Below are 461,373 nucleotides of genomic sequence, written 5' to 3' on the forward strand. Positions count from 1 at the left end.
AAATCGTGGGGCGAGTGACCCAAGTAGGTAGTGAGGTATCTAAATACAAAGTAGGCGACTTGGTAGCTGTGGGCTGCCTGGTGGATTCCTGCCGTACCTGCAGCAACTGCGAAGCCGATTTAGAACAATACTGTACAGGTGGTTGGGTAGGCACCTATGGTGGTTACGACAAACATCTAGACACCAATACTCATGGAGGCTATTCCGAAACTATCGTGGTTGATGAAGACTTTGTGCTTCGACTTCCTGAAAATTTAGATAAAGCGGGTGTTGCGCCAGTTCTGTGTGCAGGTATTACCACCTGGTCACCATTGCGTTACTTTAATGTTGGTGTGGACAGCAAAGTGGCCGTAGTGGGTCTTGGTGGTTTGGGCCACATGGCTATCAAATTAGCAGCAGCTTTAGGTGCTCATGTAACCTTGTTTTCACGTTCTACCAATAAGATAGATGATGCCAAGCAACTGGGTGCTAATGAGGTGATTATCTCAACTGATGAATCTACCATGGAAGCTGCCGCTGGACGTTTTGATGTCATCTTGGACACGGTGCCTTATGCGCATGATTTCAACCCTTATATTAATACCTTGAGTACTAATGGCACATTGGTGGTATTAGGCTATTTAGGACCTTTAGATCCACCTGTAGTTACCGTACCTATGATTATGGGGCGTAAATCTGTGGCAGGTTCTTTAATTGGCGGTATTGCCGAAACCCAGGAACTATTAGACTTCTGTGGTAAGCATAATATTGTGTCCGATATTGAAGTCATCAATATGCAGGATATCAATAACGCCTATGAACGCATGCTGAAGAGTGATGTCAAGTACCGCTTTGTGATTGATATGAAGTCGTTAAAGGGCTAGTTTACAACAAGCGTTCAGCTACTTCCAGCCAATTGTGCACACGGGTATAACCCGTGTTATGTACATTGTGAGGCGAATCAAAGAGTAGGGTATCTCCTTGGAACTTATCCAGATTATAACTACGGTCATCTATCAACAGGTCACCGTTTAATATAAACTTGTGCCCACACATAATACGATGTTGCCAGGGAATAAACGGAAAGTGTTCATCCAGCCAATCGCTTTTTTCCTTTAAGGAATTGGGAAATTGAGTAGCTGCTGTAGCAATGTATACCTCATGCTTATGCCAAAGGGCCTCCATAACTTGCTGGCTATCCTTTATAGGTTCCAAATCCCTGAAGAAGCCAATACGGTGAACATGATCGTGAATACTCATCTGGTGCTGTTCGGGTACATTCTGCCAGACTTCACCACTGTTTATATGGGCTAAAGAGAGTTCTTGCTGGTGTTCCTGGTTATAGAGTTCAATGTGTTTGCCATAGGTATCGGCAAGTACATCATCCATGTCTACAAAAATGGTCATAGGTTTCTTTTTTGCAAACTAACAAGCTTTTAAAACAACTGGCAAACAATTCACAAAATCTTAATTATTAAATAATATCTAAAAAACTTTCAGGAGTTTTTGGGTGTTGGTTGTTATATAACTATACAACCAATAAATAGACAACATGAAAAAGTTACTTTTAATGCTTGGGGCAGTAGCATTGTTCAACTGCTCATCCGATGACAACACCATCCAAAATCCACCAGTAGACCAAACCATTTACAATCCCGATTTGACCATTGTAGAGAATCTAGACAATGGGGTAGCGGTATTGGATATTACCGCCGAACTGGGCGTAGAAGCCTTATACGGAATGGAATATGGAGGTGGTTTTATTTTCCATGTGGATGAAACCGATGGGAAACTTTTTGTGGCTACCGATTATTCCACGATTGGACAAACCTCCTGGGGCGATCATTTTGATTTAACCAATAGTGCCGAAATAGGTGCAGGACGAGACAATACCCAACAGATTGTAGATGGCAACCTAGTCGATAATAGCGGTGTAGCTAACGGTCTGGAGTTTGGTAGTGACGATTATGCCTTTAAAATTGTCTGGGATTTGGAATATGCCGGTTATGATGATTGGTTTGTACCTAGCAAAGGTTCTATGGAGGCTATTTTTGATAATGTACACATGCGTGGTATGGGTAATTTTGATGAAGCCCAGTTCTACTGGACATCAACTAAAGATGGTTACCAGCCTTACGTAATGACTTTTAACCCCAACACCTTTAATGGCGATTGTTTTTTAGGCACTTGTTTTGCCTCTAATGCGGTTGTGATTGTAAGAAGTTTTTAGAATAAACGACCATTGAAAAAGAAATAGTTAGTAAGTTAGTCTGAAATGGTGCTTGAGCAGTTTGTTTGAGCACCATTTTTGTTTTGTTATGCTAGATATCTTAACAAGAGACCCTGAAACAAGTTCAGGGTGACAAATCAAAAACTGTTCTTGTCATGCTGAACTCGTTTCAGCATCTAAAAATTTGTTACATTTAGTTATGGTAAAAAGAGCCTATCATAACTATTGGGTATATATCCTAACAAATAAACCCCAAGGAACATTATATATAGGAGTTACTGGTGGGATTGATGACCGAATGGAACGCCATATAACTGGAGAGGGTAGCAGCTTCACTTCCAAATATAAATTGAACATGCTGGTTTATTTTGAAGAGTTTCAATACATATACGATGCTATCGCTAGAGAAAAACAACTAAAAAGATGGCACCGACAATGGAAAATCAATCTTATTGAAAGTGAAAATCCAGAATGGAATAATCTTTATGAATCTTAATGTACTAGACCCTGAAACAAGTTCAGGGTGACAGTAATAAACCAATTTAAGAGAACTTTATGACAAATCCCTTTACTAACAAACCAGAGCTTGTTATCTTTAGCTTATAACTATAAACGAAAAAACATGAAAACATTATATGAAGCTACCACCGAAGCGGTTGGTGGACGTAAAGGCCACGTAAAATCTGAAAATAGCCCGATTGACTTTAGCTTGTCGGTACCTAAATCTATGGGTGGTGATGGTGGCAACGGTGCCAATCCGGAACAACTCTTTGGTGCGGCTTATGGCGCCTGTTTTGGTGGAGCCATACAAGCTATTGCCCAACAGCAAGGCCTTGATATTGATGATGAGGCTTTGAGTGTCACGGCCATTATTGGATTCTGTAAGGACGAGGATGGCTTTTGCCTGGAAGCCACGCTGGACTGCTATATCCCAGGTGTGGATTTGGAAACCGGGGAGGATCTGGTTGAAAAGGCCCATGAAATCTGCCCGTTTAGTAAGGCTACCCGTGATAATATTACAGTGACCTTAAACTTGTTACTGGACGAGTAGACCCTGAAACTAGTATTCGCCATTTCGTTTAATATATAAATGTACTATAATGTTCTCGCGTTATGTAACTTGAGCTTTGGATAAAAGCGAAAGTCCTTTCTATATTTTATTGAAAAAATTTTATGACGAAAGTTTATTTGCAATTTAATGGAACACTCTTTATACGAAGCGACAGTAGGAGAGTAGTGTAATGTGTGTGGAATGGCATTGACAACCATAATATTTAATACTTAAATCTGCATTTTTGAATAGAATATAGTTTATTTAAATTAGAGAATTGTCTTTGAATTAATATCTATAATATATATATTTGGTTTAGGTAATTAATTGGTAAGCCTGTTCGTTCGTGCAAAGATATCATCTACCAATTTGATAATAATAATATAACCTTCGAGAATTATTATTCACTAACAGATTACGAACGCTTTCTTCAGAATAATGATTTTTGATTAAAAGAATATATTATGGATATTATCAAATATTTCAAATTACAAGCAAAAAATTTATTGAAAGATTTTAAGGAAAATCAAGCTTTCTTTGAAAACCGAGGAAAATTTGAGTACGAAATAGATCGTGAAAAGTACTTTAAAGTATCAATGGTTTTTGATGATTTTAATGTAGATGAAACTAATTTTAAATTAGGAAATGCACAACACGTTATTGCAAAAATGGTGGGTTTCACCAACTGGTCACAATTAGTTAAAGCTTCAAATGAAGAATTGGAGTTAGCTAAATTATATTTTGATTTTCAAGATAGATTAGAAGCGCCATTGTTTAACAAATTTCCAATACAATATAGTTTAGAAAGTAAAAAACTGGATTTCGCTCAAGAATTACATCAAAATGTAAGTATGAATGTTTATTTTGACTGTTACAGAATTGACTATGATTCAAATTCTGATGACCTAAATACTGAAGATATTTTTAGTTTAGTTGGTTATGAAGTGCTTCCCAATAATAAAAAAGATTCATCCATTTTATAAATAGAGGGAGTAGAACTAAAGTATCGATGTATCGTCAATCAACTAAAAAGTTTGTGCGAAGCAATACGGATAGTCGCAAGGAGTGGATTAGTAACAAAGCTTCTGCGGTTTTCCGTATTTCATTCTTTTCTAAAAACACTTTCTTACAAACATAATGAAATTGAGGGACGAGATGCAAGAACTCCTATTTATTAAATATGGGATTGACGAGTAAACATTTTTTATGCGACGACGTAGGAAGGAAGCATAATGTGTGTGGAATGAAATTATTTAGACTTATTTACTTTATTGTTTTCCATATCATATACTTATTAAATTTTACTATATTTAAACTCTCCTTAAATTAATTATCAGCTTGAATTAATTTGTCTTAATTTCAAATTTTGCATTTTGAAATTAATATAATTTCATATACTATAAATTGAATGGACTTTGTTTTTATTAGTGATGTTTTAAATAATTATAATATTGATCTCGAAGTTTTGCGACCAAACAGCAATCTTTATAATATTTCTTTATTGCAACATATAGGAGTTTTTCATGTTGAAGAAGATCGATTTGGCAATCAAAATGATGAAGAAGTCAAGTTTAATAATTTTTTACAAACTTCTTTTGACAATAATTCTGCTCTGATAGTTACACCTGAATACTCTTGCCCATGGAATAGTGTTAGATCGTTATTAAATAATCATGATGATATACCAAACAATGGAAATTTAATCGTTTTAGGCTGTGAATCAATTACACCAGAATTTATATTTCAATTCAAAGATGAATTTCATGAAAAGAATAATATTGAAATATATTTTGAGGAAGACATTTTTGAAAATGCTGGTGGAGTATTATTAGATCCTTGCTGTTATATATTCAAAGCATTGAATGAGAATGGAGAAGAGAAAATAATAGTACTAATTCAATTTAAAACCCAACATATGGGTGTTTGGGAGAGTGCTTTAGAGCAAGAAAAATATATTCCTGGTAGAAGATCTTATATTTTGACAAACACTACAAGTTCGAATAATTTAGTAACGGTTATTTGTTCTGATGCCCTAGTCTTTAATAGTGAGATAGTTTCAAATGCAGATTTTCAGGATTATTGGACACACAATCCATTTATAGTTTTAAGTATACAAATGAATCCAAAGCCATGTGATGAAAATTTTAGAAAATTTAGGAGGGAAATATTAAGTAACCAGAATAAGGATATAATTACCTTGAACTGGAGTTCAAAAAGTATAGCTTCTTTTGATACTAATGATAAAAAACTTTTTTCTAGGTATGGAAAGAGTAATATTCATATCAAAACAGAACATATTAAAAATAGTGCTATTGATGAACAGAACTTAATCAAAAGTAACCATAACCTTGGACTATATTATGCTTTTTTAAAACCTGACAAACATTTTTTTTATATTAATCCTAAAGTTGAAATTGCTTTTTTAAGACTTCGAAAACCATATCAAGGTAATGCTCCTGGAGCAGCTATAAGAAGAAGAGGCCCAAAAATAGAAAGAATATATAATTGGGATGGGCAAACAAATGTTTTTAATACTCTTCAAGAAATAGAAGATGAATTCGTAGAGCTTCTTAATGCTCTTGGAATAACATCAAGTAGTCTTCATGATGCAAATTTTAATATCCTAGATAAAGAAAGACTTTTAAATATTTCATTAGGTAAAATTGATATAAGGGAAGGAGGTGATAACTGGCATATTATCAATAAACTCAAAAGTTTTCAATTAGATGAATTAGAAACTATATATCGATTTACAATGATTTTTGATGAAAGTGGATATGAATTTCGAAAAACAAGTCTCGAAAAATTGGAGGATCTTAACTTAAACATATTAACAGATCCTAATAAATTTCCAGCCATAATATCTTCATTTAAAGGGAATTGTAGTGAAGTCATGTTTTATAAAGATGGTCAATTTAATTACAAATATAACCTAGTTAAAAATGGAGGTGATGAATATGCTACTGTTGCTTATTTAGGTTTAGAATCTAAACAAGAAGTTGAAAGAACATTTGATAGGCTTTTAAAATTATTCTCTAAAGAAGACTTAAGTTATAAAAGGATAGTAGTTTGGTATAAACCAACTATAAATTCTTACGACAATAAGGCAACTCCAGTTCCAAAAATAACAAGTTTGCCAAAATCTAATAATGTTTCATTTACTGAATAAATATGAGTAGAGCAGTTGAATTAAAAAAAATTCTACCAAAAAGTTTTCACTTTGATAAAGAGATTGGAGATAACCTTCTAGTATTTAATCAAAAATATAATGATAATATTGTTTCTCGCTACTATTTTGATACAGCAAACGACAATCTGAATATAAAAATTGATGATTACCAAGAAAGGTTTATTTCAAGTGATTTCTTTAGTTCTTCAGAGGGTTTACAATGGAATTTTTATTTGATTTTTATTCGAGAGGAAATTGATTTAGAAACTAAAAAAATCATAGAGAATGAAGAATCTTATGCTCGTAAATTTGTTTTTAATAAAGAAGAGTTAGAAAAATACTTAAAATATGAAAAGTCAGCATCTTCTGAAGACGATGATGTTGTATCAAGGTGGAAAGAGAAATTAAGTTCAGTAGATTTACAAGAGGTTTTTAGCGATGAGAACTATAATCAAGCAATCCCAAGATTCATTGAAGGAAAAGCAAAGAAAATAGATGATTTAGCACCAGTAGATAAAAAACCAAGTGAGAAAGAGAACTTCATTCTAAATTCTGTTTCTACTATTAAACTAGGTGATAAATACAGAAAATATCCTGAAGCTAGAAATTATAATTTAAGTAAAGTAAATCTAGTTTGCGGCCCAAATGGTGCTGGAAAAACTTCACTTTTAGAATCTATTGAATTAGTTGTAACTGGCAATAATGTTCGAAATGAAAATCTGAATGATATCAGTAATCAAGTATATGCAAAATATGAATCAAATAATGGTTTATATGAAGATGTATCTACCAAATCTTTAATAAAATATAAGGCAAGAGATTATTTTTGGTACAATAAGCCGTTTAGCAAATACAATCAATTACATAATAGTTTCAATCGTTATAATTTCTACAATTCTGATACAGCATATAAGCTCTCAAGTAGCCCGAACAGCGCAGATTTTATTGGTTATCTTTCTTCTATAGCCCTTGGACCAGAGTTTGGAGCAATAAGAAAAAGGTTATATGGGTTTAATGAGAGATTGTCAAAAGAGAAACGCTCATTCGAAAATCAATTAGACTCTCTAAATGAAGCTAAAAGTAGTGCTGAAGAAAAAATAAAGAGCTATAAAAAAGTTTCAAATCCTGATATATTATTTGAAAATTTCATTAGTAATGCAAAAAAAGTGAAATGGAAGAAAGCCTTGCCACTATCAAAAGAAGATAAAACAGAACAATTTGAAGAAGATTATAAGGAATTACTTTCTTATTTAAATACTTTGGTGCATTCAAAAATAGAATCAGAGTCAAGTCTAACTAGAAAGATTAAGGATTTAAATGAATTAAAAACAAAACTGAATATCATTGAAAAACGTAAATCTGAAGCAATTGGACTTATAAATAAAAAGGAAACCTATCTTAAAGAAATAACTAATAAAAAAGCTATTCTAGGAAAAGCAATAAATTATTTTAAAGAACCAAAAAGTTTTAAAATAAAATCTATTGAATCTGACATCCAAGTTTTAAAAGATAAAATAATAAAATTTGAAAACTACGATAGTCAACTTTCAACAATAGATCTAGAAACTATTCTTAAAAGTGATAATACAATAGAAATATTTAAAAAAACCATTGATGAAAAATTAAGAGAAAAGACTAAAGAAAAGAGTATAGCAATTGAACATTTAAATCTATTAAAATCTACGCTGGATACCATTAAATCAATTATTTCAGAGATAAAATATTATGGTAAAGAATATGTCTCAAACATGAAGGAAATTCATTCTTGTCCTCTATGTGAGAGCCCTCAAACTAAAAGCCAACTTGAGCAAAAGATTGAAAAAATTTATAAGGATAATAATAGTTCAAAAAAAATAAGTGCTTTTAATAAAAATATTTCTTCATTAGAAAAAGAGATATCTGGTTTATCAAAAAATATAGAAACCATAAACAAGTACGAGTTAGTAATAAAAAATTTAATTCCAGATTACGAGGATAAAAAAATATCTGAAATAAACGAAGAGTATAAGAAATTACGTAAAGACAATATTGATTCTAAAAAGAATTTAGATGAATTAGAAATTTTATTTTCCTTTTTAAAAAGCAATGGATATAGCAAAATAGAGTTTGAAGAAATCCAGTCATCAGTTAATGAATATTTTACTCATTTAATTTTTTCAATTAAAAATAAAGAAGCATTTGAAAATGAATTAACTAGTTTAAATAGCATTGAAAATAAATCTAAAGATGAGATAAAAACTATTAATAAAAATTTGGAAAGTGATAGTTTGGAAATTCAAAAAATGATTGATGGTAAATTCGATTCAAAGAAATATATAAATGAAATAGATTATGAAATTAATGAGTATAATTCTTATTTAGATTTCTTCGAAAAATCCAAATTATTTATTGAAATAAAATTTACTGAATTAGTTATAGAGATCAGGCATAGAATAGAACATTTATATGAAAGTTTCAAAAGTTTTAAAAACGAACTAATAAACTATCAAGAATTAACTTTAGCTAATAAAATTATTGAAAAGTCAACAAAGGAAATTGAGGATATTAATATTAAAAATAAAAGAGTAAAAGGTGGATTAAAAATTATAAATGAAATACTTATAAAAGATAGCGAAGAAAAAGTGTTAAGCGGTTTTTTTGAGAAAAATATTGAAGAGATAAAAAACATATTTACAAGTATTCATTCTCCAAAAGAGTTTGTAAACCTAGAAATAAAAGGTGATAAAATTGCTTTATTTAAGAAAGGGTTTGATTTGCCAGTTCCAATTACGGAAATTAGTACTGGTCAAAGAAGTGCTCTTGCTCTTTCAATATTTTTAGCGTTAAATAAAAAGCTAAAAAGAGGGCCAAATGTCATAATGTTTGATGACCCAGTCACTTATACTGATGATTTAAACATTTTATCATTTTTTGATTATTTAAGAAATCTAATTATAAATGAATCTAGACAAGTAATTTTCGCAACAGCAAGTAATAAAATTGCTAATTTATTTGAAAAGAAATTCAGTTTCCTTAAAGAGGATTTTAGCAAACAGTTATTAACTAGAGATTTAGGATAATAAAACAATTTATATCTGAACAGTTAACTTTAAGTTTGGCCTCATAAAATTTTGGTTAAAACAATAGGTGAGTGTAACGATCATATTTTAGGTGTTTAGTAATTCAGTTTCTTAAGAATTTCTATTTTACATAATATTTCCACATAATTTTAAATAATTCAAATGTTTCCTAAAATATCGTGGAGCTAGCCGTTAATTGTTTCCAAAATTATATGCAGCCTTGATTTTTTGTTTCTTTTGCATCAAGGTAAAAGATAATGCACAAAAAGAAAACTTTAATTTAAGTTCTACATAGAACAAGTGTATAGAAATTTGCTCGTAGAGAAATTTTATACTCTTGTGGCAACTTGACGAGAATTGCGTAAAATTTTTTTTGACGTACATTTTATCAAATACGCGAATTTTAAAACAGTGCAAAAAGTGAAGCTTTTATATGGCGTTGGCAAGCGATGGAAAATTGTATATAAAATAAATTGAGATAACAATTTGATTTTATAAAACAATCGAGCGCTTGGTAGCGGCTATTTTACATAACGGCAAATTATAGATACAAATAAATGAACGTAGCGAAGCGTACCTATTAAAAAAGTTTAATGACCCAAGCAGGATGTTTCTTTAGTATTTTTTAACGTTATGGGATATTTTACATAATAGAGAATTATAGCTATCAAATGTACATTTGGGATAAACAACCATACAAACACATTTGTACTATAATTTATATTATGTAAAATAGGATTTTTCAGAACACACCTATTCCTAGAGTATAACGCATTCGTGAGAATCATCTAGAAACATTATCTTTAATCCATTCTATGGATACGCTCACCTCACAGCAACAACAATTGCAATTACAATATCAGGGTTTTATACAAACGCAACCATTATGGTTTGGTCAGTTAGAAACTAACTTACAACAATTTGGTTTGATGGCTTTACAGGATTCGGTGCCATTGTATCCTCAAGATGCGCCCAAGCGTTTGGGCAACCGTGTGGAATATTTTGTGTTCCAGAGTTTGGTACAGCAAACGTATATCCAAATTCTCGAGACTAACTTGCAAATACAGCAAGATAAACAAACCTTGGGTGAACTGGATGCTCTGCTATTGGTGAATAATCAACCGGTTCATTTGGAGATCATCTATAAGTTCTATGTGTACGATCCGTTGGTTGGTACCACCGAACTGGAACGTTGGATTGGACCTAATCGTAGAGATAGTCTGGTCTATAAACTAGATAAATTACGAAACAAGCAACTACCCTTGCTAAATACTCCAGAAACACAGCCGTATTTAGAACCCCACGGTTTGAATTCGGCTTCCATACAGCAACAGGTTTTGTTTCTGGCGCAGTTGTTTGTGCCCAAAGCTTCAGCTGCTGCCATACCATTCAACCATTTGAATGCCAGAGCCGTTATGGGAACCTATATGCGATTACCGGATTTAGCAGCCTATACGGACTATAGTTTTTACATACCCAACAAACTGGATTGGCTGGTTATGGCTCACAATACAGTCAGCTGGATGCCCTATGCCCTGTTTCAACAGGAATTACAGGACTTACTAGATTCACAACGATCACCCTTAATATGGATGCGCCATCCTGATGGTCAATTGGAACGTTCTATTTGTGGTTTGGTGGTAGCCCAAAAAACCATCGACGAACGGTAAGTTGCTGTTATTCAACGAAAATAACGGGTATATATCAGAATTATTAGAATCTGTATCTCCATGAAAGGTATCTTCATACTATTATTAATCAGGTCCCAAGCCTATTAAATAACAGACTTATGGAAACGAATCTTTCTCTTTTTAATCAGATTAACAGTTTGTCTTATTGGTTCTTATTAGAGAGCAACTATAAAAGTTCGGTGATATTGGATGCCGAAAAAGACACCTATTTTGTGACCATAAAAAAAGGTAGCAAACCATTATATACCCACATTATCAATCATTTTAGCAAAAAGAACAAGAATTTTTTAAAGTTTGAACTGATTGCTGTGGTTAACAGTTTACTACACATTAAAGAAACGGTTACCCAACGTCAAATTAGCGCCTAGGCTATTTCTTGGGTTTGTCGACCACATCCAGTGGTTGGATACTGGGTCTTACCCGTTTGTATACGTTTAATTGTGGTTTCGTGAGGATATTTTGCATCTCGATGTACTCCTGCTCTCTCAAGACTGCCAAGGCTTCCAGCTTTTCACGGCCTTCTAGCCTATTTTCAATTTTCTCTTTGCGAATCAGGAATTCTTCAACCTTGATTTCAAAAGGTGCTAATTGATCACTGGTTAAACCTAGCTGGGCATCGTATTGTTTGGTGAATGTTTTAGCTTGTTCATCTAATGCCTGATCGGGTTTTTGCAACATCGGGTCCTGCCCCATGACCTGAACGGTGATTAGATAAATAGCGATATAAATAAGTGATTTCATTGTTATAATATGTTTTTGGTTATACTATAACATACAGACTAAACGGCTTGTTGTCAAGGAGTTTAACAGGATTTAACAGTTGAGAACTGGGCTATAGCTTTTCGAGATAGTCTTTTAGTGTCTTCAGCACTTGTGGCCAGGTTTCCTTAACAGCTTCGTAGTACCAATCCCAATCGGCACCCTTTTGATAGCCTTCCTGACACAGGTATAATACGGTATGGTCTTCGTTATGTTTAGCAATAACCGTGAGGGTCATATTACCTAAAATAGGTTTTTCGGGATTCATATAAGTGAAATTATCCACCACTAGTTGCATATTAGGATTGTAGGTTTTAATGGTGCCTACCGATACGTATCCAAAGCCTTTATCGGTGACCTGCCACGTCAGGGCATACATACCGTCGACTTCCCGATCAATAAAGGCACGATCTACCTGCCACCACCCTTTTAACATGTCGGGATTGGTGAATGCCTTAATAACCATTTCGGGCTTGCAGGTTATACTGATGGTGGCTTCAACTTTTCTCATAAAGCATTTACTGGTTGGGTAGGATAAATATAACTAAAGTTGTGATGCGGTAACACAATTGTTAAAAAAAATACAAAAATAGCACTTCAACGTCTAAAAGATGTTTTTCAGCGTAGATACTCATATAACCATAAATAAACTAATAAACAATTATGAAGAAAATTTCAATCCTAGTAGTAACCGGACTGTTTGTAATGTCATGTGTATCGAAAAAGAAATATGTTGCTCTACAGCAGGAAAACGGTGAAATTAAAAGCGAGCTGACCAAGACCAAAGTTGAGAAAGAAGACCTAGAGGCTAAATTTGCAGAAATTCAAGCCCGTATTGATACTTATAATGCCAAAATCAATTCCCTGACTGAAGAAAACGACGCCCAATTAGTAACTGTTGGAGATGACTTGGTTATCTCTAATGATGTACGTGATAAAATGAATGAAACCCTTAAGAAGGTTGATCCAGCTGCATTGGCTGAAGCAAAAACCTTAAAGGATTCTATGAACTTGGCTGTGGGTTACAACTTACGTAAATCCATGGATACCAGTGACATGAACGAAGATGAAGATATTGCCATTAATATTGATGAGACTGTGGTCATGATTTCTATTTCAGATAAAATGTTATTTAAGTCTGGTAGCTACTATGTGAGTAACAAAGCAGATGGTATTTTACAGAAGTTAGCAGACGTTATTAATTCTGAAGAAAGTTTAGAAGTGATGGTTGAAGGTCACACCGATAATAAAACCATGGTACCAGGTGCTGCTGTAAAAGACAACTGGGATTTGAGTGTTTTACGTGCGACTTCAGTTGTTAAGAAATTACAGGAGGATTTTAATGTAGCTCCTGAAAAACTGATTGCTGCTGGTAGAAGTTTTTATCAGCCACTGGTTGATAACGATACAAAAGAAAACCGTTCTAAAAACAGACGTACACGCATTGTGATCTTACCAAACATCAACAAGTTTTTTGCGATGATGGAAAGCAATCAATAATAACTTATTCCATATATTATTTTAGTTAATCCCTCAATTAAAAACGCTCCAACGAAAGTTAGAGCGTTTTTTTATGTTTTATACTAGTTGATTATTCTAAAATGTTCTTTGGTCAAAGACAATTAAGGGTACATCTAAATTATGACTAATAGCCTTACTATGGCTTCGGGTTGTGAGTTTTTGGAAAAAGGTTCGCTTTTTAGTAATCAATGCCAACATACCCAGTTTTCGACTCTCGCTAAATACATGAATACCCATTTCAACTGAAACATCAGTCAACGTGTAATAGTCCAATGATAATGGATTTAAAGCATTTTCCAATAGTCTCTTTTTAATATCCAATCCAGACACTTCACCAGAACTTTTATTGACCACATTCACTACCGATATGCTCGCCTTATTGGTCTGCGCAATTTCTTTTAAAAGATTCATACCATCACCATATTTTTCAATGGTAAAATCAGTGGCAAAACCTATCTCTTTGAAATTACTGGCATCGGCTGTTTCCGGTACCGCAATAATGGGGCAGGATAATTTTAAAATCAGCTGCGCGGCATTACTACCAAAAGTGGCCTTTTGAATGGCACTGGCGCCTTTGTTTCCTATCACTACCAAATCCACTTTTAAATCCTCGGTTATGGCCTGAACGGATTCCAATAATGAGCCGTTAACAATTTTGGTTTTAAAGGTATGCTTATCACTACTAGCCCCTTCTTGCGCCTGCTTTAAGGCATTGGCCAAATCGCTATCGGTTGATTTTGTTCTGGATTCATGAATGGCCTGATAAGCCCGTTTGGAAGTCACACCTGTTGAGGGTGCCGATGCTTGTAACTCCAGTGCGTGCATGATATAGAATGTACATGGCTCATTCTTAAAAAGTTGGGAGGCATACTGCGCTGCTTTTGCGGCATTACTGGAAAAATCAGTTGGTAATAATATGGTCTTCATGGATGATTTTTGCTTAAAATTACTAATTAAAATTAAAACTAGTCTATGACTTTCAACAATAGTTTACCCAATTTCTCACCAGTAAACAATCGTTTAAAGGTTTCCTGAAAATTCTCGATGCCCTCAAAGACGCTTTCGTTACTCTGTAATTTACCAGCCAGCATCCACCCTGCCATTTCTTGCATGACCTGTGGATATTTTTCGGCATAATCCATTACCACCATACCTTGCATGGTTGCCCGATTGACCAATAACGCCATATAATTACGTGGGCCTTTCATGTTCTCTAAATTATTGTACTGGGAAATGGCTCCGCATATAACAATGCGTGCATGCTTGCGTAAGCGGGATAATGCGGCTTCTAGGATCTCCCCTCCTACATTATCAAAATAAATATCCAAGCCTTTTGGACAGGTTTCCTTGATAGCCTCAAAAACATTTTGGGATTTATAATCAATAGCTGCATCAAATCCTAATGTATTTACAAGGTAGTCACACTTCGCCTTTCCGCCTGCTATACCAACCACATAACAACCTTTGATTTTGGCAATTTGCCCCACTACACTACCTACAGCTCCAGCGGCTCCAGAGACTACTACGACATCACCTTCCTGAACTTTACCTACTTCCATTAATCCAAAATAGGCGGTCATACCTGGCATACCCAGTACGCCCAAGAATTTAGTCATGGGTACCTGACTGTCATCCACTGGATAGCTGTTTTCCCCATTGGAAACGGCATATTGTTGTACACCATTCCAGCCTGTTACCGTTTGTCCCACTTGAAACTTGGGATGTTTGGATACGATCACCTTACCAATGGCTCCTGCTCGCATAACATCACCAATTTGTACCGGCTCGATATAGGATTTGGAATCGTTCATCCAGCCACGCATGGCAGGATCTAATGAGATATAATGATTTTGAATGAGGAACTCCCCTTCCTGAATTTCGGGAATAGGAGACTCTTTAAGAACCCAAGTATGGTCATCTGGCACTCCTTTGGGTCGCTGGTTTAGGATAAGTTGTTTGTTCATACCCTAAATTTACAATTAAAAAACGAGATGGTTACTCGGCAGGTCTGCCATGTATATCTAAAAAGACATCATCAAAATTACTGCGTAAGTAGGCACGCAACTTTTTCCGATAATCATCCTTTAGCCATTCCACAAAATTGAAAGTACTCTTACTAATACACTTGGTGTAACGTTGAATGCGATAATCGATATCATCACCCAATTGTTTCGCTAAATCGAGCGCATCATAAACGTCTTCACTGTTTTCAATACATATTTTGGCGTGATGCGCAATAGAACGTTCCAGTACGACTTTGGAGGATTCACCGGCACGGACGGCATCGACATAGGTCTTTTTGATATCGAAATACACATCTTCAGAATTAGCAAATGACAGTCGTAAATCTTCTGGCATTTCATAACGGAAGTTTTCCTCAATTTCTTCATCACCTAAAATACCATCCAAATAGAAATTTGGTGTTCTAAAAATGCGGTGCCAATCTAGATCAGCTCCCCAAGGTCCAAAACGATGTAAATTGTTTCCTAAATCAATGACTGTGAATGAGTTTTTATTTTTAAGAATTCGGGAACCACGACCAATCATTTGATAATACAAGGTTAATGATTTGGTTGCTCTGTTTAAGATAATAGATTCTACTGTGGGTTCGTCAAAACCAGTGGTTAAGATACTTACCGATGTTAAGATAGCATCAGGGGTATCCTTGAACCACTTTAATATTTTCTTGCGTTCTTTTTTCGAATTGGTATTATCTAAATGCGCAATAGGATAACCGGCTCTTCTAAAGGTATCATAAACATGCAAAGAGGTATTAATACCATTATTAAAAATAAGGGTCTTTTTACCTTTGGAGCGTTCCTCATAGGACGTGATAAGCTTTGAAAGCATATCATTATTGGTATAAAGATCTTCGGAAGATTTTACGGTATAATCGCCATTGGCACCAACCACCAATGATGTTAATCCCACATTGTATGAATAAATATCAGCACTGGCCAAAAACTCATTCTTAATAAGTGATTCAATGCTTTCACCAACAATCAGTTCATCATAATTATCCTTCATGGGTAATTTGATATTAGAACTCAAAGGTGTTGCGGTGACCCCTAGAATGAATGATTTTTCGAAAAACTTAAAGAGTTTGGTAAAAGAGTTATAATGAGCCTCATCAATAATGACCAAACCAATATCTGAAATATCCAGTTTGTCTTCATTCAGTCGGTTATTAAGGGTTTCCACCATTGCCACAAAGCAGCTGTACTGACCTTGGTCATCTAAATTGGCTTTACTATTAACCACTTTATTTTCTACTCCAAACTCCGTGAGCATAGCCGATGTTTGACGACACAACTCAATACGGTGCGTCATGACCAACACCTTTTTTTGGTGATGCTTGAGGTACTGCCTGACGATTTCGGAGAAAATAACGGTTTTACCGCCTCCAGTTGGTAATTGATACAGTAAATGATAATCTTCAGGAGCTTCCTCAAAGCTCTTGAATATCTTGTTTATTGCACCTTTTTGATAACTATAGAGGTCCTTCCCTACCTTTCTATCTTCTAACTCTAATGTTGAAATAGTTTGACTCATAAAATTTTCCAATGTGCAAAAATAAGGTCTTTTCTAGGTTTTTGAAGTATATTTTAAAATTAAAATTCAGACTTTTTCAACAGGTCATCGTTTAAAACTTAATTTTGTACACTTGTTGACATTTCTTATTTTATGGTGAGCCAAGAAAATAGTATCCACAGACATTTCAAACTCTATAAACCTTACGGTTACATCAGTCAATTTGTGATTAATGGTCGCCAAAAACGTCAAAAAAAGTTATTGGGTGAACTGTATGATTTTCCTGAAGGTACCATGGCTATTGGTCGGCTGGATGAAAAATCGGAAGGGTTATTATTACTAACTACTGACGGTAAAACCAGTACTCTTATTACCAGTGGTGGTATTGAAAAAGAATACTTTGTGCAGGTGGATGGCAGCTTATCAATGGACAATATTGAAGCTATGAGACAAGGGGTTACCATAGGTTTTGACGGTAAGAAATATCAAACCCAACCCTGTATAGTCGAGTTATTACCAGAAATACCCGACTTGCCAGAACGTTCCAAAAAAATACGGGATTCCAGACATGGCCCAACCACCTGGATTAAAATTGTGATTACGGAAGGTAAATTTAGACAGGTGCGTAAAATGACATCAGCCGTTGGTCATCCAACCCTGCGTTTGGTGCGTGTTCGTATTGGAAATATTCATCTTGGTGATTTGACAGTGGGTAAAGTTGAAGAATTATCAGCTATTCCTTAACCACAATAATGGTGGCTTTTACGCCAGCATTTAGCATCCAGAATTCAGAAGCAATGATATTGCCTCCTTCATCCAGAATCATAACCTGTGCTGTATTTGGTGAAGATTCTCCTTCGTTTAAGGCCTGAAAATCAAACTTATTGAATCCTTCTTTAAGCTCTATTTCAAAACCTTTGAATGATGCACTTAAAACAATTTCTGGTCGAATAACATGATCATCTATAAAAATACGAATCATATCACCGTCAATAGCTCCACCGACATCTCTGTAGGCTAATCTGACTTTTTTAGCTTTAGTTTTAAATCCACCTAAATATTGATCCTCGTTAGCTCCTTCAACTTCACCTTCAATGCCCAGATCATGCTTTTTTTCTTGAGCTTTAATTTGTTCAACAAAACGTTCTGCTGGATTCCCGAACTTTTCCTTTGGAAACATGGAAAATTCATTATTGGTGGTCGATCTGGTTTTAGGAACCGACATACCATTTATTCTATTGGCATTGGGGTTACTCAAGCCTTTACTTTCAATAGGCTTAATATCCAAAGCCCCTGAATTGGCATCATTGTTTGTTTCCGCAGGTATGATGGTACTTGGATTGGAGCTATCATCTATCTGGGCAACAACTGGGTTGCCTATTAAACTGACTAAACAGATGATAAAAAATAGGTTTCTCATATTAGGAAGCAAGCTATTGATTTGTGTTTTGTACCATAACAAAAACCATACCTTATAATTTTTGAATCAAATATAAATGAAAAAAGAGAAACACTGAGCGCTTCTCTTTTTTTTAAGAATTAATTATCATTCTAGTGTCTACTTAAGAAATGTTAATTCGTTTAACCGGTTTTCTTTTGGCTTCTTCACGTTTAGGAATGTGCACACTTAAGATACCATCTTCATATCCTGCTTTGATATTTTCAGATTCTACGGTATCGGGTAATGTAAATGTTCTCTTGAAAGACGAATACCCAAACTCACGTCTGGTGTAATTTTCTTCATTCGATTCATTTTCAGTTTTAGTATGAGCTGAAATGGTTAAAATATCATTATCCACTTCTACTTCAAAATCACCTTTTTTCAATCCTGGCACGGCCACCTCTAAATGATAGTTTTCGTTGTCTTCTTTTATATTAACTGCTGGCAAGGTCATACCTGTATTGAAATTAGATAATAAACCAGTTCCTAAATCGGTGTCGAAAAAATTGTTTAACCAAGATGAAAAACTTGGCAAACCGGTAACATTCTCTTTTTTTGCTAGTCTGTTGCCATTTTTTGGCATTGTTACTAAATTATTCATGTTGTTCAAAATTTATTAGTTAAACTTCTATTATTTGTTCAATATGCAATAAACAAATTAAATGCCAAGTGGTTTTTAATCCATTTTTCTGCCAAATTTACGCCCCTATTCGTCATTTTGTCATTTTTTGTTTAAAAACAAACACTTGATAATAAGATGTTTAAATGTTAAAAAGTGTTAAATCATTACTTTGTATTACATAGTACTGTAACAAATCTATTTTTTGGTCGTCTATATAGTACATCAATCAATTAAAAGAATTAAAATTATGAGAACTTTAGACAACAATCAATTAACAGGAACATTCAGTACTACAAGAAGTAATACTTGGAACAGTAAAAGACGTTACAGATCGTAAAATCTGAAAAAATCAATTAATCAATCAAAAAAACGAATTATGGAGGCAGTGCATAAAATATCGAGAGACCATAGCGAATTCCTAAAGAAACCTTTTAAAAGAAGTTGTGAATCCGTATCATTCTCTAACTGCCACAATACACTTTGGAAAGGTATTAAGCGATATTTACATTAGTTTGAATTAGTTAAAGAATTAAGGCCAGCGTGTTTCCGTTGGCCTTTTTTTATGCTGAATTTTTATTGGTATTGTTTTTGTGTTCTAGCTAATATGCTCAATGTCAATTTAATTCTATACTCATGAAAAACTATCGCAATTCCGAAACAGTGAATGCTGGCTCCATGGCCGACATTGCATTCTTATTACTCATTTTCTTTTTGGTCACCACTACCATAGCCACCGATAAAGGCATTAACAGGCAGCTTCCAGATAACTGTCCTGATCAAATAGATTGTACCAAAACCATTGCTGAACAAAATATCTTAAGAATTGTATTGAACAGCAATCAGGATATTTTATTGAACGATGAATTAACCGCTCTTAATCAATTGAAAGAAACTGTCATAAAACATATTGATAATAATGGTGATAAAACCTGCACCTATTGTCAGGGAGCATCTGTCGATAACCACTCTGACAACCCTAGAGAAGGCCTTTGTTAATATTCAACATAGTCGCGATACCTCCTACGAATTGTTTGTTTCCGTTCAAGATGCGATATCTAAAGCATATAATGATTTAAGAACTCAATATGCTCAAAGCCTATTTCAAAAGCAGCTATCCGAACTTTCATTCAGTGAATTGAAACAGGTGCAAGATGCCTATCCGATTCAGATGGGAGAACAAGTAAGCAACTAGTCCTCTATACCCTCCAAATGAAATAGAAAAGCATAATAGAGAGCCGTACGCTTATATCGCTCGAAACGTCCAGATGCACCTCCATGACCTGTTTCCATGTTGCAGTCCATGATCAGGAGATTATCATCTGTTTTTAAATCTCGTAGTTTGGCAACCCATTTAGCTGGTTCCCAATATTGTACCTGACTATCCCAATAGCCCGTTGTAACAAGCATATTTGGATAATCTTGGGCTGTAACGTTGTCATAAGGTGAATAGGATTTTATGTAATCATAATAGACTTTATCATTCGGGTTACCCCATTCATCATATTCAAAAGTTGTTAAAGGGATACTTTCGTCCAGCATGGTAGTTACCACATCAACAAAAGGCACAGCAGCTATGACACCATTCCACAAATTTGGTTCCATATTTACAACGGCTCCCATGAGTAAACCACCAGCACTACCACCTAACGCATACAAATGTTCAGGACTTGAATAACCTTTATCAACCAAATACTTTCCAGCATCAATAAAGTCGGTAAATGTATTTTTCTTATTCAATAATTTACCATTTTCATACCATTGGCGTCCCATTTCCTGACCACCGCGAACATGAGCAATGGCATAAATGAATCCACGATCTAGCAAGCTTAACCGATCTGATCTAAAATTCGGGTCTGAACTATTTCCATAAGAACCATATCCGTAGAGTAATAAAGGTGTATCGGAACCAATAGCAATCCCTTTTTTGTAAACCATGGAAATAGGGATTTTTGTTCCATCGGTAGCCGTAGCTTCCAACCGCTCTGATGTATAATCATTGGCATTGAATCCACCAAGTACAGCTTCTTGTTTTAACAACACCTGCTCTTTAGTATCCATATTATACTCATAAGTACTAAATGGTGTTGTTAAAGACGAATAGCCATATCGTAATATGTTGGTGTTAAAATCCATATTGGATGTTGGAAAGGCTGTGTATGCAGGGTCTTTAAATTCCATATAATAGTCCTCACCCTCCCAAGGCATAATGCGAATAGTTCGTAATCCATTAAGGCGTTCATTTATAACCAAATGATCTTTAAACAAATCAAAATTTTCCAATAAAACGGTTTCCCGATGCGGAATGACATCTTCCCAATTGTCTTTAGTGGGTGCTTTGATGGGCGTTTTTACCAATTTGAAATTTGTAGCGTTGTCGTTTGTTCGTATGTAAAAATCATCACCAAAATGATCGGCATAGTACAATAAATCAGATTCTCGATGTTGTAAAACTTGCCAATCACCATCAGGTTTGTTAGCATCTAAAAAACGATATTCCGATGACAGCGTTTGAAAGCTACCAATAAAAATATACGCTTTTGAATTTGTTTTAAATACACCAGTGCGGTAGGTATCGTCTTTTTCTTCATATACCATAACATCATCAGTTTGATTTGTACCCAAAACATGTTTGTAAACCTTATTTTGACGCAGTGTTTGCGGATCTTTAGTCGTGTAAAACACGGTTTTGTTATCATTTGCCCAAATAGCACTGCCACCTGTATTACTTAATTTATCAGATAACAACTCCCCTGTTTCCAAATTCTTAAAGTAAATAGTATACTGACGCCTGGAAATGGTATCTATTCCAAAAGCCATTAATTTATTATCCGGACTGACATCCCTGCTACCAATTCCATAATAAGAGAACCCTTTCGCCATCTCTGGGCCATTCAAAATAATTTCCTCACTGGCATTATCTTCCAGCTTTTTTCGGCAATACAAGGCATATTCACCACCTTCTTCAAAACGGGTGTAATATGAATAGCCATTATCATTTACCGGAACCGATTGATCGTCTTTTTTTATCCTACCAACTATTTCATTAAATAACCTATCTTGAAAAGCATTGGTATGTTGCATGACTTCACTTAAATAGCTGTTTTCCTCATTGAGATAATTTAAAACGTCCTGTGTCTGTTCATCTGGACTTTCAGCATTCTTTTGTTCATCGGTCAAACGCATCCAAAAATAGTTATCCAATCGCGTATCATCATGAATAACATGATTCACAGGAAATTTTTTGGCTACTGGAGCCTTAATAGTTTCTGTTGATTCTTTCTTAGGATTGGATTGACAGCCAACAACAAGAAGTAATAGGATTGATAAACGATGTAATTTCATGGTTTGGTTTGTTATGATTAAACAATAAAGTAACGAAAAAAAACTTTTCTTATTCTGTGGATTCTTGCGATTCTAAAACGCCATAGGCTATCTCAACTTTTTTTCTTCCCCAATTTCTGGCAGCTTTAACATCTGTACCCATATAAATATCAATACGTTTTTTCCAACGATAATGCATTTTATCTTTCACATAATACAGCCCTTCCATACCCTCGATAGCCACTGGTGTGTTATGCTTTAATCCTAAAGACAACAAATCGCGAGAAACAGCTATGTATTTCATCCCAGGCTTGAGACTATCTCCAAAAGCCGTAATGTGTGGATTACTATTGGTTTGATATGCTAATGAATTATAGGCAGTGGCCGTAACCTGAAGGGTTTTCCAAGTGTAACTATCTTCAGGATTGTCTTTACAAGCTAGAAATAGTATTAAGAACGGGATAATAAAACGATACATGTCAAAAGCCTAATTGACCTAAATATACGTTTCTTTTTAATGCCATGAAAGATTTTAACTAAAGCCCGAAACAAACTAATAGGCCAGTAAATCCTTCAGTGCTGCTTCAAACTGTCCTTTTGCTAAATATTGTTGTTCAAGCTGACCAATAAATGGAATGGGTGTCTCCATACTGGCAACCCGTTTTACGGGAGCATCCAAGTGTTCAAAGCAGTTTTCCATAATTAGTGCTGCAATGTCGGATGCTATACCACCAAATAATGAGTCTTCCTGTAATATAATTGCACGACCAGTCTTTCTAACAGATTCAAAAATAGCATCAATATCCAAAGGTTGTAATGTTCGCAAATCAATTAAATCGGCCTTAATGTCGGTATTGTTATCCAATGTTTCTATGGCCCAGTGCACAGCTGCACCATAGGAGATGATGGTTACCTTGTCACCTTCGCGCAACAGGGAAGCTTTCCCAAAAGGCAAGGTATAGTAGTCTTTAGGTACTTCTTGGCGAACGCTTCGATATAAGGCTTTATGCTCAAAAAACAATACGGGATTTGGGTCATTAATGGCTGTAGCCAATAAACCTTTGGCATCATAAGGAAAAGTTGGGTATACTACCTTTAAACCAGGGGTTTTAGTAAACCAGGCTTCATTGGTTTGCGAATGGAATGGACCGGCTGCTACACCAGCACCACAAGGCATCCGCACTACAACATCAGCTTCTTGGGACCAGCGATAATGCGATTTAGCTAAATAATTGACAATGGGATTAAAACCAGAAGATACGAAATCAGCAAACTGCATTTCAACAACTGCTTTCATACCAGCAATTGATAGTCCCATACCAGCTTCAACAATGGCCGATTCACAAATAGGTGTATTTCGAACCCGATCACGACCAAATTGCTCAACAAAGCCTTCGGTTATTTTGAAAACACCACCATATTCGGCTATATCCTGTCCCATAATAACCAAATCAGGATGTTGCTCCATGGATTGTTTTAAACCTTCCGAAATAGCATCAATCAGACGAAGCTCAACTGTTTCTGAATTCGTCTTAACGTCTTGATATTGATATGGTTTATAGACATCATGTAATTCATTGCTTTCACTTGGAACAATAGGTTCTTCATCAAAAGCCATTTGAAGATGCTCATTAATTTCATGAACAATATCCTCTTTTAAAGCGACTTCAACCGCTTCGGTCAATATCCCTGAATCTCTTAAAAATGCTTGATAATTTTCAACAGGGTCTTTTTTTGCCCAAGTATCCATGAGTTCTTGAGGTACATATTTTGTACCACTAGCCTCTTCGTGACCTCGCATTCTAAATGTTTTGAATTCCAATAAAACAGGTCTCGGATTATTTCGGATACTCTCAGCAATTTCGTTTACTTTAGTATATACTTCAACAATATTGTTACCATCAATTATATGGGATTCCATACCATAGCCCAGTCCTCTATCAGCTATATTTTCACAGCGATACTGCTCGGAAGTTGGTGTTGAAAGTCCATAGCCATTGTTTTCAACACAAAACATAACAGGTAGCTCCCAAACGGATGCCACATTCAATGCCTCATGGAAATCCCCTTCGCTAGTACCTCCTTCACCCGTAAAAACGGCAGTTACTTGATTTTTGTTCTTTAGCTTGCTAGCCAAAGCTATACCATCTGCAACGCCTAATTGAGGGCCTAAATGGGAAATCATCCCAACGATTTTAAACTCTTGGGTACCAAAATGAAATGATCTATCACGCCCTTTTGTAAACCCATTGGCCTTACCTTGCCATTGACTAAACAAGCGATGTAAAGGTATTTCACGTGTTGTAAATACACCTAAATTTCTATGCATCGGTAAAATATACTCATCTTGATGCATGGCCATGGTGACGCCTACCGCAATGGCTTCCTGACCAATTCCAGAAAACCATTTCGATATTTTACCTTGTCTCAGAAGAATCAGCATCTTTTCTTCAATCAACCTAGGCTTCAACATATTCTTGTATAATTCCAGCAGTTTAGTATTGTTCAGGTCCGAAATTTGGTAATCTATATTGTTTAGTGCAGACACGTTTGAGCTCATAAAATTTGTTTGTCAAATATAGTATAATTTGATATTTGGTATTAAAAATGAATGAATAATTAAGTGTTCTAAACTTTGTAATGTTTTCGTACATTTGTAATACATTCCTTTAAAAATTTATATAATGAATAGTATACCCAGTGTAAATTTGAACGATTTCATATCAGGTGATCCTGTTAGAAAACAAAAGTTTGTTGACGAAATTGGCAAGGCCTACGAAGAAATTGGTTTTGTTGCTCTCAAAGGGCATTTTTTAGACGATGCATTAGTGGACAAATTATATGATGAGGTCAAAAATTTCTTTGCCTTACCGCTGGAAACAAAACAAAAATATGAGATTCCAGGTATCGGTGGTCAACGTGGTTATATTTCATTTGGAAAAGAAAGTGCCAAAGGTAAAAAGGAAGGCGATTTAAAAGAATTTTGGCATTTTGGACAATATGTTGAGGATAATCCCACATTAGAAAAAGAATACCCGAAAAATGTAGAGGTTGCAGAGCTACCTGAATTCAATAGAATTGGTAAAGAAACCTACAGAATGTTAGAAAAAACAGCAAAATATGTTTTAAGAGCATTGGCATTACACTTAGGACTGGAAGAAACTTATTTTGACAACTACATTCACAACGGCAATAGTATTTTAAGACCTATACACTATCCTCCTATTTTGGAAGAGCCTAAAAATGCGGTTCGTGCAGCTGCCCATGGTGATATAAATCTAATCACATTATTGATGGGAGCACAAGGTCGCGGACTTCAAGTACAAAACCATAAGGGAGAATGGTTAGACGCCATTGCAGAACCCGATGAATTAATGATAAATGTTGGTGATATGTTATCACGCCACACTAATAATAAATTAAAATCCACCATTCACAGGGTTATAAATCCGCCGAGGGAACTTTGGGGAACATCGCGATATTCCATTCCATTTTTTATGCACCCAATTAGTGACATGAAATTAGATGTACTGGAAAGTTGTGTTAATGCGGATAATCCAAAACAATTTGAGGATATAACCGCAGGTGAATTCCTTAATGAGCGTCTGATTGAATTAGGCCTTATCAAAAAGTAAATTGATGGATTTAAAAGATCAATTAAAAAATCTGTTTCCCGATCATGTATCAGAAAATGATGATTCCAATGATATGGACTCATCTGATATTTGGCTACAGGACGATCCCATCATCTGTAAGTATGAAAAACGTAAGGGTAAACCCATAACCATATTAGAAGGTTATACAGGCGCTACTGAAGATTTTAAGCAATTGGCAAAAGAATTAAAAACAACCTTAAGTGTTGGTGGTAGTTTCAAGGACGATAAGATTATTATTCAAGGTGATTATCGGGATAAAATTATGGAAATCTTAAAAGATAAAGGCTTTGCGGTCAAACGTGTAGGCGGCTAAATGGAAAATACCATACTCCATATTACCAATGGTGGAAGCCTGACGGACTATCTAAAAGAATTGGATTTTAAAGGTCATATACTAACTTGGCATGAAATGCTATGTGAAGGAAGTACTACATCACAAATTGACACAACAGCTTTTCTAAACTTAAGAAAGGCTTTTTTAAGCACGTATTATGATATTGAAATTGATGAGTATCAATTTCACAATGAATTATCAGTTTTAGATGATGTATCTTCTTTTTCCAAAATTGTGCTCTGGTTTGAGTACGATTTATTCTGTCACATCAATCTTTTGGCCGTTATTAGTTTACTCAAAGAAAAAGCCATTTCATTACCAATATATTTAGTGTGCAGTGGTCATATTGAAGGTGAACGCAACTTAAAAGGATTAAGTGAATTGAACCAAAAGCAACTTTTTGACCACTTTGACTCCAAAATTCTTTTGACTGAAGAAGATATTGATTTAGCCATAACTATTTGGCGAATCTACTGTGGGAAAGACCATAATTTATTGAAACCTTATGTCACAAAAAAATCATCTTTCAAATACTTAAACAATTGTATTAAAGCTCATTTTGGAAGATTTCCAGATATTAAAAGTGGCTTATCAATTTTAGAAAAAAACATCCTAACCATAATCAAGGATAACGACATTCATTCCAGACATCATTTATTGGGATATATTCTAAATTACCAAGGTTATTACGGATATGGTGATACTCAAATTAATAGATTAATAGATAATTTGGTCATTTTCTTTAATGAAACTGAAAACGGTATTGCATTAAATAGAAAGGGGCATGAAGCTCTTTTAAGTTCCCATAATTTTGCTCTGGAAATCAATAACAATATATCCTATGGTGGAATAAACCGATTGGATTACTATTATAGTGAAGAAAGAAAAATACTCGTAAAAAACCCAGTACCATGCCCATTAAAGAATCTGAACTTATACTAAATCCAGACGGTAGTGTTTATCATTTAAATTTAAAGCCTGAACACCTAGCGGATCAAGTCATATTTGTTGGCGATCAGGATCGGGTTGAACGTATTACAAAACACTTTGATTCCATAGAATTCTCCATTCAAAAACGGGAATTTAAAACCCAAACGGGAATTTATAAAGGTAAACGAATTACAGTTTTATCAACTGGTATCGGCCCAGACAATATCGATATTGTCATGAATGAGTTGGACGCTTTAGCCAACATTGATTTAAAAACACGCTTACCAAAAGCTGAACATAAATCCCTTCAGATAGTGAGAGTTGGAACTTCAGGTTCCTTACAGAAAGATATTCCTATTGATTCATTTCTTTGTAGCTCACATGGCTTAGATTTAAATGGCATGCTTTATGCCTATAAACTAGATGGTATTGGAAATTCAAAATTGGAGGATGCTTTTATTGCACATACCAATTGGCACAGTCATAAATCCAGACCGCTTGTTATTGAAAACAGTAACCGATTGGAAGGGCAATTCAAAGGACCTGACATGTATTTAGGTATGACTGCAACCGCTGGTGGGTTTTACGGACCTCAAGGACGTGTTTTAAGACTTCAACTCCAAGATGACCAATTGAATTCAAAAATAGATTCTTTTGAATTTGAAGGAATTCGAGTTACCAATCTTGAAATGGAAACTTCGGCTATTTATGGTCTATCCAAGCTATTGGGGCACGAAGCATTATCGTTAAATGCCATAATTGCCAATAGAGCCACTGGGGAGTTTAGTGCCAACCCAAAACAAATAGTTAATGATTTAATAACTTATGCTCTAGATAAAATTGCAGACCGATGAAGACAGTTAAAATTGGTGGTGTTCCTGAACATTTTAATTTACCCTGGTATTTAACTTTAAAAAATGGCGAATATAAAGCCGAAGATATTAATCTGCGTTGGCATGACTATTATGGTGGTACTGGTGCGATGTGTAAAGGTTTACGTAATGGAGATATTGATATAGCTGTCATTCTTACAGAAGGCATTATAAAAGATATCATTGAGGGGAATCCCTCAAAAATTGTTCAAACTTTTGTACAATCACCTTTAATATGGGGGATTCATGTGGGACATGAATCAAAATACAACATGGTGGATGACTTAAAAGGCACTAAAGCAGCCATTAGTCGCTATGGTTCTGGCTCTCATTTAATGGCATATATTAATGCTGAAAACAATCAATGGGATTTAGAAAAAGATTTGCGATTTGAGGTCATTAAAAATTTGAATGGTGCTATTGAAGGTTTGACCAATGGTATTGCCGATTACTTTATGTGGGAAAAATTTACGACCAAGCCTATAGTCGATGATGGCGTTTTTAGGCGTGTTGGCGAATGTCCTTCACCATGGCCCTGCTTTGTTATTGCGGTAAGTGATCAGTTTATTGAAAATAGTGAATCAGATTTGAAAACTATTTTGGATATCATCAATAATACCACCAAAGATTTTAAAGCGATTCCGAGTATTGATAAAACCATTGCCAACAGGTATGAACAACAATTAAAGGATGTCCAAGAATGGTTGTCTATAACAGAATGGTCACAAGATGTACTAGCCGAATCTATTGTCAGCAAGATCCAAAAAGAGTTGTTGGCCTTGCAGATTATTCCTAATACGGTAAATTACAAAGCGTTAGTACACAAAGTAATTTGAGCCATCTTGGATACATGTATTTTCAGAATAAATTATAAAAACGCTAGCAATCATTATGTTAAAATTGGCATATTGCATTAGAAATGTTAAAAATTATTTAATTTTTAACTCAAAAAGTTTATATTTGTTTAGATAGAGCGTTTAAAAAACCCAAATTGCTTATGCTATTAACAATATCTCTAGTACTTTCTGTTTTAATTGCCATCAACTTCCTATTACTTATATTTAGTTGTAATAAAACAACAAAACGTACTAAAGCTATTGACAAAGCGCCTACCTTCATAGTTACTAAAAACACTACCAAGCCACAGACTTCAACCCAGCTTGCTCCAACAGGAAGTTAGTTTTACTAAAGTGTTTATTTCCAAACCAATATCCTCTATTCGCACTTAAAGGTGATGGATGACCTGATTGTAAAATGTGATGCTTACTGGTATCAATTAATTTGGATTTTCTTTTGGCATAACCTCCCCATAGTAAAAAAACGACATCTTTTTTATGATCACTGATAGTTTTAATTACAGAATCGGTGAATGTTTCCCAACCTTTGTTTTGATGGCTACCCGCTTGATGGGCTCTGACTGTCAAGGTTGCATTTAACAATAGAACACCTTGATCGGCCCAACGCTCCAAATTCCCACTTTTGGGATAATTGATATGTAGGTCCTGTTCAATTTCTTTAAATATATTGATCAATGATGGTGGATGCGCTATGCCATCGACCACACTAAAACATAAGCCATTGGCCTGGTTTGGACCGTGATAAGGGTCTTGACCAATAATGACAACTTTTAAATCATTAAAATGGCAATGGTTGAAAGCATTGAATATTTGTTTGCCAGGAGGATAACAAGTATGCTTGTGATATTCCTGTTTAACAAAATTTACCAAATCAAAAAAATAAGGTTTATCAAATTCTTTATCCAGATAAGGCTTCCAGCTAGCGTGTATATCGACCTGCATTTTTTTTAGCGAATGTTTAGAGACTTCTAAATTAATACTATCTTTAGTTTTATTAAAACGTAAGTCTTTGAAAAATTTGAAATTCCCTTCAGCCCAAACTATCTTATTAATTATCGCTGGACTTGTTGCCATTTTAACTTTTTTTGTTCCTGCAGGAAAATATGATACGCTTCTTTACGATAGTGCCTCCAATACTTTTGTCAGAACTGGTGAAGGTTCCACAGAAACTTTACCCGCAACCCAGGCAACATTGGAGACTTTGAATGTCATTATCCCATTGGAAAAATTTACTAATGGTGACATTTACAAAGCCATTAACATACCAAATACCTACAAAACATTAGAGGCACAACCACAAGGTTTGGTCGCCTTCTTAAAATCACCCATCAAAGGTATTATTGATGCGGCTGATATTATATTTTTGGTTTTGATTATTGGAGGACTCATTGGCATCATGAATCATTCAGGGGCCTTCGATGCTGGCATCGCCTGGTTGGCCAAAACCCTTCATGGACGGGAGTTTATTCTGATTATATTAGTGACCGTTTTGGTTGCTGCCGGTGGGACCACATTTGGTTTTGCTGAAGAAACCATAGCCTTCTTCCCTATTTTAATTCCGGTGTTTTTAGCAGCTAAATATGATGCTTTGGTAGCCATTGCCTGTATCTTTATAGGGTCATCCATTGGTACTATGTGCTCAACCATTAATCCGTTCAGTACTATTATTGCCTCTAATGCAGCCGGAATTAACTGGACAACTGGTTTAATTGGACGCGCTATTATGTTAGGCATAACATTACTGATCAGCATTATTTACTTATTGCGTTATGCTAATCGGGTTAAAAAAGACCCTTCAAGATCCATTGTTTATAGTCAAAAATCAGAAATTGAAAGTTTGTTCCACCAGAAATCGGTTAAGATTACGGCATTTAATTGGCGATTGAGATTAGCTTTATTATTGTTTTCTGCCTGTTTTATTGTCATGATTATAGGTGTATCAATGCTAGATTGGATGTTTTTAGAAATGACGACTACGTTTTTAGTGGGAGCCATTATTATTGGATTCATAATTAAAATCCATGAAGGCAAATTTATTGAGGTTTTTGTTAAAGGTGCTGGAGACTTATTGGGAGTCGCCTTAATTATTGGTATTGCGCGAGGTGTAACCATCATCATGTCCGATGGACTCATTAGTGATACCATGTTATATTATGCGAGTGATGTGACGTCAGGAATGAACAAAGGTTTATTTGCCAGTGTCATGACTGCCACCTATGCTGGTCTTTCTTTCTTTATACCGAGTTCATCAGGGATGGCAGTATTAACCATGCCTATTATGGCACCATTAGCCGATACCGTTGGTGTGGGTCGAGAAATTGTTGTTAATGCCTATCAATACGGTATGGGTCTTTTATATTTTATCAGTCCAACAGGATTAATATTACCATCTTTGGCTATCGCTAAAATTGGTTATGACAAATGGTTGAAGTTCATCATGCCGCTGTTTATCATTTTGGTTATTTTCACCCTTGCGGTTATGACCCTATCTGTTTATCTGTAAGCTATATTAAAATAAGGTTATCTGTCCTTTGTCATCCAATCCAGCAGGTGGCTCTTCGTTTTCGTCTGATTCAGATTTTGTAGCCTTTTTTGGTTTGGATTCCTCTGTGGTTTCATCTGAAACATCCGTTTCATCAACCACTTCAATCTCTTCCGCTGGGACTTCTTCTGGAGCCTCGTAAGGTAATGGATCCAATAAACTTACTTGATTGATTTTATCTTTTGTCAATTGATTACCTAGTGCTCCTATACCTTTTATAGCAATAAACTCTTCTAAATTCACCTCCATATTGTCTTTACGGTCCTTGCCACGCTCTTTAGTAAACTCAACGTCCGCCATAGGTCGCCAATCGGTTGAAACAATCTCGAGTTGCGAATTAGGATGATCTGAAATAAAACTTTCTTCCTTACTTTCATTTTCTATTAGGAAGCGTTTGACGAAATAACGTTCCTTTTCGCCATCATAATAAATGGCAGAAATCGGTTTTTTAGGAATCCATTTTTCCATGACAATCATATCTTCATCGAAATGCGTTGTCACTTCTGGAATAATGGTTTTAACTAAACCGGACTGCCTGATGATCAAAATACGATCTTCGCCTCTAAATTCACCTACAAGCTCTCCTCTACCGTCCACATTCAAGCGTTGAACCGTATCATCAAACCATATCTTTCTAGGTTTTAAGGTAGAGACACCTTTTTCCTTTAGTTCAATTTTCTTAACGGCATATTTAGTGACCAAATTACCTTTGGATGCACGACCTTTTATTAAGATTTCAGCAAAGTCAATATCCCATTTCAATTTTTTGATACTACCTACCTGTCTTAAGAAAATAGTAACCACTTCGGCTTCTCCATTAGGATTGGCAGAAAAATACCATACTACTGAATTCTTATTACCGTTAGTCAAGTCGTACTCTCGGTCTCTAGTAATAGAAGTCACAGCAAAACGCTTTACATAAGTTGGGCCACCTTTTCCATCACGATACATCATATTGTAAATGGTCCGTTTGTCTTTTTTCTTGAAAACGGCTACATGAATGATATCCTTACCAATAAAGGTTTTACTATCTACTTTGGTCACCATCATGATACCTTCTCTCGTAAATACAATGATATCATCAATATCACTACAATCACAGACGTATTCATCCTTACGAAGCGAAGTACCCACAAAGCCCTCTTCCCTATTGACATAGAGCTTGGTGTTTCTAATCACAACTTTGGTAGCATCTACATCATCAAATGTGCGGATTTCGGTTTTACGCTCTTTACCTTCGCCATACTCTTTCTTAAGACGCTCAAAATAGGCAATAGCATAATCAATCAAATTAGCCAGATGATGTTTCACTTCCGCTATTTGATCTTCCAAAGCTTCAATCTTTTGTTGGGCTTTATCAATATCAAACTTTGAAATACGCTTGATACGAATTTCTGTTAGGCGAACAATATCTTCTTCGGTTATGGCACGCTTTAAATGCTTGATGTGTGGCTGCAATCCTTTGTCGATAGCCTGGATAACACCTTCCCAGGTTTCTTCCTCTTCTATATCTCGGTAAATTCTATTTTCAATGAAAATACGCTCCAAAGACGCAAAATGCCATTGTTCTTCAAACTCACCCAATTTAATCTCCAACTCACTCTTTAGAAGCTGAACGGTATTATCGGTAGAGCGACGCAACATTTCAGAAACACCAATAAATAATGGTTTGTTGTCTTCAATCACACAGCCCAATGGTGAAATGGATGTTTCACAATTGGTAAATGCATACAAAGCATCAATAGTCTTATCAGGAGAAATACCAGACGGTAAATGCACCAAAATCTCTACATCGGCAGCCGTGTTGTCTTCAATTTTCTTGATTTTTATTTTGCCCTTATCATTTGCTTTTAGAATCGAATCAATTAAAGACGACGTATTGGTAGCAAACGGAATTTCGGTAATGACTAATGTATTCTTATCGAGCTGTGAAATCTTGGCGCGAATGCGAACACGACCACCACGCATACCATCTTTATAATCTGTAAAATCAGCAATACCCGCAGTTGGGAAATCGGGAACCAGTTTAAATCGCTTGCCTTGTAAATGTTTAACAGAAGCATCAATCAGCTCTATGAAGTTGTGTGGTAAGATTTTAGTTGATAAACCAACCGCAATACCTTCACCTCCTTGTGCAAGGAGCAATGGAAACATGACAGGTAAATTTACGGGTTCTTTGCGTCTGCCGTCATAAGATGCTTGCCATTCGGTTATTTTCGGATTGTAAACAACATCTAACGCAAACTTGGATAGTCTAGCTTCAATGTAACGTGATGCAGCAGCACTATCGCCAGTCAATATATTTCCCCAGTTACCTTGGGTATCAATTAATAAATCTTTTTGGCCAATCTGAACCATAGCATCGGCAATACTGGCATCACCGTGTGGATGGTATTGCATGGTATGACCCACAATGTTCGCTACTTTGTTATAACGACCATCATCGAGGTCTTTCATAGAATGCATAATCCGGCGTTGGACGGGTTTGAATCCGTCTTCAATCGCTGGAACGGCACGTTCTAAAATTACATATGATGCATAATCCAGAAACCAATCTTTGTACATACCAGTAACCCTGGTAATGGTTTCGTTATTCTCTTCCTGTTCATTTAACAAATCGTCGTTCTCTTCGCTCATTAACTAGTTGCTCTTTTATTTAGTTTAACCGTTTTACTCAATGATTGTTTCATGTATTTGCGCTTTTTTCTCGCGACCAAGGTAATATTGAATCGGTAGCGTTTTATGGTTTCATGTCCTGACCATTTAATGAGTAATACCAATTCTCTGTAGATAAAAAAATCGTACATTTTAAAACCGACCAATTCTGATTTATCACATTCCAACTTATGCTCACGATAGTTGAATCGTTCAGATAACAATAAGCCTTTGTTGATGACAATCAATTTGGCACCATCACTGTCATATTCAAAGTATTTGGCTACGCGATGTACTATAAAAAATAACACGCCAAAAATACCAACAACTACCAAAAATAGAATCAATGGATTAACCTCCATTCCCGTCACAGCATTAAATACAAAGATGGATGTGATAGCCAAGACTATCATGATGAAATACACGCCAATAATTACACCCTTTACTTTTTCGTTATTGGTTCTCATGAAGCTTCGTCTACTAAATCCAGTTCAACTTTGAGGTTATTGATAATGAACTCTTGTCTGTCGGGCGTGTTTTTACCCATGTAGAATTCCAAAAGTTCTTCAATAGACATATCATCATCCAACATCACAGGGTCCAAGCGAATATCCTCGCCTATAAAATGCTTAAACTCATCGGGTGATATTTCACCCAATCCCTTAAATCGGGTGATTTCTGGTTTTGGTTTTAACTCTTCAATAGCATTGATACGCTCTTCATCAGAATAGCAGTAAATGGTTTTCTTTTTTATTCCGAACCCTGAATAAAGGCGTTTGCAATATATAGAGATGGCCTTCTTTTATAAGTTCTGGGAAGAATTGCAAGAAGAAGGTAATTAATAGCAAACGAATGTGCATACCGTCTACATCGGCATCTGTGGCGATTACCACGTTGTTATAACGCAAGTCCTCCAAGGATTCTTCAATATTTAATGCGGCCTGCAATAAATTGAACTCTTCGTTTTCATAGACAATTTTCTTGCTCAAGCCATAGCAGTTTAATGGCTTTCCTTTTAAGCTGAATACCGCTTGCGTGTTCACATCACGGGATTTGGTGATACTACCAGAAGCCGAATCACCCTCGGTGATGAACAACGTCGTTTCCAGATTGCGTTCATTTTTGGTATCACCAAAATGCACGCGGCAATCCCGTAATTTTTTATTATGAAGACTGGCCTTCTTGGCTCTGTCTTTTGCTAACTTTCTAATGCCTGATAATTCCTTACGCTCCCGTTCAGCTTGTAAAATTTTACGCTGAATCTTTTCAGCAGCTTCTGGGTTTTTGTGCAGATAGTTATCGAGGTGTGTTTTTAAAAAATCATTCACATAAGTTCGTACCGTTGGCAAATCGCCACCCATGTCTGTTGAACCTAACTTGGTTTTAGTCTGACTTTCAAAAACGGGTTCCATCACTTTAATGGAAACCGCAGCAACTACTGATTTACGCACATCAGATGCATCGTAATTCTTTCCGTAGAATTCACGGAGTGTTTTTACCAAGGCTTCACGAAAGGCTGCTAAATGCGTTCCGCCTTGTGTGGTATTCTGACCGTTTACAAAGGAATGGTACTCTTCAGAATACTGGGTTTTACTATGTGTAATGGCGACTTCAATATCATCACCTTTTAAATGGATGATTGGATACAGCAAATCAGAATCCTTGATGTTTTCACTCAATAAATCCTTTAGGCCATTTTCACTATAATACTTTTCACCATTGAACACGATGGTTAAACCGGGATTCAAATACACATAATTCTTGAGCATTTTTACCACATACTCATTACGGTATTTGTAGTTCTTAAAGATGGTATCGTCTGGTACGAAAGACACCTTGGTTCCTTTTCTACGTGAGGTATCATCCAACAACTCTTCGTTGGTCAGGTTTCCTTGTTCAAATTCGGCTGAAGCTGATTTGTTGTCTCTTGTTGATTCCACACGGAAATAACTGGACAAGGCATTCACCGCTTTGGTACCAACACCGTTAAGCCCAACCGACTTTTTAAAAGCCTTACTGTCGTACTTTCCACCCGTGTTCATTTTAGACACCACATCTACCACTTTTCCCAGAGGAATACCACGACCATAATCGCGAACGGTGACTTTGTTGCCATGCACCGAAATCTCAATGGTCTTCCCTGCTCCCATCACGTATTCGTCAATGGAGTTGTCCAGAACCTCTTTTAGAAGAATGTAAATACCATCATCGGCCGAAGAACCATCACCCAGTTTCCCGATATACATTCCGGGACGCATGCGGATGTGTTCCTTCCAGTCGAGTGAGCGTATATTTTCTTCAGTATATTTGGTTTCTTGGGCCATTATGATGCGGATTTTTTTGAGACGTTGCTAATATACATTTTCACATTAAAAAATGAAACCGCAAAACCGTAAAGTAATTAACAAAAAAAAGCCAATATTGTTGAGAACATTGGCTTTTTGAGTCGTATTTTTTTGATTGCTACACGTTAAACAGGAAATGCATGACATCGCCATCTTTTACGATGTAATTTTTTCCTTCTACACGCATTTTACCAGCTTCTTTTACTTTGCTTTCGCTTCCGTATTGCACGTAATCATTATAGGCAATTACTTCGGCACGGATAAAACCCTTTTCAAAATCGGTGTGGATAACGCCTGCTGCTTGTGGTGCTGTGGCTCCCACATCAACCGTCCAAGCGCGGACTTCCTTCACACCTGCCGTGAAATAGGTTTGCTGATTCAATAGTTTATAGGCACCACGAATCAGTTTGGCTGATCCAGGTTCATCTAAACCAATATCCGCTAAAAACATCTGGCGCTCTTCGTAGTCGTCCAATTCATTAATATCGGCTTCGGTACCAACGGCCAACACCAATACTTCGGCTTGCTCGTCCTTAACGGCTTCGCGAACGGTTTCTACATAGCTGTTGCCTGACACTGCCGAACCTTCATCTACATTACACACGTACATAACGGGCTTATCGGTAATGAACTGTGCTGGTTTTACAAAATCTCTATCATCATCTTCTGAAAACTCCAACGAACGAACCGATTTCCCGGCTTCTAAACCAGCTTTTATTTGTAACAAAACCGCTTCTTCCTTTTGGGCATCTTTATTACCTGTTTTGGCAGCACGTTTTACTTTATCGAGTTTTCTTGTCTACGGTTTCCAAGTCTTTTAACTGCAATTCCATATCAATGGTTTCCTTGTCGCGTATAGGGTTTACGCTACCATCTACATGCACAATATTGTCGTTATCAAAGCAACGCAACACGTGTAGAATGGCATCGGTCTCGCGGATGTTTGCCAAGAACTGGTTGCCCAGCCCCTCGCCTTTACTGGCACCCTTTACCAAGCCGGCAATATCAACAATCTCTACGGTTGCAGGGATTACACGCTCTGGTTTTACCAGTTCTTCCAGTTTTTGAAGTCTGGGGTCTGGTACGTTTACCACACCAATATTGGGCTCGATGGTACAAAACGGAAAGTTGGCACTTTGCGCTTTGGCATTGCTTAAACAATTGAACAATGTGGACTTTCCCACGTTTGGTAACCCGACAATACCTGCTTTCATATCTATTTCCCGTGAAAACGGGAATCTTTTTTAATTAAACATCATTTCCCGATAAATAACGGGAATTTTTAGAGACCTTTCGACTACCGCTCAAGGTGACAAGTAAACGACTACATCATGCGTTTAACAGGGTGCAAATATAATTATCCTTGGCGTTAGTGGAAACAAAAAGTTTAGTTTTTAAGTGAAGACCGAAGAATGGTGACGGATGACGGGAAACTGTTGATTAGGTTATTTGCTTATTTGGTTTTGTGGTGAATTGTCAAAAAGTCTGGAATGGTCAATCAAAAGTAGAACATGTTCAATCTAAAGTGGAACATACCCAATCAAAGGTGGAACATGGTCAATCAAGGGTAGAACAAGGTCAATCAAAAGTTGAACATGACCAATCAAAGGTGGAACATACTCAATCAAAAGTAGAACATGGTCAATCAAAAGTGGAACATGACCAATCAAAAGTGGAACATGGTCAATCAAAAGTGGAACATGGTCAATCAAGAGTGGAACATGGTCAATCAAAAGTGGAACATAGCCAATCAAAGGTGGAACATGACCAATCAAAAGTGGAACATGACCAATCAAAAGTAGAACATGGTCAATCAAAAGTGGAACATGGCCAATCAAAAGTGGAACATAGCCAATCTAAATTAGAACATGGTCAATCCTAAAGTTACTACCTTTTTTATTATGCAAGTCTAAAGGAACTATAGCCGTTGTTACCTGTAGTTTTTATTTCGCTATTTTTTTTAATAATTCCGCTGTTTTTGGTTCAATTTCTCCATTGAATTTCAAGTCAGATGCTTTTTTGTTAGTCAGCATTTGATAGAAGACACAAGCATTTAAAAATGAACCGTTCGCATTCGGATGACTATCATCATCGTAAAGTTCAATTTCTGGATGTTCGGTCAGAATTTTGTAGAATTTCGTTCCATTGTCAGATTTCTTGATTTCATTTTTATCCGCAACCAAAGTATAAGATTCATTAATTAGTTTAATTTCTTGTTCTAAACTCTCAATCATAGGCGAACAACATTTATCCTTTTCAATTGATTTGTCAATCATTCTTGATGGATAGCAATATTGTTTTGGATATTCCTTTTTTGAAGGCCAAGTATTGAACAATATAAATTCGCAATTTGGATTATCTACCAAATCTTTGATATCTGAAACCGCTTTATTTACCTTTATTTCTCTGTTTTCGGGAATTAGTACACTTACAGTTCCAGTTTGTAGTATAATAATGTCCCATTTTTTTTCTTTTAACTTTATTTCCGTTTCCGTGATTTCGCCATCTTCTTTTTTCCGAACACTAATTCCGTTTTCTGTTCTTGAGGTTACGATGTCGGACAAATGTCCAGATAAAGATTGTCCAGGATTGGTCATTTGGTCAATTTTGATATTCGGATTGGTTTCGTCCAACATCTTTTGAAGCGTTTGAGGCATATCGTAGAAATAAGTCAAACTGTTTCCAATAAACAATACATTCAGCTGTTCAGATGATTGACTTTGACGTGATTTACAACTGATAATTATAAAGGCTAAAATGATTAGCTGAATGTTTTTCATAAATTATAGGTAACGGTTTTGTGTATGATTAGTGGCGTGTTTTATCACTTAATTTGGCAAATGAAAACCGAATAGAAAATCCGCGAGGATTTTCGTAAGTAGTCGAGAACTAGCCATTAATTATACACGTTGTTGCCACACGTTTTTATTATTTTAATTCAGTCAATTTATAATTGTCATTTGGCTTTTCAAACCTTTTCAATTCAATTCTATTCTCATTTTGTTTTATAATAACAAAAGGTAAAAATTCTTCGATAAAGAGAAATTGAAATCCACTCTGCTCAATCAATTCCCAACGTAAATTTAATTTGTAAGTAGAACTTTCAAATATGGAATCATTCTTAAAATAAATCGTATCAGTTTCTTTTCCATTACCAAATAGAAATCTTTTTCCAATAATATTTATTTTCTGACTGTTTTTAAGTGAGTCACTTATTCTATGAAATGTTCGGAAACCAGGTTCGTACTGTTTTGATTTTACTTTAAGTGAATCATTTTCAATTCCGATTATTTCGTAAGTATTTAATTCCGATTTGATTAGATTTAGAGTCTTTAAGTAAAAACCTTTTCTGTTTTTTGTCAGTTCATATTTTGGGCCTTTTTCTATATAAGAATAATTGCCAAATGTCATTATCCGTTCATTCGCCATATTTAATTCCATTTCTGGATATGTATTATATGCACCGATCCAAGTTCCTTTCAGTTTATTATTCGTAACAAACGCCAACAGAAGTATAACTGCTATAATACTCAATAAAATTACTGATATGTACTTGATTTTTCTCAAATGTGTGGCAACAATTGGATAAACGCAATTGCGTTTATTCCCATTATGTTTATCCCTCTAAAAATAATTAAAATTCTTACAAACCTAGCTTGTATTATGATTATTTATGTGCTGGGTTGGTAAATATCGAATAAGTTATAAAAATTTTTAGATTAGCTTCGCTGAATCTTCGATTTCTGAATCTCCCGACGCTAACGGTCCCGACGATGGCTATCGGGATTGAACGGGACAGGATGACAAGGTGATGGTCATTACGATGGAGACACGACTGAAGTAATCTGTTTGTTGAACTTATCGACAATTAGATAGCTTCACTACGCTTATGGATACCTAACCCTGTTGCTTTATTAATCTGTTACTGTTGAGTCCTGAACTACTGGATTGAATACTGCATATTCGTTTGAGTAAACTGCTTTCCAAACGTTGTCTATTTTTCGAAAGAGTAAGGAAGCCGTAAATGCATCCAGATTCATATTTGGACCTTCAACAAAATCAATTTTTGCAGTTCCTTTGTAAATTAAGAGTGCCATATCGTGATTAAGAATTCGATAATCAAAAGTTCCTTGATTGAATTTTATTGAATTTATTGCTTGAAAAAACTCTTTTTCTCCCTGCATATACTGCTGGTAATTGGTAACGTTTGATTCTCTAACGCTAATAAAATCTTCATTGTTCCAGTAGATATCTCCTAGTGTTTCTACATCTCTATTTTCACTAGCTTCAATTATTTCATGAACGCGTTCTTTGAGTTCTTTTTTGATAGTTTCTTTATCTGTTTCGGTTAATTCTTGCTTTTGATTATTAGTGCAAGCACTTATTCCAATGGCGATAATGCTTAAAATACTGATTACAAATTTTTTCATTTTGGTTGTTTATTTATGGTTTTAATTGGATATCATCATTGATTATATCCAGCTTATAGCACTAATATATTAAATTAATTGCTAACCATGAGATATAAAAAAACCACGAACATAAGTATTCGTGGTTTTTAGTTTTGGTTGGGTTTCCCCTACCCGTTTGTGGTTTGCAGTTAATCGCGAAGGCGCTTAAAACTTAAACCACTTATCTGGCGGTACTGCGGGCTGCTGGCACCAAAGATGGCTTTTACAGCGCGCTTGACGGCCATAAAAGTATCTACATAGCCTGTTACGGGTTCGTTAAAGAACTTGTTGCGCTCTACACGTGCGGTACTCCATACGGCTTGTGTGGTGCTTACGGCATTGTTGGTGGTTTTCATTGCATCGCGCTTGGCTACCAGTGCGGTGAGTTGCAGCTCCGGGATATTGGGCTGATACTGGGTGCAGGGTGTTAGCACATTAATGAGGTCCGTGAGGTGCTGTATCTGCTCGGTAAAGGAGGTCTGGCTGGCACTCACGTGGTTTGCGGTGCTGTCCGGATCTATCTTGATGATACGTTGCCCACGGATTTTTTGTACATAGTGCCTGGCATTGTCTATGGTTGCCTGTGGTGCGCCCGAGGCTTCTAGCTCGTTTAGGATGCGTGTGGCCAGTGTTTTGAGGTCGCCATACATATCTTGACGGGCTTGAATGGTGATTTTTTTGTCCTGCATTTTTAGTCGGGCGTTGTCCAAGAGGTCTTGCCCTGTGGTGTTCATGGTTTGCAGGTTTGCCACGGCAATAGCGGGATTACTGGGGTTGTAATCCGTACCATAGGTTATCAGGTAGTCTACCACCTGAATACCGTGGGTGATGTTGAGCGCCATACCGGTTTCGTAATAGGTGGCGGTTCGGGCTCTGGTGAGCTTTTCGACACTCTTGGTCGAGGCTTTGTTGGCTCCGACGCTGGCGGTCGGAGTTAATAATTGGATGTTGTGTTTTTCCAATAGTTGTTTTGGCAATTGTGCCACTTGGTTAATTAGTTCATCCGCTGTGTGCGACTTGGAACCGTTTTTTACTTTTGTTTGCATAACTTTTCTTGTTTTAAGTTATTATTGATTTGGGTTTGGCCGCTTTCCAGTTTTTATACAGATTGCCCATGCCACGGCCATGCAGGGCTTCTGTTAGTGGGTAGTTTTTAGGTATTAGTTTTTAGTCCAGACGCTTACGGTCTGGATTGCTATTAACTAATCTTTAGGGAGAGAATTTTTCCAGACTCTGACGGTCTGGATTTTAGTGGTTGATGTTCTTGATACCTGTCTGCAGAAAGGTAGGTGAACTGACAATGATTTTTGCTATTAATTGTCTTATAATGAATCGAATATAGAAAATGATTTTGATATAAACAAGACTTTTTATCGATAAAGTGTTATTTTTATACGATTAAGTGCGTTTTTAGTCGATGAAAGGGGTTTTGTGGATTCGTGGATTTGGTTATTTGTTGATGATTGAAGTTAGGAGACTGAAAGCAATCTGTGATTTAAGTATTGTATTAGTGCTTTTTATTTACTCAATTTTAATATTCTAAATGCTCCTTGAATTACCAAAACAAATACGATTGTTCCAATAATCAAATCAGGTTTATTTGAACTTAACCAATTTACCAAAACTCCTGCGATTATGACTCCTAAATTGATAATCACATCGTTTGATGTAAAAATCATACTTGCTTTCATGTGTGCCTCTTCTTTGCTCTTTGACTTTTGCAAAATGTAAAGACAAATGCTATTTGCTATAAGTGCAAAAATTGAGACGACAATCATTGTTGAGAAATCGGGAAGTTTTTCGTCTCCAAAAAATCTTCTTAATACTTCCATAAATCCAATAAGAGCTAATGTTATTTGAAAATATCCAGCAAGTTTGGCAATCCGTTTTTTTCTTGTCAGAGTTCCGCCAACCGCAAACAAACTAATTCCGTAAACGAAACTGTCCGCAAGCATGTCTAAACTGTCAGCAACCAATCCCATTGATTTTGAGATTATTCCTGTTGTCATTTCGATTAGGAAAAAGGCGAAATTTATTCCGAGTACTGACCAGAGTAGTTTTTTCTGGTTAGAGCTTTCGGTAAATTCCGATTGGTCGGTTTGTTCGGTCGAGATTTTCTTTCCGCCTAAATCCAGTTCGAGAAGGGACTGTTCGATTAGGTCTATATGTCCGCGGTGAAAAACGGTCAGTTTTCGGTTGGGAATGTCAAAGTGTAAATTTACAATACTTGAAATTCCGTCCAGTTTCATTCGGATTAGATTTTCTTCCGATGGACAATCCATTTTTGTAATCTCAAATATTGTTTTGTTCATTCAATTTCTTGGTTTTCCAACATTAGCCACAACTTGTTATATGAGTATAAATATATTTCTTTTTGTTGTTATTACTTATCTACTGTGAGATGCTGAAATCGAAGATTCAACGTAGTTAAACAGGTTCAGGATGATAAGATTAATGGGTTAGGATGGTAATTTGCGCTAGGTAAATTGAATTAATCTTTGTTTGCCTGTTTTAGAATAAAATCTTTCATCAGTATCAGGACTTCTGGTGCCATGGTTATTTCTATATGTTCCGATTCTTCGGGTAATCCTGTTTTTGCTGGTTGTAGATTGTGGTTGATATTGGGAATGAGTTTAGAGGTAACCTGGGTATTTCCGGCTTCTTTTAGAATTTGGTCAATGGCAGCCACATTAGGAGCGCCAGGCACATTTAAGTCTAGGCTACCGCCAATTGATAGTACTGGACATGTAACCTGCTTTAGGTACACTTCTGGCGTTGGTCCTTCCCAAAACTTTTTAAATGATGGTCTGCCGTAATATTCTATGTATTCAATCCTGATTTCTTCATCTAGGTTCTCCCCTTCCAGTCCGTTTAACCACGAGAGGTCTTTACGGTTACGGTAGGCTACATTATAAATGGAATCATCTAGGGCTTGTCCTAATTCCATATTTAAGGCCAGGGAAATCAACGTATCATTAACTTGAGCTTCCCGAATTATTTGCTTCTCGGAATATCCTCTTGCCTTTGCTATACTGCTAGAATATAAACTATCGGAGACTGGATATGGTAATCCTACTGCTGCAAGAAGAATTAAATAATCCAACTTGTATTTAGAAGCCATGATTGGTACTACGGACCCTCCCTCACTATGTCCTGCAGGTCCAATTATATTAAAATCAATGTCCTTTCTATTTTTTAGGTATTGGATTGCACTCCATCCGTCTGACGCGAAATCATCATAAGTAGCTTTATCAAAATTGCCTCCAGACTCTGCGGAACCACGCTTATCATAGCGCAATACAGCAATGCCATGTCTACCAAAATAATCGGCCATGGCCAGAAATGATTTATGGCCGTAGTTAGTATTATCACGATCATGCCTTCCATATCCATGAATGAGCACAACAGCTGGATATGATTTTGATTTGGTGTCTGGATATGTTAGTGTACCTTTTAGTATGATACTATCTTCAACATTTTTAAATTCAATGTTTTCACTTTTATAGGGAATTGGTGACTTTAGCGGTGTATTTCGATAATAAGCAGCTGTGTCAGAGGTATCTTTTTTTGATTTATCGATACAACTTCCTAATAGCATTAAAGCCATTAGAAATAGTATATTTTTCATAGAGTATTGTTTTAGATGTATTGCATACACACCATAGTGTTTATTCCTCTAAAGTTAGTAAAATATTGGAAATCAATTTGGTTTGGTGATTAATTGGGAGTTGGCAACAGTTTACTTTATATTATAGCATATTCTTAACAGTATTGATTACCAATTCTGGTTCATCTTTTTGAAAATGATGCCAAGCTTTTGATGAAATGATTACAAGACAATTTTTAAACATTAAAGGCCATTTACTAAACGTATTCATTCTTTTTTCAATGTGAGCTTCAAACCAGAGGTCATCATCATCCCAAGGTTTTATTAGACCCTCTGGTGTTGGTGGATAACTTGGAAATCCTTTAGTTCCTAATAACAAAACCATTGGTTTTTCAGGATGTGGGCCAAGATCTCTATCAGCAACTCTCTGACCCCAATAATTTTCAAGTGCTTTGGATTCGGCAATTAGACCTTCAGATGCTTTTGTCATTTTTAAAAATACTGCGAAACCTGCTCTATCAAACTTATCAACTTCTTTTGGATCCATACCCCTTTTAACAAAGGATTCATCGCCTTCACCCGGCTCTGCCATAAAATTATCGGGTTCTACATAAACCAAAGCTTTGACATCTTCTGGATAGTACCCTCCAAAGGCTCTTATTAAAACACCTCCCCAAGAATGTCCTACCATTACATAAGGCTTAGGCAATTCTAATTTCTCTAATAGTTTATGAAGTGTTGTGGCTATGTTTCTTGGTGTGGGTTCAATGCCATTCCATTCTGAATTGCCTAAACCAGAATGTGAATAACTGAAGACCGGAGCAAATTCTGCAATTGAGTCTAATACAGCAGTCCATGAATTCTTTTTTAAATTACTACCACCACCAATACCAGCCTCAAATACAACTACTGGAATTCCTTTTGCAAGATGTTGTTTGCCTTGTAGTTTTACTTCAAATTTATAACCATCAATATTTACAAATTGAATGCCTTCTTTTAATTCTGTTTGGGCCAAAACTGAACTTGAAAACAATAAAATATTCAGTATTAGTGAAATTTGAAGTATAACATTAAATATACGTGCTTTCATATTACGATGTGTTTTTGGCTTTAATTGTTGCCAACGGTTGGATAAACACTATTATGATTATTCCACTAAAGTTAGTAAAATATTGGAAACCAGTCTGGTTTGGTGATTAAGGCGAGTGTTAGTTAATTTTGATTAACATTCAGTTCTTTGTCGATTGACTTTATTAAATCATTAATCTTTTCTCTAATGTCATTCTGGCGTGCTTCTACATCCCAATAAAATTGATTTTTTAAACTACGAAGAAAATACATAAACTCATTATCGGTTTTAAGTTCATCATAGTTATTAGGGATCATTTCTAGCTTTAAATCGTCAAAATTTTTGGTAGTTCGATATTTTTCATAGTTTCCATTCCACAATGCATTGAATCGGGTATTAAAGATGGTTGAGTTCGCATCTTCAATTCTTTTAACGTAGATTCTGGTTGACTCGTCCAATACATTGCTGGACCAAGAATAATAGCTGATTAGTTTATCTCTCAATTCATCATTGGAAATGAGGTTTAAGTCGTTTGATTTTAAGGCTTCAAATACTTCTGTATTTATTTTAGGCGTCCAGGTTTGTGTAATTCTTCCAAAATGGTATTTCAAGGAATTTTGATAGGGTAAATCTTGTTCAATATAATTTATCAAAAAAGAAATGGATTCTTTAGTAAGCGCGTATTTGTCAAACCTAAAATTATTAAAATCCATATCAGCAATTAGGCTCTGCTTGAAGTTTTTTAGAAACTTGACTTCTTCTACTTTTAGTTTTTCCTTTTCATTCCAGTTGTTAATTTGAAGTGCAATTAGAATACCTATAACAACAAGCACAATCTCTCCTATGGCATATTTTAGGTACTTGCCTGTTTTGTTTTCTGAAAGTAAGTTTTGACGTATTCGCCTAAAGAATTTTATCATTTTGTTTGTCATTTCGACATGAGGAAACGAAGTGACGATTGAGAAATCTCATAGTGAGATGTCTCGACTGCGCTCGACATGACAGTTTTTGTATTTTTAAAGAGTTTTATCATGGGTTAATGATGGTTAACTTTCAATTCATCATCAATGCTTTTAATGACTGCTTCTATTTTTTCGATGGTCTTTGTTTCTTCATTCACTTTTATGCTTCTTGTGAATAGTATGACTTGTAGGGTTTTTAGCAGGTCGTTGTCATTTAAAAACTGCTCATAGTTTTTTACTTTTAATTTGTAGACCATGATGGTATCGGTATGTTTAAAGCCCAAGTGCATCGTGTCAGACGTATCAGCAAATAGATATTTGTCCTGAAATGGATATAAGCTTTTTCTAAAATCGAAATTGGTATCTTTAATTTCCAGTTCATTTTCCAAGCGTTTGAGATCCAGTTGAAATAAATTGGTAATGGTACTGCGCAGACTATCATTAGACAACGTGTTTAACCCCATGTTTTTGAGGTTTTCAAAGGCACTTGTTTTGGGAATGATTTGAAAGTCGTCACTGGATTCTGTAAATAGGTTGTAAATGGTATCGGAATATGGTTTTTTATCATGAATGGCAAATATTAATTGTTGATTGACTTCTATTACCTTTTTATGCTTTGTAATGGTTTCCTCTATATTACTTTTGGTTTGTAGTAAGTCGTTTTTTAGTTCGGTGTAAATTTGGACTTCTCTTATTTTTAGTTTCCTATTTTCATTCCAGTTATTGATTTGGAGTGCAATTAGAATACCTATAACAACAAGTATAATTTCGCCAATGGCGTATTTCAGGTATTTGCCTGTTTTTCCTTCTGACAGTAAATTTTGTCTAATCTTTCTAAAGAATTTAATCATGGGATGTTTATGGTTTCGTTATTTTTTAGAGGTCAGATAGATACATAGTCAATAGTTTTAGTAATTCCGCATTTTTTTCTTGTAAAACTTTTAGTTCATTATTTACACCAAAGGCGTAATTAGCCATAACGCTATTCCTTAATTCATCATTTTTTAATGCATCTACTATGTCTGGTTCAATTGCATTTTTCAATGACTCTTTATCAAATACGTTGGGAATTTTGAATGCCAATTTTCTCAACTCGAACCTATTACGTTCATAGTATGCTTGGTCACCATTTATAAACTCTTGGTAAGTATTATACAGTTCAATAATTTTCTTTCTAATATCTTGTTTTCCAATCAAACTAATTCCACCAGCACTCCTCATTTCGTCAATTGTGGCAGTATTTGGCACAAATCCAACAGGCATTCCCCATTGCATTGCAAAGAAGTAAGCAATAGAATCTTTGGAAAACTGATATCCATCAAAATACTCGAACAATTTTTCTTTTCTTCGAACTTGCTCATTTGACATTGTCTTGAGATCACTAACAGCGATAGAGTCTGATTTAAGATCATTAATAAGTCCTGCCAAATAGTGCTTTTCTAACTTTCTGTCATTTCTATCATTATTCCAATTATTAATCTGAAGTGCAATTAAAATCCCTATAACCACCAGAATGATTTCGCCAATAGCATATTTCAGGTACCTGCCTGCCGGCAAGGCAGGTTTGCCTGTTTTGTTTTCTGAAAGTAAGTTTTGTCTAATCTTTCTAAAGAATTTAATCATGGCTTGGTTGCTAATTAATTAAACATAAGATAGTCTTCGTTAACTCTACGATATAATTTTTTGCATGAATCGTTTTCTAAAGTCTGGATGTACCTATTTCTGCCAATTCTCAATCCTCTAATACTAAAAGACTTGGGTTCTAAACTCCTTGGGGTTTGATTCAATATATTTCCATTCAAGTCTAAATAATTGTAGAATACAACATCTTCCGTATTATTGTAAAAAATGGAGAGTACTCTAAAATCATAAATTTTATTTGTTTCTAATGAAACCTGACAGTCTTGTGACTGAAAAGGAATCAAGTCTAATTCCGTTAAAAATTGTTCAATGGAAGTATTTTCCGTTCCCCGAATATTTTTTAGCGACCATAAAAGGGTAACACATTTATTCCTAACTATGGACGCGTCAAAAGTGTTTTCATTCAAATCATATTCATTGAAATGCAATATTTTGTTTTTAAAAATTGGATTGGTTAAATAGTAATTAATACCTTCAGCTATTGATAATGAATCGCTTGCATTAAGCCATGGCAACTGGTCGGCGTTTTCCTTTTGCCTTTCAAAGGCTAAATCAATCACCATAGCTTCCCATAGGCGCTGGGACTCAATCCTTTTTTTTAATCCCTTAAGTTCAGGAACCAGTGATTTGTACTTTTCGGGCAAGTCCTTTTCAAGTTCAATGAGCTTATCAAGATTATCGTTATTAAAGTCTTTTGTGTTGGTTTGGAAATTAAAAATGGATTGATGCCTTAATAGGTCTTCTTTTGTTAATGTATTGTTTACATATTTTGTGATAACTGAATCTTTATAATAGCCTCGTCTAATTAATTGATTGCTCTCTGCAATATTGTGCCTTAATTCATTTTCAAAAACATTTAATAAATTATCGATTTCATTATTTAATTTCCGGTTTTCGTTCCTAATGTTTATCTGTAATGCTATCAGGATTCCTATAACTACCAGAATAATCTCGCCAATGGCATATTTTAGGTATTTGCCTGTTTTACCTTCTGAAAGTAAGTTTTGGCGGATTTTTCTAAAGAATTTTATCATGGGTTGGCTGGTTGTCTATTTGATGGTGTGGATTTGTTTATTTGTTCATAATGAGTTTGTTGACTAATTTAGGAAAAAGATTTTATTAAAGCCTGTAAATAAAAAACCCCAAGCTATTTGCTTGAGGTTTTCTTTATTTTAATTGCTAACTGTATTAATCTGGATGCATAAAGCGTTGTTTGCCCAATAAGGTTTCTTCGCTTTCTACATGATCGTCGTCCGGTACACAGCAGTCCACTGGGCATACAGCGGCACATTGTGGTTCTTCATGGAAACCTTTACACTCGGTACACTTATCTGGGACAATGTAGTAAATCTCGTCACTAATGGGTTCCTGGGCATCGTCGGCATTTACGGCTTTTCCGTCAGGCAGTACAATATCTCCTGACAGACTGGTACCATCGTTATAACGCCAATCATCAGCACCTTCATAAATAGCCGTATTTGGGCATTCCGGCTCACATGCGCCACAGTTAATACATTCGTCTGTTATTATAATTGCCATAGTAATTTTTCGTTTTAGTTTGCGTACTTTTGCGAGTGCAAAAATAAAGCCAAAACCATTCATAACCAAATGAACTATGGATTTACAAAAAAGAATTGATGCATTCGTAAAATTAGGTGATTTTTTAAGGCAATTTAATAAGCCTAATTTCACCAAAATCGAGGATGTGTTATATAATGATCTCTTTTTTGATGGCTTTAAACACCAAATAAAACTAGCTGAAGAACACAATGGCTGGTTTAATACGGACAACATCGTGTTTGCTTTTAACAACTGGGCTAATGCGCTGACTGAAAGCAATCTAAACCAATGGCTTTCAAATTATGACTTTAACATTATAGAGCCTAAACGAGTTGCCATTATTATGGCTGGAAACATTCCTTTGGTGGGCTTTCATGATTTTTTATCGGTGTTGATTTCGGGACACAACGTTTTGGTAAAGCAATCGTCTAACGACCAGCAGCTACTACCCTTTTTGGCGAAGTATCTGGAGTATGTTGAACCCGAATTTAAGGGACGTATACAATTCACCAAAGACAAACTGGAAAATTTTGATGCGGTTATTGCCACAGGAAGCGATAACACAGCGCGTTATTTTGAATATTACTTCAGAGGGAAACCGTCCATTATTAGAAAAAACCGAAATTCGGTTGCTATTCTAACCGGTAATGAAACAGACCAAGACTTTCAGAATCTTTCTGAAGATATATTTCGATATTACGGTTTAGGCTGTCGAAATGTATCCAAACTATTCGTTCCTAATGAATACAATTTTGATAGGTTTTTTCAAGGCCTATATCATTGGCATCCCATTATTGAGCAGACCAAATATTCTAACAATTACGACTATAACAAAGCCGTGTATTTAATGAGTGAATTTGACATGCTGGAAAATGGCTTTTTAATGATCAAGGAAGATGCCAGCTACGCCTCGCCCATTGCTACGGTTTTCTACGAATACTATGACGATATTGACCAGTTACAACAAAAACTGGAAGCTGATTCACACCACATTCAATGTGTGGTTTCCAAAGATGTTTTGCCAACCGAAGTGCCTTTTGGAGAAACCCAAAATCCGCAGCTTTGGGATTATGCCGATGGTGTGGATACTATTGCATTTTTGTTAAAAATATAGTTGATAAATTATCAATTTATTAACGCCTATTTTATGAGAATTTAGCACCTTTGTGCATATTAAAAAACTCACCATGAAAAGACATAATTTTAGTGCAGGACCATGCATTTTACCTAAAGAAGTGATGTTAAAAGCTTCTGAAGCCATACTTGATTTTGACAACGGACTATCCTTGATAGAAATCTCACACAGAAGTAAACCTTTTGTGGATGTTATGGAAAATGCACGAGCCCTGGCCCTAGAGTTATTGGGATTGGAAGGGAAAGGTTATAAAGCCTTATTTTTACAAGGTGGTGCCAGTACCCAATTTTTAATGGTAGCATTGAATATGTTAGAAAAACGTGCGGGTTATTTAAACACGGGTACCTGGAGCAACAATGCCATTAAGGAAGCGCGTATTTATGATGATATTTATGAGGTAGCATCTTCTAAAGATGCCAATTACAATTACATCCCGAAAGGATATGATATTCCAACTGACTACGATTATTTTCACTGCACCTCTAACAACACCATTTTTGGAACGCAAATGAAGAGTTTCCCAGAATGTGAGATTCCGATGGTATGTGATATGAGTAGCGATATTTTCTCTCGTCAATTGGATTTTAGCAAATTTGACATTATTTATGCTGGTGCCCAAAAGAATATGGGTCCTGCCGGAACAACCTTGGTGGTGGTTCGTGAAGATGTTTTAGGAAAGGTGTCTCGTAAAATTCCATCGATGATGGATTACAAGGTACACATTGGTAAAAGTAGTATGTTTAATACACCACCTGTATTTGCGGTTTATGTTTCGATGTTGACCATGGAGTGGCTTAAAAATTTAGGTGGTATTTCAGCCATTGAAAAGGAGAATGATAAAAAAGCGCAATTGATATATTCTGAAATCGACTTAAACCCATTATTCAAAGGCTTTGCAACTAAAGAAGACCGTTCAACCATGAACGCAACCTTTACGTTGGCAAACGAAGATTTAAAGGAAACCTTTGAAACCATGGTAAAAGAAGCGGGTATCAACGGGTTAAACGGTCACAGAAGCGTGGGTGGTTACCGAGCATCTATGTACAATGCACTACCTTTGGAAAGTGTGGGTGTTTTGGTAGATGTCATGAGTGAGTTGGAGCGTAAAGCATAACAAAACGATAATATATAAAAATCAAGTTTTAATGAAAGTATTAGCAAACGACGGCATTTCAAAAAGTGGTATTGAAGCATTGGAATCAGGCGGATTTGAAGTATTAACCACTACGGTTGCACAAGAACAATTAATTAATTTCATCAATGAGAATAGAATCTCCGTATTGTTGGTGCGTAGTGCTACCAAAGTACGTCAGGATATTATAGATAACTGTGAGTCCTTAAAAATTATTGGCCGTGGAGGTGTTGGCATGGACAATATTGATGTAGAATATGCCCGTAGTAAGGGCATTCATGTCATTAACACACCAGCAGCTTCATCGCAATCTGTTGCCGAGTTGGTTTTTGCGCACTTATTTGGTGGTGCTCGTTTTTTACATGATTCCAATAGAAATATGCCATTGGATGGTGATACCCAGTTCAAATCCCTTAAAAAGAACTATGCCAAAGGCGTAGAACTTCGTGGCAAGACACTAGGTATCATTGGCTTTGGCCGTATTGGTCGGGAGGTTGCCAAAATAGCTTTAGGTATTGGTATGAAGGTTATTGCTACCGATAAATTTGTTGGTAAAGCCGATATTAAAGTGGAATTCTACAATGGACAATATATCAACGTAGAAATCGAAACTGAACCCATGAAAGATGTTATTAAGCATTCGGATTTCATCACACTACATGTTCCTGCTCAGGAAGATTATGTGATCGGTGAGAAGCAATTCGAAATGATGAAAGAAGGTGTGGGTATTATTAATGCCGCACGTGGTGGCGTCATAGATGAAGTGGCTTTGATAAAAGCCATAGAATCCGGCAAAGTATCATTTGCAGGCTTGGATACCTTTGAGGAAGAACCCAAACCAGCTATCCAGGTATTAATGAACGGACGTATTTCTTTAACACCACATATTGGTGCAGCCACTAACGAAGCTCAAGATCGTATTGGTACGGAGTTAGCGTCGCAAATTATTAGCCTGCTAAAAGTTCAAGAAGCTTAACAAACTGTTATTATTAAAAATTAGAAATTGGTGACTTTTTTCAGTAACTTGTGTCTAATCGAATAACTACTATCAGTAGCTTCTTAACTTAAAATAAAAATCATGTCAGGAATTTTAGATTTATTAAACAGTGACCTTGGAAAAACCATTATTAGTGGTGTTTCTGGGCAAACCAATCAGCCAACAAACAAAACCGCTGATGTGTTGACCATGGCCTTACCAGTATTGATGGCAGCCATGAAACGTAACGCCTCTACCCCTCAAGGTGCTGAAGGTTTAATGGGTGCACTAAACAACAAACACGACGGCAGTATTTTGGATAATCTGGGTGGTTTATTCAGTGGTGGTGTTGATAGTTCTGTCATGACTGACGGTAATAAAATTTTGGGTCATGTTTTAGGTTCTAAAAAACAAGGTGTTGAAAAAATAATCGGCGAAAAATCGGGTGTTGATGCTGGTTCCGTAGCTCAAATACTGCAAGTAGCTGCGCCTATTTTAATGGGTGTTTTAGGAAAGCAAAGTCGCCAAAACAATGTGAGCTCTGCCAATGATTTAAGCGGTATGCTTGGTGGATTATTAGGTGGTAATGATGCCAGACAAGAACAAAGCTTTTTAGAGCAAATACTGGATGCTGATGGCGATGGTAGTATCGTTGATGATGTTGCTGGAATGGTGCTAGGTGGTGCCAAAAAGAAAGGCGGACTAGGTGGCCTTTTAGGAGGTCTTTTCGGAAAATAACTATTTTATGTTTTTTATGATAGAGCCAAACCTGAAACGGTTTGGCTTTTTTGTTAAATCCTGTTTTTCAATCCTTAAAAAACAGGATTTTTTGTATTTTTAGTAAAAGTTGTCTTATGAAAAATGTCATTTATATTTTACTAATCATCATTACAATTGCCAGTTGTAAAACCAAGGATGTATCTACAAACTCTCATAAAGATATTTCAGATGCTTCTGAAGCGCAAGACACCATTCGTATTGCGAATGATTCTATTGAATATGAGGTTATCATTATAGAAGTTGGTTTTGATTCATGGATGGCTCGCAGAGCCAGACCTAGATCATTCTATAATCAATCCTATTTAGAAACCAGAAACATCCAATACGTTACAGAATGGAACCGACGTGTCATCAGCACGAGTTATAATTCGAATCTGTATGAAATGCCAATCAACTATGAACAAGGAATTGACTATGGCTTTGAAGTCAATTATATACTTTATCATTATTTTGTATTCTTTGAAGAAAAATATAGACAAAATTTAACAGGACATAATCCTAGATTTTAAGTTATCTTTGCACGCAAAATTGAACGATGGAGAAATTCAAAGCGCGCTGGCAAATAACCAAGAATTGGCAACTACTCTTTCCGCTTTTAGGTATATTGATTTTAGCTTATAGTTCTTATAAAATAGCTCTCGCATTTACAAAAGAATGGCATACGTCCATAACCATAGGGCTTTCTATCGTTATTTATTTTTTATTGTTGCGATTGACCCTTTTCATATTCAAAAAACTGGAGCACAAATGGGTAGTGGATTATCGCTGGGAAATGATACGTATATTTATTGTTTTTGCCTTTACGGGAACGTCTTCGCTGTATGTTGGTAGACCCATTATTAAATTACTGGGAATAACTAAGGAAAATTTAAACCCCATTGTTTATTGGATATTATTCATTATTATTGGCCTCATTTTCTACCAAATCCTTCTGGTATTTTTTGGTTGGGTATTTGGTCAGTTTCAGTTTTTTTGGGAATTTGAAAAGAAGATGTTACGCAGAATGGGATTTAAACGCTTTTTAGATTAATGCATAAGGACAAACCGCATAAAATTATTATCACACTATCATTTTTGTTGGTTGTGAGTCTTTTGGTGCCTTCTGCGGTCAAATTAGCTCATGTGTTTGAAGACCATAAGCATGAAGTGTGTACCAATAAATCATCGGTTCACATTCATACATTAGATCTGGACTGTGAATTCTATAAGTTTAAGATTGCCAATCAATTCGTACACAAATTTAAAAATGTTGATTTCATTAATATTGAAGATAATCATGGTATTACGGAATCCCAGTACCAGTTTATCAGTGAGTATCAACGCTTACAATGCTCCCTTCGTGGCCCGCCATTTAATAGTTAAACACAAGTTTAGATTACATTTTTAACTATTAAATATTTTACATGAAAACCATATTATATTTATGTTTTTTGTCCTGTGTTGGTATGGCATTTGGACAAAATACTATTCAAGGCATTGTTACGGATGCCGAAACTGGAGACAGTTTATCATACGTAAACTTATACATACCGCATTTGGAAAAAGGAGCTATTACAGACGATTCCGGTAACTTCGTTATTGAAGGTATACCTTCTGGTTCCCATACGTTAGTTTGTTCATTTATAGGTTATGAAACAAAATCCATAAATGTCAACATGCCGCTAAATGAAGCATTAAACATTGTACTGACGCCATCAGCTATTGAAATGGAAGCGGTTATAATATCAACGCCATTTCATAAACTTCAAAGCGATAATGTTATGAAAGTGGAACATAAAACAGTTAGTGAATTACGTTCATCTGGATCTGTAACCCTTGCTGATGGTATCACCAATATTGCTGGTGTGAATGCTGTGAGTACTGGTTTGAGTATTAGTAAGCCTGTAATTCGAGGTTTAAGCTCTAACAGAGTTTTGGTATACACGCAAGGTGTTCGTTTAGAAAACCAACAGTTTGGCAGCGAACATGGTTTGGGTTTGAGTGACGCTGGTGTTGAAAGTATCGAAGTTATTAAAGGTCCTGCTTCGCTGCTTTATGGTAGCGATGCCCTTGGAGGTGTATTATACATCAATCCAGAACGATTTGCAGATGCCAATGACCAATCTGGTAGTGTCAATCTAAATTATTTCTCAAACACAGAAGGTTATAATACCAGTTTGGGTTACAAATCATCTGGTGATGCCTTTAAGTTTTTATTCCGTGGGAGTTTAGCGGCTCATTCAGATTATAATACCGCTGATTATCGTGTAACCAATACACGATTTCAAGAGCAGGATTTTAAAGCTGGATTGGGTTATCAATCGACCAAATTCAAAACCGAATTTCGTTATAATGTCAACCATTCTAAATTGGGAATCCCAGAAGAAATCGGTTTGCAATCAAAGGATAAAAGTCCACTGCTACCCTATCAAGATATCACAAACCATATTTTCAGTTCCAAGTCCAAAGTGTTTTTTACAAATTCGAAATTAGAAATTAACTTGGGATATATTTATAACAATAGACAAGAGTTTGAAGATGAACATGAACATGGTTTTGAACCACATGATGAAACTGAAGAAGACCATGAAGAGGAACATGAAGAACATGTAGCCGAAGAAGCTGCATTAAACATGAAGCTTCAAACGGCCAATTATGATGTTAAGTATCACTTACCCATTATGGGAAAATTTGAGACTATTGTTGGTGTGCAAGGTATGTATCAAACCAATACCAACTATGGTGAGGAGGAATTAATTCCGAATGCTACAACCAATGACTTCGGTGTATTTGCTATGTCCCATATCCATTTTGAAAATTTTGATGTGCAATTAGGCGCTCGCTTTGATAATAGATGGCTAGATATTGATGGTGGGGAAAGGTTGAATTTTAATAGCTTCAATGGGGCTCTAGGATTTAAAACGAGCTTGTTTGATCATATCACAGCTCGATTAAATCTTGCTTCTGGGTTTAGAGCACCTAATTTAGCTGAATTAACTTCTGATGGTGTACATCATGGAACCAATCGCTACGAAATTGGTAATAGCAATTTGACCTATGAACAAAACTATCAAACCGACTTGGCTTTAGAATACAAAAGCGAACATATTGAATTCTTTGTCAATGGATTCTATAATTTGGTCAATGATTATATTTATCTTGAGCCAGACGGAACTGAAATAGATAGTGAACCGGTATTTAATTATGTACAAAATGATGCCTATCTCTATGGTGGCGAAATTGGATTCCACTTACATCCACATCCCCTGGATTGGCTACATTTTGAAAGTAGTTTTGAATCGGTGACTGGAAAACTAAAAGCAGGAAATTATCTTCCGCTTATTCCAGCCAATAGCATTAACAATACCATTCGTGTAGAATTTGATTCCAAAAAATTAAAACAAACGTATGCTTTTGTGAAGTTACAATCGACTTTTAGTCAAAATAATGTGGGTACATTTGAAACAGCTACAGGAAGTTACAGTTTATTGAGTGCTGGATTTGGAAGTACCATAAGTTTGTTCCACAATGATTTATCAATTTCCATAGCTGGAACAAACTTAACCGATAAGAATTATATCAGCCATTTGTCAAGATTAAAACCTGATGGCATTTTCAATATGGGTAGAAATATCAGTATTGGACTTACTTATAATCTGTAAATAAAAATCCCTTTCAAACTGAAAGGGATTTTTTTAATCGTTTATTTCAACTGGAATCACTGTCTTTTCTTTGCTGAAAACATAAGTATATAACCACATGATTGTGAATGTGGGAATAATATCCAATCCAGGGATAATTTCTTCAATGAAGGAAAGAACACCTGCCGCCTTTCCCTTATTACCAGCATACATCTTGGTCATAAAATAGGCAGACAGTGGTGCCCAGATAATATCTATAATGGTAATGAAGCCGATAGCATCGAACAGAATACTCAATGCCAACTTTTTGTTTTTGCTTAAATTATTTAAATTCATCGTTGTGTTATTTATTTTATAGCAGCAAGAAATATACCAAAGATAAAATCACGAAAATTTGTCGCTTATCAACTTCAAGAATTCATTACGGGTTTCAATTTTCTCAAACTGCCCTCTAAAACCCGATGTAGTTGTTACCGAGTTTTGTTTTTGCACGCCTCGCATCATCATGCACATATGAGCAGCTTCAATAACTACGGCAACACCTTGTGGTTTTAAGGTGTCATTGATGCAATCCAAAATCTGTTCCGTCAATCGCTCCTGAACCTGTAATCTTCTCGCAAAAACATCAACTATTCGCGGAATTTTACTTAATCCAACAATATGTCCGTTAGGAATGTAAGCTATATGGGCTTTCCCAAAGAATGGCAAAATATGATGTTCACACAAGGAATATAACTCAATGTCCTTTACAATCACCATTTCATTGTAGGATTCCTTAAACATGGCACTTTTTAGAATGGCAGCAGCATCTTGATGATAGCCTTGGGTCAAAAACTGCATGGCTTTAGACGCGCGTTCAGGTGTTTTTTGTAAACCATCACGTTCAACATCTTCTCCCAAATCCTGAATGATTTTTTTATAGCGGTCTTTAACGTCATCAGTAACCTGCATATTGTACTCCTCAAATTTTCTGTATGGCATAGTTGGTGTTTTTGATAAATGTAGTGAAAATTTGTTTGTCTTTGATTTTACCAAAACCTTAACAAATTTAGCCTGTTTTTAACTTTTAGTTGGGAAATAAAACTGCCAAAGCCCATTAGATTTGTTAGGTATTCTGTAACAATAGATTTTTTCTGTTGTCTTTATACCATCAATCAAAACGAGACCAATCACTTTTTATGAAAAAACTAATATTCCTTTTGATCGTTATGTTATTTTCTAGCATAACGTTTTCTCAAGAAAAGAAAAGCTTAAATATTAAGCGCGTAAGCGACCCGCCCAAAATAGATGGTGTTTTAGATGATACTGCATGGGAAGGTGTTGAAGAAGCCAAAGACTTTGTGCAATTTCGTCCAGAAATGGGCATAAAGGAAACAACAGAAACTCGTACAGTTGTTAAAATAACCTATGATGATGATGCCATTTATGTTGGTGCCTATTTGTATGATGACCCTTCTAAAATCATGCGACAATTCACTAGTCGCGATAATTTTGGCCAATCTGATTTTTTTGGTTTCATATTAAATCCGAACAATGATGGTCAAAACAATACCGAGTTTTTTGTTTTTAGTTCCGGAACTCAAGCAGATGCCCTGGAATCACCAAGTATAGGTGAAGATTTTGGGTGGAATGCCGTTTGGGATAGTGCTGTAAAAATTGTGGAAGATGGTTGGATTGTTGAAATGAAATTACCCTATAGAACATTGCGTTTCTCCAATCAGGAAGTACAAACCTGGGGTATGAATATTCACAGACATTTTAGACGTGACCGTTCGCAATATACCTGGAGTCCTGTGGATGTATCCAAAGGTAATATTGGTATTTACAATGGCGAGTTAAACGGTATTGAAAATATTGATCCACCTACCCGACTGACATTTTATCCTTTTGTTTCAGGCATTGTGAATTCGTATGATGGAGAAACCGAAACTCAATTTAATGCGGGAATGGATGTGAAATATGGTATCACGGAAAACTTTACATTGGACGCCACCCTAATCCCTGATTTTAGTCAGGCTGGTTTCGACAATGTTGTTTTGAATTTAGGACCTTTTGAGCAAACCTTTTCGGAGCAGCGTCAATTTTTTACAGAAGGTGTTGACTTGTTTACCAAAGGAAATTTATTTTTTTCAAGGCGTGTCGGAAGTAGCCCAACAGGTGATGGTGATATCACCAGTGATGAAGAGTTTGTAGAATACCCTGATGCGGTTAAAGTTTTAAACGCCATAAAAGTATCTGGGAGAACCAAAAAGGGATTTGGTGCTGGTATTTTTAATGCCATCACCGAAAAAACAAGTACCAAAATCAGAAACACGAATACTGGAGAAATACGTAGTGCTGTTGTTGAACCTTTTACTAATTACAATATTTTGGTTGTCGACCAACAGTTCAACCAAAACTCATCGGTAGGCATTATCAATACCAATGTTACCAGAAACGGTCATTTTAGGGATGCCAATGTTACTGGTGTTTTGGCAGATTTAACAACCAAAAAGAACACGTATAGCCTTGGAATTGAAGCTAAAATGAGTAATGTTAATAAAGAAACAGGTACTGAAACAGGCTACAGTTACGAAATAGAATTTAGTAAGGTATATGGCAATTTACAATACTGGATTGGTCATGAATATGCCGATGACACCTATGATATCAATGATTTAGGACTGCTATACCGAAATAATTTCAGCAATTTTGGAGGTAATATTAGATACCGCACTTTTGAGCCTACTGGAAAATTTAACAACTATACTGTTGAGGCTTGGTACGAATATAGACGTTTAGCAAATCCAAGCACTTATACGGGCAATAGCGTGGGATTTGGCGCTTGGGGAAATTTAAAATCTTTGCACAGTTTTGGTGGTAACGTCAATTTTCAACCTGGAAAACAATATGATTATTTTGAACCACGCGTAGATGGACGTTATTTTATTTTTGAAAATAGGTTTAATGGAAACTTTTGGATTTCATCAAACTATAATAAAAAGTTCGCTATTGATGCCAATATTGGTGGTGCAACCTTTTTCGAAGACAACCGAGATACTGATAATATTTGGTACAGTGTGAGCCCGAGATTTCGATTTAATGATAAAATGTTAATTGTGTACTCATTTAGTGTGGATGATATCAGAAAAGACAGAGGTTATGCTAACATGATGAATGACGAAATTGTATTTGGGCAACGGGATCGTTATACAATGGTTAACACCTTGTCAGGCAGCTATAGTTTTAATCCATTTCATACTGTTGGTTTAACATTCAGAAACTATTGGAGTACTGTTGAATACGAAGATCATATTTATTTGCTTCAAGAAAATGGGCTATTACAAGAAACACAAACGAGTTTTGAAGATGCAGGCTTATCAGATCCGAACATCAATTTTAGTACTTGGAATTTAGATTTAAGCTATTCCTGGCAATTTGCACCTGGTAGCTTTATAACGGCGCTTTATAGAAATCAATTATTCAATATTGATAAGGAATCACAGGCCAGTTATGTTGATAGTTTGGATCGATTATTTGAACAACCCATCTCAAACACTTTTTCATTGAAAGTGCAGTATTTTATTGACTATAACAATGTTAAAAAAATCTTCCGTAAGAAATCGGATTCCTGATTGTAAGACCAATTATAAAGTATTACATTGCTTATTCATTAATTTGAAATGATAACAGCAAGAAATATTCATAAGTACTATTCCGATTTACACGTTTTAAAGGGTGTTGATTTAGATATTAAGGCAGGTGAAATTGTATCGATTGTAGGGGCTTCAGGCGCTGGAAAAACCACGTTATTACAAATTTTGGGAACATTGGATAAACCAAAATATGATAACCAGACAACGTTTTCTTTAAACAATGTTGATATCAGATCCTTAAATGAAAAAGCATTAGCTAAATTCCGTAATGACCAAATTGGTTTTATATTCCAATTTCATCAGTTATTGCCTGAATTTACTGCTTTAGAAAATGTTTGTATTCCAGCTTTTATTAAAAAAACTAAAAAAGAAGCGGCTGAAAAACGTGCTAAAGAACTACTGGATTTTCTGGGATTAAAAGACCGATACGAGCATAAACCTAACGAGCTTTCAGGTGGCGAGCAACAGCGTGTAGCTGTTGCCAGAGCTTTGATTAACAATCCAAAAATCATTTTTGCCGATGAACCTTCAGGGAATTTAGATAGTGAGTCAGCTGAAAATCTGCACAATCTGTTCTTCAAGCTTCGAGATGAATACGGTCAAACATTTGTAATTGTCACCCATAATGAAGATTTAGCCAATATGGCTGATAGAAAATTGACTATGGTCGATGGTAAGATTCTAAATTAAATAGTACATTTAGTACATGCTATTTATCTTACTTTCCTGGATTTATATACTAGCCATTTCTATCATTGTTGGTGTTAGTACAGCAAAAGCTTTTGGTATAACAAAATCGCATCCTGTTGTTACTATTATTTCTGGCTTTTTTACGATTACTTTAATCACATCAATTTGGGCAATTGGTTGGTCTGTCAATTGGCAATTTCATATTTTTTTATTTCTAATCTGCAGTATTTTATTTTATGTAAATAAATCGTTTATAGTTAATTATGTCGAATTATCTATAAATCAGTTTATGTCACTTAAAATTTTTAGCAAGGTACTTTTAACACTTATCACCATACTCATTTTAGCACAATGCGCCTCTCCTCCTTTTATTATCGACAATGAATCTTATTATATACAAACCATTAAATGGCTCAATGAATATGGCTTTGTTAAAGGATTGGTCAATCTACACTTATTTTTAGGGCAAACATCTGGTTGGCATATCCTTCAAAGTGCCTTCAATTTTAGTTTTTTATATGATCGTTTCAATGATTTAAGTGGCCTGATACTAGTATTGGGTAATTACTATGCAATTACACATTTGAATGACTTTTCATTTAAAAACAAACTAAACATAGCCGATGGTATTATCGCTTTATTTCCAATAGTGAACGTGTTCTTTTTTCAATTTATCAGTGCGCCTTCACCAGATGTAGCAATCTATGTATTGACACTGGTTATCACGCATCAATTTTTCCAATGTTATGATGAATTTGATAGGAACTCCTTTCTAGTGGTTGTCATACTGACACTTTTTGCCATTTTTATTAAACCTTCCGCCCTACTTCTGGCTTTACTTCCTGTGTTGCTTTACAAACGTTTTTATGTTTATACACATAATCAAACAAAATCAGTATTAGGAATTTCGACTTTGGTATTTTTGGTGTTAGTGGTTAAAAATAGCATCATTACGGGGAATCCCTTGTTCCCATTATCTATTCCGAGTCTGTTTGATTTTTCTTGGCGATTACCAAGTGATATTGCATCATATTTTACCGTTTATGGTAAGGCCTATGGTTACAACATGATGCCTGAAGCATTTGAAATGGCTTCATGGAGCCTAAAACTTAAAAACTGGTTGCTTGCTCCAGGATTACATGGTATTTTTAATTCAGGTATGATATTACTTTTTATCATGATGCCATTTATCATTTTCAAGTTTTATAACAAAAAAGCCTATTGGATTTTCTATGTTATAGGAATGCTGCACATGCTATTATTATTTGTGATATCACCGCAGTATCGCTTCTTTTTTCCATTTATGATGATTTTTGGTCTCATGATTTTAAGACTTTTGATAGTCAACGATAAAATCTTGAAATTTGTTTTGGTATTTTCCATTATTGTGGCTGCCATGCCACTATTTTTCGCCATAAACAACCAACAGCTGACCAATAATGAGCATCATGTTGTCCATAGTCAATTTTCAACTCAATATCTAATAGAACCTTTTGGATTAAGTAAATATCCAACAGATTATAATATCATCCAAAAAGGTAATACCCAATTCCATACACCTTCACAAATTGATTTCTTTTGGGGAACTGGAAACATTCCTCTGCCATCCGTTAATCAGGAGCAGTTAGAATATTTTAAAACCTATTTTAATGTTATTCCACAGCAATTCTCAGACAACCTGAAAGATGGTTTTTATTCTAAAAATTTAAAAAGTCAATAAAATGAAAGAAACATTTTTTAAGAATCAAACCTTTAAAGTTTGCCTAATTATTACTCTTATACTGTTAATCTGTTGGAATCTTTTTACATTTATCATGTTTGATAAAGTTATGGCTATGATTAGGGCCATCATTCAATTTACAATCTTGATGCTCATTGTAACCAAAAGCGAATATGCTAAATCGGGAATAACCCTTTTTTCTGTTTTAATGATAATTGGGTCTTCATTCTTATTATTATCACAGTTAATAAAGCTTTTTGTTGATCAAGGCAGCATCGAAGTTTCAATAAATTTATTTTTTAGTATTCTTATTTTAATTCTTGGGATTTTAATCTATCACTTCAATAGTACGACGGTCATTGTTAAAACAGTAATTAAAGAGACAAAACAAAAAATTAACTGATGCTATTTGATGAGCTCAAAGAATTTCTGGACTCCAAAGTCAAACAATACAATAACCCCAAGTTCCTTGATTCTGATCCGATTCAAGTGCCGCATCAATTTTCAAAAAAAGAGGATATTGAAATAGCCGCTTTTTTAACAGCCACCATTGCCTGGGGTAACCGCAAGAGTATTATTAACAATGCACATCGGATGATGGATTTATTGGAGCAATCACCTTATGATTTTGTCATAAATCATCAAGAATCCGACTTACAGAAATTGGAAGGTTTTGTACACCGTACCTTTAATGGTATAGACCTAATAACATTTATTTCAGGTTTACAACATATTTACAAAAACCATAAAGGTTTAGAGGCTATTTTTAAAAAACATGCTGAAGAAACCAGTCTTCAAAATTCTATTCATGAGTTTAAAAAGGTTTTCTTTGAAATAGAACATCTGCCCAGAACCCAAAAGCATATTTCAGATCCTTTAAAAAATTCAGCTGCTAAACGTATCAATATGTTTTTACGTTGGATGGTGAGACCTGGTATTACTGGTGTAGATTTTGGTATTTGGAAAAGTCTTTCGCCATCCCAACTCTCCTGTCCTTTAGATGTCCATTCTGGAAATGTTGCTCGGAAGCTAGGTTTACTAACCCGAAAACAAAATGATGCCAAAGCCTTACAAGAACTAGACACAAGTTTACGTAGTTTAGACCCAAGTGATCCCGTGAAATATGATTTTGCGCTTTTTGGTTTGGGCGTTTTTGAGAAATTTTAATAAGAATCATTTCAAATAGTAAACATAAGTTTACATTCCTAACATTCAGATAACCAATTCTTCATTTAAAGCCAATATTCTTTTAACACGTTCCCGGTTTTATGACTCTAATTTTACGGTATTAATCAATTTAATACTAAAAACATGAAAAAACTATTATTGGCATCTATGATAGCATCAACTTTTGTTGCTTGTGATAAAGATGTTGTCCCTCAACAAGAAACTGGTTTAGAAGCTTCTAATGAAAGAAGATCAAATCAAGTTGAATTTGCAAGTCACTCGGTGACACCAAATTTTTTGGATTTAAAGCCTGGGTTTAAAAATTTATCGGTTTATCCCATTTTATCTTCAGAAGATGTACTTCCACAATCTCCTGATTTTGTTTACGGAAGTATGGCGGATGGTGCTGGTCTTATCAAAAACAACGATGGTACTTACACCTTAATTAATAATATTGAAGCTGATTATTCAATTGCGAGAATTACATTAGATGAAACATTTAAGCCCGTTCACGGAGAATATATTGTGAATGCTTCTGCAACGGCTTCTACTGCCCAATGTTCAGGATCATTAATCACGCCTGAAGAACATGGCTTTGGTCCATTATACTTATCTGGTGGTGAATGGGGAGGTGCTTCAAAAGGTGTTTTTTCTGTAAATCCTTTTAGAGATGCAGCTGATGCTTCATCAGCCAGTTTATTACCTGCTATGGGACAATGGTCTGTTGAAAATGCTGTAGCGATGCATCAAAATGCCTTTCCTGGTCAAACAGTTGTTTTGATTGGTGATGATACTAGTGATAATGAAACACCATCTGGTCAATTGGCCATGTACGTTGGTTCTCAAGGCGATTTAAGCGGTGGCAATTTGTATGGATTAAAAGTGATGAACGATGCCATTGAATATGAAATGGACATGCAGGAAGGTGAAACTTATGATATCAATTTTGTTGAGTATAATGAAAGAACATTGGATGAGTTAGAAGCTGAATCAAGAGCATTAGGCATCATGGGATTCTCTCGTGTGGAAGATATCGATTGGAGACGCGGTTCTGCTGAAAACAATAGAGAGTTTTTCTTTGCTGTAACTGGTAGAAAACGAGATGCGCTTCTTGGTAAAGGAACATTCTACGGAAGAATTTACCATGTCATTTTAGATGAAAACAATCCACTTTCTGGAACCATCACTTGTGTATTGGATGGTGATATTTTAGATGGAAAAGCTAAAGCATTCCATAGCCCAGACAACATTGTAGTTACTGAAGATTATGTTTACATTCAAGAAGACCCAAATGGTTATCCTGATACTGCTGACAAAGCACATTTTGCTCAATTATATGAATACAACATCCGTTCTAAAAACTTAAAAACAGTTTTAGAGTGTAATCAAGAATTGGCTGCGTCTTTAGGTTATGGAACAACCGCTTCTAATTGGGAAATTACCGGTATGATTGATATTTCTGAAACAGTAGCTGTTGATCGTACATTTTTATTGATTACTCAAAATCACGGATGGGAAGATCCTGGTTTTACGGATCCTACAGCTAACCCTACACCTACTTCTAATGAAGGAAGTATGCTTTATGTTATTAAAGGTTTAAAGAGATAAATTTTATGTCAATATCATTTAAAAAAGAGGCTTGTGTTTTCATAAGCCTCTTTTCCCTATTATTTATATCCTGCTTGCAGGAACCCTCCAAGCAGTATGTTGAAAATATTCCGAAGCAACAATCACTTCAGAATCTATATACTCAACATTTAACTAACTGTATTAAATCATTGGATAGTCTGTCTCAATCCAATGATTTTTCAGAAAGCAAAAACCTTTATTTAAAAGCTAGAAAGGAATTCAAGCTATTGGAGCCAGTTTTGGCATTTACAGATTCCGAAAACTACAAGTCTTTAAATCAACCTAATATTCTGAAAATTGAAGAAGAAGATGCTACGGATATAAAAATAAAAGAGCCTACCGGATTTCAGGTTATAGAAGAAGCATTGTTTGCTGATGCACCCAATTTTGATCAAGTTAAGTTACACGCTGTAAAAACATCTAAACGACTGCAACTCATCCATGATAACCTAGATCTAAATTATATAAAAAATTATCATGCTTTATGGATGGTTAGGGATCAACTTATCCGAACGGCATTGACAGGCATTACTGGTTTTGATTCACCTGCATTGGAAAATTCACTAGAAGAAGCCCAAATAACCTATCAGGCCATTGCTGATTATTTACATATTTACAAGAATCAATTTAATAATCCCAAACTGTTTGATAACTGGCAAGCCGAAATTACAGCTGCAATCACCAGTTTAGATGGCGATTTTAATACTTTTAATAGGTATGAATTCCTAAAGAATCACACCCATAAAGCTTTGTTGCTTTGGAATGAGACCGTAAATGACTGGAATGTCACATTTCCTTTTGAGAAAGCGATTAACAACGATGCCGCATCCTTATTTTCGGATAAAACATTTAACATGAGTTATTTTTCATCCTACCGAAACGATAGCCTTCATGATCAAAAGGTAGCGCTTGGTAAACAACTATTCTTTGAAACCAATTTATCAAATTCGAAAACGATTAGTTGTGCTACTTGTCATAATCCAGATAAAGCCTATACTGATGGACTCCGAATTTCTAAAAATGTCACCCGCAACAGTCCGACACTAATGTATGCAGCCTTGCAAAAAGGTTTCTTTTATGACAATCGAGCTGGCAGTTTAGAAGGACAAATTGTATCGGTTATCAATAATGAAAATGAATTTCATAGTGATTTACAAAATTTTGAAGAAGCTATAAAAACCAATTCGGCATATCAAGAAGCTTTTCATGCAATCTATAAGGATAGTATTAATGAAGAAAACATCAGGCATGCTATTGCCAGTTTTATAAAAAGCTTGACTCCTTTCAATTCTAAATTTGATAGAAATATTAACAATTTAGAGAATTCACTAACGGATTCAGAAATCAATGGTTATAACTTGTTTAGCGGTAAAGCCAAATGCGCTACCTGTCATTTTGCTCCCGTATTTAATGGTACTGTACCAACAGCCTTTAAGGAATCAGAAATGGAGTTAATTGGTGTCCCCAAAACAACTGACACCATAAATGCTGAAATTGATGACGATTTAGGTCGTTATGACTATTACAAAACTACAGAACGCAAATTCTTCTTTAAAACCCCAACAGTCAGAAATATTGCGCATACAGCACCCTATATGCATAATGGTGTTTATAACACGCTGGAAGAAATCATTGATTTTTATAACAAAGGTGGAGCCGCTGGTTTGGGTATTGATATAGAAAATCAAACCCTACCTCCTGACCCACTTAATTTGACCAAAACGGAAATTCAGGATTTGATTGCTTTTTTAAATTCACTTTCAGACCCTTTGGAAGAAAATAACCAATCAGTCTATTAAAATGTCCTGAAATTATACCAATGCTTGATTAGTAAAAATTGTACCTTTAGAATCAATTACTAATCAAGCATTTTTTATGAAACGTTTTTCAACTCTCTTTTTTTGTTTATGTTATTTTTTTACATGGTCCCAAAACCGTGAAATAGCAGTAGATACTGCCATAACTACCAATCATTCAGTAACTGTTAATGGAAAAAGTATTCCATATCAAGCAACTGCTGGAACCCAACCTGTTTGGAATGATAAAGGCGAACCGATAGCAACTTTATTTTATACCTATTATAAGAAATCAAATAGTCAGGCGAAAGATAGACCGATTGTATTTTCTTTTAATGGCGGACCTGGCTCGGCTTCTGTATGGATGCATATAGCCTATACTGGTCCTGTGCTTTTAAATATTGATGATGAGGGTTACCCTGTTCAACCCTATGGTATCAAGGACAATCCTTATTCTATAATTGACGTAGCCGATATTGTATTTGTGGATCCAGTTAATACAGGCTATTCGCGTATGTTACCAGATAAAGAAGGGAAAATGCCTGAAAAAGATTTATTCTATGGCATCAATGCCGACATTAAATATCTCGCCGAATGGATGAACACTTTTGTTTCCAGAAATAATCGTTGGGAATCACCAAAATACATTATTGGCGAAAGTTATGGCGGTACGCGTGTTATGGGCTTGGCCAATGAATTGCAGAACACCCAATTTATGTATTTAAATGGGGTAATCATGGTGTCACCTGCCGATTACAAGGTTCTGTATAGTGGCAACCCTATTTCAGAAGCACTACACCTACCCTATTATACTGCGACTGCATGGCATCATAAACAATTATCTTCCGAACTTCAGAATAAAGAGCTATTGGATATTCTACCTGAAGTTGAAAATTATGCCATCAATACCTTATTACCTGTCATTTCCAAAGGCGGATTTGCAACAGCTGAAGAAAAACTAGCTGTTGCTAAAAAAATGGCCTATTATTCAGGCTTGAGTGAAACAGTGATTTTAAGAAATAATTTACGGGTGCCTACCAATTTCTTTTGGAAAGAATTATTACGTGACCAAGGCTATACTGTTGGAAGATTGGATTCGCGCTATTTAGGACTTGATAAAGATGATGCAAGTGATAGTCCAGACTTTAATGCTGAATTATCATCTTGGTTGCACAGCTTCACACCTCCGATAAACTATTACATCAGAGAGCATTTACAATTTAAAACAGATATTACCTATAATATGCTGGCCGATGTAAGTCCTTGGGACAGGCGAAACGATAATACCAGGGAAGGTTTACGATTGGCTATGGCGCAAAATCCTTATTTAAAAGTGTTGTTTCAATCGGGTTACTATGATGGTGCGACCACGTACTTTAATGCCAAATATACCATGTGGCAGATAGATCCTAGTGGTAAAATGAAAGATCGTTTTACTTTTAAGGGATACAAAAGTGGTCATATGATGTATTTACGGAATGAAGATCTTATTAAAGCTAATAATGATTTGCGAGATTTTATTAAAAACTCCATGGCAAATGGTAAAGCAGCGAAATATTAAAACAAAAAAAGCCTGACTAAACAGTCAGGCTTTTAACTTTTATATCTTGAATTTTTAGCCTTTTAACCATGCCTTACGTAAAGCAATTTGCTCTGGAGTGGCATCAGCTTTTGGCATTAGGCCTTTACCAGTTGTGTAAGCCTGTGTCAGTTTGGTTTTAATGACAATTTCTTCTCCGTCTCTATCTAATACGACCTCAACGTCGGTTCCAGGCTGCCATGCAAATACTTTTTGAAACACCTGATTGGCTGTTTGCATAGTTACTTCAGCACCATCAATAGATTTAACGACATCCTTTGGTTTTACACCTTGCTCATTCCAGAAACTATTCCCAGTTACAGCATCATTAAAGTATATAACTCCACGTTCTTGATCTGGAGCTACAATCAGACCGCCACCTGCTTGAATATAATTAGTGGTAACTCTACCTTCTGAAATTTCAAGACCCACTTTATTGAAAAACTCGTTGTAATCAATCGGAGTATCACCAATAACATGGGTATCAAAGAAACCTCTTAATGACGGATAGGTCATAGCAACAATTTCATCAATGATTTTGTCATCTTCAAAAGGTTTGTTCTTACCATATTTCATCGATAATTCTTTCATTAATGATAGAATACCTCTATTTCCGTTACTGCCTTCACGTATTAAAATATCCACACACATGCCAATTAGCGCACCCTTTTGGTAAACATTATAATATTGACTGGCATAAGGTTCATCCAAAACGTTTTCACTCATTTCAGTGAAACTCATGGCATCGTTCATTCCTGAAGCCGTTTTGATTTTACCCATAATGGTATTATAAAATTCATCTTCAGTTACTAAATCTTGATCTACTTGAAATAAGGTTGCAAAATATTCCGTAACACCTTCGTACATCCATAAATGCTTTGAAAATGTAGGTGCATTGTAATCAAAATAGTGAACGTCTTCAGAATGCACACTCAATGGCGTTACAATATGAAAGAATTCGTGTGATACGACATCAACCATACTATTATCCAATGCAGCAGCAGGCATGGCTTCTGGCATTACTACAACAGTAGACGTATGGTGCTCTAATGCTCCAAATCCTTTTGGAGATTCTGCAGTGCCTTCAGATAAGTACACATAAATATCATAACGTGGTGTACTGTTAATATCACCTAAATAGGTCTTTTGAGCTTGCATCATGGTTTCCATAGCATTTCGCATGGAAGTAGCCGAATGTGTTCCATTAGGAGAATACACACTCAATACAATTTTAATATCACCAACCTGAAACTCTTCAACATCCAAATTTCCGTACATCATGGGGTTATCAGTAATGTCAAAATAACGCGGTGCAAAATAACTGGTAGTCATTGACTTTCCATCAGCACTGGTTGTAGAATTTACTTGTTCTAATGCGGAAGTGCGCTTAAAAGTTGCATCGGCAGTTACATCCAGTTTATATTGGCTGTTCTTTAAGGAATCAAAATAACCAATGAATCCATGTAAATTCAATACGTAGTTATCAGGCTCGATGTTTGTTCCTGCAGGCGAAAAAGGTTGCTCACCTCCTATACCTCCTGTTGACTCAATGTCAAACGTATCATTGACATAATAAGTAATATAAGAAAGCTTAGTAGCATTACTAATAGTCCAAGTGTTAGTGTCTACCTTGTTTACTGGCAATTCGTTTCCATCATAATCAATGGCTTTGAAATCATCTACATATTTTCCAAAATCACTTACGGAATAAGTTCCTTGAACAACTTTAGGAAGTCTGTACGTCACAGTTTCTTCAGTAAATCTACCAGGATTAATAGTTACTGGAGCTTTATCATCAGTAACTTTTGTTAAATCAATAGAAGTCTCTATTGGGTTGCTGGTTGCTAAATCATTTTTTGTTGCAGTCTTTGATGACGACCCACAAGCAACAAGCAGGGCACTAAAACCAAGAATGGCTACTAATTTTTTCATTATTTAAGATATTAAGTTTTTAAGTTGACGCCCAAAATTACAATGTGTTACAGATATAAACCTTAACTTTTTGTTAAAATGAGTTATTGCTATATTCGTGACATGCAAAATAAACTGATTAGCATTTTAACACCTTTTAAAAATACGGCTGAATTTCTGCCAGCTTGTTTAGACTCCATACTTAATCAAACATATAAAAATTGGGAATTGCTAATTGTTAATGACCATTCTTCGGATGAGAGTAATCAAATAGTACTTAATTATGCAAAATCGGATTCTCGAATTAAGGTATTCCAAAATAATGGTACAGGTATTATTGATGCGCTCCGATTAGCTTTTAAAAATAGTCAGGGAACTTACATCACCAGAATGGACAGCGATGACATCATGACTCCAAATAAACTAAAACTTCTTGCAGAAAATTTGAAAAAATATGGACAAGGTCATGTGGCGGTTGGTAAAGTTAAATATTTTAGTGATGTTGGTATTAGTGATGGTTATTCAAAATATGAGAAATGGATTAATGGGTTAACTGAAAAAGGCATTAATTATTCTGAAATTTATAAAGAATGTGTTATTCCCTCACCATGTTGGATGATTCATCGAAATGATTTGATTTTATGTGATGCATTTAACCCCAATTTTTATCCCGAAGATTATGATCTCACCTTTCGATTTTATAAGTATAATATGACTTGTATTCCGTGCGATATTATTCTTCATCATTGGCGGGATTACAGTACACGTACATCACGAACTCATGAACATTATGCCCAAAATTATTTTTTGGAAATCAAATTGAAATATTTTTTGGAATTAGACTATGATACCGATAAAGCATTGGTAATTTGGGGAGCTGGCTTTAAAGGAAAAACCATTGCCAAATTACTGGTTGAAAATGACGTGCCTTTCCATTGGATATGTGATAATCCGAAGAAAATAGGAAAACATATTTATAGTCAGGAAATGCTGCCCTTTTCAGTTTTAAAAACCATTGAAAACCCTCAAAGTATCATAACGGTTGCCAATGAACAAGCTCAAAAAGAAATCAGAAAATATTTTGAGTCATTGAATTTATACCCGGTAAAAGACTATTTCTTTTTCTGCTAATTTTGTAATTTGTTGTTAAAAGGTTTTCTATTTTCGCGTAAACACTATTTTTGTAAGAAACAATTAAAAAGGAATGCAGTTTAAACATCCCGAAATTCTTTACGCCTTATTTCTGCTTATCATTCCTATTATCGTTCATTTATTTCAGTTGCGTCGTTTCCAAAAAGAGGCATTCACGAATGTTGCTTTTTTGAAGCAAGTAATCATTCAAACCCGAAAAAGCTCGCAATTAAAAAAATGGCTGACCCTCATGACACGAATGCTGTTATTAGCCTGTATCATCATAGCATTCGCCCAACCTTTCACCTCCAGCAACACAACATTTAACACCAAACCGGAAACGGTTATTTATTTGGATAATTCCTTTAGTTTGCAAGCCAAAGGCGAACAGGGTGAGTTATTAAAACGAGCTATTCAGGGGATCATAGATGAAGTGAATCCTGACGAGAAATTATCTATTATAACCAATAATGCTGTTTTTAAGAATACAACTATAAAAACCATACAGAACGATTTATTGCAACTGGATTATTCTGCCAATCAATTACCTTATGATGCGGCTATTTTAAAAAGCAAAAACTTGTTTCAAAAAGATTCCAATCTTAAAAATGTGGTTTTTATTTCTGATTTTCAGCAAAAAGAGGAACCGTTTAATTTGGAAGCAGATTCCAGCTATCAATTTAATTTGGTAACATTAAAGCCAGTCAATCTCACCAATATTAGTATTGATAGTGCCTATATTGATAAACCAACGGCCAGCACGACCTTGTTAAAAGTGAGTTTATCAAATAGCGGAAACCCTATTGAAAATATTTCTGTGTCACTTTATGATGGTGAAAAATTATTGGCAAAAACAGCGACGGCAATCAGTGGTGAAGCAATAACCGAATTCAGTTTGTCTGATCAAGAAATATCAAATGGCAAAATTATTATTGATGATACCAGTCTGCAATTTGATAACATCTTATATTTCAATTTAAATAAGCCTCCAAAGACGAATGTTTTAACTGTTGGAGAAAATGATAACTATCTGAACCGCTTGTATGCATCAAACGAATTTAATTATGTAAGTTCAACACTATCGCAACTCAATTATAGTATCATCGATAATCAAAATGTTATCATACTGAATGAGATCGAACGGTTCCCCAGTTCTTTAGTTAATTCTCTTGATAACTTTATTTCAAATGGTGGCTACGTAATTGTTATACCTTCTGAAAATTCAGATTTGAGTACTTACAACGATTTTTTAGCAAGCTATTCCTTGAAGTTCAGTTCCAAAATAGACTTGGAAAAACGAGTGACTCAAATTCAGTATGCTCATCCAATCTATCTAAATGTTTTTGATAGACAGGTTTCTAATTTTCAATATCCAAAGGTATCTTCTTACTACCCTATAGCTTCTGTTGGTAATTCTGAACCCTTACAGTTTGAAGATTCCAGACCATTTTTAATCCAGAACAAACAATTATTTGTGTTTACAGCACCGCTCAATACCAATAATTCGAGTTTTTCCAACTCAGCTTTAATTGTACCCACATTTTATAATATAGCCAGACAAAGTTTAAAAACACCTGAATTATACTATACTATTGGGAGGGAAAACACCTTTGACATTACTGTCGATATGCAACAGGATGATATTTTGAGCATTCAAAATAATCAGGCCAGTATCATTCCTAAACAACAATATTTTAACAACAAAGTAACAGTAACAACTGACGAATCGCCTGATATTGCTGGTAATTTTGATATTCTAAAAAAATCGGAATCCATATCGACAGTGAGCTTTAACTATAATAGAGATGAAAGTAGTATGGCCTACCAAGATCTTTCCAATCTACAAAATGTAACCATCAGCAATTCAGCTGCCGATATGATAAAAACACTAAAAAGTAACTCAAAAGTTAATGAGCTATGGAAATGGTTTATTATTTTTGCACTGGCTTTCTTGCTTATTGAAATGCTTATCTTAAAATATTTTAAATGAATGTACTTCTGAAATCTGTCACTATAATTGATTCCAAAGGCGATTTTCATAATCAAACAGTAGATATTTTAATAGAAAAGGGTATTATTTCCAACATCTCAAAGCGTATTACCAATCACAATGATTACAAGGAGGTCCGCATTGAAAATTTACATGCATCTCAAGGTTGGTTTGATAGTAGTGTTAGTTTTGGGGAACCTGGTTTTGAAGAGCGCGAAACCATCCAGAATGGTTTAAAAACAGCTGCTTCATCCGGATTTACTGCCGTCGTACTCAATGCTAATAGCAATCCAATAATTGATAGTTTTGCCGATATTTCATTAGTGTTGTCCAAAGGTCAAAATCATGTAACCACTTTAGTTCCAATAGGATCTTTAACGCAAGGCGCTAAAGGTGAACAGTTAGCCGAACTGTTCGATATGAAAAATGCAGGAGCTGTAGGGTTTTATGATTATCAAAGACCAATTGAAGATCCTAATCTCATGAAGATTGCACTGCAATATGCCAGTAACTTTAATGGTTTGGTTTTCTCTTTCCCGCAAGAACCAAAAATTTCGGGTTCGGGTGTGATGAATGAAAATCACACAAGTACCTTACTAGGATTAAAAGGAAATCCGAATCTTTCTGAAGAATTACAGATTTCCAGAGACTTATTCTTATTGGAATATACTGAAGGAAAACTACATATACCAACCATATCAACAGCTAAATCGGTTGAATTGATTAGACAGGCCAAAAAGAAAAAATTGGATGTAAGCTGTAGTGTGGCCATTCACAATTTATTCTTTACTGATGAAGTACTTCAATCTTTTGATACGCGATTTAAGGTGAATCCACCTTTGAGAACACAAGATGATATTGATGCTTTAATCGCTGGTTTGAAAGACGGTACCATAGATATGGTGACTTCTGATCATAACCCCATAGATATTGAACATAAGAAAGTGGAGTTTGACTATGCGGCGTACGGAACGATTGGATTGGAGTCAGCTTTTGGTGCATTAAATACGTTGTTCTCAACTAAAAAGGCGATTGATTTATTAACCAAAGGACGTGATCGGTTTGGCTTGGATTCCAAACCTATTGCCATTGGAAATAAAGCTGATTTAAGTCTATTTAGTCCTGATGGCACCTATGAGTTTGGTTTAAACAACATCAAGTCTACTTCCAAAAATGCTATTTTTATGAAAGCCATACTCAAGGGTAAGGTATGTGGTGCCATTGCAAACAATAAAATTGTTTTAAACTAATCTATGGAAGAACACATCAAACATGAAGGTAAAACCATGGCTATTGTTGCTTATTTAACCTTTGTTGGGTTAATAATTTCAATCATTATGAACTTGGATAAAAAAAATCCGTTTACCACATTTCACATCAGACAAATGCTGGGATTGATCATAATGCTCATTTTTTCAAATCTTGTTGAAGCCTATGTGAACTCATGGCTTGGAACGGTGTTCTGGGTAATAACTTTTGTCTCTTGGATGTATGGCCTTTACCATGCCATCAAATTAGAAGCCAAGCCAATTCCTGTTCTAGGTGAAAAGTTTCAAGAGTGGTTTCAAAACATCAATTAATTTCAATAGAATTGGATTTACACTATATTACAAAGCCGTCTTCATTATCTGAAAACGCCCCATTACTCATTATGTGTCATGGCTATGGCAGTGACGAAAATGATTTGTTTTCATTCGCTTCAGAACTACCTGATGAATTATTTATTATTTCCTTGAGGGCTCCCCATAGATTACAGCCGTATGGAAATGCCTGGTATGCCATAAACTTTGATGCTGACCAAGGCAAATGGAGTGACGATGAGCAAGCTAAGGAATCACGCGATAAAATTGCGCAGTTTATTGATTATGCATGTAGTAAATATCCTGTAAATAGTAATAATGTGACTTTATTAGGATTTAGTCAAGGTACCATTTTGAGTTATGCTGTAGCACTCACCTATCCAGAAAAAGTGAATAACATTATTGCATTAAGTGGTTACATAAATCCAAATATTATTCCGAATGATGTAGCGACCAAAAATTATTCAAATTTGCATTTGTATTGTTCACATGGTAGTGTTGATCAGGTTATTCCAGTTGAATGGGCTCGAAAAGCACCACAATTCCTAGAAGCTTTAAGTATTGATTACACCTACTCCGAATTTCCAGTTGGACACGGTGTTGCGCCTCAAAATTTTTACGAGTTTAAAAATTGGCTAGCTGATAAGATTTGATTTTATCGAATCGGATAAATAAACGACTCTACAGTTTTAAAGGTTAATTGCTCTTCTTCGCTCAAATCATAGGTCAAAAACACTTCGCCCCAATATTTTCCATCAGAAAAATTAGCAATAATCCATTTGTGATTGAGAACTCGAATGGAATTTATCAACATTTTGCCTCCAGTTAAGGATGGGTATGGAATTAAGGGATGCTCATCCCCTTTTACCGTGTTGAGTTCGTAGAGCTCTTCTTTAATGAATGGAATTAATTTATCTACTTTATAACCCTGTTCCTCAAAATAAGACATGGCAGGTTCACTCTCCTCTATTGAAAATTCAGACAAGTTCAAAATTCTGTCACGCAGGTCATTTATGGTATCTGCGTATTTTTCATTTTTCAACTCTTTTTTGGTAAGCTTATTTTCATAATCTTCCAATATATTTTTTGAGTTTACATATTGAAATACCACAAGTAGTAAAGCAAAAATAAACAAATACATAAAAATTCTGTTCTTCATGATATAGTGATTTGTAAGTTATCGTAGGCTAAATAAACGTTCTGGGGTAAATTTTGTTGCACGTCGTCATGAAAGCCCAAATGATGGCTTATATGGGTTAAGTAAGCACGTTTGGGTTTCAATTGATCGATAACCGCCAAGGCTTCATCGAGATTAAAATGAGATGGATGTGATGTTACTCGTAACGCATTTATCACTAAAACATCCAGATTTTGCAATTTGAGCATTTCTTCATCAGCTATAGAATTCATGTCCGTTAGATAGGCAAAATCCTGAAACCTATAACCAAAAACCTGAAGATTATAATGCATACCATTTATGGGTTCAACAGATATCCCCCCAATTTCGAAGGCATTATTGGTGATGCAGTTTTTAATAACACTAGGTGCTCCCGGATACCTGTTTTCGGTTTCGAATATATAATCAAAACGCTTTTCCAACTCACCAATCACACGTTTATGGGCATAAATGGGCATATCGCCTTGTCTATGGACAAAGGGTCTAATATCATCCAATCCAGCCGTATGGTCTGCGTGTTCATGAGTAAAAATAATCCCATCTATTTTACTGCAATTGGCTCGGAGCATTTGTTGTCTAAAATCAGGTCCACAATCAATTACATATGTGTAATGATCCCATTCTATAAGAACCGAAACCCGCAAGCGTTTATCCTTTGTATTATTACTTAAACATACTGGATGAGAACTTCCAATTACAGGAATTCCTTGAGATGTACCAGTCCCTAAAAACGTTACTTTCAATGCTTGAGATTTGAAAACAAAAATAGGGTTATTTTTTTGTTTAACATGGTAATTTAATACCTTTGTAATTAAGAATTAATCCCAATTTACAATGGAAATTAGCTTAAAAGGTGACAGAGAATTTGATGAAGTTCCTTCATTAAAAACCAAAGCACTTCGCATTAATCTAAACGAAAACATTTACGGAACATTTGCCGAAATTGGTGCTGGCCAAGAAACTGTAAGACAGTTTTTTAGAGCTGGTGGTGCTTCTGGTACTATTGCCAAGGCTATGTCTGCTTACGATAAAGATTTTAGCGATGCCATTTATGGTATTGAAGATGATGGCCGTTATGTAACCGAAGCGCGCTTGCGAAAAATGTTGAATCATGAAATCAATCTCATTGAACAACGCTTAATTCGTGAAAAGCATCCGAACAAGCTTTATTTCTCCTATGCCAACACAGTAGCCACAATAGATTTTGCTAAAAAATATAAGGGTCATGGTTGGGTTGGAATTCGTTATCAAATTGATCCACACGAAAAGGAATACAATGAAATTATCCTGCATATTCGCTTTAAGGAAAATGATGCCAGATTGCAACAAGAAACATTGGGAGTTTTAGGTACCAACTTAATCTATGGTGCTTTTTATAAATATAATGAACCTAAAAAATTACTACGTTACTTATATGACCATCTTGACAAAGATCAATTAGAAATTGATACTATAAATTTTGATGGTCCGGTTTTTAAGACAGTTGATAATCGCTTGATGAGTTTACAATTGGTCAAAAATGGCATGACTGATGCGGTTATGTTTTCTCCAGATGGAAACAATGTATTACCTGCAGCAGTGCTTTACAAAAGAAACATCCTAGCATTAAGAGGAAGCTTCAGACCTGTTACCAAAGTGAATATGGACATGTTCAAAAAATCCTATGAAATGTTCGTGAAAGAAAACAAGGTTGATGAAGACAAAACACAGGTGGTCTTTGAAATTACACTTTCCAATTTAAGGGCTGAAGGTGAAATAGATGAGCAAGATTTCATGGATCGAGCCAGACTACTATGTTCACTTGGACAAACGGTACTCATTTCAAACTTTCAGGAGTATTATAAATTAGTAGAATACTTTTCTCAATATACCAAAAGTCGTATGGGACTCGCTATGGGTGTCAACAATTTAGTTGATATTTTTGACGAAAAATATTATCGTCATTTGAGCGGAGGTATATTGGAAGCGTTTGGAAAACTATTCTTTAAGGATTTACGTGTGTACTTATATCCAATGAAAAATGATGATGGTAGTTTAACAACCAGCGAGAACCTGAAAGTCCACCCAAGAATGAAAGAATTGTACAAATTCTTTAAATATAATGGTAAAGTTGTGGATATAACTGACTACGATGCTTCTAACCTAACTGTTTTCTCCAGAAAAGTACTTAAAATGATCAATGCTGGTAGAGATGGCTGGGAAGCCATGTTACCTGAAGGTGTTGCCAAATTAATTAAGGAAAAAAGTCTATTTGGATTTGAAACAGAAGAATTGATACATCCAGATGACCTATAAAATACTTATTGCATATTAAAAAAAGGGAGCCTTCTGGGTTCCCTTTTTTTATTTCAAAATCTGATTGGTATGCTCTTTAGTCTTGACTTTGGTTATAACATCCTCAATTATGCCTTTTTCATCAATTACAAAAGTTGTTCTATGAATCCCATCAAACTCTCTACCCATAAATTTTTTAGGTCCCCAAACCCCATAAGCTTCAATGACTGCTTTATCTTCATCAGCTAAAAGAGGATATGGAAAGTTGAATTTATTCTTAAAATTAGACTGCTTTTTTTGACTATCGGCACTCACACCTAAAATATTATAACCTTTAGATTTAAATTGCTCATAATTATCGCTTAAGTTACAGGCTTCTGCTGTACAGCCTGGTGTATTGGCCTTTGGATAAAAAAACAATACCAGTTTCTTGCCTTTGTAATCGGATAATGAAATCGTGTTTCCCTGTTCGTCATTTGCTTTAAAATCTGGTGCTTTGTCACCTGGTTTCAATTGTGTCATAATGTGTAACTTTGTTTTTACCAAAAATACAATTTATGACCAAGACAGAAAAGGTAGATTTCGTTATAAAAACGTTAAACCAACTTTATCCCAATATTCCTATTCCACTGGACCATAAAGATCCTTACACCTTACTGATAGCTGTATTAATGTCAGCCCAAAGTACTGATGTTCGTGTAAACCAAATTACACCATTATTATTTCAAAAAGCCGACAATCCTTATGATATGGTTAAATTGACGGTTGATGAGATTAGGGATATTATAAAACCTGTCGGTCTATCTCCAATGAAAAGTAAAGGTATTCATGGGCTATCTGAAATACTTATCAAAAAATATCAGGGAGAGGTCCCTCAAACTTATGAAGCTTTAGAGGCCTTACCGGCAGTTGGTCATAAAACAGCAGCTGTTGTGCTTTCTCAAGCATTTGGCATTCCAGCTTTTCCCGTAGATACCCATATACATCGCCTTATGTATCGTTGGGGTTTGAGTAATGGTAAAAATGTTGTACAAACAGAAAAGGATGCTAAACGTCTGTTTCCAAAAGAATTATGGAATGATCTTCATTTACAGATTATATGGTATGGTCGTGAGTATTCACCTGCTCGAGGCTGGGATTTGGAAAAAGATGTCATAACAAAAAGGATTGGAAGAAAATCGGTATTGAAAGATTATTACTCTAAAAAGAGATAAAAAAAAGTCCTGAGACTAATCAGGACTTTTTCAAAGTTTAGTTGAGAAGTGCTTCAAACTTCATCTTATTACAATTTATAACACTTAAAGCCTTCGAGTAATTAAGAAGAAAATTAACCGTTTCTTCTTTTGGGTTCAGATTAAGTTGCTTTTGAGGATTTTTTTTAGAGTAAAGTTTCGCCATTTAAGTCATTTTTTTGGTTCTTATACTTTACTTAACGCTCATATTTTTAATTTATTGTATTAATTTGTTAAAACTATATTATGTTTATCAATTATCTTTCGCATATTGATGAGCGCATAGCGCATTCTACCTAATGCTGTATTGATGCTAACGCCTGTTTTTTCAGATATTTCCTTAAAACTCATATCGTTGTACATACGCATGATCAATACTTCTTTTTGATCGTCAGGTAATTCTTCAATAACACGACGCACATCATGTTCTACCTGATCTTTTATAATGCTTTTTTCAGCATCCAAAGAAGAATCACTTAAAACAGAGAAAATATTAAAATCTCCAGTATTACTGAATTTAGGCATCCGATTATTTTTTCGGAAGTGATCAATAACCAAATTATGGGAAATACGCATGACCCAAGGCAGAAATTTGCCTTCCTCATTATATTTACCAAGTTTGAGGGTTCTGATTACTTTAATAAAAGTATCTTGAAAAATGTCTTCAGCCACATCACGGTCAAATACTTTTGAATAAATGAAACTGTAAACACGTTGTTTATGCCTATTGATTAATAGTTCAATGGCGCGTTCATCTCCTCTAATGTAATTTGAAACTAAAGTAGCATCTGTGATAAGTTCGTTTTGCATAATCATTACTTTTTACCAGAAAACTTTCTGGGTTGGGGTTAAAAATTTTAAAAAGTAATGTTTTGCTTATAGGCTACTGTCGTGATTTTTAGTATTATACGTTTCAAATATAACAACAATATTTTCTAAAAAGCAAAAAAAATCACAATTTTATTGTTAAATATCGCCGTAAAATCCTTTTTATAAGATGAATAACTTGTAGTATCTTTGCAGAATTATTGCTCTAATAAACCCTATGATTCCTAATATTTCAGACGTAAACCCTAAAGAAAACATCATTATTAAAGGTGCCAAACTGCACAATTTAAAGAATATTGATGTTGTCATTCCTCGAAATAAATTAGTGGTTATTACGGGTTTATCTGGTTCTGGAAAGTCTAGTTTAGCTTTTGATACCCTTTATGCAGAAGGTCAAAGACGTTATGTAGAGAGTCTTTCAAGTTATGCCAGACAATTTTTAGGACGTTTGAATAAACCAAAGGTTGATTATATAAAGGGCATTGCTCCTGCTATTGCCATTGAGCAAAAAGTCAATTCTACCAATCCGCGTTCTACTGTTGGCACAACGACAGAAATTTATGATTATTTAAAATTGTTGTTTGCAAGAATTGGCAGAACCTATTCACCGAAATCTGGAAATGAAGTCAAAAAACATACCGTGAGAGATGTTTTAAATTACATCAAAGATTTTCCTGAAGGTGAAAAATTATTATTGTTGGCTCCCATCCATCTCGAAAATGGGAGGAAATTAGAGGATAAGTTAAAGGTGCTAAATCAACAAGGGTATGCCAGAATTAAAGTTAATGATACCGTATTCCGAATTGATGAAATAGATATTAAAAAAGATATTACGGATGATATTTATTTGGTTGTCGACCGAATTATTAAAAAAGATGAGGACGATTTTTACAATCGATTGGCTGATGCCGTGCAAATAGCCTTTTTTGAAGGCAAGGGATCTTGCTATATAGAAACATTATCCAATAATACATTACACCCATTCAGTAATAACTTTTCGTTGGATGGCATGGATTTCTTGGAACCAAACATTCATTTATTCAGCTTCAACAACCCTTATGGTGCCTGTCCAAAATGTGAAGGATATGGCGATGTCATAGGCATTGACGAAGATTTGATCATTCCAAATACAGGGTTGTCAGTTTATGAAAATGCCATTTTTCCTTGGCGCGGCGACAGCATGAGTTGGTATCGGGATCAATTGGTAAACAATTCGCACAAATTCGATTTCCCAATACATAAACCTTATTTTGAGTTAAGTGAAGCACACAAGCAACTCATTTGGAATGGCAACGACTATTTTGAAGGGTTGAATGATTTTTTTGCTGAATTGGAATCTAAAGCCTATAAAATTCAAAACCGAGTAATGTTGTCCCGTTATCGCGGTAAAACAAAATGTAAAGTTTGTGGCGGAAAGCGCTTAAGACCTGAAGCTAATTATGTGAAAATTGGCGGTGCTACCATTACGGGCCTGGTAGATATGCCAATTGACGAGTTAAGTGTATTCTTCAAACAATTGGAGCTTTCTGATTATGAAATGGGTGTGGCACAGCGACTATTAAAAGAAATTGAAAACCGATTGAGCTACTTAACAAATGTGGGATTAAATTACCTGACACTTAACAGAAAATCCAATACATTATCTGGAGGAGAAAGCCAGCGCATTAATCTAGCCACCTCATTGGGCAGCAGTTTAGTTGGATCCATGTATATTTTAGACGAACCCAGTATTGGCTTACATCCAAAGGATACTGAACGCCTAATTGGCGTTCTTAAATCATTACGTGATTTAGGCAATACGGTCATTGTAGTAGAACATGATGAAGATATTATGCAAGCTGCAGATGAAATTATCGATATTGGTCCCGAAGCAGGAACCTTTGGCGGTCAAGTGGTTGCCACTGGTACGTATGAAAATGTTTTAAGTTCAGAATCACTCACAGCTCAATATCTGAATGGTCGTATTGAAATTGAAGTTCCTAAAACAAGGCGATCATCAAAATACGCCCTTGAAATTATTGGAGCCAAAGAAAACAACCTCAAAAATATTGATGTGATTTTGCCTTTAGGCATGCTAACTGTGGTCACAGGTGTTTCCGGTAGTGGTAAAAGTACTCTAATTAAGAAAATAGTGTATCCTGCGCTTCAAAAAAAATTAACCGATTTTGGCGATAAACCTGGGCAATTCTCTGATTTGAAAGGAAATTTCAGCAATGTGAGTCAAATCGAATTTGTAGACCAGAATCCTATTGGCCGCTCTTCGCGCTCCAATCCCGTAACGTATATCAAAGCCTATGATGATATCAGAGCACTTTTTGCCAATCAGAAGTTGAGTAAAATTCGCAATTATCAAGCGAAACACTTCAGCTTCAATGTTGATGGCGGACGCTGCGAAACCTGCAAAGGCGAAGGCGAAGTGACCATTGAAATGCAATTTATGGCTGATGTGCATCTTACCTGTGAAACCTGTAATGGCAAACGGTTTAAAAAAGAAGTGCTGGAAGTTACTTTTGAAGACAAAAGCATAGATGACATTTTAAACTTAACCATAGATGACGCCATATCGTTCTTTGAAAAGCACAAACAAGACAAAATAAAAAACAAGCTACAACCACTACAGGATGTTGGTTTGGGTTATGTGACGTTAGGGCAAAGCTCTTCTACACTTTCAGGTGGTGAGGCTCAACGTATTAAACTAGCATCATTTTTAGGAAAAGGTTCCAAAGGAGCCAACACCTTGTTTATTTTCGATGAACCTACAACGGGCTTGCATTTCCATGATATTAAAAAACTTTTAAAGTCGTTTCAGGCACTTATCAATCAAGGACATTCTATTATCGTGATTGAGCATAACCTGGAACTGATAAAATGTGCCGATTACATCGTGGATCTTGGTCCCGAAGGCGGTAAGAATGGCGGGCAGTTAGTAGCACAAGGTACTCCCGAAGAAATTGTTGCCAACACACAATCCATCACTGGAATTTATCTAAAGGATAAACTCTAATACGATAAAAACGCTACGAAAAGTACAGCCAATGAGGCTGGAAACAGAAACACAAAAAACGTAAAGGTTACCATACTACTTTTTAGAAAGCTTAAAAACCAGCCCTGATCATAGAATCGTTTTAAGGCAATAAACAAATAGATAAACGTTGAAATCATAATCAGGAATGTAATCCAACCAGGGAAATCAGCCCAGGCAAAATTGAGTAGCAGCAACACACTGAAAACCGTAAACAAAAAGGAAAAAAAGTAAAAGCTAAACACCAAATGATAGGCATACGCACCTTTTCTGAAATAAAACAGTTTCAGGATGAAAGCAAAAATTGGCAATAGAAAAAACATGGCAATGGGAATCGTATCATAAAATGCCTTGAGTATCGAACCTCCACTTTTGGTTTTATAAAACTTCAGCATTTGCGCATAAAATCGCTTTTTGAAATAACCAGCGTCATCATCCATTCCCATTTCTTTGTATATAACTTTATCTGAAGCACCTATATCAATTAAGGAATCTATTTTATTTTCATCAAACCCAAAATTCATACTGGGTTTGGTATTGCCTCCCGTTTTTATAATGGAATCCAATCCTTTGAGTTCAGTTTCGTTTAGACCTAACTTTCCTTTATTAGCGTCATAAGGTTTCATCAACTTGGCCACTTGAGTAGAATCTAATCCTTTTTCAGAAATGGTGTCAATAACCTTTTTCGCTTTTTCATAATCACGCTTTAAAGCCTTGTCAATACTCTCTTCCTGTTCGCGAGCAACAAATGAAAACAAAAAGAAAAAGATAACCGAAATGAATAAATACATTTGAGCAGGATGCAAATACAATAAGCGTTTACCTTCCAGGAATTTTTTGGCTAAATATCCTGGACGAATCATTAAAGGAATAAAACTTTTGAAAAACCGAGCGTCAAATGAAAAATAATTGCTGATTGTATTGTAAAACAGAACTCCAAGAGTCAGTTCATCTTTAGCTTTTTGCCCACAATACGGACAAAATTCAAAGCCTTTCTCAAATTCCTTTTCACAATTCTTACAAGTAGTATGGTTGGTATCAGACATAAAATTTATACTTGGAATGTAATTTCAACTCGATTAACTTCTCAAACTTACAAAATACATCTCAATTTCACCTTTGCCCTTAGCCTGTACTTTGCCTCTGCTTTCGAAAACAAAATCTTTATCATCTTTTAAGTAGTTATAGGTAGCTTCCGAGATATTCACCTTCCCTACATCTCCATTGCTTTCTATTCTTGAGGCTGTATTGACTGTATCTCCCCAAATATCATATTGGAATTTCTTGACACCAACAATACCAGCTACCACTGGTCCAGTATGGATACCCACGCGCATTTGAAAAGCATGCTCGCCTTTGGCATATTTTTCTAGGTGTTGTTTTACTATAAATGCCTGCATTTCCAAAGCTGCCAATACGGTGTTTTTTACTGATGATTCTTCAGGGACTGGTAATCCACCCGCCGCCATGTAGGCATCACCAATGGTCTTTATTTTTTCAATATTGTATTCTTCACAAATGGCATCAAAGGTCTTAAAACAGTTATTTATTCCCTTGACCAGAGCCGCTGCCGTCAACTTCTCGGACTGCTCGGTAAAACTTTTAAAGTCTGTAAAGAGAATGGAAACCATGTCATAATTTTTGGCTTCTGCTTCACCTTTTTGTTTCAGTTCTTCAGCAACTTCGGCAGGAAGGATATTAAGCAACAGTTCTTCACTACGCTTTTTTTCTTTTCCTATACGATTTCGTTGGGTAAAAAATACCCCTGCAAAAAACAGCACCACCACAAAACCACCTATAAATCCGTTGCGCAGTGTTTTTTGCTGTTTTAATTTTTGAGCGGCTACTGCATCTTTCTTTTCCTGTTTTGCTTGTGTTGTAGCTTCTTTTTTATCAAACTCATACTGCATTTCAAGTTGGGTAATTTTTTTGGTGTTTTCATCATTATTAATACTATCACTCAAAATCATCAATTTTTCATAATAATCAAGTGCCTCATTACCATGCTTCATTGCTTTGTATGTCTCATAAAGACATTCACAGGCACCCATTTGTTCAGTAATAAGCCCTATTTCTTTTGATATTAGTAAACTTTCTTGACATTGGACTATAGCTTTAGAATAGTTACCTTGAATTCTATATATATCACCAATATTGCTAAGAGAATTTGAAATAACTGATTTATTTCCTATCTCTTTGCTCATTTTAAGTGCTTTGTATAAATAATCTAAAGCCTTAGTATAGTCATTTTGTTCTATGTATGATTTTCCTATATTATTCAGAGAGCTTGTAATTCCAGATTTATTACCCATTTCTTCATATAGTTCCAAACTCTTCATAAAATACTCTATTGCTTTAGAGTGTTCATACATCTGAGCATAACATATTCCTATACCCATGAGAAGCATAGATTGCCCAAATTTATCTCCTCGTTCTCTGGATATCTTTAAGCTCTTATTATAATAATCTAGTGCTTTTATGTAATCTTCTTGAGCCTCATAAAGCATTCCTATTTTTAGCATAACATCAGCAATTCTTCTTTTATTTCCTAATGTTTCACTTATACTCAATGCGCGTTGGTAATTATCTAAAGACTCTGGATAATTACCTAGTTTACTATATTGTAGACCTAGAATTGTCAAGCAAGCAACTATTCCATTTTTATTACCTATTTCTTCATATATTTCTAAACTACTTTGAGCATATTCAATTGCTTTTTGAGTTTCGTCAAGATCATTGTATACAGCGGCTATATTAGATAAGATCATAGACTCCAATGATTTATCACCAAGCTCTCTACTTATTTTAAGAGCTTTTTGAAAATATTCTAAAGCCAAAGAACTATTGTCTTGCATTCTATAAGTGGATCCAATAGCATCTGAAAATCCTGCAATATTTCGCTTATCACCTAAGTCTTCATTAATTTTTAACCCTTTTTGAAAATATTCTAAGCTTGCAGAAAAATCACCTCGATAAGCAAATGAAATACCTTGTGTTTTTAAAGCATTAGATAAATATTTATTTATCTCTTTCTCTTTTGAAAATTCATATTGCAACTGTGCATAATAAAATGCGGAATCTGGTTGTGAATTTAGGTAACCATCCTTCACAAACATTCCAATGGCTTTAAGACGTGTTGTATCAGGTTGTTTAGTATTCTCCCAAATACTCCATAGGGAATCCAATTTTTTTTGAAGTTCTGGAGGTCTGGTTTGTGAATAGGTACTAAAAGAGAGTGCAAAAAACAGGAGGGTTACTAGTATTTTTTTCATAATTGGTAATTAATAGCACTTCAAGGTACAAAAAATCACTTGTCTTACAATCACCTCAAAAAATAATAAAGAAACTTTTAGGAATTCAATAAGTGTGTGATTACGTGCTAATTACATTTTTGGCACGACAATTGAAATTAGCTTAACAAATAGCGTAAGCCGAAAAGCTCAAGAGTAGGCAAAATCTTTAAAATCCTAGTATTATGAAAAAACAAGTACTTTTATTTACAGTATTGTTAATGGGATTAACGACTGTAACAGCAACCGAGATTCGTTCTGGCATTCAAGATGAAGATTTAATGACGCGCTATCGTTATGCACAACCGGTAATGTTTGTGGAGCGTGGTGTGGAATTTATGATCTTTCCTGATGGAAGTTTCGATTTTAACACCCATGTAGTTACCGATTTTCATAGCAGTAATAATTACTACTACAGAAGCACCACAACCACAACTAGACGTGGCTCTGTGAATGCTACCTTTGGTGCTCCAGGTGTTACCAATCGGGTGCATTTTTCAACTCCAAGAGATCGTGGCGTTATTATTCAACATGACAGCGATGGTAAGGTTAGACGCATTGGTAATGTATTCATCAATTACGACCGATTTGGAAAAGTGAAACGTGTTGGAAGTATCTATATGCAATACAACCGTGGTAATAGTCGCTTGATTCAGGTTGGCGGATTGCATGTTAGATATAATGTTTTTGGTGAGTTAGTACACTCGCATGGTCAAGTTAGCCCGTTTAGTAACAGTTGTGGAGTTTGTGGGATTTCAGGTTGTACTACCACGCATACATATGGAAGCAACACCTATGAGCATGACAGTGACTGGAATAATTCTGAAGACTTCTACTATTATAAAGAAGATAAAAAAGATAACAAAGACACTAAATTACAATTGAAAAGATAATTTAACCTACAGTTAGTTATTAGTAAAAAGCCCGAATGATCTATAGATAGTTCGGGTTTTTTTAATTGACAAAATACATGTCAACTTCCTTATTGCCCTTTATGATTTGCTTTCCGCGATATTCGCAGGGTATGGACTCCTTAATCAATCGATAGGTATCCTCCGAAATATTGATTTTCCCTTGTAAACCGGAACCTTCTAATCGACTCGCCAAATTGACGGTATTTCCCCATAGATCATAGGCAAACTTATCGTTTCCAACAATACCTGCCACCACAGGACCCGAATGGATTCCAATGCGCATTTGCCATTTAATAGGGCGCTTATTATTTCGGTCCTCAATGAAGTTTAACATCTTTCTGGCAACCACTATACATCTAAAGGCATGTTCGTTGTGGGGTTCTGGTAACCCACAGACAGCCATATAGGAATCGCCAATGGTTTTTATTTTTTCCAGTTCCTGTTCTTTTATCAAACTATCAAAATGGAAGAAAATATCGTTCAATTCTTCAACCAATTCCTTTGGTGAAATTTCAGATGCAATCTTGGTAAACTCCACAAAATCTGTAAAAATCACACTGACATTTTCATGACGCACCGGAACACTATAACCATTATCCAATAACTCTCTGGCTATCTTTTTAGGCAAGATGTTAAACAGTAACTTTTCAGTTTTATCCTTTTCTTTTTCCAACAATAGGGTTTTCTCCTTTAGTTCCTGTGTCCTTTGTTCTACCAGGGCCGTTAATCGATTGTTTCTTGCCTGTAGTGCATCCAAGGGAAAGGCTTCACCATCGCCTTGGTCTTCCGAAGGTATGGATAAATGTATATGGGAAATCAGCCATTTGTTGTTCTTAAACACCAAAATATTGGTAAATCTTAAAAACAGTTTAAAATGATTGTTATTATCGTCATAGAATTCCACATGGGTTTCCGCTTCAACATGTCCTACCGTATCCGATAATAGCCTGACATTCTCATAAAGATAGTTGATTGTGAGCGGGTTCTTAAACTCCGTAAAATCACACTCAAAGTTATACTTTACATTATCAAAACTATTACCAAATTCGTGTTCGCCCGTTCCAAAAGCACTGATGTTTTCATCCAAAAAGGGAAGAATTTTATCCAGTGTATCTTTACCAAACTCGCGTTTTGCCCAAATTCCCCAAAAGGCTTTGAACGTTTTTAGAATGTCCTGTTTAAGATGTTCCATAGTGATTATAGCATTTATTCCAGTGTTTCCATATTTTTGATTTTACGATGGCTTTTATAGCGCTTGCAAAAATCGGTATGGTAGTGGTGATTGGTTAAAAACTCCTTTTGAATGGTATTCCATTTTCGCTTTGTTAATGATGGGTCCAAATATTTCAATTCTTGGTACAATCTGTCACTACCCATTTTAAAACGCGCTGTCCCCAAATATTCCAAATCGGCATCGGCTAAAATGGCCTCTAAATGGTTTTGTGGGTTCTGGGGTATTTTGGTGGCCATAATCATACCGCAAATAGCTTGCATGTCCTCACTTGTCAGGCTATATTTTTTTAGTTTTGCCCTGGCAATCTTACAGCCTTCCTGTTCATGTTCTTTGTAGGTATTTATAAAACCCATATCATGATACAGAGCTGCTATTTTCAAGAGCACCATTTCGCTTTCTGATACACCTTCCTTTTTACCAATGTGTATGACCTTATCAAACACATACAGGGTGTGCTCCAAAGAGTGGTAGGTTAAATGCTCTGGTAGCTTTTCAGCCAAAAGGTCCAGCGCTTCACCATACAGGTTTTGAAACTCGATTTGGGTCATACTAGTGTGCTTTACGTTTTTTAACAATACCACCACTTATTTCACCTATGTTCTGCACATAGGTAAAGGCAGCAGGATCGGCTTGTGCAATGGCTTTCTTGATTTTATGGACTTCCAAACGGGAAACCACGGTTACAATAATATCGCAATCGTGCTTGACGTTAAAAGAACCTGGCAAGTTACCACGTTCACCTTTATAAACGGTTATAGCCTTATTAAAATCGTTGACTATAAGCTGTTTGACTAAATCTGAATTGGGTGAAATAATGGTTAGTGAAATGAGTTTCTCAAAACCATCGACCACGTAATCTGAAACCTTTAATGCTGTGTAATAGGTTACAATGGAATACATGGCTTTCTCCAAGCCCAAGTAGAATGCAATGATGAGAAATATGGTGGTATTGATGGCCATGATGATTTCGTTGGTTGAGAGACCGAATTTTTTATTGGAATATTCGGCTATGACTTCCAAACCATCAATAACACCGCCTCCACGAATAACAAACCCAATGCCCAAACCTACAAACACACCGCCAAAAACAGCCGTTAGGAAATGGTCTTTTGTAATTTCAGGAACCGGTAACAGATTCATAACAATACCCAACAGAATGACCGCCAAGAAAGCGTGTGCGGCAAAGTTTTTGCCTATTTTTTTGTAGCCAATGTACACAAATGGCAAGTTTAACACCACCAAGGGGATGCTCACGTCTATATGGTAGAATTCATGAATTAAAATGGAAATTCCCAGGAGGCCACCATCCAAGAAGTGATTGGGAATCATAAAGCCTTTAATGGCTACCACGGCACATACCACACCAATGATGGTTAAGGCGATAGATTTGAATGAAAATATGGTTTTGAAACTAAAGGGTTCCGAACTGTTTGAACTCATAGATACTTATATAAAATGCAGTAGCCTTGCGAAGTAAACAGTAGACATTTGGGAAACTATGCTTATAGCTTCACTAAAATATAAAAAATAATGATGGTTCGTTACTTTAGCTGCCTCAATTTATTACAGACGCCCACTAACCCCTATTGGCTTGGGTAATTGGGAATATTCAATCCCAGAATGATATCGTGCTGGGCTACCTGCATACCATTCTTTGGAGTGGGTTTTAAAATGCCACTGCCGCCTCTATTAGACATATTACCTCGCTGGGCATTGGTGAGAAAAGGATCATCATCAAAGACCCATTCATCTATATAATACGGATGCTCCAATTGCGGTTCTTTAATGGCGGGATGAATGTGCGCCATAATCTGGGTATTGGGATAACTGGCTGGCCTGACCGTATAAATGGCGTAATGGCCTTGGCTGTCGGTCTTGACCCAACCACGCATATAGCCATGGCGCGCTACCCGACTATCTAAGGTTTGGCTATTGGGGTATTTGCCGTAAACGTCTGTATGGTAGTAGTACAAAATGATATTGGGAGCCGGTGTTTTGCCATCGCGTTTATAAATGGTTCCGGTAACTAGAAGCTTTTGCCCTTGTTGTTGCCAAGCTACACAAGTATCGATTGCTTGAATGTTTTGGGGCATGCCAATAAACATGAAGTCACGATTCTCAAAAGGACCGCCTACTATGGCATTTGGCGAATTTGTTGATTGGGCGGTGCTTGTTACCTGTTTGGTTTGACCTTGGCAAGCGCATACCAAAAAGCCTATCGCAAGCAGGATACTTGATTTGATTGTTGTAGAACCCATAGCCTTATTGTTTTGTTTGTTAGGAAGTTACAAATAAGCCTTATGGAACTGTGATAAAATACTGTTAATTAACATGCTTTAAGGACTCATAACCCTGACAGGACTTATACACGGCTTATCTACGGCTTATCTCCAAAAAGCCGTGTGCTGTTAACCATAATAAAAATAATTATATGCAATCATGAGCCTCCAAAAGCAAACTTATTATACAAAATTGATACCCGTTAAGTTGGAACAAAAGTTCCTATTATCCCGAAAATAGCACCCAAAAATGAGTATATTTATCCACATATAACGAGTTGGCAATAATTATAGAAATATGAAATACAAACTTTTTATTTTACTGATGTGTTTGAGCTCATTTGCTATTTCACAAGAAATATCTATTGAAGACTTCAAAGAACTTAATAATGTTCAAGCTGAAATAGGGAAAAGTTCTCGAAAGAAAAAAGCTGAAAAATTTGAAGAATTGTTCAATTCTCATGATAAAACGGAATTTAAAAAAATCATGTTTGAGTATTTAAAGTCAACGGATTACAAAAACATTCATGATTACTTTTGGTATAGTATGTTTTTAATGGACGATTATTATAATTCACTTATTGATAAAGAACTGACTTTAGAAATTCTTCAAGCAGGAAAAATTGAAATAGAAAAAAGGCTGAAAAACGAAAATAATACTGAAGAACAGGAATTGTATTTATCAATGACCAGATGCCAAGTTCTATGGTTAAGTGGAATTTATTACTTCAATGAAAATGAATTGAATAGAGGTGGTGAATTTTTTGATTTGGCATATGAAAATCCAAATTGCATACATGCTTTCCCAGGAACAAGTAAAGAGGAAAAAGAGGAAATTTATAAGAAATATTCAGAATACAGAAAGAATTAACTATTGCCAACAATGGCTATAATTCATTGCTTCCGACTTTCCTATCGGAAAGTCCTCGCAAATTTGCTATCTTCGGTTTTCTGCGGAAAATCCTCGCGGATTTTCACGCAACGAAACCATAGCCAAAACCGTTAGGCTTCATGCAGGGCGACAGTGCCTAACGATTTACAACTATGAACTAAATTTGACCTTTTATTTAATTGGATATATTTGACGAATTGTAAATTCTATAATAAATATGAAGAAATTTCATCTAATACTTACAGTAGTTGCACTTAGCTTTTTAGGATGTTCTGAGAGTAAAAAGCAAGAAACAAATCTGTTAAAACTATGGTATGATAAGCCGGCTGAAGTTTGGGAAGAGGCGCTGCCTCTTGGAAATGGTCGATTAGGAGCAATGGTTTTTGGAACGGTAAGCAAGGAACATTTGCAACTTAATGAGGAGACTGTTTGGGCCGGAGAACCCGGTAATAATCTGCCTAAAGGATTTAAGGAGATATTACCCCAGATACGTAAACTAATATTCGAAGGGAAATATAAAGAGGCCGAGCAAATTACCATGTCTCGAGTGCCTAGGCATGCTCCTGAGGGGAATAACTACGGAATGCCTTATCAAACAGTAGGAGACTTGTATATTGATTTTCCAGGACATGAGAACGTAAGCAGTTACTATCGTGAGTTGGATATTAAAAACGCTATTAGTTCTACACACTATAAGCTTAATGGCGTTCAATACAATCGAGAATATTTTATCTCAGCACCTGACCAAATTATAGTTATGCGTATTTCTGCTTCTGAAAATGGGAAAATAAGTTGTATGTTAAAAGCTGATTCTCCTCATTCAATATTCAGTGTAACGGTGGATGGAGAGCAATTGGTGATGAACGGGAAAAGTGGCGATATGGATAATAAAACCGGTAAGGTTGAATTTGAAACAATTGTTAAACCTGTTGCTGTAGGTGGCACCATTAAAGCGGGAAGCAATACTGTCACTATTCAAAATGCTGATGAATTGACATTGTTTGTATCCATAGGAACAAACTTCAAAAATTATAAGGATATTTCGGGCGATGCATCTCAAATTGCAAAGGACTATCTAAACAAGGCTATTTCAAAGGATTATAATGAGATAAAGCAAGCTCATATAGCTGATTATCGAACTTATTTTGATCGGGTTGAGCTAGATTTGGGAATTACAGACTCAATACTCAACCCTCTGAATCAGCGGATTGTCGACTTTAATTCGGGATACGATCCCCAGTTGGTTTCCCTTTATTTTCAGTTTGGTCGTTACTTGTTAATATCATCCTCTCGTCCGGGCGGGCAGCCAGCTAACTTACAAGGAATTTGGAATCACCAGATTAAACCAGCCTGGGATAGTAAATATACAGTTAACATTAATACTGAAATGAATTATTGGCCGGCAGAACCCACGAATTTGCCAGAAATGCACGAATCGCTTTTTTCAATGTTGCATGATTTGGCTGAAGTGGGGCAGCAAACAGCCAGGGATATGTATGGTGTTGAAGGTTGGGCTATGCATCACAACACTGATGTTTGGCGAATAACAGGGCCTATTGATGGTGCTTTTTATGGTATGTGGCCAATGGGAGGAGCCTGGTTGAGCCAGCATCTTTGGTATCATTACCAATATTCAGGAGACACTAAATTTCTTAAGGAAGTTTATCCTATCCTTAAAGGTGCTGCGCAGTTCTATAGCCAGGTGCTTCAGGAGAAACCCACTAATGGTTATCTGGTTGTTACCCCAAGTATGTCGCCAGAAAACAGACACCCGTTTGGTACATCAATGGCCGCAGGAAACACAATGGATAATCAGTTGGTGTTTGATGTATTTTCAAACCTGATTACTGCGGCCAAGATCCTTGACGTAGATGCTGACTTTGCTTCAATAGTAGAGAAAAAAAGATCGTTGTTACCGCCTATGCAGATTGGCCAACATGCTCAATTACAGGAGTGGTTGGAGGATTGGGATCGAAAAGATGATAAGCACCGTCATGTGTCTCATCTTTATGGTTTGTTTCCTTCTAATCAAATCTCGCCACTTGCACATCCAGAACTTTTTCAGGCTGCAAAAAACTCACTAATTTACCGAGGTGATAAATCAACAGGATGGTCAATGGGCTGGAAAGTGAATCTTTGGGCGCGTTTGTTAGATGGTGATCGTGCATTTAAACTCATAAAAGACCAGTTATCGCCGGCTCCAAAAGAGAAGAAAGGCTCCAATGGAGGAACATACCCTAATTTATTTGATGCCCATCCTCCGTTTCAGATTGACGGGAATTTTGGTTGTACTTCGGGTATCGCCGAAATGTTAGTGCAGTCCTATGATGGTTGCATTTATTTGCTACCTGCACTACCAAAGGAAATGTCCGAAGGTTCTGTAAAAGGCTTACGCACCGTTGGAGGTTTTACAATTGACCTTAGCTGGAACAATGGGCAGGTAAGGGAACTCGTGGTGTATTCAAGTTTGGGAGGGAATTGTCGTCTGCGTTTAACGAACACGTTAACAGGGGAAATGGAATTAAAAACGGTTGAAGAAGGTTCGGAGAATCCTAATCCATTTTTCCAAGTTCCTGAGATAAAGTCCCCAATCGTGAGTCAAAAAGCGGATCTGAAAGCATTGGAATTGCCTGTCACTAGTTTGTTCGATTTTGAAACTAAAAAGGGAGCTGTATATAAATTCTTTGCTAAAAATTAGTAATACCAACCTTACGATGGTTTTTGAGTTCTTAATATAGGTTGTATTAAAAGTGGTGTATGAAAAATTATTTTTGATGACAACTAAAAGCACGATAGTCTAACAATGTGTATAGGAAATAAGAGCTTCAGAGGTTTTCGAGCATTATCACCCGCATCAAAGTTGGGTGGTAACTTGATAGGTTTGAAGCTCGCAATCCCTTACGATACCATACACTGAACGTTATATTACATTTAAAAAAATGAAACGATTAATAAAATTCATAGAAAAGAATATTTCAGGCAAAAAGGTTTTAGGGCTTTTTATCTTGACCAATCTTGTTTACACCTTTATGCTGACTGTTACAATTCCCAAAACAATGGAATTCTCTAACGGAATGAAATTATTGGATATGATGCCCACAGGATATGATTTGAATTATGTAAGTGAATTATTTACTTCGCTTGGAGAAAATGGACGTTTGACCTATCTAACCAACCAAATACCTGTTGATATGATTTACCCATTGCTATTCGGACTTTCTTACTGTCTGCTTTTGGGATATTTTTTGAAAAAATTGAAAAAATTAAATTCCCCGTATATTTATCTCTGCCTATTACCAATAATTGCCGGAATTGCAGATTATTTGGAAAATATCGGAATTATCATAATACTTAAAAACTATCCCGAATTGAAAGGGTCTGTAGTTTATACAACTAACATATTTTCTGTTATAAAAAGCATTTCAACAAGTATATTTTTTATTGCGTTAATAGTAGTCTTAATAACACTTGGAATTAAAGTTTTAAACAGAAAAACAAGTACAAACATCGTGTAAAAATAATTGCTTGGTTCTAGCCTAATCGGAAAATCCTTTGGATTTTCCTTTGGTCCGTTCCATTTTTAGTAAGTTAGTTGCTTGCACACGCAACGAAATCATACACACCGTTGTAGGTAATTTTGACCAAATCGATGAAAAACATTTTACCATTAATATTAATACTGAATTTTGGTTCCTTATTTTCTCAATCAAAAGAGAATAAATTAGAACTTAATGACACTTGGTTTGGAGGAGAAACCGAAAACAATGGAAAGCCAGTAATTATTCGTGGAAGACAGCATTTAAAGAATTTTATTGACTCAAAACAATACACGGAACACGTTGAATTCGTTTGGACATTTGAAACGGAGACTGAAAACGGAATCCCAACGCCTGAAGAGAATATCTTTATGCAAAAAGTTGAAGATGCACTAATTGAAATTCTGGAACCTGACTTACAGTCTGTATTGACAATCGTTTATACACACAATGGAATTCGCTCATCTATTTTCTACACTAAATCTGTACCTGAATTCCTAAAATGGATTAACAAAGCTTTGTCGGAATTTAAAAAACTGCCGATTGAAATTACAAATGGAAAGGATATTGAATGGGAATTATATACTGGAATTTTAAAGAGTTACGAACTCGAACTGAAATAAATTACAGCTGACTGAATGAACCTTGAACAAAAAAATGCAGAAAAACGCAAAAATGAACCTTTGAGTAATTCAGAAGCTTTAAGGTTCTTTTTCATTCCTGTTGGTTTTGCTAAACTCAACAAATGGAAAAACACCGACTTTAATGAATCTGAAATAGAACGATTTAAAAAATTCGGATTTGAACGTAAAATCAAGCAAGCATCTGAAATAAGAATATTTGGAATAATATTTTATATTTCAATAGCAATAATATTAGCGTATTTAATAAAATAAAAAACTACCTACAACAACGGCTATAATCCATTGCTCGCTAAATGCTAAACCGAAAAACATTAACTTTAATCCAGTAACTGACGGTTATACGAGACCGCTGTGCGCAACCAAGGAAAAACATATTGACTGAAACAAAAGACATATTTCTAAATGAAAATTTGAGACGTGGAGGGTTTTATGAATTATGCATTCAAGTTTGTCCTGGTGCAAATATGGAGCCGATAAAAAAGTACATGGATTATATAAAGTCTCTCGAAAACGTTGATGGCCCATTTGATAGAAATTTTGAGTTAACAACTATAGATATTGAAAATTTTGAACACGAGTGGGTTTTAAGTTTAGAAAATTATACTATTCCTTTTAAGACCTTTAATATACACGAAAATGAACCGATTGAAACAGGATTTAATTGGTTTGATATTTCGTTTTACACATCAACAATAGAAGAAATTTTTGGACCTGAATACCAAACGTGGACTGAAAACCCAAAATGCCCGACAGAATTAACGGGATTTTTAAGAAAAACTCTGTTTGACTTGAACAGTATTCATAAATTTCAAATGGCAATGATTGATTTTGAGATTTCTGGACAATATTATTTAGCGGATTTAAATACTGATTTCATTAATTGGACAAATTCCAAATTCTTTGTGAACAAGGAAAATTCTCATTTGATTTCAGAACGAAACAGAAATGTTGTAGAAATAATAAAATAAAATGGCAGTGCACAACACCGTGTATAACTCATTTAGATCTTACTTCGAACTTCGTACTTCGTGCTCGTGACATTCGTCGCAAATAAGCCTAACCAAAAAATGCTATCTTTAACTTGACTATCATAACAAAAAACAGGTGTCTAAATGAAATATTTATTTTTACTAATTGTGCTACCTACCACGGCATTACATGCTCAAACCGAATTAAACTTTGACAAACGCTTTGTTGAAAGCGAAGATAAATGGGTGGCTTTTCAAAAAAATGAAGCTGGGTCATATCCTTTTGGATTTATCTATATTGATTCGCAGGCAGGTTTAACCTTGAATTACGAAGGAACTTTTAAAATTTCAAAGACCGGTGAGTTTATACCATCAAAAATCGATAACACGAGTATGAAAGCCAGACTAGAACCCAATAATGTTTTAGTTGCTTTTATTCCTGAACAAAAATTTAATGAACTAAAAATTGACTCAATACCTGATTGGTTGAAACACTATAAAACTGATGTAAACTCTATAGAAAGACTATACAAATGGGGATATATGTATAATGGCTGGAATGAATGTGCAAAGGCGTTAACGTTTCTCGAAAAAGCAAAAACCATTGATCCGAAATATAAAGGACTGGCCGTGGAACTTGCTTTTTCCTACAATTGCCTAAAAGAGTATGATAAAGCAGAAAGTATTTTAGAAGAGGATATTAAAACAAACACATCAGATGCTTATGTAAGTAAAGAGTACATTTACACTTTAACAAAAACCAACAAAATTGACAAAGCCATTCAACAATATACTTCGGCTCAAGAAACGGTAAAAAACAAACAATATGATGCTGAAAATTGTTATAACATTTTACAATATTTTTACTTTCAAAAGGACAAGGAGCATTTTAATAAATGGTATACTGAACTTTCAAAGCTTGAGGTTCAAAACAACATGATTAGAGAGTATGCCGACAGAATGAAAAACGATTTAGACAAATAATACTAATACTTACATCCAAAAAGTAATGCCCTATTAACATAATATGACATCAGAAAAACCGTTAATTTAAAAAATGTCATAATGAAAAAATTGGTAGTTATTTTATTTATCTTTTTAGGTTCAACATTGGCTTTTGGAAAATGTGGTGCTGGAGGGCTTCAATTTTATCCAGAACAAAAAGAGATTAGTTTGAACACCATGTTCATTATTCAAGGTTATGCAAAAAGCCAAGAGAATATTATTGAATTCTACAAAAAAAGAGTGTACTTAATCAGTGAGAATGGAGAACTAATCGAACTAAAACTTCAAAAAATGTATAAAGGTCAAAAAGACCTAACACAAGCGATTTTTAAACCTGAAAAAGAGCTAAAACCCAACACTAAATATTTCCTCAAAAATCCAAACGACTCTATTGAATTCTATTCGCAATGGAACTCTGAAAAAAAAGAAAACGAAAACGTTTATTGGATAACAACTAATCTAAAGGAATCTAAGGCAATAAATCCTAACCTAAATATTGAATTCAACAAAACGGAAATTATTCAATATGGTTGTGGCCCTTCGGTGAATGCTATTTTTAACGTAAAAAATAATTCTGGTGGAGAGATATGGTACAAAACAGAAGTCATAAACTTGTCCAATAATAGAACGAACACATATTATATAAAAGACTTGGATGGAAAACTAAATGTTGGACACGGCATGTGTGCTGGAGCCTTTGCCTTTGACCGCAGTAGCAAATATAAAGTTAGGTTTACCCCAATGAACATAGATGGAAAAGAAATTGATGTAAGCAATTGGATAGAGTTTGAAAATCCATTTTTAAATGAAAAGTAAGATACTGTAACCAATAACAGCTATATTTAACTACACCGAATCTTCGATTAAAGCCGTAAAATCCCTAGCGACGCTCAAGGTCGTGCCTTACATACAGTTTTATGATTCCAGGTTTTTTACTGACCTAGAATTTCGGGTTTCATGTCGTACAAAATCTTGAGCACCTCCCCTTGTTCCGAATCACCATGATTTAGAGTTTTCATGGCGGCTAAAACATCATCCAATACAGCTATGAACTCGTCTGCATTGACATTCATACCTTTGTGAGCCCCTACCATGTCCTTACCGGTATAGGTTGGAACACCACTAAGGCCTGTACAGAAAAATTCGGTTGCACTATCCGTTAATTGATCTTGCGACATCTTGGCGTTTTGGAATCGGGTTGCGATAACTGGGTTGGCATAGTGGTTCGCTACAACTTGCTCGGTGAGTTTTCTAACACCATCCCGGCCACCCAAACGCTCAAATAAACTTGGTTGGTCCATTTTAATTCGTTTTTAATTAATATTACTAGTAATTTAAGCAAAAAAAATGAGAACTTGGGCAAACCACGACCCAGACGTTATAAGCAATCTATATGAAAACAGTCATTTTAATATTAATGATATTCTTTTTAGGATTTACTCAAAGTTTACAAGCAGGCTCTCAAAAAGAGACTACATATACACTGAAAGGCAGACTAATAAATGGATTTGACGAGCTGACACCGCTATGTGGGATTTTTGCTTGGGCAACTGTTATCGAGTTTGAGATAATTGAATTTTCTGATTCGGATTATACCCTAAAAAGCATCCCTGTAATTTTCCCTTGTCCTAGTCCTTATAACACCAAACTTTTTCAAGTTGGAGAAATCTATGAATTGATTTTGATTGAAAAAAATCAAGCTAAATTTGAATGGGCAATGCTAGGATCAAAGCAAGACATTTTGAATCAATATGACTTGAATAAAGAGTATTGGTTCCAAGATTGGAAAGAACTAAAAACCCAAACCAAAAAGCAGAAATTCGAGTCGAATGATAAATTTGATTCATTGAAAATTCCCGATTCTTTGGAATTAATTACTAGCAAAAACTTAAAAGGAGATTTTAACGGAGACAATAAAACGGACTTTGCCTCTATGGTTGAAAATAAAATAAATCATAAAATTGGAGTTTTAATACTTCATAATTCAGAGAATAGCCAAAGTATCGTATTTGGAGCAGGAAAAGCAATTTCTAAAATGACAGACTTGGATTGGATTTCAGTTTTTAAAATTCTCCCTAAAGGAGAAATAGTTTCACCAACTTTAGTCAACGAGGAAACTGGAGATATAATCGGTCAAGACAAAAGCAAGAGTTTTAAACTTATAGGTGATGGAATTTACATGAGCGTTGGTGAATCTCACGGTGGTGGAATTATATTTTGGAACGGTAATGAATATCAATGGTATCATATCGAATAAAAGCCATTTGCTAACAATATATAACCGAATTTATTCGTATAATTATAAATGCTCAAGTACTCATGAATCTCGTAAGTTCGATTTATTAATATCAGTACCTAATCCAAAATCACTATCTTAAAACCCGCAACTGACGGTTATACAAGACAGTTTTAGACAAATTTTGAAAAACAGATGAGATTTAAGCTAATAGCCATAATTTTTTTCGTTATTCAATCTATATTTTCTCAAGAAATAAAAGCTGAATTTGAAATTGAGATAATCAGAAAGAATAAAGCTGAATTTAATTTGGACTACAATTCTTTTGAACATCGATTTGAGAATTTTTACGAGGACGACTATTTTATTGTTAGAGATTCCTGCAGAGGCGAATTTGGCGGAATAGTTGAGTTTAAAAATAAACAGACGGGGCAAACTTACATAGCAAAAGCAACTTGTTCGTCTTCTTTAATAAAGTTAAACGGAAAGTATTACTTAACGACTTCATTAGCTCATCTTTCTGGATTTTCGGAAATTTATGAAATCATCAATCCTCAAAAGCTTGAAAAACTTAATGCGTATGACTCTCCTGAGGTAAAGTATATAAAAGGAAAATCCACTAAAGGACTAAAACTATTATATAAAAACATTGGCGAAACTATTTTGGTTAGCTTTCCTTACAAAAATGAGCTTTATCATATTTCAACTTACAATGATGGAACTTTTCTAACCAAAAGAAAAGGAACTGAATTAATTAAACTTCAAAAATTATTAGATTATAGAATTTTTACACTCCAAAGCAACATAAAAATTACGGCTGAAAATCATTACTTAAAGAATTTTATTACTCATCGCTATAAAGTAATTGGCTTTTTCAATGTAATAGGAAATAAAATTCAAGTAAATATTTATGAATGAAAACTAGCCAAATAACGTGGATAATTCATTACACCTGATTTTTTATTTCGGAATATTTGTAATTTGCTATCTTTTAATCCTTAATTAATTTAAATCTATTTTAAATGAAAAAAATATTGCTCGTTGTGATTGCCACTATTTGTACGATGGGAACCATACATGCCCAAAAAATCAAGTTTAAAAAAGGGAATGTACTTGTTGATGATGTTGAATGTCTCACTTATGAAAGTAATTCAACCACTGTTGAATTGGTAACTAAAGATGGCAATCAGAACCATTATTTTGAAATTCATACGTACTGGTGTTGGGCATAATGGTGGTTTATACAACAAAGTTGTTTTTGTTGAACAGGACAAATCTTTCACGTCCAAATCTTATATTTTCACCAAAGGCAATCTTACCAAGAAGTTGATTACTGAAGGTATTATAACTGATTGTATTGTTGATGAAAGCAAAATCGATAAATTCATTTTGAAATATGATGAGAATATTGAGGATACACTGGTGAGGTATTAGCTAATTCCGAATTCCATATTATGATTAAATCCGTGTTACTCATCTTACTGGGTCTGTTTTTTATTTTAAACGGCATTAACCATTTAATAAATCCGCATTTTTACGAGGAGTATGCTGCCAAGAAAGGCTTGGTTTCTCCTAAAATCATGGTCAAAATTAGTGGGATAGCCTTGATTTTTGGCGGACTATCAGTAGCTACTGGTTTCTTGTTGCTCATTGGTATTATTGGGCTTTCGCTGTTTTTGGTTATTACCTCCTTTACCATTCATCAATTCTGGAAAGAAGAAGGTCATGAAAAGAAACTATTAGAGGGTATGCATTTTGCTAAAAATATGGCCATATTGACCGAGCTATTATATATAGCAACTACTTAAACCATATCTTTTGGAGGTCCGTTTGGGTTTAGCTTCACAATGGATTATTTACTATCTTTAAGCATATTGAGCCAACAAAACCAAAGCATTATGATACTTCAGATTATCAAATTAAAATCCAATCTTCCGGAAGCTGAACTGTTACACAGAGCCAAAGACAGAAAACCCCAGTTTCAAGCTATTACGGGACTGCTGCAAAAATACTATGTTAAAACCCATGAACACGGTCAATATGCAGGTATATACGTATGGGATTCCAAAGACTCACTAGAAACATTTCGAACATCCGATTTGGCTAAAAGTATTCCTGCGGCTTATGAGATTATTGAAGCTCCGCATATTGAAATGATGGATATTCTGTTTCAATTACGGGATTAGTGCAGCATAACAAACATAAAACCCTTGTAACATTGAAAAATACTATTTTAATAGCTGCTCTGCTCGTTATAATGAGTTGTCAAAACAAGCAGGCGCAACCAGAAGACAGACATTCCAAAGAACCTGAACATAAGCATCAACATGATAACTCACCAAAGCATGAGGCGAATGCGCACATGCATCAATCATCAGTGAATGATTTGATTGAACGGTTTGAGTCGCCCGAACGGGATGCTTATCAAAAACCCGAGTTGGTTTTGGACTATTTAGGTCCGATTGCTGGTAAGCACATTATGGACATTGGTGCCGGATCGGGTTATTTTTCGGTGAAACTTGCTGATAAAGGTGCCCAGGTGATAGCAGCCGATGTGGATGATGAGTTTCTTGACTATTTACGCAACCGTGTTAAAACCCAACAGTTACAGAATATCGAGGTGCGTAAAATCCCTTATGATTCGCCAGATTTAAAAGATCAAGAGGTCGATATGGTTTTCATTGTGAATACCTATCATCATATCGAAAATCGTCCGACCTATTTTAAAAAAGTCAAGCAAGGAACCAAACCCGAAGGTGAATTGGTACTTATTGATTTTTTTAAAACGGAGCTGCCTGTTGGCCCACCAGTAGATCATAAACTATCTATGGACACGGTCATTACGGAACTAAAAGAAGCTGGTTACACCACATTTGACATCAATGTTGAACTGTTGCCTTATCAATTTATTATAAAAGCGCAGTAACCAACAAACTAGCATCTTGAATAAAGCATATAGCATACTATTCTTTGGGTTTTTATCAGTCATCATGGGTATTGGTAAAGATGAGTCAGAACTCATTCCGTCAGAAATAAAACTCCTGGTTGGTGGTATCCTGATTGTTTATGGTATATTCTTAATGTATCAATCAAAATCAAACGCTGAAGAGCCTAATCGCTTTAAAGGGCGTTTTGGTAAGAAAGGACGATCGTATATTTTCTTGGCCATTGGCATTTTGTTGATTAAATCGCCTTCCATTTTTGACCCAAATTATGAATATACTTTGCATATTATTAGTATCACCATCTTCTGTTTAGGCTTTGGTTTTATAATTTATGGCTTAAATGTATTCTTCAAAGAAAAACGCGATAAAAAAGAAAGTGGGTCCATTGAATAATCAATCATTAAATAACTTATGAAATACATAAAATTCTTAATCCTTGTCCTATTTATTTCAGCCTGTCAAGCGCAGGAATCACGCATTATCATTGAAAAGAAACTCATATCCAATTGGTCAGACTACCCTATTTACTCCTATTTAACCGACACCATTAATGGTCAGGTCACCTGGAAAACCCAATACCAGTATTTAGATCAAATCAATGTATATGGTATTACCTATTTAAGTGATGGTCTCAAAATTAAGGGGTTGTTAGTAGAGCCTAGAGACACTAGTCAAAAGTATCCTTGTATTATATTCAATCGTGGCGGTATTTTGGGTCTCTAAAAATTGCTCATGGCGCCATAACAATGGGGCAATTAGCCAAGGAAGGCTATGTGGTTATTGCCAGCCAATACCGTGGTAATGCGGGTGGCGAAGGCCAGGAAGAATTTGGCGGAAAGGATGTGAATGATGTGGTGATACTCACAGAGGCCTTAAAGGAAATTGCCGTTGCTGATGCTAGTAATATTGGGATGTACGGCTGGAGCCGTGGTGGTATGATGACTTATATTGCCTTAACCAAAACCGATAAGATAAAAGCTGCTGCTGTTGGTGGTGCCGTGTCCGATAATTTTGCATCCATTGCCGATAGACCTGAAATGGAAACGGGTGTTTTGGCTGAATTAATTCCAAATTATGAGCTGAATAAGGAAACCGAATTAATAAAACGCTCGGCTGTTCGTTGGGCTGACAAGTTTTCCAAAGAGGTGCCCATACTCCTATTGCATGGCAATGCCGACTGGCGGGTAAAACCCGAACAAAGCCTTAAAATGGCATTAGAGTTTGAGAAATATCGGGTGCCATACCGATTGATTATGTTTGAAGGTGGCGATCACGGTATTTCAGAACATAAACAGGAAGTTAACGAGCAAGTCATTAATTGGTTTAACCGATTTCTAAAAAATGGTGAAAGCTTGCCTAATATGGAGTATCATGGAGAGTAAACCGTTTCATCACATGTTGTGTTTGCTTGCGCCTATCACTAGTGATGATGAAACAACAAAAATTCCGAATACTCCTTGTTTGAAAATATAAGCTTATATTTATTACGTATGAAAACAAATTGTGTTTCATTATAACCAGCTCTAAACCAATGATAAAAGTCTTTAGATTATCGCAACAGGGCGGAGCGTTAAAAAAAGGTTTGGAAAACCTTTTTAGCGAATGAGCCAGTTTGTCGCGATGGAAAAAGCAAAATTAAAGGTCTAGTAGAATCCTCATGAAAATGGGGATGGTGGAGATAGCCGCTTGCGGAAAGCTAAAAATTAAAATATGTGAAATATGATTAAGTTTTTCAGACACATACGTCAATCACTCCTCATGGAAAATAAACCCAGAAAACCTGCCTTGCCGGCAGGCAGGTACCTAAAATATGCCATGGGAGAAATTGTACTTGTTGTTATTGGGATTTTGATTGCGCTTCAAGTCAATAATTGGAATCAAAACCGCCAAAATAACCAAAAAGAGATCGAGATCCTTCTTGGAGTTGAACAGGAACTAAATGAATTAATTAAGCGATTGGAATTCTGGGCCAAGGTAAATAAAACTGGAGAAAAGCTTGTAAGCAAAGTACTAGAGTTTGACCAGACCAACGCCAATAAAAAAACGATGGATTCATTATTCTCCTCTATTATTTATGTAAATGTATTTGACAAAGGTGGTGGGTTTCTTGAGACATTGATAAATGATGGCAAATTTGACTTGATCAAAGACCCACTCATTCGTCAGCAGTTATCGCGTTGGCCAGACAGAATAGAAGATATTCACACTAATGATCTATCCGTAAGAGGTCTTGTTTGGCATGAGATGATACCTTTTTTAGCTGAATTTGGAGTCCCTGAATTCACCTGTGATAAAGGGCAAACTTACTGCTTCAAGGACGAACCAATATCCGAAAACTATTTACAGTTATTAGAAAACAAGAAGTTTAAAGCCCTATTGCGATTAAGAAAAATTGGATTTACAGGGATTATGCTCGACCATCAAGCAAAGGCTAACGAAGCCAAAAAGACATTGAAACTCATACAGACATTTTTAAAAAATGCTGAATAAAGAAATAGGTTCGTGCTCGTATCTACACAAATTTGCTATTTTCGGTGCACAGCTGAAAATCCTAGCAGATTTTCATTCAACTTACAATACAAACCATTGACCAAAAAAATTGATAGAAATAAAAATTAAAGGAGGGTTTAATGATGGCTTAACGGCTACACAAGTTAATCAGGTTTTAATGTTTTCTGAAGTTAAAAAAAAGTGGTTTAAGCCTGATTTAATTATTGTTTACGATGGATATAGAAAACCACAAATTTCAATAAAACACGCTATTGGCACCTTAAACACAAAATATAAAATAATAGATCAAGCCGATACAATAGTTAATACCATAACATTGATAAAAAATGGTGTTATTGAATTTGCAAATGGTCAGAAGATTTTATTTAAGAAGAAAACGTTTAATTTGATTATGAATCCCTATTCTGAAATATTGTTTGAAAACAAAAAAATAGGATATATTAACAATAAAAAACTAAAATTATTTGAACTTGATTTCACTCTATTTTTAGAAGAAACTTATGAAAACCTTTTAGACTCAATTCTAACATATATCCTTATAGCAGAATCAAATAACGATAGATATGGTGATGGTTGAGTCTTAAAGCTACCTCTATATAGTATATTTTCAATTTCCACCACTGATTCCGCACTTATCATTGACCATCGTACCTGCGTTATTGTTTGTCGCACTTCAGTAATTAGACGGCACACTCAAGTTATTGGTAGGTACATTTTTATGGTAGACTGGCACAAAGCTTTGATTGGGTAACACAAACGTCATTCTGAACTTGATTAACTCTGTTGAATCTTCTATTTTCTAACAGAAATTACTAAACTGAAAATAAACGCTAGCTTAACCCGTAAAAAATGCACAATACATATAGAAAAACCACTTAATAATTGCTATTACCGTTTTAAAAGAAAACGTTCTCCTTACACCCCTTTTATAAACTCAATACTTTTTAGAACAATATTATTTAAGGCTTGTGGCAACGCATTTGTTTCCCACGGGTGTTTAGAATTAAAAACATGATTGGCGTCAGGTATGAGAAATAAATCCGAATTTTTATTCCATATATGTAATGCTTCCGCTTCCGAAAATGAAATAGATGTATCTTCTAAACCATGAACAATAAGCATCGGACCGGTTATTTTTTTCATGGTATTTTCGATATTTAAGCGTTCTTTATTGGCCATGAAATCTTCATAAAATTGGAAATTGTGAGGCATTTTTTGATTGGTTCGGCTATTTAAAACATACTTGACACCATCTTTTCGCCATTGTTCCAAATCGCCAATGGTGGCCGTTCTTTTACCAAAATCACAAATACTGGCCCAAGTAACTAATTTGCTAATGCGACTATCTTCACTCGTTTTAATAATGGCAATACCACCTCCTCTAGAATGACCAATAACGGTTATGTTGGTAACATCTATGTCTTCAATGAAATGATTCTTTTCTGAAAGCAAAAAATTAACCATTGAATCCAAATCATCGAGTTCTTTAGAATAGTTATTCTCGGCAAAAGCTTCCAAATCTGGAAAATCGATAGGATCCTCAATCGTTCCACCATTGTGGGAGAAATTGAACTTTACAAAAAACAAACCAGCTTTAGCAAATTTTTTAGCTACCAAATCCCATGCTCCCCAGTCTTTAAATCCCTTGTAACCATGACAAAAAATGACTAAAGGTTTTTTCATGTTGTCATCCTTAAAAAAGGCATCCCAAAGTATTGGTTTTTTTTCCTGTGTATAAAGAATATTATTTTTTTGAATCATTTTTTAAAGGTAATTATTTTAAAAGAAACACACGTTATTATTACGTTCATAAGCTTTTAATTAATTAAATCTATCTCGTATGATATTTTTTTGGCACGTTGTTTGTTTTTAATGATGTGAGTTTAATTAAAACCCTGACATTATGAAAAAAATAATCTATCTATTAACAGCGCTATTGGTTACCAGTACCGGTGTTAATGCCGCTACAACCACCAAAGCAGACACTAGTTTAGAGAATACAACCTACAGAGGATATGGTGAAAATTTCATCTTTGTTGAGGGTGGTATTGAGTTCTCCATATTCCCAGATGGCCAATTTGATTTTTATATGCCGCATTATGGTCCTAATGTCAACGTAGCCATTAATACACCAGGCGTGAGTATTAGTTTTAATTCCGGATATGACTATAATCCATTTATACAGTATGATGAATTTGGTGCGATAATCCAAATAGAGCATGTGCCCGTGTTTTATGACTTCTATGGACGGGTTATTCAAGTCGGTGATATTTTTATCAACTATAATGCGTTTGGTCATATTTCGCGTGTAGGTGGGCTTTATGTGCACTACAACCGCTTTAATAGATTCTCATATTGTACGGGATTTATCAATCCATTTAATCGCGTGTACGTTTTTAGACCATGGCACACTTATTATAGAATTCCCGCCATAAACCATTGTGTGGTTTTTAACAGACCTTACAGACAGTATTACACGCCTGTTAGATACACTTATACTACACCTTATCGTAATAATTACAGACGTACAACAGCCGTTGCCAGCAGACGTGGGAATACTATTTACAGAAGTCGCGATCTGGCTACCGTAAGCCATAGAGATGGAAGACGCGGTGATGCTGTTACCAATGCGACGCGTTCAACCAGACGTCAGTTAAGCACGAACTCTGATAGAACAACCCGTAATAATCGTTCGGCGATTTCTCAACGCCCTGAAAGAAACAATAGAACCAATAGCATTGAAAGCAAGCCCAGAACCAGAGGGACTGCAAGCAGTATGGGCAAACCAAATAGAAGTAGCGAACAAGTAAAACCGCGCACTACAAAGCCTGCCCATAAAGCGCAAGTACGTAATTCTAGAAGTAACCCTGTGGGATATTCGGGTACTAACCGTAATGCTTCAGGAAAAACGACGACTCATAGAAAAAATAGCACTTTTGGAAAACCAAAAGCCTCTAATTCTCGTATATCTAATAAAGGAAATAAAACAACTACTAGAGGATCCAAATCAAGATGGCAATCTGGTAGAGGACGATAAAAATTTTTTGGTTGGTTAGTTAGAAAGTCCTGCGAATAGTATGCCTCAAAGCACATTCGTGGGATTTTCTCGTTTTAACGCTTCAGCAGTTTATTAATAATAGCGGTAATATCTTCAGAAAAATCAAGGGCATACACAATGAATCCATAAAACGCTGAAATGAGTATGGATTTGATAGTAATATTCACCAAGGGATGAAAACCAAAATCCCAAAAATAGAACATACCCAAACTCACAATTATGAGCATCATAACTTTAGATGTGTTCAACGTGAAAGGCAACATTTTAAACCTGTAATTCACAAACCATATTTTAGCCAAATTGTAAAGCAATACTGCAATGAATGTGGCTGCTGCTGCCCCATTGATACCGTATAGTGGTATAAAAACCATATTGAGTACAATTGTTAAAACAGCGAGAAAAACACCCAAAATCAAAACCATGCGATAGTAATCACTATTAAACAAAATGGCGTTATTATTACCCAATAAACTATCAATTAGTTTTGACACACCAATGATAAAAACTATCAATAAGCCATCCACATAGCTATCGTTGATTAATTTGTACAGTTCATTGATGTTGAGGATAATCATTAAAAATATAAATCCGCTAATAATAAACAGATTGAGTGAACTCTTTTGATAGAGTAATTTCAACTCATATTTGTTATTCTCATTTAAAAGCTTGGCTGTTAACGGACTCACAATCTGGTGCATGGACCGACTGGGCACCCCAATAACTGAAGCAATGTAAATTGCCACACCATAATAGGCCACATTTTCAATAGCCACATACCTATTGAGCATAAACTTATCAATCTCCAAGATAATATTGGCCACTGATCCAGCAATGATAATCAATGAGGTGTACTTTAAAACCGAAGATAAATTGGGAATTTTAGTAATCTTAAATGAAGGAAATCTTAAACTGTATGCATAGAGTTTCATAATGACCATACGCAAGAAATAAACACCTGTAATACCGTAAATCAATTGTTCGACTGTAATCCAATTCATAAATAAGCACAGCAACAATATAGTCGTGCCAACCCTATGAAAGACCTCTTTCATAAAATTGCCAAATACACTCTGCATTTGCACTCTTGACCAGGCATAAAAGACTTCGAAATAGGAAAAACAAATAGCCGTAACAAAAATGAGCCATACATAATTACCCACTATGGTATTATTTCCCATAAACCACTGACTGATACTATCAAAAGCCAAATAACCAATTATTCCCAATGGAATAATGATAGCAAATGGTAAAAACAGCATCAACATTAAAAAGCTATTTTGTGTTTGACGTGTTTTGTAAGATGAATAGAATTTAATAATAGTATTGTGAACCCCAAAAGCCAAAATAGGCATCATCACATTAGCCGTAGACAGGATATAGGTAATCAACCCAAAATACTCATCGCTTAAAAACTGAGTGAATAAAAACAAGACGTTAACAGCCCCTATACTAAACCCGAGATAGGTGATAACCGTGTTTTTAATTGATTGGTTGATAACAATACCCATTTATAAGAGCTCTGCTAAAGTTTTGGTTAATGTTTGTCTGCTATATTTTTGCAGGCCTATTCCATTTGATTGAAGCCTGCCCTTTTTATAACTCAAATAATGCTTGTAAATTACATCTTTTAATTTTTGATGCGCATCATAGTAGAAATAATGCCCTGTGTTGGTTTCCTTTAAAATACCTTCTACATCCGAGCCTTTTGGTCCCAATGCCACAATAGGTCTGTTGGAAACCATATACTCAAATAACTTACCAGGAATAATACACCTGGTATCATCATTATCTATTTCAATGAGCAACAAAATTTGTGACTTTTTTTGATGCACAATAGACTCATTATGTGACACATATCCTATGTTATTTATATAATCACTTATATTGTAAAACTTGATGGATTTCAAGACATCATCACTAACAAAACCAACCAAATTCAATTCAAAATCTTGAGCAAAATCCGTATTTTCATCAATCAATTCCTTCAGTACTAACCATAGTGTTTCTGGGTTTCTTTCGGATAGCAAGGACCCAATATGCGCCATTGAGAATTTTGAATCTAAAGGTGGCTGTGTTATTTTATTCACATCATAGCCATTGGTAATTACCGTAATGTGGCGATTGGTCTTTGGAGTGAATTCGCGTTTTGTAACCTCACTGGTAACTATTAACTGATCAGCCTTTTTAAGTACCCGATTTTCCAGTTCCAAATGTTTCTTTTTAGCCATATTCGTTAATCGCAGCTGTTTGTGGTAACCAATAGTTGTCCAAGGGTCTCTGAAATCGGCAATCCATGTAATTCCTTTGAGCGCTTGCAGTTTTAAACCAATTAGATGTAAGCTATGTGGTGGTCCAGTTGTTATAACGGTTTCAATGTTAAAGTCGTCAATATACGTACTCAAATATTTAACAGAGGGCCTCACCCATTGTTTTCTAGCATCCGGAATAAACAAATTACCTCTAATGAATAGGAGAAATTTATCAATAATAGATTGTGATTTTTCTTTTGGAATGATTCCTTTACTGATTGTTGCCGATTTCTTTTTGGATAACCTCCCTGCCCATTTATAAGGCTCTCTTATAGCCTGTTTGATGATGGTAACATCTTCTGGCACTTCACCAACCAAACTCTCATCCACAATGGGATAATGCGCATTTGAAGGGATATATACTACAGGCTCAATATCATATTTAGGTAAATATTTAACAAACTTCAACCAACGTTGCACTCCAGGCCCTCCTGCTGGTGGCCAATAATAGGTTATGATGAGTACTTTTTTAGGCACTATGTTTTGAGGTTTTCTTGAACTTGTAAAATAAGCCTCCAACTAACAATATCATAAAAATGATACTGCTCGCCAATGAAATTTGACTCCCTGTTTTAACCACCTGTGGGTCAAACTTAAACTCGATAGTATGCTTGCCTGCAGGCACTTCCATACCGCGCAACACATAGTCTACACGAATATGAGGCGCTGGTTCACCATCAACAAAGGATTGCCAACCCTCGCCGTAATAGATTTCAGAAAATACCGCAAACCCCTCATTTGAGTTCGTAGATTCATATTTTATATAATTGGGCTTGTACTCTATTACCGAAATTTGCGCCATTGAATCCACTTGATATACTTTGTTACCTAACGTTTCCTGATCACTGGTTTTGGTGTAGATCGCCTTGGTTTTAGTATCCAAACTATCCAAAAGCATAATTTCTTCGTTGGCAGAAGTAACTAACTGGAGTTCCTTAACAAACCAAGCATTACCATTAGCATCGGTGTTGGTATATGGAAAGACCTGACCTGCTTCATCCTGCGCAATAATATACTTGGCGTTCAACATATTGAGCACATTAATGTTATTCTTGGACAAATGAAAGTCATTCAATTCATTAAATCGTTTGAGTTTAGCAGCATGATAACCACCCAATGAATTATGGAAATAAGCTGCTCGCGCACCTCCAGAAGTTAAATCAAAGACCCTAAAGTGGGTTTTGTCTTTTAGAATTTCAGTATCCGCCTGATTGGGACTAAAAGGTCTATTCACCTGTATTGATGATACAAAATTATCATTGTTAACATAACGTCGATCAACACCTACCAAATCAAATAAAATTAACACAGAGAATGATACTATGGCTATGGTTTCGGATACTTTCTTTTTAATAAATAACCAAACAACCCCTGATGCCAACAAAACTAAAATTAGTGTTCGAAGACTATCCTGCGTAAATATCATTTTTCTGTCAGCTTTAACAGCATCAATGAATGGCTGTCCATAATTTTGTCTGTAAAACCCATCATTAACACCAACAAAATCAAATAAGGTTGATTTCAACAAGAAAACAATTAAAGCAAAGCCTGCTGTAATAGCTACTGAATATTTTAACGCTTTTAATTTGGTTTGTTCATTTTCATAATTATTAAATAATCTCACAAGACCAATAACTGCCAAAACGGGAATACACAACTCCAAGATAACCTGAATGGAACTCACAGCCCTGAATTTGTTGTATAACGGCACATAGTCAATAAAGAAGTCCGTTAAAAACCCAAGGTTTTTGCCGTAGGACAACAGTAGCGACATAATAGTACCACCAACCAGCCACCATTTTAAACGACCTTTGACTAAAAACAATGCCAGAACAAATAGGAAAATCACAACGGCTCCAATGTAAGCGGGTGCTTCCACAATGGGTTGATCTCCCCAATAAGTTGGTATTTGTTTGGTTTCTTCTAATGCTTGCAATGGTGTCGCACCTAAACTCAAAAAATAGTCATAGGATGCGGATTCCCTGCCAACATCCTCATAGCTACCACCACCCATAAATCGGGGTATATACAGATTAAATGTTTCCAAAAATCCATAGCTGTATTCTGTAATGTAATCTTTGCTCAAACCATCGGTTATATCTTTGGGGCTACCATCAGAATTAATAGTCAGTTCACTTTTACTTCTCGTGCTTTCTTTGGCATATTCCTGTGTGGCTAAAAACCCTGTGGCATTTAAACCAACCGCTAAAACAACTGCAACTATTAAAATACCAACTGATTTAAAATAATGTGGCAGCACTTGTTTTTTATGAGCATCTACCAAATAAACCACTCCTAAAAAGATAACCAGCAACATCAAATAGTATGTCATTTGTGGGTGATTGGCGACCAATTCCAATGCTAATGCCAAGACTGTCATGAGAAAACCTAGAATGTACTTTTTCCTGAATGTGAGGATTATACCACTTAAAACCAAAGGCATATAGGCAATTGCATGCGCCTTACTGTTATGTCCTACTCCCAGAATAATAATCAGATAGGTTGAAAACCCAAAGGCTAAAGAGCCCAAAGCTGCCAATTTAAAGTCGACTTTTAGCACGAGTAACAACACGTAGAACCCCAGGAAATAAAGAAACAAATAATCGGCAGGTCTCGGTAAAAACCGCAAGGCTAAATCCAACTGTTTGATATAGTTATTGGGATATTTGGCACCTAATTGGTAAGTAGGCATACCACCAAACGCACTATTGGTCCAATAGGTTTCTTGACCTGTTTCAGCTTTAAAATCCTTTTGTTGTTTAGACATTCCAATGTAATGCTTAATATCATTCTGGAATATCTCTTTTCCTTTTAAAACGGGACTAAAATAAGCTAGTGAAATACAAATAAATCCAATAAGAACCCAGATGTGAGGTAAGCACTTTTTAATAGAAAATTGCATGAATCGGTGTTAATCAATGATTGCGAAAATTAATCAATTTCTTCGTAATCTACATATTCACCAACATTTTTATTTGAAGTTTTGGATTGAGGCATTTTATCAATAACCGTTTCTCCCTCCTTTTTTTGGGGCTCTTGCCGATTGTATTGATTAAATTGCTGCCCGAATTGCTTTTCAGCTTTTTTAGTAACATATCGCAACAATGCAGGGGCAAAAATCCGGGATAGGATCTTAATGCCATAATACACCAACATAATAATTAATATGGTTTTCAACAAGCCAGTAAAAGAAGCTGTTTGCAGCATAGTACTAATTTTTAACAAAAATACGATTCCTAGTGGTTAAATATGGCTTTATATACTTAAAAAAAATATAAAATATCTATATTTGATTCCAAAGCTTAACTTATGAAATCAATTAAAACTATTTTAGTTGTATTTGTTTCTCTTACAACATCTTACTCCTTTTCCCAATATACCGAAGTTATCAATTCCAATAGACCTGGGGTTTCAAGCAGTGCTTTTTCAGTAGGGACCAATGTCATCCAGTTGGAAGTTGGTCCTTACATACTCAATGAAGAACACCGGCCTCTAAAAAGAGATGATAAAAGTATCGGTGTTGATTTTGAAGCACGCTATGGTTTGTTGTGGCCTCAATTGGAACTGAATTTGAAAGGAACTTTTCAGTCTACCAAAAGAGAATACGGAAATGCTTTTTCCAATGAAGAAACCTTAAGTAATTTTAAAACATTGACCATTGGTGCTAAATACTTGGTATATGATCCTTATAAAAATGCCGAGGAAGAAAAACCCAATCTTTATAGCTGGAAAGCCAATCATAGCTTTAAATGGAAACATCTTATTCCAGCTGTCGCCGTATATGCTGGCGCCAATTACGATACCAAAAATAATCCGTTTGTAGCAACTGAAAATGGTTATGTTGAAGGTTTTAGTCCCAAAATCATGGTAGCTACCCAAAATAATTTTGCAGGAGGCTGGGTATTTGTTACCAATTTTATAAAAGACAGAATTGGTACTGACCGATCTGATTTTACTTACATTTTAACTCTAACCAAGTCTATAACCGATCAATGGGTTATTTTTGGTGAAACACAGGGTATTAGCAGTGATTATTATGCAGATAATTTAATTCGTTTTGGCGGTGCCTATTTGTGGCACAAGAATTTTCAATTGGATACTGCATTGACATTCAATACTAAAGATACGCCCTCTGTATTTGGTGTGACTTTGGGCGCTTCCTACCGATTGGATTTCCATGTAGATAAAGAAGAAAGCGATGGCACTTCAGCTGAAGAAGAGCTTGAGAGACGCACCAATAAAGAAGCTCCAAATAGAAAAGAAAGAAAGAAAAATAAAAGAAAAGGCAACGATTTTGATGATGGCCTTAATTAGTAGCAGAAACGATTTATGATAGAACTTTTAGAAGTTAAAAGCAAAAAGGAACTCAAAGCCTTTGTCACTTTCCCTTTCAATTTATACGCAGACTCCAAATATTGGGTACCACCCATCATCACTGATGAAATGGCTACTTTTACCAAAGAAAAGAATCCTGCCTTAGAACATGCCGATGTTCATCTGTATTTAGCTTATAAAAATGGTGCCATTGCTGGTCGTGTAGCTGCCATAATCAACTGGACAGAAGTCCAAGAACAACAGGTTAAAAAAATGCGCTTTGGATGGTTTGATGTCATTGATGATTTTGAGGTTTCAAAAATGTTATTGGATAAAGTCACTGAAATAGGTAAATCCCATAATTTAGAATTCATAGAAGGCCCTGTTGGCTTTTCAAATTTAGATAAGAATGGTGCATTGACAGAAGGTTTTGACCATATTGGCACTATGGCTACCTGGTACAATCACCCTTACTACATTGATCATTTCAATAAATTCGGATTCAAAATAGAAAAAGAATATATAGAAAGTAAGTTTGATTTTAACAAAGCACCTGTCGATCGTTTTAAAAGAGTCAATAAATTAATTAAAGAGCGTTATAATTTAAAACCTGCCAATTTTACGAATTCTAAAGACATCATTCCCTATTTGGATGATATGTTTGCGCTGTTTAATCGCTCATATTCCAAATTATCGACTTTCGTCCCTATTTCGAGCAAACAACAAGAATACTTAAAGAAGAAATTCATCAGTTTTATTAATCCCGAATATATCAAGTTTGTTTTGGATTCTAATGACAACATGGTTGCTTTTGCTATCGTATTGCCGTCTTTTTCACAGGCATTGCAGGAAGTAAAAGGAAAACTCTTTCCTTTTGGATTTTTAAAACTGTTAAAAGCCAAAAAAAATAGCAAAACGGCTTTATTTTATTTAATTGGCGTTGAGCCTCATTATCAAAACAAAGGGGTGACCGCTATTATTTTTGAAGAATTCCATAAATCACTATCCAAATACGGTATAGAAACCTGTATCCGGTTACCAGAATTGGCCGACAATCATGCTTCACATCAGATATGGAAAGATTTTAATGCACAAATCATTAAAAGACGGGCTACTTTCAAGAAACTACTATAAAAAAAAGCCCACTCATCTGAATAGGCTTTAATAAATTCTATAATATATTAAATATATTACTTACTCACCCATGGCAGCTGTAACTGAAGCTGATAAGCGTTTGTAAGTACCATTTTCCAATCGGTTACGAATAGCATCAAATGCGTCTAAAGTTTCCCTGACATCTTCCAATGTATGAGTTGCCGTAGGAATCATTCGCAGTAAAATTAATCCTTTAGGTATCACAGGGTAAACCACTATAGAACAGAATATTCCATAATTTTCACGCAAGTCTTTTACCAATGCCATTGCTTCAGGAATACTACCTTGTAGATATACTGGAGTTACACAACTTTGGGTCGTTCCAATATCAAAACCTCGCTCCTTTAATCCTGATTGTAAAGCATCAACAATGGTCCATAAATTCTTTTTGAGTTCCGGCATGGTACGTAACATATCCAAACGTTTTAAAGCACCAACTACCAATTGCATTTGCAGAGATTTTGCAAACATCTGTGACCTTAAATTATATTTCAAGTAATCTATAATTTCTTTATCGGCAGCTATGAATGCTCCAGTGCTAGCCATAGACTTCGCAAAAGTGGCAAAATACACATCAATGCCATCTTGTACACCTTGTTCCTCACCTGCTCCTGCTCCTGTTGCACCCAAAGTTCCAAAACCATGAGCATCATCAACAAAAAAGCGGAAGTTATATTTTTCCTTAAGAGCTACAATCTCCTTCAGACGACCTTGCTCTCCTCGCATACCAAACACACCTTCAGAAATCACTAAAATACCACCACCAGTTTGTTCAGCCATTTTAGTGGCACGCTCCAAGTTTTTCTCTAAACTCTCTACGTCATTGTGCTTATAGGTAAAGCGCTTACCCATATGTAAACGCACACCATCAATAATACAAGCATGTGCATCAACATCATATACAATAATATCGTCTTTAGAGACCAAAGCGTCAATGGTTGACACCATACCTTGGTATCCAAAATTTAGAAGATAAGCAGCTTCTTTATTAACAAATGCCGCCAACTCGTTTTGTAGTTGCTCATGCAAATCGGTATGACCAGACATCATTCTGGCTCCCATTGGATAAGCAGATCCGTATTTGGCTGCTGCTTCGGCATCCACTTTTCGAACTTCAGGGTTATTGGCTAATCCCAAGTAATCGTTGATACTCCAAGTGATAACTTCTTTACCTTGAAATTTCATACGATTGGATATTTCACCTTCCAATTTTGGGAAAACAAAATAGCCCTCGGCTTGAGAGGCCCATTTCCCTAAAGGCCCTTTATCTCTATATATTTTATCAAATAAATCTTTCATAAAGCCATTAATCTAGTTAGATGCTACAAAATTAAATATTTATAAAATCACAGCATAATAATTTTTGACACTGTTATTAACAAAAAAGATAGCTAACTTTTCAAGAAAAGCTAGCTATCACATATTTTTTTTTTAAACTACTTTATAAACTCAATACTTTCTAAAGCTTCTTCATTTATGCTATCGAAGAAACCTTGTTCATTCATCCACTTGTCACTGTAAATCTTGCTCATGTAACGTGAACCATGATCTGGGAATACCACCACCACATTGGCATCTTTTTCAAATGCACCTTCTTCGTTCAATTGCTTGATTGCCTGCATGGCAGCTCCAGAAGTATACCCAACAAATAATCCTTCAGTTTTAGCAATTTCCCTGGCTGTATGGGCACTCTCTTCATCGGTTACCTTTACAAATTCATCAATGACATCAAACTCTGTAGCGGTTGGAATTAAGTTTTTACCTAAACCTTCAATTCGATATGGATATATTTCCTTTTCATCAAATTCTCTGGTTTCATGATATTTCTTTATAACCGAACCATAGGCATCAACACCAATTACTTTAATGTTAGGGTTTTGTTCTTTTAAATATTTGGCTGTACCAGAAATCGTTCCACCCGTACCACTACAAGCCACTAAATGCGTTATTTTACCTTCCGTTTGCTTCCAAATTTCAGGACCTGTTGATGCATAATGTGCATCGATATTTAATTGATTGAAATACTGGTTAATGTATACCGAACCTTTGATTTCTTGATGTAAACGTTTCGCTACTTCATAATATGACCTTGGATCGTCTGCACTAACATGGGCAGGGCATACATAAACCTTGGCTCCCATGGTTTTCAGCATATCTATTTTATCTAAAGATGACTTTGAACTCACTGCTAAAATGCAATTGTAACCTTTAATGATACTTACCATGGCTATACTGAAACCCGTATTACCTGACGTTGTTTCAATAATGGTGTCTCCTGGTTTTAAAATACCTTGCTTTTCAGCTTGTTCTATAATGTAGAGTGCAATTCTGTCTTTTGAAGAGTGTCCGGGATTAAATGCTTCAACTTTAGCATAATAATTCCCTTTAAATGGTTTTGTGATAGTATTTAATCTAATAAGTGGTGTGTTTCCTACCAAATCCAATACGTTGTCAAAAACTTGATTTTTTTGTCCCATAAAAGTTTTTTAGTGAGCGTTTTTAAATTTATTTAAAATACAGCCCAAAACCTCGCAAAAATACAATTTTTTTTTAACTAGCTATAAATTCCTTCCAAATCCAATAAAAAAGCATACTCCAAAGCAACTTCCTTCAAACTCTCAAATCGACCTGAAGCGCCTCCGTGTCCCGTATCCATATCAACATGAAGTAACAATTTGTTATCACTGGTTTTTAGGTCTCTTAATTTGGCCACCCATTTGGCAGGTTCCCAGTATTGTACCTGTGAATCATGTATCCCTGTTGTTACCAATAAATGCGGGTATTCTTGCCTTGAAACATTATCGTAAGGTGAGTATGATTTCATGTAATTATAATAGACCTCATTATTAGGATTCCCCCATTCATCATATTCGCCAGTAGTCAATGGAATACTATCATCTAACATGGTTGTAACAACATCAACAAATGGTACCGCTGCAATAACCCCATTATAAAGCTTTGGCTCCATGTTTATTACGGCACCCATCAATAATCCTCCAGCTGACCCTCCATAAGCATAAAGATGTTCTGAAGAGGTATAACCTTGTTCAATCAAGTATTTGGAGCAATCGATGAAATCATGGAATGTATTTACTTTTGTTAATAACTTTCCATTTTCGTACCAATCACGACCTAAATATTCTCCGCCACGAATATGTGCGATAGCATAAATAAAGCCCCTGTTCAGCAAACTCAATCTAATAGTTGAAAAATAAGGATCAATAGTAGACCCATAAGACCCATAGGCATATAACAAAAAGGGATTGTTAGCATTTTTTTTCATACCCTTTTTGTAGACAATTGACATGGGAACTTTGACTCCGTCTCTGGCGACAGCCCATACTCGCTCTGACTGGTAATCTTCTTTATTAAAATCTCCTAATACCTCCTGTTCTTTTTGAACAATACTTACTTTAGTTTTAAAATTGTAATCAATTACCGAACTTGGTGTGGTTAAGGAATTAAAAGAGTATCTCAAGACATCACTGTTAAACTCAGGATTGTTGCCTACATAGGCCGTGTAGGTTTCACTATCAAAAGGCAAATAGTAATCTTCCATGCCATCCCAACTGATAACCCGTAGTTTATTGAGTCCGTTTTCACGTTCGTTTAAAACATAATAATCCTTAAATATTTCAATATCTTCAATTAATACATTATCCCTATACGGAAGTACATCTTTCCAGTTTTCAATTCCAGTGGTATTTTCATGAGTCTTTTGCAACTTAAAATTGCTACAACCATCACGATTGGTTATAATATAAAATGAATTCTGATAATGTGAGATGGCATACTCAACGCTTCTTATTCGTTCTTGGAAAATGGAAAAATCCTTGTTTGGAGTATCCGCATTCAAAATTCGATACTCTGAAGTTAATGTACTTGAAGAGCCGATTACAATATATTTTCGAGACTTGGTTTTATATACATAGGTATTGAAAGTTTCATCTTCTTCATGATATACCACTACATCATGCTTCGGGTTTGATTGTAACTCATGCTTGTAGATTTTGTGTGCACGAAGCGTTACTTTGTCCTTTCTGGAATAAAACAAGGTTTTATTATCATTTGCCCATGTACAGCTACCGGTTGTGTTTTCAATTTTATTTTCAAAAATTTCACCAGTAATTAAATCCTTGATTTGAATGGTATACTGCCGTCTACTGACCGTATCAACCGAAAAAGCCGCATACTGGTTATTGGGACTAATAGAAATACCACCCAATTTAAAATAGGCGAAATCTTGTGCCATGATATTGCAATCAAACATAATCTCTTCGGCAGCACTCAAGACTCCCTTTTTTCGAGCATATATTGGATAATCCTTACCCGTTTCATATCTGGTGATATACCAATATCCATTATAAAAATATGGTACGGAAGAATCATCTTCTTTGATTCTTGATTTCATTTCTTCAAAAAGAGCTTTTTGAAGTGGTTCTGTGTGCTTTAAAATGGATTCTGTATAATCGTTTTCAGCTTCTAGATAGGCTCTAACTTCGGGGTTATCACGTTCGTTAAGCCAAAAGTAGTCATCCACACGTACATCGCCATGTTTCTCTAGTTTGTGAGGTTGTTTTTTTGCAACGGGTGCTTTAACGGATTTTTTCAAAAAAAGAAATTTACAAAGCGTCAAAAATATAAAAATTAATAGCTTTGTAATCAATAAAAAAGAATAAATTATGTTTGGAGATTTAATGGGAATGATGGGCAAATTGAAGGAGACCCAAAAAAAAGTAGAAGAAACCAAAAAACGTTTGGATACAGTGCTGATTGATCAGTCTAGTAATGATGGAAAATTACAAGTGACTATTACCGCCAATAGAACCCTTAAAGATATTTCAATTGACGAGGAATTGTTCCAAGACAAAGAACAATTGGAAGACTATTTGATACTGACTTTAAACAAAGCTATTGAACGAGCAACCGAAGTTCATGAAACAGAAATTGCTGCTGTGGCCAAAGATGGCATGCCTAACATTCCAGGTACGGATATGTTTAAGTAGCTTGTCCAACTCATTGTACAGATTAAAAATTACCGAATTACTATAAAGTAAATTGGTTTAGAAGGGTTAAAAACTTATCGTGCATACTATCGGTATAATCCAAATGGGTGACCATACGTAATTTACCACTACCCATACCAATTAATTTTACACTTTCCTTATCCATCGATGTGATAAAATCATCATCACTCACGATATCTTTCAATTCAAAAATAATGATGTTGGTTTCTATGGGTTCAACAGATTTTATGTAAGATTGATTGATTAAAACCTCACCTATTTCCTTGGCACGTTTATGATCCTCTTTTAACCTATTTATATTATTATCCAAAGCATATAAGCCAGCAGCTGCTAAATATCCCACTTGGCGCATATTACCACCAAATACCTTCCTGATTCTAACAGCACCCTTCATAATACTTTCATCACCTATCAAAACAGAACCAATCGGACAACCTAGTCCTTTACTTAAACAAACCGAAATAGTATCAAAAAGATCACCATATTGCTTAGGGGATTCGTTTTTTTCAATCAAAGCATTCCAAATTCGGGCGCCATCTAAATGAAATCCTAATTCATGTTTGTCACAGACATTTCTAATGCTTTTAATTTCTTCAAAGTCCCAACAAGAGCCTCCTCCTCTATTTGCGGTATTTTCCACTTCAACCAAGGAAGTCTTGGCATAATAAAAAGCATTTGGATTAATAGCTTCCTCAACCTGTCTAGCCGTAAACATACCTCTATTGCCATCCAATAATTTACAGGAAATACCGCTATTAAATGACGCTCCTCCCGCTTCATAATTATAAATGTGCGCTGTTTTATCGCAAATAACCTGTTCACCTGGCTGTGTATGCAATTTTAAAGCCGTTTGATTCGCCATACTACCGCTAGGAAAAAACAAGGCTCTAGGTTTTCCAAACATATTGGCTAAACGCTGTTCCAAAACCTTAACTGTGGGATCTTCATCAAAAACATCATCACCAACAGTGGCCTGCATCATGGCCTCCAACATGTCTTTAGATGGTCTTGTAACGGTATCACTTCGCAAGTCTATGATCATAGTTGTATTTTAAACCATAAAGCTATAAAATAAATGACGTTAAATTTTAAGAAACTATTTTAAATTTTAATTTTGCAATACATAAAACTTGACAATTTATGATTACGTCAGATCAAATTAAAGATCTTAATACACGCCTAGTGAAGCTACGGCACTATCTTTGACATAGATGCCAAACTTATTGAAATTCAAAACGAAGAAGAACAGACTTTTGACCCCAATTTTTGGAATGATTCCAAAGCCGCTGAAGCAATTATGCAATCTTTGAGAAGTAAAAAAAAGTGGGTAGAAGACTATAACAATGGCAAAGAATTAGTGGAAGATTTGGAAGTCATTTATGAATTCTATAAAGAAGGTGAATCAACTGCCGAAGATGTTGAGAATCGTTTTGAATCTGCCAAGACTCTCATTGAAAATTTAGAGTTTAAGAATATGCTTTCAGAAGAAGGCGATAATTTAAGTGCCGTATTACAAATAACTGCCGGAGCTGGTGGTACCGAGAGCTGTGATTGGGCGAGCATGCTTATGCGTATGTATTTAATGTATGCAGAAAAAAATGGCTTTAAGGTTAAAGAGTTGAACCTTCAAGATGGTGATGTGGCTGGAATTAAAACTGTGACACTTGAAATTGAAGGCGAATTTGCCTTTGGTTGGCTTAAAGGTGAAAATGGCGTACACCGACTTGTTAGAATATCTCCCTTTGACAGTAATGCCAAACGTCATACCAGTTTTGCCTCCGTTTATGTTTATCCCTTAGTAGATGATACTATAGAAATTGAAATCAACCCAGCTGACATTGAAATAACTACAGCCCGATCCAGTGGCGCTGGCGGACAGAATGTCAACAAGGTTGAAACCAAAGTACAACTATTGCATAAACCATCTGGTATTCAAATTCAATGTTCCGAAACGCGTTCACAACATGATAACCGCGCACGTGCCTTGCAAATGTTAAAATCACAATTGTATGAAATTGAATTACAAAAGCAAATGGCACAGCGTGATGATATTGAAGCCGAAAAAATGAAAATTGAATGGGGAAGCCAGATACGAAATTATGTGATGCATCCTTACAAATTGGTTAAAGATGTTCGAACCAGTCATGAAACAGGTAATGTTGATGCTGTTATGGATGGGCATATCGAACCCTTTTTAAAAGCCTACTTAATGATGATGGGGCAAAAAGAATCTGAATCAGAAACCTTATAATTCGCAACAGTATGATTACCATATACCATAATAACAGATGCAGAAAATCTCGGGAAGGTCTTGAAATTTTAGAACATTCTGGCAAACAATTTGATATTAGAAAGTACTTAGAAGACACACTTTCAGAATCTGAATTAAAGGATCTCCTTTCCAAATTAGATATCAAACCTATAGATTTGGTCAGAAAAAATGAAACTGTTTGGAAAGAAAACTATAAAGGAAAAGAATTATCCGATGCCCAAATAATCAAAGCCATGGCTGAAAACCCCAAGCTGATAGAACGGCCAATTGTTATATCAAATGACAAAGCTGTCATTGGAAGACCTCCTGAAAGAATAAAAGACATACTTTAAATAAAAAAGCTTCAATTTCTTGAAGCTTTTTTATTTAACATAGTTTTAACCAAAGTGGTCTAAGCCAAAGGTTATTTTTGCAGTCCTAGAAAGTAAAACCACTAAAATGAATAAACTTTTTCTGACCCTTATCTTATTAACCATTTCCTTAACCTCATTCTCCCAAAACAAAGAAGTAACTATATCAGGTAAGGTTTTTGATAAAACAACCAACCAACCTCTAGAATACGCTACCGTAGCGTTTTTTAATAAAGCTGAAGACAGAGTTGAAACTGGAGGTATAACGGATATGGACGGTGCTTTTAGTATTCCCGTTCCTTCTGGAACCTATGATATTACTGTTGAATTTATTGGTTTTGACAAACTAACTATTCCCAATCAGTCACTGACTGCCGACAGAAATTTAGGGACGATTGGTCTAGCTGAAAATGCCCAGGCTTTAGATGAAGTCGAAATTATTGCAGAAACTACAACAGTAGATATTAAACTGGATAAGAAAATTTATAATGTTGGCAAAGATTTAACGGTACGCGGTGGAACAGTTAGTGATGTTTTGGATAATGTGCCTTCTGTTTCTGTGGATGTTGAAGGAAACGTAGCGCTACGCGGTAACGAAAATGTTAGAATTTTGATCAATGGTAAGCCATCTGGATTAGTCGGATTGAATTCAACCGATGCCTTGCGTCAACTACCAGCGGAATCCATTGAACGCGTTGAAGTGATAACCTCACCTTCTGCACGTTATGATGCCGAAGGAACTGCAGGTATTCTAAATATTATTTTAAGACGCAGCAAATTGCAAGGTTTCAATGGAGCTGTTACTGCAAGTACTGGATATCCTAAATCAGCTGGTATTTCAGGTAATATCAACTACAGAACGGGTGATGTTAATATATTCAATACAACAAGTTATAACTATCGCGAATCACCCGGAAATTCTTCGTCATATACACAGTATTTTAATAAAGTATTTGATGAAAATGGAGATTTAGTTGTAGACAACCCTGATACATACGCCGATGAAACCAATGATTACGATCGGGTTAGAAAAGGGTTAAGCACCAACTTTGGTGTAGAATGGTATATCACTGACTCGGCTTCATTAACAGGAGCTATTTCCTATAGAGATGGCAATAACGAAAGTAATACTACCAATATTTTAACACAATATGACACGAATGGTGACTTTGAATCTCAAAGAAACCGATTCGACCCTGAAATTGAGGACGATAGAGTTATTCAATATTCTTTGAACTTTCAAAAAGATTTTGATGATGGTGGTCACAAATTGACGATGGATTTCCAATACGAAGATAATTCTGAAGATGAATTTTCAGAAGTTTTGTTGGAAGGTATCAATACAGAACGTGTATCAACACTGGAAGATCAACAACGCATATTGCTTCAAGCGGATTATGTTTTACCTATAGGTGAACGTAGCCAGTTTGAGGCAGGTTATCGTGGTAATTTCAACGATCAAGGCACTGATTATAAGGTTTGGTTTTTAAATCAAGATAATAATGATTTTGAATTGAACACCAACCTTTCAAACTTCTTAAATTACAGAGAATATGTTAATGCTGCTTACACCCAATTTGGAAGCAAAATAGGCGATAAATTTTCATATTTATTAGGGCTGCGTCTTGAAGAAACCCGTATTACAATCGATCAGCCTACCAGTGGGGACTTTAACCGTAACAACTATTTTGGGCTGTTCCCAACAGTTAATTTAAGTTATGAATTTAGTGAAGATGAAAATATTACGTTAGCCTACAGTCGAAGAATTCGTAGACCAAGATCGTGGTTTATAAACCCCTTTCCCTCACGCTCTAGTGTAACCAGTATTTTTAGAGGTAATCCAGAATTGGCTCCTAGTTATTCTGGCTTATTTGATGTAGGGTATTATAAAAAGTTTGGTAAGGTTTCATTGAACACGTCTGCTTATTATCAACATGCTACAGACGCTTTTAGTTTTGTGAGCTACGATACAGGACAAACCGTCAATGTTGGTGGACAAAATTTATCAATTATTGAACGCTCACCAATTAATTTAGCTGAAGAAGATCGTTTTGGTTTTGAATTTACCGTTATTTATAATCAATCCCGAAAGTGGAATGTTAATGCGAATTTTAATATTTTTCAACAATCTACCAGAGGAACTACCCCTAACGGACTGTCATTAGATAATGATAATACCAGTTGGTTTGCAAGGCTAAATAACAAGTACACGTTGCCATTGAACATTGAATGGCAAACTAGTCTCAATTATAGAGGTCCATCGGCCGATGCCCAAAATAAACGCGACGGTGTGTTTTCAACCAATATGGCCTTTAGCAAAGACCTATTAAAGGATAATGCTTCAATAGCATTAAACATCAATGATTTATTCAACAGCAGAAAACGACTTTCAGAAACGAATACACCAACATTTATGAGTAATTCTGAATTTCAATGGCGCGAACGCAGTTTCACACTATCGTTTACATATCGTTTCAATCAACAAAAACAACGTCAGGATAGAAACCGAGGAGATAATGGTGGTGGTGATTTTGATTTTGAGGGTTAATTGTTTAAACTAAAAAAAATAGAGTGTTTTATAATAGATAATTTTTGTACATCCAATTAATATGCAAAAAGTATTATTATCATCGTTAATCTTATTTTTAGCGATTAATACATACGGACAAAATTCTGAAATTACAGACTTTGTCTCAGAAAGGCTGAATGACTCTGAAACTATTGACCGAATTGATAGTATAGCTAAATCATTAGGAATAAAACCAGGAGGGTATGTTTCTGTAAATGTTGCTTTTGAAATTGATGAAAAAGGCGAAATCAATATTCTAATGATTAAGTCCCCCCATCCTGTTTTTGATGAAGAAGCAAAAGGGATACTTAATCTTTTGCCAAAAATGAAACCTGCTATAAAAAATGGAAAACCAATTGCTGTAAAATATTTGTTACCAATAAAATTTGTTATTGAAACAGAAAAGGAAAAAGAAAAGAGGTTAAAAAAAGAAGAACGAAAAAGAAAAAGGGGAAACTAATCAGCTTCCCCTTTTTTTATTGAGATTTGTTTTAGTGTTTTGCTTTTCGTTCTTCACGCATTTCTTTCATGCGCTCAATTAAAGCACCGCCAATCCAATATGGAATAACAAAGGTTAATAAAAAAATCATTAACCAAAAACCAATGGTCAAAATGGTTAAAAATGCTAAAAATCCTAAATATTGGTCAAAATCAAACATGATTGGAGTGTTTACTATTAATTAAGGCAAAGATATAATAAAGAGTTTTGTTTTACAATAGCTATTTCCAATTTATTAACAAGGTTATCAAAATAAATGGCGTTAAAAAAACTTATTCCTTTATTCTAAATTACACAAGCAAAACCTTAAATTTGTAAGATCAAATAATTTAAACAACATCATGACTTTTAGAATAGAAAAAGACACTATGGGAGACGTCAAAGTCCCTGCAGACAAGCTTTGGGGAGCGCAGACAGAACGTTCCAGAAATAATTTTAAAATCGGTTCTCCAGCATCCATGCCTTTGGAAATTGTGTATGGTTTTGCATACCTTAAAAAAGCGGCTGCTTACACCAATTGTAACTTGGGTGTTTTATCAGAAGAAAAGCGTGACTTGATTGCTCAAGTTTGTGATGAGATACTGGATGGCCAGCATGATGACCAATTCCCCTTGGTTATTTGGCAAACGGGTTCTGGTACACAAAGTAATATGAATGTCAACGAAGTAATTGCAAACAGGGCGCATCAAATTGCCGGAAAAGTGATCGGTGAAGGAGACAAAACCATTCAGCCGAATGATGATGTCAATAAATCACAATCTTCCAATGATACATTTCCCACAGGAATGCATATTGCAGCATACAAAAAAGTTGTTGAGACAACAATTCCTGGAGTCATTAAATTGAGAAATACATTACATAGTAAATCCATCGAATTTAAAGATGTTGTTAAAATAGGACGCACCCATTTAATGGATGCTACCCCACTGACATTGGGACAGGAATTTTCAGGTTATGTTTCACAATTAGACCATGGGCTAAAAGCATTGGAAAACACATTGCCGCATTTATCAGAATTGGCTTTGGGAGGAACTGCAGTAGGTACTGGACTCAATACACCTGATGGTTATGCTGATCTGGTGGCCAATTATATTGCTGAATTTACCAGTCTCCCTTTTGTTTCAGCCGCCAACAAATTTGAAGCCTTGGCAGCCCATGATGCTTTAGTTGAAACCCATGGAGCACTCAAACAATTAGCAGTGTCTCTAAACAAAATAGCTAATGACATTCGTATGATGGCTTCAGGTCCTAGGTCCGGAATTGGAGAAATCATAATACCAGCCAATGAGCCAGGTAGTTCTATTATGCCAGGAAAAGTCAATCCAACACAATGTGAAGCCATGACCATGGTTTGTGCTCAAGTTATGGGTAACGATGTAGCTATTTCTGTTGGTGGGACACAAGGTCATTATGAATTAAATGTTTTCAAACCGATGATGGCAGCCAATATTTTACAATCGGCGCAATTACTGGGAGATGCCTGTGTGAGTTTTGATGAGCATTGTGCCTCTGGTATTGAACCCAACCATGAAGTAATTAAACAATTGTTGAATAATTCGTTAATGTTGGTTACGGCTTTAAACACAAAAATTGGCTATTACAAAGCTGCCGAAATTGCTAACACAGCTCATAAGAATGGCACCACATTAAAAGAAGAAGCTATTAATTTGGGATATGTTACTGCCGAAGAATATGATGATTGGGTAAAGCCTGAAGATATGGTTGGAAGTCTAAAATAACGATAAAGTGTATAATTTCATCGATATATAACAGTTTTTTAAATTAAATAGCTATATTTAATAATCAAATATTTGTATTATGAATAAAACATTACTTTATTTTTCCATACTATTTCTAATATCGATTTCGGCATTTTCGCAATCATTTATGAAATATACTGTAGATTCCGCTACTTCTCAAGAACCCTATTCTATTGCATCAGGTCATCTTAATGATGATGCATTTCTTGATATTGCAATTAGTTCTGATACAGGAAGCACGGTAGAGTGGTATAAAAATAATGGTGACGGAACGTTCACCGATATGGGTGCTCTTACAGCTATTGCACCTGCAGATTTGTCGTTTGCTGAAGGCATTGAAATAGCCGATATCGACGACGATGGTGATTATGATATTCTTGCAACTAGTTATGTTAATGACAATCTTGTTTGGTTTGAAAATAATGGTGATGAAACCTTTCAAAATGCTGTGGAAATTACGGGAGCCATTAATGGTGCTGGAACGGTTAAAGTTGTCAATTTGGATAATGATTCTAACGGCTATCTAGATGTGGTTGTAACGGCTTATGAGGGTAATAGTGTGATTTACATGTTAGGCAATGGAGATGGAACTTTTGGAGCTATTCGATATTTGGCACCCATAACAGCTGGTTCTGGTCCTGGGAATATTGATTTAGCTGATTTTGATAATGATGGGGATTTAGATGCAGTCATTTCGTTTACAGGTAATGGTGATGTAGCTGTATATGAAAATAGACTGATACCAGATGGCCTAGATGGTTCAGGTAATGTACCTTTTGAGCCATACGATAATCTCGTTGATTCCGGAAATGGCTTTTTATGGACAGTTTCTTTTGCAGACATTGATGATGATAATGATTTAGATATTGTAAAATCAGATTATTTAGGTTCAGGTGGTTCAAATATAGTTTGGTATTCATTTGACAATGATGATGGAATGGGAAATCCAGTATCCTCAACTACATGGACAGATCACCCTGTATCGATATCTATTTTAAGAACAGCTATGGCATCAGTTGCAGATTTTAACAATGACATGAAAAATGATTTGTTGGTAACTAATGGTAGAGCCACTGATGATGATGTTATTTGGTTCGTAAGTGACGACATGGGTGGTTTGGGGTCTGAAACTTTCATTGACAATTCCAGTGGTGGATTTTTTGATATTGAAATCCAAGATTTTGACAATGATGGTGATCTCGATTTTGCTGGGATAAGTTATTTATTAAATGATGCATTTGTATTCTTTAATGATCAAATAACTTTGAGTGTTCCAGAAGAAAGAATGTCATCCATAAGTATTTACCCAAATCCGTCAAGCGATGTTGTAAACTTTAAAGGATTCAACTCGGAAGAATTACAGGTTACCGTTTTTGACGTTCTAGGCAAAAAAATTATGTCGGATAATCTAAATGAAAATAATAATCAATTAGATGTCTCTCAATTAGAAAGTGGTTTATATACCATCAAAATGGATAATAATCATGAAACCATTAAGTTTATAAAGCATTAAACTTAAAAAACATATTTCTTTAAAACGTCCACGATAATTTGTGGGCGTTTTTTTATTACCAAAAAAATAGGCAACTTTGACAAAAATTCGATCTTGACAACACTAATTACCAACATCAAAGAGCTTCTTCAAGTAAGAGATACTGACCATAAGTTAATTACAGGTAAGGACATGAAGCACCTGCCAACCATTAAAAATGCATATTTATTGATTGATCACGATACGATTGTTGAATATGGTGAAATGAAAGACTTAAGAAGTATCGAAACTGATAATACCATAGATGCAACTGGGAAATTGGTTTTGCCAACTTGGTGTGACTCTCATACGCACATCGTTTTTGCAGGCAACAGAGAACAGGAGTTTGTTGATAGAATTAATGGATTAAGCTATGAAGATATTGCAAACAGAGGTGGTGGTATTCTGAATTCAGCAGAAAAACTTCAAAACACGTCTGAAGATGACCTGTATCTGCAATCTGCAAAAAGATTAAAAGAGGTCATTAAAATGGGAACTGGAGCCATAGAGATTAAATCAGGTTATGGTTTAACAGTTGAGGCCGAATTAAAAATGCTACGGGTTATCAAACGGCTGAAAAAGGATTTTCCAGTTAAAATTAAGGCGACACTTTTGGGGGCTCACGCTATTCCAAAAGAATATAAAAACAATAAAGAAGCCTTTGTAAACCTGGTTATTGATGAATTGATCCCACAAGTAGCTAAATTACAGTTGGCTGATTATATTGATGTGTTTTGTGAAAAAGGGTATTTTGATTTAAATGATACTGAACGTATTTTAAAAGCAGCCTCAAATTATAATTTGATACCCAAAATACATGTCAATCAATTTAATGCCTTTGGAGGCGTTGGTTTAGGAGTCAAATATAATGCCCTTTCCGTCGATCATTTAGAAGAGTTGAATGATGATGATATTCGAGCATTAAAAGATAGTCGCACTATTCCAGTCGCGCTTCCCTCCTGTTCCTATTTTTTAAGTATTCCCTATACACCAGCCAGAAAAATTATAGATGCAGGTTTGCCATTGGCATTGGCAACCGATTATAATCCAGGCTCTACACCAAGTGGCAACATGAATTTTGTAATCAGTACCGCCTGTATTAAAATGAAAATGACACCCGAAGAAGCCATTAACGCAGCTACAATAAATGGTGCTTATGCTATGGGAATTAGTAATATGTACGGTAGTATTACAAAAGGCAAAAAGGCCAATATTATGATAACTAAAGAAGTGCCCAGTTACAATTACTTGCCCTATGCGTTTGGCGACAATCACATTAATCAGGTTTTAATCAATGGCACGATTCAATAAAACTGATCATCTTATCTCACATCCCTGTAATATAACAAAAGCCCGAAGTTACTTCGGGCTTTTCATTATAATAGTTCTATGGATAATGTACTATATAATGTAATTATTTTAACGTGAATTCAGAAGAAGACACCAAGTCTTTTTCATTAAAAACGTTTACTCTATAACGTCCTTTGGCAAATTTCTCATCTCCTTTAGGCAATACAAATTCACAAACATTCAGGTTGGCATTTTCGTAATTGAATTTACTAACCAAGCTGTAGTTTAAAACTTTTTCCCCAAAGGTAACTTGTTCGTTTACACCCAATGTATTATTATTAGGATCTATAACCTGAACGTATAACTCTTGATCTCCTGACTGTACTAAACTGTTTTTAGCCACTGTAAAGCACACACGAATTTTGTCAGTTCTACTGGCACGCTCTGTAGGGATTAATTTTCCAGAAGTTCTTTCAATGACGCCAAATCCTTTTAATCCTACAGTCGATAAAACGGCTGCATTTTCAACTACTTCAGCCAAAGCTGTATTTTGAACCAATAAAGAGTCTGTGAACATTGTTCTTTCCTCAAGACGTACTTTAGTACTATCTAAAGAGGTAGCCAATAATTCATTTTCAACTTTTAACTTATCATTTTCAGCTAAAAGAACATCCATTTCCTTTTGAAGTGCCGCATATTTAGATTTATATCTCCATAGGCTCTTTACATTAGCTTCAGATACTTTCAAGGAATCGATTAATCCTTCAATACGTGCTTTCGCCTCAACCAATTTGGCATTGGCAACTTCATTTTCTCCAATAGCTAAATCGTATTGTTTTGCCATATTACTCAAATCGTTCATCACCAATTCTTTCTCTTTGGTAAGCTGTACCTCCTGTTCGTTCTTTTCTTTATACAATTTTGACGTATAAAAACCTGTTCCAATAAAAAGTACCAAAGCAATTCCTAATGCTACTTTTAAACCGATGCTACTTTTGTTATTTTCCATGTTTGCTTGTTTTAAGGTTTAAGTTTAAACTAATTTTCGTTTTTTAATTTTTTAATTTTTTAATGTTTTCAATAATTAAAAGTATTTTTATATTCTCATACAACGATACTTATTTCAATGGATAAACTAGTTCTATTTACCGAATCACATTTAAAAACGCTTTTAAATAAACGCACTGGTGAATCCAAATTTGGAGAACACGTTAAACTGTTACCCCAAGTTACAGATATATACGCACAACTTAATAATTTAGATGTCGACTATGTCATTTTTGGTATCCCTGAAGATATTGGCGTATTTGCAAACTACGGAAAATCAGGCTCTTCACATGCTTGGCAAGCAACCATTAAAATTTTGTTAAACATACAGAATAATGACTTTACACGAGCAAATAGGGTTTTAATTTTAGGCCATTTAGACTTTAGCACTTATTTACAGAAACTGGCAGCTTTAAAACAAACCAATAAAAAAGACATTACGAAAGCCAGAAAACTGGTTTCAAAAATAGATGTGCATGTCACAGAACTTGTTTACAACATTGTAAAAGCCGGTAAAAAGCCTATTATCATTGGTGGAGGTCATAACAATGCCTATGGCAATATAAAGGGGTCCTCTTTAGCACTTAAAAAACCAATAAATGCTGTGAATTTTGATGCCCACACTGATTTTAGAAAAGAGGAAGGTAGACATAGTGGAAATGGTTTTTCATATGCTTATTCTGAAGGATTTTTAGATAAGTATTTTATGTTTGGTCTTCACGAAAATTATACATCGAGTCAAATATTTAAAACACTTGACACCAATACAAATTTAGAATATAACACCTATGAATCTCTTGCTGTTAGAAAACAGTTGAAATTTAAGGCTGAACTAAAACGTGCTTATTTTCATATTGAATCCAAACCCTTTGGTATTGAAATAGATTGTGATGCCATTCAAAATATTTCAAGCAGCGCCATTACGCCAAGTGGTTTTCAGGTTGTCAAGGCCCGAATGTTTGTTGATTATTTTGCAAGACAAAGTGGAGCTACCTATCTTCATATATGTGAAGCGGTACCAACTCAAGACAATGAATCGCAAATTGGTAAATTAATTACATACCTCATTACTGATTTTATACGTGCACATGAGCATTGAGATTATTCCATTTGAAAGTCAGTATGTTCAAGACTTCTATGATTTAAACATTGAATGGTTGCAAACCGATTTTTATGTTGAAGATTTTGACAGGGAAGTCTTGAGTAAACCAGAGGCTTACATTATTAAGAAAGGTGGACATATTTTCTTTGCTAAATTTAATGGTATCGTTATCGGAACTGTAGCGCTCATGCCCACTCAAGAATCTTTGGTCTTTGAGTTGACAAAAATGGCTGTATCTCCTGAATATAGAGGACAACAAACCGGTCAAAAACTGATGCAACATTGTATAGACTTCGCAAAGGAAAATAGCTTTAGAGCACTCATGCTCTACTCCAATACCAAGCTTAAGAATGCTATTTATATCTACAAAAAGTATGGGTTTTTGGAGTTGCCATTAGAAACAGAATCTCCCTACGAACGTAGTGATATTAAGATGGAATTGAGGTTTTATTAATTATTATCTAAAGCCTTTAATGAATCTATTTTACGCTGCAAATCTTCAATTTCGGAAGTATTTTTATTGACTTTCTGAATAGCTTTAGTGGAATCGATTACTTGATTAACAATATCGATGTCCTTTGTTTCTTCAACAAAATAGTAACCAATTCCTTCGCTGGCACGCCAAGCTTCATTTAATTGATTATATACCGTGAAGTCCCATTGACTAGGCTTTTTGACATCTATCCAAATGACATCGCGGTATTCGCTGTCTATCAGTACCAAATCTGGGGTAGCCGATCCGTCGAATTGTTGCGCATTGGCATCACTAATGGCTGAAACTGTTCCCAAGAAAAACATTCGCTTTCTTCCTGCTATATGTTTAATATAAGGGCGGAATTCTACTGGTGTATTCGCAGTCCAGTCATATTCTTTACGAGATTCCTTAACCTTTAGCGGCATAGCCGAAACACCAGCGTACCCCTGCTTTTTATTGGCATGATCATAATAATATAAAGCATTCGATCCATCTGCGGGAATAAAAACACTATAACTTAAACTTGTGCGTTCCTCACCAACAGGCTCCAAACCAAACCAATGATACAATCCACTGTAAGCTGATGTACCTGAACCTGAAAAATCAAAATCCGTGACATAGGGTTGCTGATTTTGATCTTTAGGCATAACAGGAATTTTAACAGCTGTTTCCATTTTCCAAGGTAATGGGTCTGTAAATCCACCCAAAAACTTAAGCGATTCAGCTTGTAATTGTGATACTTTCTCGGAAAGTGTATTCTGTTTGGTTAAGTATTCGTGATTACGCATCTCTTCTGGGCTAATAAACGCTCCCTTTCCAATTAAAATACGTTCCACATAGTCATTAAAATTATGTTCCCCACTGTCTATAACCATGACGCCTCCAAAAGTTGGGTATGGAAAGAAGAACCCTTCCCACTTTATTAAGCTTACAACCTGAACCCATTGTCCACTATCATTTTTCATGTAAAATGTGTCACTTGGCTCATAATTAAACAGCATCCAAGGATTGAATCGTTGTACCACTGCATTGTAAGTATTACGACTAAATTTCAAGGATTCGCCAATTGAAAAAATAACAGGAATTCTATTTTCACTGGAAAATCTAGGAAACGGTGTTGTACTTGACACTGAAAAGACTTCTTCAGTATTGTCACTTATTCGCTGTAAGGTATATTTCTCCGAAGGCTGAATAGCCATGGTCCACTTGTTTTCGTTGTCAACTCTCACTAAATGCGGTAAGGACACATCTTTAGTTTCGCCAACACTTTCATTAGCCATAGAGAAAATATTTCGCAGGGGCTGAATTCGTTCGTTTTGAGTTAATGGCAATTCAATAATCTCAATTTTATTGGCATCATTAAACACATTATAGGTTTGCATGTAACTATACATTTCGAAATGCCAACCAATTACATATAATAATCCAACAAACGCTAAAAGCAGTCCTAATATCCCAAGACGCTTTCCTGTACTGGGTTGTTTCCTAAACTTATATAATCCAAAGGATACAACCAACGTAACGACTAAAATGATAAAAATATATTTTCTAACAAACAATAAAGCTGGTTGGTAATCATCTCTTAAAACAAAGAGTAATACCAATAAAACAATAAAGCCTATAGTTGTTATAATCTTTTGCTTTTTACCCTTATTCCAATAATTTTTTATCATCCTATAATAACCCTTTATCTTTTAATCGTTCACGAGCACTTTTCTTATCGGCTTCTTGATCTACATGAGTTTCAATATTGTCTTGAATCTCTTCAAACTTCTGATCTTGGGACTTCAAGTCCTCAATGAAATCCTTTCCTTTTTCAAGTGTATCCTGAAAAACATCTTGAAGCGAATCACTGTTATCATCAATAACTTCAGAAGATTTAAAAATAAATTGAGCCAAATAAGTTCCTAATAGTGTCCCTACTATCATGGAGGCAAATATGGATATGGTTGCCAAATCAAGTGGTATTAAAAAGCGTGTGACTACGATACCAATCAAAAACAAAAAGGAAATAAACACCAATCGCAGTAAAAAGGACTGTTGAAACACAAATCCTTTTTTGTCTGTTGATTTCATTTGTAATTCTTTTGAATTCATCAATTTATTAAAAAACCGATATAGCCCATTACCGTTGGATTCTCTCCAATACAGCAGAATTCCAAATAATATAGCGGCAATAAAAACAATTACTTCTAGTGTCATAATTATAGGTGTTTTATCTTTCTGCGATTAAGGTGCAGATAGATGTTTAGTTTGTGAATTCCAAAGTCTAATATGAAATTCAACTTGTTTACTAAATTAGTCTAAAATCCTTAAATATTGTTACTAATAGTCTCAATAACCCAATCCTTAAAGGAGTCATCCCAATCTTGAAAACCCTTATAAAAAGCTTCTTTATCATACCAATAGAGATATAAGATATCTTTAGGCGATATATTTACTAAAAGCTTCCATATTAAATCCTGATGCTTTGGTTCCAATGATGAATGTGGTTGGTGCAAGGCATTAAAAAAACCAACGTCAACAATATCTGCAATTTTATATTGGTTACTTGTTTCCATTTTTTCTAGATACCGCTCTACGCACATCACATGCTTACGCGATTCTATATCCAATTTATTAAGGTAGCTTTTAAATAGCACAGCATCATTCAGAATATCCCTTATAGGATGTTGCACATTCTTTAAAAAGGTCATCATTTCATATTTTTTGATACGCTCATAGCGATCCGTCTTAACAACAGCTTCCAAATCATATTCAATAATAACATGGTCACGCAACTTTTCCATTAATTCAGGTTGTGAAACATGATAAATCAATACATCATAAGTAGTATCTTTTATGGCTTCTTTATGCCATTTTTCATCTTCAAAAACAATTATAGGCTTAATAAAATCGCGTAATACATAAACACCACCAAAAGCTATCGTATAAAATGAGTCCGTTGTAAAATTTAAATCGTGTAGTTCTAGATCCCTATTTCTTAAATCGCCATATTTTTTAGCTGAATCCAATAGAGCTTTATGTAGATTATCATCAATGAAATTGTGATCTTTTTTAAAAGACTCCACTAATTTTAATTGTTCGTCCTGTGCTTCATTTAGCCTATTGATTAAATGAAAACCTATGGATACACTTTTATATTTTAACACATCCAACGGTTCGTAAAAAGCATCTATATTCTGGTCAAAATCAATACAAATAGCACAGTCACGGGTAATATCATTGATTTTATTTCCGTGGGTTCGAAATATATGCTGCATCATTTCCCTATCAAAAGTATGATTGGGTGTATAAACAGGCTTACCTTTTTGTAATGGTGAAATGATGATACCATGAGGATTGGCTTCTCCATTATTTAAATAGTGAATTTGACCTTTTTCCTCCGCTATTTCAGGGCTCCAACCAATACCATCAATATGGAACTGCGTCAATTTTGTTGGTGCAAACCCCAACTTTATTAAGCATTGATTGTAACGCTCAACAAGTTTACCGCTTACAGGAATAAGTTCACTTCTATATAAATTGGCTGCTTTTAGTTTTTGCATTAAAATAATTTATATTATTCAATCTGTTTCCTAGCCGCCATTTCAACATTCATCTGGTCTACTCTAGCCTCTACTTTCCGTTTGAAGTCCGTATCAGCGATGGTTGCCACATTATCTAAATATCGAATGACTTCCTGTTTTCTGATATCCGAAAAATTCAAACCTTTCATATTGGCTTTCATCAGTTCCTGAAGCATACCAAACTTGGTATCATAATCTTTTCTGAAATATATTTCAGGATTCTCAAACCAATCAGATTCCAAATCGAAATCGGTCAAACGCAGCGATATAGCACTTTGGATATTGCGCACATCACGCGATGAGAAAAATGGAAAAATCGCTTGAATTTCTTTGTATAGACTCGCATAGAACATGTGATCGTCATCTTGATGCTGTTTTTCAATTCTTTCAAACGTTTCCATAACACGTGCTTCGGAAGGTTTATCAATAGCTTGAAGAATATCACCCATATTTTTTGCCAAACCTTGATCACTTAAATATTGATACTGATTTGGGTCATCCATATTCACAAATCCAGGCATGGTTTTTTCAAATTTCTTCCACCAAATATAATCCTGATCTAAAAAGTCATGCCTCAGTTCTGGCTCCATCAATCTTAAAACGTCCTTGAACTCTCGAAATAACTGCTTTATCAAGCATTTCCGGAAGATTGGTAAACAACCCAATGGAACTGTTTCCATAATTAACAGCATAAGCACCTTCGGTATATCTTAAAAACACACCAATAACTTCTTTAACTCCAGCCGAAACACCTTGAGCTGTTCGCTCTTGCAAATTGTTTTCAGCATCATCAATGGGTGCAAAAATCAATTTTGATGGATCTTGCAAAGGTTTCATCCACTCGACCATTTTCTCTGCCGAACCACCTTGAAAGGTAGAAATCAGAGTGTCTGGCATAGGATGAAACAGAAATGGTAATTCTAAATTATCACAGTGTTCTTTTAACCGAGTTGCAATAGCCGCAATAAGCATACTTTTTCCGGTACCAGGAATCCCATAACCCATGAAAACCGGCATAAATCCACCCAATTCCTGAAACGGATTCTTTTTAGCCGTGAAATCATAGCTCAACATTCTTTCGGTCAAACGTCGTGCAAAATGCTTGGCATCTCTATTTCCAACTATTTGTTCAAACTGTATTTTATTAAATTCGATACTTTTAGCAGCTCCGGCAAATACATTATCCCATCCTGATACCGCGAAGTCCGAATGCTCCAGTTTATAAGTACGATCTAATATAGTTTCCTGATATTCCAGTGTACTTTTACGCATTTGTATTTCTGAAATGAGTGCTTCAAAAAATACAACTGTGAAATCAACAACATCTTTATCGGTTTTAATAATATCGGGATGTCCCAAATACTTGTCGTAATAGAACAGCATACAGGAAATTCCTTTCAATGGTGAAATCAAGGACACTTCAGGAATTCCTGCAAACTTTTGCTTCATCACACTCAAATCATCTGAAGCAACTGTGTTCAAATTATAAAGGACATTATAGGCTAAAGAAAACAGCATAAATGCAGTGGCTGTTTGCATTTTACTTTCATACTCGCGCTTTCCCGAATTATCCAAAGCCGATTTACGCTCGTTTAAGCCAGACAGTCCCGATGCATCATAGTAGCTATCTTTGATCCATATTCCAAGTGTAATGGCCTCTTGAACACTATATAACGTTTGATTTAAATGTATAGGAATAGCAACTGATTCTGGCAATAAGCGTTTTTTTAATGCTAAAATGGTTTTTGAAACCGATGTGAGTTCCGATGTATTAGTACCATTGTTGGCACGAGATAAATACAACAGAATGGAATCATCCTTTCCATTTTTATCTTTATTTCTAGCACGTTGCCCTTGCTCCCATTGTACACTTTTTAAATAGGAAGTAGCTTCGTCACGGAGCATATCGAGCTCTGTTTTCTTTATTGGGAATGTTGAATTGTGTTCCATGTTTTTAGTTTCCAGTTTGCAGTCATCAGTCTGCAGTTGGCAGTCTAATTTATTATTTAAATTTATCTGGATTATTCATCATATAATTGATGAGCTTTCCAATTTCTTCACTTTTATATAGTAATTCTGATTGTTTTTGTTCTGAAATATACTCGCAAGCTAAAGCAAAATCTAGCCATAATTGAGTTTCAGAGTTTTCACTATCAGCATCTGATAATTTACTTTTAAAATGCTTTTCATACTGTCTTTTTCTATAGCCTTCTGCTAAATTTGAACAAACAGATCTACTAGATCTCACTATTTGTGTTGATAGTCCAAACGTTTCTGACTTTGGAAAACTTTTAGTAATATGAAATATTTCCATAGCCAAATCGAACCCTTTTTTATAAGCCAACAATGTTTTAAAACTCATTTTTTACTTTATTAAATACTGCTTACTTCAAACTGCTTACTGCCTACTTTAAACTACTAACTTGAATAGGTGATTTAGCCAAAGTATTCATGATTTCTGGCGTTTTGTTATGTAATAGTTGTATCACCCGATGCGGCGCCAATACATAATTCTGTTTGATGACATCACTCCAGTTTTGTAAGGTTTGCTTATTAAAAAAACTACCTTCTTTAAACTCACTGCCCGAGAATACTTCATCTACCTTTAATGAAATGGCATACGATTCCAAAGACACTTCCTTTTTAGAAATACTTTCCAATAAAGCATGTGTTATTGGATTTTCATCTTTAGCAAATACGGAGTGGATTGGCCCTAAATCTATACGCTTGATATGCTTTGGATGTACATTTGGCAATTTTCTATCAATGGCATAAGCCATGGTGTCTAAATTCATTTCACGATCGGAAGTCTGCTTTAAAGCTGTGTAAATTTCATCCTTATAATCAATTATCCTATTGCCATCAAAATTAAAATACATAAAGCAAATAAAAGGTCTGTTGTGCGCGACATCATAAAAACTCCAACTGGTCATTAAGTCAGCCTGGGAATTTTCTGGCGCCGTAATAATTTTTCCTTGTACAAAACGATTAAAGATATAGTACTTATTAACGCTTTTATAATAGGCGATTGAAGCTGCTTGAAACAGACGGCTTTTTTTAACAGGTTCTTTTTTTCGTAGTAAGGTATCCAGAAATTCATCCTGTAAATCTGGAATAGGTGTCAACTTTTCCAAATATTGATCGCGCAATTCCAGATCGTTAAACAAATACCGGAACTCTAAATAATTTGGAAATCCAGAATCGGTTAAATCAATTTTCATATTGTCTTCCTCGTCATACATATATTTTATACGCATGGCTTCAATGGAATACAATAACAAGTCGCAATATTGCTTAAAAAAGATAACTTCCTGATTATTGCAAAGTCCGTGCTGTTGGACAGCGACAATTAATTCTTTTAAGGCAAAATCAATAGCCTTATGATAAAAAATGTACTGTTCTTTTGAATCAAGCTGTGCTGAATCAAGAGGGGTTACAATCATTTTACCTAGCTTAACAAATCATCGTTACCTTCATTAGTTGGCTTCTTACCTTCGGGCTCATTACCCGACGGTTTATTGGCATCTGCCTTATAATAATCCTCAAAAATTTCTTTCATGTCAATACCATAGCGCTCGGCAAAATTCTTCTGAATTTCAGAATCTTTTTCCCTGATTTCCTGCAGCGCTTCGGCGTAACTACTATAAACTCCTTGCATAACTTTTTCGTGAACTGGTATATTGTCCATCATTTCCTGACGCGCTTTAGCACTAGCCGTATGCATAGATGCTAATGTTTCACCTATATGCTCATCGGTTTTAACACCTAAATGTTCTAAAATAGCAGCAAACTCTTGATCTGTTCTTGCCTTTAATGCCACAACATAACCATCGTAATATTTTAAACGCTCTTCAGTATCACTTTTAAGCTTGGCACGATGGGTTTGCAAGTTACTGCGTAATGATGTCAATACTTTAATAGTTAGATTGTGCTTATGAACAAAGCTATCCTTACTGGCAGCTAAAGTTGTATAGGCGTTTTTAAGTCCTTCCAATTCTTCAACCTTTTGTTCTAAAGTAGTTACCTTACCAACAGCTTCAGCATATTCAGCAGATTGTTTATCTACAATTTCTTCCAGTTCTTGACGCGCTTGCTTTAAAAGTGCATATTGCTCCTCAAGCTTATCTTCAACCTCCTTTTTCTTTTCTAAAGCTTTTGTATGGTTTTTAGTTGCTTCAACAATGGCATCCTGCAATTTATCTTCAACCTCTTTAATCTCAACCTCACGGTCTTTAAGACGTTTGACGGCAGCCTGACTTTTAAAAGACAGTTCATTTAACAGCGTCTGAACGTCAGCTGTTTCAATTCGTTGTTGAAACATAGCTTTTGCCTTATTATCAGCTTCATCACGTGTTTTTTGTGCAGCCTTTAATTCTTCTTGAGCTTTGGCAATTTTGCTCTTTCTACCCCACAAATTGTTCCACCAGGTGTCTGGTTTCGCTTCAGCATCTTCCAGTTCTACTTTGGCTCGCTCCAAACGCTTTATAGCATCATCAATAATTTTTTGCTCTTCTGCATTCAGATGCGAAAAATCCTCAAATATAATACCTACTTCGTCTTGGTAATCGGTTAAATCTTTGATGGCGTCCAACAGATTCGTACGGTCTTTCTCGGCCATACCTACAACATCATCCAATGTGGCATTTAATATTTTTTGACGCATTTCAGGATCATCTTCCTGAGCCAATTTAGATTTCATAGTATCAATGGCCTTTCCCCAATTGACATCTACTTTTTCTTGTTTTTCATTTGAATTGGTTTCTAATAAATCAAAATCATCAGACATGTTGTGTGGTATTTAAATTGAACAAAATTTTGGATAAGCAATTTCGATAAAATTTATCAGTTTAAAAATTTTACCGACTAAAATATTGGTAGCCCATTTTTATATTTTGTTACAAATTATGTTTTGTTGTAAATGCAGACTATATTTATAGCTACAAAACACTTGTATTATGAAATATAACCTAGCCTTATTATTAGTAATCATCTGCCTCTATAGTTGCAAATCAGATAAGAAAGAACCCGTTGTGGAACCTGAACCCGTTATTATTGAAGATTCCATTCCAGTTGTTGAAATAGATAGCATTCCTGAAATAATCGAAGATACCATTCCGGTTGCTGAAGAAATTCAAGAAGTTAAGCCACCTGCAAAAAAACCTGTTGCTAAACCAAAGGAACCAAAAATTGTTGAGAATTTTCTAATGGAATCTGACATAAAGATTGCACCTGTAGAACATGGAACTTTAGTAATATCATACAATGGTTATAATATTTACGTTGATCCTGTGGGTGGACCTGAAGCTTTTAAAGGATTTGGGCCGCCAAATTTTATTCTGATAACCGATATACATGGTGACCACTTAAATGTTGAGACTCTGCAGGCTGTTAATACTGCAAATACCATCATAATTGGACCAAAAGCCGTTAAGGAAAAATTACCATCATCATTACATGGAAATTTCACAACCCTATTTAGTGGGCTGAGTCGAGGCTTTTCAACTTCCAAAATGTCATTGGATATTGAAGGTGTTGCTATGTACAATCTCCGAGAGGAAGCCAAACAATATCATCCTAAAGGACGTGGACTAGGATATATTCTAAACTTAAATGGAAAGCGTATATATATATCTGGAGATACGGAAGATACTTTTGAAATGAGACATTTGAAGAACATCGATGTTGCTTTAGTCTGTATGAATTTACCCTATACCATGACCGTTCAAAGTGCCGCTAGTGCTGTTTTGGATTTCAAACCTAAAAAAGTGTTGCCTTATCATTATAGAGGCACCAATGGTTTAAGCGATGTAAAACGTTTTAAAAGACTTGTAAATAATGGCAATAGCAGAATTAAAGTCGTGCAATTGCAATGGTATAAATAGTTTTTAAAAACTTATTTTAACATCTATAATAAAAAATAAGCTATATTTACTATACTATTAACCCAAATGATCTGCCTACTATGTTTCTGAATTTGAACATCGTGTCTTTTAAATCACATTTTTTGATTGAACAATCGAGCATAGTAACCATGCTGGCGATTACCGTAGTATTCTTCTTGATATTGCTTATTTTGGGAATCAGAAAATCATATAAACTCAAAAAGGAGAATGATCGATTAAATGCTTTGAACACCTCTTTTGAAGACGACGACGACAAGCCTTACACCGATTTTACTGAAGGGCATCTTTATCAAAATAATAACAGTACCAATACTAAAGAATAAAAAATCCCGCATTTAGCGGGATTTATTTTTATCGTACTAATTTTTTATACTTAATTCGTTTTGGCATTAAATCGCCACCCAAGCGTTTCTTTTTATTTTCTTCATAATCACTAAAGCTGCCTTCAAAGAAATACACATGACTATCACCTTCAAAAGCTAATATGTGGGTACAGATTCTATCTAAAAACCAACGGTCGTGAGAAATGACTACAGCACAACCTGCAAAATTCTCAAGACCTTCTTCCAATGCTCGTAATGTATTGACATCAAGATCATTGGTTGGCTCGTCTAAAAGCAATACATTACCTTCTTCCTTTAGAGTCATGGCTAAATGTAAACGGTTACGCTCCCCACCTGATAGCAATGATACTTTCTTATTTTGTTCACTTCCAGAAAAATTAAAACGGCTTAAATACGCTCTAGAATTCACCTGCTTACCTCCCATCATAATTAATTCTTGTCCATCACTAAAGTTCTGCCAAATGGTTTTATTGGGATCAATATTGGAATGACTTTGATCGACGTAGGCAATTTTCGCAGTGTCGCCAACTATAAACTCGCCTTTATCTGGTTTTTCTTCACCCATGATCATTCTGAAAATTGTGGTTTTACCAGCACCATTCGGACCAATAACGCCAACAATTCCTGCTTGTGGCAAATTAAAGTTTAAATCTTCATACAATAATTTATCACCATAACCTTTACTAACCCCTTTTGCTTCAATAACATTGGTTCCCAACCTAGGCCCATTTGGTATGTAAATTTCAAGTTTTTCATCCAATTGTTTTTGATCTTGACTCATAAGCTTGTCATAATTCTTCAAACGTGCCTTTTGCTTTGTTTGACGACCTTTAGCACCTTGTCTCACCCATTCCAACTCACGTTCCAGAGTTTTTTGACGCTTTGAAGCTGCTTTTCCTTCTTGAGCCATTCGTTTAGACTTTTGATCTAACCATGATGAATAGTTTCCTTTCCAGGGAATACCTTCACCTCTATCCAATTCTAAAATCCAACCAGCTACATTATCCAAGAAATATCTATCGTGGGTCACAGCAATCACAGTTCCTTTGTATTGCGCCAAATGATGTTCCAACCAATGAACCGATTCGGCATCCAAATGGTTGGTAGGCTCATCAAGAAGTAACACATCAGGCTCTTTCAATAACAAGCGGCATAAGGCTACTCGACGACGCTCACCACCAGACAATACGCCTATTTTCTTGTCGCCTTCTGGAGTACGCAACGCATCCATAGCGATTTCTAATTTGGTATCTAATTCCCATGCATTGGAAGCATCTATTTGGTCTTGAAGTTCCGCTTGACGATTCATTAGTTTTTCCATTTTATCAGGATTACTATAAACTTCTTCCAAGCCAAACATATCGTTGATTTTGTTATATTCATCCAGAATTGCTACGGTTTCAGCAGCACCTTCACGGACGACTTCCATCACGGTTTTATCGTCATCTAATTCAGGTTCTTGTTCTAGATAGCCAACAGTATATCCAGGAGAAAAAACCACATCGCCTTGATAATTTTTATCGACTCCAGCAATAATCTTTAATAACGTAGATTTACCAGATCCATTCAGACCTAAAATGCCAATTTTGGCTCCGTAAAAAAAGCTTAAATAAATATTTTTTAATACTGGCGTATTTGCCGATTGGAATGTCTTGGTTACACCGGACATTGAAAAAATTACTTTTTTATCGTCACTCATAATTATACTCGTCCTTTTAATGCATTAAACACCCATGCAATACAGAAAAATCCAAATCCAACAGCCGCAAATCCCCAACCTGCAACATCATCATAACGGAAAGCGCCTAATCCTATTAAACCTAATCCTACAAAAATCATTATCCATGTTGCCCAGGCCAACACTGTATTTTTATTCATTGCCATAATTTATTCTTAATTTATTTCAATAGTTAGTTATGATACAAATATCGTGTTTTTAAAACAAAAAAGCATCACAAATGTGATGCTTTAGTTTTAAGCGTATTTAATATCTAAAGGTTCATCATTGGAACTTCAATAAATAGCAATTCCAGGTCATCTTTAGCATTAATTTCAAAAGATTTAGTTTCTGAAATTCCCACAGCATCTCGAGTTTCCAATATATCATTATCAATTTCAGCTTTACCAGAAATATTCATAACATAAACTCCGTGCTCACTGCTTTTTAGATTATAGGTAAACGTGTCTCCGTTATTTAAATTAATTCGAGACAACCTAGCATCTTGATGAATTTTCAAACTTTCTGAATCGCTATCTTCAAACGAACTTACCAAAGTTTGTAATTTGCCCATTCGTGCTGCAACATCAAATTGTTTTTGATCGTAACGAGGCGCTACACCTTGTTTTTCTGGTATAATCCAAATTTGAAACAAACTTAAATATTCATCAACCGAACCATTGATTTCAGAATGTTGGACACCTGTTCCAGCACTCATTACCTGAACTTCACCTGGTAAAACAGGCTGCCATTCATCATGCATATTATCTCGATGTTTTAATACGCCTTTCAATGGAATGGTAATAATTTCCATATTGTCGTGTGGATGTGTTCCAAACCCCATTTTAGGGGCAATAACATCGTCGTTTAACACACGAAGGGCGCCAAAATGTATCCGTTCAGGATTATACCAACCGGCAAAACTAAACGAATGATTTGCTTGTAACCAACCATGATTAGCAAAACCTCTTGTACTTGCTTTATGAATTATTGTTTTCATTTTAAAAGTCCTTTCCGGGTTTCCCCTTTTTATCTTAATTTATCTAATAAATCACTTAATAGTGATGCTTCTTTTTCAGTAATATTTTTTAACCAGTCCTCGTTGAAATCTTCTGTTATTTCTTCTAATAATTGAAGTCCCTTATTAGTGATGGCTATATGAACTACGCGTCTATCGGTTTTACATGGTATGCGCTCAATTAAACTTTTAGCACATAGTTTATCAGTTAAACGTGTGGCATTAGGAGCGCGCTCAATCATTCTTTCTTTTACAGTTTGCATGGTTAACGGCTTGTTAGCACCTCGCAAAATCCTTAATATATTGTATTGTTGTGGCGACAACCCGAATTGTGCAAAAAAGGTGTTTTGTTTTGCGGTAATCCAATTTGCTGTATACAGAATGTTTATCAGGGCTTTGGTTCTATTGTCCCTGAAGGATGAATTGACATCTTTAGAAATATCTCCCATAATGATTAGGCTTTAACATCTTTATAATCTTCTGATTTCTTTTTGAATACAGCTGCGGCAAAAGGGCAAAGTGGTAAAATTTTTAACTCTTTGTCTCTGGCAAATGATACGGCTGCTTCCACTAATTTATAACCCACGCCTTGACCTGATAAACTAGCATCTATTTCGGTGTGATCAATAATAATCTGACGGTCACCTGCATAAACATAAGTCATTTGAGCTATGCGATTTCCCTCTTGCTCAACATAAAACACCCCTTTTTTAGTATTATCTTCTTGTTGAATATTCATCGTTATAATGCATTTTGAAATTTATCTACTTCAACTAGAAGTTGGTCGTTTAATTCTTTGTTGATTATCTTTCCTTGTGAAAAGTTATCACTAAATTTTGGTAAAGAGAACACGGCAACCACATTAGCGTCGTGTCTTGGAAAACGGTCTTGAGCAATGGTTAAAACCGATTGTCCACCTCTTTCTCCAGGTGATGTTGCCATTAGTAGCATGGGTTTTCCATAAAAAGTCTTGCCCTCTATTCTGGACATCCAGTCCAGTAGGTTTTTAAAAACTGCGGTATATGCCCCATTGTGCTCTGCCAATGAAATCACAATACCATCAGCTTTCTTTATTTTATTCAATAACTTATGGGCATTTTCAGGCTGGCCACCCATACTTTTCTCAAGATCAACACCAAACATAGGTACATCAAAGTCGTTTAAATCTAAAATTTCAGCTTTGGTCCCTTCAACCAAATTTGCCGCATATGTAACCAGTTGTTTGTTTATGGATGTTTTACTATTGCTTCCCGCGAATGCGATGATTTGTCTCATACTAATTTTCACTGTTTTTATTTTCCATGGCAAATATATGGCAAATTCTTTTATTTTCCAAGGAAACTATTTACATGGTGATATATTTAACATTGCTTTTACATTACAACGTTTTCGTGACAAGATTAAGTTTTGTATTTTTAGCCTGCATTAACAACTTGCGTTAGGGGTTGCAGTGACATCCTCCTATTCTAGGGAGATACAGTGGAAAACCCGACCGCGCGATTGCGTGGGAACGCCCTAATTAACTATATAATATCTGATGGATTTAAACTTCAACAAAAACGAAGATCATAATAAATTATTGGTTTCAGACCTTAAGAATCGACTAGCCAAAGTAAAACTTGGTGGCGGCGAAAAAGGTATTGAAAAGCATCATGCCAAAGGTAAAATGACAGCCAGAGAACGCATTAATTATTTACTGGATAGCAAAGCCAAAAGTATTGAGATTGGAGCCTTTGCCGGTGATGATATGTACAGTGAACATGGTGGTTGTCCGTCTGGTGGTGTTGTGGTTAAAATAGGTTATATTAAAGGTAAGCAATGTATTGTGGTTGCTAACGATGCAACCGTAAAAGCTGGTGCCTGGTTTCCTATAACAGGAAAAAAGAATTTAAGAGCACAAGAACTTGCTATAGAAAATAAACTACCCATTATCTACCTGGTAGATTCAGCAGGTGTGTATTTACCCTTACAGGATGAAATTTTTCCGGACAAGGAGCATTTTGGACGTATTTTTAGAAACAATGCGGTCATGAGTAGTATGGGGATTACCCAAATTGCGGCAGTTATGGGAAGTTGTGTAGCTGGTGGTGCTTATTTGCCTATTATGAGCGATGAAGCTCTTATTGTTGATAAAACAGGAAGCATTTTTTTAGCGGGTAGCTATTTGGTGAAAGCCGCTATTGGCGAAAGTATTGACAACGAAACGCTTGGTGGTGCTACGACGCACAGTGAAATTAGCGGTGTTACTGATTACAAAGCTAAAGATGATAAAGATGCTTTGGATAAAATCAAGAATATCGTTGACAAAATAGGTGATTTTGATAAAGCTGGCTTTAACCGTGTTGATGCCAAAAAACCAAAAGAAAACCAAGAAGATATTTATGGTATTTTACCGAAAAGTCGAGCTGATCAATATGACATGTATGAAATTATAAAGCGACTTGTTGATAATAGTGAATTTGAAGAATATAAGGCAGGGTATGGAAAAACTATTATCACCTGCTATGCCAGAATAGATGGCTGGGCAGTTGGCATTGTGGCCAATCAACGCCATATCGTTAAAACTACTGGAGCTAAAACCAAACCTGCTGAAATGCAATTTGGAGGTGTTATTTATAACGATTCAGCGGATAAGGCCACTCGTTTTATTGCCAATTGTAATCAAAAGAAAATTCCATTAGTTTTCCTTCAGGATGTGACTGGTTTTATGGTAGGAAGTAAAAGTGAGCATTCGGGAATTATTAAAGATGGTGCTAAAATGGTCAATGCTGTGAGCAATAGTGTGGTACCCAAATTTACTGTTGTCATTGGTAACAGTTATGGAGCCGGTAATTATGCCATGTGTGGTAAAGCCTACGATCCTAGACTTATTTTTGCCTGGCCAAGTGCTGAACTAGCCGTCATGAGTGGAAAAAGTGCTGCTCAAGTATTACTTCAAATTGAAAAAGCATCCTTGGAAAAGCAAGGTGAAAAAATCACCAAAGAAAAAGAAGAAGCACTTTACAACAAAATAAAAGTACGCTACGACAACCAAGTGTCGCCATATTATGCCGCCGCCAGGTTATGGACAGATGCCGTTATCGATCCTTTAGATACCAGAACTTGGATTAGCATGGGCATTGAAGCTGCCAACCATGCTCCTATTGAAAAACCATTTAACTTGGGTGTTTTACAGGTTTAATAAATTAAGTCGGTAAAATTTCGTATCTTAATAGTGTATAAATCAATACATTATTAGTTATGGGAACGATTAAAACCTTAAACAAATGGGCGAATGCCCACACGTATTACCCTTTGGATTTGATTCGTGTTGCTCTTGGTATATTCCTTTTTATAAAAGGGATAAACTTTATGGCAAACACTCAAATTTTAATTGATCTCTTTTCACCCATCCAAAATATGGCTGGTGGTATGATAACTGTGCATTATGTTGCTCCTGCACATTTTATTGGTGGTATTCTTATTGCTTTTGGCCTACTGACCCGTTGGGCTATTATAGCACAATTACCAATTCTAATTGGTGCTATCATTATTAATTTTGTTGGTGAAATGAATAACGCCAACTTACTTATGGCAAGCTTAACGTTGTTGGTATGTATATTCTTTCTTTTCTACGGATCTGGAAAACATTCCTGCGATTATTATTTTAAAATGCAACAATAAAAAAAGCGACCAAATTGGTCGCTTTTTTAATTTAGTGCTTACTGCAAACTTCTCGAAGACTCTACCAATCTTATAAACTCTGACCTATAGCCATCAATATCTTGACCGCGTCCTTCATCTGCTAATTCTAAAACATCCTTGATTTTTGAATCATTGTGATATTTTGAATCCCGCAGCTGCATTCCAAATAAAGCAACTGACGAAGCAAAATTCATGTCTGGAGTCGGCTCCTGGACAACATCCTCTTGAATATGTATCATTTCAATACTTTTTTTACCATCAGGTTTTTTATATCGAAATTTTACCGTCAAGAGTTCATCGGAATAATTGGAACTCAAAGAAGTGCTGGAGTATTTTAAATCATCAATATCCTTTAAATATTTACTACTTACACCCACTGGTATGACTTCATATAAAGCAGTAACCGTATGACCACTTCCCAATTCGCCAGCATCAATGGTATCATCCTTAAAATCTTCATCTGCCAATAATCTGTTCTCATAACCTATCAATCGATATGCTTGAACTTTCTGCGGATTAAACTCTACTTGTATTTTTACATCCTTGGCAATGGTGTACAATGTTCCACCAAATTCTTTACCAAACACTTTTTGAGCTTCCTGCATAGTGTCAATATAGGCATGGTTGCCATTGCCTTTATCCGCCAGAATCTCCAATTTGGAATCTTTATAATTTCCATACCCAAAACCTAAAACTGACAAGAACACCCCAGATTCACGTTTTTTTTCTATCAATTTTTTCATATCGTTATCACTGGATATTCCAACGTTAAAGTCACCGTCTGTAGCTAAAATCACGCGATTGTTTCCGTCTTTAATAAAATGCTTTGAAGCTAATTTATATGCCAACTCAATGCCTTGCCCACCGGCTGTTGAGCCACCTGACTCCAATTTTTTAATAGCTTCTAAAATAGTTTTCTTTTCAGAACCTGATGTTGGCTCCAATACCACCCCAGCTGCACCTGCATACACAACAATGGATACTTTATCCTTATCCCTTAATTGATTTACTAATAATTTAAATGCAGACTTTAACAATGGTAGTTTATTGGCTGAACCCATGGATCCAGATACATCAATCAAGAATGTTAAATTACTGGCAGGGAGTTCGTCATTTTCATAGGTCTTTCCTTGTAATCCTATTTTTACCAATTTTGTATCAGCATTCCATGGTGTTTGTACTAATTCAGTATTAATTGAAAATGGATGGTTATCTGTAGGTTGCGGATAATGATAATTGAAGTAATTAACCATTTCTTCTATTTTTACGGCATTGGCGGGAATAGATTCTCCATTATTTATCATCCGTCTGATATTGCTGTAGGACGCTTTATCCACATCTATAGAAAATGTTGATAAAGGGTTTTGCTTGACATTTTCAAAGTTATTCTCAACTATTTCTTCGTAGGTCTCTGTATTAAACTCTTGTTTGGTTGAGTGATGTATATGCTTTTTGACTTTGTGGGGAATTTTATAACCGCTATCTTTTGTTAAAACAACAACCACCCCATTAGCACCTTGCCAACCGTATAATGCAGAACCTCCAGCGCCTTTAATAACATGTGTTTCTTGAATGGATTGTGGTGATAGTTTTGCCAATGTTTCTGAATTAGATATGACACCATCTATGACTATTAAAGCTTGTTGTCCATTTGAAACAGAACGATTGCCACGTAATACTACACGGTTGACATTTGAACTATGACTATTTATTTGTAAACCTGACACCCTTCCAGATAGGGAGTTGGTAACTTGGGTGCTTTTTTTATTTCCTCGCCTTCTGTAGTTGCTACTGCCTCTATACGTGTTTGAATTGTTACCAATATTAACCGATTGGTAAGCGTGCGTTACTTGGTCACTTTTTCGCTTAATACCAAGAGCTGTTACCACAACTTCTTCCAAAGCTTCAGAGTCCACTTCCATGGCAAAACTAATTTCTTCAGAGATACCAACAGTTTTTTCAACAGTCCGATACCCTAAAAATGAAAACTTTAAGATATCACCAAGTTGTGCTTTGATTGAATAATTACCATCAAAATCTGTTTGTGTTCCTTGAGTAGTACCTTTTATAATAATTGTTACGCCTGGTAAAGGAATTCCATTTTCATCAGAAATGGTCCCGGAAATAGCTTTCTCTTGGGCCATGGTTTGTAAACCCAAAAAAACCATGATCAGCATGTAATGTAGATTTCTCATAATGTTAGTGTTTTAAATTTATTGTAAACCTAAAACCCTAATGCATTATAAAAAACCTATAATAAGTTAACGGGGTATATGAATGAGTGTAGTGGTCAAATAACTGAATGTAATGTTTCCTTACGCGCAATTTTTCCTGAATGTGTTTCTATTAAATTTTCAACAAAACGAACATCTTTAGGAACTTCAAATCTATCCAATGCTTTGAAAATCGAGCGGTCAAAATCTTTACCCTGGCCCTCAACAACAAGCACCAACTTCTCTCCTAACTCATCGTCAGGTAAAGAGGATATGAAAAAACGCTCTGAAATATGAACTTGCAATTTAGTTTCTATAATTTCAGGAAATAACTTCACTCCACCTGAATTAATAACATTATCCAATCGACCCAACCATTCAAAAGAACCTTCTGCCGTTAATCTGACAATATCATTTGTTACTAACTTTTCATAAGTTATATTCGGAGCATCTATCACCAGGCAATCTCTGTCATCTTTTGAAATGTTAATTCCAGGTAACACTTTAAAAACAGATTCTGGTTTAGATGCCTTAAAGCCATTCAGTTTTTTAACAGCAATATGACTGACCGTTTCTGTCATGCCATAGGTTTCAAAAATCTGGACTTTAAAATCCTTTATATTTTCCTTTAAACTATAAGAAACAGGCGCACCACCAACAATGATGGTTTTGATGTTTTTAATTTTGTTCAGATTATTGGCAAGTTGCATAGGTGTGAATGCCGTAAAATTATATTTTTTTTCTTGGTCAATACTCAAGGTTTTAGAAGGTTTTATGGCATCGAGCTCCAAACCAAGAATCATGGCTCTAACCAGCATCATTCTCCCTGAAATGGCTTGCGCAGGCAAACACAATAAAGCCTTATCAGAAGGTTTCAACCTAAAATAATCGCCTGTAGCTATAGCCGAATTTACCATAGCCTGTTTTTTTATTTTGATAGTCTTAGGCTTTCCTGTTGAACCAGATGTTTTACTTAAAACGTAATCATTGGGATCTAACCAATCGGAAATGAAATTACCAATTACCCTTTCAAATGGTTCACCTTCTTTTATAAAACTATAGGCCAACTCCTTGAGGCCATTTCTATCAAAAGAAATACCGTTTAACTTAAACCTATTATGTACTTTATCAAAAGATGGAATCACGTGACACTATTCTAATATTTTGTAATCTTCTTTAGGTGGTTCTATAACCCGACCAAATAACTTATCCTTCCAATTGGTCCATTTATACTTTCTTGCAAAAATGAATAGGACGATAGGAAACACAATAAAAACAGGCATGAATACATCAAAAAAACCAGCGGTTTCAGGTTCTGAAATGTCTTTTAAAATGGAATGTGTTTGAAAGGCAGTCCAATCGGCTGTTACCAAAAGTGCCGTAAATAAATTATTGGCTGCATGAAAGCCTAAAGCTAACTCCATACCTTCATCCATAAGGGTTACGATTCCCAAAAACAAGCCAGTTCCAATATAATAAACCATTAGTACATAGCCTAATTGTTCAATTTCAGGATTAGCTATGTGTAATAAACCGAAAACCAATGAAGTAATAATAAGTGATGTTGAATTTCTATTAAAAAACTTATAAATATTATTTCTAGGATCAACACTTATTAAATCTTCTAGAGAATCAAGGTTTGTAACTAAAATCAATAATGAAGCTCCTAAAATAAAATATGCCCATTTAAAAATAATGCCAAATTCAAAACTGTATTTTAATAAAAAGTATCCTAAAATAGCTATCACTATATACATAAAAACAAAAGGGAATTTTTTATGAGTAGAAGAAACTCCTATTCCTTGCATCAAATAACCTCGGAACAAATATTCCTCAAAGCTAGTCTGTAATGGAACAAAAATAACGGCAATGAGGCATAAGATTAAAAACGGCATCAGTTTAAAATTATAGACATAATCTTCTGGCGTCATGTAATAATCCAAAGCTATAAAACCCGAGGAGATAATACCCCAAAAAATAAAGGCAAACCATATGCGACTCCAATCAATCTTTGGTCTAGATGTCGTTATCGAAACAGTGGTTTGTTTGTGGAAAAATTTTACTGCCAAAAAAACTCCAACCAATCCCACAGCAAAGGATAGAAGCATTAAAAACAAATTCAAATTTGGCTCTAATATTGATAATAATTGCGCCTCATCCATTCCAATAATACTATCTCCTTCACTAAAGGCTTTAAAGAAAATTGCTACTGTTAATGGAATTTGTCCTATTATCACAGTCAAAATAATCAGTAACATTCCAAGGACATATCGCCACCAATCGTGTAACACATTAAAAGCTTGCGCTATATACATATTATTCTAAATTAAATTTCCAATCGTTATTTATATCATATTGCAAAGTACCTCTTTTAACCAGTAAGGGACTATCAAAATTATTTTCAAATAATCCTCCAGTCCCCAATCCTTGAGGCATTTCGGTGTTTAAGGTATATGTCCATTGAGCAATAGCATTCAACCCGATATTACTTTCCAAGGCACTTGTAATCCACCAGCCAATGTTACTTTGCTCCGCAAAATTTATCCATTCATCACTACCACGCCAACCGCCTATAAAACTAGGCTTCAAAATAATAAATTGTGGCTTGATAGTTTGTAGTAATTCCTGTTTTTTTGTTACATCAAAAACACCTATTAATTCTTCATCCAAAGCAATAGGCAAATAAGTTTCCTTGCATAACCTGGCCATTTCCTGTGGTTGACCTGGTTTAATAGGTTGCTCTATAGAATGCAAATCCAGTTCAGACAAACGCTTTAGTTTTTCTTGAGCTTCACTATTGTTAAAGGCGCCATTCGCATCTACACGTAATTCAATATCGTTGACCGAGAATTCTTTTCTAATGGATTTTAATAAATTTAATTCCGTTTGAAAATCGATTGCACCTATTTTCATTTTAATACAAGAGAAACCTGATTGAATTTTTTCTTTAATCTGCTGTTTCATAAAGGCTTCACTTCCCATCCAAATCAAACCATTGATAAGAATACTGTCATTGCCCCTAGTGAAATCAGATGGAAATAATTCGAAGGGTTGATTGCTTCCCAAAGATTTAAAAGCCATTTCCAGTCCAAACTGAATACTGGGCAGTTCGACAAGCTCACTGACCAGTTTTTCCAAACCAATATTAATGTTTTCGCAAGCCCATTTTAGCTTTTCTTCATAATCTGGTCTGTCATCTGCACTTAATCCTCTCAAAATGCCACATTCTCCAATTCCCTTTTTACCATAAGATTCAAGGATAATGAACCAGGTTTCCTTGGTTTTAAGTATTCCTCTCGAGGTCCCGCTTGGCTGTTTGAAATGAAGAGTGTATTTGTGATAAGTTGCTGTCATCAATACCCAAAAATAGACAATTAATTTTGTATTTTAGGCAAATATATAAGTACTAAAATGCCCGAGTTCCCAAATATTATCCATTTTGCCATTCCCTTTTTTATTCTATCGATGTTATTAGAGCTCTATTTCACAACTCGAGAAAAATACAAGGAAACAAAGGGTTACGAAACAAAAGATGCCTTTGCCTCCATTGCTATGGGTTTGGGCAATGTTTTTTTAGGTTTTTTAAGTAAGGCTCTTGTTCTTTGGGCATTCGTTCTGATTTATGAAAATTTCAGGATTTTTACAATTCCAATTGCATGGTGGAGTTTTGTATTAATTTTCTTTGCTGATGATTTGTCGTATTACTGGTTCCATAGAATATCGCATGAGTGTCGCTTGTTTTGGGCTTCGCATGTGGTGCATCATTCTTCACAATATTATAATTTAAGTACTGCTTTACGTCAAACTTGGTCTGGTGGATTCTATTCGTTTATTTTTTGGCTGTGGATGCCATTGGTTGGTTTTCATCCTGCCATGATTTTGTTGCAAATGTCTATTAGCCTACTCTATCAATTCTGGATTCATACGGAGGCTATTGATAAAATGCCCAAATGGTTTGAGGCTGTCTTTAATACGCCATCGCATCACAGAGTACACCATGGTAGCAACCCCATTTATTTGGATAGAAACCATGCCGGTATTTTAATTATTTGGGATAAAATATTTGGTACGTTTCAACCGGAACTTGAAAATGAGAGCGTGCAATACGGATTAGTAAAAAACATAAATACATACAACCCCGTAAAAATTGCATTTATTGAATGGTACAACCTGCTTAAAGATACCCTCTCTGGAAAAAAATCGCTTAAAGATCGCTGGAATTATATTACCAAACCTCCAGGGTGGAAACATGATGGAACAGGAAAAGTAAGTGATGATCTTCGCAGTGAGTGGATAAATCAACACGGGCATGACATTTAACAACAAAGTCATTTGGATAACTGGTGCCAGTAGTGGCATTGGTAAAGCATTGGCATGGGAACTTTCCAAAAACTATAATTGTAAACTCATACTATCCTCCAGAAGAACAGAAGTGTTGGTAACTGTTAAACAAGCGTGCAAACATCCTGAAAATATAGCCATTGTCCCATTTGACTTGGCTGAATATGGCAATATGCAACATGTGGTTGAAGATGCCCTCCAATGCTTCGAATCTATAGATGTTTTAATCAACAACGGCGGCATTAGTCAACGCTCCTTAATTATGGATACATCCATAGACGTGGACAAAAAATTGATGGAAATAGACTATTTAGGTACCATAGCTTTGAGTAAAGTTTTGCTAAAACACTTTATAAAAAAGCAAAGCGGTCATTTCGTTACCGTTACCAGTTTAATGGGAATATTTAGCTCTCCATATCGATCTTCCTATTGTGGTGCCAAACATGCCTTACATGGCTTTTTTGATGCTTTACGAATGGAACACGAGAAGGATCACATTAAAGTGACGATGATTTGTCCTGGATTTGTAAACACCAATGTAGCTAGAAATGCCTTAACTGGTGATGGGACCAAACAAAATTTCCAAGATGAAGCTACTGAAAATGGTTTAAGTGTAAATGTGTTTTCAAAAAAAATGATAAAGGCCATTGAGCGTGAGAAATTCGAAGCTTATATTGGAAAAAGGGAGGTTATAGGTGTTTACTTAAAGCGGTTTTTTCCTAAACTGCTTCATGAATTTGTACTGAAAAGCCGAATACGATAATTTGCTTTTTAATTAGATTTCCCCAAAGGTATACCTACTGTAAAAAACAGCCTGAGTTTATCAATTCCATTCACATAGGAAAGATCCAGACTAAGAGGCCCAAAAAGCGAATAATATGACACTGTTGAGCCAACTGTAAATAATATACTTGGATCGTATGAAGCAGAACCAGTTATTTGATTGATTGGCGAAGTTATCAAAATATTCATTGAAGTCTTGATATCCTACTGACACTACATCTAAATGTGGTGTAAGATAGATATTGTTTAAGGGATTGAATTGAAGCGCTACAGCACCCTTGATCATTTGGGTGACTATAATTTCACTTCCGTAAAGTCCAGGCAGCTGGTATACATCCTTTCTTGGAGATTCTAAAAAGCCTCCAAGAGAATATTTTGACATAAAGCCAAAATCTTCATAGGACAATTCATTAGACGACTGACTTTCAATTGCAGTAAAATAACCTCCACAAGATGTCATTATAGAAATGGAATTGGTTATTGGGAAACGCATTTCAACATCAGCTCCAAATTTTAAGTAACCGTTGGTTGATAAACCATTGATATCATCAATCCCTTGAGTAAGTTCAATATCTATTTCGTTAAAAAAAGATTTTTGTACAAAAGCATTTATAATGGTTCCCTGTGAAGGAAAGAAAACCGATTCCATGCTATTTGACCTAAACCTAATACCAGCTTCAAGATTTCGGGATTTAAAATTTTTAATAGCAAGATCACTGTTATTTATTTCTGGGTCCGTATCTGGCCAAAGTCTGTCATATTCATAAGAAATACCAATACCCACATAACTCATAAATGGATAAATGTTTCTATTGAACTCTGTTGTAGCAGAAAAGACATTATGATGCAAGTTATTAGTTTTTATTCCATCCAAATAGGTATCTTCCTTTAAAAGCTGTCCCAATATATCAGTACGCCACCACCAATTTTTATTTGCACCTAGTATTTTTTGATGCTGAAGTCTTACTCCTGGTTGCTCCGCAATATCTAATGTGATTAAAGATCTCGAAGCTTTCCCAATTATGTTTCTACCCGTATAATTGGCAATGAGGCCTACACCTCTATGAGAATCAAAATGGATGCCTCCTTTAATCATATGCTTCGATCTTTCATCTATGTTCAATTCAATACCCAGTTTTTCATCTTCAATCATCGGATTAAGATAAATAGCATTGAACTGCGTTGTTCCCATCAGTCTACCTATACCTTCATTGATATCATTAATACTGTAGCGCTTCCCTTCCATAATTCCAAAACGGGCTTTTACCAATTCTAAATTAGCAGGGTCAAGGTTTGTAAACACAATGGAATCTAAAACAAAATCACTGGGCACATCAGGTATGGAAGATTTCGTTACATTATATGTCTTTAGTCGATTGGCTATTTCTACCAATGACTGTATGTTATCCTGAACAGCTTTTTTCCCTTCTTCATAAATTTCATCTGATTTCATAAAATCGGCAGTAGAAAATGTAAGGTTAGGAATATGGTCTATTAAAACATCACATAACTCTCTATTGGTACTTTCTTTTAAATTACCAATAAGCATACTTGTTTGAAAGAGAACCTTGATTGGGTTATTAAGTTGTTCCTTTGGAACCATGCCACCGCCCACATCACTTCCTATAATAATATCAGCTCCTAATTCTTTAGCAATATCTGTTGGAAAATTATTGAATATACCTCCATCTACCAACAAAGTATTTTTGTAATCTACAGACTTGAAAATGGTGGGTATAGACATACTGGCTCGCATTGCCAAAGCAAGTGACCCTCTTTCCATAAGCAATTGCTGACCATTAACAATATCAGTCGTAACCGCTCTATATGGTATTGGCAAATCATCAAAATCATCTACTCGATAAACAGGATAAGTCAATTCAGAAAGCAAAGCCCTCAAATTTTGATCATTTATGATTGCACTACCCAAAGAAGGCTTTCCATCAACTAAATTAAGATTGGCAAAATACCTATTGAATTCACTTTTCTCCTCCACTCCAACACTAGACAATAAAACATTACCACTCAAAATGGTTTTCCAATTAATGGCATGGGCTATATTTGCAATACTGTCACCTGAATAACCTACAGAATACATACCTCCAACAATACTGCCCATACTGGTTCCAATAATGATATCCGGAACAATTCCCAAAGAATCCAATTTTTGTAGTAACGGAATATGCGCAATACCCTTCGCGCCACCTCCACTTAAAACCAAAGCTACTTTTGGTTTGTCTTCTTGGGCGAAAACTGAAAAACAAAGCAAGTAAAATAATAGAAATAACCGATACAGTTTCATACCAAACCCTTAAAGTTCCAAGCTCTCTCCTATTTCCAAGAGCATCAAGTCCTTGTTTTTATCAAAAAACTTGCGCTTAGCTTCTTCGTGGTCAATCTCAATATAACCAAAGGTACCATAATGGTAACCCAAAACCTTATCACATTGCACGAAATCACTTGCCAAAATAGCATCATCAATTCCCATCGTGAAGTTATCGCCAATAGGCAAAATGGCTAAATCCAATTGAGTCTGTAATGGTATTAACTTCATATCCATGGTCAACGCAGTATCTCCAGCAATATATATGTTTTTGTGCTCCCCTTCAATAACAAAACCCCCAGGTTGTCCACCATAACTGCCATCCGGAAATGATGATGTATGAATAGCATTAACATATTTAACAACTCCAAATTCAAAATCCCAACTACCACCATGGTTCATAGGATGCCCTTCCAAACCTTTACTTTGGAAATGGGTCACAATCTCAAAATTGGAAATAATGACGGCATCTGTTCGTTTTGCAATACTTTCAACATCCAAAATATGATCTTGATGCGCATGAGTCAATAAAATATAATCCGCTCTTAATGAATGGATATCTATCTGAGAAGCCTTCTCATTGGCACTAATAAAAGGATCGACCAAAATGTGAACATCATTAACTTCTATACCTAGACTGGCATGGCCATAAAACGTGATTTTCATAAATTAAATTTTGACTCAAAATACAAAAAAAACTCAAGTACATTTTAAAATATACTTGAGTTTTCTATCCCGATAATTGAAACTGGTTAATAGCTTCTTAATGTTGAATATTCTCTTCAACAACATTAAACTACAGCTATTAAATTGAAATTCAAATATTTGTAGTTAAAAACCCAACTTTATCGATTAATGGTCTTTTTTATAGCAAATAACCTATACTCATTAAAACAGCCATGAAAAAAGTAGAAAGCGCCACTATTTTCAATTCTGGATCTAATAAGGCGGGCTCGTGGACTACCTTTACCCTTTTCAAGTGTTTGATTAGCGGAATAAAAACCAGTAAGAAAATAAAATTGAATGGATTGGTATAGTATAAAATTGCAAAAACCAACGACAAGACCATGGCACTGAAAATGAGAAAATAATGGTATTTTTTAGCTTTTTCAAAGCCCAGTCTTACTGCTATCGTAATTTTATTGGATTTCAAATCAGATTCAATATCTCTTAAATTATTTAAGTTCAATACAGCAACACTTAAAAGCCCAATAATGATAGCTGGCAAAATGACCAGATGATCAATTTGTCGAGCAAACAAAAAATAGCCTCCCAGCACACTAACCAAACCAAAAAATACAAAAACATATAAATCTCCCAACCCCTTATAACCATAAGCATCATCGCCTATAGTGTATTTGATTGAAGCATAAATTGAAATACCTCCCAAAACAAAAAACAGCACAGCATACCAAAAATGAGTCACGCCAAAGGCAGCTAAAATCAAAAAGAAGGCCAATGCGATAGTAATGAGAATATTGATTTTTATAGCATTGTACATACTTGAAGGGGTAATTTTACCACTTTGAATAGCACGTTCCGGACCAATACGCTGATTATTATCGGTACCTTTAACACCATCACCATAGTCGTTGGCAAAATTTGATAGTATTTGTAAACTCAAGGTTGTCAATATCGCCAACGCAAATACAATCCAGTCAAAAAACCCATTATATTCTGCAAAACAACCTGCGAGAATGATTCCGGAAACCGATAAGGGTAAGGTTCGTAATCTGGCTGCCGAAACCCAATGCTTAAAATTGCTCATAGTGCGAAATTAAGGAATCCACTTTTTAGGAAAATTTGGTTTGCGCTTTTCCAAAAACGCATCACGTCCTTCTTTAGCTTCTTCTGTCATATAGGCCAATCGGGTTGCTTCTCCTGCAAATACTTGCTGGCCTACCATACCATCATCGGTCAGATTCATAGCAAACTTCAGCATTTTTATCGATGTTGGTGACTTGGCCAGTATTTCTTGAGCCCATTCATAGGCCGTAGCTTCTAATTCATCATGTGGTATTACGGCGTTTACCATACCCATTTCAAAAGCTTCTTGTGCAGAATAATTTCTTCCTAAAAAGAAAATTTCCCGCGCCTTTTTTTGCCCGACCATTTTGGCTAGATAAGCAGATCCATAACCACCATCAAAACTGGTTACATCAGCATCGGTTTGTTTGAAAATAGCATGTTCTTTACTCGCTAATGTTAAATCGCAAACCACATGCAAACTGTGTCCACCACCAACAGCCCAACCTGGAACAACTGCAATTACAGCTTTAGGCATAAACCGAATAAGACGTTGTACTTCTAAAATATTCAATCGATGATAACCATCGTCACCAACATAACCTTGATGCCCTCTAGCCTTTTGATCACCACCAGAACAGAAGCTCCAGATACCATCTTTAGTTGAAGGCCCTTCAGCTGAAAGCAATACCACACCAATACTGGTATCTTCGTTAGCATCATAAAAGGCATCGTAAAGTTCGCTTGTCGTCTTTGGCCTAAAAGCATTTCTCACGTCTGGTCTATTGAAAGCAATTCTCGCTACACCATCACATTTCATGTATGTGATATCTTGATATTCTTTAGCAGTTTTCCAATTAGCAACACTCATTATTTTGTTTTTTCAAATGTAAATATCTTAATTTAAATAAATTCCATCATCCTTAATGACTATGAGCTTTTGCTTATACAATGAGCCAATAGCTTTTTTAAAACTTTTTTTACTCATCTGCAACATGCGCTTTATGTCATCAGGATCTGATTTATCTGACAGGTTTAAATAACCGCTATTATCTTCAAGTTCCTTCATGATTAATTCAGCGTTCGGCTCGATGTTTCTATACCCAACTTGACCAAGTGCAATATCCAATTTATTGCCAGATCGGATTTTTTTGACAACCCCTTTTAGTCGATCTCCTACACTTATATCCTGAAAAATATTATCATTATAAATCAGACCTAAATGTTTTTTGTTAACAATAACATTCATGCCAATTTCTGAAGGATGCGACACAATTAAATCGACTTCATCGAACTGATTAACAGTCAATTCCTTATTGTCCAAAAATCGATTGGTTTTACTTGAAGCCACCAATCTGTCGGTCTTCTCATCTAAATAACAATACACCAAATACCAACCGCCCTTTTTCATTTTAAAGGCTTGCTCCTTAAACGGACAAAATAATTCCTTTACCATTCCCCAATCCAAAAAAGCACCCATTTTGGTAACCGCATTGCAGCGTAGCAAGGCAAAATCACCACGTTTAATATAAGGTTTATCGGTTACAGCTACCAAACGCTCTTCATTATCCAGATACACAAAAACCTCCAGTGAATCACCAATTTCAAACGACGCTGGCACATAACGATTAGGCAACAGCACTTCGTTTTCTTCATTATCACCTAAAAACAAACCCGGTTCTGTGTCTCTTAAAATGGTGAGTGTGTTATATTCTCCAATGTGTATCATACGGCAAAGGTAAAGATAATCTCCAGGTTTATGATTATTTAATGAATTTGAAATATTCCAGAAGCACGTCGTCATTTACCGTTCTGGGTGTAAAAACCTCCAACAATTTTGGTGTTTCAGAAGCCTCGAAAAAAGTTTTAAGCTGTAATTTGAGTTGTTTTTCCGTTGAAGCCATGTCATACTCAAAACCAAACATTTTGCAAAGGTGTTTCGCAGTTAAGTTATGACTCGTTTCAAAATAGGTGTCAAAATAATCCGAATTTTTGTTTCCTGGAAGAATTCTGAATATACCGCCTCCTTGATTATTAATGACTATAATCCTAAAATCATTGGGAATGTAGGTGTTCCATAATGCATTACTATCGTAAAAGAAGCTCAAATCACCCGTAATTAGGGTCGTTTGTCTATCTGAAACCACAGAGTATCCTAATGCTGTGGATGTACTACCATCTATTCCACTAGTGCCACGATTACAAAAAACTTGAATGGTTTTATTCAAATCAAATAATTGGGCATACCGAACTGTTGAACTATTTCCCAATTGTAAAACAGAATCATTTGGCAAAGCCTTTAAGGTATTCTCAAAAAATTTGAAATCACAAAATGGTATTTGTTTCAAATAGTCACTATGTCTTTCTATCCTTTTATCCTTAACTACTTCCCAATTGGTTTTATAATCACTCTTTACAAAATGGGTGATTTTTGGTAAAAAATTCTCAAAAAACTGATTTGGGTGGATTTGCAAATGCTTTTCCAAACAAAAAAATGTATCATTGGCATCATGTTCATCAATATGCCAATGTTGTTTGGGCTGATATTTTCTTAAGAAAGCTTTGATTTTTTTGGAAACAATTAATCCACCAAACGTCACTAAAATATCTGGTTGCAATTCCTTAAAATCTGTTTCATCCAAAGGTGCTATAATCTTATCTATACTAGGAAAAAAGCCTTGATGATGTAAATTTGAAGTCGTTTCGGTAAAGACAATTACGCTATTATCCTTTGCTAATTCATCTAACCATTTTTGATCAATATCATTAGGTTGATTAACACCAACCAAAATCATTTTTTTTGCAGCTTGATTCCAATCGTCCAAACAGCCATTGAAAATATAATCATCAATTCTTGACTGCTTTAATTCAGGTTGGACATTTTTGGGTTTTACTGACAAGGTTTCTACCACTTCATACAAGGGTTCATCAAACGGTATATTAATATGTACCGGACCGTTTTTCTGAATTGATTTGTTTAGGGCTTTGTTTATTTCAGATTCATTATCCTGTTGTAACTCCTGTTTAATACCTAAAAACCGCTCCAGTTTATTTTCTAGACTTTTAAAGATTGCAGGTTCATCATCTTCATTGGGATTAAATTCATCATCCACATTTAATTTTAAATTGGCCGAATAAAGAATATGGTTTTTAAAGACATCTTTTTGATTGATTGTTTGCCCATCACCAATTCCAATGAGATGTTTTGGTCTATCTGCAGAAAGGACTACCAAAGGAATCCGACTATAAAAAGCCTCAGCGATGGCCGGGTAATAATTCAATAAAGCACTTCCGGAAGTACAAACCAAGGCTGTTGGATGCTGCAATTTTTGAGCCATTCCCAAAGCGAAAAATGCGGCACAGCGTTCATCGACAATACTATAACAAGTAAAAAAATCATCATTGGAAAACCCAATAGTAAGCGGTGCATTTCGACTACCGGGAGAAATGACTATATGCTTAATGTTTTTGGCTTTACAAAGCTGAATGACCGATTGTGCAAGAGGGATTTTTGGGTACAACATAAAGAGTTAAATTCTCTGTGTAAAGGTACTAATTAGTACTAGTATTTAAAACTAGTAAAGTGCCTTTTTTATGGTCATAGACTTCGAAACAGTTTCCTGCCATTCTCGTTCTGGTTCAGAATCTCCAGTGATTCCACCGCCTACATAAATGAGTGCTTCATGATTTTTCAATTGCATGCAGCGTAAATTGACAAATAAGTTCGAAACGTTTCGGATTGCTGAATAGGCATTGTTTTCTATGTTCTGCCTATTTCTGTTTCTTGAAATCTGTTCCTTAAAATTGAGCTCTCCTAAATAACCCGTGTAAAATTCTCTATCATAACCTTCCTCCTTCAAAATAAATTGCTTGGCTGGTTCTTTCGGAAAACCACAAACTGCTGGAGTTGGATGTAAGGCATTAACTATGTGCTCCAAATTGTTTGATTTAAGCGTACCAGAAATTAAGGATTTTAAATGTACCAAATTACCCGCCTGTACGGTCTTTGGACCCGACACATGTAAACCTGCAGTTGCGTCCTGTAATTGTGAAACAATATAATCCGTTACTATTTGCTGTTCATTTTTTTCTTTAACTGACCATTGAGCCTCATTAACTTGAGATTGTAAAGTGCCAGCCAAAGACATGGTCTCAAAATAATTGTTAGATGTTTTTATTAAGGTTTCCGGAGTTGCACCCAACCACAACCCTACTTTCGGATGAAACCAACAATAAACAAAAGCATGAGAATAATTGTCAAGTAAGCGTTTAAATAGTTCAATGGGATTATTTTCTTGCAGTTTCACCATATCAACGCGAGACAAAACCACCTTTTTGAAATGACCATCCGAAATAGTCTTTATACCTTTAGAAACTAATTGAATGTGATGGTCTTTTTGGTTGCTATTATGTGGTTCATCTTTTTTGGATGAATTAAAATCCACATTGCTTGATTGATGATAGTCACTTTGAAAAAATTCAGAATCTTCCAAAGGAATATTAACCGTATCATTTGAACTATTAAAAGGTGCCATTACAAATCCCCTAGTAGTAAAATCCTTTAAAATATGAAGTGTATCTGTGTTCTGTAATAAACTATAAAGTGTATTCTCGTTGGGTTTTTTATAGGCAACAAACGGTAACTTATTGGTAAATTGATTATCTAACTTTTGAAAGAAAAGGTTTAGATCCATAGCTATTTATTACGTGGCAAGGATATCGTTGAAAGCCTACAAACCGAAATTAGATTATCATGATCATCAGTTACTCGAATATCCAATAATTGGGTTGTTCTTCCTTTATGTAAAAAAGTAGCTTTGGCGTATACATGACCGTTTTTAACACTTTTCAGGTGGTTAGCTGTAATTTCAATACCACGAACAAAGACTTCTTCCAAATTGGAAAATAGATGTGAAGCAAAACTACCAACACTTTCAGCTAAAGCCGCAGTGGCTCCACCATGTAAAACGCCATCAGGCTGATAAACTCTTTCATTAACAGGCATTTTTGCTACCAAATAATCCTCTCCAAAATCTGTAATGGATATTTCAAGCGTTTCCATAAGGGTATGCTTACATACTTCGTTAATTTGTTTTAATTTATCTTCTTTAGATAATTGCATAAAATTCATGTATTTTTAAAACGAATTGTAAAAATACGAAACCAGACCCAAGAATGCACCTATCAGAAAAAGAAATATCCTATCAAGCCACAAACAGTTATAGCACACTAAATTCTCTAACCGAAAAAACCAAAACCGTGTGGTTTGTCTGTCATGGTATGGGCTATTTGAGTCGTTACTTTTTGCGATATTTTGAAAGCTTAAACGCAGATGAAAATTATGTAATTGCACCTCAAGCTCAAAGCAAATATTATATTGGCCCAAAATTCAGACATGTTGGTGCCAGTTGGTTGACCAAGGAAAATACATCTAAAGAAACTGACAATGTCATGCGCTATTTTGATTCCGTAATTGAAGCTGAAAATATTCCAACCAACAAAAAATTCATTATTTTAGGTTATTCACAAGGCGTTAGTGTGGCTATGCGTTATATGGCCAGAAGAAAATTACAACCTGATCAATTAATTTTACATTCAGGTGGTATTCCCGTTGAATTGACATCTGAAGATTTCAGTTACTTTAAGGGTGACGTTTCTTTGGTTTATGGAGATAGCGATGAATATTTGAATCAAGACCGTATAGATCAAGAAATTCAAAAATCTAAATTACTTTTTGGAGACAAGTTTACTATTATGCCATTTGAAGGTGGACATATTGTGAATATAAACCTCATTAAATTCATTTCAAATCAACTTTCAACAAACCAATGAAAGATATAACGTTAGAAAACGAACGCGTAAAACTATCGCTATTGGATTTGAGCAATTACAAACACTTGATTGCTATTACCAATGAAAAGGATTTGATATTTTACTCGCCTTCTGATATTTCAACTCCTGAAAAACTAAAGGATTATGTAGCTATTGCTGTGGATGGTTTTTACCAACAGACAACCATTCCATTTTTGATTTACGACAAAATCAAACAGACTTATGCTGGTAGTACCCGTTACGGATTAATAAATTGGAAAAATAAAGTACTACACATAGGTTGGACGTGGATTGGTCATGATTTTCAAGGAACGGATTTAAATAAACACATGAAATTTTTAATGCTACAATATGCGTTTGAATCCATGAAGTTTGAAAAGGTAGAGTTTAGAATTGACGAACGCAACATCAAATCGCGTAAAGCCGTAGAAAAAATTGGTGCCACATTGGAAGGTATCCTGCGTAAAGACACTGTAATGCTTGATGGCTTTAGGCGCAGTACCTGCTGTTATGGTATTTTAAAAGAAGAATGGCCAATTTTGAAAAATTCCATTTTCAAAGATTTCAACTGACTAATTCAATTATATTCTCTTGAACTAGTATTACTGATTTGGTATATTTCATACTATTGCTAGATACCCAAATCATTTTATGATTACTTTTAAATCCAAAGTGATTTGGCAATAATTTATTTTATCAGAAACTTATTTAATAAATTCAATAGATTTTAATGCTGACATGTTATGACATGTGATATAAAAAAAGCCCAACTATCTAAAGTTGGGCTTTTTCTTTCTTCGCTAATAATTAATCATTATCTGCGTCTGGGACTTTTAGACACAATTTTCTTAATTACTGTACCTCTGTTAGTGGTTATTCTAACAAAGTAGAATTGATTGTCTGTTTTAGACATATCTATGGTACTAATAGCTTCAACACCTTTCTGATAAGTCACATTATCGATTCTTTGAATCAATGTTCCTTTTATATCAAATACTTCAAGGGTTACATCAGTATCATAATTAATCTCATAAGCTATATTAACTTCTTGATCAAATGGTACTGGGTACGCTCTAAATGAGTTGATAATTGATGTGATATTCATTGTACCACCATCACCTTCACAATTAAAACGTCCTGTATATGTACTTACATGTCCATTGTCATCTGAACAAACTTCTTCTTCAGATGAACTACACATACACACTATCTCACAAGTCACAGCATGAGCAATAATGTAAATACCTTGAGAGTTATCGCCCATAGTATTGCTAATTGCAACCGTATAATCTTGAACATATCCAGAGATTGATGGATTGAATGGGTATTGTCCAGGAGCAACCGTATAAGCAGCTCCACGTCCGCGACCTCTTGGATATGGTTCACAACCTACATAAACGTGAGCTTCACTCATAACATAGCCTTCAACCATACTATAAGTCACTAATACTTCAGAAGCTGTATATTTAACGTAAACTGTTCCGACTAAATTACCTCTGTTAGTATCACAATGTGCTGCACCAGCCCATAAATCCATGGTATAGTCACCGTAATTAGACATATAGTTTGTCCAACCCCAGCGACTGAATTCTGGAATAAAGCACTGATCACCTTTTTCTGCTTTCGCAAAAGCTGTTTCACAGTTACCTATAACATCAAACTCTCTTGTAATTGAACAGGTTTCTGTTCCTAGATTACCACATTCGTCATAAACCTCAAAGTCGTAGTAGCCAATTTCAGAACAGCCATCTGGAGAAGTTTCTATTCTTGTCGGACCATCTAATGTTAGTGTACCGCCTTCAGAACAGTTATCAGACCACGTTGCCGTTAATGATGGGAATTCATCATTACACAAGGATGGTAAATCTTCCGGACATAAAATTACTGGATCTTCCGTATCAACGGTCCAAGTGTATGTAATACTGACTTCTTCAGCAGGATTACCACAGGCATCCGAATAATTCGCTGTCCATGTCTGACTATATGAACAGCCTTCGTTCATTGGACCATCAGTACTTGCCTCAAGTTCCATTTCGCTATCCAAACAGTTATCATCAACCTTGAACATTGGTGGGACTACTTCAGGATTACATCCTAAATCACCACTAGCGGCATTAGTTGTAATAACTGGAGCCTCGGTATCAACTGTCCAAGTGTAAGTAACGCTGACTTCTTGAGCAGCATTGCCACAAGCATCCGAATAATTAGCAGTCCATGTTTGACTGTATGAACAACCTTGATTCATTGGACCTTCGGTACTTGATTGAAGTTCCATTTCACTATCCAGACAGTTATCATCAACCTTGAATAATGGTGGTACAACTTCAGGATTACATCCTAAATCACCACTCGTTGCATTTGTTGTGATAACAGGTAATGTGGTATCCACAGTCCAAGTGTATGTTTGTGTACAACTGTTCTGGTTGCCACAGTTGTCCTCTACCCAATAGGTATGCGTCACGCTCCAGCCACAGCCTTCAGCATCCGCTGTTGGTGTTCCTGGGGTTACACCTGAATCGGCCACACCACAGTTATCTGTGAAATCAGCCTGACCTGGTGCATATTCGCCTGGCTCTGGATTACAGCCCAAGTCGCCACCTGATGGACAGGTGATGCTTGGTGCTTCGTTATCCACGGTCCAAGTGTATGTTTGTGTACAACTGTTCTGGTTGCCACAGTTGTCCTCTACCCAATAGGTATGCGTCACGCTCCAGCCACAGCCTTCAGCATCCGCTGTTGGTGTTCCTGGGTTCACACCTGAATCGGCCACACCACAGTTATCTGTGAAATCAGCCTGACCAGGTGCATACTCGCCTGGCTCTGGGTTACAGCCCAAATCGCCACCTGATGGACAGGTGATGCTTGGTGCTTCGTTATCCACAGTCCAAGTGTATGTTTGTGTACAACTGTTCTGGTTGCCACAGTTGTCCTCTACCCAATAGGTATGCGTCACACTCCAGCCACAGCCTTCAGCATCCGCTGTTGGTGTTCCTGGGGTTACACCTGAATCGGCCACACCACAGTTATCTGTGAAATCAGCCTGACCTGGTGCATATTCGCCTGGCTCTGGATTACAGCCCAAGTCGCCACCTGATGGACAGGTGATGCTTGGTGCTTCGTTATCCACGGTCCAAGTGTATGTTTGTGTACAACTGTTCTGGTTGCCACAGTTGTCCTCTACCCAATAGGTATGCGTCACGCTCCAGCCACAGCCTTCAGCATCCGCTGTTGGTGTTCCTGGGTTCACACCTGAATCGGCCACACCACAGTTATCTGTGAAATCAGCCTGACCTGGTGCATATTCGCCTGGCTCTGGATTACAGCCCAAATCGCCACCTGATGGACAGGTGATGCTTGGTGCTTCGTTATCCACGGTCCAAGTGTATGTTTGTGTACAACTGTTCTGGTTGCCACAGTTGTCCTCTACCCAATAGGTATGCGTCACGCTCCAGCCACAGCCTTCAGCATCCGCTGTTGGTGTTCCTGGGTTCACACCTGAATCGGCCACACCACAGTTATCTGTGAAATCAGCCTGACCTGGTGCATATTCGCCTGGCTCTGGGTTACAGCCCAAGTCGCCACCTGATGGACAGGTGATGCTTGGTGCTTCGTTATCCACGGTCCAAGTGTATGTTTGTGTACAACTGTTCTGGTTGCCACAGTTGTCCTCTACCCAATAGGTATGCGTCACGCTCCAGCCACAGCCTTCAGCATCCGCTGTTGGTGTTCCTGGGTTCACACCTGAATCGGCCACACCACAGTTATCTGTGAAATCAGCCTGACCTGGTGCATATTCGCCTGGCTCTGGGTTACAGCCCAAGTCGCCACCTGATGGACAGGTGATGCTTGGTGCTTCGTTATCCACGGTCCAAGTGTATGTTTGTGTACAACTGTTCTGGTTGCCACAGTTGTCCTCTACCCAATAGGTATGCGTCACACTCCAGCCACAGCCTTCAGCATCCGCTGTTGGTGTTCCTGGGTTCACACCTGAATCGGCCACACCACAGTTATCTGTGAAATCAGCCTGACCTGGTGCATATTCGCCTGGCTCTGGGTTACAGCCCAAATCGCCACCTGATGGACAGGTGATGCTTGGTGCTTCGTTATCCACGGTCCAAGTGTATGTTTGTGTACAACTGTTCTGGTTGCCACAGTTGTCCTCTACCCAATAGGTATGCGTCACGCTCCAGCCACAGCCTTCAGCATCCGCTGTTGGTGTTCCTGGGGTTACACCTGAATCGGCCACACCACAGTTATCTGTGAAATCAGCCTGGCCTGGTGCATATTCGCCTGGCTCTGGATTACAGCCCAAATCGCCACCTGATGGACAGGTGATGCTTGGTGCTTCGTTATCCACGGTCCAAGTGTATGTTTGTGTACAACTGTTCTGGTTGCCACAGTTGTCCTCTACCCAATAGGTATGCGTCACGCTCCAGCCACAGCCTTCAGCATCCGCTGTTGGTGTTCCTGGGTTCACACCTGAATCGGCCACACCACAGTTATCTGTGAAATCAGCCTGACCTGGTGCATATTCGCCTGGCTCTGGGTTACAGCCCAAATCGCCACCTGATGGACAGGTGATGCTTGGTGCTTCGTTATCCACGGTCCAAGTGTATGTTTGTGTACAACTGTTCTGGTTGCCACAGTTGTCCTCTACCCAATAGGTATGCGTCACACTCCAGCCACAGCCTTCAGCATCCGCTGTTGGTGTTCCTGGGGTTACACCTGAATCGGCCACACCACAGTTATCTGTGAAATCAGCCTGGCCTGGTGCATATTCGCCTGGCTCTGGATTACAGCCCAAGTCGCCACCTGATGGACAGGTGATGCTTGGTGCTTCGTTATCCACGGTCCAAGTGTATGTTTGTGTACAACTGTTCTGGTTGCCACAGTTGTCCTCTACCCAATAGGTATGCGTCACACTCCAGCCACAGCCTTCAGCATCCGCTGTTGGTGTTCCTGGGTTCACACCTGAATCGGCCACACCACAGTTATCTGTGAAATCAGCCTGACCTAGTGCATATTCGCCTGGCTCTGGGTTACAGCCCAAGTCGCCGCCTGATGGACAGGTGATGCTTGGTGCTTCGTTATCCACGGTCCAAGTATATGTTTGTGTACAACTGTTCTGGTTGCCACAGTTGTCCTCTACCCAATAGGTATGCGTCACGCTCCAGCCACAGCCTTCAGCATCCGCTGTTGGTGTTCCTGGGGTTACACCTGAATCGGCCACACCACAGTTATCTGTGAAATCAGCTTGACCTGGTGCATATTCGCCTGGCTCTGGGTTACAGCCCAAATCGCCACCTGATGGACAGGTGATTGTTGGGTCCTCTGAATCAGCAGCCACAGTAAATGTCGTTTCACAGAACTCATCTTGTTCACAATCATCAGTAACTGTGTATCTTATTTTAGCTACGCCACCACCACAAATACTTGGAGCGGCAAAATTTTCTAAAGTTACTTCCTCGTCATCTATATAATAGGTAAACGATTCAACAACAGTTCCACCGCCACCTTCATAAGTAAAGCCTGCTGCATCACTCCAATCACTAAATCTAGTATCTATGTCATCCGTACAACTTACTGAATCTGTATCAGGACAACTTGGAATTAAAGTTTCAGCGGTATTAATACTATTAACAGTAAACTCTTCACTTTCTGCCGTACAACCAGGTTCACCAGCAATCATAACTGTTGCAAACACTTTATAAACCCCAGGTTCAGTGGCGGCGTAAGTATTAGAGTTTGGATCGGTACCTGGAATTAATACATCATCCTTGTACCATTCGTAAGTATATGTTCCCGGTGGTGCTGGAGTAGCTGTTAGAATAACTTCAGTCATGAAACAATCTAAATCGCCACCGGCTAAAGAAACTGTATATTCTGGCGTATCTCCTAAATCAAAAGGACCTGCCATATCTTTTAATTCAGCCGTAAAAGAATCTGAAGAACGTGTTTTAACAATCACACTTCCAAGAGGAGATTGGCAATCACCTGTTGTAGACCTGGTATCTAATCCTAAAAGGGTTGCGTTAATACCAAATTCTGCAAGCGTAGGGGAAACATACTGATTAGTAAAACTGCCATTAGGCGCTATGGTACCCCATGACGGAGCCGCCACGTTTGCAGAAGTATTTACTTGCGCAAAAATCGCTGCTTCTCCAGTTATATCAGATCTCAAAGAAATTCTGGCATACCCAAATGGTATATTATTATCATTATTACAATTATAAAATTCAAAATTACCATTCTCATCACCAAAATTAAATGGTCTGAATGGTAAGTTATTGAAAGCTGCGTAACCACCTGGAAAATCACTACTATCAATCCATGCATATAATCTGACATCAGCTACGGATCCACCATTAGTATAGTTAGCTGATAATATTATATCTCCATGAGTAATGACTGCACCACTCACTGGATCAAAATCATAAGATGTGTGTCCACAATCTGTTCCTCCTGTTACTAAAGTTCCATTATTGTTATTATCAGCTGGCACTTCATCTTCATCAGGAATATAGATTACTTTTTCTCTGAAATATTCAAAATCAATATAGCTTGTACCATTATCGCTTCGGGTTGAAGCTGCAGCAAATGCCCATTGATCATCATTATTTGGAAAGACAGCATCAGAGTCTCTACGCAGATGTGCATAAATATCTATGATATCATTTTTTTGAGGCACATCCCCTTCTTTAATGGTCCAAGTTGTTGGATCATCAAAATTTTTGTCGTCACTGGCACCAAAGACATTAGCATCCATATTGCCTCCTTGTGTATTCTGATCCCGAATATATACGGCATCAATCCATGTATCACCATTGACCACAGTATACACTGGAACCGACATTCTAAACTCTTTGGCAACATTTGCCCCAGAGGCCAATTCCGCAATATCGGCGGCATTGGTTTCGTCAATAACACCCAAACCGGATGCACCTTGTAGCCAATCGTCTGTTCCCACGCCAGAATCTGGACTAAATGAAAACAGTCCTGAATAGATATCGGCATCTACACCAAAGTTGACGTGTAGTGACGATCCTAACGGAACTGATTGCGCTTGTACTTGAATGCTTGAATTTAGAATGAAGCCTAAAAACAAACACCAACATAATAGCATTTTTAAAGGATTTTGTCTAAGAACAAATCCTTGATTGAAGTAATTTTGTAATTCATCATAACTTACATATTTGTTAAACCCTCGTTTTGCATAAACAAGTAAGTTATGTGTAAAAGAACTGGTAGAAATGGCGCGAACTGATATGACCACATTGTTACCATGTGCTCATTCAATTTTTGCTATAACCAATATATTGCTATTAATAAATTTCTTGAGGAGTACTACAAATTAATACAATTAATACTAATTGACAAAATTTTTTTATTTATAAATGACTAAAAAACAAGAAGTTAAAACCAATAATGCATTGTAAACCCTTTTAAACACTGTTATTTCAGAATTCCCAATGAAACTGTATAAATTTTATTAAAAATTCAATATTGTAGATGTAATCCTACAAGATGACTGATTTTTATTAACAAAAAAAAAGGTCATAACATGATTATGACCTTTTAAACTAAAAAATTCAAAAATTACTTTTTTACGAACTTAAAGGTTTTAATGGTATTATTGATTTCTATTCTAATCAAGTATCCTCCAGGAGTCAAGTTGGAAACATTCAGTTTATTGTTTAAAATGTCATCACCCTTTTTCATAATAACCTGTTTTCCCAAGATATTAAAAACTTGAATAGTGGATATTGGTTGATTGGTTTTAAAATTCAGTTCATTAACAACCGGATTCGGGAACATTGAAAAACCTTCAAATTGATTATCAGTTATTGAAAGCGTATTAGAATATTGAACTCTAAAATCATCCATCAAAAGGTAGTCTTGATTACTACAATTATAATGTCTAAAAATGAGTTTTACCGATTTATTGGCATAACTATCAGGAATGGCTACCTCCACATCTGTGGCAGTTGCAGGACCTCCTTGTGTTAAAGTTTCCTCAAACAATAAATTATCATAAGGACTTCCTACTCCAACTTCTTGAATATAAATGGCATATGATTCAGAATAGCTTGTAGCACTTGAAGATGCTACTTTCACTATTAGCTTAATATCCCCTGCATTATTGGGAATAAAAAATGCTGGGGTCAATAAAGCATTATCAGGCGTCATAGAGCTTGAAGGCGATCCATAAAAACGTCCCGATTGAAAACCAAATGTTTCACCACCTGAATAGTAGAACCAATTAGAGCCATCTCCGTCATTATCTTCTCCGGACCAACCTGTTAAATCCTCACAATCTGAAGACCATATAGTCGTTTGGGCTGACATGGTTCCAAAAGCCAAAAAAGACATTGCTATTAAAAAGAGTAAATTTCGTTTCATAATCTTTGCTATTAAATTGATGGTCTAAAAGTATAGAAAGTGATACTTTTATCTTTGAAACGACATTTTTTTTCGATAAAATGCAAGTATTTTGTAAGAATAATACTTTTTTTGTAGTCCAAATCTTATTTTGTCATATTGAATATGAGCAATTTATTGGAGAGTCATTTTTTGCAAATATATAATTATGCAATCAGATTCTTAACAATATCCTTAACAGGTAAAATTTCATGAGTATGTTCAATACTTGGTCCAGCAACCCAAACCGTTTTATAAGTAGCTTTTAGGGCTGCTTTCTCGAGTTGCTTTCATTCCGATGTAAAAACGGAGCATTTTAACCCATTTCTTAAGTTTTCGATTTTTATTCAAGGTTCTTTCAAGCCATGGCGATTTCAGTTCCGATCTTTTGAACATAAGGTGTATTGATAACCGTACAGGATGTACCTGATATACGTTCGGTTACAACAATATCATCAGATCCATAATCTACACAGGCTTGTTTATAATCATTGGTCACATTAGCTTCTTTTGATGCAATAAACGGACTTCCAACCGAAACACCTTCAGCTCCATATTCAAGCATTTTATCCACATCAGCCCTACATCCTACACCACCAGCAGAAATGACTGGAATGGATACATGCTCTTTTAATGTTGTAATGATTTCTTGTGGAGACAGATTACCTCGATGTCCACCTGCTTCATTATTTACAGCGATAACAGCATCGGCGCCAAGTCTTTCTACTTTTTGCGCAAAATGTAAATCGGTTACATCACAAAATACTTTAATACCAACGGCATGGGCCTCTCTGATGGTTTCTTCAGGACTACCAAGGGATGTTATGATAAAATCACATCCTTCTTCGCATAGCACGCGCAATTGCTCTTTATATTTAACATTAGATTTATTAACAATTAAATTAAATCCAAAAGACCCACCTTCTACTTTAGCTGTTTTTAGTTCCTTTATGGCTGCACGTAATTCAGACAACGTTCTATAATTTAATGCAGGAATACAACCCGCTATCCCAGACTTCATGGCTTCAGTAACCATATCTGTATTGGACACCAAAAACATTGGGGCTTGTATAATGGGATGGGTGATGTTAAGTAGTTCTGTCAATTTTGTTTGCATCGCAGATTATGTTTCTGACAAATATAAGGTAATTTACTATGCGTGCATAGTTTTAGTTTTAAATAAAAAAACGCAACCATTTCTGATTGCGCTTTCAAACTAATCGTATTTATTAACTATACTCTGATTGTCAAATTATTTCACTTCTTCAAAGTCTATCTTTCGACTCCGCTCAAAACAGGCTACTTGACTTCTTCGAAAGTCTACGTCTTCGACATCGCTACTTTCATTTGATGAACCAGCATCCCCTTGAGGTTGCTCCGCTCCTGCTCCACCTTGTTGGGCTTCAGCTTGAGCCTTGTACATGTCTTCACTCGCTACTTTCCAAGCTTCGTTTATTTTTTCTAAAGCTGGATCAATGACCGCGATATCTTTAGTTTCGTATGCTTTCTTCAATTCTTCAAGTGCTTCTTCAATTGGTTTCTTTTTATCATCAGATAACTTGTCGCCAAATTCGCTTAATTGCTTTTCCGTTTGGAAAATCATAGCGTCAGCACTATTTAATTTATCAGCCGTTTCTTTTGCTTTAGCATCTGCATCTGCATTGGCTTCAGCTTCTTGCTTCATCTTTTGGATTTCTTCTTCTGTTAATCCTGAAGATGCTTCAATTCTGATATCTTGAGATTTACCAGTGGCCTTATCGGTTGCTGATACTTTAATGATACCGTTGGCATCAATATCAAACGTTACTTCAATTTGTGGTACACCTCTTTGTGCTGGTGGAATGCCATCTAAATGGAAACGACCAATTGTTTTATTGTCCGCTGCCATAGGACGCTCACCTTGTAGTACATGAATTTCTACGGAAGGCTGATTGTCTTGCAGCTGTTGAGAATACTTGACTCTTTTTAGTTGGAATGGTTGTATTCGCTTCAATTAACTTGGTCATCACGTTACCCATAGTTTCGATACCAAGAGATAATGGTGTTACATCTAATAAAAGAACGTCTTTTACATCACCTGTTAATACACCACCTTGGATTCCAGCTCCTAATGACACAACCTCGTCTGGGTTTACACCTTTGCTTGGTTTTTTACCAAAGAATTTCTCTACAGCCTCCTGTACAGCAGGAATACGTGTAGAACCACCAACTAAAATAACTTCGTCAATATCACTCTTACTTAAACCGGCTGCTTTTAATGCAGATTCACAAGGCTCAATTGTACGTTTTACTAAATCATCTATTAACTGCTCAAATTTAGAACGTGTTAATGTACGTACCAAGTGCTTTGGTCCACTGGCTGTAGCAGTTACGTAAGGCAAGTTAATTTCTGTTTGAGCAGACGATGATAATTCAATTTTTGCTTTTTCAGCTGCTTCCTTAAGACGTTGTAAAGCCATTGGGTCCTTACGTAAGTCCATACCTTCTTCAGCGTTAAACTCTTCTGCTAACCAATTGATGATTTTTTCATCAACATCGTCACCACCTAAATGGGTATCACCATCAGTTGATAATACTTCAAAAACGCCATCTCCTAATTCTAGGATAGAGACGTCATGTGTACCACCACCAAAGTCAAAAACCACAATTTTTTGGTCTGTTCCTTTTTTATCCAATCCATAAGCCAAAGCTGCTGCAGTAGGCTCATTGATAATACGTTCAACTTTTAAACCTGCAATTTCTCCAGCTTCTTTAGTTGCTTGACGCTGCGAATCGTTAAAATAAGCTGGTACTGTAATGACAGCACGGCTCACATCTTGTCCTAAATAATCTTCAGCTGTTTTCTTCATTTTTTGAAGAATCATAGCCGACAATTCTTGTGGTGTATATAAACGACCATCAATATCAACTCGTGGTGTATCGTTGTCACCTTTAACTACTTTATAAGGTACACGTTCTGCTTCTTTTTTAGATTCAGAATATTTATTTCCCATAAAACGCTTAATAGAATAAACGGTTTTAGTTGGGTTAGTTACCGCTTGGCGCTTTGCAGGGTCACCAACTTTAATCTCACCACCTTCTACGAAAGCGATTACAGATGGTGTTGTACGCTTACCTTCTGCGTTAGGAATTACAACTGGCTCATTACCTTCCATTACAGAAACACAAGAGTTCGTTGTACCTAAATCGATTCCAATAATTTTACTCATAATTTGTTTTTATTTGTTTTTATAATTTCCGAATTTTCGAAAACGTTGTGTTCAATTTTATTCGGTTTGTATAAGTCAATCATTATGCCAACATATTTTATACTGACAAGCTGTCAGAGAAAGAGAATCTCACTACTGCTCTTCGAAAAACATAAGATCACAACATAAAATTTAATTCAAACTTTCTGTATTTAAAAAAATCATAATATATTGATAGGACTTAAAGACATATGAAAAATACTCTTCTCATTATTGCTTTTGCCTTATGTTGTTCGTACCTATCATCAGCGCAAACAAAACAAGACTCAATTCCAAGAAAAAAGTTGAATTCAGCGTTATGCCCTTTTTAAGCTATAACCGAAATTTGGAATTTATGTTTGGTGCCATCCCTATGATTATGTATAAAACCAATCAAAAGGATATCGTTTCTCCAAAATCAATTTCTGGTATTTCGGCTGTGTACACTACCAACAAATCGTATTTTGTAGCGTTCTTCAACAAATGGTATTTTAAAGAAGATTCTTGGCGTGCCAAATTATTTGGGGTAACCGGTGATAATAATTCTCAATTTTATATTGACGATTATTATTCGCCAGGATTTTATGATTACGGTACCAAAATCACTGTTATTAGTGTAGGAGTACAACGTAAAATCATTAATCATTTATATGGCGGTTTGACTTATACCTATGCCCATTATGACACCGTTTACGAAAACAATATACAGCCCGAAGATATTACAGAAACGAACGGCATAGAATTTAATGTGCTATATGACACCCGAAACGCTGTATATTATCCGACCAAAGGCATTAATTCTATTATTAAATTCATATCATTCCCCACTTGGTTTGGGAACGATGCAAAAGCTCAAAAAATAACTGCCGAATACAATACATATTTCCCAATGAAAACAGGTCGGGATGTTCTCGCTGCTCGCTTTTCGGGTACTTTTGGTCTTGGGGATATTGCTTTTCAGCAACAAGAAACTATTGGAAATAAAGATATTCGTGGCTATAGCGAAGGTAAGTACCGCGGTAATGGTGTTTTAGCTTTACAAGGTGAATACCGTTATAATTTTAATAATAAAATGGGCCTAGTTGGTTTTGCTGGACTAGCAACCCTTTATGGGTCTTACACTGAAGATTTTGACTGGAAGGCCTATCCTGGAATTGGTGTGGGCTATCGTTATAGCGCTTTTAAGAAAGTGAAGTTTAATATAGGATTAGATGGCGCTATTGGTAAAGATGATTGGAGTATTAATTTCAGAATTGGTGAAGCTTTCTAATAATTATTATTATTTTTAAGATCGAATCAAAAACGAATCTATTATGAAAAAAATATTGTTTGTTCTAATAACATTTTTAAGTGTTACAATCATCTCTTGTGAAGGGCCACAAGGACCTCCAGGTCAAGATGGCGGTACTATAATTGCTCCAGCTTTCGAAATTGAAATAGATTTTAATTCGGCTAACAATTATGAATATATAGAACCCTATGGGTTTACGTTATATCCTGCCGATGGTGTCCTCGTTTACATTTTATGGGATGTCATAAACGGTCAAGAAATCTGGCGTTTGTTACCACAAACGGTAGAATTTGACGAAGGATCCTTAGTTTACAATTATGATTTTACACGTGAAGACGTTCGTTTCTTTCTTGATGGAACTGTAAATTTTAATTTATTGGATCCCGTTTGGACTCAAAATCAAGTCTTCAGAGTCATTGTTGTGCCTGCTGAAGATGTTGGGAAACAACTCTATACCGATTTGGATGCTGTCATGAATGCCTATAATATTAAGGAGTTTACAAAACATTAATTAGTAACCTTACCTTTTTATGCTTCGCTTAAGAACTAAATGTATATTTGTGACTTAATATAACAAATCGCTTTTATGGAGTCCATTTCGGTTTTTGACATGCTAAAAATTGGTGTTGGGCCATCAAGTTCCCATACTTTAGGTCCTTGGCGAGCGGCTGAACGCTGGATTAAGGAACTTAAGGACAAAAATAGGTTTGACAAAGTTGAAAGTATTAAAGTTGATCTCTACGGTTCCCTGTCATTAACTGGAAAGGGACATGCCACAGATTTGGCAGTAATGCTCGGTTTGAGTGGTGCCGATCCCGAACTCATCCCCACAGAAACCATTGATGTGGTTATCAACGCCATTTCCAACTCTGGCAATATCATCTTTAATAATGAAAAAACCTTAAAGTTCGATCCAGAAACGGATATTGTATTTAACAAGAAGTTCTTGCCTTTTCATTCAAACGGCATGACATTTACAGCGACTATAAATGGCAGAGGCTATAAGTCTACCTACTATTCCATTGGGGGAGGCTTCGTGGTTCAGGAGGAACGCAAAATATCCAAAGCCAACAAAATTATTTTTTACTGTACATTCCCATATCCCGTTGAAAACGGTGAGCAATTATTGAATTTTTGCAATCAATTGCAATTACCTATTTCAGGGGTTGTATTGGAAAATGAAAAATCCATAAGGTCAGAAGATACCATTGATTTTGAATTACAGCGTATTTGGAATACTATGTTGGAATGTATGTATTTAGGCTGCCACACTGAAGGCAGTTTACCTGGAGGTTTAAATGTCAGACGACGGGCCTTTGACATACATAACAATTTAATTGGTGATAATCCATACGATGATCCCATTGAGTGGATTCAATCCATTAGAAACACAGAAGTTAAATTCCGACAAATCATCAAATGGGTCAGTTGTTTTGCTTTGGCCGTCAATGAAGTCAATGCCTCTTTAGGTCGCGTAGTCACAGCTCCTACCAATGGTAGTGCTGGCGTTATTCCTGCTGTTTTAATGTATTATTTGGTTATCGAAAACCATGATGGCAATTTCGATGATATTAAGCGCTTTTTGTTAGTAGCTGGCGAAATAGGCAGTATCTTTAAAAAGGGAGCAACCATTTCGGCAGCCATGGGAGGTTGCCAAGCAGAAATTGGTGTGTCATCCGCTATGGCTGCCGCTGCACTTTGTGAACTACAAGGTGGTACGCCTGAACAGGTATTAATCGCAGCAGAAATTGCTATGGAACATCATTTGGGTATGACCTGTGATCCGATTGGCGGTCTTGTACAAATTCCTTGTATTGAACGCAATGCTATGGGAGCTATTAAGGCCATCAATGCTTCCGAATTGGCATTGGATACAGACCCAAATAATGTCAAAGTTCCACTTGATAAAGTAGTACAGACTATGTGGGAAACCGCCAAGGACATGAATTCCAAATACAAGGAAACTTCAGAAGGTGGTTTGGCAGTAGGGGTTAATCTATCCGATTGCTAAAGAAACTACAAACTGTAAATATACCCTAACGAAAACAGGACACTGCCGACTCGGCTTTTTCCAAATTTTTCATCCTTTTGTAGAGGGATAAAACCATAGGTACCACGAACTTCAAACATAAAAGCTGACTTAACCGAAATATTTCTTGAAACACCAATACCCAAAGATCCTCCAAAATTGATATCGTTCAAGCTGTCCTTAACATCCGTTTCTGCATCAAATGATGATTCCGGAAATAACAAGAAATCTCTATCATCTTTAAAATAAATTGGACTGCTTCCACTGGTTATTTGAGTGGCTTTGAATAAAAACCCAATATAGGGACCAGCATTGGCGAAAAAATCCCATTGATTTTTCTCAATAGTCATTTTGAATAATATAGGAATTTCGAAATATTGGAGTTCATTACGATTCTTGAAATCAGCAGAAAAAAATGTATCCTCTTGCAATTCAATTCCAGAACCAGGGGGAATTTGCCCTTCTATTGCTGATTGTGGTATAGGTTGAAAGCCTGTGCGTTCACCACCCTTTTTAGCATGGTTAAACTCCAATTGCAGTGAATACTTCTTGCTGATACTATAATTAACAAATACGCCTCCCTCAAATGATGCAAACGATTTAAAATTTTCAGTGTAAATATTATCAGAATTGTCACTTAAGGAGGGCAAACTCAACCCACCTTTAATTCCAATTTTAACACGGTTAGGTGAATCATTTACAATCGAATTTTCTGCTTCCTGTGCAAACAACACAGAACACAAAAAGAATGACAAGCAAGCAAGCGTAATTTTTTGCATCAAAAAAGATAGTTAGTTAGTTCAACCAAATATCAACTTATTTTGGTCATAAAACAAATTAAAATATCAATCTTGACAACCTTGCCTTCTTCGGGTGTCAATGAGATAAACAATTTTCCAGGTACCATTGTCATGAAACAATTGAAACGAGTTTACACCACAATGACTGAAATCACCATTAAACCAAAATTCATAAGGTGTCCAAACATTGGCCATATTACCATCCACCTGAACGGAATAACCCAATATTTTTTCTTCCCATTTTTGATCAGCTGGACGTGTTGCCACTGCTGTGATTAGTTTACCAGGCTCATCTGTAACTAAAACATCCTTACCTTCCTGGGTTTTGTATACAGTTTGCATTAAAACCTTGTCCATCATAACGGATTTCATAAGTGTGGTATCGCCTTTGTGAAAACCTTCAAAAAAAGTCTTTATGGTCTGTTCTGCATCCTGTTCGGCAGACTCTTGCGCCAACATAGTAGTGGATAATAGTACGGTTAAATAGAATATAAATCGTTGCATAATTAGTTTCGTTTTAACTAATGTACTACATCAATGGTATATTGATAATCGTTTAAAGAAAAGTTTAACACTAAATATCTATTTAGTATTTTTACAAACTAGAAATTCTAAAACATCATTATGTCTGTTGCTAAAGAGGAATACAAAAGAATAACGGTCAAAACGTTGGTTGATATGAAATCAAAAGGTGAGAAAATTTCCATGCTCACTGCTTACGATTACACCATGGCTAAAATTGTTGACGGTGCAGGTGTTGATGTTATTCTAGTTGGTGATTCAGCCAGTAATGTTATGGCTGGCCATGAAACAACTTTACCCATTACATTAGATCAAATGATTTATCATGCGTCATCTGTAATCAGAGCCATAAATCGAGCTTTAGTGGTGGTTGATTTACCATTCGGTAGTTACCAAAGTGACCCTAAAGAAGCCCTTCGATCTGCTATCAGAATAATGAAAGAATCGGGTGGTCATGCCGTTAAACTGGAAGGTGGTAAAGAAATTAAAGAATCCATAAAACGAATTTTAAACGCCGGAATACCTGTTATGGGACATTTGGGATTGACACCGCAATCTATCTATAAATTTGGAACCTATACGGTAAGAGCTAAAGAAGAAGAAGAAGCTAAAAAATTAAAGGAAGATGCCTTAATGCTAGAAAAAGCAGGTTGTTTTGCGATTGTTTTGGAAAAAATACCAGCAAAACTGGCGCAAGAAGTAGCTGAAAGCGTGAGTATTCCTGTTATTGGTATTGGTGCTGGTAATGGCGTCGATGGACAGGTATTGGTTTTACATGATATGATTGGTATGACCCATGAATTTAATCCTCGATTTCTCCGCAGATACATGAATCTTTATGAAGAAATGACCAAAGCCATTTCGCAATATGTTGATGATGTAAAATCACTGGACTTCCCGAGTGACAAAGAACAGTACTAGTGTCAAAAACTCTGTCAAATAAGGACAATCTTCAAGTTTTATATGAGGATAATCATATTATTATTGTCAATAAACGAGCTGGCGATATTGTTCAAGGAGATAAAACAGGAGACAAACCTTTAAGTGATGTCGTTAAAGATTATTTAAAAGACAAATACAACAAACCTGGAAATGTTTATTTGGGTGTTGTACATCGATTGGATAAACCTACAACTGGGAATCGTCTTATTTTCAAAAACCAGTAAAGCATTACCGCGACTCAACAAGCTTTTTGCTGATAAAAAAGCTAACAAAACTTATTGGGCATTGGTGAAAAATGTACCTAACAAAACAGCAGAAACGTTAGTACATTGGTTAAAAAAGAATCCAAAAAATAACAAATCCACAGCCTACATTAAAGAAACTGAAGGTTCCAAAAAAGCTATTCTCCACTATTCTATTCTGAAAGCATTAGACAATTATGTCCTATTGGAAATTACCTTGGAGACAGGCCGTCACCATCAAATTCGAAGTCAACTGGCTAGTATTGGCTGCCCTATAAAAGGGGATTTAAAATATGGATTTGACAGAAGCAACAAAGATGGCAGTATTAGTTTACACGCCCGAAAACTAGAGTTTACGCATCCAGTATCTAATGAAGTTATTTCTGTTGTGGCTTCATTACCTGATGATCCAACGTGGAATGCCTGTTTATAATTCGATGGTTTGAGCTAGTCGGTACGGATAACTAATTACCATTTTGGTTCCTTCACCTGCTTTAGAATAAAGTTTGAAGTCGGCTTTTATCAAATCAGCTCTATTTTTCATGTTGATTAAGCCTGCTCCATGCTCCACTGTTTTAGCATCAAAGCCCTTTCCATTGTCTTCAGCTTCTACAATAAGTTTGTCATCAAAATATTGAATGGAAACCTTAAAGTTTTCAGCTGAAGCATATTTAATGGTATTTGATAAAAATTCCTGAAATATTCTAAATAAAATGATGCTGTCCTTTTGATTTTGAAACGACTCTGGGTTACCTGAAACAGTTAATTCAGCCTTTAAAATTTGTAATCTGTTCAATCGATCAATCTCATTTTGAATTGATGCTTGAAAACCCTTTTTGGCAATAACGTCTGTATTCAAGGATTTGGATAAGGCCCTTACTTCCTGTAAACTATTCTTGACCACGTCTTTGGTTTCCGTAAACTGGTCCTTAATGATTTCATCTACGGAAGTGGCCATAATACTTAACTGCATATTGGCAACAGACAGCAACTGACCAATATTATCATGTAATTCTTGACCAATGTTTTTAAGAGTTTGCTCCTGAATTTCAATTTGAGTATTGGAAATTTCTTCTTCAAAGGCTTGTTGTTGTTTTATTTTATCTGAAATGAGTTTGTTTTTTCGCTTTTGAAAAACCACAAAAAATATGATGATTAAAGTACATAACACTAATAAAACACCAACCATATACATCAACAGGTTACGCTCGGCTGAAGTAGATATAAAAGGTTGTTCCTGTGCTATTTTTAAAAATAAACTAATCATAATCGGGATTGGAAACTATTAGACCTACTGTATATGCTATATACATAAATGAAATGCCTATTAAATTAATACTATTTCTTAAATTAATATAGTTCTTATCCCTTAAACTGTAATAATCTTCGAAAAACACTAATGGGGTTTGAATTAGCCATAAAATTAAGATGGCGCAGCTGATATAAAATCCTAGCGATCTGTAAAAGTATAAGATTTTATCGCTTTGCAATACTTCCAAAAAATAATAAAAAACACATTGCAGAATAACAATTAAACTTGAGAGCCTCACTAGTGGAATTGAGGTTTTAAAAAAATCAGGAAACGTGTAAATTATTTCAGAAACAGAAATAAATAAAAAAATGACTAAAGAATATTTCAACCAACTTTTTGATTTTTTACTTTTTAAAATTTTCTGAAAATACCACCCAAAAAAAACAGTACCACCTATCTTCCAAAAAATGGTGAACCACCAGTAATTTTTTTCAAATAAAGTTCCTTCCAAAAAGCTCAAAAAGCCATCATCTCTAACATAATGAGAATATTTCCCAATGATTACGTAGATTACAATATATATTAGGAAATAAATGAAATATTCAGCAGCTGTTCCTTGGTATTTCTTAAACAAAACAATACCTGTTACAGCTGCTAAAATTTCTAGAATCAAAAAAATTGATGTACTATGATCTATTAAAAAATCAAACAATATGCTCTAAATTATTGTGGATAATTAGCCGATGGTGGATTGCCGTCTGTTCCTCCATTCAAACCATCACCTCCAGGAATATCGCCACTCCCAGCTCGCTTAAAATTAAAGAAAGAGCTATTTCCTTCGGACAAGGACTCACTACCTGTTGGAACCATGAACATAGTCGTATAACCTGGCGTTTTACCATCTGGATGCGCGCCCAAATAAATGCGGATACCATCCATATCATAACCTAAAGCTGTCGCTTGGCTATCAGCATAACGTAAATAGTCATTCATATCCACTAGTGAATACCAAGATGAGCGATTATCTAAATTAGGACCTCCAAATATGGAATCACTCACTAGATTATAACGAACATTATAAGCTGAACTCAAGACTTTAGCCTGATTGGAAGTTATGACACCTGATGGTTTTACAATTGGCGCTACTGCCATTTCTGTGGTTCCAGCACAGCCGGGACATAAATAGTAGGTTGCCAGAGCACCTATTAAGGCACCAACAACAAGTAATGATAGTTTTTTCATGTTTATTTCTGTTTGGTTATTATTATTCTTAAAGTTAACAAAAAAATTAGCCCAACCAACCTTCTCTGTCTAAACTTCTATACTGAATAGCCTCGCTGATGTGGTTGCCATTAATATTCTCTGACTGTTCCAAATCAGCAATAGTACGAGCGACTTTTAAAATCCGATCGTAAGCTCTAGCCGATAGATTTAATCGTTCCATAGCCGTTTTTAATAGCTGCATTGAAGCTTCGTCTAACTGACAGTGTTTACGAATTTGTTTGGTATTCATTTGGGCATTATAATGTACTTTATCAGAATCCTCAAATCGTTTGGTTTGTATTTCTCGGGCAGCCGTTACGCGCTTTCTAATGTCTACCGATGATTCTGATTTGCGGTCATCCGATAATTTTTCAAAGGGAACAGGTGTTACTTCAATATGTATATCAATTCTATCCAATAGAGGTCCTGAAATCTTACTCAAATAACGCTGCATTTCAGCTGGTGAAGACGTTACTGGGGCATCTGGATCATTAAAATACCCTCCAGGACTCGGATTCATGCTGGCAACCAACATAAATGACGATGGATAAGTGACGGTAAATTTTGCTCGAGAAATCGTAACTTCCCGATCTTCCAATGGTTGGCGCATGACTTCCAACACTTCCCTTTTAAATTCGGGCAATTCATCCAAAAACAAAACGCCATTATGTGATAAGGATATTTCGCCTGGTTGTGGATAACTACCACCACCAACCAAGGCCACGTTTGAAATCGTATGATGTGGACTTCTAAAGGGTCTTTGAGACATCAATCCGGTATTTTCTTTAACACGACCTACTACGGAGTGAATTTTAGTGGTTTCCAGCGCTTCACTCAATGTCATGGGAGGCAGAATACTCGGTAATCGTTTAGCTAACATAGTTTTACCTGCTCCTGGCGGACCAATTAAAATGATGTTATGGCCTCCTGCCGCTGCAATTTCCATACAACGCTTAATACCCTCCTGACCTTTGACGTCGCTAAAATCAAATTCTGGAAAATTGAGCTGTTTTTCAAACTCTTCACGTGTATTGACTATGGTTTGTTCTAATGGTTCTCCTTTATCAAAATAATCAATGACCTGTTTGATATTATCAACTCCAAAAACTTCTAAATTATTAACTATAGCCGCTTCTTTAGCATTTTGCTTTGGCAATATAAAACCTTTAAAACCTTCTTCACGGGCCTTAATAGCTATGGGCAATGCACCTTTAATGGGTTGTAAAGTACCATCCAAGGATAACTCACCCATAATCAGGAAATCTTCTAGATTATCGGCTTTAATTTGATCCGAAGCAGTCAAAATACCAATGGCCAAGGTTAGATCATATGCACTACCCTCCTTACGTAAATCGGCAGGTGACATATTAATGATAATCTTTTTCCCTGGAATTTTATAACCGTTATTTTGAAGTGCCGCAGCTATTCTGAAATTACTTTCCTTAATGGCATTATCTGGTAGCCCAACCAAGTGATATCCAATGCCTTTGTCAACATTTACCTCAACAACAACCGTTGAGGCTTCAACTCCAAACACCGCACTGGCAAAAACTTTTTTAAGCATAGACCATTAGTTTAGAATAAATGTAAGAAAATTTTTCAATTATAAATCCTGAACAAACTCTAAAGCTCGCTTTTCATTATAATAATGCTTGCCATACAAATGAAAACCCACGTGACCTCCATGTTTTGGCATTTCTAAAAACAAATCAGGATTTTGCTTGGCTTCTTTAACTGGGTAACATTCCGGTGACAAAAAGGAATCGTTCAGGGCATTGATAATTAAGGTTGGTGTATGGATATTATGTAGAAACTGCAGACTACTACATTGCGCATAATAATCTAAAGCGTCTGTAAAACCGTGTGCTTTGGACGTGTAGACATCATCAAAATCCTTGAGCGTTTTTATCGAATTTATTGCTTCAACAGATAACACATCAGTATGCTTTTTTTGTTTTTTGCGAAGTCTGCTAACAAGATATTTTTTAAAATTTTCATGATAAGCCACATTCTTGAACTTATGTAACTCTTTACACGAACCATGTAAGTCACAAGGAACCGAAACTGCGATGGCCGCTTTTATTTCTTTTGGGATAGTATCACGCTCTCCTAGGTATTTTAACAACATATTACCGCCCAGGCTGAATCCGTTTAAGATGATTTCGGGATAGGATTTGGTTTCTAAAATATGATTTATAATAGCTACTAAATCTTCCGTGGCACCCGAATGATAAGAACGATATTTTAAATTATCCTCACCACTACAGCCTCTAAAATTAACACTAACCGCATCATAACCATTATTGTTGAATAACCTTGCTACACCAGTCATATAAGGTCTTTGAGCATGACCTTCCAAACCGTGCAGCACAATAATCAGTTTTTTGGAATTGGAACTAGCATGACTCCAATCTAAATCCAAAAAATCGCCATCAGGAAGTGTTATGCGTTCTCTGCTTTGTTCCACTCCATGAACCCGACGAACCAAACCCGAATAAATGGTTGACACATGACCATTTTTAAAAAACAAAGGTGCTTTGTATGATGATTCTACTATGGGCATATTTGCTTAAACAATATTCTTAATTTTGATGAATATCTTAAAGCCTATTTTTTGATAAGTTTTTTGGTTGTGACACTTTTATTTGAAGAAATTTGAATCATATAAATACCTTTAGATAAATTACTCAAATCAATTTCTTGAGTTAATTTTGATGATTTAAATATTACTTGTTTTAATAACCTACCATTAATATCTATTAAAATTATAGAATCAATTGGATTGACACTTTTGATAGTTAACGATTCATTTACAGGGTTTGGATATACCATAATATTATTTGAAATAAATTCGCTTAAACTCAATGATTCAATAACTTCTGTTGAAGCCGTATTGGTAACAATTGCAGGATTAAAATCAAAATAAATATCAGCCGAGGCATTAAAAATATCACCGACTTCAACATCTTGTTTAGGTTTTATCTTAAAAGCTATAAAACCATGTGAATTAGGTTCATCATTAGTACTATCTGGTAAGTTTATATTATCAAAAATAAAACCAATATTACGCCCATCATTTATTACTGTTCCTACTAAATGACTAACACTTTCTAACTGCATAGTCTGCCAATCAAGCTTGTCGTCCAATTCATGTTCTATACGCACATTAATAGCACTTGCAGTTCCTGTATTTTGAAAACGAATTAAATAATGCAAATACTTATCTATATCTTCAATAAATATTTGGTCACCCTCTAAACAGGTTATATCATTAGGGTCATAAGAGCCAATAACTGTTTGTTCCAACTCAAATGTATTATCATTTTCCGTTTCATCATCGGAAACTGGATTAATAGTTGCCGTAGCAATTAAAATATCATCTATTTCAGTAATTGGAGGAGGTAATACATTAAATTCCAAATCTATAGTTCGTGTTTCAAATGGGATTAAATCTTCAAAATCAAAAGATAAAGAACTTGATGTTTCAGAACTTACTGTTTCACTCGCAGACACAAAGTCAAGTTTTGTATCATCAAAATCAAAGACAATTGTCCCGCTTAACATTGTTGACCCAGAATTGTTGAATACTATTTGGTAATTTGTATTAAAACCTGGTCTTAATTCTCTAATTGGATATATAGTTATTTTAAGATCATTATAAGCACCAACTGCTTCTACGCAAAAATTCAAATTTTCTATATTACCAGAACCAACGAAATTAGAGCTATATGATACTGGATTAACGGTAAAATATTCTGAAAACTCACTCGACACAGAAGTAGTAAACTCCCCTTCATTCACAAAAAGTTGATAACCTAGATTATTTGAAGAAAAAGTTGAGAATGATTGAACTCCATTGTCCGCAATAATTTGAATATTGTTTAAGGACTGATCTTCATTGTTGCAACCATCAGTATTAAGGTCTAATTGGATATCACCATTAAACTCATTACCTAAAACGCCTAGGTTTTCATTCAATGTTAATTTTCGAAATCTTCCCGAAATAACATCAACATCTCCATCTCCATCAAAATCAGCAGCGTTTACAAATTGATTGGTGTTACTTTCATCAATTACTAACCGAGTATTATTGAAATTACCTTGGCCATCTACATTTTCAAACCACCCCGTAAAATTGACCGTATTATTAAAACCACTTGCAATAAGATCTAAATCCCCATCGTTATCCACATCAGCAATATCGAAAGATTCTTCTCCTAAAGAAGTGATAAAATCTACTTCTGGTCCAAAATTACCTTGCCCATCTAGATTTTCTAACCAAGAAATTGAATCTTCAATCTGAAACCCGCCAGTGGTGTTTGTTGAGAATATTATATCTACATCACCATCATTATCAAAATCTAAAACAGAAATATCAGTTATCAACTCCAAATCTGATGCGAGAATTTGCATATCCCCAAAATTCGCTTGACCATCTAAATTTTCAAGCCAAAATAACTCGTAATTTCTACCGACAACAATATCTATATCGCCATCACCATCAACATCAGCTGGAGCACAAATTTCAGAGAAAATAGCATCCAACACTTGTGCGTCACTAAAATCACCTTGGCCATCCATATTTTCATACCAAGCAACTGTACCATTTGCCCAAGAAGCCGAAACAACATCTAAATCACCATCTCCGTCAAGATCGGCGGCTTTTACATTTTTAGTGGTACTATAAACATCTTCAATTGTTTGCCCACTGTCAAAATTACCTTGTCCATCTAAATTCTTATACCATCTAATAAAACCATTTGTACTGGTTAAAGATAGAACATCTAAATCACCATCCCCATCAAGATCTACTGCTTCCGAATAAAGAGATGAAATACCATTATTATTTGTAGTTACAACTACATTTTTCTTAAATCCAAAATCACCTTCGCCATTTAAATTCTCATACCACGATAAATCTGAACCCGAACAAAGAATATCTAAATCACCATCTCCATCTATATCTGTTGCCGTACCGTAAGCCGCACTGCCTACATAGCTAAAAGTTATTGGATTAAAATCCCAATACTCTTCTTGGTTGTTGCGAAACCAACCAACCCTGTCACCGTTATTGGATACAAAAAAAATATCAATATCAGCATCGCTATCAGCATCGGCAATAACCATTTCTGTTGCGAAACTATTTGTTGAAGTAAGAGCTAGAAAATTATCAAAGTTACCTTGTCCATCCAAATTCCTATACCAACCTACTTGTAAATTCTTAGTAATAACTATGTCGGTAAGGCCATCTTCATCAATATCAGTTAAATAGACCTCCCTGAAGTTGTAACCAGTACCAACATTTACAATCTGACTACTTTCATAATCACCCTGTCCATCTAAATTTTGTAATAAGTATATAGCATTTGATTTTGAAGCAATTATATCTAAATCACCATCATTGTCAAAATCAAGTACTTGCCAATCATAAAAACCAAAATCAGGTATTAAATGCTCATTAAAATCTCCAAGACCATCAGTATTTTCATACCAAGAAATTTGAGAACTAGTAGATGAAGACGCCGTTATAAAATCTAAATCCCCATCACTATCCAAATCAGCTGAAATAATTGGTCTCGATATTGTTACAACAGAAGTAATGGTAGAAGGCTCTCCAAAATTACCTAAACCATCGACATTCTCATACCACATAAGAGAGTTTAATTCCTTACATAAAATATCCAAATCGCCATCACCATCAACGTCAGAAACCTCAATATACTGTACTTCTGAAACTGTTACAGAAATAACTTCTTGAGCACCAAAATCTCCTTGACCATTGGTATTTCTAAATAATCCTATTATATTTTCGTTTGGTATGATATATAATAAATCCATATCTCCATCACCATCAATATCTGCAGTAAGTAGGTCAGAAACACTCCCTATAGATTGATAATCTGCAATAACTTGTTGCCATCCAAAAACTCCTTGTCCGTGATTATTTTTATACCAAGCTATCTTTTCTTCAGAACGAGAACTTGCAACAACATCTAAATCTCCATCACCATCAATATCCGATACAGCGATGGAATTTGGAGCATCAATACCAAAATCATTATCTGCTATTTGCTTTTGAAAAAAACCTATTTGCCCAAACAAATTGAACATAAAAAATAATGAGAAACAAAAAAATAATATTCTCTTCATTTATTGACTTTTTAAAATTCTCTTAAATATAAGAAACCTTAATAGAATTTGTAACTATTTCAATACTAAATCGGTAAATTGAAATGCAATCCCATCAAACAAGCCTTTATCACTTAATTTTAACGACGGTATAACCAGCAATGCCATAAAACTCAAGGTCATGTAGGGCGCATACAACGTGCTTCCAAGTTTTTTAGCCATCTTATCCAATTCGGCATATTGATTGCCTACTGTTTCAGCATCTTGATCACTCATAATTCCAGCTACAGGAAGTGGAACTATTTGCTCATCCAATTCAGAAACGGCACAGATACCACCTTTGTTTTCAATGATTTGGTTTACCGCCTTACATATCATCTCATCAGAAACCCCAACAGCAATAATATTATGGGAATCATGACCAACCGAACTGGCTATAGCACCTGATTTTAATCCGAAATTTTTAATAAAAGCCAAAACAGGTTTATCATTATTATATCGATTGACAACCGTCATCTTTAAAACATCATTTTCAATATTGGAAACTAAATTGCCATTTTTGGAAGTGGTTTTCTCAATAAGTTCATTGGTTATCAATTGACCTTCCAATGCTTCAATGACGCGGATTTTTTCAGCAGCAGATTCCACTTTAAAATCACTGACAGATTTTTTTTCGGTATTGAAATTATTCAGAACCTCAAAGGGCGTAGATGGAATTTTAGATTGTGCTTTATCAAAAACCAATTGGCCATCTATGTAGGTCTGTAAAGTTTTGAAGTCTTTTAAGTCTTCAACAACTATACAATCGGCTTTGTCTCCAGCTTTTAAAAGACCAACATCCAAATTATAATGCTTTACAGGATTCACACAGGCTGCTTGAAGTACTTTAAAAACATCTATCCCTTTTGCTGCTGCTCGGGCACATAGTAGATTAATATGTCCCAACAATAAATCGTCTGGGTGTTTGTCATCACTACAGAACATTATGTTTTTGTAGTGTTCAGGTAACAAATCGATTAAAGCTTCAAAATTTTTGGCAGCACTACCCTCTCTGATTAAAATCTTCATGCCTTTTTGAAGTTTCTCCAATCCTTCCTCGTAAGTGAAACATTCATGATCTGTCGAAATGCCTGCTTTAATATATTTGGTTAGGTCTTCACCTCGTAATCCTGGCGCATGACCATCCACAGGTTTATTAAACTGCTTGGCCCAGCTTATTTTTTTTAAAACGTCGTCATCATCAAAAATTACTCCCGGATAATTCATCATTTCGGCTAAAAACTTAATATCGGGGTTTGCCATTAATTCCTTGATACCTTCTGAATCTATAGTAGCTCCAGCCGATTCAAAACTAGTGGCAGGCACACAAGATGGCGCTCCAAAATTGAATTTAAATGGCGTTTGTTTACCATTTTCAATCATAAACTGGACGCCTTCAATTCCCAAAACATTGGCAATTTCATGAGGATCAGAAACCGTACTTATTGTTCCATGCTTTACAGCAACTCTGGCGAATTCACTAGGCACTAACATGGAGCTCTCAATATGGATGTGGGCATCGATAAAACCAGGTAAAATAAAATGGTTGACATTATGGTCTTTTGCAACAATGCTGGCTATTTTACCATTTTTAAAAGTAATTTCTCCTTTAAAAATGTGCCTATTAGGGATGTCTACTATTTGACCTTTAAGTATCATAATCTATTTTGGTAAAGCTACTTTTTTTCCATAAAAAAAGCGAGAACTCGTCCCGCTTTTATATATCTGAAGATAAATTCATTGCCTTTTAAAAGCTTCAACACCTTGGACCAACCAATCATGATACTCATCCACATTTGGTGTATATGCCACGGCCTTACTAATATCATCGCCATTAGTGTTTTGAATAACATATAAGGGTTGGGCATTGGTATTATAATTTAACTGCTGATATTCTAACCATTTGTGACCATAGGTCATGATTTTATTCCCAGTGAGTTCAGACTCATACTGTTCGTTGGCAGGAAGTTTTTTTCTATCATCCACATATAAGGAAATCAATACAAGCTCATTATTCAAGAGGTTGAAAATACGATCATCAATCCATACCTGCTCCTCCATTTTTCTACAATTCACGCAAGTAATTCCAGTGAAATCCAACATGACTGGCTTGTTTACTTTTTTAGCATAGGCCAATCCCGTATCATAATCATGGAACGCTACAATATCATGTGGTCCATAATGGGCTCCTTCAGGTAAATCCAAATGCTTACCGGAGGATGTATTGGCAACTTGTTTTTTCATAAACCCAACACCATAAGGCGATTCACTATTGGTACTCATTGGTGGCGGAAATCCACTAATTAATTTTAGAGGAGCACCCCAAAGACCTGGTATCATATACACGGTAAATGCCAAGGTAATCAATGCCATACACAGTCTGCCTACAGAAATATGTTCCACAGGCGAATCGTGAGGCAATCGAATTTTTCCTAATAAATACAGACCTAGTGTTCCAAAAATGGCTATCCAAATAGCTAAAAATACTTCGCGTTCCAAAAAGTGCCATTCCAATACCAAATCGACCATGGATAAAAATTTGAAGGCAAAGGCCAACTCTAGAAATCCTAATACAACCTTCACAGTATTTAACCAGCCACCTGATTTTGGTAAAGAATTTAACCAACTAGGGAAAAATGCAAATAAGGCAAAAGGTAAAGCAATAGCAGAAGAAAAGCCTAACATACTAATAATTGGGGCAATACCACCTTTGGTTGCTGCGTCTAACAAGGCGGTTCCTGCAATAGGAAACGTACATGAAAATGATACAACAGCCAATGCCAGTGCCATAAAGAAAATCCCAGCAATTCCACCTCTATTCGCACCACTATCTACTTTATTAACCCATGAGTTAGGCAACATGATTTCAAATGCCCCTAAAAATGAAAAGGCAAAAACCAATAAAGCAAAAAACATAATCATGTTGAACGTAACACCGGTTGAAAATTCATACATGGCATTACTACCAAACATTGCTGAAACTGCCGTACCTAATAAGGTGTAAATGACAATAATAAAAAAGCCATATAACAGTGCATTTCTAATCCCTTGTCCCCTTGTTTTACTTTGTTTCGTAAAAAAGCTTACAGTCATTGGAATCATCGGAAACACACAAGGAGTCAATAAAACCAAAAAGCCTAAAAAGAAGGCTGTAAAAAAGATACTCCACAAACTTTTAGAATCCGTTTCTGGAGCTTTGGATATAGGTGAATTGGCGTCTTGAATGGTCGCTTCTGGTTCTTCCTTTATGATTTCTTTTAAGGATGTTTCAGAGCCATTTAATTTGAAGGTTACTGTTTTCTGGGGATAGAGGCATTTTTCATCATCGCAGACCTGAAAGGCAATATCAACCGATATGTTTTTTAAATCCTGATTGATCAATTCAATTTTTTGGGTAAAGGTCGCTTCATAATCAAAGTAGTTCAAATCCATCTCAAACACTTTATCAAAAGCAGTGATATATGGACTTTCCATTACTTTACCAATAAGTTTGAAATTATCGACCGTATCTATAGAGTCAAAAATAAATTCGGTTGGCATGGGTCCACCATCAGGTAAATCTTGCGAATACATGTGCCAGTGATCTTCAATTTCAGCTTCAAAAATTAAATTGTATTCTGATTCAGATAACTTTTCGACTTTAGTTTCCCACTTAACCGGATCCAAAATCTGTGCTTGTGCTGAAAAAATTGAAAATAATACGATGAATAAAGAAAGTATATTACGTTTCATTCTGGAAGCTAATTTTTAATATTTGATTCGTGTCATTAGTTAGTTTAAATCTATCATCCATGCGGCTGTTAATGATCCAAATAATTTTATTGTCATTGGAAACCAACAACAGCGCCTCTTCTTTTTGAGGTAACGACCATTTTTCGTCTTTAAAGAATTTACTCAACTTCTTTTTCCCGGTCATTCCAAAGGGGTAAAAATAGTCGCCTTTTTCCCATTTTCTTACGGTTAACGGATATTTTAACAAATCTTTATCAACATAAATCGACGAAAGGTCTTTTGTTGAGATCTTATCAACCTTTTCAAAACTCAAATTACCCATTGGTAACAAAACGGTATCATTTTCATCATTAATTTGAATACACTCAAAATTTGATTCCGACAGCAATTGGGTAACTATCAAATGCTTGCGGTCCCTAATTAACCTATGTGACCTGGATTGTACCAACTTGCCTGATTGACCATTTAAAATACCAGCCACATCATCCCATTCTGTGAAATCAAAATCCTTAAGTAATTCATATAAATAGACTTTGGGATCCGATAATTTCTGAACTTTTTTAATATCTATTAAGATTTTATCCTCTTCAATAGAAACAACTTTCTTTTGGATTCGAGCCATAGCATCCTCAATAATAACTTTGGAGTCCTGCAAATGATTTTGGGTTTTGGATAGACTCTGCAACAATTGTGGATTTAACTCCTTTAAAATAGGAACAATATCATGACGCAATTTATTTCGAAGGTATTTGGTTGAGGCATTACTACTATCTTCTCGCCATTTTAGATTGTTTGCTGTGGCATAATCCAATATATCTTCCCGAGAAAAAGGCAATAATGGTCGCACAAAAAGGTCATTTACTTCTGGAATACCTAACAGACCATCCAAACCTGTTCCCCGCAATGAATTGATTAGAAAAGTTTCCAGGTTGTCATCCGCATGATGAGCAGTCAACACATAATTAAAATGCAATTGTTCAGCCAATTCATTAAACCAGTTGTAACGCAATTCGCGAGCAGCCATTTGAATAGACAATTTATTTTCATTGGCATAACTTTCGGTATCAAAACTTTCAACGAAAACTTCTAAATCCAAATCTTCTGCCAGGCTCAAAACAAATTCTTCATCACCATCACTTTCATTTCCTCGTAAGTTAAAATTACAATGAGTCAGACTGATATTTAATTTCATTTCATGACATAAATGCGTCAATACCACACTATCCAATCCGCCAGAAACGGCAATAAGCATCTTACTTTTTTGTAGAAAAGGTAGATTGTTTTGAATATGTTCTTTAAACGGATTAAGCACCTCCAAAAATAAACTTTAATTTTCTAAAACCTCACGCATGGCTTTAGCTTTTACCAAACATTCTTCATATTCACTTAATGGGTCGCTTTTTGCCGTAATGGCACCACCAACAGAACAACTGACATACTGATTAGTTTCATTGTATAAAATACTTCTGATAACCACATTGAAATCAAAATCACCATTAGGTGCAAAATAACCGACTGCTCCAGAATATAGGCCTCTTTTGGTTTCCTCAAGTTCCTCAATAATTTTCATAGCAGACACTTTTGGTGCACCTGTCATGCTACCCATTGGGAACGTTGATTTAATGACATCAACAGGATGTGTATCTTCTTCAATTTCACAAGTAATTGTCGAAATCATTTGATGCACTTGAGGAAATGTATAGACCTTGCAGAGTTCTTCAACCTGTACACTACCTTTGGTGGCCGTTTTAGATAGGTCGTTTCGCACTAAATCGACAATCATAATATTCTCGGATCGCTCTTTTTCATTTTTAGACAAAGCTTCACGTAAATTATGATCTTCATTACTATTGGTTGATCGTTTAGCCGTTCCCTTTATCGGTTGCGAAATAATTTTATTGCCTTGCTTTTTCAAGTAGCGTTCCGGCGAAGCAGAAAGCAGATACTTGTCTTGTAGTTTTAAAAAAGTAGCAAATGGTGGTTTCGATATATCATTGAGTTTCTGATAAGTTGATAAAGGTTTTATTTTGGAGGATTCAGCATAAAATTCTTGACAAAAATTGGCTTCATAAATATCGCCTCGATGAATATGTGCCAACATGCTGTGAAGTTTATTAAAATAATCATCCTTGTGAACACGTAATTTGATTTTTATAGGTTCTTCAACAGAATAGTCCAATTCTAATGACGTGGATTCAATCATATTCATATCGGCTTCCAATTCATCATCAACACTTTTTAAATATTGAATTTCCAACTCATTACCTTTAATTAAAAACAACTTTTTGGGTTGCATAAAAAATAAATCTGGAAACTGTAAGCCATCAAAATTCTCGGACTTTAAATCTTCAATATCATTTTTTAAATCATAACTTAAATAACCAAAAAGCCAGTCTTTAGTCGTGCTTTGATATTCTTTTAGTTTCGTGAATGCACTATGGAAGTCTGTTTGGACACATGTAAAAGTATCTACTGCCAATACAGCATCATAGCTAGAATATTTCTGATTATAAGCATTAGAATCCATCCAAACAACTTCAGAAAACTGTTGACTCCAAACCAACAATTTTTGTTTATATTGTTCAATATTTTCTAATGATAGTTTTTTTAATGTTCGCAACTTGCTCCTTGGGTTTGATTGTCAAATTTATTAAGAAACTATCTAATTTAGCTGTTTTTAAAAAAATTATCTAGTCCTGTTTACATTTCAATTTATGCTATCAAAATCTAACGCAACTTCATTATATCAAAACGTCTTTTGGGTCGTTTTTTTATTTTTTATTTCATTTTGTCAATCACAGACACAATCAAATTACAATCTACTCTGGAAAATTGAAGGAAAGAACCTGACCAAACCCTCCTATTTGTTTGGAACCATGCATATTGATGATGCAAGAGCGTTTAATTTCAGTGATGCCGTTATGCCCGCAATTGAAGAGGTTGATATGTTTGCGTTGGAGATAAACCCTGATTCACTGATGGTTGCTATGACCAACAAAGTGGTTGAAAAAGACCCTAAAGATGTTTTTAAGAGTATTCTCTCTGACGATGAATATCAGCTCTTGGTTGACCGGTTTAAAGAAATCAATGATTTTTCTTTTGAGGACTCAGAATTACGGGACCCGAATACCATATTGGCGCTCTTGATACCAGATGCCGAAAACGAAAATGATAAATCTACTTTTGTTGATTTGTACCTCTATAATCAAGCCAGAACTATGCAAAAATCCATTACTGGACTTGAAGACCTGTATGATCAGCTCAATTATTTTGAAAACCTATCGCCAAAAAAACAGCGATTGTATGTCATGGAACAAATTGAGGATAATCTGGAAGACATCAATCATGAGCTTGAAAAACTGACCGAAATTTACTATCGCGGAAACATCCAAGCCATTGATTCTATGATTAGGACCTATGACGGTTATGATATGGAATTAACTAAGCGAAATCAGGTTATGGTTAATAGCATCATGAATATTACCAAAAAAAACAGTCTGTTCTCGGCAGTTGGTGCGGCACATTTACCTGGAGAAAACGGTATTATTGCCTTGCTCAAGAAAGAAGGTTATCAGGTAACACCCGTTGAAGCTCATTTTACTGGTATTGCAGATTCCTACGTTATAGATGAATCTAAAATGAACTGGTATACTTTTACTGACGATGAATTGGGTTATAGTATAGCTATTCCAAACGAACCTAATTTCAGTGAGGATTTCCCGGGATTCACCATTCATATGTACAAAGGATTACATGACGATATCTTTTACTTGTTCAGTGGTATCAATCTCTCCTTTCAAAAGGAAGACGTGGACTATCATGAACTGATAAAAAAATTCGCCAATACGATTACAACCAGCTACAAAGGATCCCTTATCAGTCTTGATGAAATTACTATTGATGAAGGCATTAAATACATAGCCAAAATAGATATGGATGACAATAACATCATGATCTTCCATATTTTAATTAAAAATAAAATGATGTATTTTCAAGGTGCGCACTCCAATGCTCCGAGTATAGAATCAAACAAATCTATCAAACGCTTTTTTGAATCGTTTGAAACGCGCGAGCCAAAAACCGTTCAAAAAGCACCCTGGGTTCTTCATAAAGATAAAATAGGTGCCTTTTCCGTCATGTTGCCAACCGAACCAAAGAATATGTCGCGTGAACACGCCAATCCCCATGAGCCAGACGGCGAACCTTACCAGTTGTCAATGTTCCTGTCAACTGATCTGGATTCTGGAAGCAATTTTATCATTCGTTATAATGACCATCCAATTGGGTTTTATATGGATAACTTCCAAGATGGTTTTGACGAAATTAAAAGCAGCCTTGAAACGAAAGCCACAATACTGGCCGAGGAAAAAACCATTTATCTTGATGGTTATGAAGGCCGAGAATATGAACTTTTAATACAGGAAAAATATCATACTATCTGTCGCGTGTATTACAGAGGTAATCGCATGTATCTCATTATGTACCAAAAACTAAATGAAAACGATAAGGTAAGTCCGGACAACATGTTTTTCAACAGTTTTAAATTTGAAGACTATGATGAACCTAATACCTTAACAACGGTAAAGCCGGAAGGAACGCCCTTTGAATTTCAATTTTTTGAAAAAAATAGAAAAATAGTTGACACAGTCGATTACGATGACACCTATCTTAAAAATTCTTTTGACTATTATACAAAAAATCCAAAATCGGGTGGTGTTTATCTCTTTAGTTACAGCGATATTCAAGATTACTTTAAAGTAAAATCTAAAAGAGAATTTTATGATACTCATAAAGACTACCTATCTGGATGGAATGATACCATTGTTAAGGAAGAAACCGTAAAGATTGACAATAATGAAGGGGTGGAATTTTATGTTATGAATAAATCAACTCAAATTGAAACTAGATATCGTTTTTGGCTTTATGATAAATATTTCTTTATGATTGCTGCGCATGTAGGTAAGGAAGAAATTAATAATGACGTTACTAACAATCTATTCAATTCATTTAAAGTTGCCAAGCCAAACCCTAGACCATTTGATGTGTTTTCATCAAAAACCAATTTGATCCTCAAGGATTTAACGTCTAAAGACAGTATTACGTATCAAAGAGCCTTTGGAGCACTCACCTATTATGATTTTGAAGAAACTGATTTAAAAAACCTCCATAAAGCAATGGCTGTTTCCTATTCAGATAGCTTAAAAAACAATCAAATTAAAAATCAATTGGTAGCTGTTTTTGAGAATTTGAACAATAAAAACACGCTGGATGTTCTCAAGTCAGCCTACGAAAATCCACAGGCCAATGACGAATTAAAAACCAACATTCTGGTTACAATTCCAAGTTTACCGAGCGAAAAAGGCTTGATGATTTACAAAGAATTGTTGTTCAATAATCCTCCAAAAGACACAGAAACATATGATTGGAGTACCTTACGTCCTTTTAAAGATTCGCTGTCTTACTCGGCTGAAAACTTCAATAAATTATTAACCTTGATGCCGAATCATAAATTTAGACGAGACATCTTAAATATCTCATCCGGAATTATTCAAGACTCAACCATCAACAATCAAGTGGTCATTGACGCTTTTGAACCACTTTCTGAATATGCAATGGATGATTTAACAACCTACCTCACAAATAGTGAATCCGATGACTACGATTATACTTACAATGCCCTGATGTTTGCTTATAGTGGCTTATTCCGAGAAATTGAAAATCAAGAAAAAACAGCAGACGCATTCACTCAAAAAATCATTACCGATGATAGTAACGAGTGGCTCATTTCTGATGCCATTGAATTTCGAATTGAACGTCATTTGCCTGTTGCAGATACTTTGGTGAATGCTTATTTAGAAAACAAATACCATCGATTAGAAATTGTTAAAGCACTTCATAAAGCTCAAAGATTAGAAGAAGTTCCTGAAACCTATCTTGATTTAAAATCGATTTCAGAAAATGTTTTGTATAACTACACCAGTGACGATTACGCTGCTGAAAATATTAATTACCTTGGAACCATTACAGAAGATAACAAGGATTATTTCATTTTCTCTTTCAATCATGATGAAGAAGAAAATAACGAAACCGAAAATTATATTGGCATTGTAGGTCCCGTTGTGCCAGTTTCTCAAAACGACCCACTTAAATTCCCGGAAGCCTATAGCAATTGGGATACTTTGGAAGACGATTGGAGAACGCAAGGAATGCAACTAATTCCAGATTTGGAAGAATATGGCTATTAATTGTATTTATAAGCCTATTTTTGCACTATGGAACAACCAACAACTTTTCAGGACCTCAAGCTAAACACACCTTTATATAATGCGCTTGATGATTTGGGTTTCATTACTCCTACACCTATTCAAGAACAAGCATTTAATATTGTGGCTTCAGGTAAAGACGTGGTTGGGATTGCCCAAACGGGAACTGGGAAAACCTTTGCCTATTTATTGCCTATTCTGCGGAATTTAAAATTTTCGAGACAAGATAATCCAAGAGTATTGATTTTGGTTCCCACCAGAGAATTGGTTGTTCAGGTGGTTGAGGAAGCCGAAAAACTGGCCAAATATATCAATGTCAGAATTCTAGGGGTTTATGGTGGTGTCAACATCAACACTCAAAAGCAGGCCGTCGCACAAGGTCTGGACATTATTGTGGCTACACCTGGTAGATTATACGATTTAGCTGTTAGTCGCGTGTTACAATTGAAATCCATTCAGAAATTAGTGATTGACGAAGTGGATGTCATGCTGGATTTAGGCTTTAGACATCAGCTTATCAATATATTTGATATCCTTCCCGAACGTAGACAGAATATTATGTTTTCGGCTACCATGACCGAAGATGTGGATAACTTAATCACTGATTTTTTCATCGCTCCGCAACGTGTATCCATTGCGGTTTCAGGGACACCATTGGAAAATATTTCTCAAACAAAATACGCTGTTCCAAATTTCTATACCAAGCTAAACTTATTGGTTCATTTGTTAAAAGAAAGTGAGACCTATCATAAAGTTTTGGTATTTGTAGCCTACAAGAAAATGGCCGACCGTCTTTTTGAGGCTTTGGAAGACGTTTTTCACAATGAAATCTGTGTCATTCACTCCAACAAAACCCAAAATTATCGTTTGCGCAGTATTGAACAGTTTCAGGAAGGTGAACATCGCATTTTGGTGGCAACCGATGTCATGGCTCGTGGTCTGGATATTGATAACATTTCGCATGTTATCAATTTTGATACACCTATTTATCCTGAAAACTACATGCATCGTATTGGTAGAACTGGTCGTGCCGAGCGAAAAGGAAATGCTTTATTATTTCATACCGAAAAGGAAAATGAAGCTGTTGAACGTATTGAGTCGTTAATGAATATGCATATTCCTGAAATTCCCTTTCCTGAAGACGTTACTATTTCAACTGAATTAATAGAAGAAGAACGACCTCAAATTAAAGAACGCAACAATCCTTTGAAACGCAATCATGACGAGGAAGTTGGTCCTGCATTTCATGAAAAGAAGGACAAAAATAAAAAGGTGAATTTGGGTGGCTCATACAAACGAGAAATTGCTAAAAAGTACAAAAAGCCTAAAACCAGAGGGGATAAGAATTACAATAAACGAAAAAAACGGAAGTAATTTGTCGTTCCTGCGAAGGCAATAACACTAGTATTGTCATTTCTACGAAAGCAGAAAATCGAAGATTCAGCGGAACTAATCCAGAGATTCAACATTGCTAATCAACAAGTATTAAACATTTAACTATATCCACTTCTTGTCTTTCCTTCAAAGACAATAGCAGTGGTTTTGTCATTCCTGCGAAGGCAGGAATCCATTATTCTAAAATCCCTTAATTTAGATACATGCACCGAAATACCCATCAATACTACCTATACATCCTTTCCAATAAATACAAAGGTACCTTATACATAGGTGTGACTAACGATTTGGAGAGACGCATGTTTGAACACAAAAACAAACTGGTTGAAGGCTTCACCAAAAGGTATGGTCTGGACAAATTAATTTACTTTGAAACCTTTCAATATGTAAATGATGCTATTAAGCGTGAAAAGAATCTAAAAAAGTGGAAACGACAGTGGAAAATAAATATCATTGAAGAGGATAATCCAGAATGGGATGATTTATCAAAAGACTGGCTTTATTTAATTGATTGAGGAAAAAACTGGATTCCTGCCTGCGCAGGAATGACAATAAACGTAAAAAACGGAAGTAGGTTATTAACTGGCCAATTTCTCGAGCATGCCTTTAAAAATAAAACCATGAAAAGGCCAAACACTATACCAGTATAAACGGCCATTAATACCTAAAGGCCTAAAAGTAGCCGTTTGGATAATTTTATTATCCTGAACTTTAAATTCCAGCCAGGCCTCACCCGGTAATTTCATCTCCGCAAAAAGTAAAAGCCTGCCTTCTTCTTTGTTTGCATAAAGCACACGCCAAAAATCCAGCGCATCACCCACATTCAAAGTATGTACATTGGTTCTTCCGCGTCTTAACCCTACACCGCCAGCCAATTTATCCAAATAGCCACGAATTTGCCACAGCCAATTACCATAATACCATCCTGTTTCGCCGCCAATGCTCCAAATTCGTTCCAAAGTTTCTGTGCGATTCGCAAACACTTTTTCACGTTTATCTACAAAACAACCAAAAGTTGGTACTTGAATATAATGAGAAATATTATACTCCATACCACTACTCACATAGGCATCTTTCCAACTCGATATGATTTCACTATTTTCAATTTTACTGAATGTTCGTTGTAAACATTCGGTATAACCCAGGGTTTGAATGTCCAACAACTTACTCAATCGATCGTCTTTACAAACAACCTCAATCTTCATACTGTTCACCAATGCAACCGCTAATCTGTATGAAGTGGATGTGACAAAATACAACCAATAGGATGATAGTCTTGGTGTCATCACTGGAATCGTAAAGATATAGCGTTTCAAACCTCTTACTCTGGCGAACTCAAGCAGCATTTCTTTATACGTCAGGACATCAGGACCTCCAATATCAAAACTCTGATTGTAGGTTTGTTCATTAAACAAAGACTTCGATAAAAACTGAATGACGTTGAAAATACCAATTGGTTGACATTTGGTATTAAGCCAACGTGGTGTGATCATAATGGGAAGTTTTTCAACCAAATCTCTGATAATCTCAAACGAGGCGCTACCTGAACCAATAATGATGCCTGCTCTTATGGCGGTAAAATAACCTTTACCTTCACTTAATATTTCTTCTACCCGTTTTCTGGAAGCCAGATGTTTTGATAAATGATTCTCATTAACGATTCCAGTCAAATAAATAACATGCTTGATATTTGTATTGGCGATTGCTTTATTAAAATTACGAGCAGATTGAGATTCCAGTTCCTCATAGTCTTCTGAAGCAGACATGGAATGCACCAAATAATAAGCCCCTTGAATATCATGGGGTATATTCTTTAGTGTTTCTTCATTTAGCAGATCTAAATGGATGGTGGTAATTTGTTCCTTTAAGAAATCAGGTGGATTAAATCGACTCACATCACGCACACCACAAACCACATGATACCCTAAATCACATAATACAGGTAATAGTCTTTTACCTATGTATCCTGTCGCTCCGGTTAATAATACTGTCATTCATCTGTTTTGTGAACTATAAAGATAAGCCTCTCAAAACAATTAAGAAAACGGCTTGTTGGAATAAAAAAATCCCTCGCCTAGCGGCAAGGGATTCGCAAATAATCTCGTTAGTCTTCAAAACCTTCCTAACAATAACTTATTACCATACATAAGTTCGCTCTGAACGTCAACTTGATTATTCGCAGCTGCACTATTAATCAGTGTCTAATATCTTTAATTTTTGTTAGATGCCAAAATTTAATCGAGCCTATATAAAAAAGATTTGAACACTTCTATTAACATATTGTAAAACAGAGGAGTATAAAAAAAACGACTATTTCAGTCGTTTTTTGTTTTTCAAAAATTGCTTGTATTACAACTTTTTTAATTTTTCAATTCTTTCCTTATGATATTCCGAACCACTTATTTCATAAGCCTTGGTCACGTACTTTAAAGCATTGGTATAATCCTTTTGGGATTCGTAATAATCTGCCATGGAATCATACGCATTGGCACTGTTAGGATAATATTTAATGGCGTTTGAAAAATACATTTTGGATTTGTCTAACTGCCCCATATCCATGTTCATATAACCAGACATATTCAAGAGTTCTTCAGGATATGGCGGTACAGCATACCCAAAATGACTTTCCAGTTTATCTGCCCGATGCTGAATAATGCCTTCCAGTATTTCAATTGGTGTTTCAGGATTATTGATGGCATAAGTGTTTTCCATTTGAAACCATTCAAACAACGCTATCAGTCCATCCTTGATGGAAGGTTGCGGAATGGTACCGTGAATTTCCTTCGGATAAAATTGCCAAGTAAACTGTAGATTATTTTGCTTACTCTCCTGAATAAACTGCTTGAATTCCACATTGGAACGCGCAAAAATGGTAAAATCAGAGGTGTCTTCCATGACATTGTTGATAGTAACCGTTTCGTCCAGCATATTCAATTGGCCATTCAAAGACATAAATAAAGCCTTATTACTCAAATCCTTTTGAGGCAAAATGGCTTTCGCCTGTTTAATCAATTTTTGATCATCCCAATCCAAACTGGGATCTATGGCTAAATAATTGGCAAACAATTGCGGTTGATGCACCAAACTGTAAACTGTAAACAAACCACCATACGAGTGCCCTATCAAGGTTCTGTAATTCGTTACTCGGTAGGTTGCTTCAACATAGGGAATCAATTCGGTTTCAATAAATTTCAAAAAGTTTTCGGCTTCACCATGTTCTACTTTGTATGGCATGCCATACATTTCGGTGATTTTTGAAGTGGTTAAATCACGTGTTCTGTTATTAGCATTTGAAATACCCACCAAAACCATTTCGGACATAAACCCTCCAGAATAATACTGATGGACATCGGTTAATGTGGGCAAAAATACTTCGCCATCCAATATAAAGGCAACCGGATATTTTTGATTGGGATTGGCATGATAACTTTCTGGAAGCTGCACATAAATCGTTCTGGATTCTTTAAGCACTTGAGAATACAGACTATCCTTTTTCCCTACTTGACTTAAATACGCATTTGTTTGAGCTTTCATAGCGCCAAAACACATACTCAAGAGCAACACTAAAACAGTTGTTCGTTTTTTGATTGTGATCTTCATTAATCTTTATGTAAAGCTTTTAAAATAAGAATACCTATTCTGCCAATAATAAATGTCAATAACCCGAAAAGCGATGTGATTAAAGACACTTTTAATCCGCCAGCAAACATGGCAGGTTCGGCATTTCCCATAGCCTCAACAGAATCAAAAGCTGAAACCAAGCCCAAAATTGAGGCAAAAAAACCAATTACCATTCCCAGTAAACTGGCATCTGAAGCCAATTGCAGCATGCGTTTGGATAGGTTTTGATTAGATTTAACCGATACAAAACCTCTAATCAAAAAGATTACGGATAGTATCAGACAAATTAAAATTAGGGACATCATTAATGGTCCACCTTCATCGAAGAGACTCATTAAAAAAATTGTTGAAAATATCATACGTTAGTTTTTATGTTAAACATAATACAAACATATTCCTTTGATAGACTGAAAATCATGAAAAGCGACGAATGACTGAATTAGCAAAGGATATGACCAAATTGTCAAAACCCGTGCTAATCTGGTTGTTTGTCTACAAAATATAAAAAACACCTTAAAAATATGGTATTATTGTATTGTAATTAATAAGCATGTTTACAAAAAGAGCTATTTTAAAATTAAGCTTTCGTATGCTCACCCATCTCGTGTTTTGGTGTTTGGTGCTATTGTTTTTTACCAACTTTTTTTCATCCAAAGAAGAGAGTTTCGAAGACACCTTATTGTTTTCTGTCTTTTTAATGCCTGTAACCATAGCCACAACCTATATTTCCATTTATAAGTTGATTCCGGAATACTTAATACTCAAAAAATACGCCCTATTTATTCTCTACTCGGCGTATACACTCATCATTTCTGGGTATTTGATAATGATGTCTATATTCTTTAGTCTTATTTATTTGGCGCAATTTGAATATGACAACATGAACCCGATTACCAAAAACATTATTTCGGTGGCTTCAGGTGTTTATCTGGTGGTTATATTGGTGAGTGCCTTCAAATTGTTGAAACTTAATTTAAAGCACAGCGAACAGACCAAGAAACTGGAAACAAAGATTCTAGAAACCCAATTGAAGCTAAAAGAACAAGAACTGAACTATTTAAAAATGCAGATCCATCCGCATTTTTTGTTCAATACCCTCAATACCATGTATGGTTTTGCTTTAAAAAAAGCTGACGAAACCCCTGAAATGATATTGAAACTCTCCAACTTATTGGATTATTTATTGTACCAGGTCGATAAACCGTTTGTACTTTTAACTGAAGAAATAGAACACATGAAAGATTATATTGCCTTGGAAAACATGCGGTTTCATGATACCTTAAGCGTCTCATTGAACGCCCATAATATTTCACCAGATGCGAAACTGGCTCCCATGCTCCTATTACCTTTTGTAGAAAACAGCTTTAAGCACGGTAGTCTGAAAAATGGAAAACTCAATATTGAAATCCGCATTGAAACAACCGATAATACCATTCATTTTTCAATTGAAAATACCAGTATACCATCCGAAAATACAAATAGTGGTATTGGCCTACAGAATATCCAAAAGCGACTGGATCTCTTGTATAAAAATCAATACGACTTAAATATTTCAAATACAGAAAACACCTTTAAAGTCTATTTAACCTTAAAAAATAACTAGTTGCAAAATCAAAACAACATAACCTGCCTGATTGTTGACGACGAAAGTATCGCCAGAGAAGTCATTGCAACGCATTTAAGCAAGATTGACAACATTACCGTATTGGCCAGTTGCAGCAGTGCGATGGAAGCCTTTAAAATTATCAATGCCCATAAAGTAGATTTGATCTTTTTAGATATCAACATGCCTGATGTGTCTGGAATTTCATTTGCCAAATCCATAAACAAGGACATCAAAATTATTTTTACAACCGCTTATCGTGATTATGCTGTGGAAGGATTTGAATTGCAGGCCGTGGATTACCTGTTAAAACCCATAGCGTTTGAGCGGCTGTTAAAAGCGGTCAACACCTACTTTAATGTGTACTCCAATGTAACATCTGAAACAGCTTCCCAACTGGAAACCAACCAATTTATGTTTGTACGTTCCGATAGACGCATGATTAAAATTGATTTTAACGCGATTGTCTACGTTGAAAGCTACAGCGACTATATAAAAATCCATCTTGAGAACGAAACCATAGTCACTCGGGAAACCATTAGTGCTATTGAAGCCAAGTTACCCAGCAATCAATTTTTACGGATACACCGATCGTTCATTGTGTCTATAGCACACATCACCTCCTTTACCTATGAGCATGTTATGATTCAAGGCAAAGCCTTAACCATTAGCAGAAGTTATAAAAAGGAAGCCCTTGAAGTTTTGGAGCGGTATTAACACCGGGACTAAAGTTCTGTTTATCGACCTGGCGCTATTCATAGTCTGTTTTTGCTGCTGCGTTTAGTCAATTAGTATCTCGATAAAGTGATGCTATTTCATTCTTCTCGATTATCAGGCTGGCATTGAATTAAATGTTATTGCAGCCTGTTTAACATCCAACCGCATGTTCAATAACGATATAAATTGTCTGTCCATTTGCTCTTACTAACTTAAAATGACTTTCGGAAATCACAACAGAATAATAAGGTTCTTTAGAGGTGTCTTTATCATTTTTGCCAAATGCCTGTAACATATAATCTGTCCAATAGTCTGAAAAATTAAATCTGTTTGTTTCAATACCCTCAAGCAACTCATCAATAGTAAATATCGGAAAATATTCACGGTCAAAATCACTATATGACTTTACATTTTTACCATCTGAATCAAACCAAATTTGAATCCAAGGAGATAAGTGACATTTCCAATTATTCATTTCAAATGCCTTGCCATCAAATTGTATAAACAACTGTGTTTTATACTGTTGAAATATTTTCCATTCATTATCTTTTCCAGATACAATTATACTAGTTAAATCGGCATCTGAAAAGTTGAACAAAAATAGTGTGTCTTTTGATTTTCGTTTCAACTCAAGTTCGCCCGAATGTTTAAAATCTATTTTAAAACCATCTAATACTACTGTAAGAACAGAGTCTTTAAAGGTTATAGTTTGATTCGGTCTCAAATCAACTGTATTTCTAGAAAATGTATTGGTAGAAGTCCAAATTATTACAAAAACGAATATAAACTTTCTTATGTTCATTTAAATTGGTTATAACGACTTGATATAAAATCGCTTTAATCTTTGAACGAAGTTAAAATTTTATTTAATGAATCACTATTCAAGTTATAGACAGTTGTAAACAAAAAAAGCGAACCAAATGGTTCGCTTTTCTAGATTCCGCATCGAGTGCGGAATGACAATAATTTTTATTAAACATGCAATGCGCGGTCATCGGTAGCAGCTAAAGCGGCTTCCTTAATCGCTTCGGTAAATGTTGGATGCGCATGTGACATTCTGGAAACATCTTCAGCAGAGGCTCTATATTCCATAGCTACCACAGCTTCGGCAATCATATCGGCTGCACGTGCACCAATCATGTGAACGCCTAAAATTTCATCAGTAGATTTATCTGCCAATATCTTTACAAAACCATCCAAGTCCATACTCGCACGGCTTCTACCTAAAGCACGCATCGGGAATTGCCCCGTTTTATAATCTACACCTGCGTCCTTCAATTGTTCTTCGGTTTTACCAACAGAAGCGACTTCTGGCCAGGTATACACCACACCAGGAATTAAGTTATAATCGATATGCGGTTTTTGACCTGCTAATATTTCAGCTACAAAAACACCTTCTTCTTCGGCTTTGTGAGCCAACATAGCACCTTTAACCACATCACCAATAGCGTAAATATTACTGGCTGATGTTTGTAAATGCTCATTAACTTCCACCTGTCCTCTATCGTTTAACTTTACACCTGCTGCTTCAGCATTTAAGCCATCCGTATACGGACGACGGCCAACAGATACCAAACAATAATCGCCTTTAAATTCTACCTCCTCGCCTTTTTTGTTATCCGCTTTCACGATAACTTCATCGCCTTTGCGCTCAACCGACTTCACTTTGTGGGAAGCATTGATAGAAAACTTTTGCTTCTTCAGTACTTTATTTAATTCTTTGGAGAGTCCAGAATCCATAGTTGGAATGATACGATCCATATATTCCACTACCGACACTTCAGCACCTAAACGCTTGTAAACCTGACCTAATTCCAAGCCAATCACACCACCACCAATAACAATTAAATGCTTGGGGATTTCTTTCAGTTTTAAAGCTTCGGTAGAAGTTATAATACGCTCTTTGTCAATATTTATGAAAGGTAAACTTGAAGGTTTACTTCCAGTAGCAATAATGGTATTTTTTGCTTCAATTTCTTCCTCTTTATCGCCTTTTATCAAGATGTGAGTGGCATCTTTAAATGAGCCCAATCCTTGATACACATCAATTTTATTTTTCTTCATCAAGAAATCAATACCACCTGTAGTTTGATCTACAACCGATTGTTTTCTATCAATCATTTGCTTTAGGTTAACCTTTATCTCACCTGGAATATCGATACCATGCTCTTCGAAATGTTTTACAGCATCTTCATAGTGGTGAGACGAATCTAAAAGTGCCTTACTTGGAATACAACCCACATTTAAACAGGTGCCTCCCAAAGTGGCATATTTCTCAATAATGGCTGTTTTCATTCCCAATTGGGCGCAACGAATAGCTGCTACATATCCTCCAGGTCCAGAGCCTATAATGGCTACATCATATGAATTCATATAAAATCTTTTATCAAGTTGTGTTAAAAACGTTCCTGTTTGCACAGGAATGACAATTTATTTGTGTTTACAACAAGTTGCAAACGTTTTTTGCGAATACAAAAATACAAATGTTTTATGGGTTGACCATAACAATTAAGCGTGAAGATATGGTAAATTTTAATACCCAATTTGATGGGCTTTTCCGCTTCCGGAATAGCTCTTGTCCTTTTCAATATCCATTAAAATCCACTCCAATTCTGGGTCCTTACCATTCAAGCGATCTTCGTGAGTTGGAACGATATAAACATCAGGTTTAATGCCATAGCCATCGGGTTCTGTTTTGTAAGGCGATTCTATTTGCATCAAGCCAAACCGAATTTTAACTAAACTATTGGGTAACGTGTAATATTTGTAAATGCCGGCAACGGTTCCATTGTAAGCACCACCTGTCTCCTCACCCACAAAAGTCGCCAGATTTAAGGCTTTTAAATTGGTTGAAATAATCGATGAAGCCGAAAATGAATTGCCATTAATCAGCACGTATACCTGACCTTTAAAATTATTTTCTTTTGGTTCACGTATTTTGCTGTATTTGAATTTATAATACAGGGCATCGTTAATCTTTTGAGTCTTCAACAGGTTATGCGTCACAATAATGGGCGATAAAATAGCTGATACTATTTTTAAACCTATCGGACTGCCATTGGCCATGGCAAATGTCATAAATGGCACACGACCGGTGACTTCGCTTTTGCTTATAAACTGATAAGGTTCCTGCGCCAAGTATGAAAACAAATAATCGATTTCACCAATACGACCTCCACCATTATCGCGTAAGTCTAAAATTAAATAAGGTGTGTTTAACGAATCCAACTTCTGAAAGCTTTCGCTGTAAAACTCTTTGTAAGGACCATCTTCAAAACCTCTAATTTTCATTATGGCCACGGCATCATTTAAATAATTGAAGTTTCGGATGTATTCCTTTCTGGATGGGATGTATCCCAGTTTTTTATGACGCTTTCGCTTCTCTCTTTCTGCTATCTTTTTGGCATTTCGCTCCGCTTTAGTTAAGGGTTTCACAACTGTGGAATCTTGAGGCTTTTGAACAGAATCCGCTTTTTTGTTTTTGTCAACGCGCTTTAACATTTTGGTAAAAACGGAATCTCGCAACTTGAAGGTTAGCGATACACTATCCAGAAACCCTTTATCCCGATAGTACAATCTGGCGAAGTTCTTACCGATGGCTCTATTGTAGAGTGTCGTATTATAGCCGTCAGACGCAATTTGATGTTCGTATTTTTTGATTAAATCCATGGGATTTTCAGTATTGACCTTAAGAACTTGACTTCCTATCAAAGCTGAATCTGTTCGCGCTCCAGTGACCCATAAGGCATCTTCTAAACATTCAAAATCGAGTTCATAAAACTCAAATTTCTTTTTGTTAAGTGCTTTACGTTCTGCTTTGGTGAATTTCTCCTTGGGCGGTGCTACCGAAATATGCCCTTGTCGAACCTCTCGAATTACTGGCGCCAACTTTTCATAAAATTCTTGACTGGTAATAGGCTTGACAATAGTATTTTTGAGACTGTCGAATTTAAAATCGAGTGTTTCCTTGCTCGCATATTGGTAAAGTCTAGGGTGATGCTTCTTTAACTGACCATAGATGGCATCTACATCCTCTTGTAAATCGGAAATACTGTGTAAACTAGTTACCTGGGCGTTGTATTTTTCAACCGATTTACAGGAAACAATGAATAACAAAGAGACTAAAAGCAGAAGATGGCGCATAATATATAATAAAATGAAGTCACGAATAAACCTCATTTTTTTCAAAATAGAAAATGTTCCGTCTAAAAATTAAGTTAAGATGGAAATCCTAACATGGATCCCATACCTACTGTAAACAACCAGCAACCATAAATAGCATGCTCAATCGTGACCAATATGGTTGAACGGGTTTTTAGAAAAGTCCAAGCAAACAATAGACCACCACAAAATGTTAGAAATAAAACCAGGGTGTTTTTAAAAAGCAAATGGGCCATTGAAAATAAAATAGCATTCATAAAAATCGCCAATCCTTCAGATGAAAAAAGTGATTCGTAACGCTTAAAGAAAAACGTGCGGTAAATCAATTCCTGCGGATATACAGAAAACACCGAATAGATAAACAAGATGATAACCCATAACAACGGTTTGTTTAAAACCACCACAAACAAATTGTCTGCATCAACAAAAACCATGTATAATACGGTAACAATGCTTATCGACAACAGTTTCAATAACGTTTGCTTCCAAAATGTTTTCCAGTTTAGGTTTGACGACATTTTAAGTTGCAGTTTTTCAATTCTAACCAATACAAACAACACGTAAAGAAATCCAAATACTCCAAGGCACATTTTAACAACCAGCGGATAATTCAACACCAAACTCACTGGAAAAAGCACAAACAGAATAAAAAACTCGCTTAATTTATACGGAACCGATTGCATCTATGAAATGTTTATAGCCGTGGTATGTTTGACTTCGTTGATAACAAACATACTATGCGTGCTGCCAATATGATTAATGGAGGTCAATTTATTGACCATGAATTCCCGAAAGTCCTCCATATCCGAAACAACAACTTTTAACAGATAGTCATAATCACCACTTATGTGATAGCATTCAGCTACCTCCTTTAAATTGGCAACTTCCCGCTCAAATTTTGTGACGTACTCTTGGGCATGTTGTATCAATTTAATGTGGCAAAAAGCTACAAAATCTTTGTTCACTTCTTGTTTATTAATCAGAGCCACATATTTGTCAATGACACTACTGCGCTCCAACTTTCGGATACGCTCATAAACAGCCGTCACGGAAAGATTCAATTTGTTAGAAAGTTCTTTATTGGTTTGCTTGGAATCCTGTTGCAGATAGTCCAATAGTTTTATATCAATCGTATCCAGTGTCATGACATTGAAAATTTTTCAGCTAAACGATAATCTATGTGTAAAATAATTACATAAAAACTAAACAAGCTTATTTTGATAGTTTTATTTTCTAAATATAATCCAATATATTGATATATCATCTAAATTCATAGACTTTTACCGTATCATAAACTTAAATCGATACACAATGGCCTTTAAACCAGCAAACAATATTCAAGACTTACAATACTTTGGAGAATTTGGAGGTGTGAATCCTTCCATTTCGGATTCGTCAACCTATACCTTTTTATCAGCCAAAACCATGTTTGATACCTTTGAAGGTAATGCGGATGGCTGTTATTTATATTCACGTCACTCATCACCATCCAACTTATATTTAGGTGAAGCGCTGGCAGCTATGGAAGGCACTGAAACTGCTAATGTTACGGCATCAGGTATGGGTGCTATTACACCTGTTATTATGCAATTGTGTGGCGCAGGCGATCATATTGTATCCAGTAGAACTATTTACGGTGGTACTTATGCCTTCTTAAAAAACTTTACACCCCGTTTTAATATTGAAACCTCTTTTGTGGATATCACAAAACTAGAGGTTGTTGAAGCAGCGATTACTGAAAACACGAAGGTTCTGTATTGTGAATCTGTGAGTAACCCACTATTGGAAGTGGCTGATATTGAAGGCTTATCTAAAATCGCCAAAAAGCACAACTTAAAATTAGTCGTTGACAACACCTTTTCACCATTATCGATTTCCCCTGCAAAATTAGGAGCCGATGTGGTTATTCATAGTTTAACAAAATTCATTAATGGATCTAGTGATACTGTTGGTGGTGTTGTGTGTGGCACACAAGAATTCATTAATGATTTGCGAAATGTCAATGATGGTGCTTGTATGCTTTTAGGATCTACAATGGACAGCTTGCGTTCTGCTTCTGTTTTAAAGAACTTAAGAACCTTGCATATTAGAATGCAACAGCATAGTAAAAATGCCAGTTATTTGGCTGAAAAGTTTAAAAAAGATGGTTTAAAAACGGTTTATCCAGGTTTAGCATCTCACCCTTCTCACGAACTATTCAAAAGCATGATGAACAAACAATATGGATTTGGCGGTATGCTAACCATTGATGTGGGATCTCTTGACAAGGCCAATGAATTGATGGAAATGATGCAAGAAAAGAATTTAGGTTATTTGGCCGTAAGTCTTGGGTTTTACAAAACCTTATTTTCAGCTCCCGGAAGTTCAACCTCTTCCGAAATACCTGAAGACGAGCAAGAGGAAATGGGCTTGAGTGATGGTTTGATTCGTTTCTCTATTGGATTGGATGCCGATATTGAACGCACCTATGACATGATGAAAAATTGTATGTTAGAAATAGGAATAGAAGTTAATTAACCACCTTAATTAACTCAATATTCATTGTAGCAGCATTAGACATTACAATCACGTTGCCATTAGAAATATCAGGGTATAAAAAGATTTTTTCATTAGCATCCAAATAAATTATTTTATTCATGCTAATGTTAATATTACGAAATTCATCCAACTGCGTATGCACAAAAGACCCTTCTATTTTATCGGCGGGATCAGAACTTTTTGTTAAATAAAAACCTAGATTAATTGGGCTTCCTGCTGTTTTTAAAAGCGAAACAGAATAGGTTACCCTGTAATATCCTGGAGTTACAATTTCAAAATGATTACTATCTGAAAGAACACCCTCGCAAACAGCTATGGAACCAAAGCTAATAGGCGAACTGGCGTTTAATGTTTGAGCAGCACTGGCTGAACTTTTATAGATGTCTCCAAAAATTTTGGAATCTGTGCTAATCTTGTTCCATTTGCCATTTTGCCAAAAATAAAATCCTGGAGTAACATCATTTACAGTACTGGTATTATATATCAGTAAGCTGGTTTCCGGGCTTGATATGGTTACACTATCTGACGTGGAGACTAATGCAATTCTGGGAAGCAGAACACCAGAATTTGTGCTTTCAATATCTAATATAGAAGATGTATGAGGATTTGTTGTACCAATACCCACTTGTGCATTGACTGCAAAAGAAACGAACAAAAGCAAACTCAAGGAAAGTTTAAAAATGTTTTTGGGGTACATAGTCTCATCTTGTTTCTAACAAATATATTACATAGGCGATTATTAAAATATTATAAAATGGTTAATTAGATGAAGTATCTAATTATTTGGCTGTGATGTAAAAGGACATCGTTTTTATTGTGATCTCACCAATAGATAAGCACTCACAATGGTTAAATTAGAAAAGAAATTACCCGTCCAACCATAAAGATGTATTTCATAAGCATTTGTACCCGCATTCCAAGTCTTCCATTCGCTTGTAGCGACACCTCCAGTTTGCGTAGCTGCAAAGGTCCAAGTATCGGTATTTACAATGGGGTATGCATTGATTGTGCCATTATTGGCACGTAACTGCAAATTATTCGCTCCCGAACTGGAAGAATACCGAACAACCAATTTCACTTCTATATTACCGGTAGCATTAAAGATAGTTGGCTCTAATGCGGTGTCCATATCAGTCAGATCTTGACCCGTTGTATTATTCATAAAATAACTACCATTACTGTAAATTGGAATTAATGAAACCGGATTGTTATTGACCCAAGTCACATTCCCAGCGCCATCGGTTTGCAAAATTTGGTTGGCAGCACCGTCTGTTGTTGGAAATTGATAATTATTATTAATATCCAATGTCCCATTAATGCGCAAAAGATTAGTATCAAACTCCCCATAAATTAGTGGTGTAGTTGAACTACTGTTTTCTATATAAAGCTTATTACTGCCTGTTTCATTGTAGCCTGCACTATAACCAATTGCAACATTATTATTTCCATTGGTATTTAAATTCAAAGCACTAAGACCTATTGCTACATTATTATTTGCAGACACATTGGAGTTTAATGCTAAATAACCTACTGCAACATTGCCATCACCATCAATATTATCATCCAATGCAGAGTCGCCTAAAGCCGTATTACCTTCTCCTATTGTATTTGATGTCAATGATCTACTACCAATTGCAGAGTTATGTCTACCTGTAGTGTTTGATCTCATTGAAAGATTCCCAACGGCTGAATTGTATGCTCCTTGAAGATTTAAAAGCATCGCTTCATGTCCTATCGCGACATTATTAAATCCAAGTGTATTGGCATATAGTGATTGGTAACCTAAAGCGACATTCTCCATTCCTACGGAATTTAAAAACATGGTATTATACCCAATAGCAACATTCTTCTGACCAAAAGTATTTGAATTTAAGGCTTGAAATCCAACTCCAATATTCCTATTGTCAGAACTATCATCATTTACCCCTGCATCAATTCCTAGAAATATTGAAGAACCATTTTGTGTGCCATCGCTATCGGATTTACCATCCAATAAATCATCAATACTATGTGGTACATTCAACGTAGAAGGATCCACCCAAGTCACATTTCCTGCACCATCTGTTTGCATGATTTGATTGAGGGTACCACGAGAAGGAGGCATAATATAATTATTTCCTGCATTAGTCCCTATGGACACGTTTCCTACAAAATAACCTGCATAGCTACCTGCCTTTAGAATATTTGAGAATACACCATAATGTGTACCACCCTGATCACTTCTAACCGTATTATAGCTACCATATTTATTTCCCGAACCTGTACCTTGCACATAATTATAGGTGCCATAATGTGGGTTGTTTCCAGTGCCACCAATAGAATTATAAGTACCATATTGCTCACTGGTTCCCAAACTTACCACTCTATTATAAGTTCCATAATGATCACCGCCACCTACTCCCGTTAATTCATTATATGCACCATAATGATTATTATTCCCAGTATTTGAAATAATGGTTCTAACTCCGAATTGCTCGCCAGTTCCAGCTCCACTTAATGAACTATATAAACCATAATGCGCACCACTTCCACTTCCTGAAGTAGAGGTTTCAATAGCACGATGAGCACCATCTCCATTTCCCAAAATCCTACCATATAATCCAACATGAGTGGCATTTGACGAATTGGTTATTTCCGACAATAAACCATAAGTTGTGGTGTTTGCTGTTCCATCCATTTGGATGGATAACCCGCGACCACCTATTGAGCTTTGGACTTCCAATGGCCAATTTGCCGTATTCTTCCCAATAGCAACATTGCCCAGGGTATATTGATCGTCATTGATGTCGTCTGGTGAGGTGGTAGTACCTTCTTCGTAAAAATCGTGATCATCGCTACCTAAACTGGTGGCATCAATCCACCCCAAGTTTCCAACATTATCGGTCAACGTTAAAACCTGCCCCATGAAACCACGCGTTAATGGAAAGTTATAATTGATGAGACCTCCAGTCGCATCGCCAAAAGAAATCACACCTGTTTCGCTTATTCTAAATCGTTGTATACCATTAACAGCAAAAGCCAATTGGTCTGATGCTGGGCTATACAATCCTGTATCCTGCTGGTCAAATCTAACACTAACATCTGTTAAACTGCCAACATCAAAACCAATTTCATTAATTCTACTCTCTCCAGCTGGATCTAAAAAATATGACGTATTATCCCAATCTATGAGTCGGTTACTAATGTAAAGATCATTATTAGTCCCTTGGGTATCTCCAATATACACATTACCACTTTGTCTCTCAATATTAGCACCAACAACCACCCAATCGCCATCATCAACACCGCCTGTGGCAAACGGAATCCATGTTGTGGTCGTATTATCCCAGTAATAAAATCCTTTAGCAGGCACACCGCTACCCGTAACATAAACCATCATACCATCTTGAGCAACAGTTGGGTTTGAAGCCGGGAAATCATCCACTTTTGGAATCAAAATACCATCGGTATTGGCTGGTGCAGCTTGATTACTAGAGCGAACATCTAACTGCGCATTGGGATTTGTTGTACTGATACCAACCTGACCATTGACAAAATAAACACTAAAACAAAAAAAGAAGATTAGTAGTTTATAAATTTTCATGATAATTGTGTTTAAACAATGAAAGATATTAAATATTAGACAATTAGAATGGGTTCAAAGTAAAATTGGTATCAAATATTGTATAAGTGGCATAAAAAATCTACGCATCGCATTTTGCATAGATTAGCATAAAATTGTAACATTACAAATCAAAAAACGAAACTAACAGCAAATATTTAATGGAGAGTCAAGATATTAAACCGAGAGAACCACAAGACGAGCACATTGTTGAGAATAAAGAACTGAATATTTGGGAAGCATTGATACCCGTTTTTGCCTTGGTAGCCATGCTTTTTTACAACGTATTTTTTGTCTATGGTGATGATGCCTTGAGCGGCAGTAATCAATTCATTTTACTATTGGGGGCAGCCGTTGCCGCATTAGTCGGGTTTTTCAATAAGGTTTCCTATAAACAGATGCTCGATGAAGTTGCGGAAAATGTCAAATCCACCACAGGCGCCTTATTAATCCTATTGATGGTTGGTGCTTTGGCAGGAACATGGCTCATTAGCGGTATTATCCCAACTATGATTTACTACGGCCTCCAAATATTAAGTCCATCCATATTTTTGACTGCTTGTGTCATTATTTGTGCCATTATATCAATTGCAACGGGAAGCAGCTGGACAACCTCGGCTACGGTAGGCATTGCCTTAATTGGTATTGGTGAAACCCTTGGGATTTCTTTGGGAATGACGGCTGGTGCTGTATTATCTGGCGCTTATTTTGGTGATAAAATGTCGCCATTAAGTGACACCACGAATTTAGCTCCTGCTATGGCGGGTGGTGAGTTGTTTGATCATATCAAATATATGGCATTAACAACCACACCAACTATAGTTGTAACGCTAATTGTCTTTACCATAATTGGGTTCAATATTGATACAACAGGTACCCCAGATATTTCGGATAAATTAACAGCCATTCAATCCGCTTTTAAAATTTCCCCGTGGTTGTTTTTAGTTCCTCTAGCTGTGATATTCATGATTGTCAAAAAAACGTCTCCGCTCATTGCATTACTAGTCGGTACGCTCCTTGGAGGGGCTGCTGCTATCATTGCACAGCCTGATATTGTTATGAAAGTAGCAGGAGCAGAATCCTTAACTTTTCATTCGGCCTACAAAGGTGTCATGGATGCTATGACTGTGGATACAGCTGTTGAAACAAGCAGTGCCGAATTAAACGATTTGTTTACTGCGGGTGGTATGTCAGGTATGTTGGGAACCATTTGGCTCATAATATGCGCTATGGTTTTTGGCGGTGTTATGGATGCCATTGGTGCATTATCTAGAATCAGTGCGGCACTATTGAGTTTGGCGTCTTCCACCTTTGGTTTATTTGCCAGTACAGTAGCCAGCTGTTTAGCATTGAACGTTACGGCTTCAGATCAATACTTGGCCATTGTAGTACCAGGAAAAATGTTTAAAAAAGCTTATGAGGAGAAAGGATTAGCTCCAGAGAATTTAAGTCGTACTTTGGAAGATTCAGGAACTGTAACTTCAGTATTAGTGCCTTGGAACACTTGTGGTGCTTACCAAAGTGGTGTTTTAGGAGTCCCGGTTGTGGATTATTTTTTCTTCGCCATTTTTAATTGGTTAAGTCCTTTTATGACACTACTTTTTGCAGCATTCAATATTAAAATTAAGCAATTAAGAGGTCAATTGGATTAAGTTATTAATTCATAAATATTTTGAATATGATCACCTTGTCAAGGTGTTTGTAATATGTATCTTTGCAGCCGAAAATTAATTTTTAACACAAAAAAGCAAATTAAAAAATGGCTGTATTAGTAGGAAAAAAAGCACCTCAATTTAATGCACAAGCAGTAGTTAACGGGCGTGAGTTTGTAGAAAATTTCTCATTAGATCAATTCATTGGGAAGAGCCACGTTGTATTATTCTTTTACCCAAAAGATTTCACATTTGTTTGTCCAACTGAATTACACGCATTCCAAGAAAAATTAGAAGCATTCAAATCTAGAAACACTGAAGTGGTAGCCGTATCAACAGATACTGAACAATCTCACTGGGGCTGGTTACAATTAGATAAAAACCACGGTGGTATTAAGGGTATTACTTACCCACTAGTGGCTGACACTAATAAAACGATATCTAAAAACTATGATGTTCTAGCTGGAGACTATTTCTATGATGAAAATGATATGTTACAGGCAGATGGTGAATTAATTGCCTATAGAGGTTTATTCTTAATTGACAAGGAAGGTATTGTACGTCATCAAATAGTAAACGATTTACCTTTAGGTAGAAATGTTGATGAAGCTATCCGTATGGTAGACGCCTTACAGTTTGTTGAAGAAAATGGCGAAGTTTGTCCAGCAAACTGGAACAAAGGAAAAACAGGTATGCAGGCAACCCATCAAGGTGTCGCAGAATTTTTAGAAAATCATGTAAACTAAAAAATACTGTTTTTAAAATAGAAAAGCCTACTCAAAATGAGTAGGCTTTTTATTTAATATTGAATCGACTTTCTATTATAAATCGAATCGATCAGCATTCATAACTTTGGTCCAAGCAGCCACAAAATCTGCAACAAATTTCTTTTTGTTGTCATCCTGCGCATAGACTTCAGCGTATGATCTTAAAATTGAATTCGAACCGAATACTAAATCAATTCGCGTAGCGGTCCATTTGCGCTCACCTGTTTTACGGTCACTAATTTCAAAAATACCGTTGATGACATTCCATTTGTTTGACATATCTGTCAAATTCACAAAAAAGTCATTAGTCAATGCGCCTACATTATTAGTAAAAACACCATGTTTTGTTCCGCCATGATTGGTTCCCATAACGCGCATACCACCTATTAATACAGTCATTTCGGGTGCTGTAAAACCCATTAATTGAGCTCTGTCCAACAACAATTCTTCAGGACTCACTACATAATCCTTTTTCAGCCAATTTCTAAATCCATCAGCAAGCGGTTCTAAAGGTTCGAATGATTCCACATCCGTCATCTCTTGAGTAGCATCACCTCTACCTGGAGAAAATGGTACTGTGACATCCATTCCGGCGTTCTTAATAGCTTTTTCAACGCCAACATTACCTGCCAATACAATCACATCAGCCACACTAATACCAAATTCAGAAGCAATAGGTTCTAAAACAGAAAGCGCTTTAGACAATCTTTGTGGTTCATTACCTTCCCAATTTTTTTGAGGTGCTAAACGAATACGAGCACCATTGGCACCACCTCTAAAATCAGAACCTCTATATGTTCTAGCGCTATCCCAAGCGGTAGAAACCATTTCAGAAATAGACAAACCTGACGCCTCAATTTTAGCTTTCACAGCATTCACGTCATAATCTTTTTTTCCTTTAGGAACAGGATCCTGCCAGATTAAATCTTCTTGAGGTATTTCCGGACCAAACCAACGTTCTTTCGGTCCCATATCACGATGCGTCAATTTAAACCATGCTCTGGCAAAAGCATCCGAAAATCCTTCAAAATCATCTTTGAATTTCAAAGATATCTCTTTATAAATCGGATCCATTTTCATGGCCATATCAGCATCTGTCATAGCTGGGTTATGTCGGATAGAAAAATCTTCAACATCAACTGGTTTATCTTCTTCCTTGATACTTACAGGCTCCCATTGCCATGCTCCTGCTGGACTTTTACGTAGCTCCCATTCATGACCAAATAACATTTCAAAATAACCATTATCCCATTTGGTTGGATGCGTTGTCCATGCGCCTTCAATACCACTTGTTACGGCATCACGTCCCTTACCTGTTCGCGTTGGATTTGACCATCCAAATCCCTGTTCTTCAACCAAAGCCGCTTCAGGGTCTGGACCTAATATACTGGCGTCACCATTACCATGCATCTTACCAACTGTATGTCCACCAGCTGTTAAAGCAACCGTTTCCTCATCATTCATAGCCATACGTTTAAAGGTCTCACGAACTTGCGCGCCTGTTTTAATAGGATCTGGCTTACCATTAACACCTTCCGGATTAACATAAATCAAGCCCATTTGCACAGCAGCTAAAGGATTCTCCATTGTTTCAGGATTATCGACACTTCCATAACGTTCATCACTAGGTGCCAACCATTCTTTTTCAGCTCCCCAGTAAATGTCCTTTTCCGGATGCCAAATATCTTCTCGACCGAAGGCAAATCCATAGGTCTTAAGTCCCATGCTTTCATAGGCTATATTACCGGCTAAAATAATTAAGTCCGCCCAGCTTACTTTATTGCCATATTTTTTCTTAATAGGCCATAGTAATCGTCTGGCTTTATCCAAACTCACATTATCCGGCCAAGAATTTAAAGGTGCAAATCGTTGATTGCCTGTTCCTCCTCCTCCGCGTCCATCGGATGTTCTGTAAGTTCCAGCGGCATGCCATGCCATACGAATCATTAATCCACCATAGTGTCCCCAATCAGCTGGCCACCATTCCTGACTATCGGTCATTAAATCCGTTAAATCCTTCTTAAGCGCATCAACATCTAATTTTTTTAATTCTTCCTGATAGTTAAAATTCTCTCCAAGTGGATTGGTTTTACTGTCATGCTGATGTAAAATATCTAGGTTTAGTGAATTGGGCCACCACTCTGTGACTGTTTTTTCGGCAGAGGTATTTGCACCATGCATAAAAGGGCATTTGCCGTTGGTTGAATTGTTCATACTTAAAATAGTTTAATTATTTGATTTATCTTATTCTATTCTATAAAGTTAGTGATTCCATATTAAAATAGACCTGATTGTTTATTTTGAAATACTATATCAGAATTGATAAAATTTATCAGGTAAATGAGCATTAAAATCATTTAGATAATCAACCTAATTATACTACCTTTAACTCTTAATTTTAAAAGCACATTATGGCACATATCACACTGGGCGGAAATGCCGTGGAAACTTCAGGCGAACTACCAAAAGTTGGAACTAAAGCAAAAGATTTTAAACTAGTAGCTACCGATTTATCAACCAAAAAGCTATCTGATTTTTTAGGCTCCAACTTAATTCTCAATATTTTTCCGAGTGTGAATACTGGTGTTTGCTCGGCTTCGGTAAGAAATTTTAATCAAAAAGCTGGTGATTTAGCTAATACAAAAGTTCTATGCATTTCAAGAGATCTACCATTTGCCCAAGAACAATTTTGTGCCGCCGAAGGATTAGAACATGTTATTATGCTTTCTGATTTTAAGACGGGTGATTTTGGAAAAGATTACGGCTTAATGATGACCAATGGTATTTTTGATGCGCTTCACTCGAGATGTGTTATCATTCTGGATCAAGATGGTACCATTATTTATACTGAACAAGTGCCTGAAATAGGTCAAGAACCAGATTATGAAGCAGCGTTGAATGCCATCAAATAGTTGTACCCAATAAAGCATGGAAAACAGGGAATCTTTTTTAGTCAATCGATTAAGAAGTATCAAATATGCTTTTAAAGGTGCTTGGATTCTAGTGACAACGGAGGCTAGTATAAAGGTTCAAGTATTTATTGGAATTATCATGACTGGTTTAGGTTTTGTTGTGGGTCTTTCAAGAACTGAATGGATTATTCAATGCCTAACCATAGGGTTAGTAATCGCTATTGAGGGAATTAATACCGCTATAGAAGAAATAGCGGACTTTATTCATCCAAATAAACACACTAAAATTGGATTGATAAAAGATATTTCGGCTGGAGCTGTTTTTATATTTGCTGTCACAGCCATTATAGTCGGTATATTGATTTATTTTCCAAAGATTTTTTAAATACTATTTGCTTTAGGATAAACGTTTCTAATTTGTATTTTTGCTAATATAACAACCCTTGAATGGCAAAGAAAAAATCGAAATCTAAAAAAGAATCTAAAACCAAATTTAAAGCGCCGAGTCTGAAACTATCCAATCAACAAAAACTGGTTTTGGGTAGTTTTCTCATTATATTAGGTTTACTACTTTTCATTGCGTTTGTCTCATTCTTTTTTACGGGAAAAGCAGATCAAAGTACCCTGTCTGAATTTGCTTCAAGAGGTATTCAATCTGAAAATTGGCTGAATAAAACGGGTGCTTGGTTAAGCGACTTTTTTATTTACAAGGGTTTTGGAGTTTCTTCATTTGTATTTTCTGGTCTTATTTTTATTTCAGGAGTTTATGTACTAACCAATGCAAGTAAAGCAAGATTACGCAAACATTGGTTTTGGGGAACACTTATCGTTATTTGGTTTTCTATATTGTTTGGGTTCTTTTCAGATAAGTTGGATGTTTTAGGAGGGGTTATTGGTTTTGAAATGAACACATTTCTACAAGAATATCTTGGTAAAATAGGAACCTTACTGTTATTGATTTTTGCGCTTATCACCTATTTGGCCATTCGATTTAAAATGACTGCGGAAACATTCCAAAGGTTATTTAAATCAGCCAAAAAAGATATTAAAGATGATTTTAGTGAAGTCACTTCTGAATTACGCAATGAAGAAGAACCAGTCGTGGCGTTGGACAATGATTTATCTGCTGAAGCTGAAGATATCAAATCAGCTTTTGATTTGACACCAGATACTTCTAATCCTACTGAAACAAGTCAGCCTGAACCAAAACCAGAAATTTCTAAATCCAGTCAAAGTGAAGAGTCTGATGTTAAAATCGAAGTTGAACAGGTAGAAGAGGAATTGTCTGAAACGGATAATCTTGCCAACAAACTAGTGGAAGATTTTGGTCAATTCGATCCCACCTTGGAGTTAAGTAATTATCAATTTCCGTCTTTGGATCTTTTAAAGAAATATGAAACCGAAGGCATCACGATCAATCAGGAGGAACTTGAAGAAAATAAAAATAGAATTGTAGAGACCCTCAATAATTATAAGATTGGTATTGCCAATATCAAAGCTACTATTGGTCCAACGGTTACTTTATATGAAATCATTCCTGAAGCTGGTGTCCGAATTTCCAAGATTAAAAACCTGGAAGATGACATTGCTTTGTCATTGTCAGCACTTGGAATCAGAATTATTGCGCCTATTCCCGGGAAAGGAACTATTGGTATTGAAGTCCCTAACAAAAATTCTACGATTGTTTCTATGCGATCGGTTATTGCTTCGCAGAAATTTCAAAAGGCTGAAATGCAATTACCTATTGCATTGGGAAAAACTATTAGTAATGAAACTTTCGTGGTCGATTTAGCTAAAATGCCTCACCTTCTGATGGCGGGTGCTACGGGGCAAGGAAAATCGGTAGGATTAAATGCTGTATTGACTTCCTTGCTTTACAAAAAACATCCTGCTGAAGTTAAATTTGTTTTGGTCGATCCAAAAAAAGTAGAATTAACCCTTTTCAATAAAATTGAAAGACATTATTTAGCCAAGCTACCAGACAGTGAAGATGCCATTATTACTGACAACACCAAGGTTATCAATACATTGAATTCGCTGTGTATTGAAATGGATAACAGATATGAGCTATTAAAAAACGCGCTCTGTCGAAATATTGCCGAATACAATGCCAAGTTTAAAGCCAGAAAGTTAAACCCCAATGACGGTCATCAATTCCTACCGTATATTGTATTGGTTGTGGATGAATTTGCCGATTTAATCATGACGGCTGGCAAGGAAGTAGAAACACCTATCGCTCGTTTGGCACAATTAGCCAGGGCGATTGGTATTCATTTAATAATAGCCACACAAAGACCTTCGGTTAATGTGATTACAGGTATAATCAAAGCCAATTTCCCTGCTCGTATTGCCTTCAGGGTAACCAGTAAAATTGATTCTCGAACGATTTTGGACGGTTCAGGAGCCGATCAATTGATTGGTCGTGGTGACATGTTGTATACCCAAGGTAATGATATGATTCGTATTCAATGCGCTTTTGTGGATACACCAGAAGTTGAAAAAATAACCGATTTTATTGGCTCTCAAAAAGCATACCCAGACGCCTATATGCTGCCAGAATATGTTGGTGAAGAAAGTGGCACAAGTCTTGATATAGATATTAACGATAGAGATGCCCTATTTAGAGAAGCTGCCGAAATTATTGTGACCGCGCAACAAGGTTCCGCATCGTTGTTACAACGAAAACTCAAGTTGGGCTATAATCGTGCAGGTCGGTTAATCGATCAATTAGAAGCAGCTGGTATCGTAGGTGGTTTTGAAGGAAGTAAGGCTCGGCAAGTTTTGGTACCTGACTTAACAGCTCTGGATCAATTATTAGCAAACGAAGGACAATAATCAGACAATTGTATTTAAAATGAAAAAAATAATTACACTTTTATTAATTGTATCATCAAGCTTTGTGTTTTCTCAAGACAATGAAGCTAAATCTTTATTGAATAAAGTATCAGAGAAAGTTAAAAGTTATGATAACATCAGCATTGACTTTAAATATGTACTTCAAAATCTTTCAGAAAATGTCAAGCAGGAAACTCGCGGTGACGTGGTGATTCAAGGGAATAAATACAAATTGAATATTTTGGGTGTTACCCGTATTTTTGATGGCAAGACATTATACAGTATCAGCCCCGAAGATGAAGAAGTGACCATTTCCAAAGACAATTCCGAAGACGAAAACAGTATTACACCCAGCAAAATGTTATCGTTTTATGAAAAGGGTTATACCTATAAAATGGACATCACTCAAAATATTAAAGGTAGAAAAATTCAATATGTTAAGTTAACGCCTATTGATACTGATTCTGAAATCAAAAATATTTTATTAGGAATCGATGCCAATACCAATCATATCTATAATTTAATTGAAACAGGAAAGAATGGTACACAAACCACACTAACTGTTAATTCTTTTAAAACGAATGAACCGTTGTCAAAAACCTTATTTACCTTTGATGAAAGTAAGTACAAAGACTACTACATCAATAAACTGGATTAGGTGACTTGAAAATACTTGACCGATACATATTAAGCACATACCTTAAGACTTTTATCAGCGTGTTTGTAATACTCATGCTGATTTTTGTATTACAGACTATCTGGCTTTATATTAAAGAATTGGCTGGTAAGGATTTGGACATCGTTGTTGTTGGAAAATTCTTGTTTTATTTCTCGCCAAAACTCATCCCATTAGTGCTCCCCTTAACGATTCTTTTAGCATCCATTATGGTATTTGGAAGCTTTGCAGAAAATTATGAGTTTGCCGCTATGAAGTCTACAGGGATTTCATTACAACGCGCCATGGCAGGATTGAGCATATTTATTTTAGGGCTTGCCATTACAACCTTTTTCTTTGCAAACAACGTCATTCCATGGGGAGAATATAATTCCTATAATTTACGAAAAAACATCCAACAGCTTAAACCAGCTATGGTCATAGCTAAAGGACAGTTCAATCAAATTGGAGATGAATACAACCTGAAAGTTAAAAACAAAACTGGTGATCGTGGTCAGTATTTAGAAGAAGTTATTATTCACAAAAAAACAGGAAAGCATAAAAGAGGTAACTACACCACTATTATTTCAAAAACTGGCGAATTGATTGGTGATGAAGATTCCAATATTCTAAAGTTTATTCTTCATGATGGTTATTTCTATGATGATACACCTCCAACCGATCCTAAAGAGAAGCAAAGGCACCCAATGACAAGGAGCTATTTTGAGAAATATACCATAAATATTGATCTTTCGGAGTTGAATAGTAAAGATTTGGATGAGAAAAATGTTTCGGATAAATATAATATGCTCAACATATCCGATTTAAACAAACAAATTGACTCCTTGGAAATATCGCTAAACAAGGATCACGATGATTTTGCCAAAAGCCTTTATAACCGTTCCAACTTGCCCATTATAAACGCTGGATATAATGTGAAAAAAGATAGTACTTACAACGGTGATATTCTAGACTTATTTCCTAATAGCAAAAAAGTTCAATTAGTAGATATGTCTATTAATTCGATTAAAAGTTCCAAACAAATAGTCAAAATCAAAGACAAATATTTTAAAGAAAGGAATATGTGGCTTAATAAACACATTATTGCCTTGCATGAAAAGTTGGCTTTAGGTTTTGCCTGTATTATTTTGTTTTTTGTTGGTGCACCTCTAGGAGCATTGATTCGAAAAGGAGGTATTGGGCTCCCGATGGTTATTGCTATTTTACTATTTCTCACCTATCATTTTATAGGAATTTTTGCCAAAAACAGTGCGAAAGACGGCAGTTTAAATCCTATAATTGCTTCCTGGTTTTCAACGGTCATTATGCTTCCGTTAGGGTACTACTTGACTAAAAGAGCAACTGCAGACAGAGGGCTTTTTGAGTTTGATCATATATTAGAACCGTTAAAAAAGTTGTTCAGAATAAAATCAAAATCTAAAAAAGAAACTGAAAAGCCTAAAGAAATCATTTTATCGCCTGAACAAGTGCAAATTAAAAACGAATTGCTCCCAAATTATAGCATACATTCAAAATACACCCTTGTTTTTTATCTATTATCTTTGGTGTTTTTTATTCTGTTCTTTGTGTTTAAGAATAATAACCTCATTGAATTTGGTTATTCATCACTTCAATTTAGTGCTATTTGTTTAGTGTGCTATGGCGTCTACTTTGTAAAGACCTATCTTAATATTCAAGCATTGTCTAAAATATATGACAATATTAAACTATCAAACGGTATTGTTTACCTTATTATCAGTTTTGTGATATTTCCATTGATTCATTTTATGAGAAAGGATAAAATTTCGCAAGTCATTGGAGATAGTGTAAAATAAGCAATATCTTTGCATCATTAATTTCATAGTCATGATTAATACCATTGATAAAGCAGTGAAAATCCAATTAAATACCATTGAAGAAGCCATTAACGATATTAGAAATGGTAAAGTCATTATTGTGGTTGACGATGAAAATCGTGAAAACGAAGGCGATTTTTTAGCTGCTGCCGAAAAAATCACTCCTGAAACCATCAATTTTATGGCCATGCACGGAAGAGGTCTTATTTGCGCCCCATTAACCGAAAGCCGTTGTAAAGAATTGGACTTGCATATGATGGTTCATAACAATACAGACCCGATGGAAACTGCTTTTACGGTTTCTGTTGACTTAAGAGGTCATGGTGTTACTACAGGAATTTCTGCAAGCGATCGTTCCAAAACTATTCAAGCATTAATAGACCCAAATATAAAACCATTCGAATTGGCAAGACCTGGACATATTTTTCCTTTAGTTGCCAAACAAGGTGGCGTTTTAAGAAGAACAGGGCATACTGAAGCTGCCATAGATTTTGCAAGATTAGCTGGACTCAAACCAGCTGGAGTCATTGTGGAAATCATGAATGAAGATGGTACGATGGCTCGTTTACCGCAACTTTTAGATGTTGCTAAAAAATTTGATCTCAAAATAGTTTCCATTGAAGATTTGGTTGCCTATCGTATGCAACATGACTCACTCATTGAAAAGAAAGAGGATTTTGATATTGAAACCCGTTTTGGGCAATATAGATTACGTGCCTATCATCAAACCACCAATAACCAAATTCATATTGCATTAACTAAAGGCAGCTGGAAAAACAATGAACCAGTTCTGACTAGAATTAATGCCACATTGGTGAATCATGACATATTGGGAACCTTAACCAATAATGCAGATAAAAAATTGGATGATATGTTCAATGTTATCAATGAAGCAGGTAAAGGCGCTATCATATTTATTAACCAACAATCACAATCCATGAATCTTCTAAAAAGGCTCAACGCTTTAAAGGATTCACAAACGCCTGGTGAAATAGTCAAAGCACCAAGAATAGAAATGGATAGTAAAGACTTTGGTATAGGTGCCCAAATTTTACATGATTTAGATATTCACAAACTGCGTTTAATTTCCAATAGCGAACAGACCAAACGTGTGGGTATGATTGGCTATGGTTTGGAAATTGTGGAGTACGTCAATTACTAATCTATTACTTCAAAAACCTTAAATAAGCCCTTACTTTTAGTATTTGGCACTTCAGAAATGAAGGCATATTTACCTGGTGTTAAATCGGCATAAAAATACCCTGTACTGCCTGCTGGCATATCATTGACACCGCCTAGAAATGTGACACCGTTTGGAACTGGTGTAATAAAGCCTTTAGGGTTGTACCAAACCATCCAAGCCTCCAAAGAATCTAAATCAGCATTTGCTGATAGTCGTACCAAATTAATATCAGCACGAGCAAAATTTTCATGTAATTTTTGATTCACAACATTAACTTTAAATATGCTATTGCCTTTTAATATTGCATCTTCAATATGGAAACCATCCTCCTTTATATTCACAACATAACTAGGTTCAGGTTCTTTTATACTACTTTTGCCTTCCAATACATGAACAGCTTTAATCATACCCATGGTGGAATGAAATTTACCATTGGGCATTTTCACATAACATTCAACTAAATAATCACCCGTATCTAAAAATAAAGTTGTGAGGGTTGACTTTTTTGGAGCAATCAAACCGGAACCACCGGCAGGAATAGTTTCATTAAACCAAGCTGGTAATTTTCCAAAAGCTGCAAATCCCTCTTCAGTCTTACCCTCATTTATTAAATCCATCCCTTCCTCGAAAACAGGATCAACTTCTTGTTTATATTTCTGTATATCAGCACCAACAGGCAACTTAATAAATCTGAAAAAATGGGATTCATTTGCTCTGTTATCGTACCTAAAGGTGTTCCAGCCAGATGGAATAGTATCCTTCATTTGAAATTCCATGCTTCTGGTAACTATATCAATGACATTTTCAGGTTCTTGAATGGTTTCTTCAACCTCTACGATTTCTTGCGTTGAAGGTTCTGTTTTCTTATTATCATTTTTACAAGAAACTACTAAAAACAGCATTAGAACGGGTATTAAAATTTTTGATTTCATGTTTTAGTTATTTGGTTAATGTTTATTAAATATAATTAAAAAAGAGGAAAGGCGCTCTAAAAGAGCTAACCTATCCCCTTTCTCCTCAATTAATTAACAGCATTTTTTTAATTGTTATTTTTTAGAAAATATAAAACGGTCTTGCAATCGAACACCATCTTGTTCCACAAAAATGAAGTAAACACCTGCTTCAGTAATATGATTTGAAATCTCTATGGATATGTCATTTTTAGCAACATTTAAATCTTGATATACCAATTGACCCAATTTATTATAAACAGAAACCTTGGCATTCGTAATGATCATATTCTTAATATTTAAAGTTAATGATTGCTTAACTGGGTTTGGATATAACTCAAGCTCTTCTTTATTCATGAAACCAGAACGTTGGCTATTACAACCACCTAATGTATCACCGTGGTCTAAATGACGTTGTAGTTGGTTTTCCCTAACGCATATTTCTATATACTCACCATTATTTTTCAAATGACAAATTAACACTTGGTCTGGAGCACACATAACTGTACTACAAGAATCTGTGCCATCTAGAGGGCAAGGATCACAACCATCTGGTGTCCCATCATTATCTGAATCTATTGTGTCGTCAAAACCTAGACAAACATCCAAATCATCGCAAACACCATCATTATCACTATCATCAGTAGCTGAATTTGGGCAATTATCACAACCGTCAGGAATACCGTCAGCATCTGTATCAACCATATCGTCATAACCAAAGCAGATATCTAAATCGTCACAAATACCATCATTATCACTATCAGTTTCACAAGGGGCATTAATGATACAATATGCTACTGGACTTAAGCTAATGCTCATCATAGAATTCCCTGAATCATTATCTTGTCCGTCATAGAGAATTACTGTAACAGATTCGACTAGACCTGAAATTGAAATAGCCGTAGTATTAGCATTAGCACCGCTATATATACCTTCCTGAATTTCTGAACCAAACTCATTCAAGTAGTAAACTTCAACGTATTCAGTAAACTGATTTCTTGGGTTACCTCTTAATTTTTGATCAATATCAGAAATTGTAAATGCTACATCTTGACTATTACTTGGTAATAGCATTGTTATAATATTGAATCCAGCTCCTGAATGTGTGAGAGGGTTAACAGCAAAATCACTCATATATTCTATACATTCATTAGAATTGTCAGGAGTTCCTGGGTCACAATCATCGTCTATACCATTATCAAGGATTTCTGTTGCACCAGGATTGACATTGAAATTGGTGTCATCACAGTCTTCTGATTGTAAATATCCATCGCCATCTAGATCATCATCCAATGTGGCTGCATTACAGTCATCATCTATACCGTTGTAAGGTACTTCTGTATTGCCTGCAAAGATTAGTGGATTGGTATCGTCGCAATCACCTTCATTCTCTGTTTGGCCGTCACCATCGTTGTCTACATCTAAAGAATTATCAGGTGTGTTTGGATTACAGTCATCATCTATACCGTTATCCGGAATCTCTGTTGCACCAGTATTGACATTGAAATTGGTATCATCACAGTCTTCTGATAATAGGTAACCATCACCATCTAGATCATCATCCAAAGTGGCTGCATTACAGTCATCGTCAATACCGTTGTAAGGTATCTCTACATTACCTGCAAAGATTAGTGGATTGGTATCATCACAATCGCCTTCGTTTTCGGTCTGACCATCACCATCGTTGTCAACATCTAAAGAATTATCAGGTGTGTTTGGATTACAGTCATCATCTATCCCGTTATCCGGAATCTCTGTTGCACCAGGATTGACATTGAAATTGGTGTCATCACAGTCTTCTGATTGTAAATATCCATCGCCATCTAGATCATCATCCAATGTGGCTGCATTACAGTCATCATCTATACCGTTGTAAGGTACTTCTGTATTGCCTGCAAAGATTAGTGGATTGGTATCGTCGCAATCACCTTCATTCTCTGTTTGGCCGTCACCATCGTTGTCTACATCTAAAGAATTATCAGGTGTGTTTGGATTACAGTCATCATCTATACCGTTATCCGGAATCTCTGTTGCACCAGTATTGACATTGAAATTGGTATCATCACAGTCTTCTGATAATAGGTAACCATCACCATCTAGATCATCATCCAAAGTGGCTGCATTACAGTCATCGTCAATACCGTTGTAAGGTATCTCTACATTACCTGCAAAGATTAGTGGATTGGTATCATCACAATCGCCTTCGTTTTCGGTCTGACCATCACCATCGTTGTCAACATCTAAAGAATTATCAGGTGTGTTTGGATTACAGTCATCATCTATCCCGTTATCCGGAATCTCTGTTGCACCAGGATTGACATTGAAATTGGTGTCATCACAGTCTTCTGATTGTAAATATCCATCGCCATCTAGATCATCATCCAATGTGGCTGCATTACAGTCATCATCTATACCGTTGTATGGTACTTCAGTATTGCCGACATAGATATTTGGATTGGTATCGTCGCAATCACCTTCGTTTTCGGTCTGACCATCACCATCGTTGTCAACATCCAAAGGATTATCGTCATCACAACCATCTGGAATACCATCGCCATCTGAATCTATGAAATCATTAAATCCAGGACAAATATCATAGTCATCACATATTCCGTCGCCATCTGTATCCCCAACATTATCATTTCCAATACATAAATCACATCCATTAGGAATGCCATCTAAATCTAAATCCAGATTATCATTAAAACCAGGGCATATATCTATACAGTCTGGAACCGTATCATTATCTGTATCTGCCAAATCATTAAATCCAGGACAAAGATCACAACCATCTGGAATACTATCACCATCTGAATCTATCAGATCATCAAAACCTGGGCAAACATCCAAACAATCAGGAACTGTATCATTATCAGAATCTACCAAATCGTCAAAACCTGGGCATAAATCATCACAGTTTGGAACGGTATCACCATCTGAATCCAAAATACCAACACATTCACAATCAGAATTATATTTATCATTCACAGTACACTCGTCACCATCATCACAAGGAGAACCTTCAAGTACACCTCCACAATCATTGAGCCCTAATTTTACAACCCAATAATCATACGTACCACTATTACCTCCATTATTACCAGATACATCATTAGTATTCGAAGCGGCACGACCTGCAATAATATAATTACCATCACTTGCTTGGTCAATAGATGTACCGAAATCACTTTTATTACCTCCCAAACATTTTTGCCATTGCAAAACACCTAAATCATCAATTTTAACAACCCAATAATCATATTGAAATGAACTATGATTACCGCTTACGTCAACATCATTAGAGTTCGTCTGCCCTACAATTACATAACCTCCACCAGAAGTCAATTGTATTTCTAGTGCAAACTCATTTTGAGTACCGCCATAGTTTTTTTCCCATACAAGCTCACCTGCTGCATTCAATTTTAATACCCAAAAATCTTCCCCACCATTATTACTTGAAACATCACCATCTTGAGATTGAGTCATTCCAGCTACTATATAGCCACCATCTAGTGTTTGTCTAACTGACCTCCCATAATCTGCATTTGCACCTCCATAAGTATATTGCCATACAACATTGGAAAAGGCATCTAATTTTATAACAATCAGATCTGGATTTAAACCATAATGCCCTGTTACAATATAGCCTCCGTCTAAAGTTTGTTCAGCCCACCATGCTTGTGCACCTCCAAAAGTAGTATTTGACCAGTTAGGGCTTAAATCTCCATTGCCATCAAGTTTTACTACCCAAATTCCTCCATTTGAACGAAACCCTGAAGCTATATAGCCTCCATCAGAAGTTTGCTTTATACTGTGACCACGATCTGTACCTGTAGTCCCGTATTTTGTTCCCCATTCTATGTTTCCTAAACTATCCAGTTTTACGATTAAAATATCATCACCACCAATATTGTCACCAAAAAAATTATCTGAATCAGACATGCCAATTAAAATAAATCCGTCATCTGCAGTTTGCTGTATTGAATAAGCTTCTTCATCACCTGTCCCTCCATAACTCTTTTCCCATTCAATGTTACCTGAACTATCTAACTTAACAACCCAAATATCCCTAAACCCAAAATATTCAGAAATATCTCCATCACTAGAAGAATTGTAACCAGCCACAATATACCCTCCATCTGAAGTTTGTCTAATTGATCTTGCTACATCATTAATTGACCCCCCTAAAGACTTTTGCCAGGCAATATCAGGTTGCGCCAATGACACACTTATACTTAAGAGCAATAATAGTGTAATTAAAATTTTTGTTTTCATGATTTTATAGTTTAGATTAATAGCATTTAAATTTTATTGACGAGTCCATTCTTGATAGTTACCAGCTCCACCAGCATCCACAATGATCCAGATGACGTCATCAGATTGAAAATCTATAATAGCACTGTAGTAATTATAATCGCTTCCCAATTCCGAATGTGTAAAATCACTAGTATCATTGCTCACTATATTCATCCACTTGACGTCATCCACCTCGAAAACCAGAGTCTATGGGATCAACAATGACCCCATCATTTTCAGTTACTTCCACAATCATACCGATGTTACCTGTATGATTACCACCTGTTCGAAGCCATGTGCCTTGTAAATCGGCAATGGTATAGGTTACGTCATTGTTATTATTGTTGTTTCCGTTGTTGTCATTGTTATTTCCATTTTCAAGTAATGGACTATCCTCTGAACATGAAACTAGTGCAATGAATACGATGCATAGGGCATAAATAAACTTGGATTTTGTTTTCATAATGATGTATTTGATGGTTAGATTTTCTGATTTTATAAATTGTCAGAATACGCTCTTTAGTGTGTTTAAAAACAAAAGGTTAACATCATTCTTGAATTTTTAGTAATTTTCTTACTTTTAGATAACTTTTTTAATCACATGGTTAACCTTTTACTTTTTTTTAAACTAAATGAATAGACATACTGAAGAGCTTTTTACCAAAATCAGACAGGGCGACAGTAGTATATTAGAAGCTATTTATTTAGATAATAGGTTGGCTTTCCTCAATTTTGGATTAAAATATAATTTGAGTGAAGAAGCATTATTGGATATATATCAAGACGCTATTATTGCATTTGTTGAAAATGTGACCAATGGTAAAATAATAGCTTTAAACTGTTCCGTTAAAACTTACTTATTTTCAATAGGAAAATATATGATTTTCAAAAAATTGAAAAAAGAAATTAAGTTAGAAACACTAGACCTAGATGATAAAAGATTGGAGTTATCTATTAAATTAATTGATAATATTTATGACGAAAGTAATGTTGAAAATAATAAACTTATTAAACAATGTTTAGATAAGTTAGGTGAACAATGCCAAACCGTGTTGAAGCTTTTTTATTATAATGGTTTTACTTTGGAAGAAATTCAACAGCATCTAAACTATGGTAATTATAATACCGTAAAAAGTCAAAAATCACGTTGTCTTAAGAATTTAAAAGAATTGATTAATGAGCAGTTAAAAAATGAATAAGGAAGAATTAATAGCAAAATACATTCGTAATGAATTAAATGAATCCGAGAATAATGCTATTCAAGAATTATTGGATTCTGACCCTGACTTTAAAGAACAGTTAGAATTTGAAGTTAATGTACAAAAGGCCATTTACAACAGTGAATACAATAAGCAGAAACAATTTTTTAAAGATATTGAAAATAAAAGCAACACTGAAAACAAAACTAAACCAAAGCTTTGGTATTACATAGCTGCATCAATTATAATTTTGGTTTCTATTAGCATCTACTGGAATCAAATATCTAAAAGTCCTGATAGGTTATTTGCTGATTATTATAAAGTGGCTTCCAATACAACTTACCCAATTGTTAGAGATAATGATTCCAATAGTGATATTTCCAAGGCTTTTGTTGCCTATGAACGCGAAGCCTATAATGAAGCTCAAATGGCTTTTGCAAATCTTTACAACACTACAAAAAATACTGAACTGTTATTCTATGAGGCCATTTGCTACTTGGAAATGGATGAAACACAACGAGCCATAGAGATCTTTATCAAGCATCAACGTTTCCAAGATAAATTAGCTGGAAAAAGTCAGTGGTATTTAGCGCTTTCCTATTTAAAGTCTGATGAAAAAAGTAAGGCCAAAAATCTTTTGGAAGAGATTCGTTCTTCTACCTCAAATTATAATTGCGACAAAGCAAAGGATTTACTTTCGAAACTTTGATTTTCTAATAAAAAACAAGGCAATAATTGGCAGAACAATTAATGATAACCACCATCTTTGATTTTCGTGAACTTCAAATGGCTCAACATTACCAGATACTATGAAGCCAGACCAATAATAAGGGTGTTTTAATTCACTATCAATGTCGGAGGCCAAATATTCTTTCTTCGCCCATTTTAGTGCTTCTGATTTAGATTTTCCTTCATTGAGATATTTATAAAAAGAGGTCATCAATGTAGCAGTTGCTTTGTCATCAACTTTCCAAAGACTCATAACCGTACTAGGTACGCCAGCATATGTAAAAGCTTTAGATATGCTCTGCACACCCTCTCCATTAACATAACGTCCATTTCCGGTGTCACAGGCACTCAATACAGCCAAATCGGCATGTAATGAAGTATTGTATAATGACCCAATTAACATATCGTTTTCAGCAAAATTTAATACAGATAATTCAGGAATTTCCTCATCAATGTTAGTATGAAGACCAAAGTGTAAAACATTATGAGATTGGGCATGTTTAAAAAAATCATCGCTATTTTTTATGTAATAATCAGTTGCATCAACCAAATGTTTAATACCCTCAATCTCTTTATCCAACTCTGGTAAAAACCCCTTTTTGTTTAATGAATTGCCATTTTGAGCCTTAAAAATACCCACATTAAGTTTTTTATTAATATGGTTCGTATCCAGTTGTTCATAATACAATTTTAAACTCCCTGCATAATTCAAGACCATATCAGATTCAAAATAATTAGGCAGCAAGACCTCAAAAGGAATCAAACTCATCATTCCAGAACTAACTATTGTAACATGCTTTTTATCCGATTCGATTAAAGGTTCAATCAACTTTCTCAAAGTGCTTGGAATAATGACCTCTGAATTGAATGTTGATACCAATTCATTAAAATTCCCAATTGTTTCATTGAAATTCTCACTGTTGATTATTTTCACCAATTTCGTATTGCCTTTAGTAATGGCAAATGCGTAAATATCATTCTTTGAGACAATATACTTTACAGCTACTTCGTCAGGTTTCAAACGCTCTCTAAAATTCTGAATATCAAATAAGTTAATTCTAGAATTACCGTATTGAATGTAATTATTGCTTATGTGTTTTTGATGGTTCCGTAATTGATTATTTAAGTCTGTCAAGCGGAGTTTCAAATTATCCAGATCTATAGCTTCAGAATTTCTTTTTTCATACAATTCTATCTGGTAAAAATTTATAAGTGATTGTAATTTTTGTTCTTTTAGCAATAAACTATCAGGAATATTTACTTTAACATTTCTACCATAAATAAATTTTGACCAAGTTAATCGAGAACTATTATTTTCGATAGCTTCCAAAGTTGTGTCAAAGGTTTTCCTTGAAGGATTTAATAAAGCGCATTGAAGCAATCCATGTTGAATATCGTTAAAGCTGTCATACAAATTATTGTTGAAGGCATCTCCTTTATAGATTCGTTCAAAAAAATGGGATGACAACATGAAAAGATTATTGGCAGTTTCTAAATATTCCATTTTATGGGATGTATGATGCCAATCAAGATATATATTGGCAATATCCAATATGCCATTCAAAATTTCGAATGTATAATACTCATGTAAATCCTTAATATTTAAATTTTTTAATTCCAGGGAAGAATTTGGAGATTTTAAAAGCAACAAAAATGCATCCTTAATATGTGCTTCATTTTTTAATAAGATGGCCCTTTTGAATAATAACTGAAGCCTGTCATGATTCGTAAGCTCTTCACTTTCTAAAATCAATTTCAAAATTTCTAAAGCTGATTCCGTTTTATTATGATTAGCATACAAATGAAACAACTGTATCTGATAAGGAATGGGACTGAAATAATACTTTTCTTTATTAGCTTCAATAAGGGACAAAGCTTTTTTAATTAAGATGTCAGCTGTATTGAATTCAAGATCAGGAAGACTAGACTCTGTTAAAAACAAATTCGCTTTGCTTTCAACATTCCACCGATACTTATCTAATGAGTCTTTTAATAATTCATGAGTTTCCTTAATTAAGGATTTAGCTTTATTAAAATCTTTACTTTTTAAATAAAACTTAATGTAACTCTCATTAAGTAACACGCGTTCCCTTTTAATTAAGGTAATCTTTTCAGTTTTCTTTCTTGAGTTGGCAACTGAATCAAATAGGGTTTCTTTTTTCAAGAAGTAACTTTCAGCCAACTCCTTATTTCCATAGTTTAGATGCCAGTTTGCTAATTCCCCGTAAATGGTGAATTTTTGAAAAAAAGCATCCTCTCCACCATAAATATTTGTCCAATAATTTTCTGATTCCTCCAACAGTTTAAATTCCTCGTTCTTTAATCCTAACTTTCTATAATTACTGATAATCCTATGATTATTGATGTATACCTCCTTTAACTCATTAGGGTGATATTTTTTATAAAGCTTGAATGAGCGTTCATAATACTCATTGGATTTTTCAGGGTTTTCTAATTTGTTATTAATAAAACCTAAATCATCCAAAATATGAAGAATCTTAATATGATGTTCAGGAAAGGTGTCACGCAGAACTTCATAATCTTTCCGGGCCTCTTTTAAAGTTTCTGGCCATTGCCCTGTGTAACCATATTGATGATAAATTCTATTTAAAATTAAATGTCTAAAGAACAGCTTTCTGTCATCCTCTGAAATAATAGTTTCAACCAAACGATAAGCTTCTTGAGATTTTTCAAGACCTTCCAATATATTCTTTCTTCCACCTCTTGTTTCTAAAATGCACGATTTCGTGTAGAGCTCTTTAGCTTTTAAATATGTTTTATAATTTGTAGAATGATTCGGTTCATCTAGTGCTAATTTCCGAAACTTTATGGATTCATCATACTCACCAATCTTATCCAATGAATCTGCGATTGCCGTATTGGTTGGAGAGCGACTCTCTTGAGAAACCCCAAATAAAGGCAGTAAGCAAAAAAATAATAACCTTAAGTAATTCATTAGCAGTTGGTTCGTAACTTAAAGTTATAAAAAAGTTTAGACAAACCTATTTTAGAACAGAAGTAATAGCCTTAACCATCTTCCTTGAACGTTCAAGAACGTCTTCTTCCGTCCAAGACAATTTAATTAAGCAGGAAATGTTACGACCAATAAAGTGATCAGACTGTTCAAACGTTTTGGTTTCCAAATATTTCAATCCAGCTTTGACTTCGGCTGAAAGTGGATAAAGGGATTTTAATTCTTTAAGATGATCCCACTTTCTAATGTAATGCCAGTTGTTATCGTAGTAATTCCAACAGGCATCAATGCCATTTTCTGCAAAAGCCCGAATAACTTTTCTGGATGTTTCCAAATCAGGCAAGAAAAAACTTAAAAAGGAATAGCTTTCAACACCACCTTCTGGTACTTTTCTAAATGTCACTTCAGGAATTTGAGATAACGCTTCTCTAATGATGCTGTAGTTTTTCTGTTGAATAGCCACAAACTCATCCAATCGTCTTAACTGGGCCAAGCCTACAGCTGCATGCAATTCAGAGATTCGAAAATTATAACCCAGAAACGGATGGGTTTCTGCACCACGATCTTGACCTATGTGGTCGTGGCCATGATCAGAATAATGATCAGAATTTATATAATATTTATCGTTATTGGTTAAAACAGCACCACCTTCACCAGCTGTAATAATTTTTACAAAATCAAGTGACAAACAGCCAATATCACCAATACTACCTAATGATTTCCCATTGTAAGTAGCACCTGTTGCCTGAGACGAATCTTCTATTAACAATAGGTCATGTTTTTTACAAATGGTTTGTAAAGCATCCAAATTGGCCATACTACCACACATATGCACAGGCATGATGGCTTTGGTTTTAGATGAAATCGCAGCCTCTACAGCTTTGGGGTCTAACGTTAAAGTATCATCAACATCTACTAAAATAGGTATTGCACCCAACATCATAATCGCTTCAAAACTTGCCACAAAAGTAAACGTTGGCATAATCACCTCGTCTCCAGCTCCAATTCCGGCAGCTGCCAAAGCGACTGTTACTGCTGCAGTGCCACTGGATACCAATTGGGCATGCTTCACATTCAATGTTTCCTGAAGTGCTTCTTCGAGAGCCTTCGCCTTCCAATGACCTTTGCGCATACCGTCAAAACCATAACGCATTAATACACCATTATCTAATACATCCTGTAATTCCTGACGTTCCGCATCTCCGAATAATTCAAATCCTGGCATAACTGGTTTTTTTATAAAGTAATTATTGAATCTTTCAATGGCTTTCGAACCTTTTTAAAATCTGCAAACATATCATCATCAGCTCGATAACCTATTGGCAATAATAAAACCGATTTTAAACCACGTTTTTTCAACCCTAAAACCTCATCATAACGATCTGATTTAAACCCTTCCATGGGACAAGAATCAATGCCTTCCAAAGCGCAAACAGTCAATATATTACCCATAGCCAAATAAGCCTGATTGGTCGCCCAATCTTCAATTAAAGCTTGTGGTTTTTTTTCAAAATCTGAAATTAAAAAATCCTGAAACGGTTTTAAAATCGATTTGGGGGTATTTCTAATATCATGAACTCTATTAAAATATTCCACCACAAAATCTTCATCGATAGCAGTTTCGATACAAAACACCAAAACATGGGATGCTTCAGCTATTTGTTTTTGGTTCATGGTATCTGGAATCAATTGAGTCTGTAGCGTTTTGTCACTAAAAACAACCAATTTTATGGGCTGCAAACCATATGAAGTCGCGGTTAAATTAAAAGCTTCCGTTAAGACCTGAAGTTTTTCATCACTAATAAGTTTTGAAGAATCAAACGCTTTTGTGGCATAACGCCATTGTAAATGATCAATAACATTCATGTGTTCAAATTTGTAAAGACAAAAATAGGAATACTGTTTTGGTTCAACTAATGGAATGGAAAATTTGTATAAAAATTTCAGGCTTTTATTTGAAAGAAACGAAAAAGGGTTCTATATTTGCATCCGCATTTAGGGAATACCTAATGAGGCACTCAAGGAGAAATGGCAGAGTGGTCGAATGCGGCAGTCTTGAAAACTGTTGAGGGTCACACCTCCGGGGGTTCGAATCCCTCTTTCTCCGCAAACAAGCGCAAGGCTTGAAATAAGAAAAACCGTAGAGTATGCTCTGCGGTTTTTTGTTTTTAAGACTTTAGCATTTGCAAAATGCTGTAAGAGGGATGCTGGAACAAAATCCCTCTTTCTCCGCAAAAGGAAATCCACAACTTTCGTTGTGGGTTTTTTGTTTTTAGAAAGATTGAAATTTAAATTTCATAATGTGTGGAAGCAAAAATCAAGCAAATCAAACTGGTTTTTTGCTTCTATGCTTGCCCTTTATTTCCAGTGTGGGATATACAATCCTTTTTTATTAAAAATGTAATCCAAAACCTAGACTGTTTTTTTTTAAATTAAAAGTCTAACCCTGAAATTGTTAGCTATTCAAAAGATAAACATGCCGTTTGTCGAGTTAATTTGAAACACAAACGGATACCCTCTATTTTTAATTACCCATTTCAATGTTATGTTTATATTAAACTTATATCCATCTGATTTTTATACAACTAGGATAGAGTACTTTTAACCTTCTTAAATTTAACACTATTGATTCTGTGGGGTTCAAGAATTACATTGTAACAATACTATTTTGTTTTGTTTTGTCTTTTGAGGCTTTTGGTCAGTGTTCACCAGATGTGACACCGCCTGACATTACCTGCCCTGCTGATGTTATTGTGGGCTGCCCTCAACAGGTTCCCTCTTTGACACCAACCACTTCTGATTTTTGCGGAGCAATCGCCATTCAAACATATACCCTGAGCGGTGCAACAACAGCTACTAGTGCAGCTACTGGAATTAACGATGCCAGTGCTGAAGACTTTTTAGCAGGAACAACCACCGTTACCTATTACATTGAAGACGCTTCAGGTAACTCGGCATCATGCAGCTTTGATGTTACGGTGAATGATTATACAGACCCCATTATCGTTTGTAAGGATGATATCGTTACCGTCAATGACCCGGGCGAGTGTACAGCTGTGGTTAATATGTACGCCATTGGAGTCTATCCATCCGCTTTCGATTCTTGTTCAGGGCTGTTTATTGTTCCAACAGGTATTCCAGCTGGTGGCGCTTTCCCTGTAGGTACCACAACGGTAACCTGGACGGTAACCGATGCGGCTGGAAATTCTGTTTCTTGTACACAAGATGTTACCGTGACCGATGAAGAAGACCCAACCATTAATTGCCCTTCAGATATTGTTGCGAGTACCGATCCTGGTCTATGTAATGCTAATGTGACAATTCCGTTAGCAGTACCAGCTGATAATTGCGCTGTAGTCTCCATTTCCAATGATTATAATGCGGGCGGAGCAGATGCCAGTGACACCTATCCTATTGGCACAACAACGGTAACCTACACGGCAACAGATTCTGCAGGTAGAACAGCCACATGCTCTTTTGATGTGACCGTGGTTAATTCTCAAGATCCTGTAATCACGCTAAATGGAGCAAATCCGCAAACCTTTGAAGCGTGTAGCACCTATACTGAATTAGGCGCAACCGCCATTGATAACTGTTTTGGTGATATTTCAGCTAGTCTTGTTATTGATACATCAGCTGTTGACATGGACGCTGTAGGCTCCTATCCGGTTACATACACAGTCACCAATGCGAATGGCGGGGAAACCCAAGTTATCAGAACGATTACTATTGTGGATACCACAGCTCCTACCCTAACGTTTGTGGGCCCTAATCCATTAACAGTGGCCGATTGTTCCACATATACCGAATTAGGTGCCACAGCCATTGACCCTTGTTTTGGAGATATTTCAGCAAGTGTGGTGATTGATAATTCTGCTGTGGATACCAGTACGGTTGGAAGTTATACGGTTACCTATAATGTGACGGATGCCAGTGGCAATTCGGCCGTGCAAATTATAAGAACCGTTAACGTGGTTGATGTCAGTGGCCCTATAATCACTTTGGTTGGTGATGACCCTCAAATTATTGAAGCTTGTGATGTTTATACCGATTTGGGTGCTATAGCTATTGATCCGTGCTTTGGTACTGATTATACAGCTGATATCATTAATGATACCTCAACCCTCGATACCAGTACGCCTGGCAGTTACACAGTAACTTATAATGTGATGGATGCCGAAGGTAATCCAGGATTAGAAGTTATACGAAACATAACCGTTGTCGATACCACAGGACCTATTATTACACTCCTTGGTGATGACCCTCAAATTATTGAAGCTTGTACGCCATACACGGAATTAGGTGCAACCGCTATTGACCCCTGTATTGGAACTGATTATACTAGTGATATTATCATTGATGCATCAGCGGTTGATACCAGTACAGTGGGCTCTTATAATGTGACCTATAATGTTATGGATGCTGAAGGGAATGCTGCTATAGAAGTCATCAGAACTGTAACCGTGGTTGATACCACTTCACCAAGCATTACCTGCCCTGCTGATATGGTGGTTAATAATGATGCTGGTCAATGTTCGGCTGTGGTTACCTATTCGGTTACTGCCAATGATAACTGTTCCGGAGAAACCATTACGCAAACAGATGCAACTGGATTAACATCGGGTGATGCCTTCCCCATTGGAACCACTATTTTAGAATATACGGTTACAGACTCACATGGCAATTCAGATACCTGTTTCTTTTCAATTACTGTCAATGATATGGAGTCGCCTAATGTTGTTTGTCAAGATGTTAGTGTGCAGCTAGATCCAGTATCGGGACTAGCAACTTTGTTGCCTAGTGATGTGGATAATGGAACATCCGATAATTGTAGTTTCACCTTATCCCTATCTCAAGATACTTTTGATTGTAGTGATATAGGTAACAATACGGTTACGCTTACAGCAACAGACTCCAATGGAAATACATCCAGTTGTGATGCAACCGTTACCATAACCGATTTAGCCGAGAATGCTTCTGTGAACATTGCAACACCAATTACTACCATATGCTTAAATCAAGAAATCACAGTAACGGCAACGCCTGTTGATGGTGGCAGCAACCCAACTTATCAATGGCAAATAAATGGTATTGACGTGCCTGGAGAAGTTACTGATACGTTCACAAGCAGTACTTTTAATGATGGTGATGTGGTAACCGTCATCATGACATCCAATATTTCAGTTTGTGCTGTACCCGTTACCAGTAATACAATTACCATAACCGTTAATGATTTTAATGCACCTGCCGATGCTGGTGCCGATGTTACTAATACGGTTTGTGTTGATACCACCATTACTTTAAGTGGTAGTGCAGTGAATGGCGTTGGAGCCGTTGGAACTTGGTCCGTAACTTCTGGGCAAACTAGTGGCTTTTCATTTTCAGATGTCAATAGTCCAACATCTGATTTTACAGGAGATATTGGTGAAACCTATACCCTTACCTGGAGTATTGACAATCCTGATCCCTGTGTGGATACCAGTGATAGTCTAACAGTAACTATGATAGGCTGTAATGCCTTGGATTTTGATGGTGTCGATGACAATATTACCTTTCGTGATAACTATAATTTAGGCAGTGCCTTCACGATTGAAGTGTGGATGAAATCAGACACCCAAAATTCGGATATTCAAACCATATTCTCCAAACGCGAAGCTACTAATCTTGTAGATGGTTATGATTTACGACTGGTCAATAATGCCATATCCTTTCATTGGAATAATGGCCAATCGGTATCATCAGGAGCAATACAAATCATCAATGATCGTTGGTACCATATTGCAGTGACCTATGATGGAGCTGATTATAAACTCTATATTGATGGTGTCTTTATTAATAGTACTTCGGATACCAATGAGCCCATTGACAATACGGTCGATTGTATAGCAGGCGCTATGGATCAGACCCTCAATGCACCTTTTTTACCTGAAAATTATTTTGATGGTGGTTTAGATGAATTACGTATTTGGGATGTTGCTCTGACAGAAGACCAAATCCGTAAGATGATGAATCAAGAAATTGAAGACAATTCGGGGGTCGTCAGAGGCTCGGTGGTGCCTTTGGATATTATTGGATTGAATTGGAACGACTTAAATGGGTATTATCAAATGAACCAAAACACCGATTTATCCGGTGGTAATCTGGTTTCCAATAGTCTAACCGGTATTAATGGGGTATTACGTTATATGACTACCCTGCAACCGGAAACAGCGCCACTGCCCTATCAATCAGTGAGTGATGGGGACTGGACCAACAACAATACCTGGCTTTATGGTAATTCGCAAGCAATACCAAACAGTATGGGTGTTGATGGCAGTACAGTCATCGATTGGAATATTGTCAGATCCTCACATAATATTTCTTCAGGTAACAACAATTTAACGGTTCTGGGACTCGAAGTAAATGCTAATACCCTACGCATTGAAAATACCGATCCGACTGATGGACAAAGTCTGCGTGTAACCGACTATCTGATGATTGATGGTGCCAGTACGGTTCTAAAACTGGTTGGTGAATCGCAGCTGCTACAGGATGTTGGTAGTGTGGTTGACTACACCGGAACGGGTGCTTTACACCGTGACCAGCAGGGTACCAACAATGTTTATAATTATAATTATTGGGGCTCTCCAGTAAGTACTGACGGGCTTTCCTATACTGTAGGTGGCAGTCTCTATGATGGTTCCCAACCCGTGCAATGGACCACCGGTTATGATGGCATTGGCAGTACCACGCCAGTGACCATGAGTAGTCGCTGGTTGTATATTTATGAGAATTATCCGGTAAATTCCTATGCCGATTGGGTACGAATCAATCAAACATCATCAGTTGCCGTACCACTTGGCTTTTTAATGAAAGGTAGCGGCACGACTGATCCAGAGCAGAACTACACCTTTGTTGGTCAACCTAATAACGGCACTTACTTATCACCCATTACAGCAGACTATGAAGCTTTGGTGTCCAATCCTTATCCATCGGCTATTGATGCACATGCCTTTATCAATGATAATAGTTCCAGTACATTGGGAACCCTCTATTTCTGGGAACATTATGTATCCAATAATACCCATATTACGGTTGAGTACCAAGGTGGTTTTGCTGCCTATAATTTAACTGGTGGCAATCCTGCAATTTCACCGCCAGAAATAAGTGGTTTGGGGACACCGTCAAAAATTCCGGAACGCTACATCCCCATTGCACAAGGGTTCAACGTACGCGGTAATAGTTCTGGTGGCGATGTGGTTTTCAACAATGATCAGCGTACGTTTGTTAAGGAAGCTGTAACCGGTGCCTTGGATAACGGGTCGGTGTTTATGCGAAACCAAAACCATGCTCAAAACCGACCAGAAGACCAGCCTATTCAACGGGTGCGCGTAGACTTTACGACACCAGAAGGCGCTTTAAGACCTATTATGATTGGCTTTGTTCCTAACAACCAAGCAACAGATGGCGTAGACTATGGTTATGATGCCTTGAATACTGAAGATTTACCAAACGATATGTCATGGATGATTGAAGGTCTACCCTATATTATACAAGGTGTTGGCGATTTTGACATAACTAAACGCTATCTCTTAGGTATATTCTTGGAAGACACGGGAACATTTGAGATTTCATTACGTGGATTGGAAAACTTTGAAGAAGACATTACCGTGTATGTTTATGATGCCTTATTGGAAACCTTTACACTTATCAATAATTCCAATTACAGTAATACCCTGGCTGGTGGTAATTATCTGGACCGCTTTTATATAGCCTTTACTCCTGATAGTATCTTGTCAACAGTTGATAACGATATGGATACCTTGGATGTCAACTACCTGAACGATTCGGAGGTTATTTATATCAACACCCCATATTCTTCACTTATTGAAGGGGTATCCTTGTTTAATATGCTGGGTCAAAACGTACAGACCTGGGATGTCAGTGATATGGACCAATCAACAGCCTTACGTATTCCTGTTAAAAATCTGGCCGAAGGCAACTACATCATAAAGGTTATTGGTACCGATGGTACTATTTCGAAAAAGGTGGTTGTTTCTAAAGATTAGTAAGACCTTTTCAATCACATACGTCACATGTGCTTTAACGAAAAAAAGTGTGTTTTATAGGTTTTTTATTTACTGGTAACTTAATCTATATTATTTTAAAAAACCTTTAATAAATGCGATTCATTTAATAGCACATGAAATCAGACTACATTAAGGAGGTTTATAAGGATATTTTTATTTCTTATTACAAGCCTTCATTGGAAGAACACATTACTAAAATGATGGAGCTGGATGCCTTTTTGCCGTATAGCTCGACTTATTTTTGTGTGACCAATACCCAAGAATTAAGCTTTGAATATATTAGTAAAAACATGCATGCCTGTTTGGGGCTGGACCACGAGGAACTGAAAGCCAAAGGGATGCGCTACTTTTGGAGCCGAATGCATCCGGAAGATATTGAAATATGGTTGAAGGCCATGAACCACCTGATGGATTTTACGCTTTCGGAAATATCAGAGGAGCAGCGCAACCGCATGAGTTATACCTGGAACTACCGGATTAAAAATGCCGATGGTGTTTATGTGAATGTGGTGCAAAATACCACGCCTCTGGAATTTGACTCGGCAATGAAGCCTATTATTGGGTTGGCCCATTATACGGTTTTACACGCGGATATTGGTATCAAACTTCCCATAACGGCCACCGCCAAGTATTTGAACGAGCAGAACGTTTATGAAACCAAGTATTTTAATAATTTTTCGCAAGGTTTGCTATCCGATGGTATTAGTAATCGGGAACGGGATATTATTAGGTTATTGGTACTAAATCACTCCAGTAAAGCTATTGCGCATAAATTGAGCATTAGTCCGAATACGGTGGATACGCATAGACGTAATATTTTGAAAAAACTAAATATTGCTTCAACAGGAGAATTGATTGGGATGTTGAAGGCGGGGAAGATGCCTTTGTGATTTGTGATCGTGCTCTGTTTTTAAGTATTGGAATTAGATGCTGAATACGTTTCGAGAACCTCAACGTCCATTCAGCATAACAAGTGACTATTATTATTGATGAATTATGTGTCTTTGAGAGCATATCGACATTTCGAGGACCTCAATGCAGGACAGCTCAATGTGGCACCTCAGACACCGGCCATCGAGACATTTTTTCAGACGCAAGGTCTGCGCAGGCTGAATGTCAAATGGATAATTTGAACGCTTCTCTATACCTGTCTGCCGACAGGCAGGCATTACGACTCTAAAGGTCGTGACACTCGAAGTGACGGGTTGAATGTTAGAGATTGCTTCGTTTTTCACTACTCGCAATGACAAAAAAAAGGTGCGTTTTATCGAATAAAAGCCACAATTACTCGAAATACTCAAATTGAGTATTGCATATACCCACCATTTCGTGCAATTTTATATTGCTATTAATCAATCTTTTTTTGAAAATGATGCTTAAAGACCTGGCTGGTTTTGGTTTAAAAATCTTACCGCAGGTCTTTTTTGTTTTTAAAATATACCCGGTATTGGGTATGTTTTGGTTTGTTGGCAATTGGTAGTTTTATACCAACCTTTGCTTCTGTCTTCCCTATAAACCGTTTCCCCTAGTTGGGTGTGCTACTTGGTTATTGTAATGCTATTAATTAAAACCAACTATTATGAGACGTTTTTACTTTTTCGTAGTTTTTACTCTAGTTACTTTTTGCACTGAAATTACATTTTCTCAAACCACCACGATTACAATAGGTGATTGGCATACTGGTTGGTACCAAAACAATGGCTATCATGATTCATCTAATACCAATTATTTAGTTGGTCCATATAACGGTAGAGTATACCATAACTTTTTTATTTTTAATTTAAATTCATTACCTCAAAATGTTGAAATAATAAGCGCGCAATTATCTGTAATTTCTGCAAGTTCAGTAATATCTTCATCAAATGCGACGTATACATTATTCAATGTTAGTAGTAACTATAATACAGTAAGAAATTCCTCAGGTAGTATTTCTATATGGAATGATTTAGGTTCTGGTCCTATATATGGGTCATACAGCGTAAATAACTCTGCTGGTTATAGAAGAGATTTTAGTTTAAATCAAACGGCATTGAATGCATTAGAATCACAAGCAGGGAATTACATTACCATTGGTGGTAGAATTACATCTGGAAACGGATATCTTTTTGGCGGAAGTGGTTATGGAACCCAAATATTAAGAATTACTTATAGAAATAATGACGTACCGCCTGTTATAAACTGCCCTTCAGATTTTTTTGTTGAAAATATACCAGAATCATGTGGTGCAATAGTATCTTTCGAAGCTACAGATACAGAAGGTATTCCTGCTTCAACGATTACATATAGTCACCAACCGGGCGATTTCTTCCCTGTGGGTACTACTACTGTGACCGCAACAGCTACGAATGCTGTGGGAAGTACTAGTTGTGAGTTTGATGTGGTGGTAGAAGATACGGAAGCGCCAGAGATAGAGTGTACTAATTTTACAAATATTGTTACTGATTATGGCGCCTGTACCCTTACAATAACGAACACTAATTTTGATATTCCTTTTACAGATAATTGTAGCGCTAGCGTTGTGAACGATTATAATAATTCCAATACGTTAATTGGCGCAGTTTTACCTATTGGGCAGACATATATTACTTGGACTGCTACTGACAATGCTGGAAATTCTGATGTGTGTTCACAATTAATAGAAGTGATTTCACCAAACCCTATAATTTATACTGTATCACCTAGTAATTATTCCCCTGGTGATACGGTCGTTATTGCCGGTAATTTCTTCACCGATATTGACAATACGGTTACTATGGATGGTATTGAGGCACCTATTATTTCGCAAACAGTAAACAGTATAACCGTTACTGCCCCACTGGATATTTGTTCAGGAATGGTTACTGTAACGAATGGTTGCGGACTGGCATCTAACAGCTCTCCTTATACGGTTAATGCACCATTCCTGAATGTGTTTACGCCCAATGATCTATCGACAGCGGGCAATCAATTAATTACCCTTGACGGGACTGATTTTAACAGTAACAGTACGGTAACCATTGGTGGCCAACCTGGATTGAACGTTAGCGTTTTAGATTCCAACACCCTAACATTTGTGACACCTCCAGATTTATGTGAAGGCAGTATTGAAGTTATCTCGTGCGGACAGGTTTCCAATAGTCTTAGTTACACTATGGAAAGCCCTATTATTGCCAGTGTAAACCCAAGCACATTACCTTATGAAGGCGGTGTAGAAGTGGTTATAAACGGATCTGGTTTTAGTGCTTCAAACAATACGGTTAGTTTTAACGGTGTGCCAGGTACTAATATTCAGAATGAAGGTTTCAATTCTATTACGGTAACTGCTCCTGCTGGGCTATGCAGTGGTTCGATTGTTGTTACCACTGCTTGCGGAACCAGTTCCGAATCCATTGCGTTTGAAGTTTTTCCGCCTAGTATCGTCAGTATTAACCCAAGCCCTGTTGTACCTGGAGCTAGTTTGACCCTAGAAGGAATAAACTTTAATCCTGGTCAAAATAGCGTCACTATCAATGGTTTTGATGCGCCCATAAGTTCAGAAAGTTTTAACAGTATCACTGTTACGGTACCTAATTTAAATAATGCCTGTGCAGCGGATATCGTTGTTACGACCTGTAATTTAGAATCCAATATATTTAGTTCACCTGCCTATGAGCAGGAGCTACCAACACTGGTATGCCCAGCAAACATCAATGCCATTGCCACCAGTGCGGCTGGTGCTGTTGTAAGCTATACCGCTCCTGTTGGAACGGATAACTGTACCGGAGCTACGACCTCTATGATTGGTGGCTTGGCCAGTGGAGATACTTTCCCTATTGGTGATACGGTTGTGGCTTATGAAGTGACCGATACATCAGGGAATAGTGCGCAATGCTCCTTTGTGGTGACGGTTGTAGGTGTGGCACCTGAAATAGTGTGTCCGGCTACGATTACTGTGAGTAACGATGCTGGACAATGTGGTGCTGTGGTGACCTTTGAAGCCACGGACATTGTGGGTATTCCTGCATCGACCATTACCTATGATTATCAATCAGGAGATTTCTTCCCAGTGGGGACTACTACCGTAACAGCTACAGCAACCAATGCGGTAGGAACCAGTATCTGTACGTTTGATATTGTGGTGAATGATACGGAAGCTCCTGTAGTGAGCTGTCAGGATATTACCATAGCATTAGATGAAAATGGCCAAACTAGCATTGATGTGTCTGATATTAATGGAGGTGCCAGTGATAACTGTGGTATTTCTGATTTATCGTTTGTAAATGGTACCTCCAATAATGGTTTGTTAACTTTTAATTTTACTGCCACGGTAACAAGCTCTGAATTTACTTCAATAACAAATGGTTCTCAAATAACTGGTTATTACAGTTATGATCCTAACCTAACAGATCAAAACACTAGTAATACTTTTAATGGTTGGTATAGTCCTGTTTTACTTCATTTGGAATTTGAAGATAGTTCTGTAATAGAAGCTTCTAATGCTAATTTCTTTATAAACAATAATTCTAGTGGGGGTGGAACAGTAGATGAGTATTCTGTAAGAATGGATAGCAATCCTACTTTATTAACAGGGGTTTTTGCCGGTCTCACATGGGATTTTGGAAGAATACATCGATTTACATATGACGGTGATGCAATTTTTAATGATCAACTTCCTACAATTGCTCCCGATTTGAATTTATTAGATGGTGATCAAAGTAGTGTAAGATTTGGTGGTTATGATTATAATGAAGGTTCTTTTTCGCCATACCAGGGTATATTTTTTAATATTAATTCTATAACACAAGTTGAATCTAATGTAATTAATTTTAATTGTGACAATTTAGGTGATAATAACATTAATTTAAATGTAACAGATAACAATGGCAATATATCTACCTGTACAGCCAATGTCACGGTTATAGATAATATTGCTCCAAACATAACTTGCCCTCCCAATATCAATACAATTGCTACCAGTGCTGCTGGTACTGAAGTAACCTATACCGCTCCTGTTGGAACAGATAACTGTACACCAACCACCACCTTAATAGCAGGCTTGGAAAGTGGTTCCACCTTCCCTATTGGAGATACGACAGTAACATACGAAGTAACCGATGTAAGTGGTAACAGCACACAATGCTCCTTTGTGGTGACGGTTGTTGGTGTGGCTCCTGAAATAGTGTGTCCTAACACCATAACGGTGAGTAACGATATCGGGCAATGTGGTGCTTTGGTGAGTTTTGAAGCTACTGATGCCGTAGGTATTCCTGCTTCAACGATTACGTATAGTCACCAGCCAGGGGATTTCTTCCCTGTGGGTACTACTACTGTGACGGCAACAGCTACTAATGCTGTGGGAAGTACTAGTTGTGAGTTTGATGTAGTGGTGAATGATACGGAAGCGCCTTTGGCTATTTGTCAGCAGGGTGTTGTTGTTCTATTGGATGACAATGGTATTGGTACCCTAGCGGTTGAAGATCTGGATGGCGGTTCAACCGACAATTGCGGTATTGCAAGTATTTCAGTGAACCCATCTAATTTTGATTGTAGCCAAGAAGGGCAATTGATTCCTGTTGCCTTAACCGTAATCGATATTCATGGAAATAGTAGTACCTGTGTGACTGACGTAGAAGTAGATGATATCATACCACCTACTGCCGTATGTCAAAATATTACTATCGCCCTTGACCACAACGGACAAGCCAGTATAGCACCTAGTGAGGTAGATGGTGGTTCGTTTGACAATTGTGGTTTTACCAATCCGTTATCTGTGACACCCAACAGTTTTGATTGTTCAAATATTGGAACCAACATGGTTACCTTATTGATAGGCGATGGTAATGGCAACCAATCAACCTGTACAGCGATCGTGACTGTTCAGGACAACATCGCACCAGAGATCACCTGTGTACCAAATACCACTTTTGATACCGATCCAGGTGTTTGCGATTATACCGTAGTGGGATCTGAACTGGATGCCACCTTTACCGATAACTGTGCGTCCGGTAGCATTACCAACGATTATAATAACGATGCTTCCCTTGCTGGAGCCATATTCCAACAAGGTACTACCCTAGTGACCTGGACTGTGGATGATGGTAATGGCCAGGTTGTGACGTGTACAACCGAGGTGACCGTTGAAGATAATGAAGCTCCAGTAGTCAACTGCTTGAGCCTACAAGTGCAATTGGATGAGTTTGGTAACGGTAGTATCTCTGAAGAAGATATTAATGGTGATTCCACGGATAACTGTGAGATTGCAAGTATTGAACTGTCACAATTGGATTTTGATTGTTCAGATATTGGTGGTGACCTGGATGGCCTGATCATCTCCGAATATGTAGATGGTGCTGGTGACAATGATTGTATTGAGATTTTTAACGGTACCGGTAATACGGTTAACCTATATGGTGACAACTACGTGCTGCGCGTCTATGCCGATGGTGGTACCACGGCTTTATATGAAGTGCCTTTATTGGGCAGCATAGCCGACCGTGATGTGTATGTCCTGTGCTTTGGTAATAATGATGGTGCCTCACAGGCTGACCAGATCGATGGTTTTGCCTTTGATGGTAACGATGCCGTGGCCCTTGTCAAGGATGGCAATGCGGTTGACGTTGTGGGTGTCATTGGTAACAACCCAGGAACGGGATGGTCTTCTGGTGGTGTCAGTACTGCTGGTACAACACTTGTTAGAAATGTAGATGTGCTTCAAGGTAATATCAACGCCTTTGTGGCCAATTTATCAAGTGAATGGACACAGTTCCCTCAAGGTACCTATGGTAACCTAGGGGCTCATGATATTGAGATTACCGATCTGGCCAATAACGTGATACTGACCGTAACCGATACCAGTGGTAATGTGTCTACCTGTGAGGGTAATGTTACCGTTGTGGATCTGGTTCCACCGGTTCCTGCCTGTCAGGATATTACCGTACAACTGGGTATTGATGGTACGGCTACTGTAGCACCTTCCCAAGTGGATAACGGTTCTACCGACGTTTGTGGTATTGCTACCCTGGAATTGAATGTAACCGAGTTTGATTGTTCGAACATTGGGGCCAACCCAGTGGTATTAACGGTAACAGATGTTAATGGTAATACCGCTACCTGTAGTGCCACAGTCACTATAGAAGATAATGTGGCACCTACGGTGGTGACACAGAACATTACGGTTCAGTTGGATGATCAGGGTAATGCTTCCATTGAAGCGCTTGATGTCGATGGTGGTTCTACCGATGCCTGTGGTATTGAAAGCTATGCGGTGACACCAAACAGTTTTGATTGCTCTAATATTGGAGAGAATACGGTGACCCTAACCGTTACAGATATCCATGGTAATGCGGCCAGTGAAACGGCTGTGGTAACTGTGGAAGATATGGTTAACCCAATTGCGGTCTGTAACGATATCTCTATATATCTCAATGCGGATGGCACTTATACCCTATCACAAAGTGATATTGATGCCATTGCTGATGGCAGTACGGATAACTGCGATACCGATTTAACATATAGTGTATCTCCTGATACGTTCACTTGTGCCGAAGAAGGTGACAATACGGTTACTTTAACGGTAACGGATGATTATGGCAACTCATCTACCTGTACGGCTACCGTAACAGTGGATGGTAGCTTCCCAGAGGTGACTATTTCTCAAAGTGAGCTTCCAGAATTCTGCCAGGGTGCTGTAGTGGTCTTAACGGCCAACAGTGATGAGGCTGTGGAATACTTATGGAACTCCGGTGAGGAAACAGCTTCCATTGAAGTGGGTGCCAACGGTATCTATGGTGTCCTAGTAACATCGGCTACCAACTGTACAGCTTATGCTGAATTTGAGGTGACTGGCTTTGATGCTGGTGCGCTTGTGGCGGCCTATACCATATTGGCGGAAGAGGATGTTTACTTGCATGGCAATAATTTAGTACAAACTGGTGCCGTGGGTGCCATGGATCCAAATATTGGTAATATCAGATTGCACCAAGCCACCACGGTGGTCGACTTTGGACAGGCGGTCAGCTTTGACTTGAATCAGGGCAGTACCATTGGCAGTCAGGTGTTTGCACCTGCTAACCCAACAATCCCTGCGTTTGTATACAACACACTTTCAAATGCCGGTAGTCCGGATGCGACCGTGAACAACAACCAGACACAGACCCTCAATGGCAGTGTCTATGACGTGGTGACCGTGAAGCAGAATGCAACAGTGATATTTACACAATCTAATGTGTACATCAACGAGTTGAATACCTTTGATGGGGCTTCCATCGAGTTTGAAAACTGTGCCAATGTCTTTATCAACGAGAAGTTCATGCTGGCACAGAACGGTACCATCAATGCGGACGATCCGAACAAGGTGGTGTTCTATGTGAACCAGGATGTACAGATTGAGAAAGGTTCTTATGTACGGGCTAGTATTCATGCTTATTTCCATGAATTATTGGTGAAAGGTGACCAGAATGGCGCGCCTACCTATATGACGGGTCTGTTTATTGCTAATCGTGTGCATGGTAACAAAAATACCGTCTGGAATGCTGATGATCTCTGCGATCCATGTCCTGTTGACCAACCAGTATCCGGTGGTGATGTAACCGACAGCAGTGACCTGCGTCTGGGCATCGACATGGAAGTGACCGCATGGCCGAACCCATCCAAGGGCAACTTCAACCTGAAGCTGAAAACGGCTGTGAGTACCGAGAATGTTGATATCAAAGTATACGACATGAACAACAGGCTTGTTCACAAAGGAGACTTTGGATATGACGGTACACACGTGTTCGGTGATAAACTCGACGGTGGCGTGTACATCGTGAAAGTGACCCAAAGCGGTATCACCAAGTCGGTCAGACTGGTACGATATTAACTCTTAAATTATTTATAAACAACTTAAAGAATATTAATTAAATCGATATTATTATGAAACTTAAAATGCAAAATTTGTGCTTATATGCACTGTTATTAGGGGTTGGTATGTTATTACAAAATTGCCAAGAAGATGAAATTAGTTCTCCTAATGCTGAAGAGGGTAATCAATACAAGAATGACAAACCCTCAAAGAAAACAATAAGTATCCCAGATATCAATTTTGAGCAGGCCTTAATTGAATTAGGAATTGATGATGTTCAGGATGGGTTAGTATTAGAAAGCAATGTTGAAACTGTTACCGAGTTATTTCTTTCCAATAGAGGAATTTCTGATTTATCAGGAATTGAAAGTTTCACTAGCTTGGTTATACTTGATTGCAGTGGTAATCCTATTGAGAGCTTAGATGTTAAAAAACTTCTTGCTTTAGAGATTTTAAATTTTGACAACACGTTGGTTTCCAGTATCGATGTTAAAAAAAATGTTGCGCTAACAGTTTTGAGTTTTTCTAATTGGTCTATTTATACGCTTCCTGATGACGACCCAAGAACTATATGGGGAGGACCTTTTATTTCTGATATCGATGTGAGTGAGAATATCGCTTTAAATCAATTATGGGCAGATCAAAATGAATTAACAAGTCTGGACGTAAGTAATAACACCGTATTAAACTGGTTGCACGTTAAAAATAATCCACTTACTTGTGTTCAGGTAAATGAAACGCAACTTGCAGCCGTAACACTATCACCACAACCAGCTCCGTACTGGTGGACCAAAGATGCTGAAGCTATTTATTCCTTAACTTGTCCCTAATTAATTATAATCGAATTAAAAATAAGGGCATCCAAAATGGTTGCCCTTTTTTATTCTTATCCGCAACTCAAATCAACTCAAATCAACTCAAATCAACTCAAAAATAATTACTTTTTTAATCACTGAAATTACTTTTATTGAATACTTTTTAGATAGTAAAATTAAGTCGTGTATATTTTGATGTTAGTATTCAATTGAAAGGTGTCATTGAGAACTTCAAACACCAGCCAAATTTTAAGAGATTACTTCTACTGACTGTAAACATTAGCAGTGCAATGACCTGGTGTAGTTGTTTGCATATTACGTAGTCTCCACACGTCTACATTTTAGATCGCTATGATATAAGAGCTACTTGTGTCTTTTATCCAAATTTTTTAACAATTTAACGAAAAAACAATTTCGTAACCTTTTATTAAACTTTAAATTTTGGGAACTTAATTTTTAATTACCTACTTTTAACCTGCTATTAATCAACATATCTACTTCTTTAGGGATAGGTTGTAACTAACCAATATCTACGTAAATTAAATCTTTCTAACAGAACAGCTTTTTGTCTCTGAAGGCATTACTTGTGTTCGGTATTGTTATTAACCAACACGAAACAAAATGAAACGTTTTTACTTTCTAATTGCTTTTTCCTTAATTCTAACCTGTAATTTTTCGCTAAAAGCACAAAGTTCAGGAATTTTTGACGCCTACATTGTTACTGAAACAAATAGCGGTGGTAATTTTTATAATCACCTTGTTGATACTGGTGGTTTTAATGGTGCTTTTTTAGGTAGCTTTAGCTGCACCGAAACCCTTGTCATTAGAGGTGGTCAAGCTAAAACTTACAAAAATGGTGGCCACAACGTCTTTAACAGTAGTTTGTTTTACAGAATTTATCCAACAGGTTCACCATCTGGAGGTTTTTCTGAAATTAATTTAAATTTTCATCTAAATCTAGCAAACCCAGGTGATCAGCAATGGGATAATGTTCAAACAGGTTTCCCATTAGACATTCAATTGTTGGATGGTTTGGCTCCTGGAAATTATACTATTGAAGTCTATGTAAGATCTCAAGTAGACACCAATAATGACAATCAAATTGACTTGGATAATTATTGGAGTAATTTTGGAAATAATTTTAAGGCAACGTTTGAAGTTTTAAACAGCCCACCCAATATTACTTGTCCAACTAATATTACGGCTAATTCCATAAACGGTGAATGCGGAGCAAATGTTGATTTTACTGTGGAAGCCCAGAGCCTTTGTAATCCTTCAATAATTTTTTCTGAAGAATTTATTCAAGGACAAAATTCTCCTCATTGTGAGGCGTGGAACGACTTTAGAGCCTCTTTACTAGGTAATTTACCATATACTAAAGCTACCATAAGAGGAAGCCTGAATCCAACTGGAGTTTCAATTTCAGATCCTGTTAAAGTTTTACAATTAGCCAATAGTTTAAGAACTGGAAATCAAATTTCTGTCAATGATGGTAGCCTTTGGTGGACTGTTGGAACTTGTGGTAATTCTATTTATGGTAATGCAATTGAATTCACGGTTTCAAATGGTCCATCTTCTACCTGTAGTTGTTATGGATATTATACAGTCAGGCCATGTATTCAAGTAGGAATAAATGATAATCCTAATTGGGGTGGTATATCAACTGGTACAACATCCTCATGGACAACATGTGTTGCTCAATCTCAAACCTTGACGGTAGAGTTTGAACTTGCCAGTTCTAATAGCAATCCTGTAACCACTAGTGTAGTGTCAAATCCGCCTTCAGGTTCATTTTTCCCTGTGGGAACAACCACAGTGACATCTGTAGCAACAGATTCTAATGGGAATGTATCCTCATGTACATTCGACGTAACTGTTGAAGACTTGTCTGCTCCTGAAGCTTTATGCCAAAATATTTCTGTGGAGCTTGACTCCAACGGTATAGCAACCATTACACCAGAAGCGGTAGATAATGGTTCCTTTGATGATTGTGGTGCGGTAACCTTGAGTTTGGATACGGACAGCTTTGATTGTAATAATTTAGGTGACAACATCGTAACCTTAACAGTGACCGATGAAAACGGCAATACTGCTACTTGTGATGCCACTGTTACTGTTGTAGATAACACACCGCCCACATTAGTTTGTCAAGACATCACTGTAAACTTAGATGCTAATGGAACATTTGTTATTACAAGTGCAAACTTTGTATTTGATAATATAATTACTAGTTATTCCGATAACTGTACTGTAACGAACGTAGTATCATTTGCAGGAGGAACAAATTTTAATTGTGAAAATGTTGGTGTAACAAATTCGAGAAGTGTCCGTCTTACGGATACTAGCGGTAATCAATCTGATTGGTGCACATTTAATATTACTGTTCTTGACCCGTTAAGTGCTTGTAACGAGCCACCAATAGCTGTTTGCCAAAATATCACTATAGATGCCGATGCCAATTGTTCGGCAACGGTACTTGCTGCTGCCTTTGATGGTGGTTCAACCGATCCAGATAATGATGTATTGACCTTTGCAGTTGATAATCCCGGTCCGTATCCATTAGGTACAACCAATGTAATATTAACTGTTTCTGATGGTGAATTTACTGATGTGTGTACAGCAACCATAACAGTAGAAGATAATACTGCACCATCTGCTGTCTGCAATGACATTACCATAGAATTGGATGCTTCAGGTAACTATACCTTAACCCAAGCCGATATTGAGGCTATTGGCAACGGAAGTACCGATGCTTGTGGTGATGTATCATTTAGTGTGAATAATACTACGTTTGATTGTAGTGATGTATCTGGTGGCAGTGCTACTGCAAGTGAATTGTTTTTCTCTGAATATGGTGAGGCCGCATCTGGATCCAACAAATATTTAGAAATATTCAATGGGACTGGAAGTCCTGTAGATATGAGCGGTTACGAACTACAGCGTGTTAGCAATGGTGGTTCATTCCCGGAAGCTACAGTTGGCTTAAGTGGTACGTTGCAGGATGGCGAGGTTCTTATTGCTCGTAATTCAAGTGCCACTGCTCCTGTAACAACAGCTGGCAATATTAATATTAGCAGCGGTAATATCTCTCATAATGGTGATGATGCTTGGGCCCTTGTGAGATTAAGTGATAATACAATCATTGATCTTGTAGGAGAAGAAGGTCCTGATCCTGGAACCGGCTGGGATGTGGCTGGTGTAAACAATGCAACGGCAGACCATGTTCTTACAAGAAAAGCTTCGGTTACCAGTGGAAATACCAATTGGGATGCCTCTCGTGGCACCAATGCTTCCGATAGTGAATGGAACGTACTTGCAGATAGTGATTACAGTAGTTTAGGAACGCATAGCCTGGCAGCAGGTCCTAGTGGTGTACAAGTTACTCTTACGGTGACTGATGAAAACAGCAATGTCGCTACATGTACAGCAACGGTAACTGTTGAAGACAACACAGCTCCAAATGCGATTTGTCAAAATGTAACCGTACAACTGGATAGCTCAGGTAATGGTTCCATTACTGCAGAACAGGTGGATAACGGATCAAATGATAATTGTGCGGTCGCCTCTATGGAATTGAGCCAAACAGCATTTGACTGTAGCCATGTTGGACAGACCAATACCGTGACCTTATTGGTTACCGATACCAGTGGCAATACGGCATCTTGTACGGCCAACGTAACAGTGCTGGACGAGGTTGCACCAACCGTTGTTTGTAATGATATTACTGTTGAGTTGGATGCTTCAGGTAATTATACCTTAACCCAAGCCGATATTGAAGCTATTGGCAATGGCAGTTCCGATGCCTGCGGTGAGGTTTCATATAGTGTGGACATCAATACATTTGACTGTTCGAATGTAGTTGCAGCTGCCACACCTTCCAATGATCTCTTTATTTCTGAATACATGGAGGGCAGTTCTAACAATAAATGTCTTGAAATATTTAATGGTACAGGCAATACCGTAGATCTTTCAAACTACAGTTTGAGATTCTATTTTAATGGTGGCACGTCTCCGGGTAATACCATAGCGCTTTCTGGAAGTCTTAACAATGGTGATGTCTATGTGGTTTGTGATAATGATGCAACTATTATATCAGGAGATTTAGATAATAATGGTAGCTTCTATAATGGTGATGATGCTATTGAATTATTGAATAATAATAACACTATTGATGTTATCGGGCAAATTGGTTTTGATCCAGGCTCTGAATGGGGTACAGGAGATGTATCGACTCAAAACAATACAATAAGAAGAAAACCTTCTGTGACTGATGGAGATTCCAATGGATCCGATGCTTTTGATCCTTCCAGCGAATGGGACGGATTTGACATTGACACGATTGATGGCTTCGGAAGTCATTCTGTTGGTGGTGGCTCCTCACCTGTTGTAACATTGACAGTAACTGATGAAAATGGTAATTCTGCCACTTGTACGGCTACTGTAACAGTAGAAGATAATGTGGCTCCAACTGTTTCCTGTAACCCATTTGAGGCAGAATTGGATGAGAATGGCCATTACACTTTAACAGAAAACGATATCGCTGAAATAGCAGCAGGAAGTTCGGATGCCTGTGGAATTGCAAGCTTAAGTGTATCACCTGATACTTTTAGCTGTGCGGATGCCGATCAAGTGATTGATGTCACGCTGACTGTTACTGATAACAACGGCAATACCAATACCTGTTCAACAGTCATTTTAGTTGTCGATTCAACCCCTCCAACAGTGGTTTGTAACGACATCACTGTGGAATTGGATGCATCAGGTAATTATACATTAACTCAAGCTGATATTGAAGCTATAGGCAACGGCAGTGCCGATGCTTGTGGTATTGCTTCTTTAAGTGTTGATAATGCTGATTTTGATTGTAGTGATGTGGTAGTTTCTGAACCTGTTGTTGCTTCCGATATTTTCTTCTCGGAATATGTGGAAGGATCCAGTTTCAATAAGTATATAGAAATATTCAATGGTACAGGTAGTAATGTTGATTTATCTGACTATGAATTGCGATTATATTCAAATGGCAATAGTTCACCATCAACTAGCAATCCACTTTCTGGAATTTTAGCAGACGGCGATGTTATCGTGTACGCTAATAATGGTGCTGTTGTTTACGGAGGTGCTACTACAGTGGCCAGTGCTGTAAACTGGAATGGTGACGATGCTATTGAATTGTACAAAATAAGTTCTGGAACATCTGTTGATATTTTTGGTAAAATTGGTGAGGATCCAGGATCACAATGGGTGGTTGCTGGAAATACAACTCAAAATCAAACCTTACGCAGAAATGCCAACGTGACTCAAGGAAATGTTGATGATTTAAGTGGTTTCCCTTCTTTAGGTACTGAATGGACAGGTCTTCCTCAAGATGATGTATCTGGATTGGGTACACATACTATGTCAAGCGGCAACCTGGATTCACCAACTGTCGTTCTAACCGTAACCGATGTTAATGGTAACTCTAGTAGTTGTGAAGCCACAGTAACTGTTCTGGACAATATAGCGCCAACAGTAGTTTGCAACGCCATAACTGTTGAATTAGACGATACTGGTAACTATACCTTATCTTCTGTAGATATTGATGCTATTGCAAATGGCACTAATGATGCCTGTGGCATTGCAAGTTTGACTGTTTCACCTGATAGCTTTACTTGTGCGGAAATAGGTTTCAATACGGTAACCTTAACAGTTATTGACAATAACGGTAATGAAAATACCTGCACAACTTCGGTGAACGTTGTTGATGTGACTACACCTGTGGTCATCTGTCAGGACTTAACGGTTCAATTAGATGCCAATGGTGCAGCATCCATTACTCCAGCTGATATAGATGGTGGTTCTTATGATGTTTGTAGCGATGTGATTTTAGAAATCAGTCAAAATACATTTGACTGTGATGATGTCAATGCCGTGGTGCCTATCAACGATTTATTTATTTCAGAATATATTGAAGGAAGTGGCAACAATAAGTGTATTGAAATATTCAATGGAACTGGAAGTTCTGTCAATCTTTCTAGTTATACATTAGTGAGATATTCAAATGGTTCAACAAATGGTACTAACATAAGTCTATCAGGAACCATTGCAGATGGTGATGTTCATGTAATATGTAATTCCAGTGCTGATGGAGCATTTCTTGCATTAGCCGATCAAACAACTGGCAGTGTTAGCCATAATGGTGATGATGCTTACGAATTGGTTAATAATGGCAATGTGATTGATATCTTTGGAAGTGTTGGAGAAGATCCAGGTTCCGAATGGAATGTATCTGGAAACGAAACTCAAGATAGAACTTTAAGAAGAAATATTAATGTAACCAAAGGAAACCTTAATAACACTGTAGGTTTCCCATCGCTAGGTACAGAATGGACTGAATTTTCTCAAAATAATCTAGAAAATTTAGGAAGTCATGAAGTAGATGCTAGAGGTGTTGAAGTCACTTTAACAGTCACGGATACTTACGGCAATTTCGATAGCTGTGTAGCTATCGTGCGCGTTGAGGATAACATCGCACCAGAGATCACCTGTGTACCAAATACCACTTTGGATACCGATCCAGGAGTATGTGATTATACCGTAGTGGGATCTGAACTGGATGCCACCTTTACCGATAACTGTTCGTCCGGTAGCATTACCAACGATTATAACAACGATGCTTCCCTTGCTGGAGCCATATTCCCACAGGGTACTACCCTAGTGACCTGGACCGTGGATGATGGTAATGGCCAGGTTGTAACGTGTACAACCGAGGTGACTGTTGAGGATAATGAAGCTCCAGTAGTCAACTGCTTGAGCTTACAAGTGCAATTGGATGAATTTGGTAACGGTAGTATCTCTGAAGAAGATATTAATGGTGATTCCACAGATAACTGTGAGATTGCAAGTATCTCGCTGTCACAATTGGACTTTGATTGTTCCGATATTGGTGGTGACCTGGATGGCCTGATCATTTCCGAATATGTGGATGGTGCCGGTGACAACGATTGTATCGAGATATTTAACGGTACCGGTAATACGGTTAACCTATATGGTGATAACTACGTGCTGCGCGTCTATGCCGATGGTGGTACCACGGCTTTATATGAAGTGCCTTTATTGGGTACGATTGCCGACCGTGATGTGTACGTCCTGTGCTTTGGTAACAATGATGGTGCTTCACAGGCTGACCAGATTGATGGTTTTGCCTTTGATGGTAACGATGCCGTAGCCCTTGTTAAGGATGGTAATGCCGTTGACGTCGTTGGTGTCATTGGTAACAACCCTGGAACAGGATGGTCTTCTGGTGGTGTCAGTACTGCTGGTACAACACTTGTTAGAAACAATGACGTACTTCAAGGCAATATCAACGCCTTTGTAGCCAATATGGCAACTGAATGGACGCAATATCCTCAAGGTACTTATAGTAACCTAGGGGCTCATGATATTGAGATTACCGATTTGGCTAATAACGTGATATTAACCGTAACCGATACCAGTGGCAATGTGTCTACCTGTGAGGGTAATGTAACGGTTGTGGATCTGGTTCCACCGGTTCCTGCCTGTCAGGATATTACCGTACAACTGGGTATTGATGGTACGGCTACTGTAGCACCTTCCCAAGTGGATAATGGATCTGATGATGCCTGTGGTATTGCGACCCTTGAATTGAATGTAACCGAGTTTGATTGTTCGAACATTGGGGCCAACCCAGTGGTATTAACGGTAACAGATGTTAATGGTAATACCGCTACCTGTAGTGCCACAGTCACTATAGAAGATAATGTGGCACCTACGGTGGTGACACAGAACATTACGGTTCAGTTGGATGATCAGGGTAATGCTTCCATTGAAGCGCTTGATGTCGATGGTGGTTCTACCGATGCCTGTGGTATTGAAAGCTATGCGGTGACACCAAACAGTTTTGATTGCTCTAATATTGGAGAGAATACGGTGACCCTAACCGTTACAGATATCCATGGTAATGCGGCCAGTGAAACGGCTGTGGTAACTGTGGAAGATATGGTTAACCCAATTGCGGTCTGTAACGATATCTCTATATATCTCAATGCGGATGGCACTTATACCCTATCACAAAGTGATATTGATGCCATTGCTGATGGCAGTACGGATAACTGCGATACCGATTTAACATATAGTGTATCTCCTGATACGTTCACTTGTGCCGAAGAAGGTGACAATACGGTTACTTTAACGGTAACGGATGATTATGGCAACTCATCTACCTGTACGGCTACCGTAACAGTGGATGGTAGCTTCCCAGAGGTGACTATTTCTCAAAGTGAGCTTCCAGAATTCTGCCAGGGTGCTGTAGTGGTCTTAACGGCCAACAGTGATGAGGCTGTGGAATACTTATGGAACTCCGGTGAGGAAACAGCTTCCATTGAAGTGGGTGCCAACGGTATCTATGGTGTCCTAGTAACATCGGCTACCAACTGTACAGCTTATGCTGAATTTGAGGTGACTGGCTTTGATGCTGGTGCGCTTGTGGCGGCCTATACCATATTGGCGGAAGAGGATGTTTACTTGCATGGCAATAATTTAGTACAAACTGGTGCCGTGGGTGCCATGGATCCAAATATTGGTAATATCAGATTGCACCAAGCCACCACGGTGGTCGACTTTGGACAGGCGGTCAGCTTTGACTTGAATCAGGGCAGTACCATTGGCAGTCAGGTGTTTGCACCTGCTAACCCAACAATCCCTGCGTTTGTATACAACACACTTTCAAATGCCGGTAGTCCGGATGCGACCGTGAACAACAACCAGACACAGACCCTCAATGGCAGTGTCTATGACGTGGTGACCGTGAAGCAGAATGCAACAGTGATATTTACACAATCTAATGTGTACATCAACGAGTTGAATACCTTTGATGGGGCTTCCATCGAGTTTGAGAACTGCGCCAATGTCTTTATCAACGAGAAATTTATGCTGGCACAGAACGGTACCATCAATGCGGACGATCCGAACAAGGTGGTGTTCTATGTGAACCAGGATGTACAGATCGAGAAAGGTTCTTATGTACGTGCCAGTATTCATGCCTATTTCCATGAATTATTGGTCAAAGGTGACCAGAATGGTGCGCCTACCTATATGACGGGTCTGTTTATTGCCAACCGTGTGCATGGTAACAAAAATACCGTCTGGAATGCTGATGATCTCTGCGATCCATGTCCTGTTGACCAACCAGTATCCGGTGGTGATGTAACCGACAGCAGTGACCTGCGTCTGGGTATCGACATGGAAGTGACCGCATGGCCGAACCCATCCAAGGGCAACTTCAACCTGAAGCTGAAAACGGCCGTGAGTACCGAGAATGTTGATATTGAAGTGTACGACATGAACAACAGGCTTGTTCACAAAGGAGACTTTAGTTATGACGGTACGCACGTGTTCGGTGACAAACTCGACGGTGGCGTGTACATCGTGAAAGTGACCCAAAGCGGTATCACCAAGTCGGTCAGACTGGTGCGATACTAACCAACCATAGTAGTTTTAGTGATGAAAAACCCCTCCATATATGGAGGGGTTTTCTTTTGAAAATTAATATAATAATTTATTGCTGTGAATCTGTTAAAGCCAAAAATGGCACTTCCAGATGATTGGCTATTTTTTCTATTTTTTGTTCATTAAACAACTTTTCAAAGAATGAATGCTGGCGACTGACCATGGAAAACATATCTATTTTATGAATTTCTATATATTTAATAACAGAAGCCAGAAAGGTTGATTTCGATTCATCAATCAATTGATGGGTGGTATTCTTAAACAGGTCATCCAATTGTTCTTTGATGCGCTCCTGCTCTTTTGTGTAGGAATTGGCTTGAGAAACATGCAACATATGGACTTCACAATTATAATGTTCAGAGAAATTAACTAGAAATTTCAAATCATCCGAATGGTAGTTTCTGTTTAGATTTGTAGTGAATAGAATCTTCTGAATAGGTTTTATCTTACAGGATTGCGGAATAGCCAAAACAGGAATCTTAATATTCTCAATAACCCGTAACGTGTTACTGCCAAAAATTTTCTTGATACTATTGGTGGCGCCCTTCGTTCCCATAATCACCAATTCAATATCATTATTTTCGATACTTTGCTGAATAGCTCCAATAAAATTATCATAGTCTACTATTGGTGAAAAGTGATGTAAAATGTTATTATACTGATTTTTTAATGTTTCTATATCCTTCTCCAGTCTTTCCTTATCTTCTGCAATTATTTGAGAATACAAAGAACTCGAAGGTTTCATGTTCATTAAATCATCCGAAATGAAACTAGATGCTTTTACGACATGCAATATATAAAACTGGCATGGTTCATATTGAAACAAGTTAATGGCATAATGAATAGCATGATTGGCGTTTTGCGAGAAATCGGTAGTAATTAAAATATTTTTCATAGTCCATTTATGTGTCTTAAAGATATTACAATATTTTTTTATTTAAACTGATAATTGTCATGAGGTTGAGAGTCCCCATTTTTTATTAGTAATATTTTATAATCATTTGTATTTTCGGCACAATAAATGTTTATGGATACGTTATCTAACAAATCTTATTAATTTATGCGTTGCACCTTGTTTTTACTCTGCTTTTTTTTATTGTCCATAGGATTTTCACAAAACATGGCCGTTTCATCAAATGAAAAATTAGTGTTTACTGCTGCTTACAATATGTCAGGTCTCATGACTGATTTAGCAGAAGTCACAATGGAGACCAGTCCCGTAAAAACATCCAAAACAACACTCTTGAAATTAAAATGTACGGCAACAACCTACAGCAAATGGGATAGTTTTTTTAAAATCCGGGATTTATATGAAAGTTACGTCAATATGAATTCCCTAACACCCTATTTACACAAGCGTGATATTAATGAAGGTGGGTATTACAAATTCATGCAATATAAATTCAAGCACAAATCAAATATTGCTGAAAGCACTAAACGAAAAAGAGCCAAAGTTGGCGGATTTTATGAAGAAAATGCCAATCTCAAAATTGGAAGTTCAACCATAGATATTGTGACTACTATATATAAAATGAGAAATTTAGACTTATCACAAGCTTCATCAAACAAATCTTATACATTTAATGTGCTTTTTGATAATACCGAGTTTAAAGTGGTGGCTGTTTACAAAGGAAAAGAAACCATTAAAACGCAAATAGGCACTAAAGAATGCCATAAATTGGCTATCTCTATAAATAATAGTTCCGTTTTGAGCGGCAGCAATGATAATTTAATTTGGCTGACTGCCGATGCCAATAAAGTTCCCGTTTTCGCCAAATTTAAAATTCCAGTCGGCAATGGGGAGTTAAAAATAAAATCGGCTTCAGGATTAAAAAATTAAGTACTTATGAGAAACCTATTTACGACTTTAGCATTGATTGCCGCTGTTCTTGCTGTTATATTATCCGTTTTACCGTTGTCTAATTTAGCTTTTATTCCTGCTATTGCAGCTTTGATTTTTGGACTAGTGGCTTTTTACATATCAAATAAAAATCTAAAACCAAAGCATGCCATTAAACTAGCGTTTTTACTAACCATTTTAGCACTTAGTCTGGCCACTTACAAAAGTATTTTTAGTACATCTGAAGTAGGAAATACCGAGGAACTGGAACAAAAAGAACAACAGTCTGAAGAGGAAGCTCTGGAAGAATTGGAAGAATTGGATTTAGATGATTTAGATTTGGAATAACCATACTTTAAGCTTATTTAACATTGCTGTTTAGCATTTTTTCATTTTATTTGTCTGATAATTAGCTATTAATCAATGAAATCTTTATTAATCATTTCTGCATTAACACTCGTTGGTTCTTGTGCAACGACTCGTTACAGTACTAAAATTGAAAATTTAAAGGATGGTATTCATTTAAATGATAGTACTACTGTAATGACCTATGCCAACACGATTAAAGCAGAAGAACTAAAAGTGTTGTTATATGATTTTACCTCCGAAGATTTCAGAGGTCGTAAAGCTGGTACTGAAGGTCAAAAAAAAGCTTCCAATTTCTTAAAGAATTATTATGCAGAACAGGATATCCTATCTCCTATTAATGATTCTCTATATTTTCAAAACATTCCTGCTGAAAATCTTCCTGAAGGAACAGGAACATCTGAAAATGTTATAGCATACATAAAGGGCACTGAAAAACCTGATGAAGTCGTTATCATTTCTGCCCACCTCGATCATTTAGGTGTTGAGGATGGCAAGTTTTTCAATGGAGCAGATGATAATGGTTCTTGGAACCACTGCCCTAATGGAGATGGCTCAAGCATTTAAATTGGCTAGCGAAAATGGATATGCTCCTAAACGTAGTGTACTCTTTTTACATCTAACAGCTGAAGAAATCGGTCTTCAAGGATCTCAATTTTATATTCAACATCCTATTTTTGATTTAGATAAAACAATTGCCAATTTAAATATTGATATGATTGGAAGAATTGACAATAGGCACAGAGAAAATGGTAATTATTTGTACCTCATTGGTTCTGACAGAATTAGCAAAGAACTTCATTACATATCAGAAAAAATAAACGAGCGATATTTTAAACTGGAATTAGATTATACCTATAATGACGAAAATGATAGAAACCGTTATTATTATAGGTCTGATCATTACAACTTTGCCAGCGAGGATATTCCTGTTATTTTTTATTTCAATGGAGAGCATGACGATTATCATTTGTCAACCGATACTCCAGATAAAATTGAATTTGAACTGCTGGAAAAACGCACACGACTTATTTTTGCCACAGCCTGGCATCTGGCCAATATGGAGACCGATTTAATACATAATGTGAATCTGTAAAAGAGGCACTTAAACCCCTTGTTAAAGTTTGTTAAAAAGCGCCTTGTAAACCTATGAAATACAGTGCTTTTTTGTAATATCGCATACAATTATTTCAACTCATATTACAAATGAAAAAATCCCTATTTATTTTAGCCACTTCCTTATTGATATTTAGCTGTGGTTCAACCCAAGAAAAATCAGCAACTCAAAGTAAAGTCCCTACCAATCCTACTGATTATGCCAATAGCATCACTTCGGAAGAGTTAAAAGAAATGCTTTACACCTATGCTTCTGATGAATTTGAAGGCCGTGAAACTGGTCAACCAGGTCAAAAGAAAGCCGTTAACTACTTAAAGCAACACTACATTGACATGGGAATTCCTGCGGCTAAAGCCAATGGTGATTATTTTCAAAGTGTACCATTGGAAATAATGGAAGTTCCAAAAGTGGATTTGACAGTTGATAACAAACAATTCAAAGCCATTGACGATTTTGTTTCGGTTTCGACTTCTAAAAATGGTGGTATTTCTACCAATGAAATCATTTATGCAGGATATGGTATTCAAGATAATAACTATTCTGATTATAAAGATTTAAACGTCAAGGGAAAAGTGGTTTTAATTAAGTCAGGTGAACCTAAATCCGCTGATGGTAATTACCTCGTTAGTGGTACGACAGAATCGTCAAAATGGTCCAATTTCAGACAAGAGTACGCTTCGAAACGAGATGTAGCGAAAGATAATGGTGCTGCGGCTGTATTGTTTTACTATCCTGAAATATATTCGATGTTTTCAAATCGTTTTGGAAGATCTAGTGGTCGTATGTCTTTAAAAGGCAAAGCTGATGATATGTACTATTTTTTAATTAACACCGAATTGGCTACAGCTATTTTGGAAGATATTGATACTAACAATAGTACAACTACCATTAATAAACCATTTAATCTTCAATATTTAAATGCATCTAATGAATTTTATTCTGAAAATGTTGCCGCTTTTCTGAAAGGAACTGAAAAACCAAATGAAGTGATTGTCATATCGGCGCATTTAGATCATGAGGGTGTTAAAGACGGTGAGATTTATAATGGCGCGGATGACGACGGATCAGGAACAATCTCTATTTTGGAAATTGCAGAAGCTTTTAAAACAGCCGCTAAAAATGGACATGGCCCAAAACGATCTATATTATTTCTACATGTAACAGGAGAAGAAAAAGGCCTTTTGGGTTCTAGATACTATACTGATATGGAGCCCATCATTCCTTTAGAAAACACAGTTGCTGATTTAAACATTGATATGATTGGTCGCGTTGATCCCAAGCATGAGGAAGCTGGAGACGACAATTATTTATATTTAATTGGTAGTGATAAATTAAGTACCGAGTTGCACAATATTTCTGAAGACATCAATAAAAAGTATATCAATATGAATTTTGATTATACCTATAATGATGATAATGACCCGAATCGTTTTTACTACCGTTCAGATCATTATAACTTTGCTAAAAATAATATACCTGTTATTTTTTATTTTAATGGTACCCATGCCGATTATCATAAGCCAAGTGACACACCTGATAAAATAAGATATGATTTATTGGAAAATAGATCCCGTTTAATTTTTTATACAGCTTGGGAATTAGCCAATAGAGACAATAGAATTGTTGTAGATAAAGCAACGGAATAATATAACTATCTCCATAAACAAAAGAAGCCTTTCAGATATCTGAAAGGCTTCTTTTGTTTTAATTATCCTAAACACTGTATTTTTGAATAAAGGCCTCAAGCCTCTCTCTATTTAAGTTTTTAAGTTTTCTTTCTAATGCTTGAGCTTCTTTTCGAGATTCTTTCTTAACAAAAAGTGTTAATTCCCAAGGTATTCCTGAAGAAGTATAAATTGAATTTCCTTTATTATGTCTTTCTAATCGGCTTTTCAAATCTTTAGTGAAACCCTTATAATAACGGTCTAACTTTCTTGAATAAATAATATAGACTATGTATTCCATAAATTTTAAAATACAAAAAAAGCTTCTCGGAATGAGAAGCTTTATGATTTTTTTGGTACAGACGATACTGTCTGTACCAAGACACACGTTGTGTCGTCTTGGGGTGGAAGATCGGTCTCGAACCGACGACCTCCTGAACCACAATCAGGCGCTCTAACCAACTGAGCTACAACCACCATTTTAAATTGGACTGCAAATGTAATTTATTTCCTTTTTTTTACAAAGTGTTTTTAAAATATTATTTCAAATCAAACAAGCTATTGACGGCTGGATAACGTTCCACTGTGTAACCCTCTCCGTGTTCTGCATTGATCAAACGTCCCATATCTCTGGCTCTATATTCAATACTTTCCGTAAAATTCTTGCTTGAAATAGGTGTTTCGGGTTCTTTACTACTAGCATCATAAAATTGTGTTTTATAAGCCAAAACAGCATCTACCTTTTTTTGTATAAATCCTGAAACATCAACAACGATATCAGGTTCTAAATTCTTCCATTGAATATAATGATAAACAGCATTTGGCCGCCATGGCTCTTGAAAACCGTCATAATCATCACATTTTGTATCAATTTTCAGCAAACCAGATAAAAAACATGCATCACTAACCAGTTTACTTCCCTTTCCATGGTCAATATGTCTATCCTCTATGGCATTACAAAGCACAACATCTGGCTTATACTTTCTAATCATTTTAATGAGCTCCATTTGATGCCATTTATCATTGACAAAAAAACCATCTGCAAACTCCATATTATCCCTAACAGTCACTCCTAAAATTTTAGCAGCCTGCTCAGATTCAGCATCTCGTGTTTCTGCAGTACCTCGGGTTCCTAATTCGCCACGGGTTAAATCAATAATGCCTACTTTTTTACCGCTAGCTACTTCTTTTGCTATGGTAGCTCCACAACCCAACTCAACATCGTCCGGATGCGCTCCAAATGCCAATATGTCTAATTTCATGATACTCTTTATAAATATATTTGTGATTCTTCTTTTGTTTTCTGTAGAGCTTGCTCTATGTCTGCAATTAAATCACGTTTCGACTCAATGCCAACCGAAAATCTCATTAATTGATCACTAATACCCAAATTATCACGCTCTTCTTGAGATAGTAAAGCATGTGAAGTAAGATGTGGTGATAATATGGTGCTCTCAACACCAGCCAAACTTACGGATGGCTTAATTAGTTTTAATTGTTTCATGAAGGCACTGGCGTTTAATCCGTCAGCTAATTCAAATGACATCATACCACCAAACCCTTTCATTTGGCTTTTAGCCAAAGAATAATCTGGATGTGATTTTAACCCTGGATAGTTCACCCGTTTAATGTCAGGATGCTGTTCTAAATAGCGCGCTAGTTTTTTGGCATTTCTATTTTGTGCTTTAACTCTTAAAGCCAAGGTTTTCATGCTGCGCTCTAACATCCAGACAGTAAAATCACTTAAATTACCACCAAAGTTTTTAGCAACATGCCATATCTCCTGAATTAAGGGTTCGGACGCCATTAAGACTCCTGCCAATATATCACTGTGACCTCCCAAGTATTTCGTCGCCGAATGCATGACAATATCAATACCCATATCAATTGGATTTTGATTGATAGGGCTTGCAAATGTATTGTCGATACTTGACAATATATTTTTGGATCTGGCCAATTCAGCAACACCTTTTATATCAGTTATGGTCAATAATGGATTAGAAGGTGTTTCTATGTGAATCAGTTTCGTATTGGATTGTATGGCATCCTCAAAATCAGACACCTGATACCCATTGGTAAATGTGAACTCGATACCATACTTGGGAAATTCTTCACGTATAAAATGACTGGCGCCACCATAAAGAGTGTTTTGGACAACCAAATGATCACCGGCTTTTAATATCGTTAAGAACATGGCGCTCAAAGCTGCCATTCCCGAACCAAAAATCAGAGCCGATTCAGTGTGTTCCAAAGCGGCCATTTTCTTGGCTAAATTTTCCTGATTTGGTGTATTAAAACTTCGTGGATAACGAATAACATCAACATCTTCAAAGGCATAAGATGTGGACAAATATATGGGAGAAATAGCACCTTTAAACTGTTCATCCTTAACCTCACCAGTATGAATACAGATCGTATTTAATCCCAACTTATTTTTTGCCATATATCTCGATTATTAAAGTCCAACTAAATTACAAATTATGTTCTAGACTTTAACCATCTTCCAAGCACCTTTTTTAAACCAAATCATACCTACTACAGCTATAAGAACTTCTGCTATGGTGATGGCCAAAAAAACACCCATAGGTCCAAAATCCAAATAAACGGCCATCAAATAGGCAAACGGCAATTGAAATAACCAAAAGCAGACAAAGTTTATATAGGTCGGTGTTTTGGTATCACCAGCTCCATTGAAAGCATTGATAATAACCATACCATAACCGTAAAAAATATACCCAGCCGCCATAACACGTAAACACAAACTGCCATATTCAACAACATCTGGAGTCGTATTGAACATGCTAATTATTTGTGGTGCGAAAATCAAATAACCAATGGAAACCAATCCCATAAACCAGGCATTATACTTTCCTGTCTTCCAAACGGATTGTTCAGCTCGGTCCGGCTTTTGGGCTCCCAGATTCTGACCAACTAAAGTTGCTGCTGCATTGCTCATGCCCCAGGCAGGCATCAATGTAAACATCATGACACGAATAGCAATAGTATAACCTGCCAAAACTTCACTACCAAATTCACTCATTATTCGCATTAAGAACACCCAACTGGACGTACCTATTAAAAATTGCCCGATACCGCCCAGTGACACTTTTATAAGGTTTAACATGACCTCAAATTGTAGTACCAAGTCCTTGATTCTAATTTTAATTTTGCTGTAGCCATAAAATAAAATGCCCAACTGAAAAATAACAGCCGTTCCCCTTCCAATAGTTGTTGCAATGGCAGCGCCTTCAACCCCATAAGCAGGAATGGATCCAAACCCAAAAATAAAAATAGGATCCAAAATAATATTCAAACCGTTGGAGAGCACCAAGGTCCACATAGCGACAGAAGCATTTCCAGCCCCTCTAAAAATAGCGTTGATCAAAAAGAGTAGCATAATAGTTATGTTACCGCCTATTAAAACTTGCGTATAACCATAGCCCTCGGCTATTAAATCGGGTTCGGCACCCATGAGAGATAACAATTCTTTTGGATAAATAATCCCTGCTACACTAACGAATGAAGCCACTATCGTACCTAAAATTATAACCTGCACAGCTGCTTTTGAGGCACCTTTTATGTCCTTTTCTCCAACGCGTCTGGCGACCACAGCTGTCGCTGCCATACTCAATCCGATGGCAATGGCATAAACAAGTGTAATCACGGATTCTGTTAACCCAATGGTAGCTACCGCATTCACGCTTACTTGAGATACGTACATAATGTCCACTAAAGCAAAAATGGATTCCATGAGCATTTCCAGAATCATGGGAATAGATAGCATAAATACCGCTCTACGGATACTACCAGAAGTAAATTCCTGTTCCTTACCTGAAACAGCAATTTTAAAGTATTTGAAAAATTGTTTTAAAGAAATTTTTTGTTGCATTTTGAAATTGTTTAATATAAATAATATCCAAGTCACAAGATTGACTTGAAAGTAATAGTCGTTTTGTTGACGACAGTATCCGAAAGGTTATATTAAACAATCATAGGCAAGGCAAATATGATAATTTAATGCCAAAATTCAAAGAATGTTTTGATGATTTAATATTTTGAAAACCAATAGGTTAAAATCAAGGATTTGATTATCTGCTGATTTTTTCTTAATTTTGAGGTTATGACTACAGCAGACAAACAAGAAAATACAGTTTTTTTAAAAGAATCTTTAAGCTATTTAGAAAATTTAGGTTACGACAACATTAAGGCCGATTTAGAAGGTTATGAAACACCAAAATCCTATTTCAAAAAAGGGAGCGATGTTACCATAACACCTGATATTGTTGCCGAAAAAGCAGGTAGAAAACATTACTTTGAAATTAGCCTGAAATCCGAACAACCCATCCTCTTAAAATCAAAATGGCGTTTTTTGGATGTACTTACCAGAATGAAAGATCATAAATTCAGAATCATTACACGTCGTGGACACTACAAATTTACCCAAGACATGTTAGATGATTTAAATCTGGATAAGAAACCGATTAAATTATAATTTTTTAGATTGAGATTTTAATAATTGATTCTGCTCTTCCATTAAATCGGAGAGTTTGGACAGTAATTCTATATCCTTTGGTGTCGCAACCGTATCATCTTTGGTATCATGTGATTTTGTGCGTAACCGATTCATAAACTTGACGACCATGAATACGGTAAAGCCTATGATCAAAAAATCAAGTAATGCTTCACCAAAAGCACCATAGCCTATCGCTACCTCATCGGTAATGATAGAACCCGCATCATTTAAAACGGCATCTTTAAGAATAATGCGTCGGTCTTGAAAATTGACACCATCAGTCATCAATGATAATGGTGGTAAAAAAACCTTCTTGACCAATACATCTATGACCTTATTAAATGAAGCTCCAATAATAATTCCGATGGCCATATCCATCATATTGCCTTTTACAGCAAATTCTTTAAACTCTTTGAAAATTTTCATGTGAAAAATTATTTTTTGTAGAATTTAGCATACTTGCGATATGCCAAAATACCCAGTATGGCAACAATTCCAAACGCAATAGCAATAAATTTCACGCTGACTATTTGGTCTCCACTGGCATAACTATGTAATCCTGCTAAGTAAAAGTTAACACCAAAATAAGTCATCATTATGCTAGAAAACGCAACTATGGAAGCCAGATTAAATCCAAAACGACCGCGTAAACCTGGCACCAGGCGCATATGGATAACAAAGGCATAAATCATGATACTGATTAAAGCCCAAGTCTCTTTTGGGTCCCAACCCCAATAACGACCCCAACTTTCATTAGCCCACATACCGCCTAAAAAGTTTCCAATAGTAAGCATCACCAAACCGACTGTTAAGGCCATTTCATTAATAATGGTCAGCTCCTGGATATTAAGCCGTAACCTTTGGTAATTATTTTTATTAGAGAAAATCATAAGCAACAAAACAACTACTCCCAGTATCATGCCCAAGGTAAACGGTCCATAACTAGCCACAATAACCGCGACATGAATCATGAGCCAATAACTATCCAGTACAGGTTGTAAGTTGGCAATAGCTGGATCCATCCAGTTCCAGTGGGCAACCATCAATATCATGGAAGTCACAAATGCCGTGGAAGCTATAGTCAAATCACTTTTACGCCCAAAAGCCAATCCAAAAAACATTGTGGCCCAGGCAACATAAATCATAGACTCGTAGGCATCACTCCATGGAGCATGTCCAGAAATATACCAGCGAACAATTAAACCAACCGTATGCAGTAAAAACAAGCCTACAATCAGCCATTTAAATACAGTAACGACTAGGTTTAATGACTTACTTCTATGGTTGAATATTTGAATGATTAAAAACACAAACATAAGTGAGCCCGCGTACAAATACCAGCTGAACAACTTCTTGAAAATATCATATTTGTTATAGGCGATTTCAGTTTTTACCTTCTTTTCCGAAAGCATCACCTCACTGCCATATTTGTTTTGGGTTTTAGTGAAGGACTCCAATATTTCATTAACCTGGCTATAGTCTCCAGACTTTTTAGCCATATTGAGAGTCATTAAATAGGCACTGAATCCGTTGTTTATAAAGTTACCATACAAGGTGTCTTTTATTTGCTCCCGATAGCCATCGCGACGAAATTCAATAGAAGATATCCATTTATTGTTTTCATCATCAGGGATTGGAAAAATACGCAAAGCATAGCCGTCAATGGTATTGTACAATAAGTTAACACGCTGGTCAGTTTCCTTAAATTCTTTCTGGAATCCATTAGGTATTTGTGCTTTGTAGGCTTCTTCCAGATAAGGCGCCAGTTTGTAATTCCCTTCAGGTGTAAAGAAATCGACCAAGGCTACATACTTCTGATCTTTTTCAACGCCTATCAGACTCCTAATAGAGTCTCCCTTTTTAGGCTTTAAATAGATAATAGGCACATTGTACCACAACAGCGGACTTTCTTGTATGGACAAAAACACTTGGTTTGCATCAAAGTCTTCATAAGTATCGTGTTTACTCAATTTACGCAACATTTCCGACGCAAATGTGTTGACTGGCATCATACGACCCCCAACATCTTGAATAACCAAATGTCCAAATTTATCAGCATGGTCTTTTGGTGTGATGTTAGCCTTTAAGATAGAATCTATTTGTTCTTTGGAAGGTTTACTGTGATCATGACCATCGTTAGCAGAATGCTGTTGAGCAAATCCTTGAAGTGCAAATGCCATAAACAAGACCATCAATGTCTTGGCTTTTTTACCTTTTACTTTTTCAAGTAATCGTTTTAAGTCGGCAAATCGGGAATTCTTATCAAAAAGAATAGCCATCAATCCTAAATACAAGAGAAAATATCCAATGTAGGTTGTCCAGGTCCCCAACATATCATGATTTACAGAAAGCTTGGTTCCTTTTTCATCTGGATCAAAACCTGACTGAAAAAATCGATACCCTCTATGATCCAAGATATTATTCATGAAAATGCGATAATTGAAGTCGCCTTGTTCATTATCTAAAACAGTCACCTCACTGGCAAACGCCGAATAACTCTTATCGGTTCCTGGATATTTATCGGCTATAAAGTCGTTTAGCTTAACACTAAAAGGTAATTCCAATATTTTCGAACCATACTTCACGGCAATATCCAAGCCACCAACAGTAACGACTTCAAAAGGCTTGCTGTAGCCTTGTCCTCCCAAAAGCCTGACACGTTTGGTCTCCCCATTTGAAGTCACCTTTAAAACAACCCCATCTTCATCCCCTTTTAACAACTGCGATTTTTTAACAATGTCAAAGGTTCCTTTGATTACTGGTTTCGGAAAAACCAGTTGCATGTTCCCAATAATGTATCGCGAGCGCAACATTAATGGCTGGATACTATCTTTAACCAATTTACCGGTCTGACCTGTTGCCATAGTCATGTATTCCCCTTCAAACGGCGATTGAATGGTTAAAGATCCATCCTGATACGTTAAGTTAACAGCACCTTCCACTTTTTTATTCAGTGAAAACAATACATTATGTAAACTTTGTACTTCACCAACTTTCAGAAAATGATTATGCGGAGCACCTCCTCCCGCTTCAACAAGCTTTAAATATTCCTCACCTTCATCATTTGGTACAATATCTTTTTCTGCACTGGCAATAAACTTTTCCAATTCAAAAATAACAGGCTGGCCGTTGTATGATTCAGTAATGGTCAGGCTATTCTCCAAACGTGGTGAAAAATCCACTTCCTCTTCAACTATTTTACGTTGTGGTAATCCATCAATCATGTAGTCACCATCAATATAGGCAGTTATGTAAGTTTTTTGCGATAAAAAGGTGTTTTCAGTTTCACCTTCACGAATCGCCATCATGCCTTCAAATCCAATATAACGCGTAATTCCAGCGCCTAAAATGATTAAAATAAAAGATAGATGTAAAATAAGCGTGGCCCACTGCTCCTTGCGCCACAGGCGATACTTTTTGATGTTTCCCAAAAAATTGATTACAAAAAGCAACATAATACCCTCAAACCACCAAGTATTATAAATCAGGTTACGTGTGTAAGGCGTTGGCGATGTTTCCTGCCCAGCATCCATAAAAGTACCAATGGCCATAGCAGCAGCAAAAGCAATAAATAAAATGGACGTTAAACGAGTGGAAAAAAGAATTTTGGAGAGTTTATTAAGCATAGTATGAGACTCTAAAATTGGGTCGTGCAAATTTAAGGCTTTTTGTTTAGTTAGAGGTCATTGAGCTACTCGAAATGTTTGTTAAAATTCAGCTAATTATTGCCTGGCCTCAAATATCTTTAAGTATAGAAAAGTACCCATTTTTCTGGCCCTACGTTTGGCATTATCAGCTATCTCACCTTCAAACAGTTCATCAATTGTTTGATACCACAAATTAAGCCATATTCCAAAATGAAGTTCCGTGATTTGGTGATTGTGATCCTTATCAACTTTCACATGGGCTTCCAAGGGATTTCCTAGGTACTTTTTAGGCAACTTTCTGGTCATAAACAGGCTGCTCTCCCAAAACGTGGTTAATCGGTCTATGTGCGCATCCCAATCCGATATAATGGGCAGAAAAAATGCCCCTAATAAATCATCTTGCTTCACTTTATCATAAAATGAAGACACCAATAAATGAACATCATTACGGGTTTGGATATCTTTTTTTACCATATCATTACAAAGATACTGTATGTTACTTTTATATCATGCCATACTTACTTATTTTAGCATCATGATTAAAGTTTGTCTGTTAGGAGCTGGCAATGTCGCTACACATCTTTATAAGGCCTTCAAAAGTGCCCAGAACGTCCATATCGTTCAATGGTATAATAGGGATTTAAAAAAAATATCAGCATATAAGAACGATGTGACTATTATTGATGATATATCAAAATTATCAGAAGCTGATATATACATAATTGCCGTTAGCGACGATGCCATTTCAGCATTATCAACTATGCTTCCTTTACAAAATAGACTAGTAGCACATACATCAGGTAGTGTGAATATTCATGATTTGGATAAAAAAAATAGACGCGGTGTGTTCTATCCGCTTCAAACATTTTCCAAAGAGGTACCTATTGATTTTAATAATGTTCCGATTTGTTTGGAAGCACTAGATAAAAACGATTTAAATATTTTAACCCATTTAGCAGAAGCCATTGGAAGTCCATGGTATAAAATAAGCACCGAACAACGCCAAACGCTTCATGTAGCTGCCGTATTTGTGAATAATTTTACGAACCAGCTATACCGAATAGCCCATGAAATCAGTGATGCCAAAAACATCAATTTTGAAATTTTAAAGCCCCTTATTTCGGAGACTGCTAAAAAAATTCAAGAAGTATCACCCTATATCGCACAAACTGGGCCAGCGAAACGTAACGATAAAAAAACAATCAAGAAGCACCTGAAACTTCTTGAAAAGGAAAACCATAAAGCTATTTATGAACTCCTGACTGAATCCATAAAAAAAACACACGGTGTTTCATCTCCACCAAGAATTAGAAGAGAAAAAAGCAAATAAAGCATGGAAGATAAAAGCTACAAAGAATACCTAAAACACATCACGACCTTTATATTTGATATAGACGGTGTTCTGACTGATGGTACAGTCATGGTTACCACATCAGGAGACATGTTACGAACCATGAATATTAAAGATGGTTATGCCTTAAAAACGGCAGTTGATAAAGGCTATAACATTTGTGTCATATCTGGAGGTTCTAACGAAGGTGTTCGGGTTCGGTTGAACGGTTTGGGTGTTACCGATGTATTTTTAGGTGCTCACAACAAAATTGAACAATTAAACACTTATGCAGCTTCCAATGGCATCGATTTAAAAAATGTGTTATACATGGGAGACGATATTCCCGATTTACCCGTTATGAAATTGGTTGGTTTGCCAACCTGTCCACAAGATGCTGTTCCAGAAATTAAGGCTATTTCAAAATATGTGTCACATAAAAATGGTGGTAAAGGCGCCGCACGCGATGTTATTGAACAAGTCCTCAAAGTCCAGGAACAAATGGCTGGATAGCTTTGACGCCAAATATGATTAATATTAGTGAGCAGGACACAGAGAAGACATAAAACAGGTTTCGGTTACATTGGGTTTGGTAATGATCAAAACGTTTTTAATCGAAAAGCAACCAAACCATTTTCTTTGGTAAAAGACAAACTAAATAATGAAGCTATCAAAGCTTTCAATATCAATTTCGACCATCACAAGTTGACAGCTTCAGAGAGAAATCAGATAAAAACTCGAATCAGAAACAAACATAGAAGGAAAAATAATTTAGCATTAATAATAACCGTTGTAATTATGATCCCAATAATTTATTTAACGGTTGATTTTCTTTCTAATTAATACAAACAACTTATAACTTGAACATTCTAAACCTCATCCGCTGGAAAAACCTTTTAATGATTGCGCTCGTGCAATACCTCATTAAATATGCCTTATTGGTTCCATTTGGAATTGATATTACACTCAATTGGTTTGGATTTTCCCTATTGGTATTGGCAACAGTAAGTATTGCTGCAGCTGGAAACATCATCAATGATATTTATGATGTGGAAACTGATTTAATCAATAAACCAGATAAAGTGATTGTTGGAAAAAGTATTTCCGAAAAAATGGCCTATAATCTATTCATCATTTTTAATGTTATAGGTGTTTTAGTTGGGTTTTATCTATCACACCTGATTGGAAGGAGTGGATTCTTTGCAATTTTTGTCATCATCTCGGCACTACTCTATATCTATGCTAGTTACTTAAAGCAAATGATGCTTATTGGTAATTTGGTAATTTCCGCATTGGTAGCCATGAGTTTGATATTGGTGGGCTTATTCGAATTACTTCCCGCTATCACCACTCAAAATCAGGAAACCCAGTTAACATTTTTCAAAATTATTTTTGATTACGCAGTATTTGCCTTTTTATTAAATCTGGTTCGCGAACTTATCAAGGATATTCAGGATATTGATGGTGACCACAAAGCAGGCATGAATACCTTGCCTATTGCCATTGGGCGTGAGCGCGCAACAAAAGTCGCATTTGGCATAGCCCTTATCCCACTATGTTTGGTGGTTTATTATGTGATCACCTACCTCTATAAACAATCACTGGTAGTCCTCTATTTTCTCATTTTTATTGTGGCTCCATTAATCTATCTGATTATTAAATTATATACTGCGGAAACCAAACAGGACTTGAAAAAGTTGAGCAACCTATCAAAGCTTATTATGCTTTTTGGCATGCTCTCGTTGTTACTCTATAAATTTGTACTTTTAGATTAATGTTACAACAAATTCTGAAAGACTATCACATCATCCTAGCTTCTGGTTCCCCCAGAAGACAACAATTTTTTAAAGATTTAGGTCTCGATTTTGAAGTGCGCTTAAAACCTTTAAAAGAAGAATACCCAAATAGATTGAAGCATTTTGAAATCAGTGATTATTTAGCCCAGTTAAAAGCATTACCATTTAAAGAAGAATTAAAACCAAATGATATCCTAATTACCAGTGATACCATTGTATGGCACAACCATGAGGCCTTGGGCAAGCCTACCTCCTACGAGCATGCTTTCAATATGATAAAATCATTAAGCGGTTCAACCCACGAAGTCATTACATCCGTTTGCTTTACAACCCAGCAAATTCAAAAGACAGTAAATGCGATTACTAAAGTGACTTTTAAAAACTTAACCGATTCAGAAATAGATTATTACATAGAAACATGTAAACCTTTTGATAAAGCTGGCGCGTATGGCATTCAAGAGTGGATAGGGCAAATTGGCATCACAAAAATCGAAGGCTCCTATTTCAATGTCGTTGGCCTTCCCACCCATTTGGTTTACGAAACACTGCAATCATTAATTTCATAATTAGAAGTTAATAAGTTTATATTTTAAGAGGTTTCTGTAGTATCTTTACAAATAAAATCCAGAACAATATTCATGTTTTTAGAAACCTACCAATCAGAATTAATCGTCAGTGCTTCCCTCCTTTTTTTACTATTTATTATTCGTGCCATTGCACATACATTAATAAAAAAACTCGGCAGAAAATCGGGTATTAATGATGCGCGAATACAATTAATTTGTCGTTATACCACAGTCACCATCTTCTCGATATGGCTTTTGTTGGAAGCTTTTATATTCGGTGCCGAGTTTAAGGATTTAGCCCTGGTATTTTCATCGGTGTTTGCCATCATGGGGATTGCCTTGTTTGCTATTTGGTCTATTTTGAGCAATATCACTTCAGGAGTGATCATGTTTTTCTCGTTTCCCTATAAAGTAGGTGACAAAATTCAAATTCATGATAAAGATTTTCCAGTTGAAGCTATCATTGAAGACATTCGCGCATTCCATCTTCACTTAAGATTGGATAATGGCGACCTGGTGACCTACCCTAACAACCTCATCCTTCAAAAGGCGGTCACTTTGGTTGAAAAAGATGCCATTGATGAAGGCGCTGACGCCATTTAGAAAATTTTGTCGTAAATTTCTGTTCTATGGGAAAAAAGAGAACTACTAAATACAAAAAACACATCGGGCAGGTCCCGGGAGCCATTATTTACACCGGTGAAAAAACAGCACAAAAGTTATTTATCGAGTCTTTTGACTATACGGAGTCAACAATCACTGAACAGGAACTTACGAACATTGAAGATGTTTTTAGTTACAAAAGCACAGAATCCACTACATGGATTAATATCAATGGCCTAAATTACATAGACGAAATTGAAAAAATAGGTAATCACTACGATTTACATCCACTTATTCTGGAGGATATTGTAAACACCTCCCAACGCCCCAAAATTGATGAATATGAGGATTACATTTTCATCATTCTTAAAATGCTGTATTATGATAAAGATGAGAACATTGTATCCGAGCAGGTAAGCATGGTTCTGGGCGATAATTATGTACTCACTTTTCAAGAATCAGAAGGAGATGTATTTGATACCGTTCGCGACAGATTACGTCAAGCTAAAGGACGTATTCGCAATTTAGGTTCCGATTATCTGTTGTATGCCCTCATAGATGCCGTTGTGGACCACTACTACATTGTCAATGAAACTATGGGTAATAAAGTAGAAGATCTGGAAGATATGCTTTTTGAAGGCGTTATCAAGGAAAACCTTAACAAACAGGTATTGGATCTTAAAAAAGAATTACTTAAAGTCCGCAGAGTCATTTTCCCGCTTAGAGAAATCATCAGCCGCGTTGAAAAAAGTGACCACAAGCTCATCAAAAAGAAAACCATTCAGTTCTATCGTGATATTTATGACCATATCATTCAACTATCCGATACCATTGATATTTATCGCGAAATGATATTCAGTTTAATGGATATGTACATGACCTCCATAAGCAACAAAATGAACGAAGTCATGAAGGTATTGACCATTATGGCAACCATCTTCATTCCGCTCACATTCATTGCAGGTATCTACGGTATGAATTTCGACCACATGCCAGAACTCCATTATCAATATAGTTACTACATCCTATGGGCTGTTATGATTGTAGTCTTTTTAGCTATGCTGTATTATTTTAAAAGAAAGAAGTGGCTTTAAAATAATCCTTTTGTCATGCTGAACTTGATTCAGCATCTAAAAAACTCTCAAAGGATGGTGCCTGAGGCTCTCTAATACAACCATATTCTGGCAACGCCAGAATTCGCTGTCAGCAGTATAAATAAACAAATCCCGTTAAAGATTTTTGAAGCCTTGGAAAAAATCTAGGGATTTGTTTATGGTTTTAAAGCATGAAAATGCTTTAAAAATACCTCTGACAGTAAAGGTCTTTTTTGCTTCGTTTTTTTGACCAGCAAAAAATGAAGAAACAAAAACAACTCCTCTCTTTTGATAAAGAGAGGTGGCTAAAACAACAATCAGTTGTTTTAGACGGAGAGTTAGAAATTAACAGAAACCTTTCAACGCTTCAAAACCTTAAACGTCTCAACCCGTTCCCCTACAAAAACCCTTACCAAATAAAGCCCCGACTCAAACCCACTCATACCAACAATATCAGTCAAAGCACCAGCTTCAGACACAGAAGCATACACCCGTTGCCCCAATAAATCATAAACAGTAATAGACGTTATAGGGCTTTTAGCGATAACCCGCAACACATCCCCAACAGGGTTGGGGTAAACCTGCACCACATCCAAACCATACTCTCTAACTCCAAGCGTACAAGCCTCAACCTGCTCAAAGGCATCAGCACCGTATGTATCTATTAACCCACCTTGAAACGTCAAGGTCGCACGGTGGTTAAAACCACCATCAGCTACAAAAGTCGTTATAAACAACACATACCGCTCCCCAGCATTCACGGTAATATAGGGCCAAAACCCACTAATAGTACCTCCACCACCTTGTATGGGATGCTCACCAATACCAGTATAGGCATCAATGGAACTGCCTGGGTTTTCAGAATTACAAATTATTTGATAGTTTACATTATGTAAATCCGTACAATCAGGATTGTTCCCAAAAAGCATATACTCCCAATCTTCTTCAACTTCAGGTAGAATATAAAAACCAAACTCACCCGTATATTTCGGGGTAAAGGTAAACCAGGCAGAACTGGACTCAAAAGCGGTTGCACTCGTTTGACTTTGACAAAAAAGATCTAATTCATCATTAGCATCATCTATCGCACCAGGTCCATTCACTTCAAAGTAATAGCTTTGGCTAGCATCACAAATAGTATACGCGTCTGGGCAGTCTGCCTCCGCTATTATTTGCGCTTGTGCTTCAAATACGCTTAACATCAATAACAGAATGCATAGTATATAACGATTACCCATCATTTGTTTTTTCCTTTCATATTCTAAATTTACAATTTTATTTATTCCCTTTTGTCATGCTGAACTTGTTTCAGCATCTAGTTTAATTTTAATTCCTAAAAAATCAACCTATTCAGTAAAATAGCAATCATTGTCAATATCACAGACTAACAAATACCGTTAAAGAAACTTTAAAACCCAAGCCTTCCCTACTTTACTTTATTATATTTGGCTCTAGCTAACCACATTATTATGCTAAAAAGAATACATGTCACATTTATTTGCCTTTTAATTTCCTTAAGCGCACTAGCACAACAACCCCAAAAACCTAATGCTTCAGAAATATACGAGTCCATTAAAAAGTTAAACTTTTTAGGATCTGTTTTATATGTAGCCGCACATCCCGATGATGAAAACACACGGCTCATCTCCTATATGGCGAATGAAGTCAAAGCCAGAACAGCGTATCTATCGCTCACGCGTGGTGATGGTGGTCAAAACCTGATAGGCCCTGAAATACGGGAACTGTTAGGCATTATCAGAACGCAAGAATTATTAACTGCTAGACAAATTGATGGCGGCGAGCAACGTTTCACACGTGCCAATGACTTTGGGTACTCCAAACATCCAGATGAAACGCTTGAAATTTGGAACAAAAATGAAGTCTTAAGCGATGTGGTTTTGGCCATCAGACAATTCCAACCAGATATTATTATCAACCGCTTTGACCATAGAACACCAGGTAGCACGCATGGGCATCATACCAGTTCGGCCATGTTGAGCTTAGAAGCATTTGAGCTTGCAGCAAACCAAGTACAGTTTCCCAAATCAGTGAGTGAATTTGGTACTTGGCAACCAAAACGTTTGTTTTTCAACACCTCATGGTGGTTTTATGGCAGCCAGGAACGCTTTGAGAAAGCAGACAAATCCAATTTAATCGGTTTTGATATCGGAACCTATTATCCTTCCTTTGGATTGAGTAATACTGAAATTGCGGCATTGAGCCGCAGTCAGCACAAATCACAGGGCTTTGGCAACACAGGAACCCGTGGTTCCCAAATGGAATATATTGAATTAATTAAAGGCGATATGCCGTCTGATAAGACAAACCTGTTTGAAGGCATAGATACCAGCTGGAACCGCGTTAAAGGCGGTGAAGCCATTGACAATATCTTAAAGAATGTTGAAGCTAATTTCGATTTCAAAAACCCATCTGCTTCGGTTCCTAAATTGGTTGAGGCCTACACCATGATTCAACGATTAGACAACGATCATTGGAAGACCGTCAAGACCAAAGAAATCAAGCAAATCATAGCAGCTTGTTCAGGTCTTTATTTAGAAGCTGTTGCTGAAACCAATCAAGCTACTTTAAACGAAACTATTAATTTGTCGTTAGAAGTAATCAATCGCTCCGATCTTCCTATGAGCTTGGTATCCTATACCAATCCAAACGGACTTCACGTTAACAAGGGTATTTCTTTGAACAACAACAATCTTCTATCAATGGATGAAACATTTAATATTTCTTCATCATCAGACAAAGAAATTATTACCACACCCTACTGGCTGACAAAAAAGGAACTTTAGGTATGTACAACGTTACCGACGAATCCCTTATTGGCAAACCAGAAACACCAGACTATTTTAATGTCGTGTTTAATGTGGGTATTAATGGCATTACCATACCTTTCACGCGTCCAGTTATTTATAAAACGAATGATCCCGTAAAAGGCGAAGTCTACAAACCATTTGAAGTCATACCGGAAGCAACGGTTAAAATTGCTGAAAAAGTCATCATTTTCAATACCGATGCAGAAAAAGAAATTCCAGTTATCGTTAGAGCTGGTCATGACAACTTACAAGCTTCTGTTGAACTATGTGTACCAGAGAATTGGAATGTGCATCCAAAAAATGAAGAAATTTCTATCAAAAATAAAGGTGAAGAACAAACGGTGGTTTTCAAGGTGATACCTCCTAAAAATCAATCTGAAGGATTTATCAGTCCAATAGTTACAATAGATGAAAACAAGTATTCTGATGAATTGATTGAATTGGATTATGAACATATCCCTTTTCAAACGGTTTTGATGCCGAGTGAAAGTAAAATAGTAAGATTGGATATTCAAAAAACAGGTGAAAACATTGCTTATATAGCAGGTGCCGGTGATGTGGTTCCTGAAAGCTTGCAACAGATAGGCTATCAAGTAATAACTTTGAATCCTTCTGAAATTACAGCAGAAAATTTAAGCCGTTTTGATGCCGTAGTTATTGGTATTCGTGCTTACAATACGGTTGAAGACTTAAAATTCAAAACAAGAAGTCCTTTTTGATTTTGTTGAAAATGGTGGCAACATGATTGTGCAATACAACACCAGACACGGATTAAAGATTGACAACCTAGCGCCTTACAAATTAGAGTTATCACGTGATCGTGTAACTGATGAATTTGCAGAAGTCAAATTTTTAGAACCAAATCATCCGTTGCTAAATTATCCCAATAAGATTACCCAAAAGGATTTTGAAGGCTGGACACAGGAACGAGGACTGTATTTTCCAAGTAATTGGAGCAAGGAGTTTACGCCTATCCTGTCCATGCATGATAAAGGTGAATCGCCAAAAAAAGGAAGTTTGTTGGTAGCTCAATATGGCAAAGGTTATTACATCTATACTGGATTGAGTTTCTTCAGGGAATTTCCGGCTGGTGTTTCTGGTGCTTACCGCCTATTTGCCAATATGCTTTCTATTGGAAAAGACACTATTCAACCCAATCAAAGTCTTAAAAACTAACCGATGAATGAATCCAGCTATAAGTGGAAAAAAATGTACACCCTAGTTCTTGTGGCTAATGTGGTGTATTGGATTGTATTCTATTTAATAATGCAAGCCTTTTAGCATGGAAACTTTAGATTGGATTATACTTTCATTAACCCTTTTGGCTATTGTTGCCTATGGAACCTATCAAACACGAGGCAGCAAAAACGTTCAAGATTATTTAAAGGGTGGCAACACCTCAAAATGGTGGACCATTGGTCTATCGGTAATGGCAACCCAAGCCAGTGCTATTACATTTTTGTCAACACCTGGTCAAGCGTTTAACGATGGCATGGGCTTTGTCCAGTTTTATTTTGGATTGCCTATTGCCATGGTGGTCATTTGTATGGTGTTTATTCCACTGTATCATAAATTGAAGGTTTACACAGCCTATGAATTTCTGGAAAACCGATTCGATTTAAAAACCCGTACCCTAACAGCTATTTTGTTTTTAATCCAACGTGGTTTAGCTGCAGGCATTACCATTTTTGCGCCAGCCATCATTTTATCCGTTGTATTAGGATGGAATTTATTGCTATTGAATATCATTATTGGTGTTTTGGTGATTATCTATACCGTATCAGGAGGTACCAAAGCTGTTAACGTTACTCAAAAACATCAAATGGTCGTGATTTTCACTGGTATGATTATAGCCTTCATATTGATAGTGAACAAACTTCCTGAAAATATTACATTCAGTAATGCATTGGACATTGCGGGTGCCAGTGGCAAAATGGATATTCTGGATTTTTCTTTCGATTTGAATAATCGATACACCTTTTGGAGTGGTATTATTGGTGGAACATTCTTAATGCTGTCCTACTTTGGTACGGACCAAAGTCAGGTACAACGTTATCTTTCAGGAAAATCGATTAAGGAAATGCAACTCGGCTTGTTGTTTAACGGCATGTTTAAAGTGCCTATGCAATTTTTTATTTTACTGGTTGGTGTCATGGTATTCGTATTCTATCAGTTTAACAAAGCGCCTCTTAACTTTAATCCTGTAGCTTCTGAAGTGGTTTTAAATACCCAATATGCTGATGAATATGAACAATTACAAAAAGAACAAGATGCTATTCATGAAACAAAACGATCTTTGATTGCAGATTTTATCTCAAATAAAAATGACAAAACTATAGCCCAGGTAGCCGCAACAAATTCGAAAAATGATAGCATTCGGAAACGTGCTCAAACCTTAATTGATAAAGCAGGTGAAGTCAAACAGGTTAAGGTTGAAAGTAATGACAAGGATTATGTATTTATTCATTTTATATTAAACAACCTCCCAAGAGGATTGATTGGTTTACTTCTGGCAGTTATCTTAAGTGCAGCGATGTCCAGCACCTCCAGCGAACTTAATGCCTTGGCCTCTACCACAACCATCGACCTGTATAAACGAAATACAGGAGAAAAAACAGAAACAGAAATGGTAAGTATATCACGCTGGTTTACATTGGCTTGGGGCATATTAGCCATTCTAGTTGCATGTGTGGCCAACCTGGCGGAAAACCTTATTCAATTGGTAAACATCATTGGCTCCATATTTTATGGCAATGTCCTTGGTATATTTTTATTGGCCTTTTTCTTTAAAAAAATCAAAGGCAATGCTGTATTTGTCGCTGCCATTATTACCCAAATACTGGTTATCGGTCTTTTCTTTTTAAACCAGTATGAAATAATTAATTTACCCTTTCTATGGTTAAATTTTGTGGGATGTGCCATCGTTATGGGTATAGCGCATCTACTTCGCCTTCTAGATAAACAAACCATTTAATCCCTTTATTGGTCATTTTAATCAAAATCCTGTGATATGGATACTTAAACCTTATTATGTAAAGTTTATTTGCTAATATGTAAAGTTTATTTTACATTTGTCTTATCAATTTTAAAATCGAACAGTTATGAAAACAAATTATTTATTACCTAATAAATGGAAGCCAATAGGCTGGTTTCTCTTTATTGCGGGTCTTTTAGGAGGAATAGTCTTATACGCTATTGGTTATGATGGCGAGCTAATGGTGACAAAAGTATTTTCCATTTACAGTGATCCATTTATTGGAGATGCTGGATTTTTTAAAATCATCGACAATGGCATTGCCGATGAATTGGTTTTTGTATGTATTATTATTGGAGGCCTCTTGGTTGGGTTTTCCAAAGAAAAAATAGAAGATGAATACATCTACAAACTTCGAACCGAATCGCTAGTTTGGGCTATTATTTTCAACTATATCTTATTGCTTTTCACAATAGTATTTGTGTATGACATGACTTTTTTCAACGTGTTGATTTTTAACGTTTTCACACCTCTACTCTTTTTTCTCTTTAGATTTAATTTTATTAAACTTAAATCTGTTGACCATGAAGAATAATTTAAAGGTAGAGCGCGCTATTCACAATTTAACACAAGCTGAATTGGCGGAAAAAATTGGGGTCAGTAGGCAAACCATAAATGCTATGGAAAAAAACAAATATGTCCCTTCAACGGTGTTAGCATTGAAAATTGGCAAACTATTCAATAAACCTGTTGAGGAAATATTCTTTTTGGACATTAATGATTAAAATCAAAAAAGCGACCAATAAGGTCGCTCTTTTATATATAATGATGAGACAATTTAATTCTTACTCCATTCAGAAATAGAAGCCTCATTAAACTTAATATACTGAACATTACCAGCAGCTTCAGCACCTTCCAGTGATTGTTGTGCCAATCTTATAGCGCCTTCCTTATCACCATATTTGGCATAAATCAAAGACTGTTGTCTTAATTGCCAAAAAGCTGGTTTATCTGTCATTTTCATAGACTGATCAATCCATTCTTTAGCTTGTTTTATGTCTTTATTTTCCTGTAAGTAGTAAACAGCAGATGCATAAAAATCTTGAGCTGTCGGTTCACTGTTTAAGGCATCATTGATAGATCTTAAAACTTTAGCGTCAGTAGGAACTGTGAATGGAACTGAAACATATGTTTTGTCCCACATAATATCTAAAGAGGCTCCGCCATTGGTAATATTGTTGACATCAATAGTAAATGTTTCAACAGCAAAAGGCAGTGTGTAAGGTTCAACTTTAGCAGTCGCTACAATTTTATTTTCTTCCCATTTTTGTGGCGTGCCCCAATTTTCGGTTTCATTATATAAGTACACAGTCCACTTTTCTTCACCAGGTACTGAATAAATTGAATAGGAACCTGCTTTAACCTTTGTTCCCTGAATCGTTATGGCATCAGTAAACGTAATGATCGTATTTTTATTGGCTCCTGTGCGCCATACCTCATTATAGGCTACCAAGTCTCCAAAAATGGTTCTATTCTTAACACTTGGACGCGAATATTCAACAGTTATGTCAGTCAAACCCACTTTTTGTTCAACCTTGCTAAACGGACTCGGTTGAGGTGTTTTTACTTGAGCATTTAAGCTAAATGTCAAGCCTATTAGTAACGTAAAAAATGATAATTTTTTCATGTGATTAGTAGTGTTTAATAAGTCTTAAATATATTTTTTGTTTTAAAGAAAGGTAAATATACGATTAATACTTGATTAGTACTAAATTAAAAATGTGAAAGATAGAGACAATCCAATGATAGATTTAGTCTATTACTTAACATGTAACCAATAGAATATTAAAACTATATTGTATGATATATTTTTGTATAACTTTTTTTAAAAATAATTAGACAATTAATTTTATTTTATATAAATTTGAGTAACTGAATGGGAATTAAAAAAGACAATAAAGCTATGGAAACAATAGAAAAAGCTCTGGAATTTGAAAAGCAAAAAATGAAATCCCTCTCAACTAGTGATCGGATAAAGATATCCAGAGAGGCCAAAAGATTAATTTTAGAACTAAATCAGATATACAAAAAGAAAAAAGACCAGAAAATAATGGATATTATGAAACGTCTTACAGTTATTAAGCGTAAGGTCGAGAAAAGATTAAAAGGCAAGCCTTTAACAGCGTAATGTTATGAAAACCTATATTATCGTTGGCGGTAGTCAAGGAATTGGCAAGGCCCTTCTTGAGAGTTTAGTAAAAGACCATAACGTTATCAATATTAGCAGAACCGAGCCGTCCATTTCCCACAACAATCTCACGCATTATACGGTTGATATTGTGACCGATGATTTGCCTGATGTCGATACCTGTGATGGATTAATCTATTGTCCAGGTAGTATTAATTTAAAACCATTTGAGAGTTTAAGCCCTCAAGACTTTAAAGATGATTTTGATATCAATGTCATTGGCGCTATTAAAACCATTCAAAAATATCTACCCAAGCTAAAGTCTAGCAATAATCCTGCTATCGTGTTGTTTAGTACTGTGGCTACAAAATTAGGTATGCCTTATCACACTAGTGTTGCCGCAGCCAAATCTGCAGTCGAAGGCCTAACAAAATCATTGGGCGCTGAATTGGCGCCTAAAATACGTATCAATGCCATTGCACCAACAATTACCAATACCGATTTAGCTTCAAAATTACTGCGAAATGATAAAATGATAGAAAAAATTACGGAGAGGCATCCCTTGAAAAAGTTTTTAGAACCCACCGAAGTTTCTGAAATGGCCTTATTTTTACTTTCAGAAAAAGCAGCATCCATGTCTGGTCAGGTTTTTGAAATGGATTGCGGTATTGTATCATTTAAAATTTAAAGAATGAAAAACATCCTAATAACTTTAATAATGCTAAACATTTTTAATAAATCTACAGCTCAAAATAGTTCACAACAATCAATATACGACATTGAAATTACTAGTTTAGAAGGCAACCCCATAAGTCTTTCAGATTATAAAGGAAAATATATTCTTTTTGTCAATGTGGCGTCTGAATGTGGTTTTACTGGTCAATATACTGATCTTCAAAAATTATACGATACCTATCAAGACAAAATGATGATTATTGGAGTGCCCTGCAACCAATTTGGAGGTCAAGAACCTGGAACAGCCAGTCAAATCAAATCCTTTTGTGAGAAAAATTATGGCGTGACCTTCTTGATGACCGAAAAAGTAGATGTTAAAGGCGACAACCAGCATCCATTGTATCAATGGCTAACCAATAAAGATCTCAATGGCAAATCCAGTTCATCCGTTAAATGGAATTTTCAGAAATATTTAATTGGAAAAAACGGCGAATTTATCGACTACTATTATTCAATAACGAAGCCCATGAGTTCTAAAATAACAAAACATCTTAAGTGAGCTTTGCAAAACGATTAATATTATTCCTGATTATTAATTTTGGAGCCTTGGCTTTGGGCAGTTGGCTTATGGACAATGGCCCACAATCCTCATGGTATAAAGATTTAAATAAAGCACCATGGACACCTGCTGGATGGGTGTTTGGAGTAGCCTGGACTGTTATCATGATCTGTTTCTCCATCTATCTGGCTAAATTATTTTCGGAACTGGATTCAAGGTTTTTAAGGTTATTATTTATCGTACAGCTGTTTTTAAACGTTATTTGGAATTATATCTTTTTTAATCAGCATTATGTTGGTTTAGGACTTATTAATATCGCCCTGTTAACGTTAGTCATTTTCTATTTCTTCCTTAAATTTAGAATGGATGACATGAAAGCATATAAATATCTTTTAGTTCCATATATGCTATGGTTAATGATTGCGACGTCTCTAAATGCTTATATTTTTATTTATAATTAATGAAAATCTACACGCTACACAAAAAACAGAATTTACCCATATCAGTTGCTGAAGCCTGGGACTTTCTATCAAACCCTAAAAATTTAAAAACTATCACCCCAGATTATATGGGTTTTCATATTCTGTCTGGTGCTGATAAACCCATGTATGCTGGACAAATCATTCAGTACATAGTAACGCCTGTTTTAGGTATTAAAACAAAATGGGTTACAGAAATAACCCATGTTATTGATCAGGAGTATTTTGTAGATGAACAGCGTTTTGGCCCCTATGCACTCTGGCATCACAAACATTTTATAAAAGAAATTGATGGCGGTGTCGAAATGGAAGATATTATAGACTACAAAATTCCAATGGGAGTTGTCGGACAATTAGTCCATCCTATTTTGGTGAAACCCAAATTGGAGGAAATTTTTAAATACAGACAAAACAAGCTGGCCGAACTTTTTGGAACGTTTTAATGATGAATGAACCCTTATCTATTTTTTGGTTTCGTAGAGATTTAAGATTGGATGACAATCATGGCTTGATGCAAGCCCTAAAAGGTGACAATCCTGTGATGCCTATTTTCATTTTTGATAAGGATATATTAGATAAACTCCCTTCCAATGATGCTCGTGTCACTTTTATTCACAAGACGCTTCAAGCTATGCGGGATTCCCTTCAGGAAAATCAAGGAAGTAGTATCGCTATATTTCTCGGAAAACCAATTGATATTTTTAAAAGCCTTACCACAGATTACAAGATAGAATCCGTTTACACCAATCACGATTACGAACCTTATGCCATCAAACGTGATAAGGACGTTAAACAGTTTTTAAATAATCAAGGTATTGACTTTAAAACCTTTAAAGATCAGGTCATTTTCGAGAAAGATGAGATTGTTAAAAGTGATGGTGATCCATATATGGTTTATACGCCATATATGAAAACCTGGAAAAACACCTTCAAATCAGAAAACTTATCTAATTATGATACCAGTAAGTATTTAAAAAATGTTGTAGCACATTCCCGATTGCCAAATCTGTCGCTATCTGACATTGGATTCGAAAAATCCAATCAAGAAATTGCACAATATCAGGTCACCCCCAAAATCATTCAAGAATACGAAGCCAAGCGTAATTTTCCAGCTCAAGATGCTACCTCCCATTTAGGGCCGCATTTGCGGTTTGGTACGGTGAGCATTCGGGAAATGGTCAAAAAGGCTATTTCTGAAAAAAACGAAGTTTTTTGGCAAGAACTCATCTGGCGCGAGTTTTTTATGCAAATATTATGGCACTTTCCCAAAACAGTGCATGAAAGCTTCAAACCCAAATATGATAGAATCGAATGGCGTAACAATGAGTCGGAATTTAAAGCTTGGTGCGATGGTCAAACTGGTTATCCGCTAGTTGATGCTGGTATGCGCGAATTGAATGAAACGGGGTATATGCACAACCGTGTGAGAATGCTGGTGGGATCGTTTTTATGCAAGCATTTATTAATAGACTGGCGCTGGGGCGAAGCTTATTTTGCAGAGAAGCTACATGATTATGAAATGGCCAGTAATATTGGAAATTGGCAATGGGTAGCGGGATGCGGTGTCGATGCTGCGCCCTATTTCAGAATTTTTAACCCAACGACCCAGATTCAAAAATTTGACAAAAATCACGAATACATCCAAAAATGGGTGCCGGAATATCAAGAACTCACCTATCCGCAACCCATCGTCGATCACAAGGGTGCTAGAGAACGCTGTTTAAAAACTTATAAACAGGCAGTTAGTTAGATTTTTAATAATTTGAATTATCTTTACCCATCTAACAATTGACATCATGAATAAAAAACTACTTTTGGTTTTGGGATTGCTCCCAATGCTTTCAATAGCCCAAATCACCTTTACAAATTCCAACGCTTTATTGGTTAATGCTTCATTAACGAGTGGCTGTGCCATTGGCGTAAGCGATATGAATGGTGATGGACTTGACGATATCATTAGACTGGATGATGCTAGAAACTTACAAATCGAATATCAAACAGCAGGTGGTGGCAACTTCACCCAATACAATTTTGGCAGCGTGGGTGGTTCCCAATGGGGTCTAGCCATAGCCGATGTGGATGAAAACGGCTATAATGACGTCATTACTGGTGGCGCCTATAATGGTGTTAAACTCATTAAAGCCAATTCTGATGGGTCATTATACACGTCAACAACTCTGGCAGGAAGTATTTTTATGCAAAACGTCAACTTTGCTGATATTGACAATAATGGTAGCATTGATATTTTTGCCTGTCATGACGATGGCGTTTCGTTAGCCTATTCTAATGATGGTAGTGGTAACATGACCGTTAATAACGGGCTGATTAATGCCGTTTCAACAATCCCATCAGATAACTCTGGAAACTATGGCAGTATTTGGGCAGACGTGAACAATGATGGTTATTTAGATTTATACATTTCAAAATGCCGTTTAGGCGTTAACGATCCAAATGATGGTAGACGTGTCAATTTACTATTTATGAATGATGGCACCAATAATTATACTGATGAAGCTGCAACCAGAGGTTTGGCTCCATTGGGACAATCTTGGTCTGCTAATTTTGAAGATATCGATAATGATGGTGATCTGGATTGTGTCCTTATCAATCATGATATTACTAGTATGATCTTTGTAAATGATGGCGCGGGAAATTTCACGGATATTACACCAACCTGCGGCATAACAGGCGAATTAGCCAGTTTAGGCTCTGGTGGTATTCAGGTTGTTATGGAAGATTTTGACAACGATACGTATATCGATATATTCGTTACCATGCGTAGTGGTATTCACCATATATTTAAAAATAATGGTGATAAAACCTTTACAGAAGTATCAGCACCATTCACCCTACCAGCAGGTCCCTCAAGGATCCAAAGTGCCGCTGTGGGCGATTTAAACAACGATGGCTTTATCGACGTGATGGCTGGTTTTGCAACGGGTTACAATGGACCATCAAGTAATCCTGACGTGCTTTATTTAAATGATGGTAATGCCAATAACTGGAGTGAAATCCGCTTAATTGGCGACGCTAGTAACATTAATGGTATTGGTGCCAGAATAGAAATTCAAGGCGCCTGGGGAAGCCAAATTCGGGAAGTACGCTCCGGTGAAAGTTATGGAATTATGAACTCTTTAATGACCCATTTTGGTCTGGGAACAGCCACAGAAATTGATGCAGTGGTTGTGCATTGGCCTTCAGGAAGTGTTGATACGGTCTCCAATCCAAATATCAACGAAGTTTTAGTCATTGAAGAAGGACAAACATTATCAACGGAATCGTTTAGCAGCCAAACAATCCATATTTCACCTAATCCAACAAATGACATATTAAATATTGAAACTACAATCAATGGCAGTTTCAGCTATGCTATCTATGATTTGTCCGGTAAGCAAGTTCAAACGGAAACAGTTTTACCAGCTTCCAATCAAATTAATATAAACCATTTAAGCAATGGCATCTATATTATGCAATTGACATCGCAAAATTCCAAAACCACCCATAAGATTATTAAGGAATAAAATTGTTAAGACAGATAACAAAAAAGCTTCGAAATTTTCGAAGCTTTTTTGTTTATATATTATTCTTTAATCCGTTCAATCTTGGCGCCTATCGCTCGTAATCGCTCATCAATGTTTTCATAACCTCTATCAATCTGCTCAATATTGTGAATCACCGAAGTACCTTTAGCAGAAAGCGCTGCAATCAATAAGGAAACACCGGCACGAATATCGGGCGATGTCATAGTCGTCGCTTTCAGGGTTGATTTAAAATCGTGCCCAATGACCGTAGCCCGATGCGGATCGCATAAAATAATTTTTGCCCCCATATCAATCAATTTATCCACGAAGAACAAGCGACTCTCAAACATCTTTTGATGAACCAATACGCTACCCCTGGCTTGAGTAGCTACAACTAATATGATACTCAATAAATCAGGCGTAAATCCTGGCCATGGTGCATCTGATATGGTTAAGATGGAACCATCAATATAATTTTGGATTTCATAACCATCAGTATGGGCTGGTATATGGATATCATCACCCTGTCTTTCAACGGTAATCCCCAATTTTCTGAACACATTGGGTATTTGCCCCAGGTCATCCCAACTCACATTGGTAATGGTCAGTTCACTTTTGGTCATGGCCGCTAATCCAATCCAGCTACCTATTTCAATCATATCAGGTAACATGGTATGCTCCGTACCACCCAAACTATCAACACCATCAATAATTAACATATTGGAGCCAATACCTCGAATTTTGGCACCCATTCTATTCAACATTTTACACAGTTGTTGCAAATACGGCTCGCAAGCAGCGTTATAAATCGTGGTTGTACCTTCTGCTAAAACAGCTGCCATCACAATATTGGCTGTACCTGTAACAGATGCTTCATCTAAAAGCATGTAGGTGCCAACCAGTTTGTCGGCCTCTACACCATAAAAATAGTCTTCACGATTATAACGGAATTTAGCACCTAGATTAATAAACCCTTCAAAATGCGTATCTAATCGTCTTCTACCAATTTTATCGCCACCAGGCTTTGGAATATAGCCTTTGCCAAATCGCGCCAATAAGGGTCCAACAATCATAATAGAACCACGTAACCCACGTCCATCTTCTTTAAAAGCCTCTGATTCCAGATACTTCAAATTCACTTCATCCGCCTGGAAAGAATAGGAATTAGCACCCAGTTTTTCAACCTTGACACCTAATTTCTTTAAAAGCTCAATGAGTTTATTAACATCAACAATGTCCGGAATATTATGAATCGTAACTTGTTCAGGAGTTAAGAGCACAGCACATAAAATTTGTAGTGCTTCGTTTTTGGCGCCTTGAGGTTGTATCTTCCCTTTTAATTGATGACCGCCTTCAATTTTAAATATTCCCATGAAGTCTAATAGCGTTTTCTATTTCTGTTTTTTTTGTGATGTCCCTTTTTGGAATTGGAACCATATTTTTTCTTATTGCGCATCAAACTGGTCGCATCGGTTAAATCCTCATCCATATGTTGGAGATTAATTTTACCATCCGATAGTTCACGTAAATGCTCAAAGATAACATCGTCCTCAACGGTGTCCTTGTTCCAGTTCAAAAAGCATTTTTTCATATGGTTGGCAATGGTATATACCAATGCCTCTTTCATTTCACCATCATCCCAGGTATTGGCAACATCAATCATCGTTTTGATGTTGTTACCATAAAAACGGTATTTAGGGTGATTCTGCGGATATTTTAAGGGCTCAGGACGCCCGGCCAAGGCATCTTTGGATGGTTTCTCAAAAGGAGAATCAGCATCTAGTTCAAAATTGGACATAATGAACAACTGGTCCCAAAGCTTATGCTGAAAATCAGGTACATCACGCAAATGCGGTTGTAAGTTCCCCATAACCGATATGATGGCACGAGCCAGCTTGTTGCGTTCCTCTTTGGACTCCCGCGTTTTGGCATAATTGATCATTTTCTGCAAATGTCTACCGTACTCGGGAATAATCAAATGCTCGCGTTCTGAATTGTATTCTAAATGTTCTATCAAAATAAAAAATGTGTAGATGTTAAGGTTTTGCAAGAAGTTTCATGCTTGCGCAAAATACAAAAAAAAACTAAAGGCTAATAATCCCTTCCACCTTTTCTGAAACTTCAATATACTTGGCTACAACCGCCTCCGGATTCTTCATATTTACATGAATGGAAACACTGGTATATTTACCATTTTTAGAGGCTTTGGTGGTAATCACGGCTCCAACACCATTAAACAGATCTTCCACATCCTGAATACCTGTAGAATCTGTTACTACAATAAACTTGAATAAATATTCAGTTGGCCAGGAACTGGTTTCGTATAATTGTATTTTTAGCTTTTCGTAAAAGGCTCTTTCTTTATTTTCTTCGCTCATAATCGTTTTTAAGATAAACTACAAAGATAGGCTTTACCTTTGTATTTTTTAGTTTGCTTTTTAATTACGAATTTTACAGCCAAAACCTTGCCAAATTGAACACAAAACGAATTGTTATTACGGGTGGTCCAGGTACCGGAAAAACATCCATCATTAACGAATTGCTATCCCGCGGACATATTTGCCTGGAAGAAATTTCCAGAACAGGTAACACTCAAAGCCCGCGAAGATGGTGTGGATCAGTTATTTTTAAGTCAACCACTCTTATTCAGTGAATTGTTATTGGCAGGTCGTGAAAAGCAATATCATCAAGCTGAAAAATCACCGACTGACCTCGTGTTTTTAGACCGTGGCATACCTGACGTTTTGGCGTATATGGATTATATTGGAGATTCTTATCCAGAGACTTTTATAAACAGTTGTAAAACCCATACCTATGATATGGTTTTTATTTTGGAACCCTGGCAGGAAATTTTTGTGAGTGACAATGAACGCTACGAAAACTTTGATCAAGCAGTCAAAATACACCATCATTTATTGAATACCTATGAACGATTCAACTACAAGTTGATGGATGTACCATTTGATAGTGTTGAAAACAGGGCACAACACATCCTAAATTCGATAAAGAACCTCTAATGGAGCAACCCATTGATATACTGGAAAAATATTGGGGCTTCACCACTTTTAGACCCCTTCAGGAAGACATCATACAGGCGGTTCTGGAGAATGAAGACACCTTTGCGTTACTACCAACAGGTGGCGGTAAATCTATTTGTTTCCAAATTCCTGCTCTTATCAAGGACGGTATTTGCTTGGTAGTATCACCTTTGGTGGCCCTGATGAAAAACCAGGTTCAAACGCTTAACGATAAAGGTATTAAGGCCATGGCTCTGACCAGTGGTATATCGTATGACGAATTAGATACCAAGCTTGATAATTGCATTTATGGCAACTACAAATTTCTGTATCTGTCGCCAGAACGCTTGCAACAGGAAATCGTCCAGGATCGTATCAGGCAAATGCCCGTGAATCTCATTGCGGTTGATGAAGCGCATTGCATCTCACAATGGGGACATGATTTCAGACCGGCCTACAGAAACATTGCGCAATTACGGGAATGGCACCCTCAAGTCAATTGTATAGCCTTAACGGCTTCGGCGACACCCGAAGTAGTTAATGATATTGTCACGGAACTGGATTTTATCAATCCTAAAATATTCAAGCAATCCTTTCATAGAAGTAGTTTGGCTTACATGACCTTTGACACTAACGACAAGCGTTATGAAATCTTAAGGATACTCAAAAAAAATCCGGAACCAGCCATAATTTATGTCCGCAACAGAAAATTGACCATCGAGTTAAGCAGTTATTTAAGCAACAACGGCATAGCGGCAACCTACTTTCATGGCGGGTTGTCCAATACGGAAAAAACAGACCAGTTAAATGATTGGCTCTCGGAAAAGCAATTGGTCATGGTGGCTACCAATGCCTTTGGTATGGGAATCGATAAACCCAATGTTAAAACCGTCATACATTTCAGTTTACCCGATAGTCTGGAAAGTTATTTTCAGGAAGCTGGAAGAGCCGGAAGAAATGGCAACAAAGCCTTTGCGGTTATTTTGAAGGGCAAGCAGGACGACCTCCATTTAAAGAATCAATTTTTAAGTGCCTTACCGTCGGTAGATTTTATAAAAACCGTTTACCGAAAGCTCTGCAATTATTTTCAAATTCCCTACGGTGAAGGGCAACAGGCTACCTATAATTTCAACTTTAACCTGTTTTGCAAAACCTACGGATTTGAAAGTCCAGTGACTTACAATGCCATACAAGCTTTGGATAGAAGCAGCATTATTAGCTTGACCCAGCAATTTAAGAACCATACCCAATTACAGTTTATTGTAGCCAACGACACCTTGTTTGACTATCTGGATACCTATCCCGAGCTGGCTATGGTTACAAAATCCATATTACGTACCTATGGTGGTGTGTTTGAACACGAAACACCTATAAACACCTTGCGTATTTCTGAAAAAGCAGGCATCACCGAACCGCAATTGGAACAGCATCTCCGTAAGTTGGAAAAGGATGAGATTATCACATTAAAACTATCCAAAACCGACGCCCAGATTACCTTTATAGAACCACGGGAAGACGATAAAACCATCAACCGCATCGCCCAGACCATTGAACAGCAAAACACCTTAAAAAAGAAACAGATTCAATCGGTTTTGGACTATGTAGACAATCAAACAACCTGCAAGAACGTGCAGCTTCTCACCTATTTTGGTGAAAACCATGTTCAGGATTGTGGAATCTGTTCGGTTTGTATTCAAAAGAAAAAAACCTCGCAAAAACCAGATGCCAAATCGGTTAGGCATGCTATTATCTCCCAATTGGAGAATCAGCCACTATCTTCTCGGGAACTCACGGAACGATTGCCCTACAACAAGGAGGAGATACAGGAAACATTACATATATTGTTAGAACATCACATTATTGATATTACCAAAACAAACACCTATAAATTAGCACACCTATGAGCACCAAACTACGAATAGTCTTTATGGGCACACCCGATTTTGCTGTAGCAACCCTAAAAACCTTGGTCGAAAACCAATACCATATTGTGGGAGTCATCACAGCACCAGATAAACCGGCTGGCAGAGGTCGTAAACTTCAGGAATCGGCAGTAAAAACCTATGCCCAGTCTCAAGGTCTGCATATCCTGCAACCCACGAATCTGAAAAGCGAAGATTTCATTCAAGAGTTACAAGCCTTGCAAGCCAATTTACAGATTGTGGTCGCTTTTAGAATGCTACCCAAACTGGTTTGGCAAATGCCTGAATTAGGGACTTTCAATCTGCATGCCTCCCTACTTCCCAACTATCGCGGTGCTGCTCCCATTAACTGGGCCATTATCAATGGGGAAACCAAAACGGGTGTCTCAACCTTCTTCATCGATGAAAAAATTGACACGGGCGATATGATTCTGCAACAGGAAGTCTTTATAGAACCCGAGGACAATGCAGGTACCTTACATGACAAATTAATGGTTGTTGGTAGCCAGCTGGTACTGGAAACTGTCAAGCGCATCGAAGTAGGCACAGTAAAAACGGTTCCACAGGACGAAACGAGCGCTATTAAGGATGCCAATAAACTCGATCGGGACAACTGCAAGATTGACTGGTATGACGCCATTGATCACATCCATAACAAAGTACGCGGCTTAAATCCCTATCCGGGAGCCTGGTGCTATTTACAAAATGGTGAGGATACTCTGGATATCAAAATCTATAAAACCAGTGTCCTTTCGGACAAACACAACTACAGCGTGGGTCATATCCTGACCGATAAAAAAACCATCAAGGTAGCCGTTGCGAATGGTTATATTCAAATCCATGAATTGAAGCTTCCGGGCAAACGAAAAATGGATAGTGTTTCCTTATTAAACGGATATCAATTTTTACCCTACGCAAAAATGCTCTAACCCCTTGTCGTTATTGATATTTCAAAAACATCGACAAAATGCATAGTCTTTATTAACAAATGTGTTAAGTTATTAACAAATTAAGGCATTTCCCTTGCTATTACTTGCGTGGTTTGATATTCCGTATAAATTTGTAGAGGATTAACCTAAAAACGTATATCCACGTAAAGGATTAATCAACAATCTATTAATTATTTAAAATTAAACTTATGAACAAAACAGATTTAATCGAAGGAATGGCAGAAAATGCTGGAATTTCTAAAGCAGCTGCTAAAAAAGCATTAGATTCTTTATTAATTGATATCGAAGGTGCTTTACAAAAAGGTAACAGAGTATCTCTAGTAGGTTTTGGTTCTTGGTCGGTTTCTAGAAGAGCTGCAAGAGACGGTAGAAACCCACAAACTGGAAAGACTATTAAAATAAAAGCTAAAAATGTGGTGAAGTTTAAGGCAGGTTCTGATTTGTCTCAAGCTGTTAACTAATACTATAATCAATAACTTAATTATAATTTTTATATACTATGAATAAATCAGATTTAATCGATGGAATGGCAGAAAATGCCGGAATTACTAAAGCTGCTGCTAAAAAAGCATTAGACTCTTTTTTAATTGATATTGAAGGTGCTTTACAAAAAGGTAAGCGTGTTTCTCTAGTAGGTTTTGGATCTTGGTCAGTTTCTAGAAGAGCTGCAAGAGACGGAAGAAACCCACAAACTGGAAAGACTATTAAAATAAAAGCTAAAAATGTAGTAAAGTTTAAAGCTGGTTCGGATTTATCGAAGGCTATCAACTAAATTTTTAGAATGTAACCATACTAAAAAGGCCTTCATGTATTTTGAAGGCCTTTTTTAGTTAGGTCCTGTTTCTGTTGGTTATTAATAAAAAAAATATTAGATTTAGTATATAAACTCGCAACTATATGATTACAATCCAGCCCAAAAAAGGTCACTTGTTAATCGCCGAGCCATCTATAATTGGTGATGTTTCTTTTAACCGTTCCATAATCCTACTTGCCGACCATAATGACGAAGGTTCCATAGGCTTCATTCTTAACAAACCCTTGGAATATACCATCAACGACCTTATTCCGGAAGTCGATGCGCACTTCAAGGTTTACAATGGCGGCCCTGTAGAACAGGATAACCTCTACTTCATCCATCAGGTACCCGATCTCATTCCGGAAAGCATCGAGATTTCCTTGGGTATATATTGGGGTGGCGACTTCAATAAGGTAGCCGAACTTATTGCTAACAACAAATTAAACGAAAAGCACATTCGGTTCTTTTTAGGATATTCCGGTTGGGATGCCAACCAGTTGAATGAGGAACTCAAGTCCAATTCCTGGATTGTTACCGAGAATGTCTATAAGAAATCCATTATTGAAAAAGACTACGAAACCTTTTGGAAGGAAAAAATGATGGAGTTTGGTGGCGAATACTCCATTTGGTCCAATGCCCCCGAAGACCCTAGTTTTAACTAGTCAGGCGGATCTTCACGTTTAGTTTTTGAAATAAATCCTTGGCCACAGTGTGGGCAAAACCTTTCTTGCGGTATTGACTAACTGGTTGAATACCCCCTATCACATTGGTAATAAACAACTCATCAGCCTTTTGCAGTTCAAACGGTGAAATGGAAGCTTCCTCCAACTCATAATCTTTAGAGCTGGTTATCAAGTCCATCAACTGTTTGCGCATAATCCCTTTCAGGCAACCATCAGCTAAAGGTGGTGTCTTAATGGTGTTGCCGTTTACTAAAAACACATTCCCATTTAGCGCTTCCACCACACTCTTGTTGGTATTCAATAACAGGCAATTGTGTAGGTTGTTCTCTTTGGCAAATACACTCCCCACCACATTCAGGGCGCGGTTATTGGTTTTTAGTGTGGATAGTAATCCAGGTGCCAGATAGTAATCCTTAAATAAGTCCACCTCATAAACACCATCACGAAACAGATAAAACGGCTCATCCAACGGGCTGGCCTGTATCAAATACCCCACACCGTTGTCTTCTGGGGAATAAAGCCCACCAGTATTTCTAAACACGGATAACTTTACTCGAGCTGTTTGGTTTTCCAAATCATTGGCTTGCAAAGTAGCGACTAACTGCGCTTCTAGAAACTCCATGGTAAAATTCATGGGGATCTCCATACGCAGAATGCGCATAGACGCCATCAATCTAAAGTAATGGTCCTCCCAAAACAAGGGTTTCCCTACCGAGCAGCGTATGGTTTCAAAAACCATGTCGCCATAGTTAAAACCACGGTTGTTGCTATCGAGTATACTGGTGTTTTCGGTGAGTGTGCCGTTGAAATTAATCATAAAAAAAGTCCCAAATAATTTGGGACAAAGATAGCTTTTATATTAAAAAGGGTTGTTATGCCGAACCCAATACTTGCTTTAAATCCGAGATTTGATTTTCCCAAAGCATCTTGGCCTCATCCACCTCATCTTCCTCGGCAAAATCAATCACAATGACTGATACATCCTTGGTAATCTCATCAACCTGAATGCGAATTTCAAAATAGTAAGGTTCATCCTCATCGGCTACCCACTTAAACTTGATACGCTCGCCACTTTTCTTGCTCACCAACTTGGCTTGCTCCTCGGTACCGTCCCAGATAAAGCGAAACAATTCGCCACGTGAATTGACGTTTTCGGCAAACCATTCAGATAGGCCTGAAGGCGTAGAAATGTATTGATATAATAGTTGTGGTGAAGCATGTATTGGAAACTCCATTTCAAATTTCACTTTTTCGTCCATAGTCGTTGTTATGTTTGTGCGCTCAATATATACATTAATTGAGAAGTTTTCAAAACTATTTTTTATAAATATTTTATACGGACATTTATTTGTACTGAATAAATTTGTTGTTATATTTGCAGCCTTAAAAACGGCGAGGTAGCTCAGTTGGTTAGAGCGTTGGATTCATAACCCAGAGGTCACGAGTTCAAATCTCGTCCTCGCTACAAAGCGTTGTTCAGCGTAAATAGACGGTTTAGTTCACTCTAAACCGTTTTTTTTATGTTAACCTTAACTGAATTTCTTACATTTGAACACGAAAAGGAGCCCTTTTTAGAACACAATTTGGCAAACAAAAAACAATTTTCAGCCCCGAAGATCTACACTGGCAACGGAAACCTAAAACGCCGTTGGTATGTCTATTTTTCATTTAGAAACCCCTCTACAGGAAAGATGGAACGGCAGAAAAACATTTATGGCATAGCCAATAAACTACGAACCAAAACAGACCGTCTTAACGTCCTAACATTTTATAAGAAGACCCTGCATCGGCTTTTAAGGGAGGGCTATAATCCATACGAAGACAATTTAGCGCGATTTTTAGGTAGCAAACCAACTTACGTCCCAGAAGAACCAAAGGTTGAACTTGTACCTACCATAACCTATCCAAAAGAAAATATTAAACCCCTGCCTTTTCTCAAAAAAAGTACGGAGACCGAAACCATATCTGTATCAGAAAATACTGTCTCAATAATTGAAAATAAAACCGAAAAGACAGAAGAGGAGAAAATGACCTTAAGGGAAGGCTTTGATTTTGCCTTGAAGATGAAAGAAAAAATTGTTAAGCCTCGTACCCTTCAGGATTATCGAAATCGATCGAAGAATTTCATAAAATGGTTGAACAAGGAATATCCAGAAGTCATACATCCAGACCAGATCACCCGAAAAATGGCTATGGGCTATCTAAACCAGCACCTTGTTAAAAATACCCCTCGTAGTAGAAACAATAGTCGGGTAGATTTAAGTAGTATGATGCAGGTATTAGAGGACAATGAAATCATTCCTGCAAACGTCATGCGAAAAACACCAGTTCTAAAAGCAAAACCAGAACGTCATAAACGATATGACTCACAGACTTTAGAAGCAATATTTAGCTACCTTGAAAAGAATGATCCCATACTTTTATTGTACATCAAATTTATCGCTTACAACTATATGAGGCCTATTGAGGTTAACAGACTTCGAGTCAAGGATTTGAATCTTGAAACCAAAACCTTAACATTCCAAGCAAAGAACAGCAATTTTAAAACCAAAATTATTCCAGAACTTATATTAGAATCGCTTCCTGATTTAACAAAATTATCAGGTGATAATGTACTCATAACACCAAAAGGCATCGGATTGCCATGGGATGCTGCTGTTGATAACCGAAGGGATTATTTTTCAAAGCGATTTAAGCGCGTGGTCAAAGATAAATTCAATTTGGGAACTGATTTTGGCTTATATAGCTTCAGACATACCTTTATCACAAAACTATATCGCAAGCTACTTGAAAATAGTTCGCCTTTTGAGGCCAAAAGCGTATTAATGACCATTACAGGCCATACATCCATGCAAGCCTTGGAAAAATACTTGCGTGATATTGATGCTTTTTTACCAAGTGATTATTCCGATTTAATACGAATGGATGGAGAATAGTAAGCAAGTTTTAAATAAGATTATTTCTAATCTATCTAAAAGCTATATTTTTTATGTACCAAAACGGTACTACCATTATATAGACCCAACATTTTTAAGTGACATTATAAAGCCCAACATGGTAAATATTGTTTACTACTCCAATTTGCAACAAGAAGTACATAGCAACCCTTCCGCAATAGATGGTTTAGAGATTATGAAAAAAGAAAATCTATTGGATAATAATGTCACTGATCTTATAGCTCTAAAAAACAATGTGTCTCCAGTAGAATTTAAGCATACTATGGAAAAATATGGAGAGTATGTTGGGATTCATTGTATACTAACACAATGGATGTTCAAAAACGTGAAAAATGATATTCCAATAACGACCTCTAAAACGGAAAGCATGTTTCAAGTTCAGGCGAATGCTTTTGATAAACACGCCAATAAAATTGAAAGCTATTTAGGAGAAGAAACAATCACATTTGAAGTAGATGACAATCATATTTTAGAAATAGTATCTGAAACTTTAGAGGAACTTCCAGAAGTCGACATAAATAATGAGATTGAAAGACCTACTAAAGCAGGGAAGAAAGAAGAACCTGTTAAGGCTAAACAAAAAAAATCTCTAATGACTGATGAAAAAGCCAGAAACTATATTTTGGAAACAGTTTTTGGAATAGACACTGAATATTTATATCACGAAAATGATAATTTAAATTGACAACATCTTTAGTCAAAATGGTGACAATTGTAACCGAAATCATTAAAAACATACAAATTATACGTCAAATGAACGTTTATTTAACGCATAAATAATGGAAAAAGAATTTTATACTTGTGAATACTGTTTTAAGGAATTTATACCGAAAAGACGTCGCGTTCAGAAATATTGTAGTAACACCTGTAGGTCAAAGGCACATCATGCAAAAAAGTTAAATCAAGATTCGCTAACTAATGATGAAAACAAGAATAATCAACAGTCAATCAGTAAAATTGAAAAAATGAGTTTCGCTGGAGTTGGAAATTCTGCTGCTGGAAGTTTACTTGCTCATGGTATAACAAAACTTGCTACTCCAAAAGGCAATAAATCAGCAACCAAAGATGATATAAGCTATTTAGCATCTAAGATAAAACGTTATCATAAAGTAAATAACTTACCCCCTAATGACTATGGTGCCTTACCGTATTTTGATTTAGAAACCAACGAGGTGAAATATAGCTTTATCTCTTTAGATAAGTAAACAACCCTATACTGTTCCTTTATTAAAAAGGGCATATATGACTACCACTGTCGTCAAAATGACTACATAAGTAGTCAATAGCAAGGGTGCAATCTTTTAACAGCAAGGGTGAAGAATCAAAAAAGCAAGGGTGCTCTTTATGAATTGCAAGGATAGTATTGAATCAATATATTTTCCTAAATTAGTAATCATGAATAGGTATATTAAACTTTTACTGCTTTTAATTTTAATGGAATCCTGTAAAACATCCATGACACCAACTGAAGTTTATAATACCCTGCCTTCTTTAACCAACAGCACCTTTATCCCACAATCACAAGCTGAAGAAACCATTGCTAATCGCAATTGCTCCTATTTAGTTAAAGGCCGTTCCTATACAGCTCCTGTAGGTTTTACCGTTAAAGACGACTTAAATTTTGCAGCCCAAGGTATTGATGAATGGGTACAACTGGATGGTGGCAATGCCTATGTGTTAACCAATTTTAAATGGGTAGCCGTGGCCGATGATGGCTCCACCCAATTACACGTAGATTTTGATACAGTGATGTGTAGTAACTGATTTAGCTCAATCTGTTTTTTCTACAATTATTGGCATGTGTATTTCCTGTAAAAACATTTTACGGTATGAACTAACCGCCCTAACATTAAGGTTATCTTTCAATATAACTAAGCCATTACTAAAAATGGCTGAAGTTTCTTCAGTAGAATCGGTTGAATTCTCGTCCTGATTAACAACTAATTCCTTGGGATATATAAAATAAATTGGGATAGTGATGTCATCTTCAATCTTCAATTTACTGTATACCCTTTCCAATCGTGCATAGCCAGAAAGTTGTCTGGCGTCATCTTTTGAAGGATTGCCATTAGCATATCGCGGCTTATACTTCGCGTCCACAACAGCTTTAAAATCTCCTGATTGGATTAGATAATCCAATTCTTGATAATGCGCTTTAACATGATACATAACTTCTCCTTGTTTCGGAAACTTTTCACGCAATTTCTTAAATACGTACAATTCAAAAAGTTTACTCATATCAATCCAATGAGGTGGATACTTTCTTATTTCTTGGGTGCTTTTTTCATAAGAATGACTTATGAGTTTAAGAATTTGGTTGCCTAAATCAAATACAGTATTATAAATTTTAAAGAACGGATTGGTTTCTTTTTTTGAATAATAGGTAAACGATTCTTCACCAACCTGATGGAAAGCAGCAAGATTATAGCTCAGTAGTTCCTTTAATTGTGTTTTAAAACCATCATATTCATAGTTAGCCAAATGAGCATGTACAAATTGCAAAACATATTTAATAAACCGGTTTTCAGGTGTATCAAATCCAAATTCTTGAAAACTACATACGGTATGTGTCAAACGATGCTTTAATAAGTTTTGTTTTACTTGCTCACCCACCAGTATTTTTCCTTTGACCCTACCTTTTAAGTTTTCTTTTTTTATATAATAGGATTTTTTTAGTCCTTTTTTCACCAAACGCTTAACAGCCATTAAAAACTGAATCACTAAAAAAGGGGTTAATTCAACCTGACTATTGGGCGGTACTTCAATCCACTCACTCTTAAAATCAATATCCATCAAACCATCTAAATGATCAAAGTTTTCAGGCTCAATAAGAGCATCGGATAACATTTTATAAAAATCAAGCTTTTGACCACCAATATTTAGTTTGGGCTCAATTAAAACAGGAAGGTTCCATTCTTTGATATAATGCAGCCCAATAAAATAAGAGGTCTCAAGTTTAATATCATTAATACCATCAGCATCACTATTAATTATAGCATTAAAACAAACAGCCTCATCATTATTGCCAAAACAAAGAGGAAAAGGATGCTTTAAGGCACTTTCACTGTCAATAAACTGAAATAAATAATCTTTATGACACTCTGGATAGTAGTAATGGTTATGTTCCTTAAGAGTCAGCATTTAAATACGCATTTAGCTTTTCAATTTCTGATTTTGCAGACTCTTTTAAAATGCCATCTTTTACATATTCAAACAATATTGGTTTTATCTCATACTCCAGGCGCAAATCCATACTACCTCCATATTGAGATTTATCAATAAAATAAGAATGCCCCAATGCCACATGCTTCGGCTCAAACTCTTCCGACAAATGTTTTGATTTGGTTTTATATTCATCAAGGGAGAACAGCTCTTTTACGGCATGAAACAATTCAGAATAAAAAATAATTGAACCATCATCAGACAAATCTCTTGGTAAAATATCCACAAAGGCAAATCGCCGTCTAACAGCATAATCTATGTGCCCAACACTCCTGTCTGCTGTATTCATAGTGCCTATAATGAATAAGTTTTCTGGAATACTTAAAGTTCTATCCTCTATTTCTCCCTCATCATTCTTAATACTATAGAGGCTATCAACTTGGGCTTCTAATTGTTCCTTTTTTGGTGCATTAAACTTATATCTGTACTCCAAAGCATAAATTAACTCTCCTAAAACCGAAGATAAATTAGCCCTATTAATTTCATCAATTATCAGAACATATTTTCCTTCTGGGTTTAACAACGCTTTTTTAGAAAATTCTGCTAAAGTCTTATCTATAACTTTATAGTTGATATTTCCCTCAATACTTTCAGCAACAATACCTCTTACAAAATCTTCATAGGTATATGAAGGATGGAATTGTATAATTTTATATTCCCCAGATATATTTACTTCACTTGAATGACTCACGTGTTCTTGATAACCTGAACTTTTCAAATCAAATTTATCATACAAATGTCTCATTAGTAGTGTGGAAGAAATTTCACTGTTATACTTAGCCTTTAGACCTAGAAATTTAGAGTTTATTTCCTTATTAATTTGTATGTCATTTAAACCTCGTGTCTCAACTCTAAATATTTTAGCAAATAATTTTAGATGGTCTTTTGATAATACAGGAAAATAATCATCTGGATAATATGAATTTAAAATCTTTAAAATATAACTAAACCAAAAAGACATATCTCTAGCTGGTTGATAATTTTGATTATTCGCTAGTTCTGATAAGGCCAGACGAAGCTCTGCCATATATTCCTGCTGCGTGTAATCATTTTGTAATCTAACTTCACCTGTTGTATCTTTAATATATGAAATCCCATAAACCATAGTTCCTTTTTGTCCAGGAGAAAATTTACATAGTGGCGCCAACTTCGTTTCTATCCAATAACAAAAACTTTCTTGAGAACCGTTACCCAAAGCATACTCATCTAAAGACAATTCACTTAAAACTTCTGTTGTAAATGTTTCTTGAAACTCTTCTAAAAGCTCTTTAGAAACCTCTTGAAATTTAATCGTCTTATCTGTATGCTTGAATTTTTCAACATAATTCTCAACATACTCGTATATTGAAATTTGTTTTTCTCCTTTTGTTAATACTTCTCCTATTTCTTTTGCCAATCTTGTCTTACCTGTACCTGGTGGACCTTGAAGAATGATTTGCTTTTTATATAGTAGTAAACTTTTAATATTATCTTGTTCTTCTAAAATCGTCATCTGAATTAAATCCTTATATAGTTTTGATGAATCATTAATTTGTTTAATTTTTTCAATGGAAAAATTTTTATCCAATGGTTTCACTGTTCCATATTGACTACCGCTTAAAGTAGCTTGAGACATTCCATAAATGGGCACTCCCAACTCAAAATTATTTTTATCTAAAAAATACCATTGCTTAACAGGCGCGCATAAGTTCCACTCTTCTTCGTTAGATTTGAATATACTTTTAGCTTCACCATAGGCAATAAACTGCTTACGATACTTTAATAACAAAATATCACCTTCTTTAATTTTGCTGTAGTCTCCCTTTTGAGGTGTGTTTTCGTGTAAAACAAAGGCGGTTTGATGTATTATTCTCTCTAAATTTTCCTTATCATAACCTTTATCTTCCTCCCCTACACTACATGAATAAAATGAAATCATTTATAGTCTTTTTATAATTAAACAGCTATCAAGTTTGGCTTCAATTGTTCATAATTACATTTTACCATCATAGAAAATTCTTTATCTTTTTCTATATTAGAATCAAGATAATCAATACACTTTCTTATTGCTTCCTTTTCTAGTTCCTCATCACCTTTCGCAATTTCATAAACATCATGAACATATGTTTTCAATTCAAAATACTTATAGCTTCTTAAATGAAACAATTCATTTCTATCTAATTTTATGGTATCTATAGTTGTAGTTGCTATGTCAAAATTGTCACCTGATTTTGCAACCATTTCTAAACCTACAAACTCGAAATAATCATCTGGGTCCTGAATACAAGGATTTATTATTTGAGGTGATTCGTCTTCAATATCCATATGATGGTTTCGTGCTCTTACAGTTTCATCTTCAAGAGGAAAATCATTTCCTTTTTTCTTATTACATTTATTACAGCTATACAGAAGGTTATCCCAATCATAAGTCAACCAATAGTATCCTGGATTTGATAATACACCACCATGAATTACCGCTTCCTTTGGTCTATAGTGTTCAACTTCGAAATCATCAACAATAATTTTTTCACAATAGCAGCATTTGTTCTTCTGTACATTAACCATTATTGCTTGTTTTATCGTATCATCTCTATATATTTTATTAAAAATCAAGTCTTCACCTGCATCAAAACGCTGTTTTATTTTTCGAGTAGCATTTATCAATCTGCATACTCCAGTAACTGCATGAGGTATTTCTATAGCATCATCTGGCTTATTCAGCTTTACCATAACCTTTTATTCTTGCTACTTTATTTACAAATTGCAACATTTGCATGTCTTCGAAAGTTTCACCTGTTGGTAAAACACCTATTTCCTTTTCAAAGTTTTTCAAAAACTCTTTATCCTCATCACTCATTTCATCTTTATCAAGAATCTCTCTTCTTTTTTTCATAAAAGAATCAAATTTCTCGTTCTTTGGTCTAACACTTTCTAAATCAAAATATGGACTGGTTAGGACATGATTTATGCTCCAACTTTTTTGAAATAACTTTGACTCTTCTGCAACTATTTTTTTATCAACTTTTGAAAATAATATCACTTCAGAATCTCTTGATGATTGAACTATAAGTGGACTATGGGTTGCTACAAATATGTGACTGTTTTTGTCATTCAAATTAAAATCGACAAGCAAATCAGAATAATCTCGTTGCCACTCTGGATTTAAATGTGTATCAGGCTCGTCTAATAAGAATAAACAATCTTCATTTCCTGTTATTAATACTAAACCTAATACAGTCAATAATTGCTGCTCACCCTCACTTAACTGATTAAAGGCAATTGGTTCATCGACATCCTTTTTAACTACTTTAAGTGTAATAGAATTTAAAATGTCAACAATAGTTGTAGATTCTAAAGCATCAAAAAAATCAATGGGATGTTTATAATAATCACTAATAGTTTTAGAAAACTCATCGAAATCTATACTATCAAATAACAAAAACTCTTTTACAAAACTTCTATCGTCTTCTTCTTCATTAGGATAATTAATTGGCTCACTTCCTTTATCATATTGATGATTATACAATCGTGTTAAAATACCATCTACTTTTCCTTTTAAATTCCAGAAAGGGAAATCAACTTTGGGATTATTAATATTTGCAATTAAATAATCCATGCCTTTATTGGTGTTATCAATTTTTGTATAATTCCAATCGGGATTATTAAAGGTTATTTTAAAGTCTATAATATCAATGATACCGAGGTATTTTTTGAATAATTTGGTGATACGCTCTTTAAACTTTACATGCTCTTTAAATAATACGAGTGTAAGCAAGAACAGTTGGCTGTGATAGTTCTCTGTGAAAAACAAACGCCTTAATCCGTTTTCTTTTATTTCTTTATTGACTTCTTCTATTTTTTTAAAATTCTTTTGCCAATTTAATAAGCTCTTTTTTTGTAACTCTTCATGAGGAAGAATTATATCTCTTATTCGTTTATTTTCCCCAGAATAATAACCTACGACGTATTTAGGCAAATAATGTTCTCTTCGGTTTTTTATAAATTCTGAAAAACTTAAATTTTGAAATTCTGTTTTTGTATTTGTGTTTGTTGGTTTGACCTGAACATTAAACACATCTTCTTTGAGTGTAATTAGAATCTCGTTATTTTGGCATTCATAATTAATAGTGTACTCAAAATATTCTGGTTCATAAGCCCAAGATTTAAAATCTTCTAGCTTGTCCAACAAATCCAAATCTCTAAAAATTAAAGCTAAAATTTCTATTAGGTTTGATTTACCCAATCCATTTCTACCGACTAAAAGTGTTACCAAATCAGATTGAAACTCTAAATTGATTTTTTCAATGTTTTTGTATTTTGAAACCCAAAGTCGTTTTATTTTCATTACTTCTTTCTCTTTTTAAGCTTAACTTCTTGTTTTAACTCCTTAATCTCCTCCAACAACGCTTTAGCATCACTATCTGTTGGTAAATGTTCTACCAACTCACCTTTAAAGGCTTTTTGTAAAATGGCTTGTGGTAAGTTTTCTATTTTATTTATTAATTTTTCATAATGCAGTTGAATTTGGTCTGCTTTTAAAAACAAACTTTCTATTCTCTTAACTATTTCTGTTTGTTCCATAATAGAAGGAACCGGAACAGGTATATTATTTAATCCTTTTTGGTTGATTTTTGGAAGAACACTTCGTTCACCTGCTGTGGTTGAGTAGGTCAAAAAAACAGAAGATAACATGTAATAAAAAAGATACTTTTGGTTGATTTCAGCTGTTATAGGGTACATATCAGCACTACAAAGACCCTCAAAATCAGCTAAAATTAATTTATTTAAATAAGGTCGAATTTTAGAATATACTATTGAGCCCTTTTTGAAAAAATGCTTTCCACTTTTCGGCATTATATCTTTTGTATATTCAATTTCTGATAAAACACCTGTATTTTTTTCGATATGATTAGGTGCAACTAAAATATAATCTAGATACTCATTTGGGTCTTTCAAATTAGAATTGATATTTGCTACAGATTCGAAAGAATGAACTTCCCAATTTTGCGGTAAATTGTAACCATAACTTCTAAAAACACTTTTTGGCTTGGTTAATTCAAAAACCTTCAAACTCTTCCCCTTTCTCCACTCTTCCGTAAGCTTACCTGTTACTGCTTTGTTTAAAACAGCTCGTCTAAAGTTTTTAAGTAATTCTGGTATAGTTTCTAAACGTTTTTTAACTTCATCTAATTGGAAGAATAACCTATTAACCTTTTCGCAAATTGAATCTTGTAAATTCTTTGGCGGTAAGCCAATATTAAACGCTTTAACTTCAGGAAAATATATTGTTGTATGGGCTATACCTTCTGCTAATTCATTCAAGAACTGATTTTCAACCATAAATATTAACTGAAGATACCTTGGGTTTAACAAATCAGAACATATCCAATTCACAAACCCCTGACTGGTTGCCATTTCCTTTCCTAATATTACACTATATCCTATAGATGCTGTTCTGCTTAAACAAACCGTACCAGCAGGTAACAGAACAGCTGCTGAATTATCTATACCTAATTGATTAGTATATTCTTTAGTTTCTGTAATGGTTTTACCATGAACTTTTCTAGCATCACCAACAGCCATCCAAGGAATTTCACCTTTCCAATATTCTGGCTTTTTTCTACTAGGCGTATGTCCTGTAGCCAAAGTAGCCACATCTGATAACAAAACCCAAGACCAATTTTTAGGCAAATCCGTATTAGGTCTGCCTACTGACAAAATATATCGACCAGGAATTATATCTGTTGTTGCTTTCCTTCCGCTCATTTATTTTAATTCATTAATAATTTCATTCAAGGCAACTTTTATACTATCAATCTCATTTAATGCGTTTATAGCAACGTCAATTGGTTCACCAATATCTTCTGCTTTAGAAACTTTCTCATCTTCTATAATTCCTATATCAAGAGAATCACTTCTATTTGATATATAATCTCTAGTAAAACATTTCCAGCGTTCGTCTTTAATGGTTTTTCGTTTTTCATCATCAACTTCACCATTATAGTCCATTAATACGTTCTCTTCTGTAATACCACCAGTATAGGCTTTTATAAAGTCGTTAAAGGCTGCTCTGGTAAATGGTGTACGCTTACCATAGTTGGGCACATTGGTACGCATATCGTAAAACCAAACGTTTTTGGTGTTATTGGTTTCAGTTTTGCCTCGTGTAAAAAAGAGCACATTGGTTTTAACACCTGCTGCATAAAAAATACCTGTTGGCAAACGTAAAATGGTATGTAGGTTACATTTATTCATTAAATCGCGCCTAATGCGTTGCCCATCACCATCTTCAAATAAGACATTATCAGGTAATACTACGGCTGCTCTGGCTGTACCTTTTTTATGTAAAGACCTATAAATATGTTGTAAAAAGTTAAGCTGCTTGTTACTGGATACAAAGGTTAAATCGTCTCGGGTTGGTTTTTCACCACCTTTTTTAGTCCCAAATGGTGGATTAGCCAATACACCATCGAAGTTTTTAAGGGTTTTACCCAAGTCTGTTAAGGTATCTCCTAAATAGATGGTACTATCTAAACCGTGTAGCTTGGCATTCATTAAAGCCAAACGGTGTGCATCTTGTACTAATTCTACACCACTTAAAGCCTCGTTTACTTGAAAATCGCGTTCCTTTTCATTAGAATCGTATTTATAATTATAACGTTCTACCAAATATTGGTCGAGTGATATCATAAATCCAAAAGTACCACAGGCTGGATCGTTCCATCGTTCTCCTAATTTTGGCGCTAATAATTCTATCATCACCTTTATTAAAGGACGTGGTGTGAAGTATTGTCCTGCACCACTACGTTTTTCATTGGCATTACGCTCTAGAAGGTCCTCGTAAATTTGCCCCATAGTATCGCGCTCACTTTCGTTATACCAGTCAATTAAATCTATTTGTGTAATTAAGGTTCTTAAATTAACTGGTTTACGTAAGGTGGTAGATGCATTGGTAAATATTTGACTAATGGTAGGATTTACATTTTCTCCAGCACTTATGTTTGCTAGCAAATCTCTGTAACGGTCGTATAATTCTTTATTATCTGTAATCTCCAACAACGTACTCCATTGGTATTCTTCTGGAATTTGATTTTGGAAGCCTTTAACTTCAGACAGCTTTAAAAATAAGATATAGGTTAACTCGTTTAGGTATTGGTGATAGGTTACTCCATCGTCTCGCAAGACATTACAAAGGTTCCATAGTTTATTGGATATTTCTTCTGCGCTCATTTATGCTGGTATATATAAATTATCATTAATGGTATCGATAATTGTTGTGAGTTGATTTTCAAAAATTTTATCTAGTCGTTTAAAACCACCGTCAGACCTAAAGGGCTCTTTATCCAAATCTTCTTTAGTAATTATGGTTTCTTGTAATAGTTGTTTTTCAATGCGGTCTATCCATTTTAATTGGATTTTATTCCAAGTTTTCATAGCTCTTACTTTAGTAACGGCATTCTTTATCCGCTCTTCATGGCTAATTAGAGCATCTCCTAAAGACAGTGTACGAATGTAAGAAATAATATCTGCAGCGATGTCTTCGTTTTTACTGTCCTTCCAGGCCGCATTCAAATTTCTGGCATTATAGCCTTCTTGGTCTAATAATAATTTTAACTCCTTTAAAGACTGTCTATCCAGTTCCTTTGGTTTACTGCAAACAATTTGTAAGGCGGCTACTTTATTTAAGTTTTGATCCAAAAATGCCTTAAAACTATTTAAATAATCATCAGGTTTTTGGCCCTTACCATAACCGCGCTCGGTTCCTAAATACTCATCGATATGCTCAGAAACAAACTGGGCTTTTGGCGCCGGCTTAAAATCATCTAAAAACCGCCATAGCTGATTATACTTGGTCAAAGTTTTAGCGGCCCCTTCTCCATCAAGGTCTTTGAGCATATTAATAAAATCTTCTGGGTCTTTTCCCCCAGAGTTATATTTAAATAGTTCCGCACTTTGCCCAGTAATTTTCTTCTTTTTACGTTGTAATTTAGAGATAATTTGTTCAAGCTGTTTTTTGGCTCTATCGTTAGTCTTAATATCGTCTAATTCATCTATTAACTGCGTAAAAGAAGCTTTTGGGCTTACCACCACAGGTTTCATGGTTGTAAAATCTTCTAATGATTCATACAACCTTACAGCGTCATATATATGGAATACTTCTTTACCAATGTCATCGCAACGCCTTGTGGCTCTACCCAGCATCTGTTCATATAAAATTCTGGACTTGATACGCCTTAAAAATACCAGATTACAAATGGCAGGTACGTCAATACCAGTAGTAAGTAAATCTACAGTTACAGCAATATTTGGAAATTTTTCATTCTTATATCGTGTTAACAACTCTTGTGGCTTGTAGGATTTACCCGTAATTTTGGCAATGGCATCATCTGGAACATCAGCTCCAATGTTATGGTATTCGTCCTTTAATAACTGGACAATTAAATCAGCGTGTTCATCCAAAGCTGTAAATATCAAAGTCTTCTCGTCATCCTCTGGATCAATGACTTTTACCAATTGTTTTGCAACAGTTCTATTAAAGGATTCAGTAATAACCATTTTATTAAAACCTTCAATATCGATATTTAACTCATCTTCTAATGCGTCTAACTCTTCAATGCGGTTGTCTTCTTTAATATAAACTTTGGGTTTTTCTCCTTTTTTCCAGCTAATGCCTTCTTCACTCAATTTAGTTTTAATGGTGTTTGGAGGTTCATGGTCAATTAAAAACCCATCTATAACAGCTTCCCTATACGAATACGTAAAAACAGGCTTCCCAAAAATTTCTGTAGTGTGTAAAGCTGGTGTTGCTGTTAAACCGACTGTAAATGCATCAAAATAATCAACAACCATACGGTATTTACTTACGTAATCGCGTTGGTCTTTAAAGTTGAGTTCTTCATCATCCAGTTCGCGATCCTGTAAATAGCCTCGGTGAGCCTCATCTACAATAATACAATCATAGGTGTCAATTGGTAAAACATCATCCTGCTCATCCTTATAAAACAAACGTTTTACCATACTTTGTACGGTTGAAAAATGCAATCGAGACTCCAAATCAGGAATGGTATCTTTTAATTTATCAACCTTGTATGTTTCCGCAAACGTATTAAGACCTTCAATTTTATTGTCCTCAAAGTTATTAATGGCCTGCACGGCTAGTAGTCGTCTGTCAACCAGAAACAAAATACGCTTAAAACGATTCGATTTTATTAAACGATAGCACAATCCAATGATTGTTCTGGTTTTACCGGTTCCTGTTGCCATAGCAAGCAACGCTTTTTTTCTTTCAGGTTCATTGACAACCAAATCCTCTATAGCTTTTATGGCCTTAATTTGATAATCCCGCAGACTTAATCCAGCTTTATCCTGTAAGTAAGATATGTTTGAATCTTTAAGCTTACTGTTAGATTCTGAAATATCTCTTTTATACAATTCTACCAAACCATCTGGAGAATACCAGCCTCTCAAAGGCTTGGATATATTTCTTTCCTTTCTAACGTCCAAAAACCAAACACCACTTTTGGTTTTAATCTGTTCTAAAAATTCTCTACCGTTTGTTGAAAACAAAAAAGGCACTTTGTATTTCCGCCATTCACCCAATAGCTGGACTTCGTGTTTTGCTTCAGCTAATTCAGAATAACGTTTAGACTGTTGTAAATTGGTAGAAATATCTGTGTCATATTTTTTCGCTTCAACAATACCATATAGTTCTTTACCAATAAAAAGAGCATAATCGGCCCATTTGGAACCAACAGGCCATTCAGATATCGCCATATTTCTACCCTTTTCAGGTAGGGTTTTGTTCTTTTTGTAATCAAGCACTCCAGTTTCTACTTCCCAACCAGCTTCTCGCAATTGCTTATCAATTAAAATACGAGTCTCACTTTCATCCCAATCTAATTTTAAAGCAGCCCTTTCAGAACGCTGCCTTATTTCTTGCTTTTCTTCAAGAGGTTGCTCTTTAATCTCTCGTTCTTGTAACAAGGCCTTGTATTTTATTTCAAGAGCATCATATTCTTCAGTTAACACATGAAGGGCGTGCCTGGTATCTAAATTTTTGGGAGGACTAAATCTAATGTTGTCAATATTATCGCTTCCATAGGTTTGATAAAACCATTTTGACAATTTAAATGCAGAGAACAATACAGATTTTGCATCATTTTCTGTACCCTGATTAGCATGTACAGCCTGATTTCCTTTTCCCTTAACAGCAAAAAATAAATCGAGAACATTACTTGGAACCAGCTTTTCATAATGTAAAATTTTTAACCGATTATGAAAGGTATTGTCCGAAGGAAACTCCAGATAATGTTCCTCAAAAATAAGCTCCGTTAATTTTTCTCCAAGTTGCCTAACTTTAAATATAGCAACAACAGGATCACTGAATACATTATATTCGGCAGTTTGCCCAATATTCCATAGTATTGGGTATTCTTTCTCAAGAAAGTAAAAATTTGATTGGTTCATTTATAAGTTTAAAATCAACTAAACTATTCTGTTATTCTATAGGGAGAGATTAAAGATAATAAAAGAAAAGGAAGTACAAAGAAGTTTGAGCAATCTAACCAAACTTTAACATGCAGAGTGAATTACTCAGAGGTGTTCTTTTTGATTTTATATTATAAAATCTTATAATCCATAATCACAAAACCTAATCAAAGAGATTTTAGTTTGATTTGTTTACAGCTGAAAACATTGCCATATTCCGCTCATGAGCCTCATCTTTTTCTTTTCTTTCTATAGCTTCAATTTGTCGAAAGATATTAGCATTGTATCTATCTACCTTTCCAGACATCGTAAATAAGTCTATTAGCGCCCAAAAACCAAGCCCGCCTAAAGTTATCCAATATAATATTTGCGTTCCCCAATGACCCAAGTAAGCATAATGAGCTCCAAAAATGAACCATAGTAAATAAGCCGTACCTGTTGATTTGATTTTTGATTGTAAATAGTGTTTATCCATGATTAATATTTTAATTAATCATAAACTTATAATCTATAGGTTTAGTTTCCTTGAGGGAATCCGTAAGCTGTGCAATTTTATGTAAAATTTAATCTTCCCAACCACAAAGTGTACGCCCCAATTCTTTTGCATCATTTATTGTCACTTTGCTGATGGTTGCCTTGCAATTAGATAGGCCTCGGCATGTTTTTTTATAATGGTATTTTTTACTGTATTTTCCTTTGCAGATGTAGACATTAGTTTCAAAGGTATTCATGGAAATAACCATGAAAAACATGACTGATAGGAACAGTACTTTTGTTAATTGATTCTCTAAAAGCGTTTTCATTTCTTTTTTCTTTTGGTTGATCGCCATTCCCATGGCGGTATGGCGTTTGGATCTTGCCATAGACCTATTTTATTGAGTCGGGCGTAATCTTCTAGCACTTGAAGTGTACTATCATTTGAATATTTGACATAGTGCCATGCCATGCCGTTTTTAAGCAACTCCTTGCTTAAAGATAATGAATCATTATAAATGACATTACATATGTGCCGGCCGTATCTATCCTTTTTTAAGAACTCTAGTTTCACTTCTTTATCAAATACTTGCATTGATGTGAATTGTTTGGCTCGATTTGAAAAGGGCTGTTTGCGTTCTGGACAGTCAATATTAGCAATTCTTACCTTGATTAGTGTAGAGTCTAAAGTTAATAGTTTTACGGTATCCCCATCTGTTATTGCGACTACTTTGCCTGATAAGGTTTGACTCCAACTATTCAGGTTACCTACTAAAAATAGTGTTATTATATAACTGATAACTAATTTATTCAAAACCTTAAAATTATTATTACATATTATCTTTTTCTACTTCGATCAATATTACAACTACGACATCTCGTTAAATAAGTTACTGATAACTCGTAAACTCCATTCGTATTTCCAATTTTAGAAGTATTGTAATCATAGGACAATCCAAACCTAAATTGATTGTATTCTAATCCTAAAAACCCATTTATTGATGTCAAGATATGACTATTTGAGCTATTTCTAGCAGGATTTGTTGCTGCGGTAATACCAAATAGCATTTGTCTAACTTGAAATAATGACCCTAAATCCAATCGATTGTAATTACCCTGTTGCATATAAACGGCAGATATTAATGCACTATGATCCCCCAAAAAAGGGAAACGGTAATTACCATTTAGAGAAAAGAACATATCGAGTTTTTTGTTTTCTCCTTGAACAAATGAAATATTGGGTCGGTTAAGGTGTTTTACGGACAACCCAAACCAATAAGCTATACCATAACGTTCCTCTCGTTCAAAAACCAAACCTGATGAAATATCAATAAAAAAGACATTATCATTGTTTAATGCTAAAGGATCAACCGTAGACGAACTTATTTCTCCTGTATTGATATTAATCTGATCTTCCAAAGTCAGGTTTTCAAATTGAAAATCTTTGAAACCAGCACCAACCTCAACACCTGGCCTAAAAACCCAACCTTCATTCAAATTAAACCTCTGTGCATAATTAACATTAATTTGTGTATGACTGTAGTTCGTAAAGGATTCATGATGTCTTAAGGCGTTAATCCCTAAACCATATCCGAGCCTAGGACCTTGATCTATTGACTTATTTAAAAATAAGTACTGTGTGTTAATCTTTAAATCCAGCCTTGGCCATTGTGTTCTATGGATTAGACCTGCATAAATTCTATCATTGTCTTCAAAACCAGAGTACCCGGGATTTAATGTTTCTTGTATAAAGATAGATTGCGTAAAAATTGGATCTTGGGCATTCACCAAACAAGTGATAAATAGAAAAAATATATAAAAGAGATAGTTGGATTTCATTTAAATTCTTATTTGATAAATACAAATGCACCGTTGATGTTGATATCGTCGTCATAGAATGTTTTAGCAGAAAGCGTGTAATAGTAATTGCCATTTTCTGCTTCTTGCTCTTTTACTTTTCCATCCCAGCCCCTTATATCATCACCTGATTCAGAATAAATTAAACTTCCCCAAGTATCATAAACATTTAATTCTATATCATCAAGACCAATATAGACGGGACCAAAATAATCATTTATACCATCAGTATTTGGCGTAAATGCATCTGGCATAATTAGTTTGTAACCCGCCTCTATAATTATTGTAATGATTTTTGTATAAACACACCCAAACGGATAGGTGACAGTCTGAGTTACAACATAATTCCCAACATTTAAATATGTATGGGTTGGGTTTTCTTCAGAAGAAAAATTACCATCTCCAAAATCCCATAATATACTAACGAAATCGCCCGTTGCTTCATTGGTGAACTGAATTGGATCTTGAATGGCATATACGCCATAATTGGTATAACCAAACGAAGAAATTGAAAAATCCGGATCTCCTAGAATTGGTATTTGAACATTTAGACTGTAATTGGCCGTACACCCGAAACTATCTACAACTTCCAATATGACTAACCCATTTTCATCGGTCGTCATAATTTCATTATCATCACCACTAATGATTCCACTTGACCACGTGTATTGAAATGGCGGAACTCCTCCGCTTGCAGTTGCAACAAATGATTGATCAACAGTATGCATTTGACAGTCAACTTCAGATTGCGTTTCAACATTTATAGTTAATGGATCAAATCTGTTCACATTCCAACTTCCTTGAATTTCACAACCATTACTATCAGTTATTTGAACCGTATAGTTATTAGGCGGAATATTTATTAAATCCTCTGTTGTTGCACCATTTGACCATATGATGTCATACGGAGGCATTCCTCCCTCTATTAGTAGATTTATTGCGCCACTATTGGTGTCGTCACAATCTAATGCATCAGTTACATTAGCAGAAATTAATAAAGGTTCAATGTCAAAAATTGTAAAATCCTCTTGTATTACGCAAGGTGTCCCGTCTGTTATGGTTACTGAATACGTGCCAGGTCCTAAATTATTTCTTTCAATACCTGCTGTTGGATCATCATCCCAAACAACCGTTACGGGGTCAATTCCTCCTTCAAAATTAAGTACAATACTTGCATCATCCTCTCCTGCGCACGAAATTTGAGTAACTACAGGATCAATTAAAAAAATTGGTGCTTCTTCGATTTCAATGGGAAAAGTATTTATACAATCTACTGAATCTGTAATTGTTATAGTATAGATACCTGCTGATAAATCTGTTTGACTGAAACCAGTACCAAAATTGCTCCATTCAATATTGTATGGAGGAACACCTCCAAAAATATTATCTATAGTTATGGAGGCATTATTATCTCCATAACATACTATTTCTGTAATAGTAACTTCAATATCAATTTCATCATTTTGAATGATTTCAACATCCAAAATGTCAACACAACCTGAACTGTCAGAAAGCGTGAGTGTATATACTCCAGCTATTAAATTTACAATATCTTGATCCGTACTTAAAAATCCACCAGGTCCTGACCAAGAAAACAAATAATCTGGCCTACCTCCAGTTGGATTTATAGTAATTGCTCCCGTATTATCACCAAAACATAAAACATCGGTTTTAGAAACCAAATTAGCAATTAAGGGGTCAGGTTCTTCAATTGTAAAACTTTCAGTAATTGAAGGACAATTATTAATGTCAGTTACGGTCACTTCATAAAGACCCGGTCCTAATCCTGAAAGATTTTGATCTGTAGAAAAAGGCACCCCATCAAGTGTCCAATTGTATACATATGGCATAGTGCCTCCTGTAATATTAATATTAATTTCGCCATCATTTGCTCCAAAACAAGAGATAGTTTCTGGATCAAAAACTATAGAATCAAAACTTAAAAGTTCTGGTTCTTCAATAATGAAACTATCTGAATATGGACATCCTCCATTATCTTCAATATCTAAAAAGTATGTTCCAGCTTCCAGATTAAAAATATCCTCATCGCTACTGACAAAGCCATTTGGACCCGTCCAACTGATATTATATGAATTGCCAGTTGTAAAAGGCACACCACCAACTATCGATATTTCAATTGATGCATCCATTGATTCAAAACAACTGTTATTGTTTAAAATTGGCGTTACTGAAATGGAAGGATTTACGATGATTTCCACTTCAAATTCAGAGCCTATACAATCTCCGGAAATGGGCTGTATAGTATAAGTTACGGTAGCTGGCTCTGTTGTTGTGTTCACTAAAAATTGAGTAATTGAAGAAATTGGTGTTAATTCTTCAGATGCACCCGTTATACTACCAATTGGATTAATTGTGGGTGTATTCCAAGAATAAAGTGTGTTGTCTGGAATTATATCACCACCCGAGTCATCTGGTATGTATTCAAAGCTATTACCACTACAGATAGTTTCAGAATAATCACTTATTTCTGGTACTTGATTAATGGTTATCTCAACTATTTCTGAAACAATCACATCACACCCACCTGTTTCAAAACTTACTGTGCAATAGTAGTAAACTGTTCCTACACTATCGGATGGAGGTAAATAATTGGGATTACCGCCTTCTGGAAGTGGAATCATATTTGGAGTATCTGTATCATTCGTATCATTAGAATACCACTGATATGTAGGTTCTGTACCATTATTAATGCTTACTACTAATTCCTGAATATTATCTCCCAAACAAATAGTTTGCGAAATGGGTTGATTAACAAAACTAGGGCCTTGGTTTACTGTTATGCAAACAGTCTCGCTAACACCAATGCAGCCAATGGCTGTTGGTTGGCTAACCTCACAGTAATAATAAGTAATACCTACAGTTCCCGTAGGCGGTGTAAAGGTTGCTGTACCATCTCCTACTGGCATCCCTCCTGTATTGGAATCTGTTGGATTGCTATACCACTGATATGAATAATCTGTACCTATGCCTCCCGATGCTTCAGCGGTTAAAACATTTGCCTGTGCATCCTGACAAAGTACTTGAGGTTCTGGAGGTGTTATGGTTACTAATGGGTCTTCAACTACTTCTACAGTGTAAACTTCACTCAATACATCTGAACAGCCCAAAGACTCATCTACGTTTATAACCACATAATAATAGTATGTTCCTACCGTATTTAAAACAGGTGGTGTAAATGTAAGACCTGTAGCCCCAGTAATTGCCGTACCACCACTATTGGAGTTAACAGTGTTACTATACCATTGGTATGTGATAGTTCCTGTTCCCGTTCCGTTTAGTTCAACTGATAAAGCGCTTGCAGTACCACCTTCACAAATGGTTTCCGAGGTTGGTGAATTATCAATTGCCACATTATCTACAACAGTTACTGAAACCGGAACTGTTTCTATTTCCGAACAGCTTCCAGTACCGCTAAATGTAATCACACAATAATAAAATACTACGCCAACTGTATCTGTTGACGGATCAAAGGTCGGGGAATCTGAACCTACAACTGTGATGTCGGATGGATCTGCCTCAGGATATGAATACCATGTATATGTTGCTGTACCGGTCGCGTTTGTAAACGAAACCTCCAATTCGGGAGCATCTCCATTTAAACAGACACTGCTCGACACAGGTATATCCACAAAACTAGGACCTTCGTTTACTGTTATGCAAACAGTCTCGCTAACACCAATGCAGCCAATGGCTGTTGGTTGGCTAACCTCACAGTAATAATAAGTAATACCTACAGTTACAGTAGGCGGTGTAAAGGTTGCTGTACCGTCACCTACTGGCATTCCTCCTGTATTGGAATCTGTTGAATTGCTATACCACTGATATGAATAATCTGTACCTATGCCTCCCGATGCTTCAGCGGTTAAAACATTTGCCTGTGCATCCTGACAAAGCACTTGAGGTTCTGGAGGTGTTATGGTTACTAATGGGTCTTCAACTACTTCTACAGTGTAAACTTCACTCAATACATCTGAACAGCCCAAAGACTCATCTACGTTTATAACCACATAATAATAGTATGTTCCTACCGTATTTAAAACAGGTGGTGTAAATGTAAGACCTGTAGCCCCAGTAATTGCCGTACCACCACTATTGGAGTTAACAGTGTTACTATACCATTGGTATGTGATAGTTCCTGTTCCCGTTCCGTTTAGTTCAACTGATAAAGCGCTTGCAGTACCACCTTCACAAATGGTTTCCGAGGTTGGTGAATTATCAATTGCCACATTATCTACAACAGTTACTGAAACCGGAACTGTTTCTATTTCCGAACAGCTTCCAGTACCGCTAAATGTAATCACACAATAATAAAATACTACGCCAACTGTATCTGTTGGCGGATCAAAAGTTGGGGAATCTGAACCTACAACCGTGATGTCGGATGGATCTGCCTCAGGATATGAATACCATGTATATGTTGCTGTACCAGTTGCGTTAGTAAACGAAACCTCCAATTCTGGAGCATCTCCATTTAAACAAACGCTACTCGATACCGGTATATCTACAAAACTGGGGGCTGGATTCACAGTCACCACAAATTCAACCTCCTCTCCTACACAAGGTCCAATTGCGGGAGTCACTGTATAGGTAACTGTCCCTGAAGTACTATTGGCATTTATTAACGTTTGCGACCCAATGACATTAGTATTCCCTGATGCATCAAATCCAGAAATCCCCGCGTCTGCATTTGCAACCCAGGTATAAGTAGTTTCACTTGAATCTGAAACCAATACGATTTCAGTAATACTATTTCCAGAGCAAATTTCTTGTTCAAATTCTGTGTTGGTAATTGTGGGCGATTCATTGATTGAAAATTCTTCTGTGACAGTGGATGTTCCACAACTATTTGTAATACTAAACGTTATTACATAATCACCATTAGTTGCATAATTAATTGCTCCTGGATCCAAATTGTTTGATGATGCTGGTGAACCTCCTGGAAAAGACCAACTATACGTTACATTCTCACTATTTGGAGCACAAGTATCAATGAGAGCAACCGGAGTTATTGAACTAGGTCCACATTCATTTTCAATTGGATTAATTGAAGCTGAAGGCGGTGCTTTTACAATAATTTCTTCAGAAGTATCAAAACTTCCGCATGAATTCGTGGCGGTTAAACTCAATGTATAAATTCCTGGCGTTTCAAAGTTGAATGACGGATTAACTGAATTTTGATTCGAACCTCCTATAAAACTCCAATCTGCGGGTGCTGTCCCACAATAATCGGCAGCATAGGTTACTGTCCATAGATAATCTGTATTTACACAACTTACAGATTCATCAGTTGTATTTGTGGTACTAACATTTAACGGACCACAACCTTCATTTAAACTGGTCAAAAAAGTTGGGCTTAATGGACCTTCAATGCATATTTCTTGAGAATATTCAGTAGCATCACAAAAATTATTATCGGCACTTAATGTGACAGTATACGTACCACTACTTGTATAAGTATGATTCACATTTTCATAAGTAGATGTTTCATAAATAGGTGTTCCATCTCCAAAATCCCAAGTGAAATCAACATTTTCATTACAGTTAAACCCAAAACCTTGTTCTGAAGTATTGATAAATTGTGTTGATGTATTAATACAACTTGTTTCTGGTGCAGTAAAACTAGCATCTGGACTAATTATTATAACTATATTCGGCACAGTTGCTGGATTGGGTTCAGGGGCACAAGCATTTCTTATCCATAAACGAGCAACGAATTCCCCGGGACAACTAGATTCTGTATAAGAATGAGGTTGAATTGGAAATGGCAAGGATTCTGAAGGGTTAGAGGCATTATAATATATTGATGCTTCAAGTTCAATTTGAGTATAAATCACTGTTGTTCCATCACCATAATCTATTTCATATGTGGTATCGGAAGTATTAGTACCCCATGATCCTATTTGAAATTGAATATCCTCAGTTGGTGCGCATAAATTTACTGTATTTCCAGGAGTCGCTAAACCACCTGATGGATTTGAAGAGTTTTTTACATCATAACTAATTGTATTTGAACATCCATTATCACCAATTGCTGTAATCTGCATATTGTATGTTCCAAATCCAACATAATTATGAGAAATTGGGAAGCTAACATTATTTTGTGAACTACCATCCCCCCAATTGATATTATAGCTGCTTATACATCCAGCAGAATTTGAAATATTTCCAACTCCTATTAAATATTCATTACTTATCTCTGAATTCCCACAATTGTCGAAATGTCCTGCAGGACCAGGATTTAAATCTTCAAACTCGATATCTGGTTTTTCCTTGATTGTAATAGTTTGAGTAATTGAGCTAGAATCACCATTATCATCTGTCACAGTGAGGGTAACATTAAAATTTCTATTTCCACAACCAAGTGCTTGAAATACATGATTTGGATTTGGAACAGTTGAAGTCCCGCCGTCACCAAAATTCCAGGTATAATCAAAAGGTCCATCGCCTGTAACAGTTGAATTAAATGATACTGCTGTTCCAGAGCAAACATTATTGTTAAAGGTAAAATCAACTGATGGAGGAAGTTGATTTGTGTCTATTATACTTTTATTTCCATTGTTTAATCCCAATATTGTTGCATAAAAGGAAAAAATCAGTAATGACAGTGTCAGTGTCTTTCTTTTCATCATATGACATGATTTAAATATTTACTGATACCATAGAAAACTATGATATCCATTTTGTGCTATAATCAATAAGGAAAATGGGGATCTTATTTTAACGGATACTAAAATAAAATTAGCAAGTGGTATTTTTATACAACTTACAAATTCAAATTTAAAAAAATATAATTAAAATTTTGAATCAATCTTTTTAGATTCATTTAGTAGTTTATTTAAATGCTTTAAAGCGTTCAAAATAGAATCGGCTTTATCTGGACTACTTACCCTCATAATCAATTTATGTTTATCCCAAGTGTTTCTTTTCTCATTTTTTAAAATCGATACAAAAATATTAACATATGCCAACTGGTCCGACCGCCTTGATACTCTTTGAAATTTGTAAACATTAGAAAAGTCATAAAGAATTCCCTTGTTTTTTTCTTCGTTACTGTTCTTCTTTAACTCAATTAATCGTAAATAATTCCCTTCAAAAACAGCTTTGTAATGGCTTTTAAAAGAATCTTCTTCGTAACCATATTTATTTATATACTCAACTATAAAATCTTTGGTTTCCTGTAAAGATATTTCATTGCCCTTATTATCGATAAAAGATTCCTCTACACCATTTGAATAAATAATCTTTGATATTTCCTTTTTATGGATATAATATATTGGACTATCGTCTAAATCTGATCTTTTATACTTAACCTCTTCCAAACCAATTTCTTCGATATTAGCATATATGCTATCCTTTTTTATATTGATAATTATATCTTGAGCACACAAATGTCCCTGAATAATTGAAAACAATATTAGCAAACAGTTTTTCATTTCTGATAATCTTTTAAAATTATAATCTAATTACAAACCCTAAATCTAAAGCGATGTCGAATTCATCATTGTAATTAGTATTCAAATAATAAGCACCTCCAACTCCTGCATTAAATCCAAAACCAATTTTATCACCCCAAGTCCAATCGACACCAATTAAGGCTGCCGGACCATACAATAACTCCTTGTCGTTATTATAATAGTTGCTTCCATAGTTGTAAGAATAGGTTTCTTCATAGCCATATAACCCAAATTGACCATTAATATACAGTCCCTTATATGGATAAAATTTAATACCGGCAGAGCCAAGCACTGGTGCTTCTGGAAAATACCCTACTCCCGCATGAAACCCTACACCCACAATTCCTCCAGTTCGGTACAAAACTCTAATTCCTGCACCCCCATAACTATTACCATATCCAACTGCCAATAAAAGGTAAGAACCATCATAATCATTATAAATTGATGGCGTTTCAACTCTTGTATATTGGTTTTCTTCTTTAGCCTTATCAGTATTGATTTTTTCTCGTGTACCGTTTTCATATATAATCATAAAAACATTTGATTTTTCAATATTTCTTATTGGACCTTCAAGATTATTAAAATCCTTATACTTCACGACATTGGTGGTTATTTCCAATATTTTAGACTTGATTTCATCCCCATCCTTTTTTACAATAATATCTTGAGAAAAAGAAAATAAGGTGCCTAAAAAAATAATACAGATAGAAATAATAAATTTTTTCATAATGGTTTAATTAGTTAATATTCCAAACTTATTACCATCCCGTTTAATATCCTTACGGAATTCCGTAAGTAAAAAAAGGTATGCCCGTTAAACAGACATACCTTACATAATCCTCCTAAACTAACTAATTAATTAATAGCACAGCTAAACTACAAGAAGCTATACTACTTTCCTTACTGTTTTCCGTATTGTGTTAAATAAGTCCTAAATCTTTTACAATTGCCACCAGGTGTATGGCATTGTTGGCCTTGAATTGTATGCGTAGTTTGTTTAATCGTTTTTCAATGGAACTTAAACTAGATGGACTAATATCGTTTTCTTTAAACAATTGGCTTATTTGATCCTGTGATAGCCCGTTAGCCAGTTTTTTTACCAAAAGAATGTCATAATCATCGATTTCCAAATCGGATTTCTTGTTCAAAGCCTGTGAGACCTGATCGGATAAATACAACTCATTATTGTAAACTGATTTTACGGCTTCGGATAATTCTATAAGGCCTCGTCGACCTTTACATACATAGGCTTTGGCTTGGTACTTTTTAACCAGTCTACGCACTTTTTGTATGCGGTCCTCAATGGAATAGACAATTATTTTAAGTTCTGGAAACTCCTGATGCAAAGCTCTTATCAACTCCTCGCCTGATTCAAACTTTTGATCCCGATGGTCTTTTTTAAAGGACAAATCGGTAATCAATAATTCATATGGGGCATTATCCAAAAATGCTTTTTTAATTTTTAGATAGGCATCGTCACAATACTGCACAGGAGTGACTTCTTTTACCTTTAAGGTTTCGAGTGCCGTGAGCATACCCAGGTTCATGCTAACCAAATCATCTGACACTATTACTTTTTTGAACATGCTAAACTTTCATTAAGACTTTAAAGCCGTCGTTTATTTCGGTTTTAAAAGTAATAGAACCTTTTATAGAAAAAATACGGTTTTCCGTATTCAAGAGACCATTTTGTTTTTTCAGGTTGGTTCCCACACCATTATCCTTATAATTTATAAGGACATGTTTATTATCGTTACTGAAGGTAATGGCCACCAAGCTTGCATGACTGTGTTTTTTCATGTTTATCATGAGTTCTTGTAGCACCCGATATACAGCTATCTTTTTCTTATTGGATACCTTATCCCATTGAATTTTGGATATGCCAGAAACAATGACATTAGTAGTCTGGTTTTTATAACTTGAGAGCAGTTCGAGCAACACTTCTTGAAAATCATCATCCAGTTTAATATCATGATACTCCCTGGAAATGTCTCTTGTTTTATTGTAAACTATTTCTAAATCATCCAGCACAGTATCTGACTTTGATGCTGTGTGTTGAATTTTGTTCATGATATGATAGACATCATTAGCAACTTCATCATGAACTTTTTTAGAAATACGTAACTCGGTATTGGCAATTTCAACTTCTTTTTCCTTTTGGTATTTACTTTTTAAATAAAAGAAAATGAATAAGGCTATCAGGCTAATGATAAGCGCCAAGAGACCGTAGATAATTTTATAGGATTTTTGTTTTTGAACTTCCAATAAGCGTTGCCTGGCCAATTGTTCCTGTTTCTCCAAATCATATTTTTTGGAAGCGTATTTGCCTTGGTATATCAAATCGGCCTGCTGAATGCTATCTTGTATTTCTTTGTACATACGGATATCCTGATCTGGCTTTAAACTGACCAATAAGCCAAGTACAGCCATCAGTTCTTTTGGATTGTTGGATATTTGTGCTAAATCTAAAGCCTTTTGGGCATAAAAATTCGCTTCCTCAAAATTATCTTGGCGTTTAAAATGTTCGGCTATATCATAGTAGCTTGACATGATTTGTGAATTATTCTCCAATTTTAATCGAATATTCAGAGCTTCAGTCAAATAATCCCAAGCCCTATTATCCTGAAGTTTGCTGTAAACAATGCCTAAATTATCAGCACTCCGAGCCAGATTTACCGAATCGTTCATGACTTTACTTTGGTCATATACACGCAACAATAATGCTTCTGCCTCCTGATAATTATTACTCATTAAATAGGCATACCCGATATTATTCCATAAAATAATTTTATGTTGTTGATTAGAGGTTAACTGGATAGCTTTATTGTAAAATTCGATAGCCTTTTCATATTCCATTAATTCCCGATACGTTTTGCCCAAACGGTTATAAATACCAACTTTTGACTCATTAGTTATTGCATTTACCTCCTGATTTTCTAATAGTCTTAAGGCCTCAATAGATGATTTTTCACTATCATGCAGCATACCCAGTCCATTTTGAATAATGGCTATTTGCCTTAGGCTATAAATCGCATTGGTAGTATCAGAATCTTGTAATTGAACTTCTTTTTGATTTTTATAGTAAGCATAGGCTTCGACCAAGTCATTTTTTGATTGGGGTTTTAAAACTTTCTGGTAATAATATTGACTACTATCTAATGGACTATTGCCTTCCTTGATGGATTGAGAAAACATACCAAGTGATATGAAAAGAAATAAAAAGAGGAATGATTTAACTTTGTTTATCATTCCCCTAATTTAAAAACTAATTGTCAATAGACAACATTATCCGCCTTCTCCTGGTGGTGGCGGTGGTGGTGGCGGTGGAATTTCTCCTTCGTTACCACAGCAATCTTGTGCCTGTTCGGTGCTATCTTGAATGACTTCTGGACTACAAGACACCAAACCTATGTATGTGCTCATTACCATGAGCATGATTAGTAATCTTTTCATTTTTAAAAAAGTTTTGAAATTTTACAATAGTGTTGCTGTCCAAAAGATTTTGGATACTTTCATGGCCAGCAGCACGCTTCATGTTGTGAGAAGACGTCGTTCTCGCTTTGAGAAGTTGGAGCGCAAGTCCCGAGTGTTTCTTTACTTCTCAACAAGAACACACCTAGGATTGCTACTCCATAAATTGATTTCCGCAAGCCTCTGCGAAAAGGCATAAATCAATTATGTAGCAAATGAAAAGAATAGCTTGAAGTATACATGGAAAGCGCATGGAAATGCTATGGAAAGGATTTTTCCATGACTATTTCCTAAATATTTGTAGTTTTATTACGGAATATTTCTTTGTATGAATGCCAACCAGAAATTAGTAACGTTAGTCTTTGAAAAAGCTGCAACCGATTCTCAATCTGATGTATTAACTCAACAAGCAAAATTCATCGTGAATGAAATTGATGAACGTTATGACATTGCTATTACTGACAAAACTCTTCGTAATTATTACAATGATTTGGTTAAAGGACATAATCCCAATGTAAACATCAGACAAGACATAGCTAATTCCCTATCCAAATACTTGGGTTATCATGACTTTGCCGCATTCAAAAAAGACCATGTTGTTGTTAGAGAAAAAACCAAAAAGAGCTTACCTCAAAAAGTAGTCATGGGTGGTTTGGTTGTGTTAGCGAGCTATTTTGGATATGAAGCAACAGCTGATAAATGCATGGCTTGGGTAGATAATACGAGATATGAGAAGGTTAATTGTGAAGCCGAAAATACGGTACCAATAGATGATCGATTACTTTCTCAATTTGAACGAGTTGAACCAGACGATACATACCCATTTTTTAAAGCAGATGGTTCTCCAAATCTTTGGTATGGTAAATCAGTCAAAGGGGAGTATGAATATTTCAATAATTACGGTATGCACCCTGTAACTGGAAAGACTTTAAAAGGTATAACAGAGTATATGATTAAAAAATATATATTGGATAATGAATGATTTGAGCCTTTATGCAGAATTGGCTACCCAAAAATCGTGTTCATTTAATTTCGATTATTGCTCTTTTGCTGACTTCTAAATTTTGAAAATACAGTTCAATATTCGAACTAAAATTATCTCGTTCAAAAACAGTGTTTTATTCCAAATAATTTATATATTGAAATTCAAAATTATTATTAATCAAGTGAACAAAAACCAGCTCGTTTTTGAACACGTTTTGAATGAAAAATACACTTAACTAACTGATTTTCATTTAGTTAAAATTTTCATAACCCAGAGGTCACGAGTTCAAATCTCGTCCTCGCTACAGCAGTAAAAGCCTGATGGTATCATCAGGCTTTTTTTATACCCCGAAGCGTCAAGCTTGCTTGTAAGCACAGGGGTATAAAAAAGGACTGCAATACGCAGTATTGCGGGCTTTTACTGCGGTAAAGCATTCCCCTTTGGATTCACCGTCAGGTAAATCTTAAACCAAACGTTATTCATTAGTGACGCAGAAATACGCAGTATTGTAGGCTTTTACTGTTGTACAGCTACCCAATATGGATTCTTTAAATCTCTTTTTATTCCTTGAAAACCTAGCGTCAAAGCCGTATCATGCGCATTGCAATCGTTTTACTTGGCAATGCTCCACTGCCCTACCTGGCCTTGACTTGGTTTTACTACGTTATAAAAATAAGGCCAGCTTCTTAAGTGGAAACTTTAAAGTGGTATGATTTCATTCAAAACCTATAATGTATTATCAAACGCAGTTTTCAGACTCAGAGAGGATGCAAGTGCCATCTAGATAAACAAGTTCTTATCCTCGTCTTTGTAAAAGTTTTTGAGTGCTTTTTGTTTTTGCGTTAGCACTGGCTCACTGTTTGCTTTTGGTGATGTGTCTTTTTGGGGTTTGGATCGTTGTAGTCGTAATTTTTCTAATAAGTTCATAGCATTTGTTTTTGGTGTTATTAAAGATACGGTGTAAACACCCAGCATAGATGTTTTAAATCATTAATTATCATATATTTAGCATTGTCTTAACATTAGAGAGTTTGTCTAGTACATGTAATAATGGTAACCTTATGATCACCTAACCATAATATTTATGATTAATGATTCTAAATAACAAAGCCTATCTGCTACAGATAGGCTTTATAATTATCATAGGTAATGTAAACTAGTTCATCATTCCAGTTGTTAAAGACGGTACTAATTGCATAGTCTCTGTCATTTCTCCCCAACTTTCCAAAGACCCGTCGAAATTTTTCTGGTCTTCTCTAAAGGTGCCCCAGCCAAATAACTCCTCGTAGTCTTCCATAAAATCGTTTTCGTGCTCGACGTCAGTCCATGGTTTATCGGCGTAATTATTCCAACCCCTAACAACAACAAACATATTATCACTGCCACCACTAATGCATCTAAACATTAATTGGGTGTCTTTAAAGCCTCTCTTTTCCAATGTTTTTGTGATGCGATATACAAATCTTCTGAAATGCATTATGCCATCTGGTTTTACATCATACGTGGTACGCTCTAAATATTTTGAAGGTGACCCTGGATTTTCCGGGTCCCAATTGAGTGTGGCATTGTTAATGCGATCCCAACGTAATTGTCCGCTTGCTTTTTCAACAAATTTAGACACATTCTTTTGCCAATAGTCTGCTTCAGCAGAGCGATCTTTGTCATAATCTTTTGGGTATTTCATAGACTCCACACGTTCATAGGTGCCACTGTTTCTGCCCGTGACAATCTTATAGGTAACCATACCTGTTTCTGCAGAATTATTAAACTGGCGCATTTTTTTAGCCACGGCTGCCTCAAAATCGGCCGTCATGCCTTGTTTTGGCGTGTATCGCCAAGAGTTCCAATAATCGTTTTCGGCACTACGTTGTGCATGTAAGCTTGCACAAAATAACAGTGCAAGACCGAACAATAAATTTTTCATAATAATTGAATTTCGTAAAGCCCTTTTTTAATCAACCCGATTGGGTAAGAGAAGAAGCGAAGAAAAGCTTTTGGTTAGTATTGGTACTAAAGTTATGAATAATTTTCTAATAAAATCGATTTAATACAGGCAAACAATTTAACTCCTTTATAACAGCTTACAATAATTACATTTTATTCGGTATCTTTAACCTTTACTTAAAAACTAACAACCCTACCAAAAAATACCCAACATGAAACGCGCCATATTATCCCTCCTTTGTTTCCTTTTTCTAACCCTAGGCTATAGCCAAAACCGCCCCGAATTCTTTAAAACCATCCCCATCATCGATGCCAATACACCCGAGTGGGCCCGAATGATGTACAGTGACAACCCGAATGTGATTGAGGTAGAAAATTTATACCACGCCTATTATAAAACCAACCCCTTTGTGAAGACCGTGCATACCCAAAACCACAAGCACTGGATCCTGCAGGTGGAACCCTTACTGGATGGCAATGGGTATATTAAACTACCCACCCTGGAGGAAGAAACCCAACGAAACAATCAATTAAAAAGTCAGTATGATGATCGCCAAAGCATGCGTGTACCGGGTTCGGATCTGGGCTGGGTGGCCATGGGTCCTTTTGAAACCTATGGTGGGAATCCCGCCATACCAGTTTCATGGCACAAAAACGTGTATGCCCTGGACCAATCGGAGTCCGACCCCGATATCCTGATTTGCGGTACCGAAGCTGGTGGGGTTTATAAAAGTGTAGACAAGGGAAACAACTGGACCCTGATTTCTTTGGGTGAAGTATTTGCCGGTGGGAATGCCGCCGTGAAAATACACCCCAGTAATCCCAACCATTTACTGGTAGCCTCCAACCGCCGTATTTACCAATCACTGGATGGTGGCACGAGCTGGAACGAACGCCATTTTACAGATGGCACGGGCTATGAGTTTGTGTTTTCGCCTGCCAATACCAATATTATTTATCATGTGGGTTCCTCCGGTTTGTTTAGAAGTACCAATGCCGGAACCTCCTGGACGCCAGTTTTTACCGATACCTGCTGGGATATTGAGTACCACCCAACTGATACCAACGTGGTGTACCTATTGAAAACCAATCCTACAGCCAAACGCTGTGAACTGTTTAGAAGTGATGATAATGGGTCCAACTGGAGCCTCAAAGATACGGGCTGGTATGTACCCAGCGATTTAGCCAATGCCAATGACAGCGGTGCTAAAATAGCGGTGACTGAAGCCTCGGCAGACCTGGTGTATGCCTGTTTAATTGGTGCCTCGAAAGCAGGCGACCAAGGCTGGATTGGGGTTTATAAAAGTACTAACCGTGGGGATAGCTGGACGAATCCCTCGGGACAGGATGGTGGTCCTTATGGGGCCATTAACAGCACCGATAACTGGAATGTGGCTGCCTATAGTGATGGTTACCATCAGGGGTTCTTTAATTTTGATCTGGAAGCCAGTGCCACGGATCCTGATAAAATCTGGATTGCCACCATTCGTTTAACTGAATCGACTGATGGTGGGCAAACCTTTCAGTCTATTGGTGCCGCCAATAGTACCCGCTTAACCTATATTCATGCCGATGTGCAGGACCTGGAAGTGCATGGTAACGACATCTGGGTGGCTTCCGATGGTGGTATAAACTATTCCAATGATGAGCTTGCCAGTCATGTAGCGTTGAACCACGGCATCCAAGCCGCGCATTTTTGGGGCTTTAATACCGGCTGGAATGAAGACACTTTTACGGGTGGTAAATACCACGATGGGACTTCGGGCTGGTTTGAGGATTACGGTCTGGGTAAGGCCTATAATATTGGTGGTGTGGAAGAAGCCTCTGGCTATGTGCATCCGGTTGAAAGCCGAAAACTGCTGTACCGCACGCACTATGCCAGTAACAATACATCGGTAAGAACCATACCTGAAGTATTTGGGGAAGCGATAGTGACGCACCCATCCTTACCGGTGCGCCCTAATGAATCTTATCTGGCAGCAGAACGCAGCGGTGTGTATTTTGATCCGCGATATGCCGACCATATTTATGTGGGACTTGCCAATAATGTGTATAAATCGACTGATGGCGGGACGACCTTTGACATTATTTACACCTTTCCAGATACCAACGGATTGATTTATGAAATGGAGATATCCCGAAGTAATCCGGACGTGATTTATGCCGTCTATAATAAACTAGGTGGTTACTGGGATGCCTGTGAAATATGGAAATCCAACGATGCCGGGCAAACCTGGAACAAAACGACTACGGACCCTACGGGTAACAGACGGCGTTTTCGTATTTCGGTGCATCCAGAAAATGAAAATGAGGTCTGGGTTTGTACCCCTCGCGGGAATGATGGTAGTAAAGTACATGTAACCGTTGATGGTGGTGATACCTGGTTGAACCGTACCACGAGTACCCTGGATGGTGAGGATACAGCTGATATTTTATACCAAGGCGGCTCTAATACCGTGGTATATGTGGCTACCCGAAATGGGGTGTTTTACTGGGATAGTAGTTCTAGCGACTGGTTGAACTATTCCACCGATTTACCTTTAATTACCAAATCCTTACAGATTAATCCGTTTTACCGCGATTCGGAATTACGACTAGGCACTAATGGTCGTGGTGTCTGGGGACGCCAGATGGTAGAAAACGACTTTCAGCCTATTGCCCAACCGATAACCTATAGTAACGAAGTGCGTTGCTTGGAAGAAACGGTGCGTTTTGATTGTTACTCGATATTGAACCATGATGGGGCTACCTGGACCTGGAGCATTAGCCCTGAACCGCAGTCCATATCGTCCACAACGGTTCGAAATCCGGAAGTGGTTTTTGGTGCAGCCGGATCGTATGATGTGACCTTGACCGTTACAGATGGTAACGGCAACTCTGATACGAAAACCATTACCAATATGGTGACTGTGGTGGATGACTGCCCTCCGTGTGAGTCCTTTGGAAACATGACTTGGAATACGGCCATTACTTTGGTGGATTTTAATGGCATTTTTAATGCCACAGGAAAAACCCAGCCTTATACAGATTATACCGAAACCCTATCCTCTGATGTAGAGCAAGGCAGTACTTATGAATTGAACGTGAACCTGAATACTGATGGTAATTATACCGTGCGTGCGACAGCCTGGATAGACTGGAACCAAGATTCTGATTTTGAGGATGCCAATGAAACCTATGATTTAGGGTTTGCTGTGAATACTGCCGATGGGATTACCAATTTATCGCCAGTAAGTATAACCGTTCCCAATGATGCGGTAGTGGGTGAAACCACCATGCGCATTGCGGCCAAGTACAATACAGCACCAGCCTTATGTGAAACCGATTTTGATGGTGAGGTGGAAGATTATGCCTTGGTAGTTTCGGAGTCGTTAGGTATTATTGAGAATTCCTTTGAGATTGAACCAGTTCTCTACCCCAACCCAACGGATGGGGCGTTTGCCATTAATCTGGGGCAAGTTTATACCGATATTCAGTTAACCATTAACGATATTACCGGTAGAACCGTGAAGACCATGACTTACAAAGAGTCTGAATTATTGGAGCTTTCCATTAATGAGGCTTCCGGAGTTTATCTGGTGACTGTTCAATCTGGACAGCAGCGTGCTGTTTTGCGGGTTATTGTTAAGTAGTGGTCATTGCATTTATAAATCAACTATTATGTGATGCCCAAAACTCAATATCGTATCTACGTGGTCGAACTCAAAAAGAAGGTGTTCACCGAAAACGCCAAGTTTCGTGCTGCCAATCCACAGTTTAATGGGGTGCTGGAATGTTTGTATGTGGGTATGACCAGTAAAACACCCCAAGAACGCCTGTTGCAACATAAAACGGGCTATCGAAACAGCAAGGGCGTGAAGCTATCATCCAATATTGTACAAAAATACGGTTCCTACCTCCGCCCTAGTTTGTATAATCATATTGCGCCCTTGAGTACCCGAGCAGAAGCTTTGAAACTGGAGCGTGCTTTAGCCTTGGAATTGCGGCGGCAACGGTATGCGGTATGGTTTAATTAGTTTTTATTCATTCTTTTTTGCATTGATCAAAAAAGAACCAAAAAAATCTATGCTGCATTTTTATGCCTTGAATATCTAAGCGTTATCGGTCGGGACAGGATGACAAAACGTATTACTATATTAAACCTTGAAAGCATTTAGTTCTCGATAGGTACGGACGTTTACCCTAGGCCCACTCGAGCTGACGCATTTAAATTCTAGACATGGTAGGTTGTTTTTTTCAGGAGTTTTGGTATTTGAGTTGTTATATTGAAAAGGCTAGGAAAAATTATATGGAAATTTTATTACATTAGATGCATTATAACATAAGTCATTAACATTGAGTAAGACAGCCCATCAAATCTATATTGGTATTCTAGTCTCCATTATAGTCATTGTAACCGCCTATTTAGCCATTAATGGCTATTCGTATTATTCCACCGCTTTAGAAGAGCGTTTTTATCACCCTAAACACAGTTGGTTTAAACCCAGTGGCCTGTTTGGTCAAGGTCTGGGCGTGTTTGGCACCCTGATGATGCTGATTGGGGTTTCGGTTTATATTTTACATAAACGATATAATATTTTGGGCAGGCATGTGCGGTTGAAGTACTTGTTGGAATTCCATATCTTTTTATGCACCCTTGGCCCTATCTTAATCCTGTTTCATACGGCTTTTAAGTTTGGTGGTATTGTATCCATTGCTTTCTGGAGTATGGTGGCTGTGGTTGCCAGTGGTGTGATTGGACGGTTTATCTACATCCAAATACCGCGTACCATTGAGGGTCGTGCCTTAAGCTTGAGTGAAGTCCAGAACATGAAAACCGATATTGCCCAAGTGCTGCGTGAAGACTATCAGGTTGCCGAAAGCGATATCAATCTGTTTGTTAATTATACCACTGACAAAACGCTATCGCTTTCCAGTATCAAGCAGGTCATTAAAAACAACAACTTGTCTAAAACCGATAGTAAAAACCTGTTGAAGATGCTTCAAGGTGAACGCAGTTTATCTAAAAAGATTGCGCGCCTGGAGACCATGAAAAAATACTTTAAATACTGGCATGTAGCGCACATGCCTTTTGCATTAATTATGCTGGTGATAGTCATCATCCATATTGTGGTGGCCTTTACCTTTGGCTATAAATGGATTTTCTAATGAGTGATTTGTTACTGGAAGAAATCATTGTGTACGGTGCCGTGTTTTTAATATGTGCCCTGATTATTGGTTTCTATCTATTGAAGAAAAACAAATCGTCCAAAGTAGTGGCAAAAAAGGTAGCCACTGCCAAGGAAGAGGGTTTGTTTGAACCGGTATCCCTACACCCCTACATTAATCCGGATATATGTATTGGCAGTGGTGCCTGTGTACGAGCCTGTCCTGAAAAGGATATTCTGGGCATTGTAAACGGGAAGGCTACCGTAATTAATGCTTCTAACTGTGTGGGACATGGTGCCTGTTTTCACGCTTGTCCGGTTGAAGCCATTTCTTTAAGAATTGGTACGGAAACCCGTGGTGTGGATCTGCCCCATGTGAATCAAAACTTTGAAACCAATATGCCTGGTATTTTTATTGCCGGGGAACTTGGCGGCATGGGACTTATCAAAAACAGTGTGGAACAAGGTCAGCAGGCTATGGACAGTATTGCTAAAAGTAAAAGCAAAGCCACTGAAACCGAATATGATGTGGCTATTGTAGGTGCAGGTCCTGCTGGTATTTCAGCTTCGCTTGCTGCCAAAAAGCATGGTTTAAAAGCGATAACCCTGGAGCAGGATTCCCTGGGTGGTACTGTATATACATTCCCGAGAGCCAAAGTTGTGATGACATCGCCTATGGAATTACCGTTACATGGTAAGGTTAAGTTGTTCAACACCTCCAAAGATGAACTGTTAACCATCTGGAATGAAGTTATTGATAAACACGATTTAGACATTGTTGAGCAAACCAAAGTTGAGGATATTGTGCCACAACCTAATCAAAGCTTTAAGGTGGTGACGAATCAAAATACCGAATATCTTGCCAAGAATGTGCTGTTGGCTATTGGCAGACGTGGTACACCGCGTAAATTGGACGTTCCGGGAGAAGTTTCAGAAAAGGTAGCTTACCGCCTACTAGATTCGGAAACCATTGAAAACAAACAGGTTTTAGTTGTTGGTGGTGGCGATTCGGCCATTGAGTCTGCCCTATTACTCAAAGACCGCAATACGGTGACTTTATCCTACCGTAAGGATAAGTTTTCGCGGTTGAAGCCTGCTAATAAGGATAACGTTCTAAAAGCAGAACAGGATGGTTCCTTGCATATTATTTTTGAGTCTAATGTGACTGAAATTAATGATAATAACGTACATTTAGAATTACAGGATGGTTCAACCACCGTTTTAGACAATGATCTGGTCTATATTTTTGCCGGTGGTGAATTACCCACCAAGTTTCTGGAACGTGCGGGTATTGAAATCACCAAACGCTTTGGTTACATTGTGAAAAAGTATAAGTAGCTGATTTTGTATAAACAGTTTTTGACATATGGCTTCATTTTAGGTTTCCTATTCATAGGATTCCGCACTATGGCACAAATATCCCCAGGTGACTTGACCAAGGCACATGCCAAATTGGAAGGTATGGGTAATTGTACCCAATGTCACGAATTGGGCGATAAGGTTACGAATACTAAATGTTTGGACTGCCATGATGAGATCAGTAACCTGATGAACCAAAATCGTGGATTCCATGCCAGTAGAGAAGTCAAAACACAATCGTGTACCAAGTGCCACAGCGAACACCACGGGCGTAACTTTGATATGGTGCGCTTTGATTCCAAATCGTTTGACCATAATAAAACGGGGTATACCCTAGAAGGTGCGCACAAATCTGTAGACTGCAAACAATGTCATCAAGCTACCAATATTGCGGATGCTGATATTAGAAAACGACCCGATACGTATTTGGGGCTGCAAACCAATTGTTTGTCCTGCCATGATGACTTTCATCAGGGTAGTATGCCCAATGACTGTCTAAAATGTCATAGCATGGAGGCTTTTTCGCCAGTTGCCAATTTTGACCATAACGACACTGCGTTCCCACTTAATGGTAGTCATGCCACTGTTGACTGTAAGGAATGCCATAAAGTTACCATTAAAGATGGTAAGGAATTTCAACAGTTTAAAGGCTTGGCATTTAATGATTGTAAAGCCTGCCACAGCGATCCGCACCAAGGAAACTTACCAGGAGCCTGTGCTCAATGCCATACCGAAAGTTCGTTTAGTGCCTTTAACGGAACTGGGCGTTTTAACCATACGGCAACTGGATTTACCTTAAATGGTCAGCATAAAACCATCAACTGTTTTGAATGCCATACTAAAACCAGTAGTCCTACAACCGTATTTCAAGATAAAACCGCTGTAGCCGAAAGTAATTGTGTGGCCTGTCATCAAGATCCACATGAGAACAAATACGGTCAGGATTGTGCCAAGTGCCATCAGGAACAAAGTTTTATTGCTTTAAAATCTATGGACTTTTTTGATCATAGTGTCACAGATTTTCCTCTGGAAGGTCAACATCAATCCGTAGATTGCAGAGCCTGCCATGAAAAGCGCTTCTCCACGCCTATTGATTTTACAGCCTGCCAAAATTGTCATGATGATTATCATCAGGGGCAATTTGCTGAAGGCGGTATTTCACCGGACTGTGATACCTGCCATTCGTTAGAGCAACCTTTTACCTTTACCTCCTTTTCTATTGACAAACATCAAGACACCGCGTTTCCTTTGGCTGGAGCACATGCGGCAACACCTTGCTTTGCCTGTCATGTTGATGAAGCCTCTAAGCGTTGGAAGTTTCGGGATATTGGCATAGCCTGTATTGATTGCCATGATAATATTCATGAGAATGCCATTCCTGAAAGCTATTATCCAGAGCAAAATTGTGCGTCTTGTCACGGGCCCGAAGCGTGGGATGCCGTTAATTTTGACCACAATCAAACAGATTGGGCACTTACTGGACGCCACTTGGAGGCTGCCTGTAGCCAATGTCATTTTGAAATTTCTGAAAAAGAGACGATTATCTCGCAGAATTTTACTAATTTAAACACAGATTGTGCATCATGCCATGAGAATATTCATGATGATAGTTTTGCCGTAAATGGTGTAACCGAATGTTCCCGATGCCATGTAACGAGTAGCTGGTTGCCAGAAAAGTTCAACCACAACGATACCCGTTTCCCGTTAACCGGAAAGCATGAAGGGTTGGATTGCAGGGCTTGCCATGAGACACAAAATAAACAAGGAGAGCCAACCTTTATCTATAAGTTAAACAAATTGGAATGTATAGACTGCCATTCATAATCGTTTTGATTTGCCTCTCTTGCACGGCATTATGGGCGCAATCGCCCCATGGAGATGGTCTGAAGATAGACTGTTCACAATGTCATAATCCAGATGGTTGGACTGTGGACTACCGAACCACAACCTTTGACCATAGCACCACCAATTTTACTTTGGAGGGTGCCCATAAGAATACCGACTGTAAATCTTGCCACAACACGCTGGTATTTGATAATACGCCCAATGATTGCCTATCCTGCCATACTGATGTCCATGAACAATCGGTTGGTAATGATTGTGTACGCTGCCACTCTACCCAAAACTGGCTGGTTTTTAATGTCCCTGAAATTCATGAATCCAATGGTTTCCCCTTAATTGGAGCCCATTTTAGTGTGAACTGCATTGAGTGCCATCAAGGTGAATCGGGTCTGGTATTTACGCCTTTGGGCAATGAGTGTATTGAATGCCATCAAGCAGATTTTATGGCCACGACCAGTCCTAACCATACAGCATCGGGTTTTTCAACAGACTGTACCGAATGCCACTCACCTACCGGAACCGGCTGGAGTTCGGATGGTTTTATTCATGATTTTTTTCCGCTTACAGGTGGACATAACATTCAGGATTGTAGTCGTTGTCATGATGTTACGAATTTTTCTGATATTTCACCCGAATGTATCTCCTGTCATGAGGATGACTATATAGCCACTACCAATCCGAACCATACCAGTGCCGGATTTCCGACTAATTGTGCTGAATGTCATTCTACAGGACCTGGATGGACACCAGCGACCATTAATCACGACTTTTTTCCTTTAAGTGGTGGACATGATATCAACGATTGTACAGCCTGCCATATTAACGGTAATTATACCAATACACCAACCGACTGTGTAGCCTGTCATCAAGATGATTACAATGCTACCAATGACCCCAACCATCAAGCGGCCAATTTCCCAACGGATTGTGCCTCTTGCCATAGTACCAACCCAGGTTGGACACCAGCGACCTTTGACCATGACGGGCAGTATTTCCCCATTTATAGTGGTAGACACGATAATGAATGGAGTTCCTGTACCGATTGCCATACCAACCCGAATGACTATTCCATTTACACCTGTATAACCTGTCATACAGCTGGTGACACAGCTGATGAACATGAAGATGTTAATGGCTATGTGTATGAGAGTACAGCCTGCCTGCAGTGTCATCCAGATGGTTCTGATTAATGCATGGTATGAAACGATTTTTTATAGTTTTACATATTATCCTATTCAGTTCAGCTCCGCTCTTTTGTCAAGAGCAGCAGAATAACACCTTGCAGGGAACCGTTTCCTTTGTGACGTCATCCAATATCTATGTGAAGTTCACATCAACAGACGCTATTTCGGTTGATGATGTGCTCCAATTCAATGGCACGGATTGTTTAAAGGTGACTGTAAAATCGTCCTCATCGGTTGTTTGCGTTCCCATCAATGACTGTGAGTTGCAAACAGGCAATACGGTTATATATACCTTGCCAGCCATTGCTCCAGTAACAGAAGTCATAGAAGATAATGTGGATGAAAGTATTCCAGCTGAAGTTGCCGTACCACAAACCGTTCCCGAAGAAAAGGAAACCCTTTACAAAGAATTCATAACAGGACGTGTGAGTTTGGCCAGTTATAATCAATTTTCCGATGTTCGGGATGATAATCAGCGTTTATTGGGGCGTGTATCCTTGAACGCCAATCATATTGGTGGTGGTAAATTTTCGGTTGAAACCTTTCTGTCCTATCAAAACCTCATTACGGTTGCCGATAATTATTTGGGCAGAACGAATATTTTCAATGTGTACAACCTTAATGTCAAGTATGATATTACACCTACCTTTTGGGCTGCAGTGGGACGAAAAATCAATCCAAAAGCTTCGGTATTTGGAGCCAATGATGGTTTGCAGTTAGAGAAATATTTCGGCAAGTTTTATGTGGGCGGTATTGTTGGATTTAGGCCAGACGTATTTGATTATGGCTTTAATTCGGATTTATTTCAATATGGTGGTTATGTTGGTGTGGAAACCACTAATAGTCATTTTAGGAGTACCACAACCGTTGGTGCTATGGAACAAACCAATCAAGGTGCCACAGACAGACGGTATCTTTTCTTTCAGCATTCCAGTACGATTGCCAAGAATTTAGGGCTGTTTGTGTCTTCGGAGCTGGATTTATTTAATCCACAAGGGGATGTCCGTTTGACTAATCTGTACTCGTCCTTGCGATACCGCTTTAGTCGTTATGCCAACATTATGGTATCCTATGATTCGCGAAAACGCATTATTTATTATGAAACCTTTCAGTCGCAAATCGATCAAATATTGGATGACGATTTAGCCAGACAGGGCTTTAGGGCGAGACTGAACTTGCGACCCATTAAATATATTTGGCTAGGCGGTAGTTATAGTAAACGCTTTGCCAGTGACCAACAAAACAAATCGGATAACTATTTTGGTTATTTGACGTTTGCCAATATTCCGAAAGTGGGTGGGCGTTTGAATGGTTCCTATAATTTAAACCAAAACAACTATCTAACCAGTAATATTATCTCTGTAAGATATTCACGCTCCCTCTTTAAGGATTTGCTTTACGCCGAAATATACTACCGAACTGCTGAATATGATTATGAAAACCAACGTACGCCTTACAAACAGGACTATTATGGTGCTAACTTAAACTTTAATTTCGCCAGGACCTGGCAATTTGCTTTATCTGGTGAATATTCCCAATTTGAAGAAGAAAACAACATTCGCGTTTATGCCCAATTGACCAAACGCTTTAGAAGTAAAAAGAACAACTAAATCATGACTCGAACACCCTTAACCCTAACTCTTATTCTTTCAATATTATTCATCAACTCTTGTAAACAAGGTCCTAAAGTTATTACAGCCACTGAAGACTCCAAGGATCAACCTTCCAGTGGTATCTTTGAAAATACGCAAACTAACAATAGTAACACATCTGAAAGCTTGTCAACTAGTAATGGTTTTATGGAAAACTTGCATGCTGTTGTTGTGAACAAAACACTTCCTACTGATAAGTATATCTATATGAACGTCACTGAAAATGGACGCTCTTTCTGGATTGCTACACGAAACCAAGATGTTACTATTGGGGAAACCTATTTTTACAAGGATGCTTTATTAAAAACCAATTTTGAAAGCAAGGAGTATCAAAAGACCTTTGATACCATTTATCTGGTTTCCAATATTGTGCCCAAAGTCCATGGTGGGAATAGTTCCATGAATACGGCAGATAACTTTAAAACTCATACAAATCATGATCATTCAGCTCCATCTTCAACTTCTGAAAATACGTCAGCAACCCCTAAAAAAGGTGCAGTAAGTATTGCTGATGTGGTTAATAATATTGAACAATATGAAAACCAAGTGGTAGAAATTACGGGCAAGATTGTGAAAGTTAATCCGAATATCATGGATCGGAATTGGTATCACTTACAAGACGGTACTCAAGATGATTATGATTTTGTGGTAACATCCAACACCTACATTCCTGAAGGGCATACTGTAACCGTTAAGGCCGTGGTGCACCGTGATGTGGATTTTGGTGCTGGGTATCGTTATGACCTCATTTTGGAAAATGGCGAAATCACCAAACATTAGTATCAGCTCATACTAAATTTCCGCTTTCTGATAAACGCCAAAATGCTGATAGCGATGATACAAGCAACAGCCACATATACCCATGTTGGAATGGGAACTGGATCGCCTGTTGCATAAGAGTGCAACCCTGATAAATAATAGTTGACACCGTAGTAAGTCATTAATACGGAAGCCAGGCCAAATATCGTTGCTAAATTATAAGCAAACAAACCGCGTAACTTGGGGATTAAGCGCATGTGTAAAATAAATGCATAGACCAAAATTGTTACCAAAGCCCAGGTTTCTTTAGCATCCCATCCCCAATAACGTCCCCAGGATTCGTTGGCCCAAACACCACCTAAATAAGTTCCGATACTAACCATAACCAATCCACCCATAAGTGTCAACTCACTGATATAGCTCATCTCTTGAACCATGCGTTTTATTCTGGGTTTGTTGCTTTCAGTTAAACAAATCATCAGAATTAAATTGATTAAACCAATGATAGCACCTAACATTAAAAATCCATAACTACCTGCTTCCATAGATACATGAATAGTAAGCCAATAGGACTTTAATACGGGAACCAATGGTGTAATTTCAGGATCCAGAAAGCTTAATGTCGATACAAACAGAACGGTTCCTGCCAATACCATAGTTGCCGCCAAACCTCCAAATGACTTTCTTGTAAATATTAATCCAGCCAAAGTGGATGTCCATGCGATGTAGATCATCGATTCATAACCGTTACTCCATGGTGCTCTACCTGAAACATACCAACGAATACCTAATCCCACAGAATGTAATATGAAACCCAGAACAATCAATCCAAAAAGGATGTAGTATATTTTTTTGAGATGCCATGAGGGCTTGAATACTGAAATAAAGAGCAACACTAATAACACCAGTGCCAATATCATATAGAAGCCAGCTAACCGGGTAAAAACATTCATGTTGTTCAGCATGATCTCCAGTTTCACTTTGAATGGTGATGGAATAATAGATGCTGCTTCTTGCGCCTGAAAATCCTTCAACTCCTGTAACAGATGACCTGCATGCTTATAATCTCCCGTTTTGGTAGCCTCAATCAGGGTATTGCCATAAGTATTAAAAAAGTTTTGGGCTACAGTAGGATGATCATGATCGTGATTATGACCGGTATAACCATCCCATTGGTGGTTCGGGTCATTGGGTCTTGGTACAATTTTAAAAATACTGCCTGAAAAAACCATATTGACTATGTTCAGGCGCTCATCAATCTTCATAAGGTCTTTGGCATCGATGTCCCGATCAATTGGGTCCAGACTGTACACGCGTCTGACTTCGGATTGTAATTTGTATTTACCATCAGCACCAAAAAAATCTTTGTATGATGCATATTTGGTACTAACACCTAACTGGTTCTTAATTTTTTCACTTTTACCTAAATAAATCATAGGTTCATCATACCACTGTTGTTTGTTGATGAACATACTCAAAACCACTTGATCTGCCGTGAGCTCACCCCAGCTTTTCTGTTCTGGACACTTTCCGCATAATTTCTCGAGACAAGGTATGCATGGGTTTCATACGTCCTTTAAAATCTTGTACGACAACTGTACTGAAACTTTCCGCATGGTCCTGGGATACCACTTGCTTTTGAGCTAATATGCTTGAACTAGACAGTATTAGGGCTATTACCAGTAATTGGAATGTCCCACTTTTAGCTCGCAAGCTTTTTATTTTTTGAAGCACACTGTAAAAGCGTGTATTCTTACTAAAAAAGGTCAGTAGCATACCAATAGTCAACAGTGCATAACCGATATAGGATATAATCGTTCCCCACCAATCGTGATTGACACTTAAGTAGGTTCCTTTTTCATCTTTATCAAATGAGGATTGAAAAAATCGGAAACCTCCATAATCCAAAATATTGTTCATATAGATTCTATAATCCATATTGACGCCTTTATCTGGGTCTATCACCGTTACTTCACTGGCATAAGAAGATGCACTGTTGGTGCCTGGGTAACGCTCCATAATAAAATCGTTCAACTGAACCTGAAACGGTACTTTTATTTCTTTGGAACCATAGGCAATTTTAAACTTGAGACCATCAAAATCCAAAACCGTTGGAACACCAGGCATGCCTTTATTTCCATAAACCAGTGCTTCTTTTGTTTGTCCTTTTGCCGAGACATTCAAGATTAACGCTACCGTGCTCTCATTCTTGACCTTGGGATCACTGGATTGTATTTCCGTTTTGGCATTTGTATAAAACTCTGGAAAGACCGTATTATTGACACCGTCTGAATATAAGGCTCTTAATTTTAAGTTAGCTGTCTGACCAGCTTCGATTGTATCCCTCTGTTGGGTAGCCATGACCGTTTCAAAAAGGGTTCTATCCGTACCGAATGATAAGGTGTTATTTTGATATTGAATATTAAATGCTCCAGGCTGACTTTGATTGGAAAAATTATAAACCCGCCCACCAAAGCGTTTTATATCTCCTTGCGATAGATAGTACTCCTCCCTACCGTTCATGCCGGCGATTACAATTTTTAAGGTTGGCTTTCCATTGTCAGCATCTGTTACGACGGTTAATTCCGGGTTCGGAATAAATTCCTGAAGGGTTACCGTGATTTCATCGTTATCAATCAGATAGTCTTCTGAAAAATTATTATTTCCTAATGACGCCAATAGTACTGGTTCATCAAAAGCATAAGATTTGCCATTCTTTTCAACATGAAACTTCAGATAGCTTTCAGCTGACAAAAAATAATCACTGGTACCCTGCTCCCGAATATGCATCACGCCTTCATAACCAAAGTACCTCGTAACACCTGCTCCAATAATAATAATGACAATGGCTATGTGGAAAGTCAAAACAGCCCATTTTTTTTGTTGCACCATGCGAAACTTAAAAATGTTCATCAATATGGTTACTCCAAATAACACTAATAATAGTTCAAACCACCAGGCTTTAAAAATTAGTTTTTGTGCTGCACTGGTTCCGAAATCATTTTCTATAAACGTTGCCAATCCAATAGAAGCAGCAAATACTAAAAAATAAAAACCAGCTGCTCTGGTAGTAAACAAGCGGGCAATGATCTTATTGACTCTTTTTAACAAGGTGTAATTCTAATTGATAGTTTGATTATGGGAATATAGTATTTTTTATTTTAAATAGCCTCCAATGCCCAAACCTATTTAAATGATTGAAAATCAAAAAAAACTTCAGGATATTAAGCTTTCATATTGTTATTTGGTTGTTATTAAAAACTCAAAACCGGGCTTTTTCTAAAATCACAAAAAAGTATGCTTTGAGACTTATAGTTTAAGTTGGCTCATTGAAAAGGCATCTGATATTAGCAAAACAGGCGCTTTTTTAAAGAGTGATCGTTTCATTTTATCGATGTAAAGTAAAAAAAACACGATGAAATGCATTTTTTTGTAGGTTTTATCAAAAAAAATACCTAACATTGCATCGAAAAGTAATTGAACTAACTTTAAAATGAAGTTTTATTAATACCTAAAAGCTATTAAAATAACAATTTTAAAATTATAACATCAGAATATGAGTTAACATTAAATTCGTCTATTTAAATTTTAATTATATATAGTTTAAGCCCCAAACTATCAACTATTTGAGTATGAAAAATAATACTTTTTACCTGCTTGCCGTAATTCTAATATTTACAAGTTTTATTGGTTTCTCCAAACCAGGTATGCTTGATAATTATGGTTTTCAAACATATTTTCATAGAATCCAAAATATTAATTCTATTGAAAATCATGTTTCATTTAGACCTCATGAGTCATCTCGACCAATAGCAATTGCTTCCTGTCAAGATATTAATGTATATCTTGATATGTCAGGTAATGCATCTATAGTTGCTGCCGATATTGATAACGGTAGTGTTGGAGATGGTTTTTCAATAGATATTTCTACTTTTTCCTGTTCAGACATTGGTGCGCCTGTTACTGTAACTTTAATGGTTACAGATAGTTTGACAGGTTTAAGCGATTCGTGTACATCACAAGTAACCGTATTAGATAATATAAACCCTTCAATTACATTAACAGGAGCTAACCCGCAAACTATTGAAGCCTGTTCAACATATACAGAACTAGGCGCTAGTGTGAATGATAATTGTGCTGGGGTGGGCAGTCTATCTATTAATGCCTCGGCTGTTAATACTTCGATTGTTGGTACTTACTCGGTAACCTATGATGTTACCGATGCTTCTGGAAATAATGCCGCACAAGTAACCCGTACCGTAAACGTCGTTGATACAACCGATCCGACCATAACACTAAACGGTATTGCCTCCGTAACCGTGGAGGCCTGTGGTACCTATATCGAACAAAGTGCAACCGCAGATGACGGTTGTATGCCAATCGGTGCTGTGACCATTGGCGGGGATACTGTGGACACCACGACCGTGGGAACCTACACCTTAACCTACAACGTATCCGATGCCGAAGGTAATGCTGCTACGCAGATGACACGCACCGTATATGTTGAAGATAGCACACCGCCTACTATTACACTTAATGGAGCTGCTACAATAATCGTGGAGGCTTGTGATATATATACCGAACTGGGTGCGACTGCTAATGATGGTTGTTTATCTATCGGTTCCGTAACTATTGGTGGTGATATTGTTGACACTACTACTGTGGGAACATACATTGTTACTTATGATGTGCTGGATGCTTCTGGAAATCCTGCAACACAGATGACACGTTCAGTGCATGTTAAAGATACTACAGCTCCTAATGCCATTTGTCAAAATACTACCATACAATTAAATGAAACAGGAAATGGCACTATTACAGTATCGGATATTAATAATGGTTCATTTGATAGTTGTAGTGCCATTACTTTAAGTGCCTCACAAACAACTTTTGATTGTTCAGATTTAGGAAATAATAATATTACATTGACTGTTACAGATGCAGAAGGCAATACAGCTACTTGTATAGCGGTAGTAACTGTAGTAGACACAATTGACCCCGTAACTCCAATACTAAATACAATAACAGCAGAATGTAGTGCCACTGCACCAACACCTACAACAACAGATGCTTGCGCTGGAACTGTTACAGGAGGAACAACAGACCCTTTAACCTATAGCACACAGGGTACACATATAATTACTTGGACATTTGACGATGGAAATGGCAATACCACAAGCCAAACACAACAAATAATTATTGATGACGTAACACCACCAACTCCTGATTCAGCTTCTTTACCCGATATTACTGCTGAATGTTCCGTTGGTTCATTAACCGCACCAGGAGCTAGAGATAATTGTAACGGACCTGTTACGGTTACCCATAACGCAACATTACCTATTACCGCGCAAGGTACTACCGTGGTAACCTGGACCTATGACGATGGAAATGGCAATACCACAACCCAAACGCAAAACGTTATTATTGATGATATAACTGCTCCAATTCCTAGTTTAGTCTCTTTACCTGATATTACAGCTGAATGTACGGTGGGTTCGTTAACCGCTCCTACAGCAAGAGATAACTGTGATGGTTTAGTAACGGTTACACATAACGCAACATTACCTATTACCTCGCAAGGTACTACTGTGGTAACCTGGACCTATGACGATGGAAATGGCAATACCACAACCCAAACGCAAAATGTCGTTATCGAGGATGTCACGAATCCTGATACACCTGTTCTACCTAATTTATCAGCAGAATGTAGCTTAACTGTTACACCTCCAACAACTACTGATAATTGTGATGGGATTATTACAGGCACAACAGGTCTTATTAGTTTAACATTTGATACCATAGGTACAGATGTCATCTATTGGGAGTTTACTGATGAAGCTGGTAATTCTATAATACATCCACAAAATATTACAATTACAGATAACGCTCCAACACCTGATTTACCTAATTTAGCCCCTTTAGTATTAGACGGTTGTCAAATTACAGATATTTCAGATTTGGTCATTCCAACTGCGACAGACTTATGTGATGGAACCATAAATGGCTCATTGAGTGCTGGTTTTGTTTTTCCCTATTCATTTAGCGGAACCCAGACAATAGATTGGGAGTTTATAGATAGTAATGGCAATATGACCATTCAATCACAAGATATTACATTGAATCCTATTCCGGTGGATGGCGGAACATTACAAGGGACATTTGAATCTACCGTTTTTTCTAATGGTGTTGATATTTCTTCCTGTAGTGTCGCTATAAATGTAGATTTAAATTTAAGTGGCGAAATGGGAACAATCATTCAATGGGAACAATATGCTGTAAATAATGGGGTTTGGGAAGTGATTCCAGATACAGACAATAATTTCACTGCTTCATTTGATATTGGTGCTTTGGTGTCTACATATTACCGTGTTTTAGTACAAACCGGAACTTGCTCGGCCTACTCTACCCAATTTTTTATCAGAGCGTTACCTACTGGTTCAGCTCCAACAGTAACCATATTAGATCCGGATTCCTCCTACTGTTTAGGAGATACTGTTAATCTTCTTGCCACCAGTAATTATACGGCAACGGAAGAATCGATTCCAGACTCTTCAGGTGACTTTAATCAAGGGCAATTAAACACTCAAGATCCCAATGGTTGGTTAGTTGATGGCGAACCAGGCGGCTTTACAGCTGGAGGTAGTGCAACTAAACCGCGTAATTGGTCTGCAAAGACATGTAACAATCAAGATAATGGAGGAATTGTCTATTGTGGAAATGATGATAAATATACCATAGCTTATGGCGACTATAGTTCGAGTCAATACCGTGGAGCAAACCCTACAACATTAGAGACACCCATAATGGATTTATCCAATGCCGAATCAGCCAGTCTAACTTTTGATCAAGCCTATTATTTTTCGAATAATGACTATGCAGCCATAGATATATCAACCGATGGTGGTAACACTTACTCAACACTTCAAATAATGCATGTTCCGGGAACTGGAGATGTTGATTGGTTTACGGCTGGAACAGCTGCATCTGTAGCTACTTCAGACCCAACAAATTATAATTTTGATACCGATGACACTTTTATTGATCTTGCAGCATATTTAGGAGAAAACAATGTTCGAATTAAATGGTCGTTTACAGGCACAACTGATCAAAGTGCGTGGGCCATGGATAATATTTTTGTCAATACAGTGGTGGTAGTTGAAACTGAAATAGAATGGACAGATGGCATTGGAAATCCTAATGAACCACCAATTGCAGAAGGTGCCACGGAAGTAGGATTTAGTTTTGTTCCAGAAGTTCCAGGAGTCCATGAATATGGTAGTACTGCTTTAGTGAATGATTGCCGAACTTATGATGAAGATGGCACATCTCTAACCACTATATATGTTTCATATTCATATGCTGGAGAGAATGTGGCCTATACGGATCAAGAATGTGGTCAAAACACTGTACAATTAAACGCTTATGACAATTCCTTAACCGCTAGAGAAAATGCGACAAAAGGAGCATTTACCATGCCAGCCGATTGCATAAATTGTGATGATGAGGGCACCGGTGAAATTGGCACCTGGAGTGTTTCAGGAAATAGTCCTTGTGGCGGTGGATCGTTTTCTAATATTCATGACCCTGATGCCCTTTTCACAGCAGAAGAAGGAACTTACACCTTAACATGGACTGTTGCTGGATGCGAAAGCTCTATCACGGTGACAACCAGAAATTGCAATCAAATTGACTTTGATGGTATTAATGATTACGTAGATTTTAAAAGTAACACCTTCTATTTAACTGGCGATGAATTTAGTATTGAAGCTTGGGTAAAACCCGAGATAATTTCTGGAGATCAAACTATTTTTTCAAAAAAAGATAGTAGTCGTAATCTTAATAATGGCTATGATTTAAGTATAAATAATTTAGGAATAGTATCCTTTAATGCAAATCGATCCGTGACCATAAATTCATCTCCATATAGAATTAATACCGATCGCTGGTACCATATAGCAGTCACTTATGCATCAGGGCAGTATTTATTATACATTGATGGAATAATAATTAAATCAACAAGTGGCTCTGGACCTAATGGAAATAATTCTAGAACCATTTTAGGAGCCATGGATAGTAGCAATTCTAGCGAACCAACGAAATATTTTAATGGTTGGATAGATGAACTTAAATTATGGAATAAAGCCATTACCCCTGATCAGCTACATCAGATGATGAATCAAAAAATAATCCCGAGTCCAACAAATCCAGGAAACGTTCATGGGGAAACAATTCCAATAGATATTTCTGGATTGTTATGGAATGACCTAACCGGCTATTTTCAAATGGAAACGCTACAATGTGGTTATTTAGAGTCAACTTCAAGTTCCATACGCGGGAAGTTGAAAAATATTTCAACCAGTGAGGCTCAAACCGCTCCTGTACCCTACACATCAAGATTAGATGGGCAAGAATGGGCAACTGATAACACATGGACTCATTGGCAAGTTTGGGATACCCCAAATAGCAATGGAATTGATGGCAGCCCAATAGATTGGAATATCGTTCAAATATCACATGATATTGATTCTGGAGATAAAAATATTACATTACTTGGCTTAATTTCAGATACAACCGATAAAGAGTTAACTATTTCCAATCCAAATGAAACGCAAGATCAAACCAATTCGGGAAAAATGCTATGGGTTACCCATTATTTAGACCTAGATGGCAAGATAGATTTAGTAGGCGAATCACAATTGATTCAGAAACGCTATAACGAGAATCAAATTAACGAAAGTGTTTTTAACAACACAAGTTTAGGTTATATAGAGCGAGACCAGCAAGGTACAGCCAACGCGTTTAACTATAACTATTGGGGTTCTCCAGTTTCACAGAATAATGCCGCTGACGATAACAGTAATAGTTTTAGCTTAAGTGGCATATTACGAGATGGCACCACTACTGTAGACGATCCTATTAATAGGCCAATTAGTTGGATTGGAGGTAGCACAGCAAACTCCAGTAATCCAGCTCAAATAAGTACTCGCTGGCTATATGCATATATTAACAATACAGCAGAAGATTATTATGAATGGGAATACATTGGGAACTCAACTTCAATCCCTATTGGGCTTGGTTATACTATGAAAGGCAGTGGTAATGCAACAGCCAATCAAAATTATGTATTTGTTGGAAAACCCAATAATGGCACCATTACTACAGAAATTGGTGCTAACCAACAGTCATTAGTAGGAAACCCTTATCCTTCTGCAATTGATAGCAAAGAATTTATTAGTGATAATCCAGGAATTACAGGAACACTATATTTTTGGGAGCATTATTCATCTAATACTACACATATAACAGAACAGTATGAAGGTGGTTATGCCGCATTAAACAATTCTGGAGGTGTTGGTGCTGAACAGCATCCTGATTTAATAATTAGTAATAATGGAACCAAAATACCTAAACGCTATATCCCAGTTGGTCAAGGTTTCTTTGTGGAAGGTGGCGATTCAAATAGCAATGTGATTTTCAAGAACAGTCAGCGTATCTTTAAGACCGAAGCCCCTGCTGCAGATTCATATGAAGGTTCGGTGTTTTTAAGAACCCATTCTGAGAATCGTGAAAATACAGATAGCTTCATTAAGCGTGTTCGATTAGAATTCACTTCTCCTGAACAAGCACGAAGACCGCTACTTTTAGCTTTTGTTCCAGATAGTGAGGCTACAGATGCTGTAGATTGGTCATACGACGGTAAAAATAATGATGAATCTACTAATAGTGATTTATCATGGATGATAGAAAATGAAAAATATGTGATTCAGGGAGTTGGTGATTTTGATGTAACCAAACAATACCCTTTAGGTTTATTCTTAACAGAGAATGGCAATATCAAAATTGCTTTAACAGATTTAGAAAACTTTGATACACCTATCGACGTATTTATTTATGATAGTGTTCTTGGAACTTACACTCAAATTAATGACAGTGCGTTTAATTTTGAAATGGATGCTGGGGACTATATGAATAGATTCTTTTTAACATTCCAATCTGAAAGCCTGTCAATTGATGAATTTGATAACAGCTCAAATCATCTATTGGTTAATTATTTAAACAATTCAGGTGAGATTTATATCAATGTTCCGAACGGGATTAGTGTGAAACAAGTTTTCTTATTTCAAATTCAAGGAAAAGCTCTAAATTCTTGGGAAATAACTGATGACAGTAATTTTTCATCTTTTCATGAAATTAGAATCCCTGTAAAAAATGTTAGCAGTGGCACCTATATTGTTAAAGTTATAACTGAAGATAATCAAACTATTAATAAGAAAATTATCATAAAACAATAACACTCTTTTTACTAAAGGACACCTGGTTTGAAGAGTATTATAATCACATAGATATTACATAAAATACATTCTATAAAAATCCGTGAAATGTATAAAAAATCCGATAAAATGCATTTTTTGTAGGTTTTTTGAATATTTCTTTTTATTATTGTCTTGTGTAATTGTAAATAAGTTATGCAAAGTGAGCTATAATCATAAATTTAACATAAACATAATATAACACACTCACTTTCTTTGTTTTACGGTTTTAGAAAGAATAAAATGGTATTTTAACGAATATATTTGTTCTCACCACCGTATCACAATAATTTCGTTCTATCCCTCTTGAACAGTTAATAGCTAACTATGACTAAAAGCAAGCTAGAGTTCAATTAATCCATTTAAATTTTTGGCTTCGTTTTGGTTATTGGTTAACGCCCCATAACTTTTAACTATTTGAGTATGAGAAAAATTACGTTGCCTTCACTTATTGTAGCCTTTTTGGTGACCATAGGATATGGTTTTTCAAAAAGTGTAACGCTGGATGATTTTTCTTTAGAAGACAATCAACCTACGTTTACTTCTAAAGCTTCTATTACTAATTATGTTTCATTTAACCCTGATGACAGACGCATTGCTGTAGCGGTATGTCAAGATATCACGGTATATCTAGATGGTACTGGTAGTGCCAGTATTGTTCCAGCTGATATTGATAATGGAAGTGTTGGAGATGGATTTTCATTGGATATTTCCAGTTTTTCCTGTTCTGATATTGGAACACCCGTAACTGTTACCCTAACTGTTACTAATAGCTTGACTGGTTTAAGTGATACCTGTACCTCTCAAGTAACCGTTCTTGATACAGTTATCCCTACAATAACTTTAAATGGACCCAATCCACAAACCATAGAAGCTTGTTCTACGTATTCTGAATTAGGAGCTAATGCGAATGATAATTGTTCTGGAATAGGCAGTTTGGTTATTGATGCTTCTGCTGTAAATACATCTGTTGTTGGATCATACTCTGTTACTTATAACGTAGACGATGCCGCTGGTAATTCAGCCGTGCAAGTCACTCGTACCGTGAATGTGGTCGATACCACCATTCCAACTATAACTTTAAACGGATCAGCTACTGTAACCGTGGAAGCCTGTGGTACTTATAATGAATTAGGCGCTACTGCTAGTGATGGCTGTTTGGCTATTGGTGCCGTGGTCATTGATAACTCATCTGTGGATGAAACGACTGTGGGTTCTTATACCGTAACTTATAATGTAGACGATGCCGCTGGTAATTCAGCCGTGCAAGTCACTCGTACCGTGAATGTGGTCGATACCACCATTCCAACCATTACTTTAAATGGTTCAGCTACTGTAACTGTGGAAGCCTGTGGTACCTATAATGAATTAGGCGCTACTGCTGCTGATGGCTGTTTGGCTATTGGTGCCGTGGTCATTGATAACTCATCTGTAGATGAAACGACTGTGGGTTCTTATACCGTAACGTATAATGTAGACGATGCCGCTGGTAATTCAGCTGTGCAGGTAACCCGTACCGTGAATGTGGTCGATACCACCATTCCAACTATAACTTTAAACGGATCAGCTACTGTAACCGTGGAAGCCTGTGGTACTTATAATGAATTAGGTGCTACCGCTAGTGATGGCTGTTTGGCTATTGGTGCCGTGGTCATTGATAACTCATCTGTGGATGAAACGACTGTGGGTTCTTATACCGTAACTTATAACGTCAATGATGCCGCTGGTAATTCAGCGGTGCAAGTCACCCGTACCGTGAATGTGGTCGATACCACCATTCCAACCATTACGCTTAATGGTTCAGCTACTGTAACCGTGGAAGCTTGTGGTACCTATAATGAACTGGGTGCTACCGCTAATGATGGCTGTTTGGCTATTGGTGCCGTGGTCATTGATAACTCATCTGTGGATGAAACGACTGTGGGTTCCTATACCGTAACGTATAATGTAGACGATGCCGCTGGTAATTCAGCTGTGCAGGTAACCCGTACCGTGAATGTGGTCGATACCACCATTCCAACTATAACTTTAAACGGATCAGCTACTGTAACCGTGGAAGCCTGTGGTACTTATAATGAATTAGGTGCTACCGCTAGTGATGGCTGTTTGGCTATTGGTGCCGTGGTCATTGATAACTCATCTGTGGATGAAACGACTGTGGGTTCTTATACCGTAACTTATAACGTCAATGATGCCGCTGGTAATTCAGCGGTGCAAGTCACTCGTACTGTGAATGTGGTCGATACCACCATTCCAACTATAACTTTAAACGGATCAGCTACTGTAACCGTGGAAGCCTGTGGTACTTATAATGAATTAGGCGCTACTGCTAGTGATGGCTGTTTGGCTATTGGTGCCGTGGTCATTGATAACTCATCTGTGGATGAAACGACTGTGGGTTCTTATACCGTAACTTATAATGTAGACGATGCCGCTGGTAATTCAGCCGTGCAAGTCACTCGTACCGTGAATGTGGTCGATACCACCATTCCAACCATTACTTTAAATGGTTCAGCTACTGTAACTGTGGAAGCCTGTGGTACCTATAATGAATTAGGCGCTACTGCTGCTGATGGCTGTTTGGCTATTGGTGCCGTGGTCATTGATAACTCATCTGTAGATGAAACGACTGTGGGTTCTTATACCGTAACTTATAACGTCAATGATGCCGCTGGTAATTCAGCCGTGCAAGTCACTCGTACCGTGAATGTGGTCGATACCACCATTCCAACTATTACACTTAATGGATCAGCTACTGTAACTGTGGAAGCCTGTGGTACGTATAATGAATTAGGTGCTACTGCTGCTGATGGCTGTTTGGCTATTGGTGCCGTGGTCATTGATAACTCATCTGTGGATGAAACGACTGTGGGTTCTTATACCGTAACGTATAACGTAGACGATGCCGCTGGTAATTCAGCTGTACAAGTAACCCGTACCGTGAATGTGGTCGATACCACCATTCCAACTATTACACTTAATGGATCAGCTACTGTAACTGTGGAAGCCTGTGGTACCTATAATGAATTAGGCGCTACTGCTGCTGATGGCTGTTTGGCTATTGGTGCCGTGGTCATTGATAACTCATCTGTGGATGAAACGACTGTGGGTTCTTATACCGTAACGTATAACGTAGACGATGCCGCTGGTAATTCAGCTGTACAAGTAACCCGTACCGTGAATGTGGTCGATACCACCATTCCAACCATTACTTTAAATGGTTCAGCTACTGTAACTGTGGAAGCCTGTGGTACCTATAATGAATTAGGCGCTACTGCTGCTGATGGCTGTTTGGCTATTGGTGCCGTGGTCATTGATAACTCATCTGTGGATGAAACGACTGTGGGTTCCTATACCGTAACTTATAACGTCAATGATGCCGCTGGTAATTCAGCGGTGCAAGTCACCCGTACCGTGAATGTGGTCGATACCACGATTCCAACCATTACGCTTAATGGTTCAGCTACTGTGACCGTGGAAGCCTGTGGTACTTATAATGAACTGGGTGCTACCGCTAGTGATGGCTGTTTGGCTATTGGTGCCGTGGTCATTGATAACTCATCTGTGGATGAAACGACTGTGGGTTCCTATACCGTAACTTATAACGTCAATGATGCCGCTGGTAATTCAGCGGTGCAAGTCACCCGTACCGTGAATGTGGTCGATACTACTGATCCCAATGCCATATGTCAAAACATAACAGTTCAATTGAATGCTTCTGGAAATGCTTCTATTTCTGCATCCGATATCAATAATGGCTCAAGCGATAGTTGTAGTACCATTTCTTTGAGTGCTTCTCAAACTAATTTTGATTGTTCGGATTTAGGAAACAATAATATTACTTTGACTGTGACAGATGCTGAAGGTAATACTGATACATGTATAGCTTTAGTTACTGTTGAGGATAATGTTGATCCTGTCATTCCAACTCTATCAACTATAACTGCGCAATGTAGCGTAACAGTGCCAACGCCAACGACTACAGATGGTTGTAATGGAACGATTACTGGAACGACATCAGATCCAACAACTTACAATACTCAAGGATCCTATACGATCGCTTGGACTTTTGATGATGGGAATGGCAATAGTATTATAGTAAACCAAACAGTTGTAATTAATGACACGGTTGATCCTGTTGCTAATTGTCAAAACATTACATTACCCTTAAATGATGCAACCGGTACTGCCAGTATTACCCCTTTGCTAATCAACAATGGCTCAACGGATAATTGTAATTTAAGTAACTTAACTTATTCGTTATCACAAACAACCTTTGATTGTACAAACATAGGACCTAATATTATTACATTCACCGTTACTGATGCAGGTGGCAATACGGATACCTGTACAGCAACTGTAACGGTTACCAGTCCGAATATTAACGGTGGTAATGCCATTGGTTATTTAACCAATACGGAAACACCAGCTGATTCCGATGACATCATTGAAGTAACAGCTTGCCCCAATGAACCTCAAAATGCTATTATCACTTTAAGTGGTTATGTTGGGAATATTGTTCGATGGGAATATTCCACCAATGGAGGTTTAAACTGGACAAGTGTTGCCAACACAACAACAACTTATAGTTTTATTGATATATTACAAACGACTCTAGTTAGAGCAGTTATCCAAATTGGTGCCTGTCAAGCTTACTCGAATCTCGTTTACGTTGCCGTAGTACCACCTGATGTACCACCAACTATTGTGGGTCCTAGCTCATTTGACAACTGTATTGGTGATGTGATTACGGTGACTGCTGAAAGTTCATATGGTGTTATCCCCGATTTTAATGAAGGAGGTCTGTTTAACCAAGCTAATCCTCCTGGATGGGATTCAGATGGATTAGGTCACATCCCAGCCAATGCGGATAATGGCAATGAGACTATTTGGGCTGAAACCAATGGTCCTAAAAATTTTGCAGGTCGTTGCTACGATACAACCGACAATACAAAATTTGCTATAGCTGTAGGTGTTGCTGGAGGAACCTATTCTCCCCAAACACTTCTAGAAACGCCCGTTTTCAATACTTTAGGCCTTACCACTGCGACATTAGATTTTGAACAAGCTTACTATCTAAATGCAGGCTCATGGTGTAAAATTGAACTATCAGTTGATGGTGGTGCTACCTATAACATAGAATTAGACCCTGGTGCTGCTTATAATTATATTGGCCCAAGTGATACTGGTTTTATGAATCCATATCCTGGATTTACAGGGCAGTGTAGAAATGTTCCAGGCACATTAATTGATAAACCTGTTTCTATTGATTTACAAAATTATATAGGGATGGTTAATTTAAGAATACGCTTCACTTTTAATGGAACAACAGGAAGTGCATGGGCTCTAGATAATATTAGAATTCCCCAAGCACCTATTGATGAAGTTATCGAGTGGACAGACGAAGCTGGTGTAGTGGTAACAACAGGAGCCACAACAACTATTACCCCTATTACCCCAGGTGTTCAAGTTTATGGGGTGACCTCTTTAATTAACGGCTGTCGCTCAGAAGGTGATGAAGGAACTGAATTTATTGACGTGAGTGCCAGTTTAGCTTATGCTGGTCAAGATGTTGATTTGACTGCTGGAAATGAATGTGGTGAAACCGAAATTCAATTGGCCGCATACGACAATACCATTTCAGCGTTAGATAATTATAACAATGGTGTTTGGGAACCTGGTGCCTATATTTATCCAGGTCAATCTTATGATCATGATAATAATCCAGGAACACCAGATTTAATAGCACCTAACCACCCTCTTGGAACTGGCAAGAATGGATTTTGGTCAGCAACAGTTGTAGACGATTTGGGCGGGTGCAATCCTAGTTATTTGTTTACAGATGCTGACAGCCCAAACTCCAAATTTATTGGAGAACCAGGTGAATATAATCTAACATGGACTGTAGTTGTAGAATCTGAATCTGCACCAGGAGCTAATGATGCGGTAACTTGTAGCAGCAGTATTAATGTCAAAATTCCACAATGTCAAAATGTGGATTTTGATGGCAACGATGATCATGTGGTTTTTGATGATAATTTTGATTTAACTGGTAACTTTAGTATATCTGCTTGGGTTAAACCAGAATCCATAAGTGGTGACCAAACCATCATATCCAAAAGAAACCCAAGTTCTCCTAATTCAGGTTATGAATTAAGATTGAATGACTCTGGTCGATTAATCTTTGCATATAACAATAGTACTATACATTCAGGTTCACGTATTTTAACCGTCAACAGATGGTATCATGTAGCTGTTACTCATGAAGGCAGCACCTATAGATTGTATATTGATGGTATTCAAATAAATACAACCACTGGAGCTGCTCCTAACACTAACAATAACGATTGTTTGCTGGGAACCGTTGAACGTGCATCAGGCAAAACAAATTATTATCATGGTTGGATGGATGAACTTCGGATTTGGAATAAAGCACTGAATGTGAATCAAATACGCGAGACTATGAACCAAGAAATTCGTGATAATGCTGGGGCTGTATCTGGTGAAGTTATTCCTCTTGATGTTCCTGGCTTAAATTGGAACGATTTGGATGGTTATTACCGAATGGGAGAAAATTGTGGCAAACTGACACCTTATGCAGGTTCCGTTTCAGGTAAACTAAAAAATATCAATTCGCAGCAAACAGAAAATGCACCAATTCCATATACTTCAAGAGTAGATGGACAACAATGGGCTACAGACAATACTTGGACACATTTCCAAGTGTGGGATGCACCAAATAGTGTTGGAATTGATAATTCAACACGTATTGACTGGAATATTGTGCGTATATCACATAATATTGATTCAGGAAACAAGGACATTACTGTTTTAGGATTGATTTCCGACAATACCAATAAAGAATTAACCATTGCTAATTCTGGATCTCCACAAGATGAAACCAATACGGGTCAAATGCTATGGGTAACCCATTATTTAGATTTAGATGGTAAAATTGATTTAGTTGGAGAATCGCAATTGATTCAAAAGCGATATGATGCCAACCAAGTTGATGAAAGTGTATTTGACAACACGAGTTTAGGATATATTGAACGTGATCAACAAGGCACTAGTAACCCGTTTAATTACAATTACTGGAGTTCACCAGTTGCGCCAAACAATGCTGCTGCAGACAATAGTAATAGTTATAGTTTAAGCGGTGTTTTAAGAGATGGTACAACTACAGTCAATAACCCAATGGGAAGACCTATTAACTGGATTGGTGGATACACAGCTGCTGCGAGTAATCCGGCTCAAGTGAGTACCAGATGGTTATATGCCTATATCAATAATCCAGCTGAAGATTATTATGAATGGGAATTTATTGGAAATTCATCATCTATTCCAATTGGATTGGGTTATACCATGAAAGGTAGTGGCAATGCCGGTGCAACACAAAACTATGTATATGTGGGTAAACCAAATAATGGAACCATAAACACGCCGATTGGTGCCACTAGACAATCGTTAGTTGGAAACCCATATCCTTCTGCCATAGATTCCAGAGAATTTATATTGGATAATGGTCCAGGTGGTACGAATAGTATTACTGGTACCCTATATTTCTGGGAGCATTATACGTCCAATGCTACGCATGTTACCGAGTTGTATGAAGGTGGTTATGCCGCATTAAACTTTACTGGTGGTGTTGGTGCCGTACAGCATCCAGATCTGATAATCAGTAATAACGGAACTAAAATACCGGAACGTTATATTCCTGTAGGACAAGGTTTCTTTGTAGAAGCAGGTTCAATATCCAGTAATGTTGTTTTCAACAACAGTCAACGTATTTATGAGACCGAAGCCTATACAGCTAGCTCTTATGAAGGTTCAGTGTTTGTCAGAAGTAACAGTAATAGTGAGTCTCATAGAAACGAAGATTTAATTCAACGTATAAGATTACGATTTACATCGCCTGAAGGTGGCAAAAGACCTTTATTACTTGGTTTTGTTTCCAATGGTAACGCTACGGATGGTGTGGACTGGGCTTATGATGGCAAGAATAATGATGAATCAACTGATAGTGACTTGTCTTGGATGATTGAAGATAACCGCTATGTCATTCAAGGAGTTGGTGAATTTGATGTTACCAAACAATATCCGCTTGGTTTATTCTTAACATCAAATGGTACTATTAAAATTGAATTGACTGAATTGGAGAATTTCGAATCTGAAATTGATGTTTACATTTATGATTCCTTATTAGGAACCTATACTCAAATTAACGATTCTGAATTTGAAATGGCTATGGATGCTGGCGAATACCTAGACAGGTTCTTTGTTACATTTCAATCTGAAAGCCTGTCTGTTGACGAATTTCAAACAGATGATACTAGTGAACTATTAGTTAACTATCTAAATAATTCAGGAGAGATTTATATTAATGTTCCAAGCAACGTTCGTGTCAAACAGGTTTTCTTGATACAAATTCTTGGTCGAAAGGTGAACTCATGGGAAATAACAAATGCCAGTGCATATTTACTAGCATCTGAAATCAGAATTCCTGTGAAAGGTATCACCGATGGCACTTATATCGTTAAAGTAATAACTAAGGATAATCAAACCATTAACAAAAAAGTGGTTATCAAGCAATAAAATTACTCATAGTAAAAAAACGACTTATTCAAGTTGCCTTTTTTAGATTTTAAACAGGTAAATATTATGCTATACTAACGAAAAAAGTACTGGTTAAATAGTCCAAATTGGTGGTCCCAAATCTACCATAGCCATAACCGTACTTTAATTGAGTCCCGATTTTTCGGGACTCTTTTTTTATGTTAGCTTGGTAATTAAGTCGTTTAGGGAAACAGCCTTCTGTTCACCTGAAACCATATTCTTTAGGGTGTATTGCTGGGCTTGCATTTCTTTTTCGCCAACAAGAACAACAAAGGGTATTTCACGTTTATTGGCATGCTGCATTTGCTTCTTCATTTTAGCATTATCTGGATACAATTCAGCATTGATATTGTTTTTACGCAAGGATTTGATGGCTTTCAGGCTATAAAGCGCCTCTGCATCACCAAAATTGATAAATAACACATCTAAACTTTTGGCTACAGTTTCAGGGAATAGATTCAATTCTTCGAGCACCAAATAAATTCGATCCAATCCAAAACTAATACCTACACCCGACATATCAGGCATTCCAAAAATACCGGTTAGATCATCATAACGACCTCCTCCACCTATAGAGCCCATATTAACGCCTTCTGGAGCAGAAACTTCAAAAATAGCGCCTGTATAGTAATTGAGTCCTCTTGCCAAGGTAACATCTAATTCTAATTGAGCCGTTTCCAGACCTATTTCTGCAATTGCCTTATCAATAAACTCTAATTCCTCAATGCCTTTTTTACCGTCTTCAGAAGTGCTTAAAATGGCTTTTAATTGTGTGATTTGAGAACCAAAATTACCAGATAGCGTAAATAATGGTTGTAATTTGTCAATACCTGATTGAGAAATACCTTTTTCCAGCATTTCCTGTTTGACTTTCTCCTCACCTATTTTATCCAGTTTATCTAAAGCAACTGTAAAATCAATGAGTTTATCACTAGCACCAATTACTTCAGCAATTCCGGATAAAATCTTGCGATTATTGATTTTTATAGTCGTTCCTTTTAAACCTAAAGCCGAAAAAACAGCATCGTACAGTTGTACCAATTCCACTTCTTGCCATAAGGATGTAGAACCAACCACATCGGCATCACATTGGTAAAACTCTCTAAAACGACCTTTTTGAGGTCTGTCAGCTCGCCAAACGGGTTGCATTTGGTAGCGCTTAAACGGAAATTCAATATCATTTTGGTTTTGCACAACGTAACGCGCAAATGGTACGGTTAAATCGTAACGAAGTGCTTTCTCGGAGATAAATGACGTCAGTTTATTGGCATCTTTTTCATTATATAAGTCATCGCTGACTTTATTCAAGTAATCCCCTGAATTCAATATCTTAAAAATCAACCGATCCCCTTCATCACCATATTTACCCATAAGAGTATCCGAGTTTTCAAAGCTGGGTGTTTCAATGGGTTGAAAGCCAAACTTTTCAAACTGGCCTTGAATGGTATTGAATATGTAGTTACGTTTGGTAACCTGTTCCGGGTTGAAATCGCGTGTGCCCTTGGGAATACTTGGTTTTTGTGCCATACTAACTTCCTGCGACAGCAGGAATCTCTTTATTGATTAATAATTGTAACAAAAATAGTGGATTAATTTGATATAGATTCCTGCCTTCGCAGGAATGACAAATTAATTAATCAGTTTATCAAAATACTGAAACAATTCACCTTTGGTGATTACGCCTCCTTGCTGAATGAGTTGAAATTTATCCAAATGTCGGTTTTCAGAATAGTCCTTTTTAGCTTGCATAAATTCCACATCATCATCCATCAAATTCTCACGAAGCCAATTAAAACCATCTTTTGAGGTTAAATCAATGGCATTTTTTAACTTAACACCTATCACATGCATATTGGCATCATTTAAGTTAAATAAATGCATTTGTTGTGGTGAAATATGCTCAATAAATTCGACTTTACTCAATACACCTTCCCAAACTAAATCGCTAAACACATCCAATTCCTGTTCAGCCACTTCGGGTTTTGTTTCCTTAATTTCTGACCACTCGTCCGCAGTGATAGATTGCGTTGCCAAAAAATTAATGAATTCCGGATGTAATTCGTCAAACTGTTCTTTTGTTAATCTGGCGTATTTCATAGTCAATTTTATTTTTCAATTTATTTTAAAAAAAAAGCCCCAACTAGGTTGAGGCTTTTAATATGTTATTTAATGCTTATGCTTGAGCAATAACCTCAAATGGGAATTCTACAGTTACTTCTCTATGAAGGCGAATAACAGCATTGTACTGACCTAAACGCTTAATATTACCACCAGTAATACTAATAAATTTCTTGTCAATAGTGTGTCCTTCTTTTTCAAAAGCTTCAACTAAATCCAATTTGGTTACAGAACCAAATAATTTATCTCCAGCAGAAGCACCTTCAGTTGCTTTAGCAGTTAATTTCAATTCTAAAGATTTTAAAGCTTCTGCTACTTTTTGAGCGTCTTCAATAATCTTTTTCTCTTTAAAAGCACGTTGCTTTAAGTTCTCTGCCAATACTTTTTTAGCAGAAGTTGTAGCCAATACAGCTTGACCTTGAGGAATTAAATAATTTCTACCATAACCGTTCTTAACTGTTACAATATCGTCTTTAAATCCTAAATTCTCAACGTCTTGTTTTAATATAAGTTCCATTGTTATGATAATTTTATTTTAATAAATCGGCCACGTATGGCATTAATGCTAAATGACGCGCTCTTTTGATAGCTACAGATACTTTTCTTTGGTATTTTAAAGAAGTTCCTGTTAAACGTCTTGGTAAAATTTTACCTTGCTCGTTTACGAAATTTAATAACCAATCTGCGTCTTTATAATCAACATATTTAATACCTGATTTTTTGAAGCGACAGTATTTCTTGGTTTTGTTCGTATCGATGTTTAAAGGCGTAAGATATCTGATTTCTCCGTCCTTTTTTCCTTTTGCTTGTTGTTCGATAGATGACATAATTACGCTTTTTGTTTAAGTTTTTCTCTTCTTCTCTCTGCCCAAGATATCGCATGCTTATCAAGGGTTACAGTTAAATAACGCATAAAACGCTCGTCACGTCTAAACTCGACTTCTAACTGGTTGATGACTTCTCCTGGTACAGTGTACTCAAATAAGTGATAAAAACCACTTTTTTTGTTTTGGATTGGATAAGCTAACTTTTTTAAGCCCCAATCTTCTTTGGCTACCATCTTCGCTCCGTTAGAAACAAGAAAATCTTCGTATTTCTTTACTGTTTCCTTTATCTGATCTTCAGATAAAACGGGATTTAAGATGAAAACAGTTTCATAATGATTCATAAAAATCTAATTTATAATTAAAAATGGGTGCAAAAATAACTATTTTTCTATATATTACAAAACTAAACCCATAATAATATGCTACATAATCGATATGTTAAAAAAATGTTAAAATTAACCTTTTAACGATGTTTTTTGGTTTTTAACCGAATTTTTTGTACTATTGTCGATATCTTAACCGAAATAAAACAAATGTTATGACATTAAACTGTGTAGTAGTTGACGACTCAGCGATACAACGTCTCTCAATTGTAAAGTTAATTGAAAATCATCCTTCTCTTAATTTAATAGCTGAGTACAATAGTGCGTTGGAAACCAAAAACGGTCTGAATACCCACAAGGTAGATTTAATCTTCCTGGATATTGAGATGCCGGTTTTAAATGGTTTTGAATTGCTTGACGTCCTTAACAACAAACCCCAAATTATTTTTGTGACCGGTAAGACAGAATATGCCTTTAAAGCATTTAATTATGATGCTACGGACTATTTACACAAACCAATCACAAAAGAACGTTTTAACACAGCTGTTGAGAAAGCTGTAGAACAACACAAGCTCAAACTAGACTTTAACGAAACTGAAGGCGAACACATTTTTGTGAAGAGTAACCTGAAGAAGCGTAAGGTTTACATTAAAGACATCAAGTGGATTGAAGCCCTTGGTGATTATGTAAAACTTGTGACTGAAGAAACTAGTTTAGTGGTACTTTCAACCATGAAAGCTTTTGAAAACGAACTGCCAGAAGGCAAGTTCTTAAGAATTCACAAATCTTACATTGTGAATCTAGACAAAGTAGATAGATTTAATAGCAAGAACGTAGAAGTTGGTACTTACGAAATTCCTTTAAGTAGGAATAAGAAGACCCAACTAGTTGATGCCCTAAACAACATTTAGAAGCTATCGACATTTAATACTACTCTTACAGCCCTAAAATCTTTCACACTAGAGAAGCTATTGTTAATTTTAACAATGGCTTCTTTTGTTTTTGACAGCGATTGTTTTTTTGGGATTTTCACCAAGATATTTTTATGGTACTGATTTCGAATTCTTGAAACTGGAGGGAATTCTGGACCCAATACATGTTCTTTAAACAGCATTCGTAGAGATTTAGCAAACCAGTCGGCACCAGTATTGACTTTATTGTAATCCCGATGCTTTAAGGTTATTTTTATGAGCCTGTAAATGGGTGGATATTTAAAGTTGTGACGATCATCCATCTGCTCATGGTACATCCCTAAATAATTATTCGTTGAAACCTGTTGCAGAATGTTATGATAAGGATTATAAGTTTGAATAAGTACTTTTCCACGTTCTTTAGTTCGGCCAGCACGACCAGAAACTTGAATCAGCAATTGAAAACTGCGTTCATGAGCTCTAAAATCCGGGAAATTTAACATGTTATCAGCATTCATGACACCTACAAGCTTCACGTTTCTAAAATCGAGACCTTTTGTCAGCATTTGCGTGCCTACCAGCACGTCGATGTCTCCTTGCTGAAAAGCATCAATTAATTTTTCATAGCCATATTTTCCTCTTGTTGAATCCAAATCCATTCTTGCCACTTTGGCTTCAGGAAATAATGCACTTACCTCCTTCTCTACCTGTTCTGTTCCAAATCCTTTTGAATCCAGGGTATTTGAACCACAGGCTTCGCACGTTTTTATCATGACCGTGTTATATCCACAATAATGGCAACGTAACTGGTCTCGGTATTGATGATAAGTTAAACTGACATCGCAATTGGGACATTGTGGCGAATGTCCACAGGTCTGACACTCAACGATAGGTGAATAGCCGCGTCTGTTTTGAAACAAGATAATTTGATAACCCGCTTCCAAAGTTTCTGCCATTTCCGTAATCAACCGATCACTGAAATGTCCTTTCATGCGTTTACGTTTATGTTTATCCTTTAAATCTATCAATTCAATATCTGGCATTAACACATCATTATAACGCACATTGAGTTCCACCAATCCATATTTAGCTTGTTGGGCGTTATAAAAACTTTCCAGACTAGGAGTCGCAGAGCCTAAAAGTGTTTTTACCTTAAAAATACTAGCTAACATAATTGCTGTATCCCTGGCATGGTAACGAGGTGCTGGATCAAACTGTTTATAGGATTGTTCATGTTCCTCATCAACAATGACCAAACCAAGGTTTTGAAATGGCAATAATACAGCTGAACGCGCACCAATTACAATTTGTGCTTTTGAGGAATTATTCAAAACATGATTCCATACCTCAACCCGTTCATTAGACGAATATCGTGAATGATAAACAGCTACTGATTCTCCAAAATAATCCTGAAGCCTTTGAACCAATTGAGTCGTTAAGCCTATTTCTGGTAGTAAATACAAAGCTTGCTTATTTGTTTCCAAAATGGATTCAATAAGCTTCATATAAATCTCGGTTTTCCCCGAAGATGTTACGCCGTTTAATAATACAATATTTTGATTTTCAAAGTTTTGAAAAATATTATCTAAAGCTTCAGTTTGATAGTTGGTTAATGCGAATTGACTATTTTTTTTAGCTTCATTGGACTCTATCCGATCTGTTTGAAGATAGTATTCTTCCAATATTTCTTTATCTACTAACGATTTTATAATTGCCGAAGATGTGTTACTCTCCTGAATCAATTCAGATACTTTAATTGGCTTATGATCCTTTGCAGATAATGTAAAAAGTCGCATCACGACTTCTCGCTGTTTTGGTGCGCGAGACAATGTTTCTATAAGTGCTTGTAAATGCCCATCAGCGGCATACTGTTTATGCAACTTTACATATCTAACCAGTTTTGGTTTATACTTTTCATATACTTCTTCTTTGACCAAAATAATCTCTTTATCCATCAAGCGTTTAATAACAGGTAACGCATTCTTCTTATCGATTATACCAGTAATATCTTGGATTGTTAAAGACGTTTGATAATGTAGTGCTTCAAAAACCAAAAACTCATCATCTTTTAAGTCACTGTCATTAACTGTGGTGGCTGAATTTCTAAATATGATGGTCTCACTTTCTAAAATAAAGGCATTGGGTAAAGCGGCACGCATGACTTCACCTAAAGTACACATGTAATAATCTGAAATCCATTGCCATAGCTCAAATTGATACCTGGAAACTATGGGTGTTTCATCTAAAATTTGGTGGATTTCCTTGGCCTCATAAATTAATGGTTCTTGGTTATGAACAGAAAAAACGACAGCCGTATAAATTTTTGACTTACCAAAAGGTACCGATACGCGCATACCTGGCTTAATAAACTCTGCTTCTGCCCTAGTTATGGAATAGGTAAACAGGTTTGGCAATGGAATGGGCAGTATGACATCAATAAAATTCAACATGAATATCCCACCTTATAAACCTACATTTAATTTACGTAATCGATTCAAGGAAGCATTCAGTTCGTAACCCAATAAAAGTATATTTGAATTTAACCACAAGTAGAACAACAGGATCAATAAAGCCCCTATAGAGCCATACAACTCGTTATACTTGGAAAAGTTTTCTATATATATACCGAATAGATACGAGTTCAAAATAATCAACAACGTGGTAAACCAAGCACCTATGGAAAAGAATTTTGAATGTTTCCCTTCTTTAGTGCCAAAATAATAAAGTGTCGCTGTTGCGATGTAAACCATAACCACAAAAAAGACATATTTAGCAGCAATGATCCAGCCAAGCGTGTTTTCTTTATCAATGATACCATAACTTTCCAAATTGGTCATGATATAAATTTGAAAATATCCGAAAACAGCTACTGTTAACAGTAATAATATGGCTAAAATCAAGGCAACACCAAATGCGTATAAATATTGTTTGAAAAAATTCCGAGTTAATTGCTCATGATACGAGCTTTCAAAGCCTGAAAACACGGAGCTAATTCCATTGGCCATTAAAATCAGAGAGATAAAAAACACTGATGAAATCAATCCACCACGTTCCGTACTGTCGATATTCTCAAAAATATTGGTAGCAAAGAAATCGGATGTGCTTGGTGGTAAAAAAGAATCCAGAAACTTTAAAAACTCAATTTTAAAGTCATCTATGGGAATAAACGGAATCACTATGACGATAAATAGCAAAAACGGGAATAATGCGGTAAAAAAGCTAAAAGCAATAGCACTAGCACGTGTAGTCAATGCGCCTTTTATAATCCCTATAGCATATAACTCCAATAAATCATAAAGAGATAATCCTTCCAATGCTGGTAATTTGATTTTTTTAAGTAATCGAACCAATACATTGACAACTGGAATGGATTCTAATTTGTCCTCTATGGGTTTTGTCATTGTTAAACCGCTTTTAAACTCAAATCCATATTATAAACTGAATGGGTCAAGGCTCCTGACGAAATATAATCGACACCACATTCAGCATATTTTCTGATGGTTTTCTCGGTAATACCGCCAGAACTTTCAGTCAGACATTTGTTTCCAATTAATTCAACAGCCTTCCTAGTATCTTCGTAGTTAAAATTATCTATCAGAATTCTGTAAATACCATCTGACTGAAGGATTTCCTTAATTTCATCCAGATCCCTGGCTTCAACAATTATTTTTAAATCACGTTTCGTGTCCTTCAGGTATTGTTTGGTTTTATCAATGGCCTTGGTAATACCTCCAGCAAAATCAATATGATTATCCTTTAACATGATCATATCGTACAATGCAAATCGGTGATTTTCACCACCTCCTATTTTAACAGCCCATTTCTCCAAGGCACGGATTCCTGGTGTTGTTTTTCGGGTATCTAATATCTTCGTTTTAGTTCCTTCTAACAAATCAACAAATTGTTTGGTCTTAGTAGCAATGGCACTCATACGTTGCATGGCATTTAACACTAACCGTTCCGCTTTCAGAATAGACTGTGATGAGCCTGATACGTAAAAAACGATATCACCATACTCCACCATGGCACCATCTTCTATGACCGTTTCAACTTTTAACTCAGGGTCAACATAGTTAAAAACCATTTTAGCAAATGCTACACCAGCAATAACGCCTTTATCCTTAACCAACAGTTTTGCTTTTCCCGTTGCTGTTTCAGGGATACAAGCTAAAGAGCTATGATCACCATCTCCAACATCTTCTCGTATGGCATTAACAATAATACCTTCAATTTCCTTATCAAACTGTTCCTTACTTATCATAAACATTTGTTTACTGCTAAAATAGTAATTGCTTTTTGATTTTTTAAGCCAATGGTAACAAGATTGTCTGTTATTCGTCATAAATAAACCCACAGTCGTATGCGTGTCATTTCAAACCCTGTTGAATCCATCAGAAAAAAAACCATTTTCAAACTATTTACTTGATCCACCCGCATATTATTATCCTTGGCTTTTATACCATCAGGATTAAAAAAAGTATTGGGACAACGTTTTACACTACTTGGTACAGACAATCCTGTTGGATTTTTCTTTGAAGCCTTATATCAAACAGGTTTCTATTGGCAGTTTCTTGGATTGATGCAATTATTGGTCGCCTTACTGATCATAATTCCCAGAACCGCATTTTTGGGCGCTATAATCTATTTGCCCATAATTATCAACATCTTCATCATTGTCACATCAGTTGGCTTTAAGGGTATACCCTATATTGCTGGTTTAATGCTTTTAGCTAATATTTACCTTTTAATGTGGGATTATAAGAAACTGGAAGCTATCATGAATATTATTTTTTCAAATAAGCATCAATAGGTTTGTTTAACTTCAGGTTTTGAGTATTTTAGAATCAAAAACTAATAAAATTGAAATACTTTAAAATACTTCTTTTAGTAACGACCATTAGTGTTTATGCCCAAGAAAAAATTTATCTCGATGAAAATTTTAGGAACATAAGTAAACTTGAGTATAGCAATAAATGTAAAAAGAATATCTTTAAGTGTTTAGAATATAAATCTGATAGCTTATCCATTAATAAAATGTTATTTCGATATCGGTTTGGAAAAATAAGCGACACATCTTATCATCAAATCAGAAAATTATTAATTCGAGATTCAAAAACATCTATTGATTCCAATTCAATTATAATTGTCAAATATTATGATTCATTAATTAATTTCCAAAGTATCTACAGTAGGCATTTAAAACATATTGAACCAAAAACAGATTCTTTAGGAAATCAGATACCAATTCATAAACATGAATACAACATCGATATATACAATAAAAATAAATCTGATTTTATCAAGAATAGAAAAAAGTGTATCCAAAAATTTGAAAAATTAGAAAACGTTAGAGTTTTTCATATGTACCAACATGACGAAAATGTTGCTGATACATATGATGGCTTTAATTGGATAGATGATAAGGGCACATTTAAAAACACCTTTTTCCAAATTTTATTTAACTATTATGCTGTCTTAATAAAACCCAATGGCGATTATTTTTTGATTGGAGGTCATTTCACAGATAAAAACTTAAAAATCCTCATAAAAAAGGAAAACTGGGAGCCCTTTAAATCAGATTGGAAAAAAACATATTTTTCAAAACAAAGTAATGGCAAAGGCATGTTTAAAACATCTGACTCCTTTTATCATCCAAAACACTGTTTCTAAATGACCATCAAACTAATAGCCATAGGAAAAACTGACGATAAGGAACTAATAAAATTGATAGAAAATTATCAAAAACGGTTAAGTCATTATATTAACTTTGAATTTGATATTATCCCCGATTTAAAAAAGGCTAAAAACTTATCCGAACCTCAACAAAAACAAAAAGAAGGTGAATTCATACTCGGTAAACTCAATCAATCTGATGTCTTAATTTTATTGGATGAAAATGGCAAACAGCTTGACTCAATAGCTTTTTCACAATATCTGCAAAAGCACATGAATTCTGGAATCAAGCAATTAGTGTTTGTTATTGGTGGTCCTTACGGATTTTCAGAAGACGTTTACAGCAGAGCAAACGGAAAATTATCATTGTCCAAAATGACTTTTTCTCATCAAATGATTCGATTATTTGCCATAGAACAACTATATAGGGCCTTTACAATCTTACGCAATGAGCCCTATCATCATAGATAATAGTTTCCCAATTAGGATAAACTACTTGACATAGACGTAGCATCTATTCCGATATTGCTGAAAAAACCAATCATAAAAACAATCAGTTTTACTAGGGTGAAAACAGCAAATGCCAACAGAATTAATACTGATGCACTTTCAACACGACTTCTCATACTTTTGGATGGTTACTTTAAACTTTATAAGTTCTGATTGAGAACCGTAATTGACTGATGATGTGATTAATGTATAAAAAAATCATCAGTATTTAACCTTTTGTTAACAAATACTGATGATTCTTAATAAATCTGTAGGCAATTTCTGATTTATGTAAAAATTGTACTACTTATGAGCCGTAAATTGATGTTTGCGTTTTTTAAGTTGTGTTTCTAAATCCTTTATGGTCTCCTTAACGGCACTTTCATAGTTTTTTTCGTTTGAAGTGGCAAAAATACGTGGACCCGGTAAACTTAATTCTATATTACATATTTTTCCATTTCCTTTTGGGTCATGAATGACTTCAAAGTGAACCTGTGCGCTGATGACCCATTCATACTTTTTTCCTAATTTTTCCAATCGTTGTGTTACATAGGCATTCATTGCCTCGCTGGTCGCCATATTGACGTATTGAATGTTTATTGTCATAATTTCTATTTTTATATCCTAAAATTAATGTAAAGCATTTTCTTTATGAATGACATTTGTCATATTCAAAAAGAATTTATTTTCTTGTTATTCAAAAATGACTGTTTTTGAGTTTTCAAACCACGTTTGGTAAAATTCTTGATGAATTTTTTCAATGGCATTGCGTTTAACTTTCAAACTTGGTGTTGTTAGTCCGTTAGCGACATTCCAATCCTCTTTCATGACGACAACCTTTTCTATTTTTTCGTGCTTTTCAAGAGTTGGATTCATGGATTCGATTGTTTCTACCAAACTAGCCGTTAATTGCTCTTTGGATTTCATTTTTCCCAATTCCGATAAGGTGACTAGCGCAATTGGTTGTGGAATTCCAGTACCTACGATACATATTTGTTCGATATCAGTATTGGCCGACATGATGAGTTCCATATGTGATGGCGAAATATATTTTCCCTTATCGGTTTTAAACTGATCTTTAACACGTCCTGTTATCAATAAATAACCATCATGATCAAACTCGCCTTTATCACCTGTTTTTAAATAGCCTTCTTCATCAAATACTGCAGCAGTAGCTTCTGGTGATTTATAGTAGCCCAACATGAGGCAATCGTTTTTTACGCAAATTTCACCCTCCGGAGATAACTTGGCTTGAACACCAATAAGCGTTTTGCCTACCGTGCCTGTTTTACTGGCATTTGGTAAATTAAAATGAGACACACAACAATCCTCGGTCATGCCATAACCTTGCTGAATGGTTATACCCAACTTTTTATACCAATTCACCAAACTAGACGCAATTGGTGCCGCAGCTGATACAATAAAAACTGCTTCTTTTAGCCCCAATTTCTTTTTGAGTTTGCTTTTGACAATCGTATTGATAACTGGAATATTCAACAGGATATTCAATTTTTTTTGGGGCATGGAGTCCAATATTTTCTCTCTGAATTTTGTCCAAATTCGAGGTACAGCAAAGAATATATGTGGCTGGGTTTTCTCCAGATCTTTGGCAAAAGTATCCATCGTATCAAAAAATGAAATGGAAGCGCCTAAAAACACACCAGCATTAATCATCAAACGTTCAGCAACATGAGCTAGTGGTAAATATGAAAATAAACGCAAATTGTTAGGCAATTCAAAAACCTTTACCAAGGTTCTGGAACTCACCATAAAATTACTTACAGTATGCATGACGCCCTTTGGACTTCCCGTAGTTCCGGACGTATAGATGATTGTATGCAAGTCATCATGGTTGGGAATGTAAGTATCTTGCAAGGTTTTTTGTGATTCAATGATTTCTTCCCAACTATCACCCTGATCCACACCATAAGCAGCTACACTAATAATGGGAATGTCAGGAATCCCTGGTTTTTGAGCTTCAAAATCATCCAGTTTTCCGACAATAATAGCCTTGGAATCGCTGTGTTCCAAAATTTGCTTTATGGATGCATCATTGAGAGTTGGGTAAATGGGAATGGAAACATAACCACCCATCATAATCGCTAAATCGGCCATGATCCAATGCGCACAATTCTTTGACAGTAAAGCTACATGACTGCGATTTGGTAACTTATAAGCTTTTAACTGACTAGCTATTTTTCTGGCTTCAGCGCCAGCTTCTGCAAAGGTGTAGGTTTCCTCTTTTCCATCATGAGGCTGCTTTAAAAAAACATGATTAGGCGTTTTGGCTTCCCAATACAAGAAAGCCTCCAATGGTGAGTGAAAATCCGGCATACCAAGTTAGTTGAATTTCCTAAAGATACTAAAGTTTTGCCTCTTTTTATAATGGCATCCAAAGAATCAAACACAACTGCACAACAAACAAAATCATAAACGGCATGACCAAATACCCCATGATATCGCGAGATTGCAAATTGGTTCCCATACCCATCACAGGAACAATCAGCAGTAAGAAAAAAGGCTGTAATAAATTAGTTAACGATTCACCATAGGCTACTGCCAATGATGCCCTTGAAACCATAGTAGTAATTTCAGCTTCAGGCAGTCCTGTTCCTATTTCCTGAATGGCAGCTATTAAGCTCGGGCCAACAACGGCAAACTCACCGCCGGCTGAAGGAATAGCAAAATTCACCAACCCTCCCGTTATAAACGCATAAAAAGCATAGGTGTCTACGGTAGCCACTGAAGCCAGTGCCTTTGCCAAGTACTCACCTAATCCCGTGTAAAGCATTATTCCCATAATGCCCGCATAGAAAGGATATTGAAATAGTATCCCGGAAATATTCCGACTGGAGCGCTGCATGGCAATTCCATACCGTAAAGGCGTTTTATGCAAGAGCATGCCTAAAACAATAAAGGTAAAAATCATGATGTTGAAATTCAGTTCAACACCTTTCGTGTAAAAGTAATATCCGATATATATGACACCCATTAAAACAATTATGCCTTGTAAAATGAAGCTGTTATTAAACTTATCAGAATATGCTTTAAAAGGTAATTTCATACCGTTCGCTTCTTCTTCAATGCTTTTTTCCGACTGCAGTTTATTAAAATCACACAAGTCTTTTAGTTCCACGTTTTGTTTTAGCTTAGTTCCTACAAACATCATAAAAGCTGGCATAAGCAAGAAAAAGGATCCGATGATACTGAAATTCAAATATGAATTTAATGTCAGCGATGTTGGAATGGTATTCGACACGACGCCTGCTTCAATCAAATAGTTATTTTCAGAATTCAACAACAATGGAATGGTACTGGACAAACCAGTAACCCAGCCACACATTGACACATAAACACAGGCTATTAAAAAGGGGTAGTTAACGCCTTTCACCCGCAATGCTAATTCTCTAGCCAAAACTCCGGTGATAACGATCCAACCAAAACTCACCAAACTTAAGAGCAATCCAATAAATACCACAAAAAAATAGACTTGGCCTGGTGAATTAATGTATTTGGTCAATCTATCTATGAGTTTGCCAATAACTGGAGACAAGGCAATACTGAAACCGGTAACTAAAATTAAAATAATCTGCATGGCAAAAGCCAGTAAATCAAAAAAGCCTTCATACCATGAGGATATAATGGTGATAAACGAGGCATCAACCACAAAATAAGCTGCCAAAACCGAAACCAAAGTCAATACAATGGCAAATACAAAAGCATCTGGCATAAACTTTAAAAACAGGTAACTGAATTTTTCGCCTAATTTGGTTATCATAATTTTAATTGGTCAGTTTTAATAGTATGATTTAAATTTAATTATTTCTTCACTTTCAGTTTATAACCAATAGCAAACTTGGCCATGGAATGATTAAACAAATACTCATTTCCAAAATCTAAATTAGTAGCATAAATTCCGGTTCCGTAAATGAGGTTGATGTAATACCTTTTTATACTGTATCCCAAAGCAAAGGAAAAATCCAGTTTATAAAGCATGGGGTTTGAAGGTCGGTAACTACCATCATCCAATCTGACTTTCTTATTCATCAAAGCCACACCAGGCATCAAATTACATGTAGCAATAAAATTATCCGATATAACATATTGGGATAAAAAACCTCCCAGAATACCTACTGCTCTACCACTGTACTTTTCAATTTCAGCTTCCTCATTAAAGTACTGCACACCATTTTCGGTTAAAATATCACCATCAGCTCTAAACGTATCAAACATTGCAAATGTTCCAATACCTCCCGTAATCTGTAATTTACGATTTCGTTTTGGCATACCAGCTTTCAGTAAGGCTAAAGAAAATTCAATTTCGGAAAACGTATACAGATAATTAAATCCAGCAGTTGATGATTTTATATCATGCCTAAAAACATTAGGTTCATCAAAATTATTTCGGATGTTAAAACCTTTATAAGTCTGCAAATAAAAACTGATGTAGTTGTGCTTTCCTAATATCAAACTACCCTGTGCATCAAATCTGTCTGTGGTTTCCTTTTTACCAGATTTTATATTAAAGGCAATATCTATAAGTAATTTACTATTGGCTACTCCAAACCCAACGCCAAATCTGTTGTTGGGAATATAACGAGAGCGATTACCATCGTTTAAAATTCGAAATTGCTTGACTTTATAATTGGAAAACAATCTAGCCGAATAATTACTTAAATCATGATCAATAAATAAGGAATCAATGATCTTAAAAAGGTTTAAAGAATCCCGCTTTTGTTCTATTTGGGACTGTGCCGATACTGATACAAACAAAAAGGCAACAAGAACTAGAAATCTCTGAATCATATCATATTAAACAACTAAATTTACCGTGATTTATTTCACAAATAATCGTTTGAAGCTAAAATTACATTAATTCAACAAATATGCAACTTGTTTTCGCTACCAATAATCTCAACAAACTCCAAGAGGTCCAAAAATTAATACCAAACCATATCACACTTTTAAGTCTTAAGGACATTGGTTGTTTTGAGGATATCCCTGAAACGCAATCTACCATAGAAGGCAATGCTGTTCAAAAAGCGCAATATGTTAAGGACCAATATGGCTATGATTGTTTTGCAGATGATACTGGTTTGGAAGTTGAAGCTCTTAATGGTGAACCAGGTGTATTTTCAGCACGCTATGCAGGCGCAAAACGTGATGCTAATGATAATATGGATTTATTATTGACAAATCTAACCGATAAATCCAATAGAAATGCCCAGTTTAAAACGATTATAGCTTTGCACCTCCATGGTCAGCTACATACATTTACAGGTATTTGTAAAGGTGACATTACTTCTAAAAAAAAGGGAACTGATGGTTTTGGCTACGACCCTATTTTCAAACCTGATGGTTTTAACCAAACATTTGCTGAAATGACTCTGGAGCAAAAAAACGAAATTGGCCATCGTGGTAAAGCAGTCCTGAAATTGGTGGATTTCTTAAATGGTATATAATTTATGCCGAAGAACCCAAACTTTACACCAATTGTAAAAATTAATACTATATTTAGGCAACCTAAAACATTCTATCATGAAATACTCTAAAATACTAACAGTACTTATCTGTATAACAACCTTATCACTTTATAATTGCAAAAACAAAGCCGAAACAACCGAAGAAACATCCAAAGAAGCCGAATTACAGCCCTTACGCGTCTTTGATGCGCAAAACCAACAAAAAACCAACACTGCTCAAAACACATCAGGTGTTTATCATTATACCTGTAGTAATGGTTGTGCTGGTGGTGCCGCAGCAGCTGGAAATTGTGCAACTTGTGGCAACACCTTAAGTCACAATCAGGCTTATCATGCCAATACCAATACTACAACACCAACGACGCCAACAACCACACCAACCACTCAAACCACTCAAACTGGTGGTCAAAATGCAGCTGGCGTATGGCATTATACCTGTAGCAACGGTTGTGCAGGCGGTGGCGCATCTGCTGGGAATTGTGCTTCTTGCGGCAATGCGTTAGCCCATAATACGGCTTATCATAATTAAAAAGACTTCAATTTTTAAAATATTTAAATAACTGATTTTTAAATGGTTTTGAGAGTTTTAGTATTGTTTTTCATGCTGACTGCTTTCTCAAGTAAGTCGAATTATGATTTTGACTATCGTATTGAATATGAAAGGGAGTCTTTCAAATCGAATTCAGTTAGAAATGTGAACTATTATGTTAATAGTAAAACCAATGATTACTATTTGTCTATTTGGAAGAATTCAGACAATAAATTTCGAATTGTACTTCCGTGATCAGGACACGCTTACCGCTCAAGGAATTACGAATGTAGACTATATAAATCCAAGCACCATAATTTTGCCTAATGAGTATATAAAACAATTTAAAAGTAACTCATGGGATTCTAAAAATTATAAGCTTGAAAAATTAGAAGACACCCTAATTAATAATAAAAAGTACAATAGAGTTATTTTTAAAACAACAAAGACTAGAAAGAAAAATAAGTATGGCTATCATATTTATGTCATTGATACTACTTTACATACCAAGCCTTTGTTGACAGATCCATTTATATTGAATGTTTGGAGAAGATTAAATATACATATACCTGATGGATTAATAATAGAAAAACAAGTTTTCAATAAAAACGGAGAGTTAGTTTTCACTGAAAAAATGAAAAGTATAAACCGAGTGAATTTTGAATTAATAGTCCAATAAACAAAAGTTCTATATCTCATTATTCATTTTTTTATTTCAAGCTATGTTAAAGATATTTAACATCTAATTAATTTAGGAATGACATCTCAAATAAAAGTGTATCTTTGCCGACTGAAATACAGCGTTTTGTATTTCGTATTCCTCAGGGTGAGGATGTGTTACCAAGAAGTTTCAGGTTAAGTATGTCGATTCGCTTCTGTTGTAACACCTTATAACATAATCGAATACTTACATTTAAGAATGAACACATTCCAAGATTTAGGTCTTAACCAAGACCTAATACAAGCTATTAATGACATGGGTTTTGTAACCCCTAGTGATGTCCAGGCTCAAGCCATCCCTATTTTATTGAATCAAGACACCGATTTGGTGGCCTTGGCACAAACTGGAACTGGTAAAACAGCTGCCTTTGGTTTCCCTATGTTGCAAAAAATCCAGATGGATAGCCGCACCACTCAAGGCTTAATCCTATCGCCTACACGTGAGCTTTGCTTACAAATCACCAATGAACTCAAGCAATACGGCAAACATTGTAAAGGCTTACATGTGGTGGCTATTTATGGTGGTGCGAGTATTACCGAGCAAGCCAAAGAGGTTAAAAAAGGAGCGCAAATTATTGTAGCCACACCTGGTCGTATGAAAGATATGATTAGCCGCCGTTTGGTAGATATCTCTAAAATTGAATATTCAGTTTTAGATGAAGCCGATGAAATGCTGAATATGGGATTCTATGAAGATATTACCGATATCTTATCGCATACACCGCAAGAAAAAAACACCTGGTTGTTTTCGGCTACCATGCCTAAAGAAGTGGCAACCATTGCTAAAAAATTCATGTATCAACCTGTTGAAATAACGGTTGGTACTAAAAACGTGGGTAGTGATCAGGTTTCTCACGAATACTATTTGGTGAATGCCAGAGATCGCTATTTAGCGTTGAAACGTTTAGCGGATGCCAACCCTGATATCTTCTCGGTTATTTTCTGTCGCACCAAACGCGACACACAAAAAGTTGCCGAAAAACTCATTGAAGATGGCTATAGTGCTGGTGCTTTGCATGGCGATTTGAGTCAGAACCAACGTGATCTGGTAATGAAAGCATTCCGTAACAAGCAAATCCAAATGCTTGTGGCTACTGATGTGGCTGCTCGTGGTATTGATGTTGATGATATCACACACGTAATCAATTACCAATTACCAGACGAAATAGAAACTTACACCCACCGTAGCGGTCGTACAGGTCGTGCTGGAAAAACAGGTGTTTCTATGGTTATTGTGTCTAAAAGTGAAGTGCGAAAAATTAAAAGTATTGAGCGCATCATTAAAAAGGACTTTGTAAAAAAGGATATTCCAGATGGCATGGAAATTTGCGAAGTGCAATTGATGTCATTGGCAAATAAAATCCACAACACCGAAGTAAACCATGAAATTGATAAATATTTAGATAGTATCAATCAACTATTTGAAGATACAAGTAAAGACGAATTGATTAAGAAATTCTTTTCGGTTGAGTTCACACGTTTCTTCAATTACTATCAAAAATCACATGACTTAAACATTTCAGGTGATGTATCAGGTGACCGACCAGGAGATTCTGGTGACAATACCAGATACTTTATAAATGTCGGTAAAAAAGATGGGTATGATTGGATGAAACTGAAAGACTTCTTGAAAGAAATTTTAGAGTTGGGTCGCGATGATGTCTTTAAGGTCGATGTTAAGGACAGTTTCTCGTTCTTTACAACCGAAAGTAAATTACAGGACAAAGTTTTAGCCTTTTTTACCGATTTTAAACATAACGGCCGCTTCGTCAATGTGGAAGTCAGTGAAGACAAAGGCAAAAGCACCAGTCGCGGTAAAAGACGTCGTGATGGTGGTAAGCGCAGACGCGATGACAAACCAAGAGGTGAAAGACGATCAAGTTCTAAAAATGATTCAGGGAACAGACGCAGTCGTAGAAGTTCTGAAGGCGGATCTAAATCCAGACGTTCTGAAACCAGAACGTCCTCGGGTTCATCCAGACCAAGACGTTCCAGAAGATAGATTTCAAAAAAAAGCCAAGTTTAAAACTTGGCTTTTTTGTTTATCGTTTTAATGTAAAGTGCGCACGATACTGTTTGCCCTTACTCGGTCTGTTTACTACAAACCAATAATCAGATGTTGGCATATATTCTCCATTAAAGGTACCATCCCAACCATCACTTAAGGCATTGAGTTGCTTCAGCAATTTACCATATCGATCAAAAATCAATACGGTAATATCAGGTTCTGTTTGAGAAAAATATACCTGCCAATTATCATTATCGCCATCACCATTTGGTGTGAAAAATTTAGGATAATACAACACATAGACCTCTTCATTCACAACACCACAGCCATTTTGATCTCTAACGTAAACCGTATATTCGCCAACAGGCAGGTTATTAAAGACATTACTGCTTTGATAATTTATACCATCTATTGAGAATTCATAGTCTCCAATACCAGAAACCTCAACCGTAATGGTGTTATCATAAGCCGTCCAATCTTCTATCTCAATATCGTTTATAATGGCTTCATCTGATTCAATGACTTGAACCGTTTCGGTAAAACTACAAGACAACGGCGGCATAGTTGGATAGTCGTAAGCAACTGTAACATCATAATTTCCTGCGCTACCAACAACAATAGACTGGGTTGTTTCTCCGGTAGACCACAGGTAAGAGTCATAACCAAACCCAGCATCCAGAACCACTGTTTCATCTGTACAGAAATAGTACGTGGTTTCCATGTCTGGATCCGGTGTTTCTAAAGCCTCAATGTAAAATGATGTTGTGTTATAACAATCAAAATTTTCCATGTTTTCTATTCTGGCAAAAATCTGCTGCGGATTCGTAATATTGGTATACGGTATGCTTAACGGGTTTTCATTCAAATCGGCATCAGCTTGTGACACGTGATAAGTAATTGCAAAATTTCCTGTTTGTCCATTGGATATTTGGTCATTTTGCAAGTTTAAATCAAAAGATTCTTCACCATCATTAAACGCATCACATAGATACATATCATCAGGTTGATAGGCTTCCAAATAATCATCGATTATAATCTGGAATGAACCTGTTTCAAAGCAACTGGCATTATTGACATTCTCAATGCGAATAAAAACCTGCTGTGGGTTATCTACCGTCTGAAAATTATCTGGTAATGGATTAGCGTCATTCTCGGCATCAACTTGAGAAATATGGTAAGTGATGTTAAAATCGGAAGCCGCTTGTCCGTTCAGTACAACATTATCAAACTGTGTTAAATCAACCAATTCAGTGCCATCGTTGGAAGCATCATCACAGGTAGTCACATCGGCAACCACATTGGCAACTGGTTGGGCATCTAACTGAATAGTAAAACTGGTAGTGTCATAACAATTGTTATTATTCGTGTTTTCTATTCGCACGAATATTTGTTGCGGATTGGATTCATTAGTATATGGCGATGTCAATGGGTTTTGATCATCGTCTGCATCTTCCTGACTCAAGTGATAGGTAATATTAAAGCCCACTTGTCCATTAGATACTTGGTTGTTTTGAGAACTGAAATTAAAGGCTTCTTCACCATCGTTCAAAACATCGCAAAGGAACATATCGTCAGGTTGATAAGCTATCGGTTGTTCATCTATGATAATTTCGAAACTCCCTGTATCATAACAGCTCTCGTTGACAACATTTTCAATGCGAATAAAAACTTGTTGCGGATTATCTACCGTCTGAAAATCATCTGGTAATGGATTAGTATCATTCTCGGCATCCATTTGAGAGATATGATACGTGATATTAAAATCGGAAGCTGTTTGTCCGTTCAATATGGCATCATTAAACTGCGTTAAATCAACCAATTCAGTGCCATCGTTGGAAACATCGTCGCATACCATCAAATCGGTAACTGTATTGGCAATTGGCTGGGCATCTACCTGAATAGTAAAACTGGTAGTGTCATAACAATTACTGTTATTCGTGTTTTCTATTCTAACGAATATTTGTTGTGGATTAGTTTCATTGGTATAAGGCGATGTCAATGGGTTTTGATCATCGTCTGCATCTTCCTGACTCAAGTGATAGGTGATATTAAAGCCCACTTGTCCGTTGGATACTTGGTTGTTTTGAGAACTTAAATTAAAGGCTTCTTCTCCATCGTTCAGATCATCACATAGAAACATATCGTCAGGTTGGTATGCTATTGGTTGTTCATCGATGATAATCTCAAAACTGCCTGTATCGTAGCAGTTCTCGTTGACAACATTTTCAATGCGAATAAACACCTGCTGCGGATTATCGACCGTCTGAAAATCTTCTGGTAATGGATTAGCATCATTCTCGGCATCCATTTGAGAAATATGATACGATATATTAAAATCGGAAGCTGTTTGTCCGTTCAATATGGCATCATTAAACTGCGTTAAATCAACCAATTCTGTACCATCGTTGGAAATATCGTCACATAGTATCAAATTATTGAGTGTATTGGCAACTGGCATGGTATCGACTACTAAATCAAAACTGGTAATATCGTAGCAATCTAAATTATCAACATTATATATCTTAACATAAATAGTTTGACTATTGGATATATTGGTATAGCTTGTAGGTAGTTCATTTTCGTGATTTTGAGCATCCTCCATACTTTCGTAATACCGAATATCAAATACCGAATCTGATTGCGTTCCCAACACCTCTGAATCTTTAGTGCTCAAATCAAAAATTTCGACTTCGTCATTTGTACTATCATCACATAAATGATAATCCGCTACCTCATTCGCAATAGGAACATCATGAATTACGATATTGGTTGTAAAAAACCGATTGGTCCCACTAACCGAATTCACGGAAACGGTAACAGGATAGGTTCCTGCAATAGTATAAACGTGTGTGGGACTCACTTCACTGGTTGTATTCCCATCTCCAAAATCCCATTGAATATTGGCTATTTCCTGACTGGAATTAATCGAAAACTGTGTTTCATCGCCTACACATGTAAACTCGACATTAATTCCAACCTGGAAAAACGATTGAATGAATGGCGGTAACCCTAAAGCTGAATCACGGCCCAATAACGAGAGTGCTCTATTAACATAACCTGCTGCTGCACCAATTTCATTGGGGTTTTCAATGACATCCAAGAAACCTGAATTGCCATTCGCCAGATAAATTTTTTCATCAATAGCTAATTGAAGGGCAGCAATAACATCAGTGCCTTGATATAACATCTGATCGGAATTGATAATATCGGTTTCATTGCCCAAAGCTATATTGAACTGATGCACTTCAAACAACCCAGAACTAAATCGTGTATCAGATACATACAACAGTTCACTATTGGGTGAAAATTCGACTCCATAAACACCATTGTTAAAACCACTTGAAAACATGGAAGACAAATTAACAACATTGCTGATTGTTCCGGAATTGGCATCAAAATCAAAGACCTCAACAAAAGTATTGTTATACCACTTTGCAATCGCCAATTTTTGTCCATCAGGCGAAATCTTCATATAACCAATAGTTTCTGCTTGATTACCATTATGCACACTTCCAACGGTACTTACTACAGCCGATGTTTCGACACCCGCCGAAGTAACTCGATATGACACAAAATCAGCACTATTCCATTTATGGGCTATAACCCAATAATCTAATCCATTCGCGTGTTGAATTGCTGTAATTTTTTCTGTAGATGGTGTAGAAAGGAGAATGTTTTTATTTGCTGTCACATCGCCATTGCCTCCATTCAGGGTTAAATCTACTTCAGAATAACGCAATCCAGCACTTTGACCTAACTGTGCAACTGTAAAAATAAAATATATGTTGGGGTCATTAGGTTTGGGAACTATGATACCAGATTGTGTACTTGAATCATTTCCCATTAAACCAAACCCATTCGGCATGGTATTGTGATTTTTGTCCCAAACTCTTATCCCATCGGTATAAAACAACAAATTGCCATCAGCATCTGAAATAGTTGAGCAACCTTCATTAGTATTTAATGCACCATCAGTAATAGCTACCGCAGTTCCAGAACTAAAATCCAAACCTGCGTTACGACCAAAATACCAGTAATTAGCCTCTCCTTGTGCAAATAATACTGAAGTGAATAATACCAGGGCTAAACAAGAAAATAACCTCATGTCTTAAGCAAATGATTAATAGCAAGTTTCTAAAATAGGATAAAAAAACGACCAAAAAAAATTGAACCCTTTAATTGACTGTTAATTCCGACCAAATTGTTAATTTTTAGTCAAATTCCAACCTAATTTCACAATCTATTTTTTTGTTTAGTACTTTTATGCCTAATTTCGTAATGATGTTGAAGCACTTTTTCCTACTTATTTTAGTTTTTGCGACTACCTTTACTTTCTCGCAAGAGGAAGATACTATGGTACAGGGAATTGTGACCAATGCTTCCGATGGTATTCCCATGGAAAGTGTTAACATTGTCAATCTTAATCGTGTTGTCGGAACAACTACAAACAGCAAAGGCGAATTTGAACTCCAGGCGCAACCCAATGACACGCTGCATTTTTCGTATTTAGGTTTTAAGTCTATCAAGGTACGGGTTACCAATGACTGGATAAAGTATGGTAGTTCAACCATTCAATTGACCGAATTGGCTTTTGCTCTTGAAGAAGTTGTTATAAACGAATTTAAACTGACTGGAGTATTGGAAGTCGATATCCTTCAAGTTCCTGTAAACACTAATTATCGTTATAGTATTTCAGGGTTGCCTACCACTGGTTATGAAGCTGGCAACCGTTCTAATTCTGTAACCAAAGTACTGGGTGCCATTTTTAATCCAGCCGATTTTCTCTATAAGATGTTTGGTAGAAAACCAAACGAGATGAAAAAACTCAAGCAAATGAAGCAGGATGATGAGATACGAAATCTCCTAGCTTCGCGTTTTGATCGAGAAATGTTGACTGTTTTGCTTCAAGTTGATCGTGTAGATTTAGATGAAATTGTAAGACAATGTAACTACTCGGCTAGTTTTATTCAGACTGCCAATGATCTTCAAATTCTGGATGCCATAAGTGAATGCTACGAAGAATACAAAGTACTAAGTCGTAGCCGTAAGAAAGGGCGTTTGTAAATACTTATTATTCTCTAGAATGCAAAGCAACTCGATTACCTTCGGTATCTAAAAATACACCCATAAAACCATGTTCAGGTGATATTTGTGTTTTAGGTTGATATATTTTACCACCAGCCGCTTCTACTCTATCCAATTCATTTTGGACATTGTCAGAAATAAAGTAAACTAAAGTACCTTCCTGACTTGGTATGTAGGATTCTTGCTTTATTAAAGTACCTTGAGCACCGGGAACCTCACCTCTATCCGGAAACCAGCCCATTAACAAGCCGCCAAAATCTACCACTTGAATATCAACCTTAAAAACGGCTTCATAAAATGCTTTAGCACGATTCATATCGGATACTGGTATTTCAAACCAGCCAACCATGTTGTATTTCATATCTTATTGTTCTAAACGTTGTTTTAATCTCGATAGTCCTTCATCAAAATCCTTACCTACCGCTTTTTCAAAATTGAAAAACAGCATGAATATATTAAAAGGTACAGGGTTTTTTCCTGCAAATCCCCAAATGACTTTGGTCTGGTTATCGTCTACTTTTTCGACATTCAAATAACCTTTAGAAACTGATCTCCAGGGTTTTAAAAAGCGTAGTTCTGTAATGACCTGCTTCTCCTCTATAATATCTATAATTTCCTGTTCGCCCATTCCGACGTCTTTATTGCCTTCCCATTTGGAGATAAACCCGATTTCACCATCAGTTCCCGTAAATGTTTGTTTCATGTTAGGGTCTTTTAATTTCCAAGGAGACCATTCATCCTGATTTTTAATGGACTTTAGATATTTGAAGACTTCAGGTAAAGGCCTATTAATAATAATGCTGCGACTGACGTCATAAGATTTTGGTGCAACTATGGCAAGTACCAATATCAAGGCTATGATACCCAATACTATATAAAGAAAAATCATGGCTATGTGTTTTAGTTAGTTAAGTTAAAACTACAAAATAGTTACTGATTATAAAATCTTTTAACAATGTCGTCATAACTTTTGATCGTCTTCTTAATCCAATCCAAGCGTTTACCGGCTTTTTCTTCATTAGTAAGTTGCCAATTAACTTCCGATGACTTGAGTTTTGAAGTAACCTGTTGTAAGATTATGGCTGCTGAAACCGAAATATTCAAACTTTCAGTAAAGCCTGCCATAGGTATTTTTAGAAAGCTGTCGGCTTGATCTAAAACTTCTTGCGACAACCCTTCTGTTTCGCGGCCAAAAAAGAAACAGGATTTTTTGGTGACATCAAAATCCTGCAATAAGCAATCATTGGTATGAGGTGTTGTGGCAACAATTTGATAACCTTGTAATTTTAATTCCTGCAAACAGTCCTTAACAGAATTAAAGCGGTTTAAATCTACCCATTTTTGGGCTCCCATAGCAATTTCTCGGTCAATGCGCTTTCTATTAATCTCTTCAACAATATTGACTTCTTGCACTCCAAAAACATCGCAACTTCTTATGACAGCACTGGTATTGTGTAATTGGTAAACATCTTCAATGGCTACCGTAAAATGCTTGGTACGTTGGTCTAGTACTTTTGTAAATCGGTTTTTTCTATTCTCGGTAAGATACCCTTCTAAATATTCCAGTAATTCTAAATCGACCATTTAATCATTTACACCAATATTTCCTTGAGCAACCAAGGTATTCAAATCAGAAGCACTTAAATGAATATTGATGTAGCCATTAACTTCCAACACGTCATCATATCCAAAAGGTGTTCCATCATCTAATTGTATCACATTAGTCTGGCTTATTCCGGTATTACCATCAACGTCATTGAATGTGAACATAATTGGACCCGTAGTGGCCACATCATTTTCGTGAATATGGCCCGGATGTATGCCATCAACAGGTGTATTCATTAATTCTATAATAGCCAAGGCTTCACCATTTTGGCGTCTGAAAAAAGATGCGGTTCCGCTAATGTCCACGATATCCACTTCGTTTAAGTCATACACGACTGATTCGCCAGTAAGTTCATTTTCGCCAATATCACCTTGTGAAACAATACTATTATCTATTTCGCTTAAATGCACATTGATGTAACCATCAAAAGCTTCAACATTTTCATAAAGAAAAGGAGTAGTGTCATCCAATTGATTGATGTTCGTGTAACTAATCCCTGTGTCGCCATCGATTGGATTGAATGTTAAGGCAATATCACCCGTTTCCAATGCGGTATTATGATGAATATGCGCCGGATGCAACTCACCATCAACAGCATTTGTAAGCTGAATGGTTGCCAATGCCTCTCCATTCTTTCGTTGGGAGAATTTAGCTGATCCGTCTATTTCCGAGTTATCAAACTGCAACAAAGCATAAGTTTTTGTAACACCTGTTAATTCGTTTTGTCCAATATCCACTTGGGCAACTAAAATATCCAAATTTGAATTGCTTAAATGTATGTTGATATAACCATCAAAATCCAACAATTCTTCATAAGTAATGGGTGTGCCATCATCGAGTTCAGTAATGGTTACTTCACTTCTTCCTGTATTGCTGTTTACAGTGCCTAAAGTAAGGGCAATATCGCCGGTTTCTGCAGCTGTATTATAATGAATATGTGCTGGATGCATTTGATCCATTAATAGTCCGGATAAATTCAATTCTATAGTAACCGATTGGTTTTCATTTTTCACAAATCGTGCATAACCTGTAACACTGGGATCACTAATAGTATTTAATTCATAGACTTTGTAGACAAGACTGGATTCTAAACGGGTGATATTATCATCGTTAGCGCAACCATTTAATGATATTATAGTGATGAAAAATAAAAATCCTACTAAAAAATGTTTCATGATTTGATTTTTAGACTGTCTAAATTTACAATTTAAACTATAAAACCAAATAAGTTATCAATTATTATCTCGTAATTTTTATAATTTTAAACTATGAAACATTTAGTTGTATTAACTGGTGCTGGTATGAGCGCCGAAAGTGGTTTAAAAACATTTCGAGATGCCAATGGCCTCTGGGAAGGTCATGATGTGATGGAAGTAGCCACTCCTGAAGGGTTCTCCAAAAATCCCGAACTGGTATTGGAGTTCTATAATCAGCGTAGAAGACAATTACACGAAGCTGAACCTAATGCTGCACATAAAGATTTAGCCAACCTTGAGAAACACTATAAAACAACCATCATTACTCAAAACGTTGATGACTTACATGAACGTGCTGGCAGTTCAAAGGTTCTACATTTACATGGTGAGTTGTTTAAAGCCCGAAGTACTTATAATGAACATGATGTTGTGGATTGGAAAACCGACTTGGTTATGGGAGATGTTTGCAATCAAGGCTATCAAATGCGGCCTCATATTGTATGGTTTGGCGAAGCTGTACCGATGATTGAAAACGCTATTGATATTTGCGCCACTGCTGATATCTTAATGATTGTCGGAACGTCTATGCAGGTATATCCCGCAGCAAGTTTGATGCATTACGTTCCCAATGGCACACAAATCTATTATATTGATCCTAAACCTGCAATAACGCGTTCAAATAATCTGAAGGTTATTGCACAGCCAGCCACAATTGGTGTTAGCCAGGCCATTCAACTCATAAAACTACTTTAAATACTGTTCTATTTCTTGAGTTAAATCATTTGTGATTCCCAATAGAACCTCACTTAAAGTTTTAGCACTGTTAGAGCCTGCACTTCGATAAGTAAGTTGTGATAATATGGTGGTTTTATGCTTATTGGTGAATTTAGTAGTGGCTACAATATTGTTGTTTTCGTCAACTTCTAAATCAAGACCGTTATTGGCCACAAAAGCGCCAAAGTTAGAATCTACCATATACAAGTTGTTATTGTTCACAACAGATTCTGTATAATCGAGACGTTGAAAATACCTCACAATTTTATTCTGTAAATCTGCATTTGTAATTAGGTTAATACTGCCGCTGGAAATCATGTTACTGAATGTTGCACGATTAGCTTTAAACGTGCGTCTTGCACCAAGATCTCTAAATAATCTTTCTAAAACGACTTTATTTGCGGTATCTGAAACAAAGGTTTTTGCAGAATCTACTTTAATTAAAATACTTGTCTCAAAATCTATTTGCTCTTGAATCAATTCCTTTTGAATTTCTAAATCCTCTTTTAAATTTTCAAGAATGGTCGTTTCATGAACCCTATTTTGTTTTTCCTTGTTCCATGTGTTAATCTGTAAAGCAATAAGAATACCTATAACCACGAGCACAATTTCTCCAATTGCATAAAAGAAATAACGCTGTGCCCTTTTTTCTTCTAACAATTTCTTCCTGATTTTTCGTAATGCCGATACCATTAGTCAACGCGTTTTAGATTAAGATCCTCGAAATCAAAACTAAAATCTATATTGGGTGAAATGCCTTTCATAGTAAAACCAGTAGCTTTTCCATTGTTGTCAAGAGTAAACATCGCAAAGGCATCGGCATTCATATCTTGGTATTCCCATTTTATGGCAAATGTTTCATCTTTATAATGTTTTAGAGGTCCATTAAGTAATGGTGACCGATGACATTTAATCCATAACTGGTTATCCTTGTTAAACACTTCTATTTTACCAAACCATGGGTCCATAAAAACACCAATATACTTTGTTTTATCTACGGCATTTTGGTCCATATTGGCTACTGTTTCCCAAACCTTTTTAGTGGCAGCATCATCGCCGCTTTTGTTGGATGCCATATATGCCGCATATTTATCAATCCATTTAAAATCTTCCAATCCATAGTACATATCCAATATAGTCTGTGAGACTGAAGCAAATAAACCACCACCATCATTACTGGTATTGGTCAAAATAACGATACCCAAATTCAAATCTGGAATCAAAATGGTTTGCGATAACATACCAGGTAATCCTCCGGTATGCTCCACTTTCATATTCCCTTTTTCATCTGACAGAAACCAACCCAAGCCATAACCCGAAAAATGTGAGTTGTAGCGCGGATTTGGATTCACATCCATAACCGTGTGTATCTTCCACATCTCATTATGGTTGAAAGCGGAAAATAATTGTTTATTAAGGTTTTGTCCGTATTTTCCCTTATTTAAATGCAACAATAGCCATTGAGACAAATCATTGACATTAGAAAATATCCCACCAGCAGCACCATTGATCATTTCTTCAAACGTTGGAATGATTCTGATGTCTCCCTTTTCGGTGGAATGTGAAGCGGATAAATTATTTGTGTTTTTAATATTTGCCAATGATCCATAGGTATTGTCCATACCTAGAGGTTCAAAAATTCTGCTTTCCACAAAAGCTTCCCAGGTCATACCACTTTTCCGGGCAATCAATTCACCTGCTACCAAATATAACAGGTTGTCATAATCCCATTTGGTTCTAAATGCTGATTCTGGCTTAAAATGCTTGAAGTTTGCCAGCAAGTCATCAATGGTGAAATCGGATCCTTGTGGAAAAAACATCAAATCACCCATGCCTAAACCCAGACCACTACGATGTGTTACTAAATCGATAATATTAAAATTATCTTGGACATAATCATTATACATGGTAAATTCTGGAATATGATCTTTGACTTTATCTGTCCAGCTGATTTTGCCTTCCTCAACCAATATAGCCAAAGCAGCGGTAGTAAAAGCCTTACTATTTGAAGCAATGGCGAAATTAGTATGTTCGTTAACAAGCTCTTTAGTTTCAATAGATTTGACACCATAGCCCTTTTCATGCAATATGTCTCCATCCTTTACAACAGCAACCGAACAACCCGCTACATTAAACTTGGTCATGGCATAATTGACAATGGAGTCTATTTGATGTGAAGTAACTTGTGCATGAATTTGTGATGGTGCGAAGGGGACAATTAAAAATAATAACAGGAGTTTTAAAGAACGTAATTTCATAGTATTTTTCATCTAATTGGTGTTTGAAAGATAGTTATTTGAAAACGATATTCCTATTTGACTTTGATTCAAAAATTCACTTTGGAATTAATAAAGTTTTTTTTGTAAGTAATTATTTACTATATTTAATTTCCTTTAAATCACACCAGACCAATAATTTACTTCCTTATGTGTGAATGCTAAACGATTTTTTATCCCTTTTTAAAATTTCGTATTTATTAACCAACCACTAACTAATTGACTAATGAAAACATCTAATCGATTATTTCAAGCATTGGTTGTTGTATTATTTTTTTCATTTGCAACAACTTTTGCCCAAGAAGTTCACTATGTAACCATACATGTGAATACGGCAGACATTACTGGCCAAAATGAACTGGAAATGTGTTATTTTACCTCACAATCTCCAGGTATGGACCCTATTACATCCGAAGGTAATATTGAGGATTTCAATATTACTGTTTCAGCTGGAGACACCATTATATGGCGCGGTGTATCAACCAGTAATCCTGATGGAGATACTGTTAATGTGACTTCCATTAACTATCATGGAGGTGATAACGTTTTTGATACCAATATTTTGAATGGTAATGGTGAAACACCCGAAGAAGTTGTAGGTGTCGTTCAACCTAACACCAATGGCCAGGTTGAAAAATATACCATAAAGTTTACGGTATTAAACAATGGAGAAAGGCGTGGCGGCACCTTTAAAGTTGATCCAAAAATTTCTGTTAGACCCTAAAGTAGTTTTTTAATTTTTATTTAAAATGAAAAACTATAAACGAATTCAAACGAAAAATCAGTTTAAAGCCTATTTTTTAATAGGCTTTTTTTGCTGTTATTTCAACGGTTTATCTCAAAATTTAACGCGAACTGATAGTTTGGAATCTGTTTATAGAATGACAGGATTTGAAGAATCTAAAAAACTTTCAAATCTCAATGAACTGGCAGAAAACCATCCAGACCCTCAAAAAAAATTATTCTACAGTGATGAACTAATTAAAAATGCTCAAAAAAAAGATTCTATTAATTTTCTTTTTAAAGGCTATATACATAGAGGTGCCGCTTTGAGACTTAAAAGTGATTTTACACAGGCACTGGAAAGTTACTTTGAAGCTGCGAGTATAGCTTCTGAAAATAATATAGATCGAGATTTAGGATTAGTTGACATTTCTATTGCCGATGTGTATTCCATCATGCGAAATCATGATAATGCGGTTAAATATTACGAGCTTGGCATCAATTTATTAGAAAAATCAGGTGACTTATTGAATTTTGCCAATGGTTTATCAAACCTAGGTGACGAATATTTTATGAATCAGGAATATGATTTAGCCATCGAGCATTTTATGGAATCCGGACTCATATTCAGAAAAATAAATTCTCTTGAAGGCAATGCATTTGTTTTGGGCAATATGGGCATGGTATATGCTGAACAAGGAAAAGATGATTTAGCTGAAGCCAATATGAATGAAGCCATTACAATCATGGAGGATCTGGAGCTCTATTATCCTATTTCGGTTTATTTAACCTATATGTCTGATATTTATCTCGGTAAAGGCAATTGGAATGCTGCCTTAAATTACTCGAAAAGAAGCCATGATTTGGCTTTAAAATATGGGTTAAAAGAACAATTGAGTGAAGCTAACTTACAACTTTCTAAATTGTATGAAACCTCAAATAATTTCAAACTTTCATTAGAGCACTACAAAACATATGCGCAATTAAAAGACAGTATTGCCAACATTGAACGTTTTCAAAAAATAGCTGATTTACGAACAGATTTTGAAGTCTCCAAAAAGCAAACCGAAGTTGATTTACTCACCGAGCAGCAGAAAAATCAACAAATTCAAGTTGATCTTCTAAATCAACAAAAGAAAAATCGTCAAAATTTAGCCATAGCCACTATTGTGGCGTTATTTTTAAGTGCGCTTATTGCATTCGGACTTTATAGACGTAATATATTCATTCAAAAAACAAAGCGCATTATTGAAGAAGAAAAGAATCGGTCTGATGATCTATTGTTGAATATTCTACCTGAAGATACTGCCCATGAGCTAAAACAAAATGGTAAGGTTGAAGCCAAACGTTTTGATTCGGTTACGGTTTTGTTTACTGATTTTAAAAGCTTCACCAGTTATTCAGAAAATTTGCCTCCAGAAAAACTTGTAAAAAGTGTTGATTATTATTTTTCAAAGTTTGATGCCATTATTGAAAAATATGGACTTGAAAAGATCAAAACCGCAGGCGACTCCTATATGTGTGCTGGTGGTCTTCCCTTCCCAACAAAAGATCACGCAACCAAAATGACACTGGCTGCTTTTGAAATCATTCGGTTTGTTGAAGACACCAAGAATTCATACAATACGGATATTGCACATTTTGATATTCGTGTTGGCATCAATACAGGACCTGTTGTCGCTGGCGTCGTGGGCACCAAAAAATTTGCCTATGATATTTGGGGTGATACCGTCAATGTGGCCTCCAGAATGGAATCGGCTTCAACTCCAGGAAAAGTCAATGTTGCCGAAAATACCTACCAACTCATTAAAGATGCTTTTGAATGTGAATATCGTGGTGAAATTGAAGTCAAGAACAAGGGCATGATGAATATGTATTTTGCCAATAGAATTAAAGAAAAAACCTTTTACAAGTACATGAATAACAGTAAGGAGTTTGTTTAGTTTTTTATTATTTTTCCATCAACTTGTATAATAATTAATATTAGCAAAGTTTAGTTATAGGTTTTATCTCAAAATTTCTAGCTAGTAAGTTATTGCATTACGATTCCTCCATTCAATTATTTACATATATAAAAAACTACAATAAACGGTAGGCAAAATACGTTATATCTTAAATAACACCGCTGACTATCAACATGTTAATAACTATAAATTTTAGTTAAATTTCATTTTTGAATTAAATTTTAACTTATCTTTGCCTGTCGATTTAAAATTTCGACTTTTGAAGATTTTAAATTAAAATTATATTGAAAACCAAATCTATCATAGTATTTTTAGTGCTGTTCACGACTTTATTTTTAGGTCATGGAAGAATCTCTAAAAAAGATTTAAAGTATAGGCCATTTTCCAAAAGACCTACAACTGAAGTTACAGCTTTAGATTTTTCAAAACTTCCCTTAAACATACCCGATGGTCAATTTCAGCCACTGCTTAATTATGAGAATTCAGAATTGAAATTTGAGCTGGAACAAGCTATCCTAAAAAACAAGCACTGGAAAAGTTTAATTGAAACAAAAAAAATGTCCATTGGAGTTGTTGATTTAAACAATCCTGAAAAACCACGTTTTGCATCTTTAAATGGTAATGAAATGATGTATGCAGCCAGTTTACCGAAGATTGCTGTTTTACTAACTACCGAAAATGCCTTGGAAAACGGTGAATTACCAGAATCAAAGAAAATATATTCTGATATGCGCTTAATGATAAGCAAATCTAATAATCAAGCAACTACAAGATTAATTGACTTGGTTGGATATGATAAAATTGAACGCGTATTAACCAAAGCCGAATACAATCTTTATGACGTTAAAAATGGAGGCGGACTTTGGGTAGGTAAACGCTATGCTGCTTCTGGCCCTACAAATAGGGAGCCTTTAAAAAATTTAAGTCATGCTGCAACAGTTAACCAAGTATGCCGTTTTTACTATCTATTGGCGAATGGAAGATTAGTTACCAGGGAGCGTTCAGAACACATGCTTAAAATAATGGAAAATCCTGAACTACATCATAAATTTGTTTATGCTTTAGACAAAATAGCTCCCCATGCACGTGTTTTTAGAAAGTCTGGTTCCTGGAAGAATTGGCATTCAGATTCTGTTTTGGTTTGGGATGAGGAAAGAAAATATATTTTAGTTGCCTTAATTGATAACGAACATGGTGAACAAATTATTCGTAATTTAGTATCTCCTGTTGAAAAGGTGCTAAAACTTAACCAAAATGACCAATAACCATACGTTTAAATCATACTTACTTAAAGTTTTTGATTTAGATGAGAATGAGTTGCGGAAAACCCTACTTCTACAACTTTATATTTTCATACTCATTACAACCCTTTTAATTGTAAAGCCTTCCATTAATTCGCTGTTTCTTTCAGAACTTACCGCAAACGCTTTACCAATTGGTTATATTTTCACAGCACTATTTGCTGTTGTTGGCTCTTATTTCTATGACAAAGCACTGGAGAAATTCGCTCTAAATAAAATTATTGAATATACATTATTAGGTTGTATTGGCTCATTGATTGTTTTTGCATTAGCCTTTAATTCGGGAATAAATTTAGGGTACTTAATGTATATACCATACATTTGGGTTGCTATTTTTGGTCTGTTGACAACCTCTCAATTTTGGATATTGACCAATTTAGTTTATAACATCAGGGAAGCCAAACGAGTATTTGGTTTCATAGGCTCTGGGGCTATTGCTGGAGGTATATTTGGCGGTTATTTAACCAGTTTACTTTCGCAGTTCATAGAAACACCCTATTTGTTCTATATAGCTGCTGGACTATTACTTTTTTGCATTCCTATTTCAAGATATATTTGGAAAAATGAGGTTCATTTTCAAGATAGTGCTGTCACAAAAAGCCGCAGTACTGTTGTTAAAGGAGAATCACCAATTAAACTTATTAAACAATCCTATTTATTGTCATGGATAGCATTGACAATTGGCTTAAGTGTCATTGTTGCCAAATTGGTAGATTACCAATACAGCCATTACGCTTCAGACCTCATTGAAAACCCTGAAGAGCTAACAGCGTTCTTTGGCTTTTGGTTCTCGACATTGAGTGTTGTTTCCCTTTTCATTCAGCTCTTCATTACCAAAAGGGTTGTTGGCAGATTTGGTGTTGGTAATTCGGTGTTTCTATTGCCAATAGGCATCCTAATTGCTTCTATTCTACTATTGATATTTCCAGAACTATGGGTGGTAATCATTATAAAAATTGCTGATGGTAGTTTAAAACAATCCGTTAACAAAGCTTCGGTTGAATTATTATCCATTCCTATTCCAATAGAACTCAAGAAAAAGACAAAAACATTTATCGATGTTGTCATAGATAGTATTGCGACTGGATTGGCCGGTTTATTATTAATTTTTATCATAAATGGGTTAAATATTCCCAATACCTATGTAACAATAATTATTATAGCTTTTATATTACTATGGATGTCCTTTTTATATAAATTGAAAAAGGCCTACATTGAATCTTTTAAGAACCTGCTAGGCACAGACCATCATCATGCTGAAAAAAAGGAGCAAGAAAAAGAAGTCCCTATAAATACTATTGTAGATACTGTAAATTGGATATTCAAACAAGGTACAGAGTCCCAAATCCTTCACATGCTCAACCGAGTTATAGAGAGCCCTGATGAACGCTTTTTTAATTCAATCAAACCTCTTTTACACCATGAATCGGATAAGATAAAAGCGCAGGCTATTGAAAGTTTATACTATTTAAATACCCAAGATTTATCCGATTCCATAGAACCATTAATTTTATATCCTGATCAGGAAATTGCCATAGATGCATTTCGATATGTTTTAAGTAGGCATAGAAAAAATCCATATTTCTACATAAACAAATATTTTGAAGACACACACGATAGTGTTCAGAATGCCGTGCTTATAGGCATGTCGTTGGAGTTAAACAAAAAGCAGCTTACGCATGAAAAATACAAATTGCAAAAATGGCTTGACCATGCAATTGAAACGTCTGCCCTAATGAAAACTTCCAAAGAAAAGACAAATAAGATTATTACTATTTTAAACGTTATAGGAAACTCAAGAATTCAAGGTTACAATCATATAGTTACAAAATGCCTGCAAAGTGACTCTCCTGAAATAGTCAATGCAGCCATAGACAATGCTGTCAAGCTGAAAGACTTCAATGCCGTAGATTCCATCGTAAAACTATTGTCAAATAAACAGCATAGGGAGAATGCCATTACAGGCTTGTACAATTATGGAAGTAATATCATTCAATATTTAGCTTCCAAAACCACTTCAGAAAAAATTGAACTAAAAAACGCCTTATTTATACCAAAAATAATAGAAAAATTCGATTCTACTGAAGCTATAAAAGTCCTCATAAGTCTTATAGACCATACAGAACATGCCATATCTATTGAAGCTATAGAATCTCTGCAGCGCCTAAAATGGAGCAACAAGAAATTACAAATCAAAAACCATTTTGTATTGAGTAAGATTTTAGATGAATGTCACATGTACCAATTGACTCTTTCATCAATTCACTCACAGATTCTAATAAACAATCAAGAAAAGAACGCTTCAGAAATTGAGGCAAGAAAAGGGTTAATGACAATTCTAGAACATAGACTGGATAAACAATTGCATCGAATTTTTAAGTTTTTGGGACTAAAATTCATTCCTGAAGAAATTGAACCCATTGCAGATATTATTTTAAAAGGCGATGAAACCCAACGTGTAAATGCCATAGAATTTCTTGACAATATCTTAGACAGCAAATTAAAACGAGAGCTCATCCCTATAGCGGAATCCGCTTTTATTGACAATCAGATAACCGATGATCTGATAAGGAAGTTCAATTTAAAAAAATATACTGATTATGAATGTTATGAAATTTTGCTAAAATTACATGATATAAAAATAAAACATGCCGTCTTATATTTGATTGAAAAAACAAATGACACGCGTTTTATACCACTAATATATTTAGTAATTGAGGATCCTCACCATTCTGTAAAACAACAAGCAAAAAGCACCTTAAACTACCTTAAAACCCAATTTACTCCCGCATGATGGCATCAATTCTTGACGCCAATGACAAGTGGTCATACGCTGAATTTTTATTGTGCACATTGGACATTAGACATACGGCATAACGTGAGCCATCTGGTTGCTCGACTATGGCAACAGAATTCATGTAATTATAAACATTTCCTTGATATTTGCCACAATCTGGATTTTTATCCCGATCACATTTGTAAAGGCTTCCAGATTTGAAGTAAACTGCTGCACTATCCAATTTTTTTGAGGCGGCATATCGTATTCTCCTATCCGTCATGTACAGTAACCGTTTCATTTCCAAACTTGTTGGCTCATCTATCAGCTCGCCTTTTTCTAGAGCCAGAATGTACTTGATAAGCCCGTTGGTTGTTCCAATACTACCACCTCTTCCAGGTATATAACTTCCAGCTCCGCTTGTAAAAAACTTACCTAATCTCCATTCGTCTTCAGAAATACCCAGTTCTCGAAGTGGTTCATTTACCATCTCTATAGCCATTTCAGATAATTCCGATTTTGACATGCTTTTAAAATATTCTTCAGACTCTTCAAATGTCAAATCCGGATATTTATCCTTAAACACACGCATTAATAAGGCTTCCCTCCAAACAACACTAGCTGCACCATTATTACTAACAGACACCATATGATCTAACCATTCATATAAGGAAAACGTATCGGTATCGCGCACCGTTCGTTTTACTAATTTTTTGGTTTCCAAATCATATACCGGAATGGTATGATGGTCATGCAATGCCCATTTTCCGGCTGTAATTATTTTCCTTTTCAATAATGCTCGGCGTTCTTCAAAATCATTGGGATAAAGATCGCATAGTTCAGTAAAGAAAGCTGCCAAAACTACAAGCTTACCTACGCTCCCTGGTTGGTATTGTGCGGTTTCCCGATGATCGGCATAACGCACAGGTTTTCCTTTGGTCATATCCAATACTGCTATGGAATAATTCTTATCCAAACCATTAAATAAATGGTCTATTTTTTTCTGCAAATCAGAATCGGTTTCAGGAATGCCTTTAATGGCTTTCCCTCTTTTGTCATTTAGATTTAATTTTATGGAATCAAGAGGACGGAATGCACCTTCCGGAATTCTATCGCTAGAAATTTCACCACTCTTCACCCTTTCTAAATAGGCTAATCGCTTTATTCCAGTCAGGCTATACCCATCTATTGGATATTCTGCTTTTAGTGTAAAACCCATACAGACCAATACAATTAATAAGACTTTTAAATTTTTCATATCTATAAGGTTGTGTTTAGTGAAACAGTTTTATTTAAATCTACTTTTGGTGTAATTGATTCCAGATATGTGGAGCTTACAGCTTTTTTGTTCTCTACAAAGGGCCTAACTTGAAACAACCATATTTTATCGTCCTTAAACCCTAGTTCCATATCAAAAGGGCCATTAATACCTTTTTCATTCATTTTACTATTGAGTTCTTTGCTTAAGGCATTTAACTGGGAAATATGTTTAGACTTCAGTATTGGCTCATGAAATGTTGTCGCCATATTAACTGTCCCTCCTTGATTTGGTAAAGCCTTGTAGAACGGTTCTCTTGACGGTGCAATCAAAGTGTGTTGGCCGTTATTTTTAATGGACCACGTTTCAGCTGCCTGACCATCTACCGCACCACCTACACCACGGCTAAAAGCCGTAGTAATTTCATCAGTATTTCCTGTTGTCACACCTTTGGTTATCATAACCCCAGAACAATCGTTATTGACTCCAGGAATAACCACTATGGATGGATAAACATTCTCTGGGTTTGTTAAATATTTTTGTCGCCATTTGAAACTACGCTCGGTATATGGTGAAGCCCAAACTTCTTTTATACCATCCAATATTCTCTGTTTTTCCAAAACATTGAACAAGGTTAAATTTAGTCCGGCTCCAGTGAAACTTTTCAGGTCTTCCATATTGGTGTCACTTCTCAAAAACACAGCTTGTTCCCCAAAAGGTTTGTTTAAGATATTTTTAAAGGAATTTTCGATATCTGCCATAAAACTATCCTTTAAAGGCATTTGCAGAATGAGATCTCGCAATTTTGCCAATTCAGTTAGTTGATACGCTTCAATATCCTTTTCCGATTTATTCTCTTGGGCCATTTGTCTGGCCGTATTGAAAATACTGTTTAAATATTCCCAATAGGTACTATCTGAATTAGGAATAGACTGCTTCATATGGTCTAAAAAGATACCGAACGGAATAACAAAACCATCAACAACATGATCCGGAAAATTTTGTTTTAATTCACCAAGATTAGCCGCCTTTGGGCCACAAAAAATACCCGACGATTGTGCATTGACTTCAGTGAGACTCATAGTTGTTGTTTTGTCCAGACGGATTTTTTCAATGGGCACCGTAATCATATCGTGTGTGACCTCCTTTTTTGTGAACAAGGCTTTTTCTTCTTCGGTCATATCTTTTTCCAACTTCATAATCACCGTACCTTTGTTGGACACAGCGTAAAATATGTTTTGTCCATTAAAGGCTTTCATACTTTGCAAATTCTCACTTGACACAGCTGCATTTGGTATTCCGAGATTTCTTGCCAATAACTGAACGTGCGAAACCAAATTTCCTTCAGAAACGGTTAGAATTCCAGAAATGGGCTTTAAGTCTGATGATGGTCTGTCAAACACGTAAATATTTTTTTGGTCAACTTCCAAACCTTCACTAGACCCCTCGACAACCACAAGTTTCCCAAGTGCATATCCTGGATTTAGACCATGAACATGGCTTTGGTTTGGTATATCCAAAACACGATTATTGAGTGAGGATTCATCAACAATAAGATTCCCCAATTGGCCAATGGCATTCCCTAAATAAAGGGCAACAGAACCGCGAATCCTATCATCCAAAAACCCATGTGTCAGTGGTTCAAAATTTCCATACACATTTACAACATTTTCAAAAACCGCACTGTTTTTACCCGTTCCCCATTCCAATTGATCTCGGGCAGCTATCAAAATCCTGTTGAGTTCATTTAAGGTCAATTCTGACGTGTTGGATTTTGTCAATTGCCCCTGTAATTTATCCCATTCCCATATTTCGGTGTATCCAGAACTGGCTGACGCTGTACTTAAATGACACACTTTATCAAGCAGTTGGTCTAAATTTTCCACGTCAAATTCATTGATTTCATTAATTATCAACGCTTCCAATTTCAAGGATATGTCCAGTAAGGCCAAACGTCCTTGCGCACTTGATTCGGACAAAATATTCTCACGAATGTACCACATAGTCTCAGATGTTGCACCCAACCTCTCCTTTACCGTCTCATCTTTATAGCCATTTATATAATTATTTAAATAATCAGCTATTTCCTTGTTACTGATTTCATTGGTTAACGTTTCCAACGATGACAATTTAACAGGAGAAAAAAAACGCTCCATAGTAACCACAAGTTCATCCAGTTTTTTATTCAAATCACTTGTCAGTGATGCTTGGTGCTGTTGCTTAAACTGTTTAACACGTTCGATATCGGCTTTTTCAGGTTGACCGTGAATTTTAATACGGGTTTTCATGAAAGCATCTTCGTTATCGGCAATATATTTTGATTGGCTTCGCATAAGTTGCGCCACATTATCATCTCCAGAATGAGGGATATCCTTCACAGCCTGACGCAACAAATAAAAATGTTTTAAGAGGTTGTCATCGTTCTTTAATACCCAATTAAAAAAATCCTTTCCCCAAGCTTGTTCATCTTCCGCTTGAATGGCACCTCTATAAAAACGGCCGCGTCTATTTATCCAACCATCATCCACAGACTCTAAATACTTCCCGAGCATGTACTGTTTTATTCTGGAATGGTAATTTGTTTTATCCCAAAACTCCTCAAAATCGGTCGATGCCAAAATTTGTCCTAAAAATACGTGGCTTTTGGTTCCCAATTCCACAACTTCATCCCTATACCTTGCATGCTGTACACCTCCATCTTCACAGGGCTCCTTGGGCATGTTAATAGTGCCATCGTCACAAAACCACCTAATATCCTTGTAAGGACCCCTAACATCTTTTTTATAATTTGCAATTAACGATTTTACATAATCATAATCCACTTCGTATGTAGGAACCTCTTGAGCGTGAACAAAAACGAAACAGAGGAAAATAAATGATAAGCTTAACAGGAATCTGTCCATAGTTTACAATAATTTGGTTAGTTACTGTATAAAGTTAAACAATAAAATAAAATTTACTGCTTATCCTTTGTGATTATCTTTTCAATATTAAACAGACACCTACACGAAAATTGACTTGATCAATTTATATGATAACTTATAAAAATATTTAAATTTTAAGATTTATTCTTCTCCTCTATCCACTTGCTCATATACTTGGTGCTTTGTAGGGTTTGGTGTTGGAGTATTTGCCCAATTGTATTTTGCAACCTATGGTTTATTAAATTTTCTTGCAATTCTTGTAATCGTGCTATAAATTCTTTTTGATGGGTTTTCTTATTAAATCGCGAGTTTACAACCGTATAGCCGTTTTCTTGTTTAGTCTTCCAAAGTGACTCATCGGTATAAAGTTTTATCGCTTCTTCAGTAAATTTGGTCGGGTCGTCTGCAGTAAATCCATTAGGCACTAAATTACCAAACATCCCTTCAGCTGCAATGGCACTCATGGCACATGGTGTACCATTTTTCATAGCATCAATGAGTTTCCCTTTTAATCCTGCACCAAATTGCAAGGGAGCCAAACACACTTTAGCTTGTTGCATGACTTGATTAACATCATCAGCAAATCCCTTGATGATAAAACCTTCTTTTTTATTATGCAATTGGGTTACTTTTTGTGAGGCATAAGCACCATAAACATGTAACTCGGCTTTTGGCAATTGTTTTTTAATCAATGGCCAAATAGTCTGTTTAAGATACAAAACCGCCTGGTAATTGGGCTCGTGTAAAAAGTTACCAATGGTTATAAAATGTTGACGTGATTCAAAACTTGGCAGTTCTGCAGTATGATCCTCTTCTAACCTATCTTCCATAAATGGCAAATAAGCCAAAAACGATTTATCAACCTGTAAATCATGAACTAACAAATCCATTTCAAACTCCGAAATAATCAAACTTAAATCACACCTATAAATACTCGCCAATTCACGCTTAAAGGTATCATTCATTAAATAGGTTATGTCAAAGGTTTTTTGATCTTTAAAGGCTAACTGTCTCCCTTTACGAAGTCCGTGTAAATCTTCAGTATCTAAAATTCGCAAAGCATTAGGACAATTTTCAGCCACACGCCAGCCAAATTGTTCTTCCATTATAAAACGGTCAAACAATACAACATGGGGTTGGAATGCCGCTACAAAATGGTCAAAAGAACTGGAATTAACTTCGATCGAAACGGAATCAATTCCCAATTCTTTCAATTCAAAGGCATTGTCCATTTTTTCACATGGACTGGCAAATGTAATTTGATATTTTAGATACTGAAATGTTTCAATGAGCTGCATCATACGCCAGCCAGCAGCAGAACTTTTAGGTTCTGGCCAAACGTAGCCTATGATCAGTAATTTAGGCATGGATTATTCTGGCTTGGCTTCTAATCCGTATTTAACCCTGACAGCTTGAGCCCAATTAATAACCGATTGAATTTGTGCATCCGTTAATTTAGCTTCTGTATGAGTCCAGGTATAGGATTCCAAAGGCATTTCTTTTTCTTCAACCATTTCAATCAATTCTTCCAGTTTATGGTCTTTCTTCTTTGTAGAATAATCTCCCCAAACTGACACATTAAAATGCTTGGTGCCATGTTCTACATGGTCTGCCAACCAATAATTGACTGGTGTAATGTTATTATACCAAGGATATCTTGTTGCATTACTATGGCAATCATAACAACTTTCCTTTAAAATGGCCGCAACATCCTGTGGCGGATTGGTATCGCTCAAAAAAGCATCGATGGCCAAATCGCCATCATTCTTTTCAGGGCCAAAAAATTGTGCTATTACAAATAGGACTAACAGTATGATTAAGAGTTTCTTGATTATTTTCATTTTATGTAATTTTAGATTTTTAAAAATAGAAAATATTCGTGACTACCGAACAACTTTACGAAGAATTAAATTATGTAAACCATTCACGCGAAAAACGCTTGCATTATGCCAATTTGGTTATTGAAAATCCCGACCTGATTTCCAAGTTGTTAGACATACTTTTTATGGTCGATGATAAGGTCTCTTGCAGAGCGGCTTGGGTCTTCGAATTTATGTGTGGCGAAAATTTAGAAGCTTCCATACCATTTTTAGATAGGTTTACTGAACATATGCACAAGGTTTATTTAGATCCCGCAGTTCGACCAGTAGCGAAAGTTTGTGAATATTTGGTAAAAGCGTATTATTCGAAAACCGATAACAAAATTAAGACCGCTTTAAATCCTGTTCACAAGGAACGCATTATAGAAGCGTGTTTTGATTATATGATTAACGATGAAAAAATAGCTCCCAAAGCCTATGCCATGAATACACTCTATTTACTCGGACAGGACTACGATTGGATTCACCCCGAATTAGCTTTGATTTTAGAACGCGATTACCAGATGCAAAGCTCCGGATTTAAAGCTCGTGCTCGCCAAATACTCAAAAAAATCAAAAACTAATTTACCAACTTAATATTTGTTGTAATTCTTCATTGGAGACAGCTAGTAGCTTACTCACTATTAATCGAGATGTCAAGGTTTTCCAGTCATTATTTTGTTTGAAAATTGATTTTAAAATAGGTTCAGCCTTATCAAACTGTTTATTGTTTAGCAAGTTTATCGCATACCAATATTGCATTTCCAAATTTTCAGGAAATAGTTTTTGGGCCTTTAAATAAAGTTTTTCAGCTTCAACGGAATTCCCTTTTTCCATAGCCAAATCGCCTTTATTCATAAAATCATAGGCCTTATGAATTTGTATCAAACGTTCCAGCTCCTGAGTAGGGTTTTCATGATCTTCTACTCGTAAATCCATGACCGTATCTTCCCATGAATTTCCTGTTGATGTTCCTTTAACAATTAAAATAGCTGCAGACTGTTTTCCTCTGATATCACCGCGCTCATTTTCGGCCGCTTTCATAGCTGCTAACATACGCTCACTTAAACTCCCTGTTGCTTCTTCAAAAGCTGCGGCCATGGCATCCCAAACCGTATTATTCAACATCATATTGGCCTGAACCGAAAAGTTTTTTCCTTTTCGATGTCCTGCTTCAGCAATGCATAAATTTCCGGTATGTGCAGCAACCTGCCCTTTTGAATTTAAAAAAGCGACTTGCCTATACATTTGACCCGAATCATTTGCCAACAAAACATTCAAAGCCTGCTGCGGATCTAATCCTTGGGACATCAATGCTAATCCTTTAGGCCCATAGCTGGGATTAACCAAAGATTGCGTGGCCACAACACCAACACCTGCTTCTCCATAAATGACTATGCCACCAACATTGAACCAATGCGATTGGACAGCCACACCCATATCACCAGTAACAGAATCACGAGCCACAATGGAATACGTGTGTGTAAAAGGTTCGGACTTTTTAAATGATTGAGAAAAACTTAAGGCAGGTAGAAATACCAAAAACAGTAAAAAATATTTTTTCATGGCTTTATGTTTAAGTACCTAAATATAGTCAAATAATTAGGTGTTTACTCAAAATCTTCATGCTTTTAACTTCACTCTTACACCGAAAAAAACTATCTTTGCAACTTCAAAAAACACAAATAAATCATGTCTATATCATCTTTGAATGCCATTTCTCCTATTGATGGTCGTTATAGAAATAAAGTTGAAAAATTAGCACCTTATTTTTCAGAAGAAGCCCTTATTAAATATCGCGTTCAAGTTGAAATAGAATATTTTATTGCTTTGTGTGAAATTCCGTTGCCACAGCTGGCGGATTTCAATTCGAATCTATTTGAAGATTTACGCACCATTTATAAAAATTTCACGGCTATTGATGCTTCAGCTATCAAGGACATTGAAAAGGTGACAAACCATGATGTCAAAGCCGTAGAATATTTTATTAAGGAAAAGTTTGATGCTTTAAACATCTCCAAATACAAAGAATTTATCCATTTTGGACTAACCTCTCAAGACATCAATAATACGGCCATACCGTTAAGTATTAAAGATGCCATGAATGATGTTTATGTTCCTGAATATGCATTGGTATTGGAAAAACTCCAATCGCTTTCTGAAGAATGGTCCAAAGTATCCATGCTTGCAAGAACCCATGGTCAACCAGCTTCGCCAACACGATTAGGTAAAGAAATAGCCGTTTTTACTACACGCCTAAAAGAACAGTTCAATTTATTGAATGATATTCCAAGTGCTGCTAAATTTGGTGGAGCTACTGGAAACTACAATGCACATAAAGTTGCTTATCCTGAAGTGGATTGGAAAACTTTTGGAGCTGATTTTGTACAAGGTAAATTAGGCCTATACCATTCCTTTCCAACAACCCAAATTGAACATTACGACCATATGGCTGCTTTGTTTGATTGTTTGAAACGTATAAATACCATCATCATCGATTTGAATCGTGACATTTGGACCTATGTCTCCATGGATTACTTTAAACAAAAAATTAAGGCTGGTGAAGTGGGCAGTTCAGCTATGCCACATAAAGTGAATCCCATAGATTTTGAAAATAGCGAAGGAAATCTGGGTATTGCCAATGCGCTGTTTGAGCATTTATCAGCCAAACTCCCTATTTCTCGCTTACAACGTGACCTCACTGACAGTACGGTGCTTCGAAATGTTGGTGTGCCTTTTGGACATACATTAATAGGTTTTAAATCAACTTTAAAGGGATTAAACAAATTATTGCTGAACGAAGACAAGTTTGCTGAAGATCTTGAAAATAATTGGGCGGTGGTTGCTGAAGCCATTCAAACCATTTTGAGACGAGAAGGCTACCCTAACCCTTATGAGGCTTTAAAAGGATTGACCAGAACCAACGACAAAATCAATAAAATGGCCATTTCAAATTTTATTGATACATTAGAAGTATCAAATCAAATAAAAACAGAACTAAAGGCTATTTCACCAAGTAATTACACTGGTATTTAGCATTTTGTTATGCTAACCGACAAACAATCCATAATACTCTGCCTAGCAGTCACGATCCTTTTTGTAGTATCTGGTATTTTCGGCATACTGGAAAATTTCGCCATTATTGGTTTACTATTGTTTGGCCTGATAATGATACTACTCAATATTATTTGGGTTCATTTGAAAGACGACCAAGACAAACAATCATAAAAAAAGTGACCTACCGGTCACTTTTTTAATTAACATATTAAACTAATTGTTTATTTAAAAAAATCAGTAATGCCGTTTAATTGCGATTCATCAAAATCAGCTTTTTGAAGGGCATCAACCAAAGTTGCCATATTCTCGGGACGCATATCATCTCCCAAAACACGTACTATCCCAAAGCCCATATCGGGTGAATTAACAAATACCACAACCTCATCGGCCGAATCGTCATCTCCAATATACTTGATATCAAACTTCATGGCTTTATCACTAAACTCCATTAAGTCAATATATTTTTCATCCTTTAAAATGGCTTTCACCTTTGTTAGTTCCGCATTATAGACACCTTCATTGTTATCATTTTTCTTGTAACCTAAAAAGTTTAATCGCTTTAATGATTTAAAGGCCTTTTTTTGGCTTTCTGTAAGCGAATCTTCCTGTAAAGTCACTAAAGATGTTGGTATATCTGCAGTAATAAAATCAGCAGACTCTTGATTGTCCACAAAATACGTTTGTAATGATGGCCCATTGTTACAGCTTACCAGCATGGATAATGCTAGTAAACCGAACAATATTGTTTTGATTGATGTTTTCATCTATCTTAATTTTAAATGAAATTACTTTTTCTTGTTTTCTAAATGCTCACCACCTTGGATGTTCATTTTTTGAGTCAATTTTGAAATTTGGTTCAAATCAATATCACCAGTAAGTGATACGACAACTGTTTCAAACTCACGTTTTTTACCATTCATTTCAATGTTGGCATCTTTGGTAATGGCGCTCAAACCATCAACAAACATTAGGAATTCACTAACGTGGTCAGAATCACGACCTTCTTTTACATAAAAAGTCATGTTGACACCATCATCCTTCACAACCATTAATTCTTCCAAAGAATTCTTACGTGAATTCACCCAGCTGGTTACATCTGTTGAAATAGATTTGTTATCGGTAGTAATTACTTTAAAACTGGTAATACTGTTTACCATTTTAATGTACTCTTGTGCTTCAGGATCATCCGTATTGATATCCATTTTCGCTAACATTTGAAACATTTTTGGTTTAATAGACACGTAGGTTACATCCGGATTTTCAGCGTATTTGGCAAAAATATCCTGTGCCATAGATGTTAATGGTAATAACATAATTGCCATTAATAGGGTTACTGTATACTTTTTCATTGTTTTTGTTTTAGAGTTTATTTGAGTTTTCATTGTTTTTCTATTAGGTAATTGAATTTTTTTCTTTTTTTGATGTTTGAATTATTGTTTTACGAAGCGTTTCACAACACGTGAATCATCATATTTGATTTGAATGAGATAGACTCCAGCTTGTAAATCGGAAACATTTAAAGTGTTATTTTCTGCATTTATGATATGATTCTGTATTTCTTTTCCTTGAGCGTTTAAAACCGTTATATTGACATCATTTTCTATTTCAGATGGTAAGTCAATTGTTACCATATCCTGTGATGGATTAGGATAGATTTTTAAATCTTTAAAAATCATACTGTCTTCCGTTAAAATATTTGCTGAAGATTCTTTCATTTGAACTTGATCACCTATCAAATCAAAATTTAATTGATTCAGATCAATATTTCCCGTTAATGACACAACAACTGTTTCAATGTTGCGCTTTTTGGTATCGTTATTCGTTTGAGTACCATCCATGTGTTTACTGATACCATTCACAAAAATTAAAAGTTCTTCAACATGATCAGCTTCCTTACCATCTTTGACAAAAAACTTAACAACAGTACCTTCATCTCTAACCTCCATTAACTCTTCTAAACTTTTAGATTTGGAATTTACCCAATTAGCAATATCCGATGAAACCGCTTGTTTTCCAGTAACAATAGCTTTTAAACTAGTTATACTATTGACCATTTCTGTAAAATTTTGAGCTTCTGGACTATTTGTCTCAACATCTACTTTGGCTAAAATTTGAAACATTTTAGGTTTGATATCAATGTAGGTAACATCCGGATTTCCGTCGTACTTGGCAAATATATCTTGTGCCATGGAAGTCAATGGTATCATGACCATGACCATGAGTGTGAATATTAATTTATTTTTCATTTTGTTTTGTTCTAGTGTTATTTAAAAATTTTCTTTGTGGTATTGTGCATTTCATCCAGATAGCCAACTTTAGACATTCCTGATTCCATACTATTTAAGTAGTTTACTTTACCAACACCTTTGTTAAAATTTGCAGAAATTAACTCCAATGCCTTGGTTACTTCATTATAAGCCATTTCTGGATCATCGTAAGTACCTAAATCATCTGGAGTTCCAAATGGGTTTGCAAAATAAACACTGATTAAAAGAACGGCCACTGCAGCTACAGAAATCCACTTGTAGTTGAATACTCTTTTAGTTTTTAATGGAATGTTTTTGGTGAACTGTTCTTTTTCATTTACCAAAAAATACGTAAACATGGGTTTATACATTTCTAAATGTGGCGCTACAGTTTCTTGAGAAAAATAGCTTTTTAACTGTTGCTCTTCTTTTAGGCTTGTTTCACCGTTTTCGTACTTTTCAAGTAACTTTTCAATATTATTTAATACCATAACTATGCGTATTAGTTAATTTTTCTCTTATTGTTTTTCTGGCTCGTGATAATGCCACGCGTACAGCCGTATTATTCATATCCAACATTTTAGCTATCTCATCATAATCATACTGCTCAATATCCCGCAACTGGATAACCATTTTTTGTTGTTCTGGTAGGTCCTCAATAATCTTTCCTACCCAATCCAAACTATCATTTAACTCAACTTGTTTTTGTACAGAAACACTGTGATCTTGATAATTGCTATGTACAATTTTTAAGTTTTGAGCCTGTTTGGACTTTAACTTATCCAAGCAAAAATTCTTTGTCATGGTCATCGAAAATGCTTCCACATTTTTATACTCTTCAATTTTTGCTTTGTTGTTCCACAACTTCAACAATATTTCTTGAGTGGCATCTTCAGCCTCCTCTCTGGACACCAGTAATCGTTTAGCTAAACGAAATACCTTATCCTTAAAAGGCATGACTATATTTAAAAATTCACTCTGTGTCATAAGTTGTGGTTGGTTAAAATTACCCTTTTTGTGGGTATTTATCATTACGACGAACAACTATTAATTTTGTTACAAATAATTTTTATTATGCCATAAAGTAATTACTTTTAAGGTGAAAAAGAATACCATATAGCTATGAAAAAATCAATTTTTAAATTATCTCTAATTGTTATTTCCTTATTGTTTATAGGGTGTTTCGAAGATATTGATGACAATCCAGCATCAGTTGAAGATTTAAATGATTTTGTTTGGCGCGGATTAAACTTTTATTACCTCTATAAAGATAATGTTGACGATTTATCGAATAATCGTTTTAATAGTGAGGGTGAATACAAAGATTTTTTAAATAGTTACAGTTCACCCGAAAACTTATTCTACAATTTACTTTACCAACCTGCAACAATTGACCGATTTAGCTGGATTACCAATGATTATATAGCTTTGGAGGCCTTTTTAAATGGCACCACGCAAAACAATGGAATGGATTTTGGCCTCGTGGAGCGGCAAACTGGTGCCTCGGATGTTTTTGGGTATGTCGGGTACGTGTTACCAAACACGAATGCCGCCAATCAAGGGGTACAACGTGGTGATATTTTTTATGCCATTAATGGTACGCCTCTGAACCTTGATAATTATCAAAGCTTGTTGAGTAGCAATACTTATACTATTAATTTAGGAACTTATGATGATAATGGTACTCCAGAGCCTAGTGATGATAGTATAACACCAAACGGACAAAGTATCACACTTACCAAGTCACCTTATACCGAAAACCCTATTTTTAAAAGAGATGTTTTTAATGTGGCTGGTAGAAATGTTGGTTATTTGGTTTATAATGGATTTACTCGGGATTTTGATTCTCAATTAAATGATACTTTTGGATATTTTTTAGGCAACGATGTTCAGGATTTGGTTTTGGATTTGCGCTATAATCCAGGTGGTTCTGTCAATACAGCCATTTTATTATCCAGTATGATTGCAGGTAGAAATGGTGAAGTATTTAATACAGAAGAATGGAACAGTGATATTCAAGCACAATTGTCACCTGAATCAACAACAAACAGATTCACCAATAATGATGACGGGACTCCTTTAAATATTCTCAACCTCAATCGTGTTTATATTTTAACAACCAAGCGTTCAGCATCAGCCAGTGAATTGGTGATTAATTGTTTAAGGCCATACCTAGATGTTGTACAAATTGGAACTTCAACAACTGGAAAATATCAAGCTTCTATCACGCTCTATGATTCTCCAGATTTTAGGAGAAGCGGTGCCAATCCTTCTCATTTATATGCCATGCAGCCTTTGGTACTCAAGTCGGTGAATGTTGCTGGAGTTACTGATTATTTCAATGGTTTGGATCCTGATATTTTGGTCTCTGAAAATTACGCCAATATGGGTGTATTGGGAGACGAAAACGAATTGTTACTATCAGTTGCCTTACAGCATATTGAGGACAACAGCCGCATTGCTAGTCAAACTTTTGAGCCCTTAAAAATTATTGGCAGTAAAAGTGATTTCACACCATTACAAGACAATATGTATGTAGAAAAATAAAAAATCTGGTCATGGCGATTCGCTCAATGACCAGATTTTTTCCATTATAAACTTAAATTAAATCCGATATTTACGTTACGTCCCCTAGTTGAATATCCGTACAATTCCTGATATTCTTCATTTAGTATGTTGTTTACATTGGCAAATAGTTTCAGCCTACCATCCAAAATTGTATGACTCGCATAAAAATCTAACAGGCTATAGCTTTCTAAAGTCACATCTTCTGTTGAAAACGTCATATTATTGAAATAACCTTCACGTCTCTCATCTGTATACTGATAAGCTAAACTTAAGAATGTATCTTTAAAAAGATTATAGTCTAATCGGGCGTTTCCTTTAAGTTCAGGAATTCTCAAATTCAAATGGTCTTCAACTTGAGTATAGGTAACATTGGCATTTAACCGTAATGTTTTTGTAATGTTATAGTTAGCAACGAATTCCAAACCGCACGTAGTAAAATCTTCATTTACATTGTCATATTGATACACGAAATTTCCCTTATCAACAAAGTCAATAAAATTACTTTCATTTCTAATAAAATATACAAAACTAAACGTTGCTTTATCCTTAATTCCAGCTTCAATACCAAGTTCAATCGTTTCGTTTTCTTCAGGTTTTAAATCGGCATTTCCGTAAGCGGGTTCATATAATTGATACAATGAAGGTGTAATATAAGCCGTGCTATAACTAGCCATTCCTTTTAAGTAACCAAAATTGAATTTTTTCTTAAAAGACGGGTTTAAACTGTAAACTAAATGACTTCCATATTCACTGTGATTATTTAAACGAACCCCAGCATTTACATTCAAACCAAATTCAGAAATATAAACCACATTAACATAAGGGTCAAGGATACTAAATGTTGCTGTTTCTGGATCAATACTTTGCTCTAAATTGTTCGATCCAAATGGAATTAGATAGCTTTCCATGTCGTTTTCCTGAAAATTCACACCCAAAATTGTGTAGAATTTGTTGTTAAAATGATATCTATTAAACATATCTGCAACCAAACTGGTTGCAGTATATTCCGCTGGATAACCAGAAGCCACAACGCGTTCAACATCATTATAAGCAGCATTTAAAGTAATGCTCCCTTTTTTGTAGCTAAACTCTGGGGCAATCCCGACACGATACTGCTTACTTGTTGAAGAATTGTCTGCATCTGTAAAAGTTGAAGCGTCATCAAAGTCCGCTTTGAACTTATCAAAACTGGCATAAGCATGCAATTTAAATTGATTTGAAAATTGGTAACCCAATTTCAGATTACCATTGATGGCATTATAGGCATCAGATTCCGTTCCCGTTTCCAAAGCCGATAAACCATTAGTAAACTGATTACCAAAGCTTGCTAAATAATTAAAGTTGCCAAGAGTTCCATTTACTGAAATACTATTTCTAAAATCCTCTACAGCATAATCACTGTCATTTTGGGATTGGTTAGTTCCAAATACACTTTTAAAATCAGCCGAAATGGCACTTTTTGAAGCTTCTTTCAACTTAATGCTGATAACTGCTGTTGCTGCTCCAGAACCATACAAAGTACTCGACGCACCTTTTAATATCTCAATACTTTCTACTTGGTCTGGATTCAGTAAACGTAAATCATAATCATTGGCTATTTGAGAAGGATCTGTCAACGCAACACCATCAATTAATATCAAAACTTGCCTATTCCTCCCTCCTCGGATGTAATAATTTAAATTTTGTCCAGCATTACTTTTAGTTCCATTAATTTCAATTCCAGCTGTTGTATTGATAATTTCAGCTATGGTTTTTCCTTGTAGGTGCTGAAGATCTTCTTGTGTTATTTTGGTAATCACTTTACCAGAATTTTCACGCTTAAGATTAAATTTTGAGTCGGTAATCACGACTTCATTTAATTGTTCTACTCGTGTAGAATCCTTTTGCTGCTGTGCAAATCCAAAAATTGATGTAGCACAAAGCACACCAAAAAACAGTGTTTTTTTGTTCATTTTAAAATTAATTGTTCGAGAAAGTATGGTAATGCATACTCAAACTTTTATCCCGAAAGTTCGACTTGTTTTTTTGAATTTGGCAGGTCTCCTGACTTGCGTCTTTGTATTGGTCTTCCCATTACGGCATAGCGTAACAGTGACATTTGAAGTGTAACACAAAGCTTGGTAGCTTACAGTTGCGGGAACAGTTCAAGAATTGTAGAATTACGATTGGCGAATTACGATTGTAATAATCATAAATCTGAAATCTAAACTCGTAAATCAACGCACTTGATTCCCTTTTAATCGAGATTGAAAACAAACTCAAACCAAAATTCGGTGCGAATGTAAACATTCTAATATATGTTTTAGCTATAAAATGAAATAATATTATTTTTGAATGAAATTAGAGATATTTTGAAAAAACTGTTTAGTTTACTGATCCTCATGGTTCTTTTTAATTGTAAAGAAGACAAAGGCATAACTCGAGAATTACCCCCTTTTAGCAATACCTCTGAAAATGCTAGAGGTTTTGACATTCAGACTAATGAGAACTATACCATATTGAGTATCAAAAACCCTTGGCCAAAAGCGGATAAGACGTTTAGGTATGCTTTAATTCCAAGAGAAAACCTAGCGACTATAACTCTAAACAAAGATGAATTTGACGGTATTATTTCAATACCTGTAGAAAAAATAGTTGTGACTTCCACAACGCATATCCCAGCATTAGAACTATTGAACGTTGAACAAGCCTTGGTAGGTTTTCCTGGTGTCGACTATATATCCTCTAAAAAAACGCGTGCTTTGATAGATTCTGGAAACATCAGAGAACTAGGGAAAAACGATGGTATCAATACCGAAGTTCTACTAGAGCTACAGCCAGAAGTCGTTGTTGGTTTTGGCATTGATGGTAATAATAAAACTTTTGAAACTATTAAAAAATCTGGAATACCCATCCTATACAATGGTGATTGGGTAGAAGAAACTCCTTTAGCCAAAGCAGAATGGATTAAATTTTTTGGAGTATTATTCAATAAACCCCAAAAAGCTGATTCTATTTACAATACCATTAAAAAAGGTTATATTGATGCTAAACAATTGGCTTCAAAAGTTAAAAAATCCCCAACAGTTTTAAGCGGTGCCTTACATAAAGACGTTTGGTATTTACCAAGTGGCACCAGTCCGGAAGCGCAACTGCTAAAAGACGCCAATGTCAATTACCTTTGGCAGGATGTTTCCGGTGAAGGGAGTTTAGCCTTAAATTTTGAAGCTGTATTTAATAAAGCAAAACAAGCTGATATATGGTTAAGTCCTTCTTATTACAATTCATTGGAAGCCCTTAAAGATGCTAATGAACATTATACTGAATTCAATGCGTTTAAGAATACGCATGTTTATTCATTTGTAAACACGACAGGCCCAACTGGTGGTGTTACCTATTATGAAGAAGGTACTGCTAGACCTGATTTGGTTTTAAAAGACATCATAAAAGTTTGCCACCCAGAATTATTACCTGAATACGAAACCCACTTTTTTAAACCGCTACAATAATTGCCTAATCACAATACATACAAATTTCCATTTACGATTTTAGTGGTAACACTATTTATATGCTTTTTAGGTAACATTAGCCTGGGTTCAGTATCAATTCCACTGTCATCAGTTTTCAAAAGTTTATTTGCTTCTATAGATAATGAATCGTGGCATTACATTATTCACAATTATAGACTACCAAAAGCATTTACTGCGCTTCTGGTAGGTTCTGGTCTAGGCGTTTCAGGATTATTGATGCAAACCCTTTTTAGAAATCCGTTAGCAGGCCCTTTTGTTTTAGGTATCAGCTCTGGTGCAAGTTTAGGTGTTGCCATTGTGATTCTGGGTGCTGGCATTTTTGGAGGAAGTTTTGCCATACTTTTGGTTTCAAAATGGAGTGTGGTCATAGCTGCGAGTTTGGGTAGTTTTTTGGTGTTACTGTCCGTCATGGCAGTTTCGTTAAAAGTAAGAGACACTATGGCAATTCTGATCATTGGATTGATGTTTGGTAGTATCACAGCGGCTGTAGTGAGTGTATTATCCTATTTTAGTTCAGCTGAACAATTACAACAATACATTTTTTGGGGCTTTGGAAGTCTTGGAAATCTTTCCTGGAATGAGTTGTCCATTTTCTTTAGCATTTATCTAGTTGGACTATTAATGAGTATTTTGTCCATTAAGGCTTTGAACACGCTTTTACTAGGTGAAAATTATGCCAAAAGCCTTGGTTTAAACATAAACCAAAGTCGCATTATAATTATCATTGCTACAAGTTTATTGGCAGGAACCATAACCGCGTTTGCCGGACCCATTGCATTTATTGGATTGGCTATCCCTCATATGGTTCGGCAAATTTTCACAACCGCTAACCATAAAATTTTGTTACCTGCTGTTTTTTTATTTGGAGCTATAGTCATGCTTATATGTGATAGCATTTCCCAATTACCAATGAGTGACTACACACTACCTATTAATGCCATAACATCATTAATTGGTGCTCCGGTTGTTATATGGTTATTAGTCCGAAAACGTAAAATGTTGTTTTAATGAATCATAAGAAAAATCAAAATAACATCCTTAAAACCGAAAATCTTACAATCGGTTATGCTTCAAAAAAGCATCAAATTGTTGTTGCATCCCATATTGATTTGGAATTACGTCAAGGTGAGTTGGTTGGTTTGGTTGGTGCCAATGGCATAGGTAAATCCACCTTATTAAGAACACTTACAAAAGTACAGGAGCCACTTAATGGTTCCATTTTTATTAATAACAAATCGCTTGCCCAAATTAGTCCTTTAGAACTTTCTAAAATTTTAAGCTTGGTATTGACCGAACCACCAGCTTCTAAAAATCTAACCGTTTTGGAACTGGTGGCTTTGGGAAGGCAACCCTATACCAATTGGATTGGTAGTCTTGCTTCTGAAGATATTTCAATAATTGAAAATGCCCTTATTCAAACCAATATCCAACAACTAAAAAACAAAAAGTGTTTTGAATTAAGCGATGGACAATTACAAAAAGCCATGATTTCTAGGGCACTAGCACAAGATACCAACATCATTGTACTTGATGAGCCTACAACACATTTGGATATGTATCATAAGGCTTACATATTAAAACTCTTAAAGACATTGGCCAAAGAAACCAATAAAACTATTTTATTTTCTTCTCATGAAATAGAATTAGCCATTCAGTTATGTGACAGAATGATTGTTATGACAGATTCCGAAGTAATTTCAGATGATCCCTGTAATTTGATATCTCGTGGGATTTTCAATAAACTGTTTCCAGAGGATATGATTGCTTTTGATGATAAAACAGGCAGTTTTCGCGTAAATAAATAATTTTTAATCCTGAATTTAATTCACTAAATTTAGTGTCTTCGTTATCAAGCCTTTAAACTACATTTTGAATTAAGTATCTACTACTATTAACCATTAATTCAAATGTCATGAAAAACAAATCCGCACTCATTGTTCTTTTGTCCATCGCTATTTGCGGTCTCCTCTTGATTAACTTCAATAAAAAAAATCAAACTTATCCGACTGAAAAAGTAGGCTTAAATTTCATTAAATGTACCCCTGCTAAATTTCTTTTGACTGATGTTGACACCACAAAGCAAATTTCTCCCCTATTTGAAAATTTAGGAAATCATACGTATCAAGTGAGTACTGACAATGAACTTGCCCAGCGTTTCTTTAACCAAGGTTTACGATTAACCTATGCCTTTAATCATGCTGAAGCCCACCGATCTTTTATGGAAGCAGCTCGATTAGATCCAAAACTGGCTATGGCATTTTGGGGACAAGCCTATACATTGGGACCTAACATCAATGACCCGTTACCCGATGATGAACGAAAAAACAAATACAATGAAGCCATTGCCAAAGCTATTCAATTGGCACCAATGGCCTCTAAAAAAGAACAAGCTTTAATTCATGCTTTGTCCCATAGATATTCGACTGAATTAGATAAAGACGTTTCTGAATTGAACCAAAACTATATGGTAGAAATGGAAAAAGTGATGAAGCAATTTTCAGATGATTCCGATATTTTGACACTGTATGCTGCCTCTGTAATGAATACAGTGCCATGGAATTATTGGGACAACGATGGCAATCCTTCACCCAATATTCCAGAGGCCAAACTAGCTTTGGAGAAGGCTATCGAGATAAATCCCAATAGTCCAGGAGCCCATCATTATTATATCCATATGGTAGAACTTCCAAAACCAGATTTGGCCGTTCCCAGTGCTGAAAAACTAGGTACTCTTATGCCTGCAGCGGGTCATTTGGTACACATGCCGTCGCATATTTATATTCGGGTTGGTCGCTATAAAGACGCTGTTTTAGCCAATCAACAAGCTATTCTGGCCGATGAAGACTATATATCGCAATGCTATTCACAAGGCATGTATCCGTTGGGATACTATCCACATAATATTCATTTCTTATGGTCAGCTTCGAGTTTATTGGGCAATAGTGAAATAGCTATTGATGCGGCAAAAAAAACAGCCGAAAAGGTGCCAGTGGGTGAAATGGAGGAACTACATTTTTTACAAAATTTTGCAGCAACACCTTTATTGGCTTACACCAGATTTGGAAAATGGAACGATGTTTTAACCTACCCCAAACCAAATGACAGTATCAAACATTTAAAACTGATATGGCACTATTCACGTGGTATCGCTTTTACTCGAAAGAATAATGCCAAAGAAGCCAAAGAAGAATTAGAAGCCATCGATCAACTTGTCAAAGATCCTAGCATGGAAAGTATTGTCGCTACAGGATTTGATAACGGAACCACGATTGCAAAATTGGCTTATGAAGTGGTTGCTGGGGAAATTGCTTCTCTAGAAGGTCATTTAGAATTGGCCATAGAGCATCTAGAAAAAGCTGTTGAAATGGAAGACAACCTGGTCTATAATGAACCATCTGCATGGCATATTCCACCTAGACAAAATTTAGGGGCCATTCTTTTGAAAGCAAAAAAATATGGTGAAGCAGAATCCATTTATTTAGAAGATTTAAAAAAATTAAGACAGAATGGTTGGTCATTAATGGGATTGTATGAGAGTCTGATTGCCCAAAATAAGGAAGACGAAGCTGCTGCCATTATGCAGGAATTCAATAAAGCATGGGCTGATGCGGATATTGATATAAAAACATCAGCGCTCTAAAAATTATTTATTTTATACAACTACATTTCTTTTTATCCTCAAGGTAAAAATTTATCTTTGAGTAAACTTGCATTGTAAATGAACGACAACATTATTCTTATCCTTGCTATTTTAATTTCTGGTGGTATTGGGGCTTTTATTGGCCTAACGATTGCCAAACTTAAAAGTCAAGGGAAAAACAGTACTCTAGAAGAACGTCAAAACCAACTATCCAATACTATTGTTGAGCTAAAAGACAATTTGCATAAAATTGAAATGGAGCGTGAGGACATTCGCAAGGAGAAAGAATTCCTTAATTCCGAACTGATCCGTAAGAATACGGAGTTTGAAAATTTACAACAACAAAACCTGAAACGCGACGAAGAATTAGCAAAACAGCAAGAGCAATTACGTAAGGATTTTGAGTTGATGGCCAGTAAGATTCTAGAGGAAAAAAGCGAAAAGTTCACACTTCAGAATAAAGAAAATATCAAACAAATATTAAATCCTTTACAGGAAAAAATTCAAACCTTTGAAAAGAAAGTTGAGGACTCCCAAAAAGAAAGCATTAGTATGCATTCTGCTTTAAAAGAGCAGTTACTGGGACTTAAAGATCTCAACCAGCAAATGACCAAAGAAGCCAACAACCTCACCAAAGCCCTTAAGGGTGATAGTAAAATGCAAGGTAATTGGGGTGAATTGGTTTTAGAGCGTGTTCTGGAAAAATCAGGATTGGAAAAAGACCGCGAATATTTTGTACAACAAAGTTTTAATCGCGAAGATGGTTCTCGTGTCATGCCAGATGTAGTCTTGCATTTGCCGGATGGCAAACGTATGATCATTGACAGCAAAGTATCTCTAACTGATTATGAACGTTATGCCAATGCTGAAGACGAGGAAAAAGCGCAACACTTAAAAGCGCATGTTAACTCTATTAATAAACACGTCAGTCAGCTATCAGATAAAAAGTATGAGGATTTGTATGATATGGAATCTCCAGATTTTGTGCTCATGTTCATTCCTATCGAACCTGCTTTTGCCATTGCTTTAAATGAAGACAATACACTTTATAACAAAGCCTTTGAAAAGAACATTGTTATTGTAACGCCTTCTACCCTTTTGGCCACGTTACGTACGGTTGACACCATGTGGAGTAATGAAAAACAACAACGAAATGCCCTTGAAATCGCCAAACAAGCTGGTGCTCTATATGATAAATTTGAAGGGTTAGTTAGTGATTTAACGGGTGTCGGTAAAAAAATTGATGCTGCTAAAAGTGATTATTCGGCTGCCATGAATAAACTAGTTGAAGGCAAGGGCAACATTATTAGTCGCGTAGAGAAATTGAAAAAAATGGGAGCCAAAGCCAAAAAGGCGCTCCCAGAACCTATATTAAAACGTGCAGATATTGATGAGGAAGATGAATAATACATTACGATTATGAAAAAATTCTTATTAAAATTCTTGGGCATATTGTTAGTCCTTTTTGTGGCCTATTTATGCTTCTTATACTTTGCTACATATAGCGATGGTGTCCGAGCAGGCCGCTTGGTAAAGTTTAGTCACAAAGGTGTTATTGTCAAAACCTGGGAAGGTGAAATTAGTCAAGGTGTTTCCGATGCTCAAGTTTTTATTTTTTCAGTAGAGAGTAGTGAAAAACAAGTCATTGACGACCTAACCCGTCTACAAGGTAAATTTGTTAAACTACATTATTTTGAACGTTTTGGTAAATTATTTTGGCTTGGTGACACTAAATATTTTGTTACCAAAGTTGAAGAAGACAATTCCATTAACCAGTATCTAAATGATTAACCAATATAAAACAGTTGATGCATCTCGCATATCCATTTCCGAACTCATGCAACCCTCTCATTCAAATTTTGGCGGGAAAATTCATGGAGGTTACATCCTAAATCTGATGGATCAAATTGCATTTGCCTGTGCATCCAAACATTCTGAAACTTACTGCGTAACAGCATCGGTAGATACCGTAGATTTCCTTCAACCCATTGAAATTGGCGAATTAGTGACGATGAAAGCATCTGTTAACTATGTTGGAAAAACCTCTATGGTCGTTGGTATTCGTGTAGAATCAGAAGATATTAGAACCGGAAAAGTGAAGCATTGCAATTCGTCTTATTTTACAATGGTTGCTAAAGACGATTCAGGAAATCCTATTCCAGTGCCTGGTTTGATTTTAAATGACAAAACTGAAGTGAAACGCTTTTTAAAAGCCATAAAGCGTAAAGAAACTAAAAAACACCGTCAAGAGGAATTCAACAGTGAAACATTTTCTTTAGAAAATTATATTGAAGACCTTAAACAGTACCAAGTTAAAATTGACTTACCTGAAAACAGATAAAGTTTTATTCCTTTATAAAAGAATAATTTAATTTATTCCATAAATATGGAATATTTTTGATTATTCCATAAAAATGGCATATATTTGAATATCGTGCTTTAAAATGATATTATTAATTATCATATAAATAAATGATACTTAAAACTATCACAAAACAGATTGATATGACAAGCGTAATAACGGGAGATATAATAAACTCTACCGAACATAAGGATCCAAATGTTTGGCTAAACCCTTTGAGAAATGCTCTTGAACAAATAGCTGACGATACTAAAAATTGGGAAATATTTAGAGGAGATAGCTTTCAAATTGAGGTCAATGATGTTTATAAATGCTTTATAAATGCAGTTTATATAAAAGCCTGTATAAAAATGGTAAAAGGATTGGACGTTCGAGTGGCTATAGGTTTGGGGACAAAGACATATGAAGGAAAAACCATAACAGAATCCAACGGAAGTGCCTTTCAGGAATCTGGAAACCTGTTAGAGCATTTAAAACAGGTGAAAACCAATTTAAAACTAAAAGGAACTGGAAATATTCAACTTGATAGTGAGTTAAACTTATATTTGAAACTAATCAGTATCCTTATGGATAATTGGACAGTAAATTCGGCAGAAATAGTTAAATTGTATTTAGAAAATCAGAATAAAATTCAAAAAGAATTGGCAAAACTAATTGGCATAAGTCAAGATGCCGTAAGCAAGCGTATGAAGCGCGCTTATCTTGATGAGATATTAGAAGTCAATCAAATGCTTAAACAAAAAATGGCACAAATACATGCTTCTAATAACTAAACTCATATTAGCCCATTTAATTGGCGATTTTTTACTTCAACCAAGAAAATGGGTAAAGGAAAAAGAGAAAAAAAAATTAAAGTCTTCCAAACTTTACATACACGCTGCCATACACCTTGTATTATTGTTCCTAATTGTTTGGGATCTTACACTATGGCCCCTAATTATAACCATTGGGTTGCTGCATTTAATCATTGATGGTGTGAAACTGTATTTTCAGAATAAGAACACCAAAAGGAACTGGTTTTTTATAGATCAAATATTACATATAGCCAGCATTATCATAGTCTATATAGTGTTTACCAATCAAACCATTTCTTTTGAGAATATATCTATCGAAAATGCCCTTTTATTGGTTACCTGCTTACTGTTTTTAACACAACCCGTTTCCATTATTATGAAAGCCATTTTCAGCAAATGGAATATTGAAAAACTAACTAAAGGTAACGAGTCGTTAAAGGATGCTGGTAAATACATAGGTATTCTGGAACGTATTTTGGTGTTTATTTTTATTGTTTGTAACCATTGGGAGGCCGTTGGGTTTTTGATTACTGCAAAATCGGTTTTCAGGTTTGGAGATTTGAAAGAAAGTAAACACCGAAAGCTTACCGAATATATCTTAATTGGTACACTGATAAGCTTTGGAATAGCCATTCTTACTGGAATACTATTCACTATTTTAGTATAAAAAAGCCATCTATTTTTGATGGCTTTTTTACATATATATTGTTCTTCTTATTAGTTTACTGCTTTACAAACCGTTTAGTAAGCGTTTTGTTATCAGACACAACACGAACCATATAAACACCTTTTTGCCATTGAGAGGTATTAACAGTGACATTCGTATTGGAAATTGCTCTGCTGTATATTTTGGATCCTAAAATATTGTATACTTCTATTCGAGAATTTCTCCCAATTGTTTTTAAACGCAAATTAAGGTTCGTAGTACTAGGGTTGGGATAGATATCAAAATCGTTGTTTTTTGAAATATCTTCCCTGCTTAAAGTTGTTGACGCTGAAATGTTATCAACTCGCAATGTTGCTGCTATAACTTGGCCTCTCCAATTATCAATGTTTTCATCGGTAACACTAATTATACGCATGGTTAATACACCAGATAAAACTTCTGAAACAGTATTAGCACCTTGAACAATGGTAAAATCACTCAACCCTAAAGGCAGTGCAACACTATTCCAACCTGAACCTGCTGTAACCACAACAGGTACTGTAGAAATCATACGTGTTCCACCAGGACCTTGAAAAGCCAATCTTAAATGTAAATCATTGGTCAGTACTTCAACATCAAATTGCACCTCAACAATTCCTTCAGAAATAAAGTCTCCAGACCATTGATTGTTTGAATTAAAAATGGCCATACGGCTACTTATACCGCTAGCCCCATTAGAAGTATATTCCAAAAAATTATCATCTATTCCATCTGGACCACCCGTACTCACGTTGATAGGTGAACTCGATCCAGTTGCTCCAATTATCCAATTTTGAACAGTTCCATCTTCAAAATCATCTACTTGTCCCGCAGATACTTGTGAAAAACCAACAATTGAGGTGAAAATAAAGGATAAACAAAGTAATGTTTTCTTCATAACTACTATTTTGAAGCTAAAATAAACAATTTTACAAAATGATGATTAAAAAATACTCCAACACCATTATTTACTCAAGTACATTTTGCGTCTAGAATAAAGGTTATAAAACTCATCATCTTTTAAACTATCAATAAATAGAATACTTTCCCCAGTACTCTTCATTTCAGGACCTAATTTTTTATTCACATTAGGAAACTTATTGAATGAAAACACAGGTTGTTTTATGGCAAAACCTTCCAGTTGCGGATTGAATTCAAAGTCCGATATTTTATTTTCACCCAACATAACTTTAGTTGCATAATTAACGTATGGTTCTCCATAAGCCTTTGCTATAAATGGAACCGTTCTTGAAGCTCTAGGATTCGCTTCAATAATGTAAACTTTATCGTCTTTTATGGCGAATTGGATGTTAATCAACCCAACAGTATTTAATGCCAAGGCTATTTTTTTGGTATGGTCTTTTATTTGTTGTAACACAAATTCTCCCAAATTAAATGGTGGTAAGGTTGCATTACTATCACCTGAATGAATACCACAAGGCTCAATGTGTTCCATAATACCAATAATGTAAACATTTTCACCATCACAAATGGCATCGGCTTCTGCTTCTATGGCGCCATCTAAATAATGATCCAACAGTAATTTGTTATCTGGCATACCTCGAAGTAGGTCTACAACATGTTCTTCAAGCTCCTTCTTATTAATCACTATCTTCATACCCTGGCCTCCCAACACATAAGATGGTCTAACCAAAATAGGGAAATCCAAGCGATCTGCTACAGCCAATGCTTCGTCAGCAGAAGTAGCTACATCAAACTCTGGATATGGAATATTATTATCTTTTAAAAGTTTAGAAAAACTACCTCTGTCTTCAGCTAAATCTAAAGACTGGAAAGTTGTTCCTAAAATCTTAACACCATAACGATCTAACTTTTCAGCTAGTTTTAACGCCGTTTGGCCACCTAACTGTACAATAACACCTTCCGGTTTTTCGTGTTGAATAATATCATAGATGTGTTCCCAAAAAACAGGCTCAAAATATAGCTTATCTGCTATATCAAAATCAGTTGAAACCGTTTCTGGATTACAGTTTATCATTATAGTTTCATAACCACACTCGGCAGCGGCCAAAACACCATGGACACAGCAATAGTCAAACTCAATTCCCTGTCCAATTCTATTAGGACCAGATCCTAAAACAATTATTTTCTTCTTATCTGTCACGACACTTTCGTTCGCAGATTGCTTGTTTCCATTGGCATCCTCTACTTCATTTTCGAAAGTTGAATAGTAATAAGGTGTCTGTGCTGTAAATTCTGCCGCACAAGTATCTACCAATTTATAAACACGCTTTATTTTAAATTCTTCACGTTTGGTATACACCTGGCTTTCCAAACATTTTAACATATGGGCTATTTGTCTATCACCATAACCTTTTTGCTTGGCTTCCAACAATAATTCCCTGTCGATGTTATCAATGGTGTATTTTGATATCTCTCTTTCAATATGATGTAATTCTTCATACTGCTTCAAGAACCACATATCGATTTTCGTAATTTCATGGATTCTACTTAATGGAATACCCATTTGAATGGCATCGTAAATCACAAAAACCCTGTCCCAGCTGGCGTTGGTAAGTTTTTCAATTATTTGATCATAATTCTTGTAGCCTTTACCATCAGCTCCCAAACCATTTCGCTTTATTTCCAATGACTGTGTTGCTTTGTGCAAGGCCTCCTGAAATGAGCGTCCGATAGCCATAACCTCTCCTACAGCTTTCATTTGTAGACCTAGCGTTCTGTCAGAACCTTCAAATTTATCGAAGTTCCATCTTGGAATTTTGACAACAACATAATCAATTGTTGGTTCGAATAAAGCCGAAGTAGAACCTGTAATTTGGTTGGTCAATTCATCTAATGTATATCCAATGGCCAATTTGGTTGCTACTTTGGCAATAGGATAACCAGTTGCTTTACTTGCTAATGCCGAAGACCGTGATACTCTTGGGTTAATTTCAATAGCTATAATCTCTTCTTTTTCATCGGGACTTACTGCAAATTGCACATTACATCCACCTTCAAAATCACCAATACTGCGCATCATGTGAATAGCCATATCGCGCATACGCTGGAACGTTCTATCCGACAATGTCATGGCAGGCGCAATAGTTATGGAGTCTCCTGTGTGAATACCCATTGGGTCCATATTTTCAATGGTACAAATAATAACAACATTATCATTTTTGTCACGCAACAATTCCAATTCATATTCTTTCCAACCCATCATGGCCTTGTCAATCATCACTTCGTGAATAGGAGAAATCTCCAATCCACGAGTTAACAATTCATCAAAATCCTCTTCCTTATAGACTATGGATGCTCCAGCCCCTCCAAGAGTGTAAGAAGCACGAATAACTAATGGAAATCCGAATTCTTGAGCAATTTCCTTTCCTTTTAAAAATGACGTTGCTGTTGCTTGAGGAGCCATGGGCACTCCTATTTTGAGCATTAGCTCTCTAAATTGCTCTCTATCTTCCGTAATATTAATGGCATCAATATCTACACCTATTAATTTCACACCAAAGTCTTCCCAAATACCTTTTTCATCTGCCTCAATGGCTAAATTCAAGGCAGTCTGACCTCCCATAGTTGGTAAAACAGCATCTATTTGAGGATGTTCCTGTAATATTTTAACTATCGATTTAGTTGTTAGCGGCAGTAAGTAAACATGATCAGCCATAGAAGGATCTGTCATAATTGTGGCTGGATTGGAATTGATTAGAATAGTCTCAATTCCATCTTCTCTTAAGGAGCGTAATGATTGGCTACCTGAATAATCAAATTCACAAGCTTGACCAATGATAATTGGACCAGAACCTATAATTAAAACCGATTTTATGTCTTTGTTTTTTGGCATGTTGAAAATTTTGTTTTGCAAAAATAGTTATCAATAGGGTATAAAAAAAGGCGCTACTCCTAAGTAACACCTTTTTAATATTAACAATTGTTAATCATTATTTCTTATGTCTTGGTTCAGAAGATACAGACAATTTCTTTCTTCCTTTAGCTCTTCTACGAGCAAGCACTTTTCTTCCATTAGCAGAAGCCATTCTTTCTCTAAAGCCATGCTTGTTCTTTCTTTTTCTTTTTGATGGCTGAAATGTTCTTTTACTCATTGCTTATATCTTTAAAATCTTCTTATTTAATTTTTGAATTTTGAATAACTAAAAGGCTTACCCAAAACTGCGTGCAAATATACAAACCCTTTTTTATTTGACAAACCTTATTTTAAAAATATTTTTTCAATAAAATTTTAGTTTCTTTGCAGTCTAAACAAATCGATATTAGAGCTCGTTATCGTTGTATTAACGGCTAAATTAAATAAACCTCATAAAATATTATCAAAATGTATAATAAGATTATCAAATTAATTATTGCTTTCGGTATCATTGCTTTTGCGATTTACCAATTTACGGAAGGAAATATTGGTAATGGTATTATGTATATACTGCTTTCAGGAATTTTCATCTTCTTATATTTCAAAAATGAGTTTATTTTACTCGCATTTTTGAGACTTCGAAAACAAGATTTTGAGGGTGCCAAAAAATGGTTGAACAAAATAAAGAATCCAAGTTCAGCACTAGTAAAAAAGCAGGAAGGCTATTACAACTATTTACATGGCATTATGGTCTCTCAAGACAATATGAACGAGGCTGAAAAATATTTTAAAAAAGCTATTTCTCTTGGTCTGTCTATGGACCATGATTTAGCCATGGCTAAATTAAATTTAGCTGGAATAGCTTTTTCCAAGAGAAGAAAGCAAGAGGCCCAAATACTATTGAAAGAAGCGGAAGCGCTTGATAAAAGAAATATCTTGGCCGATCAGATAAAAATGTTCAAGCAACAAATGAAAAAGGCAGCCATTCCAAAACAGCATTATGGACAACCAACATCTGCGCGTCAAAATAGACGTAGTCGCCGCTAAATTACAGTAACGGAGACCACAAGCGTGCATAAGCCTCTTTTACTTTTGTGAAAGTTGAACGTTCCTGCCAGTCCTTAAGGGTTAATTCCTCACTATTTTTTAAATCTTCTAAAAAGTGATTTTTGAGTTCTGCACTGGTCTTAGAATTATAGATAAGTGCATTGATTTCAAAATTGATATTGAAACTTCTATAGTCTAAATTCGCCGTACCTATTGTTGAAAAAACATCATCAACCACAATAGTTTTGGCGTGGATAAATCCTTTTTCATATCGATATATCTTAACATCAGCTTCCAAAAGCATTTCCAAATAGGAATTGGTGGCATGTTTAGCAGTCCATGAATCTGAAATTTTTGGGATTAATAATCTCACGTCTATGCCACTTTTTGCCGCTACTTGTAAAGCCGTAATTATTTGCTCATTAGGTATGAAATAGGGTGTTGTAATGTAAACGTAATCATTTGCTGTATTGATGGCGACAAAAATAGCCTCCATAATATTTGCCCAATCGGTGTCAGGACCACTGGCTGCAATCTGAACCGCCGTTTCCGTTTTTATGGTATTCTCCGGAAAAAGCTTTTGGGTGATTTTCATATTAGAGTCAGATACAAAATCCCAAGTCATCAGAAAATGGACTTGAAGTGGTTTTACGGCTTCACCCACAATTCTAACATGGGTGTCCCTCCAAAAGGATTCACCGTTTTTGTAATTAACATAATTATCAGAAACATTGATACCTCCTAGGTAGCCTATTTCGCCATCTATGACAGCTATTTTTCTATGATTTCTATAATTCAATTTACCTGTAAACTGCGGGAATAAAACTGGCATAAAGGCATGGAACTCTACTCCTGCCTGTTTCATTTTCTTACGTGATTTAGAAGAAATTTTACTACCAACATCGTCAAAGCTCAACCTCACAGAAACACCACTCTCTGCCTTTTCACATATAATTTCAATTAATTTGCCACCGATATCATCATCTTTTAAGATATAATATTCTAGATGAATATGGTGTTTCGCATTTTTTAAATCCTCAAAAAGGTATTGGAACTTTTCTTTTCCATTCCTTAATATAGAAACCTCATTAAACCTGGTTATTGGTGTGTTTTCAGACTTGTAGAGTAATTTGACTAATTTGATTTTGTCATCTAAAAAAGCATCCAGACGATCCATGTCTTTGCTTTTTAAATGAAACTCATCGGCCAATTTTTTAACAATACTCTTATTTAGAATATTTTTTCTGTTAAAAATTTTACTCTTACGATATTCTTGACCAAAAAAATAATACACCAATAAGCCAACAAATGGAAGCATCACCAAAACCAAAATATAAGTAATGGTTTTAGTAGGATTAATGTTTTTAAACAATATAACTACAATGGCAAATAAAGCTAGTAGATAGTTTAAGCCAACCAATATTGACCAAATATGTGCTTTTAAAAATTCAATCATCAAGGATTTGCGGAATAATAACCCTCTTTTGGAATTTCAATAAAGTACTGCTTTCTTGATTTATTATTCAAATGCGGTTCACGTAACCAAGGGTTGTGCAGCTTCAATATTTTGTAATTGATATTAAATTTTTTTGCAAATGCTGTAAAATCGGTTACGGCTGTATCTACTTCTACCTTATAAGTAGGAACTTCAGTATACAGATCTTTGGACCTAAAATTAAAGCCATATTTGTTTGGATGGGAAAGTATTTCCTTGAGTGCAACAATCCTAAACATATAACGTCCAGTTTCTTCTCCTAGTAATAAATCGTAATAATTTGCAACATTTTGCTCTTCTAAACGTCTGGCTATTCCAGACATACCTGCATTATATGCAGCTGCAGCCAATGTCCAAGAACCTAATTTTTCTTTTGATTCCTTTAAATATTTGCAAGCAACCTCTGTGGCCATTTCCAAATGATAGCGTTCATCAACATTATCATTAACTTCCAAACCAAACTCCTGCCCTGTTGTTTTCATAATTTGCCATACACCCCTAGCACCAGCTGGAGAAACCGCATTGGTGAGGCCACTTTCAATGACCGCTAAATATTTAAAATCATCAGGAATACCATGCTTTTTTAAAATAGGCTCAATAACTGGAAAATATTTATTGGCTCTTTTAAACATCAGTAAACCATTAGATTGCCAATAGGTATTAACCAATAACTCCCGATCCATGCGTTCTAATATATCCGGATTGCTTAACGGTAATCGTTCTCCTGCAAAATCCAAATTTTCAGGAACCTGTATTGCATAGACATTATAATCATTTATTAGTTTTTTTTCAAAATTTTCATCAGTTGGAGCATCCTGTAAAGCAAATATAAATAGGCCTGCCAAAGCAATTAACCCGAATAAGGCCAATGAATTTTTAACAATTTTCATAAGAATTAGTTTTGTTTAAAGTTATAAAAAAAAGAGACACGCTAAACGGCTTTACCCGTTAAAATTATAGACGGTAAATGTTCATTAAACCATTTAAACTTATTAATAATCATGATATGGGTTCCTCCCTTTAATTTAATGCAATCATTAATATGGCTACACGGAAAAACCATGTCTTTATCGCCGTGAATGTGTATTGTTCCTGGTATTGGTTTATCTTGATCCCAACATACCATATTTCTTAAAGCCCAATCCAAATAACGTTTATCATTTACCGAAAGATATTTCCGATATAGCTCAATACGTTTTTTGACATTAGTACCGAATGCATATTTAGCAAATGTATCTACATGACTTGCCAAACTTGTTGGCGCAATAGCATATGCTTTTAACTTGCGGGCAATTTTCATACGTTTGGGGAGTTCATGTTTTGAACTCACACTTGAAATAATAATAAGTCGCCTTAATTTTAAATACTTACTCATTTCTTGAACCAAAACCCCTCCAAACGAAACCCCTATCAAGGCGATATTTTCATGTTTAATTTTTTTGGTCATTCGTAAGGCATAATTCTCCAATGATTCATCTGGTTCTGGGTTAAACCATTCTAAAAAGTGCATTTGGAATTGATTTTCAGGAAGTTGAATATTTTCAAAAATCTTGGGGCTTGCCGCCATTCCTGGCATAAAATACACATGTATTATATCTTGATTCATAGGGTTTTATAGAAGTATTATGCCTGAAAACACAATATTTTTTTGTAAATTTGCGTTACAAAGCTATATAAAATAGTCCTACTCGTTATAGTTCCATTGAATAAAAAAGATATTATGATAGAAGCACATGAACTCATTGACAATGACTTTTTACGTCAGTTTGAATTAAAAATTGATAATGAGCTTGCGAAAGTTGAATACTCCCTTCAAGAGCGTAAAATATTTTTAACCAAATTGATTATTCCTGAACCAATATTCTCTGAGGAATTTCAAAACGAATTTATAAAGACCGTTTTTGAACACATTGAAGAACGCAACTTAAGTGTTGTACCAACAAGCCCTGAAATAGCCAAATTTATTAGACGAAATAGGCAGTATAAAAGCATGTTGCCTGTTGGTGTGAGAATTTAAATTAGAGTACAATTAATATCAAATCCGAGGTTCATAAACTTCGGATTTTTTTTACCAAAACTTAATAATAATCCAATGTCGTATTAGATATTTTTGAATAAGGCAGTTCATCTATATCATCTGAAATAAGCTGGCCTTCAGCGTCTATTGAATATATTCCTATAATCTCGTTTTCTTCTTCGTAAACTGTTAAAACGCTTCCATCAAACTCCCATAAGCAGGTAGTTAGCGTAGACGAAACCTCTTCGCCATCTGTGGTTCTAAATATTTTTAAACCAGAATGATCATTTGCAAAAACCAATCTATATCCCGAAACATCCATAAAGCCTTCTTGTTCCCAAACACCCACAACTAAAGAAGAATAATCTATAATATTATCATCTTGGTCTGAAGAGCAAGATGTAACCGAAATAGTCAATATGGTAAGTAGGAATATTGAGAGTATGTTATTCATAAGTAGGTGATTTTGAGATAAAAGTAATCCTATAAACGTTTGTCCAAATAAAAAAAAGACAAACAACTCTTAAAATCGTTAAAATACCAATAAAGTCATTATAGACTACTGTAGCACAGCAGATTGTTCTTGAAAATCAAACCTTACAATACCATCTTCATCAATATTGGTTAATTCAACCTGATGAATGGTATTGACCAATTCAGGGTTCCAAGGTGTTTTAACCTTTACGTAGTTTTCTGTGAAACCATGAATATAACCTTCTTTATTTTCACTTTCAAACAGGACTTCTCGAGAAGTTCCTATCTGACTTTCATAAAATGCACGACGCTTCTTAACCGAAAGACCTCTTAACATTTTACTGCGTTTTGAACGCACATTTTTTGGAACCACACTACTCATTTTGGATGCTTCGGTATTATCTCTTTCTGAATAGGTAAAAACATGGAGGTAAGAAATATCCAGATCATTCAAAAAATTATAGGTCTCCAAAAAATGATCTTCCGTTTCACCAGGGAATCCAACAATGACATCAACGCCAATACAAGCATTTGGGAGAACTTCCTTAATTTTCTCTACTCTATCGACGTAGAGCTCACGCATATAGCGTCGTTTCATTTTTTTGAGAATATCATTACTTCCACTTTGCAACGGCACATGAAAATGTGGCACAAAACTATTCGATTGCGCTACAACCTCTATAGTTTCATTTTTAAGTAAGTTAGGTTCAATAGAGGAAATACGCAACCTTTCTATACCTTCAACCTGATCCAATTCTTTGACCAAATCCAAAAAAGTGTGGTCATGGCGTTTGTTTCCAAACTCGCCTTTACCATAATCACCAATATTCACTCCTGTCAATACAATTTCTTTAATATCTTTTGCAGCGATTTCCTTGGCATTTTCAATCACATTCTCAACGGTATCACTTCTAGAAATACCTCTGGCAAGGGGAATAGTACAATAGGTACATTTATAATCGCAACCATCCTGAACTTTTAAAAACGCCCGCGTTCTATCTCCAAAAGAATAGCTTCCAACATAAAAATCGGCTTCTTGAATTTCACAGGAGTGCACCTCACCAAAATCATTTTTAGTCAAGTCGTTCAAATAATCTGTAATCTTGAATTTTTCAGTAGCCCCCAAAACCAAATCAACCCCATTAACGTCTGCCAATTCTTGAGGTTTTAACTGGGCGTAACAGCCAACAGCTACAATAAAAGCATATGGATTGCTTTTTTGGGCTTGTTTTACGATAGTCTTGAATCGCTTGTCAGCGTTTTCCGTTACCGAACAGGTATTAATAACATAGATATCAGCATAATCCGAAAAATCAACACGCTCAAAACCTTCATTCTTAAAAGACCTAGCAATGGTTGATGTTTCTGAAAAATTTAATTTACAACCCAGTGTATAAAATGCAACCTTTTTTATCAAACCTTGTAATATCGGACTGCAAAATTAAAAAATAAAGGGCACTTTTATAAAAAAGCGCCCTTTTAAAAATTTTAAATTGTGAAAAAATCTAATTTTTTACAATTCTTCTGGAAACAACTCCATTATCTGTTTTAATTCTTAAAATATAAATTCCACTTTTTAATTGAGAGACATCAAGAGTTTCTATATTTTCCTTTCTCAAGACTTGTTTTCCTGTAATGTCATAAAGCTCCGAAACAAAGTTTAAACCGCTGTTAGGAATTTCAATATTAATAAAATCTGTGGCTGGATTTGGTGCAACAGAAATTTGATTCATATCAAATTCATCTACACTTAAAACATTACCAACAACATTCATAACATACTGATTGTCAGCAAAACCAATAGCAGCAGTAGTTGTTGGAACAGTAATACCACAAGCTGTAGACATCAAGTAACTGCTATCATTTTCACCACCAGCGTTTATACCTGGAAAAAAGGTTTCACCAGAATTTGTACCACTGTCTCCGGCTAAAACTTCAAAAGCGATTGTAGAATTAGCAGGTATGCTAGCTGAAAGCGGCACACTAATCAATGTTAAATCATCAGAAGATAAAGAAAAATGTGTAGCAGTACCCACTAAAGTAAGCGTAGCAGAAGTTAAATCATCAGAAGTTGCCGTATATATATTCAGCGTTATTTCTTTAAAGTCATCTGCAGCACCTTGTCCATACTCAACGGTTGTAACTTCAAAAGCATCCGTGATACCAAAATCAGCTAAATTGTAAGCTCTTAAAAAAGAGTTTTCACGATATTCTCCGTTGGCATTATTCCAACAGGCTACACCGCCATCGGTTACATTGGTTGGATCTACCGATTGTGATAGTGTAACCTGTGCCCAGGTCACACTAATTGTTAAAAGCGAAAATAGAAATAAGAAGTAATTTTTTTTCATAATTAAGATTTAAAAGTTAATAATGGTTTTAAATATAATTATTAATTTGGTTCAAATGAATTTTCGATTTATATTTTTTTTATTCTTAGTTAGCTGCAACCCAAGTCGCACATCAAATTCGAACGTTTTTAGGTACAATGAACATAAAAATATTGGTTCTTTAGATCCTGCATTTTCAAAAGACTTGGCTGATATTTGGGCCACTAACCAACTTTTTAATGGTTTGGTTGAAATGGATGATTCTCTCAATGTACAACCAGCTATTGCTAAAAGCTGGCAAATATCTGATGATGCTCTTACTTATACTTTTACACTCAAAAATAATGTGACCTTTCACAAGCACGTATTATTTGGAAATGATTCCACACGAACGGTCACATCCCATGATTTTTATTATAGTTTCAATAGATTAAAAGATGACAAAGTAGCCTCTCCAGGAAGCTGGGTACTTAACAAAGTGGACAGATTTTACCCTATAAATGACACCATCTTTGAAATTAAATTAAAACAACCATTTCCAGCATTTTTAGGGCTGTTGACAATGAAATACTGTTCGGTTGTTCCTAAAGAAATTGTTGAACACTATGGCAATGATTTCAGGTCTCACCCCATAGGTACAGGACCTTTCCAATTTAAACGATGGGAAGAAAATTTAAAGTTGGTATTCAGAAAAAACCCGAATTATTTTGAAGTTGATGAAAATGGTAATCAGCTCCCTTATCTAGAAGCCATTGCCATAACCTTCTTACCAGACAAACAAAGTGAGTTCTTACAATTTGCACAAGGGAATATTGACTATGTTTCGGGTTTGGACGCATCCTATAAGGATGAAATTTTAACAACTGAAGGAATACTCCGAGAAAAATATGCTAAAGATGTGAATATGATTCGTGGACCGTATTTGAATACAGAATACCTTGCTTTTTATATGGATTCAAATGTTTCCGAAATACAATCCAGTTTAATTCGTCAAGCCGTAAATTATGGCTTCGACAGAAAAAAAATGATGGTTTATTTACGAAACGGAATAGGTATTCCAGCTTATGGCGGTTTCATTCCAAAAGGACTTCCAGGGTACGACAATAGTATTGGTTTTGACTATCAACCTGATAAAGCCAAACAATTGGTTCAACAATATATTGATGAAACAGGTAATACAAACCCTAAAATAACCATTACAACAACCAGCAATTATTTAAGTTTTTGCGAGTATATTCAACGAGAAATTCAAAAAACAGGATTGATAGTTGATGTGGATGTCATTCCTGCTTCTAGCTTGAAGGATGCCAAAGCAAATGGAAAGTTAGATTTGTTTAGGGCTAGTTGGGTAGCGGACTATCCTGACGCCGAAAACTATTTATCGTTGTATTACAGCAAGAACTTTGCCCCTTACGGTCCCAATTATACACATTTTAAAAATGAGCAATTTGACATTTGGTATGAACAGGCTTTTTTGGAAACGGACATAAAAGAACGCCAAAAATTATATACAAAAATGGACTCACTCATTATGAGTAACGCACCTGTAATCCCCATGTTTTATGATGAAGTGGTTCGTTTTACCAGAAAAAACGTTAAAGGGCTAGGAATAAATCCGATTAATCTTTTGGAGTTAAAACACGTTAGTAAAACTGACTAATCGCGTCTAAATTTTTTGGTTTCTTCAAAGACATGCTCAAGTATAGCAGCATCCTGATCGGTAAATTCAATGTTTCTCCGGGACATAACCACCTTGGCAACCTCAAAGGCTTTTTTGGTTAGATAGGTGGTGAATCCGCTATTTCCTCCCCAAGAAAAACTAGGCACAAAATTCCTTGGAAAACCACTTCCAAAGATATTGGCACTCACACCCACTACAGTTCCTGTGTTGAACATAGTATTTATACCACATTTACTATGATCTCCCATCATGAGGCCACAAAATTGCAAACCTGTTCTTGCAAAACTTTCGGTGTCATAGTTCCATAGACGAACCTCGGCATAATTATTTTTTAAATTGGAATTATTGGTATCGGCACCTAAATTACACCATTCTCCTAACACAGAATTTCCTAAAAATCCATCGTGCCCTTTATTGGAATATCCAAAAATCACTGAATTATTGACTTCACCTCCAACTTTACTGTAAGGACCTACAGTTGTTGGTCCGTAAATTTTAGCTGCCAATTTTACGGTAGCACCTTCGCATAATGCAAATGGCCCTCTTATCATAGAACCCTCCATTATTTCGGCATTCTTACCTATATAAATGGGACCATTTTCAGCATTCAGAGAACAAAGCGGTAATTTAGCACCTTCCTCAATAAAAATATCTTTTCGGTTAAAAGCAACGGTCATCTCTGGAATGGGCTGTGATTGCCTCCCTTTTGTGATGAGTTCAAAATCCTCTTCGATGGCAGCACCATTTTTACTAAAAATATCCCAAGTATTTTCAATTCTCAAAACGTCATCCAAATACTCTATAGCTTCGAAAGTATCCAAATCAATATTTTCCTGATTTTCTTTCGTATAAAAAGCCACCACATCTTCATCTTTAAATACAGCCTGGTTTTCCTCAAGCCCTTTGATGATTTCAACCAACTCCTTATTCGGTAGAAAGGATGCATTAATCATAATATTGCTTTCCATCTCGACCATGGGATATTTTTCAGCCAAATAATCTTCAGTAATGGTCGTTGTTGTGTATTCCAAATAACTCTCCCATTTTTCACGAATGGTTAAAATACCAACTCGTATGTCGGCCACAGGTCTTGTATAGGTAAAAGGTAATAGGTTGTTTCTAGAGGGACCATCAAAAAGAATGTAGTTCATAAGGATGCTTTTGGTAAAAATAAAAAAAGCCTTTCAACAATTGAAAGGCTTTTGAGAATATATTTTTAAACTAAATTATTTTTTGAATTTAGCATATTTTGTTTTGAACTTATCAATACGTCCAGCAGTATCTACCAATTTAGATTTACCAGTGTAGTATGGGTGAGATGTTCTAGAGATTTCCATTTTTACTAATGGATACTCAACACCATCAACTTCAATAGTTTCATTAGTATTTGCAGTAGATTTTGTTAAAAACACATCATCATTAGACATGTCTTTAAATGCTACCATTCTATAATTTTCTGGATGTATATCTTTTTTCATCGATTTACGCTTTAATATCTTAACTTTTTTCGAGGTGCAAATTTAAGCAATTTTAGTAAAATCACAATACTTTTTTGCTTTTTTTATTAATTAAAAAAATCTGTAACGTTTTGGTATATTTGTTTACTAACCAACTATAAATTAATTAAACTAACAAACAATGGAAAATAACACAACTTCAATTAAACCTTTTGCTTATAATTACGGGCTATACCTTGGTGCGTTATCGATTATCATGCTCGTAATCATGTATATTTTTGAAATCGACAAAAGTTGGCCTTTAAGCATTACTAGTATTGCCTTAACAATTACAATTTATGTTTTAGCTTTAAAAGCCTTCAAAAATACTAATAATGGTCAATTAAAATTAGGCCAGGCAATGAAATTAGGTTTAGCTATAGCCGTAATTGGAGGACTTGTTTCAGCTATTTATTCCTACGTGCATTATACTATGATATATCCTGAATTTATTGAAAATATCAGAGATGAATCTGTTAAACAAATGCTAGAGCGTAGTCCTGATATGACTAACGAACAGATTGAACAAGCTTCCAAAATAAATAATATGTTCACTTCACCATTTGCTATGAGCACATTCTCATTAATTGGAAGTCTATTTTTTGGAATTATTATTTCTTTAATCGCTGGATTAATAATGAAAAGTGATGATTAATTTTCCAATTAATTTTACATTTGTTTTTTTATACCTAGATTTTAGACAAGTAAGATTAAATGAATATATCAGTAGTCATACCACTACTTAACGAAAAAGACTCATTACAAGAATTACATGATTGGATTGCAAAGGTTATGCAATCCAATCATTTTTCATATGAAATCCTTTTTATTGATGATGGCAGTACTGATGGTTCTTGGGAAACAATCACCCAACTTTCTGAAAAAAATCCAAATGTTAAGGGTATTCGGTTTTTAGCCAATTTTGGCAAGTCACAAGCATTACATGCAGGTTTTGAAAAAGCGCAAGGTGATGTGGTCATCACTATGGACGCTGACCTTCAGGACAATCCGGAGGAAATTCCAGAATTACTGGATATGATTGTTAAAGAGAACTATGATATGGTTTCTGGATGGAAGAAAAAGCGCTACGATTCTGTGTTGACCAAAAACATGCCCTCTAAACTCTTTAATTGGGCTGCCCGAAAAACCTCTGGAGTTAAACTTCATGATTTTAATTGTGGCCTCAAAGCCTATAAAGTGACCGTTGTCAAAAATATTGATGTTAATGGCGAAATGCACCGTTATATTCCCGTATTAGCGAAAAATGCTGGGTTTTCAAAAATTGGTGAAAAGATTGTTAAGCATCAAGCACGTAAATATGGTGAAACCAAGTTTGGCATAGATCGCTTTATTCATGGTTTTCTGGATCTGATTACTATTTGGTTTTTATCGCGCTTCGGAAAAAGACCAATGCATTTGTTTGGCGCGTTGGGTGTATTGATGTTTGCCATTGGGTTTATGTTTGCTCTTTATTTGGGTATTGATAAATTATATCTCAATAGAACAGGAAGGCTGATTACTGAAAGACCTCAATTTTATTTAGCCTTGGCTACCATGATAATTGGCACCCAGTTTTTTGTTGCTGGATTTCTTGGAGAAATTATGCTACGTACCAAACAGGACAAAAAACGGTATTTGGTTAAGGAATCCGTTAATTTGGAGTGAATTACCAATAAATCCATCTATTCTCCTTAACATCTTTCTGAATTGCGTATTTTTGCGTTCAATTTAAATGCATTATGATATACATTGAACCTGAATTATTAGAACGTGTAAACACGTGGTTAACACCAGCTTTTGATACAGATACACAAGACTACATAAAAAACTTAATTGCCTCTAACCCAAAAGAATTAAAAGAATCGTTTTATAAAGATTTAGAGTTTGGTACTGGTGGTATGCGTGGTATTATGGGTATTGGCACCAACAGAATCAATAAATATACATTAGGGAAAAACACACAGGGATTGAGTAACTACCTTCATAAAGTATTTCCAGATGAACACATAAAAGTGGCTATTGCCTATGACTGTCGCCATAATAGTAAATCGCTTGCAAAAGTTGTCGCCGATGTGTTTTCAGCTAACAACATTGAAGTGTTTTTATTTGAGGATTTAAGAACAACTCCTGAACTATCATTTACTGTCAAGCATTTAGATTGTAATTGTGGTATAGTTTTAACAGCTTCACACAATCCACCTGAATATAACGGCTATAAAGTCTATTGGCAAGATGGTGGGCAATTGGTGCCACCACAGGATGCTGCCATTATATCTGAAATTCAATCTTTAGATTATTCAGAAATTAAATTTGAAGCTAACGAGAAGTTAATCCATTTAATTGGAAAAGGTGTTGATGACGCCTTTATTAATGCTTCTGTAAAAAATGGCAGTTTCACTTCACAAGAGACAAAAGATAATCTAAAAATCGTTTTCACTTCACTCCATGGAACATCAATCACAACCATACCTGAAACCCTAAAACGTGCTGGTTATAAACAGGTTCACATTGTTGAAGAACAACGCGAACCAAATGGTGATTTCCCCACAGTAAAGTCTCCAAACCCAGAAGAACCTGAAGCCCTTAAAATGGCTTTAGATTTAGCCAATAAAATAAATGCTGATATTGTTATCGGTACTGACCCTGATAGTGACCGATTAGGTGTAGCTGTAAGAAACAACAACAACGAGTTGGTTTTACTTAATGGAAATCAAACCATGGTTGTCATGACAGACTTTTTACTGCAACAATGGCAGAAAAATGGTAAGTTAGATGGCAATGAATTTATTGGCTCGACTATTGTATCTACACCCATGATGCAAGAACTAGCTGATTCCTATAAGGTTGAATGCAAAATAGGCCTAACTGGTTTTAAATGGATTGCAAAAATGATCAAAGATTTTCCAAATCAAGATTTTGTTGGTGGCGGAGAGGAAAGTTTTGGTTTTATGGTTGGTGATTTTGTACGTGATAAAGACGCAGTGACCGCTACGCTTTTAGCCTGTGAAATTGCCGCACAAGCGAAGGCAAATGACAGTTCTTTTTATCAGGAATTATTGAAACTATACGTCAAACATGGTTTATATAAAGAGCGCTTAATTTCCATAACCAAAAAAGGGATTGAAGGCGCAGATGAAATTAAACAGATGATGATTGATGCCAGAAAATCACCATTTGCTGAAATAAATGAATCAAAAGTCATTAGACTGGAAGATTATCAAAGTTCCATTTCAAAAAATATGGTTACAGGTGAAGAATCCCAAATAATGATTCCTAAATCCAATGTTTTGATTTATTACACCGAAGACGGTAGTAAAATAGCCTTAAGACCAAGTGGTACGGAACCTAAAATAAAATTCTATATTAGCGTGAATTCAAAATTGGAAAATGTTGTTAGTTTTAAGGAAGTTGAAACCCTTTTGGAGTCCCGAATTGATGACATCCTGAAGGATATGAATTTGTATTAATGGAATATTTAAAAAAACTTTCACGTTTCGTAATCCCATATAAGCGATTTGGTGTTCTAAATATTATATGTAATATTTTTTATGCCTTATTCAGTACATTGGCTATGGTATCATTGATGCCCATGATCAATGTATTGTTTGGCGAAACCAAAAAAGTTTTAGTTAAACCGGAATATCAAGGCTTTAAGCATATTAAATCCTATGCAGAAAATTCTCTTAATTATCTGATAACATCAACGACAGACTCTTATGGCCCACAACGCGCCTTGCTGTATATGATTTTTTTGATAATTGGTCTTTTTCTGCTAAAAAATATTTTCAACTATCTAGCTCTTTATTTCATTACTTTTTTAAGAAATGGTGTATTAAAGGATATTCGAAATGAAATTTATAATAAAGTATTGCATTTGCCAATTTCCTACTATTCTGAAAAGAAAAAGGGTGATATCATTGCACGTATTTCTAATGATGTGGCCGAAGTAAAAAACTCTTTGTTAGCAATTTTGGAATTAATAATCAAAGAACCCTTAACCATATTGTTTGCAATCATAGCCATGTTTACGATAAGCTTTAAGCTAACCATCTTTGTATTTATATTCATTCCTATTTCAGGTTTAATTATATCCAGAATTGGAAAAAGCTTAAAACGAAAGTCTGCTAATGTTCAACGGGAACAAGGTATCTTCCTTTCAACTTTAGAGGAAACACTAGGTGGTCTTAAGGTTATTAAAGGCTATAATGCGGAAAAACGTTTCAACGAAAAGTTCCAGGATTCTACCAACCGTTTCTACCATTTTTCAAATATCCTTTTAAACAGGCAAAACTTGGCTTCGCCCACTAGTGAATTTTTGGGTATTGCTACCATTGCAGCCCTTTTATGGTATGGAGGCAGCATGGTATTGATAGATAATACTCTCTCCGGAGGTGCATTTATTGGTTATATGGCATTAGCATACCAAATTCTAACACCAGCCAAAGCCATTAGTAAGGCTAGTTATTTAGTGAAAGCTGGAAACGCAGCTGCAGATCGTGTACTGGAAATACTCGAAACCCAATCACCCATTGCTGATGCACCTAATGCTGAAACCAAATCATCATTTGAAAATGATATTAGTATCAATGATATCTCGTTTAAATACGAAGATGAATTAGTGTTAAAAGATTTTACACTTAATGTGCCTAAAGGCAAAAGCGTGGCGCTTGTTGGCCAATCAGGAAGTGGTAAAAGTACTATTGCCAATTTGGTGACTCGCTTTTATGATGTCAATTCAGGCAGCATCACAATTGACGGGCAGAATATAAAAGATATTACCAAAAACTCGTTAAGAGCACTCATGGGAATTGTTACACAAGATTCTATTCTATTTAATGATAGTATCAAAAACAATGTCCTGCTGGGCAAACAAAATGCTTCAGATGACGAAGTTATTGAAGCCCTTAAAATTGCCAATGCTTGGGAGTTTGTTAAAGAATTACCCAATGGCATAGAAACCAATATTGGTGATTCTGGAAACAAACTATCTGGTGGTCAAAAACAACGTTTAAGTATTGCCAGAGCCGTTTTAAAAAATCCGCCGATCATGATACTGGATGAAGCCACATCAGCATTAGATACTGAAAGCGAACGCCTGGTACAAAACGCATTGGAAAATATGATGAAAAACAGAACGTCCATCATTATTGCACACAGATTGTCTACCATTCAGAATGCTGATAAAATTGTCGTCATGCAAAAAGGTGAAATAGTGGAACAAGGAAATCACAATGAACTAATCGCTAAAAATGGGACTTATAAAAAACTTGTGGACATGCAAAGTTTTGAATAATAAAAAACAAATAAAAAGGGCTGAATATAATTCAGCCCTTTTTTTAGCTATTGTTAGACTTGGGGACGACTAACAAACATAAGTAGGTTTGTTGGTGTAAACATAAAACAAAAAAACAAACTAACCTAGAAAAAAATGTATTTTATCGATTTTTTTTGCATTTAATCGATGTGTAAATTTTTAAAATATTGTTTTACAATTACTTACAACAATTGTCTAAATTCCCAAAAATTAACCTTTTATATAAAAGTGGGCCTATTAAATTGATAAAAAGGACAATTATGAATTAAAAAAGTCCGAAGAAGTAGGTCCAATTGGCACCATCACTTAACACAATAATGCTTTTCTTATAGTCATTACCTGGTGCATACTCATATAAATAAATAGCTGTAGCGCCATTGGTCGTCGATCCTGAAGAAAATAACAGACCCCCTGAAGATGAGATTTTGGCAGTAACGGTATCCTGAACATTCCTGATAATATATACCCTACCCGGATACATCGTTGCATCAGGAAGCCTAAATTCATCATCTGTGGCTTGAGGACTTACTGAAATATAAACGCCATCATCAATATCTACATAAGTTGCAGCACCTCCATTACCATCTCCAGTTAAATTGACAACCTTAACCGATAAATTTCCATTAATATCCAAGGTACTTAACGGCGTTGTAGTACCAATGCCTACTTGTGAGAAACTAGTTAAAAAAAAGAGTGAGAAGGCAAAACCAAATAATACCTTTTTGACCATAAATCATTCTCCATGATTTTTACCACGGATAAGAATAAAAATAGCTGTTATACACGATGAAATGCAAAAATTATCTTTAAAACGACAATAATTTAGACCAAAAACAACTACAACGTTGTAGTATTTCAATGGATTTATCTAACTTTCAATAAGTTGAAATTCTTTTATCATTATTATTATCAATTTTTATTATTTATTTTAGGTATATTAAACCTTACGGTGTTTTAATAGTCTAAAATCAAAATCGGTTTTTTGGAAGAAGCTAAATTACTTACAGATTTAAAATCAAAGGAAAAACAAGACTTTGCTTTTAATGAATTGGTGTCGCTCTATAAAGAGCGATTGTATTGGCATATCCGTAATATTGTTAAATCGCATGATGATGCTGATGATGTCCTCCAAAACACCTTCATCAAGGTTTATAGAAATATTGATTCATTTAAAGGAGACAGTAAGCTTTATTCCTGGATGTACCGCATAGCAACCAATGAAGCCTTGACTTTTATTAAGAAACGTGCAAACCAACTACAAATAAACGACGAAGAATTTCAAGATTTAGCAATTGAAAATTTAAAATCGGACGTTTACTTTGAAGGTGATGACATTCAAATAAAATTGCAACGCGCTATAGCTACATTACCAGAAAAACAGCAATTGGTTTTTAACATGAAATATTTTCAGGATATAAAGTATAAAGACATGTCTGAAATATTAGAAACCAGTGAAGGCGCATTAAAAGCCTCCTATCACATTGCTATAAAAAAAATTGAAAGCTATTTATTAAACCAATCGTCGATTTAAGAGTTCTAATGATTACAAATGAAAAACTTAAATAAACATAACATATCAGAAACCGGATTTAAAACACCTGATGGGTATTTCAATTCATTTGAGGAGAAATTACTTTTAGAATTGAAACTCAAAGAGAAGGTCAATACTCCCGGATTTCAAGTACCCGAAAATTACTTTGCTGATTTTAAGGTATCAACTCCAATCAATCATAAGTCTAAATCAGAGCCAAAAGTAATTTCACTATTTAGAAATCAAAAATGGTTAGTAGCTGCAAGTATCGCCGCTATTTTTATCGTATTGGTTAGTATGCCAACAGGGCAAAAAAACTCGTTGGACTTTGCGTCATTGGATAGTGACAGTATAGAAAGTTATCTTTTAACTAATGATTTTGATTCTGCTGAATTGAACAACCTCATCACAAATCCATCAGATTTTGAAACGAGTATACTAGAGGAAACCTTGAATGATGTACCTTTAGAAGACTATTTGTACAATAATATGGAATTGGAAGATTTAAATTTAGAATAAACAACATAAGATGAAACAACTTTTACTCATATTAATTTTTCTGGCGTTTGGCGTAAATACATTTGCCCAGGACCGTATGGACAGAAACGATAAAATCAAAGCTTTAAAGGTTGCCTACATTACAGACGAGCTTGATCTTTCAAAGGCTGAAGCCGAAAAATTTTGGCCTATTTACAATACCTTTGAAGAACAAATGCACGAGTTACGTAAACAATCATTTGAGGATAGAAAGCAAATCGATTTTGACAATTTAACCGAGGCTCAAGCGCAAGAATTGATTCAAAAGTTTAAACTTTCGAATTCCAAGAAAAACGAATTCTACAACAAATACATTAGTGATTTGCAAAAAGTCATTTCATCCAAAAAAATTGTTATGCTTAAAAAGGTAGAAGACGATTTTAAGCGAAAAATGTTTGAGGAGTTCAAAAAAAGGCGTCACGAAAAAAAGGATAGACCTTAAATAAAAAAAGAGCCAGTGGCTCTTTTTTTATTCCCTAAAAGTTAATTTTGCAATCCTACCAGCTCCTGCAGCATAGGCCACACTGTCGTTTAAAAACCGAATGGTATAAAAGCCCTCATCGCTCAAGTGCTTCCAGGTGTCCCCGGCATCATGACTGTAATCAATGCCTTTAAAACCAATAGCTACAAGCTCCTTCCCATGTCCATTAGGAATATATTGCACACAACTTCTATAACCTGGACTTTGATTTTCGGCTACCAATTGCCACGTTTTACCACCATCTTGCGTTCTCATTTTATTAGCCGAACTATCTGCGGGTTTGGTATAATCCCCTCCTATAGCAAAGCCATTAAACTCATCATAAAAATCTAGTGAATAAATGCCTTCAGTGTCTTTTTCTTTAACTATTGGTGTGTCTACAACGTCCCATGTTTTGCCTTTATCATCAGAATAATATACGCGTCCAGCTGTAGTACCAACCCAAGTTTTATTACCAACAATGGCAATATTGGTATCACTGGCAGCAAAGGCACCCTCTCCTTCAGTAGCAGGTGGTAGTTGGTCACAAGATAATTTGCTCCAAGTTTTACCACCGTCTCTTGTTATTATCATACTCAAACAACCATCTATCGCATCGCCAACAGCAATACCTTCTTGATCGTTCCAAAAATCCATAGAGTCATAGAAAACTTTTGAGTGGTTTTCTATATAAACCAATTTAGTTGTATCTGAAGTAATTTTATATAATAATGCTGGATTCCCTATACTTAAAGCAAATGTAGATTCAGTAGTTGCCGCTAATGAACGGAAATTAGGGATAATGCTATCATATTTGACATCGTAATATCCAACGGCTAATTTGGCAGTATCATTCTTTATCGCATAAATTATTAATCCATTTGACGAAGCTATCGAATAATTAGGTGGATCATCCAATTCCAAAGCCCTTACATTCAACAAAGAATCCTGCAACAAAACGTTTATTTCTACTTTGGAATAATCTCTAATTTTTATTGTATGTTCTTTTTTACAAGATAAAAAGCAAAGAGTAATTAAGAGTGCCAAAAGAATTCGCATAATTTCAAAAATTTCCCTAAAAATAGAAAACTTCTCGATACAATTGGCTGTTTGATAACAACTCAAGAAAACAAAACTCAAATAATCATCTAAACGATTCTACAAATCAACATATTAAACCTATCTTTGCACGCTATTCAAAACGATATGAGATTACATCGAAATTTATGCTTCGCTACTGTTGATGGTTTAATGAAAATCTTCAATGAGGGCGAGTATGCCGATAAGGTTATTCAACAACTACTCAAGCGTGACAAGCGTTGGGGAAGCCGTGACCGTGCCTTTGTTGCCGAAACCACCTATGATATCGTAAGATGGAAACGTCTCTATGCCAAAATAGCTGAAGTCAAAGAACCGTTTAGTCGTGATGATATCTGGCGCATGTTTGCTGTTTGGGCAACTTTAAAAGGGATCAAATTACCCGACTGGAAGTATTTTGAAAATACCCCAACACGAAAAATCAAAGGCCGTTTTGATGAGCTGTCAAAAATTAGAAAGTACCGAGAATCGATTCCAGATTGGATTGACAATTTGGGAGAAAAAGAACTAGGTAAAGACATCTGGGCCAAAGAAATTCATGCTCTAAATGAACAAGCCGATGTCATTTTAAGAGTCAACACCTTAAAAACAACCAAAGAAAAACTTCAGGCTGAATTATTTGATTTAGATATTGAAACCGAATTTATCAAAAATTATCCAAATGCCTTAAAATTAAAAGAACGCGCCAATGTTTTTCAAACGGAAGCTTTCAAAAACGGACTGTTTGAAGTACAAGACGCGTCTTCTCAATTGGTTGCTGATTTTCTGGATGTGAAACCAGGTATGCGTGTAGTAGATACCTGTGCTGGCGCTGGTGGTAAAGCCTTACATTTAGCAGCTTTAATGGAAAATAAGGGACAAGTGATTGCCATGGACATTTACGCCAACAAACTCAAGGAACTCAAACGCAGGGCTAAACGTAATGGTGCTCATAATATAGAAACCAGACATATTGATTCTTCAAAAGTTATCAAAAAACTCTATGGTAATGCTG

At 36.1% G+C, this 461,373-nt stretch carries 378 protein-coding genes, 3 tRNA genes, 8 pseudogenes and 1 riboswitch (2 of these 390 running past the window's edge); of the genes and pseudogenes, 196 read left to right on the forward strand and 193 right to left on the reverse strand.

Translation table 11 applies throughout. The features are described from left to right. On the forward strand, positions 1-863 hold the 3' portion of the coding sequence (locus ACKXGU_RS01000; RefSeq protein WP_463466223.1) for an NAD(P)-dependent alcohol dehydrogenase. Its footprint begins 196 nt before the window's first position; only the last 863 of its 1,059 coding nucleotides appear in the window; the start codon falls outside the window, past its left edge; it ends in the stop codon at positions 861-863. A gap of 1 nt (position 864) precedes the next feature. On the opposite strand, the gene ACKXGU_RS01005 is transcribed toward ACKXGU_RS01000, so the two are convergent. Continuing rightward, on the reverse strand, positions 865-1,386 hold the full coding sequence (locus tag ACKXGU_RS01005) for a 5' nucleotidase, NT5C type (protein WP_463466224.1): 522 nt from the start codon (positions 1,384-1,386) through the stop codon (positions 865-867). Positions 1,387-1,531: 145 nt separating this feature from the next. Here ACKXGU_RS01005 and ACKXGU_RS01010 point away from each other — a divergent pair, with 145 nt between their 5' ends. The 8 genes from ACKXGU_RS01010 (at position 1,532) to ACKXGU_RS01045 (ending at position 11,547) form a co-directional block, all read left to right on the forward strand. Continuing rightward, positions 1,532-2,209 carry a hypothetical protein gene (locus ACKXGU_RS01010; protein WP_463466225.1) on the forward strand — a complete coding sequence of 226 codons (678 nt, stop codon included), beginning with the start codon at positions 1,532-1,534 and terminating at the stop codon, positions 2,207-2,209. Positions 2,210-2,408: 199 nt separating this feature from the next. Then, positions 2,409-2,705 carry a GIY-YIG nuclease family protein gene (locus ACKXGU_RS01015; RefSeq protein WP_463466226.1) on the forward strand — a complete coding sequence of 99 codons (297 nt, stop codon included), beginning with the start codon at positions 2,409-2,411 and terminating at the stop codon, positions 2,703-2,705. A gap of 126 nt (positions 2,706-2,831) precedes the next feature. Next, a complete protein-coding gene (locus ACKXGU_RS01020; protein WP_463466227.1) occupies positions 2,832-3,260 on the forward strand; it encodes an organic hydroperoxide resistance protein in 429 nt (142 codons plus the stop codon). A gap of 464 nt (positions 3,261-3,724) precedes the next feature. After that, entirely contained in the window at positions 3,725-4,243 is a 519-nt protein-coding gene (locus ACKXGU_RS01025; protein WP_463466228.1) for a hypothetical protein, read from the forward strand. Between the two features lie 425 nt (positions 4,244-4,668). Then, positions 4,669-6,429, forward strand: a complete 1,761-nt coding sequence (locus ACKXGU_RS01030; RefSeq protein WP_463466229.1) for a hypothetical protein — start codon at positions 4,669-4,671, stop codon at positions 6,427-6,429. Between the two features lie 2 nt (positions 6,430-6,431). Then, the gene (locus ACKXGU_RS01035; protein ID WP_463466230.1) at positions 6,432-9,488 is read left to right on the forward strand and encodes a hypothetical protein; all 3,057 of its coding nucleotides are present in this window, start codon (positions 6,432-6,434) and stop codon (positions 9,486-9,488) included. A gap of 815 nt (positions 9,489-10,303) precedes the next feature. Next, positions 10,304-11,158 (forward strand): DUF1853 family protein, encoded by an 855-nt coding sequence (locus ACKXGU_RS01040; protein WP_463466231.1) that lies wholly within the window; start codon positions 10,304-10,306, stop codon positions 11,156-11,158. 119 nt (positions 11,159-11,277) lie between these two features. Next, on the forward strand, positions 11,278-11,547 hold the full coding sequence (locus tag ACKXGU_RS01045; protein ID WP_463466232.1) for a hypothetical protein: 270 nt from the start codon (positions 11,278-11,280) through the stop codon (positions 11,545-11,547). A gap of 1 nt (position 11,548) precedes the next feature. Here ACKXGU_RS01045 and ACKXGU_RS01050 read toward each other — a convergent pair whose 3' ends face one another. Both ACKXGU_RS01050 and ACKXGU_RS01055 read right to left on the reverse strand, forming a co-directional pair. Next, a complete protein-coding gene (locus tag ACKXGU_RS01050) occupies positions 11,549-11,872 on the reverse strand; it encodes a hypothetical protein (RefSeq protein WP_463466233.1) in 324 nt (107 codons plus the stop codon). 139 nt (positions 11,873-12,011) lie between these two features. Continuing rightward, on the reverse strand, positions 12,012-12,449 hold the full coding sequence (locus ACKXGU_RS01055; protein ID WP_463466234.1) for an SRPBCC family protein: 438 nt from the start codon (positions 12,447-12,449) through the stop codon (positions 12,012-12,014). A 152-nt stretch (positions 12,450-12,601) separates the two neighbouring features. On the opposite strand from ACKXGU_RS01055, the gene ACKXGU_RS01060 reads away from it, so the two are divergent. Beyond that, positions 12,602-13,438, forward strand: coding sequence for an OmpA/MotB family protein (locus ACKXGU_RS01060; RefSeq protein WP_463466235.1), 837 nt, complete (start codon positions 12,602-12,604; stop codon positions 13,436-13,438). Between the two features lie 96 nt (positions 13,439-13,534). Here the strand turns inward: ACKXGU_RS01060 and ACKXGU_RS01065 are convergent, their stop codons facing one another. The 3 genes from ACKXGU_RS01065 to ACKXGU_RS01075 are packed head-to-tail and all read right to left on the reverse strand — an operon-like array spanning position 13,535 to position 17,011. Beyond that, positions 13,535-14,386 (reverse strand): universal stress protein, encoded by an 852-nt coding sequence (locus tag ACKXGU_RS01065; protein ID WP_463466236.1) that lies wholly within the window; start codon positions 14,384-14,386, stop codon positions 13,535-13,537. A gap of 38 nt (positions 14,387-14,424) precedes the next feature. Continuing rightward, positions 14,425-15,423, reverse strand: a complete 999-nt coding sequence (locus tag ACKXGU_RS01070; RefSeq protein ID WP_463466237.1) for an NADP-dependent oxidoreductase — start codon at positions 15,421-15,423, stop codon at positions 14,425-14,427. A gap of 31 nt (positions 15,424-15,454) precedes the next feature. Then, complete coding sequence (locus tag ACKXGU_RS01075) at positions 15,455-17,011, reverse strand: DEAD/DEAH box helicase (protein WP_463466238.1); 1,557 nt, start codon at positions 17,009-17,011, stop codon at positions 15,455-15,457. Between the two features lie 132 nt (positions 17,012-17,143). On the opposite strand from ACKXGU_RS01075, the gene ACKXGU_RS01080 reads away from it, so the two are divergent. Further along, the gene (locus tag ACKXGU_RS01080) at positions 17,144-17,734 is read left to right on the forward strand and encodes a pseudouridine synthase (protein WP_463466239.1); all 591 of its coding nucleotides are present in this window, start codon (positions 17,144-17,146) and stop codon (positions 17,732-17,734) included. Here the strand turns inward: ACKXGU_RS01080 and ACKXGU_RS01085 are convergent. After that, a complete protein-coding gene (locus ACKXGU_RS01085) occupies positions 17,724-18,410 on the reverse strand; it encodes a hypothetical protein (protein WP_463466240.1) in 687 nt (228 codons plus the stop codon). The two genes, ACKXGU_RS01080 and ACKXGU_RS01085, sit on opposite strands and share 11 nt — an antisense overlap. A gap of 142 nt (positions 18,411-18,552) precedes the next feature. Further along, positions 18,553-19,032 carry an Hsp20/alpha crystallin family protein gene (locus ACKXGU_RS01090; protein WP_463466241.1) on the reverse strand — a complete coding sequence of 160 codons (480 nt, stop codon included), beginning with the start codon at positions 19,030-19,032 and terminating at the stop codon, positions 18,553-18,555. A gap of 654 nt (positions 19,033-19,686) precedes the next feature. Between ACKXGU_RS01090 and ACKXGU_RS01095 the strand changes: the two genes are divergently transcribed. After that, positions 19,687-20,049, forward strand: a complete 363-nt coding sequence (locus ACKXGU_RS01095; protein WP_463466242.1) for an ExbD/TolR family protein — start codon at positions 19,687-19,689, stop codon at positions 20,047-20,049. Between the two features lie 192 nt (positions 20,050-20,241). Here ACKXGU_RS01095 and ACKXGU_RS01100 read toward each other — a convergent pair whose 3' ends face one another. From ACKXGU_RS01100 to ACKXGU_RS01110, 3 genes are all read right to left on the reverse strand, one after another. After that, positions 20,242-22,395, reverse strand: coding sequence for a S9 family peptidase (locus ACKXGU_RS01100; RefSeq protein ID WP_463466243.1), 2,154 nt, complete (start codon positions 22,393-22,395; stop codon positions 20,242-20,244). Positions 22,396-22,444: 49 nt separating this feature from the next. Further along, positions 22,445-22,852, reverse strand: a complete 408-nt coding sequence (locus tag ACKXGU_RS01105) for a 3D domain-containing protein (RefSeq protein WP_463466244.1) — start codon at positions 22,850-22,852, stop codon at positions 22,445-22,447. 75 nt (positions 22,853-22,927) lie between these two features. Further along, positions 22,928-24,934 carry an alpha-ketoacid dehydrogenase subunit alpha/beta gene (locus tag ACKXGU_RS01110; RefSeq protein ID WP_463466245.1) on the reverse strand — a complete coding sequence of 669 codons (2,007 nt, stop codon included), beginning with the start codon at positions 24,932-24,934 and terminating at the stop codon, positions 22,928-22,930. Between the two features lie 124 nt (positions 24,935-25,058). Here ACKXGU_RS01110 and ACKXGU_RS01115 point away from each other — a divergent pair, with 124 nt between their 5' ends. From ACKXGU_RS01115 to ACKXGU_RS01135, 5 genes are read left to right on the forward strand one after another with little or no spacing between them, the layout of a single operon-like run. Beyond that, a complete protein-coding gene (locus tag ACKXGU_RS01115) occupies positions 25,059-26,009 on the forward strand; it encodes an isopenicillin N synthase family dioxygenase (RefSeq protein WP_463466246.1) in 951 nt (316 codons plus the stop codon). 4 nt (positions 26,010-26,013) lie between these two features. After that, positions 26,014-26,343, forward strand: a complete 330-nt coding sequence (locus ACKXGU_RS01120) for a translation initiation factor (protein WP_463466247.1) — start codon at positions 26,014-26,016, stop codon at positions 26,341-26,343. Continuing rightward, entirely contained in the window at positions 26,344-27,306 is a 963-nt protein-coding gene (locus tag ACKXGU_RS01125; RefSeq protein WP_463466248.1) for a DUF1835 domain-containing protein, read from the forward strand. Then, complete coding sequence (locus ACKXGU_RS01130; RefSeq protein WP_463466249.1) at positions 27,276-28,148, forward strand: nucleoside phosphorylase; 873 nt, start codon at positions 27,276-27,278, stop codon at positions 28,146-28,148. The genes ACKXGU_RS01125 and ACKXGU_RS01130 overlap by 31 nt, the downstream gene beginning before the upstream one ends. Continuing rightward, positions 28,145-29,002: a substrate-binding domain-containing protein gene (locus ACKXGU_RS01135; RefSeq protein ID WP_463466250.1), complete on the forward strand. Its 858-nt coding sequence runs from the start codon at positions 28,145-28,147 to the stop codon at positions 29,000-29,002. The genes ACKXGU_RS01130 and ACKXGU_RS01135 overlap by 4 nt, the downstream gene beginning before the upstream one ends. Before the next feature lie 297 nt (positions 29,003-29,299). Here the strand turns inward: ACKXGU_RS01135 and ung are convergent, their stop codons facing one another. Next, complete coding sequence (ung, locus tag ACKXGU_RS01140) at positions 29,300-29,965, reverse strand: uracil-DNA glycosylase (RefSeq protein ID WP_463466251.1); 666 nt, start codon at positions 29,963-29,965, stop codon at positions 29,300-29,302. Between the two features lie 67 nt (positions 29,966-30,032). On the opposite strand from ung, the gene ACKXGU_RS01145 reads away from it, so the two are divergent. After that, positions 30,033-31,526: a YfcC family protein gene (locus ACKXGU_RS01145; RefSeq protein ID WP_463466252.1), complete on the forward strand. Its 1,494-nt coding sequence runs from the start codon at positions 30,033-30,035 to the stop codon at positions 31,524-31,526. A 6-nt stretch (positions 31,527-31,532) separates the two neighbouring features. Here ACKXGU_RS01145 and ACKXGU_RS01150 read toward each other — a convergent pair whose 3' ends face one another. The 4 genes and pseudogenes from ACKXGU_RS01150 to ychF all read right to left on the reverse strand — a co-directional run bounded on the left by ACKXGU_RS01150 (position 31,533) and on the right by ychF (position 37,779). Next, a complete protein-coding gene (locus tag ACKXGU_RS01150; protein WP_463466253.1) occupies positions 31,533-34,202 on the reverse strand; it encodes a DNA gyrase/topoisomerase IV subunit A in 2,670 nt (889 codons plus the stop codon). Beyond that, entirely contained in the window at positions 34,202-34,687 is a 486-nt protein-coding gene (locus ACKXGU_RS01155) for a hypothetical protein (protein WP_463466254.1), read from the reverse strand. The genes ACKXGU_RS01150 and ACKXGU_RS01155 overlap by 1 nt, the downstream gene beginning before the upstream one ends. After that, positions 34,684-36,544: pseudogene (locus ACKXGU_RS01160) on the reverse strand (DNA topoisomerase IV subunit B). The gene ACKXGU_RS01155 and the pseudogene ACKXGU_RS01160 overlap by 4 nt, the downstream one beginning before the upstream one ends. A gap of 139 nt (positions 36,545-36,683) precedes the next feature. Then, positions 36,684-37,779 (reverse strand): annotated as a pseudogene (gene ychF / locus ACKXGU_RS01165) (redox-regulated ATPase YchF). 254 nt (positions 37,780-38,033) lie between these two features. On the opposite strand from ychF, the gene ACKXGU_RS01170 reads away from it, so the two are divergent. Continuing rightward, on the forward strand, positions 38,034-38,447 hold the full coding sequence (locus ACKXGU_RS01170) for a hypothetical protein (protein ID WP_463466255.1): 414 nt from the start codon (positions 38,034-38,036) through the stop codon (positions 38,445-38,447). A 61-nt stretch (positions 38,448-38,508) separates the two neighbouring features. Here ACKXGU_RS01170 and ACKXGU_RS01175 read toward each other — a convergent pair whose 3' ends face one another. From ACKXGU_RS01175 to ACKXGU_RS01230, 12 genes are all read right to left on the reverse strand, one after another. Continuing rightward, positions 38,509-39,345: a DUF4886 domain-containing protein gene (locus tag ACKXGU_RS01175; RefSeq protein WP_463466256.1), complete on the reverse strand. Its 837-nt coding sequence runs from the start codon at positions 39,343-39,345 to the stop codon at positions 38,509-38,511. 148 nt (positions 39,346-39,493) lie between these two features. Beyond that, positions 39,494-40,132 carry a hypothetical protein gene (locus ACKXGU_RS01180; RefSeq protein ID WP_463466257.1) on the reverse strand — a complete coding sequence of 213 codons (639 nt, stop codon included), beginning with the start codon at positions 40,130-40,132 and terminating at the stop codon, positions 39,494-39,496. A 347-nt stretch (positions 40,133-40,479) separates the two neighbouring features. Next, positions 40,480-40,995, reverse strand: a complete 516-nt coding sequence (locus ACKXGU_RS01185) for a nuclear transport factor 2 family protein (protein WP_463466258.1) — start codon at positions 40,993-40,995, stop codon at positions 40,480-40,482. A 170-nt stretch (positions 40,996-41,165) separates the two neighbouring features. After that, positions 41,166-42,062, reverse strand: coding sequence for a hypothetical protein (locus tag ACKXGU_RS01190; RefSeq protein WP_463466259.1), 897 nt, complete (start codon positions 42,060-42,062; stop codon positions 41,166-41,168). A 471-nt stretch (positions 42,063-42,533) separates the two neighbouring features. After that, positions 42,534-43,328, reverse strand: coding sequence for a cation efflux transmembrane domain-containing protein (locus tag ACKXGU_RS01195; RefSeq protein WP_463466260.1), 795 nt, complete (start codon positions 43,326-43,328; stop codon positions 42,534-42,536). A 179-nt stretch (positions 43,329-43,507) separates the two neighbouring features. Further along, positions 43,508-44,644 carry an alpha/beta hydrolase family protein gene (locus ACKXGU_RS01200; RefSeq protein WP_463466261.1) on the reverse strand — a complete coding sequence of 379 codons (1,137 nt, stop codon included), beginning with the start codon at positions 44,642-44,644 and terminating at the stop codon, positions 43,508-43,510. Positions 44,645-44,765: 121 nt separating this feature from the next. Then, positions 44,766-45,713, reverse strand: a complete 948-nt coding sequence (locus tag ACKXGU_RS01205; RefSeq protein ID WP_463466262.1) for an alpha/beta fold hydrolase — start codon at positions 45,711-45,713, stop codon at positions 44,766-44,768. Positions 45,714-45,835: 122 nt separating this feature from the next. Further along, entirely contained in the window at positions 45,836-46,612 is a 777-nt protein-coding gene (locus ACKXGU_RS01210; RefSeq protein ID WP_463466263.1) for a DUF6090 family protein, read from the reverse strand. Positions 46,613-46,728: 116 nt separating this feature from the next. Continuing rightward, positions 46,729-47,505 (reverse strand): DUF6090 family protein, encoded by a 777-nt coding sequence (locus ACKXGU_RS01215; protein WP_463466264.1) that lies wholly within the window; start codon positions 47,503-47,505, stop codon positions 46,729-46,731. A 25-nt stretch (positions 47,506-47,530) separates the two neighbouring features. Continuing rightward, a complete protein-coding gene (locus ACKXGU_RS01220) occupies positions 47,531-48,277 on the reverse strand; it encodes a DUF6090 family protein (RefSeq protein WP_463466265.1) in 747 nt (248 codons plus the stop codon). Positions 48,278-48,291: 14 nt separating this feature from the next. Beyond that, complete coding sequence (locus ACKXGU_RS01225; protein WP_463466266.1) at positions 48,292-49,329, reverse strand: hypothetical protein; 1,038 nt, start codon at positions 49,327-49,329, stop codon at positions 48,292-48,294. A gap of 154 nt (positions 49,330-49,483) precedes the next feature. Next, positions 49,484-49,834: a 4Fe-4S dicluster domain-containing protein gene (locus ACKXGU_RS01230; RefSeq protein WP_463466267.1), complete on the reverse strand. Its 351-nt coding sequence runs from the start codon at positions 49,832-49,834 to the stop codon at positions 49,484-49,486. A gap of 76 nt (positions 49,835-49,910) precedes the next feature. Between ACKXGU_RS01230 and ACKXGU_RS01235 the strand changes: the two genes are divergently transcribed. The 8 genes from ACKXGU_RS01235 to ACKXGU_RS01270 all read left to right on the forward strand — a co-directional run bounded on the left by ACKXGU_RS01235 (position 49,911) and on the right by ACKXGU_RS01270 (position 57,519). Beyond that, complete coding sequence (locus tag ACKXGU_RS01235; RefSeq protein WP_463466268.1) at positions 49,911-50,969, forward strand: acyl-CoA reductase; 1,059 nt, start codon at positions 49,911-49,913, stop codon at positions 50,967-50,969. Between the two features lie 73 nt (positions 50,970-51,042). Beyond that, positions 51,043-52,104 (forward strand): 3-phosphoserine/phosphohydroxythreonine transaminase, encoded by a 1,062-nt coding sequence (gene serC, locus ACKXGU_RS01240; RefSeq protein ID WP_463466269.1) that lies wholly within the window; start codon positions 51,043-51,045, stop codon positions 52,102-52,104. A 31-nt stretch (positions 52,105-52,135) separates the two neighbouring features. Then, positions 52,136-53,098, forward strand: coding sequence for a D-2-hydroxyacid dehydrogenase (locus ACKXGU_RS01245; protein ID WP_463466270.1), 963 nt, complete (start codon positions 52,136-52,138; stop codon positions 53,096-53,098). 102 nt (positions 53,099-53,200) lie between these two features. Next, complete coding sequence (locus tag ACKXGU_RS01250; protein WP_463466271.1) at positions 53,201-53,836, forward strand: DUF937 domain-containing protein; 636 nt, start codon at positions 53,201-53,203, stop codon at positions 53,834-53,836. A gap of 116 nt (positions 53,837-53,952) precedes the next feature. Beyond that, complete coding sequence (locus tag ACKXGU_RS01255; RefSeq protein WP_463466272.1) at positions 53,953-54,387, forward strand: DUF6146 family protein; 435 nt, start codon at positions 53,953-53,955, stop codon at positions 54,385-54,387. A 26-nt stretch (positions 54,388-54,413) separates the two neighbouring features. Continuing rightward, positions 54,414-54,908, forward strand: coding sequence for a DUF6787 family protein (locus ACKXGU_RS01260; RefSeq protein WP_463466273.1), 495 nt, complete (start codon positions 54,414-54,416; stop codon positions 54,906-54,908). Continuing rightward, positions 54,908-55,240 carry a hypothetical protein gene (locus tag ACKXGU_RS01265; protein ID WP_463466274.1) on the forward strand — a complete coding sequence of 111 codons (333 nt, stop codon included), beginning with the start codon at positions 54,908-54,910 and terminating at the stop codon, positions 55,238-55,240. The genes ACKXGU_RS01260 and ACKXGU_RS01265 overlap by 1 nt, the downstream gene beginning before the upstream one ends. Before the next feature lie 41 nt (positions 55,241-55,281). Continuing rightward, entirely contained in the window at positions 55,282-57,519 is a 2,238-nt protein-coding gene (locus ACKXGU_RS01270; RefSeq protein ID WP_463466275.1) for a TonB-dependent receptor, read from the forward strand. 33 nt (positions 57,520-57,552) lie between these two features. Here the strand turns inward: ACKXGU_RS01270 and ACKXGU_RS01275 are convergent, their stop codons facing one another. Next, the gene (locus ACKXGU_RS01275) at positions 57,553-57,834 is read right to left on the reverse strand and encodes a hypothetical protein (protein WP_463466276.1); all 282 of its coding nucleotides are present in this window, start codon (positions 57,832-57,834) and stop codon (positions 57,553-57,555) included. Positions 57,835-57,882: 48 nt separating this feature from the next. After that, the gene (gene folE, locus ACKXGU_RS01280; protein WP_463466277.1) at positions 57,883-58,479 is read right to left on the reverse strand and encodes a GTP cyclohydrolase I FolE; all 597 of its coding nucleotides are present in this window, start codon (positions 58,477-58,479) and stop codon (positions 57,883-57,885) included. A gap of 197 nt (positions 58,480-58,676) precedes the next feature. Here folE and ACKXGU_RS01285 point away from each other — a divergent pair, with 197 nt between their 5' ends. From ACKXGU_RS01285 to ACKXGU_RS01320, 8 genes are all read left to right on the forward strand, one after another. After that, a complete protein-coding gene (locus ACKXGU_RS01285; RefSeq protein WP_463466278.1) occupies positions 58,677-61,112 on the forward strand; it encodes a DUF5916 domain-containing protein in 2,436 nt (811 codons plus the stop codon). Between the two features lie 48 nt (positions 61,113-61,160). Next, on the forward strand, positions 61,161-61,823 hold the full coding sequence (locus ACKXGU_RS01290; RefSeq protein ID WP_463466279.1) for an ABC transporter ATP-binding protein: 663 nt from the start codon (positions 61,161-61,163) through the stop codon (positions 61,821-61,823). Positions 61,824-61,839: 16 nt separating this feature from the next. Then, positions 61,840-63,543 (forward strand): LIC_10190 family membrane protein, encoded by a 1,704-nt coding sequence (locus tag ACKXGU_RS01295; RefSeq protein WP_463466280.1) that lies wholly within the window; start codon positions 61,840-61,842, stop codon positions 63,541-63,543. A gap of 1 nt (position 63,544) precedes the next feature. Continuing rightward, complete coding sequence (locus ACKXGU_RS01300; protein ID WP_463466281.1) at positions 63,545-63,946, forward strand: hypothetical protein; 402 nt, start codon at positions 63,545-63,547, stop codon at positions 63,944-63,946. Continuing rightward, entirely contained in the window at positions 63,946-64,710 is a 765-nt protein-coding gene (locus ACKXGU_RS01305; RefSeq protein ID WP_463466282.1) for a TIGR02757 family protein, read from the forward strand. The genes ACKXGU_RS01300 and ACKXGU_RS01305 overlap by 1 nt, the downstream gene beginning before the upstream one ends. 144 nt (positions 64,711-64,854) lie before the next feature. Beyond that, positions 64,855-66,318, forward strand: a complete 1,464-nt coding sequence (locus tag ACKXGU_RS01310; RefSeq protein ID WP_463466283.1) for a PhoX family protein — start codon at positions 64,855-64,857, stop codon at positions 66,316-66,318. Positions 66,319-66,323: 5 nt separating this feature from the next. Beyond that, positions 66,324-68,138: a cytochrome-c peroxidase gene (locus tag ACKXGU_RS01315; protein WP_463466284.1), complete on the forward strand. Its 1,815-nt coding sequence runs from the start codon at positions 66,324-66,326 to the stop codon at positions 68,136-68,138. Between the two features lie 76 nt (positions 68,139-68,214). Continuing rightward, a complete protein-coding gene (locus ACKXGU_RS01320) occupies positions 68,215-69,696 on the forward strand; it encodes a S10 family peptidase (RefSeq protein ID WP_463466285.1) in 1,482 nt (493 codons plus the stop codon). A gap of 54 nt (positions 69,697-69,750) precedes the next feature. Here the strand turns inward: ACKXGU_RS01320 and ACKXGU_RS01325 are convergent, their stop codons facing one another. Further along, positions 69,751-71,646 (reverse strand): M61 family metallopeptidase, encoded by a 1,896-nt coding sequence (locus tag ACKXGU_RS01325; RefSeq protein ID WP_463466286.1) that lies wholly within the window; start codon positions 71,644-71,646, stop codon positions 69,751-69,753. Between the two features lie 102 nt (positions 71,647-71,748). Here ACKXGU_RS01325 and ACKXGU_RS01330 point away from each other — a divergent pair, with 102 nt between their 5' ends. The 5 genes from ACKXGU_RS01330 to ACKXGU_RS01350 all read left to right on the forward strand — a co-directional run bounded on the left by ACKXGU_RS01330 (position 71,749) and on the right by ACKXGU_RS01350 (position 76,979). Further along, positions 71,749-72,756: a glycosyltransferase family 2 protein gene (locus tag ACKXGU_RS01330; RefSeq protein ID WP_463466287.1), complete on the forward strand. Its 1,008-nt coding sequence runs from the start codon at positions 71,749-71,751 to the stop codon at positions 72,754-72,756. 73 nt (positions 72,757-72,829) lie between these two features. Further along, a complete protein-coding gene (locus ACKXGU_RS01335; RefSeq protein ID WP_463466288.1) occupies positions 72,830-74,746 on the forward strand; it encodes a BatA domain-containing protein in 1,917 nt (638 codons plus the stop codon). After that, on the forward strand, positions 74,743-75,996 hold the full coding sequence (locus tag ACKXGU_RS01340; RefSeq protein WP_463466289.1) for a dihydroorotase: 1,254 nt from the start codon (positions 74,743-74,745) through the stop codon (positions 75,994-75,996). Before ACKXGU_RS01335 ends, ACKXGU_RS01340 begins: the two co-directional genes overlap by 4 nt. A 3-nt stretch (positions 75,997-75,999) precedes the next feature. Further along, positions 76,000-76,326 carry a DUF4870 domain-containing protein gene (locus ACKXGU_RS01345; RefSeq protein ID WP_463466290.1) on the forward strand — a complete coding sequence of 109 codons (327 nt, stop codon included), beginning with the start codon at positions 76,000-76,002 and terminating at the stop codon, positions 76,324-76,326. A gap of 11 nt (positions 76,327-76,337) precedes the next feature. After that, complete coding sequence (locus ACKXGU_RS01350) at positions 76,338-76,979, forward strand: alpha/beta hydrolase (protein ID WP_463466291.1); 642 nt, start codon at positions 76,338-76,340, stop codon at positions 76,977-76,979. A gap of 2 nt (positions 76,980-76,981) precedes the next feature. Here the strand turns inward: ACKXGU_RS01350 and ACKXGU_RS01355 are convergent, their stop codons facing one another. Beyond that, positions 76,982-77,485 (reverse strand): hydrolase, encoded by a 504-nt coding sequence (locus ACKXGU_RS01355; protein ID WP_463466292.1) that lies wholly within the window; start codon positions 77,483-77,485, stop codon positions 76,982-76,984. Next, entirely contained in the window at positions 77,482-78,246 is a 765-nt protein-coding gene (locus tag ACKXGU_RS01360) for an MBL fold metallo-hydrolase (RefSeq protein WP_463466293.1), read from the reverse strand. The genes ACKXGU_RS01355 and ACKXGU_RS01360 overlap by 4 nt, the downstream gene beginning before the upstream one ends. A gap of 91 nt (positions 78,247-78,337) precedes the next feature. Between ACKXGU_RS01360 and ACKXGU_RS01365 the strand changes: the two genes are divergently transcribed. After that, a complete protein-coding gene (locus tag ACKXGU_RS01365; protein WP_463466294.1) occupies positions 78,338-79,798 on the forward strand; it encodes a TonB-dependent receptor in 1,461 nt (486 codons plus the stop codon). A gap of 48 nt (positions 79,799-79,846) precedes the next feature. Here ACKXGU_RS01365 and bcp read toward each other — a convergent pair whose 3' ends face one another. Further along, positions 79,847-80,299 carry a thioredoxin-dependent thiol peroxidase gene (gene bcp / locus ACKXGU_RS01370; protein ID WP_463466295.1) on the reverse strand — a complete coding sequence of 151 codons (453 nt, stop codon included), beginning with the start codon at positions 80,297-80,299 and terminating at the stop codon, positions 79,847-79,849. Between the two features lie 35 nt (positions 80,300-80,334). On the opposite strand from bcp, the gene ACKXGU_RS01375 reads away from it, so the two are divergent. Continuing rightward, entirely contained in the window at positions 80,335-80,991 is a 657-nt protein-coding gene (locus tag ACKXGU_RS01375) for an endonuclease III domain-containing protein (protein WP_463466296.1), read from the forward strand. Positions 80,992-81,234: 243 nt separating this feature from the next. On the opposite strand, the gene ACKXGU_RS01380 is transcribed toward ACKXGU_RS01375, so the two are convergent. After that, the gene (locus ACKXGU_RS01380; RefSeq protein WP_463466297.1) at positions 81,235-81,819 is read right to left on the reverse strand and encodes an RNA polymerase sigma factor; all 585 of its coding nucleotides are present in this window, start codon (positions 81,817-81,819) and stop codon (positions 81,235-81,237) included. Positions 81,820-82,054: 235 nt separating this feature from the next. Here ACKXGU_RS01380 and uvrA point away from each other — a divergent pair, with 235 nt between their 5' ends. Further along, on the forward strand, positions 82,055-84,841 hold the full coding sequence (uvrA, locus tag ACKXGU_RS01385; RefSeq protein WP_463466298.1) for an excinuclease ABC subunit UvrA: 2,787 nt from the start codon (positions 82,055-82,057) through the stop codon (positions 84,839-84,841). Here the strand turns inward: uvrA and ACKXGU_RS01390 are convergent. After that, positions 84,838-85,905 carry a DUF3667 domain-containing protein gene (locus ACKXGU_RS01390; RefSeq protein WP_463466299.1) on the reverse strand — a complete coding sequence of 356 codons (1,068 nt, stop codon included), beginning with the start codon at positions 85,903-85,905 and terminating at the stop codon, positions 84,838-84,840. The genes uvrA and ACKXGU_RS01390 overlap by 4 nt on opposite strands. A gap of 33 nt (positions 85,906-85,938) precedes the next feature. Continuing rightward, positions 85,939-88,131, reverse strand: a complete 2,193-nt coding sequence (locus ACKXGU_RS01395; protein WP_463466300.1) for a tetratricopeptide repeat protein — start codon at positions 88,129-88,131, stop codon at positions 85,939-85,941. 203 nt (positions 88,132-88,334) lie between these two features. Here ACKXGU_RS01395 and ACKXGU_RS01400 point away from each other — a divergent pair, with 203 nt between their 5' ends. Beyond that, the gene (locus ACKXGU_RS01400; RefSeq protein WP_463466301.1) at positions 88,335-89,042 is read left to right on the forward strand and encodes a hypothetical protein; all 708 of its coding nucleotides are present in this window, start codon (positions 88,335-88,337) and stop codon (positions 89,040-89,042) included. A 61-nt stretch (positions 89,043-89,103) separates the two neighbouring features. Here the strand turns inward: ACKXGU_RS01400 and ACKXGU_RS01405 are convergent, their stop codons facing one another. From ACKXGU_RS01405 to ACKXGU_RS01420, 4 genes are all read right to left on the reverse strand, one after another. Beyond that, positions 89,104-90,255, reverse strand: coding sequence for an adenylate/guanylate cyclase domain-containing protein (locus ACKXGU_RS01405; protein WP_463466302.1), 1,152 nt, complete (start codon positions 90,253-90,255; stop codon positions 89,104-89,106). Positions 90,256-90,269: 14 nt separating this feature from the next. Further along, positions 90,270-90,845, reverse strand: coding sequence for an HD domain-containing protein (locus tag ACKXGU_RS01410; protein ID WP_463466303.1), 576 nt, complete (start codon positions 90,843-90,845; stop codon positions 90,270-90,272). A gap of 1 nt (position 90,846) precedes the next feature. Beyond that, on the reverse strand, positions 90,847-91,737 hold the full coding sequence (locus tag ACKXGU_RS01415) for a YitT family protein (protein ID WP_463466304.1): 891 nt from the start codon (positions 91,735-91,737) through the stop codon (positions 90,847-90,849). Between the two features lie 143 nt (positions 91,738-91,880). Beyond that, positions 91,881-92,555, reverse strand: coding sequence for a dioxygenase family protein (locus ACKXGU_RS01420; protein WP_463466305.1), 675 nt, complete (start codon positions 92,553-92,555; stop codon positions 91,881-91,883). Between the two features lie 319 nt (positions 92,556-92,874). Here ACKXGU_RS01420 and ACKXGU_RS01425 point away from each other — a divergent pair, with 319 nt between their 5' ends. The 8 genes from ACKXGU_RS01425 (at position 92,875) to ACKXGU_RS01460 (ending at position 100,437) form a co-directional block, all read left to right on the forward strand. Further along, positions 92,875-93,447 (forward strand): hypothetical protein, encoded by a 573-nt coding sequence (locus tag ACKXGU_RS01425; protein WP_463466306.1) that lies wholly within the window; start codon positions 92,875-92,877, stop codon positions 93,445-93,447. A 238-nt stretch (positions 93,448-93,685) separates the two neighbouring features. Beyond that, positions 93,686-96,166 carry a glycoside hydrolase family 95 protein gene (locus ACKXGU_RS01430; protein ID WP_463466307.1) on the forward strand — a complete coding sequence of 827 codons (2,481 nt, stop codon included), beginning with the start codon at positions 93,686-93,688 and terminating at the stop codon, positions 96,164-96,166. A gap of 241 nt (positions 96,167-96,407) precedes the next feature. Next, positions 96,408-96,983, forward strand: a complete 576-nt coding sequence (locus tag ACKXGU_RS01435; RefSeq protein WP_463466308.1) for a hypothetical protein — start codon at positions 96,408-96,410, stop codon at positions 96,981-96,983. Positions 96,984-97,117: 134 nt separating this feature from the next. After that, positions 97,118-97,627 carry a DUF695 domain-containing protein gene (locus tag ACKXGU_RS01440; RefSeq protein ID WP_463466309.1) on the forward strand — a complete coding sequence of 170 codons (510 nt, stop codon included), beginning with the start codon at positions 97,118-97,120 and terminating at the stop codon, positions 97,625-97,627. Positions 97,628-97,642: 15 nt separating this feature from the next. Next, positions 97,643-97,900, forward strand: a complete 258-nt coding sequence (locus ACKXGU_RS01445; RefSeq protein ID WP_463466310.1) for a hypothetical protein — start codon at positions 97,643-97,645, stop codon at positions 97,898-97,900. 233 nt (positions 97,901-98,133) lie between these two features. Next, positions 98,134-98,616, forward strand: a complete 483-nt coding sequence (locus tag ACKXGU_RS01450; protein WP_463466311.1) for a hypothetical protein — start codon at positions 98,134-98,136, stop codon at positions 98,614-98,616. A gap of 144 nt (positions 98,617-98,760) precedes the next feature. Further along, positions 98,761-99,600 carry a tetratricopeptide repeat protein gene (locus ACKXGU_RS01455; RefSeq protein ID WP_463466312.1) on the forward strand — a complete coding sequence of 280 codons (840 nt, stop codon included), beginning with the start codon at positions 98,761-98,763 and terminating at the stop codon, positions 99,598-99,600. A gap of 81 nt (positions 99,601-99,681) precedes the next feature. Further along, positions 99,682-100,437: a hypothetical protein gene (locus ACKXGU_RS01460; RefSeq protein ID WP_463466313.1), complete on the forward strand. Its 756-nt coding sequence runs from the start codon at positions 99,682-99,684 to the stop codon at positions 100,435-100,437. 116 nt (positions 100,438-100,553) lie between these two features. On the opposite strand, the gene ACKXGU_RS01465 is transcribed toward ACKXGU_RS01460, so the two are convergent. Further along, complete coding sequence (locus ACKXGU_RS01465; protein ID WP_463466314.1) at positions 100,554-100,922, reverse strand: group I truncated hemoglobin; 369 nt, start codon at positions 100,920-100,922, stop codon at positions 100,554-100,556. Positions 100,923-101,014: 92 nt separating this feature from the next. Here ACKXGU_RS01465 and ACKXGU_RS01470 point away from each other — a divergent pair, with 92 nt between their 5' ends. The 12 genes from ACKXGU_RS01470 to ACKXGU_RS01525 all read left to right on the forward strand — a co-directional run bounded on the left by ACKXGU_RS01470 (position 101,015) and on the right by ACKXGU_RS01525 (position 107,890). Next, positions 101,015-101,878, forward strand: coding sequence for a hypothetical protein (locus tag ACKXGU_RS01470; protein ID WP_463466315.1), 864 nt, complete (start codon positions 101,015-101,017; stop codon positions 101,876-101,878). Positions 101,879-102,052: 174 nt separating this feature from the next. Beyond that, on the forward strand, positions 102,053-102,775 hold the full coding sequence (locus tag ACKXGU_RS01475; RefSeq protein WP_463466316.1) for a hypothetical protein: 723 nt from the start codon (positions 102,053-102,055) through the stop codon (positions 102,773-102,775). 104 nt (positions 102,776-102,879) lie between these two features. After that, positions 102,880-103,089 (forward strand): hypothetical protein, encoded by a 210-nt coding sequence (locus ACKXGU_RS01480; RefSeq protein WP_463466317.1) that lies wholly within the window; start codon positions 102,880-102,882, stop codon positions 103,087-103,089. Beyond that, a complete protein-coding gene (locus ACKXGU_RS01485; protein WP_463466318.1) occupies positions 103,058-103,291 on the forward strand; it encodes a hypothetical protein in 234 nt (77 codons plus the stop codon). The genes ACKXGU_RS01480 and ACKXGU_RS01485 overlap by 32 nt, the downstream gene beginning before the upstream one ends. Positions 103,292-103,311: 20 nt before the next feature. Then, positions 103,312-103,665, forward strand: a complete 354-nt coding sequence (locus tag ACKXGU_RS01490) for a DoxX family protein (RefSeq protein WP_463466319.1) — start codon at positions 103,312-103,314, stop codon at positions 103,663-103,665. 90 nt (positions 103,666-103,755) lie between these two features. After that, the gene (locus ACKXGU_RS01495) at positions 103,756-104,043 is read left to right on the forward strand and encodes a hypothetical protein (RefSeq protein ID WP_463466320.1); all 288 of its coding nucleotides are present in this window, start codon (positions 103,756-103,758) and stop codon (positions 104,041-104,043) included. Between the two features lie 32 nt (positions 104,044-104,075). Next, positions 104,076-104,783 (forward strand): class I SAM-dependent methyltransferase, encoded by a 708-nt coding sequence (locus tag ACKXGU_RS01500; RefSeq protein ID WP_463466321.1) that lies wholly within the window; start codon positions 104,076-104,078, stop codon positions 104,781-104,783. Between the two features lie 16 nt (positions 104,784-104,799). Then, positions 104,800-105,195, forward strand: coding sequence for a hypothetical protein (locus ACKXGU_RS01505; RefSeq protein ID WP_463466322.1), 396 nt, complete (start codon positions 104,800-104,802; stop codon positions 105,193-105,195). A gap of 18 nt (positions 105,196-105,213) precedes the next feature. Beyond that, positions 105,214-105,525, forward strand: a complete 312-nt coding sequence (locus tag ACKXGU_RS01510; RefSeq protein ID WP_463466323.1) for a hypothetical protein — start codon at positions 105,214-105,216, stop codon at positions 105,523-105,525. A 23-nt stretch (positions 105,526-105,548) separates the two neighbouring features. Further along, entirely contained in the window at positions 105,549-106,184 is a 636-nt protein-coding gene (locus ACKXGU_RS01515; protein ID WP_463466324.1) for an alpha/beta hydrolase family protein, read from the forward strand. Between the two features lie 337 nt (positions 106,185-106,521). Then, positions 106,522-107,292 (forward strand): DUF6090 family protein, encoded by a 771-nt coding sequence (locus ACKXGU_RS01520; protein WP_463466325.1) that lies wholly within the window; start codon positions 106,522-106,524, stop codon positions 107,290-107,292. Positions 107,293-107,401: 109 nt separating this feature from the next. After that, entirely contained in the window at positions 107,402-107,890 is a 489-nt protein-coding gene (locus tag ACKXGU_RS01525; protein ID WP_463466326.1) for a hypothetical protein, read from the forward strand. 338 nt (positions 107,891-108,228) lie between these two features. Here ACKXGU_RS01525 and ACKXGU_RS01530 read toward each other — a convergent pair whose 3' ends face one another. Continuing rightward, entirely contained in the window at positions 108,229-109,074 is an 846-nt protein-coding gene (locus ACKXGU_RS01530; protein WP_463466327.1) for an alpha/beta hydrolase family protein, read from the reverse strand. A 142-nt stretch (positions 109,075-109,216) separates the two neighbouring features. Here ACKXGU_RS01530 and ACKXGU_RS01535 point away from each other — a divergent pair, with 142 nt between their 5' ends. Further along, a complete protein-coding gene (locus tag ACKXGU_RS01535; RefSeq protein WP_463466328.1) occupies positions 109,217-110,350 on the forward strand; it encodes a hypothetical protein in 1,134 nt (377 codons plus the stop codon). 74 nt (positions 110,351-110,424) lie between these two features. Here the strand turns inward: ACKXGU_RS01535 and ACKXGU_RS01540 are convergent, their stop codons facing one another. From ACKXGU_RS01540 to ACKXGU_RS01555, 4 genes are read right to left on the reverse strand one after another with little or no spacing between them, the layout of a single operon-like run. Then, on the reverse strand, positions 110,425-111,879 hold the full coding sequence (locus ACKXGU_RS01540; protein WP_463466329.1) for a lipopolysaccharide biosynthesis protein: 1,455 nt from the start codon (positions 111,877-111,879) through the stop codon (positions 110,425-110,427). Further along, positions 111,880-113,160, reverse strand: a complete 1,281-nt coding sequence (locus ACKXGU_RS01545; protein WP_463467395.1) for a glycosyltransferase — start codon at positions 113,158-113,160, stop codon at positions 111,880-111,882. Beyond that, complete coding sequence (locus ACKXGU_RS01550) at positions 113,150-115,582, reverse strand: YfhO family protein (protein WP_463466330.1); 2,433 nt, start codon at positions 115,580-115,582, stop codon at positions 113,150-113,152. The genes ACKXGU_RS01545 and ACKXGU_RS01550 overlap by 11 nt, the downstream gene beginning before the upstream one ends. A gap of 29 nt (positions 115,583-115,611) precedes the next feature. Continuing rightward, a complete protein-coding gene (locus ACKXGU_RS01555; RefSeq protein WP_103052225.1) occupies positions 115,612-115,887 on the reverse strand; it encodes a DUF4834 family protein in 276 nt (91 codons plus the stop codon). 102 nt (positions 115,888-115,989) lie between these two features. Here ACKXGU_RS01555 and ACKXGU_RS01560 point away from each other — a divergent pair, with 102 nt between their 5' ends. Both ACKXGU_RS01560 and ACKXGU_RS01565 read left to right on the forward strand, forming a co-directional pair. After that, positions 115,990-116,994, forward strand: a complete 1,005-nt coding sequence (locus tag ACKXGU_RS01560; RefSeq protein ID WP_463466331.1) for a transporter — start codon at positions 115,990-115,992, stop codon at positions 116,992-116,994. A gap of 15 nt (positions 116,995-117,009) precedes the next feature. Beyond that, the gene (locus ACKXGU_RS01565; RefSeq protein WP_463466332.1) at positions 117,010-118,128 is read left to right on the forward strand and encodes a GTP cyclohydrolase; all 1,119 of its coding nucleotides are present in this window, start codon (positions 117,010-117,012) and stop codon (positions 118,126-118,128) included. A 60-nt stretch (positions 118,129-118,188) separates the two neighbouring features. On the opposite strand, the gene ACKXGU_RS01570 is transcribed toward ACKXGU_RS01565, so the two are convergent. The 3 genes from ACKXGU_RS01570 to ACKXGU_RS01580 all read right to left on the reverse strand — a co-directional run bounded on the left by ACKXGU_RS01570 (position 118,189) and on the right by ACKXGU_RS01580 (position 122,761). Beyond that, the gene (locus ACKXGU_RS01570; protein WP_463466333.1) at positions 118,189-119,448 is read right to left on the reverse strand and encodes an aminotransferase class I/II-fold pyridoxal phosphate-dependent enzyme; all 1,260 of its coding nucleotides are present in this window, start codon (positions 119,446-119,448) and stop codon (positions 118,189-118,191) included. A 137-nt stretch (positions 119,449-119,585) separates the two neighbouring features. Continuing rightward, positions 119,586-120,626 (reverse strand): PLP-dependent cysteine synthase family protein, encoded by a 1,041-nt coding sequence (locus tag ACKXGU_RS01575; RefSeq protein WP_463466334.1) that lies wholly within the window; start codon positions 120,624-120,626, stop codon positions 119,586-119,588. 77 nt (positions 120,627-120,703) lie between these two features. Then, positions 120,704-122,761 (reverse strand): S9 family peptidase, encoded by a 2,058-nt coding sequence (locus ACKXGU_RS01580; RefSeq protein WP_463466335.1) that lies wholly within the window; start codon positions 122,759-122,761, stop codon positions 120,704-120,706. A 70-nt stretch (positions 122,762-122,831) separates the two neighbouring features. Here ACKXGU_RS01580 and ACKXGU_RS01585 point away from each other — a divergent pair, with 70 nt between their 5' ends. Next, positions 122,832-123,155, forward strand: a complete 324-nt coding sequence (locus ACKXGU_RS01585) for a YbaB/EbfC family nucleoid-associated protein (protein WP_463466336.1) — start codon at positions 122,832-122,834, stop codon at positions 123,153-123,155. A 40-nt stretch (positions 123,156-123,195) separates the two neighbouring features. Here ACKXGU_RS01585 and ACKXGU_RS01590 read toward each other — a convergent pair whose 3' ends face one another. Beyond that, the gene (locus tag ACKXGU_RS01590) at positions 123,196-124,218 is read right to left on the reverse strand and encodes a threonine aldolase family protein (protein ID WP_463466337.1); all 1,023 of its coding nucleotides are present in this window, start codon (positions 124,216-124,218) and stop codon (positions 123,196-123,198) included. 98 nt (positions 124,219-124,316) lie between these two features. Here ACKXGU_RS01590 and prfB point away from each other — a divergent pair. The 4 genes from prfB (at position 124,317) to ACKXGU_RS01610 (ending at position 128,827) form a co-directional block, all read left to right on the forward strand. Then, positions 124,317-125,427, forward strand: a protein-coding gene (gene prfB, locus ACKXGU_RS01595; protein WP_463466338.1) for a peptide chain release factor 2 whose coding sequence is annotated in 2 segments (ribosomal slippage) — positions 124,317-124,379 and positions 124,381-125,427 — 1,110 coding nt in all. Because the reading frame shifts where the segments join, the coding sequence is not laid out codon by codon here. A gap of 11 nt (positions 125,428-125,438) precedes the next feature. Then, positions 125,439-125,780, forward strand: a complete 342-nt coding sequence (gene arsC / locus ACKXGU_RS01600; RefSeq protein ID WP_463466339.1) for an arsenate reductase (glutaredoxin) — start codon at positions 125,439-125,441, stop codon at positions 125,778-125,780. Positions 125,781-125,886: 106 nt separating this feature from the next. After that, complete coding sequence (locus tag ACKXGU_RS01605; RefSeq protein WP_463466340.1) at positions 125,887-128,346, forward strand: TonB-dependent receptor; 2,460 nt, start codon at positions 125,887-125,889, stop codon at positions 128,344-128,346. A gap of 61 nt (positions 128,347-128,407) precedes the next feature. Next, on the forward strand, positions 128,408-128,827 hold the full coding sequence (locus tag ACKXGU_RS01610) for an energy transducer TonB (protein ID WP_463466341.1): 420 nt from the start codon (positions 128,408-128,410) through the stop codon (positions 128,825-128,827). Positions 128,828-128,858: 31 nt separating this feature from the next. On the opposite strand, the gene ACKXGU_RS01615 is transcribed toward ACKXGU_RS01610, so the two are convergent. Further along, on the reverse strand, positions 128,859-129,026 hold the full coding sequence (locus ACKXGU_RS01615; RefSeq protein WP_463466342.1) for a hypothetical protein: 168 nt from the start codon (positions 129,024-129,026) through the stop codon (positions 128,859-128,861). Positions 129,027-129,207: 181 nt separating this feature from the next. Here ACKXGU_RS01615 and fumC point away from each other — a divergent pair, with 181 nt between their 5' ends. The 3 genes from fumC to hutI all read left to right on the forward strand — a co-directional run bounded on the left by fumC (position 129,208) and on the right by hutI (position 133,468). Next, positions 129,208-130,605 (forward strand): class II fumarate hydratase, encoded by a 1,398-nt coding sequence (gene fumC, locus ACKXGU_RS01620; RefSeq protein ID WP_463466343.1) that lies wholly within the window; start codon positions 129,208-129,210, stop codon positions 130,603-130,605. A 79-nt stretch (positions 130,606-130,684) separates the two neighbouring features. Beyond that, entirely contained in the window at positions 130,685-132,139 is a 1,455-nt protein-coding gene (locus ACKXGU_RS01625) for a T9SS type A sorting domain-containing protein (RefSeq protein ID WP_463466344.1), read from the forward strand. A gap of 93 nt (positions 132,140-132,232) precedes the next feature. Further along, entirely contained in the window at positions 132,233-133,468 is a 1,236-nt protein-coding gene (gene hutI / locus ACKXGU_RS01630) for an imidazolonepropionase (RefSeq protein ID WP_463466345.1), read from the forward strand. 103 nt (positions 133,469-133,571) lie between these two features. Here hutI and ACKXGU_RS01635 read toward each other — a convergent pair whose 3' ends face one another. Then, positions 133,572-134,456 carry a chromosome partitioning protein ParA gene (locus ACKXGU_RS01635; RefSeq protein WP_463466346.1) on the reverse strand — a complete coding sequence of 295 codons (885 nt, stop codon included), beginning with the start codon at positions 134,454-134,456 and terminating at the stop codon, positions 133,572-133,574. A 117-nt stretch (positions 134,457-134,573) separates the two neighbouring features. On the opposite strand from ACKXGU_RS01635, the gene ACKXGU_RS01640 reads away from it, so the two are divergent. Both ACKXGU_RS01640 and ACKXGU_RS01645 read left to right on the forward strand, forming a co-directional pair. Further along, positions 134,574-135,593, forward strand: coding sequence for a formimidoylglutamase (locus ACKXGU_RS01640; RefSeq protein ID WP_463466347.1), 1,020 nt, complete (start codon positions 134,574-134,576; stop codon positions 135,591-135,593). After that, positions 135,583-136,050, forward strand: a complete 468-nt coding sequence (locus ACKXGU_RS01645) for a GNAT family N-acetyltransferase (protein WP_463466348.1) — start codon at positions 135,583-135,585, stop codon at positions 136,048-136,050. The genes ACKXGU_RS01640 and ACKXGU_RS01645 overlap by 11 nt, the downstream gene beginning before the upstream one ends. On the opposite strand, the gene ACKXGU_RS01650 is transcribed toward ACKXGU_RS01645, so the two are convergent. The 8 genes from ACKXGU_RS01650 to ACKXGU_RS01685 form a co-directional block, all read right to left on the reverse strand. After that, positions 136,047-137,744, reverse strand: coding sequence for a hypothetical protein (locus tag ACKXGU_RS01650; protein WP_463466349.1), 1,698 nt, complete (start codon positions 137,742-137,744; stop codon positions 136,047-136,049). The two genes, ACKXGU_RS01645 and ACKXGU_RS01650, sit on opposite strands and share 4 nt — an antisense overlap. Before the next feature lies 1 nt (position 137,745). Then, on the reverse strand, positions 137,746-138,273 hold the full coding sequence (locus ACKXGU_RS01655; protein WP_463466350.1) for a hypothetical protein: 528 nt from the start codon (positions 138,271-138,273) through the stop codon (positions 137,746-137,748). Between the two features lie 110 nt (positions 138,274-138,383). Then, the gene (locus ACKXGU_RS01660) at positions 138,384-139,619 is read right to left on the reverse strand and encodes a DUF6638 family protein (protein ID WP_463466351.1); all 1,236 of its coding nucleotides are present in this window, start codon (positions 139,617-139,619) and stop codon (positions 138,384-138,386) included. A gap of 14 nt (positions 139,620-139,633) precedes the next feature. Next, a complete protein-coding gene (locus ACKXGU_RS01665; protein WP_463466352.1) occupies positions 139,634-140,230 on the reverse strand; it encodes a hypothetical protein in 597 nt (198 codons plus the stop codon). After that, positions 140,208-141,590 carry an AAA family ATPase gene (locus ACKXGU_RS01670; RefSeq protein ID WP_463466353.1) on the reverse strand — a complete coding sequence of 461 codons (1,383 nt, stop codon included), beginning with the start codon at positions 141,588-141,590 and terminating at the stop codon, positions 140,208-140,210. The genes ACKXGU_RS01665 and ACKXGU_RS01670 overlap by 23 nt, the downstream gene beginning before the upstream one ends. 52 nt (positions 141,591-141,642) lie before the next feature. Then, positions 141,643-142,002, reverse strand: coding sequence for a four helix bundle protein (locus tag ACKXGU_RS01675; protein ID WP_463466354.1), 360 nt, complete (start codon positions 142,000-142,002; stop codon positions 141,643-141,645). Positions 142,003-142,045: 43 nt separating this feature from the next. Then, positions 142,046-143,083, reverse strand: a complete 1,038-nt coding sequence (locus ACKXGU_RS01680) for a hypothetical protein (protein WP_463466355.1) — start codon at positions 143,081-143,083, stop codon at positions 142,046-142,048. Positions 143,084-143,088: 5 nt separating this feature from the next. Further along, the gene (locus ACKXGU_RS01685) at positions 143,089-144,426 is read right to left on the reverse strand and encodes a coiled-coil domain-containing protein (protein WP_463466356.1); all 1,338 of its coding nucleotides are present in this window, start codon (positions 144,424-144,426) and stop codon (positions 143,089-143,091) included. Between the two features lie 169 nt (positions 144,427-144,595). Between ACKXGU_RS01685 and ACKXGU_RS01690 the strand changes: the two genes are divergently transcribed. Together ACKXGU_RS01690 and ACKXGU_RS01695 are read left to right on the forward strand one after the other, a co-directional pair. Next, complete coding sequence (locus ACKXGU_RS01690) at positions 144,596-145,522, forward strand: MBL fold metallo-hydrolase (RefSeq protein WP_463466357.1); 927 nt, start codon at positions 144,596-144,598, stop codon at positions 145,520-145,522. Between the two features lie 122 nt (positions 145,523-145,644). Beyond that, the gene (locus ACKXGU_RS01695; protein ID WP_463466358.1) at positions 145,645-145,866 is read left to right on the forward strand and encodes a hypothetical protein; all 222 of its coding nucleotides are present in this window, start codon (positions 145,645-145,647) and stop codon (positions 145,864-145,866) included. A 28-nt stretch (positions 145,867-145,894) separates the two neighbouring features. Here ACKXGU_RS01695 and ettA read toward each other — a convergent pair whose 3' ends face one another. From ettA to ACKXGU_RS01725, 6 genes are all read right to left on the reverse strand, one after another. Beyond that, positions 145,895-147,586: an energy-dependent translational throttle protein EttA gene (gene ettA, locus ACKXGU_RS01700; protein ID WP_463466359.1), complete on the reverse strand. Its 1,692-nt coding sequence runs from the start codon at positions 147,584-147,586 to the stop codon at positions 145,895-145,897. Positions 147,587-147,588: 2 nt separating this feature from the next. Further along, on the reverse strand, positions 147,589-147,771 hold the full coding sequence (locus tag ACKXGU_RS01705) for a CAL67264 family membrane protein (RefSeq protein WP_103052245.1): 183 nt from the start codon (positions 147,769-147,771) through the stop codon (positions 147,589-147,591). A gap of 107 nt (positions 147,772-147,878) precedes the next feature. Continuing rightward, the gene (locus ACKXGU_RS01710) at positions 147,879-148,604 is read right to left on the reverse strand and encodes a pirin family protein (RefSeq protein WP_463466360.1); all 726 of its coding nucleotides are present in this window, start codon (positions 148,602-148,604) and stop codon (positions 147,879-147,881) included. Between the two features lie 29 nt (positions 148,605-148,633). Next, entirely contained in the window at positions 148,634-149,071 is a 438-nt protein-coding gene (locus tag ACKXGU_RS01715; RefSeq protein WP_463466361.1) for a MarR family winged helix-turn-helix transcriptional regulator, read from the reverse strand. 5 nt (positions 149,072-149,076) lie between these two features. Then, the gene (locus tag ACKXGU_RS01720) at positions 149,077-149,361 is read right to left on the reverse strand and encodes a GNAT family N-acetyltransferase (RefSeq protein WP_463466362.1); all 285 of its coding nucleotides are present in this window, start codon (positions 149,359-149,361) and stop codon (positions 149,077-149,079) included. 2 nt (positions 149,362-149,363) lie between these two features. Next, positions 149,364-149,897, reverse strand: coding sequence for an NADPH-dependent FMN reductase (locus ACKXGU_RS01725; protein ID WP_463466363.1), 534 nt, complete (start codon positions 149,895-149,897; stop codon positions 149,364-149,366). 262 nt (positions 149,898-150,159) lie between these two features. Here ACKXGU_RS01725 and ACKXGU_RS01730 point away from each other — a divergent pair, with 262 nt between their 5' ends. Further along, positions 150,160-151,803 carry an acyl-CoA carboxylase subunit beta gene (locus ACKXGU_RS01730; protein ID WP_463466364.1) on the forward strand — a complete coding sequence of 548 codons (1,644 nt, stop codon included), beginning with the start codon at positions 150,160-150,162 and terminating at the stop codon, positions 151,801-151,803. 59 nt (positions 151,804-151,862) lie between these two features. Beyond that, positions 151,863-152,285 carry a DoxX family protein gene (locus tag ACKXGU_RS01735; RefSeq protein WP_463466365.1) on the forward strand — a complete coding sequence of 141 codons (423 nt, stop codon included), beginning with the start codon at positions 151,863-151,865 and terminating at the stop codon, positions 152,283-152,285. A 38-nt stretch (positions 152,286-152,323) separates the two neighbouring features. Here the strand turns inward: ACKXGU_RS01735 and ACKXGU_RS01740 are convergent, their stop codons facing one another. The 4 genes from ACKXGU_RS01740 to ACKXGU_RS01755 form a co-directional block, all read right to left on the reverse strand. Continuing rightward, positions 152,324-154,501 (reverse strand): vWA domain-containing protein, encoded by a 2,178-nt coding sequence (locus ACKXGU_RS01740; protein ID WP_463466366.1) that lies wholly within the window; start codon positions 154,499-154,501, stop codon positions 152,324-152,326. Between the two features lie 95 nt (positions 154,502-154,596). Further along, positions 154,597-155,664: an AMP-binding protein gene (locus tag ACKXGU_RS01745; RefSeq protein WP_463466367.1), complete on the reverse strand. Its 1,068-nt coding sequence runs from the start codon at positions 155,662-155,664 to the stop codon at positions 154,597-154,599. Between the two features lie 6 nt (positions 155,665-155,670). Next, positions 155,671-156,834, reverse strand: a complete 1,164-nt coding sequence (locus tag ACKXGU_RS01750; protein WP_463466368.1) for a CPBP family glutamic-type intramembrane protease — start codon at positions 156,832-156,834, stop codon at positions 155,671-155,673. A 1-nt stretch (position 156,835) separates the two neighbouring features. Continuing rightward, on the reverse strand, positions 156,836-157,873 hold the full coding sequence (locus ACKXGU_RS01755) for an o-succinylbenzoate synthase (protein WP_463466369.1): 1,038 nt from the start codon (positions 157,871-157,873) through the stop codon (positions 156,836-156,838). 57 nt (positions 157,874-157,930) lie between these two features. Between ACKXGU_RS01755 and ACKXGU_RS01760 the strand changes: the two genes are divergently transcribed. Both ACKXGU_RS01760 and ACKXGU_RS01765 read left to right on the forward strand, forming a co-directional pair. Then, positions 157,931-158,839: a sterol desaturase family protein gene (locus ACKXGU_RS01760; protein WP_463466370.1), complete on the forward strand. Its 909-nt coding sequence runs from the start codon at positions 157,931-157,933 to the stop codon at positions 158,837-158,839. After that, positions 158,829-159,623 carry an SDR family oxidoreductase gene (locus tag ACKXGU_RS01765; RefSeq protein ID WP_463466371.1) on the forward strand — a complete coding sequence of 265 codons (795 nt, stop codon included), beginning with the start codon at positions 158,829-158,831 and terminating at the stop codon, positions 159,621-159,623. Before ACKXGU_RS01760 ends, ACKXGU_RS01765 begins: the two co-directional genes overlap by 11 nt. 90 nt (positions 159,624-159,713) lie before the next feature. Here the strand turns inward: ACKXGU_RS01765 and ACKXGU_RS01770 are convergent, their stop codons facing one another. From ACKXGU_RS01770 to ACKXGU_RS01805, 8 genes are all read right to left on the reverse strand, one after another. Then, positions 159,714-161,945: a patatin-like phospholipase family protein gene (locus tag ACKXGU_RS01770; RefSeq protein WP_463466372.1), complete on the reverse strand. Its 2,232-nt coding sequence runs from the start codon at positions 161,943-161,945 to the stop codon at positions 159,714-159,716. Between the two features lie 9 nt (positions 161,946-161,954). After that, positions 161,955-162,632, reverse strand: a complete 678-nt coding sequence (locus tag ACKXGU_RS01775; protein WP_463466373.1) for a metal-dependent hydrolase — start codon at positions 162,630-162,632, stop codon at positions 161,955-161,957. A gap of 199 nt (positions 162,633-162,831) precedes the next feature. Continuing rightward, positions 162,832-163,734, reverse strand: coding sequence for a 1,4-dihydroxy-2-naphthoate octaprenyltransferase (menA, locus tag ACKXGU_RS01780; RefSeq protein ID WP_463466374.1), 903 nt, complete (start codon positions 163,732-163,734; stop codon positions 162,832-162,834). Positions 163,735-163,743: 9 nt separating this feature from the next. Then, entirely contained in the window at positions 163,744-164,583 is an 840-nt protein-coding gene (locus ACKXGU_RS01785) for a 1,4-dihydroxy-2-naphthoyl-CoA synthase (protein WP_463466375.1), read from the reverse strand. Positions 164,584-164,610: 27 nt separating this feature from the next. Further along, positions 164,611-165,441 carry a CvfB family protein gene (locus ACKXGU_RS01790; RefSeq protein ID WP_463466376.1) on the reverse strand — a complete coding sequence of 277 codons (831 nt, stop codon included), beginning with the start codon at positions 165,439-165,441 and terminating at the stop codon, positions 164,611-164,613. A 34-nt stretch (positions 165,442-165,475) separates the two neighbouring features. Beyond that, positions 165,476-167,236 carry a 2-succinyl-5-enolpyruvyl-6-hydroxy-3-cyclohexene-1-carboxylate synthase gene (gene menD, locus ACKXGU_RS01795; RefSeq protein ID WP_463466377.1) on the reverse strand — a complete coding sequence of 587 codons (1,761 nt, stop codon included), beginning with the start codon at positions 167,234-167,236 and terminating at the stop codon, positions 165,476-165,478. A gap of 51 nt (positions 167,237-167,287) precedes the next feature. Beyond that, positions 167,288-168,406: a chorismate-binding protein gene (locus ACKXGU_RS01800; RefSeq protein WP_463466378.1), complete on the reverse strand. Its 1,119-nt coding sequence runs from the start codon at positions 168,404-168,406 to the stop codon at positions 167,288-167,290. Between the two features lie 2 nt (positions 168,407-168,408). Further along, a complete protein-coding gene (locus tag ACKXGU_RS01805; RefSeq protein ID WP_463466379.1) occupies positions 168,409-168,834 on the reverse strand; it encodes a PaaI family thioesterase in 426 nt (141 codons plus the stop codon). A 53-nt stretch (positions 168,835-168,887) separates the two neighbouring features. On the opposite strand from ACKXGU_RS01805, the gene ACKXGU_RS01810 reads away from it, so the two are divergent. Both ACKXGU_RS01810 and ACKXGU_RS01815 read left to right on the forward strand, forming a co-directional pair. Further along, positions 168,888-169,544: an alpha/beta hydrolase gene (locus ACKXGU_RS01810; protein WP_463466380.1), complete on the forward strand. Its 657-nt coding sequence runs from the start codon at positions 168,888-168,890 to the stop codon at positions 169,542-169,544. Further along, positions 169,541-170,116, forward strand: coding sequence for a GNAT family N-acetyltransferase (locus ACKXGU_RS01815; protein ID WP_463466381.1), 576 nt, complete (start codon positions 169,541-169,543; stop codon positions 170,114-170,116). Before ACKXGU_RS01810 ends, ACKXGU_RS01815 begins: the two co-directional genes overlap by 4 nt. A 242-nt stretch (positions 170,117-170,358) precedes the next feature. Here the strand turns inward: ACKXGU_RS01815 and ACKXGU_RS01820 are convergent, their stop codons facing one another. The 4 genes and pseudogenes from ACKXGU_RS01820 to dnaK all read right to left on the reverse strand — a co-directional run bounded on the left by ACKXGU_RS01820 (position 170,359) and on the right by dnaK (position 181,171). Next, positions 170,359-176,667 (reverse strand): T9SS type A sorting domain-containing protein, encoded by a 6,309-nt coding sequence (locus ACKXGU_RS01820; protein WP_463466382.1) that lies wholly within the window; start codon positions 176,665-176,667, stop codon positions 170,359-170,361. A gap of 473 nt (positions 176,668-177,140) precedes the next feature. Beyond that, positions 177,141-177,944 (reverse strand): T9SS type A sorting domain-containing protein, encoded by an 804-nt coding sequence (locus tag ACKXGU_RS01825; RefSeq protein WP_463466383.1) that lies wholly within the window; start codon positions 177,942-177,944, stop codon positions 177,141-177,143. A 185-nt stretch (positions 177,945-178,129) separates the two neighbouring features. Beyond that, positions 178,130-179,079, reverse strand: a pseudogene (locus tag ACKXGU_RS01830) (NAD(P)H-dependent flavin oxidoreductase). A gap of 135 nt (positions 179,080-179,214) precedes the next feature. Continuing rightward, positions 179,215-181,171 (reverse strand): annotated as a pseudogene (gene dnaK / locus ACKXGU_RS01835) (molecular chaperone DnaK). A 337-nt stretch (positions 181,172-181,508) separates the two neighbouring features. On the opposite strand from dnaK, the gene ACKXGU_RS01840 reads away from it, so the two are divergent. The 3 genes from ACKXGU_RS01840 (at position 181,509) to ACKXGU_RS01850 (ending at position 184,491) form a co-directional block, all read left to right on the forward strand. Next, complete coding sequence (locus tag ACKXGU_RS01840; RefSeq protein WP_463466384.1) at positions 181,509-182,459, forward strand: BamA/TamA family outer membrane protein; 951 nt, start codon at positions 181,509-181,511, stop codon at positions 182,457-182,459. Between the two features lie 43 nt (positions 182,460-182,502). Further along, positions 182,503-182,991 (forward strand): hypothetical protein, encoded by a 489-nt coding sequence (locus ACKXGU_RS01845; protein WP_463466385.1) that lies wholly within the window; start codon positions 182,503-182,505, stop codon positions 182,989-182,991. 75 nt (positions 182,992-183,066) lie between these two features. After that, positions 183,067-184,491, forward strand: coding sequence for an L-serine ammonia-lyase (locus ACKXGU_RS01850; RefSeq protein ID WP_463466386.1), 1,425 nt, complete (start codon positions 183,067-183,069; stop codon positions 184,489-184,491). A 5-nt stretch (positions 184,492-184,496) separates the two neighbouring features. Here the strand turns inward: ACKXGU_RS01850 and ACKXGU_RS01855 are convergent, their stop codons facing one another. Both ACKXGU_RS01855 and ACKXGU_RS01860 read right to left on the reverse strand, forming a co-directional pair. Beyond that, positions 184,497-185,288, reverse strand: a complete 792-nt coding sequence (locus tag ACKXGU_RS01855; protein WP_463466387.1) for a porin family protein — start codon at positions 185,286-185,288, stop codon at positions 184,497-184,499. Positions 185,289-185,354: 66 nt separating this feature from the next. Further along, entirely contained in the window at positions 185,355-185,813 is a 459-nt protein-coding gene (locus tag ACKXGU_RS01860; RefSeq protein WP_463466388.1) for a nuclear transport factor 2 family protein, read from the reverse strand. Positions 185,814-185,933: 120 nt separating this feature from the next. On the opposite strand from ACKXGU_RS01860, the gene panB reads away from it, so the two are divergent. Together panB and ACKXGU_RS01870 are read left to right on the forward strand one after the other, a co-directional pair. Beyond that, complete coding sequence (gene panB, locus ACKXGU_RS01865) at positions 185,934-186,752, forward strand: 3-methyl-2-oxobutanoate hydroxymethyltransferase (RefSeq protein WP_463466389.1); 819 nt, start codon at positions 185,934-185,936, stop codon at positions 186,750-186,752. After that, positions 186,752-187,448, forward strand: a pseudogene (locus ACKXGU_RS01870) (RluA family pseudouridine synthase). The gene panB and the pseudogene ACKXGU_RS01870 overlap by 1 nt, the downstream one beginning before the upstream one ends. Here the strand turns inward: ACKXGU_RS01870 and ACKXGU_RS01875 are convergent. From ACKXGU_RS01875 to pabB, 10 genes are all read right to left on the reverse strand, one after another. Next, positions 187,443-188,282, reverse strand: a complete 840-nt coding sequence (locus ACKXGU_RS01875) for a sensor histidine kinase (protein ID WP_463466390.1) — start codon at positions 188,280-188,282, stop codon at positions 187,443-187,445. The pseudogene ACKXGU_RS01870 and the gene ACKXGU_RS01875 sit on opposite strands and share 6 nt — an antisense overlap. Beyond that, on the reverse strand, positions 188,275-188,940 hold the full coding sequence (locus ACKXGU_RS01880) for a hypothetical protein (RefSeq protein ID WP_463466391.1): 666 nt from the start codon (positions 188,938-188,940) through the stop codon (positions 188,275-188,277). Before ACKXGU_RS01880 ends, ACKXGU_RS01875 begins: the two co-directional genes overlap by 8 nt. Before the next feature lie 50 nt (positions 188,941-188,990). Next, entirely contained in the window at positions 188,991-189,509 is a 519-nt protein-coding gene (locus ACKXGU_RS01885) for a hypothetical protein (RefSeq protein WP_463466392.1), read from the reverse strand. A 46-nt stretch (positions 189,510-189,555) separates the two neighbouring features. Then, the gene (locus ACKXGU_RS01890) at positions 189,556-191,094 is read right to left on the reverse strand and encodes a YifB family Mg chelatase-like AAA ATPase (RefSeq protein ID WP_463466393.1); all 1,539 of its coding nucleotides are present in this window, start codon (positions 191,092-191,094) and stop codon (positions 189,556-189,558) included. A 39-nt stretch (positions 191,095-191,133) separates the two neighbouring features. Further along, positions 191,134-192,093 (reverse strand): YheT family hydrolase, encoded by a 960-nt coding sequence (locus tag ACKXGU_RS01895; RefSeq protein WP_463466394.1) that lies wholly within the window; start codon positions 192,091-192,093, stop codon positions 191,134-191,136. 44 nt (positions 192,094-192,137) lie between these two features. Further along, positions 192,138-195,680: a T9SS type A sorting domain-containing protein gene (locus ACKXGU_RS01900; protein WP_463466395.1), complete on the reverse strand. Its 3,543-nt coding sequence runs from the start codon at positions 195,678-195,680 to the stop codon at positions 192,138-192,140. A 54-nt stretch (positions 195,681-195,734) separates the two neighbouring features. Beyond that, complete coding sequence (gene ade, locus ACKXGU_RS01905) at positions 195,735-197,357, reverse strand: adenine deaminase (protein ID WP_463466396.1); 1,623 nt, start codon at positions 197,355-197,357, stop codon at positions 195,735-195,737. Between the two features lie 78 nt (positions 197,358-197,435). Beyond that, a complete protein-coding gene (locus tag ACKXGU_RS01910; protein ID WP_463466397.1) occupies positions 197,436-199,430 on the reverse strand; it encodes a protein-disulfide reductase DsbD family protein in 1,995 nt (664 codons plus the stop codon). Then, entirely contained in the window at positions 199,420-200,682 is a 1,263-nt protein-coding gene (tilS, locus tag ACKXGU_RS01915; protein WP_463466398.1) for a tRNA lysidine(34) synthetase TilS, read from the reverse strand. Before tilS ends, ACKXGU_RS01910 begins: the two co-directional genes overlap by 11 nt. A gap of 75 nt (positions 200,683-200,757) precedes the next feature. Then, positions 200,758-202,050: an aminodeoxychorismate synthase component I gene (gene pabB, locus ACKXGU_RS01920; RefSeq protein ID WP_463466399.1), complete on the reverse strand. Its 1,293-nt coding sequence runs from the start codon at positions 202,048-202,050 to the stop codon at positions 200,758-200,760. A 94-nt stretch (positions 202,051-202,144) separates the two neighbouring features. Here pabB and ACKXGU_RS01925 point away from each other — a divergent pair, with 94 nt between their 5' ends. From ACKXGU_RS01925 to ACKXGU_RS01935, 3 genes are all read left to right on the forward strand, one after another. Next, the gene (locus ACKXGU_RS01925; protein WP_463466400.1) at positions 202,145-205,675 is read left to right on the forward strand and encodes a TraB/GumN family protein; all 3,531 of its coding nucleotides are present in this window, start codon (positions 202,145-202,147) and stop codon (positions 205,673-205,675) included. Positions 205,676-205,702: 27 nt separating this feature from the next. Continuing rightward, entirely contained in the window at positions 205,703-207,067 is a 1,365-nt protein-coding gene (locus tag ACKXGU_RS01930) for a DEAD/DEAH box helicase (RefSeq protein WP_463466401.1), read from the forward strand. Positions 207,068-207,291: 224 nt separating this feature from the next. Next, entirely contained in the window at positions 207,292-207,603 is a 312-nt protein-coding gene (locus tag ACKXGU_RS01935; protein ID WP_463466402.1) for a GIY-YIG nuclease family protein, read from the forward strand. 63 nt (positions 207,604-207,666) lie between these two features. On the opposite strand, the gene ACKXGU_RS01940 is transcribed toward ACKXGU_RS01935, so the two are convergent. The 3 genes from ACKXGU_RS01940 to ACKXGU_RS01950 form a co-directional block, all read right to left on the reverse strand. Next, the gene (locus ACKXGU_RS01940) at positions 207,667-209,082 is read right to left on the reverse strand and encodes an SDR family oxidoreductase (protein ID WP_463466403.1); all 1,416 of its coding nucleotides are present in this window, start codon (positions 209,080-209,082) and stop codon (positions 207,667-207,669) included. A gap of 355 nt (positions 209,083-209,437) precedes the next feature. Further along, positions 209,438-210,688 (reverse strand): alpha/beta hydrolase-fold protein, encoded by a 1,251-nt coding sequence (locus ACKXGU_RS01945; RefSeq protein WP_463466404.1) that lies wholly within the window; start codon positions 210,686-210,688, stop codon positions 209,438-209,440. After that, positions 210,688-211,044, reverse strand: a complete 357-nt coding sequence (locus ACKXGU_RS01950) for a MotA/TolQ/ExbB proton channel family protein (RefSeq protein WP_243398925.1) — start codon at positions 211,042-211,044, stop codon at positions 210,688-210,690. The genes ACKXGU_RS01945 and ACKXGU_RS01950 overlap by 1 nt, the downstream gene beginning before the upstream one ends. A 215-nt stretch (positions 211,045-211,259) precedes the next feature. Between ACKXGU_RS01950 and ACKXGU_RS01955 the strand changes: the two genes are divergently transcribed. Both ACKXGU_RS01955 and ACKXGU_RS01960 read left to right on the forward strand, forming a co-directional pair. Further along, a complete protein-coding gene (locus ACKXGU_RS01955) occupies positions 211,260-212,312 on the forward strand; it encodes a sensor histidine kinase (protein ID WP_463466405.1) in 1,053 nt (350 codons plus the stop codon). Next, positions 212,313-213,029, forward strand: coding sequence for a LytR/AlgR family response regulator transcription factor (locus tag ACKXGU_RS01960; RefSeq protein ID WP_463466406.1), 717 nt, complete (start codon positions 212,313-212,315; stop codon positions 213,027-213,029). It abuts the gene before it with no gap. A 151-nt stretch (positions 213,030-213,180) separates the two neighbouring features. Here ACKXGU_RS01960 and ACKXGU_RS01965 read toward each other — a convergent pair whose 3' ends face one another. The 5 genes from ACKXGU_RS01965 to ACKXGU_RS01985 form a co-directional block, all read right to left on the reverse strand. Next, complete coding sequence (locus tag ACKXGU_RS01965) at positions 213,181-213,831, reverse strand: hypothetical protein (protein WP_463466407.1); 651 nt, start codon at positions 213,829-213,831, stop codon at positions 213,181-213,183. Positions 213,832-214,001: 170 nt separating this feature from the next. After that, on the reverse strand, positions 214,002-215,402 hold the full coding sequence (gene lpdA, locus ACKXGU_RS01970) for a dihydrolipoyl dehydrogenase (protein ID WP_463466408.1): 1,401 nt from the start codon (positions 215,400-215,402) through the stop codon (positions 214,002-214,004). Between the two features lie 159 nt (positions 215,403-215,561). Beyond that, a complete protein-coding gene (locus ACKXGU_RS01975) occupies positions 215,562-217,208 on the reverse strand; it encodes a S41 family peptidase (protein WP_463466409.1) in 1,647 nt (548 codons plus the stop codon). Positions 217,209-217,246: 38 nt separating this feature from the next. Then, positions 217,247-217,873, reverse strand: coding sequence for a CPBP family intramembrane glutamic endopeptidase (locus tag ACKXGU_RS01980; RefSeq protein WP_463466410.1), 627 nt, complete (start codon positions 217,871-217,873; stop codon positions 217,247-217,249). Beyond that, a complete protein-coding gene (locus tag ACKXGU_RS01985; RefSeq protein WP_463466411.1) occupies positions 217,874-218,335 on the reverse strand; it encodes an Lrp/AsnC family transcriptional regulator in 462 nt (153 codons plus the stop codon). Positions 218,336-218,501: 166 nt separating this feature from the next. Between ACKXGU_RS01985 and ACKXGU_RS01990 the strand changes: the two genes are divergently transcribed. Next, a complete protein-coding gene (locus tag ACKXGU_RS01990; RefSeq protein WP_463466412.1) occupies positions 218,502-219,707 on the forward strand; it encodes an aminotransferase class I/II-fold pyridoxal phosphate-dependent enzyme in 1,206 nt (401 codons plus the stop codon). Here the strand turns inward: ACKXGU_RS01990 and ACKXGU_RS01995 are convergent. Both ACKXGU_RS01995 and ACKXGU_RS02000 read right to left on the reverse strand, forming a co-directional pair. Continuing rightward, on the reverse strand, positions 219,700-220,425 hold the full coding sequence (locus ACKXGU_RS01995; protein ID WP_463466413.1) for a hypothetical protein: 726 nt from the start codon (positions 220,423-220,425) through the stop codon (positions 219,700-219,702). The two genes, ACKXGU_RS01990 and ACKXGU_RS01995, sit on opposite strands and share 8 nt — an antisense overlap. Positions 220,426-220,539: 114 nt before the next feature. Further along, complete coding sequence (locus ACKXGU_RS02000) at positions 220,540-223,311, reverse strand: hypothetical protein (RefSeq protein ID WP_463466414.1); 2,772 nt, start codon at positions 223,309-223,311, stop codon at positions 220,540-220,542. A 179-nt stretch (positions 223,312-223,490) separates the two neighbouring features. Here ACKXGU_RS02000 and nhaC point away from each other — a divergent pair, with 179 nt between their 5' ends. Together nhaC and ACKXGU_RS02010 are read left to right on the forward strand one after the other, a co-directional pair. Further along, positions 223,491-224,981: a Na+/H+ antiporter NhaC gene (gene nhaC, locus ACKXGU_RS02005; RefSeq protein ID WP_463466415.1), complete on the forward strand. Its 1,491-nt coding sequence runs from the start codon at positions 223,491-223,493 to the stop codon at positions 224,979-224,981. A gap of 107 nt (positions 224,982-225,088) precedes the next feature. Continuing rightward, positions 225,089-225,727 (forward strand): peroxiredoxin, encoded by a 639-nt coding sequence (locus ACKXGU_RS02010; protein WP_463466416.1) that lies wholly within the window; start codon positions 225,089-225,091, stop codon positions 225,725-225,727. 75 nt (positions 225,728-225,802) lie between these two features. Here the strand turns inward: ACKXGU_RS02010 and katG are convergent, their stop codons facing one another. Then, on the reverse strand, positions 225,803-227,962 hold the full coding sequence (gene katG, locus ACKXGU_RS02015; RefSeq protein ID WP_463466417.1) for a catalase/peroxidase HPI: 2,160 nt from the start codon (positions 227,960-227,962) through the stop codon (positions 225,803-225,805). A gap of 197 nt (positions 227,963-228,159) precedes the next feature. Between katG and tpx the strand changes: the two genes are divergently transcribed. The 6 genes from tpx (at position 228,160) to ribB (ending at position 235,168) form a co-directional block, all read left to right on the forward strand. Continuing rightward, positions 228,160-228,660 (forward strand): thiol peroxidase, encoded by a 501-nt coding sequence (gene tpx, locus ACKXGU_RS02020; RefSeq protein ID WP_463466418.1) that lies wholly within the window; start codon positions 228,160-228,162, stop codon positions 228,658-228,660. A gap of 16 nt (positions 228,661-228,676) precedes the next feature. Beyond that, a complete protein-coding gene (locus ACKXGU_RS02025) occupies positions 228,677-229,045 on the forward strand; it encodes a diacylglycerol kinase (protein ID WP_463466419.1) in 369 nt (122 codons plus the stop codon). Between the two features lie 62 nt (positions 229,046-229,107). Then, on the forward strand, positions 229,108-231,495 hold the full coding sequence (locus tag ACKXGU_RS02030; protein WP_463466420.1) for a DNA translocase FtsK: 2,388 nt from the start codon (positions 229,108-229,110) through the stop codon (positions 231,493-231,495). A gap of 19 nt (positions 231,496-231,514) precedes the next feature. Beyond that, the gene (gene lolA1, locus ACKXGU_RS02035; RefSeq protein ID WP_463466421.1) at positions 231,515-232,153 is read left to right on the forward strand and encodes an outer membrane lipoprotein periplasmic chaperone LolA1; all 639 of its coding nucleotides are present in this window, start codon (positions 231,515-231,517) and stop codon (positions 232,151-232,153) included. Positions 232,154-232,158: 5 nt separating this feature from the next. After that, positions 232,159-233,985 carry an LptF/LptG family permease gene (locus ACKXGU_RS02040; RefSeq protein ID WP_463466422.1) on the forward strand — a complete coding sequence of 609 codons (1,827 nt, stop codon included), beginning with the start codon at positions 232,159-232,161 and terminating at the stop codon, positions 233,983-233,985. Between the two features lie 31 nt (positions 233,986-234,016). Beyond that, positions 234,017-235,168 (forward strand): 3,4-dihydroxy-2-butanone-4-phosphate synthase, encoded by a 1,152-nt coding sequence (gene ribB, locus ACKXGU_RS02045; protein WP_463466423.1) that lies wholly within the window; start codon positions 234,017-234,019, stop codon positions 235,166-235,168. Here ribB and ACKXGU_RS02050 read toward each other — a convergent pair. The 4 genes from ACKXGU_RS02050 to ACKXGU_RS02065 all read right to left on the reverse strand — a co-directional run bounded on the left by ACKXGU_RS02050 (position 235,165) and on the right by ACKXGU_RS02065 (position 240,898). After that, positions 235,165-236,121 (reverse strand): hypothetical protein, encoded by a 957-nt coding sequence (locus ACKXGU_RS02050; protein ID WP_463466424.1) that lies wholly within the window; start codon positions 236,119-236,121, stop codon positions 235,165-235,167. The two genes, ribB and ACKXGU_RS02050, sit on opposite strands and share 4 nt — an antisense overlap. Before the next feature lie 114 nt (positions 236,122-236,235). Continuing rightward, positions 236,236-240,414, reverse strand: coding sequence for a MopE-related protein (locus ACKXGU_RS02055; RefSeq protein ID WP_463466425.1), 4,179 nt, complete (start codon positions 240,412-240,414; stop codon positions 236,236-236,238). Between the two features lie 33 nt (positions 240,415-240,447). Continuing rightward, complete coding sequence (locus tag ACKXGU_RS02060) at positions 240,448-240,609, reverse strand: hypothetical protein (RefSeq protein WP_463466426.1); 162 nt, start codon at positions 240,607-240,609, stop codon at positions 240,448-240,450. Between the two features lie 10 nt (positions 240,610-240,619). Next, positions 240,620-240,898 (reverse strand): hypothetical protein, encoded by a 279-nt coding sequence (locus ACKXGU_RS02065; protein ID WP_463466427.1) that lies wholly within the window; start codon positions 240,896-240,898, stop codon positions 240,620-240,622. 169 nt (positions 240,899-241,067) lie between these two features. On the opposite strand from ACKXGU_RS02065, the gene ACKXGU_RS02070 reads away from it, so the two are divergent. Both ACKXGU_RS02070 and ACKXGU_RS02075 read left to right on the forward strand, forming a co-directional pair. Further along, entirely contained in the window at positions 241,068-241,634 is a 567-nt protein-coding gene (locus ACKXGU_RS02070; RefSeq protein ID WP_463466428.1) for an RNA polymerase sigma factor, read from the forward strand. Next, on the forward strand, positions 241,627-242,343 hold the full coding sequence (locus ACKXGU_RS02075; RefSeq protein ID WP_463466429.1) for a tetratricopeptide repeat protein: 717 nt from the start codon (positions 241,627-241,629) through the stop codon (positions 242,341-242,343). Before ACKXGU_RS02070 ends, ACKXGU_RS02075 begins: the two co-directional genes overlap by 8 nt. On the opposite strand, the gene ACKXGU_RS02080 is transcribed toward ACKXGU_RS02075, so the two are convergent. Genes ACKXGU_RS02080 through ACKXGU_RS02090 form a run of 3 tightly spaced genes read right to left on the reverse strand, consistent with a single transcriptional unit; the run spans position 242,326 to position 247,203 of the window. After that, complete coding sequence (locus ACKXGU_RS02080) at positions 242,326-245,319, reverse strand: CHAT domain-containing protein (RefSeq protein ID WP_463466430.1); 2,994 nt, start codon at positions 245,317-245,319, stop codon at positions 242,326-242,328. The genes ACKXGU_RS02075 and ACKXGU_RS02080 overlap by 18 nt on opposite strands. Before the next feature lie 46 nt (positions 245,320-245,365). Further along, positions 245,366-246,562, reverse strand: a complete 1,197-nt coding sequence (locus ACKXGU_RS02085; RefSeq protein WP_463466431.1) for a DegT/DnrJ/EryC1/StrS family aminotransferase — start codon at positions 246,560-246,562, stop codon at positions 245,366-245,368. An 11-nt stretch (positions 246,563-246,573) separates the two neighbouring features. Continuing rightward, entirely contained in the window at positions 246,574-247,203 is a 630-nt protein-coding gene (locus ACKXGU_RS02090; RefSeq protein ID WP_463466432.1) for an NAD(P)H-dependent oxidoreductase, read from the reverse strand. 156 nt (positions 247,204-247,359) lie between these two features. On the opposite strand from ACKXGU_RS02090, the gene ACKXGU_RS02095 reads away from it, so the two are divergent. The 6 genes from ACKXGU_RS02095 to ACKXGU_RS02120 all read left to right on the forward strand — a co-directional run bounded on the left by ACKXGU_RS02095 (position 247,360) and on the right by ACKXGU_RS02120 (position 272,498). Beyond that, positions 247,360-247,444, forward strand: a tRNA-Ser gene (locus tag ACKXGU_RS02095). 526 nt (positions 247,445-247,970) lie between these two features. Next, on the forward strand, positions 247,971-253,385 hold the full coding sequence (locus tag ACKXGU_RS02100) for an immunoglobulin-like domain-containing protein (protein ID WP_463466433.1): 5,415 nt from the start codon (positions 247,971-247,973) through the stop codon (positions 253,383-253,385). A 134-nt stretch (positions 253,386-253,519) separates the two neighbouring features. Next, complete coding sequence (locus tag ACKXGU_RS02105; protein ID WP_463466434.1) at positions 253,520-254,296, forward strand: LuxR C-terminal-related transcriptional regulator; 777 nt, start codon at positions 253,520-253,522, stop codon at positions 254,294-254,296. A 689-nt stretch (positions 254,297-254,985) separates the two neighbouring features. Further along, positions 254,986-262,224, forward strand: coding sequence for an HYR domain-containing protein (locus tag ACKXGU_RS02110; RefSeq protein ID WP_463466435.1), 7,239 nt, complete (start codon positions 254,986-254,988; stop codon positions 262,222-262,224). Between the two features lie 53 nt (positions 262,225-262,277). Then, positions 262,278-263,036, forward strand: a complete 759-nt coding sequence (locus ACKXGU_RS02115) for a leucine-rich repeat domain-containing protein (protein ID WP_463466436.1) — start codon at positions 262,278-262,280, stop codon at positions 263,034-263,036. 606 nt (positions 263,037-263,642) lie between these two features. Next, positions 263,643-272,498 carry a lamin tail domain-containing protein gene (locus ACKXGU_RS02120; protein WP_463466437.1) on the forward strand — a complete coding sequence of 2,952 codons (8,856 nt, stop codon included), beginning with the start codon at positions 263,643-263,645 and terminating at the stop codon, positions 272,496-272,498. A gap of 76 nt (positions 272,499-272,574) precedes the next feature. Here ACKXGU_RS02120 and ACKXGU_RS02125 read toward each other — a convergent pair whose 3' ends face one another. Next, positions 272,575-273,420, reverse strand: a complete 846-nt coding sequence (locus ACKXGU_RS02125) for a universal stress protein (protein WP_463466438.1) — start codon at positions 273,418-273,420, stop codon at positions 272,575-272,577. A 225-nt stretch (positions 273,421-273,645) separates the two neighbouring features. Here ACKXGU_RS02125 and ACKXGU_RS02130 point away from each other — a divergent pair, with 225 nt between their 5' ends. The 5 genes from ACKXGU_RS02130 (at position 273,646) to ACKXGU_RS02150 (ending at position 277,494) form a co-directional block, all read left to right on the forward strand. Further along, the gene (locus ACKXGU_RS02130; protein ID WP_463466439.1) at positions 273,646-274,365 is read left to right on the forward strand and encodes a DUF3108 domain-containing protein; all 720 of its coding nucleotides are present in this window, start codon (positions 273,646-273,648) and stop codon (positions 274,363-274,365) included. A gap of 6 nt (positions 274,366-274,371) precedes the next feature. Further along, positions 274,372-274,713: an FUSC family protein gene (locus ACKXGU_RS02135; RefSeq protein ID WP_463466440.1), complete on the forward strand. Its 342-nt coding sequence runs from the start codon at positions 274,372-274,374 to the stop codon at positions 274,711-274,713. A 75-nt stretch (positions 274,714-274,788) separates the two neighbouring features. Beyond that, complete coding sequence (locus ACKXGU_RS02140) at positions 274,789-275,298, forward strand: M28 family peptidase (protein WP_463466441.1); 510 nt, start codon at positions 274,789-274,791, stop codon at positions 275,296-275,298. Continuing rightward, positions 275,237-275,827, forward strand: coding sequence for a M28 family peptidase (locus ACKXGU_RS02145; protein ID WP_463466442.1), 591 nt, complete (start codon positions 275,237-275,239; stop codon positions 275,825-275,827). The genes ACKXGU_RS02140 and ACKXGU_RS02145 overlap by 62 nt, the downstream gene beginning before the upstream one ends. A 110-nt stretch (positions 275,828-275,937) precedes the next feature. Continuing rightward, on the forward strand, positions 275,938-277,494 hold the full coding sequence (locus ACKXGU_RS02150; protein ID WP_463466443.1) for a M28 family peptidase: 1,557 nt from the start codon (positions 275,938-275,940) through the stop codon (positions 277,492-277,494). 67 nt (positions 277,495-277,561) lie between these two features. Here ACKXGU_RS02150 and ACKXGU_RS02155 read toward each other — a convergent pair whose 3' ends face one another. The 5 genes from ACKXGU_RS02155 to ACKXGU_RS02175 all read right to left on the reverse strand — a co-directional run bounded on the left by ACKXGU_RS02155 (position 277,562) and on the right by ACKXGU_RS02175 (position 281,401). Beyond that, a complete protein-coding gene (locus ACKXGU_RS02155; protein WP_463466444.1) occupies positions 277,562-277,813 on the reverse strand; it encodes a GIY-YIG nuclease family protein in 252 nt (83 codons plus the stop codon). Positions 277,814-277,912: 99 nt separating this feature from the next. Then, positions 277,913-277,989 (reverse strand) — tRNA-His (locus ACKXGU_RS02160). Positions 277,990-278,051: 62 nt separating this feature from the next. Then, positions 278,052-278,774: a bacillithiol biosynthesis deacetylase BshB1 gene (gene bshB1, locus ACKXGU_RS02165; protein WP_463466445.1), complete on the reverse strand. Its 723-nt coding sequence runs from the start codon at positions 278,772-278,774 to the stop codon at positions 278,052-278,054. An 8-nt stretch (positions 278,775-278,782) separates the two neighbouring features. Beyond that, on the reverse strand, positions 278,783-279,955 hold the full coding sequence (locus ACKXGU_RS02170; protein ID WP_463466446.1) for a trans-sulfuration enzyme family protein: 1,173 nt from the start codon (positions 279,953-279,955) through the stop codon (positions 278,783-278,785). A gap of 42 nt (positions 279,956-279,997) precedes the next feature. Further along, positions 279,998-281,401, reverse strand: coding sequence for an MATE family efflux transporter (locus ACKXGU_RS02175; RefSeq protein ID WP_463466447.1), 1,404 nt, complete (start codon positions 281,399-281,401; stop codon positions 279,998-280,000). 231 nt (positions 281,402-281,632) lie between these two features. Between ACKXGU_RS02175 and ACKXGU_RS02180 the strand changes: the two genes are divergently transcribed. Beyond that, a complete protein-coding gene (locus ACKXGU_RS02180; protein ID WP_103052342.1) occupies positions 281,633-282,004 on the forward strand; it encodes a hypothetical protein in 372 nt (123 codons plus the stop codon). Here the strand turns inward: ACKXGU_RS02180 and mscL are convergent. The 3 genes from mscL to ACKXGU_RS02195 all read right to left on the reverse strand — a co-directional run bounded on the left by mscL (position 281,999) and on the right by ACKXGU_RS02195 (position 286,146). Further along, positions 281,999-282,451, reverse strand: a complete 453-nt coding sequence (mscL, locus tag ACKXGU_RS02185) for a large conductance mechanosensitive channel protein MscL (protein ID WP_463466448.1) — start codon at positions 282,449-282,451, stop codon at positions 281,999-282,001. The two genes, ACKXGU_RS02180 and mscL, sit on opposite strands and share 6 nt — an antisense overlap. 8 nt (positions 282,452-282,459) lie before the next feature. Then, entirely contained in the window at positions 282,460-285,651 is a 3,192-nt protein-coding gene (locus ACKXGU_RS02190) for a cytochrome c biogenesis protein (protein WP_463466449.1), read from the reverse strand. Positions 285,652-285,747: 96 nt separating this feature from the next. After that, positions 285,748-286,146 carry a group III truncated hemoglobin gene (locus tag ACKXGU_RS02195; protein WP_463466450.1) on the reverse strand — a complete coding sequence of 133 codons (399 nt, stop codon included), beginning with the start codon at positions 286,144-286,146 and terminating at the stop codon, positions 285,748-285,750. Between the two features lie 19 nt (positions 286,147-286,165). Here ACKXGU_RS02195 and ACKXGU_RS02200 point away from each other — a divergent pair, with 19 nt between their 5' ends. From ACKXGU_RS02200 to corA, 7 genes and pseudogenes are all read left to right on the forward strand, one after another. Then, positions 286,166-287,002: a Rossmann-like and DUF2520 domain-containing protein gene (locus tag ACKXGU_RS02200; protein ID WP_463466451.1), complete on the forward strand. Its 837-nt coding sequence runs from the start codon at positions 286,166-286,168 to the stop codon at positions 287,000-287,002. Between the two features lie 3 nt (positions 287,003-287,005). Next, positions 287,006-287,537, forward strand: a pseudogene (locus tag ACKXGU_RS02205) (KdsC family phosphatase). Between the two features lie 5 nt (positions 287,538-287,542). After that, entirely contained in the window at positions 287,543-287,845 is a 303-nt protein-coding gene (locus ACKXGU_RS02210; RefSeq protein WP_463466452.1) for a hypothetical protein, read from the forward strand. Positions 287,846-287,901: 56 nt separating this feature from the next. Continuing rightward, complete coding sequence (locus ACKXGU_RS02215) at positions 287,902-288,777, forward strand: geranylgeranylglycerol-phosphate geranylgeranyltransferase (RefSeq protein WP_463466453.1); 876 nt, start codon at positions 287,902-287,904, stop codon at positions 288,775-288,777. Continuing rightward, positions 288,777-289,364, forward strand: a complete 588-nt coding sequence (locus tag ACKXGU_RS02220; RefSeq protein WP_463466454.1) for a Maf-like protein — start codon at positions 288,777-288,779, stop codon at positions 289,362-289,364. Before ACKXGU_RS02215 ends, ACKXGU_RS02220 begins: the two co-directional genes overlap by 1 nt. Before the next feature lie 72 nt (positions 289,365-289,436). Then, the gene (locus ACKXGU_RS02225) at positions 289,437-289,967 is read left to right on the forward strand and encodes a mechanosensitive ion channel domain-containing protein (protein ID WP_463466455.1); all 531 of its coding nucleotides are present in this window, start codon (positions 289,437-289,439) and stop codon (positions 289,965-289,967) included. Positions 289,968-289,993: 26 nt separating this feature from the next. Further along, positions 289,994-291,061 carry a magnesium/cobalt transporter CorA gene (corA, locus tag ACKXGU_RS02230; RefSeq protein ID WP_463466456.1) on the forward strand — a complete coding sequence of 356 codons (1,068 nt, stop codon included), beginning with the start codon at positions 289,994-289,996 and terminating at the stop codon, positions 291,059-291,061. A gap of 359 nt (positions 291,062-291,420) precedes the next feature. On the opposite strand, the gene ACKXGU_RS02235 is transcribed toward corA, so the two are convergent. Continuing rightward, positions 291,421-292,263, reverse strand: coding sequence for a T9SS type A sorting domain-containing protein (locus tag ACKXGU_RS02235; RefSeq protein ID WP_463466457.1), 843 nt, complete (start codon positions 292,261-292,263; stop codon positions 291,421-291,423). Positions 292,264-292,530: 267 nt separating this feature from the next. Here ACKXGU_RS02235 and ACKXGU_RS02240 point away from each other — a divergent pair. From ACKXGU_RS02240 to ACKXGU_RS02255, 4 genes and pseudogenes are all read left to right on the forward strand, one after another. After that, positions 292,531-295,065: pseudogene (locus ACKXGU_RS02240) on the forward strand (PIG-L family deacetylase). A gap of 106 nt (positions 295,066-295,171) precedes the next feature. Next, the gene (locus tag ACKXGU_RS02245; protein ID WP_463466458.1) at positions 295,172-296,863 is read left to right on the forward strand and encodes a sodium:solute symporter family protein; all 1,692 of its coding nucleotides are present in this window, start codon (positions 295,172-295,174) and stop codon (positions 296,861-296,863) included. 127 nt (positions 296,864-296,990) lie between these two features. Then, positions 296,991-297,458, forward strand: coding sequence for a hypothetical protein (locus ACKXGU_RS02250; RefSeq protein WP_463466459.1), 468 nt, complete (start codon positions 296,991-296,993; stop codon positions 297,456-297,458). After that, positions 297,448-297,648 (forward strand): helix-turn-helix transcriptional regulator, encoded by a 201-nt coding sequence (locus tag ACKXGU_RS02255; protein WP_463466460.1) that lies wholly within the window; start codon positions 297,448-297,450, stop codon positions 297,646-297,648. The genes ACKXGU_RS02250 and ACKXGU_RS02255 overlap by 11 nt, the downstream gene beginning before the upstream one ends. Positions 297,649-297,701: 53 nt before the next feature. On the opposite strand, the gene ACKXGU_RS02260 is transcribed toward ACKXGU_RS02255, so the two are convergent. Further along, a complete protein-coding gene (locus tag ACKXGU_RS02260) occupies positions 297,702-298,550 on the reverse strand; it encodes a DUF2911 domain-containing protein (RefSeq protein ID WP_463466461.1) in 849 nt (282 codons plus the stop codon). A gap of 276 nt (positions 298,551-298,826) precedes the next feature. On the opposite strand from ACKXGU_RS02260, the gene ACKXGU_RS02265 reads away from it, so the two are divergent. Genes ACKXGU_RS02265 through ACKXGU_RS02295 form a run of 7 tightly spaced genes read left to right on the forward strand, consistent with a single transcriptional unit; the run spans position 298,827 to position 304,285 of the window. After that, entirely contained in the window at positions 298,827-299,051 is a 225-nt protein-coding gene (locus ACKXGU_RS02265) for a hypothetical protein (protein ID WP_463467396.1), read from the forward strand. Between the two features lie 4 nt (positions 299,052-299,055). Beyond that, positions 299,056-299,739: an SDR family NAD(P)-dependent oxidoreductase gene (locus ACKXGU_RS02270; RefSeq protein WP_463466462.1), complete on the forward strand. Its 684-nt coding sequence runs from the start codon at positions 299,056-299,058 to the stop codon at positions 299,737-299,739. A 30-nt stretch (positions 299,740-299,769) separates the two neighbouring features. Continuing rightward, positions 299,770-300,285, forward strand: a complete 516-nt coding sequence (locus ACKXGU_RS02275) for a glutathione peroxidase (RefSeq protein ID WP_463467397.1) — start codon at positions 299,770-299,772, stop codon at positions 300,283-300,285. Further along, positions 300,282-300,746 carry a TspO/MBR family protein gene (locus tag ACKXGU_RS02280; protein ID WP_463466463.1) on the forward strand — a complete coding sequence of 155 codons (465 nt, stop codon included), beginning with the start codon at positions 300,282-300,284 and terminating at the stop codon, positions 300,744-300,746. The genes ACKXGU_RS02275 and ACKXGU_RS02280 overlap by 4 nt, the downstream gene beginning before the upstream one ends. Further along, positions 300,746-301,207: an SRPBCC family protein gene (locus ACKXGU_RS02285; protein WP_463466464.1), complete on the forward strand. Its 462-nt coding sequence runs from the start codon at positions 300,746-300,748 to the stop codon at positions 301,205-301,207. Before ACKXGU_RS02280 ends, ACKXGU_RS02285 begins: the two co-directional genes overlap by 1 nt. A gap of 2 nt (positions 301,208-301,209) precedes the next feature. Then, positions 301,210-302,514 (forward strand): cryptochrome/photolyase family protein, encoded by a 1,305-nt coding sequence (locus ACKXGU_RS02290; RefSeq protein WP_463467398.1) that lies wholly within the window; start codon positions 301,210-301,212, stop codon positions 302,512-302,514. Between the two features lie 46 nt (positions 302,515-302,560). After that, positions 302,561-304,285, forward strand: a complete 1,725-nt coding sequence (locus ACKXGU_RS02295; RefSeq protein ID WP_463466465.1) for an FG-GAP-like repeat-containing protein — start codon at positions 302,561-302,563, stop codon at positions 304,283-304,285. Between the two features lie 59 nt (positions 304,286-304,344). Here the strand turns inward: ACKXGU_RS02295 and murA are convergent, their stop codons facing one another. The 3 genes from murA to ACKXGU_RS02310 all read right to left on the reverse strand — a co-directional run bounded on the left by murA (position 304,345) and on the right by ACKXGU_RS02310 (position 306,663). Continuing rightward, positions 304,345-305,658, reverse strand: a complete 1,314-nt coding sequence (murA, locus tag ACKXGU_RS02300) for a UDP-N-acetylglucosamine 1-carboxyvinyltransferase (RefSeq protein ID WP_463466466.1) — start codon at positions 305,656-305,658, stop codon at positions 304,345-304,347. A 5-nt stretch (positions 305,659-305,663) separates the two neighbouring features. Next, positions 305,664-306,302 carry a DUF4290 domain-containing protein gene (locus ACKXGU_RS02305; protein WP_463466467.1) on the reverse strand — a complete coding sequence of 213 codons (639 nt, stop codon included), beginning with the start codon at positions 306,300-306,302 and terminating at the stop codon, positions 305,664-305,666. A 67-nt stretch (positions 306,303-306,369) separates the two neighbouring features. After that, positions 306,370-306,663 carry a DUF493 family protein gene (locus ACKXGU_RS02310; protein ID WP_463466468.1) on the reverse strand — a complete coding sequence of 98 codons (294 nt, stop codon included), beginning with the start codon at positions 306,661-306,663 and terminating at the stop codon, positions 306,370-306,372. Between the two features lie 95 nt (positions 306,664-306,758). Here ACKXGU_RS02310 and ACKXGU_RS02315 point away from each other — a divergent pair. The 6 genes and pseudogenes from ACKXGU_RS02315 to ACKXGU_RS02340 all read left to right on the forward strand — a co-directional run bounded on the left by ACKXGU_RS02315 (position 306,759) and on the right by ACKXGU_RS02340 (position 311,632). Continuing rightward, a pseudogene (locus tag ACKXGU_RS02315) lies at positions 306,759-307,302 on the forward strand (AAA family ATPase). Further along, on the forward strand, positions 307,302-309,206 hold the full coding sequence (locus ACKXGU_RS02320) for a RecQ family ATP-dependent DNA helicase (RefSeq protein ID WP_463466469.1): 1,905 nt from the start codon (positions 307,302-307,304) through the stop codon (positions 309,204-309,206). Before ACKXGU_RS02315 ends, ACKXGU_RS02320 begins: the two are co-directional and overlap by 1 nt. Beyond that, positions 309,203-310,153, forward strand: coding sequence for a methionyl-tRNA formyltransferase (gene fmt, locus ACKXGU_RS02325; protein WP_463466470.1), 951 nt, complete (start codon positions 309,203-309,205; stop codon positions 310,151-310,153). Before ACKXGU_RS02320 ends, fmt begins: the two co-directional genes overlap by 4 nt. Positions 310,154-310,362: 209 nt before the next feature. After that, positions 310,363-310,635, forward strand: a complete 273-nt coding sequence (locus ACKXGU_RS02330) for an HU family DNA-binding protein (RefSeq protein WP_463466471.1) — start codon at positions 310,363-310,365, stop codon at positions 310,633-310,635. A gap of 38 nt (positions 310,636-310,673) precedes the next feature. Beyond that, positions 310,674-310,946 (forward strand): HU family DNA-binding protein, encoded by a 273-nt coding sequence (locus tag ACKXGU_RS02335; protein WP_223033439.1) that lies wholly within the window; start codon positions 310,674-310,676, stop codon positions 310,944-310,946. Positions 310,947-311,071: 125 nt separating this feature from the next. After that, positions 311,072-311,632 carry a YqgE/AlgH family protein gene (locus tag ACKXGU_RS02340; protein WP_463466472.1) on the forward strand — a complete coding sequence of 187 codons (561 nt, stop codon included), beginning with the start codon at positions 311,072-311,074 and terminating at the stop codon, positions 311,630-311,632. On the opposite strand, the gene ACKXGU_RS02345 is transcribed toward ACKXGU_RS02340, so the two are convergent. Next, positions 311,625-312,392, reverse strand: coding sequence for an aminotransferase class IV (locus tag ACKXGU_RS02345; protein ID WP_463467399.1), 768 nt, complete (start codon positions 312,390-312,392; stop codon positions 311,625-311,627). The two genes, ACKXGU_RS02340 and ACKXGU_RS02345, sit on opposite strands and share 8 nt — an antisense overlap. Between ACKXGU_RS02345 and ACKXGU_RS02350 the strand changes: the two genes are divergently transcribed. Beyond that, on the forward strand, positions 312,336-312,488 hold the full coding sequence (locus ACKXGU_RS02350; RefSeq protein ID WP_463467447.1) for a hypothetical protein: 153 nt from the start codon (positions 312,336-312,338) through the stop codon (positions 312,486-312,488). The two genes, ACKXGU_RS02345 and ACKXGU_RS02350, sit on opposite strands and share 57 nt — an antisense overlap. A gap of 37 nt (positions 312,489-312,525) precedes the next feature. Here the strand turns inward: ACKXGU_RS02350 and ACKXGU_RS02355 are convergent, their stop codons facing one another. Further along, the gene (locus tag ACKXGU_RS02355) at positions 312,526-312,912 is read right to left on the reverse strand and encodes an START-like domain-containing protein (protein ID WP_463466473.1); all 387 of its coding nucleotides are present in this window, start codon (positions 312,910-312,912) and stop codon (positions 312,526-312,528) included. 132 nt (positions 312,913-313,044) lie between these two features. Here ACKXGU_RS02355 and ACKXGU_RS02360 point away from each other — a divergent pair. The 5 genes from ACKXGU_RS02360 (at position 313,045) to ACKXGU_RS02380 (ending at position 316,374) form a co-directional block, all read left to right on the forward strand. Beyond that, positions 313,045-313,118, forward strand: a tRNA-Met gene (locus ACKXGU_RS02360). Positions 313,119-313,173: 55 nt separating this feature from the next. Beyond that, positions 313,174-314,589, forward strand: a complete 1,416-nt coding sequence (locus tag ACKXGU_RS02365) for a tyrosine-type recombinase/integrase (RefSeq protein ID WP_463466474.1) — start codon at positions 313,174-313,176, stop codon at positions 314,587-314,589. Further along, entirely contained in the window at positions 314,579-315,295 is a 717-nt protein-coding gene (locus ACKXGU_RS02370) for a hypothetical protein (protein WP_463466475.1), read from the forward strand. The genes ACKXGU_RS02365 and ACKXGU_RS02370 overlap by 11 nt, the downstream gene beginning before the upstream one ends. 94 nt (positions 315,296-315,389) lie before the next feature. Then, complete coding sequence (locus tag ACKXGU_RS02375; RefSeq protein ID WP_463466476.1) at positions 315,390-315,815, forward strand: hypothetical protein; 426 nt, start codon at positions 315,390-315,392, stop codon at positions 315,813-315,815. Positions 315,816-316,005: 190 nt separating this feature from the next. Then, positions 316,006-316,374, forward strand: coding sequence for a hypothetical protein (locus ACKXGU_RS02380; RefSeq protein ID WP_463466477.1), 369 nt, complete (start codon positions 316,006-316,008; stop codon positions 316,372-316,374). A 6-nt stretch (positions 316,375-316,380) separates the two neighbouring features. On the opposite strand, the gene ACKXGU_RS02385 is transcribed toward ACKXGU_RS02380, so the two are convergent. The 17 genes from ACKXGU_RS02385 to ACKXGU_RS02465 all read right to left on the reverse strand — a co-directional run bounded on the left by ACKXGU_RS02385 (position 316,381) and on the right by ACKXGU_RS02465 (position 341,558). Beyond that, positions 316,381-317,751 (reverse strand): 5-methylcytosine restriction system specificity protein McrC, encoded by a 1,371-nt coding sequence (locus ACKXGU_RS02385; protein ID WP_463466478.1) that lies wholly within the window; start codon positions 317,749-317,751, stop codon positions 316,381-316,383. Then, positions 317,738-319,750 (reverse strand): AAA family ATPase, encoded by a 2,013-nt coding sequence (locus ACKXGU_RS02390; RefSeq protein ID WP_463466479.1) that lies wholly within the window; start codon positions 319,748-319,750, stop codon positions 317,738-317,740. Before ACKXGU_RS02390 ends, ACKXGU_RS02385 begins: the two co-directional genes overlap by 14 nt. Positions 319,751-319,767: 17 nt before the next feature. Then, the gene (locus tag ACKXGU_RS02395) at positions 319,768-320,541 is read right to left on the reverse strand and encodes a retron system putative HNH endonuclease (protein ID WP_463466480.1); all 774 of its coding nucleotides are present in this window, start codon (positions 320,539-320,541) and stop codon (positions 319,768-319,770) included. Then, a complete protein-coding gene (locus ACKXGU_RS02400; protein ID WP_463466481.1) occupies positions 320,525-322,156 on the reverse strand; it encodes an AAA family ATPase in 1,632 nt (543 codons plus the stop codon). The genes ACKXGU_RS02395 and ACKXGU_RS02400 overlap by 17 nt, the downstream gene beginning before the upstream one ends. After that, complete coding sequence (locus tag ACKXGU_RS02405) at positions 322,156-323,502, reverse strand: restriction endonuclease subunit S (protein WP_463466482.1); 1,347 nt, start codon at positions 323,500-323,502, stop codon at positions 322,156-322,158. The genes ACKXGU_RS02400 and ACKXGU_RS02405 overlap by 1 nt, the downstream gene beginning before the upstream one ends. A 75-nt stretch (positions 323,503-323,577) precedes the next feature. Beyond that, positions 323,578-325,041 (reverse strand): class I SAM-dependent DNA methyltransferase, encoded by a 1,464-nt coding sequence (locus tag ACKXGU_RS02410; RefSeq protein ID WP_463466483.1) that lies wholly within the window; start codon positions 325,039-325,041, stop codon positions 323,578-323,580. Beyond that, a complete protein-coding gene (gene hsdR / locus ACKXGU_RS02415; protein WP_463466484.1) occupies positions 325,042-328,278 on the reverse strand; it encodes a type I restriction-modification system endonuclease in 3,237 nt (1,078 codons plus the stop codon). Between the two features lie 199 nt (positions 328,279-328,477). Then, positions 328,478-328,774 carry a TM2 domain-containing protein gene (locus ACKXGU_RS02420; protein ID WP_463466485.1) on the reverse strand — a complete coding sequence of 99 codons (297 nt, stop codon included), beginning with the start codon at positions 328,772-328,774 and terminating at the stop codon, positions 328,478-328,480. Positions 328,775-328,862: 88 nt separating this feature from the next. Continuing rightward, entirely contained in the window at positions 328,863-329,102 is a 240-nt protein-coding gene (locus ACKXGU_RS02425; RefSeq protein ID WP_463466486.1) for a hypothetical protein, read from the reverse strand. After that, a complete protein-coding gene (locus ACKXGU_RS02430) occupies positions 329,099-329,587 on the reverse strand; it encodes a thermonuclease family protein (RefSeq protein ID WP_463466487.1) in 489 nt (162 codons plus the stop codon). Before ACKXGU_RS02430 ends, ACKXGU_RS02425 begins: the two co-directional genes overlap by 4 nt. Before the next feature lie 23 nt (positions 329,588-329,610). Next, positions 329,611-330,612, reverse strand: a complete 1,002-nt coding sequence (locus tag ACKXGU_RS02435; RefSeq protein ID WP_463466488.1) for a PorP/SprF family type IX secretion system membrane protein — start codon at positions 330,610-330,612, stop codon at positions 329,611-329,613. Positions 330,613-330,620: 8 nt separating this feature from the next. Further along, the gene (locus ACKXGU_RS02440; RefSeq protein WP_463466489.1) at positions 330,621-337,280 is read right to left on the reverse strand and encodes a PKD domain-containing protein; all 6,660 of its coding nucleotides are present in this window, start codon (positions 337,278-337,280) and stop codon (positions 330,621-330,623) included. Between the two features lie 162 nt (positions 337,281-337,442). After that, the gene (locus ACKXGU_RS02445; protein ID WP_463466490.1) at positions 337,443-338,084 is read right to left on the reverse strand and encodes a hypothetical protein; all 642 of its coding nucleotides are present in this window, start codon (positions 338,082-338,084) and stop codon (positions 337,443-337,445) included. Between the two features lie 19 nt (positions 338,085-338,103). Next, positions 338,104-338,832: a hypothetical protein gene (locus tag ACKXGU_RS02450; RefSeq protein ID WP_463466491.1), complete on the reverse strand. Its 729-nt coding sequence runs from the start codon at positions 338,830-338,832 to the stop codon at positions 338,104-338,106. Between the two features lie 193 nt (positions 338,833-339,025). After that, a complete protein-coding gene (locus ACKXGU_RS02455) occupies positions 339,026-339,691 on the reverse strand; it encodes a response regulator transcription factor (protein WP_463466492.1) in 666 nt (221 codons plus the stop codon). 1 nt (position 339,692) lies between these two features. Next, positions 339,693-341,354 (reverse strand): tetratricopeptide repeat-containing sensor histidine kinase, encoded by a 1,662-nt coding sequence (locus tag ACKXGU_RS02460; protein WP_463466493.1) that lies wholly within the window; start codon positions 341,352-341,354, stop codon positions 339,693-339,695. Positions 341,355-341,390: 36 nt separating this feature from the next. After that, positions 341,391-341,558, reverse strand: coding sequence for a hypothetical protein (locus ACKXGU_RS02465; RefSeq protein ID WP_463466494.1), 168 nt, complete (start codon positions 341,556-341,558; stop codon positions 341,391-341,393). A 346-nt stretch (positions 341,559-341,904) separates the two neighbouring features. Here ACKXGU_RS02465 and ACKXGU_RS02470 point away from each other — a divergent pair, with 346 nt between their 5' ends. Further along, positions 341,905-342,558 (forward strand): hypothetical protein, encoded by a 654-nt coding sequence (locus tag ACKXGU_RS02470; protein WP_463466495.1) that lies wholly within the window; start codon positions 341,905-341,907, stop codon positions 342,556-342,558. Between the two features lie 783 nt (positions 342,559-343,341). Here ACKXGU_RS02470 and ACKXGU_RS02475 read toward each other — a convergent pair. Both ACKXGU_RS02475 and ACKXGU_RS02480 read right to left on the reverse strand, forming a co-directional pair. Continuing rightward, complete coding sequence (locus ACKXGU_RS02475) at positions 343,342-343,488, reverse strand: hypothetical protein (protein ID WP_463466496.1); 147 nt, start codon at positions 343,486-343,488, stop codon at positions 343,342-343,344. Between the two features lie 229 nt (positions 343,489-343,717). Next, positions 343,718-344,485, reverse strand: a complete 768-nt coding sequence (locus ACKXGU_RS02480) for a hypothetical protein (RefSeq protein WP_463466497.1) — start codon at positions 344,483-344,485, stop codon at positions 343,718-343,720. A 232-nt stretch (positions 344,486-344,717) separates the two neighbouring features. On the opposite strand from ACKXGU_RS02480, the gene ACKXGU_RS02485 reads away from it, so the two are divergent. The 8 genes from ACKXGU_RS02485 to ACKXGU_RS02520 all read left to right on the forward strand — a co-directional run bounded on the left by ACKXGU_RS02485 (position 344,718) and on the right by ACKXGU_RS02520 (position 356,469). Then, positions 344,718-348,137 carry a VPS10 domain-containing protein gene (locus tag ACKXGU_RS02485; RefSeq protein ID WP_463466498.1) on the forward strand — a complete coding sequence of 1,140 codons (3,420 nt, stop codon included), beginning with the start codon at positions 344,718-344,720 and terminating at the stop codon, positions 348,135-348,137. 33 nt (positions 348,138-348,170) lie between these two features. Then, positions 348,171-348,521 carry a ribose-5-phosphate isomerase gene (locus ACKXGU_RS02490; RefSeq protein ID WP_463466499.1) on the forward strand — a complete coding sequence of 117 codons (351 nt, stop codon included), beginning with the start codon at positions 348,171-348,173 and terminating at the stop codon, positions 348,519-348,521. 319 nt (positions 348,522-348,840) lie between these two features. Further along, on the forward strand, positions 348,841-349,653 hold the full coding sequence (locus tag ACKXGU_RS02495; protein ID WP_463466500.1) for a hypothetical protein: 813 nt from the start codon (positions 348,841-348,843) through the stop codon (positions 349,651-349,653). After that, complete coding sequence (locus tag ACKXGU_RS02500; RefSeq protein WP_463466501.1) at positions 349,653-350,990, forward strand: NAD(P)-binding domain-containing protein; 1,338 nt, start codon at positions 349,653-349,655, stop codon at positions 350,988-350,990. The genes ACKXGU_RS02495 and ACKXGU_RS02500 overlap by 1 nt, the downstream gene beginning before the upstream one ends. Positions 350,991-351,059: 69 nt before the next feature. Continuing rightward, complete coding sequence (locus tag ACKXGU_RS02505; RefSeq protein ID WP_463466502.1) at positions 351,060-352,835, forward strand: hypothetical protein; 1,776 nt, start codon at positions 351,060-351,062, stop codon at positions 352,833-352,835. Next, the gene (locus ACKXGU_RS02510; protein WP_463466503.1) at positions 352,814-354,043 is read left to right on the forward strand and encodes a hypothetical protein; all 1,230 of its coding nucleotides are present in this window, start codon (positions 352,814-352,816) and stop codon (positions 354,041-354,043) included. The genes ACKXGU_RS02505 and ACKXGU_RS02510 overlap by 22 nt, the downstream gene beginning before the upstream one ends. A gap of 8 nt (positions 354,044-354,051) precedes the next feature. Continuing rightward, complete coding sequence (locus ACKXGU_RS02515; RefSeq protein WP_463466504.1) at positions 354,052-355,647, forward strand: hypothetical protein; 1,596 nt, start codon at positions 354,052-354,054, stop codon at positions 355,645-355,647. A gap of 3 nt (positions 355,648-355,650) precedes the next feature. After that, on the forward strand, positions 355,651-356,469 hold the full coding sequence (locus tag ACKXGU_RS02520) for a hypothetical protein (RefSeq protein ID WP_463466505.1): 819 nt from the start codon (positions 355,651-355,653) through the stop codon (positions 356,467-356,469). Between the two features lie 2 nt (positions 356,470-356,471). Here the strand turns inward: ACKXGU_RS02520 and ACKXGU_RS02525 are convergent, their stop codons facing one another. Next, positions 356,472-357,920: a cytochrome c biogenesis protein gene (locus ACKXGU_RS02525; protein WP_463466506.1), complete on the reverse strand. Its 1,449-nt coding sequence runs from the start codon at positions 357,918-357,920 to the stop codon at positions 356,472-356,474. Positions 357,921-357,948: 28 nt separating this feature from the next. Then, on the reverse strand, positions 357,949-359,559 hold the full coding sequence (locus ACKXGU_RS02530; protein ID WP_463466507.1) for a cytochrome c biogenesis ResB family protein: 1,611 nt from the start codon (positions 359,557-359,559) through the stop codon (positions 357,949-357,951). A gap of 521 nt (positions 359,560-360,080) precedes the next feature. On the opposite strand from ACKXGU_RS02530, the gene ACKXGU_RS02535 reads away from it, so the two are divergent. Next, a complete protein-coding gene (locus ACKXGU_RS02535; RefSeq protein ID WP_463466508.1) occupies positions 360,081-366,743 on the forward strand; it encodes an immunoglobulin-like domain-containing protein in 6,663 nt (2,220 codons plus the stop codon). Positions 366,744-367,184: 441 nt separating this feature from the next. Continuing rightward, entirely contained in the window at positions 367,185-375,356 is an 8,172-nt protein-coding gene (locus ACKXGU_RS02540) for an immunoglobulin-like domain-containing protein (protein ID WP_463466509.1), read from the forward strand. Positions 375,357-375,533: 177 nt separating this feature from the next. Here the strand turns inward: ACKXGU_RS02540 and hisS are convergent, their stop codons facing one another. The 5 genes from hisS to rpsF form a co-directional block, all read right to left on the reverse strand. Next, positions 375,534-376,904 (reverse strand): histidine--tRNA ligase, encoded by a 1,371-nt coding sequence (gene hisS, locus ACKXGU_RS02545; RefSeq protein WP_463466510.1) that lies wholly within the window; start codon positions 376,902-376,904, stop codon positions 375,534-375,536. A gap of 102 nt (positions 376,905-377,006) precedes the next feature. Then, a complete protein-coding gene (locus ACKXGU_RS02550) occupies positions 377,007-377,474 on the reverse strand; it encodes a DUF6495 family protein (protein ID WP_463466511.1) in 468 nt (155 codons plus the stop codon). A 76-nt stretch (positions 377,475-377,550) separates the two neighbouring features. Beyond that, positions 377,551-378,012 (reverse strand): 50S ribosomal protein L9, encoded by a 462-nt coding sequence (rplI, locus tag ACKXGU_RS02555; RefSeq protein WP_103052632.1) that lies wholly within the window; start codon positions 378,010-378,012, stop codon positions 377,551-377,553. Positions 378,013-378,025: 13 nt separating this feature from the next. Then, complete coding sequence (rpsR, locus tag ACKXGU_RS02560) at positions 378,026-378,322, reverse strand: 30S ribosomal protein S18 (RefSeq protein WP_103052633.1); 297 nt, start codon at positions 378,320-378,322, stop codon at positions 378,026-378,028. 2 nt (positions 378,323-378,324) lie between these two features. Continuing rightward, positions 378,325-378,663 carry a 30S ribosomal protein S6 gene (rpsF, locus tag ACKXGU_RS02565; RefSeq protein WP_103052634.1) on the reverse strand — a complete coding sequence of 113 codons (339 nt, stop codon included), beginning with the start codon at positions 378,661-378,663 and terminating at the stop codon, positions 378,325-378,327. A gap of 197 nt (positions 378,664-378,860) precedes the next feature. On the opposite strand from rpsF, the gene ACKXGU_RS02570 reads away from it, so the two are divergent. Next, on the forward strand, positions 378,861-379,556 hold the full coding sequence (locus ACKXGU_RS02570) for a LytR/AlgR family response regulator transcription factor (RefSeq protein WP_463466512.1): 696 nt from the start codon (positions 378,861-378,863) through the stop codon (positions 379,554-379,556). Here the strand turns inward: ACKXGU_RS02570 and priA are convergent. The 3 genes from priA to nadC are packed head-to-tail and all read right to left on the reverse strand — an operon-like array spanning position 379,553 to position 383,817. Beyond that, complete coding sequence (gene priA, locus ACKXGU_RS02575; protein ID WP_463466513.1) at positions 379,553-382,006, reverse strand: replication restart helicase PriA; 2,454 nt, start codon at positions 382,004-382,006, stop codon at positions 379,553-379,555. The genes ACKXGU_RS02570 and priA overlap by 4 nt on opposite strands. A 12-nt stretch (positions 382,007-382,018) precedes the next feature. Beyond that, positions 382,019-382,957, reverse strand: a complete 939-nt coding sequence (locus tag ACKXGU_RS02580) for a YihY/virulence factor BrkB family protein (protein WP_463466514.1) — start codon at positions 382,955-382,957, stop codon at positions 382,019-382,021. 2 nt (positions 382,958-382,959) lie between these two features. Continuing rightward, positions 382,960-383,817: a carboxylating nicotinate-nucleotide diphosphorylase gene (nadC, locus tag ACKXGU_RS02585; RefSeq protein ID WP_463466515.1), complete on the reverse strand. Its 858-nt coding sequence runs from the start codon at positions 383,815-383,817 to the stop codon at positions 382,960-382,962. A gap of 186 nt (positions 383,818-384,003) precedes the next feature. Here nadC and ACKXGU_RS02590 point away from each other — a divergent pair, with 186 nt between their 5' ends. Genes ACKXGU_RS02590 through rlmH form a run of 3 tightly spaced genes read left to right on the forward strand, consistent with a single transcriptional unit; the run spans position 384,004 to position 385,700 of the window. Further along, positions 384,004-384,366, forward strand: coding sequence for a hypothetical protein (locus tag ACKXGU_RS02590; protein WP_463466516.1), 363 nt, complete (start codon positions 384,004-384,006; stop codon positions 384,364-384,366). Positions 384,367-384,416: 50 nt separating this feature from the next. Beyond that, positions 384,417-385,226, forward strand: coding sequence for a hypothetical protein (locus tag ACKXGU_RS02595; RefSeq protein ID WP_463466517.1), 810 nt, complete (start codon positions 384,417-384,419; stop codon positions 385,224-385,226). After that, positions 385,227-385,700: a 23S rRNA (pseudouridine(1915)-N(3))-methyltransferase RlmH gene (gene rlmH / locus ACKXGU_RS02600; RefSeq protein WP_463466518.1), complete on the forward strand. Its 474-nt coding sequence runs from the start codon at positions 385,227-385,229 to the stop codon at positions 385,698-385,700. 321 nt (positions 385,701-386,021) lie between these two features. On the opposite strand, the gene hpf is transcribed toward rlmH, so the two are convergent. The 4 genes from hpf to ACKXGU_RS02620 all read right to left on the reverse strand — a co-directional run bounded on the left by hpf (position 386,022) and on the right by ACKXGU_RS02620 (position 390,524). Beyond that, positions 386,022-386,324: a ribosome hibernation-promoting factor, HPF/YfiA family gene (gene hpf / locus ACKXGU_RS02605; protein WP_103052643.1), complete on the reverse strand. Its 303-nt coding sequence runs from the start codon at positions 386,322-386,324 to the stop codon at positions 386,022-386,024. An 87-nt stretch (positions 386,325-386,411) separates the two neighbouring features. Beyond that, positions 386,412-388,052, reverse strand: coding sequence for an AMP-binding protein (locus tag ACKXGU_RS02610; RefSeq protein WP_463466519.1), 1,641 nt, complete (start codon positions 388,050-388,052; stop codon positions 386,412-386,414). 46 nt (positions 388,053-388,098) lie between these two features. Continuing rightward, positions 388,099-389,496 carry a short-chain fatty acid transporter gene (locus tag ACKXGU_RS02615; RefSeq protein ID WP_463466520.1) on the reverse strand — a complete coding sequence of 466 codons (1,398 nt, stop codon included), beginning with the start codon at positions 389,494-389,496 and terminating at the stop codon, positions 388,099-388,101. Positions 389,497-389,537: 41 nt separating this feature from the next. Then, positions 389,538-390,524, reverse strand: coding sequence for a DUF4421 family protein (locus ACKXGU_RS02620; RefSeq protein WP_463466521.1), 987 nt, complete (start codon positions 390,522-390,524; stop codon positions 389,538-389,540). Positions 390,525-390,604: 80 nt separating this feature from the next. Here ACKXGU_RS02620 and ACKXGU_RS02625 point away from each other — a divergent pair, with 80 nt between their 5' ends. The 4 genes from ACKXGU_RS02625 (at position 390,605) to ACKXGU_RS02640 (ending at position 394,452) form a co-directional block, all read left to right on the forward strand. Further along, complete coding sequence (locus ACKXGU_RS02625) at positions 390,605-391,180, forward strand: non-canonical purine NTP diphosphatase (protein WP_463466522.1); 576 nt, start codon at positions 390,605-390,607, stop codon at positions 391,178-391,180. A 76-nt stretch (positions 391,181-391,256) separates the two neighbouring features. After that, complete coding sequence (locus tag ACKXGU_RS02630; protein WP_463466523.1) at positions 391,257-391,730, forward strand: hypothetical protein; 474 nt, start codon at positions 391,257-391,259, stop codon at positions 391,728-391,730. 175 nt (positions 391,731-391,905) lie between these two features. After that, positions 391,906-392,409, forward strand: a complete 504-nt coding sequence (locus ACKXGU_RS02635; RefSeq protein WP_463466524.1) for a hypothetical protein — start codon at positions 391,906-391,908, stop codon at positions 392,407-392,409. Between the two features lie 240 nt (positions 392,410-392,649). Continuing rightward, positions 392,650-394,452: a DEAD/DEAH box helicase gene (locus tag ACKXGU_RS02640; protein ID WP_463466525.1), complete on the forward strand. Its 1,803-nt coding sequence runs from the start codon at positions 392,650-392,652 to the stop codon at positions 394,450-394,452. A 40-nt stretch (positions 394,453-394,492) separates the two neighbouring features. Here the strand turns inward: ACKXGU_RS02640 and ACKXGU_RS02645 are convergent, their stop codons facing one another. Then, positions 394,493-398,563: a T9SS type B sorting domain-containing protein gene (locus ACKXGU_RS02645; protein WP_463466526.1), complete on the reverse strand. Its 4,071-nt coding sequence runs from the start codon at positions 398,561-398,563 to the stop codon at positions 394,493-394,495. 158 nt (positions 398,564-398,721) lie between these two features. Here ACKXGU_RS02645 and ACKXGU_RS02650 point away from each other — a divergent pair, with 158 nt between their 5' ends. Further along, the gene (locus ACKXGU_RS02650) at positions 398,722-399,522 is read left to right on the forward strand and encodes a carboxypeptidase-like regulatory domain-containing protein (RefSeq protein ID WP_463466527.1); all 801 of its coding nucleotides are present in this window, start codon (positions 398,722-398,724) and stop codon (positions 399,520-399,522) included. Positions 399,523-399,529: 7 nt separating this feature from the next. Here the strand turns inward: ACKXGU_RS02650 and ACKXGU_RS02655 are convergent, their stop codons facing one another. From ACKXGU_RS02655 to ACKXGU_RS02670, 4 genes are read right to left on the reverse strand one after another with little or no spacing between them, the layout of a single operon-like run. Further along, entirely contained in the window at positions 399,530-399,904 is a 375-nt protein-coding gene (locus ACKXGU_RS02655; protein ID WP_463466528.1) for a VOC family protein, read from the reverse strand. Positions 399,905-399,907: 3 nt separating this feature from the next. Beyond that, entirely contained in the window at positions 399,908-400,432 is a 525-nt protein-coding gene (locus ACKXGU_RS02660; protein ID WP_463466529.1) for an SRPBCC family protein, read from the reverse strand. Between the two features lie 41 nt (positions 400,433-400,473). Next, the gene (locus tag ACKXGU_RS02665; RefSeq protein WP_463466530.1) at positions 400,474-401,127 is read right to left on the reverse strand and encodes a TrmH family RNA methyltransferase; all 654 of its coding nucleotides are present in this window, start codon (positions 401,125-401,127) and stop codon (positions 400,474-400,476) included. Further along, on the reverse strand, positions 401,128-402,324 hold the full coding sequence (locus tag ACKXGU_RS02670) for a hypothetical protein (RefSeq protein ID WP_463466531.1): 1,197 nt from the start codon (positions 402,322-402,324) through the stop codon (positions 401,128-401,130). A 93-nt stretch (positions 402,325-402,417) separates the two neighbouring features. Between ACKXGU_RS02670 and ACKXGU_RS02675 the strand changes: the two genes are divergently transcribed. Continuing rightward, positions 402,418-403,098, forward strand: a complete 681-nt coding sequence (locus tag ACKXGU_RS02675; protein WP_463466532.1) for an SIR2 family NAD-dependent protein deacylase — start codon at positions 402,418-402,420, stop codon at positions 403,096-403,098. On the opposite strand, the gene ACKXGU_RS02680 is transcribed toward ACKXGU_RS02675, so the two are convergent. Both ACKXGU_RS02680 and ACKXGU_RS02685 read right to left on the reverse strand, forming a co-directional pair. Next, positions 403,090-403,812, reverse strand: coding sequence for a DUF6090 family protein (locus ACKXGU_RS02680; RefSeq protein WP_463466533.1), 723 nt, complete (start codon positions 403,810-403,812; stop codon positions 403,090-403,092). The genes ACKXGU_RS02675 and ACKXGU_RS02680 overlap by 9 nt on opposite strands. Further along, positions 403,812-405,389, reverse strand: a complete 1,578-nt coding sequence (locus ACKXGU_RS02685) for a serine hydrolase (RefSeq protein ID WP_463466534.1) — start codon at positions 405,387-405,389, stop codon at positions 403,812-403,814. Before ACKXGU_RS02685 ends, ACKXGU_RS02680 begins: the two co-directional genes overlap by 1 nt. Positions 405,390-405,621: 232 nt before the next feature. Between ACKXGU_RS02685 and ACKXGU_RS02690 the strand changes: the two genes are divergently transcribed. From ACKXGU_RS02690 to ACKXGU_RS02705, 4 genes are all read left to right on the forward strand, one after another. Beyond that, a complete protein-coding gene (locus ACKXGU_RS02690) occupies positions 405,622-406,119 on the forward strand; it encodes a hypothetical protein (RefSeq protein WP_463466535.1) in 498 nt (165 codons plus the stop codon). Between the two features lie 25 nt (positions 406,120-406,144). Further along, on the forward strand, positions 406,145-408,061 hold the full coding sequence (locus ACKXGU_RS02695; RefSeq protein WP_463466536.1) for an adenylate/guanylate cyclase domain-containing protein: 1,917 nt from the start codon (positions 406,145-406,147) through the stop codon (positions 408,059-408,061). 305 nt (positions 408,062-408,366) lie between these two features. Continuing rightward, positions 408,367-409,347, forward strand: coding sequence for a serine hydrolase (locus ACKXGU_RS02700; protein ID WP_463466537.1), 981 nt, complete (start codon positions 408,367-408,369; stop codon positions 409,345-409,347). Beyond that, positions 409,337-412,177, forward strand: coding sequence for an Npt1/Npt2 family nucleotide transporter (locus ACKXGU_RS02705; protein ID WP_463466538.1), 2,841 nt, complete (start codon positions 409,337-409,339; stop codon positions 412,175-412,177). Before ACKXGU_RS02700 ends, ACKXGU_RS02705 begins: the two co-directional genes overlap by 11 nt. On the opposite strand, the gene ACKXGU_RS02710 is transcribed toward ACKXGU_RS02705, so the two are convergent. The 4 genes from ACKXGU_RS02710 to ACKXGU_RS02725 all read right to left on the reverse strand — a co-directional run bounded on the left by ACKXGU_RS02710 (position 412,164) and on the right by ACKXGU_RS02725 (position 418,182). Further along, positions 412,164-413,417 carry a serine hydrolase gene (locus ACKXGU_RS02710; RefSeq protein ID WP_463466539.1) on the reverse strand — a complete coding sequence of 418 codons (1,254 nt, stop codon included), beginning with the start codon at positions 413,415-413,417 and terminating at the stop codon, positions 412,164-412,166. The two genes, ACKXGU_RS02705 and ACKXGU_RS02710, sit on opposite strands and share 14 nt — an antisense overlap. A gap of 2 nt (positions 413,418-413,419) precedes the next feature. Beyond that, positions 413,420-416,320, reverse strand: a complete 2,901-nt coding sequence (locus tag ACKXGU_RS02715; RefSeq protein WP_463466540.1) for a PEP/pyruvate-binding domain-containing protein — start codon at positions 416,318-416,320, stop codon at positions 413,420-413,422. Positions 416,321-416,475: 155 nt separating this feature from the next. Further along, complete coding sequence (locus ACKXGU_RS02720; protein ID WP_463466541.1) at positions 416,476-417,708, reverse strand: glycosyltransferase; 1,233 nt, start codon at positions 417,706-417,708, stop codon at positions 416,476-416,478. A gap of 3 nt (positions 417,709-417,711) precedes the next feature. Then, positions 417,712-418,182, reverse strand: coding sequence for a heme-binding domain-containing protein (locus ACKXGU_RS02725; protein ID WP_463466542.1), 471 nt, complete (start codon positions 418,180-418,182; stop codon positions 417,712-417,714). A gap of 38 nt (positions 418,183-418,220) precedes the next feature. Between ACKXGU_RS02725 and ACKXGU_RS02730 the strand changes: the two genes are divergently transcribed. Then, positions 418,221-418,784 carry an adenylosuccinate lyase gene (locus ACKXGU_RS02730; protein WP_463466543.1) on the forward strand — a complete coding sequence of 188 codons (564 nt, stop codon included), beginning with the start codon at positions 418,221-418,223 and terminating at the stop codon, positions 418,782-418,784. 1 nt (position 418,785) lies between these two features. Here ACKXGU_RS02730 and ACKXGU_RS02735 read toward each other — a convergent pair whose 3' ends face one another. Continuing rightward, a complete protein-coding gene (locus ACKXGU_RS02735; RefSeq protein ID WP_463466544.1) occupies positions 418,786-419,766 on the reverse strand; it encodes a DUF1028 domain-containing protein in 981 nt (326 codons plus the stop codon). Between the two features lie 126 nt (positions 419,767-419,892). Here ACKXGU_RS02735 and purB point away from each other — a divergent pair, with 126 nt between their 5' ends. Further along, the gene (gene purB, locus ACKXGU_RS02740; protein ID WP_463466545.1) at positions 419,893-421,236 is read left to right on the forward strand and encodes an adenylosuccinate lyase; all 1,344 of its coding nucleotides are present in this window, start codon (positions 419,893-419,895) and stop codon (positions 421,234-421,236) included. Positions 421,237-421,478: 242 nt separating this feature from the next. Here purB and ACKXGU_RS02745 read toward each other — a convergent pair whose 3' ends face one another. The 5 genes from ACKXGU_RS02745 to ACKXGU_RS02765 form a co-directional block, all read right to left on the reverse strand. After that, a complete protein-coding gene (locus tag ACKXGU_RS02745; protein WP_463466546.1) occupies positions 421,479-422,021 on the reverse strand; it encodes a DUF4252 domain-containing protein in 543 nt (180 codons plus the stop codon). A gap of 21 nt (positions 422,022-422,042) precedes the next feature. Beyond that, positions 422,043-422,606, reverse strand: a complete 564-nt coding sequence (locus ACKXGU_RS02750) for a DUF4252 domain-containing protein (RefSeq protein ID WP_463466547.1) — start codon at positions 422,604-422,606, stop codon at positions 422,043-422,045. 81 nt (positions 422,607-422,687) lie between these two features. Then, positions 422,688-423,503 carry a DUF4252 domain-containing protein gene (locus ACKXGU_RS02755; RefSeq protein ID WP_463466548.1) on the reverse strand — a complete coding sequence of 272 codons (816 nt, stop codon included), beginning with the start codon at positions 423,501-423,503 and terminating at the stop codon, positions 422,688-422,690. A gap of 17 nt (positions 423,504-423,520) precedes the next feature. Beyond that, on the reverse strand, positions 423,521-423,994 hold the full coding sequence (locus ACKXGU_RS02760) for a hypothetical protein (protein WP_463466549.1): 474 nt from the start codon (positions 423,992-423,994) through the stop codon (positions 423,521-423,523). Continuing rightward, on the reverse strand, positions 423,981-424,490 hold the full coding sequence (locus tag ACKXGU_RS02765) for an RNA polymerase sigma factor (protein WP_463466550.1): 510 nt from the start codon (positions 424,488-424,490) through the stop codon (positions 423,981-423,983). Before ACKXGU_RS02765 ends, ACKXGU_RS02760 begins: the two co-directional genes overlap by 14 nt. A 135-nt stretch (positions 424,491-424,625) precedes the next feature. On the opposite strand from ACKXGU_RS02765, the gene ACKXGU_RS02770 reads away from it, so the two are divergent. Then, on the forward strand, positions 424,626-426,050 hold the full coding sequence (locus ACKXGU_RS02770) for a S41 family peptidase (protein WP_463466551.1): 1,425 nt from the start codon (positions 424,626-424,628) through the stop codon (positions 426,048-426,050). 44 nt (positions 426,051-426,094) lie between these two features. On the opposite strand, the gene ACKXGU_RS02775 is transcribed toward ACKXGU_RS02770, so the two are convergent. Continuing rightward, on the reverse strand, positions 426,095-428,023 hold the full coding sequence (locus tag ACKXGU_RS02775) for a TonB-dependent receptor plug domain-containing protein (RefSeq protein WP_463466552.1): 1,929 nt from the start codon (positions 428,021-428,023) through the stop codon (positions 426,095-426,097). A gap of 64 nt (positions 428,024-428,087) precedes the next feature. Next, positions 428,088-428,354, reverse strand: a riboswitch (cobalamin riboswitch). Between the two features lie 68 nt (positions 428,355-428,422). On the opposite strand from ACKXGU_RS02775, the gene ACKXGU_RS02780 reads away from it, so the two are divergent. The 9 genes from ACKXGU_RS02780 (at position 428,423) to ACKXGU_RS02820 (ending at position 437,043) form a co-directional block, all read left to right on the forward strand. After that, entirely contained in the window at positions 428,423-429,559 is a 1,137-nt protein-coding gene (locus ACKXGU_RS02780; RefSeq protein WP_463466553.1) for an ABC transporter substrate-binding protein, read from the forward strand. Beyond that, the gene (locus ACKXGU_RS02785; RefSeq protein WP_463466554.1) at positions 429,560-430,588 is read left to right on the forward strand and encodes a FecCD family ABC transporter permease; all 1,029 of its coding nucleotides are present in this window, start codon (positions 429,560-429,562) and stop codon (positions 430,586-430,588) included. It begins immediately after the preceding gene. Then, positions 430,588-431,385 (forward strand): ABC transporter ATP-binding protein, encoded by a 798-nt coding sequence (locus ACKXGU_RS02790; RefSeq protein ID WP_463466555.1) that lies wholly within the window; start codon positions 430,588-430,590, stop codon positions 431,383-431,385. Before ACKXGU_RS02785 ends, ACKXGU_RS02790 begins: the two co-directional genes overlap by 1 nt. 107 nt (positions 431,386-431,492) lie before the next feature. Further along, positions 431,493-433,220, forward strand: a complete 1,728-nt coding sequence (locus ACKXGU_RS02795; protein WP_463466556.1) for a tetratricopeptide repeat protein — start codon at positions 431,493-431,495, stop codon at positions 433,218-433,220. A gap of 78 nt (positions 433,221-433,298) precedes the next feature. Continuing rightward, on the forward strand, positions 433,299-434,627 hold the full coding sequence (locus ACKXGU_RS02800; protein WP_463466557.1) for a DNA recombination protein RmuC: 1,329 nt from the start codon (positions 433,299-433,301) through the stop codon (positions 434,625-434,627). Between the two features lie 12 nt (positions 434,628-434,639). After that, positions 434,640-435,011: a 6-phosphogluconate dehydrogenase gene (locus tag ACKXGU_RS02805; protein WP_463466558.1), complete on the forward strand. Its 372-nt coding sequence runs from the start codon at positions 434,640-434,642 to the stop codon at positions 435,009-435,011. After that, a complete protein-coding gene (locus ACKXGU_RS02810; protein ID WP_463466559.1) occupies positions 435,004-435,561 on the forward strand; it encodes an acyl-CoA thioesterase in 558 nt (185 codons plus the stop codon). The genes ACKXGU_RS02805 and ACKXGU_RS02810 overlap by 8 nt, the downstream gene beginning before the upstream one ends. Before the next feature lie 164 nt (positions 435,562-435,725). Then, complete coding sequence (locus ACKXGU_RS02815) at positions 435,726-436,355, forward strand: SatD family protein (RefSeq protein WP_463466560.1); 630 nt, start codon at positions 435,726-435,728, stop codon at positions 436,353-436,355. Further along, on the forward strand, positions 436,339-437,043 hold the full coding sequence (locus tag ACKXGU_RS02820; RefSeq protein WP_463466561.1) for a DUF3307 domain-containing protein: 705 nt from the start codon (positions 436,339-436,341) through the stop codon (positions 437,041-437,043). The genes ACKXGU_RS02815 and ACKXGU_RS02820 overlap by 17 nt, the downstream gene beginning before the upstream one ends. A 55-nt stretch (positions 437,044-437,098) precedes the next feature. Here ACKXGU_RS02820 and ACKXGU_RS02825 read toward each other — a convergent pair whose 3' ends face one another. The 3 genes from ACKXGU_RS02825 to rpmH all read right to left on the reverse strand — a co-directional run bounded on the left by ACKXGU_RS02825 (position 437,099) and on the right by rpmH (position 441,137). After that, positions 437,099-437,959, reverse strand: a complete 861-nt coding sequence (locus ACKXGU_RS02825; RefSeq protein WP_463466562.1) for a T9SS type A sorting domain-containing protein — start codon at positions 437,957-437,959, stop codon at positions 437,099-437,101. 66 nt (positions 437,960-438,025) lie between these two features. Continuing rightward, positions 438,026-440,878, reverse strand: a complete 2,853-nt coding sequence (gene carB, locus ACKXGU_RS02830) for a carbamoyl-phosphate synthase large subunit (protein WP_463466563.1) — start codon at positions 440,876-440,878, stop codon at positions 438,026-438,028. Positions 440,879-440,975: 97 nt separating this feature from the next. After that, positions 440,976-441,137 (reverse strand): 50S ribosomal protein L34, encoded by a 162-nt coding sequence (gene rpmH / locus ACKXGU_RS02835; RefSeq protein ID WP_072352149.1) that lies wholly within the window; start codon positions 441,135-441,137, stop codon positions 440,976-440,978. 230 nt (positions 441,138-441,367) lie between these two features. On the opposite strand from rpmH, the gene ACKXGU_RS02840 reads away from it, so the two are divergent. Then, on the forward strand, positions 441,368-441,946 hold the full coding sequence (locus ACKXGU_RS02840; RefSeq protein WP_463466564.1) for a DUF2892 domain-containing protein: 579 nt from the start codon (positions 441,368-441,370) through the stop codon (positions 441,944-441,946). 1 nt (position 441,947) lies between these two features. On the opposite strand, the gene cls is transcribed toward ACKXGU_RS02840, so the two are convergent. The 3 genes from cls to ACKXGU_RS02855 are packed head-to-tail and all read right to left on the reverse strand — an operon-like array spanning position 441,948 to position 445,047. Continuing rightward, on the reverse strand, positions 441,948-443,402 hold the full coding sequence (gene cls / locus ACKXGU_RS02845) for a cardiolipin synthase (protein WP_463466565.1): 1,455 nt from the start codon (positions 443,400-443,402) through the stop codon (positions 441,948-441,950). Beyond that, positions 443,402-444,331 carry a lytic transglycosylase domain-containing protein gene (locus tag ACKXGU_RS02850; RefSeq protein ID WP_463466566.1) on the reverse strand — a complete coding sequence of 310 codons (930 nt, stop codon included), beginning with the start codon at positions 444,329-444,331 and terminating at the stop codon, positions 443,402-443,404. Before ACKXGU_RS02850 ends, cls begins: the two co-directional genes overlap by 1 nt. Positions 444,332-444,372: 41 nt before the next feature. Continuing rightward, positions 444,373-445,047 (reverse strand): alpha/beta hydrolase family protein, encoded by a 675-nt coding sequence (locus ACKXGU_RS02855; protein ID WP_463466567.1) that lies wholly within the window; start codon positions 445,045-445,047, stop codon positions 444,373-444,375. 114 nt (positions 445,048-445,161) lie between these two features. Between ACKXGU_RS02855 and ACKXGU_RS02860 the strand changes: the two genes are divergently transcribed. After that, on the forward strand, positions 445,162-445,458 hold the full coding sequence (locus tag ACKXGU_RS02860; RefSeq protein WP_463466568.1) for an N-acetyltransferase: 297 nt from the start codon (positions 445,162-445,164) through the stop codon (positions 445,456-445,458). Positions 445,459-445,519: 61 nt separating this feature from the next. Here ACKXGU_RS02860 and ACKXGU_RS02865 read toward each other — a convergent pair whose 3' ends face one another. The 3 genes from ACKXGU_RS02865 to ACKXGU_RS02875 all read right to left on the reverse strand — a co-directional run bounded on the left by ACKXGU_RS02865 (position 445,520) and on the right by ACKXGU_RS02875 (position 448,283). Next, positions 445,520-445,912: a hypothetical protein gene (locus ACKXGU_RS02865; protein WP_463466569.1), complete on the reverse strand. Its 393-nt coding sequence runs from the start codon at positions 445,910-445,912 to the stop codon at positions 445,520-445,522. A gap of 105 nt (positions 445,913-446,017) precedes the next feature. Continuing rightward, a complete protein-coding gene (gene mtaB / locus ACKXGU_RS02870; protein ID WP_463466570.1) occupies positions 446,018-447,349 on the reverse strand; it encodes a tRNA (N(6)-L-threonylcarbamoyladenosine(37)-C(2))-methylthiotransferase MtaB in 1,332 nt (443 codons plus the stop codon). An 88-nt stretch (positions 447,350-447,437) separates the two neighbouring features. Continuing rightward, positions 447,438-448,283: a T9SS type A sorting domain-containing protein gene (locus ACKXGU_RS02875; protein WP_463466571.1), complete on the reverse strand. Its 846-nt coding sequence runs from the start codon at positions 448,281-448,283 to the stop codon at positions 447,438-447,440. A 55-nt stretch (positions 448,284-448,338) separates the two neighbouring features. On the opposite strand from ACKXGU_RS02875, the gene ACKXGU_RS02880 reads away from it, so the two are divergent. Continuing rightward, positions 448,339-449,922, forward strand: a complete 1,584-nt coding sequence (locus ACKXGU_RS02880; protein WP_463466572.1) for an ABC transporter substrate-binding protein — start codon at positions 448,339-448,341, stop codon at positions 449,920-449,922. Here ACKXGU_RS02880 and ACKXGU_RS02885 read toward each other — a convergent pair. Then, positions 449,919-451,094 carry a GlmU family protein gene (locus tag ACKXGU_RS02885; protein ID WP_463466573.1) on the reverse strand — a complete coding sequence of 392 codons (1,176 nt, stop codon included), beginning with the start codon at positions 451,092-451,094 and terminating at the stop codon, positions 449,919-449,921. The genes ACKXGU_RS02880 and ACKXGU_RS02885 overlap by 4 nt on opposite strands. Before the next feature lie 75 nt (positions 451,095-451,169). After that, positions 451,170-451,421 (reverse strand): type B 50S ribosomal protein L31, encoded by a 252-nt coding sequence (locus ACKXGU_RS02890; protein ID WP_103052690.1) that lies wholly within the window; start codon positions 451,419-451,421, stop codon positions 451,170-451,172. Positions 451,422-451,581: 160 nt separating this feature from the next. Here ACKXGU_RS02890 and ACKXGU_RS02895 point away from each other — a divergent pair, with 160 nt between their 5' ends. The 4 genes from ACKXGU_RS02895 (at position 451,582) to ACKXGU_RS02910 (ending at position 456,732) form a co-directional block, all read left to right on the forward strand. Then, positions 451,582-452,094 carry a DUF4199 domain-containing protein gene (locus ACKXGU_RS02895; protein ID WP_463466574.1) on the forward strand — a complete coding sequence of 171 codons (513 nt, stop codon included), beginning with the start codon at positions 451,582-451,584 and terminating at the stop codon, positions 452,092-452,094. A gap of 59 nt (positions 452,095-452,153) precedes the next feature. After that, positions 452,154-453,104 (forward strand): glycosyltransferase family 2 protein, encoded by a 951-nt coding sequence (locus tag ACKXGU_RS02900; RefSeq protein WP_463466575.1) that lies wholly within the window; start codon positions 452,154-452,156, stop codon positions 453,102-453,104. Positions 453,105-453,178: 74 nt separating this feature from the next. After that, on the forward strand, positions 453,179-454,906 hold the full coding sequence (locus tag ACKXGU_RS02905; RefSeq protein ID WP_463466576.1) for a phospho-sugar mutase: 1,728 nt from the start codon (positions 453,179-453,181) through the stop codon (positions 454,904-454,906). Further along, positions 454,906-456,732, forward strand: a complete 1,827-nt coding sequence (locus ACKXGU_RS02910; protein ID WP_463466577.1) for an ABC transporter ATP-binding protein — start codon at positions 454,906-454,908, stop codon at positions 456,730-456,732. The genes ACKXGU_RS02905 and ACKXGU_RS02910 overlap by 1 nt, the downstream gene beginning before the upstream one ends. Positions 456,733-457,018: 286 nt before the next feature. Here the strand turns inward: ACKXGU_RS02910 and ACKXGU_RS02915 are convergent, their stop codons facing one another. Then, on the reverse strand, positions 457,019-457,483 hold the full coding sequence (locus tag ACKXGU_RS02915; RefSeq protein WP_463466578.1) for a hypothetical protein: 465 nt from the start codon (positions 457,481-457,483) through the stop codon (positions 457,019-457,021). A gap of 252 nt (positions 457,484-457,735) precedes the next feature. Here ACKXGU_RS02915 and ACKXGU_RS02920 point away from each other — a divergent pair, with 252 nt between their 5' ends. Genes ACKXGU_RS02920 through ACKXGU_RS02930 form a run of 3 tightly spaced genes read left to right on the forward strand, consistent with a single transcriptional unit; the run spans position 457,736 to position 459,263 of the window. Further along, positions 457,736-458,284, forward strand: a complete 549-nt coding sequence (locus tag ACKXGU_RS02920) for an RNA polymerase sigma factor (RefSeq protein ID WP_463466579.1) — start codon at positions 457,736-457,738, stop codon at positions 458,282-458,284. Between the two features lie 18 nt (positions 458,285-458,302). Further along, positions 458,303-458,803 (forward strand): hypothetical protein, encoded by a 501-nt coding sequence (locus ACKXGU_RS02925; protein ID WP_463466580.1) that lies wholly within the window; start codon positions 458,303-458,305, stop codon positions 458,801-458,803. Between the two features lie 10 nt (positions 458,804-458,813). Then, positions 458,814-459,263, forward strand: coding sequence for a hypothetical protein (locus tag ACKXGU_RS02930; protein ID WP_463466581.1), 450 nt, complete (start codon positions 458,814-458,816; stop codon positions 459,261-459,263). Between the two features lie 27 nt (positions 459,264-459,290). Here the strand turns inward: ACKXGU_RS02930 and ACKXGU_RS02935 are convergent, their stop codons facing one another. Next, positions 459,291-460,340 carry a WD40/YVTN/BNR-like repeat-containing protein gene (locus ACKXGU_RS02935; RefSeq protein WP_463466582.1) on the reverse strand — a complete coding sequence of 350 codons (1,050 nt, stop codon included), beginning with the start codon at positions 460,338-460,340 and terminating at the stop codon, positions 459,291-459,293. A gap of 147 nt (positions 460,341-460,487) precedes the next feature. Between ACKXGU_RS02935 and ACKXGU_RS02940 the strand changes: the two genes are divergently transcribed. Beyond that, a protein-coding gene (locus tag ACKXGU_RS02940) for an RsmB/NOP family class I SAM-dependent RNA methyltransferase (RefSeq protein WP_463466583.1) crosses the window boundary here: on the forward strand, positions 460,488-461,373 show its 5' portion. Its footprint extends 329 nt past the window's final position; only the first 886 of its 1,215 coding nucleotides appear in the window; its start codon is at positions 460,488-460,490; the stop codon falls past the right edge of the window.

It is taken from the genome of Hanstruepera sp. CR43 (assembly GCF_055227665.1).

Excerpts from the sequence above, each read along its gene's own strand:
- ACKXGU_RS01480 (WP_463466317.1), top strand. The coding sequence starts at position 102,880 with ATGAAAAAAATATTGCTCGTTGTGATTGCCACTATTTGTACGATGGGA.
- ACKXGU_RS02355 (WP_463466473.1), bottom strand. The coding sequence starts at position 312,912 with ATGGACGAAAAAGTGAAATTTGAAATGGAGTTTCCAATACATGCTTCA.
- ACKXGU_RS01430 (WP_463466307.1), top strand. The coding sequence starts at position 93,686 with ATGAAGAAATTTCATCTAATACTTACAGTAGTTGCACTTAGCTTTTTA.
- folE (WP_463466277.1), bottom strand. The coding sequence starts at position 58,479 with ATGCCATACAGAAAATTTGAGGAGTACAATATGCAGGTTACTGATGAC.
- ACKXGU_RS02635 (WP_463466524.1), top strand. The coding sequence starts at position 391,906 with ATGTTAATAGTAAAACCAATGATTACTATTTGTCTATTTGGAAGAATT.
- ACKXGU_RS02790 (WP_463466555.1), top strand. The coding sequence starts at position 430,588 with ATGAATCATAAGAAAAATCAAAATAACATCCTTAAAACCGAAAATCTT.
- ACKXGU_RS01195 (WP_463466260.1), bottom strand. The coding sequence starts at position 43,328 with ATGAACAAAACAATATTTGAGATTACAAAAATGGATTGTCCATCGGAA.
- ACKXGU_RS02335 (WP_223033439.1), top strand. The coding sequence starts at position 310,674 with ATGAATAAATCAGATTTAATCGATGGAATGGCAGAAAATGCCGGAATT.
- ACKXGU_RS01455 (WP_463466312.1), top strand. The coding sequence starts at position 98,761 with ATGAAATATTTATTTTTACTAATTGTGCTACCTACCACGGCATTACAT.
- ACKXGU_RS01330 (WP_463466287.1), top strand. The coding sequence starts at position 71,749 with ATGCAAAATAAACTGATTAGCATTTTAACACCTTTTAAAAATACGGCT.
- ACKXGU_RS01440 (WP_463466309.1), top strand. The coding sequence starts at position 97,118 with ATGAAAAACATTTTACCATTAATATTAATACTGAATTTTGGTTCCTTA.
- ACKXGU_RS02460 (WP_463466493.1), bottom strand. The coding sequence starts at position 341,354 with ATGATAAACAAAGTTAAATCATTCCTCTTTTTATTTCTTTTCATATCA.
- ACKXGU_RS01585 (WP_463466336.1), top strand. The coding sequence starts at position 122,832 with ATGTTTGGAGATTTAATGGGAATGATGGGCAAATTGAAGGAGACCCAA.
- ACKXGU_RS01840 (WP_463466384.1), top strand. The coding sequence starts at position 181,509 with ATGCCCTTTTTAAGCTATAACCGAAATTTGGAATTTATGTTTGGTGCC.
- ACKXGU_RS02135 (WP_463466440.1), top strand. The coding sequence starts at position 274,372 with ATGAGAAACCTATTTACGACTTTAGCATTGATTGCCGCTGTTCTTGCT.
- ACKXGU_RS02030 (WP_463466420.1), top strand. The coding sequence starts at position 229,108 with ATGGCAAAGAAAAAATCGAAATCTAAAAAAGAATCTAAAACCAAATTT.
- ACKXGU_RS01705 (WP_103052245.1), bottom strand. The coding sequence starts at position 147,771 with ATGGCAATGAATAAAAATACAGTGTTGGCCTGGGCAACATGGATAATG.
- rlmH (WP_463466518.1), top strand. The coding sequence starts at position 385,227 with ATGACCATCAAACTAATAGCCATAGGAAAAACTGACGATAAGGAACTA.
- corA (WP_463466456.1), top strand. The coding sequence starts at position 289,994 with ATGGGAAAAAAGAGAACTACTAAATACAAAAAACACATCGGGCAGGTC.
- ACKXGU_RS01040 (WP_463466231.1), top strand. The coding sequence starts at position 10,304 with ATGGATACGCTCACCTCACAGCAACAACAATTGCAATTACAATATCAG.
- ACKXGU_RS01275 (WP_463466276.1), bottom strand. The coding sequence starts at position 57,834 with ATGAATTTAAATAATTTAAGCAAAAACAAAAAGTTGGCATTGAGTATT.
- ACKXGU_RS02435 (WP_463466488.1), bottom strand. The coding sequence starts at position 330,612 with ATGAAATCCAACTATCTCTTTTATATATTTTTTCTATTTATCACTTGT.
- ACKXGU_RS01670 (WP_463466353.1), bottom strand. The coding sequence starts at position 141,590 with ATGGAACACAATTCAACATTCCCAATAAAGAAAACAGAGCTCGATATG.
- ACKXGU_RS01310 (WP_463466283.1), top strand. The coding sequence starts at position 64,855 with ATGAAAAAACTATTATTGGCATCTATGATAGCATCAACTTTTGTTGCT.
- fumC (WP_463466343.1), top strand. The coding sequence starts at position 129,208 with ATGACTTTTAGAATAGAAAAAGACACTATGGGAGACGTCAAAGTCCCT.
- ACKXGU_RS02820 (WP_463466561.1), top strand. The coding sequence starts at position 436,339 with ATGCTTCTAATAACTAAACTCATATTAGCCCATTTAATTGGCGATTTT.
- nhaC (WP_463466415.1), top strand. The coding sequence starts at position 223,491 with ATGGAGAGTCAAGATATTAAACCGAGAGAACCACAAGACGAGCACATT.
- ACKXGU_RS02550 (WP_463466511.1), bottom strand. The coding sequence starts at position 377,474 with ATGAAATACGCCAGATTAACAAAAGAACAGTTTGACGAATTACATCCG.
- ACKXGU_RS02800 (WP_463466557.1), top strand. The coding sequence starts at position 433,299 with ATGAACGACAACATTATTCTTATCCTTGCTATTTTAATTTCTGGTGGT.
- ACKXGU_RS02690 (WP_463466535.1), top strand. The coding sequence starts at position 405,622 with ATGAAAACATCTAATCGATTATTTCAAGCATTGGTTGTTGTATTATTT.
- ACKXGU_RS01855 (WP_463466387.1), bottom strand. The coding sequence starts at position 185,288 with ATGCAAAAAATTACGCTTGCTTGCTTGTCATTCTTTTTGTGTTCTGTG.
- ACKXGU_RS01055 (WP_463466234.1), bottom strand. The coding sequence starts at position 12,449 with ATGAGAAAAGTTGAAGCCACCATCAGTATAACCTGCAAGCCCGAAATG.
- ACKXGU_RS01090 (WP_463466241.1), bottom strand. The coding sequence starts at position 19,032 with ATGAATAATTTAGTAACAATGCCAAAAAATGGCAACAGACTAGCAAAA.
- ACKXGU_RS01120 (WP_463466247.1), top strand. The coding sequence starts at position 26,014 with ATGGATTTAAAAGATCAATTAAAAAATCTGTTTCCCGATCATGTATCA.
- ACKXGU_RS01650 (WP_463466349.1), bottom strand. The coding sequence starts at position 137,744 with ATGATAAAAAATTATTGGAATAAGGGTAAAAAGCAAAAGATTATAACA.
- bshB1 (WP_463466445.1), bottom strand. The coding sequence starts at position 278,774 with ATGAAATTAGACATATTGGCATTTGGAGCGCATCCGGACGATGTTGAG.
- ACKXGU_RS01020 (WP_463466227.1), top strand. The coding sequence starts at position 2,832 with ATGAAAACATTATATGAAGCTACCACCGAAGCGGTTGGTGGACGTAAA.
- ACKXGU_RS01850 (WP_463466386.1), top strand. The coding sequence starts at position 183,067 with ATGGAGTCCATTTCGGTTTTTGACATGCTAAAAATTGGTGTTGGGCCA.
- ACKXGU_RS02505 (WP_463466502.1), top strand. The coding sequence starts at position 351,060 with ATGGCACAAATATCCCCAGGTGACTTGACCAAGGCACATGCCAAATTG.
- ACKXGU_RS01060 (WP_463466235.1), top strand. The coding sequence starts at position 12,602 with ATGAAGAAAATTTCAATCCTAGTAGTAACCGGACTGTTTGTAATGTCA.
- ACKXGU_RS01945 (WP_463466404.1), bottom strand. The coding sequence starts at position 210,688 with ATGAAGATCACAATCAAAAAACGAACAACTGTTTTAGTGTTGCTCTTG.
- ACKXGU_RS02750 (WP_463466547.1), bottom strand. The coding sequence starts at position 422,606 with ATGAAAAAGTATACAGTAACCCTATTAATGGCAATTATGTTATTACCA.
- ACKXGU_RS01010 (WP_463466225.1), top strand. The coding sequence starts at position 1,532 with ATGAAAAAGTTACTTTTAATGCTTGGGGCAGTAGCATTGTTCAACTGC.
- ACKXGU_RS02425 (WP_463466486.1), bottom strand. The coding sequence starts at position 329,102 with ATGAAAACGCTTTTAGAGAATCAATTAACAAAAGTACTGTTCCTATCA.
- ACKXGU_RS01985 (WP_463466411.1), bottom strand. The coding sequence starts at position 218,335 with ATGACACTGGATACGATTGATATAAAACTATTGGACTATCTGCAACAG.
- ACKXGU_RS02535 (WP_463466508.1), top strand. The coding sequence starts at position 360,081 with ATGAAAAATAATACTTTTTACCTGCTTGCCGTAATTCTAATATTTACA.
- ACKXGU_RS02655 (WP_463466528.1), bottom strand. The coding sequence starts at position 399,904 with ATGAAATACAACATGGTTGGCTGGTTTGAAATACCAGTATCCGATATG.
- ACKXGU_RS01300 (WP_463466281.1), top strand. The coding sequence starts at position 63,545 with ATGAAAGAAACATTTTTTAAGAATCAAACCTTTAAAGTTTGCCTAATT.
- ACKXGU_RS02105 (WP_463466434.1), top strand. The coding sequence starts at position 253,520 with ATGAAATCAGACTACATTAAGGAGGTTTATAAGGATATTTTTATTTCT.
- bcp (WP_463466295.1), bottom strand. The coding sequence starts at position 80,299 with ATGACACAATTGAAACCAGGTGACAAAGCACCAGATTTTAAAGCAAAT.
- ACKXGU_RS02345 (WP_463467399.1), bottom strand. The coding sequence starts at position 312,392 with ATGGTTTTTGAAACCATACGCTGCTCGGTAGGGAAACCCTTGTTTTGG.
- ACKXGU_RS02025 (WP_463466419.1), top strand. The coding sequence starts at position 228,677 with ATGGAAAACAGGGAATCTTTTTTAGTCAATCGATTAAGAAGTATCAAA.
- ACKXGU_RS02935 (WP_463466582.1), bottom strand. The coding sequence starts at position 460,340 with ATGCGAATTCTTTTGGCACTCTTAATTACTCTTTGCTTTTTATCTTGT.
- ACKXGU_RS02340 (WP_463466472.1), top strand. The coding sequence starts at position 311,072 with ATGATTACAATCCAGCCCAAAAAAGGTCACTTGTTAATCGCCGAGCCA.
- ACKXGU_RS01660 (WP_463466351.1), bottom strand. The coding sequence starts at position 139,619 with ATGCAAAAACTAAAAGCAGCCAATTTATATAGAAGTGAACTTATTCCT.
- ACKXGU_RS02825 (WP_463466562.1), bottom strand. The coding sequence starts at position 437,959 with ATGAAGAAAACATTACTTTGTTTATCCTTTATTTTCACCTCAATTGTT.
- ACKXGU_RS02155 (WP_463466444.1), bottom strand. The coding sequence starts at position 277,813 with ATGGAATACATAGTCTATATTATTTATTCAAGAAAGTTAGACCGTTAT.
- ACKXGU_RS01335 (WP_463466288.1), top strand. The coding sequence starts at position 72,830 with ATGCAGTTTAAACATCCCGAAATTCTTTACGCCTTATTTCTGCTTATC.
- ACKXGU_RS01005 (WP_463466224.1), bottom strand. The coding sequence starts at position 1,386 with ATGACCATTTTTGTAGACATGGATGATGTACTTGCCGATACCTATGGC.
- menA (WP_463466374.1), bottom strand. The coding sequence starts at position 163,734 with ATGAGCAATTTTAAGCATTGGGTTTCGGCAGCCAGATTACGAACCTTA.
- ACKXGU_RS01110 (WP_463466245.1), bottom strand. The coding sequence starts at position 24,934 with ATGAGCTCAAACGTGTCTGCACTAAACAATATAGATTACCAAATTTCG.
- ACKXGU_RS02260 (WP_463466461.1), bottom strand. The coding sequence starts at position 298,550 with ATGAAAAAATTATCATTTTTTACGTTACTAATAGGCTTGACATTTAGC.
- ACKXGU_RS02620 (WP_463466521.1), bottom strand. The coding sequence starts at position 390,524 with ATGATTCAGAGATTTCTAGTTCTTGTTGCCTTTTTGTTTGTATCAGTA.
- ACKXGU_RS01150 (WP_463466253.1), bottom strand. The coding sequence starts at position 34,202 with ATGAGCGAAGAGAACGACGATTTGTTAAATGAACAGGAAGAGAATAAC.
- ACKXGU_RS02720 (WP_463466541.1), bottom strand. The coding sequence starts at position 417,708 with ATGCCTAAATTACTGATCATAGGCTACGTTTGGCCAGAACCTAAAAGT.
- ACKXGU_RS02490 (WP_463466499.1), top strand. The coding sequence starts at position 348,171 with ATGCCCAAAACTCAATATCGTATCTACGTGGTCGAACTCAAAAAGAAG.
- ACKXGU_RS01785 (WP_463466375.1), bottom strand. The coding sequence starts at position 164,583 with ATGAGTGTTGCTAATTGGAAAACTGCTAAAGAATATCAAGATATCACA.
- ACKXGU_RS01425 (WP_463466306.1), top strand. The coding sequence starts at position 92,875 with ATGAAATACAAACTTTTTATTTTACTGATGTGTTTGAGCTCATTTGCT.
- ACKXGU_RS01550 (WP_463466330.1), bottom strand. The coding sequence starts at position 115,582 with ATGCAATTTTCTATTAAAAAGTGCTTACCTCACATCTGGGTTCTTATT.
- ACKXGU_RS02110 (WP_463466435.1), top strand. The coding sequence starts at position 254,986 with ATGAGACGTTTTTACTTTTTCGTAGTTTTTACTCTAGTTACTTTTTGC.
- ACKXGU_RS02650 (WP_463466527.1), top strand. The coding sequence starts at position 398,722 with ATGCCTAATTTCGTAATGATGTTGAAGCACTTTTTCCTACTTATTTTA.
- ACKXGU_RS01175 (WP_463466256.1), bottom strand. The coding sequence starts at position 39,345 with ATGAAAAACATTCAGCTAATCATTTTAGCCTTTATAATTATCAGTTGT.
- ACKXGU_RS01555 (WP_103052225.1), bottom strand. The coding sequence starts at position 115,887 with ATGCTGCAAACAGCTTCTTTTACTGGCTTGTTGAAAACCATATTAATT.
- ACKXGU_RS02195 (WP_463466450.1), bottom strand. The coding sequence starts at position 286,146 with ATGGTAAAAAAAGATATCCAAACCCGTAATGATGTTCATTTATTGGTG.
- ACKXGU_RS02455 (WP_463466492.1), bottom strand. The coding sequence starts at position 339,691 with ATGTTCAAAAAAGTAATAGTGTCAGATGATTTGGTTAGCATGAACCTG.
- ACKXGU_RS02885 (WP_463466573.1), bottom strand. The coding sequence starts at position 451,094 with ATGAACTACATTCTTTTTGATGGTCCCTCTAGAAACAACCTATTACCT.
- ACKXGU_RS02265 (WP_463467396.1), top strand. The coding sequence starts at position 298,827 with ATGGAAACAATAGAAAAAGCTCTGGAATTTGAAAAGCAAAAAATGAAA.
- ACKXGU_RS02245 (WP_463466458.1), top strand. The coding sequence starts at position 295,172 with ATGGAAACTTTAGATTGGATTATACTTTCATTAACCCTTTTGGCTATT.
- ACKXGU_RS02880 (WP_463466572.1), top strand. The coding sequence starts at position 448,339 with ATGAATTTTCGATTTATATTTTTTTTATTCTTAGTTAGCTGCAACCCA.
- ACKXGU_RS02745 (WP_463466546.1), bottom strand. The coding sequence starts at position 422,021 with ATGAAAACATCAATCAAAACAATATTGTTCGGTTTACTAGCATTATCC.
- ACKXGU_RS02310 (WP_463466468.1), bottom strand. The coding sequence starts at position 306,663 with ATGAGCGAAGAAAATAAAGAAAGAGCCTTTTACGAAAAGCTAAAAATA.
- ACKXGU_RS02580 (WP_463466514.1), bottom strand. The coding sequence starts at position 382,957 with ATGACAAAACCCATAGAGGACAAATTAGAATCCATTCCAGTTGTCAAT.
- ACKXGU_RS01050 (WP_463466233.1), bottom strand. The coding sequence starts at position 11,872 with ATGGGGCAGGACCCGATGTTGCAAAAACCCGATCAGGCATTAGATGAA.
- ACKXGU_RS01625 (WP_463466344.1), top strand. The coding sequence starts at position 130,685 with ATGAATAAAACATTACTTTATTTTTCCATACTATTTCTAATATCGATT.
- ACKXGU_RS01775 (WP_463466373.1), bottom strand. The coding sequence starts at position 162,632 with ATGAAAATCACGTTTTATGGCCATGCCAGTCTAGGTATAGAAGTTAAT.
- ACKXGU_RS01260 (WP_463466273.1), top strand. The coding sequence starts at position 54,414 with ATGGAGAAATTCAAAGCGCGCTGGCAAATAACCAAGAATTGGCAACTA.
- ACKXGU_RS02465 (WP_463466494.1), bottom strand. The coding sequence starts at position 341,558 with ATGAAAAGATTACTAATCATGCTCATGGTAATGAGCACATACATAGGT.
- ACKXGU_RS02410 (WP_463466483.1), bottom strand. The coding sequence starts at position 325,041 with ATGAGCGCAGAAGAAATATCCAATAAACTATGGAACCTTTGTAATGTC.
- ACKXGU_RS02085 (WP_463466431.1), bottom strand. The coding sequence starts at position 246,562 with ATGCCAGGATTTGAATTATTCGGAGATGCGGAACGTCAGGAATTACAG.
- ACKXGU_RS02625 (WP_463466522.1), top strand. The coding sequence starts at position 390,605 with ATGCAACTTGTTTTCGCTACCAATAATCTCAACAAACTCCAAGAGGTC.
- ACKXGU_RS01035 (WP_463466230.1), top strand. The coding sequence starts at position 6,432 with ATGAGTAGAGCAGTTGAATTAAAAAAAATTCTACCAAAAAGTTTTCAC.
- ACKXGU_RS01340 (WP_463466289.1), top strand. The coding sequence starts at position 74,743 with ATGAATGTACTTCTGAAATCTGTCACTATAATTGATTCCAAAGGCGAT.
- menD (WP_463466377.1), bottom strand. The coding sequence starts at position 167,236 with ATGTTGTACCCAAAAATCCCTCTTGCACAATCGGTCATTCAGCTTTGT.
- ACKXGU_RS01030 (WP_463466229.1), top strand. The coding sequence starts at position 4,669 with ATGGACTTTGTTTTTATTAGTGATGTTTTAAATAATTATAATATTGAT.
- ACKXGU_RS02540 (WP_463466509.1), top strand. The coding sequence starts at position 367,185 with ATGAGAAAAATTACGTTGCCTTCACTTATTGTAGCCTTTTTGGTGACC.
- ACKXGU_RS01935 (WP_463466402.1), top strand. The coding sequence starts at position 207,292 with ATGCACCGAAATACCCATCAATACTACCTATACATCCTTTCCAATAAA.
- ACKXGU_RS02735 (WP_463466544.1), bottom strand. The coding sequence starts at position 419,766 with ATGAAAAAATATTTTTTACTGTTTTTGGTATTTCTACCTGCCTTAAGT.
- ACKXGU_RS01885 (WP_463466392.1), bottom strand. The coding sequence starts at position 189,509 with ATGAAAAAACTATCATTACTTGTTGTTGGTGCCTTAATAGGTGCTCTG.
- ACKXGU_RS01420 (WP_463466305.1), bottom strand. The coding sequence starts at position 92,555 with ATGGGTTCTACAACAATCAAATCAAGTATCCTGCTTGCGATAGGCTTT.
- ACKXGU_RS01805 (WP_463466379.1), bottom strand. The coding sequence starts at position 168,834 with ATGCAATTATCTAAAGAAGATAAATTAAAACAAATTAACGAAGTATGT.
- ACKXGU_RS01290 (WP_463466279.1), top strand. The coding sequence starts at position 61,161 with ATGATAACAGCAAGAAATATTCATAAGTACTATTCCGATTTACACGTT.
- ACKXGU_RS02610 (WP_463466519.1), bottom strand. The coding sequence starts at position 388,052 with ATGCCGGATTTTCACTCACCATTGGAGGCTTTCTTGTATTGGGAAGCC.
- ACKXGU_RS02190 (WP_463466449.1), bottom strand. The coding sequence starts at position 285,651 with ATGCTTAATAAACTCTCCAAAATTCTTTTTTCCACTCGTTTAACGTCC.
- ACKXGU_RS02470 (WP_463466495.1), top strand. The coding sequence starts at position 341,905 with ATGAATGCCAACCAGAAATTAGTAACGTTAGTCTTTGAAAAAGCTGCA.
- ACKXGU_RS02895 (WP_463466574.1), top strand. The coding sequence starts at position 451,582 with ATGGAAAATAACACAACTTCAATTAAACCTTTTGCTTATAATTACGGG.
- ACKXGU_RS01355 (WP_463466292.1), bottom strand. The coding sequence starts at position 77,485 with ATGAAGAACAGAATTTTTATGTATTTGTTTATTTTTGCTTTACTACTT.
- ACKXGU_RS01615 (WP_463466342.1), bottom strand. The coding sequence starts at position 129,026 with ATGTTTGATTTTGACCAATATTTAGGATTTTTAGCATTTTTAACCATT.
- ACKXGU_RS01565 (WP_463466332.1), top strand. The coding sequence starts at position 117,010 with ATGATAGAACTTTTAGAAGTTAAAAGCAAAAAGGAACTCAAAGCCTTT.
- ACKXGU_RS02630 (WP_463466523.1), top strand. The coding sequence starts at position 391,257 with ATGAAATACTCTAAAATACTAACAGTACTTATCTGTATAACAACCTTA.
- ACKXGU_RS01890 (WP_463466393.1), bottom strand. The coding sequence starts at position 191,094 with ATGCTTAAAAAAGTTTTTGCCAGTGCGGTGTTTGGAGTTGAAGCCTCA.
- ACKXGU_RS02805 (WP_463466558.1), top strand. The coding sequence starts at position 434,640 with ATGAAAAAATTCTTATTAAAATTCTTGGGCATATTGTTAGTCCTTTTT.
- ACKXGU_RS02675 (WP_463466532.1), top strand. The coding sequence starts at position 402,418 with ATGAAACATTTAGTTGTATTAACTGGTGCTGGTATGAGCGCCGAAAGT.
- tpx (WP_463466418.1), top strand. The coding sequence starts at position 228,160 with ATGGCACATATCACACTGGGCGGAAATGCCGTGGAAACTTCAGGCGAA.
- ACKXGU_RS01930 (WP_463466401.1), top strand. The coding sequence starts at position 205,703 with ATGGAACAACCAACAACTTTTCAGGACCTCAAGCTAAACACACCTTTA.
- arsC (WP_463466339.1), top strand. The coding sequence starts at position 125,439 with ATGATTACCATATACCATAATAACAGATGCAGAAAATCTCGGGAAGGT.
- ACKXGU_RS01345 (WP_463466290.1), top strand. The coding sequence starts at position 76,000 with ATGGAAGAACACATCAAACATGAAGGTAAAACCATGGCTATTGTTGCT.
- ACKXGU_RS02170 (WP_463466446.1), bottom strand. The coding sequence starts at position 279,955 with ATGGCAAAAAATAAGTTGGGATTAAATACGATCTGTATTCATACTGGT.
- ACKXGU_RS02215 (WP_463466453.1), top strand. The coding sequence starts at position 287,902 with ATGATTGCGCTCGTGCAATACCTCATTAAATATGCCTTATTGGTTCCA.
- ACKXGU_RS01715 (WP_463466361.1), bottom strand. The coding sequence starts at position 149,071 with ATGGGAGATATTTCTAAAGATGTCAATTCATCCTTCAGGGACAATAGA.
- ACKXGU_RS01100 (WP_463466243.1), bottom strand. The coding sequence starts at position 22,395 with ATGAAATTACATCGTTTATCAATCCTATTACTTCTTGTTGTTGGCTGT.
- ACKXGU_RS02275 (WP_463467397.1), top strand. The coding sequence starts at position 299,770 with ATGCTAAACATTTTTAATAAATCTACAGCTCAAAATAGTTCACAACAA.
- ACKXGU_RS01750 (WP_463466368.1), bottom strand. The coding sequence starts at position 156,834 with ATGTATATAGCGCAAGCTTTTAATGTGTTACACGATTGGTGGCGATAT.
- ACKXGU_RS02665 (WP_463466530.1), bottom strand. The coding sequence starts at position 401,127 with ATGGTCGATTTAGAATTACTGGAATATTTAGAAGGGTATCTTACCGAG.
- ACKXGU_RS01530 (WP_463466327.1), bottom strand. The coding sequence starts at position 109,074 with ATGATTCAAAAAAATAATATTCTTTATACACAGGAAAAAAAACCAATA.
- hpf (WP_103052643.1), bottom strand. The coding sequence starts at position 386,324 with ATGACAATAAACATTCAATACGTCAATATGGCGACCAGCGAGGCAATG.
- ACKXGU_RS02615 (WP_463466520.1), bottom strand. The coding sequence starts at position 389,496 with ATGATAACCAAATTAGGCGAAAAATTCAGTTACCTGTTTTTAAAGTTT.
- ACKXGU_RS02710 (WP_463466539.1), bottom strand. The coding sequence starts at position 413,417 with ATGAAAAATTTAAAAGTCTTATTAATTGTATTGGTCTGTATGGGTTTT.
- ACKXGU_RS01130 (WP_463466249.1), top strand. The coding sequence starts at position 27,276 with ATGCCCATTAAAGAATCTGAACTTATACTAAATCCAGACGGTAGTGTT.
- ACKXGU_RS01645 (WP_463466348.1), top strand. The coding sequence starts at position 135,583 with ATGAGCATTGAGATTATTCCATTTGAAAGTCAGTATGTTCAAGACTTC.
- ACKXGU_RS01605 (WP_463466340.1), top strand. The coding sequence starts at position 125,887 with ATGAATAAACTTTTTCTGACCCTTATCTTATTAACCATTTCCTTAACC.
- ACKXGU_RS02080 (WP_463466430.1), bottom strand. The coding sequence starts at position 245,319 with ATGAATTACTTAAGGTTATTATTTTTTTGCTTACTGCCTTTATTTGGG.
- ACKXGU_RS01680 (WP_463466355.1), bottom strand. The coding sequence starts at position 143,083 with ATGATTGTAACCCCTCTTGATTCAGCACAGCTTGATTCAAAAGAACAG.
- ACKXGU_RS02450 (WP_463466491.1), bottom strand. The coding sequence starts at position 338,832 with ATGAAAAAATTTATTATTTCTATCTGTATTATTTTTTTAGGCACCTTA.
- ACKXGU_RS02910 (WP_463466577.1), top strand. The coding sequence starts at position 454,906 with ATGGAATATTTAAAAAAACTTTCACGTTTCGTAATCCCATATAAGCGA.
- ACKXGU_RS02395 (WP_463466480.1), bottom strand. The coding sequence starts at position 320,541 with ATGGTAAAGCTGAATAAGCCAGATGATGCTATAGAAATACCTCATGCA.
- ACKXGU_RS01095 (WP_463466242.1), top strand. The coding sequence starts at position 19,687 with ATGAAAAACTATCGCAATTCCGAAACAGTGAATGCTGGCTCCATGGCC.
- ACKXGU_RS01375 (WP_463466296.1), top strand. The coding sequence starts at position 80,335 with ATGACCAAGACAGAAAAGGTAGATTTCGTTATAAAAACGTTAAACCAA.
- ACKXGU_RS01230 (WP_463466267.1), bottom strand. The coding sequence starts at position 49,834 with ATGGCAATTATAATAACAGACGAATGTATTAACTGTGGCGCATGTGAG.
- ACKXGU_RS02860 (WP_463466568.1), top strand. The coding sequence starts at position 445,162 with ATGATAGAAGCACATGAACTCATTGACAATGACTTTTTACGTCAGTTT.
- ACKXGU_RS02370 (WP_463466475.1), top strand. The coding sequence starts at position 314,579 with ATGGAGAATAGTAAGCAAGTTTTAAATAAGATTATTTCTAATCTATCT.
- ACKXGU_RS01845 (WP_463466385.1), top strand. The coding sequence starts at position 182,503 with ATGAAAAAAATATTGTTTGTTCTAATAACATTTTTAAGTGTTACAATC.
- mscL (WP_463466448.1), bottom strand. The coding sequence starts at position 282,451 with ATGAAAATTTTCAAAGAGTTTAAAGAATTTGCTGTAAAAGGCAATATG.
- ACKXGU_RS01200 (WP_463466261.1), bottom strand. The coding sequence starts at position 44,644 with ATGAAAAATATACTATTTCTAATGGCTTTAATGCTATTAGGAAGTTGT.
- rplI (WP_103052632.1), bottom strand. The coding sequence starts at position 378,012 with ATGGAACTTATATTAAAACAAGACGTTGAGAATTTAGGATTTAAAGAC.
- ACKXGU_RS02570 (WP_463466512.1), top strand. The coding sequence starts at position 378,861 with ATGACATTAAACTGTGTAGTAGTTGACGACTCAGCGATACAACGTCTC.
- ACKXGU_RS02440 (WP_463466489.1), bottom strand. The coding sequence starts at position 337,280 with ATGATGAAAAGAAAGACACTGACACTGTCATTACTGATTTTTTCCTTT.
- ACKXGU_RS02145 (WP_463466442.1), top strand. The coding sequence starts at position 275,237 with ATGGAGCAGATGATAATGGTTCTTGGAACCACTGCCCTAATGGAGATG.
- ACKXGU_RS02200 (WP_463466451.1), top strand. The coding sequence starts at position 286,166 with ATGTTACTTTTATATCATGCCATACTTACTTATTTTAGCATCATGATT.
- ACKXGU_RS02445 (WP_463466490.1), bottom strand. The coding sequence starts at position 338,084 with ATGAAAAACTGTTTGCTAATATTGTTTTCAATTATTCAGGGACATTTG.
- ACKXGU_RS01315 (WP_463466284.1), top strand. The coding sequence starts at position 66,324 with ATGTCAATATCATTTAAAAAAGAGGCTTGTGTTTTCATAAGCCTCTTT.
- ACKXGU_RS01570 (WP_463466333.1), bottom strand. The coding sequence starts at position 119,448 with ATGAAAGATTTATTTGATAAAATATATAGAGATAAAGGGCCTTTAGGG.
- ade (WP_463466396.1), bottom strand. The coding sequence starts at position 197,357 with ATGATACTTAAAGGTCAAATAGTAGACATCCCTAATAGGCACATTTTT.
- ACKXGU_RS02865 (WP_463466569.1), bottom strand. The coding sequence starts at position 445,912 with ATGAATAACATACTCTCAATATTCCTACTTACCATATTGACTATTTCG.
- ACKXGU_RS02235 (WP_463466457.1), bottom strand. The coding sequence starts at position 292,263 with ATGTTAAGCGTATTTGAAGCACAAGCGCAAATAATAGCGGAGGCAGAC.
- ACKXGU_RS01205 (WP_463466262.1), bottom strand. The coding sequence starts at position 45,713 with ATGAAAGCACGTATATTTAATGTTATACTTCAAATTTCACTAATACTG.
- ACKXGU_RS02715 (WP_463466540.1), bottom strand. The coding sequence starts at position 416,320 with ATGGACAGATTCCTGTTAAGCTTATCATTTATTTTCCTCTGTTTCGTT.
- ACKXGU_RS01070 (WP_463466237.1), bottom strand. The coding sequence starts at position 15,423 with ATGAACAAACAACTTATCCTAAACCAGCGACCCAAAGGAGTGCCAGAT.
- lpdA (WP_463466408.1), bottom strand. The coding sequence starts at position 215,402 with ATGAATTCATATGATGTAGCCATTATAGGCTCTGGACCTGGAGGATAT.
- ACKXGU_RS01470 (WP_463466315.1), top strand. The coding sequence starts at position 101,015 with ATGAAAACAGTCATTTTAATATTAATGATATTCTTTTTAGGATTTACT.
- ACKXGU_RS01255 (WP_463466272.1), top strand. The coding sequence starts at position 53,953 with ATGAAAAATGTCATTTATATTTTACTAATCATCATTACAATTGCCAGT.
- ACKXGU_RS01015 (WP_463466226.1), top strand. The coding sequence starts at position 2,409 with ATGGTAAAAAGAGCCTATCATAACTATTGGGTATATATCCTAACAAAT.
- priA (WP_463466513.1), bottom strand. The coding sequence starts at position 382,006 with ATGTTGAATTTTATTGATGTCATACTGCCCATTCCATTGCCAAACCTG.
- ACKXGU_RS02270 (WP_463466462.1), top strand. The coding sequence starts at position 299,056 with ATGAAAACCTATATTATCGTTGGCGGTAGTCAAGGAATTGGCAAGGCC.
- ACKXGU_RS01125 (WP_463466248.1), top strand. The coding sequence starts at position 26,344 with ATGGAAAATACCATACTCCATATTACCAATGGTGGAAGCCTGACGGAC.
- ACKXGU_RS01975 (WP_463466409.1), bottom strand. The coding sequence starts at position 217,208 with ATGAGGTTTATTCGTGACTTCATTTTATTATATATTATGCGCCATCTT.
- ACKXGU_RS01325 (WP_463466286.1), bottom strand. The coding sequence starts at position 71,646 with ATGAAAAAATTAGTAGCCATTCTTGGTTTTAGTGCCCTGCTTGTTGCT.
- ACKXGU_RS02645 (WP_463466526.1), bottom strand. The coding sequence starts at position 398,563 with ATGAGGTTATTTTCTTGTTTAGCCCTGGTATTATTCACTTCAGTATTA.
- ACKXGU_RS02685 (WP_463466534.1), bottom strand. The coding sequence starts at position 405,389 with ATGAAAAATACTATGAAATTACGTTCTTTAAAACTCCTGTTATTATTT.
- ACKXGU_RS01445 (WP_463466310.1), top strand. The coding sequence starts at position 97,643 with ATGAACCTTGAACAAAAAAATGCAGAAAAACGCAAAAATGAACCTTTG.
- ACKXGU_RS01875 (WP_463466390.1), bottom strand. The coding sequence starts at position 188,282 with ATGATTAGTTTATTTTTAAAAATAGCACAGGAACAACCTTTTATATCT.
- ACKXGU_RS01495 (WP_463466320.1), top strand. The coding sequence starts at position 103,756 with ATGATACTTCAGATTATCAAATTAAAATCCAATCTTCCGGAAGCTGAA.
- ACKXGU_RS02330 (WP_463466471.1), top strand. The coding sequence starts at position 310,363 with ATGAACAAAACAGATTTAATCGAAGGAATGGCAGAAAATGCTGGAATT.
- ACKXGU_RS02225 (WP_463466455.1), top strand. The coding sequence starts at position 289,437 with ATGTTTTTAGAAACCTACCAATCAGAATTAATCGTCAGTGCTTCCCTC.
- ACKXGU_RS02810 (WP_463466559.1), top strand. The coding sequence starts at position 435,004 with ATGATTAACCAATATAAAACAGTTGATGCATCTCGCATATCCATTTCC.
- ACKXGU_RS02365 (WP_463466474.1), top strand. The coding sequence starts at position 313,174 with ATGTTAACCTTAACTGAATTTCTTACATTTGAACACGAAAAGGAGCCC.
- ACKXGU_RS02250 (WP_463466459.1), top strand. The coding sequence starts at position 296,991 with ATGAAAACAAATTATTTATTACCTAATAAATGGAAGCCAATAGGCTGG.
- ACKXGU_RS01815 (WP_463466381.1), top strand. The coding sequence starts at position 169,541 with ATGAAAGATATAACGTTAGAAAACGAACGCGTAAAACTATCGCTATTG.
- ACKXGU_RS02180 (WP_103052342.1), top strand. The coding sequence starts at position 281,633 with ATGACTACAGCAGACAAACAAGAAAATACAGTTTTTTTAAAAGAATCT.
- ACKXGU_RS01465 (WP_463466314.1), bottom strand. The coding sequence starts at position 100,922 with ATGGACCAACCAAGTTTATTTGAGCGTTTGGGTGGCCGGGATGGTGTT.
- ACKXGU_RS01900 (WP_463466395.1), bottom strand. The coding sequence starts at position 195,680 with ATGAAGAGAATATTATTTTTTTGTTTCTCATTATTTTTTATGTTCAAT.
- tilS (WP_463466398.1), bottom strand. The coding sequence starts at position 200,682 with ATGCTTATTGCCGTTTCTGGCGGATTGGATAGTGTGGTATTGACGCAT.
- ACKXGU_RS01610 (WP_463466341.1), top strand. The coding sequence starts at position 128,408 with ATGCAAAAAGTATTATTATCATCGTTAATCTTATTTTTAGCGATTAAT.
- ACKXGU_RS01995 (WP_463466413.1), bottom strand. The coding sequence starts at position 220,425 with ATGTACCCCAAAAACATTTTTAAACTTTCCTTGAGTTTGCTTTTGTTC.
- ACKXGU_RS02390 (WP_463466479.1), bottom strand. The coding sequence starts at position 319,750 with ATGATTTCATTTTATTCATGTAGTGTAGGGGAGGAAGATAAAGGTTAT.
- ACKXGU_RS01990 (WP_463466412.1), top strand. The coding sequence starts at position 218,502 with ATGGCCTTTAAACCAGCAAACAATATTCAAGACTTACAATACTTTGGA.
- ACKXGU_RS01790 (WP_463466376.1), bottom strand. The coding sequence starts at position 165,441 with ATGATACACATTGGAGAATATAACACACTCACCATTTTAAGAGACACA.
- ACKXGU_RS02175 (WP_463466447.1), bottom strand. The coding sequence starts at position 281,401 with ATGCAACAAAAAATTTCTTTAAAACAATTTTTCAAATACTTTAAAATT.
- ACKXGU_RS02855 (WP_463466567.1), bottom strand. The coding sequence starts at position 445,047 with ATGAATCAAGATATAATACATGTGTATTTTATGCCAGGAATGGCGGCA.
- ACKXGU_RS02385 (WP_463466478.1), bottom strand. The coding sequence starts at position 317,751 with ATGCTGACTCTTAAGGAACATAACCATTACTACTATCCAGAGTGTCAT.
- ACKXGU_RS02705 (WP_463466538.1), top strand. The coding sequence starts at position 409,337 with ATGACCAATAACCATACGTTTAAATCATACTTACTTAAAGTTTTTGAT.
- ACKXGU_RS01665 (WP_463466352.1), bottom strand. The coding sequence starts at position 140,230 with ATGGAGCCAGAACTGAGGCATGACTTTTTAGATCAGGATTATATTTGG.
- ribB (WP_463466423.1), top strand. The coding sequence starts at position 234,017 with ATGATTAATACCATTGATAAAGCAGTGAAAATCCAATTAAATACCATT.
- ACKXGU_RS02475 (WP_463466496.1), bottom strand. The coding sequence starts at position 343,488 with ATGAACTTATTAGAAAAATTACGACTACAACGATCCAAACCCCAAAAA.
- ACKXGU_RS01955 (WP_463466405.1), top strand. The coding sequence starts at position 211,260 with ATGTTTACAAAAAGAGCTATTTTAAAATTAAGCTTTCGTATGCTCACC.
- ACKXGU_RS01390 (WP_463466299.1), bottom strand. The coding sequence starts at position 85,905 with ATGTCTGATACCAACCATACTACTTGTAAGAATTGTGAAAAGGAATTT.
- ACKXGU_RS02010 (WP_463466416.1), top strand. The coding sequence starts at position 225,089 with ATGGCTGTATTAGTAGGAAAAAAAGCACCTCAATTTAATGCACAAGCA.
- carB (WP_463466563.1), bottom strand. The coding sequence starts at position 440,878 with ATGCCAAAAAACAAAGACATAAAATCGGTTTTAATTATAGGTTCTGGT.
- ACKXGU_RS01980 (WP_463466410.1), bottom strand. The coding sequence starts at position 217,873 with ATGCAATCGGTTCCGTATAAATTAAGCGAGTTTTTTATTCTGTTTGTG.
- hisS (WP_463466510.1), bottom strand. The coding sequence starts at position 376,904 with ATGGCACAAAAACCAAGTATTCCCAAGGGCACACGCGATTTCAACCCG.
- ACKXGU_RS02485 (WP_463466498.1), top strand. The coding sequence starts at position 344,718 with ATGAAACGCGCCATATTATCCCTCCTTTGTTTCCTTTTTCTAACCCTA.
- ACKXGU_RS02905 (WP_463466576.1), top strand. The coding sequence starts at position 453,179 with ATGATATACATTGAACCTGAATTATTAGAACGTGTAAACACGTGGTTA.
- nadC (WP_463466515.1), bottom strand. The coding sequence starts at position 383,817 with ATGATAAGTAAGGAACAGTTTGATAAGGAAATTGAAGGTATTATTGTT.
- ACKXGU_RS01720 (WP_463466362.1), bottom strand. The coding sequence starts at position 149,361 with ATGAATATTCAACAAGAAGATAATACTAAAAAAGGGGTGTTTTATGTT.
- ACKXGU_RS01655 (WP_463466350.1), bottom strand. The coding sequence starts at position 138,273 with ATGACACTAGAAGTAATTGTTTTTATTGCCGCTATATTATTTGGAATT.
- ACKXGU_RS01925 (WP_463466400.1), top strand. The coding sequence starts at position 202,145 with ATGCTATCAAAATCTAACGCAACTTCATTATATCAAAACGTCTTTTGG.
- ACKXGU_RS01475 (WP_463466316.1), top strand. The coding sequence starts at position 102,053 with ATGAGATTTAAGCTAATAGCCATAATTTTTTTCGTTATTCAATCTATA.
- ACKXGU_RS02725 (WP_463466542.1), bottom strand. The coding sequence starts at position 418,182 with ATGAAAATAATCAAGAAACTCTTAATCATACTGTTAGTCCTATTTGTA.
- ACKXGU_RS02065 (WP_463466427.1), bottom strand. The coding sequence starts at position 240,898 with ATGAAAACAAAATCCAAGTTTATTTATGCCCTATGCATCGTATTCATT.
- ACKXGU_RS02150 (WP_463466443.1), top strand. The coding sequence starts at position 275,938 with ATGAAAAAATCCCTATTTATTTTAGCCACTTCCTTATTGATATTTAGC.
- ACKXGU_RS01510 (WP_463466323.1), top strand. The coding sequence starts at position 105,214 with ATGAAATACATAAAATTCTTAATCCTTGTCCTATTTATTTCAGCCTGT.
- ACKXGU_RS01910 (WP_463466397.1), bottom strand. The coding sequence starts at position 199,430 with ATGAAACGTAATATACTTTCTTTATTCATCGTATTATTTTCAATTTTT.
- ACKXGU_RS01575 (WP_463466334.1), bottom strand. The coding sequence starts at position 120,626 with ATGGGACAAAAAAATCAAGTTTTTGACAACGTATTGGATTTGGTAGGA.
- ACKXGU_RS01860 (WP_463466388.1), bottom strand. The coding sequence starts at position 185,813 with ATGCAACGATTTATATTCTATTTAACCGTACTATTATCCACTACTATG.
- ACKXGU_RS01305 (WP_463466282.1), top strand. The coding sequence starts at position 63,946 with ATGCTATTTGATGAGCTCAAAGAATTTCTGGACTCCAAAGTCAAACAA.
- ACKXGU_RS02295 (WP_463466465.1), top strand. The coding sequence starts at position 302,561 with ATGAATAAAAAACTACTTTTGGTTTTGGGATTGCTCCCAATGCTTTCA.
- ACKXGU_RS01520 (WP_463466325.1), top strand. The coding sequence starts at position 106,522 with ATGATTAAGTTTTTCAGACACATACGTCAATCACTCCTCATGGAAAAT.
- ACKXGU_RS01435 (WP_463466308.1), top strand. The coding sequence starts at position 96,408 with ATGAAACGATTAATAAAATTCATAGAAAAGAATATTTCAGGCAAAAAG.
- ACKXGU_RS01065 (WP_463466236.1), bottom strand. The coding sequence starts at position 14,386 with ATGAAGACCATATTATTACCAACTGATTTTTCCAGTAATGCCGCAAAA.
- ACKXGU_RS01635 (WP_463466346.1), bottom strand. The coding sequence starts at position 134,456 with ATGGAAAATAACAAAAGTAGCATCGGTTTAAAAGTAGCATTAGGAATT.
- ACKXGU_RS02115 (WP_463466436.1), top strand. The coding sequence starts at position 262,278 with ATGAAACTTAAAATGCAAAATTTGTGCTTATATGCACTGTTATTAGGG.
- ACKXGU_RS01820 (WP_463466382.1), bottom strand. The coding sequence starts at position 176,667 with ATGCTATTATGTTGGTGTTTGTTTTTAGGCTTCATTCTAAATTCAAGC.
- rpsR (WP_103052633.1), bottom strand. The coding sequence starts at position 378,322 with ATGTCATCTATCGAACAACAAGCAAAAGGAAAAAAGGACGGAGAAATC.
- ACKXGU_RS02075 (WP_463466429.1), top strand. The coding sequence starts at position 241,627 with ATGAATAAGGAAGAATTAATAGCAAAATACATTCGTAATGAATTAAAT.
- lolA1 (WP_463466421.1), top strand. The coding sequence starts at position 231,515 with ATGAAAAAAATAATTACACTTTTATTAATTGTATCATCAAGCTTTGTG.
- serC (WP_463466269.1), top strand. The coding sequence starts at position 51,043 with ATGAAAAGACATAATTTTAGTGCAGGACCATGCATTTTACCTAAAGAA.
- ACKXGU_RS01450 (WP_463466311.1), top strand. The coding sequence starts at position 98,134 with ATGGATTATATAAAGTCTCTCGAAAACGTTGATGGCCCATTTGATAGA.
- murA (WP_463466466.1), bottom strand. The coding sequence starts at position 305,658 with ATGGGAATATTTAAAATTGAAGGCGGTCATCAATTAAAAGGGAAGATA.
- ACKXGU_RS01710 (WP_463466360.1), bottom strand. The coding sequence starts at position 148,604 with ATGAAAACAATAATTCATAAAGCAAGTACAAGAGGTTTTGCTAATCAT.
- ACKXGU_RS02220 (WP_463466454.1), top strand. The coding sequence starts at position 288,777 with ATGTTACAACAAATTCTGAAAGACTATCACATCATCCTAGCTTCTGGT.
- rpsF (WP_103052634.1), bottom strand. The coding sequence starts at position 378,663 with ATGAATCATTATGAAACTGTTTTCATCTTAAATCCCGTTTTATCTGAA.
- ung (WP_463466251.1), bottom strand. The coding sequence starts at position 29,965 with ATGCAGGTCGATATACACGCTAGCTGGAAGCCTTATCTGGATAAAGAA.
- ACKXGU_RS01250 (WP_463466271.1), top strand. The coding sequence starts at position 53,201 with ATGTCAGGAATTTTAGATTTATTAAACAGTGACCTTGGAAAAACCATT.
- ACKXGU_RS01940 (WP_463466403.1), bottom strand. The coding sequence starts at position 209,082 with ATGACAGTATTATTAACCGGAGCGACAGGATACATAGGTAAAAGACTA.
- ACKXGU_RS01690 (WP_463466357.1), top strand. The coding sequence starts at position 144,596 with ATGAAATATAACCTAGCCTTATTATTAGTAATCATCTGCCTCTATAGT.
- rpmH (WP_072352149.1), bottom strand. The coding sequence starts at position 441,137 with ATGAGTAAAAGAACATTTCAGCCATCAAAAAGAAAAAGAAAGAACAAG.
- ACKXGU_RS01235 (WP_463466268.1), top strand. The coding sequence starts at position 49,911 with ATGGATTTACAAAAAAGAATTGATGCATTCGTAAAATTAGGTGATTTT.
- ACKXGU_RS02480 (WP_463466497.1), bottom strand. The coding sequence starts at position 344,485 with ATGAAAAATTTATTGTTCGGTCTTGCACTGTTATTTTGTGCAAGCTTA.
- ACKXGU_RS02070 (WP_463466428.1), top strand. The coding sequence starts at position 241,068 with ATGAATAGACATACTGAAGAGCTTTTTACCAAAATCAGACAGGGCGAC.
- ACKXGU_RS02125 (WP_463466438.1), bottom strand. The coding sequence starts at position 273,420 with ATGAAAAATATTTTAATTACTACCGATTTCTCGCAAAACGCCAATCAT.
- ACKXGU_RS02755 (WP_463466548.1), bottom strand. The coding sequence starts at position 423,503 with ATGAAAAATAAATTAATATTCACACTCATGGTCATGGTCATGATACCA.
- ACKXGU_RS01540 (WP_463466329.1), bottom strand. The coding sequence starts at position 111,879 with ATGGGTATTGTTATCAACCAATCAATTAAAAACACGGTTATCACCTAT.
- ACKXGU_RS02695 (WP_463466536.1), top strand. The coding sequence starts at position 406,145 with ATGAAAAACTATAAACGAATTCAAACGAAAAATCAGTTTAAAGCCTAT.
- ACKXGU_RS01265 (WP_463466274.1), top strand. The coding sequence starts at position 54,908 with ATGCATAAGGACAAACCGCATAAAATTATTATCACACTATCATTTTTG.
- ACKXGU_RS01075 (WP_463466238.1), bottom strand. The coding sequence starts at position 17,011 with ATGAGTCAAACTATTTCAACATTAGAGTTAGAAGATAGAAAGGTAGGG.
- ACKXGU_RS01490 (WP_463466319.1), top strand. The coding sequence starts at position 103,312 with ATGATTAAATCCGTGTTACTCATCTTACTGGGTCTGTTTTTTATTTTA.
- ACKXGU_RS01415 (WP_463466304.1), bottom strand. The coding sequence starts at position 91,737 with ATGAGTTCAAACAGTTCGGAACCCTTTAGTTTCAAAACCATATTTTCA.
- ACKXGU_RS01755 (WP_463466369.1), bottom strand. The coding sequence starts at position 157,873 with ATGACAGCAACTTATCACAAATACACTCTTCATTTCAAACAGCCAAGC.
- ACKXGU_RS01400 (WP_463466301.1), top strand. The coding sequence starts at position 88,335 with ATGAAAAAACAAGTACTTTTATTTACAGTATTGTTAATGGGATTAACG.
- ACKXGU_RS02400 (WP_463466481.1), bottom strand. The coding sequence starts at position 322,156 with ATGAAAATAAAACGACTTTGGGTTTCAAAATACAAAAACATTGAAAAA.
- ACKXGU_RS02050 (WP_463466424.1), bottom strand. The coding sequence starts at position 236,121 with ATGAAATCAAAAATTTTAATACCCGTTCTAATGCTGTTTTTAGTAGTT.
- ACKXGU_RS02255 (WP_463466460.1), top strand. The coding sequence starts at position 297,448 with ATGAAGAATAATTTAAAGGTAGAGCGCGCTATTCACAATTTAACACAA.
- purB (WP_463466545.1), top strand. The coding sequence starts at position 419,893 with ATGTCTATATCATCTTTGAATGCCATTTCTCCTATTGATGGTCGTTAT.
- ACKXGU_RS01215 (WP_463466264.1), bottom strand. The coding sequence starts at position 47,505 with ATGATTAAATTCTTTAGAAAGATTAGACAAAATTTACTGTCAGAAGGA.
- ACKXGU_RS02055 (WP_463466425.1), bottom strand. The coding sequence starts at position 240,414 with ATGAAAACAAAAATTTTAATTACACTATTATTGCTCTTAAGTATAAGT.
- ACKXGU_RS02890 (WP_103052690.1), bottom strand. The coding sequence starts at position 451,421 with ATGAAAAAAGATATACATCCAGAAAATTATAGAATGGTAGCATTTAAA.
- ACKXGU_RS02515 (WP_463466504.1), top strand. The coding sequence starts at position 354,052 with ATGAAACGATTTTTTATAGTTTTACATATTATCCTATTCAGTTCAGCT.
- ACKXGU_RS01895 (WP_463466394.1), bottom strand. The coding sequence starts at position 192,093 with ATGCCCATAGTAGAATCATCATACAAAGCACCTTTGTTTTTTAAAAAT.
- ACKXGU_RS01380 (WP_463466297.1), bottom strand. The coding sequence starts at position 81,819 with ATGCAAAACGAACTTATCACAGATGCTACTTTAGTTTCAAATTACATT.
- ACKXGU_RS02500 (WP_463466501.1), top strand. The coding sequence starts at position 349,653 with ATGAGTGATTTGTTACTGGAAGAAATCATTGTGTACGGTGCCGTGTTT.
- ACKXGU_RS01740 (WP_463466366.1), bottom strand. The coding sequence starts at position 154,501 with ATGAGAAATCTACATTACATGCTGATCATGGTTTTTTTGGGTTTACAA.
- ACKXGU_RS01950 (WP_243398925.1), bottom strand. The coding sequence starts at position 211,044 with ATGAGTCTCTTCGATGAAGGTGGACCATTAATGATGTCCCTAATTTTA.
- ACKXGU_RS02850 (WP_463466566.1), bottom strand. The coding sequence starts at position 444,331 with ATGAAAATTGTTAAAAATTCATTGGCCTTATTCGGGTTAATTGCTTTG.
- ACKXGU_RS02120 (WP_463466437.1), top strand. The coding sequence starts at position 263,643 with ATGAAACGTTTTTACTTTCTAATTGCTTTTTCCTTAATTCTAACCTGT.
- ACKXGU_RS01685 (WP_463466356.1), bottom strand. The coding sequence starts at position 144,426 with ATGTCTGATGATTTTGATTTATTAGAAACCAATTCAAATGAAAAACAA.
- ACKXGU_RS02290 (WP_463467398.1), top strand. The coding sequence starts at position 301,210 with ATGAATGAACCCTTATCTATTTTTTGGTTTCGTAGAGATTTAAGATTG.
- uvrA (WP_463466298.1), top strand. The coding sequence starts at position 82,055 with ATGATTCCTAATATTTCAGACGTAAACCCTAAAGAAAACATCATTATT.
- ACKXGU_RS02670 (WP_463466531.1), bottom strand. The coding sequence starts at position 402,324 with ATGAAACATTTTTTAGTAGGATTTTTATTTTTCATCACTATAATATCA.
- ACKXGU_RS02090 (WP_463466432.1), bottom strand. The coding sequence starts at position 247,203 with ATGAATGTTATTGATCATTTACAATGGCGTTATGCCACAAAAGCGTTT.
- ACKXGU_RS01245 (WP_463466270.1), top strand. The coding sequence starts at position 52,136 with ATGAAAGTATTAGCAAACGACGGCATTTCAAAAAGTGGTATTGAAGCA.
- ACKXGU_RS01770 (WP_463466372.1), bottom strand. The coding sequence starts at position 161,945 with ATGAAACTGTATCGGTTATTTCTATTATTTTACTTGCTTTGTTTTTCA.
- fmt (WP_463466470.1), top strand. The coding sequence starts at position 309,203 with ATGAGCACCAAACTACGAATAGTCTTTATGGGCACACCCGATTTTGCT.
- ACKXGU_RS02840 (WP_463466564.1), top strand. The coding sequence starts at position 441,368 with ATGTATAATAAGATTATCAAATTAATTATTGCTTTCGGTATCATTGCT.
- ACKXGU_RS01105 (WP_463466244.1), bottom strand. The coding sequence starts at position 22,852 with ATGTATCGTTTTATTATCCCGTTCTTAATACTATTTCTAGCTTGTAAA.
- ACKXGU_RS01025 (WP_463466228.1), top strand. The coding sequence starts at position 3,725 with ATGGATATTATCAAATATTTCAAATTACAAGCAAAAAATTTATTGAAA.
- ACKXGU_RS01760 (WP_463466370.1), top strand. The coding sequence starts at position 157,931 with ATGCCCGAGTTCCCAAATATTATCCATTTTGCCATTCCCTTTTTTATT.
- ACKXGU_RS02680 (WP_463466533.1), bottom strand. The coding sequence starts at position 403,812 with ATGGTATCGGCATTACGAAAAATCAGGAAGAAATTGTTAGAAGAAAAA.
- cls (WP_463466565.1), bottom strand. The coding sequence starts at position 443,402 with ATGATTGAATTTTTAAAAGCACATATTTGGTCAATATTGGTTGGCTTA.
- ACKXGU_RS02640 (WP_463466525.1), top strand. The coding sequence starts at position 392,650 with ATGAACACATTCCAAGATTTAGGTCTTAACCAAGACCTAATACAAGCT.
- katG (WP_463466417.1), bottom strand. The coding sequence starts at position 227,962 with ATGAACAATTCAACCAACGGCAAATGCCCTTTTATGCATGGTGCAAAT.
- ACKXGU_RS01365 (WP_463466294.1), top strand. The coding sequence starts at position 78,338 with ATGGAAATTAGCTTAAAAGGTGACAGAGAATTTGATGAAGTTCCTTCA.
- ACKXGU_RS01560 (WP_463466331.1), top strand. The coding sequence starts at position 115,990 with ATGAAATCAATTAAAACTATTTTAGTTGTATTTGTTTCTCTTACAACA.
- ACKXGU_RS01395 (WP_463466300.1), bottom strand. The coding sequence starts at position 88,131 with ATGAAAAAAATACTAGTAACCCTCCTGTTTTTTGCACTCTCTTTTAGT.
- ACKXGU_RS02925 (WP_463466580.1), top strand. The coding sequence starts at position 458,303 with ATGAAAAACTTAAATAAACATAACATATCAGAAACCGGATTTAAAACA.
- ACKXGU_RS02760 (WP_463466549.1), bottom strand. The coding sequence starts at position 423,994 with ATGGTATTAAATAATATTGAAAAGTTACTTGAAAAGTACGAAAACGGT.
- ACKXGU_RS01225 (WP_463466266.1), bottom strand. The coding sequence starts at position 49,329 with ATGATAAAATTCTTTAGAAAAATCCGCCAAAACTTACTTTCAGAAGGT.
- ACKXGU_RS01080 (WP_463466239.1), top strand. The coding sequence starts at position 17,144 with ATGGTGAGCCAAGAAAATAGTATCCACAGACATTTCAAACTCTATAAA.
- ACKXGU_RS01675 (WP_463466354.1), bottom strand. The coding sequence starts at position 142,002 with ATGAGTTTTAAAACATTGTTGGCTTATAAAAAAGGGTTCGATTTGGCT.
- hsdR (WP_463466484.1), bottom strand. The coding sequence starts at position 328,278 with ATGAACCAATCAAATTTTTACTTTCTTGAGAAAGAATACCCAATACTA.
- ACKXGU_RS02375 (WP_463466476.1), top strand. The coding sequence starts at position 315,390 with ATGGAAAAAGAATTTTATACTTGTGAATACTGTTTTAAGGAATTTATA.
- ACKXGU_RS01285 (WP_463466278.1), top strand. The coding sequence starts at position 58,677 with ATGAAAAAACTAATATTCCTTTTGATCGTTATGTTATTTTCTAGCATA.
- ACKXGU_RS01135 (WP_463466250.1), top strand. The coding sequence starts at position 28,145 with ATGAAGACAGTTAAAATTGGTGGTGTTCCTGAACATTTTAATTTACCC.
- ACKXGU_RS02510 (WP_463466503.1), top strand. The coding sequence starts at position 352,814 with ATGTATAGACTGCCATTCATAATCGTTTTGATTTGCCTCTCTTGCACG.
- ACKXGU_RS02915 (WP_463466578.1), bottom strand. The coding sequence starts at position 457,483 with ATGGTCAAAAAGGTATTATTTGGTTTTGCCTTCTCACTCTTTTTTTTA.
- ACKXGU_RS02900 (WP_463466575.1), top strand. The coding sequence starts at position 452,154 with ATGAATATATCAGTAGTCATACCACTACTTAACGAAAAAGACTCATTA.
- ACKXGU_RS01735 (WP_463466365.1), top strand. The coding sequence starts at position 151,863 with ATGGGAACGATTAAAACCTTAAACAAATGGGCGAATGCCCACACGTAT.
- ACKXGU_RS02815 (WP_463466560.1), top strand. The coding sequence starts at position 435,726 with ATGACAAGCGTAATAACGGGAGATATAATAAACTCTACCGAACATAAG.
- ACKXGU_RS02765 (WP_463466550.1), bottom strand. The coding sequence starts at position 424,490 with ATGACACAGAGTGAATTTTTAAATATAGTCATGCCTTTTAAGGATAAG.
- ACKXGU_RS01640 (WP_463466347.1), top strand. The coding sequence starts at position 134,574 with ATGGATAAACTAGTTCTATTTACCGAATCACATTTAAAAACGCTTTTA.
- ACKXGU_RS02000 (WP_463466414.1), bottom strand. The coding sequence starts at position 223,311 with ATGAAAATTTATAAACTACTAATCTTCTTTTTTTGTTTTAGTGTTTAT.
- ACKXGU_RS02795 (WP_463466556.1), top strand. The coding sequence starts at position 431,493 with ATGAAAAACAAATCCGCACTCATTGTTCTTTTGTCCATCGCTATTTGC.
- ACKXGU_RS02775 (WP_463466552.1), bottom strand. The coding sequence starts at position 428,023 with ATGAACAAAAAAACACTGTTTTTTGGTGTGCTTTGTGCTACATCAATT.
- ACKXGU_RS01320 (WP_463466285.1), top strand. The coding sequence starts at position 68,215 with ATGAAACGTTTTTCAACTCTCTTTTTTTGTTTATGTTATTTTTTTACA.
- ACKXGU_RS01220 (WP_463466265.1), bottom strand. The coding sequence starts at position 48,277 with ATGATTAAATTCTTTAGAAAGATTAGACAAAACTTACTTTCAGAAAAC.
- ACKXGU_RS01730 (WP_463466364.1), top strand. The coding sequence starts at position 150,160 with ATGGATTTAAACTTCAACAAAAACGAAGATCATAATAAATTATTGGTT.
- ACKXGU_RS01965 (WP_463466407.1), bottom strand. The coding sequence starts at position 213,831 with ATGAACATAAGAAAGTTTATATTCGTTTTTGTAATAATTTGGACTTCT.
- ACKXGU_RS02140 (WP_463466441.1), top strand. The coding sequence starts at position 274,789 with ATGAAATCTTTATTAATCATTTCTGCATTAACACTCGTTGGTTCTTGT.
- ACKXGU_RS02060 (WP_463466426.1), bottom strand. The coding sequence starts at position 240,609 with ATGAATATAGTGAGCAATGATACTAGTGATTTTACACATTCGGAATTG.
- ettA (WP_463466359.1), bottom strand. The coding sequence starts at position 147,586 with ATGAGTGACGATAAAAAAGTAATTTTTTCAATGTCCGGTGTAACCAAG.
- ACKXGU_RS02320 (WP_463466469.1), top strand. The coding sequence starts at position 307,302 with ATGGAGCAACCCATTGATATACTGGAAAAATATTGGGGCTTCACCACT.
- ACKXGU_RS02660 (WP_463466529.1), bottom strand. The coding sequence starts at position 400,432 with ATGATTTTTCTTTATATAGTATTGGGTATCATAGCCTTGATATTGGTA.
- ACKXGU_RS01590 (WP_463466337.1), bottom strand. The coding sequence starts at position 124,218 with ATGATCATAGACTTGCGAAGTGATACCGTTACAAGACCATCTAAAGAC.
- ACKXGU_RS01810 (WP_463466380.1), top strand. The coding sequence starts at position 168,888 with ATGCACCTATCAGAAAAAGAAATATCCTATCAAGCCACAAACAGTTAT.
- ACKXGU_RS01765 (WP_463466371.1), top strand. The coding sequence starts at position 158,829 with ATGACATTTAACAACAAAGTCATTTGGATAACTGGTGCCAGTAGTGGC.
- ACKXGU_RS02770 (WP_463466551.1), top strand. The coding sequence starts at position 424,626 with ATGAAAAAATCAATTTTTAAATTATCTCTAATTGTTATTTCCTTATTG.
- ACKXGU_RS02285 (WP_463466464.1), top strand. The coding sequence starts at position 300,746 with ATGAAAATCTACACGCTACACAAAAAACAGAATTTACCCATATCAGTT.
- ACKXGU_RS02520 (WP_463466505.1), top strand. The coding sequence starts at position 355,651 with ATGACTCGAACACCCTTAACCCTAACTCTTATTCTTTCAATATTATTC.
- ACKXGU_RS01725 (WP_463466363.1), bottom strand. The coding sequence starts at position 149,897 with ATGAGACAAATCATCGCATTCGCGGGAAGCAATAGTAAAACATCCATA.
- ACKXGU_RS01155 (WP_463466254.1), bottom strand. The coding sequence starts at position 34,687 with ATGAGAACCAATAACGAAAAAGTAAAGGGTGTAATTATTGGCGTGTAT.
- ACKXGU_RS01295 (WP_463466280.1), top strand. The coding sequence starts at position 61,840 with ATGCTATTTATCTTACTTTCCTGGATTTATATACTAGCCATTTCTATC.
- ACKXGU_RS01085 (WP_463466240.1), bottom strand. The coding sequence starts at position 18,410 with ATGAGAAACCTATTTTTTATCATCTGTTTAGTCAGTTTAATAGGCAAC.
- ACKXGU_RS01185 (WP_463466258.1), bottom strand. The coding sequence starts at position 40,995 with ATGAAAAAATTTGTAATCAGTATTTTAAGCATTATCGCCATTGGAATA.
- ACKXGU_RS01210 (WP_463466263.1), bottom strand. The coding sequence starts at position 46,612 with ATGATAAAATTCTTTAGGCGAATACGTCAAAACTTACTTTCAGAAAAC.
- ACKXGU_RS01115 (WP_463466246.1), top strand. The coding sequence starts at position 25,059 with ATGAATAGTATACCCAGTGTAAATTTGAACGATTTCATATCAGGTGAT.
- ACKXGU_RS01800 (WP_463466378.1), bottom strand. The coding sequence starts at position 168,406 with ATGGATCTAAACCTTTTCTTTCAAAAGTTAGATAATCAATTTACCAAT.
- ACKXGU_RS01410 (WP_463466303.1), bottom strand. The coding sequence starts at position 90,845 with ATGACCCAAATCGAGTTTCAAAACCTGTATGGTGAAGCGCTGGACCTT.
- ACKXGU_RS02350 (WP_463467447.1), top strand. The coding sequence starts at position 312,336 with ATGGTCCTCCCAAAACAAGGGTTTCCCTACCGAGCAGCGTATGGTTTC.
- ACKXGU_RS01045 (WP_463466232.1), top strand. The coding sequence starts at position 11,278 with ATGGAAACGAATCTTTCTCTTTTTAATCAGATTAACAGTTTGTCTTAT.
- ACKXGU_RS02130 (WP_463466439.1), top strand. The coding sequence starts at position 273,646 with ATGGCCGTTTCATCAAATGAAAAATTAGTGTTTACTGCTGCTTACAAT.
- ACKXGU_RS02875 (WP_463466571.1), bottom strand. The coding sequence starts at position 448,283 with ATGAAAAAAAATTACTTCTTATTTCTATTTTCGCTTTTAACAATTAGT.
- ACKXGU_RS02525 (WP_463466506.1), bottom strand. The coding sequence starts at position 357,920 with ATGTTCATCAACAAACAACAGTGGTATGATGAACCTATGATTTATTTA.
- ACKXGU_RS01515 (WP_463466324.1), top strand. The coding sequence starts at position 105,549 with ATGGGGCAATTAGCCAAGGAAGGCTATGTGGTTATTGCCAGCCAATAC.
- ACKXGU_RS02380 (WP_463466477.1), top strand. The coding sequence starts at position 316,006 with ATGAATAGGTATATTAAACTTTTACTGCTTTTAATTTTAATGGAATCC.
- ACKXGU_RS01190 (WP_463466259.1), bottom strand. The coding sequence starts at position 42,062 with ATGCAAACAAAAGTAAAAAACGGTTCCAAGTCGCACACAGCGGATGAA.
- ACKXGU_RS02420 (WP_463466485.1), bottom strand. The coding sequence starts at position 328,774 with ATGGATAAACACTATTTACAATCAAAAATCAAATCAACAGGTACGGCT.
- panB (WP_463466389.1), top strand. The coding sequence starts at position 185,934 with ATGTCTGTTGCTAAAGAGGAATACAAAAGAATAACGGTCAAAACGTTG.
- ACKXGU_RS01270 (WP_463466275.1), top strand. The coding sequence starts at position 55,282 with ATGAAAACCATATTATATTTATGTTTTTTGTCCTGTGTTGGTATGGCA.
- ACKXGU_RS01460 (WP_463466313.1), top strand. The coding sequence starts at position 99,682 with ATGAAAAAATTGGTAGTTATTTTATTTATCTTTTTAGGTTCAACATTG.
- ACKXGU_RS01405 (WP_463466302.1), bottom strand. The coding sequence starts at position 90,255 with ATGGAACATCTTAAACAGGACATTCTAAAAACGTTCAAAGCCTTTTGG.
- ACKXGU_RS01825 (WP_463466383.1), bottom strand. The coding sequence starts at position 177,944 with ATGAAACGAAATTTACTCTTTTTAATAGCAATGTCTTTTTTGGCTTTT.
- ACKXGU_RS02930 (WP_463466581.1), top strand. The coding sequence starts at position 458,814 with ATGAAACAACTTTTACTCATATTAATTTTTCTGGCGTTTGGCGTAAAT.
- ACKXGU_RS01535 (WP_463466328.1), top strand. The coding sequence starts at position 109,217 with ATGAAAAAAATAATCTATCTATTAACAGCGCTATTGGTTACCAGTACC.